The organism is Klebsiella sp. DY2415 (assembly GCF_026314315.1).
Lineage (GTDB): Bacteria > Pseudomonadota > Gammaproteobacteria > Enterobacterales > Enterobacteriaceae > Klebsiella > Klebsiella ornithinolytica.
In genome coordinates this window covers 2,926,559-3,382,555 of the sequence record NZ_CP111115.1, presented here as the reverse complement: position 1 = coordinate 3,382,555, position 455,997 = coordinate 2,926,559, and the positions used below count along the sequence as shown (strand labels likewise).

Genomic DNA, 455,997 nt, shown 5'->3' with positions numbered 1-455,997 from the left:
GGCGACCTTAATCACATGAAAATAGCGGTTATCGCCGTTTTCATCTTTGATAAATCCAAAACCTTTATCTTTAAACCAGGTTGTGATTGTTCCGTTCATCGCCGTTACCACCTACTTAATCGTGTATTAACTCAATTTTTGCAGCGCGCAGTGTAATGCACAATGGCTGCGCAGACCACGTCTTTGGTTTCAGTCTGGACGATAAATTTTGGCTATGCGAGGGGAAATAGCGTGCGTCAGAATAACAACACGCCTGTTTATCCTGGCCAGAGAGCCGGTGGCAGGCTACTCATTGCCCCACTGATTAAGGAACGTCGCGATCTCATCGATACGATCCGGGTGGAGACCGGCTTCGTGCGCCATTTCTGCCTGGGCCTCTTCGCTGATCTCCTCGTTGTTCATCAGACGGCTGAGCAGCAGCTGAAAATAGTGCGCCAGAGGTTCGCGTTCCGCTTCACTGACCGGCTTTGCGCATTCTGTCGCGTACTCGTCGGCGATGTCATAATACTTTAACGGTATTTCATTATTCATTCAGTAGGCCCTTAGGTTAATGCCGGCATCATTTTCCAGAGATCATATCATCCTTATTTCATTTTTTCTGCCATCCGCATTGCGGAGATCCGAAGGTGAAAAACGCCTGAGAGTATGGCGGTCTGATTTTCTGTTCCACCGCGCGGCCAACAGGATGCGCGTCAGGGGAACGCTGGACCGGGCATCACTTTCTTTTTATTCTCTGCAGAGGGTAATGTTGCCCGCTAACTCGTAACCCGATGCTGTCAATGAAGATATTGCTCGTCAGACATGGTGAAACCGAATGGAATAGCGTTAACCGCCTGCAGGGGCAGCTTGATAGCCCGGTAACCGCGCGTGGGCATCGACAAATCGCGGCATTGATTCGCGCGCTTGACGGTGAGGAGATAGATCGGGTGGTCTCTTCTCCTGCAGGTCGCGCCGTCGCGGCGGCTATGCCGATCGCGGCCTATTTTGCCTGTCCAATCCGCTTTGATGCGCGGCTCATTGAACGGGGTTTCGGGCCATTAGAGGGCACGGTCTATCCGCAGCTCAACGATGCGCAGCGAAGGCTGTTCGATACGATCTACTCCGGCGATCCGCACGTGACGCCGCCGAACGGCGAGTCGCTGACCGCTGCCGCCGCCAGAACAACCGCGGCGCTGCTTGCAGCCGGTGAGGCGGGGGATCGCTGCGTGTGCGTGGTTTCTCATGGCCAGGTCATACAGGCGGTTATCTCCATTCTTGACGGCCATGGCGCGGAGCACTTCCCCCGCTATACGCATCAGAATGGCAGCTACTCGGTTCTGGAGTATGCGGCAGGTCGGTTATCGCTGGTGAAATGGGGGATAGCCACCCATTTGCTGCTGCGGGGATAAGCAGACAGCTTATCCCCTTATGGCGTTTAGTCGGATTTCAGCATGCCGAAACTGACTATTCTGGAGCGGCCCTGCTCTTTGGCCCGGTAAAGTGCGGCATCCGCGGCACGCAGCAGGCTGTCGCTCTGGGTATGCTGCGGGAAGCTGGCAATGCCGATGGAGACATCCACCTGGCCAATCTCGGTGAGGCCATCGCGCAGGGTCAGGCTGCGGACACTGTCGTAAATCTCCTCTGCGCAGGCCCGGGCCGCCTCTTCACTGGCGCCGGCCAGCAGCACCAGAAACTCCTCGCCGCCGTAGCGAAAAGCCATGCCTTTGTCGCGTACCGCGCGTTGGACAATGACCGCCACGCTCTTGATCACCAGATCGCCGGCTTCGTGACCATACCGATCGTTAATCGTCTTGAAGTGATCGATATCGATCATCAGGCAGCTCAGCGGAGCATGGTTTTGCACCGCGAGATTGATTTGCGTATGCAAGGCATCATCCAGATGATGACGGTTACGCAGCCCGGTCAGCGAATCAAACAGCGCTTTCTCCAGCAGCGCGCTGCGCAGACGCTGGTTTGCCAGCGCCAGACCCAGCGCTTCGGCCATCAGCTCCAGATAGGCACGCGAAGGGGCGGTAGCAGAGGTGACATTCCTGAAGGAGAGCAGGCCGATGGCTTCTCCTTGCGCAACCAGCGGCACGCAAAGCGATTGATGAATGCAGGCGTCCGGCAGGTGTGAACAGGCGATGTCAGGCTCACCATTGACCGGTGGATGGCTTAATCCACGGCGGACGGCCCAGCAGTTGTCAGGATAAAAGACCTCGGGTTCATCCGGCGGCGAGAGCCATTGGGCCACACAGCGCAACTGCCAGGGGTTGGTTTCGAGAACATACAGGCGCCCGGGAATTGCGGGGGCGATATTCGGCGCGAAGAGCTCGGCGACCTTGATAACATCGTCAAAAGATTCGCAGCCTTGCAGACGCTGCGTCATGCGCGCCAGCAGTTCCCGAATCGCCCAGTCGGCATCGCGCTCTTGTTCAAGACGCTGACGCGCCAGGCCATTTTCGCGGAAAATACGGATCGCCTGCGCCATATCGCCAATCTCATCGATCTGCGTGAACTGGGGAGCTTCGACGGCATAATCCTGTGAGGCGAGACGCTGTACCACATCGCTTAAACGAACAACCGGGTACAATACCCGCCGTTGAAGGATAAACCCGAGGACAAACAGGAACATCAGCGCCGTCAGCGCGACCATTATTTCTGATAACGTACGCCAGGTGTGCGATTTTTCCGTGGCTTGCGTAATGGCGCTGGCGGCCCGACCTTCCAGCATAAGGCGGAAGTGATCGATCTGTGTCTGTACCCGGTCCAGCTCCTGTTCATAATGCTTGCCGTAGAGCAGGGAGAGCGCCTCGCTGTCTGCGCCGCGTTCAATACTGGCGAGCGCGGCCTGCTGTTCATCCTGCAGCTCATCCGCGATCTGCAGCCCCTCGCGCAGCAACATCAGCTCCTGCGGCGTCGCTCCCCGATCTTTCAGCTTTTCCAGCCGGTGCTCTATGGTCGTCAGCGAACGGGCCTGCTGGCGGTACTCCTGCAACACATCCGGATTTTTGTTAATGACGTAAGCGCGAGCGAGGTCGGATAATTCCCAGCTCTCGGTTTCAACCGTTTCGGTTAACTGGTCGAAGATCTGCCGCTGTTGTACGGCCTGGCGTTCGGCCGTCTCCGCGTTGGACGCCATCAGCATGGCAATACCGGAAGTGATGGTCAGGCAAACGGTGATCCCGTAGGCCCAGTTGGTCATGGTGGCGATTCTCACCCGAATTTTCCTTGCGTGCAGATGAACAAATGACGTTACGTCTAATTATAGAACCCGCTTTTGCCCACTTGCGGGCAGAGGGTTAGCTGCGTTTTTTGCGAATAATCGTGCTATGTAGCGTGCCGGCATGCTGGCATAAGGTACAAAAAACATCTTTATCCAGGGCGCCATTTATAACATCGTTCTCTATCAGCTGTAATGCATCCTGATAACGCATGGCGACGCGATAGGGGCGATCTTCGGTCAGAGCGGTAAAAATATCGGCAATGGCGATGATCCGGTCAGGGAGTTGCAGATAATCCTGATTCAGATGCAGCGGATAGCCGCTGCCATCGAGTTTTTCATGGTGGTTTGCCGCCCAGTTAATGATTTCACCCAGTTCGCTAAAGGCGCTGAGAATTTCACCGGTCATATAGCTATGTTCTCGCACCTGACGGAGTTCATCAGGCGTGAGTTCGCTTTGCTTTTCCAGGATATCCAGCGGGATATTAATTTTACCAATATCGTGCAAATAGCCGGCAATTTCGATTTTTTTGCACTCCTGTTCCGGCAGATGCATATAGGTTGCCAGCAGGCAGGATATTTCACCGACCATAATACTGTGGCTGGCGGTGAAACTGCTGTAGGTATCGACAATTTTGGCGATTAACAAACAAATATCTTTCAGCCCGTCGATATCGATGTACAGCTCGTTAATCGGGCCGATGATCTCCAGCATCCTTTGGATATGTCCGGGATGAAGATGCAGCCAGAAATGCTCTTTTTGCGCGAGCTGGCAGACGGTGTCACAGAGCATCGGATCAATCTCATGATGCAAGGTGCGGAAGGTGTCGATGATAATGTCGGGGTGGTGATCCGTGGTGATATTTCCGGTGGAGAGCAGACGTTCAAAAGCATCGGCAAAAAAAACGATATGCTCTTCGAGGTTACCTTTATGCGCCGGGTTAAAGTGGTGATGGCGGATAACAGGCAAAACAGGCGCGAAGGTGGGTAAGCCGCTGAGCATCTCGGCCCCCCGATACTGGTGAGGGTCTTCGATATTATCAATGTCATTCAGCGAAGTGACGATTCGCTTATCGCCGAGCACGCCAATATCGTGAAGCAGTGCGGCGCAAAATATGGTCTGCTGCTGCGACCGCGGCAGTTCCAGAGCTAACGAAAGTTCGAGAGCAATTAGCGCCGTGCGTTGCATATGCAACTGAAGTTCCGGGTTGATTATCTGTATAACGCGCGTGGTTAGCATCAATGCTGATTTTAAGGCGAGACGCATCGTTTTTCTCCATCCGCGTGATTGGGATAATATCGGCTCATTCTGGTGGCCTGTATCCAGATAACGCCAGCAGGGGGTAGAGACGCCAGTTCGCGGCGAAATAATCGGTGAGCAAATCCCGAAATAATTTCATTTATAGCCATACTCAAGCCCGAAATGCGTGGCGACAAAGACGCATAAAAGCGTGAAAAAAGTCTTTAACAGGCGTCAGTTAATCATTTTGCTCATAAAAAGAAAATACATTGTCGTGAGTAGCTTGCGTTACCTCGCCGCCGGGATGAGGCTTATCTGATTCGATCGTCGGCAAAACGAATTTTAGAACAGGCTGCGTGATGGTGTGATGAACGCTTGCCGGTCGCCGCTGACGGAGACGCTGTTGCCTCGCGAGTTGTTGGCGGCGTGAAGCCAGTACAGGGCCGAACGTCGGCCCCACGGTAAAACAACACCGTCACCGCCCCTGGGCGGGACGGTGACGAACGTTTTGATTACCACCACGTCATCATCAGAATGTCATGGCGCCTTGCAGATACAAGGTACGCGGCTGGCCGACATAGATGCCTTTGTTGTTATCGTCATATGAGCGGGTGTAGTACTCATGGTCGAAAATATTTTTTACGCCAAACGCCAGATTGAGATTGGCCATTTGCGGGCCAAAATCGTAGGCGACGCGGGCGCCCCACAGCATATAGCCCGGAATGCGGCCGTTGCTGCCGTCAGCGCTCTCTTCCACGGTGTTGGCGTTGTCAGCAAACTGACTGGACTGGAAATCGCTATTGAGGTTGAACGTCCAGTTACCCGGTTTGTAATCTACCCCGAGCGTACCTTTATGTCTGGGTGAGAAAGGCACCTGGTTGCCGTAGGTATCGCCTTTCTCACGAATGACGGCGTTGACATAGGCATAGCTGGCATAGACCGACAGATTTTCCAGCTGCGGATTGAGATCGCCGAGATCGTAACGCGTCTGCGTCTCCAGTCCGCTGTGGCGAGTTTTACCGCGAGCGGTGACGGTATCATTGGTCTGGTTGGAGTCGTACTGATTGTTGAAGTTAATCAGGAAGAGTCCCATTTCCGCGCTCAGCGCGCCGTTGTCGTAGCGGGTACCGACTTCCCAGGTGCGGGCCTTTTCCGGTTCCACATTGCCGCTTTGCACAGCCTTGCCAATTTGGCTGTACTGTACGGTACCGAACGATCCTTCTGTATTGGCATAAAGATTCCAGCTGTCGGTGAGGTGATAAAGTACGTTAAGCGCCGGCAGCGGGGCGTTATAGCTGACCTGCTGACGGGTGCCTTTCAGGCTGTCGTCCTGGTAAGACTCAATATGTTCGAAACGCATCCCCGGCGTGACCGTCCAGTTGCCGATATCGATGCGATCGTCGATATACCAGGCGTGAGCCTCGGTGCCAGAGCGGGTATCGCGGTCGTACGGACTGGCGGTGTCAGGCAACTTGCCGCTGACGGTGGGGGTGTAATAGCGCATCTCGTGCGTGGATTCATTCACGTAGCGATAGCCGACGCCGACTTCATGCGCGGAAGTGCCAAGCATAAAGCTTTGGCTGTAGCGCGGCTCGATACCGCGCACCCAGTATTCACGCGGGGAAAGCGTGGTGCGTTTCCCTTGCTCCAGATAACCGCTGCGCAGCGTATGGGTATAGAAGCCCTGAATGTTGAACTTGTGCCGGTCATCGGGCTGGAACTGATAGCCGAGGCTGGCCAGCTGACGTCGTCCCCAGAAGCGATCTTTTAAGCGGGTGGACTGCCAGCGATCGGCAGCATAATCGGCGCGGGACAGGCCGCCGGGCATATCGGCTTCACCATCGTAGTACTGCAGCAAGCTGTTGAACGTGTGCACCGCGTTTGGCGCATATTTGCCTTTCAGCATCACGTCATCGATGCGCGTGGCGCTATGTTCACGCCAGTCGCTGCCGCGGGTACCTGAATAGAGCAGGGCAGCCCCCAGTCCGTTATCGGCGGTCCCTCCCAGCATCAGGTTATGCGTCTCTTTGGGATTGTTCTGCGAAGAGGTCGGGCTGAGCTGGCCTTCTACGCCGCCCGCGATAGCAAAGTCCTGCGGGATGGCCCGGGTGACAAAGTTCACTACGCCGCCCACGTTTTGTGGCCCGTAGCGCACGGCGCCTGCGCCGCGAACCACATCCACCGCATCCATATTGCCCAGCGATACCGGCGCCAGCGATAGCTGAGGTTGACCGTAGGGGGCGAAAGGCACCGGAATACCGTCCATCAGTACCGTAGAACGGCTGGCGAGGCGTGGGTTCAGCCCCCGGATGCCAAAGTTCATCGCCAGATCGTGGCTGCCGGTACCGGTATTTTCCGGCGCATTGACGCCGGGAATGCGATTCAGGACTTCGCGCATAGTGGTGGCGCCGGTTTTGGCGAAATCGTCGCGGCGGATAACATCGCGGGCGCCGGCGTGTTCAAAAACATCGTTTTCCCGGGCGTCGCCAAGCCAGTCGCCGATCACCGTCAGCGTGGATTCCGTATTAACCGGCGCCGGTTCCAGCGTCCAGGCCTGATTACCCAGAGATTTCAGCTGCAGTCCGCTCCCGCTGAGCAGCGTTTGCAGACCCTCTTCCAGCTCATAGCGGCCGTGCAGGCCATCGCTGTGTTTTCCGCGCGTCAGGCCAGCATCCGCCGAGAGCGTAATGCCGCTGCGGGCGGCGTACTGGTTCAGTGCGCTGTCTAAATCCCCGGCGGCAATATCAAACTGCGTTGCCGCCAATGCGGGGACAGCGACCAGCCCCGTGAGCGGCAGCAGGCTTAAACGGATTGCCATCACCAGAGGCATCGGTTTGCGTAATACGCGTAAAGGCGTCATGTGTTCTCCACAATCGTTTTTGGTTGTCATCACCTGTTAAGTCGAACGAGCGGGTGAAAAGGGACAATGGAGAAGGCAAATTTTTTGTTTTTTTTTCTCAGGCTGCGATGACAGTGATCCAGTAGCGGGTGGCAAATTGCAGTTTTACCGGCAGGGTCTGCGCGATGATGTGCAAAATCGCATCGGTGTCGCCCAGCGGAAAGGTGCCGCTCAGACGCAAACCGGCGACGGCGGGATCGCAGCGTAAGATCCCGGGGCGATAGCGGGAGAGTGTGGCGAGCACTTCATGCAGCGGACGATCGCGGAAGCTGAGGACGCCCTGCGTCCAGCTGGCGTCGCTGCTGTTGAGCGCCTGAAGGCGGATGAAGGCATCGCGGGTAAACCACAGGCTCTCGCCCGCGTGGACAATCTTGCGCTGTCCGTCTGGCAGCAGCGCCTCGACGGCGTGCTGTTGCACCGTCAGGCGCGTGTCACGGGCAAACTGGCGGACGGTAAATTCGGTGCCCAGCGCGGTGAGTAAACCGTCGCGGGTCTGGACGCGAAACGGTCGTTGCCGGCGGTCGCAGGCGGTGGTGATGGCAATTTCGCCGTAGCGCAGGCGAATCAGGCGCTGGTGGCCATCAAAGCGCACATCGGCGGCGCTGTCGGTATTGAGCGTCAGCAGAGTGCCGTCGCTGAGCGTTTGCCGCAGGGGCATGCCTTTTGCCGTGCGGTAATCGGCGCGCAATCCTTCCGCCAGTTCGCTGCTCCACATCTGCCAGCCGCCGCCGGCGGCAACCAGCAGCATCAGCCCTTTCAGCACCTGGCGACGCGTCAGGCGACTGTCGTTGAGCGTCCGGCTGGCAAGGGGACCGGGAAGTTGTCCCATCTGCTGGCGCAGGTTTTCGACCTGCTGCCACGCCCACTGGTGATCGCGGCTTTGTTCATACCACTGTTGCCAGCGGACCTCCTGTCGGGGGTTGACGCGACTATCGCTTAATACCGCGTACCAGCGCGATGCGGAACGCAGAGCCAGACGACGGGATTCGGTTAATGCGGAACTCACAGGCCATTCTCCAGGCGAAAAAGCAGGCAGTGCTCAGTCGCTCTGGCGACGTATTTTTTTACTGAGCTGACCGATACCATCAGGCGTTCGGCAATCTCGGCATACGTCAGCCCCTCCAGCTGCGAAAGCAAAAAGGCCGCGCGGGCTTTCCGGCTCAGGCCATCAAGCATGGCATCGACCTGCTGCAGCGTCTCCAGCTGGATGTGCTGTCGCTCCGGCGAAGGGACCAGGGCCTGCGGAAGCTGGGCAAGCATCTCCAGCCACGCGCGTTCCAGCGCATTACGGCGAAACAGATCGATCATCACCCGTCTGGCGATGGTGCACAGGAAGGATCTAGGATCGCGGATCGCCGTCAGCGATTCGCTGCCCATCACGCGCAGAAAGGTATCCTGAGTGACATCATCGGCGTCAAAGGCGGATTGCAGCTTGCCGGTTAACCAGGTTGTCAGCCAGCCGTGATGGGCTTGATACAGAGACGCGAGCGTGAACGGTGTGGCGGCGGAAAGCTGAGACATAAGCGGGTTCAAAACAGGTTATCAATAGCGACATGTTAATATGAGAATGGTTATCATTACAATTAAAAGGCGGCGCAAAAATGGGTCGTGCGAACAATAATTTCAATAAGTGACTGTTGCGATTAGAAAATGTTGTTGATTTCACGGCATCAGGTCTCCGGCCCGTGTTACGGGCGGCTTATCATTGAAGGTCGGGGATAAAAAAGGATAATTGTTCGTCGTAAACGAATAATGGATGATTTATTTAGCGAAAGCGCCAGACATTGTGCGGATTTATAAAATAAGGTGATTCTTATTTGATATATAGAAAAGGAATGAAAAGATATGTTGCATACTGTTTTATAGATTCTGACTCTGATATATGGAGATGCGTTATATTGATTACCGCGATTCTTTAGCAACGTTTATACTTTTTACCACCGCGTCGCCTCGGGCAGGATGACAGGGTGGGTAAGTTGTTGCCGGCCAGTGACGGCAGGGGCTGCGAAGCAATATGACGCTGAAGAGTACAAATTGATTTAATAATGTGCAATCAGCGGATCGAAATAATTAGCGAGAAAAGGGTTGTCACAGTAAATATTTGTAATGGGATCTTCTTTTTTATTTTACATTCTGTTACAACTATGAGGGTATTATGCTTTTTTCACCGCGGAGGTGTTTTTTACTTGCCGGAGTGAATTTAGCCGGATTACTATTGTCATAGTTGCTATACGTACCGCCTAACGACTGATGAATGGACTTCGTTTTTTCCTTAAGCGCTACTCATTTATAGACGTTTACAGGAAAAATCATGCCTTGCGCTTTTAATAAAAGTCTTCTGCACCCTCGCAACTGGGGGACCTGGTTTGGCCTTGCCATTCTCTGGTTAATCGTGCAATTGCCTTATCCTCTGTTACACATCATCGGCACCAGCGCAGGCAAGGCGTCACGCCGCTTCCTTAAGCGCCGCGAACATATTGCCCGACGTAATCTTGAACTCTGTTTTCCGGACATGTCACCGCAAGCGCGGGAAAAGATGATTGAGCAGAATTTTATGTCGCTGGGCATGGGACTTATCGAAACCGGTATGGCCTGGTTCTGGAGCGACGAGCGGGTTAAAAAATGGTTCGACGTTGAAGGCTTTGAGAATCTGAGCAAAGCGTTAAGCGCCGGGCAGGGTGTTATGGTTGTTGGCGTGCACTTTATGTCGCTGGAGCTCGGTGGCCGTACCATGGGTCTGTGTCGGCCGATGATGGCGACCTATCGCCCGCACAACAGCCCGCTGATGGAGTGGGTGCAAACCCGCGGACGCCTGCGTTCGAATAAAGCGATGATCGATCGCCGCAATTTATCTGGTCTGGTGCACGCGCTGAAAGCCGGCGAGGCGGTATGGTTCGCCCCGGATCAGGACTATGGCCCGAAAGGCAGCGTGTTTGCGCCGTTCTTCTCCGTCCCTCAGGCGGCGACGACAAACGGCACCTACGTCCTGTCGCGTCTCTCCGGTGCGAAGATGCTGAGCATCAGTATGGTGCGTAAGATGGACCGTAAAGGTTACACCCTGTACATCAGCGATGTGCTGAATGACTATCCTGGCGAAGATAAACAGGATGCGGCCAGCTATATCAACCGGGTGATTGAAAAAGAGATTCTGCGCGCGCCGGAGCAATATCTGTGGGTACATCGGCGCTTCAAAACCCGCCCGCTGGGCGAAGGCTCACTCTACTAAGCCAACAAGCACCGTAAGCGCTTTCAAAATCGCGGCAGTTGCGTTAACGTGAGCGCGATCATGTTTTTTGTTGAAAGCGAAGGAGTGCAGCGTGTTCGCTGAGTTTGGTGTGTTGAATTATCTGACCTATCTGGTCGGGGCTATTTTTATCATCCTGGTGCCCGGCCCTAATACCTTTTTTGTTCTGAAAACCGGTATCGCACACGGCGTTAAAAAGGGCTATCTGGCGGCGGCTGGCGTGTTCATCGGCGACGCGGTGCTGATGCTGCTGGCGTTTGCCGGCGTTGCGACCCTGATTAAGACCACGCCGGTGCTGTTTAATATCGTTCGTTATCTGGGCGCGATTTACCTGCTGTGGCTGGGTGGCAAGATGCTCTATTCCGTTCTGACTCAGCGGGAAGGGCACGCGGACGCCGGGGCTGAACCGGGAAGCGCGATTCTGAAACGCTCGCTGACGCTTAGCCTGACCAATCCCAAAGCCATTCTTTTCTATGTCTCTTTTTTCGTGCAGTTCATCGACGTTAACGCGACAACACCCGGACTGGCGTTCTTTATCCTCGCGCTGACGCTGGAAGTGATTAGCTTTATGTATATGAGCTTCCTGATCCTGTCCGGTTCGTTCGTGACGCGCTACGTGAAGACCAGAAAGAAACTGGCAAAAATCGGCAACAGTCTGATTGGTCTGGTGTTTGTCGGCTTTGCTGCGCGCCTGGCAACCCTGCAATCGTAAACCGCTGGCCGGTAGTGATTCCGGCCTGATAGCTTTATCCTCTGGCTTGTAACAAAAACCCTTCAATTTTTATTGCATTGATGTTACATATACAGCCGATTATTGGTCAGAGAAAAGGGAACCCGGATGATTCTGCAAAAGCTCATCAGCAACAAAAACAGCAAGAAATTCTTCTTGTCGATAGGGATTGTGTTTGCCATCGCGCTTACCGTGGTGGGCCGCGCAACGTTTGGCGGGGTCGTTAGCGAATACAATATGCCGTACTCCGAATGGAGCACATCGATGTTTTTCCTGCAGGGGGCGATGGTGACCGTGTACAGCATCGTGTTCACGCTGCTGTTTTCCATTCCGCTGGGCTTCTTCTTTTTAGGTTCTGACCGTCAGGACTAAGGCTATGGGGCGAACGCGCGTTCGCCCTGCTTAACCCTTCCGTCACCAGCCGCGGCCGTCATAATGATGATGGTGGTGGTGCCTGTGGTGATAGCCGTCGTCAACAATACATCCCGATAACAGCGTGCATAGCGCAAGAATCAACGATAACACGATCGGTTTTTTCATTTCTCACTTCTCCGTTGTCCACCGTCCGCGGGCAAAGAGCGTGCGGAGTCGGCTGATGAAGTGAGTGTATAGCGTTAACTTATTGAGTGGATAGGATAACTCCGCAATAACGCTCTGACGAACGATCCCCGACCGCCGATGCTACCACCAGCCAAACTGAACGCCGGCCAGGGCAACGATCGCGATGATAATCATCAGAATGGTGCTTTTTTTCATTACGCGCCGCCCGGAGCCGCGTAGCCGCCGACAAAAAACCAACCGAGAAAAACAACGGCGACGATAAAAATGGCCACCGGGAAAAGAATACCCAATCTCATGATGTTACCCCTGAAGCTAAAAATATGACCTGTCCTGCCACAAAACCATTAAGCCGCCGCATCGCAACAGCTTACCGGAAAACCTCGCTATCATACTGGATATCGCCGTCAGGTTTTAATCAATATTCAGAAAGGAATCCCGCCGCCGGGACTTTTTATCCTGATACATAGCGTCATCCGCAGCGCGCAGCGCACTTTCGACATCCAGAACCTGGGGATTTACCTCTGTGATACCAAAACTGGCGCCAGGATAGTTAATTCGGTGTTCGCCAAGAAAGTAAACCCCACATAAGGCCTGCCGCAGGGTCGCAACAAAGGACTGTTGCTGCAGCGTGTCCAGTTCGGTGCCGACGACTAAAAACTCATCACCGCCGAGACGTCCCACCAGGTCTCCCTGGCGAATATGCGCCTTCAGCCGTTCGCCAATCTGGATCAAAAAGCTGTCCCCGCACTGATGACCAAAGCGATCGTTTATCGCTTTAAAATCGTCAAGGTCGATAAAGATCATCAGCAGATTGCGCTGCTGCTCGCGCTCGCAGGGAAACATTGACGACAGATGCTTAAACAGCGCCCGGCGATTGGCTAAACCGGTCAGCTCGTCGGTATAGGAGTGCATTTCCAGCGCGACGTTGGCGGCGCGAAGCTGATCAACCAGCGTCTCTTTCTCAACATAGTGAGAAATTAAGTTGGCAAACAGCGCCATCACCTGCTCGCCTTCGAGGTTATAGGGCTGCTTATTGCGGCTGGTTGCACATAATGTGCCGTACAGCGAGCCATCGGCGAGGCGCACGGGAATGCTGAAGAAGGTGATAATCCCCAGCCCCTGAGCGGCGATGCACGACGGCCAGCGGGTGTTGACATCGTTACTGAACTGGCAGTTATCATCGATTGCACGTTTACACAGCGACTCATTCCACGGCACCGAAAACCCTTCCGGGATCTGCATTTCGCTGCTGTTATGCGCGTACAGCACCAGCTGGCGCTGCGCTTTTAAATCAATACGAGTCAGATAAGTTGACTCCATTCTGGTCACAAGCTCCAGCATCTCAAGCAGCTGCCTGACTAACATTTCGAGGGAATGTTCAGTGGCGAGCGTTTGCGAGACGCGAGCAAGAATAAAATCTGACATGAATGTACGGCTCCCGATCGCGGGTGGGGCCGTCAGTCATTTATGCTGGAAAACGGCTACCAACGAAGAGTAAACATAGATACAACAAATTTAACACATTAATGAAGGGAATACCTGCGATCGCAGCGGGGAAAAAAAGCCCCGTCGGGTGCATTACCTAAACCTGGTAGTAGTGGCTTTCAACAGTGGAATGCGGGTTGCGCGGCACACAACACCGTCGAAAGCCATATTTTACTACCTAAGTGTGGACATAATGTGGACATTTTCCGCATCAATACCACCTCTTAACGGGTTAAGAGAAATGGCATCCTGTAAGTACTCAGGTGCAAAGTGAGCATAAGCCATCGTTTGCTCAATTCGGGCGTGCCCGAGGATCCTTTGTAGCGTTATGATGCTTCCCCCATTAATCATAAAGTGCGTCGCGAAACTGTGCCTCAAGGCGTGCGTAGACTGACCAGTCGGGAGATCTGGCTTTACTTCCCGAAGTGTCTGCCTGAAGTCGATATATGACGCACTGGTAAACAACAAACCTCGCTTACCACCGGCTATAAATTTCGCAACTTCAGCTGATACCGGAACAGTGCGCAGTTTGTTGCTCTTGGTTTTAACGAACGTTACGCGATTCTGTATGATGTTTTCCGCCTTGAGTCGTGCCGCTTCACCCCAACGAGCACCGGTGCTTAAACAGAGGATTGCGATCTTCTTGTTGTCGCCATCGAGCTTTGAGAGCAAAAGAGCTATCTCTCCTTCGGTGAGATATCCGGTTTCAGGTACTTCTTCCTTCAGCTTTTTCCTGCCCCGAATTGGATGCTCACCAGAGAACAATTCAGCCTCAATTAGTGCAGTGAACATGCCACTGGTGCTATTGAGGTCACGGTTTATGGTCGAAGCTTTAATGCCCTGGCTTCTTCTTGCCGAGTAGTACTGACTTATCAGTGCTTTCGTAATCTGAAATGCACAAGGATCGTTAGTCATCCTACAGAACGTCTCAATCTTGTTGCGATTTATCCGTCCATGTTCCTCGTGCTTTCCCTTCAAATTCCACCAGATCTGTATTAACTCAGACAGATGCCGCTTATCTGTCGGTTTTGATAACCACTCTTTAGTGTGGTGGTTAAACTGCGTGTGCTTCTCAAATGCTACCGCTTCACTCTTCTTGTCAAATCTCCTGCGGATGCGCTTTCCGTTGCGCCCTGCAGGTCTTATGTCCACTTCATATCGACCATCATCGAGTTTCTTAATTGTCATAAGAAATCCCTCCGATGGGTGTGCTTACGTTTAGTTTTTAACTCTTTGCAATAATGTGATGGATACTTTTCAACCAATAATAAGCATTTAGAATATATGTAAGACTGGTTAATTATTAACCAGTCTTTTGGTCTGAGTGCTGCGAGGTTGTTAAGTCTTGCCCAAAGTGTGCGAGGGCCGGTGCGATTTGACCGGCCTCAGGCGAAACCTGATCGGTCATAAACCACAGTGTGTACTTAGTGAATTGAGGTATTTGCAGAATCTTCATCATTACGTCGGTTGGAGGGGTTGAACGCCCACTTTCGTAATAACTTAAAGTCCCATATGGAATGCCTGTTAGATCAGCTAGTTGCTGTCTACTCAGATACTCAGACTTTCTGATTAAGACGATTTTCTCGTTTAACGCGTTTGACATAGTGTTTAGATCTCAATAGTATGGTGTTTAGATGTAAGCTGTTAGGTGTTTAGTATTGAACACTATAGCCAACTATAAGCCATTCAGAGCAATCCATGAACCGATTAACGAGGAAATGTTAATGGTAAAGCAAATCATAAGTACGACCGATGCGGTTCCTTATCAGGAGTTCGCCAGACTCATCGGCAAAACTCCTGCGGCAGTTAGAGGCATGATCGAAAAAGGGAAGCTGCCTGTTATCGAGATGACCGATCCACAATCAACTTCTGGTCGTGCTGGCGAATATTGGGTTTACCTTCCGGCATGGAACAACGGCATGAAACTGGCCTACGAAAGTCGTCCGAAGGAGATCAGGGAAGGGTGGTTGATGTGGCTTGGTCTCGGTGAGCCAGGTCGATAGCCGGTTTCAGGAGATGAAACATGAAGAACGGTAGCCGCGGATCGGTATCACAACTCAATAGCAAAACCTGCCTCTACTGTGGTTTTACTATTCTGAAACTCCCACGCAAAAAACCGTACAACCGCCAGCGCTATCAAATTACGCACAAAGGCCTTTATTACGGCATTGACTTTGCTTTATCAGAAGCATGTCGGACGATTGACAGAATCATGAGTAAAAAGCGCTTCATTGCTTTTTAATCTCTGGGGGCGAAAATGAAACTCGAATATGCAGATAAAATTAATTCGCTTTTACAATGCTTCCATTTCAATAAAGAGTTTCTGGAATGGAATCATGATTATTCTCTTCAGCTCTTACGCCACGGCGTATCCCACCTTTATCATTTCGCGATGCTTCAAGGCGAGAATGATGAATGCACTCTTGAAGAACTCCGCAACATCATTATTGCCGTGACCGATGGCGATATCCCTAAACCATACGACCTGCTATCACTCGACGCTGAGCAACTGAAGAAGGCTATTGTGTTTGTTCAGCCGCTGACAGTAACGATGGAAGTTACCCCGGAGGTCTTGCAACATCTGAAACAGGGGGTTACAGCCTCCCGGCAGTTTGCACATCCACGCCTCAACTGATCATCGGAGTACGCCATGTTCACCGAAGAAAAAACATCTTGGGAACAGGAAATGCTGATCCGAGAGGCGATGGAAAGTGCAGAGCAGGGGTTCACTGTACATCTAAAAAACGGTGCTCGTATCACCATTACTTCAAAAAGCCCGACTAAAGATTTAATAATTTTTGGGCTAGAAAAGGCAATTCGCGGTAATCATGAACGTGCGCGAATGACCTTTATTGATTTCATGTATTACTGGCATGAAAGGATATTTAAGCAGATTAAAAGAAAACCACGCTACAACAAATAATTAACCAGCTTTAAAAATAACGGCATTCACTTTGCCGGGGATTCGTTTTGCCTTTTTCAGGAGGTTGAATGTCGGTCACGTCGATAAAGCTTGAAAACAAAATTAGCGATCCAGAGTTTGTGGAAATAAGCGCCAACGCACGTAAGCGCGAACGCGCCCATCTTCTGGGTCTGCTGCGCATTTTCGTTGGCCAGTTGAAAAAGGAAAGCCTCACCCCGGAAGAGATCTATTCATCAGTCGAGCGGTGGATCAGTCACCGCGAACTACCAATCAGCGAGGACTAAGAGCAATGAACCATTTAATGATTGATTTGATTAATACCAGCGAAAAACAGTCTTCTCCTTTGTGTGCCATTGAGGCTGTTTTTTTTGAGCCGTCAACTGGTCAGATTGGGAAGACGTTTTACTCCTCTATCGACATCCGTAAAGCGCAAAGCCTGAAGGGGCGCCTCAGTATCCAGACCGCATTTGACTGGATGAAAAAAGACTCTCACTGGCGTGCAGAAGTGATGAGTGCAACTGCAACTGAAGAGGATGTCCTTTGCGAGCTTGCTGGTTTCATTGCTGATAACACCCGCCCTCAGAACACTGCGTTGTTTGTATGGTTCAAAGATACCCAGGAAAAACTGGTTTCGCTTCGGTATGCCGTGGATCGCTCAGAGGTGTCTGGCATCTTTCCTGAAGGTACAAAATTCCGCTGCATTCGTTCACTTCTCGACCTTGCCGCTGCCACAGATTATGCACCTCACGCGAGGAGTGCACTTGCACGTTACACGCTCACTGACGCGCTCTATCAAGCGGAGCAAGTCTGCGAAATCTGGCAGCGCCTGACCTCACCACACATTGAATCACTCTGAGGGCTGCTATGCATTCGCATCTGTCAGTTGTTTGCAACGCGCCGCTGCCGGTTTGTAACAGGGCGCTTGCCGCCCTGAAATCCTTTTCTCGCGGCCAGCGTAATTACTCTCGCGTCAAGCCACACGCCTATCTCGTGATCCGTATTGGCCTCCGTTGGCGTTTGCTCAGTAAAAACGGCGGTAAGCAGTGGCGGCTGATGACCCATGAAACCTACAACCAGGAGTGTCGCAAATGATTAAGTCACCTTTGAAATGGGCGGGCGGCAAAACCCGCGTTATGCCGCAGCTGCTGAAGTACCTGCCGAAAGCTGATTGCCTGATTGAGCCATTTGTTGGCAGCGGTACTGTATTTATGAATACGGAGTACCGCCGTTATGTGCTTTGTGACAGCAATCGCGCACTGATTAATTTCTTCCGCGCGCTCAGGGAAACCCCAGAAAGATTGATACTGGTCGCCAGGAACATATTCAGAAATGGCAATAACGAAGATAGCTATTACGAAGAGCGCAAGTTGTTCAACCACCTGTCGTGGGATGACGAGTGTGCAGATGATTACGTTGTACGGTGGGCTGCATCATTTTTATACCTGAACCGCCACTGCTTTAACGGGCTTTATCGCACCAACAGGGATGGCGGTTTCAATGTCCCCTTTGGGAGCTATAAGGCACCTTATTTTCCAGAAGCCGAAATGCGCCTGTTTTCCGAAAAGGCTAGGGATACTCACGCGCTTTTTCTTTGTCATGATTTTCGCTCTTCCATTCCGTATGTTGCGAAGAACCGCCTCGACTCCGTGATTTACTGCGATCCGCCGTACATCCCGACTAGCAAAACAGCCAATTTCACCGCTTACGGCAAGCCATTTACCCTGGACGACCATCGCGCTTTGGTCTCGACGGTACTGGACGTTAATCGCCGGCATGGCACGCGCTCGGTCATCTCAAATAGCGACACACCAGAAACCCGCGAGATCTACTCCGCTTTCAATCTCCACGCCTTCAGCGTTCGACGTTCCGTTAGCGCCAAAACCCGCGATATGGCGGGCGAAGTGATTGGCGTACTTCGTGTGTGTGGTGGTTGCGGTCGTTCTGGTGGCGGAGGTTGTCCGGACTGTGGGGCGGTGATGGGCGATGCGACATATGCCGAAGTGTTTGCTGCGCCAGCTTGTTGAGGCGTTGGCTTCGTAAAATAAGATTCGAAGGTGAGTTATGCCTGATTCCACACCCCTGGCATGGAGCTGGAATGCCAGAAGGCAGCCAGTAAACCCTTATGCTGTTGATGTGCCTGCACGGAAACCCTCTTCGCTGGCCGTCTGGATTGCGCTTTATGAGCAGGATAAAAGCGAGCAACGCGAGCAGGCTGAAGCAATGAGTCGTGCAGCAGAAGAGTACCTCTTTTCTGTTGCACATTGCGATCCCTGGCTCCATGACGAACTGAATGATGCGCTGATTGAGAAAGCTAAGCGACACGCAGAACTCCATCGCGTTGATCCTCTTACCCTGATTCGTGATGACGTCGCCAGCCTGCCAGGTTTCCTGCGCAAGCAGCTGGAATCAAGGATTAAGTATTTAGAAAAATCAGAAGACCAGCGCCATTTACCTACCTATCTGAAGGAGGTCATTACCCCCTCATTAGCGAGGATTGACGCTGTCCGTGCTAACCAGGCGTCGCTGTCATTCCAGGCGATGGCTGGCAGGGATAGCCTTGATCAACTTCTTCGACTTGCTGAGCTGAATCAGCGGGAGGTTAAGCGGCTTTCAACACTAGTCGCAGCGCACATTGATATGATTTTTATCCAGCTTTGCGACGAGATGCTGACCGATGAATTAGCTTCTCCTATCGTAATACTGGAGCTCTATCGTCGTGTGGCGGCTGAGGTGTCACGCCTCGATGTTATCCCGCCGGGTTATGAAGTGCTCCGAAGCAAACATAATCGCCGCAACCCGATTAACTACGAGCTGATACCGGGCGCGCTTGCCCGTATGCGTTGTGCTGACTGGTGGCAACGTAAGCTATGGCAACTCCGCAACGAATGGCGGGAAGAGTTGCTTCGGGCAGCGTGCCTTGTTCATCGGCACGCATCACCTTATGTCAGTCATGACATTCTGTTGCAAAAGCGGGAACAACGCCGTAAGGCGATGGATTTTTTCCGCAGCCATGATCTGATTAACGAAGATGGCGACACGCTCAGCATGGAGGATGTGGTGCTTGCAAGTTCCAGCAATCCAGCGCACCGCCGTAATGAGATGATGGCCTGTGTTAAGGGCCTTGAACTAATTGCTGAAATGCGCGATGACTGCGCCATGTTCTACACCATTACCTGTCCATCTAAGTACCACGCCACCCTGATGAACGGGAAGCCAAACCCTGCATGGAATCACTCGACGGTGAGGGAGAGTAGCGATTATCTGGTTGATATGTTCGCCGCTTTTCGCAAAGCAATGCATAAAAAAGAGCTGCGCTGGTATGGCGTTCGCGTCGCTGAGCCGCATCACGATGGTACGGTGCACTGGCATTTATTGTGTTTTATGCGCAAAAAACATCGTCGCGCGATCACTGAGTTACTACGCCGTTTTGCTATCCGAGAAGATCGCGCCGAGCTGGGTAATAACACCAGCGCTCGTTTCAAGTCAAAGCTGATTGACCCGCGTAAAGGGACACCGGCCAGTTACATTGCAAAGTACGTCAGTAAAAACATCGATGGGCGTGGTCTGGGTGATACCGTCAGCAAGGAGACGGGTAAATCACTACGCGATAGCGCCGAGCATGTCACTGCGTGGGCATCGCTGCACCGTGTACAACAATTCCGTTTTTTTGGGATTCCAGGCCGCCAGGCATATCGCGAGTTACGATTGTTCGCATCGCAGGCATCTCGTGCTATGAAAGCCAGCAAACCGGGTGCTCCGGTACTAATGGATCCAAAACTGGACGCTGTGCTTGCTGCTGCTGATGTTGGCTGTTTTGCCACTTACATCATGAAGCAGGGCGGTGTACTTGTTCCCCGCAAAAATTACCTCATTCATACCGCCTACGAGCCGACAGTCGAGCCAGGAACCTATGGCGATCACGGGATTCGTATTTATGGCATTTGGTCGCCAATCACCGGTAAGGAAAACAAAATATGCACGCACGTCCATACCTGGAAGATGGTGAAGAAGGCTCCCGCTAACCCAGGCGCTGAAAGCGCCGACCAGGGCGACCCTGTCGCCCCTTGGACTCGTGGCAATAACTGTCCCCATTTCCTCCTAAAAGGAAGAAAAGTAGTCATAAGTTGCATAGACTTAAATAATGCGCATGTTATGGGACAGGAAATGAGGCCACTAGAAGTAAGCAAACTACCAGCTAAAGAAAAAAGGGACGTTCTTGGGCGTTTGCGTGAAGTATGCAGGTTCATGCCTAAAATAAACCTGAGCTATTTAAAGTAGATGTTGGCTGTAATAGAGCGTTCATTTGAAATATGATGTAGAAAAGTCTGACTTAGAGATATGCGGTTTACCGTGCAAGTAGCAGAAAAATACATTTTGAACCATCCGTGGCATCGTCATTCAAGTTTTTAAAATTATGACTGTAAAATTTATTTGAGTAGATGCTGAATTTTTGATTCATCTACTTCTTTATTTGTGAAGAGAATTATTTTTAAATTTTTTATAGCTCTGGAACTTGAAACATATAGTAGTCTTCTTGCGGATTCAAGCTGGATATCTAGGCTTGAATTTAAGTCTGAATTTAAAAGGTTAGAGAAAAACCCTTCCTTTCTATTGAAAGAATCTGAAAGGAATATTATAACATTATCAAATTCCAAGCCTTTTGATGCGTGACAGGTCAAATATGAAATCATAGTATCAGAATAATTCTGATAAATGAAATCTAACCATAGAAAGAACTGTTCAATATCAAGATTGAATAATCTATCCAACAAGGGTTGTGTATTAATGGTGTCTTTGAATCTACAGGTGTCGATGATTTTTTCTTTTGCGCTACCTAAACCTTCTATTAAAATATCAAAGTTATATTTTATCAGTTCTTGTACTTTTGGGTTCTGCTTTGAATATGTTTCAGATATTTTATTTGCAAAATCATCTAGGCATTTGAAATCTAAAGAATCAATAATTTTTATAGAATCTAAAATGTCAGATAGACTATGCTTTTGGATTGAGCCTTTATTGAATAAATCTGAAATTGAAAAGTCGGATTTTCTTTTTAATAGGTAAAGTGGCATTAGTAAATCATGTATGAGAGATGGTAAAGAACCTGCGTATCGTAATTCTCTAAATAAAAATTCAGAACCAATCATTTCAAATCCTTTTGCATGCTCTCTCTGATAAATATCTAACATCACAGTATAAAGATGTTCAAAGCCACAGAGTTGAGAAAGCATTTCATTTTTAAGAACAAGACATGCAAGCTTAGAGTTTTCGCTTACATTCCATTCGTATTTATACTTATCAAGTATAGAAGATAAATACTCATTGGTATAGTTATCTTCGTTTTCGATAGTCAGAGTGAGAGAATACTTTTCTTTATATATTTTTATCGGCTTCTGTAGAACGTCTTGATTGCATCCTCTAATTTTGTTAATACATGAGACAATATTTTGATGCGATCTTCTATTGATATTTTTAACCAACTTAGTTAGGTTTTTTGATTCAACGTGCACGTTATTTTTATATATTGTTTGCATAGGATCACCAAAAAATCCTAGGCATATTTTCTTGTTTTCTTGTTGGGCGATATGATGAATCTCTAAAAATAAATTAATGATATTTTCATCAGTATCTTGGTACTCATCGATGAAAATAAGCGGATGGGCGTCAATGATACATTTGGAAAGTAAAGGATATTTTTGAATTAATCGGGATGAGTACATTAATAATGTATCATGTCCAATAATGTTTTTATACAACACTTCGATGTTTTTAGTGTTGAAGTATCTTATTTCTGTGTACTTACCTTCTTTCGCCTGTATTTTACATATGCACGTTTTGAATTCTTGTGATTTCATTGCCTTTTTGAAAACGCTGGATAGTTTCTGATAATTTCCTTTTAGTTGATTAAAGGTATTTTCATCAGTGATGGTTTTTAAATATGCCCAAAAAGTAGATGCTGATTTCAGAGACTCATAAAATTTATTCTTATCTTCGAGAATACGATCAATTATTGAATGCAATTGGGCTTCTTCTAAATCTCTTACCTTTAATAAAGCAGGGTTATCTGTTTGTAATTCATATAACTCACTGTGAATATTTGCTATTTCTTCATTCAAGAAAATCATATGCTCATCAAGCAGTAAATCCATATGGTACTTAACAACATCCCATATGTAAGAATGGATTGTAGAAGTTAGTACTAAGTCATTATCACCTAATCGATGTTTTATTTCATCGGATGCATTATTTGTGTATGTAATACATAATGCTTTTTGACTATTGGATATCAGTTGCGTGTAGTTACTATTTATAAATTTATTAACACCTGTAATTAAAGCATGAGTTTTCCCTGAGCCAGCTCCAGAAATGAAATAGAAGGATTGTGCATTTGTTATCAGTTTAAAGAGCTGTGCCTCGACGTCTTTTTCGATTTCAGCTTGCTGTTGGTCAAGTTTAAAGTTCATAAGTTACACCATCTCTTTTTAACTTTAATGTAAGCCATTCAAGCCCTTTTAATATATAATCAGGAAGATCAGGCTTAGGTTGATCTGTTGTAACCAACGAAAAAATAAGACTGTTAGAAAAGTCACTTTTTTTTCTTGCCAATAACTTCTGTATTTTCCTTGATTTATGGGCAATGTTACAAACGTCAATTGGGTCGCTAAGCACTTTTATTGTTTCTTTTTTTATGACTTTGAGCAGGATTTCAAGTAGTAATTTATTGTCATAATTTTTTAGTATTAATGCTTCTTCGAAACTAGTAGCATAGTAAAATATATCTGGGCTGTCTTTTGGTATTCCCACACAATCCTTCTGGAAAACCACCATTAAATTATCATTTACATAATAATCTTTTAATGACGAAATTTTGTTGTCGCCAAAAAAGTGGCATAAAGTCGCGTTGGTTGTTATTAAATTTTCTGAAAGAATAGATATTTGATCAGTTATTCCATCGCTTTCATCGCTTTCATCGCTTTCATCGCTTTCATCGCTTTCATCGCTTTCATCGCTTTCATCGCTTTCATCGCTTTCATCGATTTCATCGATTTCATCGATTTCATCAACATCAACGGCACCGTGAATTTCTCCAGTTTCTTCAGCTGTGTTGATTTTCTTGGTCTCTTTCTTGAAGTCAATATCAGTGATGATTAAGGACGGGATTTGAATTTTGTTTATTAGCTTTGCATAAACCTTTGCATGAGCGCCATCAATTCTGAAAACAGAAATATTCATTCGATTGAGAACTGGATGATCTTCAATATATGAATTTAAAACCCTTTCTTCTGTAATGCCTTCAACAAATATTATGGCATCAGAGAAAAAAAGATCTGGAGTTTGATGTTTTATATGTTTCTTAATGAATTCAAATTGTAATGATTTTTTCTTCGTATTTGCTATGTCTTTATCTTTAAGTAAAACATTTGCAGCATTCCCGTCCTTAAGGCAGATGTAATTAATGTCATCGAAGGTATTACTACTGTGAATTACACTATTTAATATGTGAGATGAGTGTGTTGTGATGAGGATTTGACTTTTCAGTGAATTTAGATGCTCAAGATGAGAAGATAAGATTTCATTCAATGCTTCTTGGATATGTCTAATGAAATTGATTTGCATCTGTGGATGCATGAATACTTCTGGTTCTTCAATACACAAAAGTCTTATCCTACTCTGACTCGTTTCCTTTAGACTTTGATTAGTGTAATCAATTATTTCACCGATAATACTCACTAAACTTGCATAACCTAAACCGAATTGACTCTCAGGAACAAGAAACTCTCCATCTTTATGTTCATAAGTTATTAAATCTGACATTAGTTTATCAAATGTCAATTCAGATCTGAGTTCTATTCCAATATCTTTATCTGATATGATCTTTGCTAGAATTCTCTCCACACCTGATTGATGTTTTGTTTTAATGTTTTTGGTTAAACTTTGGTTGTTATTATCTACTAAGCTTAATATTCCTTTGTATTCAACATCATCACTCTCATACATATATTTTATTATTTTATTGAATGATTTTGTCAGTAATTTTTTGTCATGAATGTTTTTTGCGGCCGAGATGACTCTCAAATCAATGATGTTTTTTGGGGTTAGAGTATCAACGTTTATGTTTTGGTAATTTTTTATCTTTCTTCTGAATTGTGTTTTGGACAAAATATCGAGGTATTTTCTAAAAATGGCCTCCGAATTGTACTCGTCACTGGTGTAAGCAGCTTTGAGTTCTTCAATTTTAGAAATGTAATCTGCTATTATTTTTACTTCATACTCAACAGTGATATTTGCTTTTCGTTCTCCCTCTTTCAAGGCCTTTTTTGCATTGATGAAAGGTTGGAAATCACCAATGAGATCATGCGTCATATCATCTAATATAATTTCTATTTCAAAGGATAGTTTTGGTGTTAGGTAGGGTTTGCCATTAAGATTTTCATTAAGTATATTTTTTGAGTAATTATAATTAAAGTCATGGCCGGTTATTTTTTCTGAGTCAGAATGTAAAAGTTCTAGTGCTTTCGTTACAGTCGTTTTACCTGAGTTATTTTTTCCAATCACTAGGGTTGTTGAAGAAGCAACTAAATCCTTTTGTGGAGATTCACTATGTGATTTAACAAATCCGATAAAATTATCAGTTTCTCCAAATTTTCTGAAGTTGTTTATTTTTAGAAAAGATATATACATAAAACCTCCTGTCGCAATGTATCATTTTAAAAAAAACACACTAACCATATCGGATTTTACGAAAAATCCATAAAAAATCAATAGATAAGAGTAGAGTAATAAAGTTACTTACACCGTTAATAATCTCTCCTGTCAGGCAATCAATACCATTACTAATGGTTATGAACAATTGATTTTTATATTAAAAGTTTCTTCTGTTTCATATTATATCGATGCTATTTATCATCATGTATTTAAAGCCTAATTTAAGTTATTATTAGTTTATTCAATGTGTTACGGTATGTTCTGTTCTGGTTTAGGTAAAAAGTTCGTACTTAGCCTCTTAGAGATAAACTAAATTGGCTGCATAAAATTGCACTGTTTTGCATGATTTTATGACATACATTCTTCTTTTAAATGCAAACGATACCGGAGGGGGGAGACCCTATTGTGCATGCACGAAAAACGACAGGATTGCTGCGCGCAGGTGACGGGGGGCAAGCCCCCGCAAGTGGGTCAGGGTAGCGAAGGTGGCAGAATACGCAATTTCACGGATTCTGCGTTACGGAGAGCGGTCGTTTTGGGTGGATGCATGCTTCGCGCAGGGAAAAAGCAGCGACGCGCAGAGGGGGGCTGATGCGGGATTCTTTAAGCAGAAAAGATGAGGCCAGCGAAAACACTGGCCTGTTATTAATGGCTGATGTTGTTTAAAGAAACTGAATTTTCTGGCGGTTATTTCTCAGGGGAAAGCAACGCGTAAGGGTTAAAGCGGATCACCTCTTCTCCGATCCACTCGTTGACCACCTTCAGCGCCTCCATCACGGGTGTCAGTTCGTTGATGGCATAGACCCGGGCGGCCTTCTCAATATCCCCAAACGATCCATTTCCTGCTGGCATGGCGCCCATTAGCTGCGGCGGGATACGGTGTGCCGCGAGTATGTCGTCCCTGGTGGCGTTCTTAATGTTGATAAACTCATCTTTTGCCGTGATCTGTTGAAACGGCAGGATCTGAACGCCATCCTTGCCGCCGCCTGGCGCATGCAGCAGTACGTTTTTAAATGCCCCTTTCCCACGCGCACCGGTTAGTGTCTCTTTGACCGTTTTCATGCTTTTATCGTCAACCTGTCCCGCGCCAATATAGACAATACACCCCGCGTGAGAGCCGTTGTCGTAGTACAGCTTGCGGAACATGTCAGCGGAGTGTGACAAACTGGCCGCCAGCAGCGCTGCCATATATTCGGGCATGCCGTAGACCTCCTGATTAATGTCCGGATTCAGAACGTGACACACTGAACCCGGTTTAAACGAGTGTTCCTCTTTCCAGCGCCGGATGAACCAGTATTGATCGAGGTCCGTACTCCCGCGCCGGGTGTATTTCGCCAGTGAATGCCGGAAGGAAAGTGGCCCGCCCAGGCGATTGCGTGGGAGTTCAAGGTAGGCATTGCCAAACGTGAACCAGTCCAGCGCAAACGCGGAAAAAGCCTGACGGTTGAGCAGTCTGTGCGGGATAAAGCAGCCGGTCAGCACATTACGTTTGAAGTACAGGGCAGACTCATGCCAGGCGCTCTGGCGTGGCGCTTTAGCCAGACCATAAAAATCTATCGGTGTTTCATAGTATCGCCCGTTATCCAGGCAATAGAGATTGTCTAGCAGGTCGGCCATATCCCGTACCGGATAAGGCCCGTCAAAGCTGAATGCTGTTAACTCAGGATCGGCCTTCAGTGACTCCGCAATGTCAGATCCGGCGGTGCTGGCTATCGGCTTTTTACCGTTTTTCTTTTTCAAAGTTACCATCCCATTGCGAAACCGCCGCCGCCACTCTCCTGGCCCAACGGTTCGTTAATAATCGAAAGCATGGTTGCCCACGCCATATCACCGTGGCTTACACCGCGCGAACGGTCAGTTTCGTAAGTGACGAAACCGCCGGGCGTAACGACTTTGCGAACAGCGTTAAAGGCTCTGACCAGACCCTGCTCGCTGCGGTCATATTCCCAGCGGCCGGCGCGTATGACCTGCAACATTTTGAGAACAAGGGCGCGCTTGGAAGACAGGCTCATCTGGTAGCAAATAGCCGCCGGGAACCAGTTTTTAACAATCTGCCAGACCGCCTCCCCGACGCCTTGTCCGTCAATGGCGATGTGAGTGACGTTGTAGCGCTCGGCAGCCTCTTTGATGACCGCCGCCTGCTGTTCAAACTCAAGCCCTCGCAGTTGCTTCAATTCAATCGTGCGGAACCGCCCTCCGGCGACCAGGGGCGGAACAGTGACGGACAGAGCACCTGCATCACCATTACCACTGCCGCCGTTGGCATCGTAACCCAGCCACACCTCGCGCTGTCCCATAGGACGACCGGCGAAAGGTTTCCAGTCGGGCCAGTCGTCATACCCGTCAGCGCCGCACCCTAGTAACTGGCTAAGATTGAATGCACTCTCGCCGTCTTTGACGAACTCGCACATGTACAGGTTTTCAAATTCATCAGGACTGTTTTCGTCCCTGATTTCATCAATGTCGGTGTAATCCCAGCCGTTGTTGATAGCATCCTGAATGGTGACAATCTGCCGCCATGTCTTGTCCGGGTATAGCAAGCCGCTATGGGTTTTCTTCCAGGACACGTCAAAATCAAGGCGTTGCGCTTTAGGTCGCTTCGCGTTCCACCGATCGCCGGTCCAGAACTGATAGGCTTCATGGCTTTCGCTCGATGGCGTGGAGAAATACGTGCGCGTTAAGCCTTTTAGCGTTGCCATGGCGCCGGCAACTTTACGCAGATTGATAAAGTTTCCGGTCCAGAAAAACTCATCAAATCGCAGGTGGCCGGTGTAAGACTGTGCTGTCGCCGCAGACGTCCCGAGAAAATGCAGCTCTGCGCCGTTCGATAGCGTGATCTGCTCGCCGCCTTTAAGTTCGACGTCCACCTCTTCAGCTGCTTTGCGGATAAAGTTTCGGAACTGGAGCGCCTGCTTTCGTGACGCTGACAGAAAGATTTGGTTGCGCTGGTAATCGTGCTTAACGTCTGTCCTCAGCGCTCCCAGCAATGCCTCGCGGGCAAAGTACCAGGTTGCTCCAATCTGCCGTGATTTGAGGATCATCCGGTTACGCTGATCTCGTTGTTCGTACCAGCCGCGCTGATGCCAGGCGAGGGAGTCGAGGATTTTTAAGCGCAGCGCCTCGATCTGCTCCTCGGAGAAGTGATTTTTCTTCTTGCGACGACTGGATGTTTTAACCCCGGCAGTAATGGAGGCCTGCCCGGTATCCAGCTTTTTCAACTGGCGGGTTAACAGATCAATCTCTTTGAAATCGCCACTGGTTTTATTGTCTTTCGCACTCAGTTGGCAGAGGCGGGTATCAATGGATTGCGTCACCCGTTTGATAGGCGTTGTGTCGTCCCATTCGTCGCGTTTTTTCCACGAATAAACCGTGTTTGAGTTGATACCCATTAACCGCGAAATTTCGGCAGGTGGATATCCCTGCCAGTAGAGCTGCTTTGCTCGTAATCGAATAAACGCATCCTGAATCATCACTTCCCCCTTTTGAGCAGGGAGATTACCCGCGCGCGATCACGGCGGCGCGGGGTTTCAGGTCTGGGCGTTCTCCGACAACAAAACCGCGTGGCGCGGGGCTTTTAAGCTCTGCGATGATGCTGCGACTGACATAAACCAACAGGATAAAACGACATGGCCAGCACCACTAAACCAGCCCGTAAAAAATTCCGTGTAGCGGTTTCTGGCGCGACCGTTGATGGGCGTGAGATACGCCCGGAACACCTTCGCGACGCTGCGGCTAATTACAATCCCGACGTTTACGGCGCCCGTGTGAATGTTGAGCACTACCTTTCCCCTTATCCGGGAAGTGACTTTGGCGCCATGGGGGATGTAGCTGCGCTGAGCGCCGAAGATATCACCGAAGGACCGCTCTCGGGCCGTACTGCGCTCTATGCCGAGATTGACGCATCTACCCGCATGAAGCAGCTCACTGATGACGGGAAAAAAGTTTATTCCAGTATTGAGCTGCACCCGCAATTTGCCCTTAACGGTAAGGCGTATGTGGTCGGCCTGGCGATGACAGACACGCCGGCGAGTCTGGGAACAGAGCGCCTCAAGTTTGCCGCACAGCAACGCGCGCAGGTGATGGCCTTCAACAACCAGCAGGTTGAGGCGCCACTGTTCTCTGATGCGCTTGAAGCTGAAGTGATCGAACTGGCAGCCCAGCGCAGTGAAGAGGGTACCAACTGGTTTAACCGCATGATGGGCATTCTCAATAAAGGCCAGAAAACGGACGATCAGCGATTCAGCCAGCTGCATCAGGTTGTTGAAGCAGTAGCGCAATCTCAGGCCGATCAGATTGACCGATTCAGTGCCCTGGAGCAGGAACGCCAGCAGGACAAAACCATCATTCAGCAACTGACCAGCGAACTTAACGAGCTGCGCGGTCAACTTCAGCTCCAGCCAGCAGAAAATTACAGCGCACGACCGGCGGCGACCGGTAACAGCAGCGCGCAGCTTGCAGACTTCTAAGAGGTAACCATGGAAAACCAGACCCGCGAACTATTTGATCATTACATTGCGCGACAGGCGCAGTTGAACGGCGTCTCACCTTCAGCCGTTGCTAACCGCTTTAGCGTCGATCCGACTATCCAGCAAAAACTGGAACAGGCCGCCATGGAGTCGGATGACTTCATGAAGCTGGTTAACCACTTCGGGGTTAAAGAGCAAGAAGGGCAGAAAGTAAAAATCGGCAGTAAAGGACCGATGGCCAGCACCAATAACAGCTCGGACGGCACCAACCGCCGAAATCCGGCACCGAACCATAACAAAGAGCCGCAGAACTACCACTGCCGCAAAACCAACTATGACTATGCGCTTTCGTATGCGGAGCTGGACGCGTGGGCCGGTCATCCTGAGTTTCAGTCACTGATCAGTAATGCCATGGCCCGTCAGTTGGGGCTGGATCGCCAGATGGTTGGCTTTAATGGCACGCATTACTCCGATAACTCCGATCGCACCACTTATCCGCTATTGCAGGATTGCGGTGTGGGCTGGCTGCAAAAGATTCGCGATGAAGCACCGCAGCGCATTATGCCTGGCATCACGCTGACCTCCCGCGATGAGAACAACGCGGTAATAGCATCAGGTACCTACGGCAATATTGATGCCGCCGTGCTCGATGCGCGACACAGCCTGATGGATCCCTGGTTCCGCCGCGCTCCCGGTCTGGTCACTGTGCTCTCGTCCGATCTGCTGTTGAAAGTGAACCTGCCGAAAGTGAATGCACTCAGTCAGACCAACCCTAATACGGAACTGTTGGCCGCGCAGCTGATTGTCAGCCAGGAAAAGATCGGCGGCCTGCCGACCGTCTTTGTGCCGGGCATTCCTGAAGACGTGGTGTTAATCACCAACCTGAAAAACCTCTCTGTGTACTACCAGAAAGGCTCCCTGCGTCGCTCGATCCGGGAAGAGCCGCACTACAACCGTATTGCGACTTACCAGTCCAGCAATGACGACTATGTCATTGAAGAGTACGGAATGATTGCCATGATCGACGGCGTGACATTCGCCTGATAACAACCCCTACCAGGCGGGCATCGCGCTCGCCAGGAGATAACGAATGCTTACACCGGCACAAAGACACTTCCAGCAGGTCATGGCAGAGAGGCGGGGCGGCAGCGATCAGCGTGATGCAGAGACGCGCACCGCGCATGAGCAGATCCTCTTTCGCCTGCATATGCATAAATCCTCGCTGAGCCAGATCCAGTCCCGACAGGCGAAGGCCGCCGTAAAAGCCAGCATCCTGCCGGAATTTGAGGGATGGATTGACGGAACTATCGAGGGCGACAGTGGGCGCACGGATCCGGTTATCACCACGCTGATGGTTTGGGCGGTGGACTGCTCCGATTATGCGCTGGCGCTGCGAATCGGGCGCTACGTGGTGAAGCATGGCCTGAGCATGCCGGAGGACAACTATCGCCGCCCGGCGCCCACGGTGCTGACCGAAGAAATCTGTAACCCCATTCTGAACATCGCCACCACGGATGCCGGGGCCGAGCTGGCAGGTTATATCGCCATGCTGGACGAGCTGGCCGAAATTGTGGCTGACAGTGATATGCCGGATGAAGTCCGCGCGAAGCTGTGCAAGGTACGGGCGTTTTGTCTGCGCAATACGGAAGACGCGGAAACGAAAGGCGAAGCGCTGAAACTCTTCCGGGAAGCCATGAGCCTGAATCCGGGCGCAGGCGTTAAGCGAGAAATTGCCTCTCTGGTCAGCGCACTGAAGAAGGCGCCGCAGACCAGCGTGACGGGCGATGATGCCGTCGATGAGACTTCATTCATCGACACTGCCACGGCAGAGACACTCGCAGCGGAAAAAACAACGCGAACAAGCAAGCAGGCGAAAGCGGCGGCGGGCACAAAAACCACTGCCCGCAAAACGGCGGCAAAAAAGACAACGAAAACCGCCACAAAGTAAACGCCTGAGCGTAATGAACTGGCCCCGCGCCACAGGCGGCGCGCCCGGCGATCTGCCCGTTATGCGGTCTTTTTACCGGACGCCCACCGCCTGATCTACCGGAGAAATGTCGATGAGCTTTATCGCACAGCGTCCCGTCAGACCCGCCGACAGTGATGTGACGGACGTGGATGATGGCGGTGCTCAGATCACCGTCAGTACTTTCTGGCCGACGGTGAAACTCCACGATCTGCGCCTGGCTGCCCGCATCGCCGGGGATATTACCACCTCCCGACTGATGCACATGGCGACTGAGGCCGCGCTGCATGTTGCGGATCAGCTGAAGGACTGGCGCAGGCAACGGGAGGCGGAAGGTGCTGAATCACTGGCCTCTGTCCTGCTCACCTCTGCCGGTGACCCCGTCGAGCTGATTAACGGTGAAAGCGCAAAAGTTTACCGCTTCCGGCGTGCGGTCTACTCCTTCACGCGTGCCAGCGTACTGGAGGGTTACAGGGATGTCGGCACCACGCCAAAAGGCGACAAGGATGCGGAGGCCATGGACAGGCAGATTGACGATCTCTGGCGTGACGGGCGCTGGAGTATCGCTGACATTCGGGAAGAAGCCCGTATTTATGCGGAGCTGTTCTGATGAAAGTCAGGGCGCTGCAAAACGACACGGTTGATCAGCTTTGCTGGCGCCATTACGGCAAAACCGCAGGCGTCACGGAGAAGGTACTCGAAGCCAATCCGGGACTGAGCAACCAGATATTTTTGAACGCCGGGCAGGAGATCGAAATGCCCGTGATAACCAGCGAGGTGGAACGGGCAACCGTCCAGTTATGGGAATGACCCTGGATCGCATAAACGAATATTTTGCGTTTGCAACATCCGCTCTGGTGACCGGCGTGGGCGTGATGACCGTCAGCGAAAAGCTGGCGCTGGCTGGCCTTCTTCTGGGGATTGTTTCCGCTGTCCGGCTGGCGATTCACCGTCGCCGCATTGAGCAGGCCAGCCAGCGCCGTAACGATTTGATCGAGCAGATACTCCGCCAGGCGGAAACCCGCAACCTGTCGGACCGCGAACGGCAACTGCTGGAGCAACTGCACGGAGACAAGCCGGCATGAAGAACATCATCAAAAAATGTTCGATTGCGGTGATTGTGGCCCTGGGCATTTCGCTGGCGCCCGGGAGTGTCAGGACATCTCAAGAAGGTCAGCAGAAAATTGCCGGTTGGGAAGACTGCCGCAGTACGCCTTATTACTGCACGGCGGGTGCTCTGACAATTGGTATCGGCTCCACGGGCGGCGTGGAAAACCGCGAATACAACAACCAGGAAATAGCGCGACGCTGGATCAACGATCTGCAACGGGCGGAGAACTGCATCAATAACAATTTCCACGGTGACGACATGCCGCAACTCACCTTTGAGGCCATGACGGATGCCGCCCTGAATCTGGGCTGCACCGGGCTGATGTGGTTCACCGATAAAAACGGACGCAAGCAGAGGACCACGATCTGGAAGCATGCCCAGGCCAGACAATGGCCGCAGATGTGCAACAGGCTGACTGATTTCGTCAATGTGGGCGGTAAGCGCTCCGCCGGCCTGGTTAACCGGCGCAATGATTTTAAAGCCTGGTGCCTGCTGGGCCTGAGTACGCCGTCATGAGGGCGGGCAGTGTGATTGTGATGCTTATTCTGCTGGCCGCAGTCTGGTGGCAGACCGACCAACTGATCGAGGCCCGCACCCTTAACAAGCTCCTGGCTGAAACGGCGACCGGTTACGACCAGGTCATTCAGGAAGTACAGGCGACCGCGATACAGACCCATAAGTTACTGGCAGAGGTAAAAGCACGTGAGCAACAGCGTAATGCAGAAGGGGAGCGACGACGCGAAGCAATGCAGGCCGCATTCAACGGTGACACGTGCGCTGTTACTCGTGTGCCTGACGCTGTCAGTCGCAGCCTGCAAAAACGCACCGCCCGCACCGGTCATTCAACTGATCCGTGAACCCGTCCCGGAGAGCCTGACCGAGGAGACACCATCACCGGCGCTGGATGAGCCCGTGACATGGGGCGCGGTGGCGATATTCAGTGACAGGTTGCTTGATGCGCTTGATTCCTGCAATGCCGACAAAGCAGCGATCCGCCAGTGGGACAGTCTGCGCCAGAACACCCGTAAGGAGCCATAAATGCTGAAGATAAACACACTGCGTGCCGCGATCGAAAAGGCAAATACCTGGTGCCGGGCGAACCCGGAAGCCTGGACGGTGTTCGTTGAAGAGGGCGGCATTGAAACCACCGGTGAAACGTCGTCTTTCATGTATCGCTATTCTCTGGTGCTGTTCGTCATGAACTACGCCGGGAGCATTGACGACTTCACGCTGCCGCTGATGGCCTGGCTCTGGTTTAATCAGCCCGATCTGCTGCTGAACCCCGATAAAAACCAGCAGATTAAATTCACCACGCTGATTAACAACGATGACACCGCCGATCTGATGTTTGAGCTGCCGGTGCGTCAGCGGGTACTGGTGCAGCTGGATGAAAACGGTGTGCCATATGCCGAGCATTTGCCGGAGCCGCGCCCGCGCGTGCTGACACCTCACGCAACTGGCTGGGGGCTGGTATTTGAAGGCATGCTTCAGGAGGCTGGAGCATGAGCGATCGCATGTTCAGCGAGCTGGATCGGGTTTTTCAGGACATTCTCGACGGCGTCAGCCCGGCGGGGCGTACCCGCACCGCGCGCAAAATTGGCCTGGCAGTGCGCCGCAGTCAGCAGCGCCGCATCGCGTCACAGAAAAACCCGAACGGCAGCGGCTACACGGCACGCCGGCGCAAGGTTTACCGCACCCAGGAGGGGATTAAGTTCGTCTGGAATAACGAAGTCCGGGTGCTGAAAAACTGGCGCGGTGGACGCGGTAAATACGGGCAGACAATCACGGGTTTTGACGAGAAGCGCCGGGGTATTCGTACATTTTACCGGGCGGATATCGAGCGCTATCTGGAAATCAAAACCCAGTCAACGACGCAGACGGAGACAAAAAAAGCGCCGATGTTTACCCGCCTGCGCACACTGCGTTTTATGGAAGTCAGACCGGACGCGGGCGGCGTCACCGTAGGATTTGATGGCATCGCCGCGCGCATTGCCCGCATTCACCAGTTCGGTCTCAAAGATGAAGTTGGCCCGGGTGCTTATGCGCAGTACCCGGCACGCGAACTGCTGGGCATGACACCGGCAGATCTGGTAGCTACGGAAAATGCCGCTATCAGCAGCCTGGGAGGTGAGTCATGAACTCAGAACTGATGCGCCTGCTTGAAAATATTCTGCGCCAGGGCGTGGTGGAGCAAATCAGCGCTGATGCAAAAGCGGTACGTGTTCGCTCCGGCAGGCTGCTGACGACCTGGATCCGCTGGAACGTCACGCGTGCAGGAGCATTCACCATCTGGTTGCCCCCCTCTGTCGGTGAGCAAGTTTGGATCGGTTGCCCTGGCGGCAACCCTGAAAACGCGTTTGTGATTGGTTCGGCATACAGCGCAGACAACCCGGCAACGGGTATCAGCTTGCTGGAAATCAGCATCACCGCACCGGATGGCGCGCGCCTGCACTACGACGCTGCCGACGATGCCGGAGCACTGGCCGTGACCGGCATTAAAACCGCGTTTATTCAGGCAGAAACCCGCGTCACGTTAGACACGCCGGAGGTGGAATGCACAAAACACCTCAAAACGCGCTCTTTCGAACTGACCCATGGAGGGACGATGGCCGGTGATGTGATCCACTCCGGCGGCGTGTTGCAGTCAAACGGGATCATCGTACATGAACATAAGCACGGTGGCGTGCAGTCTGGCGGGAGTACCACGGGAGGTCCGCAATGACAGCAAGTTATACCGGGATGAACCCGGAAGGCACCGGCGTGCTGACCGATCACGACCAGCTCTGGCAGTCTGTAGCGAAAATCCTCACCACGCCAACAGGCTCCCGTGTGATGCGCCGGGAGTTTGGCAGCGTGGTACCTGATTTACTTGATGCGCCGCAGAACGCCGTGACCCGTATGCAGCTGATGGGGGCCACCGCTATCGCGCTGGCGCAGTGGGAGACACGGATCAGCCTAACCACCGTCAATGTGGTGTTTTCGGAAACAGGCGCAGTGACCGCCGAACTGGCCGGCACAATCACTGAAACCATGACAGAAACCAGCAACACCATCAGGCTAAGGAGCTAGCGTGCAAACATCGGTCGATTTATCTCAGATCCCGCAGCCTGATATTGTCGAGGTGCCTGATTTTGAAACGATGCTGACTGATATCCGGGCGCTTATCGTGGCGGCCATGCCTGCGGAACTTCAGGCTTCTGTGTCTGCTGCGCTGCTGCTGGAATCTGAACCGATGGCGGCACTGGCTCAGGCATTCACCTATCGCGAGATCCTTCTGCTGCAACGTATCAATGAAGCCGTTCGTGCGGTGCTGCTTTCGAGCGCTCTGGGGGGGGATCTCGATCAGGTCGCGGGTAATTTTGACACGGAACGCCTGCTGATTACCGAAGCCACTGACGAGGCGGATGCCTTATACGAAAGTGACGAAGAGCTGCGCGCCCGCACGCTGCTCTCATGGGCGCGCCTGAGTACGGCGGGCGCCCGTAATGCCTATCACTATTTTGCGCGGGGAGCCGACGCGGATGTGCTCGACGTGCGCGCCTATGGCCCTGAAACACACAATCAGGAAGGGCGGGTTTTCCTCTACGTGCTGTCACGTACCGGAGATGGGACCGCCCCGCAGGTTCTGCTTGATAAAGTGCTGACAGCAGTAAACCCGGAGGATGTGCGCCCGATTACGGATTATGTGGCCGATTATGTCCGCTCCGCAGTGATTGTGAATTATCAGGTGGTCGCTGACATTTATGTCCCTTATGGCGTGGACACTGCCACGGTGTTGGAAAATGCCACCGCAGCACTGAACGAATACACCGCCTCCGTGCATCTCATCAATGCCACCGCTGCACGGTCCGGTATAGACGGGGCACTGCATCAGGACGGCGTTGTCACCGTCGATTTGCATTCACCGGCCGCCGACATCGTGGCGACGATGGGAGAAGCGCCTCATTGCACCGCCGTCAAAATCAATCTTGTGGTGATGGACCATGACCGCTAATTATCCCGCCAGCATTCTGCCACCCAACGCCACCGCCGTAGAGCGGGCCATCGACAGGGCCAGCGCCGCAGCGCTGGCGAGTCTGCCAGTACATCTGATCCGCTGGGTGAAAGATCCCGACAGCTGCCCGTTGGCGCTCCTGCCGTGGCTGGCGTGGGAATATCAGGTTGATACCTGGAATATTGACTGGTCAGAACAAAAGAAACGCGATGCGATCAAGCGCGCGCATTACATCCATCGCCATCGCGGCACGGTCGCCGCCGTCCGTCATGCCCTGGTGGACAGTCCTTTTGGGACGGATATTGTTGAATGGTTCAATCAGAACCCGAAAGGGGATCCGTATACCTTTCGCCTGAACGTGTATCAAAACGATCTTCCGGTGACGGAGTATGACCAGCAGGACCTGAAATTAGCGGTGTTGCGTGCCAGGAACCTGCGCAGCTGGTTTTCCGTGCATGTGTTTGGCCGGCTTCAGGGAACCTCATATGCGGCCGGGTACATGTACGCCACGGAGAAAATCACGCCTCGCTTTGTCCCGTTGCAGGTGATTTTATCCCGCTACGAGCTGAATCTGGCACCGGGTGACTCGGAAACGGTCACGGTAACCATCCTTCCTGAATACGCGGAAGATAAAACCTTTACGGTAACCACATCGGATAAAACAATTGCGACCGCCCGGATTGTCGATGGCGCCATTGTGGTCATGGCCGCGAAGCGGGGAAGCTGTTCGGTCACCGTCACCACCACTAACGGCGTTAGCGCGGCGATCAGTGTGAAAGTGGTCGCGGTGATGAAATTCGTCACCCGGATCGATAATGCAAACCGTCCGCTGTTCTTTGTTCACATGGACGAAGATTTCACTGTTGACTATGGTGACGGCATCGACAGCCGGGAGTATCGCCTCGATCCGGCGAGTGCCATTTATGGCTGGGTTGTTCCGACTCGTGAACTGGAGGAGGGCAGGGAATATACAATAACGGTCAAGAATACAGAAACCGCCAGCTTTCAGCGGGCTATCGGGAACGTCTCCGTGACGATGAACACCGTCCGTGAAATTATTTATGTCACCGGGAATCGGGATAATCTCACCTCCTTTGCTTCAGGCGCGACAGGGCTTGTCAGGGTACATGCCGGGGCGTTTGATGATCTTCCGAAAGTGCAGAGCTGCATGTCCATATTCAGGGATTGCACCTCTCTGGAAGAATTACCGTCGGGGCTGTTCTCACGCCTTACTACTGCCACAGATTTCACCTCTGCATTCTACGGCTGTATAGCCCTGGCCATCCTCCCTGATGGGCTGTTTAGCGGCCTGACTGCGGCGGCGCACTTTATCTCTGTTTTCGAGAAATGCACCGCTCTTACCAGTACCGGAAATAGTACATTCAGTGGCTGCGCATCTGCGGTCAGTTTTAACAGTGCATTTGATGGCTGCACGGCGCTGTTAAGTGTCGGGGCCGGGGTATTTAAAGGGTGTGTTTCAGCCACATCCTTTTCGTACTGCTTCAGGGGGTGCCGCAACCTTCTGGTGTTGCGTGGCGACATGTTCGCTGATGTTCTGGGAGGCATTTTCACAGGCGTATTCCAGAATAGTGCAGCGCTGACAGAATTACCTGCCGGCCTGTTTCATGCCTGCTCTGAGGCGAGTCATTTTGGCGGCGCCTTTAGCGGCTGCTCACAGCTCCTGTCTGTTCCCGCTGAATTGTTTGCTGGCCTGTCAAAAGTGACATATTTCGGGACGGTCTTCTCTGGTTGTAGTTCACTGAAAACTGTCGGCGCGGGCTTGTTTGCCGGGTGCAGCCTGGCGCAAACATTTGCCTCTGCATTTTACAGCTGCCGCTCCCTTGAGACTGTTGCAGTTGATATCTTCAGCGGTTGCGTCAGTGCGACAACATTCGCCAGCGTATTTTATGGTTGCAGCAGCCTGACGGCACTCCCGTCTTTTGCTGACTGCGCGAAAGTTACCACTTACTCATACGCTTTCGCCAACTGCGAATCACTTATCAAAGTAGAGGCCGGCGCTTTTGCCGATAAAGCGCTGGTGACGACATTCGTTTATGCATTTCTGAACTGTCATTCTCTGGTTTCTGTGGGGGAAGGGGCATTTCGTGGATGTAGGGCGTTAACCAGCCTCGGCTACACCTTCTCCGGCTGCCGCTCACTGGTTTCCCTCGCGGGAGATATGTTTGCTGGTTGCGGTAAAGTGACAGCCGTCGAGTTCCTGTTCAATAAGTGCTCTGCGCTGGTCGGGCTGCCAAAAGAACTGTTTAGCGACATGGTATCCCTGAAAGGCATGGGAGCCACATTCCAGGACTGTAGCGCACTGATCGCGCTGCCATCCGGCCTGCTTGCGGGTTGCGTCAATCTCACTTCGTTAACACTGACGTTCTCCGGCTGTACCGCGCTGGCGGTATTACCTGCGGATTTACTGGAGCATAACACCCTGCTGACCAGTGCTGGATCAACGTTCTACGACTGCACTTCACTGGCGGACATTCCGCCTACGCTGTTTGCATCTTGCCCACTTATCACCGCGTTTGGCGCGACGTTCCAGAACACTGGCGTGGCGGAAATACCGGAAAACCTGTTCAGCGGCAACCCGTTGGTGACAGCTTACGGCCAGACCTTCAGGGGATGTAAAAACCTGCGCTCAGTGCCTGCGGGGCTTTTTGACGCCAGCGTAAATGCCACGGCGTTCACGAATGTCTTTGCGGAATGTCGCTCGCTGGAAGTCGTTGGGGCGGGATTACTCAACACCACAGCGGTCACGACCGTGGGTTATCTGTTTGACGGCTGCGCGTCATTACGCAGTGACGTCAATGCGATTTTTAATCTTGCGAGCTACCCGAATATTGTCACCACCACGGCCATATTCAGGGGCTGCGCATTGCTGACCGGCAAAGGCCTGGTCTTTATGGCCAAGGTGCCAAATGTCACTGCGCATTATTACGCGTTTTATTCCTGCGCAGATCTCGACGATTACGACGATTTAGCCGGCAACTGGATAACGAATAAATTATGAAGACATTCAATCAATTAAAAAGCTTGATCGACTTTTGCCAGACCGATGCGTTTTTCCTGGAGCATCTGAACAGGCTCCTGGATGCTGGCGTAATTTCGATTGATGAAGGCGATATTGATGCCGCCAGTAGGGTCGTCAGCGATGATTTTTATGACCGCCTTGCCGGCGTGTACGGCATTCAACCAGCGATAAAAACTGAGGAGGCATAATGGCCACGGGACTGACACTAACGACAGCGGGCGCCGCTGAAATCGAGGCCGCGTATCAGGCTGGAGAAGTCGTGGATATTACCGCCGTGTTGATCGGTGATGGTGGCGGTGTGACTTTGCCGACCGAACCCGGTGACCTGGCGGCGGTAACGGCGCTTTTTGGTCAGTTTGGCCGCGAAACCTTTGACTCTGATTCAAGTTATGAGGGGTTTATCAGCGGTCAGATTGTTATCAATTGCCGGGATTACCCGGGTAAGACGCTCAGAGAGGCGGGGCTGGTCAGTGCTAAGGGTACGCTTATAGCGTACGGCGCTTATCCGGCGACATACCTCCCGGCGCAATCTGATTCCATCATCAAAGAGATCATTCTGACGCTGGTGCTGACGCTGACACACAGCTCAAATGTGCAGTTGGTTATCGATCCGACGCTTGCCACTTTAACCCAGGAGTCAGGCGATAAACGTTATTTGCGGCGCGAGCTGAACCTCTCGGATCTAACTGATGCTGAAGAGGCCAGGGAAAATCTGGAGCTGGGCAACTCAGCGATACGAGATGTTGGCACAGAGGTGGGAACAGTAGCTGCGGGGGATGACTCCCGCATCACCGGTGCACTTCAGAAAGAAAATAATCTTTCCGATCTGAGTGATAAATCAGAAGCACTGAAGGCACTGGGGCTCAACAGCGACGGAGCGGCCTACAGAGCAATTATTGACGCCATTTTTTACGTCGGAATTGTCATCTCTGGCGGACAAAGCCCGGCGAAGCATTTTCCCTGGCAGAAATGGGCTGACTTAAGCGAAACCTTTGCTGAGAGGGTAGTGCGTATTGGTTCGCAGTATGGTGTGACCGGCGGCAGTAACAAGGTAAAACTCGAAGCTGATAATCTGCCACCGCACTGGCATCGTTCTGGTGACAGATCCCCCGGGACAACGTGGGATCCGAACACTACCCACGGAACAGATAATCAGAAAAGTGGTCCACTTGCTCTCACTGAGGGAACCTACACTGATGCGACAGGCCTTGTGGAGTCCACAACCAAGCCGATAGATGTGGCTAACGAATATGTTTGCATGTGTATGTGGAGGCGCATGATGTAAAAAAGATAATTAACAACGTTCGTTCAGTCCTGAGTTGACAGCACTTTTGAATAGCGATTAGTTCTATAAAGAGTTCTTCAAGCCTTAACTTGTCTTCTTTTAAGTTGTTGAAATAAAATGATTTATTTAAGATATCTCAATAAAGGCTTGATTTTGAAAACTTAGCTAGTATAAATACCCATGAACTATTCTATTAATTATCCGATGAAAATGACCGACAACAAAAATAAAGTAGTTAGTGATAATCACAGAATAAAAAATTTCTGGGATGTTACTTATGATGAAAGTGTAGACATCAATAATTTTGCAGGTGCCCTTATCTACGAGATTGGTGCATTATCATTGAATCACAAGCAGTTTCAGTCGTATGTTATTGATTTTAGTCATGAAAAACAAGAGCCTGTAGAGGCGACGCTTGATAGCGTAAAACAAAAGGCGGAACGAATTTACATTGAAGATATCCAGTTTAATACTTGTGATTTCATAGGTGGGAATGAAGGTAAAAAAATTACCTTCAGGAATTGTGTGTTTGAGAAAGCATATTTTGGATATTCATGCTTAAGAGATGTAAATTTTGAAAATTGTAAGTTTTTAAATACCTCATTTGCTTTGACTAAATTTCACAGGTGCAGGTTTGATGAATTATGTAGTTTTTCTAACATTTCTATTTCTGGTAGCAAAACAGTATTCACCGAAAGCGTTATATCTGCGGGGAAATTTATTGATGCAATATATATTTATGCAACAAAAGATTATTGCAAAAAAAATCCAACCAAAAAGCTTGATCAAGAAAGATCTAAGATGTATGAATCGATGGTTAAGCTTGCAAGGAATATATTAGAGTCTGTTTCAAAAAATGGAGATGATGACTCTTATTATAATGCTGTTAAACAAGTTCATAAGTTGAAGATAAAAGAAAAACATCATAAAAAATTGTGGGAAATTAAAAAAAACACATCAAAAAGTTTTTTAAAAAAGTGTTTTTCTACGTTCTGTTATGCTGGTGTGAAATGCATAATGCCCATCGAGACGTTTATACTAAAAACTTTTGGTTTTCTGAATGGGTGGGGTGCGAGTGTCTTTAGGTGTGTGCTTTTTGGTTTTTCAATTTTATCCGCATTTTCAATCCTTTATTATTTTTTTGGGATGGAATCGGTTCATAGTGAGGATGCAATATTCCCACATGTCATTAAAAGTATAATTCAAAGTTTTGATATTACTTTCTTGGCAGGCTATACTAAATATGTAAGCGCCAAAGATGATTACATTTTTCAATTGATGTGTTTGGCTAATATGTTGCTTGGTTTAATTTGGTATGCAATTAGCATTCCTACAGTTATTAATAAAATAAGTATTAATCGTATATGATTGAATTAATTAAGAATGATAGTTTAAGTTGCTTGGTCCTTTTTGGGAGTCATGCAACCAATGAGGCTGATGAAGACTCTGATATTGATCTGCTGGGAATAAATGACTCAACCCTAAGGACAGTAAGAGAGAATGGGAAAGTAAACCTTTCTTTGTACTCCTTTAATGAATTGAAGAAGATGGCGAAATCAGGGAATATATTTATTCTTCACGTCATTCTAGAAGGCATTTGTGTCTTTAATCCTAAGGTTTTCGATGAGTTAAAACGAGAGTTTAAGTATAAAGATAATTATAATATTGATATCGCCACGGCTTTTTATTTGGCTAAGATCATTCTCAATGAACGGGATAATATATCTAATTGGCCGATCGCTAACAAAAGAATATCATGGTGTGTAAGGACAATTTTGATATCAATTTCAGTTGAAAAAAGAATGCCGATCTTTTCAAAAAGAAAACTTGCGATGTCATGTACTAGTACGGGACTTTCATTTGAAGAGTCTTTTTGCTTGGTTGATGCAAAATCAAATAAAGAAAAAAATGAAAAATTATTACTCTCATTAAGTGTTTTTTTGGAATATTATAAAGATTATAATGAGGAAATTAAAATGAATGCCTTTTCAAGCGGTATAGTAGTGGCAACTCTAGATAGTATTCTTGGTTCTTCAAGTTTTTATGACCGATAGCTGAAGGGATTAACATGCAGGCTTCCATTTTCGTTATCAAATGTTGACTCTAAATGATTGGTTACTATATATCTGAACAGGTATGGCCTTAGGTTGTAAATTGTCAAAATAATTCTATTGAAATACTTCTCTAATCTTGTTTGCCGGTATAGAACACCGGCAAACCTAATAACACAGTTCTTCAGGATAGAGGATCACTGACTATCTCATGAGCTGTGTTCAGCATTGTATCAGTCCCATCTTTCAATGTTGCCATCATCTTACTCACAGAGACACTTTGCAGTCCTTCCCTGATATCTTCATCAACCCGCTGCAATGAGAGTGTGAACTCTATCTTTTTAGCTTTGCCATAACGATCAAATTCCTGATGCGTTTCCTGCAATCCCGTGATGACATACATTCCATAAATAGAGCCAACGCCATCGATCAGCGGCCAGGCAAGCCCGGTGTATGCCATCGTGGAGACTGCTCCTAACGACAGATTACCGCCGGTAATTTCAGGGTACAGTTGCCCACCCAACGTCAGCTGGTTCTCGCCTGCACCAACGTATTGCCATTTTGCGCTACGGCCCACACGATCATTCTTGACGTGCCGCCAGTTACGGGACAGCTGCAATTGCTGATAGGGCAGTGTCCTGAGTTCAAATACAAAAAGTCCGAATACCATCATCATATTTATTACTCCTAATTAATCGTTATCCCGGAACGAACCTCGTGCAGCACGTTGCTTTTTATCAATTTCCGCGCGGACAGCCTCGCCAACAAGTCGTGCTAGTTCGCGCGGATTGCTGCTCTGAATGTCATGCAGATGAACATGAATATCACCGGAAAAACTATAACCTGAAGCCGCAGCCGCCGTGTGGGTGCTTTGATTTCGGCGTACCGGTTGCCATGCCTGCGTATGTTTTATCAATGGTTCGCCAGCGGCAATAACCGGGCGAGCGCTGACAGACTGGCGGACAAGCTTCGACTGCTGCCATTCACCACGCACAGCAAAGGCTGGAGGGAGATTTTTAAATACAATGTCACCCGGCCCGATACGTTTGCGCTTTTCCTCATCTAAAAGGCCTTTGGTGTTATCCGCGATTTGGCCCAGCCGCCGCTCTGTTCCAGAGTTGCCCCCGAGCACATTGGGCGGCGGGGCGCTGCCTTTGCTTGCAGGCTTTTCAGATGACCATTGCCACTCCCTTTTAACCATGCGCCCGGATTTTTCATCCCATTCCCACATGACCGGAATAGCCCTGAGCCTTGCCGCTTCCAACCTGGCTCTTTCAATGCCATCGGGGATGAGATCGAGTTTTTCCAGCAGCCAACCAACGCCTTCCATTAATTTCTGAAGTGGCCAAAGCAGTACGCTAAGGGCAGCACCCAGAACCTCTCCAAAGGTCTGCCCGGCGCTGGCGCATTTGTTCAGCGCCTCGCGACTTTCTTCAACAGGGGTCAGTAATTTCCTGAACCAGTCCCAGATTTTTTTGACACCGTCTCCAATGACACCGAATACGGGAGACAGCCTGGAAAATGCAGCTCGTACGGGCGCCAGTCCTTGGATCACGCCGGTAAAAAAACCATTAAAGAAGGCTTTAATCGGTCCCCAGTATTTCCAGATCAGTACCCCAGCCGCCACAAACGCAGCACCCAGTAAACCGATTGGGCTCAACAGCAATGACAATCCACCGCCCAGAGTCGTAATTCCACCTTTCACAATACCGAGCAGAGCAGGGATCCCGGTTAGCCGCAGCACCAGCCCGCCAACGCCTTTTGACAGGGCGTTTATCACCGTCCCCGGAGATGTAAAGGCACCAAGTAACGCGCCGCGCAGTGGTACCATCAATCTGGTTAATACGCTGGCGCGTCCAGCCAGACCGCCGAGTAAAGCACCCCATCCGCTAATGTTTGCCAGAGAGCTGCCGCCCACCGTGGTCAGCAATCGGAACGCCGAAACGACCCCGCCAATGCCACTTCCACCCGACAGCAGCGCAAACCCCAGCCTGAGCTTTGCAAGCGGCCCTATAAGAAGACCAGCAGCTAATGACATACCGCCAATTACTGCGGTCAGTGCCAGAGCGGTACCACCGGCAAGTAACAACGTTCGTGAAAGTCGGGGGTTTTCTTCTACCCAGCTTTGAATGCTGCTAATAACCCGGCTAAGCCCCTGTGTCAGTCTGCGCAATGGGCCGTCCACTGTCTCAGCCACAGAAATGCGAAACGCCTCCCAGGCGCTGTCCAGCTCCTTTAAATCGCCGCCAAGGTTGTCTTTCTTCTTGTTAGCGACGGCGAGCGCCTCCTGGTTTTTATGGGCTTCAGCGATTTGTTCATAGAGTGACTGAAGGTAGCCATCACCTGCGCCTTTGACCAGAGACTGAAGGCCGGTAAAACCTTCCTCACCGGCGATGTCTTTGAAAAAGGAAACCTGGTCCACATCACCGAAACGGGAGACACGCTTTTGTAGATCGAGAAGAATATCGAACGGGCGACGCATCTTCCCGCTTGCGTCGGCGGTTTCTACACCCAGCTCTTTAAGCGCTCTCTTTGCTGCCGTAGTAGGGGAGGCCAGTCGGGAGAGTGAGCGACGCATTGCCGTCCCGGCCTCGCTGCCACGGATACCCACCCGCGCCAGTGTGCCGGTCATCGCCGCGGCTTCTTCCAGGCTAATCCCAAGTCCTGCCGCTACCGGCCCGACAACTTTCATTGTTTCGCCGAGGCTGCTAAGCGTGGTGTTGGTACGGGTAAATGTGCCTGTCAGCACATCGCTGACGCGGTCCATTTCCCCGGCGTCGAGGGCGAACTGTGAAAGAATATTTGAGCCGATGTCTGCCGTTTCACCCAATTCCATGCTGCCCGCCAGTGCCATATTGAGCACACCTGGCAGGGCGGCACGGATAGCATCAGGCGTGAAGCCCGCCATTGCCAGAAAGGCCTGGCCGCTGGCGGCGTCGCGCGTGGTGAAGGCGGTTTCAGCGCCGAGTTTTTTTGCCTGAGTACGCAGGGAGGACAGCTGTGAATCACTTTTATCGAGCCGCGTCAGCGCCTGAACGTTTGACATTTCCTCATCAAAACCAACCGCAGGCGACAGGAAGCGTCCGGCGCCGTACCCGGCAGCGGTTGCTGTACCTAATGCTATAGCACCGCCAGAGCGCAACTTTCCGGCCATCTGCTGTGCGCCCTCATAACGTTTTCGGGCCTGAGTCACCGCAGCCAGCTGGCGCTTTTCCCGTTCAAGCGACTGACTGAGCTGATCGGTACGGCGTATCGCGTTACCGATAGTGGCACTGCTGCCGGAGAGCATCACGCCATGCTGACGTAACGCCGATGCGCTTTCTCGAAGGCGAGCAACTTCCGTCACGCGTTTTGCAGTCAGTCGGTCGAGGCGTTCACCCAGCCGGGTCATCAGTACCTGCTGTTTTTCTGTCAGCGTCCCGTTTTTACGTTGTGCTTCTGACAAGCCATCAAACCGGTTACGGACTCGTGAGATTGAACGATCGGTTTTGCCGACGGCAGCGGTCATTCGCTGAAAAGTGGCACTGCTCTTATCGAGTCCTTTCAGGGTGGATTGTGTTTTTCTGAGGGAGTCGGAAAGGCCGCCCGCGCTCTGGCGGGCTGCATTAACGGGGCGGGTAAACCTGTCGATCGCGCTGAACGCGACGCGGATATCAAGACTCTTCATCACTGGCACCACTTCGAAGCGCCGCCCGCTTGCGCCAGGCTATCACCTCGCCAAGATCCATGCCGAAAATTTCAGAGGGCGGCCAGTTAAAAATAACGGCAATATCAGCAACCAAATCGTCAATCTGGTCAAACGCAACGGTAATTACTCGCTCTCCGTCTCCGCCCCGTTCGACGCTCCAGGCTCCGGCGGATTCAAGAAAGGGACCAGCAGCTCTGCCAGCCCGATAAAGTCCAGAGTGTGCATCTCGTTGATTTCTTTTTGTGTCAGCGCAGGCGCGGTGACTCGCGTCAACAATGTTGCGATGGAGTCTGCATCCATGTTGGCAACCCGGATAAGATTCAGGCCGCGCAACGATCCGGCCTGACTGATGGCGCTGGTGATTTCCACCTGACCGATCTCACTGTCTTTACGAACTACTGGCTGCATAAGCGTGAACAGGTTTTTAGTTTTTTTAACCATGTTAAAAATCTCCGGGCGGCATCTTTGCCACCCTCTGAAAGGTGATTAATTGCCCATGCCAAGGGCGGAAGTGATGCGGTCCGGGAACATGTTCTGACCGTTCTTTTTGTAGATGAAGTTCAGCAGGTCGATTTCGATAATGGGCTGATCATCAATGGAGAATTTGTAGTAGGTGGATTTAAAGGTGTAGCTTTCCTCCGTATCTTCCCCCTGTTTTGAATCTCCGCCGTCGAGTTCAGTAAATCGCCCGCGCAGCTCCACCTCGACAAGCTGGCTTTCTCCATCAGTGAAATATTCACCCGCAAAGCGCAGTCGCGTGCCGTCAATTTCTGCCCCGTATTCGAGAAACAGAGCCTTAATGACGCCGCCAAAAACAACGGTGGAATCCAGTGCTCCAGCATCAAGGCCGAGATCAACCCCGACCGCACCCAGCATGCCACCGCCCTGATAGTCCTCTACCTTTCGTGACAGTTTGGGCCGGGTGAAGGAGGTCACCTTTCCCAGATAGTTATCGCCGTTAACGAAGCAGCTAAAAAGCCGCAGTTTGTGAGGAACAGCCATTATTCACCCCCGAGCGACGCGAACGCCGGTTCGTAAAAATCATCGGTAAAGGTCTGGTAGAGCGTCAGATCTTCCAGCGGCGGGACCGGGCTGTAGCTATAGCGCACAATCAGCTTTCCCTGGCGCAAATCCGTGGTGCCATTGTCCAGCGTGTCATACCAGCAGTCAGCGCCGATAAGCTGGCCGGCAGTGACTTTTTTACTGAGAGCAGAGCGGATGCCGCTTACCACATCTTTCACGTTGGCCGGAGTGAGTGGGCTGTCAACAGAGGTAAATTGCGCCTCTGCAATGCTGTCCGCCAGGATCTGCGCGGTACGGGTAAACACCTCAAAAGTGTAGGTTTCGGTGTCCGTGGTGCGGTTACCCCAGAAACGGAAACCGTCGCGCTTGATAAGCGTTGTGATTTCGTTGTTGTTAAGCTCGTTCGCGTCGCTGTCTTCTGCCTGTAGCGCCCAGAAAACATCTTTCGAAATACCCAGAACATTATTCACCACAACGTTAGACAGCGATTTGTGCCAGCCCTGGCTGTTATCGATGGCGGCACGTAGTCCGCATGCATAAGCCGGAGCAGGGAACGTTTCGTTATCATCCGTCAGGGGGTTGTAAGCAATGAAGTCCGGCCAGATCAGCATCAGCTCGCGGTAAGCGAAGGTTTTGCGATAAGCGATAGCCTCCGCCATGGTCGCGCATCCGTTGCAACCGGCATAAACAAAAGCCCGCAGGTTCTGGGCAATTACGCAAAGCTGTGACGTCACTTCCTCGGTGTCGTAGTCCGGCACCGCCAGAATGCGCGGACGATAGCCGGTTTTGGCTTCCGCTGTCAGCAGGGCATACATTCCCGTGTAGTTGTCGCCATCTGTCCCGCCAATAATGGCCTGAGACTGGCTGGCTCCGTTACCGGAAGCTTCTTCCACCCGGACAATCACAACACGCGGGCTGCACTGGTCGGAAATGGCTTTGAGGGTTTTATATAGCGACCCGGTTTTACCCGCTTTGCCGAGCACATTACGCACCCGAGTCAGCAGAACCGGCGTATTGAGCGGGAAGGTTTCCGGATCGGCGTCATCAGCAACCGCGACAATACCGATCACGCTGGAATCAATGTCATTGATTGCCTGCTGTAGGTCGGTATTTTCGCGAGAGCGGACGCCGTGAAAACGAGTTTCAGACATAAGTTCACCATCATGTTGCGCTTTGAGTTCAGGGCAATATTCATCGTTAAGTCTGCCGGCGTCGCCTGGTTGCCGGTCTGCCCGTTCGCTGACAACAAAAAGGGATTCAGCCCCGCGCGCAGGCGTGGAATCATCAGCAAAAAACGGGGGAGTTATGTCGATAGCAGACACACTGACAACAGCAGCCGAAGCGTACTTAGAAAAATTAAGTGACGTCGTTAAGAAGCCGGATTTTAGTATTACCCTGGGTGGGGTTGTGCTCACCGAACTGGCTGACCGCATCACTTCGCTATCCGTTACAGATAACAACGGTTTTGATGCTGACCAGTTAACCCTTTCAGTGGATGACTCCGACGGCGTAACGGATTTACCCCCACGTGGTGCGGAGCTGGCGGTGTCAATCGGCTGGCTGGGAGAGGCGCTGATCTACAAAGGTCTCTACACCGTTGATGAGGTGGGACATAGCGGGCCGCCGGATGTTATTGACATCACCGCGCACAGCGCTGATTTTCGCGAAGAGATGAACGTCAGACGGGAGGTGTCCTGGCATGACGTGACGGTAGAGCGGGTGGTGTCGGCCATTGCCCGGCGTTATGACCTGACGCCAATGATTAGCGAGGCCCTGATCGACATTGAGATCGACCATGCGGATCAGACCGAAGAGAGCGACATGTCGTTTTTAACGCGCATGGCGGAGATGCTGGGGGCCATCGCCACCGTGAAAAATGGCTGTCTGCTGTTTATCCTGCCTGGGGGCGGCGTCAGTGCATCCGGTAGGGCGCTGCCATCGGCTGAAATTACCCGTGCCAGCGGAGATCGCCACAGGTTCCGCATTGCCGATCGCGATGCTTACACTGGCGTGCGGGCGTACTGGCTGGATCTTAATTTCGGCAAGAAAAAACCGGTCAAGATCACTAAGCGCAAAACAAATACTGCCCGAAAAAAAACGGAGGAGAAAAGCAGCCGCCCCGAGGGGGATTACATGGAAGGCGCTGAAGGCAATGTGTACGTTTTGCGTAAAACCTATCAGAACGAAACGGCGGCCAGGCGCGCCGCTGCGGCGAAATGGATACAACTTCAGAAAGGGGCCGCACGGTTCTCTATAACCCTGGCGCGCGGCCGCGCCGATTTATATCCGGGTATGCATCTGAACGTGTCGGGCTTTAAGTCAGAAATTGATTCTCAGGACTGGATTATTGCCAGAGCGGAACATGTGATCGGTGATACCGGATTTACCACGCAAATGGAGCTTGAGGCGAAAATAAGCGACTGGATTGCAGAAACTGAACAGTAGCGGCCATAATAGGCGTGAGTTCAACTCCCTATGGGAGATCATCATGTTTGTTTGTCCCTACTGCGGCGCAAATGCCCGCACCCGCACCAGCCGCCGGTTAAGCGAGTTCACCATCCGGCAATATCATCAGTGCCAGAATCTTGAATGCAGCGAGTCATTCACGACGCTGAACACCGTAGAGCGCAGGGTAACAAAGCGCTCAACCAGCACAGACCCTTTGCCGCCAGGCTTTATCCCCAGCGACGCTTTCCCGGCTTCTCATTACGGGAACAATCAACTTAGTCTTGCGGTATAAAAATAGCCCCCTGGGAAGGGGGCTATTCTTGTAAATGTGGTCAATGTGGTCGATATGTGGACATTTTCTGAAACAAATCCTTTTATTTCATTTTGTTAACGCCCAAAAAAAAGCCCCGTCGGGGGCGACGGGGAAAACTCATTGATTATGGAATGATCTGTTCTCTGGTCAGTTCGAGAACAAGCGCTACTCTACGCGGCAAAAGTGTAGTTAAAATGGAGAAACCATGAAGAATCAGGGCAAATACGTGCTCTGTGCAAAGAAGGAGCAGAAATGAAGTGGATGATAATGCTGCTGCCGCTGGCCCTGGCCGGCTGCGCGAAGCAGCCGCAGCCGCAGGATGCGCCGCCGCCGCCGAAGTCTATCGGCATGGCGAACCCGGCCTCGGTTTACTGCGGTCAGAAGGGCGGTAAGTTGATACCGGTTCAGACGCCGCAGGGCGTGCGCAGCGACTGTAAGCTGCCCGGCGGGGAAACCCTCGATGAATGGGAGCTGTGGCGCCGGGATCACCCCGCTAAGGCGTAGCCTCGCCGGCAGACAGGTTTTCCAGCCACTCAGCCAGCACCAGCGCATGGTTTTGCCGGGTATCTTTGGCGGCATACAGCAAGGTTAATGGCTGTTGGCGAGCCAGCCCGGCGAGACGCAATCCTTCGTCGCGCCGGGCGTCGAGTTCTTCGCGATACTGTTGACTGAAGCTGGCAAAATCGATCGCCTCGCCGTGGAACGCTTTACGTAGCGCCGAAGAGGGCGAGAGCGATTTGCACCATTCATCGTAGCGCAAAGCCTCTTTTTTCATACCGCGCGGCCAGAGTCGGTCAACCAGAACGCGGTAACCGTCGCCGGGCTCTGCCGGATCATAAACGCGTTTACAGTGAATCATCGCTATTTTCTCTCTGTTGCATCCAGGCGAGGAGTTGGGGTAGCTGTCGGTCGGAAAAAACGGCGATGCCGTGTTCACGCAGCAGCGCCGCCGCCACGCCTGACCCCGGCTTTCGCTGCCCGCTGAACGTCCCGTCGTAGATAAACTGGCTGCCGCAGGTCGGGCTGCCGTCGGTTAACAACGCGGCCTTACAGCCGGCTTCCTGTGCGGTGCGCAGGGCCAGCCATGCGGCCAGCTGATAGTGCGGAGTGACGTCCTGACCGTCGCTCTCAACGATACGCGCGCGGTCCTGCATGACATCCGTGCCCTGGGCGTGAAGGATTTCGGCCGGGAGTCGGGGGACCGGCAGCCCGGCGGCGAGCTCCGGGCAATGAATCACCAGCCGACCGTCGCGCTGCCAACGTGCCAGCGCGTCGGCAAGCTGCGCTTTTTGGCTGCCATTATAGCGAACCTGAAACCCCATCAGGCAGGCGCTGACTAAAATTTTGCTTTTCATAGGCGGTCCATCATTGTTTCTCTGCGCTATACAATAGCGCCTGCGCGCGGAAATTACCCGCCTACAAAGCAATCCAAAAGCGCGAAGGACCTTCTGGCGCGGTGAAAACAGGGGTTGTGTTCCGCGACGGAGATCGCTAATCTGAGGCTCCTTGTGTTGCCCGAAAATCGCTCTGACATAAGGATCCTGCTATGAACACCCCCCTGCGTATTGCCCTGGTTGGCGACTACAATCCTGACGTGATTGCCCATAAAGCTATCCCCCTGGCTATCGACGATGCCGCCGCCGTGCTGGAACTGCCCGTGCGCTATGACTGGCTGGCAACTCGTGATATTCACCATGCCGACGCGTTGGTGGATTACGATGCTATCTGGGTGGTGCCCGCCAGCCCGTATGAAAATGCCGAAGGCGCATTTACCGCCATTCGCTACGCGCGCGAAAACAGCGTGCCTTTCCTCGGAACCTGCGGTGGTTTTCAGCACGCGATAATCGAATATGCGCGTAACGTGATGGGCTGGCAGGATGCGGCACATGCTGAAACCGATACCGAAGGACGGATGGTGATAGCGCCGCTAAGCTGTTCGCTGGTTGAAAAGTCGGACACCATTGAGCTGCGCGCTCATACCCTGATAGCCCGTGCGTATGGCCGCGATCATATTGAAGAGGGCTACCACTGCAACTATGGTATCGCCGACAGCTTTGCCCGTGAACTTGAGCAGGGAGAGCTGCGGGTAACCGGATGGGATGAAGAGGGGGAGATTCGCGCGGTGGAGCTGGTCACGCATCCGTTTTTTGTGGCGACCTTGTTCCAGCATGAACGTCATGCCCTGGAAGGGCGTCCCGCACCGCTGGTGCAGGCGTTTTTACATGCCGCAAACCAATAAACTCACCGCCGGTTAATCTTCCAGGATTCAGTTCGCATTGCCGGTGCCGCCCCGGACGCGCGGGTGAGCAGGAAAATATTGCCGCCATCGTAATGGCGGCTTATCAAAGCGCTATCCGTTTATCTCCCGGTCGCGACCGGCCAGCGCGCCGAACAGGGCCATAACGACTGAAATCAGCGCCACGGCGAGAAGCGGGATCTGCCAGTCGCCGTTGGCATCATGAATTTTCCCCATGAGCGGTGGTCCGCAGGCGGCCAGCAGATATCCGATGGTCTGCGCCATCCCCGACAAAGCCGCTGCCTGATGCGCAGAGTTTGCGCGCAGGCCGATAAACGTCAACCCCAGAATCATGGTTGCCCCCGAACCGAAACCAAAGATTAGCGTCCAGACTACCGCCTGTCCCGGCCAGAACCACAGTCCGCAGGCGCTGATGGCGCACATCAGCGCCACAATGATCGCGATGGCGCGCTGGTCTTTAAGGCGATGAAGAATCAGCGGAATTGCCAGCCCGGGGGCGGCGGTGGCCAGCTGGAGCAAACCATGCAGAGAGCCCGCCTGCGCTTCGCTGTAGCCAAGGCTCTGCAGAATGGCCGGCAGCCAGCCAATAATAACGTAATAGACCAGCGAGTTGATGCCGAGGAACAGGGTGACCTGCCAGGCGAGCGCGGAGCGCCAGATTCCGCGATTGTGCATGGCGCCGGAACCGGTGAGCGGCGCGGTTGCGGTCTTGCGCGTTTGCGGCAACCATACCAGCAGTGCCAGCAGCGGAAAGACCATTAACATCAAGAGTGCGCCGTGCCAGCCGAAACCCGCCAGCGCCAGCGGCACCACCATGGCTGAACCCAGCGCGGCCGCTCCGCCCATAGTGATCGAGTAGGCCCCGGTCATCCTGGCAACATGCTGTGAGAAGTCGCGTTTGATCAGACCCGGCAGCAGAACGTTACCGAGCGCAATTCCGCAGCCGATGATCGCCGTACCGCCGAACAGCAAGGCGGTGGAAGGAAGCGAACGCAGTCCGATACCCAGACAAATAAGGACTAGCGCCACCAGCAGGCTGCGCTCAATGCCCAGCCGGCGACCGACGCCTGCCGCCAGCGGTGATACCAGGCCAAAGGCCAGCAGCGGCAATGTGGTGAGCATCCCGGTTTGTGCGGTGGAGAGACCATAGTCAGCGCGAATGGCGTCGAGCAGCGGGGCTGCGCCGGTAAAAGTCACGCGTAGCGTGGAGGCAATGAATAAAATCCCGGCAATCAGCAGCAGATGACGGCGGCCGGTAGAAGGCAAAACAGAACTCATGGCAATCTCTGACGAGTAAACAGGGCGGCTACAATAGCGCGTTTGCCGATGGTTTAAATCAAGCTAAAATGACAGATTATCGCTAATATCGGACAAAATCATGATAGGACTTGGCCTGGATGGCTACGATCCGGACAGCGGCCATGAATCGGCCCTCGCGTTTCGTATTCAGGTGGTGGAAGACGAGCAGTTCATCCCGCGCCATCAGCACCGCAAAGGCCAGCTGATCCTCGCCTTGCATGGGGCGCTGACCTGCGAGGTGGAGAACGCGATGTGGATGGTGCCGCCGCAGTATGCGGTGTGGGTACCGGGTCAGATGCCCCACAGCAACCGCGCCACGCCGGGGGCGCAAATCAGTTTTCTGTTTATTGAACCGGATGCTGCGCCAATGCCGGCGCACTGTTGTACCTTAAAAATTTCGCCTCTGGTGCGCGAGCTTATCCTGACCCTTGCCGGACGTCACGGGGAGGCGTTTGCCCATCCGACAACGCAACGGCTGGTGCAGGTGCTGTTCGATGAGCTCCCGCGACAGCCGCAGGAACATCTGCAGCTGCCGGTTTCGCCACATCCGAAGATTCGCCAGATGGCGGATTTCATGGCGGTTGATCCGGCCCGCTGGCAGACGCTGGCGCAGTGGGCGGCAGAATTCGCGATGAGCGAACGGAATCTGGCGCGGCTGGTGGTGCGCGAGACCGGACTGAGCTTTCGCCGCTGGCGACACCAGCTGCAGCTGATCCTGGCCCTGCAGATGTTGATTCGCGGGCAAACGGTCCAGCAGACCGCGCAAACGCTGGGATATGACTCGACGACCGCGTTTATTACGATGTTTAAAAAGGGGCTGGGCCAGACGCCAGGGCGCTACCTGGCGAGTCTGGTTACGACTTACCGATAAACAGCGAAATAATGCCGGCGGCGATCAGCGGGCCAACCGGTACGCCGCGGAACAGCGCTACGCCAAGGACCGTGCCGACCAGCAGTCCGGCGACCAGCTGCGGCTGCGAGCCCATCAGCGCCACGCCGCGTCCGCCCAGCCACGAGACGAATACGCCCACGGCAATCGCCAGCAGCGACTTCCAGTTGACGAACGAGTGCAGCAGCGTCGACGGCGGCAGCGTGCCGCTGGCAATGGGAGCCATTACGCCAATGGTCAGAATGATAATACCGATCGTCAGCCCCTGTTTTTCAATCCACGGGAAAAAGATGTTGAGCGGTGTGACGCGAACGATGATTAAAACGAGGATAGAAATAGCCACGGTGGTGTTATGGCTGATAAAACCCAGCGCGGCCAGCCCGAGCAGAATAAACAGGGTTGTATCGAACATGACGGGAGATCCTTGCCAAAATAATAAGCCTGTCTACTCTACGCGTAATAGCGTGAATAGACAGGCTTTTTTTGACCAGTGACCGCGTTTCCAGGCATCTGCACAATTTGGCGTGGCGGTGAGCCATCACCTCTCAGCTTTCGCGGCGAAAGGCGACCAGCTCCGGCCGGGCAATGCGCAGATAATCCTCGGTGTTCAGGATAATGGATTTATCCAGCTGGCCGGCGTTAAAGGCAATCTCAGGGTAGCGATCGAACAGCAGCGGATCGGCAATCAGCCGCAAATCCGGGTGAAAGCTGAACGGTGGGATGGCGCCAAAAACGCAGGCGGTGAGCGTATCGACTTCCGCCGGACTGGCCAGCGATGCCTTGCTGCCGCCGATATGCTGCGCCAGGCGTGACAGGTCCGCCTGTTGGTCGGCGGCGAGGATCGCCAGGACATGCTGGTTCACGCCGTTCCCTTTGACTTTACAGACCAGCGCTTTTGCCCCCTGGCCCAAAGCGGTACCGCGAATTTCCGACACGGCCTCACATTTCCCCACGGCCTCATGTTCCACGACGCGATAGTGGGCCTGGTGCTGTTCAAGCAGCGCGAGCAGCTGACGGTGGGTGTTGCGTTTTTCCGGCATGTTCATCTCACTCTTTCCATCATGACAAAGTCGTCAGCATAATCGTCTTCACACCAGATGAGAACCAACGGAACCTGAGGGGGCATTTTGCTGCTGATTTCTTGCGCGGTGAATGTTCGACCGAGGAGAGAGACAGACGACATGATGCGTAACGATGAATATCTCCGCGAGCGGTGAGGGTCAATTCGTATTTCTCATCGGATTATTCGCATTTAATTCATAATTTAGGCAATTTCTCTTCAATTTATCGCTGGCCAAAGCACCGATCCCAACAAAATGGAAAGAATTTATTAAGCAATAGAACTTTTCTCATTTTATTGAGTCCTTAACAAAATCGATAGTGGTGCGGTTAATTGTGGTTACGAGGATATGATGATGGACAACACAGCGGTGCGGGTATCCCCAAAGAAGTTTAAAAAAATAAGGGAACTTAACAGACGCCGTAATTATTTTACAAAAAGAGTGCGTAACGCCTTACGTGTTTATATTGCAAAAACGCTGTGGGATAGCCCTGCGCGGTCTGAGCTGGATTTATCATCGGCAAAAACGGTGCTGCTGATGCGCAATGAAGGCGCTATCGGGGATGTGGTTGTCGATTCCGCATTGGTTAAGTGCCTTCATCAGTCTGGGTTTATCGTGGATTTCCTGCTGACAAAATCGAATAGCCAGGTGATGCGGTATCATCCGGGCATTCGTCGGATCTATGAGGCTGAGAATGTAGCCTCCGGTGATTTCCTGCGTAAATTTACCCATAATGTTCCTGAGTCCGTTATTAATGAGCTTGCGAATAATAAGTATGACATTGTTATCGATCCCTCTTTATTCGATATGCCCATACACCGGATGCTGTTATTGCGACAAATAAAAGCAAAATCGGTTCTGGGGTTTAATAAATGGGCATCGATTAATCATTATTCAAAATCCTTTGATTTTGATTGTGAAAACTGGCATGTCAGCCAAACCTATACGTTTATCGCCGAGCATCTGAATCTGGATAAAAAACATCTGGAACGCTATGACCTCCATATTCCAGAGGATATTTATCAGCAAACCCGGCAGTATCTGGCGGGGCTTGTCGGGCGAAAAGTCATCATTAATATTTTTGCCGGGCATCCGGACCGCAGTCTGTCGCAGGCGCAGTTGTCATCCCTGATCGGCAAACTGCAGGAGGCTTATCCCGATGTACAGATTATTTTGCTCGATCACCGCAATGAGATCCGACTCCCGCTGCCAGAAAAGGTGAGCATTAACCCCTTCAAAACGCTGCATCACGCCATGGCGCTGATTGCCGAGGCCGATCTGATTATCTCACCGGATACCTCGGTGGTGCATATGGCGGCGGCGTGGAGAAAACCGCTGGTGGCTGTCTATAAAGATGTGCGCATGAACAACCGATTGTGGGCGCCGGGATATGACAACGCGCGGCAGATCATTGTCAAATGCGGCAAGGTCCATCAAATGGAGAATCTGGCCAGTCTGATTATGCGTGAGATTGAAGGCGGCGTGCTGGCAAAAGAGCCCGCGCGGGATTGTCTGAACGATCGATAATCGTCGCTGCCGGTAAAGAGTCAGTCCGGCAGCAGGGCGTCATCCTGTGGCCAGCGATACAAGATCGCTGGCTTTTTTATGCGTCTTTATGCGTCAGATTTCCGCTCAGCCAGCGCGCTAGCAGGAGCGACAAGGGGGATTTGCGCCGCAGGGATTACCCGTCATACGCCATATCCTGTTGCGCTTTCATCAGACCTTCTGTTCCCTTGCGGAGCAGATTGGGGGTACTATCTAACCCATTATCTCTTTGTAACAGGTAACATCTCCAATGGCTCTGATCCCTAAAAACTATGCCCGGCTGGAAAGCGGCTATCGTGAAAAAGCATTAAAAATCTATCCGTGGATATGTGGGCGCTGCTCGCGGGAGTTTGTCTATTCCAACCTGCGTGAATTAACGGTTCACCATATCGATCACGATCATACCAATAATCCGGAAGATGGCAGTAACTGGGAGTTATTGTGTCTGTACTGCCACGATCATGAGCACTCCAAATACACCGAGGCTGACCAGTACGGGACGCGAGTGGTGGCGGGGGAGGATGCGCAAAAAGATGTGGCCGCCGCAACCTATAACCCCTTTGCGGATTTAAAATCGATGCTCAATAAGAAGTCATAAAATCAGCTATCTTCCCTGCGGGTTCAGGGCTGTCTGAGCAGCCCTGCCACGCGCCTCTTTGCGTGGATTCCGATCCGGCTATCTCCGCGACCGTGCTGCCCGGCGTATTCACTCAGACAGAATCCTGCGCCGGTTTGCCGACTGCGGGCAGCTTATGCCAGTCGCCCGCAGCGGACAGTCCATTATTACCAGAAGACGTTAGCCTGAATACCCACAGCCCAGGTGTCGTTGTCGAGACCATTGTTGAAGGACGATTCGCTGGCATCCGTCCAGTTATCCCGGTCGCTATCGTAATGGCTGACGAATACACGCAATTCTGGCTTATCGCGACCGTAGGACAGCGCCTGCGCAAGGGTGTATTTTGCCCCGCTGCGATCGTAGTCAGTCCCGTTAACCGTTTTCTTGTCGTCGAAATAACCCATTTCAAGGTAAGTCCGGGTGTAATCAGACCAGTGATAGGTCACTTTCGCGCTGACGGACGCCGTTGACGCATCGCCTTTATCACCATTCCACAGCTCAACATCGTTGGCGGCAGCATAGTTCAGCGCATGGCTGACATCCCAGTCCGCGGCAACCGGGATAGTGCCGTAGTTACGCAGTGCCCAACCTTCACCCTCTTTAACCGTGCCATTGAGCGTGTCCGCAGCACCAAAGGTCACGCCTTGCAGGGCGGAGCCTTTGCCATAATACTGAATAACCGTATTGTTAACGCCTTTGTCGAAGATCTGCTGCTTCAACACCACCATCGCGGTTTGGCCATCGACATAATCGTGGTTGGCTCGCTCTACTTGCTCATCGTTGGCATCTGCGTGCAGGTATTTATAACCCACCGCCAGCGTTGCGCCATCCCACAGAGGCTGGCTGTCATACATCAGTTCAAGTTGATTGGAATCGATCAGCTGCTGGGCGTCCACTTCGCCTTCGGCGAAGGCTGAAAGATCTTCATCAATATCGCGATGTAAGAAGGCGACAGAAAGTTTTCCCTGACCGAGACTCATTTTTTCAATACCGCCGCCGACGTTGGTATGGTTCCAGAAATCGTAGTCGTTAGCGTCAATGCTGTATTTATTATACTGGCGGATACCCGCCCAGGTTGTTTCATCCAGGCCCATAAAATTACGGAACTGGATATTCATGTTTTCCCAGCCAAACTTATTTTCGTGGCTGCTGTTGGTGTCGCCGTCGTACATATTGATCATCGTCTGGATATATACAGACTGGCTTCCTGAACGATATAATTCTTTACCAAAACCAACTTCCGCGTAGGTGTCAAATTCATTACCCAGACGACCGAGTTTATTTTTCTCGAAGCTGCCGCCGGTTGCGTCTTTCATCGAACCACCGCCGTCACTGGCCCCCATGCCTGAACGGAAATACCCATAAAAATCAATGCCAGCCAAGGTGTCGGTGGCGGTGACGGTTTTGGATGGGGCATCTGTTTTATCATCTGCTAATACGGCTGTGGACACCATTGAAAGTGACGACGCAATGGCAAGGGGTAATAAAGATTTTTTCATTAATTAATTCCTGGTGTTTTAAAATATAAGTTCCGTAACAAATTGCACGGGATTTAATTATTAAATCTCAGCCGCGGCTGGTGGCGGTTAAAATGTAAAATATTTTAATTGCTATAAAAGAATATTAATTTTTCAGGCAGCATTGCACGTTCAGGCATAGTGTATGGTGTAACCTCTGGCTCTAAAACAGCACATTTATTTAAAAGTAAATATTGCCCTTGCGGAATATTAAATTGTGGACTAGCGCACAAAAATAAGCGTTTTAAACGGCAATGCTGACCCTAAGGAACCGGTCGGGAGAAGGAGGGGCGGGGGGAAGGGCAACCTTCGTCGCGTCATGTTGGAACGACAGCCGGCTTTCTTGCTGCGCCAGTTGAAACGGATTCGGAGAGACTAATTCAGCAGACCTGCGCCGACGTTGACCGACAGACCCAGTATTGCGAGATTGAACACGAAGGAGATAACCGATTGTAGCAGCGTGATTTGCCGGATCCCGGTTGTCCCGGTGGCCACATCGGCGGTTTGTGCGGCCACCGCAATCGTAAACGCGTAGTACAGGAAATCCCAGTATCCAGGCTCCTCCGGCTTTTCAGGAAATATCATCGGGGTGACCTCCTGCGTCCGATGCAGATAGTGCTGATGGGCATAGTGCATAGCGAAAGAGCTGGGCACGAGGGCCCAGGAGACAATGAGGGTTGTCACCGTCAACAGGAGATGGACCACGCGCGGCGTGCCGGAGAGCTCTTTCAACGCATTGAGTTCGCTTAAAATGGCGACGATGCTGGCCGCACAGGCCACAATGACTATCGTTAGCACGAGCATCGCGCTTTGGTCCTGTAACCGGGCAATGCGCTGAATGCCCGATACATCAGTAATCAACATGCGGATCCAGATAAAAATCAGATAAGGCCATGCCAGCGTATTCCAGCCGATCAGCACTCTTTGCAAGGTCCCGAGCTGTGTCGGAAGCAAGAAAAAACAGACAACGCCCAGAACGATTGAAATCAGCAGGGGCAGACGAACGTAGAGGTGGGCGGTCAGACGCATAGTGGCAGTCGCTTCCAGTCAGGCACTGATTGAGGCTTATTCAGACGTCATTATTTGAATTGAAGCGCAAAAACTCAACGGCCAGCCTTCAAGGAAAACAGTCAGGATCTTAATGTAACTGACTGTTTTTATTGGCTAGTTTCTGGCCTCGGAACCCTGCTTGTGGAACAGTTCGCGGAACACCGGATAGATATCCTCCTGATCGCGAATGTGCTGCATCGCAAAGTTCTCAAAGGTTTCCTGCAGATGCTCATATTCGCGCCACAGCGTCTGGTGCGCGCGGCGGGTTATTTCTATATAGCTGTAGTAACGCACCACCGGCAGAATATTTTTAGCCAGCAGTTCATGGCACAACGGTGAATCATCCGCCCAGTTGTCGCCGTCCGAGGCCTGCGCGGCATAGATATTCCATTGCGACGGATCGTACCGTGCTTTAACAACCTCATCCATGAGCTTCAGGGCGCTCGAGACGATAGTGCCGCCGGTTTCCTGGGAGTAGAAAAACTCGTGCTCGTCCACCTCTTTGGCCTGCGTATGGTGGCGAATATAGACGACCTCAACGTTCTTATAGGTCCGGCTGAGGAACAGATACAGCAGGATATAAAATCGTTTGGCCATATCCTTGGTGACCTGATCCATCGAACCCGAGACATCCATAAGACAGAACATAACCGCCTGACTGGACGGCTCCGGGCGTTTTTCGTAATTCTTATAGCGCAGGTCAAAGGTATCGATAAAAGGCACGCGTTCGATTTTTGCCCGCAGCTCGGCGATTTCCCGACGTAAACGCTCCTCTTCCAGCAGCTGCGCCGGTTCGCTTTTGGCTATGGTGTCCAGATCCTCCTCAAGCGCCCGTAGTTCGCGACGCTTGCCCGCCGTCATCGCCGTACGTCGCGCCAGCGAGTTTTGCAGGGATCGCACCACGCTGATATTGGCCGGCACGCCGTTGGCGGTAAAGCCAGCCCGGTGAGTTTTAAATTCGGTGAGCTGGCGCTGCTGGTTTTTCTTCAGGTTCGGTAGGGCGAGATCCTCAAACAGCAGATCCAGATACTCATCTTTCGATATTTGAAAGACAAAACCATCCTGGCCTTCGCCGTCGGCGCTGGCCTGCCCTTGACCGCTCCCGCCACCGCCGCCGCCGCCCTGAGGACGCTCGATGCGGTCATTCTGTACAAAGTGGTCGTTTCCCGGATGGACGCGGTTACGCAGCCCCCCGCGTCCCTGATGAAACATCGGTTCGTTGATATCATCCGTCGGGATAGAAACGGATTCTCCGCTGTCAATATCCGTCACTGAACGCTTATTGATCGCCTCGGAGATGGACTGTTTAATCTGCGCCTTATAACGGCGCAAAAAGCGCTGGCGATTCACCGCACTTTTATTCTTTCCGTTCAGGCGCCGGTCTATGAACCAGGTCATATGCCCTCCTGTGCTGCAATTGCCAACCTTACGCTGCGACGGAAATGCCGGATGGCGCTGAGCTTACCCGGCCTACAGGTCGCTGTTTTTGTAGGCCCGGCAGGCAACGCACTGCCGGGCAATTTCCGTTATCAGGATGATTTACGTACGCGCAGGTACCATTCGCACAGCAGACGGACCTGCTTACGGGTATAGCCTTTCTCCATCATACGATCGACAAAATCGTCGTGTTTTTTCTGCTCGTCGGTTGAGGTTTTGGCGTTAAACGAAATCACCGGCAGCAGCTCTTCGGTATTGGAGAACATTTTCTTCTCAATCACCGTGCGCAGTTTTTCGTAGCTGGTCCAGTTCGGGTTCCGTCCGTTGATATTAGCCCTGGCGCGCAGGACGAAGTTGACTATCTCATTACGGAAGTCTTTCGGGTTGCTGATCCCGGCCGGCTTCTCAATTTTCTCCAGCTCCGCATTCAACGACTCACGGTCAAACAGTTGGCCGGTGTCCGGATCGCGGTACTCCTGATCCTGAATCCAGAAGTCCGCATAGGTGACATAGCGGTCAAAGATGTTCTGCCCGTATTCGGAGTAGGACTCAAGATAGGCGGTCTGAATCTCTTTACCGATAAACTCGGCATATTTCGGGATCAGATAGCCTTTGAGGAACTCCAGATAACGTTCCGACTGCTCTTGCGGGAACTGCTCGCGCTCGATTTGCTGTTCCAGGACGTAGAACAGATGGACCGGGTTCGCGGCGACCTCGGCGTGGTCAAAGTTAAACACGCGCGACAATATTTTGAAGGCGAAGCGGGTGGACAGACCGTTCATCCCTTCGTCGACGCCGGCGTAATCGCGGTACTCCTGATAGGATTTCGCTTTCGGGTCGGTGTCTTTCAGGCTTTCACCGTCGTACACGCGCATTTTGGAGTAAATGCTCGAGTTTTCCGGCTCTTTCAGCCGCGACAGTATGGAGAAGCGCGACAGCGTCTCCAGGGTCCCCGGGGCGCACGGCGCGTGGGTCAGCTCACTGTTGTTAAGCAGTTTTTCGTAGATACGCATCTCTTCGGAGATACGCAGGCAATAAGGCACCTTGACGATATACACGCGGTCGAGGAAAGCCTCGTTGTTTTTGTTATTACGGAAGGTCACCCATTCGGATTCGTTGGAGTGGGCGAGAATAATACCGTTAAACGGCAGGGCCGAAATTCCCTCGGTTCCGTTATAGTTGCCTTCCTGCGTGGCGGTCAGCAGCGGATGCAGCACCTTGATAGGCGCTTTAAACATCTCGACGAACTCCATAATCCCCTGGTTGGCGCGGCACAGGGCGCCGGAGTAGCCGTAGGCGTCCGGATCGTTCTGGGCATAATGCTCCAGTTTACGAATATCCACTTTACCGACCAGCGCGGAGATATCCTGGTTATTCTCATCACCCGGTTCTGTCTTGGCGATGGCAATTTGCTCAAGGATAGAGGGCCACACTTTGATCACGCGGAATTTGGTGATGTCGCCACCGAACTCGTGCAGACGTTTTGCCGCCCACGGCGACATGATGGTGCCGAGATAACGGGTAGGCACGCCATACTCTTTATCGAGAATCTGCGCGTCTTCCTGCGGGTTAAACAGGCACAGCGGATGATCGTTGACCGGGCTACGTTCACCATTGGCGCTCAGTATATAGATAGGTACACGCTGCATTAAGGATTTCAGACGTTCAGCCAGCGACGATTTACCCCCGCCCACCGGGCCCAGCAGATACAGAATCTGTTTCTTCTCTTCCAGACCTTGTGCGGCGTGTTTCAGGTAAGAGACGATCTGCTCGATGGCATCTTCCATGCCGTAAAACTCTTCAAATGCCGGATAGCGTGCGACAACCCGGTTTGAAAAGAGACGGGACAGCCGGGGTTCCAGGGCCGTGTCGACCATGACTGGCTCACCAATGGCCATCAGCAGCCGTTCTGCCGCGTTGGCATAAGCACTGCGATCTTGCCGGCAGATGGTAAGAAACTCCTGCAGTGTGAACTCTTCGTCCTTGGCAGCTTCATAACGCTGGCGATAGTGATCGAATATATTCATGGCATGCCGTCCTTTCGTTTTTAGCACAAGTTGAGAGCCGTTCATATGAATAGTGGGAGCTCCCGGAAGAGGTAAACTGCGCGACGTTCATCGATTCTCCAGCAACCCTTATGCCAGGTTGACGAAGCGACACAGACAACGTGCGCCAAAATCACTTCTTCTAAATTAAAGCGTAGATGCATTTAGAAAACTTGCATGCCGGCAAAAATCAATTTCAATGACATATCAATAACTCATCCGGAAAAAAGGCGCTTTTTCGCACGTCTTGCCAGGCCGCGTCATGGGGCTGTCATCCGGCTGCAAGTTTATGGTCATCTGTTGATGAGAAATTGAATGGTTTATGTAATGACGGGTAAAGAATTTGAGGCATGAGGCCTACGACGGTAAACTGCCCCGGCGTATTAATTGACAAACGGGAATATGGATTGTGAATAAGATCAAACCTCTGGCACTCAGCGTGTGCCTTGCGGCCTCTGTTTCGGCTGCCCACGCGGAAGGGAAATTTACGTTAGGGGCCGGCGTGGGTATCGTCGAGAACCCTTATAAACAATACGATGCCGATGTTTTCCCCGTCCCGGCAATTAGCTATGAGAGCGACAGCTTTTGGTTTCACGGCCTCGGTGGCGGCTACTATTTGTGGAATGACAACACCGATAAGCTGTCCGTGACCGCCTACTGGTCGCCGATGTACTTCAAGCCGGGCGACAGCGATAGTGAGCAAATGCGCAAGCTGGATCGCCGTAAAACCACCATGATGGCCGGGCTCTCTTATGTCCACAACACGCAGTACGGCTTCTTGCGTACGACGCTTGCGGGCGACACGCTGGGTAACAGCAACGGTATCACCTGGGATACGGCCTGGCTTTATCGCTATACCAACGGCAACCTGACCTTGACGCCGGGGATTGGCCTCGAGTGGAACAGCGATAACCAGAACGAATACTACTACGGCGTTTCTCAGCATGAGTCCAATCGTAGCGGCATGCGTAGCTACGACCCGGATAGCAGCTGGAACCCGTACCTTGAGCTGTCGGCTAACTATCGTTTCCTCGGCGACTGGAGCGTGTATGGCGTGGCGCGTTACACCCACCTGTCTAATGAAATCACCGACAGTCCGATGGTCGACAAATCCTGGAGCGGTCTGATCTCCACGGGGATTACCTACACCTTCTGATCGCACACGATAGCGTTCGTTGAGCAGACGATCGTGCACCATAACGAAGAAATTCGTGCATCAAAACAGGGCGTCACGCCCTGTTTTGCATTACGGTGGTGCAACGGCATAACCGGAGGAGGCGATGATGGAAAAAACAGTATCTTTTGGCGATCGTGCGGCGGTTCCTGCTATCGGGCAGGGAACCTGGTATATGGGTGAAGACAGGGCCCGACGTACGCAGGAGGTGGCTGCACTACGAGCGGGCGTGGAACGCGGGCTGACGGTCATCGACACCGCCGAAATGTATGCACATGGCGGGGCGGAAGAGGTGGTGGGAGAGGCGATTCGCGGCCTGCGGGATCGCGTCGTACTGGTCTCTAAAGTCTATCCGTGGCATGCGGGTGGACAGCAGATGATGGATGCCTGCGAGGCCAGCCTGCGCCGTCTGGGGACCGATTACCTCGATATGTACCTGCTGCACTGGGCCGGCGAGTTTTCCTTTGCGCAAACCGTTGAGGGCATGGAGAGGCTGGTGGCGCAGGGAAAAATTCGCCGTTGGGGCGTATCGAATCTCGATACTGCCGCGATGCAGACGCTGTGGCAGGTTGCCGGGGGCCAACGGTGCGCGACCAATCAGGTACTGTACCACCTGGCGTCGCGGGGCATTGAACATGACCTGCTGGCGTGGTGTCAGCAACGGTCGCTGCCGGTGATGGCCTACAGCCCGTTGGCTCAGGCCGGACGTCTGCGCGATGGACTTTTAAATCACAGCGTTGTGAAAAATATTGCTGAAGACCGAGGGGTGAGCGCGGCCCAAATTCTGCTGGCCTGGGTCATCAGTCATCCGGGCGTTATGGCTATCCCGAAAGCGGCAAGCGTAGAGCATGTTACGCAAAATGCCGCTGCGCTGTCGATAACGCTCACCGTGCAGGAGCTGGCGCGGCTGGATAGTGCTTTTCCCGCGCCGGGCAAAAAAGTCCCGCTCGATATGGTGTAAAGAACAGTTATTCGCCAAAACACTTTGGCGCTTAGTTGATGAACATCAAGGTCCAGTGCTGATTATCTCCTTAAAGATAAAAGAAAAAGGAGATTTACATGACTGAACTTAACAAGCCTCTGGATGTGAAGCTGGCTTTCCCGCTGTGGAAAGCCATTCTCACGATACTCTTCGGCGTTATTATCTGGTTTACTCCGCCGCCTGATGGACTCGCCCTCCACGCATGGCAAATGTTTGCCATTTTTGCCGCCACTATCTTCGCCATCATTCTAAAGGTGCTCCCGATGGGGGCGGTGACGATGATTGCGCTGATCGTCTCTGCGTTTTTGGGCGTGACGCCTCTCTCGCCGGGTAAAAGCGACAAAGTTGCGGCGTTATCCGGGTTTGCTAACGGGACTATCTGGTTGATTGGTATCGCTATGTTCATCTCCCGGGCGGTGATCAAGACCGGGTTGGGCAAACGGGTGGCGCTGTGGTTTATTTCTAAATGCGGTTCCAGCATGTTGGGCGTTGCCTATGGACTGGCGCTGTCAGATGTCGTCCTCGGACCGGGGATCCCTTCGGCATCCGCGAGGGGCGGCGGAATTATGTACCCGATTACGCAGTCCATTGCCACGGCTTACCAGTCAGAACCAGGGGCGACGGCGAGAAAAGCCGGCGCCTTTTTAATGATTTGCGTTTCACAAATCGATGCCATCGTCTGCACGATGTTTTTAACGGCGATGGCGGGTAACCCGCTGGTCGCCGAACTGGCGCGAAGCCAGGGAATAGAGATCACCTGGACGACCTGGTTTGTCGGGGCCATCGCTCCGGGGATTGCCTCACTGATCCTGCTGCCGCTGGTGATTTACGCGATCTATCCGCCGCAGTTGAAGAAAACGCCGGAGATACCCTCGATTGCCCGGGAAGAGCTGCGCAAAATGGGACCGATGTCGCTGGCAGAAAAAATTCTGGCGTTTGATTTTGTCCTGCTGATATTGCTATGGACCGTCGGTGATATTTTCTTTTCGATTCCCGCGACGCTTTCGGCGTTTATTGGACTGATGGTGCTGCTGATCAGCAACATCATGTCGTGGAAGAATATTATCGAAGAAAAAACGGCCTGGGACACCATGTTCTGGTTTGCCGTACTGGTGATGATGGCCAATGCGCTCAATAAGTACGGCATGATTAGCTGGATATCGGAGCGAATTGTCGGCTATGTCGGCCACTTCGAATGGATAACGGTTTTTTTACTGCTTGTCGTGGTTTATTTCTACACCCGCTATTTTTTCGCGTCGGCGATGGCGCATATTTCCGCGATGTATCTGGCATTTCTTGCCGTGGCCGTTTCCGTCGGCGTACCGCCGCTGTTTGCCGCGCTGGTGCTGGGGTATACCTCAAACTTGTCGATGGGGCTTACGCAATACTCCGGGGGCCCGGGGCCAGCGCTGTTTGGCTCGGGATATAATACGACCGGGCAGTGGTGGGGAGTCAGTTTTGTGGTATCGCTGGCCTCGATTGCTATCTGGTTAGTGTTGGGAGGCGCGTGGATGAAACTGGTGGGATTCTGGTAACGGAAAAACACGAGTGTCAGTAAACAAAACAGGGCGTTATCGCCCTGTTTTTAATCCCTCATCTCCCGGCTATCGGGAGTGGAAGGGACTAGCCTCGTTTCACGACGCGGATAGTTTGCGCCAGGCGAGACGGTTTCTCTTCGCTGGTTTTCTGCGTTTCGGTGACGCAGCAGGTTTCGACGCAAACAAAGGTTTTGTACCCGTCATCCGGCATATCGCCCATGCTGACGGAGAGCGCCGGGCCTGGGTTCCAGCCCACGACATTGCTGTGGTGATGGTGGACAACATCGATGTTGCGGTTCAGCGCAGCGTCGTGAATCACGCTACAGGCTTCGGCATTCAGATAGACGCGGTCGGTACGGTCAGGGAAGGTCTCGGTACCGTTGCTTAATACGCCTTCTTCGGCATTCTTCACTTTATCAATATAACGGTCACCCAGACCGCTGACTTTCACTGCCGCAATGTCGCCGACGTTGAAGTAGGTATGCAGTGCGGAGGTGGTTTCAAATTCACCGTGCGCTTCCAGCTCGATCTCGCAGGTTTTACCCAGTTTGAAACGCGCATAGAGCGTAAATTCGTGCGGCCAGTATTTGCGGGTTGCATCGCTACTTTTGAGTTCAAAGGTCAGCATCACGCCGCTTTCATCTTCATCGTGGCCTTTCAGCGCCCACGGCAGGTTACGGGCGAAGCCATGGGACGGTAAACCCTGCTGCGCCGCCGGACCGAACCACGGCCAGCAAACCGGCACGCCGCCGCGCAGGGCGACGCCGTTTTTGAACGGCGTATTGTTGCTGAGCCACAGCACTTCTTCTTCGCCAGCCGGTTTCCAGGAGAGCAGGTGCGCGCCCTGGAAAGCCACGGAGGCTTTAACCTGCGGATGGTCAACAACGATCAGCTCCAGCTCATCAAGCTGGCGGCGGGAGAGGACAGGGGTAAGTTGTTCAACTACCGGGAGAGCAAAAATTTTGTTAATCATGGTGCAATCCTAAAGGTTAGCCGTAAACATGAAGCCATAAAAAAAGGCGACCGAGGTCGCCTTTTTGGATCAATGTCTCATCTCAACTTATTTGGAGATGTGAGCGATCAGGTCCAGAACTTTGTTGGAGTAACCCGTTTCGTTGTCGTACCAGGAAACCAGTTTCACGAAGTTGTCGTTCAGTGCGATACCTGCTTTAGCATCGAACACGGAAGTGCAAACTTCGCCGTTGAAATCGGTAGAAACAACGTCGTCTTCGGTGTAACCCAGAACGCCTTTCATTGCGCCTTCAGAAGCCGCTTTGATTGCTTTCTTGATTTCTTCGTAAGACGCTGCTTTTTCCAGACGAACGGTCAGGTCAACAACGGATACGTTCGGAGTTGGAACGCGGAACGCCATACCGGTCAGTTTGCCGTTCAGTTCTGGCAGTACTTTACCTACTGCTTTAGCAGCACCGGTAGAGGACGGGATGATGTTCTGTGCTGCGCCGCGGCCGCCGCGCCAGTCTTTGTGAGACGGGCCGTCAACGGTTTTCTGAGTCGCGGTGGTCGCGTGAACGGTGGTCATCAGGCCTTCGATGATGCCGAAGTTGTCGTTGATAACTTTAGCCAGCGGAGCCAGGCAGTTGGTGGTGCAGGATGCGTTAGAAACGATGTCCTGGCCTTCGTATTTGTCAAAGTTAGCGCCTTTAACAAACATCGGAGTGTTGTCTTTGGACGGGCCAGTCAGAACGACTTTTTTCGCGCCAGCAGTGATGTGTTTACGAGCGGTTTCGTCAGTCAGGAACAGACCGGTTGCTTCAGCAACAACGTCAACGCCTGCTTCGTTCCACTTCAGGTTAGCCGGATCACGTTCAGCGGTAACACGGATTTTTTTACCGTTAACGATCAGATGACCGTCTTTCACTTCAACGGTACCGTTAAAACGGCCGTGAGTGGAGTCATACTTCAGCATGTATGCCATGTAGTCAGCGTCTAACAGGTCGTTGATTGCAACGATCTCGATGTCAGAACGTTCCTGAGCAGCACGGAAAACAATGCGACCGATACGGCCAAAACCGTTGATACCTACTTTGATAGTCATATATTCCACCAGCTATTTGTTAGTGAATAAAAGGTTGCCTGTAAAATTACAAAAACCTTACGCAGCGTCAAGCGGAATCGTGTCAATCATTGCGACAAATCAATCCTGAGCATACCTTTGCTCGAATGTTTTGCCTCACTCTCCCTTTGAGCCCAATTCCATATTGGGGCCGCGCCCGGAATTTTAAAGGGCGTTAAAGATAAAAATGTGATGTTAGTCACAATTATCTGGGCTGCCTTTTGGCATCGAATAAGTTTAGAACAAAAGTCCACGCTTCATTGTTAATGTTTTGTTAGAATCGAGGCGTAAAGTTGTCCTTTCACAGTGAGAAGCAAGCACATGGCGAATAAACCCTCCTCGGACGAGCTCAAAAAAAATTTGAGCGAGATGCAGTTTTACGTGACGCAGAATCACGGTACTGAGCCGCCGTTCACCGGACGACTGCTCCACAACAAACGGGACGGCGTCTACCACTGCCTGGTGTGCGACGCGCCGCTGTTTCACTCGCAAACGAAGTATGATTCAGGCTGCGGCTGGCCGAGCTTTTACGAGCCGGTGAGCGAGGAGGCGATTCGCTATCTGAACGATTACTCTCACGGTATGCAGCGCACTGAAATTCGCTGCGGAAACTGCGATGCGCATCTGGGACATGTGTTTCCCGATGGACCGCAGCCGACGGGGGAGCGTTTTTGCGTCAATTCGGCCTCATTAAGCTTCAATGACGACGATAATGGCGAGCAGATTAAAGGTTAAAGAAACGATTCAGCAAATTATTCCAGTGCGGAGTTGAGCGGACCATGGAAATCGAGCAAATAATAGACAGTATGACGCCGGAAGTGTATCAGCGCCTGGCGACGGCGGTGGAGCTGGGAAAATGGCCGGATGGTGTGGCCTTAACGCCCGAGCAGAAAGAGAACAGCCTGCAGCTGGTGATGCTCTACCAGGCGCGGCATAACAGCGACGCGCAGCACATGACCATCGACACCAACGGCCAGATGGTGATGAAGAGCAAGCAGCAGCTGAAAGAAGATTTTGGTATCGCGCCCAAGCCGATTGCCACGCTGAAGATGCAGTGACGGGACGGACTGATGCCCGCAGGGGTTAACCCTTGCAGGGCCTGTAGTTGGATTAAGCAGGCCCGGTAATCCTTGCAGGGCCTGTAGTTGGATTAAGCAGGCCCGGTAATCCTTGCAAGGACCTGCGGCTGGATTTAACAGGCCCGGTAAGGCAACGCCGCTACCGGGCAAAGTTGTAGCCTTCGGGTGGGCGCCGCTTATCTCACCCGACGGCCGATCGCCGATTAATGTTTAATCCCAAGCGATGTCGCGAGCTGCTTCGCCAGCTGATTGTGGTCATCGGCGCCATACTCCCAGAACATAGCCCCCGCCAGACCTTTTTGCTTAATGTAATCAGCCTTTATCGCCACCGAACGCGGATTCTCGTATGACAACGCGAACAGCGCTTTGCCGTCCGCCGACTGGATCGACAGCCACGGTACCTTCGCCTCATCATCCCAATGTTCGGTAAAGCGTTTTTGCGGGTCGTTAAGCATTTTGTCGACGATGTCGTTATATTTCACGTACGTGTCTTTCGTCAGATCAAAACCCAGCGATGAAAACAGGGCGATTTGCTGTGGTCCGAACCACGGCTGAGTGACGGGATTTTTTTGCGCATCCGGCTTCGTCCAGTCGATACCCGGCTCAAGGGCGCGTTTTGGCACCCGGCCATAGAAGCCAATCCCCAGGTTCATCTGGCTCGGTTTTAAACCGGCGGCGAGATAGTTATTGACCACAAAATCGGCGCTGTACTTATCCGCAGCCGCGACCGTCGGCCAGCGGGTTGAATCATACAGGTTGGCGTTGAAGTACTGGGTTCCGTAGGCCATGTCGTAGGTCATCAGGTTGATATAGTCGAGCGACGGCGCAATCGCTTTGATATCCACCCAGCTTTTCGGGCTCTCGGCGTTAGCGCCCACGGCGATGGTCACCAGTTTCCTGCTCCCAAAAGCCGCGCGCAGCTCTTTCAGTAAGGCCGTGAAGTTATCGCGATCGGCCGGTTGGCTGGCGACCAGTCCCCAGGCGCCATTGACCGGATACTCCCAGTCGAGATCGATGCCATCCAGACCATACTTTTCAACAATCTCCTGCGCGGACTGAATAAACACCGCCCGGGTTTCCTTCGTCGCCGCTGCGCCGGAGAATCCGCGAGCCCCCCAGCCGCCGACGGAAAGCAGGACTTTCAGGTTCGGGTTCTGCTGGCGCAATGTCGGGATTTTCTGCAGGTCAGCCTGTACTTTCGGCGACAGCCAAATCTGATGCAGCTTGCTGGCATCTTTTAAAGCGTCATTGGTTTCGTCTTTTTCGTCGTTATAGACCAGACCAAACGAGTAGTTGAGATGGGTTATCTGCCGAACGTCCAGCTTATCGATATCGCCGCCGGGACCGGCAGTGACGTCACCGCCGCCGTTAAAGTAGCCGACGGACATCAGGGCGCTGGCGGAGACCACGGAAGCGCAGAGCAGGGGGAATGCTGCCAGTAAAGGCAAAAGCTTCATATCAGATCCTCTTTGACTTAAAAAGTGACATTGAAAAACAAACACGCCACGTAAATGGCGTGGCGAAAAAACAACGCGTTAACACTACCAGCGATAGGGCGTTGAATCTGCGAGTCAGCTCAATTTATAGTCAAAGAGAAACGCGGGGAAATGGCCCGAGGCGGCGGCTTCGGGCACAAGTTCGGGGACAAGGCTTAGGCCTGAGTTTCCAGCCAGTCGTCGAGGGTGTACAGCGTAGCACCCGCGGCGGCCATCTCCATAAAGGCGTGCGCGCTATCCTGCGGCTGGAGGTTGACCCCTCGGCAGCCGTCGGTAATCACGTTGACGGTATAGCCGAGATTCAGCGCATCCAGCACGGTGAATTTGACGCAGTAATCGGTTGCCAGCCCAAGAATGATCAGATCGGTGATCTCGCGTTGGCGTAGCCACTCGTCAAGCCGGGTTTTTTGCCGATGTCCATTGTCAAAAAAGGCGCTGTAGCTATCGATGGCCGGATTTTCCCCTTTATGAAACACCGCGGCAATCGCCTGCTGCTGCAGCAGCGGATGCAGCGCCGCACCTTCGCCGTTCTGCACGCAGTGATCGGGCCAGAACGTTTGCACCAGGCCATCGAGCTGTCCCTGGGTATAAGGTTCGACCTGGTGCTGGCTGGCGAAGCTGCCATGGTTTGCCGGGTGCCAGTCCTGGCTGGCGACGACGGTTTCGCCGCGGGCAAGACAATGGTCGATCAATCGGTTGGCGATATCGATTGTGCTATCACCTTCCGGTACGGCCAGCGCGCCGCCCGCGCAAAAATCATTTTGTAAATCGACCAGCAGTAGTGCGCGATTCGTCATCGGTTCTCCTTACTCATCGGGGGTCAGTTCGCCACGCAGGTTTTCCTGCATCAGGTTGCGGATCTCATCGACGCTCAGGTTCTGACTCAGCAGATAGTGTAGCTTGGTCAACGTGGCCTCAACGGTCATATCAAAACCGCTGATGACGCCCGCCTGGGCGAGGGCGTTACCGGTGGCATACCCGCCCATATTGACCTTGCCGGACATGCACTGGGTCAGGTTGATGACCACGATCCCGCGCTGACTGGCTTCCGCCAGAACCTGAATGAACTCGCCATTTTGCGGGGCGTTGCCGACGCCATAGGAGCGCAGAATCAACGCTTTCACCGGCTGACGCAGGAAATTACGTACCACATCGGCAGAAATGCCCGGATAGATCGTAACGACGCCAATGGGTTGTGGCGTGATGGGATGCACAATCAGCTCGCCGATACCCTGTGGGGCTGGCGGTGTACCGAGGCGACGAATGTGGATCCCGGCTTCCAGTAAAGGCGCCAGATTGGGGGAGGCGAAGGCATCGAAACCATCGGCATGGGCTTTGGTCGTGCGGTTGCCGCGATAGAGACGATTATTGAAGAACAGCGCCACTTCATTAATCGGGTAATTAGCGGCAACGTACAGGGCATTCAGCAAATTGATCTGCCCGTCGGAGCGCAGTTCGGCCAACGGGATTTGTGACCCTGTCACAATGACCGGTTTGCCCAGATGCTCCAGCATGAACGACAGCGCTGAGGCGGTAAAGGCCATGGTGTCAGTACCGTGGAGGATAACAAAGCCGTCGTACTCGTCGTAATGCGCGCGGATGTCGTCGGCGATGTGCTGCCAGTCCTCCGGCGTCATATCGGAAGAGTCCATCAGCGGTTCATATTCATGAATCGTAAAGTCCGGCATCTCCGGACGGTGGAACTCAGGCATCAGCGCCAGCTGACGCTGCAGGTGGCCGGAAACGGGGATATAACCGTGTTCTGAGCGCTGCATACCGATGGTCCCACCGGTGTAGGCAACGTAAATCGATTTCTTTTGCATATCATCGCTTAGGTTGTACGTAGACAGGCGCAGTATAAGGTGACCGCTAAAAAAATACAGCGCAATCCCCGTCATACTTCACGTTGCAGGTGCGTTGGCCGCGCGTGTTTACCCCGGTCACATAGCGGACTATGCTCCCGGGGATGCGCCCGCTTGCCGCCTGCCTGGAACTCGAATTATTTAGGGGATACCCGTCATACATCAGGTTGCAGGTGCGTTGGCCGCGTAGTGTTCCCCCGACAACATTGAGTTGTCGGGGGAACTGGGCTGCATGAAGGAATTAGCGGATATTGGCGCAGGTTAAGCAGAATGCGTAGCGGTTCTGCGGATCGTTGAACGCGGCGAGCTTATCGCTCTCAGCCTTGACGGCATTGGCCGCGGCGGCAACCGGCGCCGGCAGCCAGGCCTGCAGTGCCGCTGGCAGCGACGCGCGGACCGAACCGGTCAGGTTATCGATCACCATCGAGAAGAACGTCGGCTCTTCCTGATAGTAGTTGATGTGCCACTGTTTCAGCTTCGCCAGCTCCGCGGCTTTTGCCACCGCGTCATCAAAGTCGCCCAGGCTATCGACCAGCCCGTTGGCTTTCGCATCTTCACCGGTCCAGACATGGCCCTGGGCAATCTGGTCGATTTTCTCCGGCGTACTGTTACGCGCGTTGGCCACCAGCGTGATAAAACGTTTGTAGCCGTTTTCGATGCTCAGCTGCATCAGCTGCTGAACTTCAGGCGGCAGCGATTTGGTGGTTGATACGTCCGCCAGCGCCGACGTCGCCACGCCATCGGTATGGACGCCGATCGAATCCAGCGTATTTTCGACGGTGTTAATGACGCCGAAGATGCCAATCGAACCGGTGAGGGTGCTTGGGTTGGCGACGATATAATTGGCCGGCGTGGAGATCCAGTAGCCGCCGGAAGCGGCCATGCCGCCCATGGAAACCACCACCGGTTTACCCGCGGCTTTTGCTGCCGCCAGCTCTTCACGAATCACTTCCGAGGCGCTGACGCTGCCGCCCGGGCTGTTGACCCGCAGAACAATCGCTTTCACCTTCGGATCGAGGCGGGCATCGCGAATCTGCGCGGCGGTGGTGTCTCCCCCGACGTTACCCGGCGTCTCTTCGCCGTCCATGATCGCGCCGTTAGCGAAGATCACCGCAATGGTGGCGCCCTGCTCGGACGGCGTTTTCACGCTGTAATCGTAATAGCTGATGGCGCGATAGTTATTATCCGCTTTGCTCCAGCCGAACTGTTTAGTCAGCGCCTTCTCCACGTCGGTGGCGGTGCCCAGCTCATCAACCAGCTTGTTGTTCAGCGCGTACTGCGCCGTATCGCCATCCACTTTACGCAGACCATCAATCAGCCCCTGAGCGCCAGGGAACAGCTGCTGAGCCGTGATTTGGCGGTTAGCGGCGATGGTATTGAGGTAGTTTTGCCACAGCTCGCCAATCCAACGGCTGTCGGCTTCCCGGGCGGCAGGCGACATATCGTCGCGAATAAACGGCTCGACCGCCGATTTATAGGTCCCGACGCGGAAAACGTGGGTGGAGACTTTCAGCTTGTCGAGCAGCGATTTGTAATACAGGCCGTTGGTGGCAAAACCGTGCAGATCGACATCACCCTGCGGCGAAAGCCAGATTTTATTGGCGAAGCTGGCCAGATAATACTGCCCCTGGCTGTAGCTGCTCCCCACGGCATACACCGGTTTGCCGCTATCGCGAAATTCGCGCAGCGCCTTACCGATATACTGCATCGAAGGCTGATCGCCGCCGGCAAAATTTTTCAGATCCAGCACGATACCGGTGATATTGCGGTCATCTTTCGCCTGGCGAATAGTCTGTACGATATCAAACAGCGAGTTTTCCTGGAGACGATCGGAACTGGCCCCAAAGAGCTGACGACCGATCACGCCGAGTTTGCTGCTGGCGGACGGTTTATCGACCACCACGCCGGTTATATCCATCAGCAGCGCGCCGCGAGCGGTATGTTCCGTGGTGGTGCTGCTGAACTGTGCCCAGATACCGACACAAACCAGAACCAGCAACAGGAAAACCAGGTTCAGTGCGAGCTGGCGAATAAAGTTGAGTACCCGCCATGTCCATTTAAAAAATCCGGCGAGCAGCCGCCAAAGAGTTCGCATGTATTCTCCCTAACATTGTTAAAAATGGGCTAACCGCATGAGTTGCCGCGTCTGGTTATCCTAAAGAGACGGCTGGCGGTTGTCAGCAGGAATCACCGGTCGTGCTGTAACAAAATTCCTGCGCATGTTAATTTTATGAAAAATGACATCACAGGAGTCACATAGATGGATGCTCTCGAACTATTGATAAACCGCCGCAGCGCTTCTCGTCTTGCCGAGCCGGCGCCGACCGGTGAACAACTGGAAAACATTCTCCGTGCCGGACTGCGCGCCCCGGATCACGGGACGCTGCAACCCTGGCGTTTCTTTATTATTTCTGATGAAGGCCGTGAACGCTTCAGTCAACTGCTGGAGAAAGGGGCGATTGAGGCCGGGCAGGATGACAAAGGCATTGAAAAGGCCCGCAGTGCACCGTTCCGCGCCCCGCTGATTATCACCGTCGTCGCTCGCTGCGAAGATCACCCGAAGGTGCCGAAATGGGAGCAGGAAATGTCGGCCGGCTGCGCGGTGATGGCCATGCAGATGGCGGCGCTGGCGCAAGGCTTTAACGGTATCTGGCGCAGCGGTGCATTGACCGAAAGCCCGATCGTCCGTGAAGGTTTTGCCTGCCGCGAGCAGGATAAAATCGTCGGTTTTCTCTATCTGGGAACGCCGCAGCTTAAAGCCTCAACCACCGTTTCTCTGCCGGACACCGCGCCGTTTGTGGTCCGTTTCTGAGCAACATCGCGTAAGCATAGCCCGGCAGGCGTGAACCGCCGGGCTGTCGCGTCGACTATTTCTGCTGTTTCGCAAACTCGTCTTTGGCTTTTTGCAGCTGCTGCTGGAAGGCCGGATTGGTATGCAGGGTGGCAACCACCGCTGAGCCGACAATCCGCGCGGCGTCAACATCGCTCTGCCAGTGGTAACCGCAGATCACCCGACTTTCACCGAGCTCATAGCCGCGTTTGAGAATCTCATTCTGGCGCTGCGGGTTGATTTCAGCCAGCACCAGGGCGGTAGCCCAGCCGATAGAGGTGTGTCCGGAAGGGTAGGAGCCGTTTTTCGACAGCTTATCCTGTTCGGTGGTATTGCAGGTGGACACGCCGTAGAAGGCAAACGGACGAATACGCATATACTTCTCTTTCGCGCCCCGGGTCGCCAGATCGCCCGCGTCTTCAATCATATTGGTGAGCAGCTTGTGGAGCGCCGGGGCGTCTTTTTCGGTGATCGGAGAGCCGAATGCCGCGGAGAAGGCGTTGGCCACGCCACCCGCGCTCAGGTTGGCATCCTCTGCTGCCAGCTTGCCGCGGGCGGTGGCGCGCAGCAGACGGCCTTTCTCATACATCGCCTGATCGTTTAAAAACGCAATGCTGCCCACTTCCGGCGGCGGCGGGAGCAGCGCCAGGCTGTCAATGGCCTGGGCATTTTTCAGATAGTAGAGATCGGGCTTAGTGGTGGCATCATTCCCGGCGGGAACCAGCGCAAAGGCGCTAACCGAAAAGAGACTGGCAAAGCAAAGGGCGAGTACACGCTTTTTCATCAGGATATCCTTATTGTGGTGGAGAGGAACAATGGCGCGAAACTGACGCAAAGTTAACGAACCATTGTTTTGCTGAAATCAAGAGCCGGTCTCAACAGGACGATTTTGCTGGTCATTTTGACCCGGGGCGTGCTCACAACGATGTATCTTTGAACGCCTTTCAGGGCCGCCCGAAGGGGGAGCGCAGCGAAGACTCACGAACGACCTGTACGCCGTGGTTTCACCGCGGTCCCTGTGCAAACTGCCTGTGCTATAACGCCTACCGGGACAGGCTCTACACTCTCTCATTCGGCGCGTTTTTCTGTGCCGGATGAGAGACGACTCAGGTACCGATGATACCTGTTTACCGATAAACCGAACGCGCGATGCGGGTGTAGGTATGCCTGACCCCGCGAATAGCAATACTGTAGGCCAGAATATTCTCCGGTAATGCCATCCCCATATAACCCGTATCGCCAATATGGTGCAGGTCGGCGCCCGCCATTTTACTCATCAACGCTATCTGACGAAGGGTGCCGACATCAGCGCCTTCCTGGGAGGTCCCAATCGCCGTCATCGCCAGCACGCCATGCGCATGCGCAGTATCGATAAGCGATGCCACACGTTGCTGACTCATTCCCGGTATCGTGCCTGGGGCCGGGAGCAACACAATATCCGCCCCCTGGGCGGCGAACCAGATAACATCCTGCTCGCTGATAATGCTGCTGCCGCTTTCGCGCACCACTCCCGCACCGTGCATTTTCCCGGTGATAATCACCGCGCTGTCGCCCACCGCCTGGCGAATCTCTTCGGCTGCTATCCCCAGCGCCCGGTTGCTGACCCCGTTAGCCGGGTTGCCCGTTAACACCAGAATTTTCGCTCCCATCGCGACCAGCTTACGGGCATTGTCAGCCGTTGCCGAGCGCCCCGGTCTCATTTTCCAGATATCGTCATGGGCAACCGCAAATTCCGGGTCTACCGCCTCCAGATTGACACCAATAATACGCCCGGTCAGGCGCTGCAGTTCATGCAACGTTTTGTCCGGCGCGATATCGGCAGGCAACCCCTCAATATGCGGGTTTTCACTGTCAAACATATTAATCAGCAAGATATCCGCACCCTGCGATGCGGCAAGCTCGGCATTGGTGACATTGTTCAGCAATGGCTGAGTGATGGCGATAGATTCGCTGACCATTACCCGACCTTCGCTGGCGCGAATGGCATACAGCAGCTGCTCTTTATTCATCGATACAAAATCGGAGGCACAGCAGTCCAGCAAGCGTTTAGTTTTCATCGGGATATGCCTCGTTGCTGAATTCGTTCTCTGATTTTACCTGCGGCCTGGGCAGGCACTATCCGCGCCTCGACCCGTCGCTGGATGCTGGCGAAAAAAATTCCCTGCATAAATTCACCTCAGTCGTCATCGGCCATCTTTGGTTTAATTAAAACTAAACCACTTGTGTACCATTAGTGAACCATACTGAATAAAAAGAGATCCTGACTACGACAAAATGGCCATTTTGTGATCTGAGAGGCTTTTCTCTGCGTCTGATTTGGGGATGACAACGATCGATTATTGGTTAAGAATTGGTTCACAGGAGCTGGACCAGTCACCACTTGCGCAGAGAGACGATGAACACAACTTCGCATCCCGGGTTTTATCTCGATGAATCCAGCGCGTTGCCGCTGTATATGCAGCTGGTTAACGCCATTAAGTCAGCCGTTGCTGAAGGCCGGCTGCGTCCAGGCGATGTTCTGCCGTCAGAACGGGCGCTGGTAGAGATGCTGAAAATTGCGCGAGGCACAGCCCGAAAAGCATTACAGCAGTTGCTGGAGGAAGGGGTTCTGATTCGGAATCAGGGGTCCGGTACCTTCGTGGCTCCGCAGGTGCGCCAGTCCCTGCCGTCGCTGGAAAGTTTTAGTGAAATGGCGGCAGCGAGCGGAGGCACAGCGCAAAGCGAGCTGGTGGGATATCTGCGGCGGTTAGCGACCCAGGAGGAGCGCCGCGCTCTGCAACTGACAGACGGTCAAAGTGAAATTGTCGAGCTGACCCGGCTGAGGAAAATTAACGGTATCGCCGTTTCCCTGCAGACGGCGGTTTTGCCTGCGCATCTGCTGGATAAAATCAGCGAAATGGATGAATCGTTATATCTGCACCTGGAGACAAAAGGCTCACCGGTGCTGCGGGCAACTCAGCATTTCCGGGCCGTATCAACGGACAGTCAGCTGGCTTACTATCTGAACATCAAACAAGATGAGCCGCTTCTGCTGGTGACCCGGATCGGCTTCACCTCCGATGACAGGCCCGTGGAATACACCCGGACCTGGTGCCTGAATGATTACTATGATTTTACGCTTGAGCTACGTCGAAAAGCGCCATAGCGGCGCGCTGCCGCTTGCTGGCAGGCGGGCCCGTTGAGTGTGAGAGCGGGGCAGGATCCCGGACGAAGAATCTGACGGTGGCCGGCGCTGATTTTATCGACCCGCCGCTCCGCATTTTGTCTATCTTTAGCCATGCCGGACTTTCAGCAAAAGTGAAGATGGCGAGGTAATGCGGCTTGTCCATCGCAAAATCGTCTATTTGTCTGCTTAATGAGCAACCATTCGCGATTTCGGACTGTCATACTTACCACCTTGGCGTTTGAGCGCTACCATAGCGGGATTGCAATGACAGGAGATGTCCATGAGCGAGCAAACTATTCGTTTAACGCAATACAGCCACGGAGCCGGTTGTGGTTGTAAAATTTCCCCTAAAGTACTGGAAACCATTCTGAAGAGCGATCGGGCGAAGTTTATCGACCCGAACCTGCTGGTGGGGAATGAGACCAGTGATGATGCGGCGGTTTACGACCTTGGCAACGGGACGTCCATCATCAGCACCACCGACTTTTTTATGCCGATAGTCGACAGTCCGTTCGACTTTGGCCGTATCGCCGCCACCAACGCCATCAGCGACATTTTCGCGATGGGCGGAAAACCGATTATGGCGATTGCCATTCTTGGCTGGCCGATTAATACCCTGGCGCCGGAAATTGCCCGCGAAGTTGTGGAAGGCGGGCGTTTTGCCTGCCAGCAGGCGGGCATCTCCCTGGCCGGTGGCCACTCGATTGACGCGCCGGAGCCGATTTTCGGTCTGGCGGTCACCGGCGTGGTGCCGACCGAGCGGATCAAGAAAAACAGCACCGCCGAGGCGGGCTGCAAACTCTATCTCACCAAGCCGTTAGGCATTGGCGTGCTGACCACCGCAGAGAAAAAATCGCTGCTCAAACCGGAGCACCAGGGGCTGGCGACGGAAACCATGTGCCAGATGAACCTCGCCGGCGCGGCCTTTGCCACCATCGGCGGCGTAAAAGCGATGACCGACGTCACCGGCTTCGGCCTGCTGGGCCATCTGAGCGAAGTGTGTCGCGGGGCGGGTGTTCAGGCGCTACTCAATTACGCGGATATCCCGAAACTGCCGGGCGTTGAAGAGTACATTGCCGCGGGCGCCGTTCCCGGTGGCACCGGGCGCAACTTTGCCAGCTACGGCCATCTGATGGGCGACATGCCGGCGGCGTGGCGCGATCTGCTGTGTGACCCGCAAACCTCCGGCGGTCTGCTGCTGGCGGTGACGCCGGAAGCGGAAGCCGAAGTGCGCGCCGCAGCCGAAGAGTTCGGCATTAAGCTTGCCGCCATCGGCGAGCTGGTGACCGCACGCGGCGGACGTCCCATGATCGAGATCCGTTGATTACATGCGGTTGTTTATTGCGGAAAAACCCAGTCTCGGTCGCGCAATCGCCGACGTGCTCCCCAAACCGCATCGCAAAGGTGATGGCTACATTGAGTGCGGTAACGGGCAGGTGGTCACCTGGTGTATCGGCCATCTGCTCGAGCAGGCTCAGCCGGACGTCTATGACGGGCGCTATGCGCGCTGGAATCTGCTCGACCTGCCTATTGTGCCGGAGAAGTGGCAGCTGCAGCCCAAACCGTCGGTCACCAAACAGCTCAACGTCATCAAGCGTCTGCTGGGCGATGCGCAGGAGGTGATTCACGCCGGTGACCCGGACAGAGAGGGGCAGCTGCTGGTAGACGAAGTTCTCGACTATCTGCAGCTGGCGCCAGAAAAGCGCCAGCAGGTTCAGCGCTGCCTGATTAACGATCTCAACCCGCAGGCGGTGGAGCGGGCGATTGCTCGTCTGCGCGCCAACAGCGAGTTTATTCCGCTGTGCGTTTCGGCCCTGGCCCGCGCCCGCGCCGACTGGCTGTACGGGATTAACATGACCCGCGCCTATACGCTGCTCGGCCGCAATGCCGGCTACCAGGGGGTGCTGTCGGTCGGGCGGGTGCAGACGCCGGTGCTGGGGCTGGTCGTGCGGCGTGATGAAGAGATTGAGAATTTCGTCGCCAAAGATTTCTTTGACGTCAAGGCGCATATCGTGACGCCGAAGGATGAGCGTTTCGTTGCCACCTGGGTGCCGAGCGATGCCTGCGAACCGTATCAGGATGAAGAGGGGCGTCTGCTGCATCGTCCGCTGGCCGAACACGTGGTGGCGCGCATTGAGGGCCAGCCGGCGCGGGTGACCGCCTACAACGATAAGCGGGATTCTGAGCCGGCGCCGCTGCCGTTTTCGCTTTCGACGCTGCAGATTGAGGCGGCGAAGCGCTTTGGCTTTAGCGCGCAAAACGTGCTGGATATCTGCCAGAAACTGTATGAAACCCACAAACTGATTACCTATCCGCGTTCGGACAGCCGCTATCTGCCGGAGGAGCATTTTGCCGGTCGGCATGCGGTTCTTAATGCCATCGCGGTTCATGCGGCGGATCTGCTGCCGCAGCCGGTGGTTGATCCGGAAATCCGCAACCGCTGCTGGGACGATAAAAAAGTGGATGCGCACCATGCGATCATCCCGACCGCCCGCAGCAGCCAGGTGAAACTGTCCGATAACGAAGAGAAGGTGTATGGCCTGATTGCCCGCCAGTATCTGATGCAGTTCTGCCCGGATGCGGTCTTCCGCAAGTGTCAGATCGATCTTGATATTGCCAATGGCAAATTTGTCGCCAAAGCGCGTTTCCTCGCCGAAGCCGGCTGGCGCGCGCTGCTGGGTAACAAAGAGCGGGATGAAGAGAACGACGGTACCCCGCTGCCGGTGGTGGCCAAAGACGACGAGCTGTTGTGTGAAAAGGGCGAAGTGGTGGAGCGGCAAACTCAGCCGCCGCGCTATTTTACCGATGCAACGCTGCTGTCGGCGATGACCGGGATTGCTCGTTTTGTGCAGGATAAAGAACTGAAAAAAATTCTGCGTGCGACCGACGGTCTGGGTACGGAGGCGACCCGCGCCGGGATCATCGAACTGCTGTTTAAGCGGGGCTTTTTAGTTAAAAAGGGGCGCTATATTCACTCCACCGATGCCGGACGTGCGCTGATTCACTCCCTGCCGGAGATGGCTGCCCGGCCGGATATGACCGCTCACTGGGAGTCGGTACTGACGCAAATTAGCGAGAAGCAGTGCCGTTATCAGGACTTTATGCAGCCGCTGGTCGGCACGCTTTATCAGCTGATTGAGCAGGCCAGGAGTACGCCGGTGCGTCAGTTCCGCGGCATTGTCGCGCCGGGAGGCGCTAAAAAGAGTTTCAGCAAAGGTAAAACCAAAGCTAAAACGAAAGACAAGAAGCCCGCTGCGGACTCCGCCGCGGAAAATCCATAAAAAAAACCGGTCTTCCGTAATGCCGATCGTTTAAGGGTCGGCAGACCGATTCTTATGCGGCGCTGTCAGGTTTTCAATATATCTGCAGGAGTTTCTGTCCCGTCGTTCGCTATTAAGCCAGGGATGTCGTTTTACGCTGGTTTGCGCGAAAGGGGGAGCATATTCTGGAGTATGTGTTCTGGGGAGTATTCCGTTCACTTTTGTGGCATGTTCCGTTCACGATAAATTCGACACTTTTCTCATACCCGCTGCGGGGTAACGGCATGGGGGGCGTTTCGCTCGCCTCCGATGCCCCCCGGCATTGCGCTGAAAACGGCCGTTGCGCGGTATGCTCCACTCCGGCTTCATCTGGCGGACCGGGCGGGACTCAACCTCCCTGTCTCGACCTGCCCTCTGGCCGCCTTATTCGTCCCAGCCATGGGACTCACCCGCCGGGGCCAAACGCTGACGTCGTTCAAAAACGCACCGGGCGTTTTTGTCCTGCGGCCAGTCCTCGATGCGCCCCTGCGTTTTCGCCCGTGTTCCTGACGCGCCTTAACCCCCGCGCTGTCCTCCCGTGGCCGTCACGTTGCGATATCCTTGCTGAAGGTTTTTCAGCGGCGGAATGGTCAGCATGGAATAACAGGACATGCCGCAGGGGGCTGGCGCGGCTGAAAATCGCTGAGGCGCAGGCAAGCCTTACAGGGAGGTGACCTCTTGCCGTCCCCGAACAGCCAGACGGCGGAGACGAAGGTATCGTGTCGCGACGATTTTTCCTGCCGCAATGCCGGGTTCCCAGGGCCGGGCGAAACCGGCCCTGGGCCGTTCACCTGCAGCGCAGGAAACAGAAATACGCGGGACTTATGGTGAACGGAATATCCCACAGAAACATGCGCCAGAATGCGAAGCCCCTTTCACGCCAGCCACCGTTTACCGGCTCGCCCTGGCCTGCGATAAACCAAAAAAAGCGGGTCACCTTTCAGTGACCCGCATGACGGGCCGCTCATCCCCGGACGTCAGGGGACGACGGCAGGGAACCACGACGTCTTAAATGACGCCCTGCGCCAGCATGGCATCGGCCACTTTGACGAAACCGGCGATATTGGCGCCGCGGACGTAGTTGGTCTGCTGCGCTTCGCCGCCGTATTCAACACAGGCGTGGTGAATATCCAGCATGATGTGATGCAGGCGGGCGTCGACTTTCTCCGCCTTCCAGCTCATACGGGCTGCGTTCTGCGCCATTTCGAGGCCAGAAGTGGCGACGCCGCCGGCGTTCGCGGCCTTGCCAGGGGCGAACAGCACACCGGCATCGAGGAACAGGTCGGTGGCGGCGATGGTGGTCGGCATGTTAGCGCCTTCGGCAACGGCCTTCACGCCGTTAGCGATCAACAGACGCGCCGCATCGGCGTCCAGTTCGTTTTGCGTGGCGCAAGGCAGCGCGATATCCACGGGAACGGACCACGGCTGTTTGCCTTCAAGGTAGGTCAGACCAAACTCGCGGGCGTAGTCGGCAACCCGGCCGTCGCGGCTGGCTTTGATTTCGCACAGACGGGCCAGTTTTTCCGGGGTAAAGCCAGCTTCATCGACAACGGTGCCGCTGGAGTCGGAGGCGGTGATCACGCGGGCGCCGAGGGCCATCGCTTTTTCGATAGCATACTGCGCCACGTTACCGGAACCGGAAACCGCGACTCGCATCCCTTCGAAGCCCAGGCCGTGACGCTTGAGCATCGCGTCGGTGAAGTACACCAGACCGTAGCCGGTCGCTTCCGGACGAATCAGACTGCCGCCGAAGGAGAGCCCTTTGCCGGTGAACACGCAGGCGCTGTTGTTGGAGAGTTTACGCATCATCCCGGCCATAAAGCCGACTTCACGACCGCCCACGCCAATATCGCCTGCCGGAACGTCGGTGTCCGGGCCCAAATGGCGATACAGTTCGGTCATCAGCGCCTGACAGAAGCGCATCACTTCACCGTCGCTCTTACCTTTCGGATCGAAGTCGCTGCCGCCTTTTCCGCCGCCCATTGGCAACGTAGTGAGGGCGTTTTTAAAGGTCTGTTCAAAGCCGAGGAACTTGAGAATCGACAGGTTAACCGACGGGTGGAAACGCATGCCGCCTTTGTACGGGCCAATTGCCGAGTTGAACTGCACGCGCCACGCGCGGTTAACCTGAACCTGATTGCGGTCGTCGACCCAGACGACGCGGAACTGAATAGCACGCTCTGGTTCAACCAGACGTTCCAGCAAAGAGAGCTGGCGATAGCGCGGGTTTTCCTCAAGGAAAGGCCACAGCGTGGTCATAACTTCGCGGACGGCCTGAGCAAACTCGGTTTGATGCGGGTCGCGCTGTTGAACGCGGGTGAGAAAACTTTCCAGAGTGCACATCTGATCCATAGATATAATTTCCCCTTATGGTTGTGGTTGCATGTATACGCGTCACGTTGCAGATTGCTTCGCTGCCCGCTTCGGGAGCGCTTCTGCGGCCGCCCGATGCAATCTGAATGATTTTGTATCTCTTTTTTTATTATTCGGCCCTTGAAAAGACCGATTTTCCGACTATAACACCGGGAATCGTTAGGCAAGCAAGGAAAAATTATCCAGACAGCAAAATTTATAATCTGGCGTCAGTCATAACTAAAAACGATGACGCCAGTGGCAGGGAATTAGCGGGGAAGATCGGCGGCGCGTTGGGCAATAAACGCGTTCAGTAGCGGAATATCTGCCGGAGCAAGGTCGAAGGTGAGCGCCTCTTGCGGCGTGCACCAGCGCAGCTGACGGTGATAGTGGGCGGCAGGAAGGCCGCTAAAGCGCGCCACCCACCAGGCGTGCAGGTGAATCAGGCGGCCGGAGACCTCCCGTTGATGGCTGGCGATATAGCGCTCAACCTCCGCCGTGATGCCGAGCTCCTCCTGCAGCTCGCGGATAAGCGCCTGCGGCTGGCTCTCGCCGGGCTCCACTTTGCCGCCGGCAAATTCCCATAGGCCGGGCTGATCGGCATGGGGCGGGCGTTGCGCCAGCAGAATTTTGCCGTCCTGTTCAATAATGGCGGCTACAACATCAAGCGTTTTTTGCATCTGAATCATCGTTCCGGGCAGGATAATGGCCTATTATCACCGCCTTTATCTTTGCCAGACAACCTTTAGCCCATCGGAGATATGCTGTGCTCGATAGTCATCTGCATCCTCGCCTGAAACCCTTGCTCAATGTTTGCGCCGCGCGGCTGGAGCGCCTCGGCGTCTCTGCCGACGGCGTGACCCTGACGGGCTTCGCCATTGGTGTTCTGGCGCTGCCGTTTCTGGGGCTTCGTTGGTACGGGGCGGCGCTGGCGGCGATTGTCGTGAACCGGCTTCTCGATGGCGTAGATGGCGCGCTGGCGCGTCGCCGCGGGTTGACCGACGCGGGGGGATTTCTCGATATCTCCCTCGACTTTCTGTTTTATGCCCTGGTACCGTTTGGGTTTATTATCGCCGATCCGGCGCAAAACGCCGTGGCCGGGGGCTGGCTGCTTTTTTCTTTTATCGGAACCGGCAGCAGTTTTCTCGCCTTTGCCGCGCTGGCGGCAAAACATCAGATAGCCAACCCGGGCTATGCGCATAAGTCGTTTTACTACCTGGGAGGATTGACGGAGGGGAGTGAAACCATCCTGCTGTTCGTGCTGTGCTGCCTGTTTCCCGCATATTTCGCCTGGCTGGCGTGGCTGTTCGGCGCGCTCTGCTGGCTGACCACCGCCACCCGTATTTACAGTGGCTACCTGACGCTGAAGCAGCTTCAGCGCCAGGCATAACGCGGTTACTGGCTGTTATCCGGGCCGCGCACGCCGGTCTGCACCGGGTTTTTCGGGTCGCTGCTCCACTCGTACCAGCCGCCATCGTACACCGAGATATTTTTCCAGCCCATGGCGCGGGCGTACATAAAGGTCTCTGAGGCGCGCCAGCCGGTGCCGCAGTAGAAAGAGACCTGCTGGTCGGGACGAATATTCCACTGTCGCCACATGGCGGTGATATCCTCCGCGCTGCGCATGGTGCCGTCCGGGTTGTGGAAGTCTTCCATGTGGGTGGAGTCGCTCCCGGCGTGCCCCCAGCGGGCGCCGGCAATTTCGCCTTTTGGCTTGATATAGCTGTAGCCGCTGGTGGTGCCGATAAACTCCGGCCAGGAACGGATACTGACCAGCGACGCATCCTGACGATGCAGCAGCGCGCGCGCCTGCTCCATATTCAGCATCAGCTGCGGCTGGCCGGGAATCGGCGCGCCGAAGTCAGGCGCCGGTTTTTGTTCCGGCGGCATGCCGCGTTCCACCGGCAGACCGGCATCGGACCAGCTTTTCCAGCCGCCGTCGAGCAGACGCACGTCTTTCACCCCGGCGTACAGCAGAATCTGCGCCACGCGGGCGGCGGCGTAGACGTCGCGACCGTAGAGAATCACCGTGGTGTCATGACGAATGCCCTGTTTCGCCAGCAGTGCTTTCAGCTGGGCATCGGAGACCTTATTCCACAGCGGTTCGCTTTCGACCTCGTTGGTGTCGATATATCCGGCGCCGGGAATATGATTCAGCAGATAGAATTTGGGCGCGCCCCAGGCGGCTTCAATCACTTTCCACTGTCCGGCCGGAGCGGCGGTCACCGCTTTACCCTGCTGGAGATCGTGCAGCCACTGCGGGTAAACCAGCTGCTCAAAGTGCGGCAGTTTTTGCAGACGTTCGGGGTGACTCAGCGCATCGCTAAGGGTACTGAGATGGGTAAACCCGGCGGCCTGCAGGCGCGCGGCGACTTTCGCGTTGTCTGTATCGCTGCCGTACAGCGCAACGGGGGTATCGGCCCGCAGCTGATGCTGTTGGGCCCACGCGCTAAGCTGTTCATCGTTCATGGCGCTGAGCCAACTGGCGGAGAGATTCAGCGCCTGCGGTTCGTGACCCTGCGGGCCGTTAGCCTGTTGGGGCCAGCCGTTGTAGAACGCGCTGAGGCGTGTATCAATCGCGATACCGTGCTGCTGTTGGAGCGCGGAGAGCGTCAGCGTTGGCATGGTTTCAGCGGCGAAGGAGGGGGAAGCAGCAAGCCCGATCAGCAGGGCGAGTGCGGTCAATTGAGAAACACGTTTCATCGAAATGCCCGACAAGAGAAAATTGAGCGCACATTTTCCGCTGCCTCCGTGGGGAATTCTTTGCGATAACGCAGGTTAGCAGGGTTTTCATTGCCAGTCGCGGATATTCAGACAGCGGCCGCGGTCGGGAATATCGCCACTGTCGTGGGTCACCAGCACCGCCGGAATGGCGAGGCGCGCCAGCTCATCAAATACCCAACGGCGAAAACCGGCGCGTAGTTCGGCATCCAGGCGGTTAAACGGCTCATCCAGCAGCAGTGCCAGCGGGCGCGCCAGCAGGGCGCGGAGCAGGCTGACGCGGGCGCGCTGGCCGCCGGAGAGTGTCGCCGGATCGCGGGAATAGAACCCGGCCAGCCCGGCCCGTTCCAGCGCCTGCTGCACCTGAATTTTGCGCGCCGCGCCGCGGATGTCGGCCGGCAGCGCCAGCAGCAGGTTTTGCCCGACGCTGAAGTGGTCGAACAGCAGCGCATCCTGAAATAAAATCCCAATCCGCCGTCGCTCGGTGGGGCGTTCATCGCAGCGTTCGTTGTAGAGCCACAGTTCGCCGCTGGCGTGAAAAGGGGCCTCCAGCGCGCCAATCATCCAGGCGAACAGCGTAGATTTGCCGCTGCCGGATGGCCCCATCAGCGTCAGGACTTCTCCCGGAGAAACGGAAAAGGCGATTTCCCGCAGCAGGGGACGGTGATGCAACGTCAGGGTCAGATTGTTTACGGTGAGCACTAGCGTAATCCTCGTCGATAGCGGCCAGCCAGCCATGCCAGCAGGGCGGTCAGGGAAAAGACCATCGCCGGTAGCAGCAGTTGCCATAATGCCTGCGCGGCGAGCGTTTGCGTATCGCCGCCGCTGCTGAGCGCTACGGCTTCGCTGGTTAATGTCGGCGTCCGGCCGGCCCCCAGCCACAGGGTGGGCAGATACTGGGCAATGCTTACCGAGAAGCCGACCGCCAGCGCCATCAGCAGCGGGCGCACCAGCATCGGAAGTTTTACCCGCCAGACGCGTTGCCAGCGTCCCCAGCCAAGGGTTCGCGCGACCAGTTCCAGACGCGGATCGCGGTGACGCCACGCCGGACGCAGAACAAACAGCATCCACGGAACCACCCACAGCAGATGGCCCCACAAGACGGTGGCAAATTGCCCATCCTGCCAGGTATACAGCGCCAGTTGATACTGACCGTCGGCCAGCGGCAGCGCGGGCAGAACCAGCGGTAGCCAGACCCAGCTATCGCCGCGGGAAGGACCGCACTCCAGCCACAGCAGGCAGACAAGCGCCCCTGCCAGAGAGGCGAGAAGCGCCAGCCCCAGGCTGTTCGCCAGGCTATCGCTTAGCGGAGAGGCGCTCTGCGCCAGCGCCGCCAGCAGCAGCGCGCAAAGCAGGCCGCTCAACGGCAGGCCGATTGCCAGCAGCCGTCCGGCGAGCGCGCGCGGCTGCGGACGACGAATGCCTCGCAGGTCAGGGATCTGTCGCTGCCAGAGACGCCATCCACCCCAGGCGCAAACAAGCACCCCTCCCAGGATGAGCAGCAACAGCAGGCTGGCGAGGGCACCTTTCGCCTGCTGCATATCATCACCCTGGTTTAACCATTGCCAGGCGAGTACCGCAAGCGTAGGCGGGTTGCCCGGGCCGATCACCAGCGCGACATCCACCGTCGACAGGCTCCATGCGGTGGTGGCCACCAGAACGATAGCAAGTGAAGGCAACAGCGTCGGCAGTATCAGCCAGTTGAGACACTGCCAGCGGCCGTATCCCTGGCTTTTCAGGACCGTAGCCTGCTCGGCCAGGCGTTTTTCGCTCAGAAGACCGTAGATCGCCCACAGCAAAAATCCGCTCTCTTTGATGGCCATCGTCAGCCCCAGACCAATGCCGTAGCGATCGGCCGGCGGGGAGCAAACGGAACAGACGCGATACAGCCAGCCGCCTTCGGCGAAAAGGAGCAGCGCGCCGGTGGCAAAGGCGACGTGGGGCACGGCTAACAGGAGCGGCAGGCGTCCCGCCAGCTGCCGCCAGCCGCGGGAGGGCCAGAGCGCGGCGACGAGAGTCAGACTTATCAGCAGCGCGCCGCCGACCGCGAGGAGCGTGGAGATCAGGGTCGCCGCCAGCGCCTGCCAAATCTGAGGATCGGCGAACAGCGCCTGCCAGCAGGCGAGGCGGAACGCCGGCGCGAGCATGAGCGCAATGGCCGGGAAGACGGGCAGGTAAATCAGCGCCATGATTCCCCAGGCCAGCAGAATCAGTGGGTACCGTAACGGCGCAGCCATTCCTGCTCCAGGGCATCAACCCAGGCCGCGTGGGGTTCCGCCAGTACCGGCGGCGGGTTCTGCGGAGCCAGCGCCTGCAGGGCCTGGCGCTGGTCGTCGGGTAAGCTCTGCGGGTTCAACACGCTGGGGTCGCCCCACACCGCCGGATCGGCTTTACGCAGCTGCGCCGCCGGGGAGAGCAGGAAGTTGGCCACCACTCTGGCGCCCGCCGGGGCGCGCGCATTGGCTGGAATGGTCACGAAGTGCACATTGCCGAGCATCCCGCGCTCAAAACCAAAGCCATAGCTGTCCTTCGGCAGCTCGCCGCTGACCGCTTTTTGCCGGGCATGCAGCGGGTTAAACGTCAGCGACAGCCGAAGCGTACCGGTTGCCAGCATGGCATCCATGCGGGCCGGCGAGGCCGGGAAGTCGCGCCCCTCCCGCCACAGCAGGGGATGAAGCCGGTCGAGATAGCGCCACAGCGGTGCGGTGACGGCGGCAAACGTCTGCGGCTCCGGGGGCGACGCAGCGCTTCCGGGCGTTCCGTCAGAGTCATCAACAACTGTTCGAGGAAGGCGGTACCGGTAAAGTCCGGCGGACGCGGATAGGTGACCTCGCCGCGATGCGCGGCGGCAAAGGTCAGCAGCGTCTCCGGGCTGTCTGGTGGCGTCGGCGTCTGCGTACGTCGGGCGATAAAGGTGAGCTGCGCGCTGCCCCACGGGGACTCTGCGCCTTCGGTCGGCAGGGAGAAATCTTCACGCACCGGCTGGCGGGTATCAACATAGCGCCAGTTTGGCAGCGTCTCCGCCCATCCGGTTTGCAGCAGGTTGGCGGTTTTCAGGGTACGGAAGTTCTCGCCGTTGACCCACAGCAGATCGACGGAGCCATGATGCTTGCGCCCGGCGCGGGCTTCCGTTTGCAGGCGCTTTACCGTATCTGCGGCATCGGCGATATGCACAATGCGCAGGTCGATAGCATAGTCGCGTTTCACCTCCGCGCTGACCCAGTCGAGATAGCGATTTACCGCCGGGTCGCCGCCCCAGGCATTAAACCACACCGTCTGTCCGCGGGCCTGGCGGGCGATCTGTTGCCAGCTATCGTCGGCGTGAGCGGCAAGCGGGGCCCACAGCAGCGCCGCGAGCCAGAGTAAACAGTAGCGCATGATCCGCTCCTTATGATTTGGTGTCTTCTGAAGAGGTTGGCTGAGGGATCTGGCACAGGCCCTGAGCCGGGATCGCCATGGCGGAATTAAACCGTGCCGACAAATTTTGTAAGCCGATCAGCGCCGTGAGTTCGGTCAGGGCCTGGGCATCAAATCGCGCCATGAGTTTGCCGCGCAGCGCATCGTCGACGGTTGGCGGCGTAAGGCTGGCGGCTTCGGCATACTCCAGCGCCAGACGTTCGTCTTCGCTGAACAGCGGGCTCTGGCGCCAGCGGGCGACGGCGAAGAGCTTCTCGGCGCTGCCGGTGCGTTCAGCCAGCTTCATGCTGGTGATATCCACGCAAAATTCGCACAGACACATCTGAGCGATGCGGGCGCTGACCAGCGCGCGTAGCACCGGATCAAGGGGCGAACGCTTGCGTTCAAGATAGCCGACAAACATCGACACCAGATAAAAGACCAGCGGAATACGCCCCCACCAGCGAATAGGGCTAAGCACCTCGCCGTAGTGGCGACGATGCAGCCAGGCCTGCGGGCGCAGGATCAGGGGGATGGTACGCAGCGGCGGCAACCTCATCAGGATTTCCTCTTATGACGTTCGAGATAGCAGGCTTTAGCAATAAAGATAATCAGCGTCAGCGCAAACAGAACGGATAAGGCGGTCATAAACCAGAATGTCCCGCCGGTTAACTGGCTGCCCACCCACGAGTACACTATCGTGGCGGGCAACTGGCCGATGCCGGTGGCAAACATAAACTGGCGAAAGCGAATCGACGTCAGACCCGCCGCATAGCTGATGGGATCAAAGGGGACAAACGGCAGCAGCCGGCAGATCAACACCGTCTGGTGGCCGTAGCGGTCGAAGAAAGCGTCCATACTGCGCAGCACCGTTTTTCCGGTCAGCTTCTCAACCGCTTCACGGCCCAGCACCCTGGCGATAAAAAAACACAGCGCGGCGCCGGCCATGGCGCTGACCCAGGAAAGGGCACCGCCCCAGAAGGCGCCAAACAGCGACGCGTTTGCGAAGGTGATCAGAAAGGCGGGGAGCGGCGCCACGACAGCCTGCAGGATCATTAAGGCGAAAGAAACCAGGGCCGCCTGCGGACCGTAGGCGTGAATAAAGCGCTCAATGGCGTGCTGATCTAGGGCGGAAAAAGCCGCCAGACTGTGCTGAATAAACGCATTCACGGCGGGGATACGCCACCAGGCGACGAGCCCGGCCACGACAATGAGGATCAGCGCCGCGCGAGCGTACCAGATGAGACGGGCGTTATTTTTCTTCATGGCTAACCTGCAGTTTGTCGGGATCGATCTGCCGCCGCCGGGCAAAGATTTTGGCGCCCTGAATGATGCCAAATAAGGCGAGGCCGGTCAGACTCAGTTTCAGCATAAACCCCAACGTAATGCCCTCTCTGGCGAGTTCGCTCGCCATCAGGGTATAGATAAACAGCCCTGGCAGGGTTGTCAGGACCGAGATCAGCATAAATGAGCCGAACGGAATGGCCGTCAGACCATAGGCATAGTTTTGAATGTTGTACGGAAACAGCGGCACCAGGCGGGTAAAAATCAGGAAATCAGTACCGCTGCGGGCAATACCACGTTCAATCGCCTGAAAGGTCGCGGTATGTCCGGCATATTTCAGCAGCAGATCCCGACCCAGCCAGCGGGCCAGCAAAAACGAGAGCGCCGAGGCCACCGTGGCCGCACACAGCGATAACAGGGTGCCCAATACCGGGCCAAAGACCACGCCTCCGACCATCACCAGGATACTGCCCGGAATCAGGCACAGGGTCGCGACGATAAATAAGGCAACATAGAGCGTCCAGCCGAGCGGGCCGCTGTGTTGAATCAGCGACTGGAGATGGCGGAAGTGGGTCACCAGATCGGCAAAGCCGGAGAAGGAGATCATCGCCAGCGTAGCGCAGAGCAGGGCGAAAATCAGCAGCAGCCGGGATTCTGCTTTATGACGGCTTCTTTTGCATGGGGGATCTCCTGTTTTAACCGCGTTCCGTGAACCTCCACCCCGCTTGCCAGGGTGTGCGCGACAGTATAATAAATGGCGAGCTACAACAATGTCTTACCGCGGATTTATTGATTTTGCTCAGGATAAGCGGACTCTCCGCGACCGTCAGGCCGGGAGAGTCGACGGAGAAAACGCGTTACGGTTTGAAGGTGGCCCAGACCGGCGCATGGTCAGACGGTTTTTCCATACCGCGAATGTCGTAATCAATACCGGTTTCTACGCAGCGCTGCGCCAGCGGAGAGCTTGCCAGCAGCAGGTCGATACGCAGACCGCGGTTATCGTCAAAGCCTTTGGAGCGGTAGTCAAACCAGGAGAAGCGATCCTGGTTGTCCGGGTTGGCCTGACGCCAGGTGTCAACCAGACCCCAGTCCAGCAAACGCGCCATCCACTCGCGCTCTTCCGGCAGGAATGAGCACTTACCGGTGCGCAGCCAGCGCTTGCGGTTCTCTTCGCCAATGCCGATGTCAAGGTCGGTTGGGCTGATGTTCATATCGCCCATGATCAGCAGCGGATTATCTTTGTTCAGTTCGCTATCAAGATAGTTTTGCAGGTTCTGGTAGAACGCCGCTTTTGCCGGGAACTTGGTTTCGTGGTCGCGGCTTTCGCCCTGCGGGAAGTAGCCGTTGATCACCGTGACATTCCCGAATGCCGACGGAATTTCCGCCATGATGATGCGGCGCTGGGCCTCTTCGCCATCGTTGGGGAAACCGCGGCGTACGGCGACCGGCGTCTCTTTGGTCAGCAGCGCCACGCCATAGTGCCCTTTTTGACCGTGGTAGAACACGTTGTACCCGAGCTTTGCAACCTCTTCGAGCGGAAACATGTCGTCGTGTACTTTGGTTTCTTGTAAGCCAATGACGTCAGGCTGATGTTTGTCGACGATGGCGGCCAGCTGGTGGGGGCGGGCACGCAGGCCGTTGATATTAAAAGAGAGAAATTTCATAGTCGCTGCCACTGTGCAAGGTGAATAGTGCAGGGATGGTAGCAGAAATTCGCCGGGCTGGCTGCCGGAAGGCATTTTATTGTGCCTGTTGTTCCGATTGGCGTCGCTGACGTAACCCGCGCGCACCATTCTGGCGCAGGCTGCGCTAAAAAAGGGCGGATATCTACGATAAATTTCGTAGAGGATCACAAATACAGAATTATATCTTACCGATGCATAAACTATTTGATTTATTCACTGTTATGGCCGGCGAATAAGATATTTATTCACTATTTATGCATTTATTGTGCATAAAGAGAAGTCGTAACCTATTGATATTCCTTACTTGACTCTGATTTATGCATTTTCCCCTCTGGCTGGCACGAAGCGTGCAATCTACATTTACAGCGTAATAGCCCATAATTTTTAACATTATTCATACTTTTTATTTACCGGAAGAGGTCGATATGTCTCAGTCAATTACGCGTAACAATTTTGATGAATGGATGATGCCGGTCTACGCGCCAGCGGCTTTTATTCCGGTACGCGGTGAAGGTTCACGCCTGTGGGATCAGCAGGGAAAAGAGTATATCGATTTTGCCGGCGGCATTGCGGTGAATGCCCTGGGACATGCTCACCCTCAGCTCATTCGCGCGTTGACGGAACAAGCCGGAAAGTTCTGGCACACCGGCAACGGGTATACCAATGAGCCGGTCCTGCGCCTGGCGAAACAGCTGATTGACGCGACGTTTGCCGATCGCGTTTTCTTCTGTAACTCAGGCGCAGAGGCTAACGAAGCGGCGCTGAAGCTGGCGCGCAAATATGCTCATGACCGTTTCGGCAGCCATAAAAGCGGTATCGTCGCGTTCAAAAATGCCTTCCACGGTCGCACCTTGTTTACCGTCTCCGCGGGCGGCCAGCCGGCCTATTCTCAGGATTTTGCCCCGCTGCCGCCGCAGATCCAGCATGCTGTCTATAACGATCTCGAATCAGCCCGGGCGCTTATCGATGACAATACCTGCGCGGTCATTGTCGAGCCGATGCAGGGCGAAGGGGGCGTGGTGCCAGCCGATCCGGCTTTCCTGCGCGGCCTGCGCGAGCTGTGCGACGCCCATCATGCGCTGTTGATTTTTGATGAAGTCCAGACCGGTGTGGGTCGTACCGGTGAACTGTATGCCTACATGCACTATGGCGTCACGCCGGATGTCCTGTCGACGGCGAAAGCGCTGGGCGGCGGTTTCCCGATTGGCGCGCTGCTGGCAACGGAAGCCTGTGCCAGCGTCATGACCGTCGGGACGCACGGTACCACCTATGGTGGTAATCCGCTGGCCAGCGCGGTGGCCGGCGAAGTGCTGTCGATCGTCAATACGCCGGCGGTACTGAACGGCGTGAAGCAGCGCCACCAGTGGTTTACCGAGAGACTGAACGCCATTAACGCGCGTTATGGTCTGTTTAAGGAGATCCGGGGGCTGGGATTGCTGATCGGCTGCGTCCTCAATGATGCCTGGGCCGGAAAGGCGAAAGCCATCAGTACCCAGGCGGCGGAAGAGGGACTGATGATTCTGATTGCCGGCGCGAACGTGGTGCGTTTCGCTCCGGCGCTCATTGTGAGTGAGGAAGAGGTCAAAACCGGGCTGGATCGCTTTGAGCTGGCCTGCCAACACTTCCTCGCGGGAGCGTCATCATGATGGTGATTCGTCCTGTAGCCGCCGAAGATCTGGCCGGTCTGATGACCCTGGCCGGTGAAACCGGCGGCGGCCTGACATCGCTGCCTGCCGATGAAAAGACGCTGGCGGCGCGGATTGAACGTTCACAGAAAACCTGGCGAGGGGAGCTGCCAAAAAGCGAACAGGGCTATGTTTTTGTGCTTGAAGAGACCAGCAGCGGCGCGGTGGTGGGGATTTGCGCTATCGAAGTTGCGGTGGGGTTGAACGATCCCTGGTACAACTACCGCGTGGGGACGCAGGTTCATGCCTCGAAAGAGCTGAATGTCTACAATGCGTTGCCGACGCTGTTTCTCAGCAACGATCACACCGGCAGCAGCGAGCTGTGCACGCTGTTTCTCGATCCGGCCTGGCGTAAAGAGGGCAACGGTTATCTGTTGTCGAAATCGCGCTTTATGTTTATGGCCGCGTTCCGCGAACACTTTAATGAAAAAGTGGTGGCGGAGATGCGCGGCGTGATTGATGAACAGGGCTATTCCCCGTTCTGGGAAAGCCTCGGCAAACGCTTTTTCGCCATGGAGTTCTCTCGTGCCGACTACCTGTGCGGGACCGGGCAAAAAGCCTTTATTGCCGCCCTGATGCCGAAGCATCCGCTGTATATCGACTTTCTATCCGATGAGGCGCGCGCGGTGATCGGCGAAGTGCACCCGCAAACGGCGCCGGCACGTGCGGTGCTGGAGAAAGAAGGGTTTCGCTACCGCAACTATATCGACATTTTCGACGGTGGGCCGACGCTGGAGTGCGACATTGACCGGGTACGGGCGATTCGTAAAAGCCGGCTGGTGACCGTTGCGGAAGGGCAGCCCGCACCGGGGGAATGGCCGGTATGCCTGGTTGCCAACGAGCAGTATCTGCAGTTTCGCGCGCTGTTGGTGCACGCCGATCCGGATACCGATCGCCTGCTGTTAAGCGCGCGCGAACTGGATGCCCTGAAATGCCATGTCGGCGACCGGGTGAGACTGGTGCGTCTGATTCCGGAGGAGAAAAAATCATGAGTTTATGGATCAACGGTGACTGGCAGAGCGGACACGGTCCGGCGCGGACAAAAACCAACCCGGTCAGCCAGGCGCTGCTCTGGCAGGGTAACGACGCCGATGCCGGACAGGTGGCGCTGGCGGTCAGTGCCGCGAGACGAGCCTTCCCGACGTGGGCCAGACAGCCGTTCAGCGTCCGTCAGGCGATCGTAGAAAAGTTTGCCGCGCTGCTGGAAGCGAACAAAACAGAGTTAACCGCCATCATTGCCGCGGAAACCGGTAAGCCGCAGTGGGAAGCGGTAACGGAAATCAGCGCGATGATCAACAAAATCGCTATTTCCCTGAAAGCCTACCATAGCCGTACCGGTGAGTCGCAGACGGCTATGGGCGACGGCTCGGCGACGCTGCGTCATCGCCCGCATGGCGTGCTGGCGGTGTTTGGCCCATACAATTTTCCCGGCCATTTGCCCAATGGGCATATTGTGCCGGCGCTGCTGGCGGGGAATACGCTGGTGTTTAAGCCCAGCGAACTGACGCCACACAGCGGCGAGGCGGTGGTGAAGCTATGGGCCGAGGCGGGACTGCCGCCGGGGGTTCTGAACTTGCTGCAGGGCGGACGAGAAACCGGCGAAGCGCTCAGCGCCCAGCCGGATATTGACGGGCTGCTGTTTACCGGCAGCTCGGCGACGGGGTTTCAGCTGCACCGCCAGCTCGCCGGCCAGCCGGAAAAGATTCTCGCGTTGGAAATGGGCGGCAACAATCCGCTGATTGTCGACGACCCGCAGGACATCGATGCGGCGGTACATTTGACCATCCAGTCAGCCTTTATTACCGCCGGACAGCGCTGTACCTGTGCTCGTCGCCTGTTGGTGAAGCGCGGCGAGAAAGGCGATGCGTTTCTTGCCCGTTTGGTGACGGTGTCACAAACTTTGGTGCCCGACGCCTGGGATGCGTCGCCGCAGCCGTTCCTTGGCGGGCTGATCTCGCCCCAGGCGGCGCAAAAGGTTCATCAGGCCTGGCTCGGGCACGTTGCTAACGGCGGAAAAACGCTGCTGGAGCCGCGGCTGCTACGGGCCGGAACCTCGTTGCTGACGCCGGGAATCATCGAGCTGACGACGGTGGCGGAAGTCGCCGACGAGGAAGTTTTTGGTCCGCTGCTCAGCGTCTGGCGCTATGACGATTTTGCTGAGGCGATTACTCTCGCGAATGCCACTCGATTTGGGCTTTCCTGCGGGTTGATTTCCGCAGAGCGCGAGAAATTCGACCGTCTGCTGCTGGAGGCGCGGGCCGGAATTGTCAACTGGAACAAACCGCTGACCGGCGCCGCCAGCACCGCTCCGTTTGGCGGCGTGGGAGCCTCCGGTAACCACCGTCCGGGAGCGTGGTACGCGGCCGATTATTGCGCGTGGCCGATGGCAAGTCTCGAAACGCCGGAACTGACGCTGCCGGAGACCCTCAGTCCCGGTCTCGACTTCCTGCGAGGAGCCGGACGATGAAAGCCTTTGAGGTAAATTTTGACGGGCTTCCCGGTCTGACCCATCACTACGCCGGACTCTCTTTTGGCAATGAGGCGTCGACACGGCATCGCTATCGGGTATCGAACCCGCAGCTGGCGGCGAAGCAGGGGCTGAAAAAGATGAAGGCGCTGGCGGATGCCGGCTATCCCCAGGCCGTCATTGCGCCACAGGAACGGCCGAATGTTCCCCTGCTGCGCCAGCTTGGATTCAGCGGCAGCGATCCGCAGGTCATCGAGAAGGCGGCCCGCCAGGCGCCGGATCTGCTGTCGGCGGTGAGCTCGGCTTCGTCAATGTGGGTGGCCAACGCGGCGACGGTTTCACCTTCCGCCGATTCGCTGGATGGCCGGGTTCACCTGACCGTGGCCAATCTTAACGATAAATTCCACCGCGCCAGCGAAGCGCCAACGACCGAGGCGCTGCTGCGCGCGATCTTCCCCGATGAGCAGCGCTTTGCTATCCATCCTCCTCTACCGCAGGTGGCGCTGTTTGGCGATGAAGGGGCGGCGAACCATAACCGCCTCGGCGGCGAGTATGGCGCGCCGGGTCTGCAGCTTTTTATTTACGGTCGTCAGCAGGGCGGCGAGGGAGAAAGCCCGCAGCGCTACCCGGCACGGCAGACGCTGGAAGCCAGTCAGGCGGTTGCGCGCCTGAATCAGGTTAACCCGCGGCAGGTGATTTTTGCCCGACAGAATCCGGCGGTGATTGATAAAGGGGTATTTCACAACGATGTGATTGCGGTGAGTAATCGCCAGGTGCTGTTTTGCCATGAGCAGGCGTTCGTCGATCAGCCGCAGCTGATGCGCCAGCTTGCCGGGCAGGTTGCCGGGTTTACGCCCGTTATCGTACCGACTCAGGCGGTGACGGTAGAAGAGGCGGTGGCGACCTATCTGTTTAACAGTCAGTTGCTGAGTAAGCCCGATGGAACGATGCGGCTGATTCTCCCTCAGGAGGCACAGGAACATCCGGGCGTCTGGCGCTACCTGAATACGCTTCTGGCCGCAGATAATCCGATTGATGAACTGCAGGTTTACGATCTGCGCGAAAGTATGGCGAACGGCGGGGGGCCGGCCTGTCTACGCCTGCGAGTGGTGTTGACGGAGGCGGAGCTGCGGGCGGTGAATCCGGCGGTGTTGATGAACGAGGCGCTGTTTGTGACCCTCAATGACTGGGTCGATCGCTACTATCGCGATCGTCTCACCCAGGCGGATCTGGCGGATCCACAACTGCTGAACGAAGGTCGCGAGGCGCTCGATCGGCTGACGCAAATCCTGCAGCTGGGTTCCGTTTATCCGTTCCAGCAGTCGCTGTGACTCAGTTTTCGTTTCAAGGAGGCGTCGTGGACGACTTTCTGGCATTAACTCTGGCGGGGCGTTTGCCTCACCATTTTCATGGCGAAACGGCGCATTTTCGCTGGCACTGGCTGGACTGCGGGGTGTTGCAATTGACTCCGCATGCGCGCTGCGAGCGTTCGCTGGTTCTGTCCGCGGGTATCCACGGCAATGAAACCGCTCCGGTGGAGATGACCCATCTGCTGCTACAGCAGCTGTTTAGCGGTGAGCTGCCGCTGCACTGGCGGCTGCTGGTGATCTTTGGCAACCCGCTCGCGCTGCGGGAAAATAAGCGCTACCGCGACAGCGACATGAACCGGATGTTTGGCGGGCGCTGGCAGCGTTTTCCCGTCAGCGACGAGACGGCCAGAGCGCGTCAGCTGGAGCAGGTACTGACGCGGTTTTATGGCGCCGGCACGGGCAGCCGCTGGCACCTTGATTTACATACCGCGATACGCGGATCGCTGCATACGCGCTTTGGCGTGCTTCCGGCGCGGGAAACTCCGTGGGATGACGGGTTTTTAAGTTGGCTGGGAGGTGCCGGGCTGGAGGCGCTGGTCTTCCATCAGCAGCCGGCGGGGACATTCACCCACTTCAGCTGCGAACGCTTTGCTGCGCTCTCCTGTACCCTGGAACTTGGTAAGGCGTTACCGTTTGGCGCTAACAATCTGACGCAATTTAACGTCACCCAACGGGCGCTAATGCGTTTGCTGGTGGGCGATCTGACGGTCGTTGACGCCGATCCGGCGCCGCTGCGCTATCGGGTGGTGCAGCAAATTACCCGTCATAGCGATAATTTTCATCTCTGTATGTCGGATCAGACGCTCAATTTTACCGCCTTTCCTGGCGGAACCTTGCTCGCCGAAGATGGTGATACCCGCTATGTGGTAGAAAAGGCACAGGAGTTTGTTCTGTTTCCTAACCCGTCCGTGGCGCGGGGGCTGCGGGCCGGGTTGATGCTGGAGCGTTTATCGTAGCCGCTCGCCGAATATTCTGCCGCTCATTCGGGCGGCCGTTTAATTTTGTATAGTCACCTCCTGTGCATAATTTTATTTTTTCGTGCGCGGGGGGCTGATTGCAGATTATTCCTGGATAAATGCTTTGTTTTTAATCTCTGCTGCTTTATAATCCATCAAAACCATTAAAAAACAATGCGTTATGTATTTTCTGTTGCAATTCCCTCCTTAATTTCCTTATTTTCTCCACAATTGGTGAGAAAATGTTTTTTACACTTTCATTGTTTTACTCTTGCTCTGACTAATTGACGATAAACGTCGTAAAGTTTATCTCGTCAACACGGCAACACGCCGTAAGAATAACTTAAAGTAAGGACTGGATATGAAGAAGATTACTGCTCTGTTTGTTGCCTCTACACTGGCTCTGGGTGCCGCTAACCTGGCTCACGCTGCTGATACCACCGCGGCTCAGCCCGAAAGCAAACCGATGATGCACCATAAAGGTATGCATGGCGGCCAGCACGAAATGATGTTCAAGGGGCTCAATCTGACCGATGCGCAAAAACAGCAGATCCGCGACATCATGAAGGGCCAGCGCGAAAACATGAAACGTCCGTCCCTGGACGAACGCCGCGCGATGCATGAGCTGATCGCCAGCGATACCTTCGATAAAGCGAAAGCGGAAGCGCAGATCGATAAAATGGAAGCGCAGCATAAAGCGATGGCGCTTTCCCGTATGGAAACCCAGAACAAGATTTACAACATTCTGACGCCGGAACAGAAAAAACAGTTCAATGCGAATTTTGAGAAGCATCTGACAGATCGCAAAGCGCCAGAAGGTAAAATGCCTGCACCAGCTGAATAACTCAGCGCTATGAATGAAGACCGCCGGTCTTGCCCAACATCGCCGTCAGGCATTGGGCAGGACCGGCGGTTTTTTTTGTGCTAACGAGGGGAGAGCGGATGCAGCGTAAAGCGGCCGCTCAGCAGCGGTTTGCAGAGAATTTTGTAGCCGTCATGATCAAAACCGGCCGGCTGGCGCGTTAAGGTCTCGGCCTGCTCCAGCGTCTCGACCGATCCCAGCCACAGCCAGTTATGAATGACGTGATAGTGGGTGAGGTCCGGGCCTTTCTCCTCCAGCGCGACGGCCCCAGGCCAAGGCCAGCACACCAGCTGCATCTGCGCCATCCGGGCGCGGAGTCTTTCATGATGTGCGGCAAGACTTTCCCGACCGCAGCAGGCGCCGGCGCAACGTCCCAGCGCGTGTCGGAAACAGGCGCGGCCCGGAGTAAGCGTCTCCAGTCCCAGCAGCCCGTAGCAAAGATGATGTTCGTCAGCGAGGGTTTTCAGCGCCTGCAGCGCTGCCCGCCGGTTTGCGAACAGGCCATACAGATGATTGTGGTGGGAAAAATCAACCTCGCGGGCGTACACCACCTGCGGGCGGATGTCTTCCAACAGCAACGAGCAGAGCTGCTTATTACGCCGCAGGCGTTTATTAAACAGCGGCTGGCGTTCTTTAATCAGCTGCGCCTCCAGCAGCAGCGCGCCCAGCTCTCCCGAGGTACGTTGCCAGCTGATGCTTCGCGCCTGACGCAGCATGGCCGCCTCTTCGGGAGTACGCAGGTGCGACAGCACCCGACTGCGGAGATTCACGCTCTTACCGATATACAGCGGGAGCGTATCGCTCTCGCCGTGAAACAGATACACGCCCGGCAGATTAGGCAGTGCCTCGACCCACGGACGCAGATGTTCGGGATATTCATAGATAGCCGCGGCGTCGAATTCCAGACGCGGGGCAGATTGCCTTCTCACCACACGGGCTCCTGATGCTGGTTATATATCCAGTATAACAGGGCGTGCAGGCAGCGAAAAGTGCAAAAAATAACCCCGGCGATGGCCGGGGTCAGAGAAATGCGGGGGGAGCGCGTTATTTTTTCCAGAAGTCATCGAAAACGGTGATCGGCGTCCGGCGCTTATGCTCGGTTTTCAGATACCAGCCTTCAATAATTCGGGCGATGCTCGCATCCAGCGTTTTACCTTCCAGATAGTCATCAATATTGTCGTAGGTTACGCCCAGCGCAGCTTCGTCCGGCAGCGACGGGCGATCGTCTTCCAGATCGGCGGTCGGCAGCTTCTTATACAGATGCTCCGGGCAGCCCAGCAGCGCCAGCAGCTGCTTGCCCTGGCGCTTATTGAGACGGAAGATGGGGTTGATATCCGTGCCGCCGTCTCCGTACTTGGTAAAGAAGCCGGTAATCGCCTCCGCCGCATGGTCAGTGCCTACCACCACGCCGTGGGTCATCCCGGCAATACTGTATTGTGCTTTCATGCGTTCACGGGCTTTCTCATTGCCGCGAACAAAGTCGCTGAGCTCAATCCCGGCTTCCCGCAATGCCTGCTCGCTGGCCAGTACCGCACCTTTAATATTCACCGTCAGCACCCGATCCGGCTGGATGAAGGCGATCGCATCCTGGCAATCTTGCTCATCCGCCTGGACACCGTAAGGCAGGCGTACGGCAATAAACTGCAGCTTTTCATCGCCGGTTTCGGCACGCAGTTCATTAATGGCCTGCTGACAAAGTTTGCCTGTCAGGGTTGAATCCTGGCCGCCGCTGATTCCCAGAACCAGTGACTTAATAAAAGGGTAGGTCTGCAAGTACGACTTCAAAAAGTCCACGCTGCGGCGAATTTCACCCTCAGCATCGATCTGGGGCTTCGCGCCCAGCGCCTGAATAATTTCTTGTTGTAGCGTCATCGCGCCCTCCGGAAAGTGAATCTGTTTGGCTGCCAGTAGGGGTTAAAGCTACCTCTTTGCCGGGAAAACGACAAGGATCACAGAATTGAGTGGCGCAAAAGAGAGCAATCAATGACATAGGATTTTTTTATTAGAAAAAGCTTAAATTTGCTCCTTTTGTACCTTCGGCTTGAAAAATAACGGTATTTATTCCAGGCTTATTAACACGCAGAAGAAAAGAGGACGCAATATGAACAAGAATTTAGCAGGATTTCTGGGCGCAGCAGCAGTTTTGACCATGCTGGCAGGGTGTACGGCTTACGATCGTACCGCCGACCAGTTCACTCAACCGGTCGTCAAAGATGTCAAAAAAGGGATGACCCGGTCACAGGTTTTACAGATTGCGGGTAAACCGTCTTCTGAGGTCACCATGATCCACGCACGTGGAACCTGCCAGACCTATATCCTGGGTCAACGAGATGGTAAACTTGAAACCTACTTTGTTGCCCTCGACGATACCGGTCGCGTCATGAACTCCGGCTACCAGACCTGTGCGGAGTACGATACCGACCCGCGCAACAGCAAGTAATGCAACATGCTGAGATCTACGAAAGCCCGACCACTGGTCGGGTTTTTTTATGACCGCTAATGCTTATTTAATTGCGCGAATTATTTGGGGGAAATGTGAAGGTAGTCAAAACACGAGGTCAATGAGAGACAATTTTGATTAACCAGGAATTATCCAGGCCCCGCACGATGCCGTATACTCAATGCATAAACAATACTAATTGAATGATTACCTGTCTTAACCGGCTGTCAGACATCAGATGATACTGAAGCCGCCAGGTCTTACAAATTGAGGAAGCGCTCATGGAAAAGAAACACATCTATTTGTTTTGCTCGGCTGGAATGTCTACTTCACTGCTGGTCTCTAAAATGCGTGCACAGGCCGAAAAATATGAAGTGCCGGTCATCATTGAGGCCTATCCTGAGACACTTGCTGGAGAAAAAGGCCCTGAAGCCGATGTCGTATTATTAGGTCCACAAATTGCGTATATGCTTCCAGAAATTCAGCGGCTGTTACCGAATAAGCCGGTGGAAGTTATCGACTCTGTGCTTTATGGCAAAGTCGATGGGTTAGGTGTACTGAAAGCGGCCGTTGCGGCCATTAAGAAAGCTGCTGCACAATAATTTAATTTTAAAACTCAATATCTTTTTGTTTTTCGCTGAATCAACAGTGCGTTAAAGCATTATCTGATTTTCCTGAATAGCGAAAGGTGAGAGTTTATTTTCCCGTCAAAGAGTAATTTCATACATCTATGCCGTAATGATTCGATTACGGCTTTTAAGGGTATTTGCTATGAGCAAAGTGATTGACTCGCTTGAAAAGGTACTCCTTCCTTTTGCAGTTAAAATAGGAAAGCAACCGCACATTAATGCGATTAAAAACGGCTTTATTAAATTAATGCCGCTGACCCTCGCGGGGGCCATGTTCGTATTAATCAACAACGTTTTTCTGAGCTTTGGTGAAGGTTCTTTCTTCTATTCAATGGGTATTCGCCTGGATGGCTCGACCATTGAAACATTAAATGGCTTTAAGGCTATCGGCGGCAACGTTTATAACGGGACGTTAGGGATAATGTCGCTGATGGCGCCGTTCTTTATCGGCATGGCGCTGGCTGAAGAGCGCAAAGTCGATCCGCTGGCCGCGGGGCTGTTATCGGTCGCTGCCTTTATGACCGTTACACCTTACAGCGTAGGCGAGGCCTATGCGGTCGGCGCAAACTGGCTGGGTGGGGCAAACATCATCTCGGGCATGATTATTGGCCTGCTGGTGGCGGAAATGTTCACCTTTGTTATCCGTCGCAACTGGGTTATTACCCTGCCGGACAGCGTACCGGCCTCGGTATCGCGCTCATTCTCTGCGCTGATTCCGGGCTTCCTGATCCTCTCCGTATTCGGCATTATCTCCTGGCTGTTGGCCAACCATGGCAGCAACTTCCACCAGATCATCATGGACTCCATCTCCAGACCGCTGGCGTCGATGGGCAGCGTGGTGGGCTGGGCCTACGTTATCTTTAACTCCCTGCTGTGGTTCTTCGGCGTACACGGGTCTCTGGCGCTGACCGCGCTGGACAACGGCATCATGACTCCGTGGGCGCTGGAAAACATCGCGCTGTACAACCAGTACGGTTCCGTTGAAGCCGCTATCGCTGCGGGCAAAGAGTTCCACTTCTGGGCCAAGCCGATGCTGGACTCCTACATCCTGTTGGGTGGTTCCGGGGCCACGCTCGGTCTGATTATCGCCATCTTCATCGGCTCACGCCGCGCAGATCATCGTCAGGTGGCTAAACTGGCGCTGCCGTCAGGCATCTTCCAGATTAACGAGCCGATTCTGTTTGGTCTGCCGATTATTATGAACCCGGTGATGTTTATCCCGTTCGTCCTGATTCAGCCGATTCTGGCCGCGATTACGCTGGCTGCTTACTCGATGGGAATTATCCCGCCGGTGACCAACCTGGCGCCGTGGACCATGCCTACCGGCCTCGGGGCATTCTTCAACAGTAACGGGAGTATCGCTGCACTTTGCGTGGCGCTGTTCAACCTGTGTGTGTCGGTGCTGGTTTACCTGCCGTTCGTCGCGGTCTCCAACAAGGCACAGGCGGTTATTGAAGAGCAGGAAAGCGAAGAAGATATCGCTAACGCGCTGAAATTCTGATGTCGAGCGGTACGGGAGCTTTCCCGTACCGCCTGAGAAATGAGGAAATACTATGTTTGATCTGGATAATATCGAAGCGGTTGACGCACCTGAAAATGACCTCGAAGAGGTGGTGATGGGGCTGATTATCAACTCCGGACAGGCCCGTAGCCTGGCATATGCTGCACTTAAGCAGGCCAAGCAGGGCGATTTTGCCGCTGCTAAAAACATGATGGAGCAGTCGCGAATGGCGCTGAGCGAAGCGCATCGCGTGCAGACGCAGCTCATTGAAAGCGATGAAGGCGAAGGCAAAATGAAGGTCAGTCTGGTACTGGTTCATGCGCAGGATCATCTGATGACCTCAATGCTGGCGCGCGAGCTGGTTGCCGAATTGATTGAGCTGCACGAGAAGGTACAATAGGCCATCAACACGATGAGGCAGCCAAAGATGATAACCACCGAGATCAGTACCGCACGGGAACAACAGCTTTTCAACGGGAAAAATTTTCATGTGGTTATCTATAACAAAACGGAAAGCGTAAGCGGGCTTCACCAGCATGATTATTACGAGTACACCATCGTTTTAACCGGGCGCTATTATCAGGAAATCAATGGCAAACGGGTATTGCTGGAGCGCGGGGATTTTGTCTTTATCCCGATGGGGTCGCACCACCAGAGTTTTTATGCTTTTGGCGCGACTCGCATTCTTAACGTTGGCATCAGCAAAAGTTTCTTTGAGAAACACTATCTGCCGCTGCTGCCGTTTGGTCTGGTTGCTTCGCAGGTCTACGCGGTAAAAAGCACCTTTCTCAGCTACATCGAGTCGGTTATCGCTTCGCTGAACTTTCGCGAAACTGAGTTTGACGAATTTATTGAGCTGGTCTCGTTTTATACCATTAACCGTTTACGGCATTATCGCGAGGAGCCGGTGCAGGATGTCATTCCGCAATGGCTGAAAAATACCGTCGAGGATATGCACGATAAACTGAAGTTTGGTGAAGGCGCGCTGGAGAATATGGTCGCGCTCTCCGGGAAAACCCAGGAATATTTAACCCGGGCAACCCAACGCTATTATGGTAAAACGCCGATGCAGATAATCAATGATATTCGCATCAATTTCGCCAAGAAGCAGCTGGAAATCACCAACTACTCGGTCACCGATATTGCTTACGAATCGGGGTACAGCAGCCCAAGTTTGTTTATTAAAACATTCAAGAAGCTGACCTCATTTACGCCAAGCAATTACCGAAAACAACTGACCAGCATTAATTAACCGGAGCGGATTGTTCCGCGCCAGGGCATATTCAATTTAACTTTCCGCCTCCAGGCGGAGGGTGGGCTACGTACAATTCGTAGTGCCCCAAGGGAGAATATAATGAGCCAGAAATTAAAAATTGTCACTATCGGCGGCGGCAGCAGCTATACCCCGGAATTACTGGAAGGGTTTATCAAACGTTATCACGAACTGCCGGTAACGGAATTGTGGCTGGTTGATGTAGAAGAAGGGCAGGAGAAACTCGATATTATCCATGCGCTGTGCCAGCGTATGGTGGAAAAAGCGGGCGTTCCGATGAAGGTCTACAAAACGCTGGATCGCCGCGCCGCGTTGGAAGGGGCTCATTTCGTCACCACACAGCTGCGGGTTGGCCAGCTGAAGGCGCGTGAAAAAGATGAACGCATTCCGCTCAGCCACGGCTACCTCGGTCAGGAGACTAACGGCGCCGGCGGTCTGTTTAAAGGTCTGCGTACCATTCCGGTGATTTTTGATATCGTGAAGGATGTACAGGAGATCTGCCCGGATGCCTGGATCATCAACTTTACCAACCCGGCGGGGATGGTGACCGAGGCGGTCTATCGCCACACCAACTTTAAGCGCTTTATCGGCGTGTGTAATATTCCGATCGGCATGAAAATGTTTATCACCGATGTGCTGCAGCTGACGCCGGAAGATGAACTGAATATCGACCTGTTTGGTCTTAATCACCTGGTGTTCGTTCGCGATGTGCTGGTGAATGGCAAATCGCGCTTCGACGAGCTGCTCGATGGCGTAGCCTCCGGTACCCTGAGCGCCAACTCGGTGAAAAACATCTTCGATTTACCGTTCAGCGAAGGGCTGATCCGCTCGCTGCGCCTGATTCCGTGCTCCTATCTGCTCTACTACTTTAAACCAAAAGAGATGCTGGCCATCGAAATGGGCGAGTATTACAAAGGCGGCGCGCGCGCCCAGGTGGTGCAGAAGGTCGAAAAACAGCTGTTTGAGCTGTATAAAAACCCGGATCTGAAGGTGAAACCAAAAGAGCTGGAGCAGCGCGGCGGCGCCTATTACTCCGATGCGGCCTGTGAAGTGATCAATGCTATCTACAATGACAAGCAGACCGAGCACTACGTGAATATCCCGCATCATGGCCATATTGATAATATTCCGGCGGACTGGGCGGTGGAAATGACCTGCACGCTCGGCAGTGCAGGGGCGACGCCGACGCCGCGCATCAGCCATTTCGATGAGAAAGTGCTGGGGCTGATTTATACCATCAAAGGTTTTGAAGTGGCGGCCAGCCAGGCCGCGATCAGCGGCGAACTGAACGACGTACTGCTGGCGCTCAATTTGAGTCCGCTGATTCACTCTGACCGCGATGCCGAGCAGCTGGCGCGCGAAATGATCCTCGCGCACGAAAGGTGGCTGCCAAACTTTGCCGCGACAATCGAGAAACTGAAAGCGTAACGGGAGAGCTGATGGAACGCGTGTTAATCGTTAATGCCGACGATTTTGGCCTGAGTAAAGGTCAGAACTACGGCATTATTGAAGCCTGTAAAAATGGCCTGGTCACCTCGACAACGGCGCTGGTTAACGGGGCGGCGATTAGCCATGCAGCTCAGCTGAGCCGCTGCGTGCCGGAGCTGGGGGTCGGGATGCATTTTGTCCTGACTCTGGGCGAGCCTTTATCGGCGATGCCGGGTCTGACCCGCGAGGGGCGTCTGGGGAAGTGGATCTGGCAAATGGCGGAAGAGGATAGCCTGCCGCTGGATGAAATTGCGCATGAGCTGGAGTGCCAGTATCGCCGGTTTATCGCGCTGTTTGGCTGCGAGCCGACGCATATCGACAGCCATCACCACGTGCATATGATCGCCCGGATTTATCCCATTGTCGCGGCATTTGCCCGCGAGAAGGGGGTGGCGCTGCGTATTGACCGTCAGGTCGCTGAGCGTGATGACCTGGCGCAGGATGCCGCGCGCAGCAGCGACGGTTTTACCAGCGAGTTCTACGGCGAGGCCATCTCGGAGGCGCTGTTTTTACAAACCCTGGATGCCTCTATCCAGCGGGGCGAATCGTCTCTGGAAGTGATGTGCCATCCGGCGTTTGTGGATAACACCATTATGGGCAGCGCCTATTGCTACCCGCGGCTGGCAGAGCTGGAGGTGCTGACCTCGGCATCACTCAAGTACGCGGTTGCCGAGCGCGGGTACCGTTTAGGGACTTACCGCGACGTTTAACGCGGGCGGAGGGGAAGCACACGGCTTCCCCTGATTGCACCCGTGCGCCGGAGATCCGGCGAGGGGGATCCCGCGCCGTCCTTTTCTGTCAGGCCGGAATCGCCGCCGTTTTGCCGGCGCGCGACCACACCCGATGCGCGGCCATCAGCGTGAACAGCGTATCCATCGCCGGAGCGTCAATGGCGTCCGCCTCGACAAGTCCTTCCTCCCCCTGAGTGGCGACCTGCAGCAGAGCCTTAAACTGGCGCCCGTCGCCCGCCAGCACGATCGGTTTTAAATGCTTATAGGCCTCCAGCAGGTAGTAATGTAGCTCCCCGCTGTTGCTGAGAAGGGACATGTCGCCACCCGGGACGATGACCGCATCGACCGTCAGCGATGGCGAGCCGCTAAAGGTCCCGGAGATGGGCAGCCGCGTGCCGTCATCGGCAATCACTTCCCCCATCCGTGAATAAAGCAATCGGGGATGAACCCCTTTCGCCTTCAGGGATTGCAGCAGGGTTAGCACATCCTGCGCTGCCGGGCGCTCGTTGAGCAGCACGGCGACGACGCGGCCCTTGATCTCCCCGCCGGGGATGGCATACAGGCTCAGGCTGGGATCCTTTTTCACCCCGTTCACGTCCGGCGGCGGGGTAATCTTGCACTGTTCGTCGCTCAGCGCGATGCCTGAATTTTTGCCGACGGCCTGCGCCAGCGGGATATCGATGTGCGCCAGCTGATCGACCACCCGTTCGCGGATCCATACCCGGACAACTTTGCTTAACTCGAAGCTAAAGGCATCAATAATATGCTGCTGCTCAACCGGGGTCTGGCTGCGCCAGAACAGCAGCGGGTGGGCGTAATACTCGGCGAACGAGGGGCTACGCTGGCGAATTTTCTCACCGTCGACGCGTTCAGCGTACGACTCAAAACCGCCGCGCTTAGGGGCCGGTGGCGTTTCGCGCGGCCAGTTATCGTTGATCGAGTTTGGCTCGTAGTTGGCGGGGTTGGTATCAATATCCATCCGGTGCATGCCATCGCGCTGGAAGTTGTGATACGGGCAGGTGGGTTTATTAATCGGGATTTCATGGAAATTAGGCCCACCCAGCCGGCTGATCTGGGTATCAGTATACGAAAATAGACGCCCCTGCAGTAACGGGTCGTTGCTGAAATCTATCCCCGGTACGATATGGCCTGGATGGAACGCCGCCTGTTCGTTTTCGGCAAAGAAGTTATCCGGGTTGCGGTTAAGCACCATTTTCCCGACCCTCTGTACCGGGACCAGCGCTTCGGGGATCAGCTTGGTGGGATCCAGCAGATCGAAGTCAAACGCCTGTTCATCCTCTTCCGGGATCAGCTGCAGACCCAGCTCATACTCCGGATAATCGCCGGCTTCTATCGCTTGCCACAGATCGCGGCGATGGAAATCCGGATCCCGACCGGTCAGCTTTTGCGACTCATCCCAGAGCAAAGAGGCTTTACCGGCCAGCGGTTTCCAGTGAAAACGGACAAAGGTAGCCTTACCTTCGGCATTGATCAGGCGGAAGGTGTGAATACCAAATCCTTCCATGGTGCGATAGCTGCGCGGTATGCCGCGATCGGACATTGCCCACATCACGTTATGTAACGTTTCCGGCTGTAGAGAGACGTAATCCCAGAAGGTGTCGTGAGCGCTTTGTCCCTGCGGGATAGCCCAGTGTGGTTCCGGCTTCACCGCATGAACGAAATCGGGGAATTTCAGCGCATCCTGGATGAAGAAGATCGGCGTGTTGTTCCCGACGAGGTCAAAAATGCCTTCATCGGTATAAAATTTAGTGGCGAAGCCGCGAATATCGCGCACCGTATCGGCCGAGCCGGCGCCGCCCTGGACGGTAGAGAAACGGACGAATACCGGGGTTTTCCTCGCGGGATCGCAGAGAAAATCCGCTTTCGTCACGTCGCGCAGGCTGCGATAGGACTGAAAATAGCCGTGCGCCGCCGACCCGCGCGCATGGACGATTCGCTCCGGGATCCGCTCATGGTCAAAGTGGGTTATTTTTTCACGCAGAATAAAGTCTTCCAGCAGCGTGGGGCCCCGGATCCCCGCGCGGAGCGAATTCTGATCGTCGGCAATCCGTACCCCTTGATTGGTGGTCAGGGGGACGTTTTCGCTGCCTTTGCGCTGGTGAGCCAGCGCGTCAAGTTTGCTACTGTGGATATCGGGCGCTTTGAGGCTTCCCGGCGCGCTGGGTTCTTCTCCGGGAGCCGTGGGATGCGGCGTCGGGCGCCATGATTGATCGTCCGGAGCCAGAGCGTCCAGTCCGGGTTGTGATTCGCTGCCGTCATGAGGCGCTTTGTGGTTTTGTGGTTTATGGTTCTGATCAGACATTGCTCGTCTCCTGTTTTCATTACTGAAAAATGGTCGTTGCGGTACCAAAACCCTTCTAACTATAGAGCATCTCACCAGATGAGCCGGCAGGAGGCGTGAAAACTATTGCCCGGCGGGCAGAACACACGTAAGGGGCGACGAAAGGCAGGGCAATCGGCTATGATAGCTGTTTCTGTTTCCCGCTTTGTTTAGTGAATCTATTGGTTATGAAAACACTTCGCCAACAAAACCGCCCTGTCATTAGCTACGTGCCTCGGGTGGAGCCCGCCCCTCCGGAACACGCCGTCAAAATGGACGGTTTTCGCGATGTGTGGCTGTTGCGCGGCAAGTATGTCGCCTTTGTGCTGATGGGCGAACATTTCCGCCGCTCGCCAGCGTTTAGCGTCCCGGAAGCGGCGCAGCGCTGGGCCATGCAGATGCGCCAGGAAGGCGAAATCACCTCATGAGAGGGTAGCGAGAAATAAAAAAAACCGCAGATGGCTATCTGCGGTTTTTTTGTGCCTGTTGGCTTAGCGATGCGCCAGTTCGGCGTCTTCTTCGCTGTCGAGAATCGTTTTGTCGGTCTGGCGCAGCCATTGGCTGGTCAGGGTACCGGCCGTCATTGAGCCGTTCACGTTCAATGCCGTACGGCCCATGTCGATCAGCGGTTCGACGGAAATAAGCAGCGCCACCAGAGTCACCGGCAGGCCCATGGCCGGCAGGACGATCAGCGCCGCGAACGTTGCGCCGCCGCCGACTCCTGCAACCCCTGCGGAGCTCACGGTGACGATGCCGACCAGCGTGGCGATCCACAGCGGATCAAACGGGTTGATACCGACAGTCGGTGCCACCATGACGGCCAGCATCGCCGGGTAGAGACCCGCACAACCGTTCTGACCGATGGTTGCGCCAAAGGAGGCTGAGAAGCTGGCAATGGATTCCGGTACGCCCAGGCGACGGGTTTGCGCTTCGACATTCAGCGGAATCGACGCGGCGCTGGAGCGGCTGGTGAAGGCGAACGTCAGGACCGGCCACACCTTGCGGAAATATTTCAGCGGGCTCACGCCGTTAATCGCCAGCAGCAGACCGTGAACCACAAACATAATGCCGAGGCCAATATAGGAGGCAATCACGAAGCTACCGAGTTTGATGATGTCCTGCAGATTGGAACCGGCCACCACTTTGGTCATCAGCGCCAGCACGCCGTACGGCGTTAACTGCATCACCAGACGTACCAGCTTCATCACCCAGCTCTGCAGGGTGTCGATCGCGGTCAGGACGCGCTGGCCCTTTTCAACGTCATCTTTCAGCAGTTTCAGCGCGGCGACGCCGAGGAAGGCGGAGAAGATAACGATGCTAATGATCGAGGTCGGGTTCGCACCGGTCAGATCGGCAAACGGGTTCTTCGGTACAAAAGAGAGGATCAGCTGCGGTACGCTCAGGTCAGCGACTTTACCGACATAGTTGCTCTGAATCGCATTCAGACGCGCGGTTTCCGCGCTGCCCTGCACCAGACCTTCGGCGCTCAGGCCGAACAGGTTGGTCACCAGCACGCCGACCAGCGCCGCAATCAGCGTGGTGAACAGCAGGGTACCGATACTCAGGAAGCTGATTTTCCCCAGCTGCGAGGCATTATGCAGGCGAGCAACGGCGCTGAGAATAGAAGCGAAAACCAGCGGCATGACGATCATCTGCAGCAGCTGGACATAGCCATTGCCGACGATATTGAACCATTGAATGGAGTCTTTCAGCACCTGGCTGTCGGAACCATAAATCAACTGTAGCGCCAGGCCGAACACCACGCCAATGACGAGGCCGAGCAGTACTTTTTTGGCGAGGCTCCACTGTTTGTGGCGGGTTTGCCCCAGCGCAAACAGCAAAACCGCGAACACGATAACGTTCGCTATTAATGGAAAATTCATCCCCGTTCTCCTGATAGGTTTTTATCTGGCTGGTCTGTTACCAGCTCTAATGGCGCAAGGTTAGCAGAAGAGGAATTCATTACTTATATTCAAATGGAATGGGTTATAACTATTTTGACTGTTTTGCCTGTTTATCGTCCGGTCTGGTGACTAATAAAACGATTAAAGGTGATCTGCAGTGAATTAATCATCCCCGAAGACCAGCGCACGGCGCTGTTCTCAGCGAAAGTTTGCGGCATCCATACGGCATAAACGAACAGCGCCATGCACAGCGCCCGCTCCAGCTGGTTGCCTTTTCGCGGCGCGAGGATCGGCAGGCGGAAGCGCCAGCGGCAGGGCCACAGTAGCGGTACGCCCGCCGGGGTGAGCATATCGGCAAGAATATGGCTGAGATAGCCAAGCACCAGTCCCTGCACGGCATCGGCGGGCACGAACCAGCTTTCCGGCACTTTCAGATAAAACAGCGTGATTGCGCCAAAAACCGCCAGCAGGCTATGGGTGAACCCGCGGTGGCCAAAGGCGCGGGCGACGGGCTTCGATATCCAGCTTAGCCGCTGCCCGAGAAATGACTTCGGATGATCGATATCCGGCAGCAGGCAGGTCAGTACCGCTGAGGGAACAATATGCCACCAGTCACCCTGTGCCAGAACGGGGGTTAATTCCGCATTTTTCGCAAATACCGCACAGGCGATAGAAAAGAAGAGATGGCCTTCCGCCGTCATGATAAAAACCCTAAACTGTCAATTCATACAGTATAGGGTTTTTATACAGTGTGTGAAAGAGGTGACGGTGTAACTCTTTGTCACAAAATTATTAACGCGCCAGCCAGCCGCCATCAACCGCCAGCGTATATCCATTGATGTAATCCGCTGCCTGCGACGCCAGGAACACGACCGGGCCCTGTAAATCATCCGGGACGCCCCAGCGCCCGGCCGGGATACGGTCGAGGATCTCTTTACTGCGATCGGCATCATCGCGTAACTGCCGGGTATTATCGGTGGCCATGTACCCGGGGGCGATGGCATTGACGTTGATATTCTGTCCGGCCCATTCGTTGGCCATCAGGCGGGTTAAACCGAGCACGCCGCTTTTTGAGGCAGTATACGAGGGGACGCGAATCCCGCCCTGGAACGAGAGCATGGACGCGATGTTAATGATCTTTCCGCCGCTGCCCTGGCGAATAAACTGCCTGGCGACCGCCTGCGATAAAAAGAATACCGACTTGAGGTTGAGATTGAGGACGTCGTCCCACTCTTTTTCGCTAAAGGTGAGCGCATCGGCGCGGCGTATCGTACCGGCGTTATTAACCAGAATGTCCACCCGGCCCATGGCGGAGACGGCTTTCGCGACGATGTCGGCGATGGCATCCTGGCGGCTGAGGTCAGCCTGAATGGCGGTAAATCGACGCCCCAGCGCCAGCACCTGTTCGGCCGTTTGCTGTGGGATCTTACGATTGACGCCGACGATATCGCAGCCGGCCTGGGCAAGGGCCAGCGTCATTCCCTGGCCCAGCCCGGTGTCACATCCCGTCACGATAGCGACCTTACCCGTCAGGTCGAAGGCGTTAAGTACCATATGCACCTCTGTATGCTGATTTATGCGTTTAACCACGCCGTTTTTTCAAGCATAGAGGGTGCTGAGCGGAAAAACAATTAAAAATGAAACATCGTTTTATTTTTGTGATTGTTCAACCGCTGGACGCCTACCGCTGGCCGGAAAGCAGGCCGCAGAGATCGGTGGCGGTGAGTGACTCCAGCGTCGTGAGCTTAACGTCTGCCAGCACAAAACGCGGATCGTGACGATTTTCCTCGGCCGGAACGACGATAGAGCGCATGCGGGCTGCCTTACTGGCGATCATTCCGTTGACCGAATCTTCCAGCGCGACGCAGGCCATTGGGTCCACGCCCAGGCTGGCGGCACAGTTGAGATAGACCTGAGGATGGGGCTTGCTGTACGGCAGCGATTCGGCAGAGGAGAGGGCGTCAAACTGCTCGCGCAGCTCGAACATGGTGAGGACCTTTTCCAGCATCCGCAGCGGCGAGGCCGATGCGAGGCCAACCTTTAACCCTTGTGCCTTACATAAGGCGACGGCTTCTCGTACGCCGGGTAACAGAGGGCGGGAGGCCTCAACCAGCTCAATCGCGCGGCTGATAATCCGCGCGGTGACTTCAGCACGGTCCGCGCCTTTCCATGGCTGCTGGGCAAACCACAGATCCACCACTAAATCGATGCGCAACCCCAGCATATCGGGCAGCTCATCGCGGCGGCTGATATCGACGCCGAGGCTTTCAATAACCTCCAGCTCCGCCTGATCCCATAGCGGTTCGGAATCAATCAGTAATCCATCCATATCGAAAATAGCGGCATGAATTTGTCGCCTGGCTGACATAAGTCCTTCTCCTGTAGCGCAAGTAGATAACGAATTTATCCTCATGGTATATCATACCGCGCATTATTGGGCGAAATTCGCCGGTGAGGGTAGACTTAGACGGTGATGAAGGCGTCTTAAACAAGGGGAATCCATGACGTATCAACAAGCTGGACGCATTGCAGTGCTTAAACGTATTTTAGGGTGGGTTATTTTTATACCCGCGGTGATTTCAACGCTGATTTCGGTACTGAAGTTTATGTATGAACACAGCGAAAAAAAACCGGGCATTGATGCGGTGCTGATGGATTTTGCGCACGTCATGATTGAAATGATGCGTTTTAATACCCCGTTCCTTAACTTTTTCTGGTACAACTCGCCGCTGCCGGATTTTAAACACAGCCTGAATATTGGCTTCTGGATTATCTATATTCTGGTGTTTGTTGGCATGGCGCTGCAGGCGTCAGGCGCGCGCATGAGCCGCCAGGCGAAGTTCCTGCGTGAAGGGGTGGAAGATCAGCTGATTCTTGAACAGGCTAAGGGGCCGGAAGGGCTCACGCGTGAGCAAATTGCGGAGCGTATTGTGGTACCCCGGCATACGATTCTGGTGCAGTACTTCCCGCTGTATATCCTGCCGGTGATCATGATTGTTCTCGGCTATGTGTTCTTCTCGCTGCTCGGATTCTTGTAAAAAATGGCCCGGCACGCCGGGCACTTTTTTTATTCGCCAGGTATCGCGCGTGGCTTGCCCTGATTGTCGACCGCCACATAGATAAACAGGGCTTCCGTGGCTTTATAACGTTGGCCAATCGGCTCAGACGACACTTTCTTCACCCAGACTTCGATGTTGATGGTGATCGAGGTGTTGCCGCGTTTCACGCAGCGTGCGTAGCAGCACACCACGTCGCCCACGGCCACCGGCCGTAAAAAGGTCATTCCGTCAACGCGCACGGTCACTACGCGACCCTGCGCAATCTCTTTGGCCATGATCGCGCCGCCGATATCCATCTGCGACATCAACCAGCCGCCAAAAATATCGCCATTGGCGTTCGTGTCTGCTGGCATTGCCAGGGTGCGTAAAACCATTTCGCCCTTCGGGGTGAGATCTGTTGTTGTCATTCTGTACTCTGTGCTGGTCAAAGAAGATCAGCGCGATGCTACTATGAAAATGGCAGGGAGAAAACAGGGGAATACGCCCGCGGCTGCGGGCGTGGGCATTCAGAAGGAGAGGGTGACGCCAGCGTAATAGGCGCGTCCGGGTTCGTTATAGGTCGAAGCGCCCGCGTTTTCGCGATAAATTTGCTTATCGAACAGGTTGCTGATGCCGGCATTCAGGCGAAGATCTTTCAGCAGCTGGTAGTTCGCACCGATACCGACAACGGAATAGGCACCGATTTCATTCGTGGCGAGCGTGCCGGTCTCGTTGCGGATCTCCGCATACTGACGCGGTTTCTGCCGGCCGTACATCGTCCAGTTGACGTTCGCCGAAAGCTTGCTGTTGACCTGCCAGTCCAGCATGGTGTTAATCGTATATTTCGGGATCACCGACAGCGGATTACCGGTATCTTTGTTCTCCGATTTGATCATATAGGTCGCATTGGTTCGCCAGTCCAGCGTATCGGCCACAATCGGGATGAGCAGGGTACCTTCCAGTCCTTCGACGACCGCTTTGCCGCCGTTTTGCCATTGCAGGATATTGTTGCCGCTCGAGGTATAGCCCAGCACATCGGTACCGGAGACGATTTTGTTTTTATAATCGTTACGGAACCACGTTACGCCTGCGTTATAGCCGTTGAGGTTAAATTCAAGGCCGAGCTCTTTATTGATGCTGATTTCCGGATCGAGGTCCGGGTTACCGAGCAGGTAGCAGCTGCCGTTGCTGATGGTGTTCGGGCAGCCGTTGCCGCGGGTCGACAGCAGATAGCCTTCGCTGGACTGGTACAGGTTTGGCGCCTTGAAGACACGCGCAATGCCGGCTTTGACTTTGAACATCTCGCCAAGCTCCTGCGCCAGGTTCAGGCTTGGGCTCCAGTTACTGCCAAATTCATTGTGGTAGTCGAAACGCAGTCCGGGGATGATATTGGTGCCCGGCGTTGCCTCAATATTATCTTCCAGGTAGAGACCCGTGAGGGTAGCGCTGTTGGTGGTGCTGCGCTGGGAGGCCTCGCCTGAGGTGCCAGGGATGGTCTCGCCAGTAACGTTGGTTGCCTGCATGGAGGCCGGGTCGTTGAGTTCATCGCGGTTCCACTCCATCCCGAGGGTCAGGGTCTGGTCGGCCAGCCAGTGGAAGGGGAGATTCAGCTCGCCGGTTGAACGCCAGGATTCGAGGCGGCTGGTGGCGTACTCATTGCTGTTGATCATCCCCTCCACGCGGCCGGTAGAACCTTCCTGCAGACGCGTGTTATTGGTTTTCTCGTAATAGACTCCGGCTTTGGACTGGCCCCAGTCCCAGATTCCGTTATAGGTCAGCCCCCAGGACTGGCGATACAGACGGTTGGTTTCGTGGCCATACAGCTCGCTGACCAGGCCATCGGGGCTGAGGTTACCGTTGCTGTATTGGGTATCGCCGGCGTAAATATTGCCCTGGCGGCTATAGGCGTAGTTAAAATCGACAATCTGCTGTGGCGTCAGTTTCCATGACAGCAGGGCGTTGATGTCCTTGTTGCGCACCCCTTCGCGACCGGCGGCGTACGAACCATTTTGGGCATGGTTAATGTCCCAGGCGTCAGCATCGGTTTTATTGATGTTACCGTACAGACGCATGGTCAGCGCATCGCCGGCCAACGGTCCGTTGAGGCTAAAGTTGGCGCGATTCGTCGCCCCCTCTTTGTTGTTTTCCGGCTGGTTGGTATAAAACGATAGCGAGCCATGCCAGTCGTTAGTGGGGCGTTTAGTAATGATATTGACCACGCCGCCGGCGGCACCGGATCCGTAGCGGGCTGCTGCCGGGCCGCGCAGAACTTCAATGCGTTCGACCATCTCCGGTGGCACCCAGTTGCTATCCCCGCGGGTATCACGTTCGCCGCGCCAGCTGTAGCGTACCGAGTTACGGGATGTCACCGGAACGCCATCGATCAGGATAAGGGTGTTCTCCGGCCCCATTCCGCGAATATCGATCTGCCGGTTGTTACCCCGGCTGCCGCTGGCGCTGTTGCCGGTTAAATTGACGCCGGGCATTTTACGAATGATTTCCGACAGATCGTTAACCGGTGGATCGCGGGCAATATCTTCAGCGGTGATGACAGATACCCCCGGCTGCTGCTTGAGTGCTTCTTCAGCCGTGCTGTGTACCACCATCGTTTCGGTATCGCGTTCCGCTTCCTCAGCAAAGGCGTCGGGCGTCAGAAAGCCAGCAAATACCAGCGCGAGTGGCGTAATGGCATAATAGTTTTGCGGTCTCATTGTAAATATCCATATCAAAGCGTTAAAAATTGAGACTGCGAATATCAATGATAATTATTATCATTTCAATGCATGCAAATGAATCTTCATTAAATCCTCACAATTGGCGCAACTTTGCCGGGTTATAGCAGAAAGGTGAATAAACAGGCGGGGTTGACGGCGGCAGCAGGGGATGGGGGTCCGCGCCGCGGGAATGCGGCGCAGAGCGGGCTGCTTACCGGGAAGGATGTTTGTCTTCTTTCGTCTCAGACGCGGCGGGCGTTTGCCGCTGATGCCAGGCCGGAAGCTCCGCCAGACGGATACCGGTCGGTACGACACGGTGTTTTGGGCCGGCAATCCGCTGCGCCCGGTAGATCCCCGTATAGCCAGAGACCAGGTAGGCCACCACGCAGGCCAGCGCGGCATACACGCCGATCTCTGCGCCAAACAGTTCAATGGCCATCAGCGTAGAAGCGACGGGCGTATTGGCCGCGCCGGCAAACAGGGCCACGAAGCCGAGACCCGCGAGGAACCCGACAGGCAGGTGCATCAGCGGTGCTAACGTATTGCCGAGCGTCGCGCCGATGTAGAACAGCGGCGTCACTTCCCCGCCTTTAAAACCGCTTCCCAGCGAGATAACGGTAAAGATCAGCTTGCCACAAAAATCCCACGCTGCCAGCGGATGCAAAAACGCATCGCTGATCTCCGGGATCCCCAGCCCGATATAGCGTTCGCCATGCAGGAGAGAGACGGCCGTCGCAATCACCAGTCCGCCAATAAACGGTCTGAGAGGCGCGTAGGGTAGCTGTTTTTTCATCAGGCTACTCAGCAGATGCGTTGTATCGGCGAAGAGGCGGGCGGCCAGGCCAAAGCAGCATCCGGCAAGGATCACGGCAAGCAGTGTCCAGGCTGAAAGCGCAGGAATGGAGGTGACCAGATAGTGGGTATGCTGTACGCCCCACATCAATCCCACCTGGTCTGCGACGATCGCGGCAAACAGGCAGGGCAGGATCGCCCGGTAGTCCATCCGACCGATCGCCAGCACCTCCAGCGCGAATAATGCCGCGGCGAGCGGTGTACCGAACACCGAGGAGAAGCCCGCGCTGATCCCGGTCATCAACACGATACGCCGGCCGTTATTGTTAAGGCGCAGAAGCGCGGTGAATTGATCGGCTATCGAGGCCCCCATTTGTACTGCGGTACCTTCCCGACCAACCGATGCGCCAAAGAGATGAGAGATGACCGTGCTGATAAAGACCAGCGGCGCCATCCGCAGAGGAATGACCTGAGCGGGGTGATGGATCTCTTCCAGAATGAGATTATTACCGGCCTCGACGCGGCTACCATAGCGGAGATAAACCCAGCCGACGCTGAAGCCGGCAACGGGTAACAGCCAAATCATCCAGCGATGGCTTTCGCGGCTGGCCGTTGCCCACTCAAGGGAAAAGAGGAAGGCGGCGGATGCGCTCCCCGCAAGAACGGCAACGATAAAGGCGATAAAAAGCCACTGTCCGAGGAACAAGAGCGTGGTGAGAGGTGAAGTATGAAGCGATCGCATGAACGAATCCTTAGAGGGTTGACCATCCCGGACGCGTTGCCTGCATGATAAATATGCCTGCTCATTCCCGGTCCGGGAATAAAAAGCAGGCATCATTAGCCACATGGCGGTTCAAGGGGGAATGCCATCCCCTGTGAGGCTCATTTTACAAGGTGAAACGCGCCAGCTGAAGCGTTTTCTGCACAAAAGTCGGGACAGGGAAACGGCAAGTCAGGCGATGCTTAAGAGAGATGGTTGCCCATGCTGAAAACGAGAACAAGACGATGAGAGGGGAACACGTCACGCAAAAAAGGGCGGGGGCAGAAGCGCTACCCCCGGCTTCTTAATTAGTGGTTATCGTCCTGCGGCATATGGCGATAGATGTATACGCCGCTCAACAGCGTGAAGACCAGCGTCAGCGCCGTCAGGCCGAAGACCTTGAAGTTGACCCAGATATTCTGCGGCAACCAGAAGGCGATGTAGATATTGGCCAGACCGCAGAGAATAAAAAACAGCGCCCAGGCGAGATTCAGACGCGACCAGACCTGCTGTGGCAGGGTCAGCTCTTTCCCGAGCATGCGTTGAATCAATGGTTTTTTCATCACCCATTGGCTGAACAGCAAAGCGCCGGCAAACAGAGCGTAGATGACCGTGACCTTCCATTTTATAAACTCATCGTTATGGAAGAAAATGGTCAGGCCGCCAAATACGGCAACCAGCACAAAGGTAATCAGCGCCATCTTTTCGACTTTACGATAGCGTACCCAGGTATAGATCAGCACGATAGCGGTGGCGATAATCAGCGCGGTGGTTGCGGCGTAGATATCGTAAAGCTTGTAGAAGGCGAAGAAGACTACCAGCGGTAAAAAATCCAGAAACTGCTTCATACATCGGACCCGTCGTTCAGATAGGGCCGGAAGAGTCCCGGCCCAGGTTAATTTAGTTGCGGATAAGCATATACAGGCGGAACAAATAGATCAGCAACAGCGCAGATATCAGATTGCTGATCGTATTGATTACCACCGCGCCGACGTTCGGCGTCAGTACCGCAAAGCTGGATGCAAACAGCAGCAGGAGTGTTTTCGCCAGCAGCCAGCCAATCACCGCCGGGGCGACCAGACGCATATTGGCCCACACCAGACGCATACTGCTGCGCATGGCGTTAAAAATTCCCAGCTTATCCTGCACCAGCATGACAGGGGCAAAAGCCAGTACGATAGCGAGCAGCACGCCCGGTACCAGCACCAGCATCATCCCCATCTGCACCACAAAGGTGGTGAACAGAATCAGCAGCAGCAGCTTTGGCAGTACCGGCGCAGAAGCGCCGATAGCGCGCAGCGCGCTGACCCGCTGTCCGGCGGAGACCAGCTGAATCATCAGCAGCACGCCGCCGGCAAGAATGGCATTACCCACCAGACCGGAGAAGGTCGATGCGGCCGAGGCGCGCAGCAGGATCTGCTGTTGCTCTGGGGTCATGTTCTGTACCAGCTCAAACAGCCCGGCGCTCCCCGCCAGATTATCCCCTTCGCTCAGAATCGAGAGCTGCTCTTCACTGGGTGAAAAAGCATGGCCAAGGACTACCGTAATTAACGCGCATAACAACGCAATCAGCAAAATGGTGACAAACTGATTACGAAAAAAATTTCCCGTGTCACGGTAGACGGTCTTCGCCGTGATAGACATGCACTCTCCTTGAGTATTGCAGGTGTTAACTAGCCGGCGATTGTACCGCAAATCCCTCGCAGGTAGCAGCCTCTGCCGCTGTCAGGCTAAGTATATCTTTGTAAAGAGGGATGAGCGGCGGCAGGCCGTAGCGGGCGCGGGCCCGGTTGCAGGCTTCGTTTACCTCGCCGCCTTCACCGGACTGGCTGAATTCGCGGCAGGGAGAGGGGCGATGCCGATAAATTGAGCAGTGCACCGATTCACCGATTTCACCTTTGAGGGCGGCGCAGCGGATTTGTCGTTGGTTGGTGCCGCTCATGCAGCGCAGAAAAGGGGTGAGCGGCTCGGTAAGCCTGGTCGGCACAACGCCGCCGGCATCATCGGCTTCCGCCCAGTAGAAAGAGACTCGAAAATACGCACAACAGGCACCGCACGTCATGCACGGGTTGATTTCACTCATGATTACACCTGATAAAAACGCATCAACACAGATTGTCGGCAGATAAATTATCCAGACGCATCGAGGGCGGCAAGAGGCGGGAAAAAATTTTTGCGACTCGAACAGTGAAAATTGATGCGAATGTGAGTTTTTTGGTATCGCCATGAAAGTAAAAATTAATCTGGATCAATAAATGTTAAATCTTACAACTTTATGTGATCCAGAACGGATCAAAGGTAACTCGTTATGGGTATATTGGCCCGCGCTGAATAACCATAATGAGGAAGTGGATATGAAAAAGTTAGCAGCGGTTGGCATTATTTTGAGTACCCTTTCCGGCAGCGTCTGGGCGCATGAAGCCGGGGAGTTCTTTATTCGCGCGGGTTCTGCCACCGTTCGACCGACGGAAGGTTCTGATAACGTATTAGGCAGTCTGGGTGGGTTTAACGTCAGTAATAACACGCAGCTGGGCTTGACCTTCACCTATATGGCGACGGACAACATCGGCGTTGAACTGCTGGCGGCTACGCCATTTCGTCACAAGGTTGGCACCGGCCCGACCGGGACCATCGCCACCGTGCATCAGCTGCCGCCAACGCTGATGGCGCAATGGTACTTTGGCGATGCCCAGAGCAAAGTGCGCCCGTATATCGGGGCAGGTATTAACTACACCACTTTCTTTAATGCAGACTTTAATGACACCGGTAAAAATGCCGGATTGAGCGATCTGAGTCTTAAAGACTCCTGGGGAGCGGCAGGTCAGGTGGGGCTGGATTACCTGATTAACCGCGACTGGTTGCTGAACATGTCGGTGTGGTACATGGATATCGACACCGATGTGAAATTTAAAGCCGGCGGCGTGGACCAGAAAGTCAGTACCCGTATCGACCCGTGGGTGTTTATGTTCTCTGCCGGCTACCGGTTCTGAGTTCCTCTACAAAACTTCTGCAAAACCCTTCTGCAAAGCTGGTCGTTATACGGCCAGTTTTTCCACTCTTTCCCCCGAGAATCACTGTACCTGTCTGGTATGCCCGGGCAGCATTATGCTGTTAGCCTGAATATTGACATCGAGGCGTTCAGAGCGTGATGTATAAACGCCTCGAAGACGCGCTGCAGCGTGACTTGTTGTTATCCAGCGAACGCCGTGACACCTGCATTTCTGAGTCGCAGGGATGACTAAAGCTCACAGTTAACGCTGAGGGCTTTCTACAGGACAAGTTTTCAATAGTGACGACAGAATAAAAAAACTAGAACTTTTCATTTTTTAATTTTAATAAATAATCATAAACTATTTTTCTATTTGCTTTTCCGGAATCATAAAATTCTTTTAAGGGGCAAATGAAAGAGACTTTACCCATCTCTTCTTCCTGAAAGGGTGCTATTGAGTCGGTGCGATAATTTTCACCACTTAAGGCTTTCATGTTAAACTGTTTATTCGAATGTGGTTTGTCTTTGAATTTGTTTATGCCTATAAGAGTGAAGCCATTGATTGTTGAATATGCTATGTACCATGCTTTATTGGAGTAAAAAATTGATTTTTTTTAGCTTGAATATATCATGGATGTCGAGTTTTTTTGGGGAGTGTATTTTTTTTAAAGCTCGCGCTATGCATGTCTTGATCAGTATAAAATCAATTAAGGTGCTTAATATGACTACTGTAAAGAACAGGATTACTGATATGGATGATAAGTAAAGAAAGGCTTCAACGGCATTATCTGAAAAAGAAATGTATGCTATAGAAAAGGCTAGTATTATCCACATTAAAATACTAAATATAGTTTCTTTTTTATTGTGTGATTTCATTATGCTTCTTATCACATAAACCAGGAAGCTTAATAGAATGGCACCAAAAAATATTAAAGAAAAATCTGGCATGTTGTTTTCCCTACGGTTAAGGTTATTCGATGAGTAACATCATACAGTTGAATGAGCATTATTGTAATACTTATGCTTATAGATAATCGAAGCTGGATGTTATGCGGTTGACGGCATAATGTTCTGGTCTGTAAGACGTGGACTTGCCAGAACAAAAAACGTTATCGGCCATGCATATGTCATGTGGGCGAAGTCGTTTTTACGAAGGACACCGGTATATAAAGGTGATTTCCGATCGAGAAGGGCGAGCGCTGGACTTAACGGATGATCGCTGGCTATATAAGAGCAGCGTGTATCCACGTGCCCAGAGCATAAGGAAAAGTGGCGAGAACCGAGCGGATAAAGGCGGCGAATAAAGCCGCCGGCTATTAATCCGCGGGGTTATGGTCAGTCAGCCTGTTCATCTTCTTGATACTCAGCGGGAAGAAGAGGAACAAGAGGAATAAGATGAACAGGATTAGCGCAGCAGGACGATCCCGCTGTGGATAGCCAGATAGATCCCCATGACGGCAATCAGCAGGCTTGAAAAATAGGGCGCTCTGCGGGCAAGGGTATGAAAGCCGTCCCAGCGTCTGGCGACCTGACGGACGCCGATTGCGGCACCCACCCCCACCGTCACCAGCGTCAGGGCAAGTCCAATACTAAAACTCACCACCAGCGTTGCGCCCAGCGCCAGGGCTTTGATCTGGATACAAATCAACATCACCGTAATGGCTGCGGGACAGGGGATTAATCCGCCGGTCAGGCCAAAAAGTAAAATCTGCCCGTTGGTGACCTCTTTATCGGTGAACCGTTTTTCAATGTCGTGCGCGTGGGCCAGTTCGTGAGCATCCCGGTACTCTGCGGAATTGATATCCAGTCCTTCAAGTTCCGTATGATCGTGCGTATGTTCATGCTCGCAAAATTCCAAATCGTAATCATGGACATGGCCGCGATGTCCCAGCGACAGTCGAACGACAAAATCATGTGGTTCCGGAATGGGGGATGTTGACTGCAGATAGCTGCCGCAATCGACAAAATCAAATGATTGCGTACCAGCGGGCGTTTCTCGCTGCGTCACTAACGAAACAGTACCGGCATCCCACTCTTTACCGCTGAGCGTGCGTATGCGCCAGTGTGGCGGCTGACCTTGTTCAAAAATGGACAGTTCCACTGTGCCATGACCGGTATCAATCAGTTTTGATTCATCATGATGATGCCGTTCGCTCTCCTGTCGGGCGGCCAGCCAGTCTTTTTCTCCCCTCCAGGTTCGGCAGAACATCCAGACGGCGGTGCCGAGAATGATGATGGCAGAAACCAGCTGCAGCCACGGCTCAGCTGATTCTGCGGTAAAGCGGTTACTGATGTACATTCCGCCAAAAGCAATCAACCAGACGATGGCGGTGTGTGAAAGAGTGGCTGCGAGCCCGAGCATGGCAGCCTGTCTGGCCGTCCCTTTGATGGCGATGATGAAGGCCGCCATCATCGTTTTTGAATGTCCTGGTTCCAGTCCATGAAGCGCGCCAAGGAGCACCGCGCCAGGAATGAAGAACCAGGCGTTTCCCTGCTGGAGCAGCGTTGTAAAGTCGGTCATGAGTCGAATTCTGGGTCGTGGAGGGTGTCTGGATTCTACTCCCCCCCAGTACCAAATACTACCCCCCAGTAGAATCGTAATGGTATAATCAGCATGATTTTTCCATGGGAGATTGCAGCATGTCGCATACCATCCGCGATCAAAAAAAGCTTAAAGCCCGCACCAACAAGATACAGGGGCAGGTCATTGCGCTGAAAAAAATGCTCGATGAACCGCATGAATGTGCCGCTGTACTCCAACAGATCGCCGCAATACGCGGGGCGGTCAATGGATTAATGCGTGAGGTCATTAAGGGCCATTTGGTCGAGCACATTGTTCATGAAGGGGATGAGGCGAAGCGAGAAACCGATCTGGACGTTGTCCTCAAGGTCCTCGACTCCTATATCAAGTAAGCAGCCGGTCGTGAATCATCAAACCGGCTACATGCCCTGAAACAAGAGTCAGGGACGCCGGGATGGTTGTGCGTCGTCCATTAAACCGATCACCACGGCACGGTTCTTCCTTGATAATCCAGGTACTCCAGACCAGGCCTCTGCTGTTTCGCCAGCAGCACGGTAACCAGATGAGGAATCGTCTCTTCGATACTCAGCGGCGCGTCATCGCCACCCAGCGCGGTTCGAATCCATCCCGGTGCCATCACCACCAGCGGACGTGATGCCGAGCGGGCGGCAAAACTGCGCATAAACATATTCAGCGCTGCTTTGCTGCCGCGATAGAGCTCGCGCTGGCCGCGGAGATTATTGGTCAGGCTACCCTGGCCTGAGGACATCGCGCCCAGCAGCCCCTGCGGCGTCACGTGGTGCTGTAGGCGTTCAAGTACCCGCATTGGCGCAAGGGCATTGGTCAGCATCACCTCAACAAATTCCGCGGTGGAGACTTCGCCAATGGTCTGCGTCGGATCGCGATTGGTGGTTCCCGCATTAACAAACAGCATCGCCAGGCGGTCAGCGGAGAGCTTTGTATCCAGCGCGGCCAGCTGGTCATCATCACACACATCCAGCGTTTCCAGGCGTACCCGATCGGGGTTTTCCTGCGCGAGTTGATGAAGCGGAGTGGTGGATTGAATATCGCGAACGGTGCCGATTACATTCCAGCCATGGCGCAGAAATTCAGCAGCCATCGCGTGGCCGAGGCCGCGTGAAGCGCCGACAATCAGTACGGTAGGAACGGTCGTGGTCATAATAAAACTCCTGAGCAAAGCGTGAGTCCATGACTATAGTCATAGGACATATCAGGCGGAAGGCGCAGCATTTGCAGTAATATGCTGCAGCAGACGCCATGACTGAACCCAGGAACTTAAATGACCGATCCCGATTTCAATTTACTCGTGGCGCTGGATATTTTACTGGCGGAAGAGAGCGTGGCGGGGGCGGCGCGCCGCTCCGGTCTCAGCGCCTCGGCGATGAGCCGCACCCTGACCCGTCTGCGTGAGGTCACCGGTGACCCGTTACTGGTGAGAGCCGGGCGCAAAATGGTCTTAACGCCGCATGCGCAAAACTTAAAAGCGCGAACGCAAAACGTGGTGTCTGAGATGCGTTCGGTGCTCAACAACGCCGCTGCGCCGCTTCATCTTCCGACGCTGGAGCAAACCTTTACTCTGCGTACCAACGAGGGATTTGTTGACGCTTTTGCCCCGGCACTAATTTGCGCCTGCGCGGCGCAGGCGCCGGGAGTGAAGCTTAACTTCGTCGCCAAAAGTGAAAAAGGGCCGCAGTTTCTGCGCGACGGGAGCGTGGATCTGGAGATTGGGGTGCTGAAAAATATGGGACCGGAAATTCGGCTGCAGGCGTTGTTTCGCGATCGTTTTGTTGGCGTAGTGGCTAAAACACATCCGCTGGCGCAGGGAGGACAAATCACTCGCGAGCGTTATGCCGCCTGCGAACATGTGATTGTTTCCCGCCACGGGATGGTGCACGGACCCGTTGATCAGGCGCTGGCGGAATTGGGGCTGAGCCGCAAAATTGCGGCGGTGGTGCCGGGTTTTACCGCTGCGCTGGCGGTTGCCCGAGGCTCGCAGCTGGTGGCGCTGGTCCCGGCCTCTTGCCTGCGTCATGGCTTGCAGGAGGGCATCGTCGCCTTTGAACTGCCGGTCAGCACACCGGAGATTACCGTCTCGCAGATGTGGCATCCGCGTCAGGAGCTTGCCCCCGGTCATGCCTGGCTACGCCAGCAGGTGTTGAGCGTGTGTCGGCCGGTGGCATGATGGCAAAAAAAAGCCCGCACAAGTGCGGGCGAAAAATACTGGAAGCAATGTGAGCAATGTCGTACCGAATACCTGAGTGTTTTGCTCAACTATTCGGTAATGAGAAAGATAATGGTTCTCATCTAAGATATCAACCCCATCTTTTGTGCGGAAGCGTTTTTTTAGCTGAGCAGAAATACGGTCCGTTTCTGGCTGTTATCACGCGGCCATGCGCTCGCTACTTCGCTGAGCGCAAGCGGGGTGGTGGCGATGGTAAAACCACCTGCAACGGCAGCCTGCAGCATTTCACCGGTTGCCGCCAGCAGCTGCGGCATCGACAGGCTACCGATACCACTGCCCATCAGCTGCAGCGGGGCCGCTCTCAGTACCGCGCCGTTGAGCGCAATTTCAGCGCCGGAAAGCGAACCCACCTGGACGTAGCGCACCGGCGCGTTGCCTGGACTGTGTTTCGCCAGCGCCGGCAGCATCAGTTCGGCGCTGCGGCCCCAGAGATAATCCACCACCACATCAACCTGCTGCGCCGCCTGTTCGCTGAATTGTGCCTGTAGCGTCAGATCGTCTGCCGTTAAGTCGATGCAGACGTCGGCGCCGAGGGCGGCCAGCATCTGGGTATTCCGGCCGGTGACGATGATCTTCCTTGCGCCGAGGAAGCGGGCAATCTGTACCGCAAGCTGACCGGCGCTGCCGGTTGCGCCGTTGATCAGTACGCTCTCTCCGGCAGCCAGTCCGGCACGCTTTACGAGCGCCGCCCAGGCGGACATGCCAGGATTTGCCATCGCCGCGGCGGTAATATCATCCAGGTTATCTGGTAAAGGCAGGCAGTTCTCGACGGCGACCGGCGCCCACTGCGCCATGCTGCCCCAGGGCGCAGTGGGGAAGGCAAAATAGACCCGCTGCCCATCGGCCAGCGTTCCAACGCCATCAATGCCGACCACAAACGGTAGCCGGCCGTCGAAACTGTAATGCTTACCGGAGGCGCGACCTTTCACCACATGGCTGATGGCGGCGGCATTCACTTTTACCAGGGAGTGACGGGCATCGGCCTGAGGATCGGTAAAATCGGCCCAGACAGGACCCTGTTGCAGATCGAAAACTACGGCTGCTTTCATAATGTTATCTCCTGAAGGCAATTATGTGTAAAATGCACATAATAGATAACGGCACTATACCCGGTTAAAAAATATATGCAAGATGCACATAATAATTACGATATTACCGATTTCCACGGCGCGCTGCTCGATATCATTAGCGTGATGAACCAGCCCGTTCGCGATGAACAGCTGCTTCAGGCCGCGGATGTGCAAATCGATCAAATCCTGTTTCCACTGCTGGTGGCCATCGGACGCTACGGGCCGGTGGGCGTTGTGGAGCTGGCGGATAGTCTGGGGCGCGATTACACCACCGTCAGTCGGCAGGTAAAAAAACTGGAGGCGCAGGGACTGGCGCTCAAACAGCCTAATATCCACGATCGGCGGATCAGCGAAGTCACCTTGAGCGAGCAGGGAAAAACCGTGATTGAACGCATCGCGGTGGCGAGGACACGGCTGATGAATCAGGTACTGGCAGAGTGGAGTGAGGAAGAGGTTGAGGCGCTGTTTCGTCTGACGCGCAAATACGCCGACAGCTTGCAGCGGAAATAACCGCCCGGCACTGGCGCCAGGCGGCGGAGGCAAGTTATGCCGCTTTAGTCGCTGCCTTCAGGCTCTGCACGAATGCTTTGAGCTCGGCCAGCATGGTCTGCGGATCGTTAACATTGCGCTCGATAATTTTCACGATCGCTGAACCGGAAATCGCTCCGGCAGCTCCGGCTTCAAGTGCAGCGGTCACCTGCTCCGGCGCGGAGATGCCAAAGCCCTGCAGCGGCGGTGCGGCGTTATATTCGGCCAGCTTTTCCACCAGGTGGTGCAGCGGCAGCGCGGCACGGTTTTCCGCTCCGGTCACGCCGGCGCGTGACAGCAGGTAGGTATAGCCGCGGCCCCAGGAGGCAATCTGGCGCAGCAGGTCATCATCGGCGTTAGGCGGGCAGATGAAGATCGGCGCGATATTATGGCGCAGCGCCGCCTGGCGGAACGGGGCGGACTCTTCAATCGGGACATCGGCGACCAGCACCGAATCGACGCCCACTCGCTCGCATTGGGCATAAAATTCATCAATACCCGGGCTGAATACCAGGTTGGCATACATCAGCAGGCCAATCGGAATAGTCGGGTGTTTGTGGCGAATCGCCGCCAGCATTTCAAAACATTGCGCTGGATTGACACCCGCGGCAAAGGCGCGCAGGGTTGCGCCCTGAATCGTCGGGCCATCCGCCAGCGGATCGGAGAAGGGGATCCCCAGTTCCAGGGCGTCGGCACCGGCTTCAATCAGCGTATCGATGATCTTTAGCGACTGCTCAGGGTTCGGATCGCCGAGGGTGACGAAGGGAACAAACGCGCCTTCCCGGCGGGTTTTCAGTTGTGCAAACAGCGTCTCATAACGTTCCATCAGATTTCCCCTCGCGCTTTCAGAATATCGTGTACGGTGAAGATGTCTTTGTCGCCGCGACCGGACAGGTTAACCACCAGCAGCTGCTCTTTTTCCGGGTTTTCACGCATCATTTTCAGCGCATGTGCCAGAGCGTGAGAGGACTCCAGCGCCGGAATAATCCCTTCATGGCGGGAGAGCGCTTTGAAGGCCTCCAGCGCTTCGTTATCGGTGATCGACACGTAATCGGCGCGGCCGGTACTGTTGAGGAAAGCGTGCTGTGGGCCAACGGACGGGAAATCCAGACCGGCGGAAATGGAGTAGGACTCTTCAATCTGGCCGTCTGCGGTTTGCATCATCGGTGACTTCATACCGAAGTAGATGCCGACGCGACCATGCTTCAGCGGCGCGCCGTGTTCACCGGTTTCAATCCCGTGACCCGCAGGCTCGACGCCGATCAGACCGACGTTGGTTTCATCGATAAAGTCAGCAAACATACCGATAGCGTTGGATCCGCCGCCGACGCAGGCGATGACCGCATCCGGAAGACGTCCTTCTTTTTCAAGAATTTGCGCTTTGGTCTCTTCGCCAATCATGCGCTGGAATTCACGTACGATGGTCGGGAACGGGTGCGGGCCCGCCGCGGTACCGAGCATATAGTGCGCGGTCTCATAGCTGCCAGACCAGTCGCGCAGCGCTTCGTTACAGGCATCTTTCAGCGTGGCGGAACCGCTGTGCACCGGAATCACTTCGGCACCCATTAATCGCATGCGGAACACGTTCGGCGACTGGCGTTCGACGTCTTTTGCGCCCATATAGATGCGGCACTTCAGGCCGAGCAGAGCGCTGGCGAGTGCGGACGCCACGCCGTGCTGACCGGCGCCGGTTTCGGCGATAATTTCGGTTTTACCCATCCGTTTAGCCAGCAGCGCCTGACCCAGCACCTGGTTGGTTTTGTGCGCGCCGCCGTGCAGCAGATCTTCGCGCTTCAGATACAGCGTGGTGCGGGTCCCTTCGGTCAGGTTACGGCATTTAGTCAGCGCCGTTGGACGACCGGCGTAGTTTTTCAGCAGGTCGGTAAATTCCGCCTGAAAGGCAGGATCTTTCTGCGCGCTGACGAACGCTTCTTCCAGCTGGCGCAGGGCGGGCATCAGAATCTGCGGGACGTACATACCGCCAAATTCGCCAAAATAGGGATTAAGTAAAGTGCTCATTATTGCTCCTTAATATGCGCGCAGTGTTTGAAACACCGAAGCCAGTTTGCTGGGATCTTTAATACCCGGCTGCGACTCTACGCCTGAATTGAAATCGAGTCCGGCACAGCCGCTTTTCGCCGCTTCTACACAGTTATCGGCGCCCAGGCCGCCTGCCAGAATGACATTACGCAGGTCCTGGCCCTGCAGCAGCGTCCAGTCGAAACGCTGGCCGCTACCGCCCTGGCCATTATCGAAAACATACTTATCGACATGGGTGAAGTGACGTGAGGGCAGCGTGTCGCTGACGCTGAGGGCTTTCCAGATCTGCACCGACTGCGGAAGGGCCGCACGCAGGGCGTCAATATAGGTCTGATCTTCGCTGCCGTGCAGTTGAATTGCCGCCAGCTGAAGCTGTTCTGCCCGGGCGGCGACCGCCTCGACGGGCGCATCGCGGAAGACGCCAACGTAGCGCAGTGGAGCGGACTGAATAATCTCTTTCGCCTGGGCATCGTTGACGGCGCGCGGCGAGGAGGGAACAAAAATCAGTCCGCCATAAATTGCTCCGGATTCACAGGCGATCTGTGCATCCTGAGGCCGGGTCAGGCCGCAAACTTTATTCTCGCCGAGCAGCACGCGCTTCACCGCAGCATCGAGATCCGCCTGTTCCATCAAGGCGGAACCGATCAGGAAACCGTTGGCAAAATGGCTGAGTTCGCGCACTTCGGCGTAAGTATGGATACCGGATTCGCTGATCACCGTCACATCATGATCCAGGCGCGGCGCCAGCTGGCGGGTGCGGTTCAGATCAATCGACATATCGCGCAGGTCGCGGTTGTTAATCCCGACCACTTTAGCCTTCAGCGCAATGGCGCGCTCCAGCTCCTCTTCGTTGCTGACTTCAGTCAGCACGCCCATGTTCAGGCTATGGGCCACGGCGGCCAGCTGACGGTAGCTATCGTCATCCAGCACCGACAGCATCAGCAGGCAGGCGTCGGCCTGGTAGTAGCGCGCCAGGTAGATCTGGTAAGGATCGATGGTGAAGTCCTTGCACAGAATCGGCTGCGGCGCGATGGCGCTGACGATCGGCAGAAAGTCGAAGCTGCCCTGGAAATATTTCTCGTCGCACAGGACCGAGATGGCCGAGGCATAATTTTTATAGACGCCGGCGATGGTCGCCGGGTCAAAATCCTGGCGAATCAGTCCTTTCGACGGAGACGCTTTTTTGCATTCCAGAATAAACGCGGTGCGCGTACCGGCGAGCGCATCGTAAAAATTACGCTGAGTCGGGACGACGTCGTTCTGAAAACTGGCTAGCGGTTGCTGTTGTTTGCGGGCTTCTACCCAAATCGCTTTGTCGGCAACGATTTTTGCTAAAACGGTCTGCATTATTTACCCTCTTGCCGCTAATGCGGTCACTCTGTCATAGGCCGCTCCGCTGCGCAGCACGTCGATCACCCGCTGAGCGTTGGCCTTCAGGTCTTCATGCCCGTACAGGCGCATCAGCATGGCGACGTTGGCGGCGACGGCGGCTTCGTGAGCGGCTTCACCTTTACCTTGTAGCAAGCGCGTCAGAATGTCACGGTTTTCTTCCGGCGTGCCGCCGGCCAGCTGCTCCTGATGGTAAGGGGTGAGACCAAAGTCATTGGCCGTCAGCTGATAGCTTTTGATTTCCCCGTTATTCAACTCGGCGACCACCGTCGGCGCATGCAGCGACACTTCATCCATCCCGCCGCTGTGAACCACCGCAGCACGCTGGTAGCCCAGCACGCGCAGGGTTTCGGCAATCGGCAGCACCAGTTCCGGGCTGTAGACGCCAATCAGCGCCAGCGGCGGATGCGCCGGGTTAATCAGCGGCCCGAGCACGTTGAACAGCGTGCGGGTTTTCAGCTGCTGGCGAACCGGCATCGCATGGCGGAAACCGGTGTGATACTTCGGCGCAAACAGGAAGCAGACGCCCAGTTCATCCAGCGCGGTGCGGGACTTATCGGCATTCATATCCAGGTTGATACCGAACGCCGCCAGCAGATCGGAAGAGCCCGACTTGCTCGATACGCTGCGGTTGCCGTGTTTGGCGACTTTCAGGCCGCAGGCCGCGGCCACAAAGGCGCTGGCGGTAGAAATGTTGATGCTGTTGCTGCCGTCGCCGCCGGTACCGACGATATCGGCGAACAGGTAATCCGGGCGCGGGAACGGCGCGGCGTTTTCCAGCAGGGCGGTTGCGGCGCCGGCAATCTCTTGCGGCTGTTCACCGCGCACTTTCATGCTCACCAGCGCGGCAGCCAGCTGCTCGGGTTTCACCTCGCCACGCACCACCGCAGAGAACAGCAGGTGGCTCTCCTGCTGGCTCAGGGTTTCCGCCTGATACAGCTTCTCGAGGATCGGCTGAATCACGTTGGTCTGCTCGAGTTTCTGCAGCGCCCATGCCAGGGTCTGCTCCAGCAGACGTGCGCCCTGGGTGGTGAGAATCGACTCAGGATGGAACTGGAAGCCGCAAACGCGATCGGCATCATGACGTACCGCCATGACCATCCCGTTAAAGTTGGCGTTGATGGTCAGCCCGGCCGGAATATTGCTGCCCACCAGCGAGTGATAACGCGCCACCGGCAGCGGGTTGGTCAGTCCGGCAAACATCGCCTGGCCATCATGTTCGATGCTGGAGGCTTTGCCGTGGAGGATTTCGCCGGCCTGGCCGACGTAGCCGCCGTAAGCTTCAACAATGGCCTGATGACCGAGGCAGATACCGATGATGGGCAGTTTGCCACGCATCCGGGTCAGCAGCTCCGGCATGCAGCCCGCTTCGCTGGGAGTCCCCGGCCCCGGAGAGAGCATCAGTACCGGATTATCCATCGTACCAATACGCTCAATTAAGGTCTGTGCCGGAACCGAGTTACGGTAAATCACCACGTTATGGCCGTTCGCGCGCAGCTGGTCTGCCAGGTTATAGGTAAAAGAGTCGATATTATCGAGCAGCAGAATGTCGGCCATCAGAAAGTCTCCTTAGCGTGGTGGGCCTGAGCAATTGCGCGCAGCACCGCGCGAGCTTTATTACGGGTTTCATCCGCTTCGGACTGAGGCACCGAATCCAGAACAATACCGGCGCCGGCCTGGACGGTGGCGATGCCGTCCTGCACATAGGCAGAACGAATCACGATGCAGGTATCGAGGTCGCCGTGGGCGGTAAAGTAACCCACCGCGCCGCCGTAGCTGCCGCGGCGTTTGCCTTCGGCGGCGGCGATAAGCTGCATGGCGCGTACTTTCGGCGCGCCGCTCAGGGTGCCCATGTTCATACAGGCGCGATAAGCATGCAGGACGTCGAGGTCGCTACGCAGTTCGCCCACCACGCGGGACACCAGGTGCATTACAAAGGAGTAGCGGTCAACTTTGGTCAGGTCGGCGACGTAGCGACTGCCCGGCGTACAGATTCGCGCGAGGTCGTTACGCGCCAGGTCAACCAGCATCAGATGCTCGGAAAGCTCTTTATGGTCAGTGCGCATTTCCAGTTCGATACGGCTGTCGAGGTCGCGATCCAGCGACCCGTCGGCGCGACGACCGCGTGGGCGGGTACCGGCAATCGGGTAGATCTCAATCTGGCGGCTGACGGCGTCATATTTCAGCGAGCTCTCTGGCGATGCGCCAAACAGAGAGAAGTCGTTATCCTGCATAAAGAACATGTACGGGCTGGGGTTGCTCTTTTTCAGGACGTCGTAGGCCGCCAGCGCCGACGGGCAGGGCAGAGAGAAGCGACGGGATGGCACCACCTGGAAGATTTCACCTGCGCGAATGGCGCGCTGCATTTTGCGTACCACCGCGCCGTACTCTTCATCGCTCTGATCGCAGTCGCAGGTCATCGATTCGACTTTAGTCACCGGCAGCGGCGCCGGCGGCTCGTTAAGCTGCTGGCGAAGCTGGGCAATCCGCTGTATCAGACGCTGTTTTTCATTTTCCAGCGGGGTGAACAGGCTCGACTGAATGCGGGTGTTTTTGGTCTGATGATCGATAACCAGCAGGGTTTCGGCCAGATAGAAGCAGTAGTCCGGACAGGCGGTGTCGCTTTCCAGCGGCGGCAGATTTTCAAAACCGGCCACCAGGTCATAGGCAAACAGGCCGCCGAAGAACATCGCTTCACGCTCGTCCGGCGGAACGGTGACCAGCTCCTGCAGCAGACGGAAGGCGTCAAAGACGGATAAAGAGCACAGGCGGGCATCTTCATCCAGCAGCGCGCTGACGGGCGGGAAGGTCAGGATCCGGCTATTGGGCTGGCGCTGATTGCCGATGCCCGAAGGCAGAGTATTATCCAGTAAATCCAGCAGGGCCGCGCCGTTAGCAGAAAGCGCCTGCAGGGTGACAGTGTCACCTAATGCGGTAATGCGCAGCGCGCTGTCAACCAGCAGCAGGCTTTTTAAATCGTCTTTGCTGTCGATGTCCGCCGATTCCAGCAGCAGCGTGGCCGGGCGGGCGCCGCACAGCTGGTGAAACAGCGCCGTGGGGTTTTCGCGATAGATGGCGTCGCTGGTGAGAAGCTCGAGTGCCGGTTTTGATGTTTGCATTATTGTTCTCGCCTTTCGGTATAATAATTTGTCCAATAAAAAGCCCGCTCATTGGCGGGCCGGGTATCTGTATGCTGAGTGCAAAACGCGATCACGCCGCCCGATATCAGGAGGTGCGCCACCAGCCGTGCAGAGTGATAAATTGCGTTTTCATCGTGATACCCCTTCATGTGAACTTGCGTACTAGTTAACTAGTCCAGAGGAATAAAGTCAACCCCTGTTTGCAGATTTTCTCCGCGAGTCGTTATGATAATGCGCTAATTTAAGTCCATGTCCAGCAGGAGTCTCTTTGAGCGACACCCATTACGCAGTGATTTACGATCTGCACAGCCACACCACCGCCTCTGACGGGCGGCTGACTCCGGAAGAACTGGTTCATCGCGCTCACCAGATGCGCGTCGGGACGCTGGCGATTACCGACCACGATACCGTGGCGGCGATTCCCGCCGCTCGCGCCGAAATCGCCCGCGCCGGCTTACCGCTCACGCTGGTGACCGGGGTGGAAATTTCAACATTGTGGGAAAACCACGAAATTCATATTGTCGGGTTGAATATTGATATTGCGCACCCGGCGCTGACCACGCTTCTGGAAGAGCAGAAGGCGCGTCGCCAGCTGCGCGCGCAGATGATCGCCGAACGGCTGGAGAAAGCGCGGATTCCAGGCGCCTGGGAGGGGGCCATGAAGCTTGCCGACGGCGGCGCGGTAACCCGCGGACATTTCGCGCGTTTCCTGGTGGAAGCCGGCTATGCCAGCAATATTGCCGACGTTTTTAAAAAATATCTCGCCCGCGGGAAAACCGGATACGTTCCGCCGCAGTGGTGTACAATAAAACAAGCGATTGATGTCATTCATCATTCTGGCGGCAAAGCGGTTATCGCCCATCCCGGGCGTTACGACCTCTCCGCCAAGTGGCTGAAACGGCTGTTGGCCCACTTCAGCGAGCAGGGTGGCGATGCGATGGAACTGGCGCAATGTCAGCAGGCGCCCCATGAACGTACGCAGCTTGCCGCGTACGCCGTGCAGTTTGGTCTTCTGGGTTCGCAAGGCTCTGATTTTCATCAGCCTTGTCCGTGGATCGAGCTGGGCCGCAAACTTTGGCTACCCGCTGGTGTGGAAGGGATCTGGCACAGCTGGGAAACGGCCGCAGAATAAAATTGAGAGGGAAGTATGAGCCAGTTTTTTTATATCCATCCAGACAACCCGCAGGCACGGTTGATTAACCAGGCGGTGGAGATTGTGCGTAAGGGTGGGGTGATCGTTTATCCCACGGATTCCGGTTACGCGCTGGGCTGTAAGATTGAAGATAAAGGTGCGATGGAGCGTATTTGCCGCATTCGTCAGCTGCCTGATGGCCACAACTTCACGCTGATGTGCCGCGACCTGTCTGAGCTGTCGACCTACGCGTTTGTCGATAACGTCGCGTTTCGCCTGATAAAAAATAACACCCCGGGCAACTACACGTTTATCCTCAAGGGGACCAAAGAGGTACCGCGTCGCCTGCTGCAGGAGAAGCGTAAGACCATCGGGATGCGCGTGCCGTCGAACCCGATAGCCCAGGCGCTGCTGGAGACGCTCGGCGAGCCGATGCTGTCGACCTCGTTGATGCTGCCCGGTAGCGAATTCACCGAATCCGACCCGGAAGAGATCAAAGACCGGCTGGAGAAGCTGGTGGATTTGATTATCCACGGTGGCTATCTTGGCCAGCAGCCGACCACCGTCATCGATCTGACCGAAGATGCGCCGGTGGTGCTGCGTGAAGGCGTCGGCGATGTGAAGCCATTCCTGTAAACCTCTTCTCTCCGGGCGGGACTTTCGCGACCGCCCGGCCCAGCCTCCCGCCCAATGTTTATGTGAAGATAACATTCATGTTGCGGTGGATACTTAGCATCAACGCTATGATATTGCCAGCCTCGCTACGGTATAGCGATCCGTCTCGCGCTCACAGTCGGGTGCTTGAAGGCCGGCGTAAAAAGCCGGAAGAAGATTCACGTGCCGCTGATTGCCGAGGGGATTGAAGACGAAGCGGTGAAGCTGCAGCAGTTGGGCTGCCAGAAAGCTCAGGGAGACTATTTTCACCGGCCGGCGGAGTTCGCCAGTTTCCGCTGTGAAACGGGGGTATTTTATTATCAGAATGACGAGGGGAATGACGGAGCGAAAGAGGAAAAATCTGCCTGAAACGGCGGCGGTCAGCAGGATAAAAGAGACAATCTGGCGCATAATGGAGGCGAGGTGCCGACGATATGCAGAGATGTCGCCAGGCGATTGAAACGCGAAGAAGCATTCATTTTCAAGTTAGTGTAGAATGGCCGCCCACGTATACGGGCGCGTGCGGCTTCTGCGGAAGATAGCGACGGCCTTTGATGCAAAAAGTAGCTACAGAACAATAGGTTATAAATATTAACCTGTTGTTTTATAAAGTATACCAGACGCCTGGGAAGGCGACACCTTAAGGAAGCTCAATGAGCGAGAAATTACAGAAAGTGCTGGCCCGCGCTGGCCACGGCTCCCGCCGTGAAATTGAATCTAAAATCGAAGCTGGCCGGGTCAGCGTCGATGGTAAAGTCGCCACCCTCGGCGATCGTGTAGAAGTGGTTCCTGGTTTAAAAATTCGTATCGATGGTCATCTGATTTCGGTGAAAGAGTCCGCTGAGCAGATTTGCCGCGTCCTGGCCTATTACAAGCCGGAAGGCGAACTCTGTACGCGTAACGATCCTGAAGGTCGCCCGACGGTGTTTGACCGTTTGCCGAAACTGCGCGGCGCGCGCTGGATTGCGGTGGGGCGTCTGGACGTCAACACCTGCGGTCTGCTGCTGTTCACGACCGATGGCGAACTGGCAAACCGTCTGATGCACCCGAGCCGCGAAGTGGAACGTGAGTACGCCGTGCGTGTATTCGGTCAGGTTGATGACGACAAACTGCGTCAGCTGTCGCGCGGCGTGCAGCTGGAAGATGGCCCGGCGGCGTTTAAAACGATTAAGTTTGCCGGTGGCGAAGGGATTAACCAGTGGTACAACGTCACGCTGACCGAAGGGCGCAACCGTGAAGTGCGCCGCCTGTGGGAAGCGGTTGGCGTGCAGGTCAGTCGCCTGATTCGCGTTCGCTACGGCGATATTCCGCTGCCGAAAGGCCTGCCGCGCGGTGGTTATACCGAGCTGGATCTGGCGCAAACCAACTACCTGCGTGAGCTGGTTGAGCTGCCTGCAGAAACCACCTCGAAAGTCGCGGTAGAGAAAGATCGCCGCCGTATGAAGGCGAATCAGATTCGTCGCGCGGTGAAACGCCATTCTCAGGTGGGGAACAGCAACAACCGCCGTTCGGGCGGAAGTCGTAGCAACGGCTAATCTGATTAAATCCGGCGGGCACCCGCCGGATTTCTCTGCGCTACCCTCCTTGCATGTGATTCCTTTCACACTTCTGCATAAAGACAAAAAACAGGAAACGCCCGGACAAATAACGCAAAGTACGGTTTCTGCTATCGCCATATACTGTCGACACTGATTACAAAAACAGGTAGCCAAAAAATGGATACAGCAGGAAAGTTATCGGCAAGCTATGTCGTTATCGGCGTGAAAGAGAAAATAGGTTACGGCTTTGGTGACTTTGCTTCCAATTTATCTTTCGGTTTTGTCTCTCTGTTCTTACTGTTTTTTTATACTAATATTTACGGCATCAGTGCGGTGCAGGCCAGTCTGATATTTGTTATAGCCCGGGTTATTGATGCCATTTTTAATATTCTGATCGGTTTTGCTATTGATAAAACGCACAGTCGGTATGGCAAACTACGTCCCTGGTTATTATATGGAGCAATACCTTTAGGGTTTTTAACGGTGTTGTGTTTTGTCCCCTTTGGCGGTGAGGCGAAATTTTACTTTGCGCTGATCTCTTATACGCTCTATTGCCTGGCGTATACCTCGGTCAATACCCCCTATTCGGCGCTAACTAATCGTCTGACGCAACATGAAGCCTCTCGTTCATCGCTGTCGGTATACCGGTTTGTGCTGGCGATTGTCGGTTATCTCATTGTTTCAACCACCGCTGATATGCTGATCTCGCCCTTTACGGATAAGCAATCAGGGTATGTCTTCGCGGTCTCTTGCTTTGCGCTGCTGGCAACCTTTTTGTTCCTCGCCTGTTTCGGCATGACCCGTGAACGGGTGGGCGAAGAGGAGGAGACTCCGGCGCCATCGCTGCGGGAAATGCTGCGGGCGGTGATGGGCAATGCGCCGCTGCTTAATTTATCGCTGTTCACCGTGTTCTTCTATATTGCCTATACCGTGTGGATGGCGATTGCGATCTATTTTATTAAGTACATTATCGGTAGTGAAGGCTATACCGCCACCTTTTTCCTGATTCAGTCAGGGGCCTATATTGTCGGTACCGTTATTTCAGAAAAAGCGATAGCGCTGATGGGCAAAAAGAGAATGACGCTGGTGGCACTGCTGATCGGTACGTTGGGGGTGCTGATGCAATATTTTGTTGCCGGGCATAACCTGTGGCTGATTATGACCGGGGTGTGTCTCTACAGTATTACGCTGGGGATGGGATTTGTCGCTATGTGGTCAATGATTGCAGATACCGTGGAATATGCCGAGTGGCATCATGGTGTGCGTACAGAAGGCGCAATTTATGGTTTTTTCAACTTTATTACCAAAATTGCGATGGCGATCGGCGGCGGCTGTGCGGGCTGGATGCTGGACTACTATCAATATGATGCCGGCAATATTAGCGCCAGCGCAATTAACGGGATTAATATTCTGATGACGTTATTCCCAGGCGCAATGTTTGCCATCAGCACGATATTTGTCGGATGTTACTCGCTGGATGAAAAAACGTATCGCGAGATTGTTCAGAAAATTAGCCTGCGTAAACAGAATGCGCTTTAACCTCAGGGAGCCAGAGATGAATACCGAATTGAATACCCTTATCGCGGCGATGACCGCAGAAGAGAAAGTTGCGCTGTTGACCGGGAGCGGGCTGTGGCGGACGGCATCCCTGCCACAGCACGGCATCGCTGATATCGTGATGACCGACGGTACCTACGGCGTGCGCTACAGCAGCGCGCAGATCGACGGCGACGAAAAATGGAGTATGGACGACTTTATCTCGGTGATCACGCAGACCGCCGACCGGGTCAACGGGGAAGAACCCGCGGCAAAGGGCGGCAGCGAAGCGCTGTTCAGTCCGTCGTTGCCGGCGACCTGTTTTCCCAACGGATCCAGCCTGGCCTGCTGCTGGGATGTCGATCTGGTGTATCAGATGGGGCAGGCGCTGGGGCGTGAATGCCAGCAAATGGGCGTAGGGATTCTGCTGGGGCCGGGAATCAATATTCGCCGTACGCCGCTGGCCGGACGAGGCTACGAATACTATGCTGAGGACCCGGTAGTCAGCGGGGATATTGCCGCAGCGCTAATCAACGGTCTGCAGCAGGAAGGGGTTGGCGCCAGTCTGAAACACTTTGCGGCGAATAATTCCGAATACCGGCGCACCGAAATGGATTCGATCATCGACGAACGGGCGCTACGCGAAATCTATCTGGCCGGTTTTCAGCGGGCCATCGCCAAATCCCGGCCGTGGACGGTGATGTCCTCCTATAACCGGCTTAATGGCGTGCAGACATCGCAGGATCCTTTTTTACTCACTCAGGTATTACGCGATGAGTGGGGCTACGATGGAGTGGTGATGTCCGACTGGTATGGCATTAAGGACCGGCCGGCATCCCTGCTGGCGGGGAACGATCTGGCCATGCCGGAAACCCGCCGCGATAAGCAGACGCTGCTGGCGGCGATTCACGCCGGTGAAGTGCCGATGGCGGTAGTCGATCGCGCCTGTCTGCGGATGTTGACGCTGCTGGATAAGGTTCAGCGCCATCGTCGTCCGCAGACGCAGGCCGATTTCCCGGCGCATCACGCGCTGGCGCAGCAGCTGGCGGCGGAATCTATCGTTCTGCTGAAGAATGACGATAACCTGCTGCCGCTGCGGGCGGAATGTACCCGCCGGATTGCCGTTCTCGGCAAACCGGCGCAGGAGCCGGTGATTCAGGGATCGGGCTGCGCGACCACGGTACCCTGGCTGCTGGATCGCCCGCTCGATGAAATTTTTGACCTCGCCGGGGATGAGTTCAGCGTCTCCTGGGCCATTGGCGCCCCGGACGACCTGCGCAGCGATCCGCAGGCGCTGGCAGAAGCGCGAGCGGTGGCTCAGGCGGCGGACGTGGCGATTATCTTTGTCAGTACCGCCGTCGGCGAAGACGGTGAAAACGGCGATCGTCAGGATCTGAATATTCTGGCGGTACATGAGCAGCTGATTCGGGAAGTGGCAACGGTTCAACCCAATATCGTGGTGGTGCTGGCGAACAGCGATGCGGTGGTGATGCCCTGGCTTTCCGAATGTAAAGCGCTGCTGGAAACCTTCTTCGCCGGGCAGGGGATGGGCCGCGCCGTGGCCGAGATTCTGTTCGGTAAACGTAATCCCTGCGGCAAGCTCACGGTCACCGTACCTGAGACCCTTGAAGAGACGCCCGCCTGGCTGCATTATCCCGGGGAAAACCTGCGTCATCATTACGGAGAAGGGCTGTTTGTCGGCTATCGCTATTATGATAAACGCCGCATGACGCCGCGGTTTCCGTTTGGGTTCGGCCTGAGCTACACCCGCTTTGCCTGGCGCGATATCCAGCTTTCGGCGTCGCGCGTCGGGCCCGATGAGACCCTCACCGTCTCTTTCGAACTGACCAACTGCGGCGAGTGCGAAGGCAAAGAGATTGTGCAGCTGTACGTCAGCGCGCCGGTCGGGGAGTTGATTCGTGAAGAGCAGGCGCTGAAAGGGTTCTGTAAAGTGTCGCTCGCTGCCGGAGAAACTCGCCGCGTCACGCTCCAGCTGCCTGTCGCTGAGCTTGCCTGCTATCATCCCGGGCTGGCGGATTGGGTGGTAACGCCCGGGCGCTGGCAGATTCGCCTGGGGAGCTCCTCTCGCGATCTGGCGCTGAGTGCCCAGGTCGAGGTGGACTGTCCGCCGCGCTATGTTCCGCTACGTGATGATAACTCGTTGCAGCAGTTAATCCAGCAGCCGGAGGCGTTCGCGCGGGTGGTGGCGCTGATTGCCCGTAAGAGCCAGCGGCCGCCGGCGCAAATCCGCGAACGGCTGATCCAACTGGCGCCGGACCTGTTCTGCGGGCTGCTGATCGCGCTGACCGAGTTTTTAGCGCTTGATATTGACCGCGATGAGCTGAATGCCGCGCTTAAAGGGACGGAATAATCGTCCCGCGACAGGAGATGATGCGTGTTTCCATTTTCCGTGACACATCCACGTTCGGCGACAGAGACCGGGCGGCATACGGCGAACAGCGGCTATGAGCTGATTGCCTTTGATGCTGAAAAGCTCAATGTTTTTGCGGCCGAGGTACGCTACTGCGAACCTCACTGGCACCCGGCACCAGAGCTTATCACCGTTCTGAGCGGGCGGTTTTCTATTGTCGTCGGCCAGCAAAGCGTGGAGATGGTTGAGGGAGACATGCTCTACATCAACGCCGAGGCGGTGCACTCGCTGCGTGCGGAAGTGGCGGGGAGTTCGCTGGTGACCGTCCAGTTTTCCCCCGGTTTGTTCGATGAGCTGCACCCGGCGCCGGTTCTGACCTGGTGTACCCGGGGGCGCAGCCAGAGCGCGGCAGACCGACAGGTCCTGCAGTGCCTTTGCGACCTGCTCGCTCAGCTGATTGATAACCGCGCGCCGTTCCAGCGTATCGCGATGACCTATTTGCTGCTCGATGCGCTGGTACAGGCCGGAGAACCGGCCACCCAGGTGGAGAGTTCACTGCGCGAAGAGGCGATGATCAAGAAAGGGATCGATTTTATTAATCAGCACTTCGACCAGCCGCTGACCCTGAGCGAGGTAGCGAATCATAGCGGTATGAGCTATTCGTGGTTTTCGCGCCTGTTCAAAAAGGTCAGCCGGCATAATTTCAAAGAGTATCTCACCCTGGTCCGGCTGAATAAGGCGAGAACGCTACTGCGCGATACCCGCACGCCAATTACCGAAATCAGCCACAGCTGCGGCTTCCAGGAACATAAGTACCTGATTGCCGCCTTCAATAAATACTGTGGTCTGACGCCGACGGAATACCGTAAGCGCTTTGTTTCGCGGCAGAACATGATTGAAAGCGCGCTGGCGTTGGGAGAGGACTGCCTGTGTCTGCCGCTGAATCATGCGCTGCTGGCGCGGCTGACGCTTAGTAATCAATCCCCATCTGGGCTTTGATACCGGCATCGAATGCGTGCTTAACCGGCCGCAGTTCGCTGACGGTATCGGCCAGCTCGATGATCTCCCGGTGGCAGCCGCGCCCGGTGATAATCACCGTCTGCTGTAGCGGGCGATTGCGCAGTGCGGTGAGAACCGTCTCGAGCGGCAAATAGTCGTACGCCACCATATAAGTCAGCTCATCCAGCAGCACCATATCCAGGGATTCGTCGGCCAGCATCCGCTGCGCGTGCTGCCAGACGGCAAGGCAGGCCGCCGTATCGCTTTCACGATCCTGGGTATTCCAGGTAAATCCGGTGGCCATCACCTGAAACTCGACGCCGTGCGGCTCCAGCAGGTTACGCTCGCCGTTGGGCCAGGTGCCTTTGATAAACTGGATGACGCCCGCTTTTTTCCCATGTCCGATAGCGCGGGTGACGGTACCAAAACCGGCCGTCGTTTTGCCTTTTCCGTTACCGGTGAACACGATAACAATACCGCGTTCTTCCTGCGCTGCCGCCACGCGGGCATCAACTTTGTCTTTTACCCGCTGCTGGCGTTCACGGTAGCGTTCATCACTCATTGTGCAATTCCTGGTTTACGCCCTGGCTGGGCATCGAAGGTCATTCCCGTCTTGCGACGGCTGTCATCGCCCATCAGCCATAAATAAACCGGCATAATATCGGCGGGGGTTTTGAGCTTTTGCGGATCTTCCGTCGGGAAAGCGTTAGCGCGCATTTTGGTGCGCGTTCCGCCTGGATTGATACAGTTAACCCGCAGATGACGGCTCTGGTACTCTTCGGCCAGCACCTGCATCATCCCTTCCGTGGCAAACTTGGAGGCCGCATAGGCGCCCCAGTTGGCGCGTCCCTGGCGGCCGACGCTGGAAGAGGTGAAGACCAGCGACCCCGACTCCGACTTGAGTAATAAAGGAAGCAGTGCCTGGGTCAGCATAAAGGTGCCGTTGACGTTGACCTGCATCACCTGCTGCCAGACTTCCGGCTTTTGCCGATCCATCGGACAGACATCGCCGAGCAAACCGGCATTGTGCAGTACGCCATCGAGGCGCGGGTAGTGGACGCCGATCTGCTGCGCCAGCTGCTGGCACTCCTGCGGCGTGCAGGTTAACAGATCCAGCGTGAACCAACGTGCCGGAAGCCCGCCGGCCTGGTCTATTTCTTGCGCCACGCTGCGCAGTTTCTCTTCGTTACGTCCGACCAGCACCACGCTTGCGCTGTAGCGAGAATAGGTCAATGCGGCTTCGCGGCCAATACCGTCGCTGGCGCCGGTCACCAGGATAATGCGATCTTTTAATAAATGATGCTGCGGTTGATAGTGCACGGCGACTCCTTAGGCAATCTGCTGACGATCGCGCGTTGTATTCGGTCTCATACTTTTGCGTTTTATGCCTGAAACAGCCGGGCATTGCAATCAGCGAAAGGGAAACTCTTTGCGGAATGAACATCTTGCAACGATTTCATCGTCGCTGAAAAAAACGGGAAGGGGCCTCGCGCACCACACAAAGCGCAGAGACTTCGTCACGCAGGCTGATGTACACTGTGCTTCAACGTCAGTGGTTTGCACAAGGTGAATACGTGGAATTACTTGCTCAATATGGCCTGTTTTTGGCCAAAATCGCGACCGTTGTCGTCGCCATTGCGGTTATTACCGCCCTCATCGTTAACCTGACCCAGCGGAAGAAACAGCGCGGGGAACTGCGGGTAACCAATCTCAGCGAGCAATACAAAGAGATGCGAGAAGAGCTGGCGGTTGCGCTGCTTGATGGTCCGCAGCAAAAGGTGTGGCACAAAGCGCAAAAGAAAAAGCACAAACAGGAGGCGAAAGCGGCCAGGGCGCGGGCTAAGCTCGGGTCTACGGAGCCAAACAGCAAGCCGCGTGCCTGGGTGCTGGATTTCAAAGGCAGTATGGACGCCCACGAAGTCGCCAGCCTGCGCGAAGAGATCACCGCGGTTCTGGCGGCGGTAAAACCGCGCGATCAGGTGATCCTCCGTCTGGAAAGCCCCGGCGGTGTGGTTCACGGCTACGGCCTCGCGGCATCACAGCTGCAGCGGCTGCGTGATAAGCAAATTCCCTTAACCGTAGCGGTGGATAAAGTCGCGGCCAGCGGCGGTTACATGATGGCCTGCGTGGCGAACAAAATAGTGGCTGCGCCGTTCGCCATCCTGGGCTCTATCGGCGTGGTTGCGCAGATCCCTAACCTGCATCGCTTCCTGAAGAACAAAGATATCGATATCGAACTGCATACCGCCGGGCAGTACAAACGCACCTTAACGATGCTGGGTGAGAATACTGACGAAGGCCGGCGTAAGTTCCGTGAAGACCTGAATGAGACTCACCAGTTGTTCAAAGATTTTGTCCACGAGATGCGGCCGTCGCTGGATATTGAGGCCGTTGCAACTGGTGAACACTGGTACGGAGTTCAGGCGCTGGAGAAAGGGCTGGTGGACCTGGTGGAAACCAGTGACGAACTGCTTCTGGGGCTGATCGACAATCACGATGTGATCGGCGTTCGTTACCAGCAGCGTAAAAAAATGCTCGACCGTTTTACCGGCAGCGCCGCCGAAAGCGCCGACCGTCTGCTGCTACGCTGGTGGCAGCGAGGGGAAAAGCCGCTGATGTAATCAGCGTACGTGAACAAAACAACGCGAGGCAACTGCCTCGCGTTGGCGTTTTATGCCCGATAAATAATTTATGCCCGCTAAATAATAAGAGGGCTTAATCGGTCAGATGGTATTTCTCTGACAGCGCGTGCGCGAGGTATTTGAACATATTGAATACCGCCGTACTCTTCGCCGTTGGCAGGCCTTGCTCATCAAGATAAAACTCGCCGCTGAATACCAGCACGCCGTTACGCTGAGCGACGTCGGTAGCTTCGATCCCGGCTAGCGTATCTTCATGTTCACGAATGAGTTTGTTGGCTATTTCAAGCAGCGACTGGCGATCGATAGGTTGGGTTGTACCTTGCATAAGTGACTCCTGTGATTCTTCGTCCGCTAGTTTACGCCGCGCGGCGAGATGGGGCAAATTTTCCATTCAGAGTACAGGGTTAATGGCAAAGCTCTAAGAAACATGACTTTACTGGCGGGATTTGCTTTTGCATGCTAATAAAGTTGCGTAACGAATTTTATCAGGTACAGTGTGACGCTTTCGGCGATCTGGCAACAGATTTGCTTGACATTCGGCCAAAAATTCTTCGTGCTATGTCACCTGACGAGCAAAAGTCAGTAAACTCAGCTATCTGGTTTTATGGATGTGAAACTGGACGTGCAAAGGGTTGATATCCATCGACGGCGTCGCAACATTTGACGTACGTCGTCAGCGGATGGTGAATCAAAATGTGCGATGTATTCCTGGATGAATCAAATTAGGTAAAGGTGAATATGGGTAAAGCTCTCGTTATCGTTGAGTCCCCGGCAAAAGCCAAAACGATCAATAAGTATCTGGGTAATGACTACGTGGTGAAATCCAGCGTGGGTCATATCCGCGATTTGCCGACCAGTGGCTCAGCTTCCAAAAAGAGCGCCGACTCTACCTCCACCAAAGGGGCTAAAAAGCCTAAAAAGGATGAACGTAGCGCTCTGGTCAATCGTATGGGTGTAGACCCATGGCATGACTGGGATGCTCAGTATGAAGTACTTCCGGGTAAAGAAAAGGTAGTTTCAGAACTCAAGCAGTTGGCGGAAAAAGCCGACCACATCTATCTCGCAACCGACCTTGACCGCGAAGGGGAAGCCATTGCATGGCACCTGCGGGAAGTGATCGGTGGAGATGAAAAACGCTATAGCCGCGTGGTGTTCAACGAAATCACCAAAAATGCGATCCGTCAGGCTTTTGACAAGCCGGGCGAGCTGAATATCGATCGTGTTAACGCCCAGCAGGCGCGTCGCTTTATGGACCGCGTCGTGGGCTACATGGTTTCCCCGCTGCTGTGGAAAAAAATTGCCCGCGGTCTGTCCGCAGGCCGCGTTCAGTCGGTTGCTGTACGCCTGGTCGTGGAACGTGAACGCGAAATTAAAGCGTTCGTGCCGGAAGAGTTCTGGGAAATCGACGCCAGCACTACCACGCCGGGCGGCGATGCTCTGCCGCTGCAGGTGACGCATAAGCACGACAAGCCGTTCCGTCCGGTTAACCGCGATGAAACTATGGCTGCCGTTGCGCTGCTGGAGAAAGCCAGCTACAGCGTGCTGGAGCGTGAAGACAAACCGACCAGCAGCAAGCCTGGCGCGCCGTTTATTACCTCGACCTTGCAGCAGGCAGCCAGCACTCGCCTGGGCTTTGGGGTGAAGAAAACCATGATGATGGCGCAGCGCCTCTATGAGGCCGGCTACATCACCTATATGCGTACCGATTCAACGAACCTGAGCCAGGATGCGCTGAGCATGGTTCGCGGCTATATCGGCGATAACTTTGGCAAAAAATATCTGCCAGAGAACGCCAACCAGTACGCCAGCAAAGAAAACTCACAGGAAGCGCACGAAGCGATTCGTCCTTCTGACGTGAACGTGATGGCCGAAGATCTTAAAGGGATGGAAGCCGACGCGCTGAAACTGTATCAGCTGATCTGGCGCCAGTTCGTCGCCTGTCAGATGACGCCGGCGCAGTACGATTCCACCACGCTGACCGTCAAAGCCGGCGACTTTAAACTCAAAGCGCGCGGCCGTACCCTGCGGTTTGACGGCTGGACCAAAGTGATGCCGGCGCTGCGTAAAGGCGATGAAGATCGGACGTTACCGGTCGTCAACCAGGGCGAGAGCCTGAGCCTGGTCGAACTGACTCCGGCACAGCACTTTACCAAACCGCCTGCGCGCTTTAGCGAAGCCTCGCTGGTCAAAGAGCTGGAAAAACGGGGTATCGGCCGGCCGTCTACCTATGCGTCGATCATTTCGACCATTCAGGATCGCGGCTACGTGCGGGTGGAAAACCGCCGCTTCTACGCCGAGAAAATGGGTGAGATTGTCACCGATCGCCTGGAAGAGAACTTCCGCGATCTGATGAACTACGATTTTACCGCGCAAATGGAAGATCGCCTCGATCAGGTGGCGAATCATCAGGCCGAGTGGCGTCAGGTACTGGACCACTTCTTCGGTGACTTCACGACTCAGCTGGAAACGGCGGAGAAGGATCCGGAAGAGGGCGGCATGCAGCCGAACCCGATGGTGCTGACCAGCATCGACTGTCCGACCTGCGGTCGCCAGATGGGGATTCGCACGGCCAGCACCGGGGTATTCCTGGGCTGTTCAGGCTATGCGCTGCCGCCGAAAGAACGCTGCAAGACCACCATTAACCTGGTGCCGGAAAACGAAGTGCTCAACGTGCTGGAAGGCGACGATGCCGAAACCAACGCGCTGCGTGCCAAGCGTCGTTGCCAGAAGTGCGGCACGGCGATGGACAGCTACCTTATCGATCCTAAGCGCAAGCTGCACGTATGTGGTAACAACCCGACCTGCGACGGCTATGAGATCGAAGAGGGCGAGTTCCGCATCAAGGGTTACGACGGCCCGGTGGTTGAGTGTGAAAAATGTGGTTCTGAAATGCACCTGAAAATGGGGCGTTTTGGTAAGTACATGGCCTGCACCAACGACGAATGTAAGAATACGCGAAAAATTCTGCGTAACGGCGAAGTCGCTCCGCCGAAGGAAGATCCGGTTCCGTTACCGGAGCTGCCGTGTGAGAAGTCGGACGCCTTTTTCGTCCTGCGTGATGGTGCGGCAGGTGTTTTCCTTGCGGCAAACACCTTCCCGAAATCGCGTGAAACTCGTGCGCCGCTGGTGGAAGAGCTGTACCGCTTCCGCGATCGCCTGCCGGAGAAACTGCGTTATCTGGCCGACGCGCCGCAGCAGGATCCCGAGGGTAACAAAACGCTGGTGCGTTTTAGCCGTAAAACGAAGCAGCAGTACGTCGCGTCAGAGAAAGATGGCAAAGCGACCGGTTGGTCCGCCTTCTATATCGACGGTAAATGGACTGAAGCGAAGAAGTAAGCGTAGTACTCTCTGTGAAGGGCCGCGATGCGGCCCTTTTTCTCACTGATTTCCCTGCCTTATTCGCCATTCTTTGACGCCGGACGGCGGCCTTATAACCAGCTTATTATTTTTCGTTAGTATCTATACACTGTAGATATAAATGATATAGTGGTTATAGCTAATCTCTTTTTTATTATTAAATCGTCTTATACATCATCGTGTTCAGGATGCTTTGTGGCGCCATAACGGCGAGTCGCAGGGACGGCAAACGCGCAGCTTGCCGACAGGCGGCCTGAACGTAAAATGTATGAACGAATTCATTTTACGCGTTAACGGATATCAGCCATGAAACTACAGCAGCTCCGCTACATCGTTGAGGTTGTTAATCATAATCTGAATGTCTCCTCGACTGCCGAAGGCCTGTATACCTCACAGCCCGGTATCAGCAAGCAGGTACGCATGCTGGAAGATGAGCTCGGTATTCAGATTTTCGCCCGTAGCGGCAAACATTTAACTCAGGTGACGCCGGCGGGCCAGGAGATCATCCGCATCGCCCGCGAAGTCCTGTCGAAGGTCGATGCGATTAAGTCGGTCGCAGGGGAACATACCTGGCCCGACAAAGGCTCGCTGTATGTGGCCACCACCCATACTCAGGCCCGCTATGCGCTGCCCGGGGTGATAAAAGGTTTTATTGAGCGCTACCCGCGCGTCTCTTTGCATATGCATCAGGGATCGCCGACGCAAATTGCGGAAGCGGTGTCAAAGGGGAATGCTGATTTCGCCATCGCCACCGAAGCGCTGCATCTCTATGATGATCTGGTCATGCTGCCGTGCTATCACTGGAACCGCTCGATTGTCGTGACGCCTGAACATCCGCTGGCCTCCCGTGGTTCGGTGACGATTGAAGAGCTGGCGCAGTACCCGCTGGTCACCTATACCTTTGGCTTTACCGGCCGCTCCGAGCTGGATACCGCCTTTAACCGCGCCGGGCTGACGCCGCGTATCGTCTTCACCGCCACCGATGCTGACGTTATCAAAACCTACGTCCGTCTTGGCCTTGGCGTTGGGGTTATTGCCAGCATGGCGGTGGATCCGGTCTCCGATCCTGACCTGGTGAAACTTGATGCTAACGGTATTTTCAGCCACAGCACCACGAAGATAGGTTTCCGCCGTAGCACCTTCCTTCGCAGCTATATGTATGATTTTATTCAGCGTTTTGCGCCGCATTTGACGCGAGATGTGGTGGATACCGCGGTGGCTTTGCGTTCGAATGAAGATATTGAGGCAATGTTCAAAGATATTAAACTACCGGAAAAGTGATTCAACCAACAATCTGGCATCCCTGTCGGGGATGCCAATACTTATAATGGCCCCGAATTAAATTTGTAAACCTCGCCTGAATCACAAAAATCGTTATTTCTATTAACACGATTGCAAATATACCCGCTCCGATCAAAATAATAGTTAAAGATAATATCCAGGGGGAAGAATTCACTGGATTAATTCATTAGCTATAATTAAGCTTTAACTGTACCTGATAATTTTAGCGATTGGTGGTGATAAAATGATTAGTGATATCGATTATATGAAGTTGGCGATGTCACAGGAAAGTGACAAAACGGAGATTGATCCTGTGTTGAGGAGCCGCGCCTGGAGTGCCGTGCTCGTTGGGCTGGCGATGTTCTGGAGTATCATCGCGCTCGTAGTCTGTAACGTTTGGATCATCAGCTGAGCGTACATTTTCTGGATGGCTGTATGTGTCATTTTTATGACGGCGAAATCGTGAGAAATTATTTAAGCTAATAACCCGCGGTGACAAGGAGGATATATTTCGCGACACTTTGTGTATAAACAAACATCCCTTCCTGTGAACTAATCGTCAATTAACTGGCGATTAGTTCTTTCTGTACTCATGTACTCGTACAGTTATCCTGCTGCCTGTTCCCCTCTATCAAATTCATTCGATATTTTCTCGTATAATCATTCAGATTTTTTGCTTTAAAACATTTAACCGATTTTAGCAATTTGGGTTGTTATCAAAGTGTTATGCCTGGTATGTGTTATCTTTAATATTAACCCTGAGGAGGATCAGGGCATGCCATCCCTGTGATAAAGGAGGAGCTATGTCGTCAACCCTACGAGCAGCCAGTAAGGATACGCTACAGGTCAAAGATAAAACCTACCACTACTACAGCTTACCGCTGGCCGCTAAAGAACTGGGCGATCTGACCCGTTTGCCCAAATCGCTTAAAGTCCTGCTGGAGAATCTGCTGCGCTGGCAGGACGGTGACTCGGTCACCGCCGAAGATATTCATGCGCTGGCAGGCTGGCTTGAACATGCTCATGCTGACCGGGAAATTGCCTATCGTCCGGCGCGCGTGCTGATGCAGGATTTTACCGGCGTGCCCGCGGTGGTGGATCTTGCGGCAATGCGTGAGGCGGTCAAACGGCTGGGAGGCGATACGGCGAAGGTTAACCCGCTGTCGCCGGTGGACCTGGTTATCGACCATTCGGTCACCGTCGATCGCTTCGGCAATGACGATGCGTTTGAGGAAAACGTGCGTCTTGAGATGGAACGTAACCACGAGCGCTACGTTTTCCTGCGCTGGGGACAGCAGGCGTTCAGCCGCTTCAGCGTCGTGCCGCCGGGTACCGGTATTTGCCACCAGGTTAACCTCGAATACCTTGGCAAAGCGGTCTGGAGTGAAGAGCAAAACGGCGAATGGGTTGCCTGGCCCGACACGCTGGTCGGTACCGATTCGCATACCACGATGATCAACGGCCTGGGCGTACTGGGCTGGGGCGTCGGCGGCATTGAGGCGGAAGCCGCGATGCTGGGCCAGCCGGTCTCGATGCTGATCCCGGATGTGGTGGGCTTTAAACTGAGCGGTAAACTCCGCGAAGGCATTACCGCCACCGATCTCGTGCTCACCGTCACCCAGATGCTGCGGCAGCACGGCGTCGTGGGTAAGTTTGTTGAGTTTTACGGCGATGGCCTGGATTCGCTCCCGCTGGCCGACCGCGCGACCATCGCCAATATGTCGCCTGAGTACGGTGCTACCTGCGGCTTCTTCCCGATTGATGCGGTAACCCTCAGCTATATGCGTCTGAGCGGCCGCAGCGATGAACAGGTGGCGCTGGTGGAGGCCTATGCCAAAGCGCAGGGAATGTGGCGTCAGACGGGCGATGAGCCGGTCTTTACCAGTACGCTGGCGTTAGATATGGGAACTGTCGAAGCGAGTCTCGCCGGGCCAAAACGGCCGCAGGATCGCGTTGCGCTGGGGGATGTCCCGAAAGCCTTTGCCGCCAGCAGCGAGCTGGAGGTCAACCTGACGCAAAAACAGCGCCAGCCGGTCGACTATACGCTGAACGGGCATCGCTATTCGCTACCCGACGGCGCGGTGGCGATTGCCGCCATCACCTCCTGCACCAACACCTCTAACCCCAGCGTGCTCATGGCCGCCGGTCTGCTGGCCAAAAAAGCGGTTGAGCTGGGCCTGAAGCCGCAACCGTGGGTCAAAGCCTCTCTGGCGCCAGGATCTAAAGTGGTGTCCGATTATCTGGCCCACGCCGGGCTGACGCCGTATCTCGATGCGCTGGGGTTCAACCTGGTCGGGTACGGGTGTACCACCTGTATCGGTAACTCCGGCCCGCTGCCGGAACCGATCGAAGAGGCGATCAAGAAAGGGGATTTAACCGTCGGCGCGGTGCTGTCCGGTAACCGTAACTTCGAAGGGCGTATTCATCCGCTGGTGAAAACCAACTGGCTGGCATCACCGCCGCTGGTGGTGGCCTACGCCCTGGCCGGGAACATGAACGTCAATCTGACCCGCGATCCGCTTGGCACCGGCAAAAATGGTCAGCCGGTCTATCTGAAGGATATCTGGCCGAGCGGTCTTGAGATCGCCCAGGCGGTTGAGCAGGTCACGACCGAGATGTTCCACAAAGAGTACGCGGAGGTATTTGAAGGAACGCCTGAATGGAAAGCCATTCACGTCGATCGCTCCGATACTTACGACTGGCAGGAGGATTCGACCTATATCCGTCTGTCGCCATTCTTTGACCAGATGGAGGTTCAGCCTGAGCCGGTGGAAGATATTCACGGCGCGCGTATTCTGGCGATGCTCGGCGATTCGGTCACCACGGACCACATCTCTCCGGCCGGGAGTATCAAGCAGGACAGCCCGGCCGGACGCTATTTGCAGGAACACGGCGTCGCGCGCGCTGATTTTAACTCCTACGGTTCCCGCCGCGGCAACCATGAAGTGATGATGCGCGGGACCTTTGCCAACATCCGTATTCGCAACGAAATGGTGCCGGGCGTGGAAGGTGGGATGACCCGGCACCTGCCGGGCAGCGAGCCGATAGCGATTTATGACGCGGCAATGCGCTATAAAAATGAGGGGATCCCGCTGGCGGTGGTGGCCGGGAAAGAGTACGGCTCAGGCTCCAGCCGCGACTGGGCGGCGAAAGGCCCGCGGTTGCTGGGCGTGCGGGTGGTGATCGCCGAATCATTCGAGCGTATCCACCGTTCCAACCTGATCGGGATGGGGATCCTGCCGCTGGAGTTCCCGCAGGGCGTCACGCGTAAAACGCTGGGGCTGAACGGGGAAGAGCGGATAGATATCAGCAACCTGCAGGCCTTGCAGCCTGGCGCAACGGTTGCGGTGACCCTGACGCGGGCGAATGGTAAACAAGAGGTGATCCTCTGCCGTTGTCGCATCGATACCGCCACCGAACTGACCTACTATCAGAATGACGGTATTCTGCATTATGTGATCCGCAACATGCTGTAAAAAAAAGGGCCAGCAAGCGCTGGCCCTTCATTTTTCTGCCGATTTATTTATTCAACAGATGCCCCATTTTGGCGGCCTTGGTGTCCAGATAGTGGGCGTTTTTCGGGTTGCGCCCGACAATCAGCGGCACGCGCTCAACGATATTAATCCCGGCTTCGCTGAGAATTTCCACTTTTTTCGGGTTGTTGGTCAGCAGACGCACCTGGTCGACGTGGAGCAGTTTGAACATATCTGCGCACAGCGTAAAGTCGCGCTCGTCTGCCGCAAAGCCCAGCTGATGGTTGGCTTCCACGGTGTCATAGCCCTGGTCCTGCAAGGCATAGGCGCGAATTTTATTCAGCAGGCCAATGTTGCGGCCTTCCTGACGATGGTACAACAGGATACCGCGCCCCTTTTCGGCAATATGCGACAGCGCCGCTTCGAGCTGAAAACCGCAATCACAACGCAGACTAAAAAGGGCGTCGCCCGTTAAGCACTCAGAATGTACGCGTGCAAGGACGGGGGACTGGCCCGAAATGTCGCCGAAGACCAGCGCGACATGATCCTGCCCGGTTGCCAGTTCTTCAAATCCCACCATCAGGAAATCGCCCCAGGGGGTTGGCAGTTTGGCTTCTGCCACACGTTTAAGCTGCATGTGATTCTCCAGATTCTGTCAGCACCTGAATGTGCTTTCTGTTTGGCGCTATTTTGCCACAGTGGCGCGACGTTCTCCTAATTACGCACGGCTGCCTGCGCGTAAAGCGCACAAACGTACCACTTTCCGTTATGATAGTCGGAAGAAGAGATAAGGAGATAAGATGCTGTCGATCGCCAGACGAACCGCCATCGGTGCGGCATTGCTTATGATTATGCCCGGGGTGGTGTGGGTATCCGGCTGGAAGTGGCAGCCAGACCTTCCGCAAGCATGGTTAAAACTGCTCTACTGGGTGACTGAAAGCGTGACCCAGCCGTGGGGCATCATCACCCATACGGTTTTATGCGGCTGGTTTCTGTGGTGTCTGCGTTTTCGTCTGCGCGCCGCCGTGATGCTGTTTGTGATTCTGGGGGCGGCGATTCTGCTGGGGCAGGGCATAAAGTCCTGGATCAAAGAGCAGGTTCAGGAGCCGCGTCCTTTTGTGGTTTGGCTGGAAAAGAGCCGGCAGGTGCCTGTCGATCAATTCTACGCGTTAAAACGCAAAGAACGCGCTAAACTGGTGCATGAGCAGCTGGCGCAAGAGCAGGATATTCCTCGCTTCCTGCGCAAGCACTGGCAGAAAGAGACCGGTTTTGCTTTTCCGTCCGGGCACACGATGTTTGCAGCCAGCTGGGCATTGCTGGGTGTCGGACTGCTGTGGCCGCGGCGACGCTGGGTCACCATCGCCGCGCTGCTGACGTGGGCGACGGCCGTGATGGGCAGCCGGCTGGCGCTTGGCATGCACTGGCCGCAAGATTTGCTGGTCGCCACGCTTATCTCCTGGCTGCTGGTGACGCTGGCCACCTGGCTCACCCAGCGGCTGTGCGGCCCGCTGACGCCGCCGGGAGAAGAGGCGCAGGAGATTAAGACACGGACGATAAATCAGGGATAACGTTGATTTTCGCGCCTGACGGACGCATATCCTGACAGGGTGTCATGCTTTTCCATTTCACCGCTGCAGCGAAAATGATACTTTATAGGGCTGAACGCGGGATTTTTTCGCTCAACCCACAAAACGGGAAGTAGTGTGAAATATTTACTGATTTTCTTACTGGTATTAGCCATCTTCGTCATCTCCGTGACGTTAGGTGCACAGAATGATCAACTGGTCACGTTCAACTATTTGCTCGCGCAGGGTGAATTCCGTATTTCGACGTTGCTGGCAGTGCTCTTTGCCGCAGGGTTTGCTATTGGCTGGCTGATTTGCGGCCTTTTCTGGCTGCGGGTTCGCGTTTCTCTGGTTCGCGCTGAACGTAAAATAAAGCGTCTTGAACATCAGATTGCGCCAACCAACGCCGCGCCGGCCGACGCAGGTGTTCCTGCGGTGAAGGAATAATCATTTATGCTGGAGTTGTTGTTTCTGCTTTTGCCCGTTGCCGCTGCTTACGGATGGTATATGGGGCGCAGAAGTGCACAACAGTCCAAACAGGACGACGCTAACCGCCTGTCGCGTGACTACGTGACCGGGGTGAACTTCCTGCTGAGCAACCAGCAGGATAAAGCGGTGGATCTGTTCCTCGACATGCTGAAAGAGGATACCGGTACCGTTGAGGCCCACCTGACGCTGGGAAACCTGTTCCGCTCCCGTGGCGAGGTTGACCGGGCTATCCGTATTCACCAGAGCCTGATGGAAAGCGCCTCGCTGACCTACGATCAGCGGCTGCTGGCCGTGCAGCAGCTGGGGCGCGACTACATGGCCGCCGGTCTCTACGATCGCGCGGAAGATATGTTCAAGCAGCTGGTGGATGAAACCGATTTTCGCCTCAGCGCGCTGCAGCAGCTGCTGCAAATTTATCAGGCCACCAGCGACTGGCAGTCCGCCATTGATGTTGCCGAGCGTTTAGTGAAGCTGGGCAAAGAAAAACACCGGGGCGATATTGCCAACTTCTGGTGCGAGCTCGCGCTGCAGCAGATGGCGAACAGCGATATGGATAAAGCGATGTCGCTGCTGAAAAAAGGGGCCTCGGCTGACCGCAACAGCGCCCGCGTGTCGATTATGATGGGTCGGGTATGGATGGAAAAGGGCGATTACGCGAAAGCGGTAGAGAGCCTGGAACGGGTCATCAATCAGGATAAAGAGCTGGTGGGTGAAACGCTCGAGATGCTGCAGACCTGCTATCAGCAGCTGGGTAAACCCGATGAATGGGAGCTCTTCCTGCGCCGCTGCGTCGATGAAAACACCGGGGCAACCGCGGAGCTGATGCTGGCGCAAATTCTCGAACAGCGCGAAGGCGTGGAGGCTGCGCAGAGCTATGTTACCCGTCAGCTGGAGCGTCATCCGACGATGCGGGTCTTCCATAAGCTGATGGACTACCACCTTAATGAAGCCGAAGAGGGGCGCGCGAAGGAGAGCCTTGGCGTTCTGCGCAATATGGTGGGGGAGCAGGTCCGCAGTAAACCGCGCTACCGCTGTCAAAAGTGCGGCTTCACCGCCCACACTCTGTACTGGCACTGCCCGTCCTGCCGTTCGTGGTCAACGATTAAACCGATCCGCGGCCTCGACGGACAATAGTTTTTAAAACATCGCATTTTAGTTACAACATACTTATCAGTTTTTAGCATTTGCCCGCTTTAACGCCAGCGCTGCCATCGTCCGCCAGGCGGTAAAAGCAGCCTGTCAATTTCCCTTCATCGCAGGTAGAATGCTGCCCGTTTACCTTTTTTGCGCCAAAACGGCGCCCATCAACAATTAAGGTCTGGTCATGACGTCTACTGCTTCATCTTCGCCTCGCGTTGTCACATCCTCTCCCGTTGTTGTTGCGCTCGATTATGATAACCGCGACAAAGCGCTGGCCTTTGTTGACCGCATTGATCCACGCGACTGCCGCCTGAAGGTGGGCAAGGAGATGTTTACGCTGCTCGGGCCACAGTTTGTTCGCGACTTGCATCAGCGTGGTTTTGAGGTCTTCCTTGACCTGAAATTTCATGATATCCCGAACACCACCGCGCGGGCGGTAGCCGCTGCGGCAGAGCTGGGTGTCTGGATGGTCAATGTTCATGCCTCTGGCGGTGCGCGAATGATGACCGCGGCACGTGAAGCGTTGCTCCCGTTTGGCCAGGATGCGCCGCTGTTGATTGCCGTGACCGTCCTGACCAGCATGGAAGCCAGCGATCTCCAGGATCTGGGTATTACGCTTTCTCCCGCCGATCATGCGGCAAAACTGGCGGCATTAACGCAGCGCTGCGGACTGGACGGCGTGGTCTGTTCTGCGCAGGAAGCGGCTCGCTTCAAGCAGGAGCTGGGGCAGGCCTTTAAGCTGGTGACGCCCGGCATCCGCCCGCAGGGCAGCGATGCCGGAGACCAGCGCCGCATCATGACGCCGGAACAGGCGCAGGCAGCTGGCGTAGACTACATGGTGATTGGTCGTCCGGTGACTCAGTCTGCGGATCCGGCGGCGACCTTACGCAGTATCAATGCGTCACTGAATAAGGGGGCATAATGACCGATTCTAATAGTCGTCTGGTGTACTCGACGGAAAGCGGCCGTATTGACGAACCCAGGGCGGTGATTGAGCGGCCTAAAGGCGATGGCGTGGTGCGCATTCAGCGTCAGACCAGCGGCCGCAAGGGGAAGGGCGTATGTCTGATCGCCGGTATTGACCTGGATGATGATGCGCTGACAAAACTGGCCGCTGAGCTGAAAAAGAAGTGCGGCTGCGGCGGGTCGGTGAAAGATGGCGTGATTGAAATTCAGGGCGATAAGCGCGATTTGCTCAAATCACTGCTGGAAGCCAAAGGCATGAAAGTTAAGCTGGCCGGCGGTTAATAAACAACAAGGCCACGGTAAATGCCGTGGCCTTGATTCTTTGCCGGTGCGTAAGTCTGTAAGTCTACCGATGCGGATTATTTTTTATCGTTGATCCGGTTCAGGCCTTATTTACCAACCTGGTGACCGATAATCCCGCCAACCGCTGCGCCGCCCAGGGTCCCCAGCGCGCTGCCATCGGTTAATACTGCGCCGCCGAGTGCGCCCGCGCCTGCACCGATTGCGGTATTACGATCGCGTTTAGACCAGTTGGAACATGCGCTCAGAGACATTACTACGGTAACGGCCAGCACAGCTGCAGCCATTTTTTTGCTCATTGAAGTCATCATAATTTTCTCCTGAATAATCTATTCATGGATACAACTTCCTTAAAGCATAGCGTGATGCCGGGTTTTAAGGGCTATTCCATGAAACTTAAGTTGCGCAGGTGTTACTTTAATCACGCGGGTGATAGTCACTTCCTGTTATATCGCTAACATTAATTCTACTTTTTTTAAATTTTACCGGCAGGTAAAAACTCTTAATTGCGGGCTCGGAAAACTCTCAGACAGGGAGTCATGCGGTCTGCGCCCACATGAGTGGGCGGCGGGGGAAGAAAAACGCTGGGCGAAAAAGAGAGTCGGGATGAGTTCAGGAAAAACTGACAATATCGACGGTGAGCCCGCTTTCAGTCAGCTGCTGGCGCGCATCATCGTGCAGACTGCTGTCGGTAATGATGCGGCTAAAACGCGCTACCGGACCGAGCGGATAAGGGTGCACGACGCTGAACTTCGAACTGTCGCTCAGGACAATCGCCTCACAGCCCTTTTCAAGGACGGCATTGACTACATCCGCACGCATCATATCCTTGCCGGTAAACCCGGTTTCCGGCTGCCAGCCATCGATGCCAATAAACGCTTTGCTGAAGTGGACCTGCTGAATAAACTGCCGCGTGAGCGGACCGACCATACTTTCGCTGCGCTTCTGGTAGATTCCACCGAGCAGAATGACCTCCCCGGGCGTCTCTTTAAGCAGATGCGCAATATAGCTGCTCACGGTGATGATGGTAATATCGCCGCGCTCGGCAAGCGTACGGGCGAGGAGGGCGTTGCAGCTGCCGTTTTCGATAAATACCGTCTCACCGGCGTTGACCAGCTCCGCGGCGCGCGTAGCCAGTTCACGTTTGATCGAGAAATGGGTCATCATACGGGTTTCGACATCTTCGCTATCCAGCGGTACGGCGAAACCATGAGTCCGGCGTAGATAGCTCTGCTTTTCCAGTAAATTCAAATCCTGACGAATCGTGACTTCAGAGACACCGGTCATTTTCGCGAGATCGGCCACGCTCATGCGGCCTTTATCGATGACCGTTTGCAAAATACTTTGTTGTCGGGCGTTCATAGCAACATCACAGTTAGGGGACTATTTTGGCTGACAATCGACATCATTGATCGATTGTGGCGATGTGGGCGATCAGATTTCCCAGGGCGCTTTAGGTTGGCCGGGTTTCGCTTCAGGCTCATCGGCAGAAAGCGCCTGAAGCTCCGCTTTGAGGATCTCCAGATTATGAATCGCAGAGTGATAATCTCCGGCAACCAGAATATCCAGCACGGTATCGATACGTTGGGCGAGCAGGCGGGCATTCAGATCAGACATAGCATTATCCTGGTTACAAAAACGAATGAAATCAATGATGCTAAAAACAGATGAAAAAGAGAAGAGAAAAAAACGCACAACGTAAATCATCTGCGATAGATAGTCAGGAAAACGAGGAAAAACGGGACAATATCAGACAACGCGGGGAAAAAATAAGCGGCCCCCGATAACGGGAGCCGCTGAAGACGGCTATCAGGCGAACGGACGCGCGATGACGCTGCGGGTTTCCATACGGACTTCGGCAATCTTGACGTCGATAACGTCAGTCACTTTGTAGACGGTTTCGCCTTTGATCTGCACGGTACCGTTTTCCTGGCTACAGACCAGCTCATCACGAACGGCGTGCAGGAACGGTGCCGGGATAAAGGCGACGGCGCCGTTATCCACCAGGCGAACGCGCATCCCGCCGCGGCTGATATCGATAATTTCCGCGGCATAGCGCGTATCGGTACCGGCCTGCGGGCTCAGATAACGGGCGTACAGCCAGTCACCAACATCGCGTTCGGCCATGCGGTTCAGGCGACGGCGCTCGGCCATCTGTACGGCAATCTCATCTTGCGGACGCGTTGCCGTTTCACCTTTGATGATCGCTTTCAGCAGGCGATGGTTAATCATGTCGCCATATTTACGAATCGGTGAGGTCCAGGTGGCATAGGCTTCAAGGCCAAGGCCAAAGTGCGGACCCGGTTCGGTGCTGATTTCCGCGTAGGACTGGAAGCGACGAATGCGGCTGTCGAGGAAACCCGACGGCTGGGCATCAAGCTCGCGACGCAGTTTGCAGAAACCCTCGAGGGTCAGCACTTCAACCGGATCAACGTGGACGTCGTGAGTCTTCAGCAACGTTGCCAGCTGTTCGGTGTTGGCCGGATCAAAGCCGGTATGCACGTTATAAACACCAAAGCCCAGCTTGTCGCGCAGAACGCGGGCCGCGCAGATGTTTGCCGCAATCATTGATTCTTCGACAATGCGGTTAGCGATGCGGCGCGGTTCGGCAACGATATCCAGCACCTCGCCTTTCTCACCCAGCACGAAACGGTAGTCAGGACGGTCCTTGAATACCAGCGCATGGGTTTTACGCCATTCGCTGCGGCGCAGGCAGACATCCTGCAGCAGTTTGATCTGCTGAGCGATAGACTCGCTCTCAGGCTGCCAGCTGCCGGTATTTTCCAGCCAGTCGGAGACGTTGTCGTAGGCCAGCTTGGCTTTTGACTCAATAGTCGCGGCGAAGAATTCGATATCGTCTTCAATCGTGCCGTCAGCCGTCAGGATCATGCGGCAGGCGAGGACCGGACGCACTTCGTTGGCGCGCAGAGAGCACAGGTCGTCAGACAGCTCGCGCGGCAACATCGGGATATTAAAGCCCGGCAGATAGTTGGTGAAGGCGCGAATTTTTGCCGCTTTGTCCAGTTTGCTGCCTTCGGCAATCCAGGCGGTCGGATCGGCGATAGCGACGGTCAAATGCAGCTTGCCGTCGGCGGCGGCTTCGACATACAGCGCATCGTCCATATCTTCGGTGCTGGCGCTGTCGATGGTGACGAAGTCCAGCGCCGTTAAGTCACGACGTTCCAGACCTTCATCCAGCAATTCGGTCGCCACGCCGTCCGGGGCTTCTTTTTCCAGATTGTGGCGAGCCAGCGTGACCCACCACGGAACGAAATGATCGTCGCTGAAGGTAATAAACTGGGTTAATTCGGCATAAAAACCGCGGTCGCCTTTCAGCGGATGACGGCGCATTTCAGCAACGGCCCAGTCACCCTCTTTAAAATCATGGCTCACGCTACGGTCGGCGCGGCAGGGAATAGCGTCTTTCAGCAGCGGATGATCGGGAACGATGGACAGTCGGTCATCTTTCTTATGCACTTTACCGACGAAACGGGTCAGGAAAGGTTCAATCAACTCTTCCGGCTCGGCGCTTTCACGTTCTTTTTCAGTGTGGATCACGGCGCTGATACGGTCGCCATGCATCACTTTTTTCATTTGCGGCGGCGGAATAAAGTAGCTTTTCTGCGCATCAACTTCGAGGAAGCCAAAACCTTTTTCCGTCCCCTTCACGACCCCTTCAACACGAGGAGTCTGGGAATGCAGTTGCTGTTTAAGCTGCGCTAGCAGCGGGTTGTCCTGAAACATAATTAGGTATTTTCGTGGCTAAAAGAGCGGCTGACATTTTTACGCGATAATGCCTGTTGCAGCAAGCGATGTTTGGCATTTTACGTCTGTTGACGAACGATGCCGAGGGCGATTTTCAGACGATTCATCCAGCCACACGCTCCGCTCCACGCCAGAATATCGATAATCTGCGCATGGGAAAGCCCCTGTTCAGCGAGGGGCGTTAATTGCGCCGCGCTGAAACGGTCGGGCGCCCGGGTCAAAAGCTGTACCGCCTGCAAGATGACGCGCTCGGTGGGATGGCTTGGTTCCCAGGCTTCTGGCGTACGCTCATCGTGGCGTAATGCATCAGCAAGCTGCGGGGAAACGGATCCGCTTTCGGCCCAGGCGTTAAAACAGCTGGCGCTACCGTTGATGCGCGCGGTCATCAGCGCCACCAGCGAAGCAAAAGGCTGATTTACGCTTAATTGGGTGAGTAATTGATGCTGGGCTTTGAGTATTGTTTCGTGGGCTGCAAGCAGCGGCGCCAGCCCGGACAGGCCAGGATGCGGTAGCCAGTCGGCCAGCAGCACCTGGCGTTCGTCATTGGCATAGCGGAGATCGGTATCGTTGATGTCGGGTGTCCAGGTCAGCTGACCGATCGTAAAATCGTCTGCCGGCGCATCTTCCTGCTGCGGCATTCCCGGCATCCAGCGCACCGGAAAGCCGAGGCCGGCGTGAAACGCGGCAATTGCGCGCGCCTGGAAACCGACAAAACCGACAATCTGATTAATGAGGATCATATCGCGGCTGGTTAACCCGACCTCATCCAGCTGGCTGCGGGAAAGGGTGTTAATGACCGAAGGCGAACCGGCCAGCTGGCGGGCATATTGGGTCATTTGCGCCAGTCGGCGATTGCTCTCACGTGAAGAGTCCGGTCCCGGCAGCGGCGCCAGCCGGGCGGCATAGTGATTACACAGTCGCTGCACGCCATACACCTGAGCGACGGTCAGCGCAGTGCTCAGTCGGTCATAAGCGCTAACGGTTTGTAAGCGATTGACGACGACGGAGGCAGGGAAGAGCGCGTCGGCCAGACATCGCGCTGGCGTCAGCCAGCCCGCATGGGCGTGAAGCCACTCTTCCGGTAACGTCAGATCGAGTAAAAAGCGATCTTCGACATGGGCGGCTTCAGGGACGAGCGGCAGCACATCCACCGGGCAGATTGTTGACTGGGTTTCATGATACCAGTGGTTTTTGCCATACACGCGGCGTTGCTCCATGGGCGTTCCTTGATCGGTATGTGGCGAGCCGCACTTCCGTCGGCCATATATGCATAACTATCCTGGCGTAACCCTGGAGCGGGAGAAAATATTGATACGTGCTAACAAATAGCTGTTTGGAATAACAGGGGTGAATGTAGGTTTCTGGAATGCAGGAAATGCAGGAAATGCAGGAAATGCAGGAAATGCAGGAAATGCAGGAAATGCAGGAAATGCAGGAAATGCAGGAAATGCAGGAAATGCAGGAAATGCAGGAAATGCAGGAAATGCAGGAAATGCAGGAAATGCAGGAAATGCAGGGAAGAACGGGATGCCGCGAAGGCAATCCCTCCTCACGGGGTGAGGAGGGAAAGGAACTTATTTCAGTTCCAGCTCGTTCATTGCCGCGATGCTGAAACCGCCATCGACGTGAACGACTTCACCGGAGATACCGGCAGACAGGTCGGAGCACAGGAAGGCTGCGCTGTTACCCACGTCTTCGATAGTCACGGTACGGCGAATCGGGGTAACCGCTTCGCAATGCGCCAGCATTTTACGGAAATCTTTAATGCCGGACGCTGCCAGCGTACGGATTGGACCCGCAGAGATGGCGTTAACGCGCACGCCTTCCGGACCCATCGCGTTTGCCATGTAGCGCACGTTCGCTTCCAGAGACGCTTTTGCCAGACCCATAACGTTGTAGTTAGGAATCGCACGCTCTGCGCCCAGATAGGAGAGCGTCAGCAGCGCGGAACCCGGGTTCAGCATACCGCGGCAGGCTTTCGCCATCGCCACGAAGCTGTAGGCGCTGATATCGTGAGCGATTTTGAAACCTTCGCGGGTGACCGCGTTGACGTAGTCGCCGTCCAGCTGGTCAGCCGGTGCGAAACCGATTGAGTGAACGAAGCCGTCAAATTTCGGCCAGACTTTAGTCAGTTCAGCGAACAGAGAGTCGATGCTCTCATCTTCAGCCACGTCGCACGGCAGTACGATGTCAGAACCCAGTGCCGCGGCAAATTCTTCCACACGACCTTTCAGTTTTTCGTTCTGATAGGTGAACGCCAGTTCAGCCCCTTCACGGTGCATTGCTTGCGCAATACCGTAGGCGATGGACAGTTTGCTGGCAACGCCAGTGACCAGAATGCGCTTACCGGAAAGAAAACCCATAGCTTTAATCCTTATCGTTATTGCTTATTTTTACTTTAACAATCATGGGGTTAAGGTTGTTATTTCAAAATAACTCAAATTTAGCCGAGAATTATATCCCACTGACGACCCCTTGTGTCACGATATTTTCGTGCCTTAACACGTAATGACGACCAGACACACTCCAGTATATCACCGGATGTCAGGCTCGTTTTACGCCTCTTGCCCGGCGTTGTGCGGGCTAACGACGGGTGATACCGGTCAGCAAAAGCCGGGCATCAGGCGAGAGTGGAATCAGGGCCCCGGGCGACTGGCTCTGCCACCAGAGCCCTGAGCGCGCGTCATAGCGTTCGCCGGCAAGCTGCCAGCATCCCTGAAGTACCCAGGCGATGCCTTCGTTACCGGGATGCTGTTCACCGGAGACCACGCTGACCTGCGCAGCCGCGCGGGTGCGTTGCGTCATAATGTTAAAATCCAGCCCCGGTGCGGAAATGCCTTCGCTACCCAGCGCCCATTCGCCGGAAAATGCCCACGGCTCCCAGCGTCTCAGATGATGATGAATCCCCTCGCCGCGAAGCCAGAGCGGCTGGCCCTCAATTAAGGTAATGATCCGGTCAATGCCGCTGAACCGGGAAAACGGTCCGTCGTGCTCCAGCGTGGCAATGCTGGCTCGCCACAGAAACGGGGCATCGGCGTCAGGCGAGGGCACGCTGACAATTTCGCGGGTTTCGCCGCCGCCGTTTTTCCACGGAGTCCTCGGCAGGGAAGAGAAGTTAAAGGGAGTTATCATCGCAGTTTCACCATCGCTTTGTCGCTTTGTGTAAAGTTTTAGCTACACACAATTTTCAATTCGATTACAAATTATTTACAGTGCAGCTCACAAATCCATCATCAGGAGGGTGTGCTGATTTGTCAATGCTTGTATATACATGCTCTGTCATCTGAATTTTACGTCCGGCTGGCACCGCCAGAGCGGCATGACTTAAATGAAATCAGGAGAATTATCATGAAGCAGAGCATCACTTTTCGCCAGGTCTGTCTGACAACCCTGTTTTCAGGACTTTTGCTCTGCGGCAGTACGGTCAATGCCAAAGAGTGGAAGTCCATCACCATCGCAACGGAAGGGGGTTATGAACCCTGGAACCTGACGCTGCCGGGCGGCAAGCTCAGCGGCTTCGAACCAGAACTGATGGCTAATCTCTGCCAGCGCATGGGCATTGAGTGCAAGCTGGTGGTGCAAAACTGGGACGGGATGATCGCCGGACTCAACGCCGGGAAATACGATGTGATTATGGACGCCATCGTCATCACCCCGGAAAGAAAACAGGTGGTCTCCTTCACGGTCCCCTATGCCGCAACACCGGCGTCATTTATCGCGGTAAAAGGCACGTTGCTGCCGCCGGCGACCGGAGCCAACCACACCATCAAGCTTAACGATGATGAAAAAGAGATTCAGGCGGCGATTGCGCCATTAAAAGCGGCCCTGAAAGGAAAAACGATCGGTATCGCTTCCGGCACCGTTTATACCCCGTTCATCGACAAATACTTCAAAGATGTGGCCGATATTCGTGAATACAGCAATTCAGCGGACGCTATTTTGGATCTCCAGGCCGAACGTATTGATGCCGTCTTCGACGATATTACCTTCGCCAACACCACCCTTGCGCGTCCGGAAAACAGCAACCTCAACTTCAGCGGCCCGCAGCTGAGCGGCCCCATCTGGGGCGAGGGCGAAGCGATGGGCGTTCGTCACGCTGATGTCGATTTAAAAGCGAAGCTGGATACCGCGATTCAGGCCGCGCTGGCGGACGGAACGGTGAAAAAGCTGAGCGAAAAATGGTTTAAAAGCGATGTCACGCCATAAGTGAGGTTGAAGATGCTTAGTCTGCTGAGTTTTGGTGAGAACGGTTGGGGAACGCTCATCCTGAGCGCGACGCTGACCACGCTGCTGCTGTCTCTCGCCGCGTTAGCGGTCGGCGCCGTGGTCGGCGGCATGATTGCCGCAGCAAAGCTGTCGCCACACGCCCCCGTGCGCTGGTTCGGCTCCGCCTATTCGGTGGTATTCCGCGGCATTCCTGAGCTGCTGGTCATTTACCTGTTCTATTTTGGCGGGTCTGGACTGGTCTCGGCGATTGGTCAGCTGTTTGGCGCCGACGGCTTTATCGAGGTCCCGCCGTTTCTGATTGGCTCGCTGGCTATCGGCTTAATTTCCGCCTCTTATCAGGCTGAAGTTTACCGCGCGGCGCGCCTGGCGCTGATGCCCGGTGAAGTCGAGGCGGCATCGGCAATCGGCATGCCGCGCTGGCGGATTTTTCAGCGCATCATGCTGCCGCAGATTGCCCGCTATTCGCTGCCTGGGTTGTCAAACGTCTGGCAGATGAGCCTTAAAGATTCGGCGCTGGTCTCGGTGACGGGGATTGCGGAGCTAATGCGCGCCAGCCAGATCGCCGCTGGCTCCACCCGCGAATACTTCCTGTTCTATGTGATTGGCGGCGGCTGCTACCTGATACTCACCCTGGTGTCCAACCGGGCGTTTATTCGGGCGGAACTTCGCCTGAATCGCGCCTGGCTGCGCCGTACCGCGGCTCAGGCTTAAGGAGAATTTATGTTTATCGACGTTGCCTTTCTCAGCGATACCTTCCTCAAGCTCTGTGCCGCGCTGCCGGTCACGCTGGGGCTGTTTATCTGCTCCTTTCTCTGCGGCGGCGTACTGGCGGTGGGGGTTCTGGCGCTGCGCATGAGCCGCTGGCCGCTGCTCAGCAATGTTGCCAAAGGTTACATTCTGGTGTTTCGCGGTTCGCCGCTGCTGATCCAGCTGTTTCTTATCTATTACGGGCTGGGGCAGTTTGGCGTGATTCGCCACAGTTTTCTGTGGCCGCTGCTGCGCGAGCCGTTTATCTGCGCGGTGCTGGCGCTGGCGCTGTGTACCGCCGCCTACACCGCGGAAATCCTGCGCGGCGCGCTGCTGGCGGTGCCCTCTGGCCAGATTGAAGCCGGACAGGCATGCGGGATGTCCCGTTTTCTGCTGCTGCGCCGCATCATCGCCCCGGTGATGCTGCGCTATGCGCTGCCGGCCTACTCAACCGAGGCGATTTTGCTGGTGAAATCCACCGCGCTGGCCAGTCTGGTGACGGTGTGGGATGTGACCGGCGTGGCGCAGCAAATTATCCAGAGAACCTACCGGACGATGGAGGTCTTTCTCTGCGCCGCGGTTATCTATTTGCTGCTCAACTTTATCATCGTACAGCTTTATGCGCTGCTTGAGCGTCGTCTGACGCCGCATACCCGGCAAACCCCGGCCACCGTCGCACTCAAACCGGCCGCCAAAGGAGAATAGTATGCACGATCCCCGTCCCGTGACGCTGTCCGTCAGCGATATCCATAAATCCTTTGGTTCACTTGATGTGCTGAAGGGAATTTCTATCCAGGCGCAAAAAGGCGATGTGATCTCGATTCTGGGCGCCAGCGGTTCAGGTAAGAGTACGCTGTTGCGCTGCATCAACCTGCTGGAAACACCCGATGCGGGCGTGGTCAGCGTGGGGGGTGAAACCATTGAGATGAAACACCATGCGCGCGGCCACCGTTTAGCGGCCAACCCTAAGCAGATCGAACGTCTGCGTTCGCGGCTGGGGATGGTGTTCCAAAGCTTTAACCTGTGGTCGCATATGACGGTGCTGCAAAACGTGATTGAAGGGCCGCATTACGTCCTCAAACGCAGTAAGCAGGAGTGCATTGAACAGGCGGAGCAGCTGCTCGATCGCGTCGGCATGTTGAACCGCAAGGATTTTTACCCGGCCCAGCTCTCGGGAGGTCAGCAACAGCGCGTGGCAATAGCCCGGGCGCTGGCGATGGATCCGGAGGTGATGCTCTTTGATGAGCCGACTTCGGCGTTAGATCCGGAACTGGTGGGCGAAGTATTAAAAGTGATGCGCAGCCTGGCGGAAGAGGGGCGCACGATGCTGGTGGTCACGCATGAGCTAGGCTTTGCCCGCCATGTCTCCAACCGCGTGGTGTTTATGCATCAAGGCACGATTGATTGCGACGGCGCGCCGGAGGCGCTGTTCGGCGCGCATGGGTCGCCGCGTTTTCAACAGTTTATTTCCAGCCATCACCAACCAGGACAATCCGTATGAACCAACAGGTGCTGTGGGGCGACGCCCCGTTATGCTGGCAGGAGGTTGTGCAGGTCGCCAGAGGCCAGGCGCAGCTGGCGCTCAGCGCCGGCGCCTGGGAGCGCATCGCACAGGGGCGAGCGATTGTTCAGCATATTATCGACGCGGGGCAGATAGCCTACGGGATTAATACCGGCCTCGGAGCCTTGTGCAATATCACTCTGCCTGAAGAGCAGCTGAGCCAGCTATCGCGCAATACGCTGTTGAGCCACGCCTGCGGCGTCGGCCCTCTGCTGGACGACGCCCAGACGCGGGCCATTATGTGCGCCGCCGTCGCCAACTACAGCCATGGTAAGTCCGGGATTTCCTGCGCCATCGTGCAACAGCTGCTCGCCTTCCTGAATCAGCAAATCACGCCGCAGGTGCCTTCGCAAGGTTCGGTGGGCTATCTGACGCATATGGCGCATATCGGTCTGGCGCTGATGGGGATCGGCGAGGTGAGCTGGCAGGGGCGGGTGGTTCCTGCTGCCGAAGCGCTGGCGCAGGCGGGACTATCCGCCATTTCGCCGGGGGCAAAAGAGGGATTAAGCCTGGTCAACGGGACGCCGTGTATGACCGGAATGGCCTGTCTGGCCCTCGACGACGCCAGCCAACTGCTGGACTGGGCCGACGTCACCGGTGCGATGAGTTTTGAAGCGCTGCGCGGACAGATCGTGGCGTTTGACGCCGAGATCCTGGAATTGAAGGCCAGTCCTGGCATGCAGCACAGCGGCGCCCGATTACGCCAGCTGCTCGCCGACAGTCCACTGTTGAGCGTCAGCCAGGGGATACGTACCCAGGATGCGCTCAGTCTGCGATCTATGCCGCAGGTACACGGCGCCTGCCGCGATCAGTTCGATCATGCCGAGCGGCAAATTAACACCGAGCTGAACGCCTGTACGGATAATCCCTTGATTCTCGGCACCCTCGAGAACTGGCGAGTGGTATCGCAGGCGCATCCGCATGGGGAATCGGTCGCCATGGCCTGTGATGTGCTGGCGATTGCGATGGCCGAACTGGGCGCGATTGCCGAGCGGCGTCTGGATCGCCTGGTCAACCCGTTAATCAGCGGCCTGCCGGCGTTCCTGGTGGCCAAACCCGGGGTGAACTCCGGGATGATGATCGCCCAGTACGTCGCGGCCTCGCTTTGTGCGGAGAACAAGCAGCTGGCGCAGCCGGCGGTGCTTGATAATTTTGTGACCTCGGCGCTGCAGGAAGATCACCTGAGCCTGGGGACCGGCGCGTCGCTCAAGCTACAGCGCCTGCTGGCCAACCTGTATCAAATTATGGCGATCGAGTATCTGCTGGCCGCTCAGGGGCTGGAGTTTCATGCTCAGGACATGCTGGCAGCCGGCACGCGTCACGCGCTGGCGCTGCTGCGACAGCGCGTGGCGACATGGGAAGACGATCGCTGGCTGGCGCCAGAAATCGCCAAAGCGGTGGCGACCATCAAAAGCCATCGGGCTGACTGGATGGCATCGCGCCTGAACGGTCAATAGCAACAGAATAAGAAAATAAAACACAACAATAACAATAATCTATAGCGAGGAAATAATGTCTTCTTTTTCACCAGCCGACCGGCAGTCAACCCAGCGCGAACAGGGGTTAACGGAAACGCGGTCGATCGATTATATTCCTGACCGCGAACGCCACGGGCATCCCTTTAGCCAGTTTACGCTGTGGTTCGGCGGTAATCTGCAGATTACCGCCATCGTCACCGGTGCGCTGGCGGTAATCTGCAGATTACCGCCATCGTCACCGGTGCGCTGGCGGTGGTGCTGGGGGGCGATGTTGTCTGGTCGCTGATTGGGCTGTTGGTGGGGCAGGTGCTTGGCGCGGCGGTGATGTCCCTGCATGCGCTACAGGGGCCGCGCCTGGGGTTGCCGCAGATGATCATCAGCCGGGCGCAGTTTGGCGTGTTTGGTGCCGTGGTGCCGCTGGTGCTGGTGTGCGTGATGTATGTCGGCTTTTCGGCCAGCGGTACCGTACTGGCCGGTCAGGCAATGGCAAGGCTGCTGTCGATCTCTGACGTGGCCGGCATGTTGTTGTTCAGCGCGATTATTATTGTGATTGCCGTGCTGGGCTATAGGGTCATCCATAAGCTGGGCAAAGTGGCGAGCGTGGTCGGGGTGCTGGCGTTTGTCTATCTGTTCGTGACGCTGCTGCTGTCCGCCAATCTGCCGGCGATCGCGCAGAATAACCATTTTTCTCTGCCGATGTTTTTACTGGCCGTGTCGTTATCATCGTCGTGGCAGATTGCATTCTGCCCCTACGTTTCCGATTACTCTCGCTATCTGCCGCGCAATGTCTCGGGCGCGAAAACGTTTTTGTGCGTCTTCAGCGGTACGGTGCTGGGGACTCAGGCATCGATGACGCTAGGCGTTCTGACGGCGGCTATCGCCGGCAGCGCGTTTTCCGGCCATGAAGTGAGCTTTATCGTCGGGTTAGGCAAAAGCCAGCTGATGGCGATGGTGATTTACTTTGCGATCTGCTTTGGCAAAATCACCTTTACCACCCTGAACGCCTACGGCAGCTTTATGTCGCTGAGCACCATCGTTTCCGGATTTCGCCGTCAGGCTTCGCTGTCGAAGCGGGCGCGTATTCTCTTCGTGGTGCTGATGGTGGCTATCTCATGCGTGATTGCGTTGTTGAGCGAGCCGGCGTTCTTAAAGAACTTCACCCATTTTCTGCTCTTCCTGCTGGCGTTTTTCGTTCCGTGGAGCGCCATCAGTCTGACCGACTACTATCTGATTTCCGCAGGCGCCGTGGATATTCCCGCGCTCTCCGATCCGCAACAGCGTTACGGATACTGGAACATCTACGCGATTGTCGTTTATGTGGCCGGCGTGCTTATCCAGCTGCCGTTTATTGAGAACCCGCTGTATCACGGCTCGCTGACGTGGCTGTTTGCCGGCAACGATGTCTCCTGGATTATCGGCTGGTTCGGGACCGGGGCTCTTTACTACGCGCTGCGTCGTTTTGATCGTCGCGTGCTGCCGACGCAGAGCGTGTTCCCGGACTAGAGCCGATGGAGCTGCTGCCGGCGCGGACGGTTATTTACCGTCTTTGCGCCAGGCATCGGCGGTCAGCGCCTCGCCAAAGTGGCCGGCAATCAGACGTCGGGTGAGGTCGTGCAGCGGTGACGCCAGCACATCGGCAGTACTGCCGCGCTCGACGACCTCGCCCTGATGCATCACCAGAACCTGGTCGCTGATATGCTTCATCATCCCCAGATGCTGGGTCACGTAGATATACGAAATCCCCTGTTTCTCCTGTAACTCCAGCATCAGGTTGATCAGCTGCGAACGCATTGACATATCCAGCGACGCCAGGGCTTCATCACAGATGATCACTTTCGGACGCAGAATCAGCGCGCGCGCGAGGCCCAGACGCTGCTTCTGGCCGGGAGCCAGCATATGTGGATAGTAGCTCACGTGGTCCGGCAGCAGGCCGACCATTCGCAGCGTCTCAATAATCTGCTTCTCCCGCGCCTCTGGTTCGAGGTCGGTATTCAGGCGCAGCGGGAAGTCGAGGATCTGCGAAATACGCTGCCGCGGGTTCAGCGAGGTCGACGGGTCCTGAAAGATCATGCGGATACGCTGACTGCGGAAAGAGTAGTCGCCAAACGTCAGCGGATGATCGTCAATCAACAGCTCGCCGGATGTCGGTTCGATCATGCCCGCCAGCATTTTCGCCAGGGTCGATTTTCCTGAACCGTTCTCGCCGATAATCGCCAGCGTCTGGCGTTCGCGCAGCGTAAAACTGAGCGGTTTCACCGCTTCCACCATCTGACGACGAAACCAGCCGGTACGGTAGCGAAAGGTCTTACTCAGATTACGGACTTCGAGCAATGTTTCGACCATTTCACTCTTTCTCCATGTTTAGCGGGAAATGACAGGCATACAGATGCGTTCTGGCTCCGGTCAGGCGCGGCGTTTCAATGCATTCACGCTGCGCGTAGGGGCACCGCGGTCCAAGACGGCAGCCGATCGGCAGCTGCTCGAGCAGAGGGATGGCTCCCGGCAGCGTATTCAGGCGGCTTTTATGCGGGAGCGCGCTGCCAAAATCCGGGATCGCGCGGATTAATGCCTGGGTATACGGATGATGAGGCGTTGTCACCAGCTCTTCGCTGGGCGCCGTTTCTACCGTTTGTCCGCAGTACATGACATTGATTTTATCCGCCCATTTGCTGAGCATCTGCATATCGTGGCTGATCAGCAAAATGGTGGTGTTATTGTTCTGATTCAGACGCGTAAGCAGGCGGATGATTTGCGCCTGGGTTGTCGGTTCCATGGCGTTGGTCGGCTCATCGGCGATCAGCAGACGCGGCTGGTTGGCGAGGGCGATGGCAATCATCACCTTCTGACACTCCCCGTCGGTTAATTCGTAGGGAAAACTGCGCATGGCGTCTTTGTGATCTTTAATCCCGACACGATGCAGCAGTTCGATGGCCCGGCGTTTTCGCCAGCCGATACGCTGCCACCAGCGGCCTTTAAAGGTCCAGCCGGGGATATTCTGCATTAACTGCAGGCCGATACGCTCCGACGGATCGAGACAGGACTGTGGCTCCTGAAAAATCATCGACACGTTGTGGCCAATCAGCTTGCGGCGTTCGCGGCTGGAAAGGCGTAAGAGATCGATATCATCGAAACGCATACGGTCGGCGGTGACCCGCCAGTTGTCTTTGGTGACGCCACAGATCGCTTTGGCAATTAAACTTTTACCGGAGCCGGATTCGCCCACCAGGCCGCGAATCTCACCTTCCGCAAGGGTCAGGCTGACGCGGTCGACGGCTTTGACCCAGCCCTCGTTGGTTTTGAACTCAATGGTCAGGTTGCGAATATCAAGTAACGGCATTATTCCACCCCGGCGATAATGGCGCGGCGGATCCCGTCGCCCAGCAGGTTGACCAACAGGACGCTAATCATAATCGCCGCACCGGGCAGCATTACCGTCCATGGCGCGACGTAAATCAGCTCCAGCGCGTCGCCCAGCATCGCCCCCCATTCCGGGGAGGGAAGCTGGGCGCCGAGGTCGAGAAAGCCCAGGGCAGCGATATCGAGAATCGCCATGGATAATGCGCGGGTGATCTCCGTGACCAGCCCGGAGGCGATATTCGGCAGCACCGCAAACCAGAGAATATTTAATGTCGACGCGCCGTCGAGACGGGCGGCGATGACGTACTCTTTTTCCAGCTCATCATGCACCATGCTGTAGACCGAACGCACGATACGCGGCAGCAGCGCCAGCCAGACGGCGAACATCGCGTGGCTCAGATGCGGCCCGGCGAAAGCCACGACAATAATGGCCAGCAGCAGCGACGGAATCGACAGCAGGGTATCGAGGATATGGTTCAACATCGCCGACAGTAGGCCATGGGTTGAGCCGGCGACGACGCCGAGCACCAGGCCAAACAGCGTCGCCGCGAAGGTGACGACAAAAGCGCCGCCGACGGTCGGCGCCGCGCCGCTCAGCAGACGGCTCAATACATCGCGACCGAGATCGTCGGTCCCGAGGAAGAACGACACTTCGCCATAGCGCGACCATGACGGCGGCAACAGCTGGTAGCCAAGAAACTGCTGATCGATACCATAAGGGGCAAACCAGCCGCCGAAGACGCACAGCAGCACCAGACCCGCGCAGCCGTACAGGCCGATCATCGCAGTCGTGTCGCCGTAGAATTTTCGCCAGACGGTACGCAGCGCCCCGGGCGGACGCTTTTCCAGATACACACTATCGTAGGGCATATGAATCCGTTTTATATTCGTTAATCATGCTTTACGTCTTTTTAATGTTTCCGCTTACCTAGCGGCTTTGCCGCTCATTCTTGCTTTAAATCTGTTTAGTACGGATAACCTTGATGGTTCTCAATTTACAGAAAATGTGTACACTCATGTGTATATCTTCTTCGGAATGTACACATGCTTACTGACACCAAGTTAAGAAAGGCCCTTGGCAAGAAAAGAGACAAAATTGATGTCATTTCAGATGCTCACGGATTGAATGTAAGGTTATCTATAACCGGCAGTATAACATTCTTTTATCGCTACAGATGGAACGGCAAGGCCGTACAGCTGACGATTGGTGAATATCCGAGCGTATCATTATCTCATGCAAGGGAACGCAGACAGCAGTTCAGATCCTGGCTGGTGGAAGGTTTGGACCCAAGACGTCAGGCCGTGCTGGAAAAGCAGAAAAAAATCGATGCGATAACTGTCAAAGAAGCTTTCGATTACTGGGAGAAGTATTACTGCATTCCCGAGGGGATAGTCAAAATCAAGGTTAATCGCCGGGACTTTAACAATCACATTAATCCCGTTCTGGGAAATATGATCGTTGACCAGACAACTAAGGCGCACTGGCTGAGTCTTTTTGATGGTATGGGTAGACGGGTTGTTACTGGACAAATGCTTGGGTTGATGCAGCGAACGTTCCGCTTCTGCTCTAATCGAGGGGTGATTAACATTAACCCTATTGAAACCCTGAGGCGCTCCGATGTCGGGCTTACCGCCGCCGTCAAAGATCGAAAATTAAGTGATGAAGAAATCAAAACCCTCTGGAATGCTCTTCCTGAGATGAAGGACAGGCAACAGCTGATCATGAAGTTTCTTATTATGACCGGCTGCAGAAGCACTGAAATAAGGACAGCAAAGTGGGAGTGGTTTGATTTCCGCGATCGAACATGGACTATCCCGGGCAGCGATTACAAAACCGGGAAATCGGTTAGAAGGGCTTTGCCTGAGGCGGTGGTCAAAATGATGGCGTCCTACAAAGAATCATCCGTATCGACTCATGTCGTTACAGTGTCACGATACAAAGGACCAGAGGATGACAGACCTCCACTTCAGCCAAATGTGGCTTTATTTTCAGCTCAGATAATCGCCAAAACAGGTATGAAATCATGGTCGCTCCATGACCTTAGAAGAACAATCGCGACGCGCCTTTCAGAATTAGGCGCGCCCCCTCATGTTATTGAGAAATTGCTTGGACATCATATGTCCGGAGTCATGGCACGCTATAACCTGCATGATTACCTGGATGATCAGAGGCATTGGTTAGCCGTTTGGCAGAGTCATCTGGAAACCCTGATTGGTCAACCTCTGGTTTGATGCCAACGTTTTCCTCCCATGCGAGTAGGTCTGATAGTCTCCACCTTTTTGGGCTGCCATTTATCCTTGGCTTCGGGAACGGCTGAGAAAAAAATGAAGGCATACGAGAAGGGGTGCTCCAGAAATACAACGTGCTGCGAGAAATTTTGTATCTGGACAAAACGTCGCTAGTTATCAAAATCTCATCAGGCGCTTGCGAAGTGTTATTCATGATTTCTCTCTTAGTTGCATTGTCCTGGAAGGTGCCGCAGTCTGCGAGCACAGTTCATGGCCGTCGCCACGTAGCTGCATTTCCGGTTCACGACTTCAACGGTGATTTTTGAGCCCTCAACGATGACCGTATAAGTCCGTTTCGTCTTCTGGCGTCCGTATGCGCCGTATAGTTCTACGTGCTTAGCGAGTGCCGCGTCACAAGCCTGACGGCCGAGTGGGGATTGTTTGCTTCGGTTTATTAGTCGCATGCTCACCTCACACAAAGACGTCAACGGGGTCGCCGGCAGCGCGAGCGTTATCGTTCGCTTCCCGGCGGAGCCCAAGCACGTAACCAACCGGATCCCAACTGGACAGAATGGCGTTGAGTTCTTTCTGGCTATGCCAGGTAGTCAGACGCTTTTTCAGTTCAGTGGCGCAGGCGCGTACATTCGCCCGGGTGGGACCGGCCATCTTCATGCAAAGGCACAGCGTCAGCAGCAGATCCGAATACTCATCAGCTGCTGCGCGTAACGCCGCAGGGTTAATGCTGGCTTCAATTTCAGGTAAACGATGTTTGAGGCTCATTAGTATTCCCCCCAGCTATAAGTTGACGCTATCGGACCTGGACCCGCGGCCGCCACAAAACCGGTATCTTCAGGCAGTTTTTCAACCGTGCACCGATATCCACCAACAATCATCCCCGCTTCACGCAACCCCAACAGGCACATTTGAACTGTTTCAGCCGTAAGCTGGACCTTCTCAAGTTGATACATTTTCCGGTACACGAAAGCGCGTAAGGCCTCTTCCCGGGTGTAATGATAACGTGAGCGATCGGCACCCTTCAGGCAGCGTTTTACGTGATATTTTTGATTCTCTTTCCGGCCACCAGTGCGATACTGAATAAGCTGATCAGAGGTCATGTTCGGCATATCTTCGCAGTGCCAGAAGGTTTTCTCCGTCTCACGAATGATGACCCGTTTCCAAAGAGTTACGACCGGGCGGCCTTCTCCATCGTGACCATCGTCGTAGCGGTAGCAGTATTTTTTACCGTCAGTAATTTTCGTCATATCGTCACCGGGAGGGCGTACCCTCCCGCCTCCCTTAGCCCACGTATTCCGGTTTCATGTCATCCAGGGTGATGCGGAACTGGTCGTACAGTTCGTCACCGAGATTGCGTTTAGCGGCGGTGAGAGTATTTTCAGCTTTTGAAAACAGCTCTGCGGCTTCTGGGTCTCCAGAGTTGGGAATGGAATTGATCGCGGCTTCCACCTTATTTCGTGCATCAACCATGAAATAACGCTGCACGGCTTTACCTTTCAGCTCGGTGAACAGGACGGTACCGAGGACTGCTTTCTCTTTATCTAGGTCTGCCCGGATAGCTTTCGCTGCATCAACCGATTCGGCGCGCTCAATGCGGTCACGGAAATCATCCTCCAGGGAATCAATGTTGAGACCTGATTCCTGAGCGCTGGTGGTGATGTCTGCTCCGCCGGTGATCTCTGCCACAGACATTCTCTGTACTGGCGCCGGGTTGATTTCACGCTCGGTGCGTTGCTCCACCTCGTCCGGGCTGTAAACGCCAAGGATTACTTCCGGGCAGTACAGGCGAGCCCAATATTTCACTCCCAGATAGGCAATCTGTTGCTTAGGATTGGAAACCCAGAGAGGGGAGTTGCGGGTCACGATCCCGGAAAGGTAAAGAGGCTCTCCCCAGGTAATTTCGGATTCACCGCGAAGGATGGCACCAACCTGAATGAACAAACCGATCTCGTCTTCATCCGTCCATCCACGCACGCGCTCGGTGACATTATATTTCCCGTTTTTACCGTGCTTTTCTCTTGTGATTTCCTGCGTCCTGGTGCAGCGCTCCCAGTCGCCGCCATAACGGTAGTGGAACCGCCCATGAATGGCGCTGGAGCTGGCGATTACCGCGTTGACAAGCTGGGCTTCGTATCCGAGAACGCCGTTCACCAAATGAGTTTTTTGCGCGACTGCATAGGGATTCATACCCCATTGCATTGCCTGCATAACGATCGCCATGCAATCTGCAGGTTTACCGGCAAGGTGTGCGGGCACCGTAACCTGAGAATCTGCCATCAGGTTCGCGAATGCAGTCAACTGGCCCAATGCCTGCACGTTAAAGATGGCGTTACTGGCAGATATCGTGTTTGGAGCCTGCTGTTCAGCAGTAACAATGTTAGTGTTTTCCATAGTGTTTCCCCTTATGCCTGTACACGCAGCGCTTCGAGACGGCGCACATCAAAATCGTTGAGCTCTTCGGCGTAGTCTTCGGTGATCGGCGCCGGCCATTCTCCAGTGTCGAAACCGTTCGCGATGGCGCGCATCGCTTTACGGTATTCGAGCATCCCCAGTTCCAGCAATTCGGCCGATGCTTCGATGATGGCGATCCAGTGGTAGTTCTCGTCTTTGTTGACGAAGATCCAGAAGAACTGGTCAAGCGCTGCGGTTTCGCAGTACATAGCCGCGCTCAGGTGGTAATCGCGCTCAATGATTTCTCTGTGCAATTTCGCGCGCAGGCCTTCCTGCTTGATGTTCCACATGCTTATGGTTTTCAGGTCGGCACCGATACGCGGGCCGCCCATGTCGATCTCAAGGTCAGGGCGCACACGAATTTCCAGCCCGGTTTCCTCATCAATACCGAAATAGCTCACCTCGACGGCTCGGCTCGGGTGCGTCAGCAACTTACCGGCGGTCGGGTGATTAAGGAGGGCTTTCTGAATGGCTAACGCCGTAGCCAATTGCTGACGGGTAACCAGCACTTTTGCTTCGGGGTTATCGCGCCAGGCATCCAGGAGTTCGTCGGCAAATACTGCGTCCGGATTTACCGACTTAACGGACTGCATCAGATCTGCTTTGGTACCCGAGACTTTCAGTGGTTGTGGCTTCTGGGCTTCCTGCGCGACGAGGTCAGGGTTAATAATTGCCAGTTGTTCCAACAGAGCATCGCGGCTGCCGCTGGTTTTAACCTGAGCTGGAAGAGTGGCGTTGTACTCTTTGATGCAGGCCTTCATTTTTGCTGCGGTGACTTTCTGGCCTTCTTCTACGCGCTGAAATTCAGCAGGCAGGGTCATGTAGTTTTCACCTGTTTGGGTAACGTCATCACCCAAAGGAACTGGCTGCGGTAGGGTGGCGTTGTGAGCTTCCAGCAATGTTTTGATATCGTCAGCGCTCAACAGCGCCGGTAGGGCGGCGTTGTACTCATCGATAAAAGAGCGGATCGTTGCGGTGGTGGTGAATGCACCTTCCGGGATCTCAGGTTCGACACTGAACTCTTTATCCATGTCATCAGGCTGCAGTGCCAGTGCATGCACCAGGTTACCCATATCCAGTACCGGGGAATGCACCTTCTGAATAGTTCTGGAAACGTGGCGTGCTTCGAAATACATCAGCGATATACGGGCATCTTTCACCATCGTCGAGCTGGTGCCGTTCGCCGCGTGATAAACCTCATTCGGCACGCCTTCATAACGGCCTGGCTCGAAATATTCCGGCCATGCTGGCGCTGCGGATACCTGTTCGGTTTCTGCGTTAACTTCTTCGACAGATTCACCGGCAGTGCTCGCGAGCTCCTGGTCTTTTAAAACGGCGGCGGCCAGTTCAGGGCAGCGCTCAGTCATTATTTTTTGTGCGTCTACGGCATTTGTTTGCGGAGCAGCTGCATCAGCGCTTTCGCTCGTTGATACCGGGTTATCATTTTTGCCTTCGACCTCGACAGTCGTTTCCATCTGCACATTGCTGGTGGCCTCTTCTTTAGTGCTCGTTGGGGCAGGAGAGGCCATTAGGCCTTCAATGGAGAACATGCCGCCGCCAAGGTTGGCGACTTGCGGGTGCTGTGTTTTTGTAAGGTCTTCTCGTACCCATTTGGGATCATTAGGGTCGCTGATGCCTTCAACATATTCACCACGATCAGCAGCGAGCTGGCGGCCAAAATCATCAACGGCGTTACTTTCTGGCGAGTGACACGCAGCATTTACGGTTTCAGCCTTCGGTTTGTCGTGTTGAGACTCCGTCAGATTCGCGTTGATGTACGTCCGGAGGCTGGTCGGGAAATGATGGACGTCAGCATGCGCGCCGCGGATCAGCGCAAAAATCGATGCGCGGGAATAATCCAGAATACCTGGCGTGCTGCGCAGCGCTGCCGACCACTCCTTCCACGGGCTTTCTTTGGCTTTGATACTGTCTTTTGCGCGACGATGAACTGAAACCGGGAAATCGTAGATGTCGAAATCCATTGGGAGCGTGGCCAGTGCAATCTCCTGATCCAGAGTATCCAGCGTATGCTCATAATCCGGGTTGCGATCTGTAGCAATGCCGCCGCCAGCGTTCGCACCCGCGTCGGTCCGCTGAATCAGTGATGTCCGGTTTCCGGCCGCCCACTCTTTTACCAGAAGGCCGCGATCAATATGCGGGGTGGCCATCCAGGTATTCAGGAACTGAATCAGCAAGCCAAGCTCCGTGCGTTTATCAGACGGGAACACTTTTTTTACGGCATCGGTCAGTCGCCACAGATTGGCCGTGGTGAGATTGTCAATCTCAGTAATATTACGCGCCGCCAGCAGCAGGTTCTGGATATAACTGTTATCGGTATCCATCTCCAGTGTGCCGATTTGGATCCGTTGTTCCTGGGTAACGTGATGCGTAAGGGCATCACTGATAAGCTGCGAGATGATGCGCTGAGGTTTACGCAATTTCACCACCGGGTAGAGAGTGCTGCTGTCGTCGAATTCAGTGATATCGGAATTGTCATCGCCGGACTGAATGCCAACAACTTCACCGGTCGTTGTATCGACACCATCGACGATGACAGCTTCATCGTCAGACGTCGTTTCTTCCTGGTGAAATCCGTCGGCCGGAACAGCGCCCGCCTTCAGTTGCCAGGTGCGACCGTCGTCGGCGAGTTCGTAACGTGTGCACCATTCGAAATCAAGCACGCCCTCAGCCGGCAGGTCGTTAAACACAGGGAAATCGGTGCGGATTGGCTTCATATAGTCATGACCGCGGCCGGTTTCGATACCAGCATCTTCCAGATCGACGTCGAGCTGCAGGTTCGCGCGGGATTCAGATTTCGCAGTGCGCCAGATAACGCCGTCAGGCTTGCCTGATTTTTGAGTGGCCTTTATCAGATTAAAAAATTCCATGTCGTAGCCTCGATTTTGGATGTTAGAATCCACGGGCCATTGATAGCGCCCATTGGGTGTTCATTGGTTTTGGGTAATTTCCGGTGGAACTTTGGTCGGTGTCACCGGACGTACAGCCCGCTTCGGCGGGTTTTACGTTATGCCTCGTTAGCCATGGCGTCGTATTCGCCACAACGTTTCGAGCAATACGTTCTTTCTCGTGGCGCCAGCTGCGCGCCGTGAATGATCAGGATGGTCATTTTTACTTCCTGGCCCTCCTCGATCTGTTTGCGGCAGTACGCACATTTCTTCTGCATTACTCCTCCTACATCTGCGCCGTGAATCCGGCAGGGTGCTCTTCCAGCAGTCCTTTAAGTGGGTAACACTCACCTTTTACGTCCTGCTCAGCTGCTGCGCTCTGACAGGCCTTCTCACTCTCATACACACCCAGTAAAACTTCCTGCGTACCTCCAACTGTCATGCTGATGGAAAGCACCAGGGCAAACATCGTGCTCATGATGGATCGCCTTTCTGTGCGAGCAGATAACACATCCGGCGGATGAACGCGGTCACTGGGCCCAGTTTGACGGCCTGCTGACGAGCGGGTTTGCGTGCGAAATCAATCATTGGAAAAACTCCCACAGTGCGCAGATAAGCGCAGTCCAGATTAAGAGCCCGATAAATGCCGAAATGATCATGGCTCTGATGCCTTTCTTACTCATTTCAACCTCAGCCATTACGTGGCCAGCGGAACGTTTATCACCTGACAACAATGCGTCTGTTGTCGATGAGGTGAAATTACAACGAATAGTTTCATTAGTCAATGCATTGAAACTAAAATTATAAAATGAAGGCAAAAGAAAAGCCGAGCAATGTCGGCTTTAGGGGATTTGGTGGGCTTAATCTTGGATGTTTTTTATGAGGTCGTTCACATCATCTCTTAAAGATTTCAGGTCTCTGAGTACTCCCTTAGCATGGAGTATTAGCCGCAATTTCTCTGCTTCAGGAAGTTGATTGAAAATTGAGAGAAGAACTTCCTCTGTTTCATCCAGTTTTCGGGGGATATCTAGCTGGGCATTAAGATCGGCATCATCTGAATCGGGAGCCATAAAAAACCAATGTTCTGGCTTTCCTGTCGCATCAGATAAGGCCTTAAGCTTTTCGCCTCTTGGGGCAGATGTACCTTTTGCCCACTTCTGAACCGCCTGCGGCGTGATATTTACGCGACGGGCTAAATCGGAAAGATTCCAACCTAAATCAGCAACCGCTTGGTTGAGCCTGTAGGCAAAAATTTTATGGGTCTTAGTATTCATAAAATTCATTTTACAACCCCAAGTTTCAGAAGTAACTGAAACAATTTGATGTAATCATGTTGAAACTTTCTGTTTCAGTCTGTATTCTTCTTCCTAACACTAGGGGGGAGAAATGAATCAACAACTCAAAGAGAAAGTTAAATCAATTACCACACAGACAGCACTAGGTGAGGCCATGGGGATTTCTTCACAAGCCATAAGTCGATGGATGAATTCAGGAAAAGTCCCGACCTCGAGGGTTAGAGCTCTTTGCCAGTTTTTAAACTGGGAAGTGACACCTCATGAAATCGACCCTGAGGCTTACCCGAACCCCACCGACGGCCTGCCGAAACAGGAAAACTGACCATGCAAACACTTTCCTTTCAACAAAGTACCGGATTCAACGCCGGTGCTCTGATAAAGCGAAATCAGCCGAGAGCGGCTGAGCATGACAACATTCGCTCTGCCGTTCGTGCCTGGTCATCGGTTGCAGGACAGGATGTTGTCTCCGCATACATCATCGAAGAATGGCGCCAGCAGGGCGGCGAGGGCATCGATTTTCCTGAAGACCTCAGCCGGGCGCGGCAGAAGCTCTTTCGCTATCTGGATAACCCGGCCGAATCGGAAAAGTACCGCGAGCATGTGTGCCAGCTGACACCTGCCATTCTGGCCGTTCTTCCTCTGGAATACCGTCACCGCCTTCTACCCGAAGACAATTTTATGTCTCGCCTGGCTCGTCTGGAGAAAGAGACCAGCGAAGCAAAGGTGGCTGTTGCTATGGGAGCTCCGCGCCATCAAAAACTGAAAGAGCTCAGTGAGGGAATTGTCGAGATGTTCCGGATTGATCCGGAGTTGACGGCGCCACTTATGGCCATTGTGACTTCGATGTTGGGGGGCATGTAATGCGTAAGGCCAAAAAAGACGAAAGCCGCGGTGCTGTAACACCAACGGCTCTCAGGTGCAAAAACGAAGAGGTAATTGCGAGGTAAGTATGTCAGGAACCAATGTTGAGGTAAACATCCAGCCAACTCACAGGTGTTCTTTCTGCGGGATGACCAACATCGAGGTTGCGGGAGTTCTAATAGCTGGACCCGGAGTCTCTATCTGTCAGAAATGCGTCTTTATGTGCGTCGATATGGTTTTTAAACACGCCGAAAAGACCGATAAGCCAACGTCATAAGTTCAGGAGTATCTATGCGTGACTATGCAACAGTCGCACCGCAATTCTGGCTAGGGAAAACCGGCCGCGAACTGCGGAAAAAAGGCGCTGAAGCGCAGGTGGTCTCGTTCTATCTGATGACCTCGCCACACGCAAACATGCTCGGATTGTATTACCTGCCAATTCTCTATATCGCCCATGAAACAGGATTGGGCTTAGAAGGGGCTTCGAAGGGGCTTAAAAGCTCCATAGAAGCGGGGTTTTGTAGCTATGACGAGGACACAGAGATGGTCTGGGTGCATGAAATGGCCGCCTATCAGGTAGGCAAGGCATTAAAACCAGGTGATAACCGCTGCGCAGGGGTACGGAGTGAGTATGCGTCACTTACAGAAAACTATTTCCTTTCAGCATTTTATGAACGTTATAAAGATGATTTTCATCTGAGTATCAAACGTGAAACGCGCCAAATTTTAGAAGGGGCTTCGAAGGGGCTACGAAGCCAAGATCAGGAACAGGATCAGGAACAGGAACAAGATAAGGATCATTTGGGGCATGGCGGTGCCACACCCCCAGACGACGAATCTTCCGATGATGCTCCAGCCGAAAAGCCGAAAAGCAGTTACTCGGAAGAGTTTGAACTTGCCTGGAAGGAATACCCAAAACGCGCCGGAGGCAATAGCAAGGCCGACGCGTTCAAAGCCTGGACTGCCCGAATTAAATCAGGCGCAACAGTGCAGGAACTTACCGATGGCGTCCGACGATATGCGGGTTACGTCGCTGCTGCCGGAAAACTCAATACCGAGTACGTGAAACAGGCATCCACGTTTTTTGGCCCCTCAAAGCATTATGAGGAGCAGTGGAGCTTTGAAGCACCAACTGGAAAACGGGATCCGAACACAGTGTCCCAGCCTAGCAAGACAATCCCTAAAGGGTTCAGGGGGTAGCGATGAAAAATATTGGAACCGGCGGTGTGATGGCCCGCCTGCAAAAAATTATTCCAGCCGGGGTTCAGCCAAAGTTCGGCAGCGTCGACGAGTGGCGAACCTGGCAGGAGTCTGAAGGCCGGAAGCGCTGCGAGGAACTGGAGCGTGAAAACCAGAAGACTCGCGCTGAGAAAATTTTTGGGCGCGCGGGAATACAGGATCTGCATCGCAGCTGTACGTTCGCAAATTATCAGGTGAACGACGATGGCCAGCGGCGGGCATTAACGTTGGCAAAAAGTTACGCGCAGAACTTCGGCGACGGGTTCACCAGTTTTGTCTTCAGTGGCAAGCCGGGAACCGGGAAAAACCATCTGGCCGCGGCGATCGGTAATTACCTGCTTCAACGCGGGCATACCGTCCTGGTGGTCACCATACCTGACTTGATGCTACGGGTTCGTGAATGCTACGACACCGGAAAATCGGAAGCGGAGTTGCTGGACGACCTTTGCCGGGTTGACCTGCTGGTGCTCGACGAAGTGGGCATTCAACGCGACAGCCGAAACGAGAAAGTCATTCTGAACCAGGTCATTGATCGCCGGCTTTCTTCGATGCGACCTGTGGGCATTTTGACGAACCTGAACCACGCGGATCTGTGCGCCACCCTAGGCGACAGAGTTATGGATCGGTTGCAGATGGATGGCGGGATCTGGGCCAATTTTGACTGGGATAGTCACCGCAAAAACGTGCGCCATGTGCGCGTTGTGAAGTGAGGAAATTATGGCTAACGAATCGCGCGAACAACAGCAGGCGAGCGTTCAGAAAATCATCGAGCTGACTCTGGCGAGAGGCCGTCTGACGGTCAAAGAGGCGTGCGCCGAGCTGCATATGTGCCGAGACTCCGTCGGTAAACATTTTCGTGCTGCGGCGCGGTCCAGAAAGGTCATTCGCTATGGGCGTCTGGGATTGTTCCGCGACCAGCGTACGGTCATCGATTTTGACCTATGCAGATATGACTATCGAAAGAATGCAGGAGCAGCCAAATGAGCAGTTCACCAAACGCACATTGCATTCGTTGCTAAGAAGTTGAGTTTAAAAGCCGCTGTGACTCTAAAATGCAGTTTAGCTAACAACATAGCGGCATTTTCCTGATATATTTAAGGTTAAGATTTAAAACACGTAAATTTGAAGGAATGGTAGATCTCTTATGAATTATTTACAGCAATTCAAATGTCTTGTTTGTGACACAGTTATTGATGCGAGAATAGGAATGTCTAATCGCGATATACAGCCATTCCAATTTGCATGTCCAAATTGCGAAAATAGTATAACTTTTACGATCGGAGTTGAGGAACCAACATTTAACGGTGCGGAACCTATAGAGACTAAAAATTTTGGAAGTGTAAATCCATTCATTGATTTGCATTTGGACTTCCCAGTTGGATTTGGAAAATATGAAATAGGGAAAACTGCATTTTTGAAAGTAACAAGGGCAATAGGTCAAGAAAATTATTTAATGTTGAACTCTCGCCTTGATGGTATGAATTATATCTATAAATACCGTGATAAGCTTCAGCGAGTTATAACTCAATACAAACAAGGCAACTACAATACTTTTAGTAATATAATGAAAGAGTTGCCTACTTTAAAGAAGCCTCGTTCCTTGAAAATACAAGATATACTTTCAGCACTCTATACAGCAACCTCTGTAATGTCATTTCCTTTCACAATACATGCACACAATGCTGAAATTAGTGAAGAGATGCCTAAGTTTCTTCATCATATACAGCAAAGTAATCGCAAGCAACTTAATGATTTTTTGGATGATATTATAAAAAGTGAATTCCTAAAAAGTCTACATTTTGATTGTTTGAGTCTTTACCCGAAAATGCTTGACTTTGAACTTCCATCACGCCCAGCCCTTTATTATGACTATGATAAACAAACAGATTTGTCTTTGATTCCAGCTAGAGTTTCTACTGCTGAATTCGATGATTGCAATAATTTTTACAAGGATTTGTCCGAAGTGTTTTCTAGACAGTTGGTAATAGTGGCTGGGTTAAATAACTTGCTTAAAAGAGGTGATTATAATAATTTTGACAATTCTGTGAGATTAAATAAAAAAGGCGATTTAATAAAAGGTTTTTCAAGTCTAAATGAGTATGCAAATATTGATATAGGTGCGAAAATTAATGGTTTAGATGATAGTTTTTATTTGGTTGATATGAGTGCGCTAGACAATCAATTGAGGAATGGTATTGCTCATTATAAATATGAGTATAAAGAGTCAACACAGAACATTACCTACTACTATGCCAAGGAAGGAATGGGGCGTACAAAGTATAACGAACTAAGTTTCATGGCATTTACACGAAAGTTATTATTGTTATTCCGTGAGGTACATAGTATAAATCATATTATTAAAACGCTTTACTTTTACTGTATTTTCATTGCGAAAAAGAAAGTTTGAGCACCAAAAATTTGTGAGGTCACTCTCACTCTTTTGATGAGGGGGGGTGACATTTCTTTCAGTATTATATTTCTAAACCTCAGCCTGAAGAAATTGTACCCTAGATTGCATTCAGGATTCCTGCATGTGGTGCCGGTAAATCGCACTGGCGATGCCAACTCTGATTCCGATGGGTTGAGGTGAAAGGCAAAGGTTGGGACCGTGAATTGATACTGGATATTCCGTAATGGAGAGTTATCACTGGCGGTCAACATGACGGGGAGCTTGAAACCACTCCACTACGATGAATATAGTGTGTTGCACTTACAGGTGTTCCTGTAAGATTTTTTCGGAGCGGATTTCAACGGTCTGGTTGATGTCGATGGCGTCACATATCGTATCGTTGATACCGGTATGCGCGTACTGCAGTCTAATGAGTCATACCGCGCGCAGGGCTTCCCTGAGTGGTACATCATCGACCGGGACTACCGCGGCGTGAAATGGGCCAAAGATAAGCAGGTGGCGCGCTGAGGAAACGCTGTACCGCCTCCTTTTGCTGAGGCGCTTGTGAGGGCGAACTTATCTGAGATGTGTCAGGCTCGGGAGGCTGCATAAATCACGATGCCATCATGGTTAGAGTGGTTTTTCTGATGTCAAAGTGGAATATGGCCCCTAAACCGGAAGATGTCCGCTTCGTGCCAAAAGCGGACGTCAAAATGTGTGTTCAGCTAGCGTAAGTTGAGCGTTTCATAATGATATCTCTCTGCGGGTCTGACCCAACCTGAAAGATATGCTCACCCACCTCGGTAAACCCAAGCTTACGGTAAAAAGAGATGGCCCTTGGGTTATGTTCCCAGACACCTAACCAGACAGGATCCGATCCCTTTGCCTCAAATTCAGCAAAGCACTTTTGCATCAGTGCCTGTGCAAATCCTTTACCATGGTAGGGCTCATCGACATACAGGCACAGAATTTCTCCGGCATGGATGCTATTGACACAGAGAGGAAACTCTTCCCACCTTATTTGAGCGTACCCAATCAGTTTGCTCTCGTATTCGCAGACTAATGTAATCCAGTCTTGTCTGAGGATTTCTTGCAACTGGATATTAGTTGAATAGCTTGCATGGCAGTGAAAATCCATATCCTCCTGAGTATTACCATCCTGGAAAGTCTTTCTGAAGGTTCGCTCGGCTAAAATAGCCAGCTCTTCTGCATCAGAGGAACTGGCCCTACGGATTAACATTTATCATTACTCTCTGAAAAGTATTCTTATTTTTGCCCGGCATTACGATAAATGTCTGGCCGATTGATCTGCCAGACAAAATCTTTCCGGTTCAATGGGTTATAACCCAGTTTTTGGTATAGCCAGGGCGCGCTGTCAGTGACCAACATTATCCGTCGCAGGCGTGACATCAACGGATGGGCGTGACAGCATTCGATCAGCCAGCGGCCGAGACCACTTTTCTGATAATCGTTTAATACGTAGACGTCGCACAAATAACCAAAAGTGGCATAGTCTGTGACAAGGCGGGCGAAGCCGATTTGTCTTGTTCCATCCAGAAGCGCAAAACAAATGCTGTTCTGGATTGATATTCTGACCGTTTCGGCATCAATGCCAGGAGCCCAGGACGATTGCGAGAGGTAATCGTGAATGACTTCCAGTTGAAAACAAGCGGGATCGGTTGAGACAGTAAACTGGCTTTTGGCAAAACTCAGATGTTGATTATCCACTGAACCACTCCATGCAAACTTACCTGTGATAAAACAAGCCCTATTGCTTGCCGGGCGACAATCAGGATGTTTTCTCATGTACTGTCATGATGAACACCAATGGTCCCTCCTCCTGGTTTTCATAGAAATGAGGAACGTCCGTTCTGGCTGTTGCTGAACAGCCGGTTTTTACCTGATACAGGTGGTCCTTCACACCCAGCGTGAGCGTGCCTGTCTGAACATAAAACAGCTCAAGCGTCCCTTCCGTGTGGCCGGGCGAAGCAAACTTTTCCCCCGGTTGCATTTCCCACATCCAGAGCTCGGTCATATCAGGGCCGCCCGAACCAGCGAGCAACCTTGCTCTCCCTCCTTTTTCACCAGCCCACAATTCTGGGATCTCATCTTCAGCAATGAGATGCACGGTCGGTTTGGAACTGACATCCACAAAATCGGCTACCGAAACCCCCATCGCGGCAGCCAGGCGGCATAACAGGGCTATGCTGGGATTCGCCCGGCATCCCTCAATCTCAACCAGCGCGCCCTTGCTGACGCCCGCCCGGCGGGAGAGTTCATCGAGCGATATTTTCTTTTGCTTACGATACAGCTTAATCCGCTGAGATACGGCTTCATTTACGGTGCTGACGATTGAATCTGCATCGGTCATTAAATTGACTTTTTTGGTCATCGGTCATTATCATGGGATAAATTGGTCATTACAGGATTATCACGTGTTAACAGTCTCTCCGTCAATTGCCCCTGAAATTTATCGCATTGCGCCTGGTTTTCGGGCACTCAGTGTCTACGTAAAAGCTGCACCAGTGCTTAACCCCGATATCGGAGAAACAGCGCTGCGAGAAGCCTGTGAAGCGGTTCTGGCCGGTGAGCCTGAGTGGGTGGAAGCGCATCTGGCCGCATGGGCAGAGGTTTTTCAAAAGTTTGGTGCTAAACCTAAACGCACCCCTTGCTCAGCGGATGCGTTACGCAAGCGCGTATTACGTGACGGAACGATGCCAGCACTTGATCCCATCGTTGATCTTTATAATGCCGTTAGTCTCCGCTACGCCGTTCCGGTGGGTGGAGAGAATATCGCTGCCTATCAGGGTTCACCATGTCTGGCTGTGGCAAAAGGAACAGAGCCTTTTGATACAGTCAAAGAGGGGGAAACGGCCGTTGAATATCCTTCACAAGGCGAGATCATCTGGTGTGATGATATCGGCGTGACCTGCCGCCGCTGGAACTGGCGACAGGGGATCAGAACCCGCTTAGGTGTGGAAGCTCAGCAAATGTGGTTTATTCTGGAAAGCCTGCCGCAGATGCCGCTGGAGAGACTTCACGAAGCCGGGAAGATGCTGACCGACGGTCTGGAAAAAATGATGCCCGGTCTGTGGTTTGAGGTTGCTCTCATCGAAGAACAACAGCAGTAATATCATTCAGGAGAAACTTTTATGTTTACCGGTTTGTCGGCGTTTCCATTAACCCCAGTCACCGCCAGAGGCGTGGATGAAAAGGGTTTCAGCCATATTCTTTCCCGCCTGACAGAAGCTCGGGTTGATTCTATGGGTATCCTGGGGTCAACCGGAAGCTACGCCTATCTAACCCGGGAGCAGCGTAAGCGCGTAGCAACGCTGGCAAAACAGCATGCCGGGGATATCCCAATGATGGTATGTGTGGGAGCGGTCAGTACCGATGCTATCCTGCATCTGGCAGATGACGCGCAGGCAGCCGGCGCGAATGCTCTGTTACTCCCGGCGGTCAGCTACCAGCCACTCCGTGACGAAGAAGTATTCTCACTCTTTGAGACCGTTACCCGGCACGTGTCTGTACCGGTGTGTATCTATGATAATCCGGGCACTACGCATTTTACCTTTACGGATGAACTCCACGGTCGTCTCTCATCACTTGAGGGGATTCGCTCGGTCAAGATCCCTGGCGTACCGGATAGCCCCGCTGCAGCGACTGAGCGGGTGAATGCGTTACGTCAACATCTGCGCCCTGGCGTAACAATCGGCATCAGTGGCGACGCTTATGCGGGGCTGGGATTAAACGCTGGTTGTGAAGTCTGGTACTCCGTGTGTGGCGGTCTGTTCCCTGAGATGGCGAAACAAATCACTGAAGCCGCGGCGGTAAAGGATCATCAACGCGTTACTGCCCTGACAGCCCGCCTTGAACCTTTGTGGGCGCTGTTCCGTAAACATGGTGGAAGTCTTCGTGTTATTGCCGCAGCTGCTGGTGTGCTTGGGCTAACCGACATGGATTGCCTGCCTCGTCCTTTGCAGCCGTTGTCAGCAGGCGATATCGCGGATATTGCCCATGTGATAAGTAAGCTGGAGCTGAAGTAATCTCCCCGCAGAACCGGCAGTCTGTCGGTCCTTCTGAAACCTGGCTGGATATCAATCATCATCGCATGTTTGAAGCTATATCTTTAGGTCCGCTCATCGCTCAAAGCTGACCGTCAGTTTTGATTGTGCACTCCCTGAAAAAATTGTCAGTTGAAGTTTGAGCTAAGGCATTTTATGGGAAGGGGGCGCTACTACCGCGAGCAGAGCATCCAGTTGCCGCGGGCATCCAATCCGCGTTACATCGAGATGGCAGAGCAAAACCAAAAAAAGTAAATCCCGATAAATCAACCCGCTACGGCGGGTTTTTATTTAGCACGCTAATCAAAAATTAACGTTTTGTGCTGTTAAGATATTGATAAAGGAGCGGCATCGGTGTACTGTTTATTTATACAGTATATCGATGGAGGCTAACGATGAAAGTTGAAATCACAATCGACCGTAAAAAATCATTACCTGATGGTGCAGTCCCTGCTCTGGAAGTTGAACTGCTACGGCGTTTAAGTCAGAACTATGAGGACTGTAAATTAACGATACGACGTGCAGGGCCGACGGTCTCAGCGTTTTCGGTGGCATAGACGGCGATAAAGAAACGGTCGAAGAAATTCTCCAGGAGACGTGGGAAAGCGCTGACGACTGGTTTTACTAATTCACCTGTTTTAGTGGCTGGCATTTCGCAAAGTATCGCAGTAAGCGTGTCCCTTTGATGCTGTCGCCGGACTTAATTTTTGCGTCTGTATGTCGCTCAGGGGGTTATGTGACGGGTGATGTTGAGCCAAGTCCAGACGAGGATCTTAATGCGACAATTACGGATGGTGCGGGTCGCGAACTTATCTCGTTTAAGTTAGGAAAAAATGAAAGGTTTCTCATGTCATTCTTTGATGGAGATCTGATTTGCAGGAAACTGGCCAGGGATGAGCATCTTTGGTCGAAAGAGACAATGCTCGAAGTTATCAGGGAAATGGTTGCTAAGAATTGACTGCCTCCAACTGACTAAAGCATAATTAAATCGCTGGCCTGAACAACCAGCCGCCTGACAGTAATGCGCCACCGGAGAAAACGATGGCGCAGCAACTACACCTAATAAAGCATTCTCAAGGTATCCTGATCCCTGCCACGCAGGAGACCAGCGATTTTCTGCAAACAAAATGCAGGCTCGGCGCCGTCCTGGAAGCCGATTATAAGCTTGTCCGAAATCCGGCGTTTCATCGCCGTTTCTTCGCATTACTCAACCTCGGATTTGAATACTGGGAGCCTACCGGCGGGGCAATATCGTCTAACGAACGCAAGCTTGTGTATGGTTACGCCAGTTTTCTCGCTGCGTATGGCGGTAACGAATCTGCGCTGCTTGATGCCGCAGAACAATACCTCGACCGCGTCGCCGAGCGGCGTGCCGGCAGCATCAGTATTTGCAAATCCTTTGACGCTTACCGGGCCTGGGTCATCGTTGAGGCCGGTCATTATGACGCCATAAAGTTGCCAGACGGCACACTGAAAAAACACCCCCGCAGTATCTCCTTCGCGAATATGGACGAAACCGAGTTCCATCATCTCTATCAAGCCTCGCTGGATGTGTTGTGGAGGTGGATCCTCTCAGGTTCGTTCAACACCCCCCAGGAAGCCGAGAGCGCCGCAAACCAGTTACTGAGCTTCGCGGGGTGATGGCGATGAAAATATCCTGGTTTCATCACTATGAATGCACAACCCCGCAAGCCGACGAATTGATGGCGAAATATCGCCAGCGGGGCGTCAGGGTTGAACGTAGCCTCAATCAGGACCTTCTTACTTGGACCGTCAGCGCTCAGCTGGTGGAGGACAAAAATCCGCCGCGGCCAGACTCCCGCTGGCGCAACAGGATGTGGGGGTGATGATGTCCAAGAGACCCCAACGGCGCTGCAAAATCTGCCGGGCTAAGTTCACTCCTGCATTTGAAAATCAGCGCTGGTGCTGCCCTACGCATGGGGCGGAACTTGCCATTCAGGAGCTGGAGAAGAAGCGCGAGAAGCAGGTCCAGGCGAAAGAGAAGAAAGAACGCGCAGCCTGGCGGAAACGCAAAGCTGCGGTGAAACCTCTCAAGCACTGGGAAGACATGACCCAGCGCGTCGTTAATGACTACATTCGCGAGCGCGACTTTGACCTTCCGTGCATCAGCTGCGGCACATTTGACACTGTTCAGTGGGAGGCTGGTCATTACCGTTCCCGCGGCAAAGCATCACACCTGCGTTACAACGAGGATAACATTCACAAACAGTGCCACAACTGCAACGTGCAGTTGTCAGGTAATCAGCAGCAGTACCGCATTGGCCTGGTAGAGAAAATCGGCGCTGAGCGCGTCGAGGCGCTCGAAAACAACAATATCCCTCACCGATACACCATCGAAGAACTGGAAGGCATCAGACGCCATTACAGTGCGCAACGCCGTGCGCTAATCAAGCAACGGGAGGCAGCATGAGCCATGACATGATCGAACTCATCCGCAGACGCTGGTGGAAACTCCGCCTTTTCCGTTGCCGCGGAACTGTCATGACCGATTATCGAATTTTGAAAAACTTTGTCCGTATTTATCAGTCTCTGGGAGAAAAAGCATGAACCTCGAAAATACAGTGAAATACCACTTCGCCAAGTCCACGATGGTCAGCGATTCTCCACGAGCGACGGCATCAGACTCATTAACCGGCACTGACATTATGGCAGCAATGGGGATGACGCAGGAACGTGCCGCTATGGGGTATAGCGCTTTCCTCGGAAAGATGGGCATAAGCAATAATGACCGGGAGCGGGCTATCGGCCTATTGGCTGAGTACGCGCTCACAAAATGCGATAAAGTTGCCGCGTTGCGCAAGCTCTCGCCAACCTTAAAACCCCAGGTTATCCGGATCCTCGCAGCGTTCGCTTTTGAGGATTACTCCCGCAGTGCTTCCAGCAAAAAAACCTGCGACTGCTGCATTGGTTCTGGATTCATCGATGCAGAGGTGTTCACCAACAAAGTAACGTATCCGGACGGTAAACCGCCGAAGTGGGTCAAGGTAACAAAGGGGATCTCGCCGTCGGACTGGGAGGAGGTGAAGTCGGTCCGTGAGCAGGTTCGGGTACTCTGCCAAAAGTGCCATGGAAAAGGGACCGTCAGTGCCGCCTGTAACGACTGCCACGGCCGGGGCCGGGTAGTGAACCTGGACGAGACGGAGAAGCAGGGCGTACCTGTTATGGGTAACTGCAAACGCTGCGGCGGTCGCGGATATGAGCGAATCCTCTCCACTGCTGTGCACAGTGCCATTTTCCAGATAACGGATGCCATCACCATAGACACCTGGAAGAAGTCGGTTAAGCCGTTCTTCGACGTGCTGATCACTAAATTCGATATAGAGGAGGCCTGGGCAGAGGCACAACTCAAACAAATAACGCGCTGAGATATTTACTTTTCCCGAATTCGTGTTAATTTGTTCTAACGATGGGCATTGTATGTTCACCGTTGAAGAAAAAATTTAAGAGCCTCGGCAAACGCCGGGGCTTTCTGCATTTAGGGCTCGCTTCGGCGGGCCTTTTTCATATCCGCGTCACGCCCGGCGCATAAACCTGCAGAGCTTTTCGGGGTGAGCCTTTGGAGCGGTTATCGTCGCTATGCTGGTGGCCTGCCGGCGCTGGCCTTTTAAAAGAAAAACCTGACACTGTGCAAAAGGCATCTGCGGGTGCCTTTGACAGAGTGCTTTCTATTGACGATGAGAATGATGTCGTCATAAATTATTGGTGTGGTGAATCCCCCTGTGCGGAGGGGCGGAAACAGCTTAAATGGAATCCTTATGATTCACTCGGACCGCAAGCCACGGTTGCTGACCAAAGGCTTACTGAGAGGCACTCAGCACCACACCCACTTTTGAGCCCACGTTAACGCGTGGGCTTTTCTATTTCAGGCTCACGGGAATCATCTACGACGTGCTTTGTTGATCGTGAAGCCTGACCCCTTTCAAACACACAGCGCCATCCGTCATTACGGAGGTGAGGCTATGACCAAAATGAGCACCATTTACAGCAGACTCTCATACGGCACCGGGACCGCGCTGACGGGCTGCGGTGTCTCAGCAAAGGCTTACGCCGATGTAGCAAAAACAGAGGTATGGATTTTGGCCGACAAAGTGGCGGGTATGAGCCTGAGTGACTGGGCGATCGTTGTCGGTATTGCATGCACTGTTATTACCTGTTGCGTGAACTGGTATTACCGGCGTAAAGAGCGGGAGGACCGGCTTAATGGCTATGTCAACAAAGCTGAGGAATAGCGTTATCGCGGCCGTTGGTGGTGGTGCTATTGCTATTGCGTCAGCGCTGATCACCGGCCCGACCGGTAACGATGGTCTGGAGGGAGTGCGGTATAAGGCTTACAAAGATGTCGTAGGTGTGTTGACGGTATGCCACGGACACACGGGAAACGATATCCTGCTCGGTAAAACCTACACTGAGGCGGAGTGTCGCGCTCTGCTCAACAAAGACCTCAACACCGTCGCCCGCCAGATTAACCCGTATATCAAACAGCTGATCCCCGAAACGATGCGTGGGGCGCTGTACTCGTTCGCGTATAACGTCGGCGCTGGCAACTTCCAGACCTCAACGCTGCTGCGCAAAATCAACCTGGGCGACCAGAAAGGTGCATGCGACCAGTTACGCCGTTGGACCTATGCCGGCGGTAAAGAGTGGAAGGGCCTGGTAACGCGCCGCGAGATTGAGCGCGAAGTGTGTTTGTGGGGGCAGAAATGAAATATATCCCATCGGCTATTTGCATGGCTGCAGCAGGATTTATTGCTGCTAACGGGCATGACGGATGGGGTTGGTTCCTTTTCGTTGGGGTAATTCTCCTATGAGCCGCATAACCGCCATTATCAGCGCCGTGGTTATCTGCCTGATAGTCAGCCTTGGGTGGCTGGCTAATCACTACCACGACAACGCCACAAAGTTCAAAGAGCAGCGCGATAAAGCAACTGAGCAGCTCAACCTGGCTAACGCCACCATCACCGACATGCAGACCCGGCAGCGTGATGTTGCTGCACTGGATGAGAAATACACAGGAGCACTGGCAGATGCTAAAGCCACTATCGATCAGCTTGAGCTTGATGTTGCTTCTGGCAAGCGTCGGCTGCAGCTCAACGCCACCTGCTCAGCGAACGGAGCGACCGGCACCGGCGGCATGGGCGATGCTTCCGGCCCCCGACTTACAGACTCCGCTCAACGGGATTATTTCACCCTCAGAGAGCGAATCGTCACCATCACCGGGCAAGTGAATTATTTGCAGGACTACATCCGCACGCAGTGCCTGAAGTAGGGCATTACAGAGACACCTTTCAAGACGACTCGCTAATCGTCACCGATTCTTACCACCTCTTCTTTCGAAAGGCAGAATGTTGCCGACGTCTGCCACGCACATAAACAACAAGCGAGTATACAGCAAAGACCAAAAGCACTACCGAGATTCCCATCATGATTATGTCAGTCATTGGAACACTCCTGGATGGCTTACGAAAATTCCTATTACTTATTGTATTAATGTGATGTGTGTCAATGTTTATTTGAGGTGTTACGGCGGTTTACCGTGCGCAATGTCCGAGGTGACGATGCTTATTCTCTTCATTCTCCGGTCGATATGGCTCTGTCGACTACCGGAGACGCCGGGCTGGCTAGAACTAAGCCCATCCACCTCACAGCTGGCGCTCGTAACCGCCCATCCGGCACGCAGCAAGGGGCTGCGCTGAGATAAGAGCCTGCATTACAGGAGCCATTCACCGAGTGGCTTCGATAATGCTTTACCCTCGCTGTGTCGTGATGAAATTCTGGCCTCTCAATAACCAGGAGAGAAATCATGCATACAGTTGATGATGAGAACGTTAAAAAAGTAGTGCAGGCAGTAAAATCTGGACCTGCAAACAATCTGGCTTATGAATCAGCCATGGAACTAGCGATTAAATGGCTAGTAGAGAATGACGATGGCATTTTATCCCTTACCGCTGAACAAGAAATTGCAATTAAAGAAGTCGTTTCACATTAAGTTTGCCTAAGCCATGACCATCACAAAGGCCACCTTCGGGTGGTTTTTTTTAATAGCATTACAGAGCCCCTTTCTGGGCGGCTCTGTAATGTGACAAAGCATAATTATCAGAGTTGCATAACGTTGCTATTTGCTAGTTGATAGAATGAAAAAATATTCCATTAATTTGGATGTTGAGTAGTGTCGATTCCAATCTTTTTATAAAGGCGTTTTGCACCGTCGGTATGTCCAAGATAATCGATAAGGGCACTCACTGATTTATTTTCAATAACTTGATCAGCAATCAATATGTTGCTGGAGTTTGTTATGGCAACAAACCAGTTTCCACTTTGTGTATCGTAAATTGCCGTGGTCACACTTTGTTCGGTATCATCCGCGACAAATTGACCAACAAATGATACGTCAGGGCCGTCTGATGCTTTAAACGTGATTGTTTTCATCATAATCCCTACCCAAGAGATAGTTGATTGTCAAAAGAAAACCAAGCATGTCATGCCACATGATGCATTGCTGGTTTCAATAAATAATAGCTACAGCTGATCAAGTTGCTTTTTTTTGTTTGAGCTCAACAAGAGAGGGGGAAGGCAGTGTCAACTGAACGTAGGCCTTACCCTCCGTTAGGCTTCACGAACCCAGAAAACTTCCGTCCATACATCGCTATCATCCCGGCGAATGAGGTATATAGCTGGGCGAGCGACAATCTCTTGATGGAAAACGGAAAACTCCATAACGAGGACCACTTCCATTTCCACACGGCTGACATAGCGTTTATGTGGGCCAGGGGTGTAATGTCCTCGGTCAATGCGGGCAGGCGATGCATCGCGCCAGTCGCTGGCCGTGGTTTCGAAAGGGTCCTGTGGTTTACAGCAGACGGTTAGCCATATGCCTGATGACGATGTTGATCGGGAGCTGCGCGAAAAGTTTACCCGCCCCGGTAGTGGTTGATACCGCCTGCAACTGGGTGCGGATCATCTACCTGACCGACCACGATATTGACGTGCTGGATCAGCAGACCAAGCGCGACATTCTGGCGCACAACAAATCAATGCAGGTTAACTGTCCGCATTTAACATAAAAGGGGTCGAAATGAGCGAAGCTAAACCGCAGGACGGCAACATCGTAAAGGGATATCACACTTTAACTCCCGGCGACATTGACCGGATGAATCGCCTTAAGGACGTCAGCCGTCATTTTTGCAGTCTGCTGGGTAACAGAACTGATGCTTAGCCCGGATTCATCAGTGTCTTCATGCTGATCATATGCTTTTTGTGATAGAAGTGGCCAAATTCGCTAAATGCAGTAAAATGCTGTGCGCTATAATTCAGCGACGGAGTATGAGGGGGAAGTTATGAGAGATCAAGATGTTAGGGCTGCGGTTCATAAGAAGCTTCTTAAAGAGTCGCATTTAGATCCTGATTGTCTTGTGATCGATGAGTTTTCCATATCCCTTGGTGCCAGTAGAGCAGATATAGCGGTAGTTAACGGCGTTCTTCACGGTTACGAACTGAAAAGTGAATATGATTCTTTGGAACGGTTGCCGCTACAAATCAAGCATTATTCTGCCGTTATGGACAAGGTTACTCTCGTTGTAGCAGATAAGCATCTGGACGGAGCGCTTGAGTTAATACCTAGCTGGTGGGGGGTGAAGACCGTATCAGTAGGGCCGAAGGGGGCGATTCGCATCAAGCATATGCGTACCGAAAAGCTCAATCGGAATTACGATTCCTTGATGCTCGCTCAGTTGTTATGGAGAGATGAGTGTATTGACGTTCTAGAGCGTTGGGGCCGTTCTAAAGGTTTTAAAAGCAAGCCCCGATTTGAGTTATGGAATGTCGTCGCCGATTTTATACCCGTTGCAGATCTTCGACTTGAAGTCAGAACTGCATTAAAGAATCGGATCGACTGGAAGGTTAGGGTCTAGCCGGTATAGACTGTGACAATAGATTTAACTGTCTAACAACCAGCGTAAGATGGTGTATATGGGCTACTTTACGCCAATCTTTAGAACCCCCTGATTTATTAATACCAGCAGCCCTATCGTATATGTACTGGTCTCCCAAACTGAAGCCTGGGCCAAATGCTTGGTATTCAGCCGAATTGACTAGGATAGAACAAAGATTTTTAGTTTGGCTCCATCCATTTCCCTTAACTGCTGTACCTTTTACAAAAATCCATGAAGTATCATTCGAATATCTTACTGCAACATATTGAGACATGAATCGTGGATCTACGCTCGTTATGGTGGCACTTGCTGTTGGATAATCACTGAAACACGGTGTCCTGCCATTGATAGAACTTTTCACTACATCTAACCAGAGATCATATTCGTGTCGTGGAATATGATGGACTACATGCTGAGGAATTCCCGTCTGCGAGCTGGGGTAAGAGGTTGAAGATAAGATTAATGTTCTCCAAGGTGCTTGTCCTGAAAGAGAACTAATAACGGCTAAGGCTTGTTGTTTTAAGCTATCATTAGCGCTTTGGATATCTCCATAATCTACAATGATGTCAATCAAGTTAGGAGGAAGGTTTAACTGATTTAGCAAGTGTGCAAACAAGTGCCATGTTTGGGGGCTAAGTGAAATAGCAACACCATTAGATACGTTTCGCTGAACAGCATGTATGTAGTTTGCAGTGGATGCAGGAGAAACAACTGGCACAATTTCCTTTCCATAGGCCCTGGCGTCGTTAATGCACATATCTAAAGGATGATTGCGACTTGAACCATGTTTATCCAGATACTTCAGGTCTAACAAAACTGGACGTATAGGAGTCCAGGATGCTGCGAGATTAGCACCGAAGTCAGATAAATAGCTGCTTAACGATTTTTTATAACAGTCATTTTCGTAGTCCCAGTCAATATCAAGAATGGTGAGGATAGGGGTGAAACCAGAGATTATTGTCTGATCTAACTGCATCAGAGATTCATACTCAGCAGGTTTCCATCTTAGCTGTGGGTAGTAATGATGAAGGCTCATTAAAGCTCCTTAATTTTTTTAAAAATTTTAACGTAAAACAGGGATTGCAAGAATTTTATACCTCTGAAAATGCCAGTAAAAATTGAGCTAAATCTAAGTTTATAAAGTTGCTTGTTAAGTGAAAGAGATGATGTATCAGTAATTTATAGTTATGTAAGGTTCATTAAGCAGTATTACGCGCGCTTGCCAGTAATTGCTGAGTTGCGAGAAACAGGATGGTGACTGACGAGAAAGAGGCGCTGAGAGACTATCGAGACGTCGTACTTGGCCGGTGTAGTATTTCTGCTGACCAACTCAGATTGTTGCTCAGCACCAGATGTCCCACCCTTTGAGAGCCTACAATCGGAAGCTTAGCGATTGTAGTACCAGGTTTAGTAACTCCGATGGTAGGGATTGTTTACCCCTCAAAAGCGAATTGAAAACTGGCTGGCCAAAGTGAGCTATCTGCAGGACTACATCCATATACTGTTTATCAACCAGAGAGTAAGGGGGCAACTGTATCGGATGGTTTAATAATGTCTAACTTTTGAGTAAAGTAACTGTGTCGAAACGCTTAGCGTCTCTCAGCGGTTGCCTCCTGAGACTGATGATGACAGGCATGTTAGGAACGCAATACGGCTTAACCTCGTTTTTGTTTTCTTTCATGATCGCGGAATCAATTAGTTTGTTCGCAGAAATTATCTGCAAGGAGGGTACATGTATGGGAAATAGATCTCGTGAGAAATTGACTCAAATGTATAGTGTTAAAGGTACTGTTTCATCAGGACTGGAGGCATGCCGCATTTACAGGATAACCTGCTGATGATCTCGTGAAACTCGAGTGAAAAATGAATGAGAACTAAGCCACCTCCGGGTGGCTTTTTTATTGCTGTAACCACAGGAAAACACCATGGCAAAACCGGACTGGAGCGAGCTTCAGCAACGGTTCCTGTCCGATCATGCCGCAACCGGAGTATCACCGAAGGATTGGTGTGAAGCGCAGGGACTGAACTACGCTACTGCCCGTCGATACATCAAAAAACCTTCTGCGCAAACTGCGCAAAAACCCGCGCAGAAGAAATTGCGCACTGCGCAAAAGGAAACGTGCGCAGAAGAGCTGGTGGATAGCAAACTCAGCCCAAAGGTAAAGCGTTTTATTGCCGAATACCTCAAGGACCAGAACGCCACGGCAGCCGCAGAGCGAGCTGGCTATAGCGACCCAAACTATGGGCGTCAGCTCCTAACGAATCCTAACGTTGCGCAGGCCATTGCGCAGCAGCAGAAAGCGTCCATTGTGCGCACGCTCGGGAGCGCAGATGAAGTGCTTGAGCAGATGTGGCAGCTGGCCACCTTCGATGCCAATCAGCTTTCACAGTATCGTCGCGGCAGCTGCCGTTACTGCTGGGGCTTTGGCCATCAGTATCAATGGCGTGATGCCGTGGAGTACGAAGAGAAGCGGCTCGAAGCGCTTGAGCGTAAACGTCGCGAGCCCGTAGATGTTGGTGGTTACGGTTACGACCACACCAGCGCACCTAACCCGGAATGCCCTCGCTGTAATGGTGATGGAGTCGGTCAGCCTTTCTTCGCCGATACGCGCAAACTGGCGCCTGATGCTGCGCTTGCCTATTCCGGCGTGAAGCTCGGGAAGAATGGCGTTGAGATAACCGCCATCAGCCGCGAACGCATGTACGAAGCCGTAATGAAGCGGCTCGGCCTGGCTGACAGTGAATTTGCCCAGCGTCTGCAGCAGATTGAAATCGAGCGCCGGCAACTGGAGGTCGAAAAATTACGCAAGGAGCTAGCAGCTGATCCTGAAGATGACGAACCAACGCCGGTAGCAATCAATATCAACGTCGTGGATGCAAGAGTGAGGGAAGAGGATGGCGATAGCACCGACGCTTAACATCCCTCAGGCCCGATTCCTCACAATGGAGCACAAATTTAAAGCCTACGTGGCCGGGTTTGGTTCCGGTAAGACGTGGGTCGGCTGCGGCGGTATCTGCAAGGGGATGTGGGAACACCCTAAAATCAACCAGGGTTACTTTGCCCCGACGTATCCGCAGATCCGAGACATCTTTTATCCCACTGTTGAGGAAGTGGCCCATGACTGGGGACTGAATGTCAAAATCAACGAGGGGAACAAAGAGGTTCACTTCTACGCCGGGCGCCAGTATCGCGGAACCACGATCTGCCGCTCGATGGAAAAGCCACAAACCATCGTTGGTTTTAAAATCGGTAACGCGCTGATTGATGAGCTGGATGTGATGCCTGCCAAGAAGGCGCAGTTAGCCTGGCGAAAAATCATCGCGCGTATGCGTTACAAAGTGGCTGGCCTGCGTAACGGAATAGACGTCACCACGACGCCGGAAGGGTTTAAATTCGTTTATCAGCAGTTCGCAAAAGCTGTACGCGATAAGCCTTCACTCTCAACGCTGTACGGCCTGGTGCAGGCATCGACGTTTGACAACGAAAAAAACCTGCCGGAGGACTACATCCCGTCCCTGATGGAGTCTTATCCGCCAGAGCTGATTAAGGCTTATCTGCGCGGCCTTTTCACCAACCTCACCAGCGGCACGATTTACCACCAGTTCGACCGCAAGCTGAATAACTGCAAAGAAGAAGAGCAGCCGGGTGAGCCGCTTTATATCGGTATGGATTTCAACGTGGGGAAAATGGCCGGGATTGTTCACGTTCTACGCCTCGGGCTTCCCTGTGCAGTAACGGAAATCATCAAGGCTTACGACACCCCGGACATAATTCGAATCATTAAAGAGCGCTTCTGGCTGTATGACGGCCATGACTACCGAAAGGTGCGTGAAATCTACATTTACCCAGACGCTTCTGGCGATTCTCGGAAATCAGCTCATGCCAGCACTACGGATATCGCCCAGCTCAAGCAGGCTGGTTTTAACGTGATTGTGAACAATTCAAACCCGCCGGTAAAAGACCGTATCAATTCGATGAATGCCATGTTCTGTAACGGCAACGGTGAGCGTCGCTACAAAGTAAACGTGAAGCGGTGTCCGGTCTATACGGAATCGCTTGAGCAGCAGGTATGGGGTGAAAACGGCGAGCCTGACAAAAAAGCCGATAACGATCACCCCAACGATGCCGGCGGCTACTTCATCGTGAAACAGTTCCCGATCATCAAACCGACAGGCAAATCAACACCACTTCGGATGTAAAACCATGCCAGATATTTCAACACCCAATCTCGATTACAACGACATGATAGAGGCGTGGGATATCAACGATGCGTTGATGGGCGGCACGCTCGAAATGCGTCGCCAAGGTGCGACGTATCTCCCCAAGTGGCCTAACGAGGATCCCGACAGCTATAAAGAGCGTATAGCAACAGCAACGCTTCTCCCGGCCTATGAAGAGGCCATTAAACAGAATATTGGGCGGGTATTTGCTGAGCCGACGGTTCTGAGTGAAGACACGCCTGAAACAATACAGGAGTTGGCGCCCGATATTGATATGGAAGGAAACCGGATCGATGTCTGGGCACAGCAATTTTTCAGTATCGGATTTCAGTATGGTCTGGTGCATGCGCTGGTGGATTTCCCGAAGATTGACCCGGAGGCGGTAAAAACAAAGGCCGACGAAAAAGCAGCAGGCTCCCGCCCATATGCCACGATGCTCAATCCCCGCCAGGTTATCGGCTGGAAGTCAAAAGTGGACAAAGGGAAGGTGGTACTGACCGACCTGCGTATTAAAGAGGTGATCGTTGTCGATGGCGCTGATTACGGGCAGACAAAGGTAGAGCAAATTCGCCATATCATGCCCCGCAAAGTCGAAATTTATCGTCGTAACAAGGGTGATAACGGCGAAAGTCAGTGGCAAATTTACGAGAAGTGGGAAACCAGCCGTGATGATATTCCCCTGGTGACACTCTACACGAAGCGAACAGGATTTATGCGCGGCTCTCCGCCGTTGCTGAACCTGGCATTGCTGAACATCAAGCACTGGCAGAGCCAGAGCGAGCAAGACAACATCCTGCATGTTGCGCGTGTGCCGCTGCTGGTGGCTTACGGTCTTGCCGATAATGAAACGTTAACGATCGGCTCTTCTACTGCGACTCGTTTCGAAGACCGCGAGCGGCAGGGCCTGGAATATGTTGAGCATACTGGCGCGGCCATTAGTGCCGGGAAAATCTCACTGGAAGACCTGGAAAACCAGATGCGTCAGGCCGGGGCAAAGTTGCTGCGCGCTGAAAACACATCAACCAAATCTGATGACCAGACGCATGAAGAGCACATGCAGGAGAATTCCCCTCTCTATACGATGGCGAGCTCACTGGAGGATGCGCTCGATAACATTCTGCAGATCATGGCGGAATGGCTGGGTGAAAAAGAGGGCGGTAATGTCGATGTGCGTACCGAGCTGGATGTTTCGGCACAGACATTCGACTCTGCGACGGCGACGGCGGTTCAGTCACTTCGGCAGGGGGGTGATATTCGCCAGATTGATGCGGTTCGCGTGCTGCAGGCGCTGAAATTCATCGACCCGGACGCGAAACCGGAAGAGGTAATCGACGAACTGAGGAACCAGCAGGTGACGCTTGCCGGCGGTCTGAATAATCCAGGTGGTTGAGATGGAAACGGCGAATGAAAAACTCAGTGATGAAAGCCTGGCTCACGCGATTTGGGTGAGTCAGTACAGCACCGGCGTCGCGAACAGGATGATAAAAATCCTGAATGACAGCGATGCAGAGCTGACGGCCAGGCTGCTGGTGGCGATGGATACCCTCGATGCGGAAAGTTTCACGGTGTCGAGGCTGGAATCTCTTCTGGTCAGCGTCAGGGCGCTAAATCGTGATGTGGTGCAGTCGATGAGCGAAAGCCTCGCCGGCGAGCTGCAGGAACTGGCGCAGCATGAGGCCGGATTCCAGTTAAGCCTGTTTCAGTTTGCGATCCCCGATGACGTGCTGGCGCTTCATCCACTGTCGGGTATTTCCCCGGACGCCGTTTATGCAGCGGCAATGGCCAGGCCTTTTCAGGGGCGGTTACTGAGCGAGTGGGCGAGCAGCCTTGAAGCCGATCGCATGACGCGCATCACCAATACCGTTCGGCAGGGTTTCCTGCTGGGCGATACAACGGAACAGATTGCGCGTAAAGTTCGCGGCCACGCTAACCGCGGTTATCAGGATGGCGCGCTGCAGATGAGCCGCACCAATGCCGGCAGTATTGCAAAAACGGCTGTGGGGCATCTTGCTTCGACGGCCAGGAAAAGCTTTGCAGATGCGAACGATGACATTTTGAAGGGTAAGCAGTGGTTATCTACTTTGGATAACCGGACATCAAAAGACTGTCGGATTCGCGACCGCCTCAAGTACACCCTGGATAACAAGCCGATCGGCCATAAGGTGCCATATCTGCAGGGACCCGGAAAAATCCATTTCTGCTGTCGCAGCGTCGAAACCTACATCCTGAAATCGTCTGATGAGCTGGGTATTGCTGTAGGGCAAATATCAGATAGCTCGCGCGCCAGCATGGACGGGCAGGTGCCTTCGGATACCGATTATCAGGGCTGGTTCTCGCGGCAGTCGTTTACCCGGCAGTCTCAAATTGTCGGCGTAACTCGCGCCCGGCTGATTCGTGATGGTGGTATGTCCCCTGATGAGTTCTACAGCGACAGGGGCGAATGGCTGACGCTGGAACAATTACGGGAACGTGACGGTCAGGCATTCAGAAGCACCGGATTTTAATCATCAATATTCATTCACAGGCTGCCTTCGGGCGGCCTTTTTTATTGCCGCAATCCGGATGGTGAGCGGTGCAACGGTCGGATGACCATGAAAAGGTACCAACATGAAACTGAAGACAGCAGAAGTAAACGGCAAGCAGTATGCAGAAATTGACGCGAGCGGTCTGCCCGTCTACGTCCACGACGACGGCCAGGAGGTCGGTTTTGATGCCGTCCAGGCGGTGGGGAAAATTTCAGCCCTGAATGGTGAGGCAAAATCTCATCGTGAAGCCAAAGAAGCTGCCGAAGCCAACCTGGCTAAATTTGCCAAAATCGGTGACCCGACTAAGGCTCTCGAAGCGCTCGACATGATGACTAAAATCGACCAGAAAAAGCTGATCGACGCAGGTGCTGTTGACCAGGTGAAAGCTGATATCACCAAATCGTTCCAGTCTCAGCTTGATGAGGCGAACCAGCGCGGCGACAAGCTAGAATCACAACTCTATCAGGAAATGATCGGCGGCCGGTTTTCTGGCTCAAAATTCATCACAGATAAAGTCGCGATCCCCTCCGACATGCTTCAGGCACGCTTTGGTCAGTCGTTCAAAGTTGAGGACGGTAAAGTGGTTGCCTATGACGGCTCCGGCAACAAAATTTATTCCCGCTCTAAACCGGGCGAACTGGCGGCCTTTGATGAGGCGCTGGAGTTCCTGGTGGAACAGTACCCTCAGAAAGATCACATCCTGAAGGCCAGCGGCAACCAGGGAGGTGGCTCTCGCCAGTCTCAGCATTCACTCGGGCAGAAAACGATGAAACGCGATGCCTTTACCAGTTTGAGCCCGACAGATCAGCAATCAACTCTCAAAGACGGTATCACCATCGTCGATTAATTCTTTGCCAGCGGTCGGATGGCAGCTGGTGCCAGAGCTGGATAGCTCAACCAACCCTAAATCTTAATCTCCAAGGAAACCTTGCACATGGCTAACACGCTTACCGGGTTGATCCCGACTATCTTTACGGCTCTGGATACCGTATCTCGCGAGCAGGTCGGTTTTATCCCGGCCGTATCGCGCAATGCCAAAGCTGATGCGGCGGCGAAAGACCAGACAGTAACCGCTCCTGTTGCGCCAGCGGCAACTACTGTCGATATTACGCCGGGAGCCACGGCGCCGAATGACGGCGACCAGACGATCGGCACCGTTGATGTCAAAATCACTAAATCCAAAATGGCTCCGGTCAAATGGAACGGTGAGGAACAACTGGCGCTGGGGCCCGCAGGGACATACAACACCATTCTTGCTGATCAGTTTAAGCAGGCTTTTCGCGCGCTGGCTAATGAGATGGATGCAGATCTCGCGGCTCTGTATTTCGCATCCTCTCGTGCTGTTGGTACGGCCGGCACCGCTCCTTTCGGTATTGCAGGTGATTTGTCGGATGCGGCAAATGCGCGCCAGGTTCTCTCTGACAACGGTTCGCCGACAACTGATCTGCAGATGGTTCTCGGTTCTTCGGCTATCGCAAACCTCCGCGGTAAACAGTCTGTTCTGTTCAAAGTAAACGAGTCCGGTACTGATGCGCTTCTGCGCGAAGGTATCGTGGGGCGACTGGAAGGATTCAACATCCACGAATCCGCGCATGTTAAGAAACGCGCTGCATCTCCGGCTGCCGGATACCTGGTGAATGGAGCAAAAGCTGAAGGCGATATTCTTATTGCGATTGATACCGGCACAGGTGCTTTTGCAGCGGGTGACATCGTGACGTTTGACGGGGATAGCAATAAATACCTTGTTGCTGCTGCGACGGCCACAGCAATCACCCTGGCTGCTCCTGGCTTACGTCAGGCACTGGCCGACAACACCGCTATTACCGCTGGTGACGCCTACACCGCAAACATGGCGTTTGATCGCAATGCATTCCTGCTTGCATCCCGAACCCCGGCAATGCCGCAGGGCGGCGATACGGCGGATGATGTAATGAACGTTACTGACCCCGTATCTGGCATCACTTACCAGGTAGCACTGTACCGCCAGTATCGCCAGGTGCGTTACGAAGTCGGTTTGTCCTGGGGCGTAGCGGCAGTTAAGTCCGCGCACTCAGCGTTGTTGCTGGGCTGATAAACAGGGGCTTCGGCCCCTTTTTTTATTGGAGGGCTGATGGCCGGATTAACAAAAGAGCAGCGCGCCCAACGAGCTGCTGAGCAAACTTCGTCTACGCAGGCGGATGACAACGTACCCGTATCGACCACACCGCAGCTGGTGGCGATGGTTACCGATTTCCCGGCATTCCCGGGTGCGCCCAATACCGCCAACGTTCACCCTGATGAAGTGGAGAACTGGAAGGCGCACGGCTGGAAAGAAACGGAGTGAGCATGATTACGTTCATCACCGTAGACGTCGTCGATTCTATTCTGGGCGCCACCTGGACGGATGAAAGCAAAAAAGCCAAATCTGTGCTGATGGCTAACACCTGGATGAATGGACTCAACCTGAAACTGCCATGCGATAAGGCAACTCACGAAACCATCATTCCTGACGATGTTAAGCAGGCTGGCGCCTATGCAGCGCTAGCGGCCTCGAATGGTGGCCTTTATCAGCAGAAAACCGATTCTGGTGTGTTGCTGAGTAAGACGGTGGATGCCGATGATGTCAGCGTTTCGAAGACCTTCGCAGAACTAGCTACCAACAGCTCGGCATTGCTTGATTCTGATCTGCAGCTGGCGCTTGCAATGCTAAAGCCCTATGGCTTTAGTCAGTCTCAGGTGCGGGTGGTAAGGGGATGATATGCAAAATCCAGATGTACATTATGCCAGTGACGGGCTTGGTCCTCGCGATGTGTTTGTGAATGGAAACCCGATCAGCCATGTCGTTTACGCAAACCCGGCAAAGGGCGATGTTGAGTTTGTACCTCATCCACTCCGGGCTAAACGAAATGGTGATATCTACACCCGTCACCTTCACGGTACTGTGACCGTTAATTTTCGTCAGGGCGGCGGTGAAAACAATGGGCATTCGTGACGAGTTGCAAACCGAAGTTGCCGCGGCGTTCGATACCGACCTGCAGGATGCCGTAAAAGATTTCACCGGCAGTTACACCGTTCGTGGCGTATGGGATCCGGTCACGGAAACCGGCAGCGAAACGCTGGTGACCTATTCGGGGCGCGGAGTGCTGGCCCGTTACAAACTCCGCCGTATCGATGGCGTTAACATCCTGCATGGTGACCTGAAATTAACCGCCCTGGTTAACGAGGTGAATGATAAGCCAGCAGTCGGGCACTTTATCACTGCACCGGATCCGATTACTGGAACGCTCCAGCGCTACGAGGTTATAACGGCTGCCGCAGATTCTGCCGGAGCTGCGTACTCCATTCAACTGCGAAGGGCGTGATATGGCTAAAGGCTGGAATATTGACCCGGCAGCATTCGCGGGGCTGGTGGCCGAAGATGTCAAACTTCGCCAGAGAACGATCGCTATTCAGTTGCTGAACGAAATCGTGCAACGGTCTCCCGTTGGTAACCCTGAGCTCTGGGCTATCAATGCCACCGCTGTTCAGTACAACAAAGCGGTGGGTGATTGGAATGAGTCTCTCTATGCCGATCCTGCGAACCTGACGAAAACCGGACGGCTAAGGAAGAAAGTCCGAGTCAACGACAGCATGGATATCCGGCGCCCGGCGGAATACCGCGCAGGCACGTTCAGGGCTTCGCATTTCGTCAGCCTTGGTTCTCCGGATTACTCAGTGCCAACTGAGCCGGATCCGCGGGGCACGATGACATTTCTCAACGGCAAAAATATCATTGACCAGGCTCCGGCCTATTCGGTGTTGTATATCCAGTCAAACCTCCCATATTCCGTGCCGCTGGAGAATGGTCACTCAACGCAGGCGCCGACAGGCGTCTATGCCGTCTCGTTTAATGGTGTGATTCAGGCCTACAAATGACCCTTACAGAAATCAGAAACGCTGTCATTTCACGAATGACGGCGCAAACAGCTATTGCCTCCGATGCGGTGGACTATCCCAACGGGCCGATATTTGACCCGAGCGGCCGCGATATCTGGGCACGCTTCACCAATATTTCAGGGCAGGCGGGAGCCAACGAAATCGGGGCCGGGCCGGTAGTCCATCGAACCGGTGTACTCATCATTCAGCTATTTGTTCCGGTCGGTTCCGGCACGCTGCTGATATCTCAAACCGCAGACCAGCTTACGCAGCACTTCGAATTTCAGAATGACGGGCGACTGAGTTACTTCGCTGTATCAGCGGTCCCGGCGGGCGAGGCCGACGGCTGGTCCCAGATAAACCTTCAAATTCCCTATCGCGCTATGTAGCGCACAATAACAGGAGGCTCCTGTGAGTTCAGGCGCAAAAGTAGTTACCGCGTTTATTCGCGAAACCACCCCGGGTGTTACACCTACCGTTGGCGTTTGGGATCTGCTTCGGCGTGCGTCATTCGGCCTTGCTCCAACCCAGAACACCAACGACAACGACGAAATCGGCGGTGACCGAATGGCGCAAGGCGTGTCACGCGGAACTATTGATGTTGGCGGCGATGTTGGCACCAAATTCCGCTGGAACCAGCACGATGCTTTTCTGGCGAGCTGCTTTGGTGCTGAATGGCTGAACAATGTGCTCACAATGGGTAACAGTCGCATTACGTTCTCAGTAGCGTCCTACGCTGAAGATGTGGGCATTGCGCAGATTGCCCGCGGCTGTCAGGTCGCAACCCTGCAGATCGAAATCCCGAATGATGGCGATATCACGGCTACGGTCACGTTTGCTGGTCTGGACTGGGAAACGAAAGGCGACGATACCAGCTATTTCACCTCGCCAGTGGATGCCGCCGGGGCGCTGCGATACTCATTTAAGGAAGTTACGAATATCCGACTGAATGGCGTTGATGGCGGTACCGGGTTCTGCGTCGATACCTTCAACATCCAGTTTGACAACAATATGCAGACCCAGCGTTGTATCGGTACCGGTTCTGCGTTCGCCGGCGCAAACATTCCTACCACCTTCACACCATCCGGCCAGGTGACTCTGTCGTGGTCAAAAGCTGCGTGGGAGCTTTATAAGAAAACGTTCACTGGTGAAACGGTGCCGTTTAGCTTCACGCTGGAGAATGCTGAAGGCGCTTATACCTTCGACTTCCCGGAAGTGCAGATTTCCGGCGACTGGCCAGATGCTGGCAGCACTGACATTGTCCAGGTTCAACTCGATATCACGGCAGCCAATACGCCGCCTACGATTACGCGAGCGCCGAAAGTAGCTGCTACGGCCATCAGCGTAGCGCCACTCACATCATCTGGTGCGATTGGCTCAACTGTTAACCTGACCGCCACATTAACCCCAGCAGACTCCAGCGACACGGTTGAATGGACGTCTTCGGATCCGGCGATTGCCAGCGTGGCTTCAACCGGCCAGAAAACGGCGCAGGTCACGCGCAATGCTGCTGGTACCGCGACCATTACCGGCAAAGTGCGGACCTTTACCGCAACCTCTGCAATTACCGTCACTGCCCCTTAATTTCCCTGACCCGTCCCGCAGCACATCGCGGTTCGGGCTTTTTATGGAGCCTTTATGCTGATTATTTCCACCCAAATTGACCTGAACGGCGAACGCTGGTTTTTCCCTTTCAAGAAGCCAGAAGGCAGCAAGAAGAAATTTACCCCAGAAGAAGAATCGCTGTTCAAACTTCGCCTGCTGGTGGCCAGCAGTGAGAGTCCAGAATATCGCTCTCGCAATGCTTTGGTGCGCCGCCATATCGATAAGATGGATGCAGGCTACCAGGTAGGGACAACGGATTTTAACCTCGCCAGCGTGGGCGAAATCGACTCTGTTGATGACTTGTTGATCGATAATGTCGCCCGGTTTCTGCTGAAAGGTTGGGAAGGTGTGGGCCAGCTGGTGGATGGCGCTGAAGTCGCTATCGACTACACACCAGAAATTGGGATTGTCATGCTGAAGCAGCGCCCTGAACTGTACTGGCGGATACTGGCCGAGGCTGCAAATATTGCTCAGGGTAAAGAGCAGCAGACTCAGGAAACCGTAAAAAAGCCCTCGAAGCGCAGCAATGGCTGAAAGAGTTCGGCGGAGAACAGGGCGAAAAAGCAAAGTGGCGGCGGGAGAAGCTAAATCTCCCGCCAATCCCTGAGCCTGAAATCGACGCGGTCATTGGGGAAATCCTTAACGCTTACGCCATGATATCGCGCGGCAGGCAGTATGCCGGAATGGCTGGTGTGCCGCTTCCGTTGTCCCTGAGAGATATAGACCGCTATCTGGTTTCACGTTCCATTCTGATTGATCGTACCGAGTTTGACGCGGCGATACTTGCTCTCGATGATGCTTGGCGCAATGAGTGGGCGAGGGAGCAAAAGAGACGGGACAATACCAAATAGTCGTAGCATTGCCCTCTCGGAGTCATGTGTTAGGATGTTTCTGATTGCAATCAAGGGAAACATGGAATGAAAAAATTATTGATAGTGGCATTGGGGGCAATGCTTTTAACAGGGTGTACAACGCCGGCTCGTAACTATGTGCCTCAAACAAAGCAAATCAGTATTCCACCGCTAAATACAGTAACAACAACCTACGTTGGCGAGGATATGGTTAGGCAGGGAATTGATGCTAGCATTGATGCAATTCATTTCAATCAGGCTGTGGTTATAGGCTCAATCGGTGTTTATACGATCCCGGCAGGAGACTACGTTAAGATTGGAGAGGATTCAAAATCTGAATTTTTCTCCAACGTAGAAAGAACTTCAGGTGCCGTAGTTCCTAACCGCTTCATGGTTAACGACCCTACACAAAGCATACAGCTCATGAAGAACGGCGAAATTTGTATTGTCACTATTTATGGTGGAACTAAGTGTGATACAGGCAAGCCATTTACGAAAGTAAAATTCCAGACTGAGCAACAATCCTCCTTCCAGCAAACTCTTATCTACAATGGAAAAGTGGGAAACAAAATTAATATTGGCTATAGAGAGTTTCAAGGAGGGATGGCTCGAGCCGCTTTTTCTAATGAGGTAGAGTACGACCTTTCTGAGTCCAAAACTATACGTTATAAAGGGGCTGTACTGGATATTATGGATGCAAATAATCAGTCAATTACATTTAAGCTGACGAGAAATTTTAATACGAATTAATAACTCCAGCCCATCATTTGGGCTGTTTTTCTATGGGGTAGGGGTGTGAAGATACTTGGTTATATAGCCATCACAATCGGTGTGATCTTCGCTGTTTTTGCGCTGTTTATGGATGTAACAGTAGCTACAGGTGATGGATACAGAGTTAATAATCTTGGGTTAATGTCCTCAAGACAAAACTACATGATATTCGGAGGTTTTGTCGCCATTGCGGGTATCATTATTACTTTGGTGGGAGACAAATTCAAGCAATCCACAACCGTCGCAAAATGCCCTTATTGTGCCGAATTAATAAGTTCGGAGGCTGTGAAGTGCAAGCACTGTGGTAGCGATGTTATCCCTTCTAAGGTCAAAGACCAGAATGAAAACACTGCAGCGGATGATAGACTGGCTGGGGTTAATATAAAGTTTATTGCTGGGGCTGTGATTTTGGTTTTTGCAGTGATCATCGCCGCGATAGTATTTCACCGACAATGATTTAGACACTCGGCCAGTTTAAACTTCTACAAAGTTTTAACCTCGCTCCTGCGGGGTTTTTTATTGCCCGGAGAAAGGTAAATGACAGAACAAACATCCCGTCTCGCGATTATTCTCGACAGCTCCGGGGCAGAGAAGCAGGCCGATAGCCTAACAGTTGCTCTTGATAAAATGACCCAGTCTGGTGATAAGGCTGTAACCAGTATATTCAAAGTAACTAAAGCTACCGATGAAGAAAAAGAAGCACTCAATAAATTGCGAGCAGCCATAGATCCTGTCGGTGCGGCAATCAATATTGTTGGTCTTCGATTCAGTGAGCTAAAAAAATACTTCGATAAGGGGCTTATTGACGAGGAGGAATTCCGCTCATTGTCTAAGATGCTGAACGCCACTACCGAGGAATTAAGCGGCGTTGCTCAGGCTCAACGGGAAGCTAAAAAGGCAGGTGAATTAGCAGCCGCGCAGCAGGAAGTGCAGGCCCAGGCATTTCAGAGGATGCTGGATAAAATTGACCCACTGTCATCTGCGCTGCGCAATCTGGATCAGCAGCAAAGCGAACTGAATAAAGCCTTTGAGACAGGGAAAATTAACGCTTCGCAATATGATGTCTACAGCAAAAAACTGCAGGAGACTCGCCGGGAGGTAACTGGAACTGCTCAGGCAGAGCGTGAGGCAGCAAAGGCCCACGACGATCAGGTCGCCGCGCTGCGTCGGCTTGAGGCTCAGATTGACCCAGTAGGAGAAGCTTTTCGGCGCCTGAACGAACAACAGCGGCAGTTGGACAGCGCGAAAGCGACCGGGATGCTGTCACCGCTGGCGTACGAGCGCCTGAACAGCAAACTTGCAGAGTCCCGCGATGCATTGGAGAAAACCCAAACGCAACTGGGTAAAACCGGACAATCCGCAGCTCAAACTGCTAATGCCATGCGCATGATCCCCGCTCAGATGACGGATATCGTTGTTGGCCTGTCCACCGGGCAGTCACCGTTTATGGTACTCATGCAGCAGGGTGGCCAACTAAAGGACATGTTCGGCGGCATTGGACCGGCGATAAAGGGGGTTGGCGGCTACGTCACCGGCCTGATCAGCCCATTCACTTTAGCGGCCGCAGCGGTCGGTATTCTTGGTCTGGCATATTACAAAGGCTCCCAGGAACAGGATGAGTTTTATAAATCCCTCGTTTTAACTGGTAATCAGGTAGGCAAAACATCCGGTCAACTTGCCGATGTAGCTGCTCGCGCTGCTATTGCTGCTGACTCAAACACTGGCAAAGCCGCATCAACACTCAATCAGTTGGTGTTATCCGGTAAGGTTGCGGGAGACTCTCTCGAACGTGTTACTACTGCCATTGTTAAGACCAGCGACGCAACTGGTATCGCCACTGAAAAGCTGGTAGGCGACTTCAACGAGATTGCCACTGATCCGGTTGCGGCCATTATCAAACTTAATGACCAGTACCATTTCCTGACGCTCGCAACCTACAACCAGATTAAAGCCCTGCAGGACGAAGGGAATCAGCAGGAGGCCGCACGTGTCGCGACTGATGCATACGCCAACACCATGCAGCAACGCGCAAGTGACATTCATGAAAACTTAGGTCTTCTTGAAAGCGCGTGGGACTCTCTGGGTAAAACCGCGAAAGGCGCTTGGGATGCCATGCTTAATGTCGGGCGTGAGCAAACCCTCGCCGATAAGTTAGCCACCTTAAACGAAAATATCGCGGAAGCGCAGAAAGGACAGGCTGAAGGTGGGTTCTGGAATGGATTTAATGCTCGATTTAGCAACCTTCCTGAAATGCTTAAGCAAAGGGACGCCATTCAGTCGCAAATCACAGCTGAAGATACACTAAATGGAATATTGTCAGACCACGACAAAGCAGAACAAAAACGCATTAAAACTCAGCAGGAGGCGGATCGCGCCAACCAGCAATACCTCAGCAACGCAGAGTTGCGCATAAAGAAGATCCAGCAGCAAAATGAATTCCTGAAGTCGGGGGCTATCACGGCGGACCAATACGCTAAAAACGTTTCCCGCATTAACGAGATATATAAGGATCCAAAGGCACCAAAAAAGCCAAAGGGTAAAGCCTATACCGAGGATGCAGCAACCCGGCTGCTCGACCAGATAAATCAGCAGACCGCCGCTATGCAATCCCAACTGGATGCCAGCGACAAGCTGAACAGTGCAACTGAGGCGCGGGTTAAGTTCGAACAGCAGATCGCTGACCTCAAGTCTAAAACACAGCTCACAGCTGACCAGAAGTCACTCCTTTCACGTTCTGATGAAATCCTGCAGGCGTATAAGCAGCAGGAGGCACTACAAAACTCCGTAAAAACCCTGGACGATTATCGGAAGATGCAGGAGCAGGTTAAGTCGAAGGATGAGCAAACAAATGATCTGCTACTGACTCGTCTTGAACTTCTGAAAAAAGCGAAAGCTACGGGACAGCTTAAGCCTGGCGAATTTGAAAAGACTCGCACAAACATCTACCAAAATACTGACATGCAATTACCTTCTACGGTCCGAAGTGTTGTGGGTAATCTGACCCCGACTGGCGGCAGGTTGTCGGGAACTTTTGATGGGATGCAGGGGCAGATTAATGAATATGACCGGGCTCAACAGGATCTGCAGCGGTGGTTAACGGCGCAGGAGGAGGGATATGCAAGGGCGGGTGAAATAACCGCTGAAGGCGAAGCCAGAATGACGGAAATTCGCCAGCGTGCTGCGGATGCAAACCAGGTTATTGAGGCCCAGAAAAACACAATCATCTCTGCGGCAACGCAGTCTTTGTTTGATAGTACGGCTGAGATAATGCGCGTCGGGTTTGGTGAACAGTCTGCCATGTACAAAGTGGCGTTTGCTGCGAGCAAAGCATTTGCGATTGCCGATTCTATGGTGAAAATCCAGCAGGCGATAGCAAGCGGCGCAGTTAGCGCGCCATACCCGGCCAACATTATCGCTATGGCATCTATTGCCGCACAGACAGCCAGTATCGTCTCAAACATCCAGTCAATCGGAGCCGTTGGCTTCGCTTCCGGTGGTTATACCGGTCCCGGCGGTAAATATCAGCCAGCCGGCATAGTCCACAAAGGCGAGTATGTCTTTGACCAGGCGTCAACGAACCGGATCGGCGTGTCTCAGCTTGAGGCACTTCGAAATGGCCAACCGCTTGATGCAACTCTGGGGCGCACAGGGTTTGGTACGGGTGTTCAGAACGTTAACAGCGATAACCGTAGGCAAACAACTGTACACGCGCCGATTAATCAGGAGTTTCATCTCCAGGGTATTACTCCGGAGCAGTTGAGCGCTACAATCAATCAGAATAATCGACAGCTTTCCAGGCAGTTAAAAGGTGAACTCACAAAGGAGGTTACCATGCCACAAGGGGCTTTTGGCAACGCTCTAAAAGGAAACTATACACGACACGGTCCTAGGTAAGCTAAACTGCATTAGCTGAGACTTGATTAGGTAGGTAAGTCTAACAATCTGAGTAGGTGCAAGAAAACACAAGGATCTTATTAATGGAAGCGTTGTTAACATTTACATTTAAAGACTTCATAGCTTTTATGATTCCTCTTTTTATTGGCGGACTTATCTTCAATAGAAGACGTAAACGTAAGGAGGTCCGAGTGAAGTTTTCATTTCTTTGGCTTGTTTTGATAATCGGTGGAATTCTTGAAATATGCGATGACATCTACACGACTTATTCCTATAGGCATAATCACTTATATAATAATGATACGCTTACAACCGTGTTTAACTATGATTTTGCAAAAATTGTTTTTTGTGGGGTTTTGATTTTTGTTTCTATTGTGCTTCTTCTTCAGGAGTTACTTTTAAACAAACAGTCACATTGACGTATATTGCCTGCCGGCACATCGCCCTTTTTTATTTTGATGTGGTCCTGTGCCGAAACAATGTTAGCTCACATTAAAGACAATGACATCAATAGATTGATAATGCTGCATTTTTGATTTTTTTTTAACTCTTGAGATGAGTTGATAAATATATCGCCTTGTGTGTTTGTGTCGATTTAATAAGTTTTTTATCTTCGTTAATATGAACCAAAAATCTGAGCGTTCTTGGATTCCATCGTGCTTTATTCTGAAATGAATAACCTCCTGAGGCTAATGGTGAAATTTTATTCAAGGTACTTTACCGGGAGACTGTATGACTGATATCTACTACCCACATGACAGCCTCCCTATGCCATTACAGGAAGGGTACGGATTCCAGCCGGTTAGCCCCCTGAAGCGTACAGAAAAGATTACCGGTCGCGCGCGGCAGCGTCGGGCGTATACATCAACCCCAACTCAGGCGACCGTTGCCTGGTTTATGGAGACTGACGCTCAGGGTCTGGCGTTTGAATCATGGTTCCGGGATGCTCTTTCCGATGGTGCGGCCTGGTTCATGATGAAGTTACAGACCCCCGCAGGCGTAAAGTTCTACAAATGCCGCTTTACGGATATCTATCAAGGGCCGGTGCTGGTGGCACCAATCTACTGGCGTTATTCCGCCACGCTGGAACTGTGGGAACGACCGCTTATGCCTGCGCCTTGGGGAAATTACCCTGAGTGGATTGTAGGTAGTTCATTGCTTGATATTGCGCTTAATAAGGAGTGGCCGAAGCATGAGGATTCTTGATCGGCTTTATGCCAACAACGGTTCGGAAGTCATCATTGGAACTCTGCAAATTAATATTGGCTCTACAGTCTACTTTTTCTGTGAAGGCTATGAGGATGTTACGGCAATAGTTGAAAATGGTGATGTCATCACCTTTTCTGCTGCAGCAATTGATATTGCCCTGCCTGCCAGAAATAGCGACGGCACCCAGGATTTGCAGTTCGCTATAAGCAATATCGATGGCGAAGTGAGTACGTCTATACGTAACGCGCTCAGCAATCTGGATAACGCCTCGCTGACATATCGCCAGTACATTTCAACGGACCTGAGTGCGCCAGCGACGGTTCCCTACACCCTTGCGATTAAATCGGGTTCATGGACGGCAATACAGGCGCAAATCACCGCGGGTTACATAAATGTACTCGACACTGCCTGGCCACGCTTCCGCTACACCCTTAATGAATTCCCCGGTCTACGTTACATGAATTGAGGTTCCTCAATGTTCAATCCTGATAAATACCGTTCAGTCACCTGGCTGAAGGGGGGACGCGCTTACCCTGAACTTGACTGTTTTGGCATCGTGAATGAAATACGGCGGGATCTGGGGCTTTCTGAATGGCCAGACTTCGCCGGCGTCACAAAAGACGACGGGGGGCTCGACCGCGAGGCAAGAAAACTGATGCTTCACCTCGAACACTGCGAACCTTGCGAAGGTGCAGGGGTGGCTTGTTATTCAGGCTCCATCGTGACCCACGTAGGAGTGGTGGTGATGCTAGACAATCAGCTGCAGGTCGCGGAATGCAATCCCGGTTCAAACGTAACGTTTATGCCCGTATGGCGGTTTAAGCGTCGGTTTATCAAGGTGGAGTTCTGGCGATGACGATCCGTATTTTCCCTTCCCGGCTGCCGGGTGAGCCGCTGGAGAAACACGAACATGGCACGCTGACTTTGCACGACTGGATGTTGAAAAACGTTGCTGAATACTCGAAAGCAACCAAACACCCGATCGCCGTTGAATTAAATGGTAAACCCCTGCCTCCGAATGAGTGGCCCTTGTGCCTTTTAAAGCCAGAAAGCGACGTTAAAATGTTTCCCGTTCCCTACGGTACTGGACTTGAAATAGCCGCCTGGGCAGCTGTTGCGGTTGCGGTTGCTTCTGCTGCCTACTCCATTTACATGATGTCCACGATGGATAAGGGTGGCGGTTATTCATCGACAAATGGCCTCGGACTCGATTTAAACCCTGCAAAGGCAAACACCGCCAAACTCGGCGATCCCATCCGCGAGCTGTTTGGCCGCTATCGCATTTACCCTGATTACGTGGTGCAGCCAGTTACGCGGTTTGACCCAAACGACCCGACCAGAATGATCGTTGAAATGCTGATTTGCCTGGGGGTTGGGGATATCGCGTTTACCAACGGCGATATCCGCGTTGGGTCAAGCCCCGCAACCTCTCTTGGCACCAAATTTTCCTATAACGTTTTCCCGCCGGGTGCGGATGTTTCCGGTGATCATCGCAGTGAAAACTGGTTTAACTCTACCGAAGTTGGCGGCACGTCCAGCGGTAGCGGGCTTGATATGGCCCAGACGTCGCCTGATTCCACGGATATCACCGCGGACAGCATGACAGTTTCTGGAGCATCGGTAACGTTTTCTGGTCTTCATGACGACAACAATGACGATGAAGAGGATGCATTACCCGAATCCTGGGTGGAAGGCGCGCTGGTGACGATAATCGCCCCGGCCAACTTTGCTGTTTCTACCTCATCAGGGTTTAGTGTGCTGGCGAGCGACACCCTCATGGAGCTCAACCCATCAACTGGAATGCCGGTAACCCTGGAAATCAACGGATCGGAATATGACCTGTTCATAGCCACTTACACTCCGGGTCAGGCCGCTGTGCCGGGCGTGGGTGGAACTGCCGCAGTGTTGCGCGGGAATGCAGCGCCGACGACCTACGATTTCTCAGTAACAGGCCAGACGTTTACCCTGGCCTGGCAGGGGGCCACATACACGATCTCGCTCGTGGCAAACTACGGCACTATGTCCGGGTTGCTGTCAGCGATTAACGAAGGGATCACTGGTTCCGGCCTCATCGCTCATGATGATGGCGGGGTGGTGCGCATTGTTGAGATATCGAGTCCATGGCGCGGTGGTTCTATCACAACATCATCGCTTCCGGTTTCCGTTTTTGGTGATATGCCGGAATTTACCGCTGGCACGGCATCCAGTGGCGGTACGCCGGCGAGTACAGCAAATGTCACCCTGGCCTATGGTAGCGCCGCCGGGGCTGCTTTCTCAGGTATCCCTGAAGGGACGCAACGGCTGGCGCTGTCACATCGCGGTAACGAATACCGCATTGCAGAAGCCGACGGCACGACGGCAACTGTTCAGCGGATAATTGATGGCACCGTTGATGCATACTGGCCCGGTTTTTCACCGCGCACGATGATCGACTATGCGGCTACCGGCATCAATGACAATAACACCTGGATGGGGCCGTTCCTTGTCTGCCCGGAAAATGAAGTGGTGGACGCTTTCGAGGTGAATTTCTCGTTTCCGTCTGGCATTTGTGGGTTCGACAGCAAAGGGAAAAAACGGATCCGTCATTGCGAGTGGGAAATTCAGTACCGTGTATATGGGTCAGGCTCCGGCTGGACGAGTAAACAGGGGGTCTATGCCCTGCAGAACGTCAATGGTCTGGGTTTTACTGAGCGGTTTAATCTTGACGTGCCGGGCCTGGTAGAAGTCCGCTGCCGCCGGCGTAACGAGCAGGGTTCGAACAACGCCAGGGATTCGATGTTCTGGCATGCTCTCCGGGGTCGGTTGCTGGCGCGGCCGTTATCCTATGCTGGTGTGACGCTTATGGCGGCCACGGTTGAAACCGGCGGCGTGCTGGCAGCACAATCAGACCGGCGCGTTAACGTGGTTGGTACGCGTATTTATGAGACCGGTGCAGCGCGGAGCATCTCAGGTGCTCTTTATCACGTAGGGCGCTCTCTGGGGCTGGCAATGGATGCCGAGGCGATTGATGTGCTGGAATCCACCTACTGGACGCCAGGTAGCGAGTATTTTGACTACGCCACTGGCGACAGTATTTCATCACTCGAAATGCTGCAAAAAATCGCCAATGCGGGGAAATCGTATTTCCTGCTGAGTGACGGGCTGGCATCGGTTGGCCGGGAAGGGGTCAAAAACTGGTCCGGTATTATCAGCCCTCATGAAATGACAGAGGAGCTGCAAACCACGTTTTCTGCGCCGTCGGCTGATGATTACGATGGCGTCGATGTGACGTATATCAATGCCACGACGTGGGCGGAGGAAACGGTGCAATGCCGGACGCCGAACAACCCAACGCCGAGGAAAGTTGAGAAATATACGCTTGATGGCGTTCTGGATCCAAACCGTGCATATCGAATTGGCATGCGGCGACTGATGAAATATCTGCATCAGCGGCTTGGGCACTCGACCAGTACAGAGCTTGAAGCACTCGTTTATCAGTTCGGCGATCGCATCCTGCTCACCGATGATATTCCGGGTAATAACACAGTGAGCACTCTTGTCGTCGATATGTCCACCGGTGGCGGACAGACAACGTTTTTGGTGACAGAGCCGCTCGACTGGTCGTTTGAAAATCCACGGGCGCTTTTACGTTATCAGGACGGGTCCGCATCAGGGCTGCTGGTGGCCACGCGGGTAGGAGATTATGAACTTACGGTACCGTGGCAGCCAGCCTTTGACGATATCCTGCTTGACGATCCGTGCATCGAACCACCGCGGCTCATTTTCTGCAGCTCCACACGCAGTTATTACGATGCCATTTTTGACGAAATAGGATCGCCGTCAGACGGTACCTGCTCGTTAACTGCCCGGCAATATTCCGAGATTTTCTATCAGTACGACGACGCTATCTATCCCGGCAACGTCGCTTAAAACCCCTTTAAATCCCCGATTAACTTTTTTCGCTTAAACCCTCGTTTAGGCGAAGTGCCTTTTTTGGAGTAAAAACATGGCCTATGTTCCACCCGTGGGGCAGACAACAGACCCCGATATTTTCCTGGAAAACGTTAAGCGGGCCGATCGGTTGGTGAGTGGCCCGGCGGAAACGGTGCCCGACCGCGGCGGGGAGCCGCTGGATACCTGGCGCCAGATGATGGTGAAAAACGATGAGGTCAGGAAGAACCTGATCCCGCTCAGTAAGCAATACCAGACGCTGGCGGCGGCGCAGGCGGATATTGCCAATATCCCGGAGGGCTCAACCACGTATTACCGTAGCCCGGATGATAGCGCGCTGGCTGTTGAGGTAATCAACAACGGCGGGACGCTGCAGCCTACCGGGCGGCAGATGCCGTCTCAGTCATATCTGGATTCCGTCAGTGCTGTGACTGGGCAGATTTATTCTGATGTAGGGCGCGGCTCACTGGTCATTAACTATTTCGACAAAGAGCGGACTATGGATGGTTTTGCGGTTGGCACTACCGGTTCGCTGGTCGCAAATGCGGCGTACTTTGCGAGTGATATGATACCCGCGCTCGAGGGTACGCAGTATGTTTTCGCTGTGAATGTGTCACAACTGGCATTTTATGATTTACAGGGCAGCTTCATTTCCTATGTTGCAGGCACCACTGCGGGTGCTGCATTTACCACGCCAGCCAGAACTCGTTATATCCGGTTCTCGCAGACGCTGAGCACCGGCAAATCCGGACAGATGCTAATTAAAGGCACTTCTCTTCCTGCTGGTTACATTGGGGCCGGTCTGGTCGACCCCTTCACCGCAAAACGAGTCGCCCTCGCGCAGGCAATTGATATCAGCTCACGTGCAAACGCTCTGGTTAGGAATCTTTTTGATAAAAACCGGGCTAACGACGGATATGCGCTCTCGACTAACGGCAGTCTGACGGCAAATGCCAGCTATTTTGTTACTGACTATATCCCGGTCCTTCCCGGAGAGAGTTACATCCTCTCATCTGGTACGCAGGTATTATGCTTCTATGATCCTGACCTGAGCAAAACGTCAAATATCACTGTCGCTGCTGCAACGACCTTTACCGTTCCGACTGGTTCCTATTACCTGCGTTTCCAGAGCACGCCGCTATCGGGTAAAGAAAGTCTGATGGTTGTTCGCGGAACCTCTCTGCCGTCATCCTATGTGGGGTTTGGCGCGCTGACAACTGCAGAGGCAACGGCAATCACCCAGTCAATCAGCTGGGGAATTGCGGACGGTACTCTGGCCGCCATACGCAATATGTTCAACAAGGATGTTGCGCTGGATAATTATGCGCTGGCGACTACTGGAGCGCCCTATGTGGCATCCGGATATTTTGTCACGCCATTTATCCCGGTAAAACCTAACACGCAATACATCGCAAGCAGTGCATCAGGTGTGGTTGTCTATTTTGATATCAACAAAACCAAAATTTTGAACACCACTATTGCTGCCGGAACCGTTTTTACCACGCCATCTGGTGCGGTTTATGTCCGGTTTCAGGTATACGGTCTTTCAGCAAAAAACACACTGATGATGGTTGAAGGCTCAGCACTCCCTGCGAGCTACATGTCGTTTGGTTCGCCGACGTCAACTTACGTTGATACAAAATCGCTGACTGTAGCGCGCTCGGTCGCACTGTCCCTGCAAAAAGTGTCGGTGAATCTCTATAACAGTGAACTCGCCCTGACAGATACGGGTGTTTCTTATCAGACCGGCGGGTTGACATCTTCAGCGGGGTATTTCGCAACACCGAAAATGATGGTCACTCCTGGTGACTGGTTCGTGTCGACATATGGTTCTGGGGGAGGAGCGTTCTACGGGCTTGATGGTACATTCCTCAGCGGCTTCCAGAATCTGGTCGCAAATACGCCTTATGCTGTTCCTGGTAATGCATATTTTGTTCGGTTCCAGGTCTACAACCTGACACGCTTGAACAGCCTGATGGTTTCACCTGGTCAGGCTGTTCCTGCTGGATATGTTCCTTTCGGTGGGCAGGGGCAGGAATTGCCCTGGCAGGGAAAGGGGATCGGATTCCTTGGTGACAGCATAACAAACACGGGGAATTACATTGCGCCACTACTATCCCGGACTGGTATGCGCCAGATTGCCAATTATGGCGTACCAGGTCAGGGAGTCAGAACGATGGCTGATTCACTCAACGCCACCACTATTGATGCGATGGATTTCATTTCGATTCTGGGAGGGACGAACGATTATGGGGGAAATCGCCGGCTCGGGACAATTGCAGACGCTAGGGCGGATTATGACGATACGACGGTTAAATCGTTTTATTACGACGTGTTCTTCGTATTGAACAAAATCTATACCCTGAAACCAACGGTACGAGTGATGTTCAGCACGCCGATGAAACGTGGTGCATTTGAAAGCCAGCCAGTTTATCCGGCGGCGAACTCGGCCGGATTTACCCTGCCGCAGTACGTTCAGGCCATCAAAGAGGTGTGCTCATTGTTCAGCGTGCCCGTCTGCGATTTGTTTGCTGAAAGCGGACTGAATCTCTACAACCTGAGCGTCTATACCGGGGATAACCTGCATCCTAACGCCGCGGGTGGAGAGCTGATAGCTCGGAGGATGAGTAGCACAATAAATCAAATGTGATAACATTACTAACTTAACATACTAAAGTTAATATAAGTACAATGTGTCACCTGGAAAGGCTCTGTCAGTTAAACTATGTAGATTTGCAAGTGGGTTTTGCTGCTTTTTAGAACATTTATTTGAGGCATGGATATGAGAGAAAGAAATTTATCAATAGATGTTATGCGTGTTTTGGGTTTGCTTCTTATTATAATGGCACATGTTTCTCCTCCAGGTATAATATTTCAACTGAGAACATTTGATGTTCCCATGATGGTTTTTGTTTCAGGGATGTCTTATTTTGCTGCTGGCAAAAAGGATGTGAATATTATTCCTTATGTTTATTCAAGATTTAAAAGGTTGGTCGTGCCTGTTTGGTGTTTTTTAATCGTTTTCTTTAGTTTTATTTTTGTGTTTACACCCCGAGGCTTTGATAATCTGATAGATCCAGAAATGATAATCTCATCATTTGCATTAAATGGCTTTGGATATCTGTGGGTAATTAGAGTCTTTTTGATAATAGCCATATTATCACCTTTTTATGTGCTTGCTGCAGATAAAATAAAGGGCGTTGCAGTGCCGGTAGTGATTATTTTATTGCTTTTATTATCAACTTTAATTTCAGTTTGTATTAAAAATGAGGACTATTCATTAATTGATTTGTGTTTTAGTGATTATATAATACCAGCACTATCCTATGGGGCTGCCTTTATTTTAGGTTATTCGTACGTTAGAGCTAGTGAGAAAGATATGATTTTGTCATTTTTTGTTTTCCTTGCCGCCCTTATTTTGTGCGCTTTAATCCAATTTAGTTGGGGATCTGGTTTTCATTGGCCGCAAGAAAGTAAGTACCCGCCAACAATGTATTATATTCTGTACTCTCTAACAATATCTATCCCGCTTTATTTATTTGTTAAATATAAATTAGTCGGGAATATTAATGGGAGATATAAAGAGGCTTTGCTTTTTTTATCCTCAAATACAATTTGGGTTTACCTTTGGCATATACCTGTTGTGGAGTATTATCATCGGTTGCATCCGAATGTTAATTTTATATTTAAATATATCCCTGCCGTGCTAATTCCGGTGCTTATTGTAACGGTTCAGGTTAAAATGGTAAAAAAACTTATAAAGAAAAATCCAGCCAAATATGGGTTTTTAAAGGTTATATTTACAGGTTAATAAGTAGTTTAAAAACTCATCCATTAGAATATAACTTTTGGATGAGTTTTTTAATAGTGTTATTACTTTGCTAATACTATGTAATAGTCTGTTTTACAGAGTACAGGATGCTGGTATTCAGTATGACCGAGCAGCAGGTGGCCGATGTGATCGGGGTGGGGATGAAGACCGTTTATAAGTATTTCCCTGCGAGATAGGGATGCTCACCTGTGAACCGTATGCAAGAACTCGCAGGTGAGCAAGTCACTATGGTGGCAGACCATAGTCTGGAAATATTATCCTCTTGCTGCTGGCAAAACCATCAATCAGTTCAGAGCAGAAACCACTTTAGGACTTACCTGACTCAATACATCAATATGTTACGGCAGTGGCGATAATTGATAGCTGTAACCAATATTGACTGGGCTGGTCGATAAAACTACTGTATATGTAAACAGTATTTTTCGGAGGCCAATATGCTCCATTCTGAACCAATTTATGCAGCTACCGGCATAAGCCAGCACGCGACGTTTATCGATACACAGCGCGGAATTGCGGTTGTTGAGCGCTCATCATCACCCATCGCTACTGCGGTTTTGCTCGTTTCGTTTTGTGGATGCCAGCAGTTCGCCCGCTTTCTCGGCGGCGTGCTTATTACTGAAGATGGGGAGTCGATTGAAGGTGATGCGCTGGTAGATGTGGAGCTGATCGGTGTGGTTACGCACATAATCAGTAAGGCTGGCTTTGACGACTGTCCGGTGGTGTGATGTTTGCCCTGGTTGATGTCAATTCATTCTATGCATCTTGTGAGACTGTGTTTCGTCCAGACCTTAAGGGACGGCCGGTGGTTGTCCTTAGCAACAATGATGGCTGTGTGATTGCGCGCTCGGCTGAAGCAAAACCGTTCGTCAAAATGGGGGAGCCGTACTTTAAGCAAAAGGAGCAATTCCGCTGGCAGGGCGTTATCTGTTTCAGCAGTAACTACGAACTCTATGCGGATATGTCGAACCGGGTGATGACAACGCTCGAGGAACTATCCCCACGGTGCGAAATTTACAGTATCGACGAGGCCTTTTGCGACCTTACTGGCGTCCGCAACTGTCGTGACCTTACCGACTTTGGCAGGGAAATTCGCGAGACGGTTCTGCAACGCACGCATCTGACAGTTGGGGTGGGTATAGCCCAGACCAAAACCCTGGCGAAGCTGGCAAATCACGCGGCGAAGAAGTGGCAACGGCAGACTGGCGGTGTGGTGGACCTTTCCAACATAGAGAAACAACGAAAGTTGATGGCCGCACTTCCGGTTGAAGAGGTCTGGGGAGTTGGGCGCCGCATCAGCAAGAAATTAGAGGCAATGGGTATTAAGACGGTATTGCAGCTGGCGGACACCGATATCCGGTTTATCCGGAAGCATTTGAGTGTTGTGCTGGAGAGAACCGTTAGAGAGCTACGAGGTGAGCCTTGCCTTGGTCTGGAGGAGTTCGCGCCGGTAAAACAGGAAATTGTCTGTAGCCGGTCGTTCGGTGGGCGCATAACTGAATACCATGAGATGCGGCAGGCGATATGCAGCTATGCATCTCGCGCAGCGGAGAAGCTCCGTGGTGAGCATCAGTATTGCCGGTTTATCTCTGCGTTCGTCAAAACGAGCCCGTTTGCACTGAACGAACCGTATTATGGGAACAGCGCATCGGTAAAGTTGCTGACTCCTACCCAGGATAGCAGGGACATTATCGGCGCGGCCACCAGGTGCCTCGACGCTATCTGGAAAGATGGGCATAGGTACCAGAAAGCAGGCGTGATGCTGGGGGATTTCTACAGCCAGGGCGTAGCGCAACTCAACCTCTTCGATGATAACGCACCACGGAAGAACAGCGAGAAACTGATGGAAGTTCTCGACCATCTCAACGCAAAGGATGGCAAGGGTACGCTGTATTTTGCAGGGCAGGGAATCCAGACCGCCTGGCAGATGAAGCGAAAAATGCTTTCGCCTCGGTACACCACAAGATACAGTGACTTACTCGAAGTCAGGTGATTGAATCCATTAATTCTGACATGTGTTATTGCTAGTTCTGTGTCCAGTGGAGTCCGCTATGAGCGAAGAGCGGAAGTTAGCAGTTGAACTCGCAGCCAAATAGTCGCATTACTAACATTGTGGCGTGTAAATCAACTGGGAGCAGGTCAGTGTTATGCTGAGCGACTTCACACCGTCAGGTGTTTCTCAGCTTAATCTTATTGATGACGTTCAACCAAGAGCGAACAGTAAGCCGCTGACGCAGTTTATTGACCATATCAATCAGACTGGCATAGGGAATATCTGGTTTGCCGGAAGAGGCATGGCGCCAGCCTGGCAAATGAAGCTTGAAATGCTTTCATCAGCCTATATAACTCGCTGGAGCGATATTCCTGTCGCAAGGCTCTAGATAATCCATATATAATGATTATTCGTAAACTTCTATGGAATGAATATGATGACAGAACCTTTAAGTTGGGAGAGCTGGAGCAAGGTTTACCTGAACAAGAAACACAAAAAAAGAGCCTCACTTGAACGGTGGGGGCTACGAAACCTACACTCTGTAGAAACTCTTGATCACATTGTTTCTGAAGTTAAAAAAAATACTTAAACAACAATCCGTACATTAATGTTAGTGCAAACTCAATTTGGGTTGATGGGACACCTCAGGCAAAATTCACAGTAAGCAAGTACGAAAATGTGAACAACTCCTCTACGAGTTATGGCAACACGAATCAGGTTAATCTTAAAGCCGGGAAAGATGAAGTCCTTAACTGCGAACTAGCAGACCTTTTGTTTATCTTCAATGAATTTAATAGCCAAAATGGTTTTAAAAAAGTCCGTGCCGTTTTATTACAGGGCAAGTGCTCAGAAAAAAACAATTTATTGCCCGATGGACCTTCAACAGAAAAAGAAAGGAAGCTACTTGAATCAGTTAACCGGGAAGAACAGCTGACCTTATATCCTGGTACTAAAGCATCTGGTAAGAAAATAGGGATGTACAAACTTGGTGGCGATGAGCCGGGACTCGCTGATTGTGCCAAATATCTGATGATGCCGAAATATGAAGCATGGAACTATAAATCACCTGAAAACACAGATCCTTACGTGATCGGTTGGCCAGAAAATTCGTCAAGTAAAAGTCTCGGTGTGACAAAAAATTACTTAGATGCTGTCATCGATGACATGCTCACATATCAAAAAATGGGAAGAGAGGTTAAATTCAAAAATGGCGATATTGACAGGACATGCGAATGGTCAAAAATGATAGATGACTTGCTGACAAGTTATCACGGTGTAACTATGAAAGGCTATGATCGTCAAAGGCGTTTTTATAAGTCATCTGGATATATTCCTGACCATATTAAAATCCTTAGTTTGATGAACAATGATGTCAGTTTGTTTAGCCTCTTACAGATGGATTATGATGATTTTGTCTGGTGCTATGGTGATCTATATGATTATTTAGTAAAAAAATATGGCGTTGGGCATGAAAGGCTTATACAAAAAAAATTAAATTTATTTATTTCAGAACAGGGTCCTATCATTTCGACGATAACTGTAAACATTGATTATAATGAAGGTGAGTTTTCCCGAGATTAAATTATCATCGTGCAGAAAATAAAAAACCCGTCTATACAGTGTTTTTATTTTCTGCTCTTGCGCCCATTAGACTCTGCATTTATCGCAGGAAAATTTCCCGTTTGTTTTTTCTTACGTCATAAAATTTGTAAAAAGGACATGGTTTGGCTTGTATGATCTGCTCCCAGCAAACTAACATAGCATGATGTAAGCAAGTTCCGCTTATGGCACTCAACTGCCATAGGCGGGTACAAGGGCAGCTTCGAACGCAGGCTGTATGAAAACTCTGATTGCTGACAGAAGGTCACGCGTTTAGATGACTTCTTAGAAAATTTGCATAGAAAGATGATGCAGATTTTACTTAAAAGCGCAGGCGTCAGCCTCTTTTGCATTTACCTCTGAAGCTTAAACCGTTTTCACACAGTCTGAGCGAATTACAGACGCAACACTAAGTTTATTGCGCCCTTGAGCACAATCTTGACCAATGTGTAGAACTCATTGGGAAAAAAGTGCGGAAAATAGAGAATTAACTCAAGTTTTGTTTATATAGTTCTAAATGAATTTATCATGCCAAAAATACGTTGCGCCAGTTACATTTTGTGCATGAACTAGCCCATATTCAAATGTAGGTTCTTTCTTCATATGTTGCTTATTCAACTCTGGTTTATTCCAATAAATCAAGTTCGCTTCAAATTCACTCAATAGTTTCTCAGCGAAATCAAAAGGCTTAATCCATTCTATTGGGATGGTTCTGCTGTTTTTTAAAAAAACAACGCAGCACAAATATATACGCTTTGACAAATTGTCATATTTAGGATGGTGTAACTTAGTAATTGCGCTGTGGCCTGAAGAAAATCGTGAGCTCTTCGATGATGTCTTGCCGATGTAAACAAGCCTTTCATTTTCATCATCTCCAACTGTAATCAAATAAATAGGATAACAAGCTAGAGGGGCCTCACCATCACAATTTGACGATAAGTAATTTTGGTTAGACTGCCATGAAATATCTAGGTTTTGGGCTGAAAGGCCAATAGTTTCATGTAGTGCATATGAGGATTGGAGAACTAGAAAACATCCTATCTCTTTTTCAGGAATTAGTAATGAAGGGTCTTCCAAACTTCTGCGAAGATAATTTTCATTCGATCCGTATTCGAGGGGTCTGTAAGTTAATTCATAAGCCATAACATCGATCCTTTAAATTTCATAACGATATGTTAAGGGATGGATGACCTGCTGGTCAATGTGCCTAGGGACTAGCCATGTCAGCTTCTGGCATATTGCGGACGTTATGAATTTATAGGCGCTCAATACCCTCAATTAATTCTGGCCCTTGGTTTTTCACGTTACCCACGGAACGCGATACCGGGTGCCAGGTGAAATGGTCGGCGGACACTGCTCCGTCTCCGGCAATCTCAACTGCCTGCGCCCCCGTTACATCCTGCCGCATCCATTCGCGCGCTGCTTCCGGCATAAGGACGAGTGGGCGGCGGTCGTGAATATCGATTAGCCCTTGATCAGCCGCAGCGGTCACAATTAAAAATCCCTCTGCTTCATCTCCGCGTTCGAACGGTACGCTTCCGATCGCCGCCATAAAAATGGGTTGCCCGTCTTTTCGGTGGATGAAGTAGGGCTGTTTCATGTCACCTTCACGCTTCCACTCAAACCAGCCGTCAGCGAAACAGATAGCCCGGCCGTTTTGCCAGAGGGGTTTGAACATCCTGCTTGTCGCCGCAGTCTCAACCCGAGCATTAATCAGCGGTGGTTTATCCCACCACCCTGGCGCATAACCCCAGTGAACCGGGTCGAGATGCAGTTGTTCATCACGTTCGCTTAGAAGCAAAACTTTAGTCCCTGGCGCCACGTTGTAGCGTCCGATCGGTTCAGGGTCAAAGGCGATGTCTCGATCAGCCTCTTCGGCCAGATAAGCCAGGTATTCTTCTCTTGTCTGTGATTGAGCAAAACGTCCGCACATGGATACCTCCAGTTTTCAGACTGAAAGTATAAAAGATGTGGCTGATGGGGAGAGTTGATAGCTCCGGCAGCCACTTTTTGAAAATGGATTACCGGAGCAAGCGGGAAAAACAATGTGTACATTTTTGTGTACTAAAACAACAATAAATCAATGTTAAATATCATTAATCTATTGATATACATCTATTTATTAACTTAGTGCATAGCTGTTATCGTAGGGCATACCATTCCTTATGTTTCAGCGGGTTAGCCATCGCACCCAGAATATCTGATATCACGTTGACGGTAATCACCAGTGCGCCAATGACCATCACGCCGGCCGAAATGGCGGCGTAATCCTGCTGGCGAATCGCGTTTATCAACCAGCGACCGAGCCCCGGCCAGCTGAACACCATTTCAGTGATCATCGCCAGGGTCAGCATGGTTGAAAACTGCAGCCCAAGACGTGGGATCACCGGCGGCAGAGCGTTGTGCAGCACGTGGCGGTGTAAAATCGTACGTCGCGACACGCCGCGGGTAGCCGCCGCCTTCACGTAGTTGGTGTCATACACTTCGCTGGTGCTGATGCGCATCAGGCGGATCACTTCGGTGGTGGGGGCGACCGCCAGCGTCAGTACCGGCAGCACCATATGGCGAACGGCGCTGACGATCATCTCATGGCGCCACGGCGAATCGGACAGCCAGGCGTCAATCAGCGCAAAACCGGTAACCGTTTTCACTTCGTACAGCAGGTCGAAGCGCCCGGAGACCGGGAACCAGCCGAGGGTCAGAGAGAAAAAGAGCGTCAGCAGCAGCGCCAGCCAGAACACGGGAATCGAGAAGCCAAGCAGCGCGAGGGCGCTGATCAGCGTATCGGGCCACTTGTTGCGCATAATCCCCGCCAGCATACCGACGGGGATACCCACCAGCAGCGCGAAGCCAAACGCGAGGATACACAGCTCCATGGTGGCAGGGAAAACCTCTTTCAGCTGTTCGGAAATCAGCTGACCGTTAATGCTGGAGACCCCGAAGTCCCAGTGCAACAGCCCGCTGAACCAAAACTGCCAGGCGTTCCACAGCGACGCGCCCTGCAGCGGGGCGTGGGGGGTAAAATAGCTCAGGCTGAAGCCGACGAAGGTCAGGAAAAAGAGGGTGACCAGCAGCAGCAGCAGGCGGCGCAGGGTAAAAATAATCATGGTTTTTTCACCTCGTCTTTTTTCTCCCGCGAGACGCCCGCAAAGGAAGCGTTGCCAAACGGACTCAGTATCAGACCTTTCATATCATAGCGGTAGGCCTGCAGACGCAGCGATGACGCCAGCGGCAGCACCGGCAGGTCGCGGGCCAGGATATGCTGCGCCTCTTTATAGGCTTCAATGCGCGACGCCAGCTGCTGCGAGCGCAGGGCCTTTTGCAATACCTCGTCAAATTCGCGATTGCACCAGTGGGCGAAGTTGGTCTGTGAGGCAATGGCCGCACAGCTCAGCAGCGGGCGGAAAAAACTATCCGGGTCGTTGCTGTCCGTGGCCCAACCGGAGAGCGTCAGATCGTGGTTCATGTCCATCAGCCTGGCCTCCTGGAAACGGCCTTCGACCGGCACAATAATCACCTTCACGCCAATTTGCGCCATGTCCGCCTGAATCAGCTCGGCGGTTTTCAGCGGGCTGGGGTTCCAGGCCTGTGAGCTGGTGGGCACCCAGAGCTTGAGCGTCAGCTTTTCCAGCCCCAGTGCTTTGAGCCGCTCGCGCGCTTCTTTTGGATTGTATTCGGTAATTTTAGCGTCGTTATCGTAGGCCCACGAGGCGCGCGGCAACATCGACGCGGCGGTTTCCGCCGTACCGTAATAAATAGACTGCATCAGGCGTTGGTTGTTGATAGCCAGCGCCAGCGCATGGCGAACTTCCGGTTTATCCAGCGGCGGCCGGGCGGTATTGAACGCCAGCCAGGCGATATTCATTCCCGGGCGTAGCGTCAGACGCAGACGGGGATCGTCGCGTAAAATGGTCAACTGGCTGGCGGCAGGCCAGGCCAGAACGTCGCACTCACCGGTGAGCAGTTTCGACAAGCGGCCGGTACCGCCGGAACCGAGGTCGACCACCACCTGCGGCATCAGCGGTTTACCGCGCCAGTAATCCGGATGGCGCTGCAGGCGCACGTATTGCCCGGCGCGGTACTCTTCCAGCTGGAACGGACCGGTACCGACCGGTTGACGGTCAAGCTGTTCCGGCCGATCGGCTTTGGTCAACTGCGCGCCGTATTCCGCAGACATGACCGACGCATAGTGGGTGGCCAGGTGCCAGAGGAACGAGGCATCCGGGCGCTTCAGGCGAAATTCGACGGTTTGGTTGTCCAGCTTACGCACGCTTTCGACGCTGTCGGCGAACTGTAAGCTGTCGAAATAGGGGAAGCTGCTGCCGTTGACGCTGTGCCACGGATCGTCACGGTTAAAAATACGACTGAAGGTGAAAATCACATCGTCAGCGTTAAAGGCGCGGGTGGGTTTAAACCAGGATGTCGACTGGAAAGGGACGTGGCTACGCAGATGGAAGCGGTAAGTCGCGCCGTTATCCAGGACTTCCCAGCTTTCGGCCAGCTCAGGGACCAGACGGTAGGTATAGGGATCGACATCCAGCAGGCGATCGTACAGCTGGGCGGCTAACGTGTCGACAATCAGACCGCTGCTGACTTTCTGCGGGTTAAAGGTATTAACCTGACCGCTGACGCAGTAAACAAAGCCGCTATCGCGAATATCGGCATTCGCAGGCAGCGTGGGCGCGGCAACAGCCTGCCCGCACAGCAGCGATGCTACCGCCAGGAGAGAAGATATTTTCAGGCGCATAATGTTTTTATGATGATAGAGCGGTGCTCTATCTTATTAATATTGAATGACATATTCCATCACCTTCAACGCTCACAGGGACAATATCACGACGGCTGCGCCGCCGTGCTGTTCCGCAGGTTCGAATGCATACCACACCGCTACTTCGAGTATACCTCGTAAAACCACCAGGCGTTTTTATCCTCCATCTCCCTGAATAAACGGACAAAGCGTACGAGAGCACGGGTTGCGCCGATCGTGATGCTGCAAAGGGAGCTGTGGATTGATATTCATCAAAAACCTGAGGGTATGGTGCTCTTTTAGGCGCTTCTCAGCATATTCATGCGGTGTATGGCGGATAATGAAACATGGTATCTTTTTATTGCCACTTTCTCCAGTTAGCTGTTAATTCACCGACGCTTACAGCGGAAGTAAGCGGTTATATCGACCGATATAATCCTTTGGCGTGATTTCGATCGCCGTCCCACCCCGATGGGTGGCAACAAAGCTGCGCAGAACCAGTCCGCTGCACTTCTCGCTAATTTCCCAGCCCTGTTCGCTGTAGGAATCCAGGGTTGAACGGATACATAAATCGGAGAAGATCATCATTACGGAGAGGGCGGGCGAACGATGGTTTTTCATCGTGTGGGTCAGGCTGACATGGGCCGCATAGCGACTAAGAGTATGAATATTAACCGGAATCATGTGCGTTTTCAGTCCATTGAACGATGATGCGCAGACTATAATTCACATTGGCACATCTTACCAGTTACAAATAATTAACTCGGAGGGCGGGAGCGCCGGGGGTCATTCAATACCGACGATGCGGGATAATGCGGGCCGGCCGTCTGCGACTTACCCGCATTGTTTCATGCTCTGTCAGGTGAGCGATTGCGACAGATTGGCCAGCGCAAATTTAAGCACGCTGTCGCCGTTGAATGCGGCGTAGGGCAGGCTCTCAATAACCGCAATCTCCTGTTGGTCTTGCAGCACGTTAGCGATCTCATCCCTTTTATATTGAATATGCGGCGCCACTAATACGGCGTTGTAGGCCGGGGCAACGCTAAACACATTCTCCAGGCCTACGGCGCTAATTAACAGATTCAGACCCTGCGCATCCGCTATTTTTTGCATTTTCTTCGCTAAGATGTTCGCTGTCTCGCCGGACAGGCAACATATCAGTAATTTTTTCACGGTTTTATCCTCGATGGAGTACCGCAACTACCTTATTCCGCTCCCGGCGGAGAAAATGCGTGGCCCATCAATTTTGTCTGACAAATTTATTCGGGCGGCGAGATAAAAAAAGGGCCGCCGGCTCAGCGCGCGCTAAGCATACGGCCGCCTTTTTGGTGACATTGTCACTTATCGTGATTCAGGCGACGCAGATCGTCCAGCAGGCCCGGGCCGGTGGGCCGCCAGTTCAGCTGCTGACGGGTCCAGACCGAGGTTGCGCGTAAATCCATGCCGGCGAAGGCGGCAAACCAGCCAAAGTGGGCCGCCGCGCGATCGGCGCTCAGAGACTGCAGCGGCAGGTGCAGTTTCTCCGCCACCGCCTCGGCGATGCGCAGAGAGGGGATCGCCTCTTCATCAACGGCATGATAGCGCCTGCCGGCCAGACCTTGTTCCAGTACCCGCAGATACAGCGCGGCAACATCGCTGATGTGGGCGGCCGACCAGCAGTTATTCCCCTCGCCGACCACGGCCACGACCCCTTTTTCTGCCGCCTGCGCGATGTAATAGGTCAATAAGCCCTGGCGGGTGGTGTCATGCACCTGAGGCAGTCGCACCACCCGGACATCAACCCCGGCATCCAGCAGCCGGTTTCCCGCACGCTCTGAGGCGACGCGCGGGTTCGGGTGCCCGGGGTTGAAGTGCATTTCACTGGCGGGTAGTCCGTTACCGATGTCACCCATGGCGGTACCGGAGGTGATGATGAGCGGCCGCCGGCTGCCTTTCAACGCCGCGCCGATGGCGAGAATAACGCGGTGGTCTTTTTCGCAGTTTTCCACAAAGCGGCTGAAATCATGATCGAAAGCGGTGTGGATCACCGCATCGCAGCGGGCGACCGCCGCCAGCAGCGAGTCCGGATCTTCCAGGGTTCCGTACTGCACTTCTGCGCCTGCCGTCTGCAGCGCGAGGGCGCTGGCCTCTGAACGCGCCAGGCCGGTGACCTGGTGCCCGGTGGCCAGCAGTTCGCTGAGAATACGTGAGCCGATAAATCCGCTCGCGCCGGTGAGAAAAATTCGCATAACCTGCCTCCAGAATGAGTATCCAGGCTATGGTAGTCTTAACGCGATACGATAAAAGTAGAGACATTATCAGGGTATAAAGACTAACAGGCTGAGTATGAGCGACTCTTCAACGTATGCATTGGGTGAATTTCTGCGGGCGCGGCGTTTACGGCTCGATCCGGCAACATTTGGCTTCACGCCAGGCCGTCGGCGCACGCCCGGGCTCCGGCGCGAAGAGGTTGCTCAGCTGGCAAATATCAGCCCCACCTGGTACACCTGGCTGGAACAGGGGCGCGGCGGAGCGCCATCCCGGGAAGTGCTGGGCCGTATTGCCGGTGGATTAAGGCTGACAACGCCGGAGCGTGAACACCTGTTTATTCTGGCATTTGGCCATCCGCCGGAAACCCGGCTGATTGTCTCCGACGACATTACCCCGCGTTTACAGCGGGTGCTGGATGCCTTCCCCGTTCCGGCGATCGTCAAAACCGTCGCCTGGGACGTGATTGCGTGGAATGATGCCGCCGCCCGTGTCCTGACCGACTACGGCCGGCTGGCGCCCGCCGAACGTAATATTCTCCGTCGCCTGTTTACCCACCGCTCTGCGCGCAGCGCGCTGGAGGACTGGTCGTCCGTTGCCCGCCTTATCGTCAGCGCCTTTCGTGCCGATGTTGCCCGGGTAGGCGCATCGCCGGAAAACGAACGGCTCATCGCCGAACTCTGCCGTCAGAGCCCGGAATTTGACACCTTCTGGCGCAGCAATGATGTGGCCGGGCAGGGCGAAGGCTTTAAGCGCATGCATCATCCGCAGCTTGGTATGATTGAGCTGGAGTTTTCCACCTTTACCGTTGATGGCCGCCCGGACCTCACCATGATGGTATTTAACCCGGCAACCGAGGAGAGCCGGGTGAAAATCCATGATTGGGTAAAACAGGGAACGCCGTTATCTGATGGTGGAGAGGTTAGTCACTTACCGGGGTAAATTCGTAGAGAACCAGGGCGTTGCTTTCCAGCGAGTCGACGACATGCCAGCCGTTTTCCTGCCGCTCTTCTGAGACGCTCAGCGCCGGGCGGGCTTTGTGCATTATCCAGTGATAATCCTCTCCGTCCGGCCCGCTCTGGCTGCGGAAGGCGTCAAAAAGCGGGAATAACGCCCCGTGATGGCGATCGAAGAGATGCTGTTTAACCCGCCAGCGGCCCTCCAGCCCCAATAGCTGTACGCTATAGGGCTGGCTGAAGCGTTGGATAAAAGCCTCTTCGCTGGAGAGCCAGGGATTGAACACCACCGTATTACGTAACAGCAGCTGGTAATGTTCCCCGTGGCGTAACAGCAGCAGATTTTTGTCATTCACCAGCACCTCCCCACGCAGGCGGCGCCACAGCCACAGCACCCAGTAAACCGGACGCGGGAGGCCGTGCAGATAGTGCAGCGCCAGGCTCGAGGTATCCAGCTTGCCGTTCGCCCGCGCTTCGCCCTGCAGGCCTGAGTTGAGCCAGAACCCGGCCAGCCACACCTGATCCGCCAGCCCCAGCAGGTTATCCATCAACAGCGCGCCGCGAAAGAAACGGCCGTTGGTGTCGCGGGTGTTGCCGGTCAACGTATTCCAGGAGAGCAGCCAGACGGGAAGCGACAGCTGGCGCTGGCGCAGGGCGCTATGGATCTGGCGCAGTTTATGTACCGGATAGTTTTCGCTGGCGGCCAGCCTGCTGCTATCGAGCTGGGCCAGATCCAGCAGTTCGTTCGCATCGGCCTGACAGGCGAGAAAACTGGCTTCGGTCAACAGCGGCGAACGGAGCAGAGTGTCTTCAGCAATGGCGCTCTCCGGGAAGCGATGCCAGATCCCCAGCTGCGACTGCGGCACTATCGCCCGCAGCGTGTCGCGCTGCTGTTGCCAGGCGTGCTGGCGCGCCTCTTCGCTGGCCTGCGGTGACCAGTGCCAGACAAATCGCCAGCTGGCAAGCGTCGCCGGAGGGAAATGATTCGCGGCGAGGCGTAAAAAACGCTGTAGCAGATCGCAGCGGGTGGTCAGCCCGGTATGCAAAATCAGCCCCCAGCCCATGTTGGCCAGCCAGCTGAAAATTTGCTGCAGCTGGTACCAGCAGGCATAGCCTGCCATCTGCGGGTCATCCCAGCCGGTGGCGAACAGTCTGCTGCTGAGAAACGGGTCGTGAATATCAATCGCATAGACCGGCAGGGTATCGTGCAGCCGCTCCAGCTCGCGGCGGACATCTTCGCGTAATAAATCGTCCAGTTCGCGCACGGTGACCACGATTCGGGTATGGCGTAATGGCGTGGCCCGGCCCGGTAGCTGACGCAGATCAATCTGGCGGGTCTGCTGCGGATTCAGCCGCGGCGGAGGATTATCCCAGCCGTTTTTCTCCGGCTCATTCAGCCGGGCATAGAGGCGCTCCACGGCTACCGGCTGCCAGATATCGGCCTGGCCTATCCGTGAACGGACGGATTCCTGGTGGCTCTGCGGATGCTGCTGGCGAAACTGACGCGGCGTCAGTTCATGCAGCCGTTTAAACAGGTCGCTCATGATGCGGGTGCTGGCGAACCCCTGCTCCTGGGCGATCTGCTGCACCGACTTGCGGGTGGTGAGGAGCTGTTCCGCCGCCTTGTTGAGACGCAGAGCGGTAATGTACTGCACAAAGCTTACGCCGACCTCCTTGCGAAACAGCCTGGATAGCCAGGCTTCGGAGACAAATTCGGCCGCGGCGACATCGTGTAGCGAAAGCCGCTGCTGATAGTTGGCCTCGATCCGCGCCACCACCCGGGCAATGCGGCGGCTCCACTTCTCCGCTCCGCGCTGTGTCCTGGCGATGACGGGCCGGGTGTAGCGAGTAGCCAGCAGCAGGGCAATTTCACTGAGCCAGCGATTGGCTTCCAGGCGGTAGCGGGACTGGTGATTCACCAGTTCAATGACCAACAGCTGGCGCATCAGATGGCGCAGGTTATCATCGGCATCGCGGGTGGCGTCGGTGACCTGGTAGTCAACGGCGAAAAAATCACCGTCAAGACGCGTCAGCCAGCCGTAAGGCAGGGTCAACAGCATCACCGCATTGGCGGCGGCGGCGGTCAGGCTCCAGCGCTGATGACGGTTCACTATCGCCAGGTCGTCAGTATCCAGCTGCTGACGGAGATCGCCGTCATGCAGCCCGACGCGGCCTTCCAGCACCCACAGCAACGTTAAGGCATCGCTATCCTGTTGACTGTACTGACGAACATCGCGAACCACGACGCTAAAATCGCCTGAATGGTGTTCCACCGTAACGTCCCCTCAAAGACAAAAAATAACAGGTTATTTTTTGTCATAACCGATTTGTATGAAAAGCACTCATGAATAATCCGTCAATATAAAACAAAAAACAGCGCATCGTAGACTTTTTAACCGCATAAACTCGGAAGTGTCGCGCAAACCCAATGAAGGAATAACAAAAATGACACATCCACTTATTGAGGCCTTACAGGTTAATGAAGCGCAGTTTATCGCCCTGCGTCGCCGTTTCCATCAGCAGCCGGAGATCGGCTTCGAAGAACATCAAACCAGCGATGAAGTGGCACGCCTGCTGACCGAGTGGGGCTATGAGGTGCATCGTGGTCTGGCGGGAACCGGCGTGGTCGGGAGCCTGACCGTCGGCAGCGGTCAGCGTCGCCTCGGCCTGCGCGCCGACATGGACGCGCTGCCGATGCAGGAGGCGAGCGGTAAAGCCTGGGCCAGTCAGGTCGATGGTCGTTTTCACGGCTGCGGTCATGACGGACACACCACCACGCTCCTGTACGCCGCCGAGTATCTGGCGCGTACCCGGCAGTTTAATGGCACGCTACAGCTGATTTTTCAGCCCGCTGAAGAGCTGCTGTACGGTGGGCGGGTTATGGTGGAAGACGGCCTGTTCGATAAATTCCCCTGCGACCTGATCTTTGGTCTGCACAATATGCCGGGGCAGGCGGTGGGTAACATTGGCCTGCGCGACGGCGCCATGATGGCCTCCTCCGATACCCTGCATATTGAGGTCAAGGGAGTGGGCGGGCACGGGGCGGTACCGGAGCATACCGTTGACGCCACGCTGGTTGCCTGTCACATCACGCTGGCGCTGCAATCCATCGTGTCGCGCAATATCACGCCATTTGAACCGGCGGTGGTGACCGTCGGCAGTATTCAGGCGGGACATGCGCCAAACATTATCAACGATAAGGTGCTGATGAAGCTGACGGTCCGCACGCTGAATGAGCAGGTGCGGGAAACGGTCCTGCAGCGCATTCACGATATTGCCGTTGCCCAGGCGGAAAGCTTTAACGCCACGGCCACCTTAACCCACGTCAACGGCAGTCCGGTGCTGAAAAACGATCCCGCCGCGAATCAGATGGTGCGCGAGGTGGCGACGTCGCTGTTTGGCGAAGCGCAGGTCGGGGAGGTGAAACCGTTTATGGGCAGCGAAGATTTTGCCTTTATGCTCGAACATAATCCGAACGGGTGTTATTTCACTATCGGCGCCGGAGATGAAGCCGATCGCTGTATGGTGCATAACCCCGGCTATGATTTTAACGACGAGATCCTGCTCAAGGGCGCGGCGCTGTGGTGCGGCCTGACGGAACATTATCTGCGCTAACGACCCGCGACCGGGAGGACCCTATTTTGACACTCCCCACCCTGAAGGAAGGGGATTCTTGTTTCGCGGAGTCGAACCTGAGCCGCACTAAGCGTTTTAGGATTTACAGACTCTCCACAAGCTAACACTGCCAGTCCGGCAGCTTTTATATTCCGGGCCGCGTTAATGTCACGGTCATGGTCTGCGCCGCATTCAGGGCAGTGCCATTTACGAACATCAAGAGGCATTTTTTGCATGGTGAAACCGCAACAGCTACAGCGTTTTGAGGACGGAAAATACGGGTCAATTGCGACCACGCTACGCCCTGCCCATTCGCCTTTATACCGGAGCTGGCGCACGAATTCGCTCCAGCTCGCGTCTGCTATCGCTTTGGATAGTGACGGGTTGCGGAGCATGTTGTTCACCTTAAGGGATTCGACGCAAACAACCTGGTTATCGTTAATCAGTTTGCGGGTTGCCTTGTGCAAGGCATCCAGTCGGCAATCGGCAATTTTTGCGTAAAGTCGGGCAACTTTTAAGCGAGCCCTGGCGCGGTTTTTCGATCCTCTGGCCTTTTTGCTTAACCGGCGCTGGAGTAGAGCCAGGCGTGCTGCGTATTTAGCAGTATGGCGGGGATTGCTTTGTTTAAATCCGGTATCGGTGACGAACAAATCTTTTAAACCGACATCAATGCCGACGGTGGAAGCGGCGATCGGCAGTGATACAGGTTCAGACTCGCAAAGGCAGGAGACGAAATATCGTCCGGCGGCATCTTTTGAAATAGTGACGGTAGAGGGTGCAGACGGTAATTCACGGCTCCAGCGCACGTCTAAAGGCGCTTTGCATTTTTCCATGTACAACCTGCCGTCACGGTATTTAAACGCGCTGGCGGTCAGCTCTGCCGTCTGTTTATGGCGTTTGCTCTTAAAGGCAGGATATGCGGTGCGTCCGGCGAAGAAGTTCGAAAACGCCGTTTGTTGGTGGCGCAAGGCTTGCTGTAGTGGCACGCAGGAAACGTCATTCAGCCAGACAAATTCTGGCTCTTTTTTCAGTGCTGTCAGACGGGCACTGGCTTGTGTATAGCCGATTTTCTCCTGGCGTTCGTAGTAGGCATCGGTGCGCCAGCGCAGGATCGAGTTATAGACAAAACGCACGCATCCGAACGTTTGAGCCAGAAGCTCAGCTTGCCCGGGTGTTGGATAAAACCTGTATTTATAGGCGCGTCTCATAGCCTCAGAAAATACGCATAAAAATGTGAAGGATATTGACGATGGTCAAATCAAAAGCAGTCAGGGGGAAACCCAGCTCCTTTCCTCGCCGTCCTAAAAGGACGAAGTATCCCGGAGGCACTCGATGAGCTCCGTATCTCTGACCGACACACCGTTTGTCGGCACCGATCGTCTGCTGGCGGGCATCGTGCTGAGCGTGCTGACCTTCTGGCTGTTTGCCCAGTCGGTTATCAACGTCGTGCCGGCAATGAAAAACAGTCTGGATATTTCCCTGGAGACGCTGACGCTTGCCGTCAGCCTCAGCGCACTTTTCAGCGGCTGCTTTGTTGTCGCCAGCGGCGGGCTGGCGGATAAATTTGGCCGGATGCGCATGACCCATATCGGCTTAGGATTGAGTATTGCCGGTAGTGCGCTGCTGATCCTGGCCCAGGGACCCTGGCTGTTTCTCGCCGGGCGCGTTTTACAGGGGCTGTCGGCGGCCTGCATCATGCCCGCGACCCTGGCATTGATCAAAACCTGGTATGAAGGCAAGGCCCGCCAGCGCGCAGTGAGCTTCTGGGTTATCGGTTCGTGGGGCGGTAGCGGGCTGTGTTCATTCGTCGGCGGCGCCATCGCGACCGGTCTTGGCTGGCGCTGGATCTTTGTCTTTTCCATTGCCGTTGCGCTGGTGGCGCTGCTGCTGCTTCGCGGCACGCCGGAAAGCCGTAGCGCCGGCGCGCAGCAGCAAAAGCTGGATATCAGCGGTCTGTTGAGCCTGATCGCGTCGCTGGTGCTGTTGAATCTGTTTATCAGTAAGGGGCACGGGTGGGGCTGGAGCAGCGGCCTGTCGCTGACGATGTTTGCCGGCTCGCTGCTGGCGGCAGGGTTTTTCATCCGCAGCGGCCTGCGCAAAGGGGACGCCGCGCTGATTGATTTTGCGCTGTTTCGCAACCGGGCCTACAGCGCCGCCGTGCTGTCAAACTTTCTGCTTAACGGCGCGATTGGCACGATGATGATCACCAGTATCTGGCTGCAAAAAGGGCACAATATGAGCCCGCTGGAGACCGGCGGCATGACGCTGGGCTATCTGGTGACCGTTCTGGCGATGATCCGCGTGGGGGAAAAGCTGCTGCAGCGCTACGGGGCCAGGCTGCCGATGATGACCGGGCCGCTCCTGACCGCCGTGGCGATTGTGCTTATCTCCTGCACCTTTCTCGATAAGTCGCTCTATATCGTCACCGTTTTTCTCAGCAACGTGCTGTTTGGCCTCGGGCTGGGGTGCTATGCGACACCCTCTACCGACACGGCGGTAGTCAACGCGCCGGAAAATAAAGTGGGCGTCGCCTCGGGGATTTACAAAATGGGCAGCTCGCTGGGTGGGGCGATGGGAATTGCGGTGACAGCGTCACTTTTTGCGCTGTTTTTACCGCTCGGTATGGCCAGCGCCGCCCAGTATGCGCTGTGGTTTAACGCGGCGATGTGCCTGGGGGCAACGGTGGTCAGCGCCCTGATGCTGCCGCGTCGGTCTCACAGCTGATGTTTTTTGAGCAGCGCCCGCAGCTGGTGGTAGGTTAACCCAAGCAGCGCCGCCGCCTGTTTCTGATTGTACTTCGCCTGCTGCAGACTCGTCTGCAGCAGGTTTTTTTCTTGTTCCTGCTGGAAGGCCCGCAGATCCAGAGGTAGCGTTGGCCCGGCGGGATTCGCGGCAACGTCTGCGGGGGGCGACTGAAGCGGCAGAGGTTGATGGAACGGATTAATGATGATGTTATCCAGTTCGCTGTCGCTGGTGCCGTGGCGATAGACCGAGCGCTCCACCACGTTTTTCAGCTCACGAATATTCCCCGGCCAGCGGTAGCCGAGCAGCGTTTCGCGGGCGCGATCGCTGAAGCCGGGAAACAGCGGCAGACCCAATTCACGACACATCTGGATAGCGAACTGGTTTGCCAGCAGCATAATGTCGCTCTGTCTGTCGCGTAGCGGCGGCAGCTGCACCACATCGAAGGCGAGGCGGTCGAGGAGGTCGGCGCGGAAATGGCCGGCCTCAACCATCTGCGGCAGATCGGCATTGGTCGCACACACCAGACGCACGTTGACCTGCAGCGGCTGACTGCCGCCCACGCGCTCCAGTTCGCCATATTCAATTACCCGCAGCAGCTTTTCCTGTACCAGCATCGGCGCTGTCGCCAGCTCATCCAGGAACAGGGTTCCACCGTCGGCGCGCTCAAAGCGTCCCGGATGACGCTTGCTGGCTCCGGTAAAGGCGCCGGCTTCATGGCCAAACAGTTCGCTATCCAGCAGATTTTCATTCAGCGCCGCGCAGTTGAGGGAGATGAACGGTCCCTGCCAGCGCGAAGAGAGAAAGTGCAGGCGGTTGGCGATAAGCTCTTTACCGGTGCCGCGTTCACCAATGACCAGCACCGGTTTGTCCAGCGGCGCCAGCCGCGACACTTGTTCCAGCACCTCGAGAAAGCTGTTCGCTTCTCCGAGCAGGTTATCCTTGTATTCCGCCATGATGAAATTCGCCATTTAATCGTGTGATTCACCAGGTTACTGTAGCAACCTGCTGTGCAGATAACAACCACTCCTTTTAAAATCAACAAGATAAAAAGTTGGCACAGGATTTGTATTAATCAGCGTAAGTATCATCGCAGGCCCCGGCCTGAAATCAGAACTATGAGGATCAACGTTATGGGTATTTTTTCTCGTTTTGCCGACATCGTGAACGCCAACATCAACTCCCTGCTGGAGAAAGCGGAAGATCCGCAGAAGCTGGTTCGTCTGATGATCCAGGAGATGGAGGATACGCTGGTCGAAGTGCGTTCGACTTCGGCACGCGCGCTGGCGGAAAAGAAACAGCTGAGCCGCCGAATTGAACAAGCGCTTGCCCAGCAGGCCGAGTGGCAGGAAAAAGCGGAACTGGCGCTGCGTAAGGACAAAGAAGATTTGGCGCGTGCCGCGCTTATCGAAAAGCAAAAGCTGACCGACCTTATCGGCAGTCTGGAAAATGAAGCGCAGATGGTTGATGAAACGCTGACGCGCATGAAAAAAGAGATTGGTGAGCTGGAGAATAAACTGAGCGAAACCCGCGCTCGCCAGCAGGCGCTGACTCTGCGTCATCAGGCGGCCAGCTCTTCCCGCGATGTGCGTCGTCAGCTGGATAGCGGTAAAATTGATGAAGCTATGGCGCGTTTTGAATCCTTTGAACGCCGCATCGATCATATGGAAGCCGAAGCGGAAAGCCACGGTTTTGGTAAACAGAAAACGCTGGATCAGCAGTTTGCCGACCTGAAAGCGGATGATGAAATCAGCGCACAGCTGGCGGCGTTGAAAAGCAAAATGAATCAAAACAACTAATGGCATAGGCCAGCGCCTTCGGGACAGGCAGGCCGGGTCTGGCGGCCTCAGCTAAAGCTGGTCGTGGGTCGATGCCCCGACGTTCTGAAGGATAACGCGTTGCGGCGCTGCTATGCGCCGCCGTTCACTCACTGTAAGGAGTACACATGAGTACGCTTTTTATTGCCATACCCCTGACGCTGTTTGTGCTGTTCGTTTTACCGGTCTGGCTTTGGCTGCACTACAACAACCGCACCGCGAGCGGCAGCTTATCGCAGAATGAACAGCAGCGTTTGCTGCAGCTGACCGACGATGCAAAGCGCATGCGCGAACGTATTCAGACGCTGGAAGACATTCTTGATGCCGAACATCCGAACTGGAGAGACAAATAATGGGCGGACTGGATCTGAATAAAAAACTGTGGCGCGTGCCGCAGCACGGCATGGTAAAAGGCGTCTGCGCCGGTATCGCGCAGTATCTGGATGTGCCGGTCAAGCTGGTACGACTGATTACCGTACTGGCGATGATCTTTGGCCTGTTTTTCTTTGTGGTGGTGGCGTACATCATCCTGACATTCGCTCTTGACCCGATGCCGGAAAGTGAATTGTACGGCGAGAAAATGCCGACCAGCGGTGAGCTGCTGGCCGCGGCGGATCAAGAACTGGCGGCCAGCGAACGCCGCCTGCGCGAAATGGAACGCTATGTCACGTCGGATACCTTTACGTTACGCAGCCGTTTTCGCCAGCTCTAACTGAAATCTGAGGTCACGCATGAATATAAAATGGCAGCAGGCGGGGCAAAAAGTGAAACCCGGCCTGAAAATCGCGGGTAAGCTGGTTCTGCTGACCGCGTTACGTTATGGCCCGGCGGGCGTTGCCGGCTGGGCGGTGAAATCGGTGGCGCGTCGGCCATTAAAAATGCTGCTGGCGGTGGCGCTGGAACCGTTGCTCAGCCGTCTGGCCAATCGTTTTGCCCGCGGGATGAAATGATCGAACGAGGCGATGCGTCAGGCGCATCGTACCGACGTCGACGGGGTGGACGGGGTGAACTCGCGCAGGCGCGCCTGCGCGCAGCCACTGAGGTGAATGCCATCAGCGCTCAGCCTCCGGCATCACGGGCGGGAATCTTGCTACTTATCCTCACCTAATAGCTTATAATCAAAGCACTTTCCTTCAGAGCATAACAGGATGGCAATGAAGCGATTCAAAACTGAATTTAATGCGCTGGTGAACCGCGGCGTTGACCGCCATTTGCGTCTGGCGGTCACGGGGCTGAGCCGCAGCGGTAAAACCGCCTTTATCACCGCGCTGGTCAATCAACTGCTGAATATTCACTCCGGGGCGCGCCTGCCGCTGCTTAGCGCGGTGAGAGAAGAGCGCCTGCTTGGCGTCAAACGGGTTCCGCAACGTGATTTCGGCATTCCGCGTTTTACCTATGATGAAGGGCTGGCGCAGCTGTACGGTTCGCCGCCGGTCTGGCCGACGCCGACCCGCGGAGTGAGCGAAATTCGTCTGGCGCTGCGTTACCGCTCCAGCGAATCGCTGTTCCGCCATTTTAAAGAGACCTCCACGCTGTACCTGGAGATTGTCGATTATCCGGGCGAGTGGCTGCTTGATTTACCGATGCTGGCGCAGGACTACCTCAGCTGGTCGCGGCAGATGACCGGCCTGCTGCAAGGGCAGCGTGAGGCGTGGTCAGCCCGCTGGCGTCAGCTCTGTGACGGGCTGGATCCGCTGGCACCGGCGGATGAAAACCGTCTGGCGGAGATTGCCGCCGCGTGGACGGAGTATCTGCATGCCTGTAAACGAGAAGGTCTGCACTTTATTCAGCCGGGACGCTTTGTACTGCCGGGAGATATGGCCGGGGCGCCGGCCCTGCAGTTTTTCCCCTGGCCGGATGTGGACGCAATTGGTGAAGCGAAGCTGGCCCAGGCGGATAAACACAGCAACGCCGGAATGCTGCGCGAACGCTTTAAATATTACTGCGAAAAAGTGGTTAAGGGCTTTTACAAAGACCACTTCCTGCGTTTTGACCGCCAGATCGTGCTGGTGGACTGCCTGCAGCCGCTGAACAGCGGCCCGCAGGCTTTCAACGATATGCGTCTGGCGCTGACTCAGCTGATGCAGAGCTTCCATTACGGTCAGCGAACCCTGTTCCGCCGTCTGTTTTCCCCGGTGATCGACAAGCTGCTGTTTGCCGCGACCAAAGCCGATCATGTCACCGTCGATCAACACGGCAATATGGTTTCTCTGCTGCAGCAGCTGATTCAGGACGCCTGGCAGAATGCCGCGTTCGAAGGCATCAGTATGGATTGTCTGGGACTGGCATCGATTCAGGCGACGCAGAGCGGGTTGATTGAGGTTAACGGCGAGAAGATCCCCGCGCTGCGCGGCAACCGCCTGAGCGACGGTCAGCCGCTGACCGTCTACCCCGGAGAGGTTCCGGCCCGGCTGCCGGGTCAGGCGTTCTGGCAGCAGCAGGGGTTTCAGTTTGAGAATTTCCGTCCGCAGGTGATGGACGTCGATAAGCCGCTGCCGCATATCCGCCTGGATGCCGCGCTTGAATTTTTGATCGGAGATAAATTGCGATGAGCGAACCCTTAAAACCGCGTATCGACTTCGACGGTCCGCTGGAAGCGGAGAAAATGGAGGCGCTGAAATCGGCACGTGCCTTTGACGGTGCGGAAGCGGCGAAATTTGCCCCGGCGCGAGTGGATGCGCTGGAGGAAGACGAAGGGGCGGCAGAAGCGGTGGTCGAATCGGTTCTGCGGCCAAAACGTAGTTTATGGCGCCGCATGGTCAGCGCCGGTCTGGCTATTTTTGGCGTCAGCGTCGTGGCGCAGGGCGTACAGTGGACTCTGACCGCCTGGCAAACCCAGGACTGGATTGCGCTCGGCGGCTGTGCGGCGGGAGCGCTGATTGTCGGCGCCGGTGTTGGGTCGGTCGCGACCGAATGGCGGCGACTGTGGCGTCTGCGCCAGCGGGCCCATGAGCGCGACGAGGCGCGGGATTTGATGCACAGTCACGCGGTCGGAAAAGGACGCGCGTTTTGCGAGAAACTGGCGCAGCAGGCCGGGCTTGATCAGGCGCATCCTGCGCTGCAGCGTTGGTATGCGGCGATTCATGAAACGCAAAACGATCGGGAAGTGGTCAGCCTGTATGCGCAGCTGGTGCAGCCGGTGCTGGATGCCCAGGCGCGGCGGGAAATCAGCCGTTCGGCGGCGGAGTCCACGCTGATGATCGCCGTCAGCCCGCTGGCGCTGGTGGATATGGCCTTTATCGCCTGGCGTAATTTACGCCTGATCAACCGCATTGCCACGCTGTATGGCATTGAGCTGGGTTATTACAGCCGCCTGCGTCTGTTCCGCCTGGTGCTGCTGAATATCGCCTTTGCCGGCGCCAGCGAACTGGTGCGGGAAGTGGGCATGGACTGGATGTCGCAGGACCTGGCGGCCAGACTTTCAGCGCGTGCGGCGCAGGGGATTGGCGCCGGACTGCTTACGGCACGTCTGGGGATTAAGGCCATGGAGCTGTGTCGCCCGCTACCGTGGATCGCTGACGACAAACCGCGGCTGGGCGATTTCCGTCGTGAACTGATTGGTCAGCTGAAAGAGACGCTACAAAAAAGTAAAAGCGGTCCGCAGCCCTGATCGCCTTCTGATAACCGCCGGGCGACCGGCGGTTTTAGGACATCTCCCCCGGCGCCCGGGGCTTTGAACGGATATCTTTACGCCATAACGGCCGTTTTTCCGCCATGCTGTCAATAATTGTTGACAGCTATCTTCACGCCAGCAAATAACTGTCCTATTATTCATCCGTCATTGGCCTTTTTAGGGTGAATACTCCCATGCGTCTTGAAGTCTTTTGTGAAGACCGTCTTGGTCTGACTCGTGAATTGCTTGATTTGCTGGTGCTCCGCGGTATCGATCTGCGCGGCATCGACATTGATCCCATTGGCCGAATTTATCTTAATTTTGCCGAGCTGGAGTTTGCCAGCTTCAGCAGCCTGATGGCGGAAATCCGCCGGATTGCCGGCGTCACCGACGTGCGTACCGTGCCGTGGATGCCGTCGGAACGTGAACACCTGGCGCTCAGCGCGCTGCTGGTGGCGATGCCGGAGCCGGTGCTGTCGCTGGACACCAAAGGCAAGGTTGAACTGGCGAACCCCGCCAGCTGCCAGCTGTTTGCGCAGAGCCCGGAGCGGCTGCGCAATCATCCGGTCGCTCAGTTAATTACCGATTTTAACGTCCAGCGCTGGCTGGAGAGCAGCCCGCAGGAGTCGCATAGCGAGCATGTGGTGGTTAACGGCCAGAACTTCGTGCTGGAAATCACCCCGGTCTACCTTGAAGGCGAACACGGCGAACGGGTCCTGACCGGTGCGGTGGCGATGCTGCGTTCCACCGTTCGTATGGGGCGTCAGCTGCAAACCATGACGACGCAGGACACCAGTGCCTTCAGTCAAATCCTCGCCGTCGGCCCGAAAATGCGCCATGTCGTCGAACAGGCTCGTAAGCTGGCGATGCTCAGCGCGCCGCTGCTGATCGTCGGCGATACCGGAACCGGCAAAGATTTACTCGCCCACGCCTGCCATCTGGCCAGCCCGCGGGCAAACAAACCCTATCTGGCGCTGAACTGTGGCTCCATCCCGGAAGATGCGGTGGAAAGCGAGCTGTTTGGCGACGCTATTCAAGGCAAAAAAGGCTTCTTTGAGCAGGCGAACGGCGGTTCGGTCCTGCTGGATGAAATCGGCGAAATGTCGCCGCGTATGCAGACCAAGCTACTGCGTTTTCTTAATGACGGCACCTTCCGGCGCGTCGGGGAAGATCACGAAGTTCACGTCGACGTGCGGGTCATCTGCGCGACGCAGAAAAATTTGGTGGAGCTGGTGCAGAAGGGACTATTCCGCGAGGATCTCTACTACCGCCTCAACGTGCTCACCCTCTACCTGCCGCCGCTGCGCGACTGTCCGCAGGATATCATTCCGCTGACGGAGCTGTTTGTTTCCCGGTTTGCCGACGAACAGGGGATCCCGCGACCGAAGCTTTCCGCCGACCTCAGCACGGTGTTGACCCGCTATAGCTGGCCTGGCAACGTTCGCCAGCTGAAGAACGCGGTTTACCGCGCGCTGACCCAGCTCGAAGGCTATGAGATGCGTCCGCAGGATATTCTGTTGCCGGATCACGATGTGGCCTCGCTACCGGTTGGCGAAGAGGCGATGGAAGGGTCGCTGGATGACATTACCCGTCGCTTTGAACGCTCGGTGCTGACTCAGCTTTATCGCAGCTTCCCGAGCACCCGTAAGCTGGCGAAGCGCCTCGGCGTATCGCATACCGCGATCGCCAATAAGCTGCGTGAATACGGTCTGAGCCAGAAGAAAGGCGAAGAGTAGGCGCTGTCACCGGCGGCTCAGGCGGCCGGTGACAATCTGACGCCATAGAGGCTTCAACCTTTCGCCCGCTTCTGTATATACTCAGTTTTCTTCATCTTTTTCCAGGAATACGGATGTCAACTTCGCCGGGTCATCTGCTTCAGTGGATGAAACTGCTGGGACTCTCTGCCGGACTCTCCGGGGTTCTGTTCGGGCTGCACCTGCCTGCGGCATTGCTGCTGGGGCCGATGATCGCCGGGATAACGTTGAGTCTGCGCGGGGCGAGCATTCGCGTTCCGCGGCCGTTTTTTATTGCCGCTCAGGCCATTATCGGCTGCATGATTGCCCGCACCTTAACCCCCTCTGTTTTTAGCGTCCTCATCGGGCACTGGCCGCTGGTGCTGCTTATCCTCATCTCCACGCTTGCCGTCAGCGCGCTGACGGGGTGGCTGCTGGTGCGCTATAGCGCGCTCCCCGGCGCGACCGGTGCGTGGGGCAGTTCGCCTGGCGGAGCGTCGGCTATGGTGGTGATGGCGCAGGAGTATGGCGCCGATGTGCGGCTGGTGGCCCTGATGCAGTATCTGCGGGTGCTGTTTGTCGCGGGCGCGGCGGCGCTGGTGGTGCGTTTTGCCCTGGGCGGCGATGCGCAGGCGATGACCCAGCAGATCGTCTGGTTTCCACCATTGACGTGGCAGCTGCCGTGGACGCTGCTGCTGACGATGGTCGCGGGATGGCTGGGGCTGAGAATGCGTTTCCCGTCCGGTGCGATGCTATTCCCGATGCTGGCGGGCGCGGTGGTGCAGGGAGAGGGCTGGTGGATGCTTGAGCTGCCTGAATGGCTGCTGGCGCTGGCATATGCCGCCATTGGCTGGAGCGTTGGACTAAAGTTTAATAAAGAGATCTTCCTGCTGGCCCTGAAAACGCTGCCGCAGATTATCGCCTCCATTATCGGCCTGATTGTGGTTTGTGCGCTGCTGGCGCTGGGGGTGACCCAGGTGCTGCCGCTCGATTTTATGACCGCTTATCTGGCGACAAGCCCCGGCGGGCTGGATACGGTGGCGATTATTGCCGCAGGTACGCGGGCGGATATGTCGTTTATTATGGCGATGCAGACGCTGCGTCTGTTTACCATTTTGCTGACCGGCCCGATGATTGCGCGTTTGATTTCGCGCTATGCGCCGCAGAAATAAACAAGCCTCCGCAGAACGGAGGCTTAACGTAGCCGGAAGGCCGGCGGTGACGCCATTTTCCGGGATAGCTTGTGGTCTTAGCCTTTCAGCGAAGCCAGGGCCGCATCGTAGTCCGGCTCTTCGGTGATTTCGTTCACCAGCTGGCTGTAAACAACCTGGTCATTTTCATCAATAACGACCACCGCACGCGCGGCCAGACCGGCCAGCGGACCGGCTGCAATGGCGACACCGTAATCGGCCAGGAACTGCGGAGCGCGCAGCGTGGACAGGGTGACGACATTGTTCAGGCCTTCCGCGCCGCAGAAGCGAGACTGGGCGAACGGCAGGTCGGCAGAGATGCACAGCACAACGGTGTTATCCAGCTCGGAGGCCAGTTGGTTAAATTTACGAACCGATGCCGCGCAAACGCCGGTATCGATGCTCGGGAAAATATTCAGTACTTTACGTTTGCCGGCGAACTGGCTCAGCGCGACGTCAGAGAGATCTTTGGCGACCAGCGTAAACGGCTGCGCGGTAGCGCCAGCCTGCGGAATGGTGCCCTGAACAGAAACGGGGTTGCCCTGGAAATGCACGGTTTGTGACATGTTTATCTTCCTGTTTACATATAGTTAACGTCACGGGTAGTGTATGACATCCGTTATCGGCACGGCAAATCCTATTTAATGTTTCCCCTGGAGGAACCTGGGAATGCGAAACCTGCGAGTGTACGAAGAAGCCTGGCCGTTACATACGCCCTTTGTGATTGCCCGCGGCAGTCGCAGCGAGGCGAAGGTGGTGGTGGTGGAAATTGAAGAGGACGGCGTAAAAGGCGTTGGAGAGTGCACGCCGTACCCGCGCTATGGTGAGAGCCTCGCGTCGGTCATGGCGCAGATCCTCACCATTGGCGAGCAGCTGGAAAGCGGCATGACCCGCGAACAGCTCCAGCATCTGCTGCCGGCAGGGGCCGCGCGCAACGCCGTAGATTGTGCGCTGTGGGATCTGCAGGCCCGTCGCGTCGGGAAAACGATTCCTCAACTGCTGGGTATCGGACTCCCCAATCGGGTGGTGACGGCGCAGACGGTCGTGATCGGAACCCCTGAACAGATGGCGGCCAGCGCCGCCGCGCTGTGGGAGAAGGGGGCCCGGCTACTGAAGGTGAAACTGGATAATCATCTGATCAGCGAACGGCTGATTGCCATTCGCAACGTGGTGCCAGAGGCGACGCTGATAGTGGATGCCAATGAATCCTGGTCCAGCGATGGCCTGGCGGCGCGCTGTCAGCTGCTGGCGGACATCGGTGTGGCCATGCTCGAACAGCCTCTTCCGGCGGACGCCGACGACGCGCTGGAAAATTTTATTCACCCGCTGCCCATCTGTGCCGACGAGAGCTGCCACACCCGCGATAGCCTGCCGCAGCTGCGCGGGCGTTATGAGATGGTGAATATTAAGCTGGATAAAACCGGTGGCTTGACCGAAGCGCTGTTTCTGGCGCAGGAGGCCGGGGAGCTGGGGTTTGAACGTATGCTGGGCTGCATGCTCTGCACGTCGCGGGCCATTTCAGCGGCGCTCCCGCTGGTGCCGCTGGCGCGTTTCGCCGATCTGGATGGCCCGACCTGGCTGGCGGTAGATGTTGAGCCGGCGCTGCATTTCAGCACCGGGGTGCTTCATCTCTGAGTGTGCCAGCGCAGTAGATCCATCATTGCCGACAGATGCTTTTCCGTCGCTTCGTCGGCTGAGATGGGCGGAAACTCGGCGGTGATGCAGGGCAGGCCGATATCGGCACACCAGCTGCCAAAAGAGCCGGGGGTTTCGTAACCGACGCTGCCGACCAGCGGCAGGGCAAACGCGTCGGCCAGCCACTGTCCCAGCTCGCTGTGGCCGGGATCTTCAATGCAGGCCAGCGGATCGTGGAAGGAGACGACCCACGCCGGGTGGATCTGATGGATCAGCTGGCACAGTGCCTGGGTTTCCGGTTCTGAACCGGGTTTTTCGCCGGTCAGCAGTACCACATCGCGCTGTTCTGCCGCGCTATTCCAGCGATACACCGTTTCCCCTTCTTTCCAGTTTGCCGCGGGGAAGTTGCGGTTCAGATCGACGCCGCGGGCGTTGGCCCGTAGTCCCAGCTGACAGCCATCGGGATTCACCGCCAGCACGACGTGATGGCGGCGTAATTCCGGTTTCAGGGTACGCAGCGCACAGGAGAGCGTCACGATCGATGAGTTTTCATCGCCGTGGGTACCGGCAAGAATCAGGCCGCTGCGGCTGTCCGCCAGCGGGGCGGGGAACCAGAGCAGCGGCGCGCCAAGATGTGACTGACCATAGCGCTGCGTACCGGGCGGAAAGGCGCCGCGCAGGGGGCGAGGACGGGAAACGGGCATAGGGCATCCTGTTAGCAGGTTATTTTCTGCAGTGTTGTGTAAAAGCCTCCCGGAATCAAATAGTTTCCTGGGGCGGCTAAATCAGTGGACATGTCAATTTTCTATCACAAGCCGTTTGCAATTTCAGGTGATGAAACAAATAATTATCGCTCTGCCAGCTCTGGTTCTTTTATTTTAAAGGGGATCTCATGAAGTATCCTGTCACATTGACATGCGGCGCGCTGTGGTTAGCCAGCGTTTCTTCTCTTGCCTGGGCAGCGGATGTCCCCCAGGGAACCGTATTAGCCGAAAAGCAGCTGCTGGTACGGCATATTAAAGATGAACCCGCATCATTAGATCCCGCCAAAGCCGTTGGTCTGCCGGAAATTCAGGTGATTCGCGATCTTTTTGAAGGTTTAGTCAACCAGGACGCGAAAGGCAATATTATCCCAGGCGTGGCGACCCGCTGGCAGAGTAATGATAACCGCGTCTGGACGTTTACGCTGCGCGATAACGCGCGCTGGTCCGATGGCTCACCGGTGACCGCAGAGGACTTTGTCTATAGCTGGCAGCGTCTGGTTGACCCGAAAACCACCTCGCCTTTCGCCTGGTTCGCCGCGCTGGCGGGGATCAGCAACGCGCAAAATATTATCGATGGTAAAGCGGCGCCGCAGACGCTGGGCGTCACCGCCGTTGATGCGCGTACCCTGCGCGTGCAGCTGGATAAACCGCTGCCGTGGTTCAGTAACCTGACGGCCAGCTTCGCCTTTTATCCGGTACAGAAAGCGAACGTAGAGAGCGGTGCTAACTGGACGCGTCCGGGCAATCTTATCGGCAACGGCGCTTACGTTTTAAAAGATCGCGTCGTTAACGAGAAACTGGTGGTCGTGCCGAACAGCCACTATTGGGATAATGCGAAAACGGTTATTCAGCAGGTGACGTTTGTTCCGATCAATCAGGAGTCCTCGGCAACGAAACGCTATCTGGCCGGCGATATTGATATCACCGAGTCTTTCCCGAAGAATCTGTATCAGAAATTGCTGAAGGATATTCCGGGCCAGGTGTATACGCCGCCGCAGCTGGGAACCTATTACTACGCCTTTAATACTCAGAAAGGTCCGACCGCCGATGAGCGCGTGCGTCTGGCGCTGAGCATGACTATCGACCGTCGTCTGATGGCGGAGAAGGTACTGGGAACCGGCGAAAAACCGGCCTGGCATTTTACGCCGGACGTGACCGCCGGGTTTGTACCGCAGCCGTCGCAGATGGAAAGCATGAGTCAGGCCGAGCTGAACGCTCAGGCCAAAGCGCTATTGCAGGCGGCAGGCTACGGTCCCGGTCGTCCGCTGCAGCTGACGCTGCTGTATAACACTTCAGAAAACCACCAGAAAATCGCGATTGCGGTTGCTTCGATGTGGAAGAAAAATCTCGGCGTGGATGTGAAGCTGCAGAATCAGGAGTGGAAAACCTATATCGATAGCCGCAACACCGGTAACTTTGATGTGATTCGCGCTTCGTGGGTAGGGGATTATAACGAACCTTCCACTTTCCTGTCGCTGCTGACCTCGACCCACAGCGGGAATATTTCCCGTTTCAACGACCCGGCCTATGACAAGATTCTGAGCCAGGCGGCACAGGAAACCTCGGATAAAGCGCGTAATGATGATTACAATGCGGCGGAAAAAATCATCATGAGCAAAGCGCCTGTTGCCCCGATCTATCAGTATACCAACGGGCGTCTGATTAAGCCGTGGCTAAAAGGGTATCCGATTAATAACCCGGAAGATGTTGCCTATAGCCGTACGATGTATATCGAGAAGCACCCATAACGCTTACCTCAGCACCATTTCATCAGGGCGCGGTTATCCGCGCCCTGATTTTTTGGCAATATTATTGGCTACGATAGTCCGTTCTGACGTTATGTCAGAGGGGGATAACTTCCTTTTTGCGCAGGCCCGTCTTTATCCTTGTCGCGGCCGCAGTATAAATGCCAGCGCACGGAGGGCTCATTTAGCGTAGCGCAGGGAATATGGTGATCGCGCCCCAAAAACTACGACTTTATTTAGCCGACATTAAGGAATACGCTGCAGGTGCGGTGGCCGAAAAGGTAAACCGATCGACGATCGTGACTTAAGATTTTTCTTGCGTTTTTAATCCGTGGACTGAAAATCATGCTGCGTTCTTGAATATCCGATGGTTGCATAATAAAGTCAACGCAGTCTAATTGTTGCCCGTTACGGAATACTTTGTATGGTCGCTGTTATTTTAATCTTTATCGTCTGTTTTCTTTTGATTATCACCCTGTGGTCCGTATATTCTTATTAACATAATGTAAAAGGCCGATGCATTTCTGAGTCAACCTTTCTTAATGCAGAGGCAGGTAACGGTTTGATTTACTTCTTTTTTTTGCCAAACAGATTAGCAAATTTTTGCAGTTCCTGTTTGTTGGCAAGATTAAATTTAGTCATTACATTCCGTTTGTGTGAAAACACCGTTTTATAGTTCATGCTTAATTTATTGGCAATATCGGAAGTATTTAATCCAATGCTGGTGGCATAGAGAATCTTTAACTGTATCGCGGTGACCGAATTGCACTGGCAGTCAAGACATCTCCTGAGGCCGCATGATGCTGATTCATTCGTAGTTTTTATGCTGCTGACATCCAGTGCTTTTGCCATGGTCTTTTTGATATTGCCAGGTAAATCTTTTTCGTAGATAAATACAGATCCTTTAATGCAGTTGGGGAGTGGATTTTTTACCACAGGGCCCTTTTGGGAGTGAATGATGAAAATTCTGGCGGCGTCGCTTCTGTTATTCAGCGTGTCATGACATAAAGAAAATTCGCCCACCACCATTTCTGTAAAGATGATATCGGCAGTGCTGATGTTTTTTATATTGTAGTTGAAATCATAAGTAATGTTTTCATGCTCAATGATGAGATCTTCAATTAATTTCATTATGGCAAATCGGAAGTAAATATTTTTTATATTAAGTAAGATTCTAGTCATTTAGTGTTCACAGTTAATCGTCAGGGCAAAATATGATAACGTTATATTTTTTATAAATTTTCTTTTATTCATGCATTGCAGCTAAGATATTTCACTACCATTATCTTTGCAAGCGCTGTGGCAAAAATGAGATACAGTCTTACTTTGCTAAGAAAAATCCTATTTAACAATGAATTAGCGCATTGTAATAGTTTGTTTTGTTTTATTTTAAACGAAAATCGCTGCCGCTAGTCGGCGCAGAGGCGTTGAAGAGAGAGATAGCGCTGTTTTAATAAATAAAGGCACAGCGGAAATTATCTGTATTTCATGATCTTTATGCGTCGATAGTATTATTTAGTCAATATGGGTAAAGACAGTACGGAAGGTTATTACTGCGGGTAACAATGATGTCAGAGTGTGAAATAGCATCGGTGATAAATATGTCGGAACCCACTCCACTCGATGCAGCAGGGGAGAATTGATCGCGCCGGGGCCTGGAAAAAAGGGATGTTCTATGACGTCGCGGATGGTGTCGCGAACACCATGCTCTTTCTCATGATAAAGGAGAGAGAATCGACAGATTAATCGCATCATTTCAGGCTGACCACGCTGCGGTAAGGTCAGAGCGACCTGAGTGAATTTGGCCGCGCTGTTTTGCTATCCCGCCGCCGGAGGGCATCTCCCTTCCCTTAATCCGACAGAGCCTCTCCCGTCGGGCGGGAAGCTCAAAGACGCTCCTGGTTCTGTGGCGTATGCGGCGATGATTTCGCTGACTGATAGCGGAAAATGGCCGCTCACTGTACCCCTGCAGGCGTACTGACAGGGGCTGCAAGTATCTTTGGTTATCGCATTTTTGTGGGCGTGCAGGAGTTCACTCAACGTCTACAGCGCATTCTCCGGGCAGGTGATATCGTCGACATACAAAAGAATGTTATCGACCGACCAGTAGCGGCGTTTTTTATCATTCAGATCGGTGACCCATTTGAACACGCCAGAGCCAGCCAGAGCGATGCAAAACTCATCGTAGCCGGACTCCCCGGCGAAATGCTTTTTTGCCGCTAATTTTATTTTGGCAAGATTGATTTTGGTACTCACGATCAACAGATCCCGGTTGCTTTTCATAGATACAACTTCATCTGTATTTGTTACGAATTTAATATTTCCAGTAGGAAGGTAGTAGATGTAATACGCGACATTGTTTTGTTGTAATGCTGATAAAAATAAAGAAAAATCCAAATCGCGCCGTACACGGTCAAAGATCTGGCTTAGCAGGTCTGGCAGTTCCATCCTTCCCGTCATCCTTAATGGTTAAATACAATAAAAAACAATAAAATTTAACGATTGTAATATTTATGTAATATAACAAATCAAATTATTTGGCAGAGTGATATTACTCGAGCGAAATTATTCAGGGTAGGGGCTTAATTGTTACTTTTTATTGCGGGATAGCGATGAGAATCAACGGATTTCGATGGCTGGCGAGAGGAACCATTGCCCTGATGGCACCGAGTATGAGATGACCTGACGTTCGCAGACGATTTGTGGGAGAAGGATGCGGAGGGATGACACCGGCGGATGAACTCGGGTGGCCAGCAGCAGACCACCGAGAGGGCAAACAGCATTTTAATTTCGCGGCACGACCTGTCAGTATCAATCGTCCTTCGATGTTGATAAGGCCGTCGAATCACCCTCTTGAGTAACCCACGAGAAATTAAAATCTTATTAATGCAATATTATTAATTGGATTTGCTTATGCGTAATATGGCTAAAACTCATGACCTGTGCGTTTAAAGCGACGTCAACCTTTTGACGCGATCTCGCGTTAAACGGGCCATGTCAGACTATCGAACATTAAGATAAATTCATTTTAGAAAGTTCACCGATGCGTGCCTCTCCAGTGGTGGTTTGTTATTAACGCCTTTTTTTGAACGTAAACTGCTGCTTTTTTCTGTCCTTGATATAGGAAACGAGAGAAAAAACAGCAACCAGAAGCAGTACTATAGCTAATACTAAAAAGAATAAGTTTGCCATGTGGTTTAGTCCCCGAGAAGTTCATGGATATTCTTGCTTTTATGAAAGCGAATCTACTCCAGGATTAAGAAAAATCCTAACTAAATATTTTAATGGAATGTGAAAAAAGTTTTTTTAATTCTGTTTATGCCGTTAGTGCGAGATTTTGTGCCAATCATGCCGCGATGGCGTAGCATTATATGGTTATTGATAATGGATTTTTCGCTCAAAAACATCGGATACGCTGCGGTTGGCCTGTGAGGCAGATAAGCAGGAAAAAGAGGCCGGTAGCAGGCGATATCTGATTAATAACTCACTGGAAATAGCAAGCGGGCGGCGTGGCGGGAGCTTTAGTGAAACATGAGGCAGCAGGTCTCGCGAGAGACCTGCTGAAGAGGCCTGTTTAGCACAATACGCGCGCGGATCGCGCGTGACAGCCCTCCGTGAGCGGGTAACGACGGGCTGTTCATCCATAAACGCTCACCGGACTGCTGTGCCCGAATGAGAAATAAAAACCTGTGCGGATTCCGACCGGCGTCAATCCACGTTATTGAAGTAGTCCCGCGCAACGGCTTCGACGCGCTTTGAATCAATACCCGTTTTTTCGGTAATCAACTCAATGAACTGCTTGAACTTATCGCTCATGACATTACCGCCGTCCCAATGGGCGACGTAGAATCGGCACTGATAGCGATAAAAGTGGAGGGTGGTATCTCCTAACGTGTAATACATAAGAATCTCCAGTTCAGTATGTCGGATACATCGCCGATATGGTGGGGATAGCGATGGCCCATAACGGTCGGTTGCACAGAGACTATCCTCCTCCCAATCGGCGCAAATTTCCAGAGATGAGACTTACTCTTTGCCAATTTTCTGGTCACTTCTTCTGCCAGCGCTCGTGTTTGTGGTGGGCATCTGGCGAGTGATATCTCTTATCGTGCCGGTCGGTGACCGTAGCTTTTGCTTTATCGTCCGCCTTTTCTCGCTGCCTTGCCCTGCAGACCAGAGCCTTGCCTTATAAGCACAAAGAGTCGTCATGAAATCAGAGGGATACGCCGCCAGTACTCCGTTAGCACGCAGGCAGCCCTTGATTTCTTTCATCGATCGATAACACTGTATGTGTATACAGTATTTTTGATGGTGATTATCATGCGGTTTTTCACACCTGCCGACCTACGCCAGATCGTGGCGTTGCCTTTGTTCAGCGATCTTGTGCCATGCGGCTTTCCGAGTCCGGCACAGGATTATGTCGAGCGGCGTATTGACCTGAATGAACTGATGATTCAGCACCCGAGCGCGACCTATTTTGTGAAATCCACCGGCGATTCAATGATCGACGCCGGAATTGGCGAAGGGGATTTGCTGGTGGTGGATAGCTCCCGTAAGGCTGAGCATGGCCATATCGTTATTGCCGCGGTCGATGGCGAATTTACCGTTAAGCGCCTGCAACTGCATCCCGTTGCGATGCTTAAGCCTGAAAACAGCGCCTATTCACCGATTGTGATTGGCCGCGAAGATCGTCTGGATATTTTCGGGGTGGTGACCTACATCGTGAAGTCTGTGAGCTGATCATGTTTGCGCTGTGCGATGTGAATTCGTTTTATGCCTCGTGTGAAACCGTTTTTCGCCCGGACCTGAAGGGGCGGCCCGTGGTGGTGTTATCCAATAACGACGGATGCGTTATTGCGCGTTCTGCCGAAGCGCAATCGCTGGTGAAAACCGGTGAACCGTACTTCAAACTGAAGGATCTCTTCAGGCGTCACCGGGTGGTTTGCTTCAGTAGCAACTATGAACTCTATGCGGATATGTCCAATCGGGTGATGACCACGATCGAGGAGATGTCTCCCCGCTGCGAAATATACTCTATTGATGAGATTTTTTGTGACCTCACCGGCGTGCGCAACTGTCGCGATCTGACGGAGTTTGGGCGCGAAATCAGAGCCACGGTTTTGCAACGTACGCATCTGACGGTTGGGGTGGGGATCGCTCAGACCAAAACCCTGGCCAAACTGGCGAACTATGCGGCCAAAAAATGGCAACGGCAGACCGGAGGGGTAGTCGATCTGTCAAATATTGCGCGTCAGCGGAGGCTCATGGCGGCATTAAATGTCGGTGACGTCTGGGGCGTAGGTCGGCGGATTGCGAAAAAACTGGAAGGGCTGGGCATCAGGACCGTCCTGCAGCTGGCAGACACCGATATTCGGTTTATCAGAAAGCATTTCAACGTTGTGCTGGAGAGAACCGTGCGTGAACTCCGCGGCGAGCCATGTCTTGAACTGGAAGAATTTGCTCCGATCAAACAGGAGATTATCTGCTCCCGGTCCTTCAGCCACTACATCGTGGAATATGAGGAGATGCGGCAGGCTATTTGCAGCTATGCCACACGGGCTGCGGAGAAACTGCGTAGCGAGCATCAATATTGCCGCTTTATCTCCGCGTTTGTTAAAACCTCGCCATTTGCGCACAACGAGCCGTATTACAGCAACAGCGCATCGGTAAAGCTGCTGACCCCCACCCAGGACAGCCGGGATATTATCGGCGCGGCGATGCGCTGCCTGGATGCCATCTGGAAAGATGGTCAGCGGTATCAGAAAGGGGGGGTTATGCTGGGTGACTTTTATAGTCAGGGGGTGGCGCAGCTTAACCTGTTCGATGAAAATGCGCCGCGACACAACAGCCAGAAGCTGATGGAGGTGTTGGATCGTCTGAATGCGAAAGAGGGGCGCGAAACGCTTTATTTCGCCGGACAGGGTATCCAGCCGCAGTGGCGGATGAAACGGGAAATGCTTTCGCCGAGATACACCACGCGCTATGCCGACCTGCTCACGGTTAAGTGATACTCCTCCGGTCATTACCTGTCAGCTTGTGCCAGAAGCGAACGCTGAGAAGGAGAATTTTTGCAAGGTTACGACCATTCCGGGTGACCGATAAGGGGGCCCCGGAAATGGCGTTAAAGCGGTGAAATAGCTTCTACAACATGCTGAAAGACGTAGGGGTCGGAAAGGAGCTCAAATTCTTCGTCATCTGGATAAGTAACTGCGACCTGATAGTTTTCTCCAGCAAATGCTTTCACCGACGGTAAATCCTGCCAGTAAGTCGCCAGAAAGAAGTGCTCCCGGTCGCCCTGAGTCTCCCTGCGCACAAAGGCGCCTCTGTTCCCCTCGATACTCCTTGCGTGTTCCACGCCTGTCCGCTGAAGATGATTCGCAAAACCTTCTGCGTGTTTAAGCGGGACACAACCGTGCCAGGTCCTTACAATCATTTGCTTCCCTCATTTAACGACAGAATATCACCCTACCACCTAAAGAGATCGTGATGGGCAATTTGCGGCGCAATCCGCACAATATTTATCCTGATTAAGTCGTGAGTCTCTCCTGCAGGTCCGCTCCTTGCGCCAGTAAAACGGCATGTTTCCTGGCGCTGTCTGCTGTGGGCCAGGGGAGGAGGTTGCTGATATCACAGTGAGATAATCTTCCGCGGGCGGATTAAGGTGTCATACCATGGTTATCTCTGTGCTTTTTCTGAGGGAAGAGGCATGAAGTCGCCTGATACCAAAAGAGATGGATGGAGTCACTACTCTTTCCCTTCCTGTCGGTTTTCCCCTTTGTTGGATAAGCGATGACGTAATACCTCACCGACAACGGGGGCAGCGGTAAATGCGTTTGGCCAGCCGGCGTAGAACGCTGCCTGGGTAACTATTTCTCCCGCTTCTTCAGCTGAAAGTCCATTATCCATCGCTCTGTTAAGGTGATAACCAATCTGTGCGCTCTGTCCGGATGCGATTAACGCGCTGACTGTAATCAGACTTCTGTCGCGGGGCTTAAGTGCAGGTCTTTGCCAGAGATCCAGGAATAATGGATCAGCAGTGAATTTAACCAGACCGGGAGATATGGGGCCCACATGTTTTTCAACTGTTTCTGAGCGCTGTTTTTCTGCCTCCTGGTTGAGGGGAAGCAAAACAGGAGCGGCTTCGGGAAGGGCATCCACCGTAACACTACGGCGCTCAAAAATCGCTTTGGCGACACTGACTGCCGACATCGCATTGGGCCAGCCGGCGTAGAACGCCAGATGGGTAATGATCTCTGACACCTCAGCTGGCGTAACGCCACTATCGAGTGCAACGTCTAGATAGTGTTTCAGCTCGTCAGACTGGTTACGGGCAATGAGCATGGCGATAGTCACTATGCTGCGGTCCCGCAGAGAAAGGGTACCGCGATTCCAGAGACCGTTTGTAATCGCTTCGTGGCCAAAGCGCGCCAACGCTGGTGAGACAGACTGAATGTCAGTTTCCGGGAGGACTGAGGGCTCAATTTTTTTCATCATAGCTTCACCTCTTATTTCGTTTGCGGTAGTAAAATCACAAAGCTCGCGCGACATGGCCGCCGCTGTAATCACGCGTTTAATGTTCATCCGCGTTGGTCAACGGTACGGATGGATAAGTACTGATCTACTGATTTGATTTCGCCTTTGTTACGCAGAAATACTGGTTTGACAGGAATCATTTCCTTACTGGCGCACATATGTGCCGTCTGAGTGAGATAATCCTTGAAGTGCGGCGTTTGTCTGTGCAGTTGATAATCTTCGTCACTGGCGTAAATCTCATAGAAATACCAGCGATGAATATTTTTCATATCTGTCGCGGCATACATGGCAAGCACTCCCTTCTCAACCCGGAGTGATTCCACCATTTCGGGAAAGACGATATTTTTGAACGCCGCCTGAAATTCAGGTTTTACCTCGACAACCACCAGATTATTGATGGTTCGCTCACTCTGTACGATGCGCTTATCACCCAGAAACTGTGGCGTCAGCGTGATTTTCTGTTTCTGCTCAATAATATCCGGCGCGCGGGCCGCGAATGCCTTGTACGGTTCGGCATCCAGATGTTTGCGATAGGCACTATCGTTTTCGTAGAGTTCGACCATGTATGCCTGACGCGCATTGTCACTGTGTTTCAGGGCGTACATCGCCAGCGTGCCTGCTTCATCATCAACCGAGGCAGAAATCGTTTGTCTGGCAACCTCATCAAAATGCCTGTCCCGATCGGGCCTGATGCTAATCTCAAAGATATTCATCACCGGTGTGTCCGGATTTTTTGCCAGGACAGGGCTGCTTATTAGCATGCAAATTAAAAGCATGAGACTATTGTTCACGACAATCCTTTTACTGAAATTTATGTGTACGTTTCGGTCAATGACTGTTTAAGATGCCCGATCAACTGATGTTGACGGGAAGGCACCCGATTGCGACTGGCGCTCTCTACCGCTGTTTTGAGAATCATCTATTCCTCCGAATGGCATCTCATAACGGTGAATAAAGACTACCGCGTCCAGACCTGCTTAACGTCTTTCGTTCGTGGTGCGTTTTGCGCCATGAGCCCCGTCAGAACGTGCGGCTGATAGGTATCTTCCAGAAACCGGATCTCCTCCGGGCTCAGTTGAAGGTTCACGGCATTTACCGCGCCGTCGACATGATCTTTTTTCGTCGCCCCTACGACAGGGGATGTGACTTTTGTCAGCAGCCAGGCGAGTGAGATTTCCGCCATGGACACCTGATGCCGTAAGTCACTTTTACCGAGCCGGATATACTGCATCGTTATTCTCCCTCCGGATTATTTACGGATGACCTTGAGCCGATCGATAAGCCTTGAAGCGTGCTCCCGGGCAAGGATTTTTTGCCGGGTGATTTTCTCGGCATCCCTGTCGGCGTAGCTGATACCGCAGGTATAAACCGGTGACAGCATGTCAAGATTGCATAGCCTTGCCGTTGTCTTGAACGGAATGAGGTACTCCTCAATGGTGTGGCTAAAGAAACCGTCAGCGGTATACAGCTCCTGTGGAGCCCCCGTTGTGAAGGAGAGGAGCAACTTTTTACCGCCCAGTTTCGCCGTTGAGCCATGCGCGAAGCCGTGAATAAAGACCTCGTCCAGCCACTGTTTCATCAACCCCGGGAGCCCATACCAGGAAAAAGGGAACTGCCAGACAATCACATCGGCCTTGAGCAGACTTTCCTGCTCCGCAGCGATGTTGAATTTGCCGTCCGGATAGAGCCAGTCCAGACGACGAATTTCAGCGTCGGGCAGGGCGGTGGCCACCTCGTCAAGTATGGTGGCGTTGGCGACGGAATGGATAAGCGCTGGATGTCCGGAAACAATAAGGATATTTTTCATTTCAATAGGTTAAACAGTGTTGATCGATATTTAGCCCAGTATAGAGTTACAGTATTATTTTTTTTAGAGCAGTAAAGACTCAATCACTTTTAGGCAAAATCTAATAATCGACTCTGGCATCAAATCGCGTTCCTCCACTATGAACACGGTGAACCACGTGGTAATCGCTCAACTGCAGTTCGTTCATGCGCGTTATTCATGCCAGACGGTCTGGGTGTTGTTTAAACCATCGGTTTTTCCCAGGCCCCGCGCGTATCCACGCCGGTCTCTGCGGCAAGCTGTTCCAGTAAGGAGATTTCCTCTTCGTGCTGGCGAATGTCAGCAGCGCCAGCCGCATCCAGAACGTGATGGACTTTAGTCGCCCCAATGAGTGGAAGAGTACCTTTCGCGAGAGCCCACGCGATGGCTATTTGTGCAACGCTGGCATTCCTCTCTGCCCCCACTCTTTTCATGGCGGCGGTCAATTATTGGTAAAGGCAGCTACGTTTTTCCCTTTTACCAGGTATTCCCCGCGACTGAGTTTCGCGTCAACCAGTGCCGCAGGCCCGTGGCAGACGGCTGAGACAATCCCATGACTTTCATACACTTCGCGGATGATGCGCTGGGCATCCGGGCTGTCGCGGAAATCCCACATGGTGCCATGCCCGCCTGCAAAGAAAACGGCGCTGTAATTGGCTCCGTTCAGCTCAGATAACGCAGGCGTCGACGCCAGGCGCTGCTGAAAATCGGTTTCGTTCCAGAACCAGGCATTGACCGGATCGCTGAGGTCAAATCCATCGATCGGCGGTTGTCCCCCGCGAATGCTGGCGATCGTCGTTTTCAGTCCGGCGTCTTCCAGAACTTTGAGCGGATGCGTCAGCTCTGCCAGGAAGAAACCGGTCGGTACACCAGATACGCCTTTAATGGGATGGCTGGAAACGACACACAGCACGGGTTTATCAGCAGGTTTCATATCAGATCTCACTTTTGATTTCTAAATTCAGCGGCGAAGAGATTTTCCCAGTTAATAAAGGAGCCAAGCGGAATGCACTCGAAGCTTAATAACCCCGCTTTTGCCAGCGGGAATTCGGCCATTATCCTCATTGCTTCATCGACAGACTCACATTCAAGAAAAATAGCGACCCCGGGTCTGTCCTGACGAAAGTAGATGTCGCGGATGAAGCCGGATTTATACAGTCCCCAGGCGTGCAAGGCTTCAGCGGTAAGGTGTGGCGCATATTTTTCCAGCGATGCGCCAGCGGCGGGGATATCCAGACATAAAATTCGCATCATAGTCTCCTGAACTCAGGTCATTGTGAAAAGAGACTAGAGTATAAAAGCCGAATTCCAGGGAGATTAGAGGGTCATTGACTTAAGCATATTTAGACTGTACTTAATAATCATGCCGGGAATGCTTAAGGAAAGTGCTATGAATAACGCCCTTTATAATCAGATACGCATCTTTCAGAGTATTGCACGTGAAGGCAATATTTCGGCCGCCGCGAGGAAACTTGAAATCACGCCGCCATCCGTCAGCAATGCGCTTAAGTTGCTGGAAGAGCATATCGGCCATCCGCTTTTTTTGCGCACGACTCGTCGTATTGAGTTGACGGAAACTGGACAGCTGTTGCTGGAGCAGACCGCCGCCGCAGTGGATTCGCTGGAAAAATCACTGGAAAGCATTCGCGACCAGAACCAGGAGCCCTCTGGTGTGGTGAGAATAACGCTTTCGCGTTTTGCCTACCTGTTAATTCTTAAACCGGCAATGGCGGCGTTCTGTCAGCAATATCCGGGTATACAGCTGGAAATTTCGGTTTTCGACGGTACCGTGAATATTATCGAAGAGCGTTTTGACCTGGGGATTCGTTTTGGCGATATTCTGGAAGGTGGGGTAGTTGCACGGCCGTTAATGAAACCGTTTCGTGAAGGGTTATATGCATCCTCGGCGTATCTCGCCGGGCATGGGACGCCTGGGTCGCCGGCAGATCTCAGTCATCATCAACTGATCGGTTACCGTTTTATCACTAACAACCGCATCCTTCCGCTAATCCTGAACGATCGCGGAGAGCAGTTGACCGTCGAGATGTCTGGGCAGTTAATCAGCAACGATATTGAGGTTATGGCCGACGGAATCCGCAACGGGCTGGGGATTGGACGCTTGTTTGAACCCATCTGGCGGTTACAGCCCGATCGGGAGCAATTTATACCCGTGATGGAGAGCTACTGGAAAACCTATCCGCCAGTGTATCTCTATTACCCAAAAAACGCGGGAAAAACGAAAAGAGTAAAGGCCCTGATTGATTTTCTGGTAGCCGCTACGGGGCGATAAAATATGACACAGCGTTATGTATGAACCGCTGTCTGGAGGGGGAGGTCACATTCTCAAGGGCCTGACCTCCCGTACGAACTAAATCAGAAGGCGAAGCCCGGTCGGCCGCTGCCGACGGCTTGGATAGTCGAAAAAACCTTCCTGCAGCGGTGACTATTTCGTAAGAAACAGAGTGAGTCGTCTATCCTTATATAGGGTGCAACAAATGGCTTCGGAAAAGACACCCGTCCCGCCCAATACGGCCACAAGGTCAGTTTCAGCCTGGTTGACCGTCCCCGATCCAGGCACAATCATGTCCCTCTTGTTTAAGAGTTGCGTTGTATCGACCCGCAGAACCCGCAGCCAGAAGCAGGTACTTATCATATGGCCCTTAATTTGTCTTCCAACCTATCGTACTGATGATGGCGCAATTTGCCACAATTATGGCGCATTCAGAATGCTGCCTTCAGGTTTTCAAGGGTATGCTATCAACTCTATCCCGGTAGATTATTCACGTCAGGACCCAGAAAATGGCACGTAACCGTACTTTTTCTCTCAATATTGGCTGGAGAACATTGCTCAAAGACGTCGGGCTTACGCCACCAGATATATTGCGAAAAGCACAGCTACCAGACGATACCTTTTCCAGGGCTGAAAATGGCCTCGATGCAGAAGAATACATTCGCTTGTGGCATGCAATCGAAACAGGAATGAGTAATCCTGCTTTTCCCTTACCTCTTGTCGAAAAAGTTTCGGCTGAAGTATTCGATCCACCGCTTTTCGCCGCACTGTGCAGCGCTAATATGGTGCAGGCCGTACAGCGACTGGCAAGATATAAGCAGCTCATCGCGCCAATGGTACTGGAGACGGCAGTCGATCATAACGGTATGCTGACCGTTTCACCTCGATGGTTGTCATCCGCGAACATCCCGACGTCGCTACAGATAGCTGAACTGGCTTTCTTACTGCAACTGGCGCGACTTGCAACACGGGAACCAATCAGAGCATTAAAAGTCCAGCTCCCACGGCTGCCCACCGGAGCACAGGCTGGCCACTTTACCCGATTCTTCGGTACCGCCATAGCGCATGGTGAATCGCCGGCCATTAGCTTTTCCTCCGCTGACGCTTTGCGGCCTTTTTTGACGCTAAATGAAGGAATGTGGCAGGTTTTTGAGCCCGAGCTGAGACGACGTCTCAGCCAGCTGGATGCAACGGCTTCAACCGCTGATCGCGTGCGTGCGGTACTTCTGGAGCTGTTACCGGGTAACGACGCTACCATTGAGAAAACCGCAGCGCGCCTGGGGATGAGTAAGCGCACGCTGCAGCGCAGGCTTGAAAATGAGGGGGGGAATTTCCGCTCTCTCATCAATTCCTGCCGGGAAAATCTGGCACGCCACTATCTGTGCAACACCAGTTTATCCGGTTACGAAATCGCATTTCTGCTTGGTTTTGAAGATCCTAATTCATTCTACCGCGCGTTTATGACCTGGACAGGCCAGACCCCTGAAACGGTCAGGGAAGCCATGCGTTTTAATTAAAAGAGACACCATAACGATGCCAGAAAATAATCGAGTGGTATTACTTGCAGGTGCCACAGGCCTGGTCGGTGGACAGTTACTGCAACTCCTGCAGAATGATCCGGGGGTGTCGTGCATACATGTCCTGAGTCGTAAGCCAATCAGAGTCAGCCATCCGAAGTTGCAGGTCCATATTGTTGATTTTACCTCATTGCCACAGCTTCCTTCTGTGGATGAGGCCTACCTTGCTCTGGGGACAACCATGAAAGTCGCCGGCAGTAAGGCGGCGTTCCGGGCAGTGGATTTTAACGCGAATCTGGCCGTTGCACAGGCAGCTATACGGGCCGGGGCCAGCCGTATTGGGCTGGTCAGCGCTGGCGGAGCGAACGTCAAGTCATCGATGTTTTATACCCGCGTTAAGGGGGAACTGGAAGAGGCGCTCAGAGCTTTGACGTTAACCACGCTGGTCATTGCACGCCCCTCTTTGCTACTTGATTATCGTTCCGGGCTGGGGCAGCCAGTTCGCCTCGGTGAGATAATCTCCATACCGATAGCCCGGCTGTTATCTCCCGTTCTTCCTGGGGCTTACAAACCCGTAAAGGCTCTGGTTGTTGCCCGGGCGCTGACGCAAAAAGTTCCCGTCAGTAAAGGTGTTGTTGTTCTGTCTTCTGTTCAGTTGATCAAATCGGGAACCGGGTCAGCGTGAAATGACAGCGCGCAGACCCTATCGAGATTTGGCCATGCTGTTGATGGCCAGTTTACTCGTCGCCTGCTGTAGCATTGAACGCCCCGCCAGGATCTGTCTTTCAGGTTGTCGGCTAAAAGACGTTCATCTGCAGAATTCAGATGTTGCTGCCTCCCGCGAACCCGGCGGTAAAACCCGCGGGTATTAACGAGCCTGAAGAACGTGAAACTGCATGGCTGCTGGGTTACCGACCTCTCGTCGAAAAACTGCCGCTCATCAGGTCGGCGTTACGGTGTATCTGATAAAAGCACACTTCCTGCGCCGTATGGCACCTTTAGCAAGCACTCTGGCGCATAGCGCAAGATAGATAAGTCATCTGTTCAGGCAAACTGGACGCAGTTCATTCATTGAGGTGTCTATGTTTACTCAGGAAAAGAAAACCGCGCTGGTCACCGGCGCTTCATCAGGTATGGGCAAGGCTATTGCTCGCCGTCTGATTCAGGATGGTTATCAGGTGTACGTTGCCGCCCGTCATGTTGAAAAGATGGCGGACCTGGCCAGTCTTGGTGCACAGCCTCTGCGGATGGATATTTCACTCGACGCGGAGATTGTCTCCGGCGTGGAGACCATTCTGGCTCAGACCGGAGGTGTTGATGTACTGGTCAATAATGCCGGTTTTGGCCTCTATGGGCCCGTAGAAGAGATAGATATTGAAGAAGCGCGCTATCAGTTTGAGGTCAATCTGTTCGGTGCCGCACGGCTCACGCAGTTGCTGCTCCCTGGGATGAGGGCCAGACGCTCCGGGCATATTGTCAATATCACTTCCATGGGCGGAAAGATGTACAGCATTCTGGGGGCCTGGTACCACGCAACTAAACATGCACTGGAAGGCTGGTCAGACTGCCTCAGACTGGAAGTCGCTGAGTTCGGGATCAAGGTTGTTATTGTTGAGCCGGGCGTGATAGAGACAGGTTTTGGTGATGCCGCCAGTGACACGATTGTCAGACGTTCGGCCAGCGGGCCTTATGGCCACCTGGTGAAAATGGTGGCCATGTCGATAAAAAAAACGTACGGGCAGGGGACAGGCAGCTCTCCGGAGGTCATTGCGGAAGTGGTGTCACGTGCGGTTTATAACCGTAAACCGCGAACGCGGTATGCGGCCGGTAAATTTGCAAAAATGCTCATTCGCATGCGCGTCTGGCTGGGCGATCGTATATTCGACCGTATTATTCTCAGTCAAACCCGCTGACAGACCATTAGCCTGGTAACATTCTCATCACATGAGGGAAAACCATGATAGTGAATATCGGATTCATCACAGGTGCAGCTCATGGGTTAGGACATATATGGGCTGAGGCGCGTTGGCACCATAGGTTATGAGCCTCGTTCAGAACAAGACGCTGCTGGAGTAAAAAGGCCTGCAGCTGCTGGTGCTGGAATAAATTTCTGTTTGCGTGATATTAAAAAACTTGCGTGGTTCAAGCCGTTGTTATTATTTTATTCTTTTAGCGTGTCGATACCTTAATGGTGGCAGTTTATAATTTTTAGAAAAAATGCGTGTAAAGGTCTGCTGTGAGTCAAATCCATATTTATAGGCTATGCTGATCACGGGTTCATCTGTCTCAATAAGATCTTTTGCCGCCAGACTGAGTTTCTTATCTCTGATATATTTCCCCAGGCTCACTGCTTTTACCTGTACAAAAACCCGCTGAAGATGCCACCTGGAATATCCTGCCCGCGCAGCAACATCCTCAATCCTCAGCGGTTTGTGTAAATTTGAGTCAATCCATTGGGTTATCTCATCGATGATGTCTTCTGTTCTGAACATAAATCGATGCTCATAATAAAAGGTTTATGAAACATCCTTTACAGGATGCTAATGATTTATTTATAGATTTCAGCCACTCCGTGTAGCCTGTTATTTCCGGTCGCGGACAGGATTTTGAATGACGTGGCACCTTGCTCATCGGCCTTACGAGAAAGCGCAGTCGATAACTCATCAAGCGTAAGGGCATTGCTGGCTGAGACCACACCTATTTTTTCTTTGCCATCTGCATGATTAAGTTCCTGAGCTGCAGATGCGGCATTCACAGCAATAAATCCCATGAACAATAGCGTAATAAGTCGTGCTTTCATATTCTATACCTCTTTTAAATAATAGGGTTGAAACTGGACTTCTGTCAGGAGGAAGGCCCTCCGTCTTGATAGTTAAATATACCGATCTAAGCTGTCATCAGGCTGACCGCGATATGACAAAATTGTCAGGTTTTTAGCTTAGCTGGAATACAGTTCAGCTCGTGAATAATGCACTCAGGCTCTTCACTGAGGGGCATATTGTCCATATCCAGAATCCCATCATTTTTTTGGCGATGATCCGTCCGCAGAGCTGCAAACAGAGGGGTGAGATCCTGCTGCGCTTCCCCTCGTTCTGCCACCAGCTCGAACGTTTTATTTTTTGCCGCATCGTTGCTCAGGGCGCTGACCAGAACCCGGGCGATTTGCTCTCGGGATATCACGCCATCTTCCGGCGTTCCCGTATGGCGTCGATCGCCCTGCAGCATAACGATTCTGTGCTCATCATCCTTGTTGTAATCAAACCAACCGGGCCTGACGATGGTGTAGGGATGGCCGCTCGCCCTGACCAGACGTTCGGCTCGTCTTTTCCAGTCATGAACCTCAGTACGTTGATTCCAGGTGCTGAGCCGTTCAGTCACGCCAATCGTGGTCATTAAGCTGATGCGAACAGGGGTATCCTTGAAGATGCGCAAAATGTTACGCACACCGCCGTAATCTATCGCTCTGGCACCAATACGACCCTGGCCATCGGAACCGAGCGTGAAGATGACCGCAGCAATATCTTTCGGTAAATCGGTGAGGGTTTCGGGCATGGAAACATCGCCGTAAAAAACATCCGTTCCACGAGGAAGCCATTTTACTTTGTGCTTATTTCTGACCAGCGCCACGGGGTGATGGCCCATTTCAATAGCGGTATTCACGACATGAAGACCAATACTTCCTGTCGCTCCGGCAACGAGTATTTTCATGATAAACCTTCTGATAATTCAGATTTATTTTCGATATGGCCAGAATATCAATTATCATTATTGTCAGTAATGGGGCACAAATGATTGTGTCTATGAACACCCTTCATGAGTGCGCTGCGAAGGGAATGCCTCTATAAGGAAATCGCCAATGCTGAAAGAAAACTTCAACGAACTGCAAATCTTTCTTGTGGTCGCAAGAGAGCGGAGTTTTACCAAAGCAGCGGGCAAACTGGGTGTTTCTCAGTCCGCACTCAGTCATGCGATGAAAGCGCTGGAGGAAAGGCTAAATATCCGCCTTCTGACCCGTACGACCCGAAGCGTTGCCCCTACGGAAGCCGGTGAGCGAATTATTGCCTGTCTTGAACCCCGTATTGCCGATCTTGAGCAGGAGCTGGAAGCGCTTGTGCAGCTGAACGGCACCGCCTCCGGTAATATCCGTTTATCCGCCGGGGAGCATGCCGCGCGAAGTCTGGTATGGCCGAAGTTAAAACCTTTCCTCAGGGAATATCCGGAAATTAATCTTGAGCTGGTGGTCGATAACGGCTTTGTCGATATTGTTGAGGGGCGTTTTGATGCCGGGATCCGCCTGGGCGAAAGCGTGGATAAAGACATGATCGCCGTAAAGATTGGGCCGGATATGCGCATGGCTGTGGTGGGTGCACCGTCCTATTTTGCCGCTAACCCCGTGCCTGACACGCCTCACGAGCTACAAAATCATCGCTGCATCAATATGCGCCTGCCGACGGCCGGCGGGCTTTACCACTGGGAGTTTGAGAGGGAAGGGAAACCGTTACGGGTCAGAGTGGAAGGGCAGGTAACGTTTAATCTGCAGGCGGAAAGGATTGATGCGGCGTTATCCAGTTTTGGCCTCGCCTGTATACCTGAAGACAGGGTGCAGGAATATATAAAGTCAGGAGAGCTGATTCAGGTTCTGCAGGAGTGGTGTCCGTCTTTCCCCGGATATTATCTTTACTACCCCAGTCGTAAGCAGCATCCGCCCGCTTTTGCGCTGATGATCGATGCCCTTCGCTACGCGGAATAACGGGTCCGCCATTCGCCGGGGGACCCGTCCGGGTATTGATTAACGGCCTACGCGAGCCTGGTGCTCAGGAGAGTAACGCTCGCCGACGATTTTAATCGTTTCCAGCGCCTGGGTTATCTGCCGCAAGTCATCCGGTGAAAGAACGATGTTGGCAGCGCCGAGGTTTTCCTCCAGCCGGTGTAGTTTGGTGGTGCCCGGGATGGGAACAATCCACGGTTTTTGTGCCAGCAGCCATGCCAGTGCGATTTGCGCAGATGTGACGCCTTTGCCGGCCGCCAGTTCACCCAACAACGAAACCAGCTTTTCATTGGCTTCAATGGCTTGTTCGGCGAAGCGCGGCACGGTACTGCGGTAATCATCCTTACCGAAAGTGGTTCCTGGCTTAATCGATCCCGTCAGGAAGCCTTTGCCTAATGGGCTAAAGGGCACAAAACCAATACCCAGTTCCTCGAGCAACGGCAGGATCTCCTGCTCAGGTTCGCGCCACCACATGGAGTACTCACTTTGCAGGGCCGTGACCGGTTGTACCGCATGCGCACGACGGATAGTTTGCGCGCCCGCTTCGGACAGACCGAAATGTTTGACTTTGCCTTCAGCTATCAGGTCTTTCACCGTTCCCGCAACATCTTCAATGGGGACATCCGGGTCGACACGGTGTTGATACAGCAGATCAATGACATCCGTCTTAAGACGGCGTAATGATCCTTCAACCGCTTCACGGATATGCGCCGGGCGGCTGTTTAAAATCTGCTGCTTGTTGTCCGCACCGAAGGTAAAACCAAATTTGGTGGCGATGACCACACGATCACGAAACGGTTTTAAGGCTTCACCGACAACCTCTTCATTAAGATATGGGCCATACACTTCGGCGGTATCAAAGAACGTGACGCCACGTTCAACCGCTGCGCGAATGAGCTCGATAGCCTGACGGGTATCGGTCGCCGGGCCGTAGCCGTGGCTTAAGCCCATGCAACCGAGTCCAGGGGCGGAGACTTCGAGTCCGGATTGACCCAGATAACGTTTTTGCATTGAATGAATACCTCTTCTTATTGCGCCTTAAACATCAAGTTTGCGACCGGTCAGCCATTCCACCATCGCCGGATCGCGGTGAGAGAAGAAGGCGCTGGTGGCGGTGTCGAGGGCGGCAATCTGCAGCATATCTTCACCACTGAGTTCAAAATCGAGAATGTTGATGTTCTCTTCCATGCGCTCTTTTCGCACCGATTTGGCCAGTGAAACGATGCCTCGCTGGAAGATCCACCGCAGTACAACCTGGCCCACGCTTTTGCCGTACTTCTGACCAATCGCCGTTAACACCGGATGCTGGAACAGGCCATTTTTACCTTCTGCAAACGGTGCCCAGGCTTCCGGCTGAATGCCACGGCTTTGATTCCATGGAACGGCCTGCAGCTGCTGGTTGAAGGGGTTAACTTCAATCTGGTTTACCGCCGGGACAACGTGGTTGAAGGCGATAAGGTCGGCCAGTCGGTCAGGATGGAAGTTGCTGACGCCAATGGCGCGAATTTTGCCGGCCTGTTGCAATTCCTCCATGGCCCGCCAGGCCCCATGGACATCACCGTAAGGCTGATGAATCAGGTACAGGTCAACGTAGTCAAGTTGCAGCCGATTCAGGGAACGTTCGAACTGTGCTTTAGCGCCTTCGTAGTGGGTATCCTGCAGCCACAGTTTGGTTGTGACAAAGAGTTCGTGACGTGCGATACCGGTCTGTTTCAGCGCATTCCCGACCTGGGTTTCATTCTGGTAAGACGCGGCGGTATCGATCAGGCGGTATCCCGTATCGATGGCATCAATAACGGCTCTTTCGCATTCAGCGGCATCAGACATCTGAAACACACCAAAGCCCAGCAGGGGCATTTCAATACCGTTGTTCAGTTTTACAGTTTGCATGACGTTATCCTTCAGCTGTTGTGTGGGAAAAGCATAACGCAAACGGATTTATTCGATTAGATGGGGTAATTCGCTAGGGTTTATTAGATTTGCTCATTAATTTTGAGAGGATAAGACGGTCGGCTTTGTGCTGAGGGGCTTTTAGTTGCTCTGAATTGACTGAAGCACATGGCTAAATGAAAAGGTCAGTAGCAGAAAGTTTCAATGCTTTAACCTGTTAATTTAAATAAGTATTTAATCTATTTCTTGTCACCTTGATTGATAATGAGTAAATGCTTTTTTGTGAGCTCAGGCGCAAATCTCAACGGCATAGGTTGCGTTATTTGTTTGGTCGGATGTAACGTTAGGACAAGTTGAATATAGTTGTACATAGACAAGTATACCTGTCACTTGTGTGAATCCTTGAACATTGACAGTCATTATGAGGCCAAGTGTTATGTCGTTAAATTCAAGACTTGAACCCGAACTCATTCTCCTGAATGAGGCTCCCCAGAACAGAAATATCCTGTTCAGTTCTGTGAGTAAGTTATTGCTTTCAAAGAACTATGTAGAGTCAAGCTACCCGGAGGCATTGATTGCCCGGGAAGAAAATCATCCAACGGCAATGCAGTTGGAAAGAATGGGGGTCGCTATCCCTCATGTTGATGTCGAGCATATCCGGGAAGAAAAACTAGTCGTGGTAACCTGCCCTGAGGGGATCGTATTTAATCAGGCAGAAGATCCCGACTGTACTATGAAAGTAAATGTCATCTTCTTTTTACTGCTCAAAGAAAAAGATGCGCACCTCGAATTTCTGATGAAGCTAATTTCGCTTTTTCAGCGCAGCAATGAAATGGATAAAATCCTTTGGGCGAAATCAAAGGATGATGTTATGGAGCTTTTAGCAAAGAATCTGTATTAAACCATCTTAACGTTTGTTCTTATTACCTCGTTATTCTTATTACTATATCTGGAGTCTGAAATGAACAAGAAAATTATCTTCGCCTGTACCAGCGGTATTGCGACTTCTGCGGTAGCAACTGAAAAAGTGGTTCAGTACTGTAAAAGCCAGGGTATTAACGTTGAGCCTATTCAGTCCAATATCGGCACGATTGGCAAACAGGATGGGATGGCGGATCTCATTATCGTGACATCTGCGGTTAAGACGGAACTGAATACCCCGGTCCTGAATGGCCTTCCTTTGCTGACCGGATTTGGCGAAGAAGAATTACTGGAAAAAATCGTAGCCATCCTTAAAAAATAAAGGTGAGCATGATGGATAAAGTATTTTCCGCCGTCCAGTATATTCTGGGGCTCGGTCCGACGATCATGTTGCCGATAATTATATTTATCATGGCAATGTGTCTTCAGACCGGTTTTAGTCGGGCATTACGCTCGGCTCTGACCATCGGTATGGGCTTCATCGGCATCTTTCTGGTCTTTGGTTTACTGGTCGACAGCCTGGGTCCGGCAGCTAAGGAAATGGTCAGTCACACTGGGATCGATTTACCGGTTGTTGACCTTGGCTGGACACCGCTTGCTGCTATTGCCTGGGCTTCTCAGGTCGCACCATTCGTTGTGCCGATGACTATCGGTATTAACGTACTGATGCTGACCCTGAACTGGACTAAGACAGTCGATATTGATGTCTGGAACTTCTGGCATTTCTCGATGGTCGGCGCCATGGTTTACGGGGTAACCGGTAACTTCTTCTTTGGTCTGCTGATTGCAGGTGTTACCGCAGCGATTACGTTCGTGATGGCTGACTGGTGTGCACCGATGATCCAGAAGTATTTCAATCTGCCGGGAATTTCCTTGCCAACACTGTCATCGGTTATTTTCTTTCCGATCGGCGTGCTGGGGAATATGGTGCTCGATAAAATCCCGGGTATTAACAAACTTAACGCTGATCCGGATCAGATCCAGAAACGCTTTGGCGTCTTTGGCGAGCCGATGATGTTAGGGGTGATTCTGGGAGCAGGGATTGGCCTGCTGGCGGAATATGATGTTAAAGGCGTTCTTAACCTGGCGATGAGTCTTGGTGCGGTGATGCTGATTATGCCCCGCATGGTTAAGCTGCTGATGGAAGGTCTGCTACCGTTGTCGGACGCCGTGCGTAGCTTCCTGAAGAAACGGTATCCTGACCGCCACGATCTGTATATTGGTCTGGATATCGCGGTTGCTGTGGGGCATCCGTCCGTGTTGTCGACAGCACTGCTGCTGATTCCGGTTGGTGTACTCCTGGCAGTAGTTCTGCCGGGTAACCGCTTGCTGCCACTGGGTGACCTGGCGAACATCTGGGTACCGATCTCCATGGTGGTACTGGCCTGTCGCGGCAATATTGTCAGGGCGTTCATCATTGGCATTCCATGCCTGGCGGTGAACCTGTATGTGGCTTCGGCAGCAGCGCCTATCCTGACCAAAATTGCACGGGATATGAACTTCCCGCTGAAAACGGATGGTGAAATCTCCAGCTTACTGGATGGTGGTAACCCGTATCGTTTCTGGGCAGTTAAAATCTTTGAAGGAAATACCATTGCCCTGGTGCTTATTCCTGTCATCTTCCTGCTGTGCCTGTGGCTATATCGTGTCACTAAAAAACAACTGAAAGCAGAAGAAGTAGCAGAAAATGAAGCCGCTTCGGCTGATATTCCGCTAGCAAAATAATCCTGTCTATTCAAAAGCAGAGGGAACTGCTTTTGAATTAAACAAACGTTGTCCCTTGCAAAAAAAGGGGAGAGTGATGTATACGATCGGAATCGATGTGGGTACGACCAATTGTAAGGTGTGTTTGTTCGCTATTCCTTCTTTGGAATTAATGAATCAGTACAGTTTCAGAACGCCTAAAATTGTTGACGGAGAAAATACTGATTTTGATGTCCGCCTCATCTGGGAAGGGGTCATCCATGGCCTCAGAACAATAACCAATATTCTGGATGATGCAGAGCAAATCAGCGCCGTAGCGGTCGCCAGTGTGGGAGAAGCCGGCGTTCTGCTTGATGATAACGATAATGTCGTTGGTCCGGTACTGACCTGGTATGACACGCGGCCTAAACAACAGCTGGAAAATATTATTTCCGCCATGGATATCGAACATATCTATGAAATAACCGGTATCCCTGCACATTCAAATTACAGCATCAATAAAATTAAATGGTTGCAGGATAATATCAGCAATGCCCATGAAGGCCGGAAATGGTTATGCCTGGCGGAATATATTGCCTTTAAATTATCTGGGGTGAAACGTTCGGAATACTCCCTGGCTTCACGAACGATGGCATTAAATATTACTGAGATGAACTGGGATAAGCAGCTCATTACTGCTGCTGAACTTTCCCCTTCGTTATTTAGTCCGCTGGTCCAGGCCGGGGAAGCGATTGGTACCGTCGCGCCAGATGTCTCTGAACTGACCGGACTGACGGCGGACACGCGCGTCGCCATCGCCGGGCATGACCATATGTGCGGTTCCGTGGCCGTCGGATTGACCAGTGAAGATCAGATCCTGAATTCCACAGGAACAACAGAGGGATTGCTGGTGGTGACTGAAGCAGTCAACAACACTGAACGGTTCTTTCGTGCCCGGGTGTCAAATGGCATGCATGTGCTTCCAGGGTTCCATTCTCTGTATGCCTCACTGCCTTCTGCCGGGTATGCCATTGAATGGTTCAGAAACCTCTTCGAGCTCGATATGCCCGCGTTCCTGAGAATGGTGGATACGCTTCGCCACGAGCAGGACATGGCTGTGGCTGGCGCGCTTGACGGTATCTTCATTCCCCATCTGCGGGGCAGCGGACCTCCGGACAGAAACACCTGGTCCCGGGCATTAGTTTACGGTCTTGATGATAAGTCCCGACCGGAAGATGTTCTGCGCTTTGTGTTCCAGGGGTTGTGCTTTGAACTACGAAACCTGCTGGATTTATACGAAACGCTGATCGGAAAAAATTATCCGGTCGTGAATGTGATTGGGGCCGCCTGCAAAAACCCGTACTGGTTGCAGCTTAAGGCCAATATTCTTAACCGAGAAATAGTGGCCTGTAATGTCAATGAGGCCGTGAGCAAAGGGGCTGCCATGCTGGCAGCGAAAGCTGCAGGTGTGGACGTGGAATCTCTTCCCGGAACAGCTGAAGAACAGACCCGACGCTACCTGCCGGAGAGTGATGCCGTGATGCACTATCAGGCAATTTACACTCAGGTCTATAAGCCGCTTTATGAATCCAAGATGCGTACTGAGCGTCTCTGTAATGGAGTTAACTAATGAAAGCCAGCGTTTACTACAGTAAAAATGATATTCGGTATGAAGATGTCGAGGTGCCAGAAATTGGCGACGGCGACATGCTCATCAAAATGCACTCCTGTGGCTTGTGCGGTACCGATATTCATAAAGCGCAGCACCAGACGGTGACCGGCCCGGTGATCCTCGGCCATGAAGTGTCGGGGGAAGTGGTGAAAGTCGGTAAGGATGTTACCCGCTACCGGGTAGGTGAACGGGTGGTAACCGCCATTCATGTTCCCTGTTTTAACTGCCATTACTGTGATCGAGGGTTCTTCACTCTGTGCGATCAGTTCAAGAAAACTAATCTGGAACCTGGCGGGTTCAGTGAGTTTATTCGTATCCCACGCCTGCACGTTGAACATCTGACGCACCGGATAATCGACGGTCTTGACTGGGATCGGGCGGCAATGATCGAGCCTGTCGCCTGTTGTCTGCATGGCCTGAAATCATCCAATATCCATCCGAAAGATACGGTGCTGGTTCTGGGCTCCGGTACCATTGGCCTGGTCAGCGCACAACTGGCGGCATTGAAAGGCGCCTCGACGGTAATTGTATCCGACCTTTCCCGGTTTAAGCGTGAACTGGCGCTGAAGGTTGGGGTTACCCACGCGATCGATCCGGCAAACGAAGATGTCGAAACCCGGGTAGCAGAAATTACCCAAGGGAAAGGTCCGGATGTGGTGATTATCGCCGCCGGGGTCTCGTCCCTGGTTTCTCAGGCCGTCAATGTTGTACGCCGCGGGGGGAGAATTGTTGTGTTCTCACCATTTGATAAAAATCCGGTTGTGGAAATTGATGCCAGCAGACTGTTCCGGGATGAAATTTCAATCGTGGGCACCTATTCACTAACGCCTTATGACATGAAAGAAGCGATTGAGATTGTGGAAAAAAACAAAATCAATACGAAAGACATGATCACCCATACCTGGCCCTTGTCCCGTATGGCTGAGGCGATTGAGTTTGCTTCCAATCCGGATAATGACGTTCTGAAAGTCATTATTAAAGCTGACGTATGACGGATGCGCCTCCGTATTTCTGTACGGAGGCCTCTGCAGAATGGAAAGCGTTGCCGTGCGGACATCTGTATGTTGGGCTGAAACTGTGAAGTTGGTCATATAGTTAAATTTTTAAAAACGCTGTATCATCATGAGTTGTTCATACTTGTATACAGATGATCTACACACAGGAGAAGCATCACATGAGTACCATACTGCAAGACTCTGAAATTCCATTATATATGCAGGTTTCTGAATGGATCCGCGGGAAAATCTATAAGGGTGAGCTGGGTAAGGGGGATCGGATCCCTTCCGAAAATCAGATCATGGAAATACTTCAGGTTAGCCGAGGCACGGTTAAAAAAGGTGTCACGATGCTGGTCAATGAAGGGTTGTTGGTTCAGGTGCAGGGAAAGGGGACTTTTGTTAAGAAAGAAAATATCTCCTACTCCCTCGGAGAAGGATTGTTATCTTTCGCGGAGTCGCTCGAAAGCCAGCACTTATCTTTTACGACGGAGGTTATTGATTCCTGTATAGAAAAGGCGTCAAAAGGAGTGGCCGCAAAGCTGCAGATAGAACCCGGCACACCCATTTTTTATCTTAAACGAATCCGTAGTGTGGACGGGGAAAGGGTTATGTTAATTGAAAACAGAATCAATATTTCGCTGTGTCCGGGAATAACTGAGGTTGATTTCAATAAGCAAAACCTGTTTCAGACTGTCGAAGCCATGACGGGACGAAAAATTGAATATTCTGAAAGCCGCTACGCCGCAAAAATTGTGGGTAGTGAACGGGGGCACTATCTGGAAGTGAATGAAGAAGCACCGGTGCTTCATCTGGAACAACTAGTATTCCTCGATAATCATATGCCATTTGATTTCGGTAATGTCTGGTTGAAATCAGATAAATATTATTTGGGTACAGTACTTCAACGAAGAAAGAGGTAAATATCATGCCATTAGTAAACGGTAATATCCTGCTCGATCGTATCCGTGAAAAACGTGTCCTGGCGGGTGCATTCAACACCACCAACCTGGAAACCACTATTTCTATTCTGGACGCGATTGAGCGTTCAGGATTACCTAACTTTATTCAGATTGCACCGACAAATGCAAAATTGTCGGGTTATGATTATATCTATGAAATTGTGCGTAAACGCGCGGCGACCATGGATGTGCCGGTCAGTCTCCATCTTGACCATGGTAAAGAGCTGGATGATGTTAAGCGGGCCGTTCGAGCAGGCTTCACCTCCGTGATGATTGACGGGGCAGAGCTGCCGTATGAAGAAAATATTGCGTTTACTAAAGAAGCCGTCGATTTTTGTAAATCTTTTGGCGTGCCCGTTGAAGCGGAGCTCGGCGCGATTCTGGGTAAAGAAGATGACCACGTCAGCGAGGCCGACTGTAAGACGGATGTGAATCAGGTTCGCCGGTTTGTGGAAGAGACTGGATGCAGCATGCTGGCAGTTTCCGTCGGTAACGTTCACGGTCTGGAAGATATTCCGCGCATTGATATTCCGTTGCTGCAGGAGATTGCCAAAGTATGTCCTTGCCCGCTGGTTATCCATGGTGGTTCCGGCATTGATGAAGATATCATCCGCAGTTTTGTAAAATATAACGTCGTGAAGGTTAATATTGCCAGCGATCTACGTAAGGCATTTATTACCACAGTGGGTCAGGCGTGGACGCAAAATAACAATGAAGCAAATTTGGCTAAAGTGATGTCTGGTGCGAAAGCGGCAGTAGAAGCGGACGTTTATAGCAAAATTCTGATGATGAATAAGGCGTCCTGACATACCTTTTCTTTTAATTCTTCAATCAGAGTTGGATGTAAAAATGATTCGAGAAAATATTCGTGTTGTTAACAGCACGGGACTGCACGCACGTCCTGCGGCCACATTTATTAAAACGCTAAAAAAATATGAGTCTTCTGTTACGCTTATAAATAACGGTAAGGAGACCGTTATTAAAGGACTGATGAGTGTATTGGGAGCCGGCGTTAAAGGTAAGTCCAGTATTGAAATCATCTGCGAAGGTCCTGACGAACAGGTTCTGATGGATGAAATCAAAGGATTATTTGCCAGCGGCTTTGGCGAGAAAGAATAATCCGCTTTATTCCCGGGAAAGTTTAACTCACTGACTGGTCTTTATTTATCCCTGAAAGGGAGGTAATACTGTGGCTCAAAAATGGTTACAACGGATCTTGCTTGTCAATGATGACGGTATTGATGCTCCGGGAATTAAATTGCTTGAATGGGTGGCAAAACAGCTCACCGATGAAGTCTGGATCGTGGCACCTGCAACGGATAAAAGCGGGGTGGCCAACTCTGTCAGCCTGAGGGAACCTGTCCGTGTGGAGCCACGCGGAGAACGTCGGTTTGCAGTGCATGGTACACCGGCTGATTGTGTCACGGTGGCCGTCCGGCAGTTGATGAAAGAACAGCCCCCACAGCTGTTACTGTCAGGCATTAATAACGGCTCTAATATCGGTTTTGAAACCGTGCTTTCCGGCACGGTAGGTGCGGCCATCACTGGCCTCCTGCTCGGCATTCCGTCGGTCGCACTGAGTCAGGACAAACGACCTGAGGACGCTGTTAACTGGCGTACGGCAGAAGCCTTTTGCCTGCCCGTACTCGAAACGTTACTCCGCCGGGGATTGCCGCTGGACTGTTGCCTGAGTATTAATTTCCCCGACCTGCCCGCGGAAAAGATCAGGGGAATTAAAGCTACGCGCCAGGGTATCGGCAAAGTGCAAGGATTACAGGTCGTACCCACGACAGACCCGCACGGAGAAAATTATTTCTGGATCCGGGTGGAGCATGGGGTCACGACATTTCCTGAACACAGTGAGGCCGGGGCGGTTTCTGAAGGATATATCTCTGTTACGCCTTTAATGTTTGAAAGAACGGCCATGGAATGCTGGCACCAGCTTTCCGGACTCCTGAATTCGCCACACTAGTCCCTGACATAGCAGGTGCGTTTGTCGCCCTTGTGGGGGGGCGACATTTTTTTCACATTCGTGTGTTTAACTCTGATACCAGCGAGTGAGATTATGATGAAGGCACTGAATTTGTATGGTGTACAGGATGTCCGCTATGAAGACGTGCGGAAACCTGAAATTGAAAACGAAAATGATGTTCTGATTAAAGTGCATACGGCGGGTATATGTGGTTCTGATATATCGCGTTTTGGTAAAATTGGCTCATATAACCCCGGTCTGACCTGGGGACATGAGTTTTCCGGTACCGTAGAGAGCGCGGGGAGTGGGGTGACATCGGTCAGGAAAGGCGACCGCGTCACAGCCTGTAACTGCTTTCCTTGCTTCCACTGTGATTACTGTCAACAGGGCAATTATGCCCGGTGTACCGATCTGAAGGTGCTGGGGGGCCATGTCAGCGGGGCTTTTGCTGAATATATTCGGATGCCGGCGGAGAATGTCCTCAAATTACCCGACTCGATGGACTTCGCGACCGCAAGCTTTATCGAGCCATCCAGTGTGGTTGTCCATGGTATGCGGCAGGTCGATATCAAACCGGGTAGCAGTGTGGCTGTTGTCGGGTGCGGCACCATCGGCTTACTTGCTGTTCAATGGGCAAAAATCTGCGGTGCGGGAGACGTATTCGCATTTGACACCGATGAAATGAAACTCGAAATTGCGGCGAAAACCGGAGCAACGGCAACGTTCTGCGTAAAAGATGAAAATCATTTATCCCGGTTCCAGGAGGTTACCCATAACGCCGGTGTTGATGTTGTCTTTGAATCATCCGGGAATGCGGCCGGGGTCGGCTCATCTCTGCTTCTGGCGGCTAAAGGCGGCACGGTGGTACTGCTGGGTATCCCTTACGGAGACGTTGCCTTACCTCGACTGAATTTTGAAAAAATTGTACGGAATGAGCTTAAGGTCATTGGCTCATGGAACTCAATCTCTGCGCCGTTTCCGGGAAAAGAGTGGCAGACCTCCATTCATTACCTCAGTACCGGGCAGATTGATGTCTACCCATTAATTACTAAACGGGTATTACTGGAAGAGGTTCCGTCGATTTTGCCGGGGCTTTATAACCGGGAAGCGTTTTTCGTTAAGGTCCTGGTCAATATCGACGCGTAACCCTGAGGATCGTGTGGAAGATTGTATTTCTCATCATTACACAGGTTATGCATGGGGGTAATATGAATCCGTTGCATGAACTTATTATTCTGAATCATTTTTATTACTGTTTTCTTCTGGCGATTAAACTAAGAAAACGCAATCTTCCCTCTATGAATGGTATCAACCAGAAAATCTTTATGAGGCAGTGGCTTTCCACTGCACAGAAAAAAAGACTATTTGATAAACTGGTCTATGAAGAAATTCAGTGGTTGCTTGCAAGCCTCTCGGATGAGAGGACAACCTTTCAGGAGTTCGAATTTAATATTGAGCTGATTTACTATCGCTCTTTCGAGATGATTAAAGAAAAGGAAGTTTTCGTGCCCTCTGTCAGTTGTATTCACGCTTACCGGACAGACAGGTCAGTTATATTTTCATAAAATCGATAAATTTCTGTCCTTTCTTGCGTTGGACCTCGTTTTTCTTGCATGACAAAGTGCACGTAAAGGTTACATTTTGCCGGTACTTGAATAACTTACTTGATACGATGAGCGCCCACGGATCACTGGGCGCTTTCCTAAACTAACAATGTCATCTTCTATTACTGCTACTGCAGATCTTTTTCCTTCAGGAACTGACTCACCAAATCAGCAATCTGCACATTATTTAAATCAGAGAACGGGAAGTGGGTATTACCTTTGATACCTATCTCAGGCAGATGCGTTACCGTGACATCCCCGCCATGCTTGTTCACCGCGTCACGCCACTCGCGAGCCATCGCCAGACGAACGCGCCAGCTGTCCTGTGCCGGCATGGCGACGGGTTTCTCCGGGATGTTATCGCCGTAAATAATCAGAATCGGGATTTTAGTCAGCGCCATAAACTGTTTCAGCGGCACAGGCTCACCCTTCAGCGTGTCGAATGCGCTTGGCATCGGGGCAGGGAGTTCTTGCTCCGGGAAGACAAAGCTGCTGCCAGGCTCGAAGGCAACAATGGCTTTGACCTTGTCGTTTTTCATCGCCGTGTACCAGCCCGGTCCGCCACCCTGAGAGTGGGTGAAGAGGATCGCCGGGCCGGATTTATCCACGACAGCGGACATCGCATCGGAGATAACGTTGATATCAAACGGCCCGGTATTGGGGGGCATCTGACGGAAATACTGATTCAGGGCTTCTTTATCGTGTGAGAACTGGACGCCTTTAAAATACTCCGGCCACACGCCGACGCGGAACTGATTAAACCACATCTGCTCATCCGGTTTTGGCGTTACCGTACCTTCTACAGTCGTGCGCCCGGCGCTGCCCCGACGCGGTTGATCGACAAGCCAGGTTGAGAATCCGCGGCGCAGGAAGATGTTCTGGAACCCTTCACGACCATCCGGGGTGCTTTCCCAGGTACGGGAAAACTGACCTGCACCGTGCAGCATAACAATAGGGTATTTATGCGGATTCACCGGGATTTGGTAGAACACGGACGCATGATCGCCATGATAAGTTTGACCAGCAGAGTCCAGCGGTTTTTTCGCGTCGAAGGTTCCCGGGGCAGTGATGAGGGTGCCACCGGCAGAAAAGCTTCCTTGTTCCTGAATGACCAATGGCTCGGCATATACCGACTGAGCCACCAGGCCACCCGCCATGGCGCAGATGGCCAGCGTTTTTAAAATCGTCTTCAAGATTACATCCTCTGTTATGTTTACCGTTCAATCATATCTGAGTTGTCTGCGTTAATTATTTAGCAGCCTTGATTGCCCTTATTTGGCAGCCTCATGAATGCGGGCGATTAGCCGCGGATGGTTTCTAACCAGCGGTTGACCGTTTCTGTGGTTCTGCGCTCCTGGTCGCATTCAATGACCAGCGGTTTTTCCCGGCGCGCGGTGGGCGCCAGACTGGCAAGGATGTCGTCGCTGTCTCCTTTACCGTAGCCGCCGTGAGTAATGAAGGGGATGAGTAATTTCCCCGCAAGGTTATGGCTGCTAAGAAACGTTTGCACGACGGGGGGGACGCTGGTCCCCCAGATGGGAAAGCCTAAGTACACAGTCTCATAGCGTGAGATATCTGCGACGCTATTTTTTAAGGCGGGTTTGACTCCCCGCTCACGCTCATGTTTTGCTTGTTCAACGGTCTGAAAATAGTCTTCCGGATATGGCGTTGCCGGTTCGATTGCCAACAGATCGGTGTTCAGGCTGCGATGAATGACGCCGGCAATCACCCGTGTGTTACCGCTGCGGGAAAAGTACGCCACCAGAATTCGACTTTTACCCTGTACATTTGCATTTCCGGTGGCTGCTGATGACCGCGAGACGTTCGCCAGCGTCAGCCCGGCAAGCGCGGTAAGCAACATTCTGCGGGTGGGATCATGCTCCATAATCAACTCCTAATGGTTGGCGAGAGCCTGTTGCAGCGCCTTTTCAGCTCGCATAGCCGCATCATTTTCGCCATATTCACGCAGAACCTGCGCCAGCTGGCGCAGCTGCGCTGCCGTCAGGCCGACCCGCATGCTGGCTCGCGTATGCGATAACAGCTGGGCTTCGACGCCCGGAGTGGCCGCTAATGCGCCAACCGTTGCCAGCTCGCGGCTCTGCCAGTCGAGGTTATCGCGGGCGAAAATATCGCCGAACAGATGCGTTTGCAGAAATTGATTAATGACCGGTGCAAAATCAAACAGCGGCCCCTGGACGGGAGCGCCTGAGATTTTGGTCTGGTTTGCGGTACCGACCCGGCGAAGTTCATCCCCGACTGGGATGGTGGCGACCGGTTCTTTGCCCTCAACGTCTTCAATACCACGTTGTTTGCGTGCGTCGACGACCTTCATCAGTTCACTGAGCGCATTCAGGCTACGGGGGAAGCCCGTATAGGCATAAAGCTGGACGAGAATCTCTTTGGCTTCGTTTACCGTGAGCCCAGCGTCAAGTCCCTGATTCAGGGCCGTATTCAGCTTCTCCATCTGACTGCTGGCCATCGATGCCGCGATCAACGGGATGGCCTGCTGGCGAGCTGACAGCGTATCTGAAACGGTTTGTTGCTGGTTCATTTCTGAGGCTCCTGTATTGACGGGGGCAGCATTTGCGGTGAGAGCAAAACCAAAGGTCAGCAGTAGCGCTGCCGTTAATGCCTTAATGGGCGTGGTATTGTTCATCTGTCACTTTCTCCATCCAGTTAACGCTTTTGCCATCCACAATCCCGGTTATCGCCAGATGCGTCATTGCACTGCCGGGGGCAGCTCCGTGCCAGTGTTTGACGCCCGCCGGACAAGAGACAACATCGCCAGTGCGGATGACCTGCACCGGCTGGCCTTCTTGCTGGGTGAGCCCGACGCCAGAGGTCACGATCAGCCGCTGACCTGCCGGATGCGTATGCCAGGCGGAGCGGGCACCAGGTTCAAAGGTGACATAAGCCGCGGAAACCCGGATGTCGTTATCCGCCTTGAACAGGGGATCGACCCGAACGCGACCGGTAAAGTTCTCCGCTGGCCCATACACCGCGATCTGGCTCCCGGCGGGGGCGATATGGACAGCGGAATGTTGTGCCGCTGCCGAGGATGAAAAAGTGAAGAGGGGCAGTAACAGCCCGAGGTAACGTAAATGTCCGATCATGCAAAGCGTCCTTATCTACGATGAGGGGGATGGTCTGCAATGATTGTAATAAGGGTGGCATGTCGTCAGGCTGACGCCCCCCTGACAATGATGTCAGTTAAGCTCTATTAGGGTGACACCGCTTTATACTTCCTGAAAATAAAGCACCAAAGCAAAAACCGTGTCATTAATGCAAATAAAACAATAATGGCCAGGTAGCGCAAATAAAACAGAAGGGTAGATTCGTCGTAGTCGAAAAAGGAGAAATCCACCTTCATCAGCAAATAGTCGAGATAGTTCTGATTCAGAAGCCAGTACAACCCCAGTAACGCAATAATCGAAAAAATCCCCGGCATAATGACATTGGCAAAGCGTGAGTCGTCGGAGATGTTCAGGATCCGGCAGAAAAACGTTGCCAGCATTTTCCAGTGCAGCCCAATATGCAGTGCCAGAATGAGCATTCCCCAGTGGACCGACGTCATGTGTATTTTTCTGACCCAGCTTGCCGGGTTGTGGAACGGCAGGTCCAGAAGGATATGTCGGGACAGCATCATGCCAGAGACAATCGCGGTCAGAATAACAACGAATGTCACCACATTAATGGCTCTGTTAACTATCCGCATCGATAACGGAATTTTCATCGACAATAACCACAAGCGCCGCCTGTTAAGATATAAATGCAAAATGATGAGCAGCGTAAAAATAATACCCGCCCATTCATGAATGATTTCACCCTGAAGGTGAAACCCCATCAGCACCAGCAGAAGTAACGTCATGAGCGTATCCTGCATGACCTGGAAAATATAAATTTTCTTCATGTCGATGGCTTAACGCGGTGGCTGGACTTGTTTGACCCATTGCTCAACTTGCGTGGGTACGTCAGGATCTGCAATATCGTTGCGTGAGATCGAGAGCGCGCGAGTGACTAATTTGGCCTGGGGCTGCATGCGGGCAATTTCTCGCAGGGAGTCGGCTAACTGGCTGCCTCCATGGGTGGTAAAGGGAATGACCGTTTTACCGGCAAAATCATTTTGCTCAAAAAGGCTATATATCACCATGGGCATGGTGTACCACCAGATGGGGTAGCCGACGTAAATGGTGTCGTACTCGCTGAGTGCGGGGAGCGGCGCTTTTAGCGCGGGCCTGGCTTTAGTTTGCTGCTCCTTTTCGGCAACGCGTAACAGCGCGTCATGCTGGCGAGGGTAGGCGGTGGTTGTTTCAATGCGAAACAAATCGCCGTGAGTCTGTTTCTGCACCAGCTGCGCAATAAACTGCGTGCTGCCGGTCTCTGGGGCATTTTTTTGTAATACGCTGGCCCCGGAAAAACCATCCACGGCATCAGGTTTCATCTCCTCGGGTTGTGAAAAGTAGATAATCAGCGTGCGGGACTGAGCAGATGAATTCTCTGATGCGGACGCGGGCTGTCCCAGAAGCCCCGTGAAAATTATCGCCAGAAACCCGCTAAATACCTTGTTTATTCTCACTGTTTCATTCCTTCCATCAGCAGTGGTTAGTCTTAGCGGTGATTCTGGCGCAGGCAACCTGACATCAGACTGACGGCCCTCTGACAATTTCGTCAGAGGGCTTAGCGTGCGGACGTCCCGATGTTGTCTCTGAAATCAGTCTCTCTGTTCGGATAGCGTCGGGTTGTTTAGCAAACGTCAGTCCAAATGTATTGATGCCACCTTCACTACGGGCAAAGACATCTCCCCGGTGCATAATGGCGACGGCACGCACGATCGACAGCCCCAGCCCATGATGGGTATCACTCCTGGCTCGGGAGGTGTCGACACGATAAAACCGTTCAAAAAGCCGATGTAAGTGCTCCGGTGCTATCGGATCGCCTGGGTTTGAAACTTCAACACAGGCTTGATTATCCTTTTCGCTGAGTCGCACGGTGACCGCACTGTTCGATGGCGAATGCCGGGCGCTGTTTTCCAGTAAATTGGCCAGTGAGCGGTGGAACAGCCGCCGGTCGATGTGCGCGCTGACATCGCCCTCAACATCCAGAGAAAGCTGTTTTTCAGCAAAGGAGGGCTCAACATACTCCGCGGTTTTCAGGGTTTCTTCTCGCAGGGAGACCCGGGTAAGCTGGGAAGCATGTTCACCTGCGTGAGCGTGGGACAGGAACAGCATGTCGTTCACAATTGACGTCATGCGCTCCAGCTCCTCGAGATTTGAACCCAGCAACTCTTCCAGTTCATCAGGCGAGCGTCGGCGCGAGAGACCCAGCTGCGTCTGACCAATCAGGTTGGTCAGCGGTGTGCGGAGCTCATGGGCAACATCGGCGTTAAAGCTTTCAAGCTGTCGCCAGGCGACCTCCTGACGCGCTAATACGCCGTTAAACGATGAGGCTAACTGCTGTAGTTCTTCGGGCAATGCGCGGGTATCCAGGCGTTGGCCATGGTCCACCGGGGCGAGATGTTGTGCCTGTTTACTGAGCATTCCCACCGGACGCAGACCAATCCTTGAAACGACGTATCCCAGCAGGGCGACGATCGCTACGCCCAGCGCGGCAATAATCAGCAGCGTACGCGTGAAGGCATTCAGTGTGCCCATATACGGCGTGGAGTCGATGGCAACCACGTAGCGCAGCTCAGGCCTTTCACCGTTGGCGGGGATGGTTTTCACTAACAGGAACAGTGAACATGCCCCTTCCGCTGCGCCGGGCACTTGATTAAACCCCTCCCGTAAAGCAGACCACTGGACTCCCAGCGGCGGCGTTCCCCCTATACTAAAGCGCGGATCGTCGCTCACTATCCAGTAGCGAACGCGCTCACCTTCAGAATTGGTTAACAGGGTAAATTTACTGGTAAGCGTCGACCAGCCGTCAGCCGAGGTCCGCGCGGTGATCCATGGACTCATCAATGATTCCCGGAATAACAGCTCGTTGTGCATCTGCTTTTGCAGAGAGTCATGCAGAGAGCTTCTTAGCAGGATACCGATAACGGACACGATCAGCAGCGCGGATAGGGCGAACATCAGCGCCAGGTGGACTGAGATGGAGCGCTTAAGCATGCTTATCCCCTTCATTTATTCAGCGCGGACTTCAAGGACGTACCCCATACCACGAACGGTATGAAGTAGCTTGATGTCGAACGGGGCATCCACTTTGGCGCGCAGACGTTTAATGGCGACTTCAACCACGTTGGCATCGCTGTCAAAATTCATGTCCCATACCTGCTCAGCAATCATCATCTTGGACAGAATTTCTCCCTGATGGCGGGAGAGAAGGCTCAGCAGGGAAAACTCTTTTGCGGTCAGTTCCAGTCGCGTTCCGGCGCGAAATACCCGGCGAGCCAGTAAGTCGAGATGCAGATCGTGAATGTGCAGCTGGGTGATGTCTGCACCGTCCACAGAGCGGCGCCGCACCAGGGCCTGAATACGCGCCACCAGCTCAATAAGTGAAAAGGGCTTGGGGAGATAATCATCAGCGCCAAGGCGAAGTCCTTTGACCCGTTCGTCGACCGATCCCCGTGCAGAGAGCATCAGCACCGGCGTCTGTTTGACGGCTCGTACCCCCTCGAGTACCCGGTAGCCATCCATCCCCGGCAGCATCACATCCAGGATGATGGCGTCGTAGTCAAACTCCAGCGCGTAATGAAGGCCCTCAGCGCCATCGGCAGAGATATCGACCGTAAATCCGGACTCACCCAGCGCACGGCTGAGATAGGTTGACGTTTTTTCTTCATCTTCGACTAACAACAGGCGCATAACGGGACTTCCTCTAAGCTTTTCAACGGTGCTTCAATATCTGAATAGATCTGTCCGGCATCCGGCAGACGTTGCCCCTGGATAGTCAGGGTAGCCAGTGAGCGGGTAAGCGCGGTCATCTCTGCGGCGGTCAGCGATACGCCGGCCGCCGCTCTATTTTGTCGCATAGGGTCTTTATTTGTTGCCGATACATGGGGAATCAGCAAGGTGGCGGCAATGCTCGCCCTGGCGACTAATCGCTTACGTCGCTCTGGTCGTGTTGAGGCGTTTTGGCGTTTCATCGATCGCTCCTTTGCTCGGAAAATTGAACATGAATCTCATCTAACCGAGACCATTCTGCGCCTTGATAGCCAACATAAAGCTGACGCTTACCTGACAGCGCTGTCAGGAACAGGTTCTCATCCCGGTCCGCTTCCTGACAAAAATGTTATTCCTCGGTCACGCTGCTGACAGCCCTTTCTCCCTAACCTGAGGCTGCAAATTGAATTCCGCGAGCCTGGATAACCAGGCTGATACTCATCGGGAGAGACCATGAAATTGATGCTTATAAGCGCCATGCTGCTGACAGCTGTCGCCGGAGTGACCTCAGTCAAGGCGGCTGATTACAAGAAAAATCCGTTCACCCTCGTTTATGACGGTGCCATTACTGAAAATATCGAAGGTAAGGTCAACATTCATCCGGTGAAATACGATCTGCACGGCATCCAGATTGCTGCGAATGTCTATACGCCAGCTCACTACGATCCCGCCCAAAAATACCCTGCGGTGGTGGTCGCACACCCTAATGGCGGCGTAAAAGAGCAGGTCGCGGGTTTGTATGCCCAACGTCTTGCTGAGCAGGGGTACATCACGATTACCGCCGACGCGGCTTATCAGGGCGCTAGCGGCGGGATGCCTCGTAGCGTGGATAAACCGGCAAATCGTATTGAGGATATCCACGGTATGGCGGATTACATCAGCCAATATCCTGGGGTCGATACCGCCCGCCTCGGTCTGCTGGGTATTTGCGGAGGTGGCGGGTATTCACTGGCTGCCGCCGAGACGGATAAACGATTCAAATCGATTGCAACCATCAGCATGTTTAATTCAGGGCTTGTACGCCGCAATGGTTTTCAGAATTCACAGCTGGATACTATCCAGCAGCGGCTTCAGCAGGCTTCTGACGCCCGTGCTCAGGAAGCTGCCGGAGGCGAAGTGCTTTACTCCGGCGATGCAAATCTGACGGATGAACAGATCGCTAAATTACCTTTTGCCCTCTATCGACAGGGCTACGAGTACTACTGGAAAACCCATGCCCACCCGAACTCAACGTTTAAATACACCACCAGCAGCCTGTTGGATTTGATGAGCTTTGACGTGACGGACCATATCAATCTCATCAATAAACCGCTGCTGATGATTGCCGGTTCAAAAGCGGATACGCTCTATATGACTGAAGATGCGTTCGCGAAAGCGACCGGTACGCAGGATAAAGAACTGTTCCTGATCAATGGCGCTACTCATATCGAAACATATTGGGTTCCTAAATACGTTGACCAGGCCATGCAAAAGTTAGACGTCTTCTTCAATAAGCATATTTAGTTCGCCTCCGATGCCCCCGGCCGCACAGGCTGGGGTATATCCTCTGCTTGTGGCCAAATTCAGTGTGTTACTACAGGAGATCGAGTTTTGGCGCTGGCGTTTTGCCTTATGCGGGATACTTACAACAGTATTACTTTACGTTATCTTCACACTTTCATCATAGTGTTTAGGGTTTTTTATTGTTAACTACATTTATTACCTTATTTATAGATGGATTTTTTCGTAACAATATACAAAGTGAAGGACTCACAGAATAAAACGATTTTCTAAGCCATCGTTGGTATTTTTCATGGTTACTTTTATTGATACCCATAGAGGTGAAAACGGGCGTCGCTAGCACAAACAAGGGATCGGGGTCAGGGGACTCGCGGTAGTATCAATCGCTACACTCGTGACCCAGCCGAAATTCAACTTATAAGGTTCATGTTGTGTATGTGTAGATTAACGCGTGTTCACTATGCCTGGTATGTTGCTTTTGCCTGTTTGGCTATATCGTCTATCCGTGCCGGAATCGGTTTCCAGACCATGGGTTTCATTATAAATCCGGCCCGGGAAGAGCTTGGATGGTCCAATACTCAAATTACAGGGGTCATCGCATTCAGAGAGCTGATCGCAGGCGCTATCGCCCCTCTTGTCGGCTGGTTAGTTGATCGACGGGGGCCCGGAATTATTATAGTGGTTGGCGCTATTCTTGTTGGCTTCTCCCTCAGTGTGGTCTCTTTCACACAAACTTTCTGGCAGTTCGCGCTTATTTTTGGCGTAATCGGCGGTATCGGAGTTGCGGGCCTGTCTAACGCATTAGTGTTTCCTCTGATTGCCAAATGGTTTACGACGCAGCGCGGGCGTGCGACCGGTCTGGTATCATCTGGCGCCAACCTCGGCGGCATATTGCTGTCACCCGTTATCATTTGGCTGTTGTCTATTTCCGACTGGCGCTCTACCTGGTTCTTGCTTGGTTTTCTGCCCATTCTCTTTCTGGTGCCACTGGCTCTCTTTGTTCTACGTCGCGAGCCAGCGGATATGAACCTTCTGCCGCTCGGCGAAGAGCAGGGTAGCGCATTTGCTCAAGAAAAAAGCGGGGGGGAGCGTCCTGATCTTACATTGACAGAAGCCATTCGCTCGCCTGGTTTCTGGTGTCTTATCGTCGGCTGGAATCTCAGCGATTTTGTCTTGAAAGGCGTCTTGTTACATAAGGTTCCGGCGGCAGAATCGCTTGGCTTTACAACCGCCGAGGCAGGTAGTGTGATCTTGACCTATGGCGCTTTTGCGATCCTGGGTAAATTATTAACGGGTTTCATTGTAGAGCAAGTTTCAGCGAAATGGGTTGTTCTCAGCCTCTCTGTATTTCAGGCAATAGGTCTCATCCTCTTCATCACCGCGGGGAATATTTGGCAACTGCAGTTAGGCTATGGTGTCTTGAGCGGTTTATCTGCAGGAGGGCTGATCATGATGATGCCGTTTCTTCTCGCTTCGTTATTCGGGCGCAAGAATCAAGGCGTTATTATGGGGGTCGTTACGCCCTTAGTCATGATCTCAGGTATCGGTGGACCGTTATTGGCAGCGCTGCTGTTCGATATCACGGGTAGCTATATATTTGCCTTCGAGATTTACGCGGCGATTGCCGTTTTCGGTGGTCTGGCTCTTCTGGGTGCCTGTATTACCCCCACGAATAACACCAAATCCTTAAATCTATACAGGAGGTAATATCATGTCGACGATCGCTATTCTCTATCCGGGCCAAATGGGCAGGGCTTTTGCTGCATTGCTGCGGGCGACTGGCCATGAAACGATCAGTCCGATGGGTTGCCGTAGCGAGAAAACCCAAAAATCGGCACGGGAGATCGGGATAGGCATGCGCGACAGCATGGCCGATGCTGTTGTTGAAAGTGACCTGATTTTGTCGCTGGTCCCCCCATCGGCTGTCGTCGAGGTGGCACATCAAGCAATTCGTGCCTGCCGAGAAAAGAATGCTATGCCCGTATTTATCGATCTGAATGCAAAGACCCCTGCGGATGCAGAGTACTTGAGCAGGGTTTTCGACCAGGCTTCATTGCCTTTTTGCAATGCTTGTATTATCGGGCGCGCCTCACATTTGGGCGAAGAAGGACGAATTTATGTCAGTGGTCCAGACACAATGCCGATAGAAAAATTATTTAAAGGTATATTGCCGGTGATTCGACTTGGCGATGAAATCGTCCAGGCATCAATTTTCAAAATGGTTTTTGCAGGTTTCAACAAGGCTGTTACTGCTGCCTTGTTTGAAACGGCTAATACTGCCAATGCTTTTGATGTTACCGATCCTCTGTTCGAGCTGCTTGAGTATCATCTGGGAAGCACATTGTCTGATTTACGAAAGCTGGTTCCAACCTATCCGCACCACATCACGCGTAGGGCAGAAGAGATGGAGGCGTTGGCACAGATGTTGAGTGACAGCCGGTTACCGAACAAGATTGCATTGGCTGCCGGGGTAACATTCCGTAGTCTTGGCTCCAGCGATTGCTGGTCTGGGGCTGAAACCTCACCTCAATTCATGGAGTTGTTATTGAATACTAACTATCGGGTCACATCTGGCAAGATAGTGTAATTGCTAAGCCCACTTTTTGTGGTTTCGACTCGTTTGGGCGCGTGAGCCATATTTGTATCGTTTTATCCGTCACAGCATGACAGATCACACACCGTATTCTGATCACATCATTGGCGCTGTAAGCATCCCGGCTTTAGTTCCACGCATCTTTTGAGCTTGACCCCGGCGTCAGAAACGGAGGCGCGATAAGTTACGGAACAGCCCGTTTCACTCGATGAATAACATTTACCTTTAAAGTATGATTTTTCTGTTGCATCGACTTAATAGTTAATTCAGGATGGTTTTTGTCGTCGACGGCTACTGTGAATATAAAATGGTGGAAATATTGACGCTAAGGAATTGTATATGCAAGAAATTAATCTGCACGCAATAGGTATAATTACTTTAATGGATGATAAAGTAAATGTTATCCTGCATCCTCCTTACCGGGATGGATTAAAAGGAATAGAAGGGCATAGTCATGTCAGTCTATTATGGTGGTGTGATGGTTGCGATGATAAATCGTCTCGCCAGACTATTATTACATCAACGCCTTATACTGAAGATGAAATGGGCGTATTTGCCACTCGCTCGCCGCAAAGACCGAATCCCATAGCGATTACAACAACAGAGGTATTGCATGTTGATTTAAACGCCGGATTGCTCATTGTATCCTGGATTGATGCGGAAAATGGTAGTCCAGTTATCGATATTAAACCTTACATTCCCAGTTTAGATCGTGTGGAAAATCCAATAACCCCTGAGTATTTATCTAACTGGCCCAGTTCTTTAGAAAAGTCTGCTGATTTTGACTGGTCTTCAGTTTTTAATTATTGATAAAGCCACAAAATTAGATTTTACTTGCAAGTCTCTTCCATGAGCGATCCTGAAAGTTTTACCCGGAATATTTTGTATCAGTAAACAGCCTATATTGGGTAAGTCAGGGTTAGCTGACAAGATGGCTCATGTAGGTATAGTGAATGAACGAGGGCTTATCCCTGCCTCTATGGGGTGGGGATCTGCTGCTGCAAAATACTGGCATAGAGGGGGCGATCAATATTGGCTCCGCTCAGTATTACGGCCACTTTTTTGTTTTTCTGTAATCGGCGTTCCTTTATTAATCCCGCGAGGCCAGCGGCTCCTGCTCCTTCAGCCATATTATGCGTATCTTCATGATAGATGCGAATGGCATGGCAAACTTCATCATCGGTGACCCTGATAATGCGCTCTGCACCGCGCTGAATCATGGCAAATGATTCAGCCAGAGGCATACGACAGGCAAGGCCATCGGCCATGGTATCGGCGCTTAGCGTCGTGATAATTTTCCCTTGTTCAAAGCTTTGTGCGAATGCGTCAGCCTGGTCAGAGACAATACCTACTATTTTTGTCTTTAGACCAAGCAAATCCCGGGTTTGTATTAAACCACAGATGCCTGAACCCATTCCGACCGGTACATAAACGGTATCCAACTCAGCCACGGCATTAAAGAGTTCCAGCGCGTAGGTTGCAACGCCAAGGATAAGGTCTTTATGAAATGCGGGAACAAAGTAAAGCCCCCTTTGTTGCGCTATCTCAGCGGCTTTAGCGCGCGCTTCATCAAAATCAACACCGTATTCGATGATTTGTCCGCCCAGCGCCTGCATGGCGGCATTTTTTTCACGGGAATTACCCTTTGGTACAACCAGGTAGCAGGGCAATCCCGCTTTTGTTGCCGCCAGAGCCAGGCTTTGTCCGTGGTTCCCTCGTGTTGCGGTAATGATACCGTTAATATTAGGTTCCCGTTTTAATAAACAGTTAATAAAAATGATCCCGCCTCTTATTTTAAAAGCGCCGGTTGGTGTATGATTTTCATGTTTAACCCATACTTCGCAATTTAAACGTTTACTCAATAAAGGCCATGTATATTGTGGCGTAGCTGGCATAACATGGTATACCGCGCTGGCTGAGGCGCGTAGTTCATCTATATTAAACATAGTTGACACTCTCTGGTTGTAAGTCTTGCTCCAGAGCGTAGCAACCGATATTGTATGGGTAAATAATTATATTGTATGGCAGGCAATAATGTGGGTCCCAACATTAAAAGAGACAAATCAACCTAAATATATTCTCCTGGTGGAAGCTATTGCCGAGGCGATTGAAAAAGGTGAACTCAAAGTGGGGGAGCGTTTACCGCCGCAGAGACAGTTGGCCTGGAAGTTAAACCTGAATCCGAGTACGACCATGCAGGCCTATAGGGAAGCCGCCCGGCGACATCTGGTTAGCGGTGAAGTGGGACGCGGGACTTATGTGCTTCCAGGGAGCAAGGAGGCATCACTTTTTTTGATAAAGAACCCACCACCGTTAAAAGAGCGTATCGATCTTTCAACAAACCTTCCTGCTATCGATCAAGATAATCGCGACCTGGCTTCAACGCTCATGGAGCTCACGATGTCAGCTGAGTGGGGCGGTGTGCAAAGCTATTTAACGCCGGATGCCATTCAATCAGGAAAAATTCGGGCTACTGAATGGCTTAAATTACGTAAGGTAAGTTATTTACCTGAAAACATAAAACTATGTGCCGGAGCGCAGCAAGGTCTGATGACGGTTTTGCTTTCTCTTTGTCAGAGGGGAGAGTCGATTCTGGTAGAAGATCTCACTGCACCCGGGATCAAGGCTGCATCGCGGCAACTACATTTACCGTTGCACGGAATTATGTCAGATGAACAGGGCATAATTCCGGATGAGTTTGATCGAATGATTCGTACCACAGGTGCAAGAGTGGTTATTTTAACCCCTTCTCTGCAGAATCCTACGGGCACGGTTATGGGACATCGGCGGCGTGGTGAGGTTGCTGATATTATCAATAAATATCAACTCATAATGATTGAAGACGATGTCTATGGCGGATTGATTAAACAGCCACCGCTGAGTGTTTTATTACCGGAGCGAACCATTCTTATCAGCAGTTTTTCGAAAACGGTGGCTGCGGGCTTGCGACTGGGATATATCGCAGCGCCAGTCCCCCTGTTAAGCAAGATAGATCCGGATGCTCAGCTAACGCATTGGGCGGTATCTTCGCTAAATCTGATGATAGCGAATCGGTGGATTGAGGATGGCACGGCTGAAAAAAGATTAAACTGGCAACGCAGAGAAGTTGCACAACGCTGGCACCTGGCGCGTAAGCTTGTAGGACAATATATGCTGAATGCGACCTGCCCAAGCCCACATGTTTGGCTTACAGCCCCTTTCGAAACACCTGAACTGGTCCAACTCTGTTCTCAGGCGGGAATTAATGTTGTATCGGCAGATGTTTTTGCGGTACGACAGGCCCCGTTGAATGCAATTCGAATCAGTTTAACAGCCGCTAAAAATCAGGTTCAATTAAAAAGCGCTTTGGAGACTATTGCCACTTTATTGGCGGTTTAACCGAATCAAAAAATGTAAGCTGTAGAGGTGCTGCAATGAAAAAGTCCTGAATTCAAACGTGAATCCGCTCAGTTGCCTGTCGATCAAAATTACACCGTCTCTGACCCAGCTAAGGCTATGGATGTTGGTCTTTCCACGATATCGTTGGGTATTACAGCGCGCTCAGGCTGCATGAATATAACGGTGGGCTATCATCTAACGAATCAGAAAACGATACTGGAAGAACGCTAAAGTGGTGGCCAGTTTTAGTTGACCACTACACATATTTTGCGTGAAGCGCCATGCGCGCCGTCCAACGGTAATACTCAACCCAGGTCGCTGCATATCCTCTCGGAGCATACCCGGCGATATTTTCCCGCGTGCCGATATTTACGGCTCAAGAGTAATAGGCAGTAATCAGGCAGGATCGGGCTCACCGGGTTGCCCATCTGGCCGCTACAGTTCAGCAAGGTTAATGCACAACTGGAGCAGCTATGAAAACGATGGGTTATGCCGCACTTAATGCCACCACTCCGCTGGTTCCCTTCAGCTTTGAACGACGCGCTTTGCGTCGTAACGATGTGGCGATTGAGATCCTGTGGTCCGGGGTGTGCCACAGCGATCTGCATCAAACCCGGGATGACTGGAAAGAGTGGGGGGCGACCGTTTATCCCTGCGTTCCCGGGCACGAAATTATTGGCCGGGTAAGTGAGGTTGGCAGTGAAGTTAGCCGCTATCAGGTTGGGCAGATGGTGGCCGTCGGGACGATAGTCGACAGCTGCCAGGAGTGCGATCAGTGCCGCCGCCATGAAGAGCAGATGTGTCGCGAATTTCCGACGGTAACCTACAATGGCCGCGATCGCATTTCGGGCGAGATCACCTATGGCGGCTATGCGAAGCATATCGTGGTACGCGAAGAGTTTGTCTTAAATCTGCCGGAAGAGCTCGATCCTTCCCGCGCCGCGCCGCTCCTGTGTGCCGGTATTACCGTTTACTCCCCGCTGCGAACCTGGAATGTGGGACCGGGCTCACGCGTAGGGGTGATTGGCATCGGTGGCCTGGGGCATCTTGCCGTACGTCTGGCAGAGGCGCTGGGCGCTACGGTCACCGTGATTACCCGGAGCGCGGCAAAAGCTCAGGAGGCGCATGAGCTGGGGGCGAAACATGTTTTACTGTCGACCTCAGCAGAGGATATGCAGCGGGCAGGCTCCTCGTTCGACGTGATCATTGATACGATTCCCACCCGGCACGATCTCTCTGCGTACGTGCAGTTGCTGGATATTGAAGGGGCGCTGGTGATTGTCGGCAATCTGGGCGATATGGACGGTTTCAGCACCTTACCGCTCATCCTGGGCCGCCGCCGCATTACCGGCTCACCTTCCGGCGGCATTGCGCAAACCCAGGAAATGCTGAATTTCTGCGCGCAGAAAGGGGTTTACCCGGAGTGCGAGATCATCCCGATCCAGCAGATTAACCAGGCGTTTGAACGCATGGAACGGGGAGAGGTGAAGTACCGTTTCGTGATTGATATGGCCTCGCTATCGGCCTGATGAGGACGGCTGACATCGGTGAACCGCTGTCAGCCTTTGCTGAGCTTTAGTAGGGGCGCCCGGTCCCGGCCGCCAGCGACAGGGCTTTATCGCCGATCGGCGTGATACCAAACTGACGCTTGTACTCACGGTGGAACTGGCTGACGCTTTCATACCCCACGCTTATCGCCGCCGTCGAGGCATCCGCATCTTGCGACAATAACAACCGTCTGGCTTCAAGAAGCCGTAGCTGCTTTTGGTACTGCAGCGGACTCATGTTCGTCATGCGGCGAAAATGGTGGTGCAGCGTGGAGACGCCCATACCGGCAATTCGCGCCAGCGCTTCGACTTTTAACGGCTGCGCATAGTTATCGCGTAGCCAGTCCAGGGCCACGGATATCCGTTGCCCGCTGGAGCCGGTCAACACGGTTTCCCTCAGGGTCCTGCCCGCCGGGCTGGTGAGAATACGATACAGTATTTCGCGCTGAATGAGGTTACCCATGTAGCCTTTATCCTGCGGATGTTCGTTGGCGTTCAGATAGCGTAGCAGCGCATCAAGCAGCGGGCCGTCGGCCGGCCCCAGGGACATTCCCTCATCGCTGTATTCCGCCTCATTTCCGTACTGTTTCATGTCGATCATCACTTCCCGGGCGAGAGATAAGTCCAGCTGCAGCAGCAGCGAGATAAACGGTTGTTCAGCGCTGGCTTGCATCACTTCGGCGACGGTCGGCAAATTGACGGCGGTCAGAAGAAAGTGGGATTCATTATAAGCATAGGTTTTTTCGCCCAGACTGACGCGCTTCTCCCCCTGAATAATCAGCGACACGCTGGGCTGGTAGAGACAGGCACAGGGCGGCATCGGGCGGTGTAGTTCGACAACGCTCATGCCGGGAAAGGGGCAAAGAATATTTTCCCGCCGTCCGGTATAGGCTCTGATTTTCTCTCTGATCTCACCACGTCGCGACGCCATTTCCTGTTGCCAGCGTCTATGCTGTGAGTCCGGATGGTTATCAGGCATGGTCTGGCTCCTCAACTGAGTGATGTAGGCTTTACCTGGCCACAGGGCAGAAAAACGATCGGCCGCGTCGGCACCCACGATATTATGTACCGACAGGCTGCGCAAACGGACGGTGTTCCCCGCGCTGCGATTCACACTAAAGGTTAAACCGCGCTGACCCATCATCAGCGCCATGCCGGCGAAGATCCCGGTTAGCCCGACAGCAAGCAGACGGATGAGATGATATCTGGCGCTTGTTACTCTGATGGTTGGGGGGATGGTGGCTGAACCTGAACGCGGGGAAAACTCATGCATCAACCAGCGGAAATAAACCGAGAGTATCCAGGCGCTGAAACTCCCCTCCGGCCTTTGCCAGAGGGGGAGCTGAACAATTATTCCCAGCGTTTCAGCAGCAGGCTGGCGTTGACGCCGCCAAAGCCAAACCCGTTCGACAGCGCATACCGCATTTTCTGCGGGCGGGCCACCAGCGCCACCAGGTTCAGGCCTTCCGCGTCTTCATCGGGGTGATGCAGGTTCAGCGTCGGCGGCACTATCTGGTCACGCAGCGCCTGAATGGTGAAGATGGCCTCAATCCCGCCGGCTGCGCCTAACAGATGGCCGGTTGCTGATTTCGTCGACGTAATGGCGACGGGATGGGTAGCAAACAGGCTTTTAATCGCCGCCAGTTCGCCTTTGTCTCCTACCTGAGTCGAGGTGGCGTGGGCGTTGATATGGTCAATCTCTTCTGCTGTCACCCCCGCCTGACGAATGGCCATTTCCATGGCCCGGCGCGCGCCGTTCCCGTCTTCCGGACCTGCGGTCAGGTGATAAGCATCTGCGCTGGTGCCATAGCCCACCAGCTCCGCCAGCGGGGTGGCGCCGCGCGCCAGGGCGTGTTCCAGCGACTCAATCACGATAAGCCCGGCGCCTTCTCCCATCACAAAACCATCGCGGTCGCGGTCGAAAGGGCGGGAGGCCGCTTCCGGCTGCTCATTGGACGCGCTGGAGAGCGCCCTGGCTGCGGCAAATCCGGCAAGGCTGACGCGATGAATTGCCGCTTCTGCGCCGCCGCAAAGGGCGATATCCGCCTCGCCGCTGCGGATCATCCGTGCAGCATCGCCAATGGCCTGCGCGCCTGCCGCGCAGGCGGTGACCGGCGCGCCGATGGGGCCACGGAAACCGTGGGCGATAGACACATGCCCGGCGGCCAGGTTGGCAAGAAAAGAGGGGATGGTGAACGGAGACAGGCGACGCGGCCCGCGATCATCCGTTGTATGTACCGCATTGGCGATCTCGCCAAAGCCGCCGATCCCGGTGGCAATGACCGTTGCGGTACGATCTTGTTCTGCCGGTGATGCCGGCGACCACCCGGCCTGCGTCAGCGCCTCACGTGCGGCGACCAGCGCAAACTCGATAAAGCGATCCATCTTTTTACGTTCCCTGGCCGGGATGGTTGCCAGCGGATCGAAGCCGTGCAGCGGATCGCGTTCGATGGACGGAACCTGCCCGGCCACTTTGCAGGGAATGTCTTCGACCAGCTGCTCGCTAAGCTTTGTAATACCTGACCTGCCTGCCAGCAGCGACTGCCAGACGTGCTGTACGCCGCAGCCCAGAGGGCTGACAATCCCCATCCCGGTCACGACAATGCGTTTAGCTGAAACGCTCATAATCAACTCTCCTGTAATATCAGTGTGCCGGCGGCTTGTTCATCAATGGAACCAGCAGCGCAGCAATCAAAAAACCGATCATGATGAGGTAAAAAGCATCGGAAAATGCCTGTGTTCGCGCCTCCCGCAGCGTCAGAGCGGAAAGATTCTTTAGCGCAGCCGTATGAGCGGCATCCGGCGAGATCCCCTGAGCGACAAAGTTTGCCGCGCTGCGTTGAACAAAATCGCTCATTGCCAGGTTGGCGTTATTCAGATGATCCGCCAGGCGGCTGTAATGCAAATTGGTCCTGTCGTTAAGCACCGTACCGCACAGGGCGATGCCGATGGCGCCGCCGAGGTTGCGCATTAAATTAAACAGCCCGGAGGCCAGCTTAAGGCGTGCGGGAGGCAGGCTGCCCAGCGTCAGGGTCACGGTAGGCGCGACGGCAAACTGCTGCGCCAGCCCGCGAAAAGCCTGCGGTAGCAGCAGCTGGTCGGCGCCCCAGTCGTGGGTTATCGGCACAAAGCTGTACATCGAGACCGCAAAGCCGACCAGCCCGGCCATCAGCAGCCAGCGCAGGTCGACGCGGTTGGCGAGCCACGAATAAAACGGGATCGACATCACCTGGAACAGGCCGGTGGAAAATACCGCCAGGCCAATCTCCAGGGCGCTGAAACCGCGCACGCTACCGAGGTACAGCGGGGTTAAATAGATGGTGGCGAAGATGCCGACGCCGGCCATAAACGAGAAATAGCAGCCGAGGCTAAAGGTTCGGTCCTGCAGGGCCCGGAGATCCATGACCGGCTGCGGATGGCGCAGGGTGCGGATAATAAACGCCACGCCGCACAGCAGGGCGATCCAGGCGGTCGTCGTCAGGGTGGCGTCGTCAAACCAGCCCCAGCGCGGGCCTTCTTCCAGGGTATATTCCAGGCAACCGAGAGACAACGCCAGCAGCAGAATACTGAAGTAGTCCGCGCCGCGCAGCAGCGAGGGGTCAGCGGTATCCACTTTCACCAGCAGCGGTACGGCAACCGCGATGTAAATCCCCGGAACCACGTTAATAAAAAACAGCCAGTGCCAGCTGAAGTTTTCGGTGATCCAGCCGCCCACCGTCGGGCCAAGCGTGGGAGCCAGGGAGGCCAGGCCGCCGATCGTCGCGGCGGCAATGACCCGCTGTTTGCCCTGGAAAAAGGCGAAGGCGGTAGTGAAAACCAGCGGGATCATCGACCCGCCGGCCAGTCCCTGCAGGGCGCGAAAGGCGATCATGCTCTGGATGTTCCACGCCCAGCCGCACAGCAGACTCATCAGCGTGAAGCCCGCCGCGGAAGCGGCAAACAGCCAGCGCGTTGACATGACCCGTGCCAGCCAGCCGGAAAGCGGGATAATAATGATCTCGGCAATCAGGTAGCTGGTTTGTACCCACACGGTTTCATCGTCGCCCGCCGAGAGGCCACCGCCGATATCCCGCAGCGAGGCGGACACGATCTGGATATCGATGAGCGCGATAAACATCCCCACGCACATGCTGGCGAAAGCGAAGATCTTCTTCGTCATCGGCATCGACAGACTCTGCGGAGCGGGCAGCGCCTGAGCGGTGCTCATCGGCGGCTCTTTTCGTTCACGGTGACGATCACCGATAGCCCTGGGCGCAGGACGTCAAGTTTTGCTCCTTCTCCTTCCAGCGCAATGCGGACCGGCACGCGCTGAACGATTTTAGTGAAATTCCCCGTCGCGTTCTCCGCAGGAAGAATGCTGAAGCGTGAGCCGGTCGCCGGCGCCAGACTGGCAACATGGCCCTTAAAGGTATGGGCCGGCAGCACATCGGCCACGATGGTCACCGGCTGGCCGGCCCGCATATGCGCCAACTGGTTTTCTTTGAAGTTGGCGTCAATCCACAGGCCGTGCGCGGGAACCAGGGACAGCAGCTGCGTGCCGCTGCTGACAAATGAACCGGACCACGCGCGGCGGTTGCCAATTACCCCATCGAACGGTGCGCGAATTTCGGTATAGCTGAGGTTCAGCGTGGCTATCTCGAGGTTAGCCTGGGCCTGTGCCAGGGCGGCCAGCGTTTGTTGCTGGCGGGCATCCAGCACCGCCAGCTGGCGTTCGGCCGCGGTTTTATCCGCTTGTGCTTTATCCTGCTCGGCGTGCGCCCGGCGGTAATCGGCGGAGGCGTTATCGCGAATTTGTGCGGAAATCGCGCTCGACGCGGCCAGGGCGTGATAGCGCCGGTTGTCGTTAGCCAATTTTTCGGCCGCCGCCGTGGCGGCCTGTAACGAGGCCGCAGAGCCGGCAATGGTCGCCTGCTGTAGCTGCCGGGTGGCAATGACATCGGCCAGCGCGGCCTGTTGCGCCGCCACTTCTCCGACGGCTTTTGCCAGGGCGGCGCGGTAATCGCGGTCGTCAATGCGAATCAGCAGATCGCCTTTTTTCACCGCCATATTGTCCTGCACCGCCAGCTGCTGGATATAACCGGAGATTTTGCTGGAGATGGCGCTAATGTCGCCGCCAACATAGGCATCATCGGTTGTCTGCATAAAGCGCCCGCTATGCCACCAGTAAGCGCCGTAGCTCGCTGCCGCCAGCGCGGCGACGGCGAGTGTCGCCAGGACGAGGGCTCTTCTCTTACTGGCCGGATTCATGGCTGGCATCTCTGTAGGGTTCGGGTTGAAACTTTTGGCCGCTATCGCCCTCGCGTTTGCGCAGCAGATATTGGTGACGATATTTCATCATCGGCGAGGCTGCGGGTCCCGGCACCATGGTGTATTTACCCGGAATAATCTCTTCGCCGGTCGCTTTATCGACCAGCATCGGCTCCACCGGTCGCTGGGTTTCACTTTCCACCAATTGCATCTGACGGCCTTCGGGTGAGAAGTGGCGGTTACCCCATTCCGCCAGCGCCAGCAGTACCATGCGAAAATCGCGGCCGCTTTGCGTGAGGTGGTATTCGTAGCGCGGCGGTGTGCTGCTGTAGCAAACCTTCTCCAGCAGGCCGTCGTCTACCAGCGCCTTCAGGCGGCGTGAAAGAATATTGGGCGCGACGTTGCTGCTTTTCTGAAACTCGTCAAAGCGGGTAAAGCCCGTGAAGGCGTCGCGCAGGATCATTATGCTCCAGCTGTCACCGATGCGACCAAGGCTACGGGCGATGGGGCAGGGAGCGTGGCAAAGCGGTTCATTTTTCATGGGCTGACCTGGATAGAGAGGTGGCTTTCGGGAGCAAATTGACATAGTAACTATCAAAATGCAAGTTACTTAAAAAACGATCTCTCTCTCAGCAGATTCATGGCGCCGGCGTTAAGGTTGACGCGCGCGATACCACTACGGGGTGACACGGCTTAGCGCAAAGCGGTGGTGCAGCGGGCCGGAATGGGTAAGGGAGTGACGGAGCAGAATCTGACGGTCCGCTCCGCGGCAGGAGCGGACGTTATGCTAATCAATGATGAGGGGGTCAGACGGGATAGTACGTGTAGCCAGTTTCTTTTGAAGTATTATGACCAGGACGGGAAATACAGATGCGGCTAATGCACTAACAACCAACAGCGTGTTTAGATTTTGCGTGGTTATTTCCTGGTCAGGGAGTAATAAGGAAGACAGAAAGAACGCGAGAGTTGTTATCAGGTACATCATGGCTGTCTGTAGGGAAGTAAAACTGGCTCGTTGTTTATCCTCCGGAAACGGGACTACAACCGATGAAGCGCAAACCAGCCGGCTGTATGAAGCCCCAAGAAATAAGGTTATAAATAGAAATACATTATGATAACCCATCGAGGGAATCAGCAAGCTTGCTACAAAGAGTAGCGTTGAAATTATCGCCAACAGCAGAGCAGATAAACGCGATGTCAGCATGCCTGTTATTTTTGTCGTCAGATAACCAGCTATCCCGCCGCTTAAAAATAATAAAGGTAATAGGTTTTGTTGGGCGCCCATATACTGCGTCATTAATGGGGTCAGAATGGGAATGATCAGCATTGGACTAAATTGTACCAGAGCAGTACAAGAGGCGAAAAGTAAGGTTGGAGAATCAATAGATAGCTTCCTCTGCACGCCCGGCGAGAGCGTATCCTTGGGGATAATAAATACTATCAACGGTAAAGATAACAGACAAAGTGAACTGATTAACCATAGCGCAGTATGCCAACCATAGTGCGTGCACAAAAATAATATAGCTGGCATGCCGACGATACTGACCAGCGAAAATGATGCAATGACCGTTGCCAGCATTTTTCCACGTAAGTTTGCCGGGGCATAATTTATCAAAATACTCATACCCACGCCCATTGTCGTCCCCCCCACCAATCCTGCGCAAAATCGTAGTGCCAGAAGAGTGCCAAAATGAGTCGTGAGTGTGGACAAAAATGTTAGCGCTCCCAGCAGCACCATATTCTTGAACAAGAACTGTTTTTTATTAAACAGGTCAATCCAATAAAAGGCCATGATTCCAGAAAGTACCGCACCCAGCGTATACATACCGGAGACATAGCCAGAAAATGATACAGGAACCGAAAATCCGTCGGCCATAAAAGCAAAAACAGGCGTTAACGCCATATATTCCAACGCATTAGTGAACTGGACAAAAGCCATAACAATGGCTATCCGCATGAGGGTTTTATGATTAAACGTCTGTGTGACCAGTGGCATAATAAGCAACCTATGGATGAAAGATATCCGAGTTTAACCACTATCAATGATGTTCATTAGATGGTAAAAATGGCACTTATTATTATCAAATGTGGGATAGTTGATGCGTTCAGCTCTTGATTTTAATGCCCTGAAAGTATTCATCGCGGTAGTTGAAAGAGAAAGTTTCGTGGGGGCAGCGAAAGTTCTTGCAATGCCGACATCAAACGTGAGTCGTTGCATTTCTCAGTTAGAAGAAAAACTGAATCTTCAGCTCATTGAGCGCAGCACCCGACATATGAAACTCACCCAGGCGGGGCACCTACTCTATACCCGAGCGAAGCCATTACTGGAGGCGCTTGAGCAAACTGAGACAGAATTAACGTTGCGGCAAATGCAGCTCAAGGGGCCATTACGCATCTGTATTCCCAATGAGATCGGTCCTGCATTGCTGGGTTCTGTTATTGCCGATTTCGCCTGTCAGTATCCGGATCTGGAGATCAGCTGTGTGACTAATTTGTCAGGTCTCGAATCCCTGAGAGATGATCTGGATTTAGCTATCATTATTACCCGTGGTCAGATGGATGACAGTGACTATATAGCCCGGCATCTGGTGACTATTCCTTGCACCATTGTTGCCGCGCCCTCCGTCATTCAGCGCTACGGCACCCCTTCTCATATCCGGCAGTTTGAAGAATTACCCTGCATTACAACGGTAAGCGCCCTGAAAGGTGCCCCCTGGCAGTTTGTCACTATGAAGGGGGGATTTGAGACAATTAAGGTGAATGGGCATTATCGGGTAAACAGCGGAGAGATGGCAGGGCGCGCTGCGGTAGCCGGCGTTGGTTTTGCCATCCTGTCGAAACAAGCCTGCCAACCCTATATTAGCGATGGACGGTTAATCGAGATTGAGTTTGAACAATCGCCAGCCCCATTGCAGTTGTTCGCACTTTATTCCGATCGGCGTTACTTGCCGGCTAAAACAAGAGCGCTCATTGATTTTATGCATCAGAAGTTGAGCAATACATCTTTAGCAACGTAAGGCGGTATGGAATCGCGACAGAGAGTCCCGGTGGGATAATGAATCTCTACTTAACCCAGAGCGTCTGTTTTTTCGCTCACCGTGAATTTTATGGCCTGGTTTCCTCTGCGCGTCGAGCCAGGTCACGTAACGGTGAGTGAAAAAACGGGGAACAGGTCATCGATTTCTATTCATTTTCCAGCCAGTCAATGAAGAACCGGGTGAAAGCGGTAACCGGTAGCGGCTGCAGCCGTCGCTGCGGATAGACAAATTGCAGCCCGACATTTTTTTTATCAAAGCGGCTAAACCCAATAAAACTTTCAGCAAACAGCAGTTGTAGCCTGCCTTGTTCCACATCTCGCTTGACATCCCACCATGATTTGCTGGCGATACCCGCATCAGCCAGCACCCACTGGCGGAGTAACGCGCCATCGTCGCATACCATGGCTGGGGTAAAGCGTAATGTGCTCTGTTGACCGTCGTGCTCAAAACGCCATTCGTTCATGACCATTCCGCGCAGCTCCAGCGCCAGGCATCGGTGGTGGTGTAAATCCTCAATGGCGCCCGGAGTGCCTGCCGCCCGAAGATAGTTAGCCGAGGCGACCAGAACCCGATGATTCGGGCGGATATTTCTGACGACCAGGCTGCTGTCTGGCAGGTTTCCGAAACGAATGCTCATGTCCAGACGATTGGCGACCAGATCTTTGACACTTTCGCCCAGGTATACCGAGGTTTTCACTGCCGGATGCAGCCGGGAAAAATCGAGCAGCGCCGGGCTGAGATACTGTCGGCCAAAATCGGAGGGGGCCGAAATACGGATATTACCGCTGAGCACCCCTTCTTTTTGCGTAAGTAGCGACTCAGCATGGTTCATTTCATCCAGTACGCGCAGCGCAGCGTGGTAGAACTCCTCACCGGCACGCGTCATGGTAATGGCGCGAGTGGAGCGGTGGAACAGACGGGTCTGATAACGCTCTTCAATCGCCTTCAGCCTGGCGGTCATGGTGGCCGGCGAGAGTCCCATATGGCGACCGGCGGCTGAAAGCCCGCCGGCCTCCACCACGGCAACCAGCAGTGCCATATCTTCAAGCTTTCCCATTATTCAGTAATCCTGAAAAGACAATCATATTTTAATGCCATTATCAAAATATCGCTCACCCCGTAAAGTATTTTCAACAATTCATTACGGGGACAGAAAATGGAAAATCGTACGCTTTTTGATAGCTACTACCTGAAGGCGCTCAGCCTGAAAAACCGGATTGTGATGGCGCCAATGACCCGGGCACGGGCGTTACAGCCGGGAAACGTGCCCTCAGCACTTATGGCGGCGTACTACCAGCAGCGCGCCAGCGCGGGGTTGATCATTACAGAAGCCACGCAGATTTCACCTCAGGGGCAGGGATACTCCTGGACACCAGGTCTGCACTCCGCAGAACAGGTTGAAGGATGGCGGCTGAGCACAGAAGCCGTTCACCGTGCGGGGGGAATTATCTTTTCCCAGCTCTGGCATGTGGGGCGCATGTCATATGCGGGTTTCCAGGAAGATGGCAAACCTGTCGCGCCGTCTGCGCTCGCGCCCGATGCCCAGGTCTGGGTTGTTGATGAGCAGGGGGAAGGGCATATGGTCGATTGTCCGGAGCCGCGGGCACTTGAGCCTGCCGATATTCAGCAGATTATTGCTGATTACCGGCAGGCCGCACTAAATGCGATTAACGCCGGTTTTGATGGTATTGAGGTGCACGGTGGTAATGGTTATCTGATCGATCAGTTTCTTCGCCGGACATCGAACAAACGTACCGATGAGTATGGCGGTAGCCTGGCTAACCGGATCCGTTTTGCGCAGGAGGTGCTGGAGGCTATCAGCGACGCCATCGGCACTACGCGCACGGGCATACGCCTTTCCCCATTCATCACCCAGCGCGGAATGAACGACCCGCAGGTGATTGAAGCGATCCTCGCGCTGGCTGCATGGTGTGAAAAGAAAGGTATCGCTTATATCCATCTGGCAGAGGCTGACTGGGACGATGCCCCGCAGGTACCTGCTGAATTTCGTCAACGATTACGCGCCACCTTCAGCGGCACGCTTATTGTCGCCGGCAATTATACCCAGGACAAAGTGGACAAGCTCCTTAAGGCGGGGCTGGCCGACCTGTTTGCCTTTGGCCGCCCGTTCATTGCCAACCCTGACCTGCCGTACCGGCTCAGGAATAGCCTTCCATTAGCGACGGTAAGCAATCCCGCCACGCTTTTTGGCGGCAGCAGCGCAGGCTATACCGATTATCCGTTCTACAAAATCGACGAGGCGTAAAGTGATGGCGAAAAAAACATTAATCATCGGCGGGAGTTCCGGCATTGGCTTTGCCGTGGCTGGCGCTCTGGCTGAACAGGGAAAAAGCCTGATCCTTGCCGGACGGGACGGAGAAAAGCTGGCGCGGGCCAGACAGTTACTGAGTCAGGAAAGTGCATCTGTGGATACTGTCGTCCTTGATATCAGCAAAGAGGCGGAGGTGATCCAGCTTAGCCAGACGCTCGGAGAGGTCGATAACATTATTGTGACGGCGGGATCGCATGCGCCCGGCGGGGCGCTCACTTCACTGGATCTGAACGAGGCCCGGCTGGCTTTCGACAGCAAATTCTGGGGCAGTATCCATGTCGCCAGGCATCTGAGTAAAAATATTAGTGCCCGCGGCACTCTGACGCTGACCAGCGGCTTTGTTTCCCGCCGCACTGTCGCGGGCGCTATCGTCAAAACCACCATGAACGCGGCCCTGGAGTCCGCCGTTAAGGTTCTGGCGAAGGAGCTTTCTCCGCTGCGGGTAAACGCGGTGAGCCCGGGGCTGACAGATACCGAGGCTTACGCCGGTATGGATCCTGCTGCCCGCGAAAAATGGTTTGCGTCTGCCGCTGAAACTCTACCGGCAAAAGCTTTCGGGCGGGCAGAGGATATCGCAAAAGGCTATCTGTTCGTGATGGACAATCCCTTTGTCACCGGATCCCTGCTGGATATCGAAGGCGGCGCGCTGATTAACTAATCCTCACATTTTACCCGCAAGCGGCTGAAATACGCCCGGGTTACCTGTTTCTTTGAGGCAACACAAAGGACCTTTTATGCAAAAGTTGACGATTTATCCTACCCGGCTGGCGGCGCTTATGCTGCTACCCGTGGCCAGCGCTGCCTTTTCTGCACCGCCTGCGCTGGTGAAACCCCATCAATTGATTGCGGAAAATAGCCGGTTATCCGCCCGCGATGCCGCGCTTGAAACCGTCGCGAGACGTTACGCAACATTCTGGAATACAGGTGATGAAGCCCTGGCCCGTGAGGCGCTGGCCGATAATTTTGTCGATAAGACGCCGCCTGAGGGCCGCAAACAGGGACCGGAAGGCGCACTTCTGGCCTCCCGTGCCTTCCGTACCGCCGTCCCGGATCTGAGTTGCGAGATTGAGCAGATGATCGTTGCAGGCGATCGAGTCGTATCGCACCTTCATTTCCGCGGACATTTCACCGGAACCTTCGGCAAACTGAAAGGTAAGGGCCAGCAGGTTGATTTTATCGCGACGGATATCTATCAGGTCAGGAATAATAAAATCATCGCGAACTGGCATCTTGAAGATAACCTGACCCTGATGAAACAACTGGGTGGGTCATAAAATGACGGCTTAGGGAAGAGGGCGTATTGCCAGGCAGTATGCCGAGAGACGGGCATCAACATCAGCATTTATCCTCAAGCCTGTCTGGAGCGGCAGGCGAAAACGAAAAGGTGTGAGGTCGCGCGTAATCTACGAAGAGAAATGCCACCGGGATTAGAGACAATCCGCGTTCAGCGCTTGGACTGACCCCACGACCGTAGACAAATTCTGTCCTCACGACGAGGCCTGTTCAAAGGCCTCCGGACTGACGCCGCCAAGGTGACTGTGACGCCGGGCCCGGTTGTAGAACACTTCAATGTAATCGAAGATATCGGCCCGGGCCAGATCCCGGGTTTTATAGATGCGTTTTCTGATCCGTTCTTTTTTCAGTGAACTGAAGAACGATTCGGCCACCGCATTATCCCAGCAGTTGCCACGCCGGCTCATACTGGGTGCCAGGTTATTGGCCCGACAGAACCGTTGCCAGTCGTCGCTGCCGTACTGGCTGCCCTGGTCTGAGTGCACGATGACCTCGCTGTCCGGTTTACGTCGCCAGACCGCCATCATCAGCGCATCCAGTGCCAGTTCGCGTGAGAGGGTCGGCTTCATCGACCAACCCACCACGTTACGGGCAAAGAGGTCGATAACCACCGCCAGATACAACCATCCCTGCCAGGTCCGGATATAAGTGATGTCGGTGACCCAGACCTGATTGGCCCGGACAACGGTAAACTGCCGCTGTACGCGATTAGGGGCAACCACTGAAGGTCGGCCGGCGATACGCCGTGGTGCTTTATAGCCACGCACGGCTTTAATCCGGTTCAGTTGCATAATACGGCCCACCCGGTTTTTGCCGCAGGTTTCCCCGATTTCGTTCAGATCGCCATGAACCCGCCGGTAACCGTATATGCCTCCGCTCAGTGAATATGAATCACGGATAAGCGTCAGCAGACGCTGGTTATCTTTATCACGCGCCGGGACCGGGTTGTGCAGCCACGCGTAGAACCCGGCCCGGGCGACATGCAGTACCCGACACATCGTCATCACACCCCATACAGTGCGGTGCTCATTGATAAAGCGGTACTTCAGTCGGGCTCCCTTGCAAAGTACCGCGCGGCCTTTTTCAGGATATCCCGTTCTTCTTCGGTACGTTTTAGCTGCGCCCGAAGTTTCAGGATCTCGCTTTTGGCTTCCAGTAAATCCCGGGCATGCTGTTCGCTGTTATCAGGTTTGATAGCCCGTAGCCACTTGTAGAGGCTGTGTGCAGAAATACCCAGACGGTCAGATACTTCGGCAACGGAATAACCGCGTTCCGTTATCTGACGGACGGCTTCTTCCTTAAATTCAGGTGTAAATCGTGGTGTGCCCATACGCTCCTCCTTGTATCTCAAAAGTGGATTACTATGATCTGGCTTAGATTTGGCAAGGCCTGTGTAGTCCGATTCCTCCCGGGGTTATTAAAGCCCGCAGCATAGCGATTGACGCACAGGCTGAGCCGTTCATCTGAAGCCCGAACAGTTGTCCGAACTTCAAATCGTATTTGCAAGGAGGGGTATAGATGAGCGTGTCAAATCAACGTTGTGCAGGCATAGATGTTTCAAAAGGTACTCTGGATATTGCAATCAGCAATATTGCCAGCCAGTTCACTGTACCAAATGGAACTGACGGTTTTACTCAAGTTCTCAGAGAGTTAAAGCGAAATGAAACAAGGTTGATCCTCATGGAGGCGACAGGGGGTCTGGAGTCATGTGTGGCTTGTTATCTTCAATCAGAAGGGTTTGACGTTGTCGTCATTAATCCCCGCCAGGCTCGAGATTTTGCTCGTGCAATGGGCTATCTGGCGAAGACTGATCGTATAGATGCCAGAGTATTGCTTCAGATGTCAGAAGTTATTAACCAGCACCCAGAACGGGAAAGATACATTCGTCCCTTACCTGATGCCCACAGGCAGATTCTGGCTGCGATGGTGGTCAGACGCAGACAGCTCACGATCATGCTTACAGCCGAACGAAACCGATTACATCCCTCGCATCCTCTGAGCCATGCAAGCATCAGATCAATTATTTCGGCCCTGAAGGGCGAGTTGGCGCGTATTGAAGGTGAAATGGCGATTCACATCAAGGAGCATTTCAGTGAATTATCCGAGCTTCTGAACGCAGTTAAAGGAGTTGGCTCTGCGACAGTCGCTGTACTACTGGCAGAAGTCCCAGAACTTGGCTCACTGTCACGACGAGAAATTAGTGCCCTTATTGGGGTTGCTCCAGTAAACAGGGATTCCGGTACGATGCGCGGTCGCCGAACTGTATTCGGAGGGCGAGCTTCAGTCCGTACAGCTCTCTATATGTCAGCCCTGGTTGGGACGAGGCACAACCCTGTAATTAAAGAGTTCTATACACGCCTGGTTGCCGCAGGAAAACCTAAAAAAGTTGCACTGACGGCCTGCATCAGAAAATTGCTGACCATCCTGAACGCAATGCTGAAAAAGAATGAAGCATGGGATCCGATGTATCACCAGCATGCTTCGTAGCCGCGCTCGAAAGACAGTTGCTATGCTCAAACTATAGGGCAGGATCGTCTACCGGGGGGGGCAGTCCAGTCCAACAAAAAGCGTAGTTGAAAAAAGCATGAAGAATTATGTAAAACATTAATTATGCATTTCAACTTCACCCGACCCCCCTTTTCAAATAGAGAGGGGAAATTCTCTGATGAGATTTACAAATACAGCAAGGATGTCATATGTACAATGATCAAACAAAAGCTTTTGCGAAGAAGCAAGAGCAAAAGCTGATTGACGCGCTGGGACATAGCCGTGAGCATACTAGTGTCAGCACTGAAGTCCGAATGAGAGATGATTACCAGAGAGACTATGCACGAATTCTTTACTCATCCTCATTTCGACGGCTTCAGGGGAAAATGCAGCTTTTTGAAGTTGATCCTGAAAAATTTAACCGAAACCGCTTAACCCACAGCCTTGAGGTTGCCCAGATAGCACGTAGTATTGCATCAGATCTTGAACTGCAATATCCAGTGGTTGTTGAACTGGCAGCCCTAGCCCATGACATAGGGAACCCTCCATTCGGGCACTCAGGTGAAAAAATGCTTAACAGTTTATCCGCTAAAATTGGCGGATATGAAGGAAACGCTCAAGCGCTTCGTATCTTGAGAAAACTCGAGAAAAAATATGCCCGCTGTGCAGGTTTAGATCTCACTTACCGCAGTTTACTGTCTGTCATTAAGTATCCAAATACTAAATCCATTTCAAATAAATTCATTTATGATGATGACTTTGCGTTCTATCAGAAGTTGCTAGAAGATAAGCAACTACACATGAAGGCAGGTGAAAAAACTATTGATGCACAGATTATGGATCTCGCCGATGAAATTGCATATGCAGCGCATGACTTGGAAGATGCATTGAGCAGGAATATGGTGACTATCGAAGATATTGAGTATGAATTCCTCAAATCACCAGACTACAACGTTGCTCTTGAGTACTTCAATGAAATTGTCAATACGTCTAAGAAAACTGCATCTGAGGCAAAACTACTGAAGTCATCAGAAGAATTTGCCATAATTTTTCGTAAAGAGCTGACGTCCAATATTGTTAACCGTCTGGTCATGGATATTGGAGTTGTTGAAAGTGACAGTGGTTATGAAGAGCTTGGATACAATACGTTACAGGAACTTGCTGAAGGCCTCAAAAAACTGCTATTCAATGTCATTATGCGTAAAAGGAACATACTGAATTACGAGTTTAAAGGAAATAAGATCATCAGTGATTTATATGAGTTTTATAATGCCGATGATAACTATAAGTTTCTGTCACCTGAGCTTAAGTCTTCATTATCTGGCACAGATCCGTCTCAGTTCGAAAATAAAAAAGCTCGGGCTGTGGTTGATTACATTTCAGGCATGATGGATACATTCGCCGTCAAGGAATGGGAAACTCATTGTAAGAAATCACACACATTCTAGCCGCGTGTAGGCCTGCCTGCATTTCATGAGTCTCTTTCATCTCAAATGCAGCTACCTGTTATAACACCGTTTTAATGGCCTGCTGGTGCTGTAGCTTTGCTGCCTCAGCAGGGTTTTCAATATGTTTGGTAACAGTTTATGTATTAAAATAGCCTGATTTTCGATCTTACAGCCGCTAAGCCAGAAATCTATGCTCTTAGTGTATGGCGTAACACAATAGGTAGTGCATTAAGTCAAAAGAGCTGGTCTGACGGGGCAGCTTAAGAAGATCAGCAAGGATGAGAGTAATTACTGCTGTGTGCCAGAAGCAGACCCAAATGCCTAGCTTTGAATGGCTCAACAGAATAAAATATAAAATTAAATACCTTGTAGGGATGAAAATAATGATTGAACCGTTTAGTTGGGAAAACTGGAACCAAGTATACTTACATAAGAAAAACAAGAAGCGAGCTTCCCTTGAACGATATGGATTGAGAAATCTTCACTCCGTCGCCAGCTTGGACTTTATCATATCAAAAGTGCATGAGCTATATTTAAAAAACCAGCAAGAAGTTGCTGTTAATGCTGAATCTGTTTGGGTAGATGGAACTCCTCAGGTTAAATTCAAGAGTATTGATGGCTCTGCCTTGAACTGTGAGTTAGCGGATCTTCTATTTATTATTCACGAAATGGATAATAAAAATACAACAATAAATTTTAGAGCTATCTTATTACAAGGGAAATGTTCAGAAAAACATAATTTACTCCCAACTGGACCTTCGACAAATAAAGAAAGAAAACTGCTCGAATCTCTCGATCGCAATGAGTATTTGTACTTATACCCAGGCACGAGGGCATACGGAGAAAAAATAGGAAAATATAAATTAGGCGGTGAGGTCATCGGGTTAGCGGACTGTGCGAAATATTTAATTATGCCTAAATATGAAAGGTGGACATACAATACTCCTAATTACATAACCCCATACGTAATTGGCTGGCCAAACAAAACATCATCCAATTATTTAAGCAATACTGTAAATTACCTAGATACAATCCTTGAAAAAATGATTTTAACAAAGACTATGGGGAAAAAAATAATTTTAACGGCGAAAAACCATATAGACAAGCAATGTGAGTGGTCAAAAATGATTTATGATTTATTAAATAGCTACCTACCGATAACCATGAAGGGCTATGACTCCCAACGAAGAGTATTCAAGTCAAGTTTATTTGACGATAATATTTCTGCTACATTAGCTTTGATGGATAATAATCACTGTGATTTCATAAACAACTATGCTTTTAATGAATTACCTAAAGGTAAGGGCAGGTTTTTATATCAACGTACATTAAACTTAATTGGGGACTACTCTGGCCCCATTATTTCAACAATATTTATCCAAATCAAACATAAGGAAGGGGCAATTGATCGTAATTTTTTTGAGGCTGATTGAGTTAGGAGTAAATGGTTGTTAAATACTATCTTTCTGATCTTGACGAAAATAACAAGAAGCTCAGTTTAATTGGTATCATTTGAAATTCAATGCAGAATAATATCGTTGTGGTTAGGCTTCAGTCCACTCCGCGCTCATAGCAGACCTGATGATTTCCTACCGACTACTGTGTACCAGATAAGGAAAATTTCTCATCAAAAATTAATGGACCATTATTTTACCGAGAAAGATATTAGCTAAAAAATGAGCCGCAGGCAACGATATATTGAATTAACCTGTGGCTCCTTAACATTAGAGGTACATGCTCATCGGGATGCCTTGTCCTACCTCAAGAGCTGCTTTACCCATCCATGTATCATGAACAACAAATCCATATTTTTCAAAATGCTTTTTGAGTGGTATGTCAGCAGCGGTAAGATATATTTCCTGAATACCTTCTTGCTTACAATACTGTATGGCATTCTCCAGAAGCTCGGCGAAAAGCCCGAGGCCATGATACTCCTGGAAGTCATATTTTTGAGGGGTTACAGGTTCATATGGATTGACAAGCATTACATCGACGATCATTAAAATATTAGGGTAGGTGTGTGCTAATATGAGCTCTACCGTCTCTTTATCATCCAGTTCTGGATCCTGAACTTCTCCATGCATGTATAAAATGTCTTTAATAACATTTTCTTTTATATGCCTTGATACTTTTTTATACAATAACGGGTTACTAGTTTGACATTCCTTTCCAAATATAAACTTATCTTGGTTAGGATTTGCATTGCAGAAACGGTCCCACGCTGCAATACCTATCTGAAAAAGATCATTTGGCTTATTTCTCGCAAGGTATTCTAGTCGATCAATTCCATACTCTATGAATTTTACTGGATTAGTGAATTTTTTGGTTATTGATTCAGAAGGAAGTATTGTGTTTAATTTTTTCTGGCTTTCCATAATTTACACCTTTTAATTACCTCATAACAATAAGTTAATCCTGCACCAAGAAAGGTAACATCACCATAGTTTATTATCTGATCTATGACGCATATCAAGTATGATCGTATCGGAAGAAGGGTTAGCGAAAGATTATGCCAGTAGATTTGCTACAGATTTTAATAGCAGTTCTGGTGATGCTATGGTCTAGCATCAGGAAAATGATGAACCATGTGTTATGCGGACATGATACTTGATCATAACGACAGCTCTTCGCTCTCAGCAGACCTTTATCGGCAGGTACTTGTCTGCTGTGTGCCAGGAGCTGACATTGCTTAACCCACTTTGTTTAATCGAGTATAAATTAAGTTTTTTGTTTACAACGATTGACTTGTTAATTAATATCGGAAAAATCCTGGTGCAGGTTATTTGAAAATAAAAGGAAATATATGAAACTGACTGAATTAACTATCAACGGTATCGGGGGTATAAAGTCCCTACACGTAAAGTTCAGGCCTGATATGAATATAATATGCGGACCTAACGGAATTGGGAAATCCACTATCCTGCTTGCTGCCTCATTTCCTTTTTTTCATGGATACACTCAAAAAATAAAACGTAACATCACTTCTGAAACAGGAAGTGTTAGTTTAAAAATCCAAGATGACTCCACTAGTTTCAACCCAGTAGCAAGATATTAAAGTTCATTTACCTACAGAATCAACCCACAATTTTAATAATAATGGTTTCGATAAAAGAAAACTCATTAAATTCGAAACCATGCGTAACTTCGATTATAAGCATCTTGATGCATTGAATGCAGATAAATCCCTATCCGATGAAGCTATATCGCAACAACTTAATTCAGGTGTCAATTTAAATGATATCAAAGATTGGTTTGCTAAGCGTGATTTGTTTGAAAATGTAAAAAATGGTTATGGTCCTAATACAATAAAAAACATACACCTTGCAAGAGAATGTATATCGATATTGAATCCTCAATTTTCCTTCAACCGAGTTGATCCTAAAACTTACGATATTTTTGTGAATACACCAACCGGGGTAATTTGGTATGAATATCTTTCCTCGGGATTTAAATCATGTATGAGCCTCCTTCTTGGCATTATCAAAGAGATCGAATTGCGTTATCCGGAACAAGACATTTATGCACAAGAATTTGATGGTGTGATTCTTATCGATGAAATTGAGATCCATTTGCATCCTGAGTGGCAGGCAAGAATCACTGAAGCCCTAACGACAACATTTCCAGCAGCACAATTTATTGTCACAACTCACAGCCCACATGTAGTACAGAATGCAAAACCATACCAGATCATTGCGTTAGTACCAGATAGTAATGGCACAGTAAAAGTAAAAGAACTTCCAGAAAATGGCTTGGGCTATTCGGCTTGGACAGTCGAAGAAGTTTTGTTGGATGTAATGGGAATGGAAAGCACTCTCAGTAGAAAATTACAAGAACTGCTTGATAATTTCGAACATTTAATTGATGAAGAAAATTTCTACAAAGCTAAAGAAATTTATGATTATTTGGATATAGCGTTGCATCAAAACAGTGTTCTCCGTAAATCTCTTAGAATAAGCCTGATGTCAATTCGGGAGAGAGACGAGTAAAATGATCAAATTAGAAAGGAATTTTATCCCTGATTTCTTTACTCGCATGGATCTTCAATCCTTAACTCAGGAGTTTAAAGATAACGGAACATCTGTATGGCATCATCCGGAAGTAAAATCTGCATGCCTGAAATTAAGTGATGGTAAATGCGCATTTTGTGAGGTAAAGCTTGAAGAGGCTAGTACCTATAATGAAGTTGAGCATTTTAAGGACAAAAAAACTTTCCCTGACGATGTTATCAGATGGGAGAACCTCTTGCCTTCATGTCGTCATTGTAATGGTTCAAAACAACGTCATAATGTAGTGCTTAATCCTATTATAAATCCATGTAATGATTTACCTTCAGAACATCTTTACATGAGAGGTTATCGTATTAAAGGTAAAACAGATTTAGGTGCAACAACAATCGATGTTTTAAATTTTAATCACAGAGAGCACAAATTCATACCGCGATGTAAAGCCGGGGAAGTTATTGATAGCAGTATTGACGATGCAACTGAAAAACTTAATTGGTTTATTGAAAATCCAGGCACGAGACGTAAAAATATTCTTATGAATTTAGTCGAGGCAATTTTAGATGAATGTCAGAAAAAATCTCCTTTTTCTGCTGTATCGGCAACAATGCTTCATCGTTCAATCGAATATGCTCATCTGAGAGAATCCATGCAAATGCAAAATTTGTGGACGGATTATATGCAAGAACTTCATGATGAATCTTTGAAATTAACGTTGCCATCAATTCGCTAACTAATACACTTACCTGCATAAAAACCAAACGTTCAGATACTCTTATCTGCACGTTTGGTTTGAGAAAGTCGACAAGCAGGCAGGGATTTGGTAAATATCCCGAAAACACGAGCCATTTATAGACTAACTTCCGCTTTTCGCTCAAAGCAGACCTTCCGCTCAGTCAGTTCGTCCGCTTCATGCCAGGAGCGGATGTTGCGGCCCCTTAGGTGCTATTGTCAATCAGGGTAGACACATACCGCAAAACATCGATTGGCGACACTTTCGCAGAAATGCAGCCGCCCGGAGTTTTATTCCTGTTGCTGAACTATCGGAACCTGGCATTATTGATTTCGTTTCACCTCGTATTGCAGACACACTACGCCCGACGACAAAACGTTACTCTTCACCAGCATGAGTGAGGTTCTGTCTTTTATATTTTGGAACAAGGGAATGCCTTGCCCCAGCAGAATCGGATTGACGAATAGCCAATACTCATCAATAAGGTTTTCCGCCATTAGCGAGTGAGTGCGTGATCTGGGCATTGAAGTAGATGATGCGTTAGAGATCTCTGAGCCGATTGAAGACTAAGGTTGTCAGAGCTGCAACAGCAGCCCTGTGCCAGGATCGAACGTTGATTTCAGTGTTCTCAGACAGAGGCACACCTAAAATGGCTGCCTCTTGATAAATGGGCATTAATTTTGGATGTTATTTTTCATATCCGTATAAATTAATCCTACCCGATAAGTACTCACCTAAATATACTTCACTAATTTTATTAAAGCCTTTCTTTGTAACTTCATGTTCTAACCATTCATTGTCTTTATTAAGGATTTCTAGCAGATCATGGTTGGCTAAACCGTCCACTATAATAGGGTAGCGTATATTTTCATCGCCACTTTGTATGATGGTTAATTGCCCATTTTGTTCGAGAACTACGCGTTTTAGTTGTTCTATTTCATAAATGCCATTTGCTCTTAATTTGAACATTAAATCATTTGCAGAAACACCATTCCGTAAACACTCCTTGACATTAATGCTGCCATTGTGTACTAAAGTAATAGGTTTTCCATCAATAATTCTTTTAACTAACCGATTGTTTTCTTTAAAAAACTTAAGAGAAAAGACCAAAAAAGTCCATATGATTAGGACCAGGACAAACTGGAGTACTGTTATAGATTCGTTGTAAATTACGCCTCCTATAATCCCCCCCAGCACATAGTTTTGAACCTGGTCCATTGCGGATGAGGGGGCCAGATTACCTTTTCCCATAAGATTTATTTGAACAATTAAACACAGTATCCCCAGCCCCAACTTTATAATGATAGGTAAATAAATTATCATTTCTACACCTCAGTTTTTTATGATTTCTATTTCTGGGTTTACTAACGAAACCTCTACTAAATTGTATGTTTTTTGATCCGGACTTAAGTTGACGCGATAAAAAAGATCGTTAACTTTAACGATAATGCCATCAGAGAGTTGTACTGAACTGGAAAATATAGCATTCACATCCACATCTTTTTTTTGTGATAAGGACCTGACAAAATTAACCATTTGTGATGATTGGGAATGTATATTTTTACTATCAGTATAATCAGCATATTGCACACCGGAAATGAAGAGCAAAAATAAGAAGGCTATGATTGTTAAGTCACGATATTTAGTTTGCAAACGATGGCGCATGTACAGACTAAAAACAACGATCAGGATAAATAAAGTACTAAATATAACGATGTATTTTAAATAATCATTGATGCTAGACTGCGTTTGTAGATAATCTATGCTATAAAATCTCATATATGTATAATCCCTAACCCCTCAAGACCCCATTTTTATTATAGTAACACATAGCCATTATCCGTTCTGGTGTTACTTAACAGCTAATAATTATCAGTTATCAGCTGAGATTTGTCATTATCCTTTTAGTCAACTGCAGTGATCTGCTTACGATGACCCAAGGCACCTCGATGTAAGTAAACATTCAGAACTTCTGTTTTTCGCTCACAGCGGCCACTGACCGTTGGCGAAGAGTGCTTTGCACCACAAGAGGATATCTCGGACATTACGACACGTTAGGTTAGATATCTAAAAGTGCATGGTTCGCCTGGGTGGGATACTTACAATGAGGCTAAGTGAGGTTGAATTTTGCAAGACTAACTGAATGGCCAAAACTGAGCAAACGGAGTAAGCAGTGTTCGCTATGCTGATGAATATTGAGCCGTAACAAGACAATGATAAGATTGATTTCTGTCTGGTCCCATTAAGGAACCCATTATGAACAGGCTGATTCGCAAAAATTATCCTGAGTTAGGTGAGGTAAAGGCCCCCTACGTTCACTCCGTGAGACATGGCGATACGCTCTATATCTCGGGGCTTACCGCATTTGGCACACCCGCACAACAATCAGGCATCGTTGAACAGGCTGAGGAGATATTCAGTCAGATTTGTAAAATCGTCACCGCAGAGGGTGCTGATTTCTCGTCCCTCATTAAAGTCACTATTTTCATTACCTCTTTTGACGAGATCAACGCGCTGCGCGAGGTACTCTACCGCTATTACGGCGATCACTTGCCTGCCAGTTCGCTGGTGGAAGTCAGCCGTCTCTTTGCACCCGATCTCAAGATTGAAATTGAAACGCTATTTGCCCTCTGATTAAGCTTAATGCGATGAAATAAATACCGAGGCTTGCTGGGGTGGCGGAACGGCGAAATTACGCTGCATACGTTTTATCTCCTCCGCCGGTGGCAGGCCAAACAGGCGTTTGAACTCGCGATTAAACTGCGACGGGCTTTCATAGCCTACGGCGTAACTCGCGGCGCTGGCGGTGATCTGCTGGCGCACCATCAGCATGCGCGCCTGGTGCAGGCGGACCGATTTCACATACTGCATCGGCGGCATCCGGGTTATCGCTTTGAAATGGCTATGAAACGTCGGCACACTCATTCCTGCTTCCAGCGCCAGCTGCGTCAGCGTGAACGGCTCAGCGTAGAGAGCATGGATGCGCTGTAGCACTTTACCGATTTTGCCGAATTGCCCTTGCAAGGCCAGCGCGGCGCGCATTGCGTTGCCTTGCTCGCCTGTCAGAACACGGAAATAGAGCTCACGCACCCGCGCAGGGCCAAGGATCGCCGCCTCAAGCGGATTGTTCAGAACTTCTAGCAAACGCAGCACTGCTGTTTTTACCGCGTCATCCATCGGACTCGACATCATGCTTTGCGGCACGGCGGGGGGATGCGGGGCACCATGCTGTTCAATCTGTAACATCAGTTCAGCGGCAAGCTGAAAATTCAGATGCATATAAATCGCCAGCAACGGATGTTCTGCCGAGGCGTCGGTTTCCATCACAAACGGCACTGGCACCGAAACCGCCAGGTAGTGCTGCTCATCATATAAATAGGTCTGCTGGCCGAAATAGCCGCGTTTGCTGCCCTGGCAGACAATCACGATCCCCGGATCGTACAGCACAGGTGTTCTGGCAAGCGGCCGGTCGGCACGCAAGATTCGCACATCAGGCAGCGCGGTCAGGTTGTAACCCTCCTGCGCGGCCAGTGTTTTCATCATGCTAATCATCCCGGACATCACGGCACCTCATAAAATCAGGCAATAAAAAGAGAAGATTCGGCCTAAAAATAGGACAGTACAGAGAATACCATGCAACCTTCACTGTTCATGGGAGTTCTTTTTTATGACATCGGTAAAAACGATTTTAATCACTGGCGTCAGCAGCGGCTTTGGTCGTGCGCTGGCGCAGGAAGCACTCACCGCAGGTCATCGGGTTATCGGGACCGTGCGTAATCACCACGCAAAGCAGGCTTTCGAGGCCCTTGATGCACAGCGGGCTTTCGGCCGCTTGCTGGATGTTACGGACGCCGGGCGTATTGCTGAGGTGGTAGCGGAGGTTGAATCGACCGTCGGTCCGGTTGATGTGCTGGTGAACAATGCCGGTTACGGCCATGAAGGCATCATGGAAGAAGCCTCGCTCGAAGAGATGCGCCACCAGTTTGAGGTGAATGTGTTTGGCGCAGTGGCAATGATGAAAGCCGTGCTAGCGGGCATGCGCCAGCGCCGTCGTGGCCATATTATTAATATCACCTCAATGGGCAGTTTTATTACTCTGCCCGGCATCAGCTATTACTGTGGCAGCAAATTTGCGCTGGAAGGCATATCAGAAACGTTAAGCAAAGAGCTTATCCCGTTCAATATACACGTGACCGCCGTGGCGCCAGGGTCGTTTCGCACCGACTGGGCCGGGCGTTCAATGGTACGCAGCGCGCGTAGCATCCCGGACTATGATGCTCTTTTCGAACCCATTCGGCAGGCGCGTATGGAAAAAAGCGGCAAGCAACCCGGCGATCCCGTGATGGCTGCCCGCGCCATACTGACAATCATTGAGAGCCAGAACCCACCCACGCATTTATTGTTGGGCAGCGATGCATTGAGTTTAGTGCGGCAAAAACTCGCTGCATTAGATAAGGAAATCGAGCAATGGGAAACACTAACACGTTCAACGGATAGCGACTTACCGGCTTAGACGGGAGTGCATTGGATAACCCATAATGGCCGGTCGCCCATACGGCCATTTTGTATCGGGCATCGTGCTGATGCCCTGCACATGAGTGATGTTGACTTTGCGGACGTGCGGTGAAGTCAACGTCTCCTCTAACTTAACGCCACCCTGGCGCCTCTGGCCAGAGTGCTAAGTGCCAGGAGCGGACGTTGTTAATGGCATGATGTATGAACCCATGGAGAGTCGATCATCTGTACTCCTGTTAATCCATACGGGAAATATTGTTATCAATAGCCCTACAGCGGAAGCGTTAACTGTATATTTGCACGCTCTCATTGAGCCTGCCATTTGTTAAAGCAACTCTTACAGTTTAAAAGAACTTTCGCGGGATGTTACTCGGCTAAATAACCACCATCGATTGGATAAACGCCTCCGGTACAGAACGCTGATTTGTCTGAAAGCAAAAACAATATGAAGTCTGCTATTTCTTGCATTGTTGCCATCCTTTTCATAGGGTGGCTATTTGCGAAACTACGTACGATATTTTCAGGAAATTCAGTCATTCGTGGGGTTTGGACATAGCCCGGAGCGACTGCGTTGATTCGAATGTCCTGGCTTGCAAATTCTAACGCTGCGGTTTGGGTTAAACCGATTATACCGTGTTTAGCCACGGTGTAAGGTGCTAATCCAGGAATGCCAGCCAGGCCATTTACTGCAGATAAATTAACGATAGAACCACCAAATTTCATCATCTCAGGTATTTCATATTTCAGACAGTAAAAAACGCCGCTCAAGGAGGTGGCAATAACCTTATCCCAGTTTTCAACCGTTTGCTCTGTTATGTTTTTACCATGTTCACCGGTTAAGCCTGCATTATTTACAGCATAATCAAGTCTGCCGAACTGTTGGATAACCTGAGCGATCATTTTCTGTACTTGTTCCGGTTGTGAGACATCACAGCCGATCCCCAGCGCTTGTGGTCCCTGTGAAGTTAATCGTTTCGCTTTTTGTTTAGCCTGCGCTGAGGAACGGGATACAATAACGACCTTCGCACCATATTTGTGTAATTGCTCTGCAACTGCCTCACCGATACCTGCAGTACTTCCTGTTATGACAGCAACTTTATTCTGGAAATTCATAATTCCCCCTATGAAGTAGAATGGAGTCTTTCATCGGGGTGAGTATACAAATTAGCTGTGACAGTTTTTGTCAGTACTCTTTCTCCTCGCAGATCCCTTCTTTGAATCTCCATTTTTTCAATAAAACCGTTCTGCTTTCACTATATGTAGAATCCAGCTGTGCCAGCTCTTTAATTTTATCAGTTCTAAAATGACGAAAATCATTTCTCATCTCACACCAGGCCACCAAAAGCCAGCATGACTCCATATATACCAATCCGATGGGCCATATGACTCGAGAAGAGTAAGTGTCTTTCTTGTCACAATACTTTATTTCGATTTTCTTTCGCTTTTTAATAGCATTGCGGATATCTTCAAAAAACAGTTCATTGTTTTCTGAAGGACCGATCAGATAGGATTGACTCTCAATAAGATTTTTTAATTCACCAGGAATGACGGCATGTATTTTGGCAAGGGCATTCCTTGCGGTATTCTTGAAATCATAATCCGTATTATGAGATACCCAATTTAACCCAAGCGTAATAGCATTGATTTCTTCATGAGAAAGGTTTAAGGGTGGCAAATGAAAGTCAGACTTAACGATATAACCAATTCCAGCACCGCCTTCAATGCACACGCCTTGATGTTGTAGCGTTTTTATATCTCTGTAAAGGGAGCGTACACTTACTCCTAATCTTATCGAGAGAGTGGATGCGGTGATCGGGTATCTTTGCGCCCTTAATATCTGTAGTAATTCGAGAAGCCTTTCTGTTCTGGTCATGCTGATCAATCCATCCTGATCCTGAGACGATATCTTAACGCATCTGTTGGATAAGCATCTTAGTACAAAGTAAGCGTACACGCTTAAGTTGAACTGTGCCCTTTGATTAATACAGCGCTATATTCGTCATTATTTTATTTAATAATATTAAGCGCTGCAGGCAAGGGCATAACTACCTGAAAAGGTACCGCTGGTTTCAGAGCGCGCCGTCAGCCGGAGCCAACCGATAAGAATGTAGCCGAAAACCATACCTGGCTGCGGGCGAGGATATCCGCCTGGTATCAACGTCGCTGAACGGCGGACAATCTGCGCGATCGGCTGAATGGGCTGGCACGGTGAGTACCGCGACCAGCCACGTGCGGCGGGGCATGACCTGTGGAAACCGCAGGTCATGGGAGCCCCCTGATTATTGCAATGCCGCCAGCTCATCCGCGGTCAGCGCAACGCTTTGCACCGTACCTGATTCCGCCGACTGTACCGCCGCTTCTAATACCGCCATTACCGCCAGCGCCTGCAGCGGCTGGACCGGGTTCTCGATCTTGCCGGTTAACGCATCGCGCACGTTAATATAGTACTGGCGCTGGTCGCCCTGCGGAGTAGGGATCTCGCGCGACTGCGAGCTGGCATCAAACACCACGAGGCTGTCGTCGTCATGCCCCCAGCTTTCGCTGCCGGGAACCACCCCGGCCAGCAGCTGGCTTTCCTGGCGATCGGCTTTCTGTTTCACCACGCTGCCTTTATCTCCGTGGACGGTAAAGCGCGATACGCCACCGGCCACCAGCATGCTGCAGTGCAAAATCACCTTATGCTGCGCGTAGTTTAAGACCACATGCGCCCAGTCATTAATCTCCGCGCCCTGGCGCAGGGTGGCGATATTGCCCTGCACCGACTGCGGCAGGCCGAACAGCTGTAGCGCCTGATCGATCAGGTGCGGCCCCAAATCGAACCATAATCCGCTGCCGGGGACATTTTGTTCTCTCCAGCGCACGCGAACTTCCGGGCGGAAACGGTCAAAATGCGACTCAAAGTGCTTAACATTGCCGATAAGTCCTTGTTCGATAACCTGTTTAATGCCGAGGAAATCGCTGTCCCAGCGGCGGTTATGGAAGACCGAAAGCAGCAGCTGCTTCTCTTCCGCCAGCGCAATCAGCTCGCGGGCTTCCTGCATATCCAGCGTAAAGGGCTTATCCACTACCACATGTTTCCCGGCATTCAGCGCCAGTTTGGCTAACGGGGCGTGCGTGGCGTTGGGGGAGGCGATCACCACCAGGTCAATATCCGGGTGTTGAACGGCCTGTTCTGGCGAGCCGATGACGGTGACATCCGGCAGATCGCGCTTCACCTTCTCTTCATCGCCGGACGCAACGACCGCCAGCGTGAGGCCTTCCACCGACTGAATCAGCGGGGCGTGAAACGTTTTGCCGACGAACCCATAGCCGATCAGCGCAATATTAATGTTTTTACCTTCACGAGCGATGACTTTTTTCATTACCCTCTCCACGTTATTGAGCGTCAGCAATGTTGACCTGCAGCGCGCTAGTATCCCCGAGCTCTTCCCAGGGCTTGTCTAAAAATAACTGATGTATGTCTGTTAATTCGGCCACCAGATGCGGCTCGCAGTGGTTCAACTTCATATGATCGGCGACCAGCCAGTGCTCGGTGCTTGCCGCCAGCATGGCGCGTTTGATTTCAGCATCGGCCTCCTGGCTGGCGCTTAAACCGAGTTGCGCATGGATGGCGCAGGCGCCGAGGATGGCGATATCGGCACGATAGCGCGCCAGCAATGCCAGGGTGGCGCTGCCGGCAAACAGCCGCTGCTGCACATCCCATGTTCCCCCCAGCATGATCAGCTGGATATCCGGGCGGGTGCTGAAATGCGAGGCAATATCTAATGAGGTGGTGATAACCGTCATCGGGCCTTGAATCTGGGTCGCGACGGCCAGAACGGTACTGCCGGCATCTAAAAAGAGGGTCGAACCGGCGGGTATTTTGCTGGCGACCAGGCGGCCTAAACGCTGTTTAGTCTGCGGCAGCAGGGCATTTCGGCCCTGGCGATTCATTGCGGAAATGTCGAGCGCGATTGCGCCGCCGTGGTTCTTCTGCGCCAGCCCCTGCTTTTCAAGATCGGCCAGATCGCGGCGCAGGGTGTCTGCAGAAACCTGCAGCTTTTCAACCAGGTCGCTGATACTGACTTGCCCGTTTTCACTAATAAGGTCGACCAGGTACTTTTGTCTGGCGGTTTTATGCATGGTGATGAAATCCTGCAAAATGCTGCAATAACTCGCATAATACAGCATTTCGCAGGAAAAGAAATCGTCCTTGCATCACCTTCTGGAGAGGAGCAGCGATGGGGCGAGGAAAGGGCGGCCGCCCGCTCTACGGAGGAGGTATCGGGCGGTATGGCGCAACGTTCTGCAGGCCCCCCAACCGCTCATCGTTACCGGTCAATATATCCGCGACGGCGCTTCATCAGGGCGTCGGGGCGGGGCGAGACTTTTTTAAGGGGCGGGTTTGCAAAACGGCAACTCCGGTCTACTCTTACTCCTGCTCATAACAATGAAGGAGATAAAAACATGTGTACCAATTTGCACGATAACGCTCGTCAGTACGCAGAAGAGAAAAAATGAACGGCTCCTGCTAGCCTGCCGTCCCGCCGGTATTCATTCTGGCGGTGGTTCATTCAGCGGGCTGGACATATTCTTATGAAACGCACTCATAACCCGCCGTCGGCGGGTTCTTTTTTTATGTTTCTCCTCGTCCGCTTTTCATCAGCGAATTCAGCACCCTGCTGACTTTACCCCTTGATTAACCGATGTGTCAGGCTAGACTAGCAAAAATAAGAACTGACTGACGGAGGTCTGGTGGACGCCATTAAGGGATCGGAATTGAACGTGCCGGATGCGGTTTTTGCCTGGCAATTCGACGGGCAGGGCGGCGTGAAGCCGCTGACTGACAGTGACGCTATCGATAAGGAGCATCCCTGTTGGTTGCATCTGAACTATACCCACGCCGATAGCGCCGAATGGCTGGCATCCACTCCGCTGTTACCCAACAGCGTCCGCGATGCCTTAGCCGGGGAAAGTACCCGTCCCCGGGTCACCCGGGTGGGGGACGGAACGTTAATTACGCTGCGCTGCATTAACGGCAGTACCGATGAGCGGCCTGACCAGCTGGTGGCGATGCGCCTGTATATGGACGAGCGCTTAATCGTCTCTACCCGTCAGCGTCGGGTGCTGGCGCTGGATGATGTGCTCGGCGATCTGCGCGAGGGAACCGGGCCGGTGGACTGCGGCGGCTGGCTGGTGGATATTTGCGATGCGCTGACCGATCACGCCAGCGAATTTATCGAGCAGCTGCATGACCGGATTATCGACCTCGAAGATAACCTGCTGGATCAGCAGGTGCCGCCGCGTGGTTTTCTGGCGCTGCTGCGCAAACAGCTGATCGTGATGCGCCGCTATATGTCTCCGCAGCGCGATGTCTACTCCCGCCTTGCCAGCGAGCGTCTGCCGTGGATGAATGACGATCACCGCCGCAGAATGCAGGATATCGCCGACCGGCTGGGGCGGGGCCTCGATGAGATTGACAGCTGTATTTCCCGGACGGCGATTATGAGCGATGAGATTGCTCAGATTATGCAGGAGGCGCTGTCGCGTCGTACCTATACCATGTCGCTGATGGCGATGGTGTTTCTGCCCAGCACCTTTTTGACCGGTCTGTTTGGCGTCAACCTGGGCGGGATCCCCGGCAATGAGTGGCATTTAGGCTTTTCTATCTTCTGCATAATGTTAGTCGTTCTCATTGGCGGTGTTACATGGTGGTTACATCGTAGTAAATGGCTGTAAATAATCGCTTTTCATCGCCGTCCCTCGCGTGAAAATCCGGGAATGTTTGAGCGAAATCAATAAACCGTCTACCCATTCGGGGCAATATCTCTCTCGCAGGTGAATGCAACGTCAAGCGATGGGCGTTGCGCTCCATATTGTCTTACTTCCTTTTTTGAATTACTGCATAGCACAATTGATTCGTACGACGCCGACTTGATTAAGTCGGCTTTTTTTTGCTCTCTGGTTAGCAGCTTCTACGCTTAATGGGTATACCCGCTCATTCCCGGGAGAATCACCATGCGCTATCAGCCCCTGACATCGATCCCTGTCTCGCCAGAACCTAACGATCCCATACCGGTGCCCGATCCCCGGCCGCGCCCGCATCCGCTGCCCGACCCGCCGCCGGACGATGAGCCGATTAAATTGTCGCATCGCAGGCGCAGATCTGCGAGGATACGCGCCTGCCCTTTGTGTGCCTGTTAATTCGAGAAAAAATTGTGACCGCTTTTTCAACACTGAACGTTTTACCCGCTGCCCAGCTCGCCAATCTCAATGAGCTGGGTTATCTCACGATGACCCCTGTGCAGGCCGCCGCCTTGCCCGCGATTCTGGCGGGTAAAGATGTGCGCGTGCAGGCCAAAACCGGTAGCGGTAAAACAGCGGCATTTGGTCTGGGGCTGCTTCAACATGTTGATGCTACCCTGTTCCAGACACAATCTCTGGTACTGTGCCCGACCCGCGAACTGGCCGATCAGGTCGCGGGTGAGCTGCGTCGTCTGGCGCGCTTTTTACCGAATATTAAAATTTTGACCCTTTGCGGCGGGCAGCCTTTCGGCGCGCAGCGCGATTCGCTGCAGCATGCGCCGCATATCATCGTCGCCACACCGGGCCGTTTGTTAGATCACCTGCAAAAGGGCACCGTGTCGCTGGATGCGCTGCAGACTCTGGTGATGGATGAAGCCGATCGGATGCTGGATATGGGCTTCAGCGAGGCCATCGATGAGGTGATCCGCTTTGCCCCGGCCGAACGTCAGACGCTGCTGTTCTCCGCCACCTGGCCGGAAGCGATCGCGGCGATCAGCGGGCGGGTACAAAACCATCCGCTGACCATTGAGACCGATTCCGTCGACGCGCTGCCGGCAATCGAGCAGCAGTTTTTCGAAACCTCCCAGCGCGGAAAAATCCCGCTGCTGCAAACGCTGCTCAGCCAGCATCAGCCGGCCTCTTGCGTGGTGTTTTGCAACACCAAAAAAGATTGTCAGGCGGTTTGCGATTCGCTGAATGCCGCGGGGCAGAGCGCGCTGTCGCTGCACGGCGATCTTGAACAACGCGATCGCGATCAGACGCTGGTGCGATTTGCCAACGGGAGTTCTCGTGTGCTGGTCGCCACCGACGTTGCCGCGCGCGGCCTCGATATTAAATCGCTGGAGCTGGTGGTTAACTATGAGCTGGCCTGGGATCCGGAAGTTCACGTGCACCGTATCGGGCGTACCGCCCGCGCGGGTGAGAGCGGTCTGGCTATCAGCCTCTGCGCGCCGGAAGAGGCGCAGCGCGCCAATATCCTGGCAGAGATGCTGCAGCTGAAGCTGAACTGGGTGAGCGCGCCGACCAACGGCAATATCAAACCGCTTCACGCAGAGATGGCGACGCTGTGTATCGATGGCGGGAAGAAAGCGAAAATGCGCGCTGGCGATGTGCTCGGCGCGTTGACCGGCGATATGGGCTTTGACGGCGCCGACATCGGCAAGATTAACGTCCATCCTGCGCATGTCTATGTGGCCATTCGCCAGAGCGTGGCGCAGAAGGCCTATAAGCAGCTGCAGAACGGTAAGATTAAAGGCAAAAACTGCCGCGTTCGCCTGCTGAAATAAGCGATGACAAGGCGTCTCAGAGGTGACTCTGAGACGCCGGTGGGTTACTTCACTTCGACCACGTTCAGGCGCAGTTCATCCAGCTGCGCGGCATCGTCTTCCGGCTGCCAGCCGGCAGGCTGCAGCGGAATCTCTTCCCGGTCAAACGCCAGATCGCCGCCATCAACCACTTCTGAGTTGTGGTTAATCCCTTTAAAGTCAAACAGGTTGATGTCGCTCAGATGCGACGGCACCACGTTCTGCATGGCGCTGAACATGGTTTCTATACGGCCAGGATAGCGCTTATCCCAGTCGCGCAGCATATCGGCGATCACCTGGCGCTGCAGGTTAGGCTGCGAACCGCACAGGTTGCACGGAATGATCGGGAAACCTTTCGCCTGCGAAAAACGCTCAATGTCTTTTTCACGGCAGTATGCCAGCGGGCGAATCACGATGTGTTTACCGTCATCGCTCATCAGCTTCGGCGGCATGCCTTTCATTTTGCCGCCGTAGAACATGTTCAGGAACAGCGTCTGTAAAATATCGTCGCGGTGATGGCCGAGGGCAATCTTAGTCGCGCCCAGTTCACTGGCGGTACGGTACAGGATACCGCGACGCAGACGCGAACAGAGCGAGCAGGTGGTTTTGCCTTCAGGAATCTTCTCTTTGACGATCCCGTAGGTGTTTTCTTCGACAATTTTGTACTCGACGCCAAGCTGCTCGAGATATTCCGGCAGAATGTGGGCGGGAAAACCCGGCTGCTTCTGATCGAGGTTGACCGCGACCAGCGAGAATGAAATCGGCGCGCTTTTCTGCAGGCTGCGCAGGATTTCCAGCATGGTGTAGCTATCTTTACCGCCGGACAGGCAAACCATAATCCGGTCGCCGTCTTCGATCATGTTGAAATCGGCAATGGCTTCGCCGACGTTACGGCGCAGGCGCTTTTGCAATTTATCGAGGTTGTACTTTTCTTTTTTGCTAACTTCTTGATTTTGCAGCATTTAATAATAGCTCAATTCATGGTGTGGCACACGCACTCTGCCCACGGCACGGCGGGTGGTCGCAATTAATGACGTCAGTCTAAGTCTGTGGCGTGTATGGTACGGATTCGCGGTGGGGATGTCAGCACATTTCCGGTAGTTTAACCTGACAGATGTTGAGATAAAAAGCCCGCCGTGAGGGCGGGCTGAAGGGGTTAACGCACAACCAGTACGGAACAGTCGGCATGACGAACGACGGCCGCGGCGTTGGAGCCGAGCAGATAGGTCGTTATGTCCGGGCGGTGAGAGGCGATAATCACCAGATCGGCCGGCAGCGTTTTCGCCAGCTCCAGAATGTTATCCTTCGGCGAACCTTCCTTAACATGGAAATGCACCCGGTCTTCAGGAATGGCGAACTGAGCGACGAACTCTTTCAGACGCGTTTCCGATTCCGCTTTAAACTCATCCATCGGCGGTAGTTCGGTGGTATAGGCCATCCCCAGCGAGGCGTAGTAGGGAAGGGATGGAATCACGGTCAGAAAGTGTACTTCGGCATCGTCAATACGCGCTTCCGCCTCAACGTGACAGACAACGCGTTGAGTTAATTCTTTTTCAGATATATCAATAGGTACAAGAATTATTCTGGCCATAAAACCTCCTGTTTAAGTAACCGCTTAAAGTGTACGCCATTTGGCGGCATGATGTACCATGACGGGTCACATTTTAGCGTGAGCTACCCCGATGTTCGGTAAATTTCCCTTTGATGACGCCATCATAAAAACGTCCCTTGGAGACCACCTGCAAAAAAAGGCGATAGATGCGTTCGGGCACCTTCTCATAGCGGAGCGTGGTGGCGTCGTGAAACCGGATTTCGAGGATGCCAGAGGCTTCGTCATAGGCGATGGAGGCGATTCGGGATGATTTTACGGGTTGATGATCCATGGCTGGCGTCCTTTACGGCAGGCTTTACCGGCAATATATCATTTATCGGGTAACGGTTTTAATACACCAGGGATATTGTTTTGATTTGATTGATGTTCCCGGCACGACGCGATAAAACAGCGTTGCTGTGGGCGGGACTTTGCATCACAGCGGATACAGTGGCACCGGTGCGACGATGCAGGCGCCAGAGGAGCGTTATGCGATAAGGCGTTGTCATCTTTGCCCTATAGACTGGCTATAGAATAAACACCGGCAAAGTATCTCGCTTGAAGTCATACATCGTTGCAATACCCGCATATGGAACGAGACTTTTTATGGTCATTGCTCATGCCGGATATAATGTGTTTTAAATATCAGGCCAATATTATGTTGATTCCTTTATAAATCTGCAGGCGATGAATAACGTATTTGATAAGCGTTATACATAATGATGACTTCAATTGGATATTTCTGAAGTATTTTTATTTTAAATTTAGAGTGGTGCTGAGGGTGTTATAAATAACAAAGAAGTGTAAGGGTAAAAAAATGATCTGAGCGGTAATAGAGCCTGTAGACGAAAAGATACACCTGTTATGATAATGGTTTGGTGAATGTATAAACTGAATATATACAAAATAAAAATTATACAGAACGGGATTATTCGCTTATTATCCGTGCGTTATTGCCTTCTATTGTCGCCAGCTTCTTTATTATGTTCGTCACATATTCACGCACGATATTATTTTGACGATAAAAATGACAAGCCCGAATGAATATTCGGGCTTTTTTTATGCTAAGGCTTAAAAACAGAGCGGGTTAACTCTCGGTTGCCGGTTTCTCCGCTTTGCCGGCCATCTGGGCCAGGAAGTCATAGCGTTTTTGCAAATCCGCCGCCGCATCCTTCCACAGCTGCTCCGCCACTTCGGGTTGCTGGGAGTTGAGGCGACGGAAACGTTGCTCGTTAAGCAGCGTTTCGGCCAGCGCATCTGACGGTGGGCGAGAGTCCAGCGCCAGCGGCAGTTTGCCTTCATCCGCACGACGAGGGTCGAAGCGGTACAGCGGCCAGAAGCCGGTGGCGGTCAGCTGACGCATCTGATCGTGGCTGAGCGCCAGATCGTAACCGTGCTCTTCGCAGGGGCTGTAGGCGATAATCAGCGACGGGCCAGGGTAGGCCTCCGCTTCCTGAATCGCTTTCACCGTCTGATTCAGCTGCGCCCCCAGCGAAATTTGCGCGACGTAAACATGCCCGTACATCATCATGCTGACGCCGAGGTCCTTACGCGCCTTGCGCTTGCCATGCTCACCAAATTTGGTGACCGCGCCGAGCGGAGTCGCCTTCGATGCCTGGCCGCCGGTATTGGAATAACACTGGGTATCGAGAACCAGAATGTTGACGTTTTCGGTCAGGCTCAGGACGTGGTCGAGACCGCCGAAGCCAATGTCATAGGCCCAGCCATCGCCGCCGATAAGCCAGATGGATTTCTCAACCAGCGCATCGGCATCGGTTAAGAGCTCCTTCGCACCGGCTTCATTAGCCAGAACCTGGCGTAGCTCGGCCACCTGTTCGCGGCGCACCTCTGGGGTGGCGTCGGCCTGCAGCGCCTCATACAATGCTGGCGGCAGTTTATCGGCAAACGTTGACAGCAGGCGCATGACGCGCTGACGGTGCTGGTCGACGGTTAAGCGGAAGCCGAGGCCAAATTCGGCGTTGTCTTCGAACAGCGAGTTTGCCCACGCCGGGCCACGGCCGTTGGCGTCGGTGGTATACGGTGTGGATGGCAGATTACCGCCGTAAATCGACGAGCAGCCGGTGGCGTTAGCGATCAGCATCCGATCCCCGTACAGCTGGGTCAGCAGTTTGATATACGGCGTTTCGCCGCAGCCGGAACAGGCCCCGGAATATTCAAACAGCGGGCTGATCAGTTGCGAGGTGCGGATATCAATCCGCTCCAGAGTGCTGCGGTCGATTTCCGGCAGGTTGAGGAAGAAGTCGTAGTTCACTTTCTCTTCTTCCACATGCTCAAGGCGCGACATCATGTTGATGGCCTTGATTTCAGGATTCTGCCGGTCTTTTGCCGGACACACTTCCACGCACAGGTTACAGCCGGTGCAATCTTCCGGCGCCACCTGCAGGACATATTTCTGCCCGCGCATATCGCGCGATTTGACATCCAGGGAGTGCAGACTGGCCGGGGCCGCCTCCATGGCCTGCGGAGGGACCACTTTGGCGCGAATCGCTGAATGCGGGCAGGCGGCGACGCAGTGGTTACACTGAGTGCACAGCTCCTCCTTCCAGATGGGGATCTCTTCGGCGATATTGCGTTTTTCCCAGCGCGTGGTGCCCATTGGCCAGGTGCCATCCGGCGGCAGCGCGGAGACCGGTAGCGCATCGCCGAGCCCGGCCAGCATCGCGGCGGTGACGGTTTTCACAAAATCCGGCGCGGCATCGGAGACCACCGGCGGACGGTTCGGGCTGGAGGCATCGACCGGGCGCAACGGCACTTCGGCCAACGATTCGCGCGCCAGCGCCAGCGCCTGCCAGTTGCGCTCAACCAGATCCTGGCCTTTGCTGCTGTAGCTTTTCGCAATGGCGCCCTGCAGTTCGGCCAGCGCGCTGTCGCCCGGCAGAATTTGCGTTAAGTGGAAGAATGCCATCTGCATGACGGTATTGATACGCGCGCCAAGGCTGCATTCTCGGGCAATTTTCGCAGCGTTGACGATATAAAAGCGCGCTTTTTTCTGATTCAGCGTTGCCTGCACTTCCTGCGGCAGGCGCGACCAGACGTCATCCACACCATAAGGTGTATTGAGCAAGAAAATCCCGCCGGGTTTTAACCGCTCAACCATTTGATATTTGTCGATAAACTGTAGCTGATGGCAGCCAACGAAATCGGCCTGCGAGATCAAATAGGAGGAGCGAATCGGTTTCTCACTGACGCGTAAATGCGAAACGGTCAACCCGCCGGCTTTTTTCGAGTCATAGACAAAATAGCCCTGCGAGAACCACGGCGTGGAGTTACCGATAATTTTGATATTGTTTTTAGTGGCCGATACGCTGCCATCGCTGCCGAGGCCGTAGAACAGCGCCTCCAGTTTGGCTTCTGACGGCAGGGTGTTCTCCCCGAGCGGCAGGGAGAGATTGGTCACATCATCATAAATGCCGACGGTGAATCGCGGTTTGGGCCGGGCTTCGCGCAATTCATTGAAGATAGCCAGCACGCACTCCGGGCCGAACTCTTTCGATGAAAGGCCGTAGCGGCCGCCGATGGTGCGGGGCAGAGTTTCACGTTCGCCGCGGTTAAAGGCTTCCGCCAGCGCGGTCATGATATCCAGGTACAGCGGCTCGGCATGGGCGCCCGGTTCTTTGGTGCGATCCAGAACGGCGATAGCGCGGGTGCTTTCCGGCAGTGCCTCCAGCAGATGGGCGGCTGAGAAGGGGCGATAGAGGCGAACTTTCAGGACACCGACTTTTTCGCCACGGCTCAGCAGTTCGTCAACGACCTCTTCACAGGTGCCGATCGCCGAGCCCATAATCACAATCACCCGTTCTGCCTGCGGATGGCCATAAAACTCGAACGGTTTGTACTGACGCCCGGTCGCGGCGGCGAAATCGTTCATCGCCGTTTCAACGTGGTCATAGACCGCGTCGTACCAGGGGTTCGTGGCTTCGCGGGACTGGAAATAAGTATCCGGGTTCGCCGAAGTGCCGCGGATCACCGGATGTTCCGGATTCAGCGCGCGCAGACGGTGCGCGTCAATCTCGTCCTGAGGCAGCAGGTTGCGAATGGTGTCATCCGCAAGCGGGGCGATTTTATTGATTTCATGCGAAGTGCGGAAGCCGTCGAAGAAATGGATAAACGGCACCCGGCTCTTAAGCGTGGCGATATGGGAAATCAGCGCAAAGTCCTGGGCTTCCTGGACGCTGCTGGCGCACAGCATGGCGCAGCCGGTCTGGCGTACGGCCATGACGTCGGAATGGTCGCCGAAGATCGAGAGTGCGTGGGTGGCGACGGTACGAGCGGCAACGTGCAGGACAAACGGCATCAGCTGACCGGCCAGTTTGTACAGCGTGGGGATCATCAGCAGTAAACCCTGCGATGAGGTAAAGGAGGTCGAGAGCGCCCCGGTTTGCAGCGCGCCGTGTACGGCACCGATGGCCCCGGCTTCCGACTGCATTTCGACGACGCGAGGTACGTCTCCCCACACGTTTTTAAGCCCGTTACCCGCCCAGGCATCCGCCTGTTCCGCCATCGTTGAACTGGGCGTAATCGGGTAGATGGCGATAACCTCACTTGTGCGAAACGCGACTGAAGCGGCCGCGCCATTACCGTCGATAGTAATCATAAGAAGACACCCTAACATTGCGCAAAAGAAGAGACCTGACAAACGGCTACAGGTCTTGTAATTATAGTGGCTAGTATAAGGGCATTAGCTATACCCTTGAAGTTGTGAGGCTTTCGAGTGCACAAATTGATCCACGAATTCTTCCCCGGAAGGGCAAAAGATACCGACGGCTTCGTATCTATCTTTATGATTATTATGCATTTATGTTGACAGGCGGCGTAACGGGCAGGTTTCCCCGTGGTGAGAGCCGTGCTGTCGAAGATATCGCCGTTGACGTATCAATCTGCCTGTGGGTCTGAATCAGGGGGCATTATTTATCTGCGAATTCGCGATACCCGATTTTCTAATCCTGACGTTGTGGAATAGCCATTCACGATTAACATTGGCAATGATGGGACATATTGCAGGCGGATGTTAGCGGACTGCGAATGTGAGAACTCCGCTATTTGTGATTTTTGCATTCTGCCTTTACAAAGATAAACAAAGGTTGAAATAAACTCTCTTTTGCGGGTGTTAATATCAGCTCAACATTGCTGGATTAACTACGGAATGGTTAGCAAAAGTCAACCTGGAGAGTTTTTATGCAAAAATCTACCCGAAAAACCCTTTGTACAAAGCGATGGTCACGGACGCCTGAATCACAGGACCTGCAAAAAGATCGGTTTGATCCACTTTGGTCAGAGCATAAAGACAGCGGTTGCCGTAAAAAAGAGTGGAAAAAAGCGGGCTTAACGTTGTGCAGTAAAAATTCCCCCCTGAGATCTGATTGATATTTTTATTAGATTTTGCCTCCTGTATAAAAATCAGGAGGCGGTCTGCCTGGGGATTTTAATTTTAAGGACCATTGGCTGGTTGAGATTATATTTTAGGGTATATCTAAAAATGCCGAACTTTAATGAAAAAAGGTGACCTGGTCGTTGGCTTGCAATTTGATAATAGCATTAACGCTATGATGTCGCCGGCTGGTGGATAAATAGCTGAGCGGGATAACCTTCCTGGCACGATCCGAGCTCCGTAGAGAAGGGCGTCATGACAACCCTGCCATCTGGCGGGGTTTAATCGTTATGGGCGGCATCATCCTGGTCGCGAGAGCAAACGCTCTTTTCTCATCACAAGTACAGCCGTTTTGACGGCGATAGCCACAGCCCGTCTGGAGGACCGCGGCCAGCGGCGTGCATCGCGGGTATAGATGATCCACAGCATTCCTGTCATTTTCCCTGACAAGATCAACGATCGGCGGAAAATTTGCTAAGAAATGTTAATGGGGCGCATAAATACGTATTTCGCCTCTCGACGTCAGGCGCTGCGCTGCCTATTATTCTTGGGTTTGTTTATTTTGGGAAGTTTCTGAGGGGAGAGACGATGCGAGCAGCGTTTTTAGTAGGGTGTGCCGCGTTATTATTGTCGGCCTGTAGTAGCGAACCTGTTCAGCAGGCAACCGCGGCACACGTGTCGCCGGGAATGCGTGCCGCGATGAGCAGCTCAGGGCAGGCGAACTGCGCGATGATTGGCGGCTCATTGTCCGTGGCACGACAGCTTGATGGTTCGGCGATCGGCATGTGCGCGTTACCCAACGGCAAGCGCTGCAGCGAACAGGCGTTAGCGGGTGGAAGCTGCGGTAACTACTAGTTGACCAGGTCGGCGAGTTTATAGACCAGAGTCTGATCGGCAGTGGCCAGCGTCAGCTGATTTTCCGTCAGGTCAACCTGTGCGCCATCGCGCAGCATTTTGCTCAGCGTATTATCCAGCGTATTCAGCTGAGAATCGGTGCACAGCATACGGGTCATCGCCAGCGTTTTGACCTTCAGCTCGCCGCCGCTGATTTTGCCTTTACCGCTAAAGCGGTTGCACATGTTTCCTGAAACATACATATCTTCGCCAAAACTCAGCTCCAGCGGTTTGGCTCCCGCCGCCAGCGCCTGGCCATTCACGCTGGTCAGGACGAAACGATGGTGCTGAAGTTGCTCCGCGCCGGTGGAAACTTTGCTGTTGTAGACACAGCCAGATAACAGCATTCCTGCCGCCAGCAGTGCAGCAAACTTGTTCATTTTTCCTCCAAAACATTTATCACATCTATTAAATACGCACAGTTTAACTTTACTGCAGGCAATTTCTGTGGGGGTTATTTGAAAGTGCCCCCCGTGGAAGGAGGGCACAAAAGGGAAAGGACGATCAGACCAGCGCGTTCGGGCAGGTTTCGCCAGCATCGACCTGGCGCAGGTTATCGAGGGTCGTTTGTGAAATGCTGATCAGCGCCTCGGCGGTCAGGAAAGCCTGGTGCCCGGTGAACAACACGTTATGACAGGCAGAAAGGCGACGGAAGACGTCATCCTGAATCACGTCATTGGACTTATCTTCGAAGAACAGATCGCGTTCATTCTCATACACGTCCATGCCCAGCGCCCCGATTTTCTGGTGTTTCAGCGCATCGATCGCCGCCTGAGAATCAATCAGCGCCCCGCGGCTGGTATTGATCACCATCACGCCGTCTTTCATTTGCTCAAACGCCGCATGATTCAGCAGATGGTAGTTCTCTTCCGTCAGCGGACAGTGCAGGGAGATCACGTCGGACTGCGCATACAGCGTCGGCAAATCAACATACTCGACGCCAAGATCCAGCGCCGCGGCGCTTGGATAGGGATCGAACGCCAGCAGGCGCATGCCAAACCCTTTCAGAATACGCAGCGTGGCGACGCCGATTTTGCCCGTCCCGATCACCCCGGCGGTTTTACCGTGCATGGTAAAGCCGGTTAAACCTTCCAGCGAGAAGTTAGCATCGCGGGTACGCTGGTAGGCGCGGTGGATACGGCGGTTCAACGACATCATCATGCCGATGGCATGTTCAGCCACGGCCTCCGGCGAATAGGCGGGAACGCGGACAACGCGCAGACCCAGCTCTTTTGCCGCATCCAGATCGACGTTGTTAAACCCGGCGCAGCGCAGGGCGATGTACTTCACGCCGTGCGCTTTCAGCTCTTCCAGTACCGGACGGCTTCCGTCATCGTTGACAAAAATGCACACGGCTTCACAACCGTTGGCCGTTTTCGCGGTTTTTTCGGTTAACAGGAAGTCGAAAAATTCGAGTTCAAAGCCATATGTATCATTAACATGCTGAAGGTACTTTTTATCGTACTGCTTCGTACTATACACAGCGATTTTCATAAGACTTTTCTCCAGTGATTATACCGTCACGGTAGCATATTTAAAATAATCGTACAAATATTAAAAATTAGTTTGGCCTGGCGGGTATCTAATAATTCTAGAGCATATCACTGAGTTGAGGTATCTCTTTAAAACACAATGTATTTTACCAAAAACTGAAGCTGAAGGCACCGGGAGCCAGCAGAAGCAGCGGCCAGAGAAGTCCCGAGCTGACATTGGCCAGTTGAAAACGCCAGAACGGCGTGCCGCTGACGCCGCTGGCCAGGGGGAGGGTGGCGCGAAGCGGCGAGAGAAAACGCCCGAAAAACACCGCCCATTCGCCGTGGCGATGGAGAAAGGTCAGGCTACGGGCCAGCCGATCGCCGCGCAGCCAGCGAAGTCGTAGCAGACGATGCTGATAGTACCGTCCCAGCCACCAGGAGATCCAGAATCCACCGATTGCCCCCAGGCTGGCGCTGAGCCACATAAATAAGAAGTGATTCAGGCTGCCGGAGGCGAGCGGGCCGAGCAGCAGCAGCCCGGATGTGCCCGGCACCAGCAGGGAAATCAGCGCACAGGATTTGCTGAACGTCAGCAGGAAGACCAGCAGCAGCAGGAATGAATAGTGGCGCTGGGCATACTCAATAAGCGAAACAAAAAACTCCACGGGATCCGCCCACTTGTTAGATCGATTCCCGCGAGTGTGACAGGCGCTGGCTAAATGGCGGTTAAATAAGCGGATGGCAACAATTCACCATAACGATGATGTCGCAGCAACTATTCTTAGAATCTATCCCGGCTGGGCTATCGGCGCAGGCCGTTTGCACGCGGCCAGCGCGGAGAAAACGGAGCGTACAGGAAGTTGCTGGCGATTTGCATCGCTTCGCTTACCCTGCGGGCCGCGCTGAAGGGCGTGCAAGAATCGCGCGTTGTGAGCTCTGCCCGGGGCAAAATGACAAGCAAAATAGCCCGGATGAGATAGGCTCTTAAGCGGGATAGAAACTTTAACTCACTGGTCGAACGTGCCACAATACGCGCTACTTTCGGCTTTTACTTTTGTTTAATCAGGATATTAACTGCCCATGAAGGGTAAATATAAAGCCGCCATCGCGCTATTGTTAGCACTTATTCTGCTACCGCTGGCCTTGTTGTCGACGCTTACCCATTGGGTACCTACGCTGGCCGGGATCTGGCTGCCAGAGGGAACCCGCATTTCGCTGCACGACAGTCCGCGCCTGACGCGTTCTGCGCTGCGTATTCCCGATTTACGCTATCTGGTCGGCGATTGCGAACTGGCCCGCATAACCAATGCCCGACTCTCACATCCCAGCCGCTGGCGGCTGCAGGTTGACGAACTTGATATCAATAGCGCCTGCCTGAGCAAACTGCCGGAAAGTGAACCGGCATCCGGCGCCCCGCGTACCCTGGCGGAATGGCAGTCCATGCTTCCCTATAGCTGGTTGACGATTGAAAACCTGCGTCTCTCGCCGTGGGAAAAGTGGCAGGGTCGGCTGGTCATGTCATTGACGCCGCAGCAGCAGGATATCGGCTACAGCGGTAAAGAGATGACGCTGCAGGCGCGCCTGCGCGGGCAGGCGCTGACGGTGAGCGACTTTTCCGCGCAGCTGGTTGAAGGACAGGCGCCGGTGAAGCTGGTCGGCGAGTTTCATATGCCGCTGGTGCCGGACGGTTTGCCGGTAGACGGTCATCTGCTCGCCACGCTCGAATTCCCGCAGACGGCAGGACTGGTTGATGCGGAGCTGGAGTGGCAGAAAAACCGTGGGCAGCTGCTGGTTACGCCGCGCGGCGATGTGCAGCCGATGCTCGATTTACCCTGGGAAATCACCCCGGAACGTATTGCCATCAGCGATGGTCGCTGGAGCACCGAGTATGCCGGATATCCGCTGAGCGGCCGCGTGGCCTTGTCGGTTGGCAACTGGCAACAGGGCACCGAGCAGATGCGGGTCAGCGGTCGTCTCAACGTTCTCACCCACGGGGAAGCCGGGAAGGGGAACGCGGTACTGACGATTGGCCCTGGCAAACTGAGCATGGATAACAGCGACATGCCGTTGCGGTTAACCGGCGAGGCCAAGCTCGGCGACCTGATTGTCTATGCCGTGCTGCCGGCGAACCTGACTGGCCCGCTGACCGCGCCGTCGCTGGCGTTCCATCCCGGCGCGCTGCTGCGTTCCCGCGGGCGGGTCATTGATTCGCTCAACATTGACGAAGTTCGTCTGCCGCTGGCCGGGGTGAAGGTGACTCAGCAGGGCGTGGACGGCCGTCTGCAGGCTATTCTGCGCGCGCACGAACAGCAGATGGGCGACTTTTCGCTGCACCTTGACGGTCAGGCCGACAACTTTATGCCCGACAGCGGCCGCTGGCAGTGGCGTTACTGGGGCGAGGGCCGCTTCACGCCGATGCAGGCCAAGTGGGACGTCAAAGGGGCGGGGGCGTGGATAGACAATTCGATTGTGCTGAACAGCCTGTCGACGGGCTTCGATAAGCTGCAGTACGGCACGATGCTGGTCAGCACGCCGCGGTTAACCCTGGATGAACCGGTGCACTGGCTGCGCGGCGAACAGCACCCCAAACTGACCGGCGCGCTATCGCTGGACGCGGGTAAAACCAGCTTTAGCAGCGGCAGCGAACTTCCCCCCTCCACGTTAAAGTTCAAGATCGACGGGCGGGATCCCACCTGGTTTCAGTTTAGCGGGGCGCTCCACGCCAATAAGATAGGTCCCGTGCGGGTCACCGGGCGTTGGGATGGCGAACGTCTGCGGGGCCAGGCCTGGTGGCCAAAACAGTCGTTAACCGTGTTTCAGCCGCTGGTGCCGCCAGACTGGAAAATGAATCTGCGTGAAGGAATGCTGTATGCGCAGGTAGCCTTCTCCGCGGCGGCAGATCAGGGATTTGAAGCCGGCGGCCACGGCGTCTTAAAAGGCGGCAGCGCCTGGATGCCTGACAATCAGATTAATGGCGTAGATTTTGTTCTGCCTTTTCGCTTTAGTCAGGGGACCTGGCAACTGGGAACCCGCCGACCGGTGTCGCTGCGTATTGGCGAAGTCGTCAACCAGGTGACGGCGAAAAACCTCTCGGCGGATCTGCAGGGCTCCTGGCCGTGGAGCGAGCGCGAACCGCTGCAGTTGAGCAACGTCAGCGTGGATGTTCTCGGGGGTAAGGTGACCATGCAGCAGCTGCGTATGCCGCAGCACGACCCGGCGCTACTGCGTCTGCAGCAAATTTCCAGCAGCGAACTGGTGAGCGCGATAAATATCAAGCAATTTGCCATGTCCGGCGCATTTAACGGCGCGCTGCCGCTGTGGCTGAACAATGACAAATGGATCATTAAAGACGGCTGGCTGGGTAACCCGGGGCCGATGACCTTACGTCTTGATAAGGATATGGCGGATGCGATGGTCAATGACAATATTTCCGCCGGTGCGGCGATTAACTGGCTGCGCTATATGGAGATCTCCCGTTCATGGACGCGCATCGATCTCGATAATCTGGGCATGCTGACGCTGAAGGCGACCATCAGCGGAACCAGCCGCGTCGGGGAGCAGAGTAATACGGTGCATTTAAACTATTCTCATCAAGAGAATATTTTTGACCTGTGGCGCAGTTTACGTTTTGGCGACAATTTACAGGCATGGTTTGAGCAAAATGCGGTGCTCCCCGTGCGCAGCTGTACGGACAGTAAAAAGTGTAAGGAACAACAATGATGAAATTGCTAACGCCGGTGCTGATGACGATGCTGCTGGCGGGCTGTACGCCACGAATTGAAATCGCGGCGTCAAAAGAGCCGATCACCATCAATATGAATGTCAAAATTGAGCATGAGATTCATATCAAAGTGGATAAGGATGTTGAAGAGTTACTGAAGTCGCGTAGCGATCTATTCTGAGGTGGCGATGAGAAAACGACTGTTAACGGCGGCGTTGGCGCTTGGCCTTCTCAGCTCATCGGCGCTGGCGCTGACGCTGGGGGAGGCTCGGGAGCAAGGGCGGGTCGGCGAAACGCTGAATGGCTATCTGGCGCCGCTGCGTCAGGATAAGGAAACGCTGGCGCTGGTTAAACAGATCAACGCGGCCAGAAGTGAAAGCTATCAGCAGCTGGCGGATGATAATAACCTGCCGGTGGATGAGGTGGCGAAAATGGCCGGACAAAAACTGGTCTCGCGGGCACAGCCGGGGGAGTATGTTCAGGGACTGAATGGTCAATGGCTGCGGAAATAACGCGCCGGCGCTTTTGCCTGGCAGGAACGGCCGCTGATGAGACTCCCTTTCATCAGCGGCGGCGGGGCCTGACGGCGATTAAGCGTCAGGGTTAGCGGTGTTGTTGTAAAATCGTCAAAAAGTCCTGTTTACTGGAGATCAATGACAGCGCATTTGCAATGATTTCATCGCTGAAAATAGAAGCGATGTCCTTCAGAACATCAATATGCTCTTTCTCTTTGGCAATCACGCCAATGGCGATAAACATGACGTTGCTTCTGTCCCAGATGACGCCGTCCGGGAACTGAAATATTTCTATTCCGGTTTTCAGAATGATATTGGTCGCGGATTTCGGCAGGTGCGGAAGCGTAATGCCATTGCCTAAAAAAGTGGACACCTGACGTTCCCTTTCATCAAGAAAAGCGGTGCAGTTTTCGCTGACGTAGCCTTTCTTTTTAAATTCCTCACCGAGCAGGGTCAACACTTCGGCCTTATTTTTCGCCTTGTAGCCAAGGTGAAGGTTCTCTTGCGTAATATTAGCGATCATTGTGAGCGACCTCCGCGCCGTTATTCACCCGCGCATCATATTTATTAGACGATAACTCTTCTTCTAATTGTTCCAGCGATTTGTTCGAGGTTTCCGGAAGCGCCGTGACCACAAAGATAATCGCGATATAGTTGATGGCCGCGAAAATCAGGAATACCGGACCAAGGCCGAGTTTGGCCTGGAGCAGCGGAAACAGGTAGCTGACAACGGCATTCATGATCCACATGAAAAACACTGAAATCCCCATCGACAGGCCGCGGAATTTCAGCGGGAACAGTTCGGCCAACACCACCCAGGTAATAAAGCCCATTGTCCCCTGCATGACCCCGACAAACAACGCGCCGAGCAGCCAGATCGCCGTCGCTTTGATATCGCCAACCAGCGTGTAATCGACGCCGGCAATGATCAGGTGCAGCGTCGCCATAATGGCAAAGCCATAAATAATGATGGTTTTGCGTTTAAAGCGATCAACGAGGAAGAAGACCCCAACCAGCATTCCCCCCACCGAGAAGACCCCGTTGAGCACGTTGCATATTAAGGAGGTTCTTTCTGAGAAGCCGGCCGTACTCAGGATTTCGGTGCCATAGTACATAATGACATTGACCCCGGTGGTCTGCTGCAACGCAGCCCAAATGATGCCCACCAGCAGTAATTTAAAAATCCACGGCGTGCTGAGAATGGTCAAAAACGCGTTTTGCGTACTGAATTTGCGATCGGCTTCAACTTTGATGAGGGTCGAAATATCGGCAAATTCTTGCGCCGCGCGTTCCGGCGAGCGGATCTGCTTTAATACTTCCAGCGCTTCCTGATGACGGTTTTTGCTCACCAGCCAGCGCGGGCTTTCCGGAGAACGCAACATTCCGACAAATAAACAGATAGCCGGGATGGCCTGCACCATCAACATATATCGCCAGACGTCGGGAAGGTGGCCCCAGATAATACCAATTATGGCGTTGATGGCGAATGCGGCAAGCTGCCCGATAACAATGGCGACCTCATTCAGCCCCGTGAGTTTACCGCGCATTTCCGTGGGGGCAACTTCAGAAATGAACGTCGGTGCCGTGACGGAAGCGCCACCGACGGCATATCCCAGCAGAAAACGGGATAGCAGCAAGACGGTGATATCCGGGGCGAGGGCTGACATTAATGCCCCGACAAGGAAAATAAAGGACAGGCAGAGCAGATATTTGCGTCTGCCAAAATAATCGGCGAGGGTTCCACCAAAAACGCTGCCAATAGCGGCGCCCACCAGCAATACGCTCATGACCAGACCTTCCGTTGTCGGCGTCAGGCTCATATATTGCTTCAGTGAAGAAAATGCACCATTAATAACCCCGGTGTCATAGCCGAATAGCAGGCCGCCAAATGTTGCCACTAGCGTTATTTGGTGAAGCCGCTTTCTTTGCTGTACGTTCAGTTTCATGATAGCTGACATTTTCATACCTTTTATTTTCATTAACAGCACCGGTCATTCTGTTTCTCTTCGCTCGCGGCTACAGTTTTATCCTGTCGAACGATGACGGAGGGAAACGAGATGGGCGGTGCGATTATTCGTCTTCATCGCCATATGCTGAGGAGCAACGGGCGATGAGGCGTGTTTTTGATTGACGGTGTGTTATCAGTGTCTCTGGATTGTGTGTGGCATCTGCGATGCTTGCTGTCGACATTCACACGGTTACCCGACAGCGCTTGTGCACAGAACAGACTGTGCGAATCCGGTACCGCGTCTGGCCCTCGCTCTTGAAGCGATGAAAGCCAACCTGCGGTGCAAGGTGTCTTGCTGACGCCTCGTTGTGCTTTGTCACCGGCGTTCCTTTCAGTGGAAAAACCGTCGTGACCGATAGGTAATCGATGACATGACAACGCTCCCTGCCGTCCGACGTGTTCAATCTTCTTTCTGTGTCCTTCATGGTCTCCTCCGTGCTTGCGGGTTTGCGTACCGCCGAGAGTGGACAGATTGCGTTCTATCGAAGGGTAATATGACATCGGCTAATGAAATAAAATCACAAATAGATCACAATTTGAAAATTTCATTTCATTTCATTTTGTTTGAAGCGAAACAAATTTCTCTTTGTGAGAAAAGATAATGTTTTTATATAATTGATTTTAAAAGATAATATTTGATGGGGTTTATGGGGTTGTCAAAAATAAGCTATTGAATTAAAAGTTAAATTTTTGATACGAGTCACGCTTTTAAATCCATGCAGTTATTAATGAAATTAAAATTCCATTTTATATTTTTTATACGCTTTTGTTTTTTTTACGGCCAGACCCGGATCGGGCGGGAACAGGGGCGAAATGCGCGGGACGAGGCCTGCGGGGGAACAAAGCGGACGTCAGGCGCGGCACCCGGTAACGGACAGAGGAATCAGCAAGCGGCGGTGGCAACAGGAGGCGCTGCGACTGGAAGCGGCAGCCGGACAGCGGCGGGGGGAGGCCGGAAGTCTGCGGCCCATTGCCGTATAAAAATCAGCGGCAGCGCTTGCGGTATTCCCCGGGCGATACGCCAAAACGCTGTTTGAAAGCGGTCGAGAAGTGGCTGTGGTCGCTGAATCCCCAGCTATAGCCAATTCCCGCCAGCTTTTCGTCATCACGGGCATTGTGCAATGCCTGCGCGCAGAGATCGAGACGCCGGTTCTTAATATATTGTGCGACCACCAGCCCCTTGTCGGCAAACAACCGGTACAGACTCCGAACCGACATACCGGTCTCGCTGGCCAGCCACTCCGGACGCAGATGTTCCGCCTGAATGGACTCATCAATTAAATCCATAATCTTCTGAAACTGCTTCTCCCTACGCGACGGTCGGGGGTCGTGATGATGCAGCATCGGACGCAGCAGGCAGACGATGGCCTCCAGCGCCGCGGCACTCTCACTTTCCGACAGCTCCGGGCTACACATGCTCTCCTGCAGCAGCCGCTGACTGAGCTGGACCATCGGCAGCGATTTTTCCAGCCGCGTGGCAATGCTTATTTCACTGCCGCGCAGCTGTTGCTCCAGCAGCTGTCGGGGCAGTAGCAGGGAGGCCTGGCGCGAAGTCTGCTGCCAGAAAATAGAGCAGGGGCGAGATGCGTCAATCAGGGTGATGTCACCGGCGTCGAGGACCACCTGGCGATCGTCCTGCTCGATGGCCGCCTGGCCGGAGAGCTGGAAGACGGTATAAAACCAGTCGTCATTGCTGCGCTTAATTTCGTTGCGGGTGCGGAACAGATTGACGCCGCTGGCGGTGACGGTGCTGACTTTCAGCGTGCCGGCATAGCTGGCGTCAATCTCCCCGTGAAAGCGACCTTCCAACGGACGAGCGGCAAAATGGCCGCAGACCTGATTGATTTTCGCCAACCAGCGCTGGTAGTCCTGTCCGTGCTCCGCCGTCGCCATAGTCTGTCTCATGTAAACATAATGTTTTTGCATTGTTGCATTTACACAGTGGCATACAAGAGCGAGGCGCGGAGTATATGAAAGAACTATTACCTGAGGCACATTTCTGCGTCCGCAATATGTTGAATTGCGGCGGCTGTCACAGCGGCACAAACGAATGTCACAGAGAAAAAAGCGCGAACGTCAGCCGCGTCGTAGACTGAATTCACGATCCGTGAGCAATAAGGAAGCGATATGTCCACAGCACAGGTAGCGCTGCTTGCCAGCGTTCAACAGTTTTTAGACCGCCAGCATGGCTTATATATCGACGGTACCCAGCAGGCGTCGCAGAGCGAACAGCGTCTTACCGTCTGGAACCCGGCAACCGGGCAGGCCATCGCCAGTACCGCGGATGCTAACGCGGCCGATGTCGATCGCGCGGTAATGTCGGCGTGGCGCGCCTTCGTCGCCCGCAGCTGGGCTGGGCGCACGCCGGCCGACCGCGAACGTATCCTGCTGCGTTTTGCCGATCTGGTCGAACAGCACGGCGAAGAACTGGCGCAGCTGGAGACGCTGGAGCAGGGGAAATCCATCCAGATTTCTCGCGCATTTGAAGTGGGCTGTACGCTGAACTGGATGCGTTACACCGCCGGGCTGACCACCAAAATCAGCGGGCGCACGCTCGATGTGTCGATTCCGTTCCCGCAGGGCGCACGCTACCAGGCGTGGACGCGCAAAGAGCCGGTGGGCGTTGTCGCCGGTATCGTGCCGTGGAATTTTCCGCTGATGATCGGGATGTGGAAAGTGATGCCGGCGCTGGCGGCAGGATGCTCTATCGTCATCAAACCATCGGAGACCACGCCGCTGACGCTGCTGCGCGTTGCCGAGTTGGCCACCGAGGCTGGGATCCCGGACGGAGTATTTAACGTCGTGACCGGCAGCGGCGCCGGATGCGGCTCGGCGTTAACCTCTCATCCGCAGGTGGCGAAGGTCAGCTTTACCGGCTCCACCGCAACCGGTAAGCATATCGCCAGGGTGGCCGCCGACCGTCTGACCCGCGTGACGCTGGAGCTGGGGGGAAAAAACCCGGCGATCGTGCTGAAAGACGCCAATCCGGAGTGGGTAATCGAAGGGCTGATGACCGGCAGTTTCCTCAATCAGGGGCAGGTCTGCGCCGCCAGCTCACGCATCTATATTGAAGCCCCGCTGTTCGATAACCTGGTGAGCGGTTTTGAACAGGCGGTGAAATCGCTGCAGGTGGGACCGGGGATGCTGGAAACGACGCAGATTAACCCGGTGGTGTCAAAAGGGCACTGCGAGAAAGTGGCGGCTTATCTCGATGAGGCGCGTAAGCAAAATGCCGAGCTGATCTCCGGGCAGGTCGGGCCGGATTCGCAGGGCTATTACATTGCGCCAACGCTGGTGATCAACCCGGATGCCGGGCTGCGTCTGAGCCGGGAAGAGGTCTTTGGACCGGTGGTCAATCTGGTACGCGTCGCCGATGGTGAAGAGGCGCTGCGCCTTGCTAACGACAGTGATTTTGGTCTGACCGCCAGCGTCTGGACCGGCGATTTGACACAGGCCCTGAGCTACACCGAGCGTCTGCAGGCCGGGACGGTATGGGTCAACAGCCATACGCTTATCGATGCCAACCTGCCGTTTGGCGGGATGAAGCAGTCCGGAACCGGGCGCGACTTCGGCCCGGACTGGCTGGACGACTGGTGCGAAACGAAATCGGTCTGCGTGCGCTATTAACTCTCGCCTCAGCGCCTGACGCCCGGAGTTCGAACACCGGGCCGGGCGCTCTCCCATTTCTCTTTCTTCTTTGCTATATGTCTGAGTCAGCCGCGGTTTCTCGTAAAGAGTCCGAAAAAGGGTATCGGTATCATGCCTGGCGATGTCTCCTCGCGGGCAGCCCAGAAATCAAAATCATCTCCCTCTATGCCGACGACTACCTGCCAGTCTCTGCACCGGCGACGGCAGTCACGTTTGACGATTGCCCTCCTGAGGTGATTGCCGTCTGCTATTTTTACTTTGTCAATCCTGACCGCTTTTCACGCAGCCTGCGATGAGGTTCCTATGAACTTACTGGTGTTTTGCGACGGTACCTGGAATACGCCCCAACAGCTTGATGATGGAAAACCCGCGCCGACCAATGTGGTCAAACTCAGGAATGCCGTGGCGGAAAATACGCAGCAGCGAGTCTATTACCACTCCGGCGTCGGTACCGAAGGCGGAGTAGTCGATCGCTATATTGGCGGTGGCATCGGCGAAGGTCTTGATAAGAATATTATCAGCGCCTATTACTGGCTGGCGACCCGCTATCAGCCCGGCGATAAAATATGGTTGTTTGGCTTTAGCCGCGGAGCTTATACCGTCAGGAGTCTTGGCGGGATGATTTCGCGCTGCGGATTATTGAATGCCAGCCAGGCAGGAACCGGCGACGATAAAGTCTGGGAGGATATCAACGATCTCTTCAGCTATTACCGCCAGCCTGCAGGCAGCGCGCCGGCTATCGTGGCCAGCGTGGGTAGACCTTTTTATTCGGTGGCGACGGGACATCCGACCAGGGAGAGCATCCCTGTCTATTTTATTGGCGTCTGGGAAACGGTGGGGGCGCTGGGTATTCCCGATGATATGGCGTTAGCCAATCTGCTCGATGACCCTAAAAAGTATGCCTTCCACGATACGTCACTCAGCCCGATTGTTGAACATGCCCGCCATGCGCTGGCGCTGGACGAGCAGCGACAAAGCTTCATTCCCACGCTATGGGACAATGTGGCGGATAACCCGAAGGTGAAACAGCGTTGGTTTGCCGGCGTGCATGCTGATGTCGGCGGCGGCTACGCACAGTGCGGATTATCGGACATTACTCTGCAATGGATGATGGCAGAGGCAGCCGGACTGGGACTTACGCTGCTGCCGGGTATCGACGCCCAGCTGGCTCCCGATCCTCATGGACTGCTGCATGATTCGGTCACCGGCATTTTTAAACTGCTGCATACCTGCCCGCGCAGCGTACCGCGGATTGTCGCCGGAAGTCCCGATGTCGACGCCAGCGTGATACAGCGGCAAAGTCAGCCGATGCTTCTCCACGGTCGCTACCGACCGCTCACCGATGTGACGGCTGAACACCCGGCGACCTTTGACGTTTTCGCGCGTGAGCGCTGGAATGCCACGGGGATCTGGCTGGAGGCGGGAGTGGAGTATCGCTTTATGGCCACGGGAAAATGGGTGGATGGCTCGGTGCCCTGCGATGCGGGCGGGACCGATGACGGTAAGTTTTATCCCGGCGAGGCCGCGCAGATTATGGCCTCCGTTTCCGACAAACTGGAAGCGTTGTGGAAAGGGGGAACCAAAAACCAGGATGTGGACTTTTGGCTGAGCAGACGCGTCGGCACGGCGCCGTGGTTTGCGCTGATTGGCGTGGTTGCCAATCAGGCAGATCCTGCGACCGACGCCCCTGAGTCGCGGCATGAGATCGTTGTTATCGGCAGCGGATGTCGGTTCACACCGGCTAAAAGCGGCTATTTTTACGCCTACGCCAACGATGCGTGGCAAATGTATGATAACAATCGCGGCAGCGTCTCCCTGACGATTTCCCGCTAAGCGCCGCCGGGCGCCGTGCCCATCGTTAGCCGTGAACAGGACTTGCTGAATCACCATATTTATCGCTACTGTTAATGCCTTCCCGCCATCGTGGCGGAGCTTATCATCAGGAGGCGGATATGATGTCGGAGGAGCCTGCCGTTGCCCTTATTGGGCCAGGCGCGATTGGGACCACGATAGCCGCGGCGCTGCATGAAGTGGGGCGTACGCCGGTGGTATGCGGGCGTACGTCTCATGCACAGCTGTTGCTCAGATTCGATGGCGGAGAGATTACGCTTCCCGGACCGGTGCTGACCGACCCGGCGGCCATTGCGCGGCCATTTTCGCTGGTTTTCGTTGCGGTCAAGGCGACCCAGAACCCCGCTATTTCCGCGTGGTTGACCGCGTTGTGTGATGAAAAAACGGTGGTGTGCGTATTGCAGAACGGCGTCGAACAGCAGGCGCAGTTTGCCGACCGCGTTGCGGGGGCGACGGTGCTACCTGCGGTGGTGTGGTTTCCGGCGCAGCGCCAACCCGATGCCTCCGTCTGGCTGCGCGCGACGCCCCGGCTGACCTTGCCGGATCTACCGCAGGCCCGGCTGGTACAGCAAACGCTGCAAGGGACCCGCTGCGCCGTCGATCTTGCCGCTGATTTCACCACCGTAGCCTGGCGCAAGCTGCTGCAAAATGCGGTGGCTGGCCTGATGGTGCTGACGGGACGTCGGGCCGGTATGTTCGCCCGTGGCGATATCAGCGACATCGCGCTGGCCTATTTACGTGAAGGCCTGCTTGTCGCGCGCGCGGAAGGCGCAAGGCTGAGCGACAGCGTAGCGCAGGAAATTATCGACGGATTTCATCGCGCGCCACCCGATCTCAGTACCTCGATTCAGATTGACCGTGAAAACGGGCGGCCGCTGGAATGGGAGATTCGTAACGGCGTGATACAGCGCCGCGGACGTCGGCACGGCATTCCGACGCCGCTGAGCGATCTTATCGTTCCGCTGCTGGCGGCCGCCAGCGACGGACCGGGCTGACGGAATAAAACGGCGGCCCAACTCTGCTATTATCTCGCTTTTACTGTCCTGAACGCCGAATATGCTGAAACATGCGCTTTGCTATGACCACTATGGGCCGCCATCATCGGCGCTGGCCCTGCGCCGCGAGCCTTTACCGCCGCTGGCGGCGGGAGCCGTACGTGTCAAAATGCGCTACGCTCCGATCAACCCTTCCGATCTTATTCCTGTTACCGGCGCCTATCGCCACCGTACCCGGCTTCCGGCGACGGCGGGTTATGAAGGGGTTGGCGTGGTGGTTGACGCGCCATCCGGCGCCTGCGTGGTGCCCGGTCAGCGGGTGCTGCCTCTGCGCGGAGAAGGCACCTGGCAGAGCCATCTGGATATCGCCGAACGTTGGCTGGTACCGGTCCCTGATGAGATTGACGATCGCCTGGCCGCCCGGGCCTATATTAATCCGTTGACCGCGCTGCTGATGCTCAGGCGCTGGCCGGTGGCGGGCCAGAATATCGTCCTGACCGCGGCGGGCTCCTCCTGCGCCAGCCTGCTGGCGCAGTGGGCGCTGCAAAAAGGGGCGCGTTCAGTGAGCGGGGTGATCCGTTCGGAGCGGCATATTCACCGTCTGGCGCAGCAGGGCGTTTATCCTGTCCTGGAGACCGACCGGTTGATGCTGGAGCAGGTGAGTCAGAACGCCGATCGGGTATTTGATGCCGTCGGCGGCGGCCTGGCGAATGCGATGCTGTCGGTGCTGCCGGAGCATGCGGCGCTGGTGTCCTACGGGTTATTGTCCGGGCAGGCGTTGAGTCAGACCCGAACGACCCCCGGGTGTATAAATTCCATCTGCGCGAGGCGCTGGCGGATCTGTCAACTGCCACGTGGCAGGCGGCATTTCGCGAGATCTGGTCGCGACTGCCGGCAACGTCGTTGCCGGCGGTGGAGGTGATTCCCGTGAGCCGCTGGCAAGAGGCGATAAGCGCCAGCGCTCAGGGAGGCGGTCACGCTAAAATGCTGCTCGATTTTACCGCTGAAGATTAGCCGGAAGCGGCGTGCAGACGGCATCCGTGCCGTCATTGTGGGGAGAACCTACTTTTTCTTTTCGCCCAGCGTCGGGGTTTCGTCAAAGAAGTTCCACGGTTTCAACAGCGCATGCGCCCATTCGGTCGGCATAATCGGCCACTCCTCCGCGCGCGCCACGTGGGTGGTGCCGGTGGTTATCCAGACCACGTCATCGTGGTTGGTCAGTGACTCGTTATCCTTCGCATAGGCGCCAAGGCCGGTATCATGGATCGACCGGTTCGGGTATTTCCCTTCCGGATAACGCTCCTGCGGGTGATAGCGGGTAACCCACAGCTGTTTATCCATAAAGCTCAGACGGTGATAAATCCACTCATCCGGCGCGAATTTGGCACCGGTCGCCACCGGGTGGGTTCCGCCCGCGTACGGGATAATTTGATACGATACCGGATTACCCATCCGGTTCTCTTTGGTGGTATTGCTCAGCAGGCGAATAGTACCCGGATCGAACTTCTGCGCCGCTTTTTGTTCGCTGTCGATGGTGTACTGGTTAATCTGCATGGAGCTGGTGCGCGGGCCGCCGGCGGTATTGGGCTTCACTTCCGGGTCCATGGCCACCAGCGTGTTGTTCTCACCATCAACGTCAAGGTCAAGACGGAAGTTGTAGATATGCTGGTGCGTGGTGCCGACGATGTTATGGTCGATCAGCGTCCCGTAACGGGTATCCTCTTTAGCGCTCGGATCGTGCATGGTCTTCGCCATGACGCCTTTGACCGCTTCGATTCCGGTGGCGCCGGCATCAATGCCGATGGTGCCGTTCTCGTGGAACACCCAGTCAAAGATATAGTCGTAGTTGCCGACGGTGCTGATCCAGCGCACCACCAGCTCGCGGCGCTCGGTGCTGACGTTCGGTTGTCCCATCTCCTGATGTTTATATTCCGGGCCGGCATAGCGCTCGAAGATCGCAATCGCGTGCGGAATAGTGGTTGGCGCACCGGTATAATCAGCAATGGTTTCATCCAGCAGTACCGAGTTCGCCGGCGCATCTTTACCGCGGACGATTGGCGAGGTCAGGGTACCCATGCCGTAGTCGCCGGAGTCGAGATAGGCTTTGAAGTACCAGCCCACGTCCGGGTCACCATATGGCACGATCATTCCGCCCAGCGAGCCTTCATACATCACCTGACGTTTCTGTCCGTTGTCGTTGTAGGTCACGGTGGAGAGAATCGGCCCGACGCGAGAGTTCAGCCGCAGGTGGAAATCCCAGTTCTGCCAGTGAATCGTGTCGCCGGTAATGGTGTAGTTTTTGCCTTCCGGCTCGGTGATATCCAGCGGTTTAACGGCGGCAGCTACGCGGTCGCGGCCATCATAAGGGCGCGACTCCATCGGCACCGGGATCACCGGACCTTCTTCAATTTTGATGATTTTCTTCTGCTCAAGATCCACCACCGCGACCAGGTTTTCGATCGGGTGCGCCCAGTAGTTGCCGTCGCCGGTATCCAGATAGCTCACCACTTTCAGCAGGCGTGAATCCTGCTTCAGACCATCTTTGCCGTCAAAGTAACCGACGGTCAGCGGCGTGGTGATGACTTTTTTGGTGTCGGTGATGCCGTGTTTTTTGAGTACTGCGGCGAATTCGTCACTGGCGTTAATAATGTTCTGCACGCTGACGAAATCATCCAGCAGGACCATGCCGTGGGCGTCTTTAATTGGCTGCCAGGAGATGATTTTCTTATTCTGTAAATCCACCACGCTTTCGATGACGTGTTTGCCATCGAGCATCACCACGTCAGCGGTGCGCGGCGCATCAACCGCGGTTCCTTTAAGCGCGAAGGCCCACACCGCCGCTTTATCCGGCTCGTGCAGCGAGATTTCGGTAAAACGGGTGTTGGGGCGGAATTGCGGCGAGGCTTTGACAATCGTCACCGCTTCGCTGATTTCTGCCGCGGATAACGAGTTGAGCGGATGCGGGCGTTTCTCGACCTGGAAGGTCTGATCAAGACCGGACTGGAAGACATCGTTGATAAAGGTATCGGAGACCCACGCCTTACCGTCTTTCATCACCACCGGAACCTGTAAATCCAGCGACTTGCCGTTGACGATGGCCGTTTTGGCGCCGGGCTTCACTTTGACGTAGGCGCCATCCTTCATCAGGGTAAACATCTGGGCATAATCATCCCACTGCACGTCGGCGCCAAACGCCTGCAGCGTTTTATCCATCGGGACCATATGCGCTTCGTCGCCGTGCGCGAACACCGGTGATTGCCAGGCACAAAACAGCGCAACGGCCAGAGCTAAGGCTGTTTTACGCGGGGAACGAATTGAGTTATTTGCCATTGTGACCTCATCTTATATTTATATTCCCGTCATGCTTTGGGTTGCATCTACGGTGACCACGCGTCCCTGCTGACTGTCTGCAACGCCAATGATTCCGGCGAGTTGTGTTGTCGCTTGCCGCTGCGAAATGCCGGCTTTACTCGCTTTAACCTACCAGCGGTTGGCCGGTTGGCGTTTGTTTGCTCTTGCCAGGTTGTTTGTCAGATTTGCCAGTTATGCCCGGAACAGGCCGGGCGGGGCACAAAAAATGCCTCCGCAGAGGCATCGGAAACCGACCCTGCACGTCCGGCGTTAGCCGGCGCGGCAGGGGACGGACAGGCATTGGTTAATCCGCAAAGTCGCCGTGCTGACGGGCCACCAGCGTCAGGATGGAATAGAGCGCCACCGGCTGCTGGTGCTGGTTGAATATCTCTACCGCCCACTCCACCACCCCGGTGGCTTTCTCCTCGGCGCTACGCTGGCGCTTCACCGTTTTACGTTTGCAGGTCAGGCGAACCTGAATGGTATCGCCCGGCTTCACCGGTTCGATAAAGCGCAGGTTTTCCATGCCATAGTTAGCGATGACCGGCCCGACGCCGGCATCGACAAACAGCCCGGCTGCCGCGGAGATCAGGAAGTAACCGTGGACCACGCGCTCGCCGAAAATGGAGTCCGCGGCGGCAATCTTGTCCATGTGGGCATAGAAGTGATCGCCGCTGAGGCAGGCAAAATTGACGATATCCGCTTCGGTCAGCGTGCGGCGCGGCGTCAGCAGGCTATCGCCAGGCTGGATCTCTTCAAAATATTTACGGAACGGATGAATGCGGTCCTCGCTGACTTCGGCGCCGCGCACCCACTGCTGACCGATGGCGGCCAGCATCGTCGGGCTGCCCTGAATCGCGGTGCGCTGCATATAGTGTTTTACCGCGCGTAAACCGCCGAGTTCTTCGCCGCCGCCGGCCCGACCCGGCCCGCCATGCACCAGCTGCGGCAGCGGCGATCCGTGACCGGTGGACTCGACGGAAGAGGTCTGGTTGAGGATCTGAATACGGCCATGTGAACGAGCGGCGCCGAGGATAAATTCACGCGCCAGCTCGCCGCTGGCGGTTACCAGCGTGCCGACCAGACTCCCTTCACCGGCGCGCGCCAGCGACAGCGCGTGCTCGCGATGCTGATATGGCATCAGGGTGGCAACCGGACCAAAGGCTTCGATGGCATGCACCGCCGGTGTTTCATCCGGCTGCGGGCAGAACAGCAGCGTCGGCGGAAAGAAGGCGCCGGCGGCGTTAAGATCGGCCTGGCCGCCGAGCAGAACCTCGCATCCGGCCTGAATCAGCGCGTTGACGTTGTCCTGTACATCCTGGCGCTGATCCTCGCTGACCAGCGCGCCCATTTTTACCCCTTCTTGCGCCGGGTCGCCGACGGTCACTTTTTGCAGACGGGCAATCAGCGCTTCGCTGACTGCATGAACCTGGGCCTGCGGAACGATGATGCGGCGGATAGCGGTACATTTCTGCCCGGCTTTGGTCGTCATCTCGCGCACCACTTCGCGGATAAACAGGGCAAATTCCGGCTGTTCGGGAGTGATGTCCTCTCCGAGTACGCAGCAGTTCAGCGAATCGGCCTCCATGGTGAAGGGGATCGATTTCGCCACCAGGTTAGGGTGAACGCGTAGCTGCTGGCCGGTATGGGCGGAGCCGGTAAAGGTCACCACATCCTGGCTATCCAGATGATCGAGCAGATCGCCCGCGCCGCCGCAAATCAGGCTGATGGCCCCGTCCGGTACCAGCCCGCTCTCGACGATGGATTTGACCATCGCCTGAGTCAGCTGGGCGGTGGCGGTGGCCGGCTTGATAATGGCCGGCATGCCGGCAAGCCAGGTTGGCGCCAGCTTTTCCAGCATGCCCCAGCAGGGGAAGTTAAAGGCGTTGATATGCACCGCGACGCCGGATTTTGAAGTCAGAACGTGGCGGGCGGCAAAGCCTCCCTGTTTCGACAGCGGGATCAGTTCATCTTCCGGCCACAGCGTATCGTCCGGCAGCTCGCGACTGCCGAGGCTGGCGTAGGTGAACAGCGTGCCGATCCCACCTTCAATATCGACCCAGCTATCGGCGCGGGTCGCCCCGGTTTGCGCTGAAATTGCATAAAACGCATCTTTTTCTGCCAGCAGGTGTTTCGCTACCGCTTTCAGCATCGCGCTGCGTTCGATAAAGGTCATGGCCTGTAACGCCTTAGCGCCGCGGTCGATGGCAAAACGGCGCGCCTGTGCCATATCCAGCCCTTCGCTGGTGACTTCCCATAATGTCTCACCGCTGATGGCGTGGCGAATCGGGCGGGCGCGACCCCGTCCGCTCTGCCAGACGCCGGATAAATAGCTGGCTAACTGCTGCATGGCGAATCTCCAATATGTTACGTGAAATCTTTATAAATAGTTATTTTATGAATCATGAAATGCAAGCGACTATTTAATAATTTATTAACATTGTGATCGTGGACGCGTCGTGTCTCGCCGCGGATGGCCTGTGTTGTCGCGGTCGCCAGGCGATTTTTTGTAGTCATCATCACAAAAAACACAAACAAAATTTGTGGTTTTATTTAACCTGAGTGTAACTTTTATAAAACAAAGTGATTCACAAATACGCATTTGTTGAATTTATTGGAATCATAAAGGTGATGACGTGACAGAAGAACAACGCTTTGACCAGCGTATCGCGCAGGATACGGCCATCGAACCGCAGGACTGGATGCCGGATGCCTACCGCAAGACGCTGATCCGTCAGATTGGCCAGCACGCGCACTCGGAAATTGTCGGCATGCTGCCGGAAGGCAACTGGATTACCCGCGCGCCGACGCTGCGCCGGAAGGCAATTCTGCTGGCGAAGGTGCAGGATGAGGCCGGACACGGCCTGTATCTGTATAGCGCGGCGGAGACGCTCGGCTGCGCCCGGGAAGATCTGTATCAGAAGATGCTCGACGGGCAGATGAAATACTCCTCGATCTTTAACTATCCGACGCTGAGCTGGGCTGATATCGGCGTGATCGGCTGGCTGGTCGACGGCGCCGCTATCGTCAACCAGGTGGCGCTGTGCCGCACATCTTACGGCCCCTATGCCCGGGCGATGGTCAAAATCTGCAAAGAGGAGAGCTTTCACCAGCGTCAGGGGTTCGAAGCCTGCATGGCGCTGGCCGAAGGCAGCGAAGCCCAGCGTCAGATGTTGCAGGATGCGATTAACCGCTTCTGGTGGCCGGCCCTGATGATGTTTGGCCCGAGCGACGATAACTCGCCGAACAGCGCGCGCAGTATGGCGTGGAAAATCAAACTGCACTCCAACGACGAACTGCGTCAGCGCTTTGTCGATAACACCGTACCGCAGGTCGCGATCCTCGGCATGACCGTGCCGGACGCCGATTTGCAGCTGGATGAAACGACCGGGCACTACCGTTTTGGCGCAATCAACTGGCAGGAACTGAATGAAGTGATTAACGGGCGCGGCATTTGTAACCACGAACGCCTGGCCGCCAAGCGTAAAGCCTGGGAAGAGGGGGCATGGGTGCGGGAAGCCGCGCTGGCGCATGCGCAAAAACAACACGCCCGCGACGCGGCATAAGGAGAAGCATGATGAGCAACGTTTACTGGCCGTTATATGAAGTATTTGTTCGCAGCAAGCAGGGGTTATCCCATCGTCACGTCGGCAGTCTGCATGCCGCCGATGACCAGATGGCGTTAGAAAATGCCCGCGATGTCTACACCCGTCGCAGCGAAGGCTGCTCCCTGTGGGTGGTGAAAGCCAGCCAGATCGTCGCATCCCAGCCGGAAGAACGCGGCGAGTTTTTTGATCCGGCGGAGAGCAAAGTCTATCGCCATCCGACTTTCTACAGCGTGCCTGACGGCATGGAACATATGTGAGGCAACGATGAACAACCTGAATCCCGTTGCAACCTATGCGCTACGTCTCGGCGATAACGGCCTGGTGCTGGCCCAGCGCTTAGGCGCGTGGTGCGGCCATGCCCCGGAGCTGGAAATTGACCTCGCGCTGGCCAATATTGGCCTCGATCTGCTGGGTCAGGCGCGCAACTTCCTCAGCTATGCGGCTGAGCTGGCGGGGAGCGGCGATGAAGATACCCTGGCCTACGGTCGGGATGAACGTCAGTACGGCAATCTCCTGCTGGTGGAACAGCCGAACGGCAACTTTGCCGACACCATCGCCCGTCAGTTCTTTATCGATGCCTGGCACGTGGCGCTGTTTACCCGGCTGGTTAACAGTCGTGATGCGCAAATTGCCGCCATCGCCGCCAAGGGGCTTAAAGAAGTGCGCTACCACCTGCGCTTCAGCCGCGGCTGGCTGGAGCGTCTGGGCAACGGCACCGAGGTGTCGGCGCAGAAAATGCAGCAGGCGGTCGATGGTCTGTGGCGCTTTACCGGGGAGCTGTTCCTCGCCGACGCGCTGGAGCTTGCCCTTGTCGAGCAGGGTATCGCCGTTGACCCCCGCGACCTGCAGGCGGAGTGGCAGAGTACGGTTCACACCGCGCTGCTTGACGCCGGGCTGCAGATCCCGCAAGAGGCGGCGTTTCGCCACGGCGGTAAACAGGGACTGCACAGTGAACATCTCGGGCCGTTGCTGGCGGAAATGCAGTATCTGCAACGCGCTTATCCCGGTCAGCAGTGGTAACAGGAGGTGGCTATGCAACGTCTCGCCGATATCGCACCCGCAGAAGTCCATGCTATCTGGGCGCTGTTAAGTGAGATCCCCGATCCGGAAGTGCCGGTGCTGACCATTACCGATCTTGGCATGGTGCGCAGCGTGGCGCCGCATGGCGAAGGCTGGGTGATTGGCTTTACGCCGACCTACTCGGGCTGCCCGGCGACCGAGCATCTGCTGGGGGAGATTCGCGCGACGATGGCTCGCCACGGCTATACGCCGGTGCATGTTGTCCTGCAGCTTGACCCGCCGTGGACCACCGACTGGATGAACCAGGATGCCCGCGAGCGTCTGCGCCAGTACGGCATCAGCCCGCCGCAGGGGCACGCCTGCCATGCCGGTCTTCCACAGGAGGTGGTATGCCCGCGCTGCGGCAGCATTCACACCACGCCGATCAGTGAATTCGGTTCGACGGCCTGTAAAGCGCTTTATCGCTGCGACAGCTGCCGTGAACCCTTTGATTACTTTAAATGTATTTGAGGTTGCCATGACGACGTTTCATTCGCTTACCGTCGCGAAAGTGGAGCCGGAAACCCGCGATGCGGTAACCATTACCTTTGCGATTCCCGACGCGCTACAGGCGGAGTATGCCTTCCGCCCGGGCCAGCACCTGACCGTGAAAGCCCGCCTCGGCGGGGAAGAGCTTCGCCGCTGCTACTCCATCTGTCGCAGCCGCTCGCCGGCAGAAATCAGCGTGGCGGTCAAAGCCATCGACGGCGGGCGTTTCTCCCGCTATGCGCAGAGCGATATCTGCCAGGGGATGGTGCTGGACGTGATGGTGCCGCAGGGGCACTTCGGCTACCAGCCGCAGGCCGGGCGCGAGGCTGACTATCTGGCGATTGCCGCCGGATCCGGTATCACGCCGATGATGGCGATTATTGGCGCCACGCTGGCCACCGAAGCGAATAGTCGCTTCACCCTGATTTATGGCAACCGCAGCAGCAGCAGCATGATGTTCCGTCAGGCGCTGGCGGATTTAAAAGACCGCTACCCGCAGCGGCTGCAGGTGGTGCATCTGTTCAGCCAGGAGTCGATGGACAGCGATTTGCTGCAGGGGCGCATTGATGGCGAAAAACTGCACGCGCTCTCCGTCAGGCTGCTCGATTTCAGCCGCTTCGACGAGGCCTTTATTTGCGGTCCGGCGGTGATGATGGATGAAGCCGAAACGGCGCTGCGCGAGCTGGGGATGGCGGAAAACCGGATTCATCTCGAGCGCTTTAATACGCCCGGAAGCAGCGTTAAACGCGCCACCGGCGTGCAGGCTGAAGGCCGCACCGTCACGATTCGTCAGGACGGCCGCGATCGGCAGATTGCCCTCACCGCGGAAGATGACAGCATTCTGGATGCGGCGCTGCGCCAGGGGGCGGATTTGCCCTTCGCCTGTAAAGGCGGCGTCTGCGCCACCTGCAAATGTAAAGTGCTGCGCGGTGAAGTGGCGATGGCGGCCAACTACAGCCTGGAAGCGGACGAACTGGCTGCCGGATATGTCCTGAGCTGCCAGGCGCTGCCGACCAGCGGCGATGTGGTGGTGGACTTTGACGCAAGGGGAATGGCATGAGCGATCTGCTGATAACCCGTCACCAGCGGGTCCTGCTGCTGACCCTCAATCGCCCGCAGGCGCGAAATGCCTTGAATAACGCGCTGCTGACGCAGATTGCCGACGCCCTGGACGCGGCGGCGTCTGACCCGGATATCCGTGCCTGCGTGATCGGCGGCAACCGCCGTTTCTTTGCCGCCGGCGCCGACCTGAACGAAATGGCGGAAAAAGACCTGCCTGCCACGATGGATGATATTCGCCCACGTCTGTGGGCGCGGATTGATGCTTTTCCGAAGCCGCTGATCGCCGCTGTCAACGGCTACGCCCTTGGCGCGGGCTGCGAGCTGGCGCTGCTCTGCGACCTGGTGGTGGCGGGCGATAACGCGCGCTTCGGCCTGCCGGAAATCACTCTCGGTATTATGCCCGGCGCCGGAGGCACCCAGCGTCTGATCCGCTGCGTAGGGAAAGCGCTGGCCAGCCGGATGGTGCTGAGCGGTGAAAGTATTGATGCGCAGCGGGCGCAACAGGCCGGTCTGGTGAGCGAGATCGCCCCGGCGCTGTTGACCGACGAATATGCCCTGAAGCTGGCGGCGACCATCGCCGGCCATTCGCCGCTGGCGCTGCGTGCGGCGAAACAGTCGCTGCGCCAGGCGCAGGAAGTGAGCCTTCAGGCCGGTCTTCAACAGGAGCGCCAGCTGTTTACGCTGCTGAGCGCCACCGACGATCGCCGCGAAGGTATTGCCGCCTTCTTACAAAAACGAACCCCGGAATTTAAAGGACGCTAATCGTGGACGCTTTTATTCTCAGCGAAGTAGAACAGGGTGTGATGACGATTACCCTTAACCGCCCGGATCGTCTTAATAGCTTTAACGACCTTATGCATCAGCAGCTGGCGGCCTGTCTGACTCAGGCCGAGCGCGATGAGAACGTGCGCTGTCTGCTGATTACCGGTGCCGGCCGCGGTTTTTGCGCCGGCCAGGATTTAAATGATCGAAACGTCGACCCCAGCGGCCCGGCGCCGGATCTGGGCCTGTCCGTTGAGCGTTTCTATAACCCGCTGGTGCGCCGTCTGGCGGCGCTGCCGAAGCCGGTCATTGCCGCGGTGAACGGCGTGGCGGCTGGCGCGGGCGCCACCCTCGCGCTGGGCTGCGATATTGTCCTCGCCGCGCGGTCGGCGAATTTTGTGATGGCCTTCAGCAAGCTGGGGCTGGTCCCCGACTGCGGCGGTAGCTGGTTCCTGCCGCGGGTGGCCGGGCGCGCCCGGGCAATGGGGCTGGCGCTGCTGGGTGAGAAGCTCAGCGCCGAACAGGCCGCTCAGTGGGGGATGATCTGGCAACTGGTGGAGGACGCCGAACTGGCCGATACCAGTCGTCAGCTGGCCCGCCATCTGGCGACGCAGCCGACCTTCGGTCTGGGGCTTATCAAAAAAGCGCTCCAGGCCTCGGAGACCAACGGCCTCGATGCGCAGCTGGATCTTGAGCGCGATTATCAGCGTCTGGCCGGACGCAGCGATGACTATCGGGAAGGCGTCAGTGCCTTCCTGGCGAAGCGTCCTCCACAGTTCAGCGGGAAATAGACCATGAGCCAAACACTGCAAACCGTCGCCGTGATCGGCGCGGGCACCATGGGGGCCGGCATTGCGGAAGTGGCCGCTGCGGCCGGACATCCGGTTCTGCTCTACGATATCGCCGCCGAGGCGCTGACCCGCGCCGTGGAAGGTATTCGTCAGCGTCTGGCCGCCCGCGTGGCGCGCGGCAAGCTGACGGCGGATCAGGCGGATGCGCTTGTCGCCCGCCTTGTGCCGGTCACCGAGTTAGCCGCGCTGTCCGACGCCTGGCTGGTGATTGAAGCGGCGTCAGAGCGCCCGGATGTCAAAAAAGCGCTTTTCAACCAGCTGGCGGCGATCTGCTCCCCGTCAACGCTGCTGACCAGCAATACCTCATCGATCTCGATTACCGCCATTGCCGCCGATGTCAGGCACCCTGAGCGGGTGGCCGGGCTGCACTTCTTTAACCCCGCGCCGGTGATGAAACTGGTCGAGGTGGTGAGCGGCCTGGCGACATCGCCGGAAGTGGTTGAACAGCTGTGCCGGTGCGTGACGGCATGGGGAAAACAGCCGGTACGCTGCCGTTCGACGCCGGGGTTTATCGTTAACCGCGTGGCGCGGCCGTTCTATGCCGAAGCGTGGCGGGCGCTGGAGGAGCAGGTGGCTCCCCCGGCGGTGATTGATGCCGCGCTGCGCGACGGCGGCGGTTTCCCGATGGGGCCGCTGGCGTTGACCGACCTGATTGGTCAGGACGTCAACTTCGCCGTGACCTGTTCGGTCTTTAACGCGTTCTGGCAGGACCGCCGTTTTCTGCCGTCGCTGGTGCAGCAGGAGCTGGCGCTGGCCGGGCGTTTAGGCAAGAAGAGTGGACAGGGCGTCTATCGCTGGCCCATTGAGAGCGCATCGGTGCCGGCGCTGGCCGCCGTGGCTGAGACTCGCGGGGCCAAAACCGTCTGCACGACAGGTGACAGTGTCACCGGAAGGGTAGCGATCGCGCTGGACGATGTGCGACTGCTGGAAACGGAAGGTGAAACCGCCCAGGCGCTGAGCGTGCGGTATGGCTGTCCGGTAGTGGTGTATGACTATTGCGCGGGTGACACCGTGGTTCTGGCAACGGCGGCGACGAACCCGGCGTCGGCGACCGACAAAGCGGTGCGCTATTTCCAGCAGCAGGGCAAGAAAGTGCTGCTGATTGCCGATTATCCTGGTCTGCTGGTCTGGCGTACCCTCGCCATGTTGATTAATGAAGCCCTCGACGCGGTGCAAAAAGGGGTCGCCAGCCCGGAAGATATCGATACCGCGATGCGCCTGGGCGTCAACTACCCGCATGGCCCGCTGGCGTGGGGCGAATCTCTGGGCTGGCAGCGCGTGCTGCGCCTGCTGGAGAACCTGCAACAGCACTATGGCGAAGAGCGTTATCGCCCCGGTTCCTTACTGCGCCAGAAGGCGCTTGTGGAGAAGCGTAATGAGCAATGAGGCCTGGCGCAACGCGCGCGCGATGTACGAAAAAGATACCTGCGCCAGAACCCTGGGCATCGAGATTATTGAAATGGATGACGGCTATGCGCAGATGAGCATGACCGTCTCGTCAGCCATGCTTAACGGCCATCAGACCTGTCACGGCGGGCAACTGTTTTCGCTGGCCGACACCGCATTTGCCTATGCCTGTAACAGCCAGGGGCTGGCGGCGGTGGCTTCTGCCGCCAGTATCGACTTCCTGCGTCCGGCCTTTGCCGGCGACCGGCTGGTCGCCACGGCACGGGTGAAGCAGCAGGGGAAACTGACCGGCGTCTACGACATTGAAATCGTTAATCAACAACAAAAGATTGTGGCCCTGTTTCGCGGCAAATCGCACCGCATCGGCGGCACAATTACGGGAGAAGTCTGATGCGTGACGCCTTTATCTGTGATGGGATTCGTACGCCGATTGGTCGTTACGGCGGGGCGCTGGCCAGCGTCCGCGCCGATGATTTAGCCGCCATTCCGCTGCGAGAGTTGCTGAGCCGTAATCCGGGTCTCGATCCATCGGCTATCGATGATGTGATTTTCGGCTGCGCGAACCAGGCCGGGGAAGATAACCGCAACGTGGCGCATATGGCGACGCTGTTGGCGGGCTACCCGCAGAGCGTCTCCGGCACCACCATCAACCGGCTGTGTGGTTCCGGCCTGGATGCGGTCGGCTTTGCCGCACGCGCCATCAAAGCCGGGGATGCGGATCTGATGATTGCCGGCGGCGTGGAATCGATGTCGCGGGCGCCGTTTGTGATGGGCAAAGCCAGCGCGCCGTTCCAGCGTCAGGCCGAGCTGTTTGATACCACCATCGGCTGGCGTTTTGTGAACCCGCTCATGCAGCAGCAATTTGGCACTGACAGTATGCCGGAAACGGCAGAGAATGTAGCTGAGTTGTTAAATATCAGCCGGGCCGATCAGGATGCCTTCGCTTTTCGCAGCCAGCAGCTGACGGCGAAAGCGCAGCGGGCGGGGATTCTGGCGCAGGAAATCGTGCCGGTACAGATTATTGGCAAGAAAGGGGCGGTGAGCGCGGTTCGCGAGGATGAACACCCGCGTGCCGAGACCACCCTTGAACAGCTGGCGGGATTAAAAACGCCCTTTCGCAAAGGCGGCGTGGTCACCGCCGGAAACGCCTCCGGGGTGAACGATGGCGCCGCTGCGCTGATTATCGCCAGCGAACAGCAGGCGCGGGCGCAGGGGTTAACCCCACGCGCACGAATTGTGGCGATGGCGACCGCGGGCGTGGAGCCAAAGTTTATGGGGCTGGGGCCGGTGCCGGCGGTACGCAAAGTGCTGGAACGCGCCGGACTGAATATTAACGATATGGATGTTATCGAACTGAACGAAGCCTTTGCTGCACAGGCCCTGGGCGTCCTCAGGCAGCTGGGTCTGGCGGACGATGCTGAGCATGTTAACCCCAACGGCGGGGCTATCGCCTTAGGTCATCCATTGGGCATGAGCGGCGCGCGGCTGGCATTGAGCGCCAGCCTGGAGCTGCAGCGACGGAACGGGCGCTATGCGCTGTGTACGATGTGTATTGGCGTGGGTCAGGGCATTGCCATGATCCTTGAGCGAGTGTGAGCGACTTTACCTGCGAGTACCCTAAAATGATAACTAATACAAAATTAGATCCGATTGAAACTGCTTCTCGTGACGAATTACACGCTTTGCAAACCCAGCGCCTGAAATGGACGCTGAAACATGCCTATGACAATGTGCCGATGTACCGGCGTAAATTTGATGCGGCGGGCGTCCATCCTGACGATTTTCGCGAACTGAGCGACCTGAGCAAGTTCCCGTGTACCACCAAACAGGATCTGCGCGATAACTATCCGTTTGATACCTTTGCGGTACCGATGGAACAAATTGTGCGTATTCATGCCTCTTCCGGTACCACCGGCAAACCGACGGTGGTGGGCTATACGCAAAATGATATCGACACCTGGGCCAACATCGTTGCCCGTTCGCTGCGCGCCGCCGGCGGTACGGCAAAAGATAAAATTCATGTCGCCTACGGCTACGGGCTGTTCACCGGCGGTCTCGGCGCCCACTACGGCGCAGAGCGCCTGGGGGCCACGGTGATCCCGATGTCCGGCGGCCAGACGGAAAAACAGGCGCAGCTGATCCGCGATTTTCAGCCGGACATGATCATGGTGACACCGTCCTACTGCCTGAATCTGATTGAAGAGCTGGAACGCCAGATGGGCGGCGACGCCAGCGGCTGCTCGCTGCGGGTCGGCGTCTTCGGCGCCGAGCCGTGGACGCTGGCGATGCGGGGAGAGATTGAGCGTCGCCTGGGGATCTCCGCGCTGGATATTTACGGCTTGTCGGAAGTGATGGGGCCGGGGGTGGCGATGGAGTGTCTGGAAACCGCCGACGGCCCGACTATCTGGGAAGATCACTTCTTCCCGGAAGTGGTTAACCCCAACGACGGTACGCCGCTGGCGGATGGCGAACACGGCGAGCTGCTGTTTACCACGCTGACCAAAGAGGCGCTGCCGGTGATTCGTTACCGTACCCGCGATCTGACCCGTCTGCTGCCGGGCACCGCACGCACCATGCGCCGGATGGATCGCATCAGCGGGCGCAGCGACGATATGCTGATTATTCGCGGGGTAAACGTCTTCCCGTCGCAGCTGGAAGAGGAGATCCTTAAAGTCGAGCATCTGTCGCCGCACTATCAGCTGGAAGTCAATCGTCGCGGCCATCTTGATTCACTTTCTGTTCGCGTCGAGCTGAAAGAGAGCAGCTTGTCGTTGAGTCATGAACAGCGCTGCCAGATCTGCCATCAGCTGCGCCACCGTATTAAGTCGATGGTCGGGATTTCGACGGATATTAGCATCGTCAACTGCGGCAGTATCCCTCGTTCGGAAGGTAAGGCCTGCCGCGTCTCCGACCTGCGCAAAATCGTCGCCAACGGTTAAGCCGCGACGTCCCGGCGGCGGCTTGCGCCCGACCGGGGATCCAGACCCGATCCCCGGTTAGCCTGCGCTACCGGGGATTTTCCTGTGCTATGATTCAGAAAGGACAACAATAACAACAGAATGAATCAAATGAGTAAACTCGATACTTTTATTCAACAGGCGGTCGAAGCGATGCCTGTCAGCGGCACTTCGCTGATTGCCTCGCTGTACGGAGATTCATTGCTACAACGCGGTGGTGAAGTGTGGCTCGGCAGCGTGGCCGCGCTGCTGGAAGGGCTGGGTTTTGGCGAACGGTTCGTGCGCACGGCGCTGTTCCGGCTGAACAAAGAGGAGTGGCTGGATGTGGTGCGCATCGGCCGACGCAGTTTCTATCGTCTGAGCGACAAAGGGCTGCGCCTGACGCGCCGGGCGGAGCATAAAATCTACCGCGCCAGCGCGCCGGAATGGGACGGGACCTGGCTGCTGCTGCTGTCGGAAGGGCTGGAGAAAAATCAGCTGGCGGAAGTGAAAAAGCAGCTGCTGTGGCAAGGCTTTGGCGCTCTGGCACCGAGTCTGCTCGCCTCGCCGTCGCAAAAAATGGCGGATGTTCAGTCGCTGCTGCACGAAGCGGGCGTGGCGGAAAACGTGATCTGTTTTGAAGCCCATTCGCCATTGGCGCTCTCCCAGGCGGCGCTGCGCGCCCGGGTTGAAGAGTGCTGGCATTTGACCGAGCAGAACACGATGTACGACACCTTTATTGCTCTGTTTCGCCCGCTGCTACCGCTATTGCGCGATGCGGATGCCGACGAATTAACGCCGCAACGTTGCTTTCAGATCCAGCTGCTGCTGATCCATTTCTATCGTCGCGTGGTGCTCAAAGATCCGCTGTTACCGGAGGAGCTCCTGCCTGCGCACTGGGCCGGCCAAACCGCGCGCCAGCTGTGCATCAATATTTACCAGCGGGTGGCACCGGGCGCGCTGACCTTCGTCGGCGAAAAAGGGGAAAGCTCGGTGGGGGAACTGCCTGCACCGGGGCCGCTCTATTATCAGCGTTTTGGCGGTTTGCCAGGCGCCTAAGGAGGCTTGATGCCGATTTATCAGATTGACGGTATGACCCCCGTTGTACCGGATGAAAGCTATGTGCATCCCACGGCGGTGCTGATTGGCGACGTGATCCTCGGGAAAGGCGTCTACGTCGGCCCTAACGCCAGCCTGCGCGGTGATTTCGGGCGCATCGTGGTGAAAGATGGCGCCAACATTCAGGATAACTGCGTGATGCACGGCTTTCCCGGCCAGGATACGGTGGTCGAAGAGGACGGGCATATCGGTCACGGGGCGATCCTTCACGGCTGCGTTATCGGCCGCAACGCGCTGGTGGGGATGAGCGCGGTGATTATCGACGGCGCAACGATTGGCGAAAACAGCATCGTCGGCGCCTCGGCGTTCGTTAAGGCTAAAGCCGAGATGCCGGCCAACCATCTGATCGTCGGCAGCCCGGCGAAGGCCATTCGCACCCTGAGCGAACAGGAGATCGCGTGGAAAAAGCAGGGGACGCGGGAGTATCAGGCGCTGGTCGAGCGCTGCCAGCAAACGCTGCATCAGGTAGAGCCGCTGAAAGAGGTGGAGCCGCAGAGAAAGCGGCTGGAGTTTGATGAAAGCCTGCGGCCGAAATCATCATCCTGAACCAGAGCCCCTGGCTTCGAGGGCCTAATATTTAGCCAGCTCGCGAAAAAGTGCCGGGTTCGCCTGAATCGCCGCCAGCACTTTTGCCGCGAGTCCCGTTGGGTTACGTCGTCTGGACTCCCAGCTTTTAATGGTATCCACGCTGGTTCCCAGCGCTTGCGCCATTTCCGTCTGGGAAACGTTCAGCTGCGCGCGAATGGCTTTTACGTCAGCGATCTCATAGCGAGTCACGCGGGCCGGGGCTTTATCGCCATTTTTGATATCAACGGCTTCTTTGAGGGACGTTTGAAGCTCATCAAAAAAACGCATGTCACACCTCATTTTTCAGTAGGTTAGCTAGTTTTTTGAGCCGGGATTTTTCTGCATCGGTGAGATTATCTTTGGTGCTTTTCGGGTACGCCAAAACCAGATAGATAATCTCAGCGGTGGCGAGGAAATAAATCACCCTCGCGCTGCCGCTTTTCCCCTGAGCGCCGGTCGCCATCCTGATTTTCCGTAGTCCACCCGTATTCTGGATGATATCCCCGGCATCCGGATTGCCAATGAGTTCTTTCTGCAGCGCCCGAAGCTCATCGTCAGTCGCAAGCTGTTTTATCTGCCGGGTAAACAGCGGCGTTTCGATAAATTCAATCGCACAGCACATGAGTACGCTCCTTGCTAAAGTACCATGTACACCTGAGCGTGTACATGGTACCTATCGATGATTTTTCAACATGTTGTCAGGTCAGGCCCGGAGGTCGGAGACAGCTGGCCGCAGGCCGTGAGCGCTATCGTATACGTTGGAGGATTTACAGGCAGAATGGGCTGCTGATTTTACGAGGCGTCTCGTAAGGTGGGTGACGGGGAGAAGAAACTCCCACCGGGCGGTGGGAGTGACAATCTAAATTACGCTGCAACCACGCTATCGATGGCCGCTTTGGCATCGGACTGCGCTTTGGCCGCGACTTCCGGACCGTAAGCAATGCCTTCTGCGAAGACAAAGTTCACATCGGTGATACCGATGAAGCCGAGGAAGGTAGACAGGTACGGCGTCACCAGATCGGTCGGGGTATCTTTATGGATACCGCCACGGCTGGTCAGCACGACCGCACGTTTACCGGTAACCAGACCTTCTGGTCCTTTTTCGGTGTAGCGGAAGGTCACACCGGCGCGAGCCACCAGGTCGAAGTAGTTTTTCAGCTGAGTCGGGATGTTGAAGTTGTACATCGGCGCGGCGATAACAATCACGTCATTAGCCTGCAATTCAGCGATCAGCTCGTCGGACAGCGCCAGCGCTTCCTGCTGACGCGGCGTCAGCGGCGCATCGCTCGGACGCAGAGCACCAACCAGTTCACCATCCAGTACCGGAATCGGATTGGCTGCCAGGTCACGCACGGTGATAACATCTTCAGCGTGCTGTTCACGCCATTGTTCAACAAAATAGTCGGACAGCTGACCGGATTGTGAGTACCCTGCCAGAATACTGGATTTCAGTACTAATACTTTGCTCATGGGTGTTTCCTTATATGAGGTTGACGGGTCGATGCCCTGGTGCTTGTTGACACTGTATTCACAATCATGCCACAGAGAAAGCGCAATAAATCGAACCCTGTATTCAATTTTTTTGAACAAGGCATGCGATTCGCAGATGTGGTAATATACAGCAATACATCAAAAGAGATTTTTCCCGGCAGTGCGCTGCCCGATAACGCTATGACAGAACAACAAAAGTTCACCTTCTCTCAGCTATTCCAACGGCTTGATGGCCTGATGCTGCGTGATAAGTCACGCTTTTCCCGTCGCCTGCATGGCGTGAAGAAGGTTAAAAATCCTGAAGCCCAGCAGGCCATTCTTCAGGAGATGGCGCAAGAGATCGAACAAGCTGCAGGGAGAGTCCTGCTGCGTGAAGCGTCGCGTCCGACGATTACCTACCCGGAAAATCTACCGGTCAGCCAGAAAAAAGATGAGATTTTGCAGGCGGTTCGCGACCATCAGGTGGTCATTGTGGCGGGGGAGACCGGCTCCGGTAAAACCACCCAGCTGCCGAAAATCTGCATGGAGCTGGGGCGCGGGGTGAAAGGGCTGATTGGCCATACGCAGCCGCGTCGTCTGGCGGCGCGCACCGTGGCCAACCGTATTGCCGAAGAGCTGCAAAGCGAGCCGGGCGGCTGCATCGGCTATAAGGTCCGTTTTAGCGACCACGTTAGCGATAACACCATGGTCAAGCTGATGACCGACGGTATTCTGCTGGCGGAAATCCAGCAGGATCGACTGTTGATGCAGTATGACACCATCATCATCGATGAAGCGCACGAACGTAGCCTCAACATCGACTTCCTGCTCGGCTATTTACGGGAACTGCTGCCGCGTCGCCCGGACCTGAAAATTATCATTACTTCGGCAACCATCGACCCGGAACGATTTTCGCGCCACTTTAACAACGCGCCGATTATCGAAGTCTCCGGGCGAACTTACCCGGTGGAGGTGCGCTATCGGCCAATCGTTGAAGATGCCGACGACACCGAACGCGATCAGCTGCAGGCGATCTTCGATGCCGTTGATGAACTGGGACGTGAAAGTCCCGGCGATATCCTGATCTTTATGAGCGGCGAGCGCGAAATTCGCGATACCGCCGATGCGCTCAATAAGCTCAATCTGCGCCATACCGAAGTGCTACCGCTCTATGCGCGCTTATCGAACAGCGAGCAGAACCGCGTCTTCCAGTCGCACAGCGGGCGGCGGATTGTGCTGGCGACCAACGTCGCCGAAACCTCGCTGACGGTGCCGGGCATTAAGTATGTTATCGATCCGGGCACCGCGCGCATCAGCCGCTACAGCTACCGGACCAAGGTGCAGCGTCTGCCGATTGAGCCGGTCTCTCAGGCCTCTGCTAACCAGCGTAAAGGGCGCTGCGGCCGTGTTTCCGAAGGGATCTGTATTCGTCTCTATTCCGAAGACGATTTCCTCTCGCGCCCGGAATTTACCGACCCGGAAATTCTGCGTACTAACCTGGCGTCGGTGATTCTGCAAATGACCGCGCTGGGCCTCGGAGATATTGCCGCCTTCCCGTTCGTCGAAGCGCCGGATAAGCGCAATATCCAGGACGGCGTGCGTCTGCTTGAGGAGCTGGGGGCGATTACCACCGACGAGCAGCAGACCGCCTATAAGCTGACGCCGATGGGCCGTCAGCTCAGCCAGCTGCCGGTTGACCCGCGCCTGGCGCGGATGGTGCTGGAAGCGCAAAAACATGGCTGCGTGCGTGAAGCGATGATCATCACCTCGGCGCTGTCGATTCAGGACCCGCGCGAACGCCCGATGGACAAGCAGCAGGCCTCCGATGAGAAACATCGCCGCTTCCACGATAAAGAGTCCGACTTCCTGGCGTTTGTTAACCTGTGGAACTACCTTGGCGAGCAGCAAAAAGCGCTCTCCTCGAACCAGTTCCGTCGCCAGTGCCGTACCGATTTTCTCAACTATCTGCGGGTGCGCGAATGGCAGGATATCTACACCCAGCTGCGCCAGGTGGTGAAAGAGCTGGGGCTGCCGATTAACAGCGAGCCGGCGGAGTATCGCGAAATCCATACCGCGCTGCTGACCGGTCTGCTGTCGCACATCGGGATGAAAGATAACGATAAGCAGGAATTTACCGGCGCGCGTAATGCGCGTTTCTCTATCTTCCCGGGCTCCGGTCTGTTCAAGAAACCGCCGAAGTGGACGATGGTTGCCGAACTGGTGGAAACCAGCCGTCTGTGGGGACGGATTGCCGCGCGCATCGACCCGGAATGGATAGAGCCGGTGGCGCAGCACCTGCTGAAACGCTCATACAGCGAACCGCACTGGGAGCGGGCGCAGGGGGCGGTGATGGCGACGGAGAAAGTGACCGTTTACGGTCTGCCGATCGTCGCCTCCCGCAAAGTGAACTATAGCCAGATCGACCCGGCGTTGTGCCGCGAGCTGTTTATCCGCCACGCGCTGGTGGAGGGGGACTGGCAGACGCGTCACGCCTTCTTCCGCGACAACCTCAGGCTGCGTACGGAAATCGAAGAGCTGGAGCATAAATCGCGCCGCCGCGACATTCTGGTGGATGACGATACGCTGTTCGATTTCTACGACCAGCGTATCAGCCACGATGTGATCTCCGCGCGCCACTTCGATAAGTGGTGGAAAGCGGCCAGTCGCGAAACGCCGGATCTGCTCAACTTCGAAAAGAGTATGTTGATCAAAGAGGGGGCGGAACAGGTCAGTAAGCTTGACTATCCGAACTTCTGGCATCAGGGCAACCTCAAGCTGCGGTTGACCTATCAGTTTGAACCGGGCGCCGATGCCGACGGGGTGACGGTACATATTCCGCTGCCGTTGCTCAACCAGGTGGAAGAGGCCGGGTTCGAGTGGCAGATTCCCGGCCTGCGTCGCGAGCTGATTATCGCGCTGATTAAATCGCTGCCGAAACCGGTGCGCCGTAATTTCGTGCCGGCGCCGAACTACGCCGAGGCGTTTTTAGGCCGCGCGACGCCGCTGGAGCTGCCGCTGCTCGATTCGCTGGAGCGCGAGCTGCGGCGGATGAGCGGCGTGACCATCGACCGCGAGGCCTGGCAGTGGGAACAGGTGCCCGATCATCTGAAAATCACCTTCCGGGTAGTGGATGACAAGAACAAAAAGCTGGCGGAAGGGCGTTCGCTGCAGGATTTAAAAGAGGCCTTGAAGGGCAAAGTGCAGGAGACGCTTTCTGCCGTTGCCGACGATGGCATTGAGCAGAGTGGGCTGCATATCTGGAGTTTCGGTCAGCTGCCGGAGAGCTACGAGCAAAAACGCGGCAACTATAAGGTGAAAGCCTGGCCGGCGCTGGTGGATGAACGCGACAGCGTGGCGATTAAGCTGTTTGATAATCCGCTGGAGCAGCAGCAGGCGATGTGGCAGGGGCTGCGCCGTCTGCTGCTGCTGAATATCCCGTCGCCGATTAAGTATCTGCACGAGAAGCTGCCGAATAAAGCCAAGCTGGGGCTCTATTTTAACCCTTACGGCAAAGTGCTGGATCTGATTGATGACTGTATCTCCTGTGGCGTCGATAAACTTATCGATGAGGCGGGCGGCCCGGTGTGGCGCGAGGAGGATTTCGCCAGACTGCACGATAAGGTGCGCGCCGAACTGAATGAGACGGTGGTGGAGATAGCCAAACAGGTTGAACAGATTCTGACCGCAGTGTTTAACATCAATAAGCGGCTGAAAGGGCGCGTCGACATGAGCATGGCGCTGGGGCTGTCGGATATTAAGGCGCAGATGGGCGGGTTGGTCTATCGCGGCTTCGTGACCGGCAACGGTTTCCGCCGGCTGGGGGATACTCTGCGCTATCTGCAGGCGATTGAAAAACGGCTGGAGAAAATGGCCATCGATCCGCATCGCGACCGGGCGCAGATGCTTAAGGTGGAGAGTATCCAGCAGGCCTGGCAGCAGTGGCTGAATAAGCTGCCGCCGGGGCGTCGTGGGGATACGGATGTGCAGGAGATTCGCTGGATGATTGAGGAGCTACGCGTCAGCTTCTTCGCCCAGCAGCTCGGAACGCCGTATCCCATCTCCGACAAGCGGGTGCTGCAGGCGATGGAGCAGATCGTCGCCTGATCGACCGGCTGATAGTCGTTTTTAGGGTGGTTTGGGCGAAGGCGTGTTTTCTTAGTTTGTTCTGTGAAATGTTCGGTGGAATGTTGCGTTCACTATCGGTTCCGTATACTTCTGTTTCCTGCGGCACAGGTGAACGGCCCAGGGCCGGTTTCGCCCGGCTCTGGGGACCCGGCATCCCGGCAAGAAAAATCATCGCTGCGCGATACCTTCGTCTCCGCCGTCTGGCTTTTCGGGGACGGCAAGAGGTAACCTCCCTGTAAGGCTTGCCTCCTCCAGGTTATTCGTCCCATCCCTGGGACTCACCCCTTCGGGGCCGACGTCAACGTCGTTCAAAAACGCTCCGGGCGTTTTTGTCCATGCTGGCGGCCCCGTCCAGCCGCCTGCGCCTCAGCGATTTTTAGCCGGCCCAACCCCCTGCTGCATGTCCCGATGCCTCATGCCTGCATAGTCATTGCTGAAAATTCTTTCAGCACTAATATCGCAACCTAATCGAACCGCACAAAAGCTACCCGTTGACCCACGCCAGCGTAAACCCATCCCAGCCTTTGCTGCCTACCGTTTGCAGCGCCGTGACCGTCAGGCGCGGATCGCGGGCCATCATCTCGATAAAGCGTCGTACACCCTGCACGCGGTCGTCCTCGCTGCGCGGGTTCACCACCTCGCCGTCGCGCACCACGTTATCGCCGATAATCAATGTTCCCGGTCGGGAATAGCGCAAGGCCCAGCGCAAATAGTCGGGATTGCTGGGTTTATCGGCATCAATAAAAATCAGATCAAACGGCGGGCGATCGCCGAGGGATTCCAGGGTCTGCAGCGCCGGCCCCTCCCGTAGCGTGACCTGCTTATCGACCCCCGCCAGACGCAGATTTTCGCGCGCCACCGCGGCATGGCGCGGATCGGCCTCCAGGGTCAGCAGCTCGCCATCTTCCGGCAGCTCACGAGCCATCCAGATGGTGCTGTATCCGCCGAGCGTGCCGATTTCCAGCACCCGCTGCGCCCGCACCATGCGCACCAGCAGCGCCAGAAACTGTCCCTGATTAGCGGCGACGTCAAAAGCCGGCAGCCCGGCGCGCTGATTGTTCGCCAGCACCTGGCTGAGCAGCGGATCCTGGGGAATTAAAGCATCAATCAGATAACTGTCTACGGCAGACCATTGTTGTTGCATAAGCGATTTCCCGCGTTACGTCCCTGATGAGTCTGACCAGCCGCCTCCCAGCGACCGGTATAAATCCACCTGCGCCAGTAGCAGATTGTTTTTCACCTGCACAACGCTAATCTGCGTAGAGAACAGCGTGCGCTGGGCGTCCAGTACGTCAAGATAGGAGGAGTAGCCGTTGCGGTAGCGATTCTGCGCAATGCGCAAGGTTTCCTGCGCCACCTCTTGCTGGCTGAGGAGTTCGTTTAACTGCTCGCCATAGCGGGCGATGGCATCAAGACTGTCATTCACTTCCTGAAACGCGCCGCGCACCGTCTTCTCATAACCGTACAGCGCCTGGTTGCGTTGCGCCATCGACACATCCACCTGCGCATTGAGCGCCTGACGGTTGAGCAGCGGGGCGAGAATACTGCCACCAAGGCTCCACAACCGCAGCGGGTTATCGAGCAGGTCCGGCAACGTCCGATCCTGCAGGCTACCGGTGGCGGTCAAATTGATCGACGGCAGGAGCTGCGCCTGCGAGGAGGCGAGGGTGGCATCGGCGGCAAGCAATTGCCGCTGGGCCTGAACAATATCCGGGCGGCGGTTCAGCAGCGTGGAGGGCAGCTGGGACGGCAGCGCGAGCGGCGTCAGTCGGCTGAAATCCTGGCGCTGAATGCTGCCAGGGTTGCTGCCCGTCAGGACGCTCAGGGCGTTCTCCTGCTGAGCTATTTGATGCTGAAGCGGCGGGATCTGCGAACGGGTTGAACGCAGTTCAGAATCGGCCTGCATCAGCTCCAGGCGCGATGTATAGCCGGTCTCAAACTGACGTTTAGCCAGGTTGTACGCGTCCTGGCGCGATTTCAGCGTCTGCCGGGTGACCCGCAGCTGCTCATCCAGCGAAAGCAGCGTCAGATACCCCGCGGCCACCGAGGTGGCGACGGTGAGGTCGGCGGCCGCGGCGGCGGCTTTTTGCGCCTCCAGACTCGCCTGGGCGGCGCTGGCCGCGCTGCGGTTAGCGCCCCAGATATCCACATCATAGCTGGCGGTTAATCCGCCTTTATAGACCGTGCTGTGCACGGGCAGGCCGGTTGCTGCGGACTGCGCCCGCGCGCGGGTGCCGGTCAATGAGGCATCCAGCGATGGAAACAGGCTGCTATCGACGGCGTAGGCCCGGGCCTGATACTCATTGACGCGCTCGCGGGCGATCAGCACATCGCTGTTGTAGCGTAGCGCCTGGTCGACATAGCGATTGAGCTGGCTGTCGTGAAAGTGGCGCCACCACACCCCTTCCACCGGGCTGGCCGGGCCGACATCGGCACGCCAGGCGGCCGGGATCTGTAATGACGACCCGGCACGCTGAACGTCCGCCGATTGACAGCCGATCAGTACGAGGGCCAGCGCGAGAGTCAGCGGGCGGATCATGGCTGTGCTCCCTCGCGGGTATCAATGGTGACCTGCACCGACATTCCCGGGCGCAGTCGCGAACTGTTCTTCTGCCCGTCCTTCACCGCAATGCGCACCGGAATGCGCTGCGCGATTTTGACAAAGTTGCCGGTGGCGTTATCCGGGGAGATAGCGCTGAACTCAACGCCGGTCGCCGGCGAGATGCTTTGTACGGTACCGCTGAATGTTTCGCCGTTCAGCGCATCGACGGTAAAGGTGGCGGGCTGGCCGATACGAATTTGCGCCAGCTGGGTCTCTTTCATGTTGGCGATCACCCAGTGCTGCGGCGGCACCAGCGAGGTTAAGTGGGTACCGGCGCTGACGTAGGCGCCGAGGCGCACGGATATCTGTCCGAGCTGACCGGCGGTGGGGGCGACAATGCGCGTGTTGTTCAGATCGATTTCCGCCAGCTCCAGCGCCGCGCTGGCGCTGGCGACGTCGGCTGCCAGCGCATCGCGGTTTACGATGGTTGATTGCAGATCCTGGCGCGACATTTCCAGCGTTGCTTTTGCCTGTTCAATATCGGCGGAACCCTGCGCCGCGCTGGCCCGGGCGGAATCGCGTTCGCGTATGGACAGTGAACCGTCGGCGGTCAAATCCTGCACGCGTTTTAAATCGGCCTGGTTTTTCTGGTTCTGCGCGCGGGCGTTTTGCAGCGCCGCTTCGTTGCGTTGAATGACCGCCTCGGCACTTTTACGCTGCTGCAGGTTATTTTTCAGCGCCGCCTCTTTCATCGCCAGCGTCGCCTGCGCCTGATGAACGCGCTGTTTGTAGATCCGGTCATCAATCTGGAACAGCACCTGGCCTGGCTTGACGTAGGCGAAATCCTGGACATTAACGGCAGTCACATAGCCGCTGACCTGCGGACTGATAAAGGTGGTCTGCCCGCGAACATAGGCGTTATCGGTAAATTGGCTGTGGCGGGTAAACGGCGGCAGCTGCCAGGCATACAAAATCACCAGCACGCCGATAAGACCGATGGCGGCGGCGGTAAAAATAGATACCACGCGGATATTATTGCGGGTGTTGGCCTGTTGCCTGGCCGCATCCTGCTGACTCATAACGACTCCAGAGAAAAATTATCAGTGTTATTTGCTGCCCGTCGCGTGTTGCAACGCGATACGGGCGGTAATACGCAGTCTTATCAATCGCCAGAACACCCAGATCAGCGTCCCGGCGGAAATCGCCGCGGTCAGAAGATAGGTGTCATTGTAGGCAAGAATATTGGCCTGCAGCGTCGAGGCGTTTTGCAGCAGCGTGCTGGCCTGGACGTTCAGCAGGGTACTGTCGCCGATCTGGCTTTGGTACAGCTGGCTGTATTGCTGCAGGCGCTCGGTAATTAACGGGTTCAGAGTGGTCAGCTGGTCGGCCAGCTGGCTGGAGTGGAACTTCTCCCGCCAGGTCTGGAAGGTCCCGAGAATAGCCGAACCCAGCAGGCCGCCGATATTCTGGCTCATCCCAAACAGCACCGAAAAACTCACCAGGTTGCGCGGGTCGGCAATGACCCCGCCGATCCCGGCGAGCATGGCCGGAGCGAGGAAAAAGGCGCTGCCGAAACCGAGTAAAAACTGGCTGAACATCAGCTGCTCCGGGCGAGTCAGGATGGTGGACTGACTGTCGAGCAGCGAGGCTAGCATGATGCAGGTCAGCGCGGTGGCGATCGGCCAGTAGAGCCGCTGCGGATTGAGGGTCAGACAGCTGGCGATAATCCCGCTGAGGATACCGGCGAAAATTGACCAGGCCAGGGTGCCCATCTGTTCGTTTTGCAGCCCCGCGTACTGTAGCCAGCCGATAACCCCGGTGTTTTGCTCCGCCAGCACAATGCGAATAAGCAGCATAATCAGCCCCAGACGCAGGATACTGCCGCTGGAGAGCCACTGCGTATTGAGCAGCGGGTTGCTTCGGTTGTGCTCAAAAACAATGGCCGAGACAATTAACACCACCGCGCCCGCCAGCGACCAGCCAATCCACGGGGCTTCAAACCACCAGTCGAGACGGCCCAGCGACAGGACGGCGCAGACCAGCGCCATGCCGGGCGCCAGCAACATGAAGGTAATGAAATCCTTTTTCTCGAACACCTTTTTCCGATCGCTGGGCGGCAGCTTCAGCACGATAACGCAGGCCAGGGATATGAGTGCCAGCCCCAGTTCGAAGAAGTAGAGTCCGCGCCATTCGTCAAGCTGTAACAGTTCGGTGGAGAACAGGCGGGCAATGGGGATCGCCAGCGAGGAGCCGGTAATGCCAATCGTCAACGCTTTCAGGCGGTGGCGAGCGGGCCACGCCTGCACCTGATAATAGATACCCAAAGAACTGAGGGCGGCCGCCACCATGCCGTGGGCGGCGCGAACCATCATCGCCGAGCTGAGATCGTTGACGAAGAGGTGGAAAAAGGTCACCAGCACGTAGAGCACCAGGAAACCTTCGGTAAAGGCGCGCAGGCCGAACTGCTGGCGGAATTTCACCAGCAGCAGGTTAATCGACACGTTGGTCATCACGTACACCGCGGGCAGCCAGGCGATCTCCGTGGACCACGCGGCAAATGTCCCCTGCAGGTTTTGCAGGTTGGCGGTCACCACCGCATTACCCAGCGCGCCAGTCAGGCACACCAGCAGCCCGACGATGCCATAGGCGATGCGTTTCGGGGGGCTGTGAATCGGCGTTGACGGCGAGCCGAGCAGCGCGGGTTTCTCGTGCGGCGCCCAGTCATGAGGGCGATAGGGATTACTCTCGCGGCGCGGCATTATTTTTTCTCCAGCTCGCGCAGCAGGGTTTCCAGTACCCGCTGAGTGCGCTCGCGCTCCTCGGCGGTGATGGAACTGAGGATCTCTTCGCGCAGGGCGTCCGCCACGGTTTTGACCTGGTGATAGACCTCAAGACCCTTTTCCGTGGCGACCAGCAGCCGTTTGCGTTTATCGCGCTCGGTGATAACGCGCTCGACCAGCCCCAGCCCGACAAGGCGATTGACCAGCGGAACGATGGTGGCGCTTTCCACGCCCAGCTCCTGGGCCAGCTCAATTTGCGACAGCGGGTCGGCGTTGCGGGCAATGGCCGCAACCGCGACCCAGCTGGCCTGACTCATACCGAGGTCTTTCAGGCGGCGATTGACCGCCAGCCGCCAGTGGTGGGCCGTGAGATACAACAGATGGGAAAAGGTAAGCTGCCGGTTATCCATAGTCTTCTTCGCATCAGTACATGATAAAATCATTAGAGCTCTAACGATTCTATTCCTGATGGAAAGCCAAATTCAAGGGCAGATGCTAAAAAGTTGTTAACGCTACGTGCGCTTAGCAGGGGGGAAGAACGAACCGAGAAGGGCGCTACCGGTGGGATGGCCTGGCGTGGACAAAAAAAAGCCCGGGCGATAGCCCGGGCGGGGGGCGCTGCATCTTAGCCTGGGTAGATACCGCGATCTTTACGCGCCATCAGAATGCGTTCACAGGCGACGATATAGGCTGCGGTACGCAGAGAGCACTCTTTGTCTGCGGCCTTCTCGCAAACGTGAATGATCGCGTCAGTCATGATGCGGTCCATCTTGGCGTTGATCTCTTCTTCGCTCCAGAAGAAGCTCGCCATATCCTGGACCCATTCAAAGTAGCTGACGGTCACGCCGCCGGCGTTACAGATAACGTCAGGAACCACGACGACACCGCGTTCGGCAAGGACATCATCCGCTTCCGGATAGGTCGGGCCGTTCGCCCCTTCCAGCACCAGCTTACAGGTCAGTTTTTCTGCGCGCTCGCGCGTGATCTGGCCTTCCAGCGCGGCGGGGATCAGAATGTCCATCTGGGTGGTCCAGAAGGCATCTTTGTCGATTTCACGGGCGCCCGGGAAACCGGCAATCTGCTTCTTCTCAGCCTGCCATGCGGTCAGGGCGGCCATATCAATGCCCCCTTCGTTATACAGGGTGGCGGTGTGGTCCTGAATCACCACGATCCGCGCGCCTACTTCGGCGAACAGACGAGCGGCTTCGCTACCGACGTTACCAAAACCTTGCAGCGCCACTTTCGCGCCTTCAATTTCAATTCCGGAACGGCCGGCGACTTCACGGCCGGTAATAAAGACGCCGCGACCGGTCGCTTTTTCACGTCCCAGCGAACCGCCGAGGTGAATCGGCTTGCCGGTCACCACGCCGGTAATCGTGGTGCCATGGTTCATGGAATAGGTATCCATCATCCACGCCATTACTTTACCGTTGGTGCCGACGTCCGGGGCCGGAATATCTTTCTGCGGCCCGATAATCAGACCGATTTCGCTGGTATAGCGGCGGGTCAGACGCTCCAGCTCGCCTTCTGACAGGCTGAACGGGTCAACGCGCACGCCGCCTTTGGCGCCGCCGTAAGGAATATTGACCGCGGCGCACTTAATGGTCATCCAGGCAGAAAGCGCCATCACTTCGTTCAGGTCAACGTCTGGATGGTAGCGAACACCACCTTTACCCGGTCCACGCGATAGATTGTGCTGTACGCGGTAACCTTCAAAGTGACGGATAGTGCCATCATCCATCTGCACCGGAATGTCGACAATCAGCGCGCGTTTCGGGTGACGCAGAGTTTCCACCCAGTAGGCGAGATCGCCCAGGTAAGGCGCGACGCGGTCGATCTGGCGCAGGTAGGTTGTCCATGGAGATGTACTACTTTCAGATGCGTAAGATAACTTTTCCATAAGAGTCCTGTTCTTAGTGTTATTTATGTCGTGTGAAACCGTGGAATATTTCTACCCGTCATACTTCAAGCCGCATGAGCGTTGGCTTTCCTCGTTCACCCCAGTCATTCACTTCAGTAAGCCCTGGGGATCCCCTGCGTCGCCGCCTTCCTGCAACCCGAATGATTCAGGGTACACAGCAGTAAACTCTGTGCAATGAATGTTATCACCAATTTTATAAACCGGTATTTGACGGGTATTCCGAATTTTAAATTTTTGTTAGAAATTTGGTTTTTCGATTGCATAACTACGCAGCCAAAAACGGGATCATGCTGTGCATTTATATGCATATTTTATGCACTATTGTGAATAGTAAAATAATTTTTTCATATTTATCATTATCTTGATGATCTTCAAAAAGTGAATAAAATGATGGTGCTGGTATTGACTTTGTCACGCGACAGGGCCCAGCATGAGAGCACGCAATGCACAAGGTATTAACCGAGAGTTAACAAATACCCATAAATATAAAAAGGCTTTGTTTTATTGTGGTGAATATATCTTCATCGCAACGGGCTCGTTCGCCAGTAAAACAGGGAGCGGGGAATTGTTAATGTCGACTCACCATGATTGGCCCACTGAATAATGCCAATAATCGTTCCGGAGAATTGTTATGTCAGGCTCTATGACTCGTGAAGATTTTAATTCTTACATGGTTCCCTGTTTTGCCCCTGCGCCCTTTATTCCAGTGAAGGCGGCGGGCTCGAAAGTCTGGGATCAGCAGGGTAAAGAATATATCGATTTAGCGGGTGGCATTGCCGTTAACTCTCTCGGGCACACCCATCCGGCGCTGGTTGCGGCGCTGAAATCTCAGCTTGATAACCTCTGGCATATCGGCAACGGCTATACCAATGAGCCGGTGCTGCAGCTGGCGAAAACGCTGGTGGAATCGACCTTTGCCGATAAGGTGTTCTTCTGTAACTCCGGGGCGGAAGCCAATGAAGCGGCGCTGAAACTGGCGCGTAAATATGCCCACGATAAGTCTGGCGCGGACAAAAGCGAAATTATCGCCTTCCAGAATGCATTCCACGGCCGCACGCTGTTTACCGTGACGGTCGGCGGGCAGCCGAAATACTCATGCGATTATGCGCCGCTGCCGCAGGATATTACCCATCTGCCCTATAACGATATCGCGGCGGTCAAAGCGGCAATATCGGACCGCACCTGCGCGGTGATCGTCGAGCCGATTATCGGCGAAGGCGGCGTGATGCCTGCCGACCCGGCGTTCCTGCAGGCGCTGCGCGAACTGTGCGACCAGCACGATGCTGCGCTGATTTTTGATGAGGTCCAGACCGGTGCCGGACGTACCGGCACGCTGTATGCCTACCAGCACTACAACGTGGTTCCGGATATTCTCACCAGCGCGAAAGGACTCGGCGGCGGTTTCCCGATTGGGGCGATGCTGGCCAAAGAGGCCTGGGCTCAGGTTTTCCAGCCGGGCACCCACGGCACCACGTTCGGCGGCAATCCGCTGGCGGCGACGGTCGCCAACACCGTTCTGGCCCAGCTAGATGACCCACTGCTGGCCGGCGTCGCCCGGCGTCATGACCTCATCGTCGAGAAGCTGAACGCGCTGAACGCTCGCTACGATCTCTTCAGCGCGGTACGCGGTAAGGGGCTGTTGATCGGCGCAGAGCTGGCCAGCCATCTGCGCGGCCAGGCTAAAACCCTGACCAATCTGGCCGCGGAAGAGGGCGTCATTGCGCTGATTGCCGGTCCGGATGTCCTGCGCTTTGCACCGGCGCTCAATATTCCGCTGGCGGACATTGAGGACGCTTTCGTGCGCCTTGAACGCGCCGTCGCCCGCCTGACGCGCTAATCGGGGGACGGTTTATGATGCTATTTCGTCCCGTTCGGGAAGATGACCTCGACGATATTATCCGCCTCGCGTCGCGGGCGGGAGTCGGTATGACCTCGTTACCCAACGACCCCGCGCGGCTGGCCGCGCGGATCCAGCGCAGCGTCGAGACCTTTGCCGGTAAGCTGCCGCGCGGCCAGCAGGGCTTTCTCTTTGTGCTGGAAGATACCCGCCTGGCGCGGGTCGTGGGGGTCAGCGCCATTGAAGTCGCCGTGGGCCTCGACGAGCCCTTTTATAATTTTCGCCTGCAGCGTACCGTCCGCGCCTCGAAAGAGCTGGGGGTCTATAAAAATCAGGAATTGCTGAATCTCAGCTACGACCACACCGGACACAGCGAGCTGTGCACGCTGTTCCTGGACCCGGAATATCAGAAAAACCGTAATGGTCTGTTTCTGTCGAAGGCGCGCTTCCTGTTTATCGCCGCCTTCAGAGAGCTGTTTTCACCGCATCTGTTTGCAGAATTACGCGGGCGCAGCGATGAGCAGGGCAACTCCCCCTTCTGGGACGCGCTGGGCCATCACTTTTTCGACATTCCGTTTGCCGATGCCGACCGGCTGACCGGTACGGGAATGAAAACCTTTATTGCCGAACTGATGCCGGCGTACCCGATTTACGTGTCGCTGCTGCCGGATGACGCCCGCGAAGCGATCGGCCAGGTGCATGCCAATACCTCGCCGGCGCGGGCGATTCTGGAGAAAGAGGGATTCAGCTGGCGCGGTTCGGTCGATATTTTTGATGCCGGCCCGGTACTGGAAGCTGAAACCGACGCCATCAGGGCAATCAGCGAGAGCCAGTTTATTCCGGCCATGCAGCTGATGACGGAGCGGTCGTCGCCGCTTATCGTCGCCAACAACCAGTTCGAACAGTTCCGTGCGGTATTGATATCGCCGGACGATCAATCGCAACTTAATCAGGCCGCGCTGGACGCACTGGCGGTGAATGAAACCGACCGGGTTCATGCGGTGACTTTACATCCGGAGGCAAGAATATCATGGCGATAAATGCACAGTTAATCGCAGGGCAGTGGCAGCAGGGGAGCGGCGCAACGCTGACCAAACTGGCTCCGGAAGATCAATCCGTCCTGTGGCAGGCGCCCAGCGCCGGTGCGGCGGAGGTGCAGGCCGCCTGCGCGGCAGCGCGCGGCGCATTCTATGCCTGGTCCCACCGACCGCTGGCGGAGCGCATCGCCTGCGTTCAGCGGTTTGCCGCCCTGCTGGAAGCGCAAAAAGAGGCGCTGGCGACGCTTATCTCCCGGGAAACCAGCAAGCCGCTGTGGGAAACCCGCACCGAAGTGCAGGCGATGATGGGGAAAGCGGGCATCTCGATAGAAGCCTACAGCGAGCGTACCGGCCAGCGCGAAACCGCGATGCCGGACGGTAAAGCGCTGCTGCGCCATAAGCCGCACGGCGTGATGGCCGTTTTTGGCCCCTACAATTTTCCCGGTCACCTGCCGAACGGACACATTATTCCGGCGCTGATTGCCGGGAATACCGTGGTGTTTAAGCCGAGCGAACTGACGCCCGCCACCGCCGAACTGACGGTGAAGCTGTGGCTGCAGGCCGGGATCCCGGACGGCGTTATCAACCTGATTCAGGGGGGGAAAGAGACCGGCCAGGCGTTGCTGGAAAACCGGGATATCGACGGCGTGCTGTTTACCGGCAGCGCCTCTACCGGATTCCATTTCCATCGCTACCTCAGCGGTCAGCCGGAGAAAATGCTGGCGCTGGAGATGGGCGGCAATAACGCGCTGATCGTCGCCGATGTGACCGACAGCGATGCGGCGCTGAATGTGATTATTCAATCCGCCTTTATCTCCGCCGGACAGCGCTGCACCTGCGCGCGCCGGCTGCTGGTCAAACGCGGCGCCGAAGGCGATGCGCTGCTGCAGCGTCTGGTTGAGGCCAGCGCGAGGATCCGCAGCGGAAAATGGGACGCCGAACCACAGCCGTTTATGGGAGGGGTTATCTCTCTTCAGGCGGCGCAGGGGATGCTGGCGGCGCAGGACAAACTGGAAGAACTGGGCGGCAACGTCCTGCTACGCCTGCATCAGCCGGACCCGCGCTCCACGCTCTTAACGCCGGGTATTATTGATGTGACCGGCCTGGATGTTCCCGATGAAGAGTACTTTGGTCCGCTGTTGACCGTGATCCGCTATGACACCTTTGATGAGGCGATCCGCATTGCCAACCACACCCGTTATGGGCTGGCCGCGGGGCTCATTTCCGCCGACCCGGCGCTGTTTGAGCAGTTTGCCGACGAGGCACGCGCCGGAATCGTTAACTGGAACAAGCCGCTAACCGGCGCCTCCAGTAAAGCGCCTTTTGGCGGCGTGGGAGCGTCCGGCAACCATCGCGCTTCGGCGTGGTATGCCGCCGATTACTGCGCGTGGCCAATGGCCTCCCTGGTCAGCGAAACGCTGACGCTGCCGGCGACCCTCTCGCCCGGCCTGTCATTCTGATAACGGATTCTGTGAGGACACCATGTCTGGTTTTGAAGCTAATTTTGATGGCCTGGTTGGGCCGACGCACCATTACGCCGGTCTTTCGGTCGGCAACGAAGCCTCGCAAAACAACCGCGACGGCTTATCCAACCCGAAGAAAGCGGCGCTGCAGGGGCTGTTTAAAATGAAAACCCTGGCCGACAAAGGCTTCGTTCAGGGCATTTTACCGCCGCAGCCGCGGCCAAATATTTCCGCTCTGCGCGGACTGGGCTTTCAGGGGAGCGATGGGCAGGTGATTCAGCAGGCCGCCGTCGAGGCGCCGCATCTGCTGTCCGCATTTAGCTCCGCGTCGTCGATGTGGACCGCCAACGCCGCCACGGTATCGCCTTCTGCCGACAGCGCCGACGGAAAGCTGCATTTCACGGTCGCCAACCTGAACAACAAGCTGCATCGTTCTCAGGAGGCGCCGACGACCGCGTCGATTCTGCGCGCCACCTTTGCCGATGAGACCCGTTTTAGCCACCACGACGCGCTGGCGCAGCATGGCGATTTAGGCGACGAAGGGGCGGCGAACCATAACCGCTTTTGCACCGACTATGACCGCCAGGGGGTACAGTTTTTTGTCTACGGTAAGCGCGCCAGCGGCGGCGTGGCGCCGGCGAAATATCCGGCCCGTCAGACCCTCGAAGCCAGCCAGGCGATTGCGCGTCTGCATCGGCTGAACCCGGAATATACCGTATTCGCCCAGCAGGATCCGGCGGCCATCGACCACGGGGTGTTCCATAACGATGTGATTTCGGTCAGCAACCGCCACGTGCTGTTCCATCATCAGCATGCTTTTTTAAATCAGCAGGCGGTGCTGGACACGCTGCGGGAAAAAACCGCGCGGCTGGATATCCCGTTTACCAGCGTCGAAGTGCCCCAGGCGCAGGTCAGTCTCGATGATACCGTGGCCTCCTATCTGTTCAACAGTCAGCTGCTCAGTAAAGCGGATGGCACGATGCTGATCGTGGTGCCGGAAGAGTGTCGCCAGCGCAGTAATGTCTGGCAGTACCTGAGTGAACTGGTCAGCAGCGGCGCTTCGCCGATCAACGAGGTGGCGGTCTTTGATCTGCGTGAAAGCATGCGTAACGGCGGCGGCCCGGCGTGCCTGCGCCTGCGCGTCGTGCTGAATCATGACGAACTGGCGGCGGTGAATCCGCGTAGCCTGATGAATGACGAACGCTATCAGCAGTTGACCGGCTGGGTTGAAAAACATTACCGCGACCGTCTGCATGCCCGTGACCTCGGCGACCCGCAGCTGTTGAGCGAGGTTTACCAGGCCCTTGATGAACTGACGCAGATTTTAGGTCTGGGTTCGGTCTATGACTTCCAGCGCTAAGGGACCGGGAATGGAAAAAACAGTCAATGATTTACTCCAGTGCAAGCTGAGCCGCTGGCCTTTTCCGGCGGCGATGGAGGCAAGCTGGTTAGCCGATGGCGTGCTGCAACTGCTGCCGCAGACGCCATGGACCCAGGCTACGGTAGTGTCAGCGGGGATCCATGGCAACGAAACCGCGCCGATTGAGATCCTGCTGCAGATCATGCAGGCGTTGAGCGAGGGTAAACAGCCGCTCAGCCATGCGCTGCTGCTGGTGTTCGGCAATCTGCCGGCCATTCGCGCCGGTCGCCGCTATTTGCATAACGACCTCAACCGCCTGTTTGGCGGGCGGCATCTCGCCGTGGCACCGGGGAATGAGTCCCGGCGCGCGGCGGAGCTGGAGGGGGCGGTCGCGGCCTTCTTTGCGACCGCGGATCGCCAGGGCCACGCGCGTCGGCTACATCTGGATTTGCATACCGCGATACGCGGTTCGCGCTACCGCCAGTTTGCGCTGCTCCCGGCCCGCGAGGGAGAGTATGACGCCGGGTTTTACGCGCTGCTGCAGGCCAGCGCTATGGATGCCATCGTGCGTCATACCGAACCTGGCGGCACCTTTACGCACTACACCAGCGAAAAATTCGGCGCGCAAAGTGCCACCCTGGAGCTGGGCAAAGTGATGGCTTTTGGCGAAAACGACCTCCGTCTGTTTGCCGGGACCGACGCCGCGGTGCGCGCACTGATTGCCGACGCTGCGCTGCCTGCGCGGGACAAAGCGCCGGCGGACTATTTTCTGGTGCAGGAGAGCATCATCAAGAGCGACAGCGATTTTACGCTCAACCTTGACCCGAAAATTGACAACTTCACCGCGCTGCCTGCCGGGTATGAAATTGCCCGCCAGCCGGATAAAACGTGGGTTGTTCAGGCTCACGCGCCGTACATCTTATTTCCGAATGCGGGAGTGGCAACCGGGCAACGCGCCGGTTTGTTGCTGAAGCCAGCCGCGCCATGCCTTTCTTTGCCTGCTTGAAGGAATCGACATGACTCAACATCAACGCGAGGGGCAGGTGAATCCTGCCATCGACGGGGAGTGCCCGTCGCAGCTCAAACGCGGCCTTGGCGCCCGGCACATTCAGATGATTGCGCTGGGCGGCGCTATCGGCACCGGCCTGTTCATGGGGGCGGGAAGAAATATTGCGGTGGCGGGGACCTCGATCCTCGTGATTTATGTCCTGGTGGGTTTTTTTACCTATATGGTGATGCGGGCTATGGGCGAGGTGCTGCTCACCCGGCTTGATTACCGCTCTTTCGCCGATTTCGTCGGCGATTATCTCGGTCCGCAGGCCAGCTTCTATTTAGGCTGGACCTACTGGCTGAGCTGGGTGGTGACCTGTATCGCCGATGTGGTGGTGTGCGGTAGCTATATGCAGTACTGGTTTCCGGAGATGTCAGCCTGGGTGCCGGCGCTCAGCACCCTCGGCATTCTGTTCCTGTTCAATTTGCTGTCGGTCAAAATGTTCGGCGAGGCCGAATTCTGGTTTGCGCTGATCAAGGTCATTACCATTATTGCGCTGATTCTCACCGGCGCGTGGATGGTGGCGACCGGCTGGACTTCGCCTGATGGCGTGAAAACTTCGCTGCACCATATCACCGACCCGACGGTGTTTATGCCGCACGGCGTCACCGGCTTCTTTGCCGGTTTCCAGATAGCGATCTTCTCCTTTACCGGAATTGAGCTGCTCGGCACGATGACCGCCGAAACCCGCGATCCGCAGAAGATTTTGCCGAAGGCGATCAACGCGCTGCCGCTGCGGATTATCATTTTTTATCTGCTCTCGATGGTGGTGATTATTGCCGTGGCTTCCTGGCCTGGCGTCTCGCCGGATGCCAGCCCCTTCGTCACGCTGTTTGCTAATGCCGGGCTGCCTGCGGCGGCGGCGGTGATTAACTTTGTCGCGCTGACCTCGGCGATGTCATCGGCCAACAGCGGCGTCTACTCCAGTACCCGCATGCTGTACGGCCTGTCGGTAGAGAAACATGCCCACGGCCAGTTCCGCATTCTGTCGCGCACCACGCGTATTCCGGTGCGTAGCCTGCTGTTCTCCTGCTTCTGCATGCTCAGCGGCACGCTGCTGCTGTTCCTGGTGCCGAACGTGATGACGCTGTTCACCATTGTGTCGACGCTGGCGGCGATTATGGTGGTATTCAGCTGGGGGATGATTCTGGTGGCTTATCTGGTGTATCGCCACAAGCGTCCGGATCTGCATGAACAATCGACCTTTAAGATGCCGGCGGGGGTTGTCATGAGCTGGATCAGCCTGCTGTTTTTCGCCTTCTCGATTTTTATCATGATCTTCGATCCGGATACGCTGAAAGCGCTGATGGCGACGCCGCTGTGGTTTGTGGCGCTATGGCTGTTCTGGAAGATAAAACAGAAGCGGGAAGGGCAAACGCAGCTGGAGAAGCTGAACGCCTGACCGAATGCCGACAGCCGCGGGTCTGCTGTCGGCGTCATTTTAGCAAAGCATAACCTGGCGAGTTTCATCAGCCGCCGCAGAAGATGGCGGCGGCTGACAGGCCCGCCGTTCCTGCCCGATACGCCGCTACCCGGTCGTCCGCTGCCGTCCTCCGCGCCTTTTATCGATTTTCAGGTGGCCAACATGATGATGCGTGAGCCTCTGCGCGCGTTAATGGCATCATTGCGGTGATGATTCAGGCGCAAGCCATTCGTTTTTAGCTAGCATGGGTGCTTTTTAGTCACGCCTTTCCGTTTATTCGCCGGCGCTGTGGGTGAGGGGTTATGATAGGGCCGGACGTCCTTGATGGATGAGATGGCATGAAAGGAGCGAGTATGAGTGAGCAGTTCCCATCCCTGCCGGATGCAACGCTGGCGGCGGCCAACCGCCTGGGCCAGTGGCTGGCGCTGGATGATTTTACCGCACAGGCGCCGATGCCGGCGGTGGATATTGTGGTGCTGGCGGGCAATGCGGTGATCCCGACCATTGATGCCGCCTGTCGGCTGGCGGCTGACGCCGGGGTCCCGCTGCTGATTAGCGGCGGGATTGGCCACTCCACGGTCTTTCTCTACGACGCGGTACGCAACGATCCGCGCTATCGGTCGCTGCCGGTCGACGGGCGCCCGGAGGCGCATATCCTCGCCGATATCGCCCACCGTTTCTGGCATATCCCCCGCGACAGGATCGTGGTTGAGGATCGTTCCACCAACTGCGGTGAGAACGCGCGCTTTACCCGCGAGATGCTGGCGGCGACGGGAATCGCTCCCCGCGCTGGCGTGGTGCTCCAGGATCCGACGATGCAGCGGCGAACTATGGCGACCTTTGCCCGGGTCTGGCAGGGCGAGGCGGTCGTGCCGCAGTGGTACAGCACGCCGGGCTGCGCGCCGCTGCTGGACAATACGGCGAACGGGCTGGCGTTTCGCGGTGACGCTGCCGGGCTGTGGCCGGTCGGACGCTACCTGTCGCTGATTCTTGGCGAGCTGCCGCGGTTGCTGGATGCGCCCCAGGGATACGGCCCGCGCGGAAAAGATTTTATCGTCCATGTAGATATCCCCGCCCGGATCCTCGAAGCCGGACAACGCTTGAGTGAAGACAACCTGCTGGGTGAAGCGCTGAACGCCCGCGCGCCCGGCTGAGCGTTGCCCGTTTGCGGCGCGTTTTTCGCAAACGGGCAATTTTTGTTGCCAGTATGTAACTTCATCGGCGTGATGTTGGCGCGTTTTCATGAGCTGTTTCACAAAATTATGCTGACCGTCTGCTCTTAGCGCGGCGTGTGGGTAGATTTTTAACAAATAAGTTACTTGTTAAAAACACTAAATCTACAGGAGCAGGCCATGACAGCACCCGTTCAGCACCCGATGTATATTGATGGTCAGTTTGTGGTTGGGCGCGGCGACGCCTGGATCGATGTACTCAACCCGGCAACGGAAGCGCTGCTTTCCCGTATTCCCGATGGCACGGCTGAGGATGCCCGGCGGGCTATTGAGGCGGCAGAGCGCGCGCAGCCTGCCTGGGAGGCGCTGCCGGCGATTGAGCGCGCGGGCTGGCTGCGGAAAATTGCCGTCGGCATTCGCCAGCGCGCGCAGGAGATTGCCGCGCTGATCGTGGCGGAAGGGGGCAAAATCCAGCAGCTGGCGGCGGTGGAGGTCTCATTTACCGCCGATTATCTTGACTATATGGCCGAGTGGGCGCGTCGCTATGAAGGCGAAATCGTCCAGAGCGATCGGCCAGGAGAAAACATCCTCGTCTTCAAACGCGCGCTGGGCGTCACCACCGGAATCCTGCCGTGGAACTTCCCGTTCTTCCTGATCGCCCGCAAGCTGGCGCCAGCGTTAATTACCGGTAACACCATCGTCATTAAACCCAGCGAATTTACCCCCAACAATGCCGTCGCGTTTGCGCAGATTGTCGATGACATCGGTCTGCCGAAAGGGGTATTTAATCTGGTGCTGGGCCGCGGTGAAACCGTTGGTCACGAGCTGGCGGCCAATCCCAAAGTGGCGATGGTCAGCATGACCGGCAGCGTCGGCGCGGGCGAGAAGATTATGGCCGCCGCGGCGAAGAACATCACTAAAGTGTGCCTTGAGCTGGGCGGCAAGGCGCCAGCCATCGTGATGGATGATGCCGACCTTGAGCTGGCGGTAAAAGCGGTGGTGGATTCCCGGGTCATTAACAGCGGGCAGGTATGTAACTGCGTGGAGCGGGTCTACGTACAAAAAGGCATTTACGATCGATTTGTAAATCGCCTGGGCGAAGCTTTAAAGGTGGTACAGTTTGGCGACCCGGCTACCCGGGACGATATCGCCATGGGGCCGTTGATCAACGCCGCCGCGCGGGAACGCGTCGAGCAGAAAGTCGCCAAAGCGTTAGCGCAGGGGGCGCGTCTGGCGCTGGGCGGCAATGCGGTAGCGGGCCGCGGCTATTTCTATCCGCCGACGCTGCTGCTGGACGTACGCCAGGAGATGGACATCATTCATGAAGAGACGTTTGGCCCGGTGCTGCCGGTGGTGGCGTTTGACACCCTGGATGAGGCGCTGGCGATGGCCAATGACAGCGACTATGGCCTGACCTCCTCGATCTATACCCGGGATCTGAATGTGGCGATGAAGGCGATAAAGGGGCTGAAGTTCGGTGAAACCTACATTAACCGCGAGAACTTTGAAGCGATGCAGGGCTTCCATGCCGGATGGCGAAAATCAGGTATCGGCGGTGCCGACGGTCGTCATGGGCTGAATGAGTATCTGCAGACCCAGGTCGTCTATTTACAGTCGTCAGCGCGGTAGTCGCCAGCGCCGGTTCCGGCCGGGCGACAAGCGGATAGCCGGGCTATCCGCTTTTTTTCGTCGCCGCGATGGCTAGCGGGCAAATTTATCCAGTACGCGGATGAGCTGGGTGACAAAACCGTACTCGTTATCGTACCAGGCGACGGTTTTGACCAGCTGAACATCGCCGGCTTCGGCGACTTCAAGCTGGGTGGCATCGTAAACAGAGCCGAAATGGCTGCCGATAATGTCGGAAGAGACGATCTCTTCTTCGGTGTAGCCGAAGGATTCGTTGTTCTCCGCCGCTTTTTTCATCGCCTGGTTGACCTCATCGGCGGTGACTTTTTTCTCCAGGATGGAGACCAGTTCGGTGACTGAGCCGGTTTTGGTCGGCACGCGCTGGGCGTGACCCTTCAGCTTGCCGCTGAGCGCAGGAATAACCAGCCCGATGGCTTTCGCCGCCCCGGTGGTGTGCGGGATGATATTTTCTGCCGCCGCGCGCGAGGCGCGTAAATCTTTCCCCCGCGGGCCGTCAACCAGCGACTGCGTGCCGGTGTAGGCATGAATAGTGGTCATGGTGCCGAGCTTAATGCCGAAGGCGTCGTTGAGCACTTTGGCCATCGGTGCCAGGCAGTTGGTGGTACAGGAGGCGACGGAAATGATGGTGTCATCGGCGGTCAGGGTATCGTCGTTGACGTTATAGACGATGGTCTTCATGTCACCGGCAGGAGCGGAGATCAGGACTTTTTTCGCCCCGGCATCGAGGTGCGCCTGCGCCTTCTCGGTTGATGTGTAGAAGCCGGTACACTCGACAATCAGTTCTGCACCCACCGCTTTCCACGGAATATGCCGGGCCTCTTTCTCGGCATAGACGGTAATTTTTTTGCCGTTCACGATGAGCGCATCTTCGGTAAAATCAACGCTCCACGGGAACGGCCCGTAGTTAGAATCATGTTTTAACAAATAGGCCAGCACTTTCGGTGAGGTCAGATCGTTGATCGCCACCACTTCAAGCGGGCTGTTCACTTCCAGTAAACGGCGTAATACCAGACGTCCGATACGACCAAAGCCATTAATCCCTAGTTTGCTCATGTAAAGCCTCCGATAGGATGGTGAGTGAGGTTGAGGGTATAAGACACTCCAGGCATACTCTACTGATGGTGAATCGGCAACCCGGAAAGTCGCTCCATCTGCTAAGCGGTTGAAAAACACTACAGAAAAATTAATGCATTCTCTGCCGCGGATTATCCGCGTTTCCCGCATCTTGCTAAGCGCCGTGTTCCCTCGTATTTTGAACCTTTTCACCGCCCGTCGGGCATGAGTGACTTTGCGACGAGGAATCATGGAACGCTTATTTGTTTACGGCACGCTGCGTCCGGGCCAGGAAAATGCCCCCATTCTGGAAACTATCGGCGGCGAGTGGCTGCCGGGGTGGGTGCACGGCACGTTTTATGCGCGCGGCTGGGGAGCCGCTGCCGACTTCCCGGGTATCGTCCTTGATAAAAACGGTCCCCGGGTCGACGGCTATCTCTTTACATCGGATAAACTTGCCGCGCACTGGCCGATGCTGGATGAGTTCGAAGCGGGCTACGACCGCGTGGCGGTGGAGGTGACGACGGTAGAGGCGCAGCGCGTGACCGCGTGGATCTATCAGCTTCAGCCGCCACTCCGCCCATAATTCATCCCGGCGGTCTGCACCGGGCCATGTGCCCCGCCAGCCGGCGGCGGGCAGGGCGTGGAGAGGGCAAATTTATTTGTCGCGCCAGCCCATTGCCGGCGCCACATGCCGCAGGATGGACTCGATGACGTGCACGTTGTAATCGACGCCGAGCTGGTTCGGCACGGTCAGCATCAGCGTATCCGCCTCGGCAATCGCCTCATCCTGCTGCAGCTGGGCAATCAGCTTGTCCGGTTCGGCGGCGTAGCTGCGACCAAAAATTGCGCGGGTCTTCTCATCGAGGAAACCGACTTTATCGCTGTCGTCATGGCTGGAGCCAAAATAGCGCCGGTCCCGATCGTCCATCAGGGCAAAAATGCTGCGGCTAACCGAGACGCGCGGCGTCCGCGTATGCCCGGCCTGCGCCCAGGCGTCGCGATAGGCACGGATCTGTTTTGCCTGTTGAATATGGAACGGTTCGCCGGTTTCATCGTCTTTTAAGGTCGAGCTTTGCAGGTTCATCCCCAGTCTGGCGGCCCACTCCGCCGTCGCATTCGAACCGGCGCCCCACCAGATGCGGTCGCGCAGACCCGCGGAATGCGGTTCCGGGCGCAGCAGACCCGGCGGGTTCGGGAACATCGGCTGCGGATTGGGCTTCGCAAAGCCTTCGCCGCGCAGGACGTCCAGCAACACCTCAGTATGCCGGCGCGCCATATCGGATTCATTTTCCCCTTCGCCAGGGACGTAACCGAAATAGCGCCAGCCATCGATGACCTGCTCTGGGGAGCCCCGGCTGATACCCAGCTGCAGGCGCCCGCCGGAGATCAAATCCGCGGCGCCGGCATCTTCGGCCATGTACAGCGGGTTTTCATAGCGCATATCGATAACGCCGGTTCCTATCTCAATACGCCGGGTTCTGGCGCCGATCGCCGCCAGCAGGGGAAACGGCGAGCTGAGCTGACGGGCAAAGTGATGCACTCTGAACCAGGCGCCGTCAGCGCCCAGCTCTTCAGCGGCCACCGCCAGATCGATGGATTGCAACAACGCGTCAGCGGCAGAGCGGGTAGCGGACTGCGGCGATGGCGTCCAGTGACCGAATGACAAAAATCCAATCTTTTTCATGACGTCTTTATCCTGGTTTGCAGGGAAATGTTCAGTAGACGGGCGCCGGCCTCGATAATCCTGCCGGTTCTCGTTGGGCATAATCACTACTTTACGTATTCCCTGAGGAGAATAAATCACGTTTGTTTAACATAATGCATCAAATAAATTGATTGAAACGGGGCGCCGGCGCCCCCGTCCGGGAGCGACTGACTGGTGCGATGCGCCGCCGATCCCCGATAATATGTGGCGCATTTTAGGCCAATTCGCCGCGCAGTTCCCTGTTAAGCTTATTGTCTCGCCAACGTTGTCAGAGTGTGATGATGTCAGAAAAAACGCCGCCGGCGACATCCGGCGATTGGATCGACTTTCGCCGGGATACCGCGACGGGGATTGAAAGCGTCAACGCGCACTTTAAAGGCCATGCTTACGACAGCCATGACCACGAGGAGCTGCTGGTAGGGGTGACGTTACAGGGTTCCCAGCGCTTTAGCTGCCACCGCGCGGTGCATACCAGTACGCCGGGAAACGCGATCCTTATTGAGCCGGGCGCAGCGCATGATGGCCATGCCCCGCAGCCCAGTGGATTCACCTATGCCATGCTCTACATCCCGCAGCGCTGGATGTCCGACAGTCTGGATCAGCGCGGCATGGGCGATATTTCTCTGGTGGAGGCCGCTTTTCGCCATACGCTGACCGCCGATCGCGAATTGATCGTGGCCATCTCGCAGGCGTTTGCGGCCATTCATTATGGGGAAGGTCGGCTGGCGTGTGATGAGAGCCTCGATCGTCTGGTGGCGCATCTGACGCCGCACGTTGCCGTAAAGCCAGCAACGGCGATGACCGATTCCCTGGTCAGGATGAACAGGGTCCGTGAGTATCTGCACGACCATCTTGCCTGCAATACCGGCCTCGATGAGCTGGCCGAGATCAGCGGTATCGACCGGTTCCGCCTGAGCCGGCAATTCAAGGCGGCCTTCGGACAGACGCCCCATGCGTATCTGGTCAGGCTGCGCCTGCGCACCGCGCGACGACTGCTGGCTGGAGGCCTAGCTGTGTCGCAGGTTGCGGCAGAGACCGGTTTTGCCGATCAAAGCCATTTAGGTCGCTGGTTCCGACGCGCCTACCGGATGTCTCCGGTTGCCTTTCAGAGCCGCTGCTCAAACGTTCTATCCTGATGCCCCGTTCCTGCGTGAAGATAGCCTTTTCGCGGTACAGACAGGAGTATTTTGATGACGTTTGACACTAAGATTGCCTATATCGTGCGCGATGATTTAGCGACATGGCAGCGACTGAACGTGGTGGCATTTCTGGCGACGGGGATTGCCTCTGCGGCGCCCGAGATCCTCGGCCAGCCCTATATCGATGCACTGGGCCGGCAATATGGCAATATGTCTGGCCAGCCCATGCTGATCTTTGAGGGCGGGCTGGAAAAACTGCAGGTCGTGCATCGCAAAGCGCTTGAGCGGGAGGTGACCATCATTCCCTACATCCACGCCATGTTTGCTACCGGGTATGATGAGGCCAATCGTGAGGTATTTATGGCCGCCGATGCGGAGAATCTGGATCTGGTCGGGCTGGGGATCCGTGGCCCGAAAAAAAAGGTGGATAAAGTGATCAAAGGGCTCTCGCTCCACGGTTAGTTTACCTGCTGTTGATACGAAGGCGGGTTGCCCCAGGCCACAGCTTTCCGGGCGGCAGGAACAGCGTCCGCCTCCGTATTGATCCTGCTTTGGCGGAAAATCGCCTGTTGACCTGCCTTCAGCCGCTGTTGTCCTTGCGGCGATCTGTGCTTTAATTCAGAGATGGCGCAATTAGCCAACGGCCTGATTGCCCGAGATGTTTTCATCGACGGTTCCGGAAGGTGCGCTGCATACCTCTCTTCCCGCACCCGATACTCTCTTTTATTCTCTGAGTGAAATATGACCCTGAATCAGTTTTATCCAATCGGTACCCCGGGGCAACCCTGGACAGCAGACGAAATACAGCAGTGGCGGCAGAACCAGACGCGATCCAGGAGCTATCAGCGCGATGTGTCAGATGTCCTCGATGGCCTGAAGCACCGCTTCGATGTCATTCAGTATGGCGAATTGCGTTACGCCGATGATGTTTACCCGTTGAGAGCGGTAAAATCAAAAAACTGGGACGATACTCTGCCGGTGGCGCTCGTGACGGGCGGCGTCCACGGTTATGAAACCAGCGGCGTGATGGGCGCCCTGACGTTTTTGACGGAATATCAGGATGAGTATGCGGGAAAAATCAATCTACTGGTTGCTCCCTGCGTCAGTCCCTGGGCCTATGAGCGTATTTCCCGTTGGAACTACGATGCCGTCGATCCTAACCGGCAATTTTTCCCGGAGGGCGCAGCGGAGGAGTCCCAGGCATTGATGAGGCTCATTTCGCCGTTGAAAGGTCGGTTCGCCGTTCACGTTGATTTGCATGAAACGACCGATACGGACGAAAGCGAGTTCAGCCCCGCGCGGGCTGCCAGAGACGGCGTGGCGTATAAACCGGAGAATATTCCTGACGGTTTCTATCTGGTTAGCGACGAGCGTAATTCAAGGCTGGATTTCCAGAGTGCGTTGATTTCCGCAGTTGCGCAGGTGACGCACATTGCTCCGTCGCTGCCCGGCGAGACCGTGCTCGGTTATCCGGTCATCGGCCAGGGGATTGTTGAGTATGACAATAATGCCTGGCACCTGTGCTCGACCATGACCGGCGCGCCGTTTACCACCACAACCGAAGTCTATCCCGATAGCGCGAAAACGTCTCCGCAGGAGTGTACCCGGGCGCAGGTAGTCACCGTCCGTCGGGCCATCGAATTTGCATTGTCACACTGAGTGATCAGATCGGGCAGATATTGCCCGGTCTGCCTGCGGGTCTTCTGATTCGTATTTATCGAACGGTCGTTTCGCAAATTACAGGTTGTCATCACAAAAATAAATCTGTCATTATAATAATTATTGTTTGCTATTCTCTATGAATTTAAATGGTGGCTTTTGACTATGTCCGTAGGGTTGAGCTGCGGTTATTTAAGTCAACCATTAAAGATAATAAACAGATAATGAATTATGATTTCAGGTGTTCATATTTCTATATTTGTAATGGCTGTGGTTCAGTTTATATTTATTGTCCCAATTAATTTTTTTATTGCGTGGGACTGTTGGTGTCTGGGCGATTTGTTATACGCATTAATCGCGGGCGCGCTGTCTACAGTTGGCGCGGCCATTTCTATACAGACCCTGCGCTTGCTGATCGCCTCGCGACAAGAGGATTATCCTTATGCAAATGGCGAACGACAGCAATGTCCAGGCACCCCCATGCCGCGCCATGAAATCCCGGATGAGCAAAAGTCCTGAGCGGTAAGTTAACGGCGCTGACGGGATTTCTGTGCAGCGGATTCAGATACCCCAGGAGCCTGCGCCACACGCCTCGGAAAGGCGGTGCGAGGAGCAGACCTGAGCGAGCCTGCGTCTACACCCCGCGATGTCACGTTGCGACTGAACATGGATCAATATGAACCATGACATTCAGTACCCCGTGCTTGTGTAAAACCCGTTCCCGAGCCGCCACCGCAATGTCATGGCCATCCCGGACGGAGAGATGCTCCGGCACTTCCAGATGCACATCGACGAGGATAAGATCTCCCACTTTTCGCGTTTTCAGATCGTGAAGCCCGGCGACCCCCGGCGTTGACAGAAGAAGCGCTTTGATTGCATGTTCCTTGTCGGTATCCACCGCGCGGTCCATCAGATCGTGCATCGCGTCAGCGGCGAAAGAGTAGCCCATGCGCAGTATCAGCAATCCGACCACAAAAGCCGCCGCCGGATCAAACCAGGGGTAGCCGGCCAGCGTCCCGGTAATACCAATCGCGACAACAACCGATGAAGCGGCATCTGAACGGGCATGCCATGCATTGGCCATCAGCAGAGAGGACTGGAGACGGATGGCTACCCTGCGCATATAGCGGAACAGCGTTTCCTTAATAGCGAGCGCGGCAAGCGCGACCCACAGCGCGGTCACATGTACCTCAGAGAGTGATGCAGGGTGCAGCAATTTTCCCGCAGCCGACCACAGCATACCGACGCCCACGGCGACCAGCATCATTCCGAGAATCATTGACGCACCGTTCTCGTATCGCCAGTGGCCGTAATGGTGGTCGCTGTCCGAGGGTTTACGGCTCTTTTTATTTGCCAGCAGCACCACCACATCTGCCACTAAATCAGAAAGAGAATGAATACCATCAGCAATTAAACCCTGAGAGCCAGAAAATATACCGCTAAGAATTTGCATGAACGACAAAATAATATTTACCGCGGCGCTGATTAATGTGCTTTTTTGTGCGGTGGCTGAACGTTCATGATACCCATTATCATTTCGCATAAAACTGTCCGTTTAAATAATTCACCTCAGGCACTGGATTATACTGGCGTAATCTTAATGGAAGGTTAATGATAAAAGAATAAGTTATGAGTGAGGCGGTTTTTATATATCTGTCATGCCAGGATGACTCATTTCCCGATCGAAAGGAAAACCACTATGCATCTGGAACGACACAGTATCGGCAAAGTAGGGTGGCTGAGAGCGGCAGTGCTGGGGGCGAACGATGGCATCGTGTCGACCGCCAGTCTGGTGCTCGGGGTCGCCGCAGCGGGCACTTCGCCGTCGGGTATTTTACTCGCCGGCGTGGCTGGGCTGGTTGCGGGCGCCATGTCGATGGCAACCGGCGAATATGTTTCCGTCTCATCGCAGGCGGATAGCGAACACGCGGCGCTCAGTCAGGAGAAAAGAGAGCTGGCGGCAAATTATGAGGAAGAGGTGCAGGAACTGGCTTCGCTGTACAGGCAGCGCGGACTGGAGTCGGCTCTGGCATACCGGGTCGCGGAACAGCTTATGGCGAAGGATGCGCTGGACGCTCATGCCCGGGAAGAGCTGGGGCTGACGGAGACAAATTCGGCGCAGCCGCTGCAGGCCGCGATGTTTTCAGCGTTCAGCTTTTCCGCCGGCGCGCTGTTGCCGGTCATCATCGCATGGCTAGCGCCGGCAACGCTGGTTTTTCCGTTCGTTATTCTCTCCACGCTTTTTTCGCTGGTTATTCTTGGCTATATCTCATCGACTGCGGGCCATGCGTCACCGATGAAGGCAATAATCAGAATCACTTTCTGGAGCGCAATGGCCATGGCTTTATCCATGGGGGCCGGTTCTCTCGCCGGTCAGGCCATGGCCTGAATGACCATTAAGCGATAAAATTGAGAAAATATTCAGGTCGTCAGATAGCACTGCACTGGCTGGTATTACTGCTCATCGTAATCACTTACGCGGCGCTGGAGTTTAAGGGGATTTACCCTGAATACTGCGAATGATGCCGGGAAAACATCGGGACTAAGCCGGTAATCTGCCCCTTCACCGGCTGGTGCCGGGAGAGCGTCGCGCGCAACCTCCCCCGGTGACCGTTCTCCGGCACAGGCCGGCGCGCTGCGGTTTTTATTTCAGCGCCACGCGCTTTCAGGGGATAATACGTGCCTCTCTCAGCTGCGTGAACAGACTGAAAAACATTTCGTCGGTTGCCTGCATCCGAGGGAAGCCCGCCCGGCGCAGCTTACTGCCATCGCCAAACATGTCGTCATTCCAGCTAAAGACGAAATCGGCAAAATTGCCGTCGCTTAACCGTAAAAGTTCCGGCTCCACCAACCGCTGTCCGGCAAGGTCGCGCCATTGCGCGCCATAGTCCTTAAATAACTGCTGAAAGGAGAGCCTGACCGGCGGGGCGACCTCCAGTGCGAACCAGCGTGCGATCAGCGGCCATAGTTCGCTCCAGCGCCAGACGTCACCGTTATTGACGTTGAAAGCCTGATTCTGCGCCTCGGGGGAGGTGGCTGCCCACAGTGTCGCTTCTGCCAACAATCCGGCATCCGTGAAATCGACGATGCTGTGCCAGGTCTGTGGCGAGCCGGGAAAACGCAGCGGCAGATTCAGAGCCCGGCACAGCGAGGCGTACAGGGCGATACTCAGGGCAAGATTCATGGTATTGCCCGGCACCGCGCTACCCACCACGCCAGGCCTGATGGCATTCCAGTGCCACGTTTTACCTCGTTGAAAATGGCTGAGCCACGCGAGCTGGGCGGCGTTAAATTCAGCGCCAGGGACGCCAGGATCGCTTTCACGCGCCGGAGTTTTAAACGGTCCAAGATGCGCGCCATAGACCTTGTATCCTTGCATCAGACTGACCGCTTGCAGCGGAGCCCTGTGCTCGATTTGACTGACCAGATTACGCAGCATGGTGACGTTCGGGGCAACCATCTCCGTCCAGTTTGCAGCATTCACCCAGGCACTATAAAAAATATGGGTGATATCGCTAAGGGGCCGCAGCGCCCGCGCGCTGCCCGCGGCATCGAGTAAATCAACCTCGACCATCGGAATGCCGTCAGGGTGGGAGAGGGCATGGCGGCTCAGTCCGATGACCTCCCACCCATTGCGCAGAAGCGTTTTGACGAGCTGGTTGCCGATAATGCCGTTGGCGCCGGCGACCAGCGCGACTTTCTGTTGTTGTGTCTTATTCATCGTGTTTCTCCAGGGAAGGTGACGGAAACAGTGTGATATATTATTTTTTTCCCACATATCCCCTGAAACTGATGGCACTTATAAGCAGAATCATTAAATGAATAATAAGCTCAATGCGATAGCCACTTTTTTACGCGTAGCCGAAGCGGGTTCCTTTTCTGCGGCCGCCCGCCAGAGCGGGATGAAGCAATCTGCTGTCAGTCAGCAGATTGCGGCCCTTGAAGAGTCGCTTGGCGTGGTATTGCTGCATCGTACTACGCGGGTGATGGCGCTGACCGGGCAGGGGGAAATCTACCGCCGTGATATGCAGCTTTTGCTCGAGGCCATGCGGGAAGCGGAAAGGCGGTTGAACCCTGGCGATCATCAGTTTCAGGGCCGGGTACATGTGCAGTTGCCGAGCGGTCTGGGACAGATTTTTATGCCACACCTGCTGGCGCTGCAGAAAGAGAATCCAGGTTTGCATCTGATGCTGTCACTGGATGACCGCATCGCCGATCTGGTTACTGAAGGGGTAGACGTCGCGCTGCGGCTGAGCCATGAGCCGCCGCAAGCGCATGCGGCGCGCGTGCTGGCGCGTATTGAAACGGCGCTCTTTGCCGCACCTGATTTTACACCGCTGCATTCCGTCAACGAGCTGGCGATGCATCCGCACGTGCGCTTCAGCGCTATCCCGCTGGAAGCACCGCTCCGCCTGGTCTCGGGTCAGGATGCTGTCGATGTGAAAGTGAATACCGTTTTCCGGGCCAACACCAGTGAGGCTCTGCGACAGGCGATTGAGTCAGGCCTCGGGATCGGCGGCATGCAGCTCCCGCTGGCAGCCAGGGCGGTACAATCCGGCAGGCTGGTGCCGGTATTACCCGCCTGGCGCTTACCTGACCGCTTCCTTTACGCCGTCTATCCCGACGCCCGCTTTATCCCTCAAAGGGTCAGAAGCATCATCAGCGCCATCGAATCCTTACTGCCTGACATTATGGGCAAAATCTGAAGGCGAGGCACTCGCACTGGGGAAAACCGAACGGGAAGCGGTCGAAGAAGAGAACGGAGAGAACTGATAAACCGCCAGCGTCGCGAGAATACTCAATATCACGCTGATGATGAAGTAAGTTTTAAAGGGCTGTTTTTGCGTTTTATGGCGGAACACCTGTTGACCGACCATCGCGCCAGGCCATCCGCCCACAAAGCCGAATACCAGCAAGGTAGATTCTGGCACCCGACGCCAGGCTTTGCGTGCCGCCATTTTATCCATGCCGTAAATCACCAGCGTCAGTACGCTGACCAGCAGGAACCACGTGATATAAGGATGCGGAGTAAACAGACTCCCGGTCGCCGCGCAGACGAGGAGTAAATAACAGAAGCGATTGAGATTCATACCATTAGCCAGCAGCGATCGGTGAACATAGAGGGCGAATTATACGCATCACGCGGCCAGAAGAAACATTTGCGGATGGCCTTCACCGCAGGTTGTCTCTCTGGACATCAGTCAGCGCCACAAACAGGATTCCTCCTTTCAACCAACGTGTTAAGGTGATTCAGACAATTTATGCACTCAGTCAGGCCGAGGGACGGCCGCGGCGCCGGGTGAACCCGGTCGGCAAAAACGGAGGACTCAGTGTCGGTTTAATGGCACCTGTTTACAGCGCAGATGTTATTTCTGGTAACGGCTTCATTAATATCAAAAATATTCAATAAATTGCCTGGCGGATTCTTTTTCATCAAGATATTCAAAGCCGAGCAAACGAATTTTCACACGGTTGTAAAACCATTCGTTCTCCTGCCGTTGAATCATTTCTCCTGGAAGGAAACATAGCCCTGTCGCTGCCCGAATAATGGCATATTTACCATTGTTAAACCTTACCCTATGGATGCAGAAAGGCTGGTTCACTTCGCCAGGATGACGGCTGGCAAGAATATCGCCTTCAATAAAAACATCTTTTCTGGTTTTCATAAGCCTTTCCTTTATTACGCTGATAAAACAGGTATGTTGCTGTTTTTAAAGAGTTGCGCTTTAAAGTGCTGGTGTGCTGCTCAGCCGCCAATACACCAACACTCTGAGGGGCGGAATAATAATCCGCATTGCGGGCATTGCAGAATCGCATCTTTGCGTAATTTACCGGCCTTCTGGTCTGCGATGCAGGAACAGGCCGGGCAAGTGACATGCACCGGTCTTTCTTTGAAATGTCTGATTCCACTGGTGTAAGACATAAATTAATTCTCTGAGGGAGGTGTTATTTATTATACGCCTTTGTTGACTATTATTCTTTTTATTATATTTCTCTGCTGCAGAGGGTAAAAGCGAGCCGTTAACGCATATTGGTACAGCAACACGCGGTGGGGAGAAATTTATAAGGAAATCATATTGTCTCACCGCCGTTAACCGGGTTAACCAAATAACAGCCGGATAATTTCTCGATTCAGCGCGCGATGAATAAGGGCAAAAATAATTCGCGCATTAACGACAGTCGTTAATGCGCGGGTTAACTGGCGTCAGTTCTGAATGATATCAAGGGTGTGGGACTGTCCGTCATCCAACAGCGGAATGGAATCGTCCGCGAGGAGGAGGCCATCCAGCGTGGCCTGATATGGCCCGACGCCACGTGAGACGGTAATACGATACTGACTCTCGCGGTATTGATAGGTCAAGGTAAAAAAGGGCCAGCTGTCAGGCAGCAGCGCGTGAACGGTGAAGGACGTCGCGCCGCGTTTTATCCCCAGCAGCTCCTCTGTCAGCAGACGATATGCCCAGCCCGCTGAACCGGTATACCAGCTCCACCCGGCCCGGCCGGTATGCGGGGCGACACTGTAGACATCCGCACTCATGACATAGGGCTCCGCCTTATATTTTTCCACGCCATCGGCATCCAGCGCGTGGTTTATCGGATTGATCATCGACCACAGCTGCCACGCGCGTTCTGCGTTCCCCATTCGGGCAAACGCCATCACCGCCCAGATGGCGCCGTGAGTATACTGCCCTCCGTTTTCCCGCACGCCGGGCAGGTAGCCCTGAATGTAGCCCGGATTAGGGCCGTGGCCGTCGAACGGCGGGGTTAAGAGTTTGATTAATCCACCCTCGTTATCCACCAGGTACTTATCCAGCGCCTGCATCGCCAGGTCGCTGTGCGCCCGGCTGACCGCGCCAGAGAGTACCGACCAGCTCTGGGCAATGGCATCAATCCGGCAGTCCTGCGCAGCTTTTGACCCCAGGGGGGTCCCATCGTCAAAATATCCTCGTCGGTACCATTCACCGTCCCATGCGGAGGCGTCGAGACTGTTTTGCAAACGCAGCGCCTCGCGACGACACAGGGACGCGACAGCGTCATCCTGCCGCCGATCGGCAAGGGAAGCGAAGCGTTGTAAAATATCGTACAGGAAGAAGCCCAGCCAGACGCTTTCACCTTTACCCTCAATGCCAACCCGGTTCATCCCGTCATTCCAGTCCCCCGCGCCCATCAGCGGGAGACCGTGCTGTCCGGACTGTAATCCGTGCTCAATGGCTTTGACGCAGTGTAACCAGAGCGTCTCTTCGCTACTGCTCTGGACCGGGGTATCGTAGACCGACTCTTCGCCAGCGGGGAGCGGGCGCCCCTGTAGATAAGGGATATTCAGGTCCAGTATTTCCGGGTCGCCGATCGTTTCGACATAGTGACAGACGGCAAACGGGAGCCAGAGGTAGTCATCAGAACAACGTGTCCGTACGCCGTTACCGTGCGGGGGATGCCACCAGTGCTGCACATCTCCTTCAATAAACTGCCGGGAGGCGCAGAGTACAATTTGTTCACGCATTTTTTCCGGCGCGGCGTGGCTGAGAGCCAGCGTATCCTGCAGCTGATCGCGAAAACCAAATGCGCCGCCGGATTGATAGTAGCCGCTACGTGCCATAAGGCGACAGGCCATCGTCTGATACAGCAGCCAGCCGTTGACCAGTAAATTCACGGTGGTATCCGGCGTCGTCACCACGATTTTATCGAGCGCGTTATGCCAGTAGCGGTGAACATGGTTCAGTTCCTGACGGACGGTATCTTCATTCAGATAGCGGGCCAGGGTCTCCTGAGCCCGGCTATGGTTTTCTTCCGCGCCAAGGACGAAGATAAACGTCCGCTGATCGCCATCAATTAAGGTCGCTGCGGATTGTACTGCGGCGCAGGGATCCAGGCCGGCGCCTGTTTTACCCGAGAGCCTGCGCAGTGCCATCGCCTGCGGATTTTGCAATGAGCCATTGCGTCCAATAAACTCGCGGCGGTCGCCGGTCAGCGAGCAGTAAGAACCGCTGACGGCAAAGAATGCCGTGCGCTCGCCGCCGTTAGCGCCGTAAAAATTATTGGCCATCACCCCGCAACCAGCGGAATGGTTGACGGGATACGTCACGATATGGGAGGCGGTGCGGGTTCGTAAATCTCCGAGCGTCCATTCAGCATAGCCGGTGACCGACAGTTTACGTGTTCGCCCCGAGTTGTTGCTGAGCGTCAGGATCGCCAGTTTAACCGCAGCCTGTTCGGCGACCAGTACCGTCAGCTCACTGTCTATACCGCTCTCGCGATGGGAAAACACACTGTAGCCAAACCCGTGGCGGGTGAGGTAATCACCGTGCCCGCGAACCGGCAATACCGTCGGCGACCAGCATGCGCCGCTCTCTTCATCGCGCAGATAAAAGGCTTCGCCGCTGCGGTCGCTTACCGGATCGTTCTCCCACGGCGTTAACCGGTACTCATGAGCATTCTCATACCAGCTGTAGGCTTGCCCCGCCTCCGAGATAACGCTGCCAAAACCGGGATTAGCCAGTACATTTGACCACGGCGCTGGCGTCGGCTGGTTTTCGCTGAGGACAATCTGATACTCCCGACCATCTTCTGAAAAACCTCCGAACCCGTTGAAGTGGCGTAACTTATCGCTATCCGGTGTCCAGTCGACGTGGTGGTTTTTCTGTGCCACCGCGTGGGCAATGAATAAGCGGGTCGGCGGGGTTAACGAATGAATGCGCTGGTTAAGCTGTTCACTGAGTCCGCCTGCGCGATCATCAAGATACAAACAGGCCACGCTCATCAGAAGCTGCTTATCTTCGGCGGAGAGATGTTCGCCATTACGGACAAAAATGCCGCCCGACTTATCCAGCAGGCTGGCTCCTGAGCGGGCATAAATTAAATCCATTATCTGGTTCTGCAGGATCTGCTGATAGCCGCCGGGACTCTCATTGAGGATCACCAAATCAACCTCCAGCCCTTTCTGACGCCAGTATCGGTGCGCCTGTACCAGGGTGGTGACCGAGGCGATACTCTCTTCGCTGGTGATGCTGAGCAGCACTATCGGCAGATCGCCTGAAATGGCCCAGCCCCACAGGCCGGACTGGCCTCGCCGGTTACGGCTGATAATCTGGCCGTCGGCCCGCAGTTCCTGACAGGGATACAGCACCGCGCTGGCGAGACGGTTAAACAGCGTGGCATCATCTTCACTGGCATTCATCTGGCGTAATACCACCAGGCTATGGGACCACGCCAGCTCAAAGATACGGTCAGCAATGGGGTGATCTCGATATTTTTCCAGTAACGCCAGACTTTGCTGGCGGCTTTCGCCGATGCCATACACGATATCAACCGTGACCGGTTGTCCCGGCAGCAGGGTAATCGCGTGGCGTATCGCCAGAATCGGATCCAGTACCGCGCCTGAGGTATTGCTGAGTGCGCCACTTTTCCCGGCGGTCTGCGCATCTGAAGGGGTTTTGCCGCGACCCAGAAACAGGGCTCTGTCAGTTTCAAACGAGATACTCTTACTGCTGTTACCATGCACAACCACCATGTGCAGCATGCAGGGGGTTTGTTCATCCGGCGAGCGCGGGCGGCGATGACACAGGATCGCGTCACGATCGGGGTTAATCTCCGTCTGAATAAACAAGTTGCTGAATGCCGGATGCGCCCGATCGCTGGCATCAGGGGCCAGCACCACTTCGCAATAGGTTGTCAGTTCAAGCTCTCGGGGCAAGCGTCCTCTGTGTACCAGGGTGAGCCGCCGCAGTTCAATATCATCTTCCGGAGAGACCACAATCTGAGTTCTGACGCTCAGCGATCCGAAAGTACGGCGGAACTCAGCGCCGGCATCGGTAAAGATCGCTTCGTCGCCGCCATCGGCATCTGTGCCGACAGGATGCCAGGTATTGCTCCAGACTTCGTCCGTTTGCGCATCGCGGATATAGCAGAATGCTCCCCAGTTATCCCGGGTCGTATCGCTGCGCCAGCGCGTGAGGGCAAGATTGTTCCAGCGGCTGTAACCGCCGCCGCCAGGGGTCAGCATCAGATGGTAATGGCCGTTGGACAACAGCTGCACTTCAGGGACCGGGGTATCTGCTCCGCTGAAAATACGCGGTTCATAGCGAACCGGTTTGACCCTCCCTTCATGGGATTCGAAATGACGGCGCGGGCTGTAAAGATCGACCGCATCCGGGACGCGTTCCTGCAACAACAGGCTCGCCGAGCGGAAGGCGGTACTGGACATGAATCGCTCTGTCATCGGGGCGTTGAGCAGCACGTGAGCCAGCGCCTGAAATGCCATCCCCTGATGATGCGCCATCCAGGACTGAACGACGGCATACAGTTGCCCGGTTGCGAGGCGGGAGGGAGTATAGTCCAGCGCTTCATAAAAACCGTATTCGCCGCGCGCGCCGTTTTTTTCCAGACTGAGCAAATTGTCGCAGGCTTTGTGTGGGGAGACCATGAGAGCCAGCAGCGTTGCGTACGGGGCGATCACCATATCATCGGCCAGACCTCGCCGCAGACCGAGGCCCGGTACGCCAAATGCCTGGTACTGATAATTGTGCTGAACATCAAAAGCATGATAGCCGGACTCCGAGACCCCCCAGGGCACGCCACGCTCTTTGCCCCAGTGTATCTGACGTTTCACCGCTGACTGGCTCATCTCATCAAGAAGAGAGCCGGGCCAGGTGGGCATCACCAGATTCGGCATCAGGTATTCAAACATCGAACCGCTCCATGACATCAGCGCGGTTTCATGATCAATGGTGGTGAACAACCGTCCCAGGGCATACCAGCTTTTTAACGGTAGCTGATTCGTCGCGATGGCGAGAAAACTGGTCAGGCGGATTTCAGAGGGCAGCAGATCGTAATGGCTTTTATCCGCGGTATTGGTATCACAGTTATAGCCGACGCTGAGCAGACAGGTTGCTTCGCTGTACAGAAACGCAAAATCCATTCTCGCATGATCGTTCAGACGCTGTTCAAGTTCAGTGATAATCTTCAGCCGCATGCGGGCCAGCGCCGTAACCGATGCCGGAGGCGTTCCTTCGCCGCGATAGCTCGCGCCGGCGAGCCAGCTCAGCGTCGGTAGCTGCGGTTGGTTATACGCCTGGGGTAACCAGCCCAGTAGATGCGACCATTCATGGCACAGCTGCACCAGCTGATGTTCAAGGTGCGCTGTCCAGCGCACCACCAGCGGGTTTTCCTGAGCACACTGTGTCGTCAGATGGTTACACTGAGCGCGCATTTTCTTCAGTTCGCCGAACAGCTGCCCCGCGGGCAACGATACCGCGTTAAGGCAGTGTTTGCGCAGTAGTCGCAGACCGGTTGGCGCGTTTTGGCCCCAGTATTTTTCCAGAATAATCAGCGTGTCGTTCAGCCCCGCCAGCAGCTGCTCGCTGTTCAACACCGGCTGATAACGCATCGCGGACAGGCCTTCGCGTAATGTCAGTAAATGACCCGCCATATTGCCGCTGTCAACGCTTGAGACATAGCGTGGGTTGAGGGGCGCGAGCGTGCGGGTGTCATACCAGTTAAAGAGGTGGCCGCGGAAGTGTTCCATTTTATCCAGCGAGTCGAGCGTCAGCGTCACGCGTTGCAAAACCTCACCCCCGGGCAGGTAGCCAAAATCCCAGGCGGTCAGGTTGGCCATCAGGGAGAGCCCGATATTGGTGGGGGAGGTGCGATGTGCGACGGTGGGCTGCGGTATTTCCTGATAATTATCCGGGGGAAGCCAGTTTTCTTTTGCCGTGGCAAAGGTCTCAAAGAAGGCCCAGATTTCGCGGCTCGTCTGACGCAGCAGCTGCTTCTGGTCCGCATTCAGTGATACCGTCCTACGCGCAGGCTGGCGGCTTAACCAGCGCATCATCAGCGGCGCCAGACACCACAGAATCGTGACGGGCAGGGCGATAGCCAGCAGCGGTGGGGTAAAATGATACGTCATCATCGTCAGGGCGACCCCGGTGACCACATTGAGCCACATCGCCCGATAAAAACGCAGCACCGAAAGGTTGGACTGCGGGCTGTCCGGCGCGTGGCTGGCCCACTGGATGAGATTGCGCTGACTGATAGCAAGACGCCAGAGCGTCACGGCAATGGCATAGCATGAATATCCGGCCTCGTGCGGCAGTATCACAAAATTGAGTGCAATACGGGAGAGCCGCTTCAGCGCTCCGGCGGCGACAAGCGGAAGATGTAGCCGCAACGGGCGACGAGAGGTTTTATGAAGAAGGTCGTGAAGAATACTCAGGGCTGCGGGCAATAACCACACCAGCGTCAGCGCGCCAAGCCAGTAGAGCGGATTGGGAACCCAGAGCAGGGAACAAAAAAGAAGTACCAGTAAAGAGGGGGCGACCAGGCTACGGCGTAAATTATCAAATAACTTCCACCAGGAGAGCGGGGATAACGGATTTTTATCCCGCGTTCCATCCGCTTTTCTGACGTACGGGCAGAGCCAGTTAAGCAGCTGCCAGTCGCCACGGATCCAGCGCATACGACGCGCAACGTCTGACAGATAGTTGTTTGGGTATTGTTCGTAGAGTAAAACTTCACTGAGTAGCCCGGACCGGGCATAGCACCCTTCGAGTAAGTCATGGCTGAGAACCAGATTTTCCGGGCAGGCGTTGGCTGTGGCCTGGACAAAGATATCGACGTCATAAATCCCTTTGCCAACGAACGACCCTTCGCCGAAGAGATCCTGATAGATGTCCGAAGACATCATTGAATAGGGATTATTACCCGGTATGCTGCTGCGCAGGGCAGCATAGCGCCCCTGTCCGTTGCGCGGCATCTCCTCTGCCAGTCCGGGCTGCAAAATACCATACCCTTTGACGACTCTCTGTCGCAGCGGATCATACACGGGCTGGTTCAGCGGGTGCGCCATGGTGGCCACAAGTTTATGTGCGGTGTCGCGCGGCAAAACCGTATCGCTGTCCAGGGTTATGACATATTTAATCGGGCCCGGCAGCTGGTGCGCGGGCAGCCCGGCGACACTGGAAAACTGTGTTGCCGGGTGGCGCAACCAGTTGTTCAACAATGCCAGTTTTCCCCGCTTACGTTCATGCCCCATCCAGGTTTCCTGCGCCGGAACCCATTCAGGCTGTCGGTGCAGAAGATAAAAGCGTGGGCGGCTGGCTGGATAACGTCGGTTAAGCGCCTCTGTTTCCGAGATGGCCTGCCTGAGCAGCAGGGCGTTTTCTGGCGGATTTTCAACTGTTGAATCAGCAAAATCGGTGAGAAGAGCGAAGCGGAGGTGTTCATTCTGATTGCCCAGCCAGCATACTTCGAGACTAGTGAGGAGCTGACTGATGCCTGCGTGGCTGGTCAGCATACAGGGGATCACGACCATCGTCGCACAGTCAGCGGGAATCCCCGCTGAAAAATCCATTCGTGGCAAAGGGCGGGGAATGCGAAAACGGGTGGTCGCTTCGCTTAGTAGATCGCTGATTAACTGGCTGACCGCCACAATAAGCGGTAAAGCCAAAAGTATCAGTATCCAGCCCATTCCCTGTTGCGCTGTGGCGTGCAGGATTCCGGCCGTAACGGCTGTCGTCAACAGGCTGAGACTGCCGAGCCATGACAACAAGGGGATTTTGTTGAAACTGTGGCGCAGCCGGATAAGTCCAGGGGTGTCAGCGCAGAGTTGCACTTCCAGCTGCTCGCGGCCTTCACCTGCCAGATAATAACCCACATGATATCCCGGCGTGGCGGGCGCGTTTTCCAGAGAAAGCGCCAGCACCCGGCTGGCAACCTCTGGCTCGCTGAACCGACTGTCTCTGGCCAGAATCTCGATGACATGCCGGTAATGATCCCGGGTATCAAAGTGCATCCGGGAATAGGTAGCGGCCGGGTCAAGACGCAATGTCTGTTCCACAACGCTGATCGTCTCGGCAAAATCGGCCCAGTTTGTTTCGCTCAGCAAACGTAAACCTGCGATGCTGTTGCTGACAGAAAGCTGGCTGGCGGCAAGCTGTTGATTGAAGCGGTGAATGAGAACCTCGGTCGTCACGCCCTGTTCAGCAAGGCGCTGGTCCACCCAGGTCAACGGCAGCGCCAGCGCATTGCCATGACCCTGCAGGCGGCGGACCAGTTCTGCGACAAACGCACTGCTGAGCGGCGGGCGGGCGCGCGCCATGTCGGCCACCACCATGATTAAATCGGCGGGCGTATTCTCCGCACATTCGAAAATCCGCGTGAGCCATGTGTCCGCCAGGCTGCGCTCTTGCTGCGCTTTTACTACTTCGATACTGACACGACGCAGGTTTTCGATCAGCGACAGACGCAGCATGCCCGGTAAAGCCCAGACCTCGCCTAACGTCAGCGGCGTCACCTGCTGATAGGCGGCGATATAGCTGGTGAGGCTGGCTACGTCCCAGCGTCCGTCTCCGTGGGCAATCGCTTCAGAGGCGATATCGTAAATGCGCGGGCACTGGTGGGGTGAAATCAGGGCGGGGAGACCTTTGCCAAAGCTTTTCGGCAAGTGCTGGCGGACAATACGAATTTGCTCCTCAATCAGGTAATAATTATCAAGAAGCCACTCGCCTGCAGGCATGATACTCGATTTTTTCCCGGCATTGAGCGCATAACAGTTATGGGTGATCACGGCCTCGTTGTCCCCAAGCCGCTTGAGAAGATAGTAAGGCAGTTTGTCCGGCGACAGCTTATGAGTATGCGCCAGTTTCTGGCCGTAACGTTCCATCTGGAGGGCCGAAAACAGTTCTGGCCGCAGACTATTTTCACCGGTCGGGTCGTTGGCCGGGAAGGGTTCCCGTCCAGGGATTTTCGTAAAGGGATGAGCGCGGCTAAACCATGCTCGGGGATTCATTTTCATAGCGTTGCTCTGATGCGACATTAACGCGCAGGAGCAGTTGCGAAATCAGTTCAGAAACGTTCTCTCAGGATGGGCGTGAGGCATCAGGGATTTAACAGCTGCCGGTCTTTATTCAGTATAGAACACGGGGTTTAAGTGGGTCGGTGTATGAAGCTGGCTAGCGTGTCGGGACAAAAATAGCCTTGCATCCAGGGCACAGCATGGCCTGTTTTAAGCGAATCTTAGAGGTGGACTGGGTTGATGATAAGCCACAGACGGGGCAGGTGATTGTGGAGGTCGAGGCACCCCCGATGAACTTCATTGCGTAATCGAGAAAAGACATGATGATTAACCTTTCAATGAATGTGTTTCAGTGTACCACGTATGGCTAAAATTTAATCTGTTTAATGTGCGGCCCTGCCCGGTATGGATGATTTCTGAAGCCGGCCTGGCTACCGCATTGTTTTTAATCTCCTGATTGCCGCCGGGCCGACAGCTCTCTCAGTCTGCCGTCGTCACAAGCAAAAACCATGACATCAGCCGCCGGACGCTGGCGCGGTGTGTGACGTTGTCACGCAAGGCGAGACGGACCTGGCTGCAATATCAAGACCTGAAACGGCTAAATCTGGCGGCACATCAATACGTTGCGGAATCAATTAAAAAGAGATCGGGCTATTTATGGGTGAGATTAGGTGATAAAAGCGGGAGTGGGAGCAGGTTTTGGCGCGCTTAAATGGCGGCAAAGAGCCTGCAACAGGTCATGGGAAACAGGAGTAACCCATTGCTTTTACTGAGAATAGAGGCTTAACGGCAATTGTTTTTTATAAGTACGTAAAAGTTAATGAATTTTTCAGGAAAGGTCGTTATGTTGTCGGCATCACAGTTTTGTTAAGGGTTTAACATGCGCGATAAATACACTGGCCTGCAAATAGGTATCCACTGGCTGGTCTTTTTATTGGTGGTTGGCGCCTATGCCACCATGGAGCTTCGCGGTTTTTTCCCCCGCAGCGACCGTCCGCTCATTAATATGATTCACGTTTCCTGCGGGGTGGCCATTCTCGTGTTGATGGTTGCGCGCCTGCTGGTCCGACTGAAGTCCCCGGCGCCGCCGATTGTACCGAAACCGTCACCGATGATGACCGGTTTTGCCCATCTGGGGCATCTGATTATCTATCTGCTGTTTATCGCCCAGCCGATCGTTGGACTGGTGATGATGTATTACCGTGGCAATCCGTGGTTTGCCTTCGGCCTGACCATGCCGTTTGCGGCGCAAAGTCAGTTTGAGCTGGTGGATACGCTGAAGGGCGTACATAGCCTGCTGGCGAATACCGGTTACTTTATCATCGGCGCGCACGCGCTGGCCGCGCTGCTGCACCACTATCTGTGGAAAGATAATACGCTGCTGCGCATGATGCCACGTAAGCGCTAATCACTCCCGATCTCCTGACCCCGCCGCCGAGCGGGGTTTTTTTATTCCTTCCGCTGCCGGTTGTGGTAGATCTGATACGGACTGAGGAAAAGGAGTCCAATATGAAAGTCAGACTTGCCGTGCCGGATGAGGCACCTGCGCTATGGAACATCCGCAATCAGGCCATTCGCAACGGCTGTCGTGAGAGCTACGCAGCCGCGGTCCTCGAGGCCTGGACGCCGGATACGATGCCGGAAGGGTATCGCCATGCGGTGCGCGATAATCCCTTTTTTGTCGTTGAGGAAGAGAGCGGGCGCCCGGTGGCGACCGGCTTTCTTGATCTCCGCGCGGCCAGCGTGGAAGCCATCTTTACGTTGCCCGAATGGGGCGGAAAAGGTTGCGCCGGAATGATTTTGACGACCATTATCGCCGAAGCGCGGCGGCGGAATCTCCCGCGCCTGACGCTGGAAGCGACGCCGAATGCGGCCGGGTTTTATCTGCGCCATGGTTTTGTCGCCGTGCGCGAAAAGCTGCTGCCGTCAAAGCTGGCGAAGGCGGATTTACGCTGCGTGGAAATGGCGCTCCGGCTCAACTAACCGCCACGGCTCGCCGCCGTGCTACGGTATAAAGCGGCGTTTCAGTTTGCCACTTTGCTTAATAAAATATAGTATACCCCCCTATACAATATTGAGGGCATCATCGTGCCACATTCACCTGAAGACAAAAAACGCGCGCTCAGCCGCGTACGTCGCATTCGCGGGCAGGTTGAAGCCCTGGAAAGGGCGCTGGAGTCCGGCGAGTCCTGCATGTCGATTTTGCAGCAGATTGCCTCCATCCGCGGGGCGACCAACGGCCTGATGGGCGAAATGGTAGAAATCCACCTTCAGGACGAGCTGGTCAGCGGCGAAACAACCCCGGATCAGCGAGCGGCCAGAATGGCGGAAGTCGGTCATCTGCTACGATCTTATTTAAAATAAATCATCACGAAGGAAGAGACGGTTATGAAATCACGTGCAGCTGTCGCGTTTGGCCCCGGCCAGCCGCTGAAGATTGTTGAAATTGATGTTGCTCCGCCGAAAAAAGGCGAAGTGCTGGTCAAAATTACCCACACCGGCGTCTGCCATACCGACGCGTTTACGCTCTCCGGTGACGATCCGGAAGGGGTGTTCCCGGCCGTGCTGGGTCATGAAGGCGGCGGTATCGTGGTCGAAGTTGGCGAAGGCGTCACCAGCCTGCAGCCTGGCGATCACGTTATCCCGCTGTATACCGCAGAGTGCCGCGAGTGCAAATTCTGTAAATCCGGTAAAACTAACCTCTGCCAGGCAGTACGTGCCACCCAGGGGAAAGGTCTGATGCCGGATGGCACCACCCGTTTCTCCTATAACGGCGAGCCGGTTTACCACTATATGGGCACCAGCACCTTCAGCGAATACACCGTGGTAGCCGAAATTTCACTGGCGAAGGTGAACCCGCAGGCGCCGCTGGATAAAGTCTGTCTGCTGGGCTGCGGCGTGACCACCGGTATCGGTGCCGTTCACAATACCGCGAAGGTCAAAGAGGGCGATACCGTGGCGGTCTTCGGCCTCGGCGGGATTGGTCTGGCGGTTATCCAGGGGGCGGTGCAGGCGAAAGCCGGGCGCATTCTGGCGGTTGATACCAACCCGGAAAAATTCACCCTCGCCAAAGAGATGGGGGCGACCGATTTTATCAACCCGAATGATTATGATAAGCCGGTTCAGGATGTGATCGTTGAGCTCACCGATGGCGGCGTGGACTTCAGCTTCGAATGTATTGGCAACGTCAACGTGATGCGTGCGGCGCTCGAGTGCTGCCATAAAGGCTGGGGCGAAAGCGTGATTATCGGCGTGGCCGGTGCGGGCCAGGAGATCAAAACCCGTCCGTTCCAGCTGGTGACCGGGCGCGTATGGCGCGGTTCGGCATTCGGTGGAGTGAAAGGGCGTACCCAGCTGCCGGGTATGGTTGAAGACGCGATGGCCGGTAAAATCGACCTCGATCCGTTTATCACCCACCGCCTGCCGCTGGAGCAGATTAACGAAGCTTTTGATTTGATGCATGAGGGGAAATCGATTCGGACCGTCATTCATTTCGGCGAGAATTGATTTTCAGACCAAAAATAACCCGGGCTTGCCCGGGTTATTGCTAAAGAGTGGTGACTCTCACCGCAGATTTTCCTACCCGTGTCGCCACCGCTGCCGTTCGCGATGCCTCCATCCAGGGCCCTGAGGGTGGTGAGAAAATGGTTTAGCGAATGCGCGGGTTTCGTCGGGTGGCAGTTGGCGCCTGACCCGGCCGACAAAGCGCTGTTTCCGGCAGGTTTGTGCAGGCGTCGTTCCTGGTAGGCCCGTGCAAGCGTAGCGTCGCCGGGCAAATTGCCCAGGCTCGCACATTGCCAGTAAACAGGGCCCCGTTTGGGGCCCTGACGCTTACTTCTGTTCCGGTAACGCGTAGGCGATGATGTAATCGCCGCGATCCGGAGACTGACGAGCGCCGCCGGCGTTGATGATAATGTACTGTTTGCCGGTTTTCGGCGAAACGTAGGTCATCGGGCCGGACTGACTGCCGACCGGCAGACGAGATTTCCAGATCTCCTTACCGTTGGCGGTATCAAACGCGCGCAGGTAGAAGTCCTGAGTCCCGGCGAAGAACAGCAGACCGGACTGGGTCGACAGCGATGCGCCCAGCGTCGGCATCCCGATGGGGATAGGCATATGCATGCGAATACCCAGCGGGCCAGTATCTTCAACGGTCCCTACCGGCACCTGCCACACCAGTTTACCGCTCTTCAGATCCACCGCGGACATGGTACCGAACGGCGGTTTCTGGCACGGAATACCCAGCGGCGACAGGAAGCGTTCACGCATTGCGCCGAACGGCGTCCCTTCCATCGGCACAATCCCCATCTCGATGCCGCTGGCATCTTTGGCGACTTTTTCACGCGGAACCATATAGTTTGCCAGGCCAAGGCGCATATCGTTGACGAACATCAGGCTGTTGTTCGGATCCACCGAGACGCTGCCCCAGTTCATGCCGCCCAGCGAACCCGGATACTGCAGCGAGCGGTCTTCGCCCGGCGGGGTGAAGATACCCTGATGGCGCATGGCTTTGAAGGCGATTCGGCACATCAGCAGGTCCACCGGCGTCGCCCCCCACATATCCGACTCTTTCAGCGTGTCATTGCCAATCATTGGCATGCCCACGGAGTAGGGCTGCGTCGGAGAGTAACGTTCGCCTTTAATCGTCCCGGCCGGAACCGGACGCTCTTCCACTTTCGCTACCGGTTCCCCGGTCGCGCGGTTGAGCATAAAGATCATCCCCTGCTTGCTGGTCTGCACCAGCACCGGCGTGGTGCCGCCTTTCCCGTCGGGAAGGTCGTACAGCAGCGGTTGTGACGGCAGGTCGAAGTCCCACAGATCGTGGTGGGTGGTCTGGTAGTGCCAGCGTACCTGGCCGGTCGTGGCATCAACGGCGACGATCGAGGAGCTGTATTTGTCATCCAGCGCGGTTCGTTCACCGCCGAAGAAGTCCGGGGTGGCGTTGCCGGTTGGCAGATAGATCAGGTTCAGCTTCGCGTCATAGGACATCGCCGACCAGACGTTTGGCGTGCCGCGGGTGTAGGTCTGGCCTTCCGGCGGCAGGCCGGTCAGGCCCGGATTACCCGGATCCCACGCCCAGGCCAGTTTACCGGTGTGGACATCGTAGGCGCGGACCACGCCGGGAGGCTCGCCGGTGGAGAAGTTATCCGCCACGCGGCCGCCGACAACGACGACGTTACCGGCAACCAGCGGGGTGGAGGTTTGCTGATAGTAGCCCGGTTTGATTTCACCCATTCCGACGCTCAGATCGACGATACCGCGATCGCCGAAAGTCTCACAGGTTTTGCCGGTATCGGCGTCAATCGCGATCAGACGGGCATCGGTGGTCGGCAGGAACAGACGGCGGGCGCAGGCGGCAGGCTGAACGTCACCTGCAGCGGCGGCCTGGGCCTGGCTGTCTTCGTAATAGCCGAGGCCGCGGCAGCGCTGCCAGTTTGGCGCGGTGGCTTTTGAATCATAGCGCCACTTTTCCTTTCCGCTATCGACATCCAGCGCCAGCACTTTGCTGTACGGCGTACAGACATACAGCGTATCGCCGATTTGCAGCGGGGTGTTCTGGTCTTCCGCGCCGGAACCGTTGCTTTGCGGGATATCGCCGGTATGGGCGACCCAGGCAACCTGCAGCTGGTTGACGTTCTGTTTGTTAATCTGGTCGAGGGCGGCGAAGCGGTCGCCGTGGGTGGTGTTACCCCAGTGCTCCCAGTTCTTCTGCTGTTCACCCGGGGCAACCGGTTTTACCGGTACGGCTTCCGTAGCGCTGACCAGCGGCTGTGATTTGAACATCCAGCCAAAGCTGGCGGCCAGCACCACGGCCAGCACCGCGGCCAGGCCAAACGCCGGGCCTTTCTTCGCCGGCGGGGCCGAAAGATAGGGCCAGACCAGCGCCGAGAGCAGCGCCAGCGCGCCGAACGCGAACAGGCGCGAGAACAGCGGCCAGTAGGTCCAGCCGGCATCGCCGATCGCCCAGACCACAGAGGCGATGAACGCGATGGCATACAGCACAATACCGGCGCGACGATTGCGGAAGATAAGCACGGCGGCGATAACCATCACCAGACCCATGATTGCGAAATAGAGGGTACCGCCCAGCGTGGCGAGCTTGACCCCAAGAATACCGATAGCCAGGCCGATGATGAGCATCAGCCCGGCGAGAAGCCACTGCAGGATCCGGGGGAATCCTCGCGGCACGTTGCCAGTTGCCATTTTGTCTCCTTAAACCATCCGTTCTCAGATGCGAACCAAATGAATCAAAAAATACAGGGGTGCTTTTGAGTGAAGTGGAATACGCCTTCATGTTGGCGGTATTCACAAGTTACGTTGATTTCGAATGAACCATTTGGTGAAATCGCGACAATGATAAATCTGTTAATGAAGTTTGCGCAATTGTTAATAAACAATTTCGCATTAATTGATTAGCACGCTGATTTTTCCGCCGGGCTACGGCGGCCAAAAGCCTGGCGGCGGGCGGGTGAGAAGGGGCTGGGAAGGGCCGGACAGGGCGTCAGATGCCGTATCCGGCGTTCATTACGCCGGCATGGATTTGCGAATGGCGCTGAGTAAAGTTTGTGCGCCGGAGGAGAATGTGGCATCGACGCGCGTCAAAATGCCGATCGGTTCGCCCGCACCCTGGGTGGGTACCGGCAGAGCGGTCAGCAGCCCGCGGCGCAGGTCGTCTTTGACCGCGCCGGAAGGGACGAACCAGATGTAGTCATAATCCACGGTCAGCTGACGCGAGAGCGACGCGGAGAGGGTTTCGATACAGCCGGCGGGAATTTTACACCCCTGGCTTTGCAGCAGCGTTTCCGCATTCTGCCGCGGAATGGTGCCTTTAGGGGAGACGACGACCGGCCACTCCATCACCCGACTGAGGGTCACGGTTTCCTGCAATAGCGGATGACCGGGACGTACCACCAGCTTCAGAGATTCGAGGAACAGCAGCTCGTAGTTGAGGCCACTCATCAGCTCCGGGTCAGACATGCGGCCGATACCAATATCGATTTCTCCCGATTTTAAGCCCGCCAACAGCATGGTGTTGTTCATGGTCGCGACCTGCAGGGTGATATCTTTCTGCTGCTTGTGAAACTGGCCGATGACGGTGGGTAAAATGCCTAAGGCGGCGGTCGGGAGTGCGCCGATACGCACCACATCGTTATTCAGCCCCTCTTTACGGTTAAGCGCCTGGCCTGCCGTATTCAGCGCGTCGAGGACCTTAACCGCATGGGTGAGAAACTGTTCGCCGACCAGCGTCAGCTGAGCGCCCAGCCGCCCGCGTTCAAACAGTCGCGTACCGGTCAACTGCTCCAGCTCATTGAGCGTTTTTGATAAGGCAGGTTGGCTTAGATTAAGTGTTTCAGCCGCACGCCCCAGCGTTCCCTGTTGAGCGACGGCCACGAAAGTGTGTAGATGGCGCAAACGAATGCGCTGACTAAAAAGACCATTTTTTTCCATAGTTGATGTTAAAAACAGAGCGCAGTGGGTGACAAGCGAAGTTATTGAAATTTGATAACCTGATAGCAAAATATTATTAACATTTCACTCTCTTGTATTACAAATTTTTTATTTTGATGAAAAAACAGACGCCCCGAACCCGGTCGGGGCAAAATCAGACGGAAAGTTACTCAGATATCAAAGAAGACGGTTTCGTTCTCACCCTGCAGGTGAATATCAAAACGGTAGACAATTTCACTGCCGCGCACTTCGCGTTGGGCAATCAACGTCTGGCGACGCACCTCCCACTCAATCAGATTCAGCACCGGATCGGCCTGGTTCGCCTCCTGCTCGTCGGAAAAGTACATCCGCGTGTTGAGACCAATATTGATGCCTCGCGCCACCACCCATAAATTGACGTGCGGCGCCATCATCCGGCCATCGCGACCGACGACGGCTCCCGGTTTGATGGTCTCAAAGCGCCAGATGCCGGAGGTAAAGTCCGAACAACTGCGACCCCAGCCGCGAAAGCCCGGATCGAGCTTTTTATGTAGCTGACGATCGTCGGGGTGGTGATAGCGCCCGGCGGCATTGGCCTGCCAGAGTTCCAGCAGCACGTCACGCACCGGCGTTCCGGAACCATCGATCACCCGACCTTCGATAGTAATGCGTTCACCTTCGGTGTCCGGCGTAGTGAGCTGCGGGCCGAAGTTCTTTTCAAAGATATGAAAGCCGGCGGCGTCGGGTGCGAGGCCGATATGCACATAGGGGCCGGCGGTCTGCGAGGCGGTTTCGGCTAAATAGTCTTTCATCGGGCGGCCCCCTGGGTGCGATTTTCAAACAGCGTGGCGCGATGGCCGCGCAGCACAAGATCAAAGCGATAGGCGAGGCAATCCAGCGGTACGGCGGCATGGGTGTCGAGTTCGGCAATCAGCGTGCGAACCGCCTCGTCGTTATTAATGGTTTTGACGATCGGACACTGTTTAATTAGCGGGTCGCCCTCGAAATACATTTGCGTAATCAGGCGCTGCGCCCACGCATCCCCGGAGAGGGAAAAGTGAATATGCGCCGGGCGCCAGTCGCTGACCTGATTACGCCACGGATAGGGGCCTGGCTTAATGGTGCGGAAGCAGTAATAGCCGTTTTCATCCGTCAGTATCCGGCCGCAGCCGCCGAAATTGGGGTCGATGGGCGCCAGATACTGATCCTTTTTATGTCGATAGCGGCCGCCGGCGTTGGCCTGCCACACCTCGACCAGCGTGTTTTTCATCGGGCGGCCGAAGCCGTCGCGCACGTAGCCGTGGACAATAATACGCTCGCCAATAGGCAGACCTTCTTTGGCGTAATTAAGGATCAGGTCATTATCCAGCGGGCCGAGATCGTCGTGGCCGAATACCGGGCCGGTAATTTCGGACAGGGAATTCTGTAATGAGATCAGCGCATTGCGCGGTGAGCGCAGGACGCTGGTTTTGTAGCCCGGGGCATAGGCGGGCGGGTGACTGCTGTAGTCGCGATGCACAACCTCGCGCGGTGACCATTTATCATTCATAGGGTAGTGGCTCCGTTTTTATCGGTAGAGGGCTTTTTATTGTCATATCGCCAGAAACAGTGTGTGTAAATGCTTTGTTAATTTAAAGTGAAATTAACGGTCGTTTTGCATAACCCACGGTTATGCTCAGAATGGCATGGAGGACAGAGGCAGGTTATCCGCATCACAATTTGTAAATTCTTCCCGCCGTTGCCACGGGCCTTTTCTACACTCCAGGAAGTATTCACTGGAGGTAAGGCATCATGGCGAACACCATCACGGCTGATGAGATTCGGGAAAACTTTTCGCAGGCAATGTCGGCGATGTACCAGCAGGAAGTTCCACAGTACGGGACGTTACTGGAGCTGGTGGCTGACGTTAATCTGGCGGTGCTGGAGCATCATCCTAAACTGCATGAGCAACTGGCGAATGCCGATGAGCTGTCGCGACTTAATGTCGAGCGCCACGGCGCGATCCGCGTTGGCACGGCGGAGGAACTGGCGACGCTGCGGCGTATGTTTGCCATTATGGGGATGTTCCCCGTCAGCTATTACGACCTGTCGCAGGCCGGCGTGCCGGTGCACTCCACCGCGTTTCGTCCGATTGATGACGCGGCGCTGGCGCGCAATCCGTTTCGTATTTTTACCTCGCTGCTGCGTCTGGAACTGATTGCCAACGTTGAGCTGCGCCAGCGTGCGGCGGCGATCCTCGCCCGGCGCGATATTTTTACTCCCCGCTGTCGCGAGCTCATCGCTGTACACGAAGAACAGGGGCATTTTTCATCGACGCAGGCCCGGGAATTTGTTCGCGAAGCGCTGGAGACGTTTCGTTGGCACAGTCACGCAACGGTGGACGCCGACACCTATCATGCGCTGCATAATGAGCACCGGCTGATTGCCGATGTGGTCTGCTTCCCCGGCTGCCATATCAACCACCTGACGCCGCGCACGCTGGATATCGACCGGGTTCAGGCGCTGATGCCGGAGTGCGGGATTGTGCCGAAGGCTTTGATTGAAGGGCCGCCGCGCCGCGAGGTGCCGATTCTGCTGCGCCAGACCAGTTTTAAGGCCCTCGAAGAACCGGTGGTCTTTGCCGGGGAGCACCAGGGGACCCACAGCGCGCGTTTTGGCGAGATAGAGCAGCGCGGGATTGCGCTGACGCCGAAAGGCCGGGCGCTGTACGATCGCTTGTTGAACGAAGCGGGCGTGGGTAAAGACAACCTCAACCATCAGCGTCATCTCCAGGAGGTGTTCAGCCAGTTCCCGGACAGCGAATTCCTGCTGCGCCAGCAGGGGCTGGCATGGTTCCGCTATCGTCTGACCCCCGCCGGGGAAGCCCATCGTCATGCCTTTGGCCCCGGCGACGATCCGCAGCCGTTGATCGAACGCGGCTGGGTGGTGGCGCAACCGATTATTTATGAAGATTTTTTACCGGTGAGCGCGGCAGGGATTTTCCAGTCAAATCTCGGCAATGAAATTCAGGCCCGCAGCCATGGCAATGCCAGCCGTGACGCCTTTGAAACGGCGCTGGGTTGCCCGGTGCTGGACGAGTTTACTCTCTATCAACAGGCGGAGGAGCGCAGTAAACGTCGTTGCGGTCTGCTCTGAAACCGGTACTCTGCTGACATGAATCATTGACGACAGTCAGTAAAAGGAAGCAGGTCATGCAGAACCCGTCTACCCCACTGGTCAAAACCCGGCAGGGGACGTTATCCGGCATCACTGAACAGGGTATTCATCTCTGGCGCGGCATTCCCTTTGCCGCGCCGCCGGTCGGCGAGCTCCGCTGGCGCGCGCCGCAACCGCCCGCGCGCTGGCAGGGCGTCCGCCAGGCCGACACCTTCTCCGCCGCCAGCTGGCAAGATATTGAGTACTGCCGCGAACTGGGCGGCGGCGATCCCGGGCGCTTCTCAGAAGATTGTCTCTACCTTAACGTCTGGGCGCCCGCCGGACGTACTCAGCCGCTGCCGGTTATGGTCTGGCTGCACGGCGGCGGGTTTACCATTGGCGCCGGCAGCCTGCCGCCTTACGATGGCAAAGCGCTGGCGGCCCGCGACGTGGTGGTGGTGACCGTCAACTATCGGCTGGGGCATCTGGGGTTCTTCGCCCATCCGGCGCTGGAAGGGGAAGACGGCGAACGGGTCTATAATTTCGCCCTCCTTGACCAAATCGCCGCGCTGCAATGGGTGCAGGATAATATTCACGCCTTTGGCGGCGACGCCACCAACGTTACCCTGTTTGGCGAATCGGCCGGGGCGCGCAGCGTGCTCTCGCTGATGGTATCGCCAAAATCCCGCGGACTGTTCCATAAGGCCATCATCCAGAGCGGCTATACGCTGCCGGATCTGCCGCGAGAAAAAGCGCTGGAGAAAGGGCGTTTGCTGGCGGAACACTTCTCGCTGCCGGAGGCCAGCGCCGCACAGCTGCGGGCGATTCCAGCGGAGGCGTTCTGGTCGCTGACCGCGCCGCTGAATACCGGACCGGCGCCGATCGTCGGCGATGCGGTGCTACCGCAGCCGATGCTGGAGGCTTTTTTCGCCGGCCGTCAGCACCCGATGCCGGTCATGGTTGGCTCTAACAGCGACGAGGCCAGCGTGATGGCGGTCTTCGGCGTCGATATCGCCGGGCAGATCCAAAAACTGCGCCGCGAGCGGCGATTTGGCCTCGGACTGATCAAACTCCTCTATCCTGGCGTGAAAGGGGATGAGAATCTGGGACGCGAAGTGTGCCGCGATATGGCCTTCACCACGCTGGGCTATGTGGTGATGCAGGCCCAGCAGCGGGTAGGACAGCCGTGCTGGCGCTACTGGTTTGACTACGTTCCCCGGGCCGCCGATGAAACCTGCCCGCACGGGGCGTGGCACGGCGATGAAGTGCCTTATGTGTTTGACACGCTCACCCTGGCCGAGCCGGTGCGTACCTACGCCGGCGAGGAGGACCGTGCGTTTGCCGCCCAGGTCGCCGATTACTGGGTGAACTTCGCCCGCCTTGCCGGGCATCGCTGTAGCGAACTGCCGGGAGCAGTACGCTGGCCCGCCAGCCTGCGCGGGCGCGATCGCCTGCTGCGCATCGGGCTCCATAAACGGGTCGGGTTTAAGCTGGAAAACCGCTTTATGCGCGCCCGGCTGGCGCTGTTTCGCCGGGTCATGCGCCACCACGTTACGCTGGATTAACCAGCTCCTCCCGAAACCGCGCCAGACCGTCGGCTTTACTCTGCGAACTGCGGACCACCAGCCGATAGCTGGCGCCGGTTTTCACGCTGAGGGTGAAAGGGCGCACCAGGCGGCCGGCGCGGACATCTTCAGCCACCAGGGTGGCGTCAGCCATGGCGACGCCCAGCCCCTGCATGGCGGCGGTGATCGCCAGATCCATGGTGTCGAAGTGCTGATTTTTGCGCATCAGTAGCGGGGCATCGGGTGAGAATGCCGCCAGCCATAGCGACCAGTCGGTCTTATCCCGGGTCGGGTGCAAAAACGTGACGTCATTGAGCATGTTGTCCCGCGCAAGGGCACCGTTACAGACCGGCGTCAGCGCCTCTTCAAACAGCAGATCGCCGACGCTGTGGTGAGTTCCGAAGACGATGGCGGCGTCATAGGGTTCGGTCCTGAAATTGACGCCATGTTCCGTGGTGGTGGTCAGGGCGATTTGCAGTTCCGGGTGACGTTGCTCAATAGCCACCAGCCGGGGAACCAGCCAGCGAATGGCGCAGGTCGGCGCCTTCAGACGCACCACGGTCTGCTGCTGACGAGCCTGCTCGGCCACCGCGATCAGACGGCCAAATGCCGACTGGAGCTCCGGGTAGAGGGCGCTGCCCTGCGGTGAAAGATGCAGTCCGCGCGCGTGGCGGGCAAAAAGCGGGAAACCAAACCACGCCTCCAGCGCCGCAATCTGGCGGCTGACGGCGCCCTGAGTCAGGCAGAGTTCGCGCGCGGCATGGGTTAAGTTAAGGTGTCTGGCGGTGACCAGAAAGGTTTCCACGGCATGAAAAGGCAGGGCGCTTCGCGACATCTCATCTCCAGCTATGCATTTTGATCATGGACAGTATGCCCACTTTGTTCAGCGAATGGGACACTGCGTTCCACTTTTGCCGGCTAATCCTCAGGCCACGAGTAAACTATGATCTGCCTGTAGAGTAAACATCTGCCGGTGCGGGAAGGCTGGCGGGGATAACCTGATGTTTAAATGAGGAGTCAAGCATGGCAAAACCCTACGTACGTCTGGATAAGAGCGAGGCGGCGGTGCTGCTGGTGGATCATCAGGCAGGACTGTTATCTCTGGTTCGCGACATCGACCCGGATAAATTCAAGAACAACGTGCTGGCGCTGGGGGATATGGCGAAATATTTCGGCCTGCCGACCATCCTGACCACCAGCTTTGAGAACGGCCCCAACGGCCCGCTGGTGCCGGAACTAAAAGCGCAGTTCCCGGACGCGCCCTATATTGCGCGTCCGGGAAATATCAATGCCTGGGATAACGAAGATTTCGTCAATGCGGTGAAGGCCACGGGGAAAAAGCAGCTGATTATCGCCGGGGTGGTGACCGAGGTCTGCGTGGCGTTTCCGGCGCTGTCGGCGATTGAAGAGGGATATGAGGTCTTCGTGATCACCGATGCATCCGGCACCTTTAACCCGATTACCCGCGATGCTGCCTGGGATCGCATGTCACAGGCCGGCGTGCAGCTGATGTCGTGGTTTGGCGCCGCGTGTGAGCTACATCGCGACTGGCGCAATGATGTTGAGGGACTGGCAACGCTGTTTTCCAACCATATTCCCGATTACCGCAATCTGATGACCAGCTTTAACACCTTAACCCGCAAGTAGTTTTCCGCTCCGGCCAGCCTGGGCTGGCCGTCTCTTTTCTCAAGGCATGATCAGAATGCATGGCTACTATGATAACAATTCGGTTGTCGCCGGATAGCGCATTGGATTGAATGGTTATGCAAATAAAATGAGAAAGGATTAACTATGAGTCTCAGTTCCCCGGTGACGATGCGCTCCAAACTGCCGGATGTCGGCACGACAATTTTTACCGTGATCGGTCAACTTTCCGCTCAGCATAATGCCATCAACCTTTCTCAGGGCGCGCCGAATTTTGCCTGCGATGCCCGGCTGGTTGCCGGGGTCACGCGGGCGATGGCGGAGGGGCATAACCAGTATGCGCCGATGACCGGCCTGCCCGCGCTGAAGGAGCGAATTGCCGGGAAGGTTGCGGCCCTGTACGGTACGCGTTATGACGTAGACCACGAAGTCCTGATTACCGCCAGCGCCAGCCAGGGGATCTACTCGGCTATCGGTGGGCTGGTGCATCCGGGCGATGAGGTTATCTACTTCGAACCCTCTTTTGACAGCTATGCGCCGATTGTCCGTTTGCAGGGGGCGACGCCGGTAGCCATTAAGCTGACGGTGCCTGATTTTAACGTTAACTGGGATGAAGTTCGCGCCGCCATCACCCCGCGGACGCGGATGATTATTGTCAATACGCCGCATAACCCCAGCGGCCAGGTATTTTCCCGTGGAGATTTAGACCAGCTGGCGGCGTTGACGCGCCATACCGATATCGTGATTTTGTCGGACGAGGTGTATGAGCACGTGGTTTTTGACGGTGAACACCACCATGGGATGGCGACCCATCCCCAGCTGGCTGAGCGCAGCGTCATCATCTCATCGTTCGGCAAGACCTACCACGTGACCGGCTGGCGCGTGGGCTACTGCGTTGCGCCGGCGGCGCTGATGGACGAGATCTGCAAGGTTCACCAGTTCCTGATGTTCTCTGCCGACACGCCGATGCAATATGCCTTTGCTGAGCATATGACCGATCCCCAGTCCTGGCTTTCGCTGGCACCATTCTACCAGCAGAAGCGGGATTTACTCCGCCAGCTGCTGGCTGACTCACCGTTCCGCCTGTTGCCGAGCGCCGGCTCTTTCTTCATGCTGGCGGACTACAGCCATTTCAGCGACGAAAGCGACAGCGAAATGGTGAAGCGGCTGATAACCGACTACGGCGTAGCGACGATCCCGCTGTCGGCGTTTTATACGGATGGTACTGATAACAAACTGATTCGCCTCTCTTTTGCTAAAGATGAAGCCACATTGCGGGCCGGTGCGCAGGCACTGTGTCACGTTAAGCCGCGTTAAGGAGCCCCACGATGAAGATGAAAATAACAGCCCTTACCCTTGCTTTAGGGATGATGTGCACCTTCTCTGCGTTTGCCGCCGGCGAACTGCGCTACGGCGTAGAAGCGGAATACCCGCCGTTTGAAAGTCGCAATACGGCAGGGGAGCTGGAGGGTTTTGATATCGACCTCGGCAACGCCATCTGCAAGGCGGCCCAGCTGAAATGCAGCTGGGTGGAAACCTCGTTTGATGCGCTGATCCCGGGGCTGGTGGCGAAGAAGTTCGACGCCATTAACTCGGCGATGAATATCACCGAACAGCGGCGCAAAAGCATTGATTTCACCCAGCCGATTTATCGCATTCCCTCGCAGCTGGTCGGTAAAGCCGATAGCGGCATGGAGACCACCCCGGAAGGCCTGAAAGGCAAAACCATCGGCGTGCTGCAAGGTTCGATTCAGGAAACCTTTGCCAAAGAGCACTGGGAGAAGCATGGCGTGACGGTGGTCTCCTATAAAGATCAAAATATGGCGTGGGCAGATCTGCTGAATGGCCGTATCGATGCTTCGCTGGTGATGTCTGCCGCCGGGCAGGCCGGTTTCCTCAGCAAGCCGCAGGGCAAAGGCTTTGGCTTTATCGGCAAACCGGTGGCTGACGATACTATTCTCGGCAGCGGGATCGGCTACGGCCTGCGCAAAGGCGACGAGGCGAGCAAAAAACAGCTCGATGCGGCAATCGACAAGGTTCGCGCTGACGGCACCATCACCCGTCTGGCGGCCAAATACTTCCCGGGTATCGACGTCAGCGTCAAATAACCCGTCTGCCTCCGCAGGGCAAACCTGCGGAGGGATTCAGTCTGCTCCGATGGCGAGAATTTTTTCACGCTTTTTCTGTCGCCAACAATTGGATTATCAATCGTTTTTGTCTAGAGTGGGCGAAATTCACGACGCATCTGTTTGTCGCGTTGTCGACCAATTGGCATAACAGAAGGACGCTTTCTCAGGCATGAATCGCAGACGTTTTCTCAAATCTTCCATGGCTGTTGCCGCCGTATGCGGAACATCAGGAGTCGCTTCACTTTTTTCTAACGCCGCGCTTGCCGAGGAATCGGGCATTGCTGATGGGATGACGCGCCGTTTTGACTTTACCGTTTTGCAATCGATGGCCCACGATCTGTCGCGTCAGCCGTGGGGCGGCGCCCCGCGCGACCTGCCGCCCACGCTGGCCAATCTGACTCCGCAGGCCTACAACAGCATTCAGTACGATGCGGGACATTCGCTGTGGAATAACATCGACGACCGCAAGCTGGACATCCAGTTTTTCCACGTCGGCATGGGTTTTCGCCGCCGCGTGCGCATGTTCTCGCTGGATTCGCAAACTCAGCAGGCGCGGGAGATTCACTTCCGTCCGGAACTGTTTAACTACAATAACGCCGGCGTAGACACCAAACAGCTGGTAGGGCAAACCGACCTCGGTTTTGCCGGTTTCCGCGCGTTTAAAGCGCCGGAGCTGGCGCGTCGCGATATCGTGGCGTTCCTCGGCGCGAGCTACTTCCGCGCGGTGGACAGCACCTACCAGTACGGGCTCTCCGCCCGCGGTCTGGCGGTGGATACCTTTACCGACACCCCGGAAGAGTTCCCGGACTTTACCTCGTTCTGGTTTGAAACCGTCAAGCCGGGCGCCACCGTCTTTACCGTTTACGCGCTGCTCGACAGCCCGAGCGTCACCGGCGCCTATAAATTTGTGATCAACTGCCAGGAGACGCAGGTGATTATGGATGTGGAAAACCACATCTACGCCCGCAAAGATATCAAACAGCTGGGTATCGCGCCGATGACCAGTATGTTCAGCTGCGGCAACAACGAGCGCCGGATGTGCGACACCATCCACCCGCAAATTCACGACTCCGACCGCCTCGCCATGTGGCTCGGTAACGGCGAGTGGGTCTGTCGCCCGCTGAACAACCCGCAAAAACTGCAGTTCAACGCCTTCCAGGACAAGAACCCGCGCGGCTTTGGTCTGCTGCAGCTTGACCGCGATTTCAGCCATTACCAGGACATCATGGGCTGGTACAACAAGCGTCCGAGTCTGTGGGTCGAGCCGCGTAACCAGTGGGGCAAAGGGGCCGTCAGCCTGATGGAGATCCCCACCACCGGTGAGACGCTGGATAACATCGTCTGCTTCTGGCAGCCGGAAAAAGCGATCAAGGCCGGTGATGAGCTGGACTTTAGCTATCGCCTGTACTGGAGCGCACAGCCGCCGGTGCGTTCTCCGCTGGCTCGCGTGATGGCCACCCGCACCGGAATGGGCGGTTTCCCGGAAGGCTGGGCGCCGGGCGAACACTATCCGGACAAATGGGCGCGCCGCTTTGCCATTGATTTCGTCGGTGGCGACCTGAAGGCCGCTGCGCCAAAAGGCATCGAACCGGTGATTACCCTGTCTAACGGTGAAGCGAAGCAGATCGAGATTCTGTACGTTGAGCCGTTCGATGGCTATCGCATCCAGTTTGACTGGTACCCGACCAACGATTCCACCGACCCGGTGGAAATGCGCATGTTCCTGCGCTGCCAGGGCGAGGCCATCAGTGAGACCTGGCTGTATCAGTATTTCCCGCCGGCTCCGGATAAACGCAACTACGTTGATGACCGGGTCATGAAGTAACCGTCGCGGTTGCCTGTCTGCGTGCCGTGGACGGGTTTTCCCGCAGTGAGAGATAGTCATGTCCGCAGAAAAGATCCCCGTTCCTGAAATAATCCCGGTGTCCGGGCAACTGACGCTGCGCGCGGTGGATGAGCGCTACGTTACCGACTTACATCAGTTGGTGGAGAAGAATAAACACTGGCTACAGCATTCGCTCAGCTGGCCCGCCGCGGTTGACAGTGAAGATGAAACCCGTCGCCACGTACAGGGGAACGTCATGCTGCACCAGCGCGGTTACGCTAAAATGTTTTTACTGTTTTTGCGCGATGAGATGGTGGGTGTGCTGTCGTTCAACCAGATTGAACCGCTGAATAAAACGGGTTATATCGGCTACTGGATTGATGAACATCACCAGGGACAAGGGCTGCTTTCCCAGGCGCTGCAGGCGTTTATGCACTACTACGCTCGCCGCGGCGAAGTCCGGCGCTTCGTGATTAAATGTCGGGTGGCTAACCACAAGAGTAACCAGGTGGCGCTGCGCAATGGCTTTACCCTCGAAGGCTGTCTGAAACAGGCCGAGTACCTGAACGGCGCTTATGACGATCAGAATATCTACGGGCGGATTATCGATAGCCCCGCGTCCTGATAATGATAATAAGGTATCCCGGCGTGCGGCGTCATGCCTGGGCCGGAATACCGCGCTACAGCGATCCCAGCAGCGGCGTGCGGGTAATCTGCTGCGCGCCGTTGATCACTTTGCGGCCGCGCAGATGAATCGCATCGCCGTTCAGCGCCTCAATCCGCGCGTTGTCGGTAATTTCAACCCGATGTTCGATCACCACATCGCCACTGATGTGGGCGTGGCCTTGCACCAGCACGTCGTCATCCAGCAGGATCGGGCCGCCGCATAGCCGGGCGTGGCCGCCCACCATCACCCGATGTTTAAGCACGCAGTTGCCCTCAACCACGGCGTTTTCTGCCACCTGCGAACTGTAGCGTAGCGTCGGTATCGCATCCTCAGCGCGTCCGGCAATCAGCCGCGCATGGTCGTAGACTCTGGCGTTATCGCAGACCCAGACATCGTTTTCTTCGTTGCCTTCCAGCCGGGCATAGTCAAATATCTCCGCCCGATGCTCAACAAAGGCGTGCTCCACGAAGGCATCACCGTAAATCTGCGCCTGATGAACGATGCGTGAGGCGCTGACCGTCGCCCGCTGGTAGATTTGCAAAAATTTGTCGCGGTCGGCGGTCAATCCCTGGGCGGCGATAATCAGGCAGTGGGGGAGAATGCGCGCCCGGTCGGCGAGGCGGCAGAAGCCGCGAACGCGGGAATCCTGAAGCGTGACATTGTCACAAATGAGGGCGTGATGGCTGATGGTACCGCTGTCGATCCATGCATCATCGCGGATGATCGCGAAGTGGCTGACGATGCAGGTCCCCGTCAGCCGCGCATTGCCTTCGATCCGCGCACCGGCAAACACCGCGCTGTTGGGGTCGTAAATCCAGCAGGTGCCCGCCTGACTCAGCGCCGACTCATCGTCCAGCCAGCCGCCTTCGCTGCCGGCCGGCACATCGGCGAAATCACGCAGGGCCACAATTTGCCGCAGATTTACGCTATGTTTAATCCCGTCCTCTTCATAGTGAAACAGGCGAACCTTGTCGCTCAGACGATATTTGTTCATCAGGACTTCTCTTATCAAGGCTTTATTTTACTTTTGGTTAACATAAACATAGCAAAAATCTCCGTAGCGTGTTTTATAAGGTTCTTTTAAAATGCAACTTAAAGATAAATTGAAAAAATAAATAAAATGAATAAAAACCCGCTTGAACGGCAGGTTCTGAATTTACCTGCGGGCTATTTTGGTATGGTGCTGGGCACGATCGGCATGGGGTTCGCGTGGCGCTATGCCAGCACCCTCTGGCCGGTGAGTCGGGCTATCGGCGATGGTCTGGTGGCGCTGGCGGCGATGATTTGGGCGCTGCTGACGATAGCGTTTATCTCCCGGGCCATTCGCTTTCCGTGGAGCGTGCTGCAGGAGATGCGCCATCCGGTTGCCAGCAGTTTTGTCAGCCTGTTTCCCGCCACCACGATGCTGGTGGCTATCGGCTTCGTGCCGTGGTTTCGTCCGCTCTCGCTACTGCTGTTCGGCATTGGCGTGGTACTCCAGCTGAGCTATTCCGCCTGGCAGAGCGCCGGATTGTGGCGCGGAAAACATCCGAGCGACGCCACCACGCCGGGACTCTATTTACCGACCGTGGCGAACAATTTCATCAGCGCGATGGCCTGCGGGGCGCTCGGCTTTAACGACGCCGGGCTGGTGTTTCTCGGCGCCGGGATCTTCTCATGGCTGAGCCTGGAGCCGGTGATTCTGCAACGATTACGCAGCCACGGCGAACTGCCCGCGGCTATGCGGACCTCGCTGGGTATCCAGCTGGCGCCAGCGCTGGTAGCGTGCAGCGCCTGGCTCAGCGTCAACGGCGCAGAGGCGGATACCTTTGCCAAACTGCTGTTTGGCTACGGCCTTTTACAACTGCTGTTTATGTTACGTCTGATGCCGTGGTACCTGCGGCAGCCGTTCAATGCGTCCTTCTGGAGCTTTTCGTTTGGGATTTCCGCATTGGCCAGCACCGGATTGCATCTCGGACACAGCCAGCCGAACGGCTTCTTCCATTACTTATCGATCCCGTTGTTTATCTTTACCAATCTGATTATTGGACTGTTGTTGCTGCGCACGTTTCTGCTGTTGCTGCGGGGGAAATTGCTGATTCGCGTCGACCGGGCCACATTATTAAACAATAAGGACTTATCATGACTATCCGTGACGAAAACTACTTTACTGATAAATACGGGCTGACCCGTACCCACTCGGAAGTGGTCTATGCCGCGACCCAGATGCCGCCGGGAAAAGCGCTGGATCTGGGGTGTGGCAACGGACGCAATAGCCTCTATCTGGCGGCAAACGGCTTTGATGTGACGGCGTGGGACAAAAACCCGATGAGCATCAATAATCTGGAGAGTATTCGTGCGCAGGAAGAACTGACCAATCTCCAGGCGGCGGTCAAGGATCTGAATAGCTTAAGCTTCGACGGTGAATATGACTTTATTCTCTCCACCGTAGTACTGATGTTCCTTGAAGCGAAAACTATTCCGGGGCTTATCGCCAACATGCAGCGTTGCACCAGACCGGGCGGCTACAACCTGATCGTTGCGGCAATGGACACCGACGATTATCCCTGCACCGTTGGCTTCCCGTTTGCCTTTAAACCTGAGGAACTGCGACGCTACTACGCCGGCTGGTCGTTCCTCAGGTACAACGAAGAGGTGGGCGAGCTGCACCGCACCGATGCCAACGGCAATCGTATCAAACTGCGTTTTGCCACCATGCTGGCGCAAAAACCGGCTTAACGGGCCGCCAGCAGGCAGAGCTGGAACGCGGTGTGGTACGACGCTTCAAAGGCGCGCAGCGGCAAAAACTCAAATTTCGAGTGGAAGTTGTGCGCGCCGGTGAAGAAGTTGGGCGTTAACAGGCCTTTTGCCGAGAGCGCCGCACCATCGGTACCGCCGCGCATCGGCGTAGGCTTTGGCGTTACGCCAATGCTCTCCATGGCTTCGAACATCAGGTCAATAGCCCGGCGATCGTCGCCAATGGCATTGCTGATGTTGCTGTAGGTGTCGCCGATCGAAAATTCGACGCTGGCCGTCGGGTATTGTGCGGCAATTTTTTCAGCGACGTCGCCAATCTGCTGTTTACGGCGTAAAAAGCTCTCGCTGTCGAAATCGCGAATGCTGGCCTGCAGCAGGGTGCTGTTTTGATCGCCCTGAATGCCATTAAACCAGACATAACCTTCGCGTCCGGCGGTGTGTTCCGGGGTCTGCAGCCGGTCGAAATGGCTGATGTAATCGGCGGCCATCAACAGCGGGTTGACCAGCACGCCTTTGGCGGACATCGGATGGGCGGTCACGCCGGTGAAGCGAATCTCCGCCGCCGCGGCGTTAAAGTTCTCATACACGATCTCGCCCAGCTCGCAGCAGTCGATAGTCCAGGCAAAATCGACGGCAAAACGGCTGAGGTCCAGCGCTTTTGCCCCCCGCAGGCCCACCTCTTCATCGGGGACAAAGGCCACCACGATATCGCCGTGGCGATGTTCCGGCGTCAGGTTTTCCAGCACCGTCATCACCACCGTGACCGCCGATTTGTTGTCGGCGCCGAGCACGCTGGTGCCATCGCTGAAAATAATCTCTTCGTCCGGGTAGGCGAGAATCTCCGGGTGCTCGGCAACCCGCAGCCAGATCTGCTTTTCACTATTCAGGCACAGATCATCGCCGGTAAAACGCAAAATTTGTGGATGAATGTCCGGGGACAGGCCGACGTCCACGGTGTCGATATGGGTGATAAAGCCAATCCGCGGCGCGCCCGGGACATTCCCTCTTTTTACCGCGGTGACGGTGGCATGGTCATCAATCACGATATCGTCCAGCCCAAGGCGGCTTAACTCGTCGGCAAGTTCGCGGGCCATCTCATTTTGTCCCGGCGTGGTTGGCAGCGTGGTGGCCCGCGGATCGCTTTGGCTGCTGATGGCAAGGTAGCGGAAGAAACGCTGGGTCAATTGACTGGCGAGTGGAGATGACATAGTGATTCCTTCTTTATTTATTTTTTCAGGTGTTTGCAATCTGGCTTTAGTGTTATGTATGGGCAGGAAAACAACAAGCTATTCATTAGCTGACAAATTAAAAAAGGAAAACGTTATGCAACGCAAACTCACCACGCTTGCTCTGACAATAACGGCACTCACGTTCGGTTCCGCCGTGAGCGCAAAAACGCTGGTTTACTGCTCCGAAGGATCGCCGGAGAATTTCAATCCTCAGCTCTACACCTCAGGCACCAGCGTGGACGCCAGCGCGGTACCTGTTTATAACCGGCTGGTTGATTTTAAGGTGGGCACCACCGAATTGCAGCCGAGTCTCGCGGAAAGCTGGGAGGTGAGCGATGACGGAAAAGTGTATACCTTCCATTTACGCAAAGGGGTGAAGTTTCAAAGTAATAAATATTTCACCCCCACCCGCGACTTTAATGCCGATGATGTGATTTTCTCCTTCATGCGGCAAAAAGATCCGCAGCATCCTTATCACAACGTCTCCGGCGGCAGCTACTCTAACTTTGAAAGCCTGGAGTTTGGCCAGTTAATTACCGCTATTGATAAGCCTGATGAGTATACGGTGCGCTTTACTTTGGCCCGCGCCGAAGCGCCGTTTGTGGCAGACCTGGCGTGGTATTTCGCCTCTGTTTTATCGGCGGAATATGCGGATGCGATGCTGAAGGCCGGTACCCCGCAGCGCGTCGATTCCGATCCGCTTGGCACCGGTCCCTTTAAGCTGGCGCAGTATCAGAAAGATTCGCGTATTCTTTATACCGCCTTCCCGGACTACTGGCAGGGGAAAGCAAAAATCGACCGTCTGGTTTTTAGCATTACCCCGGATGCTTCGGTGCGCTATGCCAAACTGGAAAAGAATGAATGCCAGGTGATGCCATTCCCTAATCCGGCCGATTTACCGAGGATGAAGGAAAATAAAAACATTCAATTACTGAATAAGGCCGGATTGAACACCGGGTTCCTTGCTTTTAATACGCAAAAACCCCCGCTGGACAATGTCAAAGTACGTCAGGCCCTGGCGATGGCGATTAATAAACCGGCGATTATTGAAGCGGTGTTCCACGGTACCGGTACGCAGGCGAAAAACCTGCTGCCGCCGGGCGTCTGGAGCGCGGACGCGGAGCTGAAAGATTATGACTTTGACCCGCAAAAAGCCAAAGCGCTGCTGCAGGAGGCGGGCATTAGCGGTCCGCTAACGATCGATCTGTGGGCGATGCCGGTGCAGCGTCCTTATAACCCTAACGCCAAACGGATGGCCGAGATGATTCAGGCCGACTGGGCCAAAATCGGCGTGCAGACTAAAATCACCACCTATGAATGGGGTGAATATCTGAAGCGGGTAAAAGATGGCGAACATCAGGCGGCGCTGATGGGCTGGACCACGGCGACCGGCGATCCCGACAACTTCTTCGGGCCGCTATTTACCTGTCAGTCGGCCAACGGCGGTTCGAACTCGGCGAAATGGTGCTATCAGCCGTTTGATAAAATTATTGCCGAGGCAAAATCGATTACCGATCGTCCAAAACGCGAAGCGCTGTATAAACAGGCGCAGCAGATGATGCATGACCAAATGCCGGCGGTGATGATTGCCCACTCGACTATTTTTGAACCGGTGCGTAAAGACGTTTCTGACTATGAAATTGATCCTTTTGGCAAGCATATTTTCTATCAGGTCGATATAAAATAAACAGCAAATGTAAATCCGCCCGTCGTGGCGGATTTATTTTCTCAAAGGTTTGACGTTCCCTTTTTTTGTCACAAAACTTATCCTGGTATTTTGCTATAAATCACGCCGACAACTGCATTTACAGGGATTCACTCATGCGTACTCATTTCATTTTTAAAGTGGCAGCACTTGCTGGTCTGTTGGCTCTTACGGGCTGCGCCTCAAAAATTGCCGCGCCGGAAAAATATTCTGGTTTCTTAAAAGACTATTCAAACTTAAAAGAAACGACGTCAGCGTCTGGTAAAGCAGAACTGCGCTGGATCTCTGCGGATTACAATCCGCAAAACTACGACAGTATTGTCTATAACCCGATCACCTATTATCCGGTGCCTAAACCGTCTACTCAGGTCGGGGAAAAGGCGCTGCGCGATATTCTTAATTACACCAACCAGCAGATGAAACAGGCGATTGCCGAGCGTAAACCGCTGGTGGCGAAACCCGGACCGCGCAGCCTGATTTTCCGCGGCGCCATCACCGGCGTGGATTCCAGCAAAGAAGGCCTGCAGTTCTATGAAGTGGTTCCGGTCGCCATGGTGGTGGCAGGTACAGAGATGGCAACCGGGCATCGTACAATGGATACCAACCTCTACTTCGAAGGTGAACTGATTGACCCGGCGACCAACAAACCGGTGGTCAAAGTCGTGCGCAAAGGCGAGGGGAAATCACTGGCTAACGAAAGTACGCCGATGACCATTGATACTCTGAAGCAGGTGATTGATGACATGGCGATCGATGCCGTAAAATTTGACCCGACGCAGAAATAAGCCCGCAACAACGAAAGGCGCCCTTCGGGAGGGCACCTTTTTTATGCCGACAGGCAGAGATTAAGCCAGTCTGCGGCGCAGGAACCACTGCTCGGGACGGGCAAACATCACCAGGTTCCCCACCAGAATCAGCGCCAGCCCGATAACCGCGTTACTGTGCCAGACGTAGCCTTCGTAAAAGGTCGAAATCGTCAGGGCCACCAGCGGGAACAGCAGGGTACTGTAGGCGGCTTTGCCGGCGCCAATCCGGCCAACCAGCGTAAAGTAAGCGCCGAACGCAATCACCGATCCGAACAGCGCCAGGTACAGCAGCGCCCCCATATAGCTCAGCGTCCACTGGGGGGTGAAATCATCGCCGCGCACCAGAGCGATAGCCCCCATCACCAGAGTGCCGTAGAGCATCGCCCAGCTGTTGGTAGTCAGGGTTTCCAGCCCACGGCGCTGGTGGCGCATACTGAGCATGTTGCCGAGAGAAAAACCGTAGGTTCCCAGCGCGCTGAGACCAATTCCCCACAGCAAGGATGCGTTGAGCCCGTTACTGAGCAGATCGTCCCAGAACAGCGTGATAATCCCCACAAGGCCGAGCGCGGCGGCTAGCCAGAAACGCGCGGGCGGCTGCTGGCGGAAGAAAATAAACCCGTTGATGGCGTTAAACAGGACCGCCATGGAAAAAATAACCGATTCAAGACCGGTGTTGATGTGTGCGGCGGCGGTATAAAAGCACCAGAAGTTGAAACAGAAGACGCAGCAGCCCTGTAGTACACAGAACAGATGATCGCGCAGCGCCAGCGGGCGCAGACGACGGGTTGCCAGCAGAATCGCCAGCATCGTGACGCTGGCTACCGCAAACCGCCAGAAAATGGAGACCGGCGCGGAGACCGGCCCCTGTTGTAAAAAGATGGCAATCCATGTCGTTCCCCAGATAACGACCACCAGCCCGTACAGTATTGCGTTCAAAATATTTCTCCCATAAACACTCCAGGGAGGCAGTGTGGCGGTTTTTGCGCGCCGCCGCTGTCATCCTTGCGGGTTGGACTTGCAAATTCTTGCGCTTATTTTTATCGAATGGCTGGAGAGATCTGGTATCCGCTGCCGACTCTTCATAGACTAGAGGTTTATGAAATCAGATGTGTGAAGGCCATGGCTTACGGGACGTTCGAAACATTACGCCGACAAAAAGCCGTCCTGCGGGAGACGGTGGAGCTTAACTCCGGTATTCAACTGGCGGCGTGGTATAACAATCGCGATACGGTTACGGTGCGCAGCGACCATCATACGCTGAGCCTCTACGTTGCCGATGGTTACGAAAGTTATCAGAAAACGCCGCAGGGCTGGAAAAACGGCGGCGGCCCGGATCGTTTTTGCCTGATGCCAAAAGGAGCCGAGAGCACCTGGGATATTCGCGGCGACCTCTCGTTCGTGCATCTGTACTGTACCGATGACCATTTGCGTCGGGTTGGCGAGCAGATCTGGGACCGCAGCCCGGCGTCGTTCAGTCTGCAGGAACAGACCTTTTCCCGGGATGATAAAATTACCGCCGTCTATCGCCAGTTTCTTCTCGATTACGACTGGCAGCAGCAGGCTAACCAGTTGACCTTAAGCTCCGCCAGCACGCTGCTGCTGACCCATCTTATTCAGCACTATTCGAACGTTCAGTGGCGGTTGCCCACGGTCTGCGGCGGCCTGGCGCCGCACGTCCTGCGTAATCTGCTGGCGTGGGTTGAGGAGAATCTGGATCAGCCGCTGACGCTGGCCGATCTGGCGCAGGAGGCGGCGCTCAGCGAATATCACTTCGCGCGGATGTTCCGGCAGTCAATGAACATGGCGCCGCACCAGTATGTGATGCAGCGGCGGATGGTTAAGGCGCAGGAGCTCATCTGCCGCAGCGCCCGGCCGTTGACCGATATCGCGATGGCCTGCGGTTTCAGCTCCGCCAGCCATTTCAGTAACCGGGTGAAAAGCGCCACCGGTCTGACGCCGTCGCAGTTACGTGCGGCGCAGCGCTGACAGCAGGGCGAAACTCGCGCCGCCGAGCGCCAGCCCCCAGAAGGCCGAGCCGATCCCCGCCAAAGTCACGCCGCTGGCGGTGACCAGAAACGTCACCCCCGCCGCATCGCGTTCATTCTCCTGATTCAGCGCCTGAAACAGACTCCCGCCAAGCGTCCCGAGCAGCGCCAGCCCGGCCAGCATCTGAATCAACGCCGTCGGCAGGGCAGACATCAACGAGGTAATCGAACCGCCGAACAGGCCGGCCAGCAGATAAAAACCGCCCGCGGCGGCGGCGGCCAGCCAGCGTCGCTGCGGATCGGGATGGGCCTCCGGACTTTGGCAGATGGCGGCGGTAATGGCGGCAATACAGATGGAGTAGACGCCAAAAGGCGACAGGATCAGCGCCAGGCCGGCGGTGGCGACAATCAGCGGCGACACGGGTACCCGATAACCGGAAGCCTGCATCGTGGCGAAGCCGGGGGCGTTTTGCGAAGCCATGGTGACCAGGAAGAACGGCACCCCGACGCTGAGGAGCAGCGAAGGGGTAAACTGCGGCGCGGTATATTCCGGAGCGACAAAAGCGAGGCTGATATGGCTCCCGGTGACGTCGCCGGAGAACACGGCGATAACGCCGCCGACCAGCAGCGCCGCGACCACCGCAAAGCGCGGGTACAGCGCTTTACACAGCAGCCAGGCTGCCAGCATGCCGCCACACAGCAGAAGATGGTCTTCAAGGGTGGCGAAGGCCTGCAGACCGAAGCGCAGTAAAATCCCTGCCAGCATGGCGGCGGCGAGCGAGTGGGGGATAATTTTCATCAGCCGGGCAAAAAGGCCGGTCAGCCCGCATAGCACCATCAGGCCATTCGCAAAGATAAACACGCCGACCGCCTGGTTCAACGTCACCCCCTGTAATCCGCTGACCAGTAGCGCCGCGCCGGGGGTTGACCAGGCGGTGAGGATCGGCACTTTGCGCCATAGCGTGAGGGCCAGCGTACTGACCCCCATCCCGAGGCCGAGGGCCGTCATCCAGCCAGCGATCTGACTCGCGCTGGCCCCTGCGCTGGCGGCGGCCTGCCAGATAATGGCGGCCGAGCTGGCGTAGCCCACCAGGACGGCGATAAACCCGGCGAGTAGCGTCGGCAGCGGGAGTGAGAACGAGCGCATAGTGACCTCTTGTGCGTTATAACATCCGGCAAAATGTAGCATTGTGCGTTATAACGCACAATGATCTTTTCCCTCTTTTCATGCCGTCGTCATCGCCGTCGCGGACGCGCCAGGCGCGTTTCCCGACGAAACTTCCTGTAGAATCATACCAATGCGCGTATAATTTCTGCTGAGCATATCAGGAGGTGGAATGAATATTGCGCAACATCTGGCGACGACCCTGAAAACGCTGCGTCAACAGCGGGGCTGGAGTCTGTCGCGACTGGCGGAAGAGACCGGGGTGTCAAAAGCGATGCTCGGGCAGGTTGAGCGAAATGAATCCAGCCCGACGGTAGCGACCTTGTGGAAAATCGCCACCGGTCTGAACGTGCCGTTCTCGGCGTTTATCGTGGCCGATGAATCGACGGCGCCGACCGCCTTTGACCCGCAGCAGCAGGCGATGGTGGTGACACCCCTTTTCCCGTGGGACCCGGAGCTGCGTTTTGACCACTTCTCGATTACGCTCGCCCCCGGGGCGCTCAGCGAATCCACGCCGCACGAGAAAGGGGTAATTGAACATGTGGTGGTGATCGGCGGCGTGCTGGATTTGTGTCTGCAGGGGGAGTGGCAGACGCTAACGAGCGGAGAAGGGCGGCGGTTTGCCGGCGATCTGGCGCATGCTTATCGTAACAGCGGCGTGCAAACGGCCCATTTTCACTCGCTGATTCATTATCCCAAAGAAAAAGCCGCGGGTATTTAACCTGCGGCCAATCAAATGATTAATGTAACCACTCACAACGTGACGAGGAAAATCCGGAATACGTGATGACTGTAACCGTAGACGTTTTGCGAAGGAAATACCTTTTCCTTCAATGCTTTGCTGGAAACTGAAAATTCACCTTTTCCGCGTGATGGAAAATGATTTCGTCTCTGCCCACTTCTGACTACAATAGCCGCCATTTCGACCCCCTATAACGGATAACGACGAGCGTATGCGCCTGCACAACCATCATCTTGAACTTCTTAGCCCCGCCCGCGATGTCGGGATCGCCCGTGAAGCGATTTTACACGGCGCAGACGCGGTTTATATCGGCGGGCCGGGTTTCGGCGCACGCCACAACGCCAGCAACAGCCTCAGCGATATCGCCGGGCTGGTGCCTTTCGCCCATCGCTACGGCGCGAAAATCTTTGTGACGCTGAATACGATCCTGCACGATGATGAGCTGGAACCGGCGCAGCGACTGATTACCGACCTGTATGAAACCGGCGTTGATGCGCTGATCGTGCAGGATATGGGGGTGATGGAGCTGGATATTCCGCCTATTGAACTCCACGCCAGCACCCAGTGTGACATCCGCAGCGTCGAGAAGGCAAAATTCCTCTCCGACGTCGGTTTCAGCCAAATCGTGCTGGCGCGCGAGCTGAACCTGCAGCAGATTAAAGCGATTTACGACAACACCGACGCGACAATCGAGTTCTTTATTCACGGCGCTCTGTGCGTGGCCTATTCCGGGCAGTGCAATATCTCCCATGCTCAGACCGGGCGCAGCGCCAACCGCGGCGACTGCTCCCAGGCGTGCCGTTTACCGTATACCCTGAAAGATGATCAGGGTCGCGTGGTAGCCTATGAGAAACACCTCCTGTCGATGAAAGACAACGATCAGACCGCCAACCTGGCCCAGTTGATCGATGCCGGCGTGCGCTCCTTCAAAATTGAAGGGCGCTACAAAGATATGAGCTACGTGAAGAACATTACCGCGCACTATCGTCAGATGCTCGACGCGATTATTGAAGATCGCGGCGATCTGATGCGTTCGTCCGCCGGACGCACCGAACACTTTTTCGTTCCCTCCACCGACAAAACCTTCCATCGCGGCAGCACCGACTACTTTGTTAATGCGCGCAAAGGTGACATCGGCGCATTTGATTCGCCGAAATTTATCGGCCTGCCGGTGGGTGAAGTGCTGAAAGTGGCGAAAGACCACCTCGATGTTGAAGTGAGCGAAGCGCTGACCAACGGCGATGGCCTCAACGTGATGATTAAGCGCGAAATCGTCGGTTTCCGCGCCAACACGGTGGAAAAAACCGGCGAAAATCGCTATCGCGTCTGGCCGAACGAGATGCCGGCAGATCTGCATAAAGTCCGGCCGCGCCAGGTGCTGAACCGTAACCTCGACCATAACTGGCAGCAGGCTTTGCAAAAAACCTCCAGCGAGCGGCGAATTGCGGTGGATATCGACCTCAGCGGCTGGCAGGAGCAGCTGGTGCTGACGATGACCTGCGAAGATGGCGTCAGCGTCACCCACACCCTGGACGGCGAGTTTGCCGAAGCGACCCAGGCGGAGAAAGCGCTGGCGAACCTGCGGGACGGCGTGGCGAAGCTGGGACAGACGATCTATTTTGCCCGCGATGTGCAGATCAATCTCCCCGGCGCGCTGTTTGTGCCGAATAGCCTGCTGAACCAGCTGCGTCGGGAAACGGTAGAACGACTGGACGATGCGCGGGTGAAAGCCGCGCCGCGCGGCCAGCGCAAAGCGGTTTCCGTCCCGCCGCCGGTTTACCCGGACACCCATCTGTCGTTCCTTGCCAACGTCTATAACCATAAGGCGCGTGCGTTTTACCAGCGCTATGGCGTGAAGCTGATCGATGCGGCCTATGAAGCGCATCAAGAGAAGGGCGACGTGCCGGTGATGATCACGAAACACTGTCTGCGTTTTGCCTTCAATTTATGCCCGAAGCAGGCCAAGGGATCGATTAAGAGCTGGAAAGCGACGCCAATGCAGCTCATTCACGGGGATGAAGTGCTGACGCTGAAATTCGACTGCCGTCCGTGCGAAATGCACGTTATCGGCAAAATGAAAAATCATATTTTGAAAATGCCGCTTCCGGGGAGCGTGGTTGCTTCGGTCAGCCCGGATGAGCTGTTGAAAACTCTGCCGAAGCGTAAAGGCGTCTGATCGACGGCAGACGCTACTGGCGGAAGTGCATTTTCGGTTTGCGCGCATTCTGCCAGTGGTGACGTTCGCGCAGATCGGCGGCGGCCTCGTCCCGCTGGCTGCGCAGTTCATCACTGTCGGCCTCGTGCAGCAGCTGCTGTTCGAGGCTTTGTACCGGGAAGTATTCATGTCCTTGTTTGCGGGCCAGCAGATGGCCGGAAAATAACGCACACATCAGCACGAATGCCGAAACGCATCTCCTGAGCATATCGATTTCCAGTGACAGACGAGTGGGGCTACTATGCTCTGAATTTCTTGAGCTTTATTATTGGGTTATCAAAGAAGAGCAAAGTCTGCGTCAGCCTTTCCTGACGAAAGGCGAAAAAAAGCCCGGCGCGATACACGCGTCGGGCCGGAGAGTGATTATTTTTTCGGCGGCAACGGATTGCCGTTGTGCTGGCCGTCTTTCGACGGCTGTTTGTTGCCCTGTGCGGACGGCTTGCCTTTCGGCGGCTGTGTGCCGTTATGCGATGCGCCCTGTGCTGGCCGTTTACCGCTGTGCTGCTGCCGGTTCTTATCGTGGCCGTTATGCTTCTGGCCTGCGACCGCTTTCCCCGGAGGCGGCGGGGGATTATCGGCGGCAAACGCCAGGGAAGAGAGCGCAAACGACATCGCCGCGGATAACAAGACACTCTTTTTCATTACTACATCCTATATTCTTTATGTGCCTTGAGATTTCAGCAAATAAAAATGGAGAGACAATGGAGTTCTTGCTAATCAGCGTAATCCGCAGCGTCGGGGATTAAACTTTCAGCCCGGCCGCGGTCATTAAAAAACGAAAGAGCATACTGACTGCCCCCAGCGCCAGCACGCTGGTGCCCCACAGCGCGACCATCCATAATAGTTGCTTCAGTCGTGACTGATTCATCAATGATACCCCTCGCCATGTTGGACTTTGCCGCGAAACACGTAATAGCTCCAGAAGGTATAGCCGAGGATCACCGGAATAATCAGCAGGGCGCCTACCAGCATGAAACCCTGGCTCTGCGGCGGCGCGGCGGCCTGCCACAGCGTAATGCCCGGCGGGATAATATGCGGCCAGATACTGATCCCCAGACCGCTGAAGCCGAGAAACACCAGCCCCAGCGTCAGAATAAAGGGCAGCGCATGGCGATCAGGGTTGCGCAGATCCCGCCACAGCCAGGCGCCGAGCGCCACAACCAGCAGGGGAACCGGCAGCAGGAAAAAGAGGTTCGGCAGCGTGAACCAACGGGCGGCAATGGCCGGCTGCGCCAGCGGTGTCCACAGGCTAATGATGGCGATGGCGATCAGCAGCGCCAGTAGCAGCGTTCGCGAGGTATGGCGCATTTTGTCCTGCAGCGGATTTTCGCTTTTCATGACCAGCCAGGTGGCGCCCAGCAGCGCATAGGCAATGGTCAATCCCAGACCGCAGAACAGGGTGAACGGCGTCAGCCAGTCGAGCATCCCGCCGCTGAACGCGCGACCGCTTACCGAAAAGCCATTGATGACCGCCCCGACAACCACGCCCTGAGAAAAGGTGGCCAGCAGCGAGCCGCCGAGAAATGCGCGATCCCAGAACGGGCGGTGTGACGGCGTTGCCTGGAAGCGAAACTCAAACGCCACGCCGCGAAAAATCAGGCCGATTAGCATTAACGTCAGCGGGATCGCCAGCGCATCGATAATCACCGCGTAGGCGAGAGGAAACGCGCCGAACAGCCCGGCGCCGCCAAGCACCAGCCAGGTTTCGTTGCCGTCCCAGACCGGCGCTACGCTGTTCACCATGACGTCGCGGTCTTCAGCATCGCGGGTGGCCGAGAACAAAATGCCGATCCCTAAATCGAAGCCATCCATCACGATGTACATCAGGGTGGCGAAGACGATAATGACGAACCAGATAACTGAAAGATCGATCCCCATTAGCGGGACTCCTTATGCTGAAAACCTTCCGTTGCCGCGGAGAGCGGGCGGGCCGGGGTACCGGAGAGCGGTGGATTGAAGGTCTGCGGGCCTTTGCGGATCAGGCGCAGCATATAGCTGTAGCCGACGCCAAATACCGAGCTATAGACGACGAAAAAGGTCAGCAGACTGAGAGTCATATGCAGGTCGCCATGGGCGGAGACGGCATCAGCAGTGCGCTGTACGCCATACACCACCCAGGGCTGACGGCCGACTTCGGTGGTGACCCAGCCTGCGAGAATGGCAATCAGCCCGGAAGGGCCCATCCACAGGGCAAAGCGCAGGAAGGGCTTCGACTGATACAGACGCTGGCGGTAGCGCAGCCACAGCGCAAGCGCCCCAAGCAGGATCATCAGCATGCCGAGTCCGGCCATCAGGCGAAATGACCAGAAGACAATGGTCGAGTTGGGGCGGTCTTGCGGCGCGAACTCTTTCAGGGCAGGCACCTGTTTGTCCAGACTATGCGTCAGGATCAGGCTACCGAGTGCCGGGATCTCAAGTCCGTAGCGGGTGCGCTCCTGCGCCATATCCGGCCAGCCGAACAGCAGCAGGGGCGTCGGTTCCCCCGGCCGGTTTTCCCAGTGTCCCTCGATGGCGGCAATTTTTGCCGGCTGATGTTTCAGGGTGTTCAGGCCGTGCATATCGCCAATCATCGCCTGGATGGGGGCTACGATAAGCGTCATCCACAGCGCCATTGAAAACATGGCGCGAATCGCCGGCGTGTTGTGACCGCGCAGCAGATGCCACGCCGCCGAGGCCCCGACGAACAGCGCGCTGCTGAGAAAAGCCGCCACCGTCATATGAAGCAGACGATACGGGAACGACGGGTTGAAGATAACCGCGAACCAGTCGACGGGAACCACCTGGCCGTTAACGATTTCGAACCCCTGCGGCGTCTGCATCCAGCTGTTGGAGGCGAGGATCCAGAAGGTCGAGATGATGGTCCCCAGCGCGACCATACAGGTGGCGAAAAAGTGCATGCCGGGACCGACGCGGTTCCAGCCAAAGAGCATGACCCCGAGGAACCCCGCCTCAAGGAAGAAGGCGGTCAGGACTTCATAAGTCAGCAGCGGGCCGGTAATACTGCCGGCAAACTCGGAAAAACCGCTCCAGTTGGTGCCGAACTGGTAGGCCATCACCAGACCGGAGACGACGCCCATGCCGAAGTTAACGGCGAAAATCTTTGACCAGAAGTGGTAAAGCGAGCGCCAGACAGGATTTTTTGTCTTCAGCCACAACCCTTCCAGTACCGCCAGATAGCTGGCCAGGCCGATGGTAATGGCAGGAAAGATAATGTGAAATGAGACGGTAAAGGCGAATTGAATTCGCGCCAGGTGGAATGCATCAAGACCGAACATGCAGAACTCCGCAAGAAAATTGATTCAGCGCAATTCTAGGCGGCGAGAGTTTCGGGTTGCAGAGGCAGAAAGGCTATTTTTTGTGATAACAGTTGCCTGACTGTTATGGCTTTTATCGCGGGAGCCAGCCTGTCGACGCGCTGATGATGATCCCCGAGCGGCTTGTTTCTGCGGCCGGTCGGCCCGCAGGCAGGAGATAAAAGCGCGCCGCGTTCATGGGTAAATCCGCGGCGCGAAAAGCCTTAAAAGGCCTGTTGATAAAGCCGCAGCGCATCCTCCTCGTTGACCGTCACCGGGTTATTCACCAACAGCCGGGTTTGCTGCATGGCATCCCGGGCGAGCAGCGGCAGTTGAGCTTGATCTACCCCGACATCTCGCAAGCGCTGCGGTGCGCCGCTGGCAACGATAAGACGGGTCATTTCGGCGATGAATGCCGCGCTATCCCGTTGCACATCGCCGCAGGTCTGCAGCCCGATAGCCGCCGCAAGTTCTGCATACAGCGCCCCCGCTACGGGGGCATTGAAATGCAAAACGGGGATCAGCATCAGGGCGTTTGAGAGACCGTGGGGCACGTGATAGCGCCCGCCGAGTGGGTAAGCGAGCGCATGAACGGCCGCCACCGGCGCGTTGGCAAAGGCCTGACCGGCCAGCATCGCCCCGAGCAGCACTCCCTCGCGCGCCTCGCGATCTTGCCCGTGGCGACAGGCGTTGAGCAAATGACGAGTCATCAACCGCAGCGCTTCGCGGGCCAGCGCATCCGATAGCGGATTTTTTTGATGGGCGCTGGTGTAGGCTTCGATAGCATGGACCATGGCGTCAATTGCGGCAGCCGCGGTATGCACCGGAGGCAAACCGAGCGTCAGGTGGGCATCCAGCAGCACCACATCGCAATACAGCTGCGGGGCCACCACGCCCATTTTGCTGTTTTCACCGGTGGTGAGAATCGCGATGTTGGTTACTTCGGAGCCGGTTCCGGCGGTCGTCGGGATTTGCATCAGCGGCAGACGCGTCCCTTCGACCTTATCCATGCCGTAC

General features: G+C 54.2%; 439 protein-coding genes, 17 pseudogenes, 1 riboswitch and 1 other annotated feature (2 of these 458 only partly in view). Of the genes and pseudogenes, 254 read left to right on the top strand and 202 right to left on the bottom strand.

The genetic code is table 11. From position 1 onward, the window contains the following. Nucleotides 1-99, bottom strand: the 5' end (the start) of a protein-coding gene (locus tag OQV00_RS16100; RefSeq protein WP_032717235.1) for a cold-shock protein. It extends 378 nt beyond the left edge of the window; the window shows 99 of its 477 coding nt (coding positions 1-99); the start codon lies at nt 97-99; the stop codon falls past the left edge of the window. A 186-nt stretch (nt 100-285) separates the two neighbouring features. Then, nucleotides 286-531, bottom strand: coding sequence for a YmjA family protein (locus OQV00_RS16095; RefSeq protein ID WP_004860717.1), 246 nt, complete (start codon nt 529-531; stop codon nt 286-288). A 248-nt stretch (nt 532-779) separates the two neighbouring features. On the opposite strand from OQV00_RS16095, the gene OQV00_RS16090 reads away from it, so the two are divergent. After that, complete coding sequence (locus tag OQV00_RS16090) at nt 780-1,388, top strand: histidine phosphatase family protein (RefSeq protein ID WP_266279011.1); 609 nt, start codon at nt 780-782, stop codon at nt 1,386-1,388. Nucleotides 1,389-1,414: 26 nt separating this feature from the next. Here the strand turns inward: OQV00_RS16090 and OQV00_RS16085 are convergent, their stop codons facing one another. From OQV00_RS16085 to fecI, 5 genes are all read right to left on the bottom strand, one after another. Beyond that, nucleotides 1,415-3,199 carry a diguanylate cyclase gene (locus tag OQV00_RS16085; RefSeq protein WP_075808700.1) on the bottom strand — a complete coding sequence of 595 codons (1,785 nt, stop codon included), beginning with the start codon at nt 3,197-3,199 and terminating at the stop codon, nt 1,415-1,417. 82 nt (nt 3,200-3,281) lie between these two features. Beyond that, a complete protein-coding gene (locus OQV00_RS16080) occupies nt 3,282-4,469 on the bottom strand; it encodes an HD-GYP domain-containing protein (protein WP_104896265.1) in 1,188 nt (395 codons plus the stop codon). Between the two features lie 502 nt (nt 4,470-4,971). Continuing rightward, nucleotides 4,972-7,302 (bottom strand): TonB-dependent Fe(3+) dicitrate receptor FecA, encoded by a 2,331-nt coding sequence (gene fecA, locus OQV00_RS16075; RefSeq protein WP_266279008.1) that lies wholly within the window; start codon nt 7,300-7,302, stop codon nt 4,972-4,974. A gap of 97 nt (nt 7,303-7,399) precedes the next feature. Continuing rightward, nucleotides 7,400-8,347: a ferric citrate uptake sigma factor regulator FecR gene (gene fecR / locus OQV00_RS16070; RefSeq protein ID WP_266279006.1), complete on the bottom strand. Its 948-nt coding sequence runs from the start codon at nt 8,345-8,347 to the stop codon at nt 7,400-7,402. Then, entirely contained in the window at nt 8,344-8,862 is a 519-nt protein-coding gene (gene fecI, locus OQV00_RS16065) for a ferric citrate uptake sigma factor FecI (protein WP_032717240.1), read from the bottom strand. The genes fecR and fecI overlap by 4 nt, the downstream gene beginning before the upstream one ends. Before the next feature lie 790 nt (nt 8,863-9,652). On the opposite strand from fecI, the gene lpxP reads away from it, so the two are divergent. The 3 genes from lpxP to OQV00_RS16050 all read left to right on the top strand — a co-directional run bounded on the left by lpxP (nt 9,653) and on the right by OQV00_RS16050 (nt 11,687). After that, complete coding sequence (lpxP, locus tag OQV00_RS16060; RefSeq protein ID WP_004860740.1) at nt 9,653-10,567, top strand: kdo(2)-lipid IV(A) palmitoleoyltransferase; 915 nt, start codon at nt 9,653-9,655, stop codon at nt 10,565-10,567. Between the two features lie 91 nt (nt 10,568-10,658). Beyond that, nucleotides 10,659-11,297 (top strand): leucine efflux protein LeuE, encoded by a 639-nt coding sequence (gene leuE / locus OQV00_RS16055; protein ID WP_015584612.1) that lies wholly within the window; start codon nt 10,659-10,661, stop codon nt 11,295-11,297. A 126-nt stretch (nt 11,298-11,423) separates the two neighbouring features. After that, on the top strand, nt 11,424-11,687 hold the full coding sequence (locus OQV00_RS16050; RefSeq protein WP_004860746.1) for a DUF2534 family protein: 264 nt from the start codon (nt 11,424-11,426) through the stop codon (nt 11,685-11,687). A gap of 42 nt (nt 11,688-11,729) precedes the next feature. On the opposite strand, the gene OQV00_RS16045 is transcribed toward OQV00_RS16050, so the two are convergent. The 5 genes from OQV00_RS16045 to OQV00_RS16025 all read right to left on the bottom strand — a co-directional run bounded on the left by OQV00_RS16045 (nt 11,730) and on the right by OQV00_RS16025 (nt 14,964). Continuing rightward, nucleotides 11,730-11,855: a hypothetical protein gene (locus tag OQV00_RS16045; protein WP_088911622.1), complete on the bottom strand. Its 126-nt coding sequence runs from the start codon at nt 11,853-11,855 to the stop codon at nt 11,730-11,732. Nucleotides 11,856-12,070: 215 nt separating this feature from the next. Next, nucleotides 12,071-12,172 carry a YoaK family small membrane protein gene (locus OQV00_RS16040; protein WP_004101234.1) on the bottom strand — a complete coding sequence of 34 codons (102 nt, stop codon included), beginning with the start codon at nt 12,170-12,172 and terminating at the stop codon, nt 12,071-12,073. A 115-nt stretch (nt 12,173-12,287) separates the two neighbouring features. Beyond that, nucleotides 12,288-13,301 carry a sensor domain-containing diguanylate cyclase gene (locus OQV00_RS16035; protein ID WP_266279003.1) on the bottom strand — a complete coding sequence of 338 codons (1,014 nt, stop codon included), beginning with the start codon at nt 13,299-13,301 and terminating at the stop codon, nt 12,288-12,290. Between the two features lie 234 nt (nt 13,302-13,535). Next, nucleotides 13,536-14,549 carry a phage integrase gene (locus OQV00_RS16030; RefSeq protein ID WP_048024535.1) on the bottom strand — a complete coding sequence of 338 codons (1,014 nt, stop codon included), beginning with the start codon at nt 14,547-14,549 and terminating at the stop codon, nt 13,536-13,538. A 115-nt stretch (nt 14,550-14,664) separates the two neighbouring features. After that, nucleotides 14,665-14,964: a helix-turn-helix domain-containing protein gene (locus OQV00_RS16025; protein ID WP_048024533.1), complete on the bottom strand. Its 300-nt coding sequence runs from the start codon at nt 14,962-14,964 to the stop codon at nt 14,665-14,667. A gap of 121 nt (nt 14,965-15,085) precedes the next feature. Between OQV00_RS16025 and OQV00_RS16020 the strand changes: the two genes are divergently transcribed. From OQV00_RS16020 to OQV00_RS15980, 9 genes are all read left to right on the top strand, one after another. After that, nucleotides 15,086-15,364, top strand: a complete 279-nt coding sequence (locus tag OQV00_RS16020; protein WP_048024530.1) for a regulatory phage cox family protein — start codon at nt 15,086-15,088, stop codon at nt 15,362-15,364. Between the two features lie 20 nt (nt 15,365-15,384). Further along, on the top strand, nt 15,385-15,603 hold the full coding sequence (locus tag OQV00_RS16015; protein ID WP_118860578.1) for a DUF4761 domain-containing protein: 219 nt from the start codon (nt 15,385-15,387) through the stop codon (nt 15,601-15,603). A 15-nt stretch (nt 15,604-15,618) separates the two neighbouring features. Continuing rightward, nucleotides 15,619-15,996, top strand: a complete 378-nt coding sequence (locus tag OQV00_RS16010; RefSeq protein WP_152305835.1) for a vWA domain-containing protein — start codon at nt 15,619-15,621, stop codon at nt 15,994-15,996. Between the two features lie 15 nt (nt 15,997-16,011). After that, nucleotides 16,012-16,284, top strand: a complete 273-nt coding sequence (locus OQV00_RS16005; protein WP_032688280.1) for a hypothetical protein — start codon at nt 16,012-16,014, stop codon at nt 16,282-16,284. Nucleotides 16,285-16,352: 68 nt separating this feature from the next. Next, nucleotides 16,353-16,568 (top strand): hypothetical protein, encoded by a 216-nt coding sequence (locus OQV00_RS16000; RefSeq protein WP_032688279.1) that lies wholly within the window; start codon nt 16,353-16,355, stop codon nt 16,566-16,568. Between the two features lie 5 nt (nt 16,569-16,573). After that, entirely contained in the window at nt 16,574-17,140 is a 567-nt protein-coding gene (locus OQV00_RS15995; RefSeq protein WP_142631773.1) for a 3'-5' exonuclease, read from the top strand. Nucleotides 17,141-17,148: 8 nt separating this feature from the next. After that, nucleotides 17,149-17,376, top strand: a complete 228-nt coding sequence (locus OQV00_RS15990) for a ParE family toxin-like protein (protein WP_032688277.1) — start codon at nt 17,149-17,151, stop codon at nt 17,374-17,376. Continuing rightward, nucleotides 17,373-18,308 carry a DNA adenine methylase gene (locus tag OQV00_RS15985; RefSeq protein ID WP_048024522.1) on the top strand — a complete coding sequence of 312 codons (936 nt, stop codon included), beginning with the start codon at nt 17,373-17,375 and terminating at the stop codon, nt 18,306-18,308. Before OQV00_RS15990 ends, OQV00_RS15985 begins: the two co-directional genes overlap by 4 nt. Before the next feature lie 37 nt (nt 18,309-18,345). Further along, on the top strand, nt 18,346-20,562 hold the full coding sequence (locus OQV00_RS15980) for a replication endonuclease (RefSeq protein ID WP_226945719.1): 2,217 nt from the start codon (nt 18,346-18,348) through the stop codon (nt 20,560-20,562). A gap of 149 nt (nt 20,563-20,711) precedes the next feature. Here the strand turns inward: OQV00_RS15980 and OQV00_RS15975 are convergent, their stop codons facing one another. The 4 genes from OQV00_RS15975 to OQV00_RS15960 form a co-directional block, all read right to left on the bottom strand. Then, the gene (locus tag OQV00_RS15975; protein ID WP_152305836.1) at nt 20,712-22,748 is read right to left on the bottom strand and encodes a UvrD-helicase domain-containing protein; all 2,037 of its coding nucleotides are present in this window, start codon (nt 22,746-22,748) and stop codon (nt 20,712-20,714) included. Then, on the bottom strand, nt 22,738-24,966 hold the full coding sequence (locus tag OQV00_RS15970; protein ID WP_266278994.1) for an ATP-dependent nuclease: 2,229 nt from the start codon (nt 24,964-24,966) through the stop codon (nt 22,738-22,740). Before OQV00_RS15970 ends, OQV00_RS15975 begins: the two co-directional genes overlap by 11 nt. 711 nt (nt 24,967-25,677) lie before the next feature. Then, nucleotides 25,678-26,739 (bottom strand): phage portal protein, encoded by a 1,062-nt coding sequence (locus OQV00_RS15965; protein ID WP_152305838.1) that lies wholly within the window; start codon nt 26,737-26,739, stop codon nt 25,678-25,680. Beyond that, nucleotides 26,733-28,460, bottom strand: a complete 1,728-nt coding sequence (locus OQV00_RS15960) for a terminase large subunit domain-containing protein (protein WP_266278990.1) — start codon at nt 28,458-28,460, stop codon at nt 26,733-26,735. Before OQV00_RS15960 ends, OQV00_RS15965 begins: the two co-directional genes overlap by 7 nt. A 156-nt stretch (nt 28,461-28,616) precedes the next feature. Here OQV00_RS15960 and OQV00_RS15955 point away from each other — a divergent pair, with 156 nt between their 5' ends. The 19 genes from OQV00_RS15955 to OQV00_RS15870 all read left to right on the top strand — a co-directional run bounded on the left by OQV00_RS15955 (nt 28,617) and on the right by OQV00_RS15870 (nt 42,906). After that, nucleotides 28,617-29,456 (top strand): GPO family capsid scaffolding protein, encoded by an 840-nt coding sequence (locus OQV00_RS15955; RefSeq protein WP_126509793.1) that lies wholly within the window; start codon nt 28,617-28,619, stop codon nt 29,454-29,456. Nucleotides 29,457-29,465: 9 nt separating this feature from the next. Next, on the top strand, nt 29,466-30,500 hold the full coding sequence (locus OQV00_RS15950) for a phage major capsid protein, P2 family (protein ID WP_097358018.1): 1,035 nt from the start codon (nt 29,466-29,468) through the stop codon (nt 30,498-30,500). Between the two features lie 46 nt (nt 30,501-30,546). Beyond that, complete coding sequence (gene gpM, locus OQV00_RS15945; RefSeq protein ID WP_266278987.1) at nt 30,547-31,404, top strand: phage terminase small subunit; 858 nt, start codon at nt 30,547-30,549, stop codon at nt 31,402-31,404. A gap of 112 nt (nt 31,405-31,516) precedes the next feature. Beyond that, nucleotides 31,517-32,032 carry a head completion/stabilization protein gene (locus OQV00_RS15940; protein ID WP_266278985.1) on the top strand — a complete coding sequence of 172 codons (516 nt, stop codon included), beginning with the start codon at nt 31,517-31,519 and terminating at the stop codon, nt 32,030-32,032. Further along, nucleotides 32,032-32,232: a tail protein X gene (locus OQV00_RS15935; protein WP_024359491.1), complete on the top strand. Its 201-nt coding sequence runs from the start codon at nt 32,032-32,034 to the stop codon at nt 32,230-32,232. The genes OQV00_RS15940 and OQV00_RS15935 overlap by 1 nt, the downstream gene beginning before the upstream one ends. After that, on the top strand, nt 32,223-32,507 hold the full coding sequence (locus tag OQV00_RS15930) for a hypothetical protein (RefSeq protein WP_004213110.1): 285 nt from the start codon (nt 32,223-32,225) through the stop codon (nt 32,505-32,507). The genes OQV00_RS15935 and OQV00_RS15930 overlap by 10 nt, the downstream gene beginning before the upstream one ends. Further along, on the top strand, nt 32,504-33,049 hold the full coding sequence (locus OQV00_RS15925) for a lysozyme (RefSeq protein WP_088402514.1): 546 nt from the start codon (nt 32,504-32,506) through the stop codon (nt 33,047-33,049). Before OQV00_RS15930 ends, OQV00_RS15925 begins: the two co-directional genes overlap by 4 nt. Before the next feature lie 20 nt (nt 33,050-33,069). Next, nucleotides 33,070-33,390, top strand: coding sequence for a DUF2570 domain-containing protein (locus OQV00_RS15920; RefSeq protein WP_233435420.1), 321 nt, complete (start codon nt 33,070-33,072; stop codon nt 33,388-33,390). Beyond that, complete coding sequence (lysC, locus tag OQV00_RS27265) at nt 33,299-33,571, top strand: Rz1-like lysis system protein LysC (RefSeq protein ID WP_432280483.1); 273 nt, start codon at nt 33,299-33,301, stop codon at nt 33,569-33,571. The genes OQV00_RS15920 and lysC overlap by 92 nt, the downstream gene beginning before the upstream one ends. After that, nucleotides 33,572-34,039 carry a phage tail protein gene (locus OQV00_RS15915; protein WP_187042843.1) on the top strand — a complete coding sequence of 156 codons (468 nt, stop codon included), beginning with the start codon at nt 33,572-33,574 and terminating at the stop codon, nt 34,037-34,039. Then, complete coding sequence (locus OQV00_RS15910; protein WP_088402512.1) at nt 34,036-34,671, top strand: phage virion morphogenesis protein; 636 nt, start codon at nt 34,036-34,038, stop codon at nt 34,669-34,671. Before OQV00_RS15915 ends, OQV00_RS15910 begins: the two co-directional genes overlap by 4 nt. Beyond that, nucleotides 34,668-35,255, top strand: coding sequence for a phage baseplate assembly protein V (locus OQV00_RS15905; RefSeq protein WP_266278978.1), 588 nt, complete (start codon nt 34,668-34,670; stop codon nt 35,253-35,255). The genes OQV00_RS15910 and OQV00_RS15905 overlap by 4 nt, the downstream gene beginning before the upstream one ends. Continuing rightward, entirely contained in the window at nt 35,252-35,602 is a 351-nt protein-coding gene (locus OQV00_RS15900; RefSeq protein ID WP_134936708.1) for a GPW/gp25 family protein, read from the top strand. The genes OQV00_RS15905 and OQV00_RS15900 overlap by 4 nt, the downstream gene beginning before the upstream one ends. A 1-nt stretch (nt 35,603) precedes the next feature. Beyond that, entirely contained in the window at nt 35,604-36,527 is a 924-nt protein-coding gene (locus OQV00_RS15895; RefSeq protein ID WP_266278975.1) for a baseplate assembly protein, read from the top strand. After that, nucleotides 36,517-39,546, top strand: a complete 3,030-nt coding sequence (locus tag OQV00_RS15890; RefSeq protein ID WP_266278973.1) for a phage tail protein I — start codon at nt 36,517-36,519, stop codon at nt 39,544-39,546. Before OQV00_RS15895 ends, OQV00_RS15890 begins: the two co-directional genes overlap by 11 nt. Further along, nucleotides 39,543-39,755, top strand: a complete 213-nt coding sequence (locus OQV00_RS15885; RefSeq protein ID WP_152305839.1) for a hypothetical protein — start codon at nt 39,543-39,545, stop codon at nt 39,753-39,755. Before OQV00_RS15890 ends, OQV00_RS15885 begins: the two co-directional genes overlap by 4 nt. Then, nucleotides 39,755-40,852, top strand: a complete 1,098-nt coding sequence (locus OQV00_RS15880; protein ID WP_266278969.1) for a phage tail-collar fiber domain-containing protein — start codon at nt 39,755-39,757, stop codon at nt 40,850-40,852. The genes OQV00_RS15885 and OQV00_RS15880 overlap by 1 nt, the downstream gene beginning before the upstream one ends. A gap of 204 nt (nt 40,853-41,056) precedes the next feature. After that, complete coding sequence (locus OQV00_RS15875) at nt 41,057-42,220, top strand: pentapeptide repeat-containing protein (protein ID WP_266278967.1); 1,164 nt, start codon at nt 41,057-41,059, stop codon at nt 42,218-42,220. Continuing rightward, nucleotides 42,217-42,906: a nucleotidyltransferase domain-containing protein gene (locus OQV00_RS15870; RefSeq protein ID WP_152305842.1), complete on the top strand. Its 690-nt coding sequence runs from the start codon at nt 42,217-42,219 to the stop codon at nt 42,904-42,906. The genes OQV00_RS15875 and OQV00_RS15870 overlap by 4 nt, the downstream gene beginning before the upstream one ends. A 181-nt stretch (nt 42,907-43,087) precedes the next feature. Here the strand turns inward: OQV00_RS15870 and OQV00_RS15865 are convergent, their stop codons facing one another. From OQV00_RS15865 to OQV00_RS15840, 6 genes are read right to left on the bottom strand one after another with little or no spacing between them, the layout of a single operon-like run. Beyond that, complete coding sequence (locus OQV00_RS15865; protein WP_152305843.1) at nt 43,088-43,579, bottom strand: phage tail protein; 492 nt, start codon at nt 43,577-43,579, stop codon at nt 43,088-43,090. A gap of 15 nt (nt 43,580-43,594) precedes the next feature. After that, nucleotides 43,595-46,570, bottom strand: a complete 2,976-nt coding sequence (locus OQV00_RS15860) for a phage tail tape measure protein (protein WP_152305844.1) — start codon at nt 46,568-46,570, stop codon at nt 43,595-43,597. After that, the gene (locus tag OQV00_RS15855) at nt 46,557-46,715 is read right to left on the bottom strand and encodes a GpE family phage tail protein (protein WP_058343229.1); all 159 of its coding nucleotides are present in this window, start codon (nt 46,713-46,715) and stop codon (nt 46,557-46,559) included. Before OQV00_RS15855 ends, OQV00_RS15860 begins: the two co-directional genes overlap by 14 nt. Further along, nucleotides 46,715-47,032 carry a phage tail assembly protein gene (locus OQV00_RS15850; protein WP_152305845.1) on the bottom strand — a complete coding sequence of 106 codons (318 nt, stop codon included), beginning with the start codon at nt 47,030-47,032 and terminating at the stop codon, nt 46,715-46,717. Before OQV00_RS15850 ends, OQV00_RS15855 begins: the two co-directional genes overlap by 1 nt. Before the next feature lie 45 nt (nt 47,033-47,077). After that, nucleotides 47,078-47,593 (bottom strand): phage major tail tube protein, encoded by a 516-nt coding sequence (locus OQV00_RS15845; RefSeq protein ID WP_048024474.1) that lies wholly within the window; start codon nt 47,591-47,593, stop codon nt 47,078-47,080. Next, on the bottom strand, nt 47,593-48,765 hold the full coding sequence (locus OQV00_RS15840) for a phage tail sheath subtilisin-like domain-containing protein (protein WP_088402499.1): 1,173 nt from the start codon (nt 48,763-48,765) through the stop codon (nt 47,593-47,595). Before OQV00_RS15840 ends, OQV00_RS15845 begins: the two co-directional genes overlap by 1 nt. 154 nt (nt 48,766-48,919) lie before the next feature. Here OQV00_RS15840 and OQV00_RS15835 point away from each other — a divergent pair, with 154 nt between their 5' ends. The 3 genes from OQV00_RS15835 to OQV00_RS15825 all read left to right on the top strand — a co-directional run bounded on the left by OQV00_RS15835 (nt 48,920) and on the right by OQV00_RS15825 (nt 50,879). Continuing rightward, complete coding sequence (locus OQV00_RS15835) at nt 48,920-50,059, top strand: phage late control D family protein (protein WP_152305846.1); 1,140 nt, start codon at nt 48,920-48,922, stop codon at nt 50,057-50,059. A 43-nt stretch (nt 50,060-50,102) separates the two neighbouring features. Then, nucleotides 50,103-50,354, top strand: a complete 252-nt coding sequence (locus OQV00_RS15830; RefSeq protein WP_097358033.1) for an ogr/Delta-like zinc finger family protein — start codon at nt 50,103-50,105, stop codon at nt 50,352-50,354. A gap of 273 nt (nt 50,355-50,627) precedes the next feature. Beyond that, nucleotides 50,628-50,879 (top strand): putative hemolysin, encoded by a 252-nt coding sequence (locus OQV00_RS15825; RefSeq protein WP_004860754.1) that lies wholly within the window; start codon nt 50,628-50,630, stop codon nt 50,877-50,879. Here the strand turns inward: OQV00_RS15825 and OQV00_RS15820 are convergent. Together OQV00_RS15820 and OQV00_RS15815 are read right to left on the bottom strand one after the other, a co-directional pair. Next, nucleotides 50,869-51,234: a DUF488 domain-containing protein gene (locus OQV00_RS15820; protein WP_004860757.1), complete on the bottom strand. Its 366-nt coding sequence runs from the start codon at nt 51,232-51,234 to the stop codon at nt 50,869-50,871. The genes OQV00_RS15825 and OQV00_RS15820 overlap by 11 nt on opposite strands. Then, the gene (locus OQV00_RS15815) at nt 51,221-51,730 is read right to left on the bottom strand and encodes a 2-thiouracil desulfurase family protein (RefSeq protein WP_004860761.1); all 510 of its coding nucleotides are present in this window, start codon (nt 51,728-51,730) and stop codon (nt 51,221-51,223) included. The genes OQV00_RS15820 and OQV00_RS15815 overlap by 14 nt, the downstream gene beginning before the upstream one ends. Nucleotides 51,731-51,921: 191 nt before the next feature. Between OQV00_RS15815 and OQV00_RS15810 the strand changes: the two genes are divergently transcribed. Then, nucleotides 51,922-52,614: a CTP synthase C-terminal region-related (seleno)protein gene (locus OQV00_RS15810; RefSeq protein ID WP_064357158.1), complete on the top strand. Its 693-nt coding sequence runs from the start codon at nt 51,922-51,924 to the stop codon at nt 52,612-52,614. 111 nt (nt 52,615-52,725) lie between these two features. Here the strand turns inward: OQV00_RS15810 and OQV00_RS15805 are convergent, their stop codons facing one another. Further along, a complete protein-coding gene (locus OQV00_RS15805) occupies nt 52,726-53,910 on the bottom strand; it encodes a CynX/NimT family MFS transporter (protein WP_032717253.1) in 1,185 nt (394 codons plus the stop codon). A 97-nt stretch (nt 53,911-54,007) separates the two neighbouring features. Here OQV00_RS15805 and OQV00_RS15800 point away from each other — a divergent pair, with 97 nt between their 5' ends. Then, nucleotides 54,008-54,802, top strand: coding sequence for an AraC family transcriptional regulator (locus OQV00_RS15800; RefSeq protein WP_266280680.1), 795 nt, complete (start codon nt 54,008-54,010; stop codon nt 54,800-54,802). Here OQV00_RS15800 and OQV00_RS15795 read toward each other — a convergent pair. Together OQV00_RS15795 and OQV00_RS15790 are read right to left on the bottom strand one after the other, a co-directional pair. Continuing rightward, nucleotides 54,786-55,232: a DUF441 domain-containing protein gene (locus OQV00_RS15795; protein WP_266278960.1), complete on the bottom strand. Its 447-nt coding sequence runs from the start codon at nt 55,230-55,232 to the stop codon at nt 54,786-54,788. The genes OQV00_RS15800 and OQV00_RS15795 overlap by 17 nt on opposite strands. Before the next feature lie 133 nt (nt 55,233-55,365). Continuing rightward, entirely contained in the window at nt 55,366-55,866 is a 501-nt protein-coding gene (locus tag OQV00_RS15790) for a YbaK/prolyl-tRNA synthetase associated domain-containing protein (protein WP_004860775.1), read from the bottom strand. A gap of 366 nt (nt 55,867-56,232) precedes the next feature. On the opposite strand from OQV00_RS15790, the gene OQV00_RS15785 reads away from it, so the two are divergent. Both OQV00_RS15785 and yajD read left to right on the top strand, forming a co-directional pair. Then, entirely contained in the window at nt 56,233-57,408 is a 1,176-nt protein-coding gene (locus tag OQV00_RS15785; protein WP_104896262.1) for a glycosyltransferase family 9 protein, read from the top strand. A 268-nt stretch (nt 57,409-57,676) separates the two neighbouring features. Continuing rightward, entirely contained in the window at nt 57,677-58,024 is a 348-nt protein-coding gene (gene yajD / locus OQV00_RS15780; RefSeq protein ID WP_004860781.1) for an HNH nuclease YajD, read from the top strand. A gap of 185 nt (nt 58,025-58,209) precedes the next feature. Here the strand turns inward: yajD and OQV00_RS15775 are convergent, their stop codons facing one another. The 4 genes from OQV00_RS15775 to yeaG all read right to left on the bottom strand — a co-directional run bounded on the left by OQV00_RS15775 (nt 58,210) and on the right by yeaG (nt 64,073). Further along, nucleotides 58,210-59,541, bottom strand: a complete 1,332-nt coding sequence (locus OQV00_RS15775; RefSeq protein WP_064357156.1) for a carbohydrate porin — start codon at nt 59,539-59,541, stop codon at nt 58,210-58,212. A 393-nt stretch (nt 59,542-59,934) separates the two neighbouring features. Further along, the gene (locus OQV00_RS15770) at nt 59,935-60,588 is read right to left on the bottom strand and encodes a DUF1345 domain-containing protein (protein WP_071359322.1); all 654 of its coding nucleotides are present in this window, start codon (nt 60,586-60,588) and stop codon (nt 59,935-59,937) included. A gap of 135 nt (nt 60,589-60,723) precedes the next feature. Then, a complete protein-coding gene (locus OQV00_RS15765; RefSeq protein WP_004860790.1) occupies nt 60,724-62,007 on the bottom strand; it encodes a YeaH/YhbH family protein in 1,284 nt (427 codons plus the stop codon). 131 nt (nt 62,008-62,138) lie between these two features. Then, nucleotides 62,139-64,073 (bottom strand): protein kinase YeaG, encoded by a 1,935-nt coding sequence (yeaG, locus tag OQV00_RS15760; protein ID WP_004860792.1) that lies wholly within the window; start codon nt 64,071-64,073, stop codon nt 62,139-62,141. Between the two features lie 427 nt (nt 64,074-64,500). On the opposite strand from yeaG, the gene OQV00_RS15755 reads away from it, so the two are divergent. The 3 genes from OQV00_RS15755 (at nt 64,501) to OQV00_RS15745 (ending at nt 67,782) form a co-directional block, all read left to right on the top strand. Next, a complete protein-coding gene (locus OQV00_RS15755) occupies nt 64,501-65,247 on the top strand; it encodes a MipA/OmpV family protein (protein ID WP_004860797.1) in 747 nt (248 codons plus the stop codon). A gap of 124 nt (nt 65,248-65,371) precedes the next feature. Then, a complete protein-coding gene (locus OQV00_RS15750) occupies nt 65,372-66,226 on the top strand; it encodes an aldo/keto reductase (RefSeq protein ID WP_086816782.1) in 855 nt (284 codons plus the stop codon). A gap of 98 nt (nt 66,227-66,324) precedes the next feature. Beyond that, entirely contained in the window at nt 66,325-67,782 is a 1,458-nt protein-coding gene (locus OQV00_RS15745) for a DASS family sodium-coupled anion symporter (RefSeq protein WP_032717255.1), read from the top strand. 88 nt (nt 67,783-67,870) lie between these two features. Here the strand turns inward: OQV00_RS15745 and OQV00_RS15740 are convergent, their stop codons facing one another. Both OQV00_RS15740 and gapA read right to left on the bottom strand, forming a co-directional pair. Then, a complete protein-coding gene (locus OQV00_RS15740) occupies nt 67,871-68,758 on the bottom strand; it encodes a D-hexose-6-phosphate mutarotase (protein WP_004860802.1) in 888 nt (295 codons plus the stop codon). Nucleotides 68,759-68,845: 87 nt separating this feature from the next. Then, nucleotides 68,846-69,841 (bottom strand): glyceraldehyde-3-phosphate dehydrogenase, encoded by a 996-nt coding sequence (gene gapA, locus OQV00_RS15735; RefSeq protein WP_004860805.1) that lies wholly within the window; start codon nt 69,839-69,841, stop codon nt 68,846-68,848. 339 nt (nt 69,842-70,180) lie between these two features. Here gapA and msrB point away from each other — a divergent pair, with 339 nt between their 5' ends. Further along, nucleotides 70,181-70,594 carry a peptide-methionine (R)-S-oxide reductase MsrB gene (gene msrB, locus OQV00_RS15730; RefSeq protein ID WP_004860809.1) on the top strand — a complete coding sequence of 138 codons (414 nt, stop codon included), beginning with the start codon at nt 70,181-70,183 and terminating at the stop codon, nt 70,592-70,594. A 44-nt stretch (nt 70,595-70,638) separates the two neighbouring features. Next, nucleotides 70,639-70,917: a YeaC family protein gene (locus OQV00_RS15725; protein ID WP_004860812.1), complete on the top strand. Its 279-nt coding sequence runs from the start codon at nt 70,639-70,641 to the stop codon at nt 70,915-70,917. Nucleotides 70,918-71,141: 224 nt separating this feature from the next. On the opposite strand, the gene chiD is transcribed toward OQV00_RS15725, so the two are convergent. The 4 genes from chiD to sppA all read right to left on the bottom strand — a co-directional run bounded on the left by chiD (nt 71,142) and on the right by sppA (nt 76,391). Continuing rightward, nucleotides 71,142-72,395: a chitinase ChiD gene (chiD, locus tag OQV00_RS15720; protein ID WP_004860814.1), complete on the bottom strand. Its 1,254-nt coding sequence runs from the start codon at nt 72,393-72,395 to the stop codon at nt 71,142-71,144. A gap of 194 nt (nt 72,396-72,589) precedes the next feature. Then, nucleotides 72,590-73,231, bottom strand: coding sequence for a bifunctional nicotinamidase/pyrazinamidase (gene pncA, locus OQV00_RS15715; RefSeq protein ID WP_004860817.1), 642 nt, complete (start codon nt 73,229-73,231; stop codon nt 72,590-72,592). Between the two features lie 9 nt (nt 73,232-73,240). Continuing rightward, nucleotides 73,241-74,257, bottom strand: a complete 1,017-nt coding sequence (gene ansA, locus OQV00_RS15710) for an asparaginase (RefSeq protein WP_032724346.1) — start codon at nt 74,255-74,257, stop codon at nt 73,241-73,243. 280 nt (nt 74,258-74,537) lie between these two features. Further along, nucleotides 74,538-76,391 (bottom strand): signal peptide peptidase SppA, encoded by a 1,854-nt coding sequence (gene sppA / locus OQV00_RS15705; RefSeq protein ID WP_004860822.1) that lies wholly within the window; start codon nt 76,389-76,391, stop codon nt 74,538-74,540. Between the two features lie 165 nt (nt 76,392-76,556). Between sppA and OQV00_RS15700 the strand changes: the two genes are divergently transcribed. Next, nucleotides 76,557-77,108, top strand: a complete 552-nt coding sequence (locus tag OQV00_RS15700) for an NAD(P)H nitroreductase (protein ID WP_004860825.1) — start codon at nt 76,557-76,559, stop codon at nt 77,106-77,108. Between the two features lie 55 nt (nt 77,109-77,163). On the opposite strand, the gene phoC is transcribed toward OQV00_RS15700, so the two are convergent. Both phoC and OQV00_RS15690 read right to left on the bottom strand, forming a co-directional pair. Then, a complete protein-coding gene (gene phoC, locus OQV00_RS15695; protein ID WP_004860829.1) occupies nt 77,164-77,910 on the bottom strand; it encodes an acid phosphatase PhoC in 747 nt (248 codons plus the stop codon). A 343-nt stretch (nt 77,911-78,253) separates the two neighbouring features. After that, the gene (locus OQV00_RS15690) at nt 78,254-79,183 is read right to left on the bottom strand and encodes a DUF7916 family protein (protein ID WP_004860832.1); all 930 of its coding nucleotides are present in this window, start codon (nt 79,181-79,183) and stop codon (nt 78,254-78,256) included. A 338-nt stretch (nt 79,184-79,521) separates the two neighbouring features. Here OQV00_RS15690 and OQV00_RS15685 point away from each other — a divergent pair, with 338 nt between their 5' ends. From OQV00_RS15685 to OQV00_RS15675, 3 genes are all read left to right on the top strand, one after another. After that, nucleotides 79,522-80,271 carry a GntR family transcriptional regulator gene (locus OQV00_RS15685; RefSeq protein ID WP_004860836.1) on the top strand — a complete coding sequence of 250 codons (750 nt, stop codon included), beginning with the start codon at nt 79,522-79,524 and terminating at the stop codon, nt 80,269-80,271. Nucleotides 80,272-80,572: 301 nt separating this feature from the next. After that, the gene (gene selD, locus OQV00_RS15680; protein ID WP_004860839.1) at nt 80,573-81,616 is read left to right on the top strand and encodes a selenide, water dikinase SelD; all 1,044 of its coding nucleotides are present in this window, start codon (nt 80,573-80,575) and stop codon (nt 81,614-81,616) included. A gap of 4 nt (nt 81,617-81,620) precedes the next feature. After that, nucleotides 81,621-83,573 carry a DNA topoisomerase III gene (locus OQV00_RS15675; RefSeq protein WP_065906346.1) on the top strand — a complete coding sequence of 651 codons (1,953 nt, stop codon included), beginning with the start codon at nt 81,621-81,623 and terminating at the stop codon, nt 83,571-83,573. Nucleotides 83,574-84,599: 1,026 nt separating this feature from the next. Here OQV00_RS15675 and gdhA read toward each other — a convergent pair. Further along, nucleotides 84,600-85,943 (bottom strand): NADP-specific glutamate dehydrogenase, encoded by a 1,344-nt coding sequence (gene gdhA, locus OQV00_RS15670; protein ID WP_004860851.1) that lies wholly within the window; start codon nt 85,941-85,943, stop codon nt 84,600-84,602. A gap of 269 nt (nt 85,944-86,212) precedes the next feature. Continuing rightward, nucleotides 86,213-86,623: a pyrimidine (deoxy)nucleoside triphosphate diphosphatase gene (locus tag OQV00_RS15665; protein ID WP_004860854.1), complete on the bottom strand. Its 411-nt coding sequence runs from the start codon at nt 86,621-86,623 to the stop codon at nt 86,213-86,215. 86 nt (nt 86,624-86,709) lie between these two features. Between OQV00_RS15665 and OQV00_RS15660 the strand changes: the two genes are divergently transcribed. After that, entirely contained in the window at nt 86,710-87,333 is a 624-nt protein-coding gene (locus OQV00_RS15660; RefSeq protein ID WP_015584597.1) for a CDP-alcohol phosphatidyltransferase family protein, read from the top strand. Between the two features lie 5 nt (nt 87,334-87,338). On the opposite strand, the gene OQV00_RS15655 is transcribed toward OQV00_RS15660, so the two are convergent. From OQV00_RS15655 to xthA, 8 genes and pseudogenes are all read right to left on the bottom strand, one after another. Beyond that, the gene (locus tag OQV00_RS15655; RefSeq protein ID WP_032717261.1) at nt 87,339-88,646 is read right to left on the bottom strand and encodes a sulfurtransferase; all 1,308 of its coding nucleotides are present in this window, start codon (nt 88,644-88,646) and stop codon (nt 87,339-87,341) included. A gap of 87 nt (nt 88,647-88,733) precedes the next feature. Continuing rightward, nucleotides 88,734-89,366, bottom strand: coding sequence for an ATP-binding cassette domain-containing protein (locus tag OQV00_RS15650; protein ID WP_004860866.1), 633 nt, complete (start codon nt 89,364-89,366; stop codon nt 88,734-88,736). Beyond that, nucleotides 89,366-90,901 (bottom strand): ABC transporter permease subunit, encoded by a 1,536-nt coding sequence (locus OQV00_RS15645; RefSeq protein ID WP_071359330.1) that lies wholly within the window; start codon nt 90,899-90,901, stop codon nt 89,366-89,368. The genes OQV00_RS15650 and OQV00_RS15645 overlap by 1 nt, the downstream gene beginning before the upstream one ends. After that, nucleotides 90,874-92,042 (bottom strand): annotated as a pseudogene (locus OQV00_RS15640) (ABC transporter substrate-binding protein). The gene OQV00_RS15645 and the pseudogene OQV00_RS15640 overlap by 28 nt, the downstream one beginning before the upstream one ends. Before the next feature lie 10 nt (nt 92,043-92,052). Next, nucleotides 92,053-92,619, bottom strand: a complete 567-nt coding sequence (locus OQV00_RS15635; RefSeq protein WP_015584593.1) for a carboxymuconolactone decarboxylase family protein — start codon at nt 92,617-92,619, stop codon at nt 92,053-92,055. Continuing rightward, complete coding sequence (locus OQV00_RS15630) at nt 92,619-93,326, bottom strand: TVP38/TMEM64 family protein (RefSeq protein WP_004860879.1); 708 nt, start codon at nt 93,324-93,326, stop codon at nt 92,619-92,621. The genes OQV00_RS15635 and OQV00_RS15630 overlap by 1 nt, the downstream gene beginning before the upstream one ends. Then, nucleotides 93,313-93,951, bottom strand: coding sequence for a TVP38/TMEM64 family protein (locus tag OQV00_RS15625; RefSeq protein ID WP_266278953.1), 639 nt, complete (start codon nt 93,949-93,951; stop codon nt 93,313-93,315). Before OQV00_RS15625 ends, OQV00_RS15630 begins: the two co-directional genes overlap by 14 nt. Before the next feature lie 250 nt (nt 93,952-94,201). Then, nucleotides 94,202-95,008 (bottom strand): exodeoxyribonuclease III, encoded by an 807-nt coding sequence (xthA, locus tag OQV00_RS15620; RefSeq protein WP_015584590.1) that lies wholly within the window; start codon nt 95,006-95,008, stop codon nt 94,202-94,204. A gap of 446 nt (nt 95,009-95,454) precedes the next feature. Here xthA and astC point away from each other — a divergent pair, with 446 nt between their 5' ends. The 6 genes from astC (at nt 95,455) to spy (ending at nt 102,351) form a co-directional block, all read left to right on the top strand. After that, complete coding sequence (gene astC, locus OQV00_RS15615; RefSeq protein WP_004860887.1) at nt 95,455-96,675, top strand: succinylornithine/acetylornithine transaminase; 1,221 nt, start codon at nt 95,455-95,457, stop codon at nt 96,673-96,675. Next, on the top strand, nt 96,672-97,706 hold the full coding sequence (astA, locus tag OQV00_RS15610; RefSeq protein WP_064359531.1) for an arginine N-succinyltransferase: 1,035 nt from the start codon (nt 96,672-96,674) through the stop codon (nt 97,704-97,706). The genes astC and astA (OQV00_RS15610) overlap by 4 nt, the downstream gene beginning before the upstream one ends. After that, nucleotides 97,703-99,181 (top strand): succinylglutamate-semialdehyde dehydrogenase, encoded by a 1,479-nt coding sequence (astD, locus tag OQV00_RS15605; RefSeq protein WP_032717266.1) that lies wholly within the window; start codon nt 97,703-97,705, stop codon nt 99,179-99,181. The genes astA (OQV00_RS15610) and astD (OQV00_RS15605) overlap by 4 nt, the downstream gene beginning before the upstream one ends. Beyond that, on the top strand, nt 99,178-100,512 hold the full coding sequence (astB, locus tag OQV00_RS15600; protein WP_032717267.1) for an N-succinylarginine dihydrolase: 1,335 nt from the start codon (nt 99,178-99,180) through the stop codon (nt 100,510-100,512). The genes astD (OQV00_RS15605) and astB (OQV00_RS15600) overlap by 4 nt, the downstream gene beginning before the upstream one ends. Nucleotides 100,513-100,538: 26 nt before the next feature. Beyond that, nucleotides 100,539-101,507, top strand: a complete 969-nt coding sequence (gene astE, locus OQV00_RS15595) for a succinylglutamate desuccinylase (protein WP_064359528.1) — start codon at nt 100,539-100,541, stop codon at nt 101,505-101,507. A 361-nt stretch (nt 101,508-101,868) separates the two neighbouring features. Then, the gene (spy, locus tag OQV00_RS15590; protein ID WP_004860902.1) at nt 101,869-102,351 is read left to right on the top strand and encodes an ATP-independent periplasmic protein-refolding chaperone Spy; all 483 of its coding nucleotides are present in this window, start codon (nt 101,869-101,871) and stop codon (nt 102,349-102,351) included. 80 nt (nt 102,352-102,431) lie between these two features. Here the strand turns inward: spy and cho are convergent, their stop codons facing one another. Next, nucleotides 102,432-103,301 (bottom strand): excinuclease Cho, encoded by an 870-nt coding sequence (gene cho / locus OQV00_RS15585; RefSeq protein WP_266278948.1) that lies wholly within the window; start codon nt 103,299-103,301, stop codon nt 102,432-102,434. Nucleotides 103,302-103,413: 112 nt separating this feature from the next. Continuing rightward, on the bottom strand, nt 103,414-104,241 hold the full coding sequence (gene nadE, locus OQV00_RS15580) for an ammonia-dependent NAD(+) synthetase (protein WP_004860911.1): 828 nt from the start codon (nt 104,239-104,241) through the stop codon (nt 103,414-103,416). A gap of 229 nt (nt 104,242-104,470) precedes the next feature. Between nadE and osmE the strand changes: the two genes are divergently transcribed. The 7 genes from osmE (at nt 104,471) to chbG (ending at nt 110,410) form a co-directional block, all read left to right on the top strand. Then, complete coding sequence (osmE, locus tag OQV00_RS15575; protein WP_004860914.1) at nt 104,471-104,809, top strand: osmotically-inducible lipoprotein OsmE; 339 nt, start codon at nt 104,471-104,473, stop codon at nt 104,807-104,809. 281 nt (nt 104,810-105,090) lie between these two features. Beyond that, entirely contained in the window at nt 105,091-105,411 is a 321-nt protein-coding gene (gene chbB / locus OQV00_RS15570; RefSeq protein ID WP_004860916.1) for a PTS N,N'-diacetylchitobiose transporter subunit IIB, read from the top strand. 169 nt (nt 105,412-105,580) lie between these two features. Then, nucleotides 105,581-106,939 carry a PTS N,N'-diacetylchitobiose transporter subunit IIC gene (chbC, locus tag OQV00_RS15565; RefSeq protein WP_004860919.1) on the top strand — a complete coding sequence of 453 codons (1,359 nt, stop codon included), beginning with the start codon at nt 105,581-105,583 and terminating at the stop codon, nt 106,937-106,939. A gap of 52 nt (nt 106,940-106,991) precedes the next feature. Next, on the top strand, nt 106,992-107,339 hold the full coding sequence (chbA, locus tag OQV00_RS15560; RefSeq protein WP_004860922.1) for a PTS N,N'-diacetylchitobiose transporter subunit IIA: 348 nt from the start codon (nt 106,992-106,994) through the stop codon (nt 107,337-107,339). A 27-nt stretch (nt 107,340-107,366) separates the two neighbouring features. After that, on the top strand, nt 107,367-108,191 hold the full coding sequence (chbR, locus tag OQV00_RS15555) for a transcriptional regulator ChbR (protein ID WP_004860924.1): 825 nt from the start codon (nt 107,367-107,369) through the stop codon (nt 108,189-108,191). Nucleotides 108,192-108,293: 102 nt separating this feature from the next. Then, entirely contained in the window at nt 108,294-109,640 is a 1,347-nt protein-coding gene (locus tag OQV00_RS15550) for a 6-phospho-beta-glucosidase (RefSeq protein ID WP_004860928.1), read from the top strand. An 11-nt stretch (nt 109,641-109,651) separates the two neighbouring features. Continuing rightward, nucleotides 109,652-110,410 carry a chitin disaccharide deacetylase gene (gene chbG, locus OQV00_RS15545; protein ID WP_004860933.1) on the top strand — a complete coding sequence of 253 codons (759 nt, stop codon included), beginning with the start codon at nt 109,652-109,654 and terminating at the stop codon, nt 110,408-110,410. Nucleotides 110,411-110,498: 88 nt separating this feature from the next. Here the strand turns inward: chbG and katE are convergent, their stop codons facing one another. Continuing rightward, nucleotides 110,499-112,754, bottom strand: a complete 2,256-nt coding sequence (gene katE / locus OQV00_RS15540; protein WP_266278946.1) for a catalase HPII — start codon at nt 112,752-112,754, stop codon at nt 110,499-110,501. 206 nt (nt 112,755-112,960) lie between these two features. On the opposite strand from katE, the gene cedA reads away from it, so the two are divergent. After that, entirely contained in the window at nt 112,961-113,200 is a 240-nt protein-coding gene (gene cedA, locus OQV00_RS15535; RefSeq protein ID WP_004860939.1) for a cell division activator CedA, read from the top strand. 63 nt (nt 113,201-113,263) lie between these two features. Here cedA and OQV00_RS15530 read toward each other — a convergent pair whose 3' ends face one another. The 4 genes from OQV00_RS15530 to hxpB form a co-directional block, all read right to left on the bottom strand. Then, entirely contained in the window at nt 113,264-114,655 is a 1,392-nt protein-coding gene (locus OQV00_RS15530) for an L-cystine transporter (RefSeq protein WP_004860941.1), read from the bottom strand. A 131-nt stretch (nt 114,656-114,786) separates the two neighbouring features. After that, nucleotides 114,787-115,377 carry a metal-dependent hydrolase gene (locus OQV00_RS15525; RefSeq protein ID WP_004860944.1) on the bottom strand — a complete coding sequence of 197 codons (591 nt, stop codon included), beginning with the start codon at nt 115,375-115,377 and terminating at the stop codon, nt 114,787-114,789. A gap of 91 nt (nt 115,378-115,468) precedes the next feature. Continuing rightward, nucleotides 115,469-116,230, bottom strand: coding sequence for a 2-dehydro-3-deoxy-D-gluconate 5-dehydrogenase KduD (gene kduD / locus OQV00_RS15520; RefSeq protein ID WP_044350896.1), 762 nt, complete (start codon nt 116,228-116,230; stop codon nt 115,469-115,471). Between the two features lie 127 nt (nt 116,231-116,357). After that, nucleotides 116,358-117,044: a hexitol phosphatase HxpB gene (gene hxpB, locus OQV00_RS15515; protein ID WP_004860949.1), complete on the bottom strand. Its 687-nt coding sequence runs from the start codon at nt 117,042-117,044 to the stop codon at nt 116,358-116,360. A 133-nt stretch (nt 117,045-117,177) separates the two neighbouring features. On the opposite strand from hxpB, the gene OQV00_RS15510 reads away from it, so the two are divergent. Continuing rightward, nucleotides 117,178-117,714, top strand: coding sequence for a YniB family protein (locus OQV00_RS15510; RefSeq protein WP_004860952.1), 537 nt, complete (start codon nt 117,178-117,180; stop codon nt 117,712-117,714). A gap of 29 nt (nt 117,715-117,743) precedes the next feature. Here OQV00_RS15510 and yciA read toward each other — a convergent pair whose 3' ends face one another. The 6 genes from yciA to OQV00_RS15480 all read right to left on the bottom strand — a co-directional run bounded on the left by yciA (nt 117,744) and on the right by OQV00_RS15480 (nt 124,063). Further along, the gene (gene yciA, locus OQV00_RS15505) at nt 117,744-118,142 is read right to left on the bottom strand and encodes an acyl-CoA thioester hydrolase YciA (RefSeq protein WP_004860955.1); all 399 of its coding nucleotides are present in this window, start codon (nt 118,140-118,142) and stop codon (nt 117,744-117,746) included. A gap of 99 nt (nt 118,143-118,241) precedes the next feature. Beyond that, nucleotides 118,242-120,425: a TonB-dependent siderophore receptor gene (locus OQV00_RS15500; protein ID WP_266278944.1), complete on the bottom strand. Its 2,184-nt coding sequence runs from the start codon at nt 120,423-120,425 to the stop codon at nt 118,242-118,244. A gap of 214 nt (nt 120,426-120,639) precedes the next feature. Then, entirely contained in the window at nt 120,640-121,962 is a 1,323-nt protein-coding gene (locus OQV00_RS15495) for a voltage-gated chloride channel family protein (RefSeq protein WP_004860963.1), read from the bottom strand. A 79-nt stretch (nt 121,963-122,041) separates the two neighbouring features. Further along, nucleotides 122,042-122,103: riboswitch (Fluoride riboswitch) on the bottom strand. A 185-nt stretch (nt 122,104-122,288) separates the two neighbouring features. Continuing rightward, nucleotides 122,289-122,828 carry a septation protein A gene (locus OQV00_RS15490; RefSeq protein WP_004860967.1) on the bottom strand — a complete coding sequence of 180 codons (540 nt, stop codon included), beginning with the start codon at nt 122,826-122,828 and terminating at the stop codon, nt 122,289-122,291. A gap of 52 nt (nt 122,829-122,880) precedes the next feature. Beyond that, entirely contained in the window at nt 122,881-123,624 is a 744-nt protein-coding gene (locus OQV00_RS15485) for a YciC family protein (RefSeq protein WP_004860970.1), read from the bottom strand. A 25-nt stretch (nt 123,625-123,649) separates the two neighbouring features. Beyond that, a complete protein-coding gene (locus tag OQV00_RS15480; protein ID WP_004860973.1) occupies nt 123,650-124,063 on the bottom strand; it encodes a YkgJ family cysteine cluster protein in 414 nt (137 codons plus the stop codon). 271 nt (nt 124,064-124,334) lie between these two features. Between OQV00_RS15480 and ompW the strand changes: the two genes are divergently transcribed. Beyond that, nucleotides 124,335-124,970 carry an outer membrane protein OmpW gene (gene ompW / locus OQV00_RS15475; protein WP_015584581.1) on the top strand — a complete coding sequence of 212 codons (636 nt, stop codon included), beginning with the start codon at nt 124,335-124,337 and terminating at the stop codon, nt 124,968-124,970. Between the two features lie 319 nt (nt 124,971-125,289). On the opposite strand, the gene OQV00_RS15470 is transcribed toward ompW, so the two are convergent. Then, nucleotides 125,290-125,463 carry a hypothetical protein gene (locus tag OQV00_RS15470; RefSeq protein ID WP_155117242.1) on the bottom strand — a complete coding sequence of 58 codons (174 nt, stop codon included), beginning with the start codon at nt 125,461-125,463 and terminating at the stop codon, nt 125,290-125,292. Between the two features lie 557 nt (nt 125,464-126,020). Between OQV00_RS15470 and OQV00_RS15465 the strand changes: the two are divergent. Beyond that, nucleotides 126,021-126,189, top strand: a pseudogene (locus tag OQV00_RS15465) (ISL3 family transposase); the annotation flags it as partial. Nucleotides 126,190-126,374: 185 nt separating this feature from the next. On the opposite strand, the gene OQV00_RS15460 reads toward OQV00_RS15465, so the two are convergent. Further along, a complete protein-coding gene (locus tag OQV00_RS15460; protein WP_004860978.1) occupies nt 126,375-127,490 on the bottom strand; it encodes a nickel/cobalt efflux protein RcnA in 1,116 nt (371 codons plus the stop codon). Between the two features lie 119 nt (nt 127,491-127,609). Between OQV00_RS15460 and rcnR the strand changes: the two genes are divergently transcribed. After that, nucleotides 127,610-127,882, top strand: coding sequence for a Ni(II)/Co(II)-binding transcriptional repressor RcnR (rcnR, locus tag OQV00_RS15455; protein WP_004860981.1), 273 nt, complete (start codon nt 127,610-127,612; stop codon nt 127,880-127,882). 89 nt (nt 127,883-127,971) lie between these two features. On the opposite strand, the gene OQV00_RS15450 is transcribed toward rcnR, so the two are convergent. Further along, nucleotides 127,972-128,670 (bottom strand): SDR family NAD(P)-dependent oxidoreductase, encoded by a 699-nt coding sequence (locus OQV00_RS15450; protein ID WP_100662964.1) that lies wholly within the window; start codon nt 128,668-128,670, stop codon nt 127,972-127,974. A 120-nt stretch (nt 128,671-128,790) separates the two neighbouring features. Here OQV00_RS15450 and OQV00_RS15445 point away from each other — a divergent pair, with 120 nt between their 5' ends. Continuing rightward, nucleotides 128,791-129,693 carry a LysR family transcriptional regulator gene (locus OQV00_RS15445; protein WP_015584578.1) on the top strand — a complete coding sequence of 301 codons (903 nt, stop codon included), beginning with the start codon at nt 128,791-128,793 and terminating at the stop codon, nt 129,691-129,693. 161 nt (nt 129,694-129,854) lie between these two features. Here the strand turns inward: OQV00_RS15445 and OQV00_RS15440 are convergent, their stop codons facing one another. Continuing rightward, complete coding sequence (locus tag OQV00_RS15440; protein ID WP_015584577.1) at nt 129,855-130,802, bottom strand: quinone oxidoreductase family protein; 948 nt, start codon at nt 130,800-130,802, stop codon at nt 129,855-129,857. Nucleotides 130,803-130,877: 75 nt separating this feature from the next. Here OQV00_RS15440 and OQV00_RS15435 point away from each other — a divergent pair, with 75 nt between their 5' ends. Beyond that, entirely contained in the window at nt 130,878-131,333 is a 456-nt protein-coding gene (locus OQV00_RS15435; RefSeq protein WP_032717281.1) for a MarR family winged helix-turn-helix transcriptional regulator, read from the top strand. Between the two features lie 34 nt (nt 131,334-131,367). On the opposite strand, the gene trpA is transcribed toward OQV00_RS15435, so the two are convergent. The 5 genes from trpA to OQV00_RS15410 are packed head-to-tail and all read right to left on the bottom strand — an operon-like array spanning nt 131,368 to nt 137,899. Continuing rightward, nucleotides 131,368-132,177, bottom strand: a complete 810-nt coding sequence (trpA, locus tag OQV00_RS15430; protein ID WP_032724694.1) for a tryptophan synthase subunit alpha — start codon at nt 132,175-132,177, stop codon at nt 131,368-131,370. Further along, nucleotides 132,177-133,370, bottom strand: a complete 1,194-nt coding sequence (gene trpB, locus OQV00_RS15425) for a tryptophan synthase subunit beta (RefSeq protein ID WP_004860995.1) — start codon at nt 133,368-133,370, stop codon at nt 132,177-132,179. The genes trpA and trpB overlap by 1 nt, the downstream gene beginning before the upstream one ends. Before the next feature lie 9 nt (nt 133,371-133,379). Beyond that, complete coding sequence (gene trpCF / locus OQV00_RS15420; RefSeq protein ID WP_015584574.1) at nt 133,380-134,738, bottom strand: bifunctional indole-3-glycerol-phosphate synthase TrpC/phosphoribosylanthranilate isomerase TrpF; 1,359 nt, start codon at nt 134,736-134,738, stop codon at nt 133,380-133,382. A 3-nt stretch (nt 134,739-134,741) separates the two neighbouring features. Next, on the bottom strand, nt 134,742-136,337 hold the full coding sequence (gene trpD, locus OQV00_RS15415) for a bifunctional anthranilate synthase glutamate amidotransferase component TrpG/anthranilate phosphoribosyltransferase TrpD (protein ID WP_004860999.1): 1,596 nt from the start codon (nt 136,335-136,337) through the stop codon (nt 134,742-134,744). Continuing rightward, nucleotides 136,337-137,899 (bottom strand): anthranilate synthase component 1, encoded by a 1,563-nt coding sequence (locus OQV00_RS15410; protein ID WP_004861001.1) that lies wholly within the window; start codon nt 137,897-137,899, stop codon nt 136,337-136,339. The genes trpD and OQV00_RS15410 overlap by 1 nt, the downstream gene beginning before the upstream one ends. Nucleotides 137,900-137,933: 34 nt before the next feature. Beyond that, nucleotides 137,934-138,029 (bottom strand) — a sequence feature (Trp leader region). 159 nt (nt 138,030-138,188) lie between these two features. Between OQV00_RS15410 and rnm the strand changes: the two genes are divergently transcribed. The 7 genes from rnm to OQV00_RS15375 all read left to right on the top strand — a co-directional run bounded on the left by rnm (nt 138,189) and on the right by OQV00_RS15375 (nt 146,150). Next, nucleotides 138,189-139,052 (top strand): RNase RNM, encoded by an 864-nt coding sequence (gene rnm / locus OQV00_RS15405; RefSeq protein WP_004861003.1) that lies wholly within the window; start codon nt 138,189-138,191, stop codon nt 139,050-139,052. Between the two features lie 15 nt (nt 139,053-139,067). Beyond that, nucleotides 139,068-139,688, top strand: a complete 621-nt coding sequence (locus tag OQV00_RS15400) for an L-threonylcarbamoyladenylate synthase (RefSeq protein ID WP_004861005.1) — start codon at nt 139,068-139,070, stop codon at nt 139,686-139,688. Between the two features lie 201 nt (nt 139,689-139,889). Then, nucleotides 139,890-140,075, top strand: coding sequence for a diguanylate cyclase (locus tag OQV00_RS15395; RefSeq protein WP_048024428.1), 186 nt, complete (start codon nt 139,890-139,892; stop codon nt 140,073-140,075). Between the two features lie 284 nt (nt 140,076-140,359). Continuing rightward, nucleotides 140,360-141,241: a 23S rRNA pseudouridine(2605) synthase RluB gene (gene rluB, locus OQV00_RS15390; protein ID WP_004861010.1), complete on the top strand. Its 882-nt coding sequence runs from the start codon at nt 140,360-140,362 to the stop codon at nt 141,239-141,241. 180 nt (nt 141,242-141,421) lie between these two features. Further along, nucleotides 141,422-142,783, top strand: a complete 1,362-nt coding sequence (locus OQV00_RS15385) for an MFS transporter (protein WP_266278938.1) — start codon at nt 141,422-141,424, stop codon at nt 142,781-142,783. Nucleotides 142,784-142,799: 16 nt separating this feature from the next. Next, complete coding sequence (locus OQV00_RS15380; protein ID WP_015584570.1) at nt 142,800-145,151, top strand: beta-glucosidase; 2,352 nt, start codon at nt 142,800-142,802, stop codon at nt 145,149-145,151. 24 nt (nt 145,152-145,175) lie between these two features. Next, on the top strand, nt 145,176-146,150 hold the full coding sequence (locus OQV00_RS15375; protein WP_015584569.1) for a helix-turn-helix transcriptional regulator: 975 nt from the start codon (nt 145,176-145,178) through the stop codon (nt 146,148-146,150). Here the strand turns inward: OQV00_RS15375 and cobO are convergent. Both cobO and OQV00_RS15365 read right to left on the bottom strand, forming a co-directional pair. After that, complete coding sequence (gene cobO / locus OQV00_RS15370; RefSeq protein ID WP_004861019.1) at nt 146,122-146,712, bottom strand: cob(I)yrinic acid a,c-diamide adenosyltransferase; 591 nt, start codon at nt 146,710-146,712, stop codon at nt 146,122-146,124. The genes OQV00_RS15375 and cobO overlap by 29 nt on opposite strands. Then, nucleotides 146,709-147,470: a YciK family oxidoreductase gene (locus OQV00_RS15365; RefSeq protein WP_004861022.1), complete on the bottom strand. Its 762-nt coding sequence runs from the start codon at nt 147,468-147,470 to the stop codon at nt 146,709-146,711. The genes cobO and OQV00_RS15365 overlap by 4 nt, the downstream gene beginning before the upstream one ends. Nucleotides 147,471-147,724: 254 nt before the next feature. Between OQV00_RS15365 and sohB the strand changes: the two genes are divergently transcribed. Further along, entirely contained in the window at nt 147,725-148,771 is a 1,047-nt protein-coding gene (gene sohB, locus OQV00_RS15360; RefSeq protein ID WP_015584568.1) for a protease SohB, read from the top strand. 94 nt (nt 148,772-148,865) lie between these two features. Here sohB and OQV00_RS15355 read toward each other — a convergent pair whose 3' ends face one another. Next, nucleotides 148,866-149,117: a YciN family protein gene (locus OQV00_RS15355; RefSeq protein WP_004861030.1), complete on the bottom strand. Its 252-nt coding sequence runs from the start codon at nt 149,115-149,117 to the stop codon at nt 148,866-148,868. A 413-nt stretch (nt 149,118-149,530) separates the two neighbouring features. Here OQV00_RS15355 and topA point away from each other — a divergent pair, with 413 nt between their 5' ends. The 4 genes from topA to acnA all read left to right on the top strand — a co-directional run bounded on the left by topA (nt 149,531) and on the right by acnA (nt 156,906). Continuing rightward, nucleotides 149,531-152,128, top strand: coding sequence for a type I DNA topoisomerase (gene topA / locus OQV00_RS15350; protein WP_004861033.1), 2,598 nt, complete (start codon nt 149,531-149,533; stop codon nt 152,126-152,128). 327 nt (nt 152,129-152,455) lie between these two features. Then, nucleotides 152,456-153,430 (top strand): HTH-type transcriptional regulator CysB, encoded by a 975-nt coding sequence (cysB, locus tag OQV00_RS15345; RefSeq protein WP_004861036.1) that lies wholly within the window; start codon nt 152,456-152,458, stop codon nt 153,428-153,430. A gap of 244 nt (nt 153,431-153,674) precedes the next feature. Further along, nucleotides 153,675-153,842, top strand: coding sequence for a YmiA family putative membrane protein (locus tag OQV00_RS15340; protein WP_004861039.1), 168 nt, complete (start codon nt 153,675-153,677; stop codon nt 153,840-153,842). Nucleotides 153,843-154,233: 391 nt separating this feature from the next. Further along, the gene (gene acnA / locus OQV00_RS15335) at nt 154,234-156,906 is read left to right on the top strand and encodes an aconitate hydratase AcnA (protein ID WP_128320957.1); all 2,673 of its coding nucleotides are present in this window, start codon (nt 154,234-154,236) and stop codon (nt 156,904-156,906) included. 43 nt (nt 156,907-156,949) lie between these two features. Here acnA and ribA read toward each other — a convergent pair whose 3' ends face one another. Then, a complete protein-coding gene (ribA, locus tag OQV00_RS15330) occupies nt 156,950-157,540 on the bottom strand; it encodes a GTP cyclohydrolase II (protein ID WP_266278933.1) in 591 nt (196 codons plus the stop codon). Nucleotides 157,541-157,703: 163 nt separating this feature from the next. On the opposite strand from ribA, the gene pgpB reads away from it, so the two are divergent. The 5 genes from pgpB to yciH all read left to right on the top strand — a co-directional run bounded on the left by pgpB (nt 157,704) and on the right by yciH (nt 161,345). Next, nucleotides 157,704-158,471 carry a phosphatidylglycerophosphatase B gene (gene pgpB, locus OQV00_RS15325; protein ID WP_004861047.1) on the top strand — a complete coding sequence of 256 codons (768 nt, stop codon included), beginning with the start codon at nt 157,704-157,706 and terminating at the stop codon, nt 158,469-158,471. 135 nt (nt 158,472-158,606) lie between these two features. Next, complete coding sequence (locus tag OQV00_RS15320) at nt 158,607-158,915, top strand: LapA family protein (protein ID WP_004861050.1); 309 nt, start codon at nt 158,607-158,609, stop codon at nt 158,913-158,915. A 6-nt stretch (nt 158,916-158,921) separates the two neighbouring features. Next, nucleotides 158,922-160,091, top strand: coding sequence for a lipopolysaccharide assembly protein LapB (gene lapB, locus OQV00_RS15315; RefSeq protein WP_004861056.1), 1,170 nt, complete (start codon nt 158,922-158,924; stop codon nt 160,089-160,091). 190 nt (nt 160,092-160,281) lie between these two features. Continuing rightward, nucleotides 160,282-161,019: an orotidine-5'-phosphate decarboxylase gene (pyrF, locus tag OQV00_RS15310; RefSeq protein ID WP_004861062.1), complete on the top strand. Its 738-nt coding sequence runs from the start codon at nt 160,282-160,284 to the stop codon at nt 161,017-161,019. Beyond that, complete coding sequence (gene yciH, locus OQV00_RS15305) at nt 161,019-161,345, top strand: stress response translation initiation inhibitor YciH (RefSeq protein ID WP_266278931.1); 327 nt, start codon at nt 161,019-161,021, stop codon at nt 161,343-161,345. Before pyrF ends, yciH begins: the two co-directional genes overlap by 1 nt. Nucleotides 161,346-161,452: 107 nt before the next feature. Here the strand turns inward: yciH and osmB are convergent, their stop codons facing one another. The 5 genes from osmB to OQV00_RS15280 all read right to left on the bottom strand — a co-directional run bounded on the left by osmB (nt 161,453) and on the right by OQV00_RS15280 (nt 166,345). Continuing rightward, the gene (gene osmB / locus OQV00_RS15300; protein ID WP_015584565.1) at nt 161,453-161,671 is read right to left on the bottom strand and encodes an osmotically-inducible lipoprotein OsmB; all 219 of its coding nucleotides are present in this window, start codon (nt 161,669-161,671) and stop codon (nt 161,453-161,455) included. A gap of 304 nt (nt 161,672-161,975) precedes the next feature. Beyond that, nucleotides 161,976-162,725: a DNA-binding transcriptional regulator YciT gene (yciT, locus tag OQV00_RS15295; protein ID WP_004861071.1), complete on the bottom strand. Its 750-nt coding sequence runs from the start codon at nt 162,723-162,725 to the stop codon at nt 161,976-161,978. Between the two features lie 72 nt (nt 162,726-162,797). After that, nucleotides 162,798-162,980 (bottom strand): YciZ family protein, encoded by a 183-nt coding sequence (locus OQV00_RS15290; protein WP_004861074.1) that lies wholly within the window; start codon nt 162,978-162,980, stop codon nt 162,798-162,800. 192 nt (nt 162,981-163,172) lie between these two features. Next, on the bottom strand, nt 163,173-165,107 hold the full coding sequence (locus tag OQV00_RS15285) for an exoribonuclease II (RefSeq protein ID WP_004861077.1): 1,935 nt from the start codon (nt 165,105-165,107) through the stop codon (nt 163,173-163,175). Between the two features lie 80 nt (nt 165,108-165,187). Further along, nucleotides 165,188-166,345 carry a carboxymuconolactone decarboxylase family protein gene (locus OQV00_RS15280; RefSeq protein ID WP_004861081.1) on the bottom strand — a complete coding sequence of 386 codons (1,158 nt, stop codon included), beginning with the start codon at nt 166,343-166,345 and terminating at the stop codon, nt 165,188-165,190. 158 nt (nt 166,346-166,503) lie between these two features. On the opposite strand from OQV00_RS15280, the gene OQV00_RS15275 reads away from it, so the two are divergent. Then, nucleotides 166,504-166,740, top strand: coding sequence for a hypothetical protein (locus OQV00_RS15275; protein WP_266278928.1), 237 nt, complete (start codon nt 166,504-166,506; stop codon nt 166,738-166,740). On the opposite strand, the gene fabI is transcribed toward OQV00_RS15275, so the two are convergent. Continuing rightward, nucleotides 166,703-167,491: an enoyl-ACP reductase FabI gene (fabI, locus tag OQV00_RS15270; protein ID WP_004861084.1), complete on the bottom strand. Its 789-nt coding sequence runs from the start codon at nt 167,489-167,491 to the stop codon at nt 166,703-166,705. The two genes, OQV00_RS15275 and fabI, sit on opposite strands and share 38 nt — an antisense overlap. A 220-nt stretch (nt 167,492-167,711) precedes the next feature. After that, complete coding sequence (locus tag OQV00_RS15265; RefSeq protein WP_015584563.1) at nt 167,712-168,260, bottom strand: HutD/Ves family protein; 549 nt, start codon at nt 168,258-168,260, stop codon at nt 167,712-167,714. 216 nt (nt 168,261-168,476) lie between these two features. Between OQV00_RS15265 and OQV00_RS15260 the strand changes: the two genes are divergently transcribed. The 6 genes and pseudogenes from OQV00_RS15260 (at nt 168,477) to OQV00_RS15235 (ending at nt 174,644) form a co-directional block, all read left to right on the top strand. After that, the gene (locus tag OQV00_RS15260) at nt 168,477-169,334 is read left to right on the top strand and encodes a transporter substrate-binding domain-containing protein (protein ID WP_015584562.1); all 858 of its coding nucleotides are present in this window, start codon (nt 168,477-168,479) and stop codon (nt 169,332-169,334) included. Between the two features lie 12 nt (nt 169,335-169,346). Next, a complete protein-coding gene (locus tag OQV00_RS15255; protein ID WP_032717294.1) occupies nt 169,347-170,066 on the top strand; it encodes an ABC transporter permease in 720 nt (239 codons plus the stop codon). 9 nt (nt 170,067-170,075) lie between these two features. Next, the gene (locus tag OQV00_RS15250; RefSeq protein ID WP_032717296.1) at nt 170,076-170,807 is read left to right on the top strand and encodes an ABC transporter permease; all 732 of its coding nucleotides are present in this window, start codon (nt 170,076-170,078) and stop codon (nt 170,805-170,807) included. Nucleotide 170,808: 1 nt separating this feature from the next. Then, complete coding sequence (locus tag OQV00_RS15245; protein ID WP_004861098.1) at nt 170,809-171,603, top strand: ABC transporter ATP-binding protein; 795 nt, start codon at nt 170,809-170,811, stop codon at nt 171,601-171,603. Beyond that, nucleotides 171,600-173,120, top strand: a complete 1,521-nt coding sequence (locus tag OQV00_RS15240; RefSeq protein WP_266278926.1) for an HAL/PAL/TAL family ammonia-lyase — start codon at nt 171,600-171,602, stop codon at nt 173,118-173,120. The genes OQV00_RS15245 and OQV00_RS15240 overlap by 4 nt, the downstream gene beginning before the upstream one ends. A 55-nt stretch (nt 173,121-173,175) precedes the next feature. After that, a pseudogene (locus OQV00_RS15235) lies at nt 173,176-174,644 on the top strand (purine-cytosine permease family protein). 30 nt (nt 174,645-174,674) lie between these two features. Here OQV00_RS15235 and sapF read toward each other — a convergent pair. Genes sapF through sapC form a run of 3 tightly spaced genes read right to left on the bottom strand, consistent with a single transcriptional unit; the run spans nt 174,675 to nt 177,368 of the window. Beyond that, nucleotides 174,675-175,484, bottom strand: coding sequence for a peptide ABC transporter ATP-binding protein SapF (gene sapF / locus OQV00_RS15230; protein WP_004861112.1), 810 nt, complete (start codon nt 175,482-175,484; stop codon nt 174,675-174,677). A 1-nt stretch (nt 175,485) separates the two neighbouring features. Next, nucleotides 175,486-176,478 carry a putrescine export ABC transporter ATP-binding protein SapD gene (sapD, locus tag OQV00_RS15225; RefSeq protein WP_004861115.1) on the bottom strand — a complete coding sequence of 331 codons (993 nt, stop codon included), beginning with the start codon at nt 176,476-176,478 and terminating at the stop codon, nt 175,486-175,488. Continuing rightward, nucleotides 176,478-177,368, bottom strand: coding sequence for a putrescine export ABC transporter permease SapC (gene sapC, locus OQV00_RS15220; RefSeq protein WP_004861118.1), 891 nt, complete (start codon nt 177,366-177,368; stop codon nt 176,478-176,480). The genes sapD and sapC overlap by 1 nt, the downstream gene beginning before the upstream one ends. 174 nt (nt 177,369-177,542) lie before the next feature. On the opposite strand from sapC, the gene OQV00_RS15215 reads away from it, so the two are divergent. Beyond that, a complete protein-coding gene (locus tag OQV00_RS15215; protein WP_266278924.1) occupies nt 177,543-178,730 on the top strand; it encodes a tyrosine-type recombinase/integrase in 1,188 nt (395 codons plus the stop codon). Between the two features lie 221 nt (nt 178,731-178,951). Here the strand turns inward: OQV00_RS15215 and OQV00_RS15205 are convergent, their stop codons facing one another. The 9 genes and pseudogenes from OQV00_RS15205 to OQV00_RS15165 form a co-directional block, all read right to left on the bottom strand. Beyond that, the gene (locus OQV00_RS15205) at nt 178,952-179,191 is read right to left on the bottom strand and encodes a DUF4060 family protein (protein ID WP_224262354.1); all 240 of its coding nucleotides are present in this window, start codon (nt 179,189-179,191) and stop codon (nt 178,952-178,954) included. Nucleotides 179,192-179,198: 7 nt separating this feature from the next. Then, nucleotides 179,199-179,507: a DUF7740 domain-containing protein gene (locus OQV00_RS15200; RefSeq protein ID WP_266278921.1), complete on the bottom strand. Its 309-nt coding sequence runs from the start codon at nt 179,505-179,507 to the stop codon at nt 179,199-179,201. Next, on the bottom strand, nt 179,507-179,989 hold the full coding sequence (locus OQV00_RS15195) for a hypothetical protein (protein WP_104897273.1): 483 nt from the start codon (nt 179,987-179,989) through the stop codon (nt 179,507-179,509). The genes OQV00_RS15200 and OQV00_RS15195 overlap by 1 nt, the downstream gene beginning before the upstream one ends. Before the next feature lie 34 nt (nt 179,990-180,023). Beyond that, a pseudogene (locus OQV00_RS15190) lies at nt 180,024-181,182 on the bottom strand (RecT family recombinase). Continuing rightward, the gene (locus OQV00_RS15185; RefSeq protein ID WP_266278919.1) at nt 181,145-184,081 is read right to left on the bottom strand and encodes a RecE family exodeoxyribonuclease; all 2,937 of its coding nucleotides are present in this window, start codon (nt 184,079-184,081) and stop codon (nt 181,145-181,147) included. The pseudogene OQV00_RS15190 and the gene OQV00_RS15185 overlap by 38 nt, the downstream one beginning before the upstream one ends. A 137-nt stretch (nt 184,082-184,218) precedes the next feature. Next, entirely contained in the window at nt 184,219-184,377 is a 159-nt protein-coding gene (locus tag OQV00_RS15180; protein ID WP_099843682.1) for a YdaE family protein, read from the bottom strand. An 8-nt stretch (nt 184,378-184,385) separates the two neighbouring features. Beyond that, on the bottom strand, nt 184,386-184,577 hold the full coding sequence (locus OQV00_RS15175; protein WP_266278916.1) for a DUF1482 family protein: 192 nt from the start codon (nt 184,575-184,577) through the stop codon (nt 184,386-184,388). Continuing rightward, nucleotides 184,574-184,687: pseudogene (locus OQV00_RS15170) on the bottom strand (hypothetical protein); the annotation flags it as partial. The gene OQV00_RS15175 and the pseudogene OQV00_RS15170, both read right to left, overlap by 4 nt. A 272-nt stretch (nt 184,688-184,959) precedes the next feature. Continuing rightward, a complete protein-coding gene (locus OQV00_RS15165) occupies nt 184,960-185,373 on the bottom strand; it encodes a helix-turn-helix domain-containing protein (RefSeq protein ID WP_154145340.1) in 414 nt (137 codons plus the stop codon). A 112-nt stretch (nt 185,374-185,485) separates the two neighbouring features. Here OQV00_RS15165 and OQV00_RS15160 point away from each other — a divergent pair, with 112 nt between their 5' ends. From OQV00_RS15160 to OQV00_RS15125, 8 genes and pseudogenes are all read left to right on the top strand, one after another. Further along, nucleotides 185,486-185,716, top strand: coding sequence for a transcriptional regulator (locus tag OQV00_RS15160; protein WP_154145339.1), 231 nt, complete (start codon nt 185,486-185,488; stop codon nt 185,714-185,716). A gap of 2 nt (nt 185,717-185,718) precedes the next feature. Continuing rightward, the gene (locus OQV00_RS15155; RefSeq protein WP_266278913.1) at nt 185,719-186,255 is read left to right on the top strand and encodes a toxin YdaT domain-containing protein; all 537 of its coding nucleotides are present in this window, start codon (nt 185,719-185,721) and stop codon (nt 186,253-186,255) included. Nucleotides 186,256-186,343: 88 nt separating this feature from the next. Then, complete coding sequence (locus OQV00_RS15150; protein ID WP_132731225.1) at nt 186,344-186,532, top strand: ClpX C4-type zinc finger protein; 189 nt, start codon at nt 186,344-186,346, stop codon at nt 186,530-186,532. Between the two features lie 14 nt (nt 186,533-186,546). Next, nucleotides 186,547-187,455: a DNA-binding protein gene (locus OQV00_RS15145; RefSeq protein ID WP_266278907.1), complete on the top strand. Its 909-nt coding sequence runs from the start codon at nt 186,547-186,549 to the stop codon at nt 187,453-187,455. Nucleotides 187,456-187,457: 2 nt separating this feature from the next. Then, complete coding sequence (locus tag OQV00_RS15140; RefSeq protein WP_266278905.1) at nt 187,458-188,204, top strand: ATP-binding protein; 747 nt, start codon at nt 187,458-187,460, stop codon at nt 188,202-188,204. Nucleotides 188,205-188,211: 7 nt separating this feature from the next. Then, nucleotides 188,212-188,478 carry a DUF977 family protein gene (locus OQV00_RS15135; RefSeq protein ID WP_266278903.1) on the top strand — a complete coding sequence of 89 codons (267 nt, stop codon included), beginning with the start codon at nt 188,212-188,214 and terminating at the stop codon, nt 188,476-188,478. 160 nt (nt 188,479-188,638) lie between these two features. Continuing rightward, entirely contained in the window at nt 188,639-189,901 is a 1,263-nt protein-coding gene (locus OQV00_RS15130) for a hypothetical protein (RefSeq protein WP_266278901.1), read from the top strand. A gap of 233 nt (nt 189,902-190,134) precedes the next feature. Next, nucleotides 190,135-190,495 (top strand): annotated as a pseudogene (locus OQV00_RS15125) (DNA cytosine methyltransferase); the annotation flags it as partial. Nucleotides 190,496-190,604: 109 nt separating this feature from the next. Here OQV00_RS15125 and OQV00_RS15120 read toward each other — a convergent pair. The 3 genes from OQV00_RS15120 to OQV00_RS15110 form a co-directional block, all read right to left on the bottom strand. Further along, complete coding sequence (locus OQV00_RS15120; RefSeq protein ID WP_266278899.1) at nt 190,605-191,123, bottom strand: GNAT family N-acetyltransferase; 519 nt, start codon at nt 191,121-191,123, stop codon at nt 190,605-190,607. Between the two features lie 26 nt (nt 191,124-191,149). Continuing rightward, complete coding sequence (locus OQV00_RS15115) at nt 191,150-191,611, bottom strand: GNAT family N-acetyltransferase (RefSeq protein WP_266278897.1); 462 nt, start codon at nt 191,609-191,611, stop codon at nt 191,150-191,152. A gap of 61 nt (nt 191,612-191,672) precedes the next feature. Further along, nucleotides 191,673-192,275 carry a helix-turn-helix domain-containing protein gene (locus OQV00_RS15110; protein ID WP_048998203.1) on the bottom strand — a complete coding sequence of 201 codons (603 nt, stop codon included), beginning with the start codon at nt 192,273-192,275 and terminating at the stop codon, nt 191,673-191,675. 43 nt (nt 192,276-192,318) lie between these two features. Here OQV00_RS15110 and OQV00_RS15105 point away from each other — a divergent pair, with 43 nt between their 5' ends. From OQV00_RS15105 to OQV00_RS15040, 14 genes and pseudogenes are all read left to right on the top strand, one after another. Next, nucleotides 192,319-193,014: a B3/B4 domain-containing protein gene (locus OQV00_RS15105; protein ID WP_266278894.1), complete on the top strand. Its 696-nt coding sequence runs from the start codon at nt 192,319-192,321 to the stop codon at nt 193,012-193,014. A gap of 21 nt (nt 193,015-193,035) precedes the next feature. Beyond that, nucleotides 193,036-193,929 carry a dihydrodipicolinate synthase family protein gene (locus tag OQV00_RS15100; RefSeq protein ID WP_266278892.1) on the top strand — a complete coding sequence of 298 codons (894 nt, stop codon included), beginning with the start codon at nt 193,036-193,038 and terminating at the stop codon, nt 193,927-193,929. A 168-nt stretch (nt 193,930-194,097) separates the two neighbouring features. Further along, nucleotides 194,098-194,202 (top strand): annotated as a pseudogene (locus OQV00_RS15095) (DNA polymerase III subunit theta); the annotation flags it as partial. A 140-nt stretch (nt 194,203-194,342) separates the two neighbouring features. Then, nucleotides 194,343-194,575: pseudogene (locus OQV00_RS15090) on the top strand (DinI family protein). A gap of 108 nt (nt 194,576-194,683) precedes the next feature. Continuing rightward, entirely contained in the window at nt 194,684-194,905 is a 222-nt protein-coding gene (locus OQV00_RS15085) for a hypothetical protein (RefSeq protein ID WP_195723715.1), read from the top strand. 83 nt (nt 194,906-194,988) lie between these two features. Next, a complete protein-coding gene (locus OQV00_RS15080; protein ID WP_266278886.1) occupies nt 194,989-195,588 on the top strand; it encodes a DUF1367 family protein in 600 nt (199 codons plus the stop codon). Beyond that, complete coding sequence (locus OQV00_RS15075; protein WP_266278884.1) at nt 195,588-195,794, top strand: hypothetical protein; 207 nt, start codon at nt 195,588-195,590, stop codon at nt 195,792-195,794. Before OQV00_RS15080 ends, OQV00_RS15075 begins: the two co-directional genes overlap by 1 nt. A 2-nt stretch (nt 195,795-195,796) precedes the next feature. After that, nucleotides 195,797-196,378: a recombination protein NinG gene (locus OQV00_RS15070; RefSeq protein WP_266280678.1), complete on the top strand. Its 582-nt coding sequence runs from the start codon at nt 195,797-195,799 to the stop codon at nt 196,376-196,378. Continuing rightward, nucleotides 196,375-196,515 (top strand): YlcG family protein, encoded by a 141-nt coding sequence (locus OQV00_RS15065; protein ID WP_154145330.1) that lies wholly within the window; start codon nt 196,375-196,377, stop codon nt 196,513-196,515. The genes OQV00_RS15070 and OQV00_RS15065 overlap by 4 nt, the downstream gene beginning before the upstream one ends. Beyond that, entirely contained in the window at nt 196,512-197,333 is an 822-nt protein-coding gene (locus OQV00_RS15060) for an antitermination protein (protein WP_266278880.1), read from the top strand. Before OQV00_RS15065 ends, OQV00_RS15060 begins: the two co-directional genes overlap by 4 nt. A 594-nt stretch (nt 197,334-197,927) precedes the next feature. Beyond that, nucleotides 197,928-198,197, top strand: a complete 270-nt coding sequence (locus OQV00_RS15055; RefSeq protein ID WP_041145888.1) for a phage holin — start codon at nt 197,928-197,930, stop codon at nt 198,195-198,197. Then, nucleotides 198,169-198,672 carry a lysozyme gene (locus tag OQV00_RS15050; RefSeq protein ID WP_041145887.1) on the top strand — a complete coding sequence of 168 codons (504 nt, stop codon included), beginning with the start codon at nt 198,169-198,171 and terminating at the stop codon, nt 198,670-198,672. The genes OQV00_RS15055 and OQV00_RS15050 overlap by 29 nt, the downstream gene beginning before the upstream one ends. 100 nt (nt 198,673-198,772) lie before the next feature. Then, a complete protein-coding gene (locus tag OQV00_RS27260) occupies nt 198,773-199,234 on the top strand; it encodes a lysis protein (protein WP_266278877.1) in 462 nt (153 codons plus the stop codon). 534 nt (nt 199,235-199,768) lie between these two features. Then, nucleotides 199,769-199,954, top strand: a complete 186-nt coding sequence (locus OQV00_RS15040; protein WP_266278875.1) for a hypothetical protein — start codon at nt 199,769-199,771, stop codon at nt 199,952-199,954. A gap of 161 nt (nt 199,955-200,115) precedes the next feature. Here the strand turns inward: OQV00_RS15040 and OQV00_RS15035 are convergent, their stop codons facing one another. Beyond that, nucleotides 200,116-200,397 (bottom strand): hypothetical protein, encoded by a 282-nt coding sequence (locus OQV00_RS15035; RefSeq protein ID WP_266278873.1) that lies wholly within the window; start codon nt 200,395-200,397, stop codon nt 200,116-200,118. Between the two features lie 446 nt (nt 200,398-200,843). Here OQV00_RS15035 and OQV00_RS15030 point away from each other — a divergent pair, with 446 nt between their 5' ends. From OQV00_RS15030 to OQV00_RS15025, 3 genes and pseudogenes are all read left to right on the top strand, one after another. Further along, nucleotides 200,844-201,029, top strand: a complete 186-nt coding sequence (locus tag OQV00_RS15030) for a hypothetical protein (RefSeq protein ID WP_416309826.1) — start codon at nt 200,844-200,846, stop codon at nt 201,027-201,029. An 11-nt stretch (nt 201,030-201,040) separates the two neighbouring features. Then, nucleotides 201,041-201,160: pseudogene (locus OQV00_RS27255) on the top strand (Acb2/Tad1 domain-containing protein); the annotation flags it as partial. A 142-nt stretch (nt 201,161-201,302) separates the two neighbouring features. After that, nucleotides 201,303-201,875 carry a sce7726 family protein gene (locus OQV00_RS15025; RefSeq protein WP_261243681.1) on the top strand — a complete coding sequence of 191 codons (573 nt, stop codon included), beginning with the start codon at nt 201,303-201,305 and terminating at the stop codon, nt 201,873-201,875. Here OQV00_RS15025 and OQV00_RS15020 read toward each other — a convergent pair. Then, nucleotides 201,865-202,932, bottom strand: a complete 1,068-nt coding sequence (locus OQV00_RS15020) for a beta family protein (protein WP_266278869.1) — start codon at nt 202,930-202,932, stop codon at nt 201,865-201,867. The genes OQV00_RS15025 and OQV00_RS15020 overlap by 11 nt on opposite strands. A gap of 889 nt (nt 202,933-203,821) precedes the next feature. On the opposite strand from OQV00_RS15020, the gene OQV00_RS15015 reads away from it, so the two are divergent. The 28 genes and pseudogenes from OQV00_RS15015 (at nt 203,822) to OQV00_RS14880 (ending at nt 232,199) form a co-directional block, all read left to right on the top strand. After that, nucleotides 203,822-204,814, top strand: coding sequence for a terminase small subunit (locus OQV00_RS15015; RefSeq protein ID WP_266278867.1), 993 nt, complete (start codon nt 203,822-203,824; stop codon nt 204,812-204,814). Then, complete coding sequence (locus tag OQV00_RS15010; protein ID WP_266278865.1) at nt 204,792-206,096, top strand: terminase large subunit domain-containing protein; 1,305 nt, start codon at nt 204,792-204,794, stop codon at nt 206,094-206,096. Before OQV00_RS15015 ends, OQV00_RS15010 begins: the two co-directional genes overlap by 23 nt. A 4-nt stretch (nt 206,097-206,100) precedes the next feature. Then, nucleotides 206,101-207,507 carry a DUF4055 domain-containing protein gene (locus OQV00_RS15005; RefSeq protein WP_266278863.1) on the top strand — a complete coding sequence of 469 codons (1,407 nt, stop codon included), beginning with the start codon at nt 206,101-206,103 and terminating at the stop codon, nt 207,505-207,507. 1 nt (nt 207,508) lies between these two features. After that, nucleotides 207,509-208,621 (top strand): phage minor head protein, encoded by a 1,113-nt coding sequence (locus OQV00_RS15000; RefSeq protein WP_266278861.1) that lies wholly within the window; start codon nt 207,509-207,511, stop codon nt 208,619-208,621. Between the two features lie 103 nt (nt 208,622-208,724). Further along, nucleotides 208,725-209,489 (top strand): DUF6651 domain-containing protein, encoded by a 765-nt coding sequence (locus OQV00_RS14995; protein ID WP_266278860.1) that lies wholly within the window; start codon nt 208,725-208,727, stop codon nt 209,487-209,489. Nucleotides 209,490-209,576: 87 nt separating this feature from the next. After that, nucleotides 209,577-210,713 (top strand): P22 phage major capsid protein family protein, encoded by a 1,137-nt coding sequence (locus OQV00_RS14990; protein WP_266278858.1) that lies wholly within the window; start codon nt 209,577-209,579, stop codon nt 210,711-210,713. Between the two features lie 39 nt (nt 210,714-210,752). Beyond that, nucleotides 210,753-210,965: a hypothetical protein gene (locus tag OQV00_RS14985; RefSeq protein ID WP_266278856.1), complete on the top strand. Its 213-nt coding sequence runs from the start codon at nt 210,753-210,755 to the stop codon at nt 210,963-210,965. 2 nt (nt 210,966-210,967) lie between these two features. Continuing rightward, entirely contained in the window at nt 210,968-211,378 is a 411-nt protein-coding gene (locus OQV00_RS14980; protein WP_266278855.1) for a protein singed, read from the top strand. Between the two features lies 1 nt (nt 211,379). Continuing rightward, the gene (locus OQV00_RS14975; RefSeq protein WP_266278854.1) at nt 211,380-211,613 is read left to right on the top strand and encodes a hypothetical protein; all 234 of its coding nucleotides are present in this window, start codon (nt 211,380-211,382) and stop codon (nt 211,611-211,613) included. Then, complete coding sequence (locus tag OQV00_RS14970) at nt 211,600-211,983, top strand: glutamate 5-kinase (protein ID WP_266278853.1); 384 nt, start codon at nt 211,600-211,602, stop codon at nt 211,981-211,983. The genes OQV00_RS14975 and OQV00_RS14970 overlap by 14 nt, the downstream gene beginning before the upstream one ends. Nucleotide 211,984: 1 nt before the next feature. Further along, nucleotides 211,985-212,536 (top strand): hypothetical protein, encoded by a 552-nt coding sequence (locus OQV00_RS14965; RefSeq protein WP_046852436.1) that lies wholly within the window; start codon nt 211,985-211,987, stop codon nt 212,534-212,536. After that, a complete protein-coding gene (locus OQV00_RS14960) occupies nt 212,533-212,925 on the top strand; it encodes a phage tail terminator-like protein (RefSeq protein WP_099843069.1) in 393 nt (130 codons plus the stop codon). The genes OQV00_RS14965 and OQV00_RS14960 overlap by 4 nt, the downstream gene beginning before the upstream one ends. A gap of 22 nt (nt 212,926-212,947) precedes the next feature. Beyond that, nucleotides 212,948-214,120 (top strand): phage tail tube protein, encoded by a 1,173-nt coding sequence (locus OQV00_RS14955; RefSeq protein ID WP_260990813.1) that lies wholly within the window; start codon nt 212,948-212,950, stop codon nt 214,118-214,120. A gap of 54 nt (nt 214,121-214,174) precedes the next feature. After that, complete coding sequence (locus OQV00_RS14950) at nt 214,175-214,675, top strand: hypothetical protein (protein WP_266278852.1); 501 nt, start codon at nt 214,175-214,177, stop codon at nt 214,673-214,675. Between the two features lie 383 nt (nt 214,676-215,058). Further along, complete coding sequence (locus OQV00_RS14945) at nt 215,059-215,742, top strand: putative periplasmic lipoprotein (protein ID WP_046852441.1); 684 nt, start codon at nt 215,059-215,061, stop codon at nt 215,740-215,742. Nucleotides 215,743-215,787: 45 nt separating this feature from the next. After that, nucleotides 215,788-216,219, top strand: coding sequence for a zinc ribbon domain-containing protein (locus OQV00_RS14940; RefSeq protein ID WP_266278851.1), 432 nt, complete (start codon nt 215,788-215,790; stop codon nt 216,217-216,219). Between the two features lie 81 nt (nt 216,220-216,300). Then, nucleotides 216,301-219,657 (top strand): phage tail length tape measure family protein, encoded by a 3,357-nt coding sequence (locus tag OQV00_RS14935; protein ID WP_266278850.1) that lies wholly within the window; start codon nt 216,301-216,303, stop codon nt 219,655-219,657. Nucleotides 219,658-219,740: 83 nt separating this feature from the next. Next, nucleotides 219,741-220,076: a hypothetical protein gene (locus OQV00_RS14930; RefSeq protein WP_046852444.1), complete on the top strand. Its 336-nt coding sequence runs from the start codon at nt 219,741-219,743 to the stop codon at nt 220,074-220,076. A gap of 313 nt (nt 220,077-220,389) precedes the next feature. Then, a complete protein-coding gene (locus OQV00_RS14925) occupies nt 220,390-220,863 on the top strand; it encodes a hypothetical protein (RefSeq protein ID WP_266278849.1) in 474 nt (157 codons plus the stop codon). Continuing rightward, nucleotides 220,850-221,332 (top strand): DUF1833 family protein, encoded by a 483-nt coding sequence (locus OQV00_RS14920; protein ID WP_266278848.1) that lies wholly within the window; start codon nt 220,850-220,852, stop codon nt 221,330-221,332. The genes OQV00_RS14925 and OQV00_RS14920 overlap by 14 nt, the downstream gene beginning before the upstream one ends. Nucleotides 221,333-221,341: 9 nt before the next feature. Then, entirely contained in the window at nt 221,342-221,722 is a 381-nt protein-coding gene (locus tag OQV00_RS14915; protein WP_266278847.1) for a nitrite transporter, read from the top strand. Further along, entirely contained in the window at nt 221,719-224,775 is a 3,057-nt protein-coding gene (locus OQV00_RS14910) for a host specificity factor TipJ family phage tail protein (RefSeq protein WP_266278846.1), read from the top strand. The genes OQV00_RS14915 and OQV00_RS14910 overlap by 4 nt, the downstream gene beginning before the upstream one ends. 76 nt (nt 224,776-224,851) lie before the next feature. Further along, entirely contained in the window at nt 224,852-227,446 is a 2,595-nt protein-coding gene (locus OQV00_RS14905; protein ID WP_266278845.1) for an SGNH/GDSL hydrolase family protein, read from the top strand. 132 nt (nt 227,447-227,578) lie between these two features. Further along, nucleotides 227,579-228,607, top strand: a complete 1,029-nt coding sequence (locus OQV00_RS14900; RefSeq protein ID WP_266278844.1) for an acyltransferase family protein — start codon at nt 227,579-227,581, stop codon at nt 228,605-228,607. 455 nt (nt 228,608-229,062) lie between these two features. Next, on the top strand, nt 229,063-229,353 hold the full coding sequence (locus tag OQV00_RS14895; RefSeq protein ID WP_054828831.1) for a hypothetical protein: 291 nt from the start codon (nt 229,063-229,065) through the stop codon (nt 229,351-229,353). After that, nucleotides 229,353-230,618 carry a Y-family DNA polymerase gene (locus OQV00_RS14890; protein ID WP_266278843.1) on the top strand — a complete coding sequence of 422 codons (1,266 nt, stop codon included), beginning with the start codon at nt 229,353-229,355 and terminating at the stop codon, nt 230,616-230,618. The genes OQV00_RS14895 and OQV00_RS14890 overlap by 1 nt, the downstream gene beginning before the upstream one ends. A gap of 154 nt (nt 230,619-230,772) precedes the next feature. Next, nucleotides 230,773-231,006 (top strand): annotated as a pseudogene (locus OQV00_RS14885) (DUF4113 domain-containing protein); the annotation flags it as partial. 290 nt (nt 231,007-231,296) lie between these two features. Continuing rightward, nucleotides 231,297-232,199, top strand: coding sequence for a lysogenic conversion protein (locus tag OQV00_RS14880; RefSeq protein ID WP_266278842.1), 903 nt, complete (start codon nt 231,297-231,299; stop codon nt 232,197-232,199). Between the two features lie 531 nt (nt 232,200-232,730). Here the strand turns inward: OQV00_RS14880 and OQV00_RS14875 are convergent. The 7 genes from OQV00_RS14875 to OQV00_RS14845 all read right to left on the bottom strand — a co-directional run bounded on the left by OQV00_RS14875 (nt 232,731) and on the right by OQV00_RS14845 (nt 239,192). Then, the gene (locus OQV00_RS14875) at nt 232,731-233,360 is read right to left on the bottom strand and encodes a hypothetical protein (RefSeq protein ID WP_266278841.1); all 630 of its coding nucleotides are present in this window, start codon (nt 233,358-233,360) and stop codon (nt 232,731-232,733) included. A gap of 112 nt (nt 233,361-233,472) precedes the next feature. Then, nucleotides 233,473-234,150, bottom strand: a complete 678-nt coding sequence (locus OQV00_RS14870) for an SOS response-associated peptidase (protein WP_266278840.1) — start codon at nt 234,148-234,150, stop codon at nt 233,473-233,475. Between the two features lie 208 nt (nt 234,151-234,358). Beyond that, nucleotides 234,359-235,324 carry a putrescine export ABC transporter permease SapB gene (gene sapB / locus OQV00_RS14865; protein WP_004861121.1) on the bottom strand — a complete coding sequence of 322 codons (966 nt, stop codon included), beginning with the start codon at nt 235,322-235,324 and terminating at the stop codon, nt 234,359-234,361. Next, nucleotides 235,321-236,964 carry an ABC transporter substrate-binding protein SapA gene (sapA, locus tag OQV00_RS14860; RefSeq protein WP_004861123.1) on the bottom strand — a complete coding sequence of 548 codons (1,644 nt, stop codon included), beginning with the start codon at nt 236,962-236,964 and terminating at the stop codon, nt 235,321-235,323. Before sapA ends, sapB begins: the two co-directional genes overlap by 4 nt. A 399-nt stretch (nt 236,965-237,363) precedes the next feature. Beyond that, the gene (locus tag OQV00_RS14855; protein ID WP_048024413.1) at nt 237,364-237,648 is read right to left on the bottom strand and encodes a hypothetical protein; all 285 of its coding nucleotides are present in this window, start codon (nt 237,646-237,648) and stop codon (nt 237,364-237,366) included. A 174-nt stretch (nt 237,649-237,822) separates the two neighbouring features. Further along, the gene (locus OQV00_RS14850) at nt 237,823-238,137 is read right to left on the bottom strand and encodes a PTS sugar transporter subunit IIB (protein WP_004861127.1); all 315 of its coding nucleotides are present in this window, start codon (nt 238,135-238,137) and stop codon (nt 237,823-237,825) included. A gap of 164 nt (nt 238,138-238,301) precedes the next feature. Next, a complete protein-coding gene (locus tag OQV00_RS14845) occupies nt 238,302-239,192 on the bottom strand; it encodes an SDR family oxidoreductase (RefSeq protein ID WP_142523940.1) in 891 nt (296 codons plus the stop codon). 97 nt (nt 239,193-239,289) lie between these two features. Here OQV00_RS14845 and OQV00_RS14840 point away from each other — a divergent pair, with 97 nt between their 5' ends. Next, nucleotides 239,290-240,153 (top strand): helix-turn-helix transcriptional regulator, encoded by an 864-nt coding sequence (locus tag OQV00_RS14840; protein ID WP_004861134.1) that lies wholly within the window; start codon nt 239,290-239,292, stop codon nt 240,151-240,153. Here OQV00_RS14840 and OQV00_RS14835 read toward each other — a convergent pair. After that, entirely contained in the window at nt 240,134-242,440 is a 2,307-nt protein-coding gene (locus tag OQV00_RS14835; RefSeq protein ID WP_048024412.1) for a helix-turn-helix domain-containing protein, read from the bottom strand. The genes OQV00_RS14840 and OQV00_RS14835 overlap by 20 nt on opposite strands. A 172-nt stretch (nt 242,441-242,612) precedes the next feature. Here OQV00_RS14835 and OQV00_RS14830 point away from each other — a divergent pair, with 172 nt between their 5' ends. Continuing rightward, nucleotides 242,613-243,782 (top strand): M20 aminoacylase family protein, encoded by a 1,170-nt coding sequence (locus OQV00_RS14830; RefSeq protein WP_004861141.1) that lies wholly within the window; start codon nt 242,613-242,615, stop codon nt 243,780-243,782. Here OQV00_RS14830 and OQV00_RS14825 read toward each other — a convergent pair. Then, nucleotides 243,779-244,990, bottom strand: coding sequence for an RNA-guided endonuclease InsQ/TnpB family protein (locus OQV00_RS14825; RefSeq protein ID WP_180862247.1), 1,212 nt, complete (start codon nt 244,988-244,990; stop codon nt 243,779-243,781). The two genes, OQV00_RS14830 and OQV00_RS14825, sit on opposite strands and share 4 nt — an antisense overlap. Before the next feature lie 124 nt (nt 244,991-245,114). On the opposite strand from OQV00_RS14825, the gene OQV00_RS14820 reads away from it, so the two are divergent. Further along, entirely contained in the window at nt 245,115-246,506 is a 1,392-nt protein-coding gene (locus OQV00_RS14820; protein WP_004861147.1) for an MFS transporter, read from the top strand. Here the strand turns inward: OQV00_RS14820 and pspF are convergent. Next, nucleotides 246,497-247,495 (bottom strand): phage shock protein operon transcriptional activator, encoded by a 999-nt coding sequence (pspF, locus tag OQV00_RS14815; RefSeq protein WP_162098163.1) that lies wholly within the window; start codon nt 247,493-247,495, stop codon nt 246,497-246,499. The two genes, OQV00_RS14820 and pspF, sit on opposite strands and share 10 nt — an antisense overlap. Before the next feature lie 162 nt (nt 247,496-247,657). On the opposite strand from pspF, the gene pspA reads away from it, so the two are divergent. From pspA to OQV00_RS14775, 8 genes are all read left to right on the top strand, one after another. After that, nucleotides 247,658-248,323, top strand: coding sequence for a phage shock protein PspA (gene pspA, locus OQV00_RS14810; protein ID WP_004861156.1), 666 nt, complete (start codon nt 247,658-247,660; stop codon nt 248,321-248,323). Between the two features lie 146 nt (nt 248,324-248,469). After that, complete coding sequence (gene pspB, locus OQV00_RS14805) at nt 248,470-248,694, top strand: envelope stress response membrane protein PspB (RefSeq protein WP_004861160.1); 225 nt, start codon at nt 248,470-248,472, stop codon at nt 248,692-248,694. Further along, on the top strand, nt 248,694-249,053 hold the full coding sequence (gene pspC / locus OQV00_RS14800; protein WP_004861164.1) for an envelope stress response membrane protein PspC: 360 nt from the start codon (nt 248,694-248,696) through the stop codon (nt 249,051-249,053). Before pspB ends, pspC begins: the two co-directional genes overlap by 1 nt. Before the next feature lie 19 nt (nt 249,054-249,072). Further along, entirely contained in the window at nt 249,073-249,291 is a 219-nt protein-coding gene (gene pspD / locus OQV00_RS14795) for a phage shock protein PspD (protein ID WP_004861166.1), read from the top strand. Between the two features lie 204 nt (nt 249,292-249,495). Further along, the gene (locus tag OQV00_RS14790) at nt 249,496-250,893 is read left to right on the top strand and encodes a YcjX family GTP-binding protein (protein ID WP_004861170.1); all 1,398 of its coding nucleotides are present in this window, start codon (nt 249,496-249,498) and stop codon (nt 250,891-250,893) included. Next, nucleotides 250,890-251,951 (top strand): YcjF family protein, encoded by a 1,062-nt coding sequence (locus OQV00_RS14785; protein WP_004861173.1) that lies wholly within the window; start codon nt 250,890-250,892, stop codon nt 251,949-251,951. The genes OQV00_RS14790 and OQV00_RS14785 overlap by 4 nt, the downstream gene beginning before the upstream one ends. A gap of 197 nt (nt 251,952-252,148) precedes the next feature. Beyond that, on the top strand, nt 252,149-253,690 hold the full coding sequence (tyrR, locus tag OQV00_RS14780; RefSeq protein ID WP_004861176.1) for a transcriptional regulator TyrR: 1,542 nt from the start codon (nt 252,149-252,151) through the stop codon (nt 253,688-253,690). Nucleotides 253,691-253,803: 113 nt separating this feature from the next. Beyond that, nucleotides 253,804-254,859: an AbrB family transcriptional regulator gene (locus tag OQV00_RS14775; protein WP_266278839.1), complete on the top strand. Its 1,056-nt coding sequence runs from the start codon at nt 253,804-253,806 to the stop codon at nt 254,857-254,859. Nucleotides 254,860-254,936: 77 nt separating this feature from the next. Here OQV00_RS14775 and tpx read toward each other — a convergent pair whose 3' ends face one another. After that, nucleotides 254,937-255,443: a thiol peroxidase gene (gene tpx, locus OQV00_RS14770; RefSeq protein WP_004861181.1), complete on the bottom strand. Its 507-nt coding sequence runs from the start codon at nt 255,441-255,443 to the stop codon at nt 254,937-254,939. 103 nt (nt 255,444-255,546) lie between these two features. Between tpx and ycjG the strand changes: the two genes are divergently transcribed. Further along, complete coding sequence (gene ycjG / locus OQV00_RS14765; protein ID WP_004861183.1) at nt 255,547-256,512, top strand: L-Ala-D/L-Glu epimerase; 966 nt, start codon at nt 255,547-255,549, stop codon at nt 256,510-256,512. Here ycjG and mpaA read toward each other — a convergent pair. After that, nucleotides 256,503-257,216 (bottom strand): murein tripeptide amidase MpaA, encoded by a 714-nt coding sequence (gene mpaA / locus OQV00_RS14760; protein ID WP_004861186.1) that lies wholly within the window; start codon nt 257,214-257,216, stop codon nt 256,503-256,505. The genes ycjG and mpaA overlap by 10 nt on opposite strands. Before the next feature lie 188 nt (nt 257,217-257,404). On the opposite strand from mpaA, the gene OQV00_RS14750 reads away from it, so the two are divergent. After that, on the top strand, nt 257,405-259,024 hold the full coding sequence (locus tag OQV00_RS14750) for a peptide ABC transporter substrate-binding protein (RefSeq protein WP_004861189.1): 1,620 nt from the start codon (nt 257,405-257,407) through the stop codon (nt 259,022-259,024). A 564-nt stretch (nt 259,025-259,588) separates the two neighbouring features. Here the strand turns inward: OQV00_RS14750 and OQV00_RS14745 are convergent. The 4 genes from OQV00_RS14745 to OQV00_RS14730 form a co-directional block, all read right to left on the bottom strand. Then, on the bottom strand, nt 259,589-260,152 hold the full coding sequence (locus OQV00_RS14745) for a helix-turn-helix transcriptional regulator (RefSeq protein ID WP_266278838.1): 564 nt from the start codon (nt 260,150-260,152) through the stop codon (nt 259,589-259,591). Between the two features lie 912 nt (nt 260,153-261,064). Then, nucleotides 261,065-261,469, bottom strand: coding sequence for a DUF1398 domain-containing protein (locus OQV00_RS14740; RefSeq protein ID WP_069476013.1), 405 nt, complete (start codon nt 261,467-261,469; stop codon nt 261,065-261,067). 624 nt (nt 261,470-262,093) lie between these two features. After that, on the bottom strand, nt 262,094-262,213 hold the full coding sequence (locus OQV00_RS14735) for a small membrane protein (RefSeq protein ID WP_137056547.1): 120 nt from the start codon (nt 262,211-262,213) through the stop codon (nt 262,094-262,096). A gap of 516 nt (nt 262,214-262,729) precedes the next feature. Next, nucleotides 262,730-262,924, bottom strand: a complete 195-nt coding sequence (locus tag OQV00_RS14730; protein ID WP_015584548.1) for a hypothetical protein — start codon at nt 262,922-262,924, stop codon at nt 262,730-262,732. 417 nt (nt 262,925-263,341) lie between these two features. On the opposite strand from OQV00_RS14730, the gene OQV00_RS14725 reads away from it, so the two are divergent. Together OQV00_RS14725 and OQV00_RS14720 are read left to right on the top strand one after the other, a co-directional pair. Next, nucleotides 263,342-263,761: a translesion error-prone DNA polymerase V autoproteolytic subunit gene (locus OQV00_RS14725; RefSeq protein ID WP_015584546.1), complete on the top strand. Its 420-nt coding sequence runs from the start codon at nt 263,342-263,344 to the stop codon at nt 263,759-263,761. A gap of 2 nt (nt 263,762-263,763) precedes the next feature. Then, entirely contained in the window at nt 263,764-265,029 is a 1,266-nt protein-coding gene (locus tag OQV00_RS14720; RefSeq protein ID WP_032717305.1) for a Y-family DNA polymerase, read from the top strand. A 113-nt stretch (nt 265,030-265,142) separates the two neighbouring features. On the opposite strand, the gene OQV00_RS14715 is transcribed toward OQV00_RS14720, so the two are convergent. From OQV00_RS14715 to OQV00_RS14680, 8 genes and pseudogenes are all read right to left on the bottom strand, one after another. After that, nucleotides 265,143-265,454: a hypothetical protein gene (locus tag OQV00_RS14715; RefSeq protein ID WP_015584544.1), complete on the bottom strand. Its 312-nt coding sequence runs from the start codon at nt 265,452-265,454 to the stop codon at nt 265,143-265,145. A 311-nt stretch (nt 265,455-265,765) separates the two neighbouring features. Next, entirely contained in the window at nt 265,766-266,596 is an 831-nt protein-coding gene (locus OQV00_RS14710) for a carboxymuconolactone decarboxylase family protein (protein WP_048024568.1), read from the bottom strand. 2 nt (nt 266,597-266,598) lie between these two features. Then, a complete protein-coding gene (locus OQV00_RS14705; protein ID WP_044023541.1) occupies nt 266,599-267,315 on the bottom strand; it encodes an antibiotic biosynthesis monooxygenase in 717 nt (238 codons plus the stop codon). 197 nt (nt 267,316-267,512) lie between these two features. Further along, nucleotides 267,513-267,752, bottom strand: a pseudogene (locus OQV00_RS14700) (aldo/keto reductase); the annotation flags it as partial. 51 nt (nt 267,753-267,803) lie between these two features. Continuing rightward, nucleotides 267,804-268,361, bottom strand: coding sequence for an NAD(P)H-dependent oxidoreductase (locus OQV00_RS14695; RefSeq protein WP_015584540.1), 558 nt, complete (start codon nt 268,359-268,361; stop codon nt 267,804-267,806). A 221-nt stretch (nt 268,362-268,582) separates the two neighbouring features. Then, nucleotides 268,583-268,825: pseudogene (locus OQV00_RS14690) on the bottom strand (aldo/keto reductase); the annotation flags it as partial. 2 nt (nt 268,826-268,827) lie between these two features. Beyond that, a pseudogene (locus OQV00_RS14685) lies at nt 268,828-269,313 on the bottom strand (type 1 glutamine amidotransferase domain-containing protein); the annotation flags it as partial. An 8-nt stretch (nt 269,314-269,321) separates the two neighbouring features. Continuing rightward, nucleotides 269,322-269,630 (bottom strand): hypothetical protein, encoded by a 309-nt coding sequence (locus OQV00_RS14680; protein ID WP_015584537.1) that lies wholly within the window; start codon nt 269,628-269,630, stop codon nt 269,322-269,324. Nucleotides 269,631-269,769: 139 nt separating this feature from the next. On the opposite strand from OQV00_RS14680, the gene OQV00_RS14675 reads away from it, so the two are divergent. Then, nucleotides 269,770-270,669, top strand: a complete 900-nt coding sequence (locus tag OQV00_RS14675) for a LysR family transcriptional regulator (protein ID WP_032717309.1) — start codon at nt 269,770-269,772, stop codon at nt 270,667-270,669. Between the two features lie 78 nt (nt 270,670-270,747). Here the strand turns inward: OQV00_RS14675 and OQV00_RS14670 are convergent. Beyond that, nucleotides 270,748-270,957: pseudogene (locus OQV00_RS14670) on the bottom strand (LysR family transcriptional regulator); the annotation flags it as partial. Nucleotides 270,958-271,178: 221 nt separating this feature from the next. On the opposite strand from OQV00_RS14670, the gene OQV00_RS14665 reads away from it, so the two are divergent. The 3 genes from OQV00_RS14665 to OQV00_RS14655 all read left to right on the top strand — a co-directional run bounded on the left by OQV00_RS14665 (nt 271,179) and on the right by OQV00_RS14655 (nt 274,099). After that, nucleotides 271,179-272,186 carry an AraC family transcriptional regulator gene (locus OQV00_RS14665; RefSeq protein ID WP_032717311.1) on the top strand — a complete coding sequence of 336 codons (1,008 nt, stop codon included), beginning with the start codon at nt 271,179-271,181 and terminating at the stop codon, nt 272,184-272,186. Nucleotides 272,187-272,202: 16 nt separating this feature from the next. Then, on the top strand, nt 272,203-272,871 hold the full coding sequence (locus tag OQV00_RS14660; RefSeq protein WP_048024399.1) for a Rossmann-fold NAD(P)-binding domain-containing protein: 669 nt from the start codon (nt 272,203-272,205) through the stop codon (nt 272,869-272,871). Between the two features lie 397 nt (nt 272,872-273,268). After that, nucleotides 273,269-274,099, top strand: coding sequence for an oxidoreductase (locus OQV00_RS14655; RefSeq protein ID WP_015584533.1), 831 nt, complete (start codon nt 273,269-273,271; stop codon nt 274,097-274,099). A gap of 243 nt (nt 274,100-274,342) precedes the next feature. Here the strand turns inward: OQV00_RS14655 and OQV00_RS14650 are convergent, their stop codons facing one another. The 3 genes from OQV00_RS14650 to OQV00_RS14640 all read right to left on the bottom strand — a co-directional run bounded on the left by OQV00_RS14650 (nt 274,343) and on the right by OQV00_RS14640 (nt 275,894). Then, a complete protein-coding gene (locus tag OQV00_RS14650; RefSeq protein WP_015584532.1) occupies nt 274,343-274,678 on the bottom strand; it encodes a helix-turn-helix domain-containing protein in 336 nt (111 codons plus the stop codon). A gap of 56 nt (nt 274,679-274,734) precedes the next feature. Continuing rightward, nucleotides 274,735-274,986, bottom strand: a complete 252-nt coding sequence (locus tag OQV00_RS14645) for a YdgH/BhsA/McbA family protein (RefSeq protein WP_015584531.1) — start codon at nt 274,984-274,986, stop codon at nt 274,735-274,737. A 125-nt stretch (nt 274,987-275,111) separates the two neighbouring features. Further along, entirely contained in the window at nt 275,112-275,894 is a 783-nt protein-coding gene (locus OQV00_RS14640; protein WP_032717314.1) for an SDR family oxidoreductase, read from the bottom strand. Between the two features lie 148 nt (nt 275,895-276,042). Here OQV00_RS14640 and OQV00_RS14635 point away from each other — a divergent pair, with 148 nt between their 5' ends. Next, the gene (locus OQV00_RS14635) at nt 276,043-276,936 is read left to right on the top strand and encodes a LysR family transcriptional regulator (RefSeq protein ID WP_200381947.1); all 894 of its coding nucleotides are present in this window, start codon (nt 276,043-276,045) and stop codon (nt 276,934-276,936) included. Nucleotides 276,937-276,975: 39 nt separating this feature from the next. Here the strand turns inward: OQV00_RS14635 and OQV00_RS14630 are convergent, their stop codons facing one another. Further along, nucleotides 276,976-277,965, bottom strand: coding sequence for an aldo/keto reductase (locus OQV00_RS14630; RefSeq protein WP_015584528.1), 990 nt, complete (start codon nt 277,963-277,965; stop codon nt 276,976-276,978). A gap of 27 nt (nt 277,966-277,992) precedes the next feature. Further along, a complete protein-coding gene (locus OQV00_RS14625) occupies nt 277,993-278,844 on the bottom strand; it encodes an aldo/keto reductase (RefSeq protein ID WP_015584527.1) in 852 nt (283 codons plus the stop codon). Nucleotides 278,845-279,280: 436 nt separating this feature from the next. On the opposite strand from OQV00_RS14625, the gene OQV00_RS14620 reads away from it, so the two are divergent. From OQV00_RS14620 to OQV00_RS14570, 11 genes are all read left to right on the top strand, one after another. Next, nucleotides 279,281-279,745, top strand: coding sequence for a PTS sugar transporter subunit IIA (locus tag OQV00_RS14620; protein ID WP_048024391.1), 465 nt, complete (start codon nt 279,281-279,283; stop codon nt 279,743-279,745). Nucleotides 279,746-279,805: 60 nt separating this feature from the next. Continuing rightward, nucleotides 279,806-280,087 (top strand): PTS sugar transporter subunit IIB, encoded by a 282-nt coding sequence (locus OQV00_RS14615; RefSeq protein ID WP_048024389.1) that lies wholly within the window; start codon nt 279,806-279,808, stop codon nt 280,085-280,087. Nucleotides 280,088-280,095: 8 nt separating this feature from the next. Next, nucleotides 280,096-281,490 carry a PTS galactitol transporter subunit IIC gene (locus OQV00_RS14610; protein ID WP_048024387.1) on the top strand — a complete coding sequence of 465 codons (1,395 nt, stop codon included), beginning with the start codon at nt 280,096-280,098 and terminating at the stop codon, nt 281,488-281,490. Between the two features lie 76 nt (nt 281,491-281,566). Next, nucleotides 281,567-283,078, top strand: coding sequence for an FGGY-family carbohydrate kinase (locus OQV00_RS14605; RefSeq protein ID WP_266278837.1), 1,512 nt, complete (start codon nt 281,567-281,569; stop codon nt 283,076-283,078). Further along, nucleotides 283,078-284,112, top strand: coding sequence for a zinc-dependent dehydrogenase (locus OQV00_RS14600; protein ID WP_048024383.1), 1,035 nt, complete (start codon nt 283,078-283,080; stop codon nt 284,110-284,112). Before OQV00_RS14605 ends, OQV00_RS14600 begins: the two co-directional genes overlap by 1 nt. Nucleotides 284,113-284,294: 182 nt before the next feature. Beyond that, complete coding sequence (locus OQV00_RS14595) at nt 284,295-285,038, top strand: GntR family transcriptional regulator (protein WP_048024381.1); 744 nt, start codon at nt 284,295-284,297, stop codon at nt 285,036-285,038. 5 nt (nt 285,039-285,043) lie between these two features. Further along, nucleotides 285,044-285,883, top strand: coding sequence for a class II aldolase (locus tag OQV00_RS14590; protein ID WP_048024379.1), 840 nt, complete (start codon nt 285,044-285,046; stop codon nt 285,881-285,883). Nucleotides 285,884-285,926: 43 nt separating this feature from the next. Further along, a complete protein-coding gene (locus tag OQV00_RS14585) occupies nt 285,927-286,196 on the top strand; it encodes an HPr family phosphocarrier protein (protein WP_048024377.1) in 270 nt (89 codons plus the stop codon). Nucleotides 286,197-286,266: 70 nt separating this feature from the next. Continuing rightward, on the top strand, nt 286,267-287,049 hold the full coding sequence (surE, locus tag OQV00_RS14580; RefSeq protein WP_266278834.1) for a 5'/3'-nucleotidase SurE: 783 nt from the start codon (nt 286,267-286,269) through the stop codon (nt 287,047-287,049). A 93-nt stretch (nt 287,050-287,142) separates the two neighbouring features. Next, complete coding sequence (locus tag OQV00_RS14575) at nt 287,143-288,195, top strand: galactitol-1-phosphate 5-dehydrogenase (protein ID WP_218016573.1); 1,053 nt, start codon at nt 287,143-287,145, stop codon at nt 288,193-288,195. Between the two features lie 62 nt (nt 288,196-288,257). Next, complete coding sequence (locus tag OQV00_RS14570; protein ID WP_141231291.1) at nt 288,258-288,614, top strand: hypothetical protein; 357 nt, start codon at nt 288,258-288,260, stop codon at nt 288,612-288,614. A 167-nt stretch (nt 288,615-288,781) separates the two neighbouring features. Here the strand turns inward: OQV00_RS14570 and OQV00_RS14565 are convergent, their stop codons facing one another. The 9 genes from OQV00_RS14565 to OQV00_RS14525 all read right to left on the bottom strand — a co-directional run bounded on the left by OQV00_RS14565 (nt 288,782) and on the right by OQV00_RS14525 (nt 295,740). Continuing rightward, nucleotides 288,782-289,846 carry an alpha/beta hydrolase gene (locus OQV00_RS14565; RefSeq protein ID WP_266278831.1) on the bottom strand — a complete coding sequence of 355 codons (1,065 nt, stop codon included), beginning with the start codon at nt 289,844-289,846 and terminating at the stop codon, nt 288,782-288,784. A 107-nt stretch (nt 289,847-289,953) separates the two neighbouring features. After that, nucleotides 289,954-290,538, bottom strand: a complete 585-nt coding sequence (locus OQV00_RS14560) for a flavodoxin (protein ID WP_065906393.1) — start codon at nt 290,536-290,538, stop codon at nt 289,954-289,956. Between the two features lie 9 nt (nt 290,539-290,547). Continuing rightward, the gene (locus OQV00_RS14555; protein WP_044023536.1) at nt 290,548-291,309 is read right to left on the bottom strand and encodes a carboxymuconolactone decarboxylase family protein; all 762 of its coding nucleotides are present in this window, start codon (nt 291,307-291,309) and stop codon (nt 290,548-290,550) included. Beyond that, entirely contained in the window at nt 291,287-291,766 is a 480-nt protein-coding gene (locus tag OQV00_RS14550) for a (R)-mandelonitrile lyase (RefSeq protein WP_015584508.1), read from the bottom strand. Before OQV00_RS14550 ends, OQV00_RS14555 begins: the two co-directional genes overlap by 23 nt. A gap of 107 nt (nt 291,767-291,873) precedes the next feature. Further along, on the bottom strand, nt 291,874-292,563 hold the full coding sequence (locus OQV00_RS14545) for a DUF4405 domain-containing protein (protein WP_015584507.1): 690 nt from the start codon (nt 292,561-292,563) through the stop codon (nt 291,874-291,876). 9 nt (nt 292,564-292,572) lie between these two features. Continuing rightward, nucleotides 292,573-293,229, bottom strand: coding sequence for a flavodoxin (locus OQV00_RS14540; RefSeq protein ID WP_088884016.1), 657 nt, complete (start codon nt 293,227-293,229; stop codon nt 292,573-292,575). Nucleotides 293,230-293,293: 64 nt separating this feature from the next. Then, nucleotides 293,294-294,763: a heavy metal sensor histidine kinase gene (locus tag OQV00_RS14535; RefSeq protein ID WP_015584505.1), complete on the bottom strand. Its 1,470-nt coding sequence runs from the start codon at nt 294,761-294,763 to the stop codon at nt 293,294-293,296. A gap of 15 nt (nt 294,764-294,778) precedes the next feature. Next, nucleotides 294,779-295,459 carry a heavy metal response regulator transcription factor gene (locus OQV00_RS14530; protein ID WP_015584504.1) on the bottom strand — a complete coding sequence of 227 codons (681 nt, stop codon included), beginning with the start codon at nt 295,457-295,459 and terminating at the stop codon, nt 294,779-294,781. Then, nucleotides 295,444-295,740, bottom strand: coding sequence for a hypothetical protein (locus OQV00_RS14525; protein WP_044023535.1), 297 nt, complete (start codon nt 295,738-295,740; stop codon nt 295,444-295,446). Before OQV00_RS14525 ends, OQV00_RS14530 begins: the two co-directional genes overlap by 16 nt. Before the next feature lie 250 nt (nt 295,741-295,990). Here OQV00_RS14525 and OQV00_RS14520 point away from each other — a divergent pair, with 250 nt between their 5' ends. The 4 genes from OQV00_RS14520 to tsaA all read left to right on the top strand — a co-directional run bounded on the left by OQV00_RS14520 (nt 295,991) and on the right by tsaA (nt 300,440). Then, complete coding sequence (locus tag OQV00_RS14520; protein ID WP_266278826.1) at nt 295,991-297,040, top strand: alpha/beta hydrolase; 1,050 nt, start codon at nt 295,991-295,993, stop codon at nt 297,038-297,040. 432 nt (nt 297,041-297,472) lie between these two features. Continuing rightward, nucleotides 297,473-298,744, top strand: a complete 1,272-nt coding sequence (locus OQV00_RS14515) for an MFS transporter (RefSeq protein ID WP_071824623.1) — start codon at nt 297,473-297,475, stop codon at nt 298,742-298,744. Between the two features lie 4 nt (nt 298,745-298,748). After that, the gene (locus tag OQV00_RS14510; protein ID WP_266278824.1) at nt 298,749-299,624 is read left to right on the top strand and encodes a DUF1932 domain-containing protein; all 876 of its coding nucleotides are present in this window, start codon (nt 298,749-298,751) and stop codon (nt 299,622-299,624) included. Between the two features lie 345 nt (nt 299,625-299,969). Beyond that, nucleotides 299,970-300,440 carry a tRNA (N6-threonylcarbamoyladenosine(37)-N6)-methyltransferase TrmO gene (gene tsaA / locus OQV00_RS14505; RefSeq protein ID WP_015584499.1) on the top strand — a complete coding sequence of 157 codons (471 nt, stop codon included), beginning with the start codon at nt 299,970-299,972 and terminating at the stop codon, nt 300,438-300,440. A 167-nt stretch (nt 300,441-300,607) separates the two neighbouring features. On the opposite strand, the gene OQV00_RS14500 is transcribed toward tsaA, so the two are convergent. Further along, on the bottom strand, nt 300,608-301,576 hold the full coding sequence (locus OQV00_RS14500; RefSeq protein WP_032717329.1) for a threonine dehydratase: 969 nt from the start codon (nt 301,574-301,576) through the stop codon (nt 300,608-300,610). Between the two features lie 25 nt (nt 301,577-301,601). Here OQV00_RS14500 and OQV00_RS14495 point away from each other — a divergent pair, with 25 nt between their 5' ends. Both OQV00_RS14495 and OQV00_RS14485 read left to right on the top strand, forming a co-directional pair. After that, complete coding sequence (locus OQV00_RS14495; RefSeq protein ID WP_227699787.1) at nt 301,602-303,008, top strand: aminotransferase-like domain-containing protein; 1,407 nt, start codon at nt 301,602-301,604, stop codon at nt 303,006-303,008. Between the two features lie 473 nt (nt 303,009-303,481). After that, the gene (locus OQV00_RS14485) at nt 303,482-304,537 is read left to right on the top strand and encodes an NAD(P)-dependent alcohol dehydrogenase (RefSeq protein ID WP_015584496.1); all 1,056 of its coding nucleotides are present in this window, start codon (nt 303,482-303,484) and stop codon (nt 304,535-304,537) included. Between the two features lie 46 nt (nt 304,538-304,583). On the opposite strand, the gene OQV00_RS14480 is transcribed toward OQV00_RS14485, so the two are convergent. The 7 genes and pseudogenes from OQV00_RS14480 to OQV00_RS14455 all read right to left on the bottom strand — a co-directional run bounded on the left by OQV00_RS14480 (nt 304,584) and on the right by OQV00_RS14455 (nt 311,798). Then, entirely contained in the window at nt 304,584-305,708 is a 1,125-nt protein-coding gene (locus OQV00_RS14480; protein ID WP_227699786.1) for an AraC family transcriptional regulator, read from the bottom strand. A 197-nt stretch (nt 305,709-305,905) separates the two neighbouring features. Next, nucleotides 305,906-307,180: a beta-ketoacyl-ACP synthase II gene (gene fabF, locus OQV00_RS14475; RefSeq protein ID WP_032717332.1), complete on the bottom strand. Its 1,275-nt coding sequence runs from the start codon at nt 307,178-307,180 to the stop codon at nt 305,906-305,908. Between the two features lie 19 nt (nt 307,181-307,199). After that, nucleotides 307,200-308,762 carry a DHA2 family efflux MFS transporter permease subunit gene (locus tag OQV00_RS14470; protein WP_088884013.1) on the bottom strand — a complete coding sequence of 521 codons (1,563 nt, stop codon included), beginning with the start codon at nt 308,760-308,762 and terminating at the stop codon, nt 307,200-307,202. Next, nucleotides 308,759-309,802 (bottom strand): HlyD family secretion protein, encoded by a 1,044-nt coding sequence (locus OQV00_RS14465; RefSeq protein ID WP_104895347.1) that lies wholly within the window; start codon nt 309,800-309,802, stop codon nt 308,759-308,761. Before OQV00_RS14465 ends, OQV00_RS14470 begins: the two co-directional genes overlap by 4 nt. Next, nucleotides 309,786-310,343 carry a winged helix-turn-helix transcriptional regulator gene (locus OQV00_RS14460; RefSeq protein WP_266278816.1) on the bottom strand — a complete coding sequence of 186 codons (558 nt, stop codon included), beginning with the start codon at nt 310,341-310,343 and terminating at the stop codon, nt 309,786-309,788. The genes OQV00_RS14465 and OQV00_RS14460 overlap by 17 nt, the downstream gene beginning before the upstream one ends. After that, nucleotides 310,333-310,413, bottom strand: a pseudogene (locus OQV00_RS27160) (hypothetical protein); the annotation flags it as partial. The gene OQV00_RS14460 and the pseudogene OQV00_RS27160, both read right to left, overlap by 11 nt. Nucleotides 310,414-310,589: 176 nt before the next feature. Next, nucleotides 310,590-311,798 carry an MFS transporter gene (locus tag OQV00_RS14455; RefSeq protein ID WP_104895348.1) on the bottom strand — a complete coding sequence of 403 codons (1,209 nt, stop codon included), beginning with the start codon at nt 311,796-311,798 and terminating at the stop codon, nt 310,590-310,592. 103 nt (nt 311,799-311,901) lie between these two features. On the opposite strand from OQV00_RS14455, the gene OQV00_RS14450 reads away from it, so the two are divergent. Next, nucleotides 311,902-312,819 carry a LysR family transcriptional regulator gene (locus tag OQV00_RS14450; protein WP_032717337.1) on the top strand — a complete coding sequence of 306 codons (918 nt, stop codon included), beginning with the start codon at nt 311,902-311,904 and terminating at the stop codon, nt 312,817-312,819. Between the two features lie 166 nt (nt 312,820-312,985). Here OQV00_RS14450 and OQV00_RS14445 read toward each other — a convergent pair whose 3' ends face one another. Then, a complete protein-coding gene (locus tag OQV00_RS14445; RefSeq protein ID WP_015584488.1) occupies nt 312,986-313,897 on the bottom strand; it encodes a LysR family transcriptional regulator in 912 nt (303 codons plus the stop codon). A 99-nt stretch (nt 313,898-313,996) separates the two neighbouring features. Here OQV00_RS14445 and OQV00_RS14440 point away from each other — a divergent pair, with 99 nt between their 5' ends. The 3 genes from OQV00_RS14440 (at nt 313,997) to OQV00_RS14430 (ending at nt 316,446) form a co-directional block, all read left to right on the top strand. Further along, nucleotides 313,997-315,106 (top strand): alkene reductase, encoded by a 1,110-nt coding sequence (locus OQV00_RS14440; protein WP_065906408.1) that lies wholly within the window; start codon nt 313,997-313,999, stop codon nt 315,104-315,106. Nucleotides 315,107-315,110: 4 nt separating this feature from the next. Further along, nucleotides 315,111-315,830: an SDR family oxidoreductase gene (locus OQV00_RS14435; RefSeq protein WP_266278813.1), complete on the top strand. Its 720-nt coding sequence runs from the start codon at nt 315,111-315,113 to the stop codon at nt 315,828-315,830. A gap of 76 nt (nt 315,831-315,906) precedes the next feature. Then, on the top strand, nt 315,907-316,446 hold the full coding sequence (locus tag OQV00_RS14430; protein ID WP_266278811.1) for an ester cyclase: 540 nt from the start codon (nt 315,907-315,909) through the stop codon (nt 316,444-316,446). A gap of 213 nt (nt 316,447-316,659) precedes the next feature. Here the strand turns inward: OQV00_RS14430 and OQV00_RS14425 are convergent. Continuing rightward, a protein-coding gene (locus tag OQV00_RS14425) for an IS3 family transposase (RefSeq protein ID WP_266278809.1) occupies nt 316,660-317,795 on the bottom strand; the annotation gives its coding sequence in 2 pieces (ribosomal slippage) (nt 316,660-317,549 and nt 317,549-317,795; 1,137 coding nt in all). A 188-nt stretch (nt 317,796-317,983) separates the two neighbouring features. Between OQV00_RS14425 and OQV00_RS14420 the strand changes: the two genes are divergently transcribed. The 3 genes from OQV00_RS14420 (at nt 317,984) to OQV00_RS14410 (ending at nt 321,833) form a co-directional block, all read left to right on the top strand. Beyond that, nucleotides 317,984-318,952 carry an IS110 family RNA-guided transposase gene (locus tag OQV00_RS14420; protein ID WP_065906418.1) on the top strand — a complete coding sequence of 323 codons (969 nt, stop codon included), beginning with the start codon at nt 317,984-317,986 and terminating at the stop codon, nt 318,950-318,952. Nucleotides 318,953-319,161: 209 nt separating this feature from the next. Continuing rightward, complete coding sequence (locus OQV00_RS14415; protein WP_266278807.1) at nt 319,162-320,400, top strand: deoxyguanosinetriphosphate triphosphohydrolase family protein; 1,239 nt, start codon at nt 319,162-319,164, stop codon at nt 320,398-320,400. Between the two features lie 317 nt (nt 320,401-320,717). Next, nucleotides 320,718-321,833, top strand: coding sequence for a lysogenic conversion protein (locus OQV00_RS14410; RefSeq protein ID WP_227514714.1), 1,116 nt, complete (start codon nt 320,718-320,720; stop codon nt 321,831-321,833). A 291-nt stretch (nt 321,834-322,124) separates the two neighbouring features. Here the strand turns inward: OQV00_RS14410 and OQV00_RS14405 are convergent, their stop codons facing one another. Continuing rightward, the gene (locus OQV00_RS14405) at nt 322,125-322,775 is read right to left on the bottom strand and encodes a GNAT family protein (RefSeq protein ID WP_065906421.1); all 651 of its coding nucleotides are present in this window, start codon (nt 322,773-322,775) and stop codon (nt 322,125-322,127) included. A gap of 428 nt (nt 322,776-323,203) precedes the next feature. Between OQV00_RS14405 and OQV00_RS14400 the strand changes: the two genes are divergently transcribed. The 3 genes from OQV00_RS14400 (at nt 323,204) to OQV00_RS14390 (ending at nt 325,134) form a co-directional block, all read left to right on the top strand. Continuing rightward, nucleotides 323,204-323,455 (top strand): AAA family ATPase, encoded by a 252-nt coding sequence (locus tag OQV00_RS14400; RefSeq protein WP_266278801.1) that lies wholly within the window; start codon nt 323,204-323,206, stop codon nt 323,453-323,455. A gap of 79 nt (nt 323,456-323,534) precedes the next feature. After that, nucleotides 323,535-324,386, top strand: coding sequence for an AAA family ATPase (locus OQV00_RS14395; RefSeq protein ID WP_266278799.1), 852 nt, complete (start codon nt 323,535-323,537; stop codon nt 324,384-324,386). Between the two features lies 1 nt (nt 324,387). Then, complete coding sequence (locus OQV00_RS14390; RefSeq protein WP_071934183.1) at nt 324,388-325,134, top strand: HNH endonuclease family protein; 747 nt, start codon at nt 324,388-324,390, stop codon at nt 325,132-325,134. Nucleotides 325,135-325,457: 323 nt separating this feature from the next. Here the strand turns inward: OQV00_RS14390 and OQV00_RS14385 are convergent, their stop codons facing one another. From OQV00_RS14385 to OQV00_RS14375, 3 genes are all read right to left on the bottom strand, one after another. Further along, nucleotides 325,458-325,631 carry a dihydrofolate reductase family protein gene (locus OQV00_RS14385; RefSeq protein WP_227514827.1) on the bottom strand — a complete coding sequence of 58 codons (174 nt, stop codon included), beginning with the start codon at nt 325,629-325,631 and terminating at the stop codon, nt 325,458-325,460. Between the two features lie 190 nt (nt 325,632-325,821). Further along, on the bottom strand, nt 325,822-326,457 hold the full coding sequence (locus tag OQV00_RS14380) for a DUF421 domain-containing protein (protein WP_015584483.1): 636 nt from the start codon (nt 326,455-326,457) through the stop codon (nt 325,822-325,824). A gap of 9 nt (nt 326,458-326,466) precedes the next feature. After that, the gene (locus OQV00_RS14375) at nt 326,467-326,913 is read right to left on the bottom strand and encodes a DUF3290 domain-containing protein (protein WP_015584482.1); all 447 of its coding nucleotides are present in this window, start codon (nt 326,911-326,913) and stop codon (nt 326,467-326,469) included. Between the two features lie 477 nt (nt 326,914-327,390). On the opposite strand from OQV00_RS14375, the gene OQV00_RS14370 reads away from it, so the two are divergent. Next, nucleotides 327,391-327,768 carry a RidA family protein gene (locus OQV00_RS14370; RefSeq protein WP_048756131.1) on the top strand — a complete coding sequence of 126 codons (378 nt, stop codon included), beginning with the start codon at nt 327,391-327,393 and terminating at the stop codon, nt 327,766-327,768. A gap of 6 nt (nt 327,769-327,774) precedes the next feature. Here the strand turns inward: OQV00_RS14370 and OQV00_RS14365 are convergent, their stop codons facing one another. Continuing rightward, the gene (locus tag OQV00_RS14365) at nt 327,775-328,695 is read right to left on the bottom strand and encodes an AraC family transcriptional regulator (RefSeq protein WP_069475990.1); all 921 of its coding nucleotides are present in this window, start codon (nt 328,693-328,695) and stop codon (nt 327,775-327,777) included. Nucleotides 328,696-328,801: 106 nt separating this feature from the next. On the opposite strand from OQV00_RS14365, the gene OQV00_RS14360 reads away from it, so the two are divergent. After that, nucleotides 328,802-329,647, top strand: coding sequence for an oxidoreductase (locus OQV00_RS14360; RefSeq protein WP_004861197.1), 846 nt, complete (start codon nt 328,802-328,804; stop codon nt 329,645-329,647). A 368-nt stretch (nt 329,648-330,015) separates the two neighbouring features. Here the strand turns inward: OQV00_RS14360 and OQV00_RS14355 are convergent, their stop codons facing one another. The 4 genes from OQV00_RS14355 to OQV00_RS14340 all read right to left on the bottom strand — a co-directional run bounded on the left by OQV00_RS14355 (nt 330,016) and on the right by OQV00_RS14340 (nt 333,771). Beyond that, nucleotides 330,016-330,762, bottom strand: coding sequence for an SDR family NAD(P)-dependent oxidoreductase (locus tag OQV00_RS14355; RefSeq protein ID WP_266278795.1), 747 nt, complete (start codon nt 330,760-330,762; stop codon nt 330,016-330,018). Between the two features lie 70 nt (nt 330,763-330,832). Further along, nucleotides 330,833-331,522 (bottom strand): helix-turn-helix transcriptional regulator, encoded by a 690-nt coding sequence (locus OQV00_RS14350; RefSeq protein WP_015584480.1) that lies wholly within the window; start codon nt 331,520-331,522, stop codon nt 330,833-330,835. A gap of 406 nt (nt 331,523-331,928) precedes the next feature. Next, entirely contained in the window at nt 331,929-333,011 is a 1,083-nt protein-coding gene (locus OQV00_RS14345; RefSeq protein WP_064357116.1) for an oxidoreductase, read from the bottom strand. A gap of 13 nt (nt 333,012-333,024) precedes the next feature. After that, complete coding sequence (locus tag OQV00_RS14340) at nt 333,025-333,771, bottom strand: DeoR/GlpR family DNA-binding transcription regulator (RefSeq protein WP_004861208.1); 747 nt, start codon at nt 333,769-333,771, stop codon at nt 333,025-333,027. 612 nt (nt 333,772-334,383) lie between these two features. Here OQV00_RS14340 and zntB point away from each other — a divergent pair. From zntB to dbpA, 3 genes are all read left to right on the top strand, one after another. After that, a complete protein-coding gene (gene zntB, locus OQV00_RS14335) occupies nt 334,384-335,367 on the top strand; it encodes a zinc transporter ZntB (protein ID WP_004861213.1) in 984 nt (327 codons plus the stop codon). A 279-nt stretch (nt 335,368-335,646) separates the two neighbouring features. Next, entirely contained in the window at nt 335,647-335,832 is a 186-nt protein-coding gene (gene ynaL / locus OQV00_RS27090) for a proline-rich small protein YnaL (protein WP_071824622.1), read from the top strand. A 14-nt stretch (nt 335,833-335,846) separates the two neighbouring features. Beyond that, nucleotides 335,847-337,220, top strand: a complete 1,374-nt coding sequence (dbpA, locus tag OQV00_RS14330; protein WP_004861223.1) for an ATP-dependent RNA helicase DbpA — start codon at nt 335,847-335,849, stop codon at nt 337,218-337,220. 44 nt (nt 337,221-337,264) lie between these two features. Here dbpA and ttcA read toward each other — a convergent pair whose 3' ends face one another. The 4 genes from ttcA to nifJ all read right to left on the bottom strand — a co-directional run bounded on the left by ttcA (nt 337,265) and on the right by nifJ (nt 343,444). Next, a complete protein-coding gene (ttcA, locus tag OQV00_RS14325) occupies nt 337,265-338,200 on the bottom strand; it encodes a tRNA 2-thiocytidine(32) synthetase TtcA (RefSeq protein WP_266278792.1) in 936 nt (311 codons plus the stop codon). 194 nt (nt 338,201-338,394) lie between these two features. Next, a complete protein-coding gene (gene uspF / locus OQV00_RS14320; RefSeq protein WP_004861228.1) occupies nt 338,395-338,829 on the bottom strand; it encodes a universal stress protein UspF in 435 nt (144 codons plus the stop codon). A gap of 73 nt (nt 338,830-338,902) precedes the next feature. Then, complete coding sequence (locus OQV00_RS14315) at nt 338,903-339,121, bottom strand: KTSC domain-containing protein (protein ID WP_004861230.1); 219 nt, start codon at nt 339,119-339,121, stop codon at nt 338,903-338,905. Nucleotides 339,122-339,916: 795 nt separating this feature from the next. After that, nucleotides 339,917-343,444, bottom strand: coding sequence for a pyruvate:ferredoxin (flavodoxin) oxidoreductase (nifJ, locus tag OQV00_RS14310; protein WP_086816728.1), 3,528 nt, complete (start codon nt 343,442-343,444; stop codon nt 339,917-339,919). A gap of 1,362 nt (nt 343,445-344,806) precedes the next feature. Here nifJ and OQV00_RS14305 point away from each other — a divergent pair. Next, nucleotides 344,807-345,073 carry a putative hemolysin gene (locus tag OQV00_RS14305; RefSeq protein WP_004861238.1) on the top strand — a complete coding sequence of 89 codons (267 nt, stop codon included), beginning with the start codon at nt 344,807-344,809 and terminating at the stop codon, nt 345,071-345,073. Here OQV00_RS14305 and hslJ read toward each other — a convergent pair. The 3 genes from hslJ to OQV00_RS14290 form a co-directional block, all read right to left on the bottom strand. Further along, nucleotides 345,070-345,492, bottom strand: a complete 423-nt coding sequence (hslJ, locus tag OQV00_RS14300) for a heat shock protein HslJ (protein WP_004861241.1) — start codon at nt 345,490-345,492, stop codon at nt 345,070-345,072. The two genes, OQV00_RS14305 and hslJ, sit on opposite strands and share 4 nt — an antisense overlap. Before the next feature lie 124 nt (nt 345,493-345,616). Beyond that, nucleotides 345,617-346,606 carry a 2-hydroxyacid dehydrogenase gene (locus tag OQV00_RS14295; protein ID WP_004861243.1) on the bottom strand — a complete coding sequence of 330 codons (990 nt, stop codon included), beginning with the start codon at nt 346,604-346,606 and terminating at the stop codon, nt 345,617-345,619. Nucleotides 346,607-346,751: 145 nt separating this feature from the next. Then, entirely contained in the window at nt 346,752-347,252 is a 501-nt protein-coding gene (locus OQV00_RS14290) for a DedA family protein (RefSeq protein ID WP_015584476.1), read from the bottom strand. Between the two features lie 415 nt (nt 347,253-347,667). On the opposite strand from OQV00_RS14290, the gene OQV00_RS14285 reads away from it, so the two are divergent. The 3 genes from OQV00_RS14285 to OQV00_RS14275 are packed head-to-tail and all read left to right on the top strand — an operon-like array spanning nt 347,668 to nt 350,820. Further along, complete coding sequence (locus tag OQV00_RS14285; RefSeq protein ID WP_032724707.1) at nt 347,668-350,307, top strand: YdbH family protein; 2,640 nt, start codon at nt 347,668-347,670, stop codon at nt 350,305-350,307. Beyond that, entirely contained in the window at nt 350,304-350,489 is a 186-nt protein-coding gene (locus OQV00_RS14280; protein WP_004861256.1) for a YnbE family lipoprotein, read from the top strand. Before OQV00_RS14285 ends, OQV00_RS14280 begins: the two co-directional genes overlap by 4 nt. 7 nt (nt 350,490-350,496) lie before the next feature. Further along, a complete protein-coding gene (locus OQV00_RS14275) occupies nt 350,497-350,820 on the top strand; it encodes a YdbL family probable chaperone protein (RefSeq protein ID WP_004861259.1) in 324 nt (107 codons plus the stop codon). 91 nt (nt 350,821-350,911) lie between these two features. Here the strand turns inward: OQV00_RS14275 and OQV00_RS14270 are convergent, their stop codons facing one another. The 3 genes from OQV00_RS14270 to feaR all read right to left on the bottom strand — a co-directional run bounded on the left by OQV00_RS14270 (nt 350,912) and on the right by feaR (nt 354,724). Then, nucleotides 350,912-351,346 carry a PTS sugar transporter subunit IIA gene (locus OQV00_RS14270; RefSeq protein ID WP_004861262.1) on the bottom strand — a complete coding sequence of 145 codons (435 nt, stop codon included), beginning with the start codon at nt 351,344-351,346 and terminating at the stop codon, nt 350,912-350,914. After that, nucleotides 351,336-352,781 (bottom strand): sugar porter family MFS transporter, encoded by a 1,446-nt coding sequence (locus OQV00_RS14265; protein ID WP_048024565.1) that lies wholly within the window; start codon nt 352,779-352,781, stop codon nt 351,336-351,338. Before OQV00_RS14265 ends, OQV00_RS14270 begins: the two co-directional genes overlap by 11 nt. A 1,034-nt stretch (nt 352,782-353,815) precedes the next feature. Continuing rightward, a complete protein-coding gene (gene feaR, locus OQV00_RS14260; protein ID WP_004861269.1) occupies nt 353,816-354,724 on the bottom strand; it encodes a transcriptional regulator FeaR in 909 nt (302 codons plus the stop codon). Between the two features lie 234 nt (nt 354,725-354,958). On the opposite strand from feaR, the gene OQV00_RS14255 reads away from it, so the two are divergent. The 4 genes and pseudogenes from OQV00_RS14255 (at nt 354,959) to OQV00_RS14240 (ending at nt 360,339) form a co-directional block, all read left to right on the top strand. Continuing rightward, on the top strand, nt 354,959-356,458 hold the full coding sequence (locus tag OQV00_RS14255; RefSeq protein ID WP_004861276.1) for an aldehyde dehydrogenase family protein: 1,500 nt from the start codon (nt 354,959-354,961) through the stop codon (nt 356,456-356,458). Between the two features lie 324 nt (nt 356,459-356,782). After that, entirely contained in the window at nt 356,783-358,312 is a 1,530-nt protein-coding gene (locus tag OQV00_RS14250) for a DUF2235 domain-containing protein (RefSeq protein ID WP_266278789.1), read from the top strand. Nucleotides 358,313-358,434: 122 nt separating this feature from the next. Continuing rightward, nucleotides 358,435-359,325: an oxidoreductase gene (locus OQV00_RS14245; RefSeq protein WP_015584471.1), complete on the top strand. Its 891-nt coding sequence runs from the start codon at nt 358,435-358,437 to the stop codon at nt 359,323-359,325. Nucleotides 359,326-359,386: 61 nt separating this feature from the next. Further along, nucleotides 359,387-360,339: pseudogene (locus tag OQV00_RS14240) on the top strand (zinc-dependent alcohol dehydrogenase family protein). 48 nt (nt 360,340-360,387) lie between these two features. On the opposite strand, the gene tynA reads toward OQV00_RS14240, so the two are convergent. Then, a complete protein-coding gene (gene tynA, locus OQV00_RS14235) occupies nt 360,388-362,655 on the bottom strand; it encodes a primary-amine oxidase (RefSeq protein ID WP_004861284.1) in 2,268 nt (755 codons plus the stop codon). 325 nt (nt 362,656-362,980) lie between these two features. Further along, the gene (gene paaZ / locus OQV00_RS14230; protein WP_015584468.1) at nt 362,981-365,026 is read right to left on the bottom strand and encodes a phenylacetic acid degradation bifunctional protein PaaZ; all 2,046 of its coding nucleotides are present in this window, start codon (nt 365,024-365,026) and stop codon (nt 362,981-362,983) included. Between the two features lie 286 nt (nt 365,027-365,312). Here paaZ and paaA point away from each other — a divergent pair, with 286 nt between their 5' ends. The 13 genes from paaA (at nt 365,313) to paaY (ending at nt 376,515) form a co-directional block, all read left to right on the top strand. After that, a complete protein-coding gene (gene paaA, locus OQV00_RS14225) occupies nt 365,313-366,242 on the top strand; it encodes a 1,2-phenylacetyl-CoA epoxidase subunit PaaA (RefSeq protein ID WP_004861291.1) in 930 nt (309 codons plus the stop codon). Nucleotides 366,243-366,253: 11 nt separating this feature from the next. Then, a complete protein-coding gene (gene paaB / locus OQV00_RS14220) occupies nt 366,254-366,541 on the top strand; it encodes a 1,2-phenylacetyl-CoA epoxidase subunit PaaB (protein WP_004861295.1) in 288 nt (95 codons plus the stop codon). A gap of 7 nt (nt 366,542-366,548) precedes the next feature. Continuing rightward, complete coding sequence (gene paaC / locus OQV00_RS14215) at nt 366,549-367,304, top strand: 1,2-phenylacetyl-CoA epoxidase subunit PaaC (protein WP_032717349.1); 756 nt, start codon at nt 366,549-366,551, stop codon at nt 367,302-367,304. A 12-nt stretch (nt 367,305-367,316) separates the two neighbouring features. Beyond that, on the top strand, nt 367,317-367,814 hold the full coding sequence (paaD, locus tag OQV00_RS14210) for a 1,2-phenylacetyl-CoA epoxidase subunit PaaD (protein WP_266278786.1): 498 nt from the start codon (nt 367,317-367,319) through the stop codon (nt 367,812-367,814). A gap of 7 nt (nt 367,815-367,821) precedes the next feature. After that, nucleotides 367,822-368,892 carry a 1,2-phenylacetyl-CoA epoxidase subunit PaaE gene (gene paaE / locus OQV00_RS14205; RefSeq protein WP_004861305.1) on the top strand — a complete coding sequence of 357 codons (1,071 nt, stop codon included), beginning with the start codon at nt 367,822-367,824 and terminating at the stop codon, nt 368,890-368,892. Further along, complete coding sequence (gene paaF / locus OQV00_RS14200; protein ID WP_004861307.1) at nt 368,889-369,656, top strand: 2,3-dehydroadipyl-CoA hydratase PaaF; 768 nt, start codon at nt 368,889-368,891, stop codon at nt 369,654-369,656. Before paaE ends, paaF begins: the two co-directional genes overlap by 4 nt. Before the next feature lie 2 nt (nt 369,657-369,658). Beyond that, the gene (paaG, locus tag OQV00_RS14195) at nt 369,659-370,447 is read left to right on the top strand and encodes a 2-(1,2-epoxy-1,2-dihydrophenyl)acetyl-CoA isomerase PaaG (RefSeq protein ID WP_004861311.1); all 789 of its coding nucleotides are present in this window, start codon (nt 369,659-369,661) and stop codon (nt 370,445-370,447) included. A 3-nt stretch (nt 370,448-370,450) separates the two neighbouring features. Next, a complete protein-coding gene (gene paaH / locus OQV00_RS14190) occupies nt 370,451-371,893 on the top strand; it encodes a 3-hydroxyacyl-CoA dehydrogenase PaaH (protein ID WP_015584466.1) in 1,443 nt (480 codons plus the stop codon). Then, entirely contained in the window at nt 371,883-372,305 is a 423-nt protein-coding gene (gene paaI, locus OQV00_RS14185; RefSeq protein ID WP_004861316.1) for a hydroxyphenylacetyl-CoA thioesterase PaaI, read from the top strand. The genes paaH and paaI overlap by 11 nt, the downstream gene beginning before the upstream one ends. Beyond that, nucleotides 372,305-373,510 (top strand): 3-oxoadipyl-CoA thiolase, encoded by a 1,206-nt coding sequence (gene pcaF / locus OQV00_RS14180; protein WP_064357113.1) that lies wholly within the window; start codon nt 372,305-372,307, stop codon nt 373,508-373,510. The genes paaI and pcaF overlap by 1 nt, the downstream gene beginning before the upstream one ends. Before the next feature lie 26 nt (nt 373,511-373,536). After that, nucleotides 373,537-374,853 carry a phenylacetate--CoA ligase PaaK gene (paaK, locus tag OQV00_RS14175; RefSeq protein WP_004861319.1) on the top strand — a complete coding sequence of 439 codons (1,317 nt, stop codon included), beginning with the start codon at nt 373,537-373,539 and terminating at the stop codon, nt 374,851-374,853. A gap of 129 nt (nt 374,854-374,982) precedes the next feature. Continuing rightward, nucleotides 374,983-375,909 carry a phenylacetic acid degradation operon negative regulatory protein PaaX gene (gene paaX, locus OQV00_RS14170; protein ID WP_004861322.1) on the top strand — a complete coding sequence of 309 codons (927 nt, stop codon included), beginning with the start codon at nt 374,983-374,985 and terminating at the stop codon, nt 375,907-375,909. 9 nt (nt 375,910-375,918) lie between these two features. Continuing rightward, the gene (gene paaY / locus OQV00_RS14165) at nt 375,919-376,515 is read left to right on the top strand and encodes a phenylacetic acid degradation protein PaaY (RefSeq protein WP_004861325.1); all 597 of its coding nucleotides are present in this window, start codon (nt 375,919-375,921) and stop codon (nt 376,513-376,515) included. 24 nt (nt 376,516-376,539) lie between these two features. Here the strand turns inward: paaY and nadS are convergent, their stop codons facing one another. From nadS to azoR, 3 genes are all read right to left on the bottom strand, one after another. Beyond that, nucleotides 376,540-376,824, bottom strand: coding sequence for a NadS family protein (gene nadS / locus OQV00_RS14160; protein ID WP_004861327.1), 285 nt, complete (start codon nt 376,822-376,824; stop codon nt 376,540-376,542). A 1-nt stretch (nt 376,825) separates the two neighbouring features. Then, a complete protein-coding gene (locus tag OQV00_RS14155; protein ID WP_032717354.1) occupies nt 376,826-377,158 on the bottom strand; it encodes a type II toxin-antitoxin system RelE/ParE family toxin in 333 nt (110 codons plus the stop codon). 242 nt (nt 377,159-377,400) lie between these two features. Next, nucleotides 377,401-378,006 carry an FMN-dependent NADH-azoreductase gene (azoR, locus tag OQV00_RS14150; protein WP_004861333.1) on the bottom strand — a complete coding sequence of 202 codons (606 nt, stop codon included), beginning with the start codon at nt 378,004-378,006 and terminating at the stop codon, nt 377,401-377,403. Between the two features lie 258 nt (nt 378,007-378,264). Here azoR and hrpA point away from each other — a divergent pair, with 258 nt between their 5' ends. Then, nucleotides 378,265-382,110 (top strand): ATP-dependent RNA helicase HrpA, encoded by a 3,846-nt coding sequence (gene hrpA / locus OQV00_RS14145; RefSeq protein WP_233435426.1) that lies wholly within the window; start codon nt 378,265-378,267, stop codon nt 382,108-382,110. A 505-nt stretch (nt 382,111-382,615) separates the two neighbouring features. Here the strand turns inward: hrpA and OQV00_RS14140 are convergent. The 6 genes from OQV00_RS14140 to OQV00_RS14115 all read right to left on the bottom strand — a co-directional run bounded on the left by OQV00_RS14140 (nt 382,616) and on the right by OQV00_RS14115 (nt 389,353). Then, nucleotides 382,616-383,275, bottom strand: coding sequence for an O-methyltransferase (locus tag OQV00_RS14140; RefSeq protein WP_004861341.1), 660 nt, complete (start codon nt 383,273-383,275; stop codon nt 382,616-382,618). A gap of 15 nt (nt 383,276-383,290) precedes the next feature. Beyond that, the gene (locus OQV00_RS14135) at nt 383,291-384,670 is read right to left on the bottom strand and encodes an efflux transporter outer membrane subunit (protein WP_004861344.1); all 1,380 of its coding nucleotides are present in this window, start codon (nt 384,668-384,670) and stop codon (nt 383,291-383,293) included. Further along, nucleotides 384,667-385,752, bottom strand: coding sequence for an HlyD family secretion protein (locus tag OQV00_RS14130; RefSeq protein WP_015584459.1), 1,086 nt, complete (start codon nt 385,750-385,752; stop codon nt 384,667-384,669). Before OQV00_RS14130 ends, OQV00_RS14135 begins: the two co-directional genes overlap by 4 nt. A 27-nt stretch (nt 385,753-385,779) precedes the next feature. After that, nucleotides 385,780-387,432: an MFS transporter gene (locus OQV00_RS14125; RefSeq protein ID WP_266278782.1), complete on the bottom strand. Its 1,653-nt coding sequence runs from the start codon at nt 387,430-387,432 to the stop codon at nt 385,780-385,782. Further along, nucleotides 387,432-387,863, bottom strand: coding sequence for a MarR family winged helix-turn-helix transcriptional regulator (locus OQV00_RS14120; RefSeq protein WP_015584457.1), 432 nt, complete (start codon nt 387,861-387,863; stop codon nt 387,432-387,434). Before OQV00_RS14120 ends, OQV00_RS14125 begins: the two co-directional genes overlap by 1 nt. Nucleotides 387,864-388,078: 215 nt before the next feature. Then, entirely contained in the window at nt 388,079-389,353 is a 1,275-nt protein-coding gene (locus OQV00_RS14115; RefSeq protein WP_004861355.1) for a Glu/Leu/Phe/Val family dehydrogenase, read from the bottom strand. Between the two features lie 652 nt (nt 389,354-390,005). On the opposite strand from OQV00_RS14115, the gene OQV00_RS14110 reads away from it, so the two are divergent. The 8 genes from OQV00_RS14110 to aldA all read left to right on the top strand — a co-directional run bounded on the left by OQV00_RS14110 (nt 390,006) and on the right by aldA (nt 400,346). Then, complete coding sequence (locus OQV00_RS14110; protein ID WP_004861358.1) at nt 390,006-391,211, top strand: bifunctional succinylornithine transaminase/acetylornithine transaminase; 1,206 nt, start codon at nt 390,006-390,008, stop codon at nt 391,209-391,211. Nucleotides 391,212-391,228: 17 nt separating this feature from the next. Next, on the top strand, nt 391,229-392,251 hold the full coding sequence (astA, locus tag OQV00_RS14105) for an arginine N-succinyltransferase (RefSeq protein WP_160873162.1): 1,023 nt from the start codon (nt 391,229-391,231) through the stop codon (nt 392,249-392,251). After that, nucleotides 392,242-393,708 carry a succinylglutamate-semialdehyde dehydrogenase gene (astD, locus tag OQV00_RS14100; RefSeq protein ID WP_004861363.1) on the top strand — a complete coding sequence of 489 codons (1,467 nt, stop codon included), beginning with the start codon at nt 392,242-392,244 and terminating at the stop codon, nt 393,706-393,708. Before astA (OQV00_RS14105) ends, astD (OQV00_RS14100) begins: the two co-directional genes overlap by 10 nt. A 22-nt stretch (nt 393,709-393,730) precedes the next feature. Then, nucleotides 393,731-395,071, top strand: coding sequence for an N-succinylarginine dihydrolase (gene astB, locus OQV00_RS14095; RefSeq protein WP_069475981.1), 1,341 nt, complete (start codon nt 393,731-393,733; stop codon nt 395,069-395,071). A gap of 10 nt (nt 395,072-395,081) precedes the next feature. Further along, on the top strand, nt 395,082-396,077 hold the full coding sequence (gene astE, locus OQV00_RS14090; RefSeq protein WP_064357110.1) for a succinylglutamate desuccinylase: 996 nt from the start codon (nt 395,082-395,084) through the stop codon (nt 396,075-396,077). A gap of 10 nt (nt 396,078-396,087) precedes the next feature. Next, complete coding sequence (locus OQV00_RS14085; RefSeq protein ID WP_266278779.1) at nt 396,088-397,524, top strand: amino acid permease; 1,437 nt, start codon at nt 396,088-396,090, stop codon at nt 397,522-397,524. A gap of 374 nt (nt 397,525-397,898) precedes the next feature. After that, on the top strand, nt 397,899-398,699 hold the full coding sequence (locus OQV00_RS14080; protein ID WP_004861378.1) for a YdcF family protein: 801 nt from the start codon (nt 397,899-397,901) through the stop codon (nt 398,697-398,699). A gap of 198 nt (nt 398,700-398,897) precedes the next feature. Beyond that, entirely contained in the window at nt 398,898-400,346 is a 1,449-nt protein-coding gene (aldA, locus tag OQV00_RS14075; RefSeq protein ID WP_048024321.1) for an aldehyde dehydrogenase, read from the top strand. Between the two features lie 72 nt (nt 400,347-400,418). Here the strand turns inward: aldA and gap are convergent, their stop codons facing one another. Continuing rightward, nucleotides 400,419-401,417, bottom strand: a complete 999-nt coding sequence (gene gap / locus OQV00_RS14070) for a type I glyceraldehyde-3-phosphate dehydrogenase (RefSeq protein ID WP_180553931.1) — start codon at nt 401,415-401,417, stop codon at nt 400,419-400,421. Nucleotides 401,418-401,667: 250 nt separating this feature from the next. Here gap and OQV00_RS14065 point away from each other — a divergent pair, with 250 nt between their 5' ends. Further along, a complete protein-coding gene (locus OQV00_RS14065) occupies nt 401,668-402,003 on the top strand; it encodes a gamma-glutamylcyclotransferase family protein (protein ID WP_015584451.1) in 336 nt (111 codons plus the stop codon). A 72-nt stretch (nt 402,004-402,075) separates the two neighbouring features. On the opposite strand, the gene OQV00_RS14060 is transcribed toward OQV00_RS14065, so the two are convergent. Then, nucleotides 402,076-403,104 carry an LLM class flavin-dependent oxidoreductase gene (locus OQV00_RS14060; RefSeq protein ID WP_004861392.1) on the bottom strand — a complete coding sequence of 343 codons (1,029 nt, stop codon included), beginning with the start codon at nt 403,102-403,104 and terminating at the stop codon, nt 402,076-402,078. 302 nt (nt 403,105-403,406) lie between these two features. Here OQV00_RS14060 and OQV00_RS14055 point away from each other — a divergent pair, with 302 nt between their 5' ends. The 4 genes from OQV00_RS14055 (at nt 403,407) to OQV00_RS14040 (ending at nt 406,442) form a co-directional block, all read left to right on the top strand. Next, nucleotides 403,407-404,261 (top strand): AraC family transcriptional regulator, encoded by an 855-nt coding sequence (locus OQV00_RS14055; RefSeq protein WP_048024320.1) that lies wholly within the window; start codon nt 403,407-403,409, stop codon nt 404,259-404,261. A gap of 54 nt (nt 404,262-404,315) precedes the next feature. Continuing rightward, nucleotides 404,316-404,726 (top strand): DUF2000 domain-containing protein, encoded by a 411-nt coding sequence (locus OQV00_RS14050; RefSeq protein WP_015584449.1) that lies wholly within the window; start codon nt 404,316-404,318, stop codon nt 404,724-404,726. Nucleotides 404,727-405,005: 279 nt separating this feature from the next. Beyond that, nucleotides 405,006-405,923 (top strand): M14 family metallopeptidase, encoded by a 918-nt coding sequence (locus tag OQV00_RS14045; RefSeq protein ID WP_071359378.1) that lies wholly within the window; start codon nt 405,006-405,008, stop codon nt 405,921-405,923. 231 nt (nt 405,924-406,154) lie between these two features. Continuing rightward, nucleotides 406,155-406,442: a hypothetical protein gene (locus OQV00_RS14040; protein WP_224050026.1), complete on the top strand. Its 288-nt coding sequence runs from the start codon at nt 406,155-406,157 to the stop codon at nt 406,440-406,442. A 130-nt stretch (nt 406,443-406,572) separates the two neighbouring features. Here the strand turns inward: OQV00_RS14040 and OQV00_RS14035 are convergent, their stop codons facing one another. Then, a complete protein-coding gene (locus OQV00_RS14035; RefSeq protein ID WP_015584446.1) occupies nt 406,573-407,466 on the bottom strand; it encodes a cation diffusion facilitator family transporter in 894 nt (297 codons plus the stop codon). Between the two features lie 156 nt (nt 407,467-407,622). On the opposite strand from OQV00_RS14035, the gene OQV00_RS14030 reads away from it, so the two are divergent. Further along, nucleotides 407,623-408,312 carry a VIT1/CCC1 transporter family protein gene (locus OQV00_RS14030; RefSeq protein WP_004861411.1) on the top strand — a complete coding sequence of 230 codons (690 nt, stop codon included), beginning with the start codon at nt 407,623-407,625 and terminating at the stop codon, nt 408,310-408,312. A gap of 276 nt (nt 408,313-408,588) precedes the next feature. Here the strand turns inward: OQV00_RS14030 and OQV00_RS14020 are convergent, their stop codons facing one another. Next, nucleotides 408,589-409,644: an SDR family oxidoreductase gene (locus OQV00_RS14020; protein ID WP_099843447.1), complete on the bottom strand. Its 1,056-nt coding sequence runs from the start codon at nt 409,642-409,644 to the stop codon at nt 408,589-408,591. A gap of 97 nt (nt 409,645-409,741) precedes the next feature. On the opposite strand from OQV00_RS14020, the gene OQV00_RS14015 reads away from it, so the two are divergent. Next, nucleotides 409,742-410,629, top strand: coding sequence for a LysR family transcriptional regulator (locus OQV00_RS14015; protein ID WP_015584444.1), 888 nt, complete (start codon nt 409,742-409,744; stop codon nt 410,627-410,629). Between the two features lie 45 nt (nt 410,630-410,674). Here OQV00_RS14015 and OQV00_RS14010 read toward each other — a convergent pair. From OQV00_RS14010 to OQV00_RS13990, 5 genes and pseudogenes are all read right to left on the bottom strand, one after another. Then, nucleotides 410,675-411,013 (bottom strand): annotated as a pseudogene (locus OQV00_RS14010) (DUF1294 domain-containing protein); the annotation flags it as partial. A 303-nt stretch (nt 411,014-411,316) separates the two neighbouring features. After that, on the bottom strand, nt 411,317-411,589 hold the full coding sequence (locus tag OQV00_RS14005; protein ID WP_015584442.1) for a hypothetical protein: 273 nt from the start codon (nt 411,587-411,589) through the stop codon (nt 411,317-411,319). 80 nt (nt 411,590-411,669) lie between these two features. Then, complete coding sequence (locus tag OQV00_RS27155; protein ID WP_213894586.1) at nt 411,670-411,846, bottom strand: YnfU family zinc-binding protein; 177 nt, start codon at nt 411,844-411,846, stop codon at nt 411,670-411,672. A 282-nt stretch (nt 411,847-412,128) separates the two neighbouring features. Next, nucleotides 412,129-420,711 (bottom strand): glycoside hydrolase family 94 protein, encoded by an 8,583-nt coding sequence (locus tag OQV00_RS13995; RefSeq protein WP_266278771.1) that lies wholly within the window; start codon nt 420,709-420,711, stop codon nt 412,129-412,131. Between the two features lie 157 nt (nt 420,712-420,868). Further along, the gene (locus tag OQV00_RS13990; protein WP_213894582.1) at nt 420,869-421,033 is read right to left on the bottom strand and encodes a YnfU family zinc-binding protein; all 165 of its coding nucleotides are present in this window, start codon (nt 421,031-421,033) and stop codon (nt 420,869-420,871) included. Nucleotides 421,034-421,591: 558 nt separating this feature from the next. Here OQV00_RS13990 and cybB point away from each other — a divergent pair. The 4 genes from cybB to OQV00_RS13970 all read left to right on the top strand — a co-directional run bounded on the left by cybB (nt 421,592) and on the right by OQV00_RS13970 (nt 424,218). After that, the gene (gene cybB / locus OQV00_RS13985) at nt 421,592-422,119 is read left to right on the top strand and encodes a cytochrome b561 (RefSeq protein WP_004861420.1); all 528 of its coding nucleotides are present in this window, start codon (nt 421,592-421,594) and stop codon (nt 422,117-422,119) included. A gap of 101 nt (nt 422,120-422,220) precedes the next feature. Continuing rightward, nucleotides 422,221-422,694 carry a GNAT family N-acetyltransferase gene (locus OQV00_RS13980; RefSeq protein ID WP_104896220.1) on the top strand — a complete coding sequence of 158 codons (474 nt, stop codon included), beginning with the start codon at nt 422,221-422,223 and terminating at the stop codon, nt 422,692-422,694. 105 nt (nt 422,695-422,799) lie between these two features. Beyond that, the gene (locus OQV00_RS13975) at nt 422,800-423,075 is read left to right on the top strand and encodes a metal/formaldehyde-sensitive transcriptional repressor (RefSeq protein WP_004861424.1); all 276 of its coding nucleotides are present in this window, start codon (nt 422,800-422,802) and stop codon (nt 423,073-423,075) included. Nucleotides 423,076-423,099: 24 nt separating this feature from the next. After that, nucleotides 423,100-424,218, top strand: coding sequence for an S-(hydroxymethyl)glutathione dehydrogenase/class III alcohol dehydrogenase (locus OQV00_RS13970; RefSeq protein WP_015584439.1), 1,119 nt, complete (start codon nt 423,100-423,102; stop codon nt 424,216-424,218). A gap of 324 nt (nt 424,219-424,542) precedes the next feature. Here OQV00_RS13970 and OQV00_RS13965 read toward each other — a convergent pair whose 3' ends face one another. The 4 genes from OQV00_RS13965 to pcaH form a co-directional block, all read right to left on the bottom strand. Continuing rightward, nucleotides 424,543-426,915 carry a membrane-bound PQQ-dependent dehydrogenase, glucose/quinate/shikimate family gene (locus tag OQV00_RS13965; protein ID WP_032717379.1) on the bottom strand — a complete coding sequence of 791 codons (2,373 nt, stop codon included), beginning with the start codon at nt 426,913-426,915 and terminating at the stop codon, nt 424,543-424,545. A gap of 321 nt (nt 426,916-427,236) precedes the next feature. Further along, nucleotides 427,237-428,160: a LysR substrate-binding domain-containing protein gene (locus tag OQV00_RS13960; RefSeq protein ID WP_004861430.1), complete on the bottom strand. Its 924-nt coding sequence runs from the start codon at nt 428,158-428,160 to the stop codon at nt 427,237-427,239. Nucleotides 428,161-428,330: 170 nt separating this feature from the next. Beyond that, complete coding sequence (gene pcaG, locus OQV00_RS13955; RefSeq protein WP_015584437.1) at nt 428,331-428,951, bottom strand: protocatechuate 3,4-dioxygenase subunit alpha; 621 nt, start codon at nt 428,949-428,951, stop codon at nt 428,331-428,333. Then, nucleotides 428,948-429,688, bottom strand: a complete 741-nt coding sequence (gene pcaH, locus OQV00_RS13950; protein ID WP_004861436.1) for a protocatechuate 3,4-dioxygenase subunit beta — start codon at nt 429,686-429,688, stop codon at nt 428,948-428,950. The genes pcaG and pcaH overlap by 4 nt, the downstream gene beginning before the upstream one ends. 242 nt (nt 429,689-429,930) lie before the next feature. Here pcaH and hglS point away from each other — a divergent pair, with 242 nt between their 5' ends. Together hglS and OQV00_RS13940 are read left to right on the top strand one after the other, a co-directional pair. Then, nucleotides 429,931-431,274 (top strand): 2-oxoadipate dioxygenase/decarboxylase HglS, encoded by a 1,344-nt coding sequence (gene hglS, locus OQV00_RS13945; protein WP_004861438.1) that lies wholly within the window; start codon nt 429,931-429,933, stop codon nt 431,272-431,274. A 56-nt stretch (nt 431,275-431,330) separates the two neighbouring features. After that, the gene (locus OQV00_RS13940) at nt 431,331-432,839 is read left to right on the top strand and encodes a carboxylesterase/lipase family protein (protein WP_064357105.1); all 1,509 of its coding nucleotides are present in this window, start codon (nt 431,331-431,333) and stop codon (nt 432,837-432,839) included. Here OQV00_RS13940 and OQV00_RS13935 read toward each other — a convergent pair. Then, nucleotides 432,826-433,674 carry a LysR family transcriptional regulator gene (locus OQV00_RS13935; RefSeq protein ID WP_004861445.1) on the bottom strand — a complete coding sequence of 283 codons (849 nt, stop codon included), beginning with the start codon at nt 433,672-433,674 and terminating at the stop codon, nt 432,826-432,828. The genes OQV00_RS13940 and OQV00_RS13935 overlap by 14 nt on opposite strands. Before the next feature lie 188 nt (nt 433,675-433,862). Here OQV00_RS13935 and ycaC point away from each other — a divergent pair, with 188 nt between their 5' ends. The 5 genes from ycaC to rimL all read left to right on the top strand — a co-directional run bounded on the left by ycaC (nt 433,863) and on the right by rimL (nt 439,062). Then, nucleotides 433,863-434,486 carry an isochorismate family cysteine hydrolase YcaC gene (ycaC, locus tag OQV00_RS13930; RefSeq protein ID WP_004861448.1) on the top strand — a complete coding sequence of 208 codons (624 nt, stop codon included), beginning with the start codon at nt 433,863-433,865 and terminating at the stop codon, nt 434,484-434,486. Nucleotides 434,487-434,630: 144 nt separating this feature from the next. Continuing rightward, nucleotides 434,631-435,800 (top strand): pyridoxal phosphate-dependent aminotransferase, encoded by a 1,170-nt coding sequence (locus tag OQV00_RS13925; protein WP_192226039.1) that lies wholly within the window; start codon nt 434,631-434,633, stop codon nt 435,798-435,800. 17 nt (nt 435,801-435,817) lie between these two features. After that, nucleotides 435,818-436,591, top strand: coding sequence for a transporter substrate-binding domain-containing protein (locus tag OQV00_RS13920; protein ID WP_015584434.1), 774 nt, complete (start codon nt 435,818-435,820; stop codon nt 436,589-436,591). A gap of 190 nt (nt 436,592-436,781) precedes the next feature. Further along, nucleotides 436,782-438,437: a glucan biosynthesis protein D gene (locus OQV00_RS13915; protein WP_004861457.1), complete on the top strand. Its 1,656-nt coding sequence runs from the start codon at nt 436,782-436,784 to the stop codon at nt 438,435-438,437. 58 nt (nt 438,438-438,495) lie between these two features. Continuing rightward, a complete protein-coding gene (gene rimL / locus OQV00_RS13910) occupies nt 438,496-439,062 on the top strand; it encodes a 50S ribosomal protein L7/L12-serine acetyltransferase (protein WP_004861460.1) in 567 nt (188 codons plus the stop codon). A gap of 55 nt (nt 439,063-439,117) precedes the next feature. Here the strand turns inward: rimL and ydcK are convergent, their stop codons facing one another. Then, nucleotides 439,118-440,098 carry a YdcK family protein gene (gene ydcK / locus OQV00_RS13905; protein WP_004861463.1) on the bottom strand — a complete coding sequence of 327 codons (981 nt, stop codon included), beginning with the start codon at nt 440,096-440,098 and terminating at the stop codon, nt 439,118-439,120. 126 nt (nt 440,099-440,224) lie between these two features. Between ydcK and tehA the strand changes: the two genes are divergently transcribed. Both tehA and tehB read left to right on the top strand, forming a co-directional pair. Next, complete coding sequence (gene tehA / locus OQV00_RS13900; RefSeq protein WP_032717381.1) at nt 440,225-441,229, top strand: dicarboxylate transporter/tellurite-resistance protein TehA; 1,005 nt, start codon at nt 440,225-440,227, stop codon at nt 441,227-441,229. Continuing rightward, nucleotides 441,226-441,822 carry a tellurite resistance methyltransferase TehB gene (gene tehB / locus OQV00_RS13895; protein WP_126509742.1) on the top strand — a complete coding sequence of 199 codons (597 nt, stop codon included), beginning with the start codon at nt 441,226-441,228 and terminating at the stop codon, nt 441,820-441,822. Before tehA ends, tehB begins: the two co-directional genes overlap by 4 nt. Here the strand turns inward: tehB and pepT are convergent. Further along, the gene (gene pepT, locus OQV00_RS13890; protein WP_163980021.1) at nt 441,819-443,048 is read right to left on the bottom strand and encodes a peptidase T; all 1,230 of its coding nucleotides are present in this window, start codon (nt 443,046-443,048) and stop codon (nt 441,819-441,821) included. The two genes, tehB and pepT, sit on opposite strands and share 4 nt — an antisense overlap. Nucleotides 443,049-443,163: 115 nt before the next feature. Between pepT and OQV00_RS13885 the strand changes: the two genes are divergently transcribed. Continuing rightward, nucleotides 443,164-444,756 carry an ABC transporter substrate-binding protein gene (locus tag OQV00_RS13885; RefSeq protein ID WP_015584430.1) on the top strand — a complete coding sequence of 531 codons (1,593 nt, stop codon included), beginning with the start codon at nt 443,164-443,166 and terminating at the stop codon, nt 444,754-444,756. A 134-nt stretch (nt 444,757-444,890) separates the two neighbouring features. Beyond that, on the top strand, nt 444,891-445,559 hold the full coding sequence (locus tag OQV00_RS13880) for a DUF3313 domain-containing protein (protein ID WP_064357102.1): 669 nt from the start codon (nt 444,891-444,893) through the stop codon (nt 445,557-445,559). Between the two features lie 60 nt (nt 445,560-445,619). Here OQV00_RS13880 and OQV00_RS13875 read toward each other — a convergent pair whose 3' ends face one another. After that, nucleotides 445,620-446,516 (bottom strand): DMT family transporter, encoded by an 897-nt coding sequence (locus OQV00_RS13875; RefSeq protein WP_004861483.1) that lies wholly within the window; start codon nt 446,514-446,516, stop codon nt 445,620-445,622. Between the two features lie 183 nt (nt 446,517-446,699). Between OQV00_RS13875 and OQV00_RS13870 the strand changes: the two genes are divergently transcribed. Beyond that, entirely contained in the window at nt 446,700-447,566 is an 867-nt protein-coding gene (locus OQV00_RS13870) for a helix-turn-helix domain-containing protein (protein WP_163980019.1), read from the top strand. Here the strand turns inward: OQV00_RS13870 and OQV00_RS13865 are convergent. Then, nucleotides 447,546-448,712, bottom strand: coding sequence for a benzoate/H(+) symporter BenE family transporter (locus OQV00_RS13865; protein WP_266278763.1), 1,167 nt, complete (start codon nt 448,710-448,712; stop codon nt 447,546-447,548). The two genes, OQV00_RS13870 and OQV00_RS13865, sit on opposite strands and share 21 nt — an antisense overlap. Before the next feature lie 190 nt (nt 448,713-448,902). Between OQV00_RS13865 and OQV00_RS13860 the strand changes: the two genes are divergently transcribed. Then, on the top strand, nt 448,903-449,451 hold the full coding sequence (locus OQV00_RS13860) for a helix-turn-helix domain-containing protein (protein WP_266278761.1): 549 nt from the start codon (nt 448,903-448,905) through the stop codon (nt 449,449-449,451). A 232-nt stretch (nt 449,452-449,683) separates the two neighbouring features. Further along, nucleotides 449,684-451,648 carry a peptidase U32 family protein gene (locus OQV00_RS13855; protein WP_015584428.1) on the top strand — a complete coding sequence of 655 codons (1,965 nt, stop codon included), beginning with the start codon at nt 449,684-449,686 and terminating at the stop codon, nt 451,646-451,648. 13 nt (nt 451,649-451,661) lie between these two features. Here the strand turns inward: OQV00_RS13855 and OQV00_RS13850 are convergent, their stop codons facing one another. From OQV00_RS13850 to OQV00_RS13825, 6 genes are all read right to left on the bottom strand, one after another. Further along, a complete protein-coding gene (locus tag OQV00_RS13850; protein WP_004861498.1) occupies nt 451,662-451,895 on the bottom strand; it encodes a DUF2554 family protein in 234 nt (77 codons plus the stop codon). Nucleotides 451,896-452,050: 155 nt separating this feature from the next. Beyond that, nucleotides 452,051-452,329, bottom strand: a complete 279-nt coding sequence (locus OQV00_RS13845; RefSeq protein ID WP_266278759.1) for a hypothetical protein — start codon at nt 452,327-452,329, stop codon at nt 452,051-452,053. Between the two features lie 100 nt (nt 452,330-452,429). Then, complete coding sequence (locus OQV00_RS13840) at nt 452,430-452,555, bottom strand: DUF2474 domain-containing protein (RefSeq protein WP_004861503.1); 126 nt, start codon at nt 452,553-452,555, stop codon at nt 452,430-452,432. Next, nucleotides 452,555-453,565 carry a cytochrome d ubiquinol oxidase subunit II gene (cydB, locus tag OQV00_RS13835; RefSeq protein ID WP_152308642.1) on the bottom strand — a complete coding sequence of 337 codons (1,011 nt, stop codon included), beginning with the start codon at nt 453,563-453,565 and terminating at the stop codon, nt 452,555-452,557. The genes OQV00_RS13840 and cydB overlap by 1 nt, the downstream gene beginning before the upstream one ends. Further along, the gene (locus OQV00_RS13830; protein ID WP_015584425.1) at nt 453,565-454,962 is read right to left on the bottom strand and encodes a cytochrome ubiquinol oxidase subunit I; all 1,398 of its coding nucleotides are present in this window, start codon (nt 454,960-454,962) and stop codon (nt 453,565-453,567) included. The genes cydB and OQV00_RS13830 overlap by 1 nt, the downstream gene beginning before the upstream one ends. A 242-nt stretch (nt 454,963-455,204) precedes the next feature. Further along, nucleotides 455,205-455,997: the 3' portion of an iron-containing alcohol dehydrogenase gene (locus OQV00_RS13825; protein ID WP_032717383.1), read on the bottom strand. The gene runs 374 nt beyond the window's last position; 793 of the gene's 1,167 nt are visible here — the last part of the coding sequence; its start codon lies off the right edge, out of view; it ends in the stop codon at nt 455,205-455,207.

Excerpts from the sequence above, each read along its gene's own strand:
- OQV00_RS16020 (WP_048024530.1), top strand. The coding sequence starts at position 15,086 with ATGGTAAAGCAAATCATAAGTACGACCGATGCGGTTCCTTATCAGGAG.
- OQV00_RS15130 (WP_266278901.1), top strand. The coding sequence starts at position 188,639 with ATGAATTATTTACAGCAATTCAAATGTCTTGTTTGTGACACAGTTATT.
- OQV00_RS15410 (WP_004861001.1), bottom strand. The coding sequence starts at position 137,899 with ATGCAAACATCAAAACCGGCACTCGAGCTTCTCACCAGCGACGCCATC.
- paaE (WP_004861305.1), top strand. The coding sequence starts at position 367,822 with ATGACGACGTTTCATTCGCTTACCGTCGCGAAAGTGGAGCCGGAAACC.
- fecA (WP_266279008.1), bottom strand. The coding sequence starts at position 7,302 with ATGACGCCTTTACGCGTATTACGCAAACCGATGCCTCTGGTGATGGCA.
- OQV00_RS15165 (WP_154145340.1), bottom strand. The coding sequence starts at position 185,373 with ATGAATACTAAGACCCATAAAATTTTTGCCTACAGGCTCAACCAAGCG.
- OQV00_RS15175 (WP_266278916.1), bottom strand. The coding sequence starts at position 184,577 with ATGAGCACGATGTTTGCCCTGGTGCTTTCCATCAGCATGACAGTTGGA.
- OQV00_RS15630 (WP_004860879.1), bottom strand. The coding sequence starts at position 93,326 with ATGAAGAAAAATAACGCCCGTCTCATCTGGTACGCTCGCGCGGCGCTG.
- pspA (WP_004861156.1), top strand. The coding sequence starts at position 247,658 with ATGGGTATTTTTTCTCGTTTTGCCGACATCGTGAACGCCAACATCAAC.
- OQV00_RS14855 (WP_048024413.1), bottom strand. The coding sequence starts at position 237,648 with ATGATTCCGGTTAATATTCATACTCTTAGTCGCTATGCGGCCCATGTC.
- OQV00_RS14530 (WP_015584504.1), bottom strand. The coding sequence starts at position 295,459 with ATGCGCCTGTTGTTAGTCGAAGATGAAGAAAAAACGTCAACCTATCTC.
- OQV00_RS15750 (WP_086816782.1), top strand. The coding sequence starts at position 65,372 with ATGATGGAAAAAACAGTATCTTTTGGCGATCGTGCGGCGGTTCCTGCT.
- OQV00_RS13865 (WP_266278763.1), bottom strand. The coding sequence starts at position 448,712 with ATGCGCTCGTTCTCACTCCCGCTGCCGACGCTACTCGCCGGGTTTATC.
- pspC (WP_004861164.1), top strand. The coding sequence starts at position 248,694 with ATGGGCGGACTGGATCTGAATAAAAAACTGTGGCGCGTGCCGCAGCAC.
- rluB (WP_004861010.1), top strand. The coding sequence starts at position 140,360 with ATGAGCGAGAAATTACAGAAAGTGCTGGCCCGCGCTGGCCACGGCTCC.
- OQV00_RS16025 (WP_048024533.1), bottom strand. The coding sequence starts at position 14,964 with ATGTCAAACGCGTTAAACGAGAAAATCGTCTTAATCAGAAAGTCTGAG.
- OQV00_RS14360 (WP_004861197.1), top strand. The coding sequence starts at position 328,802 with ATGACATCGGTAAAAACGATTTTAATCACTGGCGTCAGCAGCGGCTTT.
- tyrR (WP_004861176.1), top strand. The coding sequence starts at position 252,149 with ATGCGTCTTGAAGTCTTTTGTGAAGACCGTCTTGGTCTGACTCGTGAA.
- astB (WP_032717267.1), top strand. The coding sequence starts at position 99,178 with ATGAAAGCCTTTGAGGTAAATTTTGACGGGCTTCCCGGTCTGACCCAT.
- OQV00_RS14365 (WP_069475990.1), bottom strand. The coding sequence starts at position 328,695 with ATGTCCGGGATGATTAGCATGATGAAAACACTGGCCGCGCAGGAGGGT.
- OQV00_RS14390 (WP_071934183.1), top strand. The coding sequence starts at position 324,388 with ATGATCAAATTAGAAAGGAATTTTATCCCTGATTTCTTTACTCGCATG.
- OQV00_RS13940 (WP_064357105.1), top strand. The coding sequence starts at position 431,331 with ATGCAGAACCCGTCTACCCCACTGGTCAAAACCCGGCAGGGGACGTTA.
- OQV00_RS15815 (WP_004860761.1), bottom strand. The coding sequence starts at position 51,730 with ATGAAAAGCAAAATTTTAGTCAGCGCCTGCCTGATGGGGTTTCAGGTT.
- OQV00_RS15255 (WP_032717294.1), top strand. The coding sequence starts at position 169,347 with ATGCTTAGTCTGCTGAGTTTTGGTGAGAACGGTTGGGGAACGCTCATC.
- cedA (WP_004860939.1), top strand. The coding sequence starts at position 112,961 with ATGAAAACACTTCGCCAACAAAACCGCCCTGTCATTAGCTACGTGCCT.
- OQV00_RS27155 (WP_213894586.1), bottom strand. The coding sequence starts at position 411,846 with ATGTCTTACACCAGTGGAATCAGACATTTCAAAGAAAGACCGGTGCAT.
- OQV00_RS15155 (WP_266278913.1), top strand. The coding sequence starts at position 185,719 with ATGCAAACACTTTCCTTTCAACAAAGTACCGGATTCAACGCCGGTGCT.
- OQV00_RS15805 (WP_032717253.1), bottom strand. The coding sequence starts at position 53,910 with ATGAGTTCTGTTTTGCCTTCTACCGGCCGCCGTCATCTGCTGCTGATT.
- OQV00_RS16030 (WP_048024535.1), bottom strand. The coding sequence starts at position 14,549 with ATGACAATTAAGAAACTCGATGATGGTCGATATGAAGTGGACATAAGA.
- pcaH (WP_004861436.1), bottom strand. The coding sequence starts at position 429,688 with ATGAATGATAAATGGTCACCGCGCGAGGTTGTGCATCGCGACTACAGC.
- OQV00_RS15065 (WP_154145330.1), top strand. The coding sequence starts at position 196,375 with ATGAGCCATGACATGATCGAACTCATCCGCAGACGCTGGTGGAAACTC.
- OQV00_RS14550 (WP_015584508.1), bottom strand. The coding sequence starts at position 291,766 with ATGATCGGACATTTACGTTACCTCGGGCTGTTACTGCCCCTCTTCACT.
- ycjG (WP_004861183.1), top strand. The coding sequence starts at position 255,547 with ATGCGAAACCTGCGAGTGTACGAAGAAGCCTGGCCGTTACATACGCCC.
- OQV00_RS15040 (WP_266278875.1), top strand. The coding sequence starts at position 199,769 with ATGCATACAGTTGATGATGAGAACGTTAAAAAAGTAGTGCAGGCAGTA.
- cysB (WP_004861036.1), top strand. The coding sequence starts at position 152,456 with ATGAAACTACAGCAGCTCCGCTACATCGTTGAGGTTGTTAATCATAAT.
- OQV00_RS14935 (WP_266278850.1), top strand. The coding sequence starts at position 216,301 with ATGACAGAACAAACATCCCGTCTCGCGATTATTCTCGACAGCTCCGGG.
- OQV00_RS14065 (WP_015584451.1), top strand. The coding sequence starts at position 401,668 with ATGGAACGCTTATTTGTTTACGGCACGCTGCGTCCGGGCCAGGAAAAT.
- OQV00_RS15280 (WP_004861081.1), bottom strand. The coding sequence starts at position 166,345 with ATGGAGCAACGCCGCGTGTATGGCAAAAACCACTGGTATCATGAAACC.
- OQV00_RS15920 (WP_233435420.1), top strand. The coding sequence starts at position 33,070 with ATGCTTATTCTGCTGGCCGCAGTCTGGTGGCAGACCGACCAACTGATC.
- OQV00_RS15820 (WP_004860757.1), bottom strand. The coding sequence starts at position 51,234 with ATGATTCACTGTAAACGCGTTTATGATCCGGCAGAGCCCGGCGACGGT.
- osmB (WP_015584565.1), bottom strand. The coding sequence starts at position 161,671 with ATGACTTCAATGAGCAAAAAAATGGCTGCAGCTGTGCTGGCCGTTACC.
- OQV00_RS14155 (WP_032717354.1), bottom strand. The coding sequence starts at position 377,158 with ATGTGCTGTGCGATTGAATTTATCGAAACGCCGCTGTTTACCCGGCAG.
- OQV00_RS14750 (WP_004861189.1), top strand. The coding sequence starts at position 257,405 with ATGAAGTATCCTGTCACATTGACATGCGGCGCGCTGTGGTTAGCCAGC.
- OQV00_RS15530 (WP_004860941.1), bottom strand. The coding sequence starts at position 114,655 with ATGAATTTTCCATTAATAGCGAACGTTATCGTGTTCGCGGTTTTGCTG.
- OQV00_RS15810 (WP_064357158.1), top strand. The coding sequence starts at position 51,922 with ATGAACACCCCCCTGCGTATTGCCCTGGTTGGCGACTACAATCCTGAC.
- tsaA (WP_015584499.1), top strand. The coding sequence starts at position 299,970 with ATGCAAGAAATTAATCTGCACGCAATAGGTATAATTACTTTAATGGAT.
- OQV00_RS14585 (WP_048024377.1), top strand. The coding sequence starts at position 285,927 with ATGATTCGAGAAAATATTCGTGTTGTTAACAGCACGGGACTGCACGCA.
- OQV00_RS15910 (WP_088402512.1), top strand. The coding sequence starts at position 34,036 with ATGAGCGATCGCATGTTCAGCGAGCTGGATCGGGTTTTTCAGGACATT.
- OQV00_RS15135 (WP_266278903.1), top strand. The coding sequence starts at position 188,212 with ATGGCTAACGAATCGCGCGAACAACAGCAGGCGAGCGTTCAGAAAATC.
- OQV00_RS14715 (WP_015584544.1), bottom strand. The coding sequence starts at position 265,454 with ATGATTGTAAGGACCTGGCACGGTTGTGTCCCGCTTAAACACGCAGAA.
- OQV00_RS15290 (WP_004861074.1), bottom strand. The coding sequence starts at position 162,980 with ATGTCTGATCTGAATGCCCGCCTGCTCGCCCAACGTATCGATACCGTG.
- OQV00_RS14910 (WP_266278846.1), top strand. The coding sequence starts at position 221,719 with ATGACGATCCGTATTTTCCCTTCCCGGCTGCCGGGTGAGCCGCTGGAG.
- astE (WP_064357110.1), top strand. The coding sequence starts at position 395,082 with ATGGAAAAAACAGTCAATGATTTACTCCAGTGCAAGCTGAGCCGCTGG.
- OQV00_RS14385 (WP_227514827.1), bottom strand. The coding sequence starts at position 325,631 with ATGGCGGAAAACCTTATTGATGAGTATTGGCTATTCGTCAATCCGATT.
- OQV00_RS14500 (WP_032717329.1), bottom strand. The coding sequence starts at position 301,576 with ATGTTTAATATAGATGAACTACGCGCCTCAGCCAGCGCGGTATACCAT.
- tehA (WP_032717381.1), top strand. The coding sequence starts at position 440,225 with ATGAATAAAAACCCGCTTGAACGGCAGGTTCTGAATTTACCTGCGGGC.
- OQV00_RS15000 (WP_266278861.1), top strand. The coding sequence starts at position 207,509 with ATGGAAACGGCGAATGAAAAACTCAGTGATGAAAGCCTGGCTCACGCG.
- gapA (WP_004860805.1), bottom strand. The coding sequence starts at position 69,841 with ATGACTATCAAAGTAGGTATCAACGGTTTTGGCCGTATCGGTCGCATT.
- OQV00_RS15880 (WP_266278969.1), top strand. The coding sequence starts at position 39,755 with ATGGCCACGGGACTGACACTAACGACAGCGGGCGCCGCTGAAATCGAG.
- hglS (WP_004861438.1), top strand. The coding sequence starts at position 429,931 with ATGGCGAACACCATCACGGCTGATGAGATTCGGGAAAACTTTTCGCAG.
- paaH (WP_015584466.1), top strand. The coding sequence starts at position 370,451 with ATGAGCCAAACACTGCAAACCGTCGCCGTGATCGGCGCGGGCACCATG.
- pcaG (WP_015584437.1), bottom strand. The coding sequence starts at position 428,951 with ATGAAAGACTATTTAGCCGAAACCGCCTCGCAGACCGCCGGCCCCTAT.
- chbR (WP_004860924.1), top strand. The coding sequence starts at position 107,367 with ATGATAACCACCGAGATCAGTACCGCACGGGAACAACAGCTTTTCAAC.
- OQV00_RS14600 (WP_048024383.1), top strand. The coding sequence starts at position 283,078 with ATGAAAGCCAGCGTTTACTACAGTAAAAATGATATTCGGTATGAAGAT.
- OQV00_RS15870 (WP_152305842.1), top strand. The coding sequence starts at position 42,217 with ATGATTGAATTAATTAAGAATGATAGTTTAAGTTGCTTGGTCCTTTTT.
- pspD (WP_004861166.1), top strand. The coding sequence starts at position 249,073 with ATGAATATAAAATGGCAGCAGGCGGGGCAAAAAGTGAAACCCGGCCTG.
- OQV00_RS14035 (WP_015584446.1), bottom strand. The coding sequence starts at position 407,466 with ATGCGAAATGATAATGGGTATCATGAACGTTCAGCCACCGCACAAAAA.
- OQV00_RS13960 (WP_004861430.1), bottom strand. The coding sequence starts at position 428,160 with ATGGAAAAAAATGGTCTTTTTAGTCAGCGCATTCGTTTGCGCCATCTA.
- trpCF (WP_015584574.1), bottom strand. The coding sequence starts at position 134,738 with ATGCAGACCGTTTTAGCAAAAATCGTTGCCGACAAAGCGATTTGGGTA.
- OQV00_RS14650 (WP_015584532.1), bottom strand. The coding sequence starts at position 274,678 with ATGTTCAGAACAGAAGACATCATCGATGAGATAACCCAATGGATTGAC.
- OQV00_RS14615 (WP_048024389.1), top strand. The coding sequence starts at position 279,806 with ATGAACAAGAAAATTATCTTCGCCTGTACCAGCGGTATTGCGACTTCT.
- OQV00_RS14570 (WP_141231291.1), top strand. The coding sequence starts at position 288,258 with ATGAATCCGTTGCATGAACTTATTATTCTGAATCATTTTTATTACTGT.
- OQV00_RS15485 (WP_004860970.1), bottom strand. The coding sequence starts at position 123,624 with ATGTCTATCACGGCGAAGACCGTCTACCGTGACACGGGAAATTTTTTT.
- OQV00_RS15140 (WP_266278905.1), top strand. The coding sequence starts at position 187,458 with ATGAAAAATATTGGAACCGGCGGTGTGATGGCCCGCCTGCAAAAAATT.
- OQV00_RS15890 (WP_266278973.1), top strand. The coding sequence starts at position 36,517 with ATGACCGCTAATTATCCCGCCAGCATTCTGCCACCCAACGCCACCGCC.
- trpD (WP_004860999.1), bottom strand. The coding sequence starts at position 136,337 with ATGGCCGACATTCTGCTGCTCGATAATATCGACTCTTTTACCTATAAC.
- OQV00_RS13915 (WP_004861457.1), top strand. The coding sequence starts at position 436,782 with ATGAATCGCAGACGTTTTCTCAAATCTTCCATGGCTGTTGCCGCCGTA.
- acnA (WP_128320957.1), top strand. The coding sequence starts at position 154,234 with ATGTCGTCAACCCTACGAGCAGCCAGTAAGGATACGCTACAGGTCAAA.
- sapA (WP_004861123.1), bottom strand. The coding sequence starts at position 236,964 with ATGCGCCTGAAAATATCTTCTCTCCTGGCGGTAGCATCGCTGCTGTGC.
- gap (WP_180553931.1), bottom strand. The coding sequence starts at position 401,417 with ATGAGCAAACTAGGGATTAATGGCTTTGGTCGTATCGGACGTCTGGTA.
- OQV00_RS15435 (WP_032717281.1), top strand. The coding sequence starts at position 130,878 with ATGCAAGATGCACATAATAATTACGATATTACCGATTTCCACGGCGCG.
- OQV00_RS15845 (WP_048024474.1), bottom strand. The coding sequence starts at position 47,593 with ATGGCTGTTCCTCACAAACTGCGGCTTTTTAGCTGCTTCGTTAACGGC.
- chbC (WP_004860919.1), top strand. The coding sequence starts at position 105,581 with ATGAGCAAAGTGATTGACTCGCTTGAAAAGGTACTCCTTCCTTTTGCA.
- OQV00_RS14435 (WP_266278813.1), top strand. The coding sequence starts at position 315,111 with ATGGCGAAAAAAACATTAATCATCGGCGGGAGTTCCGGCATTGGCTTT.
- OQV00_RS14485 (WP_015584496.1), top strand. The coding sequence starts at position 303,482 with ATGAAAACGATGGGTTATGCCGCACTTAATGCCACCACTCCGCTGGTT.
- OQV00_RS14985 (WP_266278856.1), top strand. The coding sequence starts at position 210,753 with ATGGCCGGATTAACAAAAGAGCAGCGCGCCCAACGAGCTGCTGAGCAA.
- fabI (WP_004861084.1), bottom strand. The coding sequence starts at position 167,491 with ATGGGTTTTCTTTCCGGTAAGCGCATTCTGGTCACTGGCGTTGCCAGC.
- OQV00_RS15905 (WP_266278978.1), top strand. The coding sequence starts at position 34,668 with ATGAACTCAGAACTGATGCGCCTGCTTGAAAATATTCTGCGCCAGGGC.
- OQV00_RS15250 (WP_032717296.1), top strand. The coding sequence starts at position 170,076 with ATGTTTATCGACGTTGCCTTTCTCAGCGATACCTTCCTCAAGCTCTGT.
- gpM (WP_266278987.1), top strand. The coding sequence starts at position 30,547 with ATGCTTACACCGGCACAAAGACACTTCCAGCAGGTCATGGCAGAGAGG.
- OQV00_RS15795 (WP_266278960.1), bottom strand. The coding sequence starts at position 55,232 with ATGTTCGATACAACCCTGTTTATTCTGCTCGGGCTGGCCGCGCTGGGT.
- OQV00_RS14655 (WP_015584533.1), top strand. The coding sequence starts at position 273,269 with ATGTTTACTCAGGAAAAGAAAACCGCGCTGGTCACCGGCGCTTCATCA.
- OQV00_RS15450 (WP_100662964.1), bottom strand. The coding sequence starts at position 128,670 with ATGACCACGACCGTTCCTACCGTACTGATTGTCGGCGCTTCACGCGGC.
- OQV00_RS14960 (WP_099843069.1), top strand. The coding sequence starts at position 212,533 with ATGACCCTTACAGAAATCAGAAACGCTGTCATTTCACGAATGACGGCG.
- OQV00_RS14080 (WP_004861378.1), top strand. The coding sequence starts at position 397,899 with ATGAGTGAGCAGTTCCCATCCCTGCCGGATGCAACGCTGGCGGCGGCC.
- OQV00_RS14790 (WP_004861170.1), top strand. The coding sequence starts at position 249,496 with ATGAAGCGATTCAAAACTGAATTTAATGCGCTGGTGAACCGCGGCGTT.
- OQV00_RS16050 (WP_004860746.1), top strand. The coding sequence starts at position 11,424 with ATGATTCTGCAAAAGCTCATCAGCAACAAAAACAGCAAGAAATTCTTC.
- OQV00_RS15020 (WP_266278869.1), bottom strand. The coding sequence starts at position 202,932 with ATGAGCCTTCATCATTACTACCCACAGCTAAGATGGAAACCTGCTGAG.
- OQV00_RS15470 (WP_155117242.1), bottom strand. The coding sequence starts at position 125,463 with ATGAAAGCCTTAAGTGGTGAAAATTATCGCACCGACTCAATAGCACCC.
- OQV00_RS15055 (WP_041145888.1), top strand. The coding sequence starts at position 197,928 with ATGACCAAAATGAGCACCATTTACAGCAGACTCTCATACGGCACCGGG.
- OQV00_RS15525 (WP_004860944.1), bottom strand. The coding sequence starts at position 115,377 with ATGACGGCGGAAGGCCATCTCTTCTTTTCTATCGCCTGTGCGGTATTT.
- yciH (WP_266278931.1), top strand. The coding sequence starts at position 161,019 with ATGACCGATTCTAATAGTCGTCTGGTGTACTCGACGGAAAGCGGCCGT.
- OQV00_RS15005 (WP_266278863.1), top strand. The coding sequence starts at position 206,101 with ATGCCAGATATTTCAACACCCAATCTCGATTACAACGACATGATAGAG.
- paaF (WP_004861307.1), top strand. The coding sequence starts at position 368,889 with ATGAGCGATCTGCTGATAACCCGTCACCAGCGGGTCCTGCTGCTGACC.
- topA (WP_004861033.1), top strand. The coding sequence starts at position 149,531 with ATGGGTAAAGCTCTCGTTATCGTTGAGTCCCCGGCAAAAGCCAAAACG.
- OQV00_RS14915 (WP_266278847.1), top strand. The coding sequence starts at position 221,342 with ATGTTCAATCCTGATAAATACCGTTCAGTCACCTGGCTGAAGGGGGGA.
- OQV00_RS14720 (WP_032717305.1), top strand. The coding sequence starts at position 263,764 with ATGTTTGCGCTGTGCGATGTGAATTCGTTTTATGCCTCGTGTGAAACC.
- OQV00_RS14620 (WP_048024391.1), top strand. The coding sequence starts at position 279,281 with ATGTCGTTAAATTCAAGACTTGAACCCGAACTCATTCTCCTGAATGAG.
- OQV00_RS14255 (WP_004861276.1), top strand. The coding sequence starts at position 354,959 with ATGTCCACAGCACAGGTAGCGCTGCTTGCCAGCGTTCAACAGTTTTTA.
- OQV00_RS14430 (WP_266278811.1), top strand. The coding sequence starts at position 315,907 with ATGCAAAAGTTGACGATTTATCCTACCCGGCTGGCGGCGCTTATGCTG.
- OQV00_RS15925 (WP_088402514.1), top strand. The coding sequence starts at position 32,504 with ATGAAGAACATCATCAAAAAATGTTCGATTGCGGTGATTGTGGCCCTG.
- OQV00_RS14510 (WP_266278824.1), top strand. The coding sequence starts at position 298,749 with ATGTCGACGATCGCTATTCTCTATCCGGGCCAAATGGGCAGGGCTTTT.
- spy (WP_004860902.1), top strand. The coding sequence starts at position 101,869 with ATGAAGAAGATTACTGCTCTGTTTGTTGCCTCTACACTGGCTCTGGGT.
- OQV00_RS15765 (WP_004860790.1), bottom strand. The coding sequence starts at position 62,007 with ATGACCTGGTTCATAGACCGGCGCCTGAACGGAAAGAATAAAAGTGCG.
- OQV00_RS14625 (WP_015584527.1), bottom strand. The coding sequence starts at position 278,844 with ATGCAAACTGTAAAACTGAACAACGGTATTGAAATGCCCCTGCTGGGC.
- paaC (WP_032717349.1), top strand. The coding sequence starts at position 366,549 with ATGAACAACCTGAATCCCGTTGCAACCTATGCGCTACGTCTCGGCGAT.
- OQV00_RS14875 (WP_266278841.1), bottom strand. The coding sequence starts at position 233,360 with ATGGCTTATGAATTAACTTACAGACCCCTCGAATACGGATCGAATGAA.
- OQV00_RS14515 (WP_071824623.1), top strand. The coding sequence starts at position 297,473 with ATGTGTAGATTAACGCGTGTTCACTATGCCTGGTATGTTGCTTTTGCC.
- OQV00_RS14285 (WP_032724707.1), top strand. The coding sequence starts at position 347,668 with ATGAAGGGTAAATATAAAGCCGCCATCGCGCTATTGTTAGCACTTATT.
- astB (WP_069475981.1), top strand. The coding sequence starts at position 393,731 with ATGTCTGGTTTTGAAGCTAATTTTGATGGCCTGGTTGGGCCGACGCAC.
- OQV00_RS15260 (WP_015584562.1), top strand. The coding sequence starts at position 168,477 with ATGAAGCAGAGCATCACTTTTCGCCAGGTCTGTCTGACAACCCTGTTT.
- trpB (WP_004860995.1), bottom strand. The coding sequence starts at position 133,370 with ATGAGCACTTTACTTAATCCCTATTTTGGCGAATTTGGCGGTATGTAC.
- OQV00_RS15160 (WP_154145339.1), top strand. The coding sequence starts at position 185,486 with ATGAATCAACAACTCAAAGAGAAAGTTAAATCAATTACCACACAGACA.
- lpxP (WP_004860740.1), top strand. The coding sequence starts at position 9,653 with ATGCCTTGCGCTTTTAATAAAAGTCTTCTGCACCCTCGCAACTGGGGG.
- OQV00_RS14445 (WP_015584488.1), bottom strand. The coding sequence starts at position 313,897 with ATGGGAAAGCTTGAAGATATGGCACTGCTGGTTGCCGTGGTGGAGGCC.
- uspF (WP_004861228.1), bottom strand. The coding sequence starts at position 338,829 with ATGGCCAGAATAATTCTTGTACCTATTGATATATCTGAAAAAGAATTA.
- OQV00_RS15195 (WP_104897273.1), bottom strand. The coding sequence starts at position 179,989 with ATGACGAAAATTACTGACGGTAAAAAATACTGCTACCGCTACGACGAT.
- OQV00_RS14630 (WP_015584528.1), bottom strand. The coding sequence starts at position 277,965 with ATGCAAAAACGTTATCTGGGTCAATCCGGACTCGAAGTCTCCGCCCCT.
- OQV00_RS14975 (WP_266278854.1), top strand. The coding sequence starts at position 211,380 with ATGCAAAATCCAGATGTACATTATGCCAGTGACGGGCTTGGTCCTCGC.
- OQV00_RS14610 (WP_048024387.1), top strand. The coding sequence starts at position 280,096 with ATGATGGATAAAGTATTTTCCGCCGTCCAGTATATTCTGGGGCTCGGT.
- OQV00_RS14925 (WP_266278849.1), top strand. The coding sequence starts at position 220,390 with ATGACTGATATCTACTACCCACATGACAGCCTCCCTATGCCATTACAG.
- OQV00_RS15200 (WP_266278921.1), bottom strand. The coding sequence starts at position 179,507 with ATGAGCCTCAAACATCGTTTACCTGAAATTGAAGCCAGCATTAACCCT.
- azoR (WP_004861333.1), bottom strand. The coding sequence starts at position 378,006 with ATGAGCAAAGTATTAGTACTGAAATCCAGTATTCTGGCAGGGTACTCA.
- OQV00_RS14980 (WP_266278855.1), top strand. The coding sequence starts at position 210,968 with ATGATTACGTTCATCACCGTAGACGTCGTCGATTCTATTCTGGGCGCC.
- OQV00_RS14590 (WP_048024379.1), top strand. The coding sequence starts at position 285,044 with ATGCCATTAGTAAACGGTAATATCCTGCTCGATCGTATCCGTGAAAAA.
- OQV00_RS14680 (WP_015584537.1), bottom strand. The coding sequence starts at position 269,630 with ATGCGAATTTTATGTCTGGATATCCCCGCCGCTGGCGCATCGCTGGAA.
- pcaF (WP_064357113.1), top strand. The coding sequence starts at position 372,305 with ATGCGTGACGCCTTTATCTGTGATGGGATTCGTACGCCGATTGGTCGT.
- OQV00_RS15240 (WP_266278926.1), top strand. The coding sequence starts at position 171,600 with ATGAACCAACAGGTGCTGTGGGGCGACGCCCCGTTATGCTGGCAGGAG.
- nifJ (WP_086816728.1), bottom strand. The coding sequence starts at position 343,444 with ATGATTACTATCGACGGTAATGGCGCGGCCGCTTCAGTCGCGTTTCGC.
- OQV00_RS14785 (WP_004861173.1), top strand. The coding sequence starts at position 250,890 with ATGAGCGAACCCTTAAAACCGCGTATCGACTTCGACGGTCCGCTGGAA.
- OQV00_RS14400 (WP_266278801.1), top strand. The coding sequence starts at position 323,204 with ATGAAACTGACTGAATTAACTATCAACGGTATCGGGGGTATAAAGTCC.
- OQV00_RS15875 (WP_266278967.1), top strand. The coding sequence starts at position 41,057 with ATGAAAATGACCGACAACAAAAATAAAGTAGTTAGTGATAATCACAGA.
- OQV00_RS15550 (WP_004860928.1), top strand. The coding sequence starts at position 108,294 with ATGAGCCAGAAATTAAAAATTGTCACTATCGGCGGCGGCAGCAGCTAT.
- OQV00_RS14820 (WP_004861147.1), top strand. The coding sequence starts at position 245,115 with ATGAGCTCCGTATCTCTGACCGACACACCGTTTGTCGGCACCGATCGT.
- OQV00_RS15075 (WP_266278884.1), top strand. The coding sequence starts at position 195,588 with ATGGCGATGAAAATATCCTGGTTTCATCACTATGAATGCACAACCCCG.
- OQV00_RS15665 (WP_004860854.1), bottom strand. The coding sequence starts at position 86,623 with ATGCAAAAAACGCTTGATGTTGTAGCCGCCATTATTGAACAGGACGGC.
- OQV00_RS15035 (WP_266278873.1), bottom strand. The coding sequence starts at position 200,397 with ATGATGAAAACAATCACGTTTAAAGCATCAGACGGCCCTGACGTATCA.
- OQV00_RS13845 (WP_266278759.1), bottom strand. The coding sequence starts at position 452,329 with ATGAAAAAGAGTGTCTTGTTATCCGCGGCGATGTCGTTTGCGCTCTCT.
- OQV00_RS14525 (WP_044023535.1), bottom strand. The coding sequence starts at position 295,740 with ATGAAACGCCAAAACGCCTCAACACGACCAGAGCGACGTAAGCGATTA.
- pyrF (WP_004861062.1), top strand. The coding sequence starts at position 160,282 with ATGACGTCTACTGCTTCATCTTCGCCTCGCGTTGTCACATCCTCTCCC.
- OQV00_RS15635 (WP_015584593.1), bottom strand. The coding sequence starts at position 92,619 with ATGAGGTTGCCGCCGCTGCGTACCATCCCCCTGATCCTGCGCCCGCAG.
- OQV00_RS13880 (WP_064357102.1), top strand. The coding sequence starts at position 444,891 with ATGCGTACTCATTTCATTTTTAAAGTGGCAGCACTTGCTGGTCTGTTG.
- OQV00_RS15010 (WP_266278865.1), top strand. The coding sequence starts at position 204,792 with ATGGCGATAGCACCGACGCTTAACATCCCTCAGGCCCGATTCCTCACA.
- paaB (WP_004861295.1), top strand. The coding sequence starts at position 366,254 with ATGAGCAACGTTTACTGGCCGTTATATGAAGTATTTGTTCGCAGCAAG.
- OQV00_RS14735 (WP_137056547.1), bottom strand. The coding sequence starts at position 262,213 with ATGGCAAACTTATTCTTTTTAGTATTAGCTATAGTACTGCTTCTGGTT.
- osmE (WP_004860914.1), top strand. The coding sequence starts at position 104,471 with ATGAACAAGAATTTAGCAGGATTTCTGGGCGCAGCAGCAGTTTTGACC.
- OQV00_RS13920 (WP_015584434.1), top strand. The coding sequence starts at position 435,818 with ATGAAAATAACAGCCCTTACCCTTGCTTTAGGGATGATGTGCACCTTC.
- OQV00_RS15900 (WP_134936708.1), top strand. The coding sequence starts at position 35,252 with ATGACAGCAAGTTATACCGGGATGAACCCGGAAGGCACCGGCGTGCTG.
- nadE (WP_004860911.1), bottom strand. The coding sequence starts at position 104,241 with ATGACGCTACAACAAGAAATTATTCAGGCGCTGGGCGCGAAGCCCCAG.
- fecI (WP_032717240.1), bottom strand. The coding sequence starts at position 8,862 with ATGTCTCAGCTTTCCGCCGCCACACCGTTCACGCTCGCGTCTCTGTAT.
- OQV00_RS14465 (WP_104895347.1), bottom strand. The coding sequence starts at position 309,802 with ATGAATCCGGCCAGTAAGAGAAGAGCCCTCGTCCTGGCGACACTCGCC.
- OQV00_RS15885 (WP_152305839.1), top strand. The coding sequence starts at position 39,543 with ATGAAGACATTCAATCAATTAAAAAGCTTGATCGACTTTTGCCAGACC.
- chbG (WP_004860933.1), top strand. The coding sequence starts at position 109,652 with ATGGAACGCGTGTTAATCGTTAATGCCGACGATTTTGGCCTGAGTAAA.
- OQV00_RS15740 (WP_004860802.1), bottom strand. The coding sequence starts at position 68,758 with ATGATTAACAAAATTTTTGCTCTCCCGGTAGTTGAACAACTTACCCCT.
- rimL (WP_004861460.1), top strand. The coding sequence starts at position 438,496 with ATGTCCGCAGAAAAGATCCCCGTTCCTGAAATAATCCCGGTGTCCGGG.
- OQV00_RS14575 (WP_218016573.1), top strand. The coding sequence starts at position 287,143 with ATGATGAAGGCACTGAATTTGTATGGTGTACAGGATGTCCGCTATGAA.
- OQV00_RS15480 (WP_004860973.1), bottom strand. The coding sequence starts at position 124,063 with ATGAGTGAAATCAACCCGTGCATGACGTGCGGTGCCTGTTGTGCGTAT.
- OQV00_RS14825 (WP_180862247.1), bottom strand. The coding sequence starts at position 244,990 with ATGAGACGCGCCTATAAATACAGGTTTTATCCAACACCCGGGCAAGCT.
- OQV00_RS15830 (WP_097358033.1), top strand. The coding sequence starts at position 50,103 with ATGTTTGTTTGTCCCTACTGCGGCGCAAATGCCCGCACCCGCACCAGC.
- OQV00_RS15380 (WP_015584570.1), top strand. The coding sequence starts at position 142,800 with ATGAATACCGAATTGAATACCCTTATCGCGGCGATGACCGCAGAAGAG.
- OQV00_RS14455 (WP_104895348.1), bottom strand. The coding sequence starts at position 311,798 with ATGCCACTGGTCACACAGACGTTTAATCATAAAACCCTCATGCGGATA.
- OQV00_RS13870 (WP_163980019.1), top strand. The coding sequence starts at position 446,700 with ATGGCTTACGGGACGTTCGAAACATTACGCCGACAAAAAGCCGTCCTG.
- OQV00_RS15825 (WP_004860754.1), top strand. The coding sequence starts at position 50,628 with ATGAAGTGGATGATAATGCTGCTGCCGCTGGCCCTGGCCGGCTGCGCG.
- OQV00_RS15180 (WP_099843682.1), bottom strand. The coding sequence starts at position 184,377 with ATGCAGAAGAAATGTGCGTACTGCCGCAAACAGATCGAGGAGGGCCAG.
- OQV00_RS14645 (WP_015584531.1), bottom strand. The coding sequence starts at position 274,986 with ATGAAAGCACGACTTATTACGCTATTGTTCATGGGATTTATTGCTGTG.
- selD (WP_004860839.1), top strand. The coding sequence starts at position 80,573 with ATGAGCGAGCAAACTATTCGTTTAACGCAATACAGCCACGGAGCCGGT.
- OQV00_RS15400 (WP_004861005.1), top strand. The coding sequence starts at position 139,068 with ATGAGCCAGTTTTTTTATATCCATCCAGACAACCCGCAGGCACGGTTG.
- OQV00_RS15265 (WP_015584563.1), bottom strand. The coding sequence starts at position 168,260 with ATGATAACTCCCTTTAACTTCTCTTCCCTGCCGAGGACTCCGTGGAAA.
- gdhA (WP_004860851.1), bottom strand. The coding sequence starts at position 85,943 with ATGGATCAGATGTGCACTCTGGAAAGTTTTCTCACCCGCGTTCAACAG.
- OQV00_RS15915 (WP_187042843.1), top strand. The coding sequence starts at position 33,572 with ATGCTGAAGATAAACACACTGCGTGCCGCGATCGAAAAGGCAAATACC.
- OQV00_RS13925 (WP_192226039.1), top strand. The coding sequence starts at position 434,631 with ATGAGTCTCAGTTCCCCGGTGACGATGCGCTCCAAACTGCCGGATGTC.
- OQV00_RS14555 (WP_044023536.1), bottom strand. The coding sequence starts at position 291,309 with ATGAACAATACCACGCCCATTAAGGCATTAACGGCAGCGCTACTGCTG.
- OQV00_RS14060 (WP_004861392.1), bottom strand. The coding sequence starts at position 403,104 with ATGAAAAAGATTGGATTTTTGTCATTCGGTCACTGGACGCCATCGCCG.
- OQV00_RS14990 (WP_266278858.1), top strand. The coding sequence starts at position 209,577 with ATGGCTAACACGCTTACCGGGTTGATCCCGACTATCTTTACGGCTCTG.
- OQV00_RS15440 (WP_015584577.1), bottom strand. The coding sequence starts at position 130,802 with ATGAAAGCAGCCGTAGTTTTCGATCTGCAACAGGGTCCTGTCTGGGCC.
- pncA (WP_004860817.1), bottom strand. The coding sequence starts at position 73,231 with ATGACGAATCGCGCACTACTGCTGGTCGATTTACAAAATGATTTTTGC.
- phoC (WP_004860829.1), bottom strand. The coding sequence starts at position 77,910 with ATGAAAAAGCGTGTACTCGCCCTTTGCTTTGCCAGTCTCTTTTCGGTT.
- cybB (WP_004861420.1), top strand. The coding sequence starts at position 421,592 with ATGCGCGATAAATACACTGGCCTGCAAATAGGTATCCACTGGCTGGTC.
- OQV00_RS15490 (WP_004860967.1), bottom strand. The coding sequence starts at position 122,828 with ATGAAGCAGTTTCTGGATTTTTTACCGCTGGTAGTCTTCTTCGCCTTC.
- OQV00_RS15080 (WP_266278886.1), top strand. The coding sequence starts at position 194,989 with ATGGCGCAGCAACTACACCTAATAAAGCATTCTCAAGGTATCCTGATC.
- lapB (WP_004861056.1), top strand. The coding sequence starts at position 158,922 with ATGCTGGAGTTGTTGTTTCTGCTTTTGCCCGTTGCCGCTGCTTACGGA.
- OQV00_RS14560 (WP_065906393.1), bottom strand. The coding sequence starts at position 290,538 with ATGGAGCATGATCCCACCCGCAGAATGTTGCTTACCGCGCTTGCCGGG.
- OQV00_RS14125 (WP_266278782.1), bottom strand. The coding sequence starts at position 387,432 with ATGCCGCGCCGCGAGAGTAATCCCTATCGCCCTCATGACTGGGCGCCG.
- OQV00_RS15285 (WP_004861077.1), bottom strand. The coding sequence starts at position 165,107 with ATGTTTCAGGACAACCCGCTGCTAGCGCAGCTTAAACAGCAACTGCAT.
- OQV00_RS15940 (WP_266278985.1), top strand. The coding sequence starts at position 31,517 with ATGAGCTTTATCGCACAGCGTCCCGTCAGACCCGCCGACAGTGATGTG.
- OQV00_RS14005 (WP_015584442.1), bottom strand. The coding sequence starts at position 411,589 with ATGAAAACCAGAAAAGATGTTTTTATTGAAGGCGATATTCTTGCCAGC.
- OQV00_RS16040 (WP_004101234.1), bottom strand. The coding sequence starts at position 12,172 with ATGAGATTGGGTATTCTTTTCCCGGTGGCCATTTTTATCGTCGCCGTT.
- OQV00_RS14140 (WP_004861341.1), bottom strand. The coding sequence starts at position 383,275 with ATGCAACAACAATGGTCTGCCGTAGACAGTTATCTGATTGATGCTTTA.
- OQV00_RS13935 (WP_004861445.1), bottom strand. The coding sequence starts at position 433,674 with ATGTCGCGAAGCGCCCTGCCTTTTCATGCCGTGGAAACCTTTCTGGTC.
- astD (WP_032717266.1), top strand. The coding sequence starts at position 97,703 with ATGAGTTTATGGATCAACGGTGACTGGCAGAGCGGACACGGTCCGGCG.
- OQV00_RS15185 (WP_266278919.1), bottom strand. The coding sequence starts at position 184,081 with ATGGAATTTTTTAATCTGATAAAGGCCACTCAAAAATCAGGCAAGCCT.
- OQV00_RS14340 (WP_004861208.1), bottom strand. The coding sequence starts at position 333,771 with ATGCATAAAACCGCCAGACAAAAGTACCTGGTCGACCTTATTAGTGAA.
- OQV00_RS13995 (WP_266278771.1), bottom strand. The coding sequence starts at position 420,711 with ATGAAAATGAATCCCCGAGCATGGTTTAGCCGCGCTCATCCCTTTACG.
- OQV00_RS14085 (WP_266278779.1), top strand. The coding sequence starts at position 396,088 with ATGACTCAACATCAACGCGAGGGGCAGGTGAATCCTGCCATCGACGGG.
- OQV00_RS14665 (WP_032717311.1), top strand. The coding sequence starts at position 271,179 with ATGGCACGTAACCGTACTTTTTCTCTCAATATTGGCTGGAGAACATTG.
- OQV00_RS15770 (WP_071359322.1), bottom strand. The coding sequence starts at position 60,588 with ATGCGTCTGACCGCCCACCTCTACGTTCGTCTGCCCCTGCTGATTTCA.
- OQV00_RS14050 (WP_015584449.1), top strand. The coding sequence starts at position 404,316 with ATGACGTTTGACACTAAGATTGCCTATATCGTGCGCGATGATTTAGCG.
- OQV00_RS14905 (WP_266278845.1), top strand. The coding sequence starts at position 224,852 with ATGGCCTATGTTCCACCCGTGGGGCAGACAACAGACCCCGATATTTTC.
- OQV00_RS15955 (WP_126509793.1), top strand. The coding sequence starts at position 28,617 with ATGGCCAGCACCACTAAACCAGCCCGTAAAAAATTCCGTGTAGCGGTT.
- OQV00_RS14845 (WP_142523940.1), bottom strand. The coding sequence starts at position 239,192 with ATGCGAATTTTTCTCACCGGCGCGAGCGGATTTATCGGCTCACGTATT.
- pspF (WP_162098163.1), bottom strand. The coding sequence starts at position 247,495 with ATGGCGAATTTCATCATGGCGGAATACAAGGATAACCTGCTCGGAGAA.
- OQV00_RS14595 (WP_048024381.1), top strand. The coding sequence starts at position 284,295 with ATGAGTACCATACTGCAAGACTCTGAAATTCCATTATATATGCAGGTT.
- OQV00_RS16090 (WP_266279011.1), top strand. The coding sequence starts at position 780 with ATGAAGATATTGCTCGTCAGACATGGTGAAACCGAATGGAATAGCGTT.
- OQV00_RS15050 (WP_041145887.1), top strand. The coding sequence starts at position 198,169 with ATGGCTATGTCAACAAAGCTGAGGAATAGCGTTATCGCGGCCGTTGGT.
- OQV00_RS15340 (WP_004861039.1), top strand. The coding sequence starts at position 153,675 with ATGATTAGTGATATCGATTATATGAAGTTGGCGATGTCACAGGAAAGT.
- sapD (WP_004861115.1), bottom strand. The coding sequence starts at position 176,478 with ATGCCGTTACTTGATATTCGCAACCTGACCATTGAGTTCAAAACCAAC.
- OQV00_RS14130 (WP_015584459.1), bottom strand. The coding sequence starts at position 385,752 with ATGAGTCAGCAGGATGCGGCCAGGCAACAGGCCAACACCCGCAATAAT.
- paaI (WP_004861316.1), top strand. The coding sequence starts at position 371,883 with ATGAGCAATGAGGCCTGGCGCAACGCGCGCGCGATGTACGAAAAAGAT.
- hrpA (WP_233435426.1), top strand. The coding sequence starts at position 378,265 with ATGCTGCGTGATAAGTCACGCTTTTCCCGTCGCCTGCATGGCGTGAAG.
- OQV00_RS14895 (WP_054828831.1), top strand. The coding sequence starts at position 229,063 with ATGCTCCATTCTGAACCAATTTATGCAGCTACCGGCATAAGCCAGCAC.
- sapC (WP_004861118.1), bottom strand. The coding sequence starts at position 177,368 with ATGCCCTACGATAGTGTGTATCTGGAAAAGCGTCCGCCCGGGGCGCTG.
- OQV00_RS14725 (WP_015584546.1), top strand. The coding sequence starts at position 263,342 with ATGCGGTTTTTCACACCTGCCGACCTACGCCAGATCGTGGCGTTGCCT.
- OQV00_RS15145 (WP_266278907.1), top strand. The coding sequence starts at position 186,547 with ATGCGTGACTATGCAACAGTCGCACCGCAATTCTGGCTAGGGAAAACC.
- OQV00_RS14405 (WP_065906421.1), bottom strand. The coding sequence starts at position 322,775 with ATGGAAAGCCAGAAAAAATTAAACACAATACTTCCTTCTGAATCAATA.
- OQV00_RS15700 (WP_004860825.1), top strand. The coding sequence starts at position 76,557 with ATGGATGCTCTCGAACTATTGATAAACCGCCGCAGCGCTTCTCGTCTT.
- aldA (WP_048024321.1), top strand. The coding sequence starts at position 398,898 with ATGACAGCACCCGTTCAGCACCCGATGTATATTGATGGTCAGTTTGTG.
- nadS (WP_004861327.1), bottom strand. The coding sequence starts at position 376,824 with ATGCGTTTTTTTGATGAGCTTCAAACGTCCCTCAAAGAAGCCGTTGAT.
- kduD (WP_044350896.1), bottom strand. The coding sequence starts at position 116,230 with ATGGTACTTAACGCCTTCGACCTGACGGGTAAGGTCGCTATCGTGACG.
- astA (WP_064359531.1), top strand. The coding sequence starts at position 96,672 with ATGATGGTGATTCGTCCTGTAGCCGCCGAAGATCTGGCCGGTCTGATG.
- OQV00_RS14315 (WP_004861230.1), bottom strand. The coding sequence starts at position 339,121 with ATGGATCATCAACCCGTAAAATCATCCCGAATCGCCTCCATCGCCTAT.
- OQV00_RS16000 (WP_032688279.1), top strand. The coding sequence starts at position 16,353 with ATGTCGGTCACGTCGATAAAGCTTGAAAACAAAATTAGCGATCCAGAG.
- OQV00_RS13970 (WP_015584439.1), top strand. The coding sequence starts at position 423,100 with ATGAAATCACGTGCAGCTGTCGCGTTTGGCCCCGGCCAGCCGCTGAAG.
- OQV00_RS15775 (WP_064357156.1), bottom strand. The coding sequence starts at position 59,541 with ATGAAAAAATCTTTATTACCCCTTGCCATTGCGTCGTCACTTTCAATG.
- ttcA (WP_266278792.1), bottom strand. The coding sequence starts at position 338,200 with ATGCTGCAAAATCAAGAAGTTAGCAAAAAAGAAAAGTACAACCTCGAT.
- OQV00_RS14640 (WP_032717314.1), bottom strand. The coding sequence starts at position 275,894 with ATGAAAATACTCGTTGCCGGAGCGACAGGAAGTATTGGTCTTCATGTC.
- OQV00_RS15965 (WP_152305838.1), bottom strand. The coding sequence starts at position 26,739 with ATGGTAACTTTGAAAAAGAAAAACGGTAAAAAGCCGATAGCCAGCACC.
- OQV00_RS15990 (WP_032688277.1), top strand. The coding sequence starts at position 17,149 with ATGCATTCGCATCTGTCAGTTGTTTGCAACGCGCCGCTGCCGGTTTGT.
- OQV00_RS16015 (WP_118860578.1), top strand. The coding sequence starts at position 15,385 with ATGAAGAACGGTAGCCGCGGATCGGTATCACAACTCAATAGCAAAACC.
- OQV00_RS14370 (WP_048756131.1), top strand. The coding sequence starts at position 327,391 with ATGAACAGGCTGATTCGCAAAAATTATCCTGAGTTAGGTGAGGTAAAG.
- OQV00_RS15070 (WP_266280678.1), top strand. The coding sequence starts at position 195,797 with ATGTCCAAGAGACCCCAACGGCGCTGCAAAATCTGCCGGGCTAAGTTC.
- OQV00_RS14110 (WP_004861358.1), top strand. The coding sequence starts at position 390,006 with ATGTCAGGCTCTATGACTCGTGAAGATTTTAATTCTTACATGGTTCCC.
- OQV00_RS15685 (WP_004860836.1), top strand. The coding sequence starts at position 79,522 with ATGAACACAACTTCGCATCCCGGGTTTTATCTCGATGAATCCAGCGCG.
- astC (WP_004860887.1), top strand. The coding sequence starts at position 95,455 with ATGTCTCAGTCAATTACGCGTAACAATTTTGATGAATGGATGATGCCG.
- OQV00_RS15840 (WP_088402499.1), bottom strand. The coding sequence starts at position 48,765 with ATGTCTGAAACTCGTTTTCACGGCGTCCGCTCTCGCGAAAATACCGAC.
- OQV00_RS15785 (WP_104896262.1), top strand. The coding sequence starts at position 56,233 with ATGATGGACAACACAGCGGTGCGGGTATCCCCAAAGAAGTTTAAAAAA.
- yciA (WP_004860955.1), bottom strand. The coding sequence starts at position 118,142 with ATGACAACAACAGATCTCACCCCGAAGGGCGAAATGGTTTTACGCACC.
- OQV00_RS14830 (WP_004861141.1), top strand. The coding sequence starts at position 242,613 with ATGACACATCCACTTATTGAGGCCTTACAGGTTAATGAAGCGCAGTTT.
- OQV00_RS14840 (WP_004861134.1), top strand. The coding sequence starts at position 239,290 with ATGAGCGACTCTTCAACGTATGCATTGGGTGAATTTCTGCGGGCGCGG.
- OQV00_RS14920 (WP_266278848.1), top strand. The coding sequence starts at position 220,850 with ATGAGGATTCTTGATCGGCTTTATGCCAACAACGGTTCGGAAGTCATC.
- OQV00_RS14415 (WP_266278807.1), top strand. The coding sequence starts at position 319,162 with ATGTACAATGATCAAACAAAAGCTTTTGCGAAGAAGCAAGAGCAAAAG.
- OQV00_RS14250 (WP_266278789.1), top strand. The coding sequence starts at position 356,783 with ATGAACTTACTGGTGTTTTGCGACGGTACCTGGAATACGCCCCAACAG.
- sapB (WP_004861121.1), bottom strand. The coding sequence starts at position 235,324 with ATGATTATTTTTACCCTGCGCCGCCTGCTGCTGCTGCTGGTCACCCTC.
- OQV00_RS14245 (WP_015584471.1), top strand. The coding sequence starts at position 358,435 with ATGTCGGAGGAGCCTGCCGTTGCCCTTATTGGGCCAGGCGCGATTGGG.
- yajD (WP_004860781.1), top strand. The coding sequence starts at position 57,677 with ATGGCTCTGATCCCTAAAAACTATGCCCGGCTGGAAAGCGGCTATCGT.
- OQV00_RS15445 (WP_015584578.1), top strand. The coding sequence starts at position 128,791 with ATGACCGATCCCGATTTCAATTTACTCGTGGCGCTGGATATTTTACTG.
- OQV00_RS15645 (WP_071359330.1), bottom strand. The coding sequence starts at position 90,901 with ATGGCTGCGCCGTTACGGTACCCACTGATTCTGCTGGCCTGGGGAATC.
- ansA (WP_032724346.1), bottom strand. The coding sequence starts at position 74,257 with ATGCAAAAGAAATCGATTTACGTTGCCTACACCGGTGGGACCATCGGT.
- cydB (WP_152308642.1), bottom strand. The coding sequence starts at position 453,565 with ATGGGGATCGATCTTTCAGTTATCTGGTTCGTCATTATCGTCTTCGCC.
- OQV00_RS14930 (WP_046852444.1), top strand. The coding sequence starts at position 219,741 with ATGGAAGCGTTGTTAACATTTACATTTAAAGACTTCATAGCTTTTATG.
- pspB (WP_004861160.1), top strand. The coding sequence starts at position 248,470 with ATGAGTACGCTTTTTATTGCCATACCCCTGACGCTGTTTGTGCTGTTC.
- OQV00_RS15500 (WP_266278944.1), bottom strand. The coding sequence starts at position 120,425 with ATGAGACCGCAAAACTATTATGCCATTACGCCACTCGCGCTGGTATTT.
- OQV00_RS14420 (WP_065906418.1), top strand. The coding sequence starts at position 317,984 with ATGAGCGTGTCAAATCAACGTTGTGCAGGCATAGATGTTTCAAAAGGT.
- OQV00_RS14115 (WP_004861355.1), bottom strand. The coding sequence starts at position 389,353 with ATGGAAAAGTTATCTTACGCATCTGAAAGTAGTACATCTCCATGGACA.
- paaD (WP_266278786.1), top strand. The coding sequence starts at position 367,317 with ATGCAACGTCTCGCCGATATCGCACCCGCAGAAGTCCATGCTATCTGG.
- chbB (WP_004860916.1), top strand. The coding sequence starts at position 105,091 with ATGGAAAAGAAACACATCTATTTGTTTTGCTCGGCTGGAATGTCTACT.
- hxpB (WP_004860949.1), bottom strand. The coding sequence starts at position 117,044 with ATGTCAGCCAGGCGACAAATTCATGCCGCTATTTTCGATATGGATGGA.
- OQV00_RS15385 (WP_266278938.1), top strand. The coding sequence starts at position 141,422 with ATGGATACAGCAGGAAAGTTATCGGCAAGCTATGTCGTTATCGGCGTG.
- chiD (WP_004860814.1), bottom strand. The coding sequence starts at position 72,395 with ATGAAGCTTTTGCCTTTACTGGCAGCATTCCCCCTGCTCTGCGCTTCC.
- OQV00_RS13965 (WP_032717379.1), bottom strand. The coding sequence starts at position 426,915 with ATGGCAACTGGCAACGTGCCGCGAGGATTCCCCCGGATCCTGCAGTGG.
- tynA (WP_004861284.1), bottom strand. The coding sequence starts at position 362,655 with ATGGCAAATAACTCAATTCGTTCCCCGCGTAAAACAGCCTTAGCTCTG.
- OQV00_RS14535 (WP_015584505.1), bottom strand. The coding sequence starts at position 294,763 with ATGCTTAAGCGCTCCATCTCAGTCCACCTGGCGCTGATGTTCGCCCTA.
- OQV00_RS14045 (WP_071359378.1), top strand. The coding sequence starts at position 405,006 with ATGACCCTGAATCAGTTTTATCCAATCGGTACCCCGGGGCAACCCTGG.
- OQV00_RS14345 (WP_064357116.1), bottom strand. The coding sequence starts at position 333,011 with ATGAAAAAAGTCATCGCTCGTGAAGGTAAAAACATTAATATTGCGCTG.
- OQV00_RS15980 (WP_226945719.1), top strand. The coding sequence starts at position 18,346 with ATGCCTGATTCCACACCCCTGGCATGGAGCTGGAATGCCAGAAGGCAG.
- ynaL (WP_071824622.1), top strand. The coding sequence starts at position 335,647 with ATGCGCTATCAGCCCCTGACATCGATCCCTGTCTCGCCAGAACCTAAC.
- OQV00_RS15205 (WP_224262354.1), bottom strand. The coding sequence starts at position 179,191 with ATGCGACTAATAAACCGAAGCAAACAATCCCCACTCGGCCGTCAGGCT.
- OQV00_RS14280 (WP_004861256.1), top strand. The coding sequence starts at position 350,304 with ATGATGAAATTGCTAACGCCGGTGCTGATGACGATGCTGCTGGCGGGC.
- cobO (WP_004861019.1), bottom strand. The coding sequence starts at position 146,712 with ATGAGTGATGAACGCTACCGTGAACGCCAGCAGCGGGTAAAAGACAAA.
- OQV00_RS15985 (WP_048024522.1), top strand. The coding sequence starts at position 17,373 with ATGATTAAGTCACCTTTGAAATGGGCGGGCGGCAAAACCCGCGTTATG.
- OQV00_RS14740 (WP_069476013.1), bottom strand. The coding sequence starts at position 261,469 with ATGGAACTGCCAGACCTGCTAAGCCAGATCTTTGACCGTGTACGGCGC.
- OQV00_RS15725 (WP_004860812.1), top strand. The coding sequence starts at position 70,639 with ATGGAAATCGAGCAAATAATAGACAGTATGACGCCGGAAGTGTATCAG.
- paaY (WP_004861325.1), top strand. The coding sequence starts at position 375,919 with ATGCCGATTTATCAGATTGACGGTATGACCCCCGTTGTACCGGATGAA.
- OQV00_RS13840 (WP_004861503.1), bottom strand. The coding sequence starts at position 452,555 with ATGAATCAGTCACGACTGAAGCAACTATTATGGATGGTCGCGCTGTGG.
- OQV00_RS14970 (WP_266278853.1), top strand. The coding sequence starts at position 211,600 with ATGGGCATTCGTGACGAGTTGCAAACCGAAGTTGCCGCGGCGTTCGAT.
- OQV00_RS15850 (WP_152305845.1), bottom strand. The coding sequence starts at position 47,032 with ATGGTTAAAAAAACTAAAAACCTGTTCACGCTTATGCAGCCAGTAGTT.
- astA (WP_160873162.1), top strand. The coding sequence starts at position 391,229 with ATGCTATTTCGTCCCGTTCGGGAAGATGACCTCGACGATATTATCCGC.
- OQV00_RS15790 (WP_004860775.1), bottom strand. The coding sequence starts at position 55,866 with ATGAACATGCCGGAAAAACGCAACACCCACCGTCAGCTGCTCGCGCTG.
- OQV00_RS14730 (WP_015584548.1), bottom strand. The coding sequence starts at position 262,924 with ATGTATTACACGTTAGGAGATACCACCCTCCACTTTTATCGCTATCAG.
- OQV00_RS16080 (WP_104896265.1), bottom strand. The coding sequence starts at position 4,469 with ATGCGTCTCGCCTTAAAATCAGCATTGATGCTAACCACGCGCGTTATA.
- OQV00_RS15930 (WP_004213110.1), top strand. The coding sequence starts at position 32,223 with ATGGGAATGACCCTGGATCGCATAAACGAATATTTTGCGTTTGCAACA.
- sapF (WP_004861112.1), bottom strand. The coding sequence starts at position 175,484 with ATGGTCGAAACATTGCTCGAAGTCCGTAATCTGAGTAAGACCTTTCGC.
- OQV00_RS15935 (WP_024359491.1), top strand. The coding sequence starts at position 32,032 with ATGAAAGTCAGGGCGCTGCAAAACGACACGGTTGATCAGCTTTGCTGG.
- OQV00_RS14775 (WP_266278839.1), top strand. The coding sequence starts at position 253,804 with ATGTCAACTTCGCCGGGTCATCTGCTTCAGTGGATGAAACTGCTGGGA.
- OQV00_RS15495 (WP_004860963.1), bottom strand. The coding sequence starts at position 121,962 with ATGCGATCGCTTCATACTTCACCTCTCACCACGCTCTTGTTCCTCGGA.
- ydcK (WP_004861463.1), bottom strand. The coding sequence starts at position 440,098 with ATGAACAAATATCGTCTGAGCGACAAGGTTCGCCTGTTTCACTATGAA.
- OQV00_RS15460 (WP_004860978.1), bottom strand. The coding sequence starts at position 127,490 with ATGACCGACTTTACAACGCTGCTCCAGCAGGGAAACGCCTGGTTCTTC.
- OQV00_RS14965 (WP_046852436.1), top strand. The coding sequence starts at position 211,985 with ATGGCTAAAGGCTGGAATATTGACCCGGCAGCATTCGCGGGGCTGGTG.
- OQV00_RS14375 (WP_015584482.1), bottom strand. The coding sequence starts at position 326,913 with ATGAGATTTTATAGCATAGATTATCTACAAACGCAGTCTAGCATCAAT.
- trpA (WP_032724694.1), bottom strand. The coding sequence starts at position 132,177 with ATGGAACGTTATGAGACGCTGTTTGCACAACTGAAAACCCGCCGGGAA.
- msrB (WP_004860809.1), top strand. The coding sequence starts at position 70,181 with ATGGCGAATAAACCCTCCTCGGACGAGCTCAAAAAAAATTTGAGCGAG.
- OQV00_RS14945 (WP_046852441.1), top strand. The coding sequence starts at position 215,059 with ATGAAAAAATTATTGATAGTGGCATTGGGGGCAATGCTTTTAACAGGG.
- OQV00_RS15860 (WP_152305844.1), bottom strand. The coding sequence starts at position 46,570 with ATGAAGAGTCTTGATATCCGCGTCGCGTTCAGCGCGATCGACAGGTTT.
- OQV00_RS14635 (WP_200381947.1), top strand. The coding sequence starts at position 276,043 with ATGCTGAAAGAAAACTTCAACGAACTGCAAATCTTTCTTGTGGTCGCA.
- OQV00_RS14460 (WP_266278816.1), bottom strand. The coding sequence starts at position 310,343 with ATGAAAAATGAACCGCTTTGCCACGCTCCCTGCCCCATCGCCCGTAGC.
- OQV00_RS14695 (WP_015584540.1), bottom strand. The coding sequence starts at position 268,361 with ATGAAAAATATCCTTATTGTTTCCGGACATCCAGCGCTTATCCATTCC.
- OQV00_RS14890 (WP_266278843.1), top strand. The coding sequence starts at position 229,353 with ATGTTTGCCCTGGTTGATGTCAATTCATTCTATGCATCTTGTGAGACT.
- OQV00_RS14120 (WP_015584457.1), bottom strand. The coding sequence starts at position 387,863 with ATGGATAACCGGCAGCTTACCTTTTCCCATCTGTTGTATCTCACGGCC.
- OQV00_RS15120 (WP_266278899.1), bottom strand. The coding sequence starts at position 191,123 with ATGTTAATCCGTAGGGCCAGTTCCTCTGATGCAGAAGAGCTGGCTATT.
- mpaA (WP_004861186.1), bottom strand. The coding sequence starts at position 257,216 with ATGCCCGTTTCCCGTCCTCGCCCCCTGCGCGGCGCCTTTCCGCCCGGT.
- OQV00_RS14675 (WP_032717309.1), top strand. The coding sequence starts at position 269,770 with ATGAATAACGCCCTTTATAATCAGATACGCATCTTTCAGAGTATTGCA.
- OQV00_RS15150 (WP_132731225.1), top strand. The coding sequence starts at position 186,344 with ATGTCAGGAACCAATGTTGAGGTAAACATCCAGCCAACTCACAGGTGT.
- OQV00_RS14015 (WP_015584444.1), top strand. The coding sequence starts at position 409,742 with ATGAATAATAAGCTCAATGCGATAGCCACTTTTTTACGCGTAGCCGAA.
- OQV00_RS15245 (WP_004861098.1), top strand. The coding sequence starts at position 170,809 with ATGCACGATCCCCGTCCCGTGACGCTGTCCGTCAGCGATATCCATAAA.
- OQV00_RS14275 (WP_004861259.1), top strand. The coding sequence starts at position 350,497 with ATGAGAAAACGACTGTTAACGGCGGCGTTGGCGCTTGGCCTTCTCAGC.
- OQV00_RS15030 (WP_416309826.1), top strand. The coding sequence starts at position 200,844 with ATGACGATGTTGATCGGGAGCTGCGCGAAAAGTTTACCCGCCCCGGTA.
- tpx (WP_004861181.1), bottom strand. The coding sequence starts at position 255,443 with ATGTCACAAACCGTGCATTTCCAGGGCAACCCCGTTTCTGTTCAGGGC.
- OQV00_RS15110 (WP_048998203.1), bottom strand. The coding sequence starts at position 192,275 with ATGACCAAAAAAGTCAATTTAATGACCGATGCAGATTCAATCGTCAGC.
- OQV00_RS14040 (WP_224050026.1), top strand. The coding sequence starts at position 406,155 with ATGATTTCAGGTGTTCATATTTCTATATTTGTAATGGCTGTGGTTCAG.
- OQV00_RS15995 (WP_142631773.1), top strand. The coding sequence starts at position 16,574 with ATGAACCATTTAATGATTGATTTGATTAATACCAGCGAAAAACAGTCT.
- xthA (WP_015584590.1), bottom strand. The coding sequence starts at position 95,008 with ATGAAATTTCTCTCTTTTAATATCAACGGCCTGCGTGCCCGCCCCCAC.
- OQV00_RS15355 (WP_004861030.1), bottom strand. The coding sequence starts at position 149,117 with ATGCAAGGTACAACCCAACCTATCGATCGCCAGTCGCTGCTTGAAATA.
- OQV00_RS15625 (WP_266278953.1), bottom strand. The coding sequence starts at position 93,951 with ATGATCTCCTTCTCCGGCTTTGCCGATCTGGTGACCCACTTCCGCCAT.
- fabF (WP_032717332.1), bottom strand. The coding sequence starts at position 307,180 with ATGAGCGTTTCAGCTAAACGCATTGTCGTGACCGGGATGGGGATTGTC.
- OQV00_RS14660 (WP_048024399.1), top strand. The coding sequence starts at position 272,203 with ATGCCAGAAAATAATCGAGTGGTATTACTTGCAGGTGCCACAGGCCTG.
- OQV00_RS15215 (WP_266278924.1), top strand. The coding sequence starts at position 177,543 with ATGCTTACTGACACCAAGTTAAGAAAGGCCCTTGGCAAGAAAAGAGAC.
- OQV00_RS15025 (WP_261243681.1), top strand. The coding sequence starts at position 201,303 with ATGAGAGATCAAGATGTTAGGGCTGCGGTTCATAAGAAGCTTCTTAAA.
- OQV00_RS13860 (WP_266278761.1), top strand. The coding sequence starts at position 448,903 with ATGAATATTGCGCAACATCTGGCGACGACCCTGAAAACGCTGCGTCAA.
- OQV00_RS14355 (WP_266278795.1), bottom strand. The coding sequence starts at position 330,762 with ATGAATTTCCAGAATAAAGTTGCTGTCATAACAGGAAGTACTGCAGGT.
- OQV00_RS14265 (WP_048024565.1), bottom strand. The coding sequence starts at position 352,781 with ATGTCAGCTATCATGAAACTGAACGTACAGCAAAGAAAGCGGCTTCAC.
- OQV00_RS15950 (WP_097358018.1), top strand. The coding sequence starts at position 29,466 with ATGGAAAACCAGACCCGCGAACTATTTGATCATTACATTGCGCGACAG.
- OQV00_RS14870 (WP_266278840.1), bottom strand. The coding sequence starts at position 234,150 with ATGTGCGGACGTTTTGCTCAATCACAGACAAGAGAAGAATACCTGGCT.
- OQV00_RS15835 (WP_152305846.1), top strand. The coding sequence starts at position 48,920 with ATGTCGATAGCAGACACACTGACAACAGCAGCCGAAGCGTACTTAGAA.
- OQV00_RS16010 (WP_152305835.1), top strand. The coding sequence starts at position 15,619 with ATGAAACTCGAATATGCAGATAAAATTAATTCGCTTTTACAATGCTTC.
- OQV00_RS14520 (WP_266278826.1), top strand. The coding sequence starts at position 295,991 with ATGAAATTGATGCTTATAAGCGCCATGCTGCTGACAGCTGTCGCCGGA.
- OQV00_RS14450 (WP_032717337.1), top strand. The coding sequence starts at position 311,902 with ATGCGTTCAGCTCTTGATTTTAATGCCCTGAAAGTATTCATCGCGGTA.
- chbA (WP_004860922.1), top strand. The coding sequence starts at position 106,992 with ATGTTTGATCTGGATAATATCGAAGCGGTTGACGCACCTGAAAATGAC.
- OQV00_RS15970 (WP_266278994.1), bottom strand. The coding sequence starts at position 24,966 with ATGTATATATCTTTTCTAAAAATAAACAACTTCAGAAAATTTGGAGAA.
- OQV00_RS15975 (WP_152305836.1), bottom strand. The coding sequence starts at position 22,748 with ATGAACTTTAAACTTGACCAACAGCAAGCTGAAATCGAAAAAGACGTC.
- OQV00_RS14470 (WP_088884013.1), bottom strand. The coding sequence starts at position 308,762 with ATGAGCACCGCTCAGGCGCTGCCCGCTCCGCAGAGTCTGTCGATGCCG.
- pepT (WP_163980021.1), bottom strand. The coding sequence starts at position 443,048 with ATGTCATCTCCACTCGCCAGTCAATTGACCCAGCGTTTCTTCCGCTAC.
- OQV00_RS14135 (WP_004861344.1), bottom strand. The coding sequence starts at position 384,670 with ATGATCCGCCCGCTGACTCTCGCGCTGGCCCTCGTACTGATCGGCTGT.
- OQV00_RS14410 (WP_227514714.1), top strand. The coding sequence starts at position 320,718 with ATGCCTAGCTTTGAATGGCTCAACAGAATAAAATATAAAATTAAATAC.
- OQV00_RS14350 (WP_015584480.1), bottom strand. The coding sequence starts at position 331,522 with ATGACCAGAACAGAAAGGCTTCTCGAATTACTACAGATATTAAGGGCG.
- OQV00_RS14950 (WP_266278852.1), top strand. The coding sequence starts at position 214,175 with ATGCTGATTATTTCCACCCAAATTGACCTGAACGGCGAACGCTGGTTT.
- OQV00_RS15960 (WP_266278990.1), bottom strand. The coding sequence starts at position 28,460 with ATGATTCAGGATGCGTTTATTCGATTACGAGCAAAGCAGCTCTACTGG.
- ompW (WP_015584581.1), top strand. The coding sequence starts at position 124,335 with ATGAAAAAGTTAGCAGCGGTTGGCATTATTTTGAGTACCCTTTCCGGC.
- OQV00_RS16095 (WP_004860717.1), bottom strand. The coding sequence starts at position 531 with ATGAATAATGAAATACCGTTAAAGTATTATGACATCGCCGACGAGTAC.
- OQV00_RS15275 (WP_266278928.1), top strand. The coding sequence starts at position 166,504 with ATGCAGGAAATGCAGGAAATGCAGGAAATGCAGGAAATGCAGGAAATG.
- OQV00_RS13850 (WP_004861498.1), bottom strand. The coding sequence starts at position 451,895 with ATGCTCAGGAGATGCGTTTCGGCATTCGTGCTGATGTGTGCGTTATTT.
- OQV00_RS15675 (WP_065906346.1), top strand. The coding sequence starts at position 81,621 with ATGCGGTTGTTTATTGCGGAAAAACCCAGTCTCGGTCGCGCAATCGCC.
- OQV00_RS15865 (WP_152305843.1), bottom strand. The coding sequence starts at position 43,579 with ATGATGATGGTATTCGGACTTTTTGTATTTGAACTCAGGACACTGCCC.
- OQV00_RS14545 (WP_015584507.1), bottom strand. The coding sequence starts at position 292,563 with ATGAAGAAAATTTATATTTTCCAGGTCATGCAGGATACGCTCATGACG.
- OQV00_RS14995 (WP_266278860.1), top strand. The coding sequence starts at position 208,725 with ATGAAACTGAAGACAGCAGAAGTAAACGGCAAGCAGTATGCAGAAATT.
- hslJ (WP_004861241.1), bottom strand. The coding sequence starts at position 345,492 with ATGAACAAGTTTGCTGCACTGCTGGCGGCAGGAATGCTGTTATCTGGC.
- OQV00_RS27260 (WP_266278877.1), top strand. The coding sequence starts at position 198,773 with ATGAGCCGCATAACCGCCATTATCAGCGCCGTGGTTATCTGCCTGATA.
- paaK (WP_004861319.1), top strand. The coding sequence starts at position 373,537 with ATGATAACTAATACAAAATTAGATCCGATTGAAACTGCTTCTCGTGAC.
- OQV00_RS14900 (WP_266278844.1), top strand. The coding sequence starts at position 227,579 with ATGAGAGAAAGAAATTTATCAATAGATGTTATGCGTGTTTTGGGTTTG.
- OQV00_RS13830 (WP_015584425.1), bottom strand. The coding sequence starts at position 454,962 with ATGTTCGGTCTTGATGCATTCCACCTGGCGCGAATTCAATTCGCCTTT.
- OQV00_RS16005 (WP_032688280.1), top strand. The coding sequence starts at position 16,012 with ATGTTCACCGAAGAAAAAACATCTTGGGAACAGGAAATGCTGATCCGA.
- OQV00_RS13980 (WP_104896220.1), top strand. The coding sequence starts at position 422,221 with ATGAAAGTCAGACTTGCCGTGCCGGATGAGGCACCTGCGCTATGGAAC.
- rcnR (WP_004860981.1), top strand. The coding sequence starts at position 127,610 with ATGTCGCATACCATCCGCGATCAAAAAAAGCTTAAAGCCCGCACCAAC.
- OQV00_RS15060 (WP_266278880.1), top strand. The coding sequence starts at position 196,512 with ATGAACCTCGAAAATACAGTGAAATACCACTTCGCCAAGTCCACGATG.
- OQV00_RS16045 (WP_088911622.1), bottom strand. The coding sequence starts at position 11,855 with ATGAAAAAACCGATCGTGTTATCGTTGATTCTTGCGCTATGCACGCTG.
- paaZ (WP_015584468.1), bottom strand. The coding sequence starts at position 365,026 with ATGCAGCAGTTAGCCAGCTATTTATCCGGCGTCTGGCAGAGCGGACGG.
- yciT (WP_004861071.1), bottom strand. The coding sequence starts at position 162,725 with ATGAACGCCCGACAACAAAGTATTTTGCAAACGGTCATCGATAAAGGC.
- OQV00_RS14305 (WP_004861238.1), top strand. The coding sequence starts at position 344,807 with ATGCGAGCAGCGTTTTTAGTAGGGTGTGCCGCGTTATTATTGTCGGCC.
- astD (WP_004861363.1), top strand. The coding sequence starts at position 392,242 with ATGGCGATAAATGCACAGTTAATCGCAGGGCAGTGGCAGCAGGGGAGC.
- OQV00_RS14020 (WP_099843447.1), bottom strand. The coding sequence starts at position 409,644 with ATGAATAAGACACAACAACAGAAAGTCGCGCTGGTCGCCGGCGCCAAC.
- ycaC (WP_004861448.1), top strand. The coding sequence starts at position 433,863 with ATGGCAAAACCCTACGTACGTCTGGATAAGAGCGAGGCGGCGGTGCTG.
- sppA (WP_004860822.1), bottom strand. The coding sequence starts at position 76,391 with ATGCGAACTCTTTGGCGGCTGCTCGCCGGATTTTTTAAATGGACATGG.
- OQV00_RS14745 (WP_266278838.1), bottom strand. The coding sequence starts at position 260,152 with ATGAAATTAATTGAAGATCTCATCATTGAGCATGAAAACATTACTTAT.
- OQV00_RS15655 (WP_032717261.1), bottom strand. The coding sequence starts at position 88,646 with ATGAAACGTGTTTCTCAATTGACCGCACTCGCCCTGCTGATCGGGCTT.
- OQV00_RS14705 (WP_044023541.1), bottom strand. The coding sequence starts at position 267,315 with ATGCTAATAAGCAGCCCTGTCCTGGCAAAAAATCCGGACACACCGGTG.
- OQV00_RS13990 (WP_213894582.1), bottom strand. The coding sequence starts at position 421,033 with ATGTCTTTTCTCGATTACGCAATGAAGTTCATCGGGGGTGCCTCGACC.
- OQV00_RS14270 (WP_004861262.1), bottom strand. The coding sequence starts at position 351,346 with ATGATCGCTAATATTACGCAAGAGAACCTTCACCTTGGCTACAAGGCG.
- OQV00_RS16035 (WP_266279003.1), bottom strand. The coding sequence starts at position 13,301 with ATGTCAGATTTTATTCTTGCTCGCGTCTCGCAAACGCTCGCCACTGAA.
- OQV00_RS14480 (WP_227699786.1), bottom strand. The coding sequence starts at position 305,708 with ATGGCGCTGATGATGGGTCAGCGCGGTTTAACCTTTAGTGTGAATCGC.
- katE (WP_266278946.1), bottom strand. The coding sequence starts at position 112,754 with ATGTCTGATCAGAACCATAAACCACAAAACCACAAAGCGCCTCATGAC.
- OQV00_RS14030 (WP_004861411.1), top strand. The coding sequence starts at position 407,623 with ATGCATCTGGAACGACACAGTATCGGCAAAGTAGGGTGGCTGAGAGCG.
- OQV00_RS15745 (WP_032717255.1), top strand. The coding sequence starts at position 66,325 with ATGACTGAACTTAACAAGCCTCTGGATGTGAAGCTGGCTTTCCCGCTG.
- yeaG (WP_004860792.1), bottom strand. The coding sequence starts at position 64,073 with ATGAATATATTCGATCACTATCGCCAGCGTTATGAAGCTGCCAAGGAC.
- paaX (WP_004861322.1), top strand. The coding sequence starts at position 374,983 with ATGAGTAAACTCGATACTTTTATTCAACAGGCGGTCGAAGCGATGCCT.
- tehB (WP_126509742.1), top strand. The coding sequence starts at position 441,226 with ATGACTATCCGTGACGAAAACTACTTTACTGATAAATACGGGCTGACC.
- feaR (WP_004861269.1), bottom strand. The coding sequence starts at position 354,724 with ATGGCGACGGCGGAGCACGGACAGGACTACCAGCGCTGGTTGGCGAAA.
- OQV00_RS15690 (WP_004860832.1), bottom strand. The coding sequence starts at position 79,183 with ATGAAAACTAAACGCTTGCTGGACTGCTGTGCCTCCGATTTTGTATCG.
- OQV00_RS14605 (WP_266278837.1), top strand. The coding sequence starts at position 281,567 with ATGTATACGATCGGAATCGATGTGGGTACGACCAATTGTAAGGTGTGT.
- ribA (WP_266278933.1), bottom strand. The coding sequence starts at position 157,540 with ATGCAGCTTAAACGTGTGGCAGAAGCCAAACTGCCAACCCCCTGGGGC.
- pgpB (WP_004861047.1), top strand. The coding sequence starts at position 157,704 with ATGCTGTCGATCGCCAGACGAACCGCCATCGGTGCGGCATTGCTTATG.
- OQV00_RS14295 (WP_004861243.1), bottom strand. The coding sequence starts at position 346,606 with ATGAAAATCGCTGTGTATAGTACGAAGCAGTACGATAAAAAGTACCTT.
- OQV00_RS15510 (WP_004860952.1), top strand. The coding sequence starts at position 117,178 with ATGACGTATCAACAAGCTGGACGCATTGCAGTGCTTAAACGTATTTTA.
- OQV00_RS14440 (WP_065906408.1), top strand. The coding sequence starts at position 313,997 with ATGGAAAATCGTACGCTTTTTGATAGCTACTACCTGAAGGCGCTCAGC.
- OQV00_RS15100 (WP_266278892.1), top strand. The coding sequence starts at position 193,036 with ATGTTTACCGGTTTGTCGGCGTTTCCATTAACCCCAGTCACCGCCAGA.
- OQV00_RS15015 (WP_266278867.1), top strand. The coding sequence starts at position 203,822 with ATGGCAAAACCGGACTGGAGCGAGCTTCAGCAACGGTTCCTGTCCGAT.
- OQV00_RS14380 (WP_015584483.1), bottom strand. The coding sequence starts at position 326,457 with ATGATAATTTATTTACCTATCATTATAAAGTTGGGGCTGGGGATACTG.
- OQV00_RS14055 (WP_048024320.1), top strand. The coding sequence starts at position 403,407 with ATGTCAGAAAAAACGCCGCCGGCGACATCCGGCGATTGGATCGACTTT.
- OQV00_RS13855 (WP_015584428.1), top strand. The coding sequence starts at position 449,684 with ATGCGCCTGCACAACCATCATCTTGAACTTCTTAGCCCCGCCCGCGAT.
- OQV00_RS13885 (WP_015584430.1), top strand. The coding sequence starts at position 443,164 with ATGCAACGCAAACTCACCACGCTTGCTCTGACAATAACGGCACTCACG.
- OQV00_RS14395 (WP_266278799.1), top strand. The coding sequence starts at position 323,535 with ATGCGTAACTTCGATTATAAGCATCTTGATGCATTGAATGCAGATAAA.